This is a genomic window from Chryseobacterium sp. B21-037, assembly GCF_028570785.1.
Lineage (GTDB): Bacteria > Bacteroidota > Bacteroidia > Flavobacteriales > Weeksellaceae > Chryseobacterium > Chryseobacterium proteolyticum.
In genome coordinates, this window is sequence record NZ_JALGCB010000001.1 from 2,479,873 (window position 1) to 2,941,245 (window position 461,373).

419 protein-coding genes, 3 tRNA genes, 1 other RNA gene, 3 pseudogenes and 1 riboswitch (2 of these 427 cut by a window edge) are annotated in these 461,373 nt (G+C 35.4%); of the genes and pseudogenes, 207 read left to right on the forward strand and 219 right to left on the reverse strand.

From position 1 onward, the window contains the following. Positions 1-2,309, forward strand: the 3' portion of a protein-coding gene (locus tag MTQ00_RS10900) for a choice-of-anchor I family protein (RefSeq protein ID WP_273648986.1). The gene continues 733 nt to the left of window position 1, outside the view; 2,309 of the gene's 3,042 nt are visible here — the last part of the coding sequence; its start codon lies off the left edge, out of view; the stop codon is at positions 2,307-2,309. A 51-nt stretch (positions 2,310-2,360) separates the two neighbouring features. Here the strand turns inward: MTQ00_RS10900 and MTQ00_RS10905 are convergent, their stop codons facing one another. From MTQ00_RS10905 to MTQ00_RS10930, 6 genes are all read right to left on the reverse strand, one after another. After that, positions 2,361-2,975 carry a response regulator transcription factor gene (locus tag MTQ00_RS10905; protein WP_172279897.1) on the reverse strand — a complete coding sequence of 205 codons (615 nt, stop codon included), beginning with the start codon at positions 2,973-2,975 and terminating at the stop codon, positions 2,361-2,363. Between the two features lie 5 nt (positions 2,976-2,980). Continuing rightward, complete coding sequence (locus tag MTQ00_RS10910; RefSeq protein WP_273648988.1) at positions 2,981-3,223, reverse strand: hypothetical protein; 243 nt, start codon at positions 3,221-3,223, stop codon at positions 2,981-2,983. A 469-nt stretch (positions 3,224-3,692) separates the two neighbouring features. Beyond that, positions 3,693-5,276 carry a flotillin family protein gene (locus MTQ00_RS10915; protein ID WP_273648989.1) on the reverse strand — a complete coding sequence of 528 codons (1,584 nt, stop codon included), beginning with the start codon at positions 5,274-5,276 and terminating at the stop codon, positions 3,693-3,695. 20 nt (positions 5,277-5,296) lie between these two features. After that, positions 5,297-5,866 carry a serine protease gene (locus tag MTQ00_RS10920; RefSeq protein ID WP_273648991.1) on the reverse strand — a complete coding sequence of 190 codons (570 nt, stop codon included), beginning with the start codon at positions 5,864-5,866 and terminating at the stop codon, positions 5,297-5,299. A gap of 114 nt (positions 5,867-5,980) precedes the next feature. Then, positions 5,981-6,229, reverse strand: coding sequence for a NifU family protein (locus MTQ00_RS10925; protein ID WP_172279905.1), 249 nt, complete (start codon positions 6,227-6,229; stop codon positions 5,981-5,983). Between the two features lie 45 nt (positions 6,230-6,274). After that, entirely contained in the window at positions 6,275-7,384 is a 1,110-nt protein-coding gene (locus MTQ00_RS10930) for an Mrp/NBP35 family ATP-binding protein (RefSeq protein WP_172279907.1), read from the reverse strand. A 157-nt stretch (positions 7,385-7,541) separates the two neighbouring features. Here MTQ00_RS10930 and MTQ00_RS10935 point away from each other — a divergent pair, with 157 nt between their 5' ends. Together MTQ00_RS10935 and MTQ00_RS10940 are read left to right on the forward strand one after the other, a co-directional pair. After that, entirely contained in the window at positions 7,542-8,003 is a 462-nt protein-coding gene (locus tag MTQ00_RS10935; RefSeq protein ID WP_273648993.1) for a hypothetical protein, read from the forward strand. A 67-nt stretch (positions 8,004-8,070) separates the two neighbouring features. Then, positions 8,071-10,872: a GH92 family glycosyl hydrolase gene (locus MTQ00_RS10940; protein WP_273648995.1), complete on the forward strand. Its 2,802-nt coding sequence runs from the start codon at positions 8,071-8,073 to the stop codon at positions 10,870-10,872. 114 nt (positions 10,873-10,986) lie between these two features. On the opposite strand, the gene MTQ00_RS10945 is transcribed toward MTQ00_RS10940, so the two are convergent. Next, positions 10,987-12,237, reverse strand: a complete 1,251-nt coding sequence (locus MTQ00_RS10945) for a dicarboxylate/amino acid:cation symporter (protein ID WP_273648996.1) — start codon at positions 12,235-12,237, stop codon at positions 10,987-10,989. Positions 12,238-12,437: 200 nt separating this feature from the next. Between MTQ00_RS10945 and MTQ00_RS10950 the strand changes: the two genes are divergently transcribed. The 4 genes from MTQ00_RS10950 (at position 12,438) to MTQ00_RS10965 (ending at position 18,178) form a co-directional block, all read left to right on the forward strand. Further along, positions 12,438-12,920: a BON domain-containing protein gene (locus MTQ00_RS10950; protein WP_172279915.1), complete on the forward strand. Its 483-nt coding sequence runs from the start codon at positions 12,438-12,440 to the stop codon at positions 12,918-12,920. Positions 12,921-12,926: 6 nt separating this feature from the next. Beyond that, positions 12,927-13,346: an SH3 domain-containing protein gene (locus tag MTQ00_RS10955; RefSeq protein ID WP_172279917.1), complete on the forward strand. Its 420-nt coding sequence runs from the start codon at positions 12,927-12,929 to the stop codon at positions 13,344-13,346. A 75-nt stretch (positions 13,347-13,421) separates the two neighbouring features. Beyond that, a complete protein-coding gene (locus tag MTQ00_RS10960) occupies positions 13,422-16,193 on the forward strand; it encodes an outer membrane beta-barrel protein (RefSeq protein WP_273648999.1) in 2,772 nt (923 codons plus the stop codon). A gap of 125 nt (positions 16,194-16,318) precedes the next feature. Continuing rightward, positions 16,319-18,178 (forward strand): CocE/NonD family hydrolase, encoded by a 1,860-nt coding sequence (locus MTQ00_RS10965; protein ID WP_273649001.1) that lies wholly within the window; start codon positions 16,319-16,321, stop codon positions 18,176-18,178. Positions 18,179-18,298: 120 nt separating this feature from the next. Here MTQ00_RS10965 and MTQ00_RS10970 read toward each other — a convergent pair whose 3' ends face one another. From MTQ00_RS10970 to speB, 4 genes are all read right to left on the reverse strand, one after another. Continuing rightward, entirely contained in the window at positions 18,299-18,907 is a 609-nt protein-coding gene (locus tag MTQ00_RS10970) for an alpha-ketoglutarate-dependent dioxygenase AlkB family protein (RefSeq protein WP_273649002.1), read from the reverse strand. Beyond that, positions 18,904-19,620 (reverse strand): class I SAM-dependent methyltransferase, encoded by a 717-nt coding sequence (locus tag MTQ00_RS10975; RefSeq protein WP_273649004.1) that lies wholly within the window; start codon positions 19,618-19,620, stop codon positions 18,904-18,906. The genes MTQ00_RS10970 and MTQ00_RS10975 overlap by 4 nt, the downstream gene beginning before the upstream one ends. Positions 19,621-19,638: 18 nt before the next feature. Next, on the reverse strand, positions 19,639-20,496 hold the full coding sequence (locus tag MTQ00_RS10980; protein ID WP_273649006.1) for a bifunctional helix-turn-helix domain-containing protein/methylated-DNA--[protein]-cysteine S-methyltransferase: 858 nt from the start codon (positions 20,494-20,496) through the stop codon (positions 19,639-19,641). Between the two features lie 68 nt (positions 20,497-20,564). Further along, entirely contained in the window at positions 20,565-21,419 is an 855-nt protein-coding gene (speB, locus tag MTQ00_RS10985) for an agmatinase (RefSeq protein ID WP_172279929.1), read from the reverse strand. A 183-nt stretch (positions 21,420-21,602) separates the two neighbouring features. On the opposite strand from speB, the gene MTQ00_RS10990 reads away from it, so the two are divergent. Next, positions 21,603-22,265: an HAD family hydrolase gene (locus tag MTQ00_RS10990; protein WP_172279931.1), complete on the forward strand. Its 663-nt coding sequence runs from the start codon at positions 21,603-21,605 to the stop codon at positions 22,263-22,265. 55 nt (positions 22,266-22,320) lie between these two features. Here the strand turns inward: MTQ00_RS10990 and MTQ00_RS10995 are convergent, their stop codons facing one another. From MTQ00_RS10995 to MTQ00_RS11015, 5 genes are all read right to left on the reverse strand, one after another. Continuing rightward, the gene (locus MTQ00_RS10995; protein WP_172279933.1) at positions 22,321-23,712 is read right to left on the reverse strand and encodes an arginine decarboxylase; all 1,392 of its coding nucleotides are present in this window, start codon (positions 23,710-23,712) and stop codon (positions 22,321-22,323) included. A gap of 130 nt (positions 23,713-23,842) precedes the next feature. Beyond that, positions 23,843-24,715 (reverse strand): tyrosine-protein phosphatase, encoded by an 873-nt coding sequence (locus MTQ00_RS11000; RefSeq protein ID WP_273649008.1) that lies wholly within the window; start codon positions 24,713-24,715, stop codon positions 23,843-23,845. Positions 24,716-24,818: 103 nt separating this feature from the next. Then, on the reverse strand, positions 24,819-25,466 hold the full coding sequence (locus MTQ00_RS11005; protein ID WP_273649010.1) for a thiamine diphosphokinase: 648 nt from the start codon (positions 25,464-25,466) through the stop codon (positions 24,819-24,821). Next, on the reverse strand, positions 25,456-26,025 hold the full coding sequence (locus MTQ00_RS11010) for a cob(I)yrinic acid a,c-diamide adenosyltransferase (protein ID WP_273649011.1): 570 nt from the start codon (positions 26,023-26,025) through the stop codon (positions 25,456-25,458). Before MTQ00_RS11010 ends, MTQ00_RS11005 begins: the two co-directional genes overlap by 11 nt. A 113-nt stretch (positions 26,026-26,138) precedes the next feature. Next, positions 26,139-26,723 carry a hypothetical protein gene (locus MTQ00_RS11015; protein ID WP_273649013.1) on the reverse strand — a complete coding sequence of 195 codons (585 nt, stop codon included), beginning with the start codon at positions 26,721-26,723 and terminating at the stop codon, positions 26,139-26,141. 169 nt (positions 26,724-26,892) lie between these two features. On the opposite strand from MTQ00_RS11015, the gene MTQ00_RS11020 reads away from it, so the two are divergent. Beyond that, positions 26,893-27,384: a DinB family protein gene (locus tag MTQ00_RS11020; protein ID WP_273649015.1), complete on the forward strand. Its 492-nt coding sequence runs from the start codon at positions 26,893-26,895 to the stop codon at positions 27,382-27,384. Between the two features lie 85 nt (positions 27,385-27,469). Here MTQ00_RS11020 and MTQ00_RS11025 read toward each other — a convergent pair whose 3' ends face one another. The 3 genes from MTQ00_RS11025 to MTQ00_RS11035 are packed head-to-tail and all read right to left on the reverse strand — an operon-like array spanning position 27,470 to position 29,537. After that, the gene (locus MTQ00_RS11025) at positions 27,470-27,661 is read right to left on the reverse strand and encodes a hypothetical protein (protein ID WP_273649016.1); all 192 of its coding nucleotides are present in this window, start codon (positions 27,659-27,661) and stop codon (positions 27,470-27,472) included. 5 nt (positions 27,662-27,666) lie between these two features. Next, on the reverse strand, positions 27,667-28,569 hold the full coding sequence (locus MTQ00_RS11030) for a linear amide C-N hydrolase (protein WP_273649018.1): 903 nt from the start codon (positions 28,567-28,569) through the stop codon (positions 27,667-27,669). Between the two features lie 14 nt (positions 28,570-28,583). Next, positions 28,584-29,537, reverse strand: a complete 954-nt coding sequence (locus MTQ00_RS11035; protein WP_273649019.1) for a helix-turn-helix transcriptional regulator — start codon at positions 29,535-29,537, stop codon at positions 28,584-28,586. Between the two features lie 100 nt (positions 29,538-29,637). On the opposite strand from MTQ00_RS11035, the gene MTQ00_RS11040 reads away from it, so the two are divergent. Both MTQ00_RS11040 and MTQ00_RS11045 read left to right on the forward strand, forming a co-directional pair. Further along, positions 29,638-30,207 carry a Crp/Fnr family transcriptional regulator gene (locus tag MTQ00_RS11040; RefSeq protein ID WP_273649021.1) on the forward strand — a complete coding sequence of 190 codons (570 nt, stop codon included), beginning with the start codon at positions 29,638-29,640 and terminating at the stop codon, positions 30,205-30,207. A 76-nt stretch (positions 30,208-30,283) separates the two neighbouring features. Further along, a complete protein-coding gene (locus MTQ00_RS11045) occupies positions 30,284-30,745 on the forward strand; it encodes a carboxymuconolactone decarboxylase family protein (protein ID WP_273649023.1) in 462 nt (153 codons plus the stop codon). Positions 30,746-30,805: 60 nt separating this feature from the next. On the opposite strand, the gene MTQ00_RS11050 is transcribed toward MTQ00_RS11045, so the two are convergent. Next, the gene (locus MTQ00_RS11050) at positions 30,806-32,533 is read right to left on the reverse strand and encodes an ABC transporter ATP-binding protein (protein ID WP_273651058.1); all 1,728 of its coding nucleotides are present in this window, start codon (positions 32,531-32,533) and stop codon (positions 30,806-30,808) included. Positions 32,534-32,713: 180 nt separating this feature from the next. Further along, positions 32,714-33,793: a baeRF3 domain-containing protein gene (locus MTQ00_RS11055; RefSeq protein ID WP_273649025.1), complete on the reverse strand. Its 1,080-nt coding sequence runs from the start codon at positions 33,791-33,793 to the stop codon at positions 32,714-32,716. A 306-nt stretch (positions 33,794-34,099) separates the two neighbouring features. On the opposite strand from MTQ00_RS11055, the gene MTQ00_RS11060 reads away from it, so the two are divergent. From MTQ00_RS11060 to MTQ00_RS11070, 3 genes are read left to right on the forward strand one after another with little or no spacing between them, the layout of a single operon-like run. After that, the gene (locus tag MTQ00_RS11060) at positions 34,100-34,231 is read left to right on the forward strand and encodes a globin domain-containing protein (RefSeq protein ID WP_273649027.1); all 132 of its coding nucleotides are present in this window, start codon (positions 34,100-34,102) and stop codon (positions 34,229-34,231) included. Beyond that, positions 34,228-35,298 carry a globin domain-containing protein gene (locus MTQ00_RS11065; protein WP_273649029.1) on the forward strand — a complete coding sequence of 357 codons (1,071 nt, stop codon included), beginning with the start codon at positions 34,228-34,230 and terminating at the stop codon, positions 35,296-35,298. Before MTQ00_RS11060 ends, MTQ00_RS11065 begins: the two co-directional genes overlap by 4 nt. 6 nt (positions 35,299-35,304) lie before the next feature. Next, on the forward strand, positions 35,305-35,745 hold the full coding sequence (locus tag MTQ00_RS11070; protein WP_273649031.1) for an Rrf2 family transcriptional regulator: 441 nt from the start codon (positions 35,305-35,307) through the stop codon (positions 35,743-35,745). A 339-nt stretch (positions 35,746-36,084) separates the two neighbouring features. Here the strand turns inward: MTQ00_RS11070 and lptB are convergent. After that, positions 36,085-36,810, reverse strand: a pseudogene (lptB, locus tag MTQ00_RS11075) (LPS export ABC transporter ATP-binding protein); the annotation flags it as partial. A gap of 104 nt (positions 36,811-36,914) precedes the next feature. On the opposite strand from lptB, the gene MTQ00_RS11080 reads away from it, so the two are divergent. The 3 genes from MTQ00_RS11080 to MTQ00_RS11090 all read left to right on the forward strand — a co-directional run bounded on the left by MTQ00_RS11080 (position 36,915) and on the right by MTQ00_RS11090 (position 38,229). Beyond that, positions 36,915-37,208 (forward strand): TM2 domain-containing protein, encoded by a 294-nt coding sequence (locus MTQ00_RS11080; RefSeq protein WP_273649035.1) that lies wholly within the window; start codon positions 36,915-36,917, stop codon positions 37,206-37,208. 64 nt (positions 37,209-37,272) lie between these two features. Then, on the forward strand, positions 37,273-38,001 hold the full coding sequence (locus MTQ00_RS11085; protein ID WP_273649037.1) for a hypothetical protein: 729 nt from the start codon (positions 37,273-37,275) through the stop codon (positions 37,999-38,001). 45 nt (positions 38,002-38,046) lie between these two features. Beyond that, positions 38,047-38,229, forward strand: coding sequence for a bacteriocin (locus MTQ00_RS11090; protein WP_172279961.1), 183 nt, complete (start codon positions 38,047-38,049; stop codon positions 38,227-38,229). A gap of 49 nt (positions 38,230-38,278) precedes the next feature. Here MTQ00_RS11090 and hemB read toward each other — a convergent pair whose 3' ends face one another. Then, positions 38,279-39,268, reverse strand: a complete 990-nt coding sequence (gene hemB, locus MTQ00_RS11095) for a porphobilinogen synthase (protein ID WP_172279963.1) — start codon at positions 39,266-39,268, stop codon at positions 38,279-38,281. A 120-nt stretch (positions 39,269-39,388) separates the two neighbouring features. On the opposite strand from hemB, the gene MTQ00_RS11100 reads away from it, so the two are divergent. The 3 genes from MTQ00_RS11100 to MTQ00_RS11110 all read left to right on the forward strand — a co-directional run bounded on the left by MTQ00_RS11100 (position 39,389) and on the right by MTQ00_RS11110 (position 42,072). After that, positions 39,389-39,739: a T9SS type A sorting domain-containing protein gene (locus MTQ00_RS11100; protein ID WP_172279965.1), complete on the forward strand. Its 351-nt coding sequence runs from the start codon at positions 39,389-39,391 to the stop codon at positions 39,737-39,739. A 106-nt stretch (positions 39,740-39,845) separates the two neighbouring features. Next, positions 39,846-40,757: an ABC transporter ATP-binding protein gene (locus MTQ00_RS11105; protein WP_273649040.1), complete on the forward strand. Its 912-nt coding sequence runs from the start codon at positions 39,846-39,848 to the stop codon at positions 40,755-40,757. 4 nt (positions 40,758-40,761) lie between these two features. Then, entirely contained in the window at positions 40,762-42,072 is a 1,311-nt protein-coding gene (locus MTQ00_RS11110; protein WP_273649041.1) for an ABC transporter permease, read from the forward strand. Between the two features lie 68 nt (positions 42,073-42,140). Here MTQ00_RS11110 and MTQ00_RS11115 read toward each other — a convergent pair whose 3' ends face one another. The 8 genes from MTQ00_RS11115 to MTQ00_RS11150 form a co-directional block, all read right to left on the reverse strand. Continuing rightward, positions 42,141-42,809, reverse strand: coding sequence for a porin family protein (locus MTQ00_RS11115; RefSeq protein ID WP_273649043.1), 669 nt, complete (start codon positions 42,807-42,809; stop codon positions 42,141-42,143). Between the two features lie 18 nt (positions 42,810-42,827). Continuing rightward, positions 42,828-43,700, reverse strand: a complete 873-nt coding sequence (sucD, locus tag MTQ00_RS11120; protein WP_273649044.1) for a succinate--CoA ligase subunit alpha — start codon at positions 43,698-43,700, stop codon at positions 42,828-42,830. Between the two features lie 91 nt (positions 43,701-43,791). Further along, a complete protein-coding gene (locus tag MTQ00_RS11125) occupies positions 43,792-44,694 on the reverse strand; it encodes a UDP-3-O-(3-hydroxymyristoyl)glucosamine N-acyltransferase (RefSeq protein WP_273649046.1) in 903 nt (300 codons plus the stop codon). 67 nt (positions 44,695-44,761) lie between these two features. Next, a complete protein-coding gene (gene efp / locus MTQ00_RS11130) occupies positions 44,762-45,325 on the reverse strand; it encodes an elongation factor P (protein ID WP_172279977.1) in 564 nt (187 codons plus the stop codon). A gap of 35 nt (positions 45,326-45,360) precedes the next feature. Beyond that, on the reverse strand, positions 45,361-46,149 hold the full coding sequence (gene lpxA, locus MTQ00_RS11135; RefSeq protein ID WP_172279979.1) for an acyl-ACP--UDP-N-acetylglucosamine O-acyltransferase: 789 nt from the start codon (positions 46,147-46,149) through the stop codon (positions 45,361-45,363). Continuing rightward, positions 46,150-47,547, reverse strand: coding sequence for a bifunctional UDP-3-O-[3-hydroxymyristoyl] N-acetylglucosamine deacetylase/3-hydroxyacyl-ACP dehydratase (locus MTQ00_RS11140; protein ID WP_172279981.1), 1,398 nt, complete (start codon positions 47,545-47,547; stop codon positions 46,150-46,152). Continuing rightward, complete coding sequence (gene lpxD / locus MTQ00_RS11145) at positions 47,540-48,571, reverse strand: UDP-3-O-(3-hydroxymyristoyl)glucosamine N-acyltransferase (RefSeq protein ID WP_172279983.1); 1,032 nt, start codon at positions 48,569-48,571, stop codon at positions 47,540-47,542. The genes MTQ00_RS11140 and lpxD overlap by 8 nt, the downstream gene beginning before the upstream one ends. Positions 48,572-48,643: 72 nt before the next feature. Beyond that, a complete protein-coding gene (locus MTQ00_RS11150) occupies positions 48,644-49,870 on the reverse strand; it encodes an HD domain-containing protein (protein WP_172279985.1) in 1,227 nt (408 codons plus the stop codon). A 122-nt stretch (positions 49,871-49,992) separates the two neighbouring features. Here MTQ00_RS11150 and MTQ00_RS11155 point away from each other — a divergent pair, with 122 nt between their 5' ends. The 5 genes from MTQ00_RS11155 (at position 49,993) to MTQ00_RS11175 (ending at position 54,666) form a co-directional block, all read left to right on the forward strand. Then, on the forward strand, positions 49,993-51,306 hold the full coding sequence (locus MTQ00_RS11155; RefSeq protein WP_273649050.1) for a hypothetical protein: 1,314 nt from the start codon (positions 49,993-49,995) through the stop codon (positions 51,304-51,306). Further along, complete coding sequence (locus tag MTQ00_RS11160; RefSeq protein ID WP_273649052.1) at positions 51,233-51,637, forward strand: S41 family peptidase; 405 nt, start codon at positions 51,233-51,235, stop codon at positions 51,635-51,637. The genes MTQ00_RS11155 and MTQ00_RS11160 overlap by 74 nt, the downstream gene beginning before the upstream one ends. A 133-nt stretch (positions 51,638-51,770) precedes the next feature. Then, positions 51,771-53,315: a T9SS response regulator signal transducer PorX gene (gene porX / locus MTQ00_RS11165; RefSeq protein WP_273649054.1), complete on the forward strand. Its 1,545-nt coding sequence runs from the start codon at positions 51,771-51,773 to the stop codon at positions 53,313-53,315. A gap of 118 nt (positions 53,316-53,433) precedes the next feature. Next, positions 53,434-53,814 (forward strand): MliC family protein, encoded by a 381-nt coding sequence (locus tag MTQ00_RS11170; protein WP_273649056.1) that lies wholly within the window; start codon positions 53,434-53,436, stop codon positions 53,812-53,814. Between the two features lie 87 nt (positions 53,815-53,901). Next, entirely contained in the window at positions 53,902-54,666 is a 765-nt protein-coding gene (locus MTQ00_RS11175; protein ID WP_273649058.1) for an exodeoxyribonuclease III, read from the forward strand. Positions 54,667-54,728: 62 nt separating this feature from the next. Here MTQ00_RS11175 and MTQ00_RS11180 read toward each other — a convergent pair whose 3' ends face one another. From MTQ00_RS11180 to MTQ00_RS11410, 46 genes are all read right to left on the reverse strand, one after another. Continuing rightward, positions 54,729-55,100, reverse strand: a complete 372-nt coding sequence (locus MTQ00_RS11180) for a septal ring lytic transglycosylase RlpA family protein (RefSeq protein ID WP_172279995.1) — start codon at positions 55,098-55,100, stop codon at positions 54,729-54,731. Positions 55,101-55,428: 328 nt separating this feature from the next. Next, the gene (locus MTQ00_RS11185) at positions 55,429-56,142 is read right to left on the reverse strand and encodes a hypothetical protein (RefSeq protein WP_273649060.1); all 714 of its coding nucleotides are present in this window, start codon (positions 56,140-56,142) and stop codon (positions 55,429-55,431) included. Positions 56,143-56,164: 22 nt separating this feature from the next. After that, positions 56,165-56,806, reverse strand: coding sequence for a hypothetical protein (locus MTQ00_RS11190; protein ID WP_273649062.1), 642 nt, complete (start codon positions 56,804-56,806; stop codon positions 56,165-56,167). Between the two features lie 408 nt (positions 56,807-57,214). Next, the gene (rimO, locus tag MTQ00_RS11195) at positions 57,215-58,516 is read right to left on the reverse strand and encodes a 30S ribosomal protein S12 methylthiotransferase RimO (RefSeq protein WP_273649064.1); all 1,302 of its coding nucleotides are present in this window, start codon (positions 58,514-58,516) and stop codon (positions 57,215-57,217) included. A 93-nt stretch (positions 58,517-58,609) separates the two neighbouring features. After that, positions 58,610-59,155, reverse strand: a complete 546-nt coding sequence (gene rfbC / locus MTQ00_RS11200) for a dTDP-4-dehydrorhamnose 3,5-epimerase (RefSeq protein WP_273649065.1) — start codon at positions 59,153-59,155, stop codon at positions 58,610-58,612. A gap of 62 nt (positions 59,156-59,217) precedes the next feature. Next, a complete protein-coding gene (locus MTQ00_RS11205) occupies positions 59,218-60,162 on the reverse strand; it encodes a sugar transferase (RefSeq protein WP_273649067.1) in 945 nt (314 codons plus the stop codon). Continuing rightward, a complete protein-coding gene (locus MTQ00_RS11210) occupies positions 60,159-61,220 on the reverse strand; it encodes a glycosyltransferase (RefSeq protein ID WP_273649069.1) in 1,062 nt (353 codons plus the stop codon). The genes MTQ00_RS11205 and MTQ00_RS11210 overlap by 4 nt, the downstream gene beginning before the upstream one ends. Before the next feature lie 2 nt (positions 61,221-61,222). Continuing rightward, the gene (locus MTQ00_RS11215) at positions 61,223-62,353 is read right to left on the reverse strand and encodes a hypothetical protein (protein WP_273649071.1); all 1,131 of its coding nucleotides are present in this window, start codon (positions 62,351-62,353) and stop codon (positions 61,223-61,225) included. Positions 62,354-62,365: 12 nt separating this feature from the next. Continuing rightward, a complete protein-coding gene (locus MTQ00_RS11220) occupies positions 62,366-63,178 on the reverse strand; it encodes a glycosyltransferase family 2 protein (RefSeq protein ID WP_273649073.1) in 813 nt (270 codons plus the stop codon). Beyond that, positions 63,178-64,254 carry an EpsG family protein gene (locus tag MTQ00_RS11225; protein ID WP_273649075.1) on the reverse strand — a complete coding sequence of 359 codons (1,077 nt, stop codon included), beginning with the start codon at positions 64,252-64,254 and terminating at the stop codon, positions 63,178-63,180. The genes MTQ00_RS11220 and MTQ00_RS11225 overlap by 1 nt, the downstream gene beginning before the upstream one ends. 32 nt (positions 64,255-64,286) lie before the next feature. Then, the gene (locus MTQ00_RS11230) at positions 64,287-66,671 is read right to left on the reverse strand and encodes a GumC family protein (protein WP_273649077.1); all 2,385 of its coding nucleotides are present in this window, start codon (positions 66,669-66,671) and stop codon (positions 64,287-64,289) included. A gap of 115 nt (positions 66,672-66,786) precedes the next feature. Continuing rightward, a complete protein-coding gene (locus tag MTQ00_RS11235; RefSeq protein WP_273649079.1) occupies positions 66,787-67,818 on the reverse strand; it encodes a hypothetical protein in 1,032 nt (343 codons plus the stop codon). Then, positions 67,815-69,119, reverse strand: a complete 1,305-nt coding sequence (locus MTQ00_RS11240) for an oligosaccharide flippase family protein (RefSeq protein WP_273649081.1) — start codon at positions 69,117-69,119, stop codon at positions 67,815-67,817. The genes MTQ00_RS11235 and MTQ00_RS11240 overlap by 4 nt, the downstream gene beginning before the upstream one ends. Before the next feature lie 355 nt (positions 69,120-69,474). Further along, positions 69,475-70,101, reverse strand: a complete 627-nt coding sequence (locus tag MTQ00_RS11245) for a DUF3575 domain-containing protein (protein ID WP_273649082.1) — start codon at positions 70,099-70,101, stop codon at positions 69,475-69,477. A gap of 29 nt (positions 70,102-70,130) precedes the next feature. Further along, a complete protein-coding gene (locus tag MTQ00_RS11250; RefSeq protein WP_273649083.1) occupies positions 70,131-70,715 on the reverse strand; it encodes a sugar transferase in 585 nt (194 codons plus the stop codon). Positions 70,716-70,827: 112 nt separating this feature from the next. Further along, positions 70,828-71,967, reverse strand: coding sequence for a DegT/DnrJ/EryC1/StrS family aminotransferase (locus MTQ00_RS11255; protein ID WP_273649084.1), 1,140 nt, complete (start codon positions 71,965-71,967; stop codon positions 70,828-70,830). Between the two features lie 96 nt (positions 71,968-72,063). Next, positions 72,064-72,546, reverse strand: a complete 483-nt coding sequence (locus MTQ00_RS11260; RefSeq protein ID WP_273649085.1) for a sugar transferase — start codon at positions 72,544-72,546, stop codon at positions 72,064-72,066. Between the two features lie 98 nt (positions 72,547-72,644). Beyond that, on the reverse strand, positions 72,645-73,547 hold the full coding sequence (locus MTQ00_RS11265) for an NAD-dependent epimerase/dehydratase family protein (protein ID WP_273649086.1): 903 nt from the start codon (positions 73,545-73,547) through the stop codon (positions 72,645-72,647). Between the two features lie 28 nt (positions 73,548-73,575). Beyond that, complete coding sequence (locus tag MTQ00_RS11270; protein ID WP_273649087.1) at positions 73,576-74,784, reverse strand: glycosyltransferase family 4 protein; 1,209 nt, start codon at positions 74,782-74,784, stop codon at positions 73,576-73,578. Between the two features lie 4 nt (positions 74,785-74,788). Then, positions 74,789-75,925, reverse strand: coding sequence for a non-hydrolyzing UDP-N-acetylglucosamine 2-epimerase (gene wecB, locus MTQ00_RS11275; protein WP_273649089.1), 1,137 nt, complete (start codon positions 75,923-75,925; stop codon positions 74,789-74,791). Positions 75,926-75,936: 11 nt separating this feature from the next. Continuing rightward, positions 75,937-77,055 (reverse strand): polysaccharide biosynthesis C-terminal domain-containing protein, encoded by a 1,119-nt coding sequence (locus MTQ00_RS11280; protein ID WP_273649090.1) that lies wholly within the window; start codon positions 77,053-77,055, stop codon positions 75,937-75,939. Between the two features lie 59 nt (positions 77,056-77,114). After that, entirely contained in the window at positions 77,115-77,519 is a 405-nt protein-coding gene (locus MTQ00_RS11285; protein WP_273649092.1) for a WxcM-like domain-containing protein, read from the reverse strand. A 48-nt stretch (positions 77,520-77,567) separates the two neighbouring features. Continuing rightward, the gene (locus MTQ00_RS11290; protein WP_172280025.1) at positions 77,568-78,602 is read right to left on the reverse strand and encodes a polysaccharide biosynthesis protein; all 1,035 of its coding nucleotides are present in this window, start codon (positions 78,600-78,602) and stop codon (positions 77,568-77,570) included. After that, positions 78,602-79,138 carry a CatB-related O-acetyltransferase gene (locus tag MTQ00_RS22280; protein WP_306613945.1) on the reverse strand — a complete coding sequence of 179 codons (537 nt, stop codon included), beginning with the start codon at positions 79,136-79,138 and terminating at the stop codon, positions 78,602-78,604. Before MTQ00_RS22280 ends, MTQ00_RS11290 begins: the two co-directional genes overlap by 1 nt. Positions 79,139-79,142: 4 nt before the next feature. After that, entirely contained in the window at positions 79,143-80,207 is a 1,065-nt protein-coding gene (locus MTQ00_RS11305) for a glycosyltransferase family 4 protein (RefSeq protein WP_273649094.1), read from the reverse strand. Positions 80,208-80,273: 66 nt separating this feature from the next. Continuing rightward, a complete protein-coding gene (locus tag MTQ00_RS11310; RefSeq protein WP_172280029.1) occupies positions 80,274-81,200 on the reverse strand; it encodes a hypothetical protein in 927 nt (308 codons plus the stop codon). A gap of 32 nt (positions 81,201-81,232) precedes the next feature. Next, positions 81,233-82,354, reverse strand: a complete 1,122-nt coding sequence (locus MTQ00_RS11315) for an EpsG family protein (protein ID WP_273649096.1) — start codon at positions 82,352-82,354, stop codon at positions 81,233-81,235. Between the two features lie 38 nt (positions 82,355-82,392). Then, a complete protein-coding gene (locus tag MTQ00_RS11320; RefSeq protein ID WP_273649098.1) occupies positions 82,393-82,785 on the reverse strand; it encodes a hypothetical protein in 393 nt (130 codons plus the stop codon). Between the two features lie 131 nt (positions 82,786-82,916). Next, complete coding sequence (locus tag MTQ00_RS11325; protein WP_273649100.1) at positions 82,917-83,591, reverse strand: glycosyltransferase; 675 nt, start codon at positions 83,589-83,591, stop codon at positions 82,917-82,919. Further along, positions 83,591-84,745 (reverse strand): polysaccharide pyruvyl transferase family protein, encoded by a 1,155-nt coding sequence (locus MTQ00_RS11330; protein WP_172280035.1) that lies wholly within the window; start codon positions 84,743-84,745, stop codon positions 83,591-83,593. The genes MTQ00_RS11325 and MTQ00_RS11330 overlap by 1 nt, the downstream gene beginning before the upstream one ends. A 4-nt stretch (positions 84,746-84,749) precedes the next feature. After that, complete coding sequence (locus MTQ00_RS11335; RefSeq protein WP_273649102.1) at positions 84,750-86,213, reverse strand: oligosaccharide flippase family protein; 1,464 nt, start codon at positions 86,211-86,213, stop codon at positions 84,750-84,752. Between the two features lie 13 nt (positions 86,214-86,226). Then, a complete protein-coding gene (wecC, locus tag MTQ00_RS11340; protein WP_273649104.1) occupies positions 86,227-87,435 on the reverse strand; it encodes a UDP-N-acetyl-D-mannosamine dehydrogenase in 1,209 nt (402 codons plus the stop codon). Between the two features lie 9 nt (positions 87,436-87,444). Further along, positions 87,445-88,572 carry a non-hydrolyzing UDP-N-acetylglucosamine 2-epimerase gene (gene wecB, locus MTQ00_RS11345; protein ID WP_273649106.1) on the reverse strand — a complete coding sequence of 376 codons (1,128 nt, stop codon included), beginning with the start codon at positions 88,570-88,572 and terminating at the stop codon, positions 87,445-87,447. A gap of 133 nt (positions 88,573-88,705) precedes the next feature. Next, positions 88,706-90,034 (reverse strand): nucleotide sugar dehydrogenase, encoded by a 1,329-nt coding sequence (locus MTQ00_RS11350; protein ID WP_273649107.1) that lies wholly within the window; start codon positions 90,032-90,034, stop codon positions 88,706-88,708. Between the two features lie 73 nt (positions 90,035-90,107). Then, complete coding sequence (locus tag MTQ00_RS11355; protein WP_273649109.1) at positions 90,108-92,444, reverse strand: GumC family protein; 2,337 nt, start codon at positions 92,442-92,444, stop codon at positions 90,108-90,110. Positions 92,445-92,452: 8 nt separating this feature from the next. Beyond that, on the reverse strand, positions 92,453-93,160 hold the full coding sequence (locus MTQ00_RS11360; RefSeq protein ID WP_228456987.1) for a polysaccharide biosynthesis/export family protein: 708 nt from the start codon (positions 93,158-93,160) through the stop codon (positions 92,453-92,455). A gap of 213 nt (positions 93,161-93,373) precedes the next feature. After that, positions 93,374-94,180 (reverse strand): polysaccharide biosynthesis/export family protein, encoded by an 807-nt coding sequence (locus MTQ00_RS11365; RefSeq protein ID WP_273649111.1) that lies wholly within the window; start codon positions 94,178-94,180, stop codon positions 93,374-93,376. Positions 94,181-94,252: 72 nt separating this feature from the next. Next, a complete protein-coding gene (locus tag MTQ00_RS11370; protein WP_273649113.1) occupies positions 94,253-96,202 on the reverse strand; it encodes a polysaccharide biosynthesis protein in 1,950 nt (649 codons plus the stop codon). 437 nt (positions 96,203-96,639) lie between these two features. Further along, entirely contained in the window at positions 96,640-97,101 is a 462-nt protein-coding gene (locus MTQ00_RS11375; protein ID WP_273649115.1) for a regulatory protein RecX, read from the reverse strand. A 59-nt stretch (positions 97,102-97,160) separates the two neighbouring features. Further along, positions 97,161-98,426, reverse strand: a complete 1,266-nt coding sequence (gene glyA, locus MTQ00_RS11380) for a serine hydroxymethyltransferase (protein WP_273649117.1) — start codon at positions 98,424-98,426, stop codon at positions 97,161-97,163. A 224-nt stretch (positions 98,427-98,650) separates the two neighbouring features. Then, on the reverse strand, positions 98,651-99,556 hold the full coding sequence (locus MTQ00_RS11385; RefSeq protein ID WP_172280057.1) for an NAD(P)/FAD-dependent oxidoreductase: 906 nt from the start codon (positions 99,554-99,556) through the stop codon (positions 98,651-98,653). 74 nt (positions 99,557-99,630) lie between these two features. After that, positions 99,631-101,151 (reverse strand): glycosyltransferase family 39 protein, encoded by a 1,521-nt coding sequence (locus MTQ00_RS11390; protein ID WP_273649119.1) that lies wholly within the window; start codon positions 101,149-101,151, stop codon positions 99,631-99,633. Between the two features lie 155 nt (positions 101,152-101,306). Then, positions 101,307-102,500: an efflux RND transporter periplasmic adaptor subunit gene (locus MTQ00_RS11395; RefSeq protein WP_172280061.1), complete on the reverse strand. Its 1,194-nt coding sequence runs from the start codon at positions 102,498-102,500 to the stop codon at positions 101,307-101,309. Between the two features lie 31 nt (positions 102,501-102,531). Next, positions 102,532-103,803: an ABC transporter permease gene (locus tag MTQ00_RS11400; RefSeq protein ID WP_172280064.1), complete on the reverse strand. Its 1,272-nt coding sequence runs from the start codon at positions 103,801-103,803 to the stop codon at positions 102,532-102,534. A 59-nt stretch (positions 103,804-103,862) separates the two neighbouring features. Next, positions 103,863-105,092: an ABC transporter permease gene (locus MTQ00_RS11405; RefSeq protein ID WP_172280065.1), complete on the reverse strand. Its 1,230-nt coding sequence runs from the start codon at positions 105,090-105,092 to the stop codon at positions 103,863-103,865. Between the two features lie 44 nt (positions 105,093-105,136). Then, entirely contained in the window at positions 105,137-105,826 is a 690-nt protein-coding gene (locus MTQ00_RS11410) for an ABC transporter ATP-binding protein (protein ID WP_172280066.1), read from the reverse strand. A 425-nt stretch (positions 105,827-106,251) separates the two neighbouring features. On the opposite strand from MTQ00_RS11410, the gene MTQ00_RS11415 reads away from it, so the two are divergent. The 3 genes from MTQ00_RS11415 to MTQ00_RS11425 all read left to right on the forward strand — a co-directional run bounded on the left by MTQ00_RS11415 (position 106,252) and on the right by MTQ00_RS11425 (position 109,315). Continuing rightward, positions 106,252-107,226, forward strand: coding sequence for a ribonucleotide-diphosphate reductase subunit beta (locus MTQ00_RS11415; RefSeq protein WP_172280067.1), 975 nt, complete (start codon positions 106,252-106,254; stop codon positions 107,224-107,226). A gap of 82 nt (positions 107,227-107,308) precedes the next feature. Next, positions 107,309-107,596 (forward strand): antibiotic biosynthesis monooxygenase, encoded by a 288-nt coding sequence (locus MTQ00_RS11420; protein WP_172280068.1) that lies wholly within the window; start codon positions 107,309-107,311, stop codon positions 107,594-107,596. Positions 107,597-107,623: 27 nt separating this feature from the next. Further along, positions 107,624-109,315 carry a ribonucleoside-diphosphate reductase subunit alpha gene (locus tag MTQ00_RS11425; RefSeq protein ID WP_262888817.1) on the forward strand — a complete coding sequence of 564 codons (1,692 nt, stop codon included), beginning with the start codon at positions 107,624-107,626 and terminating at the stop codon, positions 109,313-109,315. Positions 109,316-109,455: 140 nt separating this feature from the next. On the opposite strand, the gene MTQ00_RS11430 is transcribed toward MTQ00_RS11425, so the two are convergent. Beyond that, positions 109,456-112,641 carry a TonB-dependent receptor gene (locus MTQ00_RS11430; protein ID WP_273649123.1) on the reverse strand — a complete coding sequence of 1,062 codons (3,186 nt, stop codon included), beginning with the start codon at positions 112,639-112,641 and terminating at the stop codon, positions 109,456-109,458. Positions 112,642-113,072: 431 nt separating this feature from the next. Here MTQ00_RS11430 and MTQ00_RS11435 point away from each other — a divergent pair, with 431 nt between their 5' ends. From MTQ00_RS11435 to MTQ00_RS11445, 3 genes are all read left to right on the forward strand, one after another. Further along, on the forward strand, positions 113,073-115,112 hold the full coding sequence (locus tag MTQ00_RS11435) for a T9SS type A sorting domain-containing protein (RefSeq protein ID WP_273649125.1): 2,040 nt from the start codon (positions 113,073-113,075) through the stop codon (positions 115,110-115,112). A 97-nt stretch (positions 115,113-115,209) separates the two neighbouring features. Further along, complete coding sequence (locus MTQ00_RS11440; protein ID WP_172280074.1) at positions 115,210-116,100, forward strand: DUF72 domain-containing protein; 891 nt, start codon at positions 115,210-115,212, stop codon at positions 116,098-116,100. Positions 116,101-116,288: 188 nt separating this feature from the next. Beyond that, complete coding sequence (locus tag MTQ00_RS11445; protein WP_172280076.1) at positions 116,289-116,519, forward strand: hypothetical protein; 231 nt, start codon at positions 116,289-116,291, stop codon at positions 116,517-116,519. Between the two features lie 92 nt (positions 116,520-116,611). On the opposite strand, the gene MTQ00_RS11450 is transcribed toward MTQ00_RS11445, so the two are convergent. From MTQ00_RS11450 to MTQ00_RS11475, 6 genes are all read right to left on the reverse strand, one after another. Further along, positions 116,612-117,205: a hypothetical protein gene (locus MTQ00_RS11450; protein ID WP_172280078.1), complete on the reverse strand. Its 594-nt coding sequence runs from the start codon at positions 117,203-117,205 to the stop codon at positions 116,612-116,614. A 39-nt stretch (positions 117,206-117,244) separates the two neighbouring features. Then, positions 117,245-117,889: an HD domain-containing protein gene (locus MTQ00_RS11455; RefSeq protein WP_172280079.1), complete on the reverse strand. Its 645-nt coding sequence runs from the start codon at positions 117,887-117,889 to the stop codon at positions 117,245-117,247. After that, positions 117,882-118,730 carry an alpha/beta hydrolase family protein gene (locus MTQ00_RS11460; protein ID WP_273649129.1) on the reverse strand — a complete coding sequence of 283 codons (849 nt, stop codon included), beginning with the start codon at positions 118,728-118,730 and terminating at the stop codon, positions 117,882-117,884. The genes MTQ00_RS11455 and MTQ00_RS11460 overlap by 8 nt, the downstream gene beginning before the upstream one ends. 89 nt (positions 118,731-118,819) lie before the next feature. Then, positions 118,820-119,713 (reverse strand): ribokinase, encoded by an 894-nt coding sequence (locus MTQ00_RS11465; RefSeq protein ID WP_172280083.1) that lies wholly within the window; start codon positions 119,711-119,713, stop codon positions 118,820-118,822. 57 nt (positions 119,714-119,770) lie between these two features. Then, on the reverse strand, positions 119,771-120,406 hold the full coding sequence (locus tag MTQ00_RS11470) for a DUF4241 domain-containing protein (RefSeq protein ID WP_273649131.1): 636 nt from the start codon (positions 120,404-120,406) through the stop codon (positions 119,771-119,773). A 172-nt stretch (positions 120,407-120,578) separates the two neighbouring features. Next, the gene (locus tag MTQ00_RS11475) at positions 120,579-123,194 is read right to left on the reverse strand and encodes a valine--tRNA ligase (protein ID WP_273649133.1); all 2,616 of its coding nucleotides are present in this window, start codon (positions 123,192-123,194) and stop codon (positions 120,579-120,581) included. Between the two features lie 129 nt (positions 123,195-123,323). On the opposite strand from MTQ00_RS11475, the gene MTQ00_RS11480 reads away from it, so the two are divergent. Together MTQ00_RS11480 and MTQ00_RS11485 are read left to right on the forward strand one after the other, a co-directional pair. Beyond that, positions 123,324-123,794: a DUF1573 domain-containing protein gene (locus MTQ00_RS11480; protein WP_172280089.1), complete on the forward strand. Its 471-nt coding sequence runs from the start codon at positions 123,324-123,326 to the stop codon at positions 123,792-123,794. A 77-nt stretch (positions 123,795-123,871) separates the two neighbouring features. After that, the gene (locus MTQ00_RS11485) at positions 123,872-124,741 is read left to right on the forward strand and encodes a PPK2 family polyphosphate kinase (RefSeq protein WP_273649135.1); all 870 of its coding nucleotides are present in this window, start codon (positions 123,872-123,874) and stop codon (positions 124,739-124,741) included. Positions 124,742-124,871: 130 nt separating this feature from the next. Here MTQ00_RS11485 and rnpB read toward each other — a convergent pair. Further along, an RNA gene (rnpB, locus tag MTQ00_RS11490) (RNase P RNA component class A) lies at positions 124,872-125,195 on the reverse strand. A gap of 214 nt (positions 125,196-125,409) precedes the next feature. Between rnpB and MTQ00_RS11495 the strand changes: the two genes are divergently transcribed. Genes MTQ00_RS11495 through MTQ00_RS11505 form a run of 3 tightly spaced genes read left to right on the forward strand, consistent with a single transcriptional unit; the run spans position 125,410 to position 128,253 of the window. After that, complete coding sequence (locus MTQ00_RS11495) at positions 125,410-125,901, forward strand: RNA polymerase sigma factor (RefSeq protein WP_273649137.1); 492 nt, start codon at positions 125,410-125,412, stop codon at positions 125,899-125,901. After that, the gene (locus MTQ00_RS11500; protein ID WP_273649139.1) at positions 125,894-126,568 is read left to right on the forward strand and encodes a beta-carotene 15,15'-monooxygenase; all 675 of its coding nucleotides are present in this window, start codon (positions 125,894-125,896) and stop codon (positions 126,566-126,568) included. The genes MTQ00_RS11495 and MTQ00_RS11500 overlap by 8 nt, the downstream gene beginning before the upstream one ends. Positions 126,569-126,627: 59 nt before the next feature. Then, entirely contained in the window at positions 126,628-128,253 is a 1,626-nt protein-coding gene (locus tag MTQ00_RS11505; RefSeq protein ID WP_273649141.1) for an AMP-binding protein, read from the forward strand. A 43-nt stretch (positions 128,254-128,296) separates the two neighbouring features. Here MTQ00_RS11505 and rpoN read toward each other — a convergent pair whose 3' ends face one another. Both rpoN and asnS read right to left on the reverse strand, forming a co-directional pair. After that, a complete protein-coding gene (gene rpoN / locus MTQ00_RS11510; RefSeq protein ID WP_172280097.1) occupies positions 128,297-129,760 on the reverse strand; it encodes an RNA polymerase factor sigma-54 in 1,464 nt (487 codons plus the stop codon). A 158-nt stretch (positions 129,761-129,918) separates the two neighbouring features. After that, positions 129,919-131,367, reverse strand: a complete 1,449-nt coding sequence (gene asnS / locus MTQ00_RS11515) for an asparagine--tRNA ligase (RefSeq protein WP_172280099.1) — start codon at positions 131,365-131,367, stop codon at positions 129,919-129,921. 461 nt (positions 131,368-131,828) lie between these two features. Here asnS and MTQ00_RS11520 point away from each other — a divergent pair, with 461 nt between their 5' ends. Next, positions 131,829-131,933 carry a helix-turn-helix domain-containing protein gene (locus tag MTQ00_RS11520; protein WP_273649143.1) on the forward strand — a complete coding sequence of 35 codons (105 nt, stop codon included), beginning with the start codon at positions 131,829-131,831 and terminating at the stop codon, positions 131,931-131,933. A gap of 30 nt (positions 131,934-131,963) precedes the next feature. On the opposite strand, the gene rimM is transcribed toward MTQ00_RS11520, so the two are convergent. Together rimM and MTQ00_RS11530 are read right to left on the reverse strand one after the other, a co-directional pair. After that, entirely contained in the window at positions 131,964-132,506 is a 543-nt protein-coding gene (gene rimM / locus MTQ00_RS11525; protein WP_172280103.1) for a ribosome maturation factor RimM, read from the reverse strand. 12 nt (positions 132,507-132,518) lie between these two features. After that, positions 132,519-133,088 carry a 30S ribosomal protein S16 gene (locus tag MTQ00_RS11530; protein ID WP_172280105.1) on the reverse strand — a complete coding sequence of 190 codons (570 nt, stop codon included), beginning with the start codon at positions 133,086-133,088 and terminating at the stop codon, positions 132,519-132,521. Between the two features lie 230 nt (positions 133,089-133,318). Between MTQ00_RS11530 and MTQ00_RS11535 the strand changes: the two genes are divergently transcribed. After that, on the forward strand, positions 133,319-134,935 hold the full coding sequence (locus MTQ00_RS11535; protein ID WP_273649145.1) for a serine hydrolase: 1,617 nt from the start codon (positions 133,319-133,321) through the stop codon (positions 134,933-134,935). 38 nt (positions 134,936-134,973) lie between these two features. On the opposite strand, the gene MTQ00_RS11540 is transcribed toward MTQ00_RS11535, so the two are convergent. The 3 genes from MTQ00_RS11540 to MTQ00_RS11550 form a co-directional block, all read right to left on the reverse strand. Then, positions 134,974-135,486: a nitroreductase family protein gene (locus tag MTQ00_RS11540; protein ID WP_273649147.1), complete on the reverse strand. Its 513-nt coding sequence runs from the start codon at positions 135,484-135,486 to the stop codon at positions 134,974-134,976. 137 nt (positions 135,487-135,623) lie between these two features. Then, positions 135,624-136,073, reverse strand: a complete 450-nt coding sequence (locus MTQ00_RS11545) for a hypothetical protein (RefSeq protein WP_172280109.1) — start codon at positions 136,071-136,073, stop codon at positions 135,624-135,626. 110 nt (positions 136,074-136,183) lie between these two features. Then, positions 136,184-136,714: an SRPBCC family protein gene (locus tag MTQ00_RS11550; protein WP_273649149.1), complete on the reverse strand. Its 531-nt coding sequence runs from the start codon at positions 136,712-136,714 to the stop codon at positions 136,184-136,186. A gap of 164 nt (positions 136,715-136,878) precedes the next feature. Here MTQ00_RS11550 and MTQ00_RS11555 point away from each other — a divergent pair, with 164 nt between their 5' ends. The 8 genes from MTQ00_RS11555 to MTQ00_RS11590 all read left to right on the forward strand — a co-directional run bounded on the left by MTQ00_RS11555 (position 136,879) and on the right by MTQ00_RS11590 (position 143,671). Beyond that, a complete protein-coding gene (locus MTQ00_RS11555) occupies positions 136,879-138,897 on the forward strand; it encodes a M3 family metallopeptidase (protein ID WP_273649151.1) in 2,019 nt (672 codons plus the stop codon). Positions 138,898-138,965: 68 nt separating this feature from the next. Then, positions 138,966-139,697: a class I SAM-dependent methyltransferase gene (locus tag MTQ00_RS11560; RefSeq protein WP_273649153.1), complete on the forward strand. Its 732-nt coding sequence runs from the start codon at positions 138,966-138,968 to the stop codon at positions 139,695-139,697. A gap of 82 nt (positions 139,698-139,779) precedes the next feature. Further along, positions 139,780-141,210: an RCC1 domain-containing protein gene (locus tag MTQ00_RS11565; protein ID WP_273649155.1), complete on the forward strand. Its 1,431-nt coding sequence runs from the start codon at positions 139,780-139,782 to the stop codon at positions 141,208-141,210. Between the two features lie 20 nt (positions 141,211-141,230). Beyond that, the gene (locus tag MTQ00_RS11570) at positions 141,231-141,590 is read left to right on the forward strand and encodes a hypothetical protein (RefSeq protein WP_273649157.1); all 360 of its coding nucleotides are present in this window, start codon (positions 141,231-141,233) and stop codon (positions 141,588-141,590) included. Continuing rightward, on the forward strand, positions 141,590-141,898 hold the full coding sequence (locus MTQ00_RS11575) for a hypothetical protein (RefSeq protein WP_273649158.1): 309 nt from the start codon (positions 141,590-141,592) through the stop codon (positions 141,896-141,898). Before MTQ00_RS11570 ends, MTQ00_RS11575 begins: the two co-directional genes overlap by 1 nt. Positions 141,899-142,203: 305 nt before the next feature. After that, positions 142,204-143,187: a serine hydrolase domain-containing protein gene (locus MTQ00_RS11580; protein WP_273651059.1), complete on the forward strand. Its 984-nt coding sequence runs from the start codon at positions 142,204-142,206 to the stop codon at positions 143,185-143,187. Between the two features lie 37 nt (positions 143,188-143,224). Further along, entirely contained in the window at positions 143,225-143,425 is a 201-nt protein-coding gene (locus MTQ00_RS11585; RefSeq protein WP_194304243.1) for a YqaE/Pmp3 family membrane protein, read from the forward strand. Positions 143,426-143,518: 93 nt separating this feature from the next. Continuing rightward, complete coding sequence (locus MTQ00_RS11590; RefSeq protein WP_273649161.1) at positions 143,519-143,671, forward strand: hypothetical protein; 153 nt, start codon at positions 143,519-143,521, stop codon at positions 143,669-143,671. Here MTQ00_RS11590 and MTQ00_RS11595 read toward each other — a convergent pair. Next, positions 143,658-144,479 (reverse strand): helix-turn-helix domain-containing protein, encoded by an 822-nt coding sequence (locus MTQ00_RS11595; protein ID WP_273649163.1) that lies wholly within the window; start codon positions 144,477-144,479, stop codon positions 143,658-143,660. The two genes, MTQ00_RS11590 and MTQ00_RS11595, sit on opposite strands and share 14 nt — an antisense overlap. 70 nt (positions 144,480-144,549) lie before the next feature. Here MTQ00_RS11595 and MTQ00_RS11600 point away from each other — a divergent pair, with 70 nt between their 5' ends. The 5 genes from MTQ00_RS11600 (at position 144,550) to MTQ00_RS11620 (ending at position 151,113) form a co-directional block, all read left to right on the forward strand. Further along, positions 144,550-145,701 (forward strand): Atu1372/SO_1960 family protein, encoded by a 1,152-nt coding sequence (locus MTQ00_RS11600; RefSeq protein ID WP_273649165.1) that lies wholly within the window; start codon positions 144,550-144,552, stop codon positions 145,699-145,701. Between the two features lie 29 nt (positions 145,702-145,730). Next, positions 145,731-146,531, forward strand: a complete 801-nt coding sequence (gene dapB / locus MTQ00_RS11605; protein ID WP_273649167.1) for a 4-hydroxy-tetrahydrodipicolinate reductase — start codon at positions 145,731-145,733, stop codon at positions 146,529-146,531. Positions 146,532-146,657: 126 nt separating this feature from the next. Continuing rightward, positions 146,658-147,764, forward strand: coding sequence for a TlpA family protein disulfide reductase (locus tag MTQ00_RS11610; protein ID WP_273649168.1), 1,107 nt, complete (start codon positions 146,658-146,660; stop codon positions 147,762-147,764). Between the two features lie 193 nt (positions 147,765-147,957). After that, positions 147,958-148,626, forward strand: coding sequence for a hypothetical protein (locus MTQ00_RS11615; protein WP_172280135.1), 669 nt, complete (start codon positions 147,958-147,960; stop codon positions 148,624-148,626). Between the two features lie 108 nt (positions 148,627-148,734). After that, positions 148,735-151,113, forward strand: coding sequence for a TonB-dependent receptor domain-containing protein (locus MTQ00_RS11620; protein ID WP_273649171.1), 2,379 nt, complete (start codon positions 148,735-148,737; stop codon positions 151,111-151,113). A 21-nt stretch (positions 151,114-151,134) separates the two neighbouring features. On the opposite strand, the gene MTQ00_RS11625 is transcribed toward MTQ00_RS11620, so the two are convergent. Both MTQ00_RS11625 and MTQ00_RS11630 read right to left on the reverse strand, forming a co-directional pair. Continuing rightward, a complete protein-coding gene (locus MTQ00_RS11625) occupies positions 151,135-151,494 on the reverse strand; it encodes a hypothetical protein (RefSeq protein WP_273649173.1) in 360 nt (119 codons plus the stop codon). Further along, a complete protein-coding gene (locus MTQ00_RS11630; protein ID WP_273649175.1) occupies positions 151,487-151,618 on the reverse strand; it encodes a hypothetical protein in 132 nt (43 codons plus the stop codon). Before MTQ00_RS11630 ends, MTQ00_RS11625 begins: the two co-directional genes overlap by 8 nt. Before the next feature lie 91 nt (positions 151,619-151,709). Here MTQ00_RS11630 and MTQ00_RS11635 point away from each other — a divergent pair, with 91 nt between their 5' ends. From MTQ00_RS11635 to MTQ00_RS11655, 5 genes are all read left to right on the forward strand, one after another. After that, positions 151,710-152,342: a TetR/AcrR family transcriptional regulator gene (locus MTQ00_RS11635; protein WP_273649176.1), complete on the forward strand. Its 633-nt coding sequence runs from the start codon at positions 151,710-151,712 to the stop codon at positions 152,340-152,342. Positions 152,343-152,431: 89 nt separating this feature from the next. After that, positions 152,432-153,256 carry an AraC family transcriptional regulator gene (locus MTQ00_RS11640; protein WP_273649178.1) on the forward strand — a complete coding sequence of 275 codons (825 nt, stop codon included), beginning with the start codon at positions 152,432-152,434 and terminating at the stop codon, positions 153,254-153,256. A gap of 75 nt (positions 153,257-153,331) precedes the next feature. Beyond that, positions 153,332-153,982 carry an NAD(P)H-dependent oxidoreductase gene (locus MTQ00_RS11645; protein ID WP_273649180.1) on the forward strand — a complete coding sequence of 217 codons (651 nt, stop codon included), beginning with the start codon at positions 153,332-153,334 and terminating at the stop codon, positions 153,980-153,982. A 240-nt stretch (positions 153,983-154,222) separates the two neighbouring features. Continuing rightward, on the forward strand, positions 154,223-155,422 hold the full coding sequence (tyrS, locus tag MTQ00_RS11650; RefSeq protein ID WP_273649181.1) for a tyrosine--tRNA ligase: 1,200 nt from the start codon (positions 154,223-154,225) through the stop codon (positions 155,420-155,422). Positions 155,423-155,468: 46 nt separating this feature from the next. Continuing rightward, entirely contained in the window at positions 155,469-155,906 is a 438-nt protein-coding gene (locus MTQ00_RS11655) for a GNAT family N-acetyltransferase (protein WP_273649183.1), read from the forward strand. Positions 155,907-155,932: 26 nt separating this feature from the next. On the opposite strand, the gene MTQ00_RS11660 is transcribed toward MTQ00_RS11655, so the two are convergent. From MTQ00_RS11660 to panD, 4 genes are all read right to left on the reverse strand, one after another. Next, complete coding sequence (locus MTQ00_RS11660; RefSeq protein ID WP_172280159.1) at positions 155,933-156,601, reverse strand: TerD family protein; 669 nt, start codon at positions 156,599-156,601, stop codon at positions 155,933-155,935. A gap of 2 nt (positions 156,602-156,603) precedes the next feature. After that, on the reverse strand, positions 156,604-157,179 hold the full coding sequence (locus MTQ00_RS11665; protein WP_172280161.1) for a TerD family protein: 576 nt from the start codon (positions 157,177-157,179) through the stop codon (positions 156,604-156,606). A gap of 109 nt (positions 157,180-157,288) precedes the next feature. After that, the gene (locus MTQ00_RS11670; protein ID WP_273649186.1) at positions 157,289-158,317 is read right to left on the reverse strand and encodes a lysylphosphatidylglycerol synthase transmembrane domain-containing protein; all 1,029 of its coding nucleotides are present in this window, start codon (positions 158,315-158,317) and stop codon (positions 157,289-157,291) included. Positions 158,318-158,320: 3 nt separating this feature from the next. Next, a complete protein-coding gene (gene panD, locus MTQ00_RS11675; protein ID WP_172280165.1) occupies positions 158,321-158,671 on the reverse strand; it encodes an aspartate 1-decarboxylase in 351 nt (116 codons plus the stop codon). A gap of 397 nt (positions 158,672-159,068) precedes the next feature. Between panD and MTQ00_RS11680 the strand changes: the two genes are divergently transcribed. After that, complete coding sequence (locus tag MTQ00_RS11680; RefSeq protein WP_034682524.1) at positions 159,069-159,359, forward strand: HU family DNA-binding protein; 291 nt, start codon at positions 159,069-159,071, stop codon at positions 159,357-159,359. A 73-nt stretch (positions 159,360-159,432) separates the two neighbouring features. Here MTQ00_RS11680 and pdxH read toward each other — a convergent pair whose 3' ends face one another. Continuing rightward, positions 159,433-160,074 carry a pyridoxamine 5'-phosphate oxidase gene (gene pdxH, locus MTQ00_RS11685; protein WP_273649191.1) on the reverse strand — a complete coding sequence of 214 codons (642 nt, stop codon included), beginning with the start codon at positions 160,072-160,074 and terminating at the stop codon, positions 159,433-159,435. A 24-nt stretch (positions 160,075-160,098) separates the two neighbouring features. On the opposite strand from pdxH, the gene MTQ00_RS11690 reads away from it, so the two are divergent. After that, positions 160,099-160,647 (forward strand): YqgE/AlgH family protein, encoded by a 549-nt coding sequence (locus MTQ00_RS11690; protein WP_273649193.1) that lies wholly within the window; start codon positions 160,099-160,101, stop codon positions 160,645-160,647. 327 nt (positions 160,648-160,974) lie between these two features. Here MTQ00_RS11690 and MTQ00_RS11695 read toward each other — a convergent pair whose 3' ends face one another. From MTQ00_RS11695 to MTQ00_RS11735, 9 genes are all read right to left on the reverse strand, one after another. After that, on the reverse strand, positions 160,975-161,784 hold the full coding sequence (locus tag MTQ00_RS11695; protein WP_172280171.1) for an aminotransferase class IV: 810 nt from the start codon (positions 161,782-161,784) through the stop codon (positions 160,975-160,977). A 73-nt stretch (positions 161,785-161,857) separates the two neighbouring features. Continuing rightward, entirely contained in the window at positions 161,858-162,244 is a 387-nt protein-coding gene (locus tag MTQ00_RS11700; protein ID WP_172280173.1) for an START-like domain-containing protein, read from the reverse strand. Between the two features lie 189 nt (positions 162,245-162,433). Continuing rightward, on the reverse strand, positions 162,434-163,615 hold the full coding sequence (locus MTQ00_RS11705; protein ID WP_373428025.1) for an aspartate aminotransferase family protein: 1,182 nt from the start codon (positions 163,613-163,615) through the stop codon (positions 162,434-162,436). A gap of 106 nt (positions 163,616-163,721) precedes the next feature. Further along, entirely contained in the window at positions 163,722-165,467 is a 1,746-nt protein-coding gene (locus MTQ00_RS11710) for an OstA-like protein (protein WP_273649196.1), read from the reverse strand. 3 nt (positions 165,468-165,470) lie between these two features. Beyond that, entirely contained in the window at positions 165,471-165,944 is a 474-nt protein-coding gene (locus MTQ00_RS11715) for a Fur family transcriptional regulator (RefSeq protein WP_089027587.1), read from the reverse strand. Between the two features lie 65 nt (positions 165,945-166,009). Continuing rightward, positions 166,010-168,001, reverse strand: a complete 1,992-nt coding sequence (locus tag MTQ00_RS11720; RefSeq protein WP_172280177.1) for a KUP/HAK/KT family potassium transporter — start codon at positions 167,999-168,001, stop codon at positions 166,010-166,012. A gap of 103 nt (positions 168,002-168,104) precedes the next feature. Then, complete coding sequence (locus tag MTQ00_RS11725; RefSeq protein WP_273649199.1) at positions 168,105-169,088, reverse strand: pyruvate dehydrogenase complex E1 component subunit beta; 984 nt, start codon at positions 169,086-169,088, stop codon at positions 168,105-168,107. Positions 169,089-169,198: 110 nt separating this feature from the next. After that, positions 169,199-169,618 carry a DUF2147 domain-containing protein gene (locus MTQ00_RS11730; protein WP_273649201.1) on the reverse strand — a complete coding sequence of 140 codons (420 nt, stop codon included), beginning with the start codon at positions 169,616-169,618 and terminating at the stop codon, positions 169,199-169,201. Between the two features lie 144 nt (positions 169,619-169,762). Beyond that, the gene (locus MTQ00_RS11735) at positions 169,763-171,691 is read right to left on the reverse strand and encodes an LTA synthase family protein (RefSeq protein WP_273649203.1); all 1,929 of its coding nucleotides are present in this window, start codon (positions 171,689-171,691) and stop codon (positions 169,763-169,765) included. 89 nt (positions 171,692-171,780) lie between these two features. Here MTQ00_RS11735 and MTQ00_RS11740 point away from each other — a divergent pair, with 89 nt between their 5' ends. The 5 genes from MTQ00_RS11740 to MTQ00_RS11760 all read left to right on the forward strand — a co-directional run bounded on the left by MTQ00_RS11740 (position 171,781) and on the right by MTQ00_RS11760 (position 174,892). Next, positions 171,781-172,479 carry a CDP-alcohol phosphatidyltransferase family protein gene (locus MTQ00_RS11740; RefSeq protein WP_273649205.1) on the forward strand — a complete coding sequence of 233 codons (699 nt, stop codon included), beginning with the start codon at positions 171,781-171,783 and terminating at the stop codon, positions 172,477-172,479. 75 nt (positions 172,480-172,554) lie between these two features. Then, a complete protein-coding gene (locus MTQ00_RS11745; RefSeq protein WP_273649206.1) occupies positions 172,555-173,319 on the forward strand; it encodes a 3'-5' exonuclease in 765 nt (254 codons plus the stop codon). Between the two features lie 2 nt (positions 173,320-173,321). Beyond that, positions 173,322-173,720, forward strand: coding sequence for a hypothetical protein (locus MTQ00_RS11750; RefSeq protein ID WP_273649208.1), 399 nt, complete (start codon positions 173,322-173,324; stop codon positions 173,718-173,720). A 69-nt stretch (positions 173,721-173,789) separates the two neighbouring features. Next, entirely contained in the window at positions 173,790-174,395 is a 606-nt protein-coding gene (locus MTQ00_RS11755) for a fumarylacetoacetate hydrolase family protein (RefSeq protein ID WP_172280191.1), read from the forward strand. Positions 174,396-174,454: 59 nt separating this feature from the next. Then, the gene (locus MTQ00_RS11760; RefSeq protein WP_172280194.1) at positions 174,455-174,892 is read left to right on the forward strand and encodes a universal stress protein; all 438 of its coding nucleotides are present in this window, start codon (positions 174,455-174,457) and stop codon (positions 174,890-174,892) included. A gap of 78 nt (positions 174,893-174,970) precedes the next feature. Here the strand turns inward: MTQ00_RS11760 and MTQ00_RS11765 are convergent, their stop codons facing one another. Continuing rightward, positions 174,971-175,204 carry a DUF6341 family protein gene (locus tag MTQ00_RS11765; protein WP_172280196.1) on the reverse strand — a complete coding sequence of 78 codons (234 nt, stop codon included), beginning with the start codon at positions 175,202-175,204 and terminating at the stop codon, positions 174,971-174,973. A gap of 42 nt (positions 175,205-175,246) precedes the next feature. Between MTQ00_RS11765 and MTQ00_RS11770 the strand changes: the two genes are divergently transcribed. Beyond that, positions 175,247-176,152: a DUF6427 family protein gene (locus MTQ00_RS11770; protein WP_172280198.1), complete on the forward strand. Its 906-nt coding sequence runs from the start codon at positions 175,247-175,249 to the stop codon at positions 176,150-176,152. A gap of 7 nt (positions 176,153-176,159) precedes the next feature. Then, a complete protein-coding gene (locus MTQ00_RS11775; RefSeq protein ID WP_172280199.1) occupies positions 176,160-176,744 on the forward strand; it encodes a DUF3109 family protein in 585 nt (194 codons plus the stop codon). Positions 176,745-176,804: 60 nt separating this feature from the next. Here the strand turns inward: MTQ00_RS11775 and MTQ00_RS11780 are convergent, their stop codons facing one another. The 13 genes from MTQ00_RS11780 to MTQ00_RS11840 all read right to left on the reverse strand — a co-directional run bounded on the left by MTQ00_RS11780 (position 176,805) and on the right by MTQ00_RS11840 (position 189,899). Beyond that, positions 176,805-177,251: a hypothetical protein gene (locus tag MTQ00_RS11780; RefSeq protein WP_273649214.1), complete on the reverse strand. Its 447-nt coding sequence runs from the start codon at positions 177,249-177,251 to the stop codon at positions 176,805-176,807. Positions 177,252-177,325: 74 nt separating this feature from the next. After that, a complete protein-coding gene (locus tag MTQ00_RS11785) occupies positions 177,326-177,490 on the reverse strand; it encodes a hypothetical protein (protein WP_273649216.1) in 165 nt (54 codons plus the stop codon). A 111-nt stretch (positions 177,491-177,601) separates the two neighbouring features. Beyond that, entirely contained in the window at positions 177,602-178,936 is a 1,335-nt protein-coding gene (locus tag MTQ00_RS11790; protein ID WP_172280203.1) for a trigger factor, read from the reverse strand. A gap of 137 nt (positions 178,937-179,073) precedes the next feature. Then, the gene (locus MTQ00_RS11795) at positions 179,074-179,664 is read right to left on the reverse strand and encodes a hypothetical protein (RefSeq protein ID WP_273649218.1); all 591 of its coding nucleotides are present in this window, start codon (positions 179,662-179,664) and stop codon (positions 179,074-179,076) included. A gap of 47 nt (positions 179,665-179,711) precedes the next feature. After that, positions 179,712-182,096 carry a TonB-dependent receptor gene (locus MTQ00_RS11800; protein ID WP_273649220.1) on the reverse strand — a complete coding sequence of 795 codons (2,385 nt, stop codon included), beginning with the start codon at positions 182,094-182,096 and terminating at the stop codon, positions 179,712-179,714. 231 nt (positions 182,097-182,327) lie between these two features. Beyond that, on the reverse strand, positions 182,328-182,684 hold the full coding sequence (locus MTQ00_RS11805) for a hypothetical protein (RefSeq protein WP_172280208.1): 357 nt from the start codon (positions 182,682-182,684) through the stop codon (positions 182,328-182,330). An 81-nt stretch (positions 182,685-182,765) separates the two neighbouring features. Next, a complete protein-coding gene (locus tag MTQ00_RS11810) occupies positions 182,766-184,706 on the reverse strand; it encodes an ABC-F family ATP-binding cassette domain-containing protein (protein WP_273649222.1) in 1,941 nt (646 codons plus the stop codon). Positions 184,707-184,865: 159 nt separating this feature from the next. Beyond that, positions 184,866-186,182 (reverse strand): T6SS phospholipase effector Tle1-like catalytic domain-containing protein, encoded by a 1,317-nt coding sequence (locus tag MTQ00_RS11815; RefSeq protein WP_273649224.1) that lies wholly within the window; start codon positions 186,180-186,182, stop codon positions 184,866-184,868. Between the two features lie 153 nt (positions 186,183-186,335). Next, positions 186,336-187,013, reverse strand: coding sequence for a response regulator transcription factor (locus tag MTQ00_RS11820; RefSeq protein ID WP_273649225.1), 678 nt, complete (start codon positions 187,011-187,013; stop codon positions 186,336-186,338). Beyond that, entirely contained in the window at positions 186,997-187,695 is a 699-nt protein-coding gene (locus MTQ00_RS11825) for a sensor histidine kinase (protein WP_273649227.1), read from the reverse strand. The genes MTQ00_RS11820 and MTQ00_RS11825 overlap by 17 nt, the downstream gene beginning before the upstream one ends. A 65-nt stretch (positions 187,696-187,760) precedes the next feature. Next, complete coding sequence (locus tag MTQ00_RS11830; protein ID WP_273649229.1) at positions 187,761-188,384, reverse strand: hypothetical protein; 624 nt, start codon at positions 188,382-188,384, stop codon at positions 187,761-187,763. Positions 188,385-188,392: 8 nt separating this feature from the next. Beyond that, positions 188,393-189,121: a hypothetical protein gene (locus tag MTQ00_RS11835; protein ID WP_273649231.1), complete on the reverse strand. Its 729-nt coding sequence runs from the start codon at positions 189,119-189,121 to the stop codon at positions 188,393-188,395. A gap of 157 nt (positions 189,122-189,278) precedes the next feature. Continuing rightward, positions 189,279-189,899: a DUF5715 family protein gene (locus MTQ00_RS11840; RefSeq protein ID WP_273649233.1), complete on the reverse strand. Its 621-nt coding sequence runs from the start codon at positions 189,897-189,899 to the stop codon at positions 189,279-189,281. Between the two features lie 219 nt (positions 189,900-190,118). Here MTQ00_RS11840 and aqpZ point away from each other — a divergent pair, with 219 nt between their 5' ends. Beyond that, positions 190,119-190,835 carry an aquaporin Z gene (gene aqpZ, locus MTQ00_RS11845; protein WP_273651061.1) on the forward strand — a complete coding sequence of 239 codons (717 nt, stop codon included), beginning with the start codon at positions 190,119-190,121 and terminating at the stop codon, positions 190,833-190,835. A gap of 33 nt (positions 190,836-190,868) precedes the next feature. On the opposite strand, the gene MTQ00_RS11850 is transcribed toward aqpZ, so the two are convergent. The 8 genes from MTQ00_RS11850 to aceB form a co-directional block, all read right to left on the reverse strand. Continuing rightward, positions 190,869-191,414 carry a hypothetical protein gene (locus tag MTQ00_RS11850; protein ID WP_273649235.1) on the reverse strand — a complete coding sequence of 182 codons (546 nt, stop codon included), beginning with the start codon at positions 191,412-191,414 and terminating at the stop codon, positions 190,869-190,871. Between the two features lie 95 nt (positions 191,415-191,509). Beyond that, positions 191,510-192,499, reverse strand: coding sequence for a LuxE/PaaK family acyltransferase (locus tag MTQ00_RS11855; RefSeq protein WP_273649237.1), 990 nt, complete (start codon positions 192,497-192,499; stop codon positions 191,510-191,512). A 173-nt stretch (positions 192,500-192,672) separates the two neighbouring features. Continuing rightward, positions 192,673-193,464, reverse strand: a complete 792-nt coding sequence (locus MTQ00_RS11860; protein ID WP_273649239.1) for a UDP-2,3-diacylglucosamine diphosphatase — start codon at positions 193,462-193,464, stop codon at positions 192,673-192,675. Between the two features lie 25 nt (positions 193,465-193,489). Next, positions 193,490-193,936 carry a 6-pyruvoyl trahydropterin synthase family protein gene (locus MTQ00_RS11865; protein WP_172280225.1) on the reverse strand — a complete coding sequence of 149 codons (447 nt, stop codon included), beginning with the start codon at positions 193,934-193,936 and terminating at the stop codon, positions 193,490-193,492. Between the two features lie 72 nt (positions 193,937-194,008). After that, positions 194,009-194,392, reverse strand: a complete 384-nt coding sequence (locus MTQ00_RS11870) for an acyl-CoA thioesterase (RefSeq protein ID WP_273649242.1) — start codon at positions 194,390-194,392, stop codon at positions 194,009-194,011. A gap of 149 nt (positions 194,393-194,541) precedes the next feature. Next, entirely contained in the window at positions 194,542-195,117 is a 576-nt protein-coding gene (locus MTQ00_RS11875; RefSeq protein WP_172280229.1) for an OmpH family outer membrane protein, read from the reverse strand. Between the two features lie 196 nt (positions 195,118-195,313). Then, entirely contained in the window at positions 195,314-196,594 is a 1,281-nt protein-coding gene (aceA, locus tag MTQ00_RS11880) for an isocitrate lyase (protein WP_273649244.1), read from the reverse strand. 197 nt (positions 196,595-196,791) lie between these two features. Continuing rightward, on the reverse strand, positions 196,792-198,366 hold the full coding sequence (gene aceB, locus MTQ00_RS11885; RefSeq protein ID WP_273649246.1) for a malate synthase A: 1,575 nt from the start codon (positions 198,364-198,366) through the stop codon (positions 196,792-196,794). A 126-nt stretch (positions 198,367-198,492) separates the two neighbouring features. Here aceB and MTQ00_RS11890 point away from each other — a divergent pair, with 126 nt between their 5' ends. The 3 genes from MTQ00_RS11890 (at position 198,493) to MTQ00_RS11900 (ending at position 201,475) form a co-directional block, all read left to right on the forward strand. Beyond that, positions 198,493-199,977: a helix-turn-helix domain-containing protein gene (locus tag MTQ00_RS11890; RefSeq protein WP_273649248.1), complete on the forward strand. Its 1,485-nt coding sequence runs from the start codon at positions 198,493-198,495 to the stop codon at positions 199,975-199,977. A gap of 78 nt (positions 199,978-200,055) precedes the next feature. Continuing rightward, positions 200,056-200,706, forward strand: coding sequence for a ComF family protein (locus MTQ00_RS11895; protein WP_273649249.1), 651 nt, complete (start codon positions 200,056-200,058; stop codon positions 200,704-200,706). Positions 200,707-200,782: 76 nt separating this feature from the next. Continuing rightward, on the forward strand, positions 200,783-201,475 hold the full coding sequence (locus MTQ00_RS11900) for an alpha/beta fold hydrolase (protein ID WP_273649250.1): 693 nt from the start codon (positions 200,783-200,785) through the stop codon (positions 201,473-201,475). Here the strand turns inward: MTQ00_RS11900 and upp are convergent, their stop codons facing one another. Beyond that, entirely contained in the window at positions 201,476-202,126 is a 651-nt protein-coding gene (gene upp, locus MTQ00_RS11905) for a uracil phosphoribosyltransferase (protein ID WP_273649251.1), read from the reverse strand. It abuts the gene before it with no gap. A gap of 144 nt (positions 202,127-202,270) precedes the next feature. Between upp and MTQ00_RS11910 the strand changes: the two genes are divergently transcribed. Together MTQ00_RS11910 and MTQ00_RS11915 are read left to right on the forward strand one after the other, a co-directional pair. Beyond that, positions 202,271-206,191 (forward strand): Pls/PosA family non-ribosomal peptide synthetase, encoded by a 3,921-nt coding sequence (locus tag MTQ00_RS11910; RefSeq protein ID WP_273649252.1) that lies wholly within the window; start codon positions 202,271-202,273, stop codon positions 206,189-206,191. Positions 206,192-206,202: 11 nt separating this feature from the next. Beyond that, positions 206,203-206,685: a GNAT family N-acetyltransferase gene (locus tag MTQ00_RS11915; protein ID WP_273649254.1), complete on the forward strand. Its 483-nt coding sequence runs from the start codon at positions 206,203-206,205 to the stop codon at positions 206,683-206,685. 115 nt (positions 206,686-206,800) lie between these two features. Here the strand turns inward: MTQ00_RS11915 and der are convergent, their stop codons facing one another. Continuing rightward, complete coding sequence (gene der / locus MTQ00_RS11920; protein WP_172280246.1) at positions 206,801-208,111, reverse strand: ribosome biogenesis GTPase Der; 1,311 nt, start codon at positions 208,109-208,111, stop codon at positions 206,801-206,803. 470 nt (positions 208,112-208,581) lie between these two features. On the opposite strand from der, the gene MTQ00_RS11925 reads away from it, so the two are divergent. Next, on the forward strand, positions 208,582-209,055 hold the full coding sequence (locus MTQ00_RS11925) for a hypothetical protein (RefSeq protein WP_273649257.1): 474 nt from the start codon (positions 208,582-208,584) through the stop codon (positions 209,053-209,055). A gap of 53 nt (positions 209,056-209,108) precedes the next feature. Continuing rightward, positions 209,109-209,423: a hypothetical protein gene (locus MTQ00_RS11930; RefSeq protein WP_273649258.1), complete on the forward strand. Its 315-nt coding sequence runs from the start codon at positions 209,109-209,111 to the stop codon at positions 209,421-209,423. Between the two features lie 88 nt (positions 209,424-209,511). Here the strand turns inward: MTQ00_RS11930 and MTQ00_RS11935 are convergent, their stop codons facing one another. After that, on the reverse strand, positions 209,512-210,981 hold the full coding sequence (locus tag MTQ00_RS11935) for a S41 family peptidase (RefSeq protein WP_273649260.1): 1,470 nt from the start codon (positions 210,979-210,981) through the stop codon (positions 209,512-209,514). Between the two features lie 486 nt (positions 210,982-211,467). Continuing rightward, positions 211,468-213,744, reverse strand: coding sequence for a catalase/peroxidase HPI (gene katG / locus MTQ00_RS11940; RefSeq protein WP_273649261.1), 2,277 nt, complete (start codon positions 213,742-213,744; stop codon positions 211,468-211,470). A gap of 286 nt (positions 213,745-214,030) precedes the next feature. Here katG and MTQ00_RS11945 point away from each other — a divergent pair, with 286 nt between their 5' ends. Both MTQ00_RS11945 and MTQ00_RS11950 read left to right on the forward strand, forming a co-directional pair. Beyond that, the gene (locus MTQ00_RS11945; RefSeq protein WP_273649263.1) at positions 214,031-214,492 is read left to right on the forward strand and encodes a heme-binding domain-containing protein; all 462 of its coding nucleotides are present in this window, start codon (positions 214,031-214,033) and stop codon (positions 214,490-214,492) included. A 10-nt stretch (positions 214,493-214,502) separates the two neighbouring features. Continuing rightward, a complete protein-coding gene (locus MTQ00_RS11950) occupies positions 214,503-214,916 on the forward strand; it encodes a thiol-disulfide oxidoreductase DCC family protein (protein ID WP_273649265.1) in 414 nt (137 codons plus the stop codon). Positions 214,917-215,092: 176 nt separating this feature from the next. On the opposite strand, the gene MTQ00_RS11955 is transcribed toward MTQ00_RS11950, so the two are convergent. Next, positions 215,093-216,526 carry an alpha-amylase gene (locus MTQ00_RS11955; RefSeq protein ID WP_273649267.1) on the reverse strand — a complete coding sequence of 478 codons (1,434 nt, stop codon included), beginning with the start codon at positions 216,524-216,526 and terminating at the stop codon, positions 215,093-215,095. Positions 216,527-216,715: 189 nt separating this feature from the next. On the opposite strand from MTQ00_RS11955, the gene MTQ00_RS11960 reads away from it, so the two are divergent. Then, positions 216,716-217,375, forward strand: coding sequence for a DUF4290 domain-containing protein (locus MTQ00_RS11960; protein WP_172280255.1), 660 nt, complete (start codon positions 216,716-216,718; stop codon positions 217,373-217,375). Beyond that, positions 217,376-218,683, forward strand: coding sequence for a UDP-N-acetylglucosamine 1-carboxyvinyltransferase (gene murA, locus MTQ00_RS11965; RefSeq protein ID WP_172280257.1), 1,308 nt, complete (start codon positions 217,376-217,378; stop codon positions 218,681-218,683). Positions 218,684-218,752: 69 nt separating this feature from the next. Here murA and MTQ00_RS11970 read toward each other — a convergent pair whose 3' ends face one another. The 6 genes from MTQ00_RS11970 to MTQ00_RS11995 form a co-directional block, all read right to left on the reverse strand. Further along, the gene (locus MTQ00_RS11970; RefSeq protein WP_273649270.1) at positions 218,753-220,681 is read right to left on the reverse strand and encodes a DUF2207 domain-containing protein; all 1,929 of its coding nucleotides are present in this window, start codon (positions 220,679-220,681) and stop codon (positions 218,753-218,755) included. A 3-nt stretch (positions 220,682-220,684) separates the two neighbouring features. After that, positions 220,685-221,239: a LemA family protein gene (locus MTQ00_RS11975; protein WP_172280261.1), complete on the reverse strand. Its 555-nt coding sequence runs from the start codon at positions 221,237-221,239 to the stop codon at positions 220,685-220,687. 113 nt (positions 221,240-221,352) lie between these two features. Next, positions 221,353-221,664, reverse strand: a complete 312-nt coding sequence (locus MTQ00_RS11980; RefSeq protein WP_172280263.1) for an NIL domain-containing protein — start codon at positions 221,662-221,664, stop codon at positions 221,353-221,355. A gap of 158 nt (positions 221,665-221,822) precedes the next feature. Continuing rightward, on the reverse strand, positions 221,823-222,473 hold the full coding sequence (locus tag MTQ00_RS11985; protein ID WP_273649272.1) for a YiiX/YebB-like N1pC/P60 family cysteine hydrolase: 651 nt from the start codon (positions 222,471-222,473) through the stop codon (positions 221,823-221,825). Beyond that, positions 222,451-222,906: a DUF1801 domain-containing protein gene (locus MTQ00_RS11990; protein ID WP_273649274.1), complete on the reverse strand. Its 456-nt coding sequence runs from the start codon at positions 222,904-222,906 to the stop codon at positions 222,451-222,453. Before MTQ00_RS11990 ends, MTQ00_RS11985 begins: the two co-directional genes overlap by 23 nt. A gap of 123 nt (positions 222,907-223,029) precedes the next feature. After that, positions 223,030-224,817 carry a T9SS type A sorting domain-containing protein gene (locus MTQ00_RS11995; RefSeq protein WP_273649275.1) on the reverse strand — a complete coding sequence of 596 codons (1,788 nt, stop codon included), beginning with the start codon at positions 224,815-224,817 and terminating at the stop codon, positions 223,030-223,032. A gap of 292 nt (positions 224,818-225,109) precedes the next feature. Here MTQ00_RS11995 and MTQ00_RS12000 point away from each other — a divergent pair, with 292 nt between their 5' ends. The 5 genes from MTQ00_RS12000 to lnt all read left to right on the forward strand — a co-directional run bounded on the left by MTQ00_RS12000 (position 225,110) and on the right by lnt (position 230,445). After that, positions 225,110-226,315, forward strand: coding sequence for a pyridoxal phosphate-dependent aminotransferase (locus MTQ00_RS12000; protein ID WP_172280270.1), 1,206 nt, complete (start codon positions 225,110-225,112; stop codon positions 226,313-226,315). 8 nt (positions 226,316-226,323) lie between these two features. Then, positions 226,324-226,821, forward strand: coding sequence for a hypothetical protein (locus tag MTQ00_RS12005; RefSeq protein WP_273649279.1), 498 nt, complete (start codon positions 226,324-226,326; stop codon positions 226,819-226,821). After that, on the forward strand, positions 226,811-227,824 hold the full coding sequence (murB, locus tag MTQ00_RS12010; protein WP_273649281.1) for a UDP-N-acetylmuramate dehydrogenase: 1,014 nt from the start codon (positions 226,811-226,813) through the stop codon (positions 227,822-227,824). Before MTQ00_RS12005 ends, murB begins: the two co-directional genes overlap by 11 nt. A gap of 57 nt (positions 227,825-227,881) precedes the next feature. Continuing rightward, positions 227,882-228,685 carry a pyrroline-5-carboxylate reductase gene (gene proC / locus MTQ00_RS12015; protein ID WP_273649283.1) on the forward strand — a complete coding sequence of 268 codons (804 nt, stop codon included), beginning with the start codon at positions 227,882-227,884 and terminating at the stop codon, positions 228,683-228,685. A 125-nt stretch (positions 228,686-228,810) separates the two neighbouring features. Then, positions 228,811-230,445 carry an apolipoprotein N-acyltransferase gene (gene lnt, locus MTQ00_RS12020; RefSeq protein WP_273649285.1) on the forward strand — a complete coding sequence of 545 codons (1,635 nt, stop codon included), beginning with the start codon at positions 228,811-228,813 and terminating at the stop codon, positions 230,443-230,445. 149 nt (positions 230,446-230,594) lie between these two features. Here the strand turns inward: lnt and MTQ00_RS12025 are convergent, their stop codons facing one another. After that, positions 230,595-232,307, reverse strand: coding sequence for a T9SS type A sorting domain-containing protein (locus tag MTQ00_RS12025; RefSeq protein WP_273649287.1), 1,713 nt, complete (start codon positions 232,305-232,307; stop codon positions 230,595-230,597). 239 nt (positions 232,308-232,546) lie between these two features. On the opposite strand from MTQ00_RS12025, the gene rpmB reads away from it, so the two are divergent. The 7 genes from rpmB (at position 232,547) to MTQ00_RS12060 (ending at position 236,068) form a co-directional block, all read left to right on the forward strand. Beyond that, on the forward strand, positions 232,547-232,786 hold the full coding sequence (gene rpmB / locus MTQ00_RS12030; RefSeq protein ID WP_007841810.1) for a 50S ribosomal protein L28: 240 nt from the start codon (positions 232,547-232,549) through the stop codon (positions 232,784-232,786). A 7-nt stretch (positions 232,787-232,793) separates the two neighbouring features. Further along, positions 232,794-232,976: a 50S ribosomal protein L33 gene (rpmG, locus tag MTQ00_RS12035; protein WP_034683820.1), complete on the forward strand. Its 183-nt coding sequence runs from the start codon at positions 232,794-232,796 to the stop codon at positions 232,974-232,976. Positions 232,977-232,996: 20 nt separating this feature from the next. Next, on the forward strand, positions 232,997-233,149 hold the full coding sequence (locus MTQ00_RS12040) for a DUF4295 domain-containing protein (protein WP_002976755.1): 153 nt from the start codon (positions 232,997-232,999) through the stop codon (positions 233,147-233,149). A gap of 104 nt (positions 233,150-233,253) precedes the next feature. After that, the gene (locus MTQ00_RS12045) at positions 233,254-234,198 is read left to right on the forward strand and encodes an MBL fold metallo-hydrolase (protein WP_273649297.1); all 945 of its coding nucleotides are present in this window, start codon (positions 233,254-233,256) and stop codon (positions 234,196-234,198) included. 109 nt (positions 234,199-234,307) lie between these two features. Beyond that, the gene (locus tag MTQ00_RS12050) at positions 234,308-234,781 is read left to right on the forward strand and encodes a RidA family protein (protein ID WP_273649299.1); all 474 of its coding nucleotides are present in this window, start codon (positions 234,308-234,310) and stop codon (positions 234,779-234,781) included. Between the two features lie 10 nt (positions 234,782-234,791). After that, positions 234,792-235,745 (forward strand): signal recognition particle-docking protein FtsY, encoded by a 954-nt coding sequence (gene ftsY / locus MTQ00_RS12055; RefSeq protein ID WP_172280285.1) that lies wholly within the window; start codon positions 234,792-234,794, stop codon positions 235,743-235,745. A gap of 68 nt (positions 235,746-235,813) precedes the next feature. Beyond that, positions 235,814-236,068 (forward strand): GlsB/YeaQ/YmgE family stress response membrane protein, encoded by a 255-nt coding sequence (locus tag MTQ00_RS12060; RefSeq protein WP_089027653.1) that lies wholly within the window; start codon positions 235,814-235,816, stop codon positions 236,066-236,068. A 73-nt stretch (positions 236,069-236,141) separates the two neighbouring features. On the opposite strand, the gene sppA is transcribed toward MTQ00_RS12060, so the two are convergent. Then, the gene (gene sppA / locus MTQ00_RS12065) at positions 236,142-237,902 is read right to left on the reverse strand and encodes a signal peptide peptidase SppA (protein WP_273649302.1); all 1,761 of its coding nucleotides are present in this window, start codon (positions 237,900-237,902) and stop codon (positions 236,142-236,144) included. 12 nt (positions 237,903-237,914) lie between these two features. On the opposite strand from sppA, the gene folK reads away from it, so the two are divergent. The 5 genes and pseudogenes from folK to fmt all read left to right on the forward strand — a co-directional run bounded on the left by folK (position 237,915) and on the right by fmt (position 244,056). Next, complete coding sequence (gene folK / locus MTQ00_RS12070) at positions 237,915-238,355, forward strand: 2-amino-4-hydroxy-6-hydroxymethyldihydropteridine diphosphokinase (RefSeq protein WP_172280289.1); 441 nt, start codon at positions 237,915-237,917, stop codon at positions 238,353-238,355. Beyond that, positions 238,352-239,455 (forward strand): annotated as a pseudogene (locus tag MTQ00_RS12075) (OmpA family protein); the annotation flags it as partial. The gene folK and the pseudogene MTQ00_RS12075, both read left to right, overlap by 4 nt. A gap of 59 nt (positions 239,456-239,514) precedes the next feature. Next, positions 239,515-240,963 (forward strand): OmpA family protein, encoded by a 1,449-nt coding sequence (locus tag MTQ00_RS12080; protein WP_172280292.1) that lies wholly within the window; start codon positions 239,515-239,517, stop codon positions 240,961-240,963. 77 nt (positions 240,964-241,040) lie between these two features. Beyond that, positions 241,041-242,942, forward strand: a complete 1,902-nt coding sequence (locus tag MTQ00_RS12085; RefSeq protein ID WP_273649304.1) for a RecQ family ATP-dependent DNA helicase — start codon at positions 241,041-241,043, stop codon at positions 242,940-242,942. Between the two features lie 166 nt (positions 242,943-243,108). Continuing rightward, positions 243,109-244,056, forward strand: coding sequence for a methionyl-tRNA formyltransferase (fmt, locus tag MTQ00_RS12090; protein ID WP_172280296.1), 948 nt, complete (start codon positions 243,109-243,111; stop codon positions 244,054-244,056). 41 nt (positions 244,057-244,097) lie between these two features. Here the strand turns inward: fmt and ribB (MTQ00_RS12095) are convergent, their stop codons facing one another. Both ribB (MTQ00_RS12095) and MTQ00_RS12100 read right to left on the reverse strand, forming a co-directional pair. Next, the gene (gene ribB, locus MTQ00_RS12095) at positions 244,098-245,219 is read right to left on the reverse strand and encodes a 3,4-dihydroxy-2-butanone-4-phosphate synthase (protein WP_172280297.1); all 1,122 of its coding nucleotides are present in this window, start codon (positions 245,217-245,219) and stop codon (positions 244,098-244,100) included. 66 nt (positions 245,220-245,285) lie between these two features. Then, positions 245,286-246,290 (reverse strand): LLM class flavin-dependent oxidoreductase, encoded by a 1,005-nt coding sequence (locus MTQ00_RS12100; protein ID WP_273649307.1) that lies wholly within the window; start codon positions 246,288-246,290, stop codon positions 245,286-245,288. A 381-nt stretch (positions 246,291-246,671) separates the two neighbouring features. Between MTQ00_RS12100 and MTQ00_RS12105 the strand changes: the two genes are divergently transcribed. Beyond that, the gene (locus MTQ00_RS12105) at positions 246,672-247,520 is read left to right on the forward strand and encodes a M12 family metallopeptidase (RefSeq protein ID WP_273649309.1); all 849 of its coding nucleotides are present in this window, start codon (positions 246,672-246,674) and stop codon (positions 247,518-247,520) included. A 32-nt stretch (positions 247,521-247,552) separates the two neighbouring features. On the opposite strand, the gene MTQ00_RS12110 is transcribed toward MTQ00_RS12105, so the two are convergent. Further along, entirely contained in the window at positions 247,553-249,679 is a 2,127-nt protein-coding gene (locus tag MTQ00_RS12110) for a helix-turn-helix domain-containing protein (protein WP_273649311.1), read from the reverse strand. Between the two features lie 83 nt (positions 249,680-249,762). Between MTQ00_RS12110 and MTQ00_RS12115 the strand changes: the two genes are divergently transcribed. Continuing rightward, complete coding sequence (locus MTQ00_RS12115; protein WP_273649312.1) at positions 249,763-250,209, forward strand: hypothetical protein; 447 nt, start codon at positions 249,763-249,765, stop codon at positions 250,207-250,209. A gap of 96 nt (positions 250,210-250,305) precedes the next feature. Here the strand turns inward: MTQ00_RS12115 and MTQ00_RS12120 are convergent, their stop codons facing one another. Further along, entirely contained in the window at positions 250,306-250,821 is a 516-nt protein-coding gene (locus tag MTQ00_RS12120) for a gamma carbonic anhydrase family protein (RefSeq protein WP_273649313.1), read from the reverse strand. A 152-nt stretch (positions 250,822-250,973) separates the two neighbouring features. On the opposite strand from MTQ00_RS12120, the gene MTQ00_RS12125 reads away from it, so the two are divergent. The 3 genes from MTQ00_RS12125 to hemH are packed head-to-tail and all read left to right on the forward strand — an operon-like array spanning position 250,974 to position 253,431. Continuing rightward, the gene (locus MTQ00_RS12125; RefSeq protein ID WP_172280310.1) at positions 250,974-251,852 is read left to right on the forward strand and encodes a NifU family protein; all 879 of its coding nucleotides are present in this window, start codon (positions 250,974-250,976) and stop codon (positions 251,850-251,852) included. 3 nt (positions 251,853-251,855) lie between these two features. Next, positions 251,856-252,386 carry an NADPH-dependent FMN reductase gene (locus MTQ00_RS12130; RefSeq protein WP_273649314.1) on the forward strand — a complete coding sequence of 177 codons (531 nt, stop codon included), beginning with the start codon at positions 251,856-251,858 and terminating at the stop codon, positions 252,384-252,386. 10 nt (positions 252,387-252,396) lie between these two features. After that, on the forward strand, positions 252,397-253,431 hold the full coding sequence (gene hemH / locus MTQ00_RS12135; protein WP_273649316.1) for a ferrochelatase: 1,035 nt from the start codon (positions 252,397-252,399) through the stop codon (positions 253,429-253,431). A 73-nt stretch (positions 253,432-253,504) separates the two neighbouring features. Here hemH and MTQ00_RS12140 read toward each other — a convergent pair whose 3' ends face one another. Both MTQ00_RS12140 and MTQ00_RS12145 read right to left on the reverse strand, forming a co-directional pair. After that, on the reverse strand, positions 253,505-255,484 hold the full coding sequence (locus MTQ00_RS12140; protein ID WP_273649318.1) for a M4 family metallopeptidase: 1,980 nt from the start codon (positions 255,482-255,484) through the stop codon (positions 253,505-253,507). A 377-nt stretch (positions 255,485-255,861) separates the two neighbouring features. Then, positions 255,862-257,073: a type IX secretion system plug protein gene (locus MTQ00_RS12145; protein WP_273649320.1), complete on the reverse strand. Its 1,212-nt coding sequence runs from the start codon at positions 257,071-257,073 to the stop codon at positions 255,862-255,864. Between the two features lie 72 nt (positions 257,074-257,145). Here MTQ00_RS12145 and MTQ00_RS12150 point away from each other — a divergent pair, with 72 nt between their 5' ends. Continuing rightward, positions 257,146-257,784: an MBL fold metallo-hydrolase gene (locus tag MTQ00_RS12150; protein WP_273649321.1), complete on the forward strand. Its 639-nt coding sequence runs from the start codon at positions 257,146-257,148 to the stop codon at positions 257,782-257,784. A gap of 97 nt (positions 257,785-257,881) precedes the next feature. Here the strand turns inward: MTQ00_RS12150 and MTQ00_RS12155 are convergent, their stop codons facing one another. Genes MTQ00_RS12155 through MTQ00_RS12165 form a run of 3 tightly spaced genes read right to left on the reverse strand, consistent with a single transcriptional unit; the run spans position 257,882 to position 263,053 of the window. Beyond that, a complete protein-coding gene (locus tag MTQ00_RS12155) occupies positions 257,882-260,326 on the reverse strand; it encodes a TonB-dependent receptor (RefSeq protein ID WP_273649323.1) in 2,445 nt (814 codons plus the stop codon). A gap of 17 nt (positions 260,327-260,343) precedes the next feature. After that, complete coding sequence (locus MTQ00_RS12160; RefSeq protein ID WP_273649325.1) at positions 260,344-261,822, reverse strand: trehalase family glycosidase; 1,479 nt, start codon at positions 261,820-261,822, stop codon at positions 260,344-260,346. 1 nt (position 261,823) lies between these two features. Then, positions 261,824-263,053: an MFS transporter gene (locus tag MTQ00_RS12165; protein ID WP_273649327.1), complete on the reverse strand. Its 1,230-nt coding sequence runs from the start codon at positions 263,051-263,053 to the stop codon at positions 261,824-261,826. A 123-nt stretch (positions 263,054-263,176) separates the two neighbouring features. On the opposite strand from MTQ00_RS12165, the gene MTQ00_RS12170 reads away from it, so the two are divergent. Beyond that, complete coding sequence (locus MTQ00_RS12170) at positions 263,177-264,076, forward strand: AraC family transcriptional regulator (RefSeq protein ID WP_172280326.1); 900 nt, start codon at positions 263,177-263,179, stop codon at positions 264,074-264,076. Positions 264,077-264,207: 131 nt separating this feature from the next. On the opposite strand, the gene MTQ00_RS12175 is transcribed toward MTQ00_RS12170, so the two are convergent. After that, positions 264,208-264,762, reverse strand: a complete 555-nt coding sequence (locus tag MTQ00_RS12175; protein WP_172280328.1) for a thioredoxin family protein — start codon at positions 264,760-264,762, stop codon at positions 264,208-264,210. A 165-nt stretch (positions 264,763-264,927) separates the two neighbouring features. Between MTQ00_RS12175 and MTQ00_RS12180 the strand changes: the two genes are divergently transcribed. The 4 genes from MTQ00_RS12180 to MTQ00_RS12195 all read left to right on the forward strand — a co-directional run bounded on the left by MTQ00_RS12180 (position 264,928) and on the right by MTQ00_RS12195 (position 271,684). After that, a complete protein-coding gene (locus tag MTQ00_RS12180; protein ID WP_172280330.1) occupies positions 264,928-265,524 on the forward strand; it encodes a TetR/AcrR family transcriptional regulator in 597 nt (198 codons plus the stop codon). 352 nt (positions 265,525-265,876) lie between these two features. Then, positions 265,877-267,037 (forward strand): efflux RND transporter periplasmic adaptor subunit, encoded by a 1,161-nt coding sequence (locus MTQ00_RS12185; RefSeq protein ID WP_172280332.1) that lies wholly within the window; start codon positions 265,877-265,879, stop codon positions 267,035-267,037. 42 nt (positions 267,038-267,079) lie between these two features. Next, the gene (locus MTQ00_RS12190; protein WP_273649332.1) at positions 267,080-270,250 is read left to right on the forward strand and encodes an efflux RND transporter permease subunit; all 3,171 of its coding nucleotides are present in this window, start codon (positions 267,080-267,082) and stop codon (positions 270,248-270,250) included. 21 nt (positions 270,251-270,271) lie between these two features. Beyond that, positions 270,272-271,684 carry an efflux transporter outer membrane subunit gene (locus MTQ00_RS12195; protein ID WP_273649334.1) on the forward strand — a complete coding sequence of 471 codons (1,413 nt, stop codon included), beginning with the start codon at positions 270,272-270,274 and terminating at the stop codon, positions 271,682-271,684. A gap of 186 nt (positions 271,685-271,870) precedes the next feature. On the opposite strand, the gene miaA is transcribed toward MTQ00_RS12195, so the two are convergent. Then, the gene (miaA, locus tag MTQ00_RS12200; protein WP_273649336.1) at positions 271,871-272,785 is read right to left on the reverse strand and encodes a tRNA (adenosine(37)-N6)-dimethylallyltransferase MiaA; all 915 of its coding nucleotides are present in this window, start codon (positions 272,783-272,785) and stop codon (positions 271,871-271,873) included. A gap of 92 nt (positions 272,786-272,877) precedes the next feature. On the opposite strand from miaA, the gene MTQ00_RS12205 reads away from it, so the two are divergent. From MTQ00_RS12205 to nadA, 3 genes are all read left to right on the forward strand, one after another. Beyond that, complete coding sequence (locus tag MTQ00_RS12205) at positions 272,878-273,735, forward strand: YicC family protein (RefSeq protein ID WP_172280340.1); 858 nt, start codon at positions 272,878-272,880, stop codon at positions 273,733-273,735. A 69-nt stretch (positions 273,736-273,804) separates the two neighbouring features. Next, positions 273,805-274,368 carry a guanylate kinase gene (gene gmk / locus MTQ00_RS12210; RefSeq protein ID WP_273649339.1) on the forward strand — a complete coding sequence of 188 codons (564 nt, stop codon included), beginning with the start codon at positions 273,805-273,807 and terminating at the stop codon, positions 274,366-274,368. 99 nt (positions 274,369-274,467) lie between these two features. Next, a complete protein-coding gene (gene nadA / locus MTQ00_RS12215) occupies positions 274,468-275,487 on the forward strand; it encodes a quinolinate synthase NadA (protein WP_172280344.1) in 1,020 nt (339 codons plus the stop codon). A gap of 230 nt (positions 275,488-275,717) precedes the next feature. Here the strand turns inward: nadA and MTQ00_RS12220 are convergent, their stop codons facing one another. Further along, complete coding sequence (locus tag MTQ00_RS12220) at positions 275,718-275,912, reverse strand: hypothetical protein (RefSeq protein WP_273649341.1); 195 nt, start codon at positions 275,910-275,912, stop codon at positions 275,718-275,720. A 41-nt stretch (positions 275,913-275,953) separates the two neighbouring features. After that, positions 275,954-276,121 carry a bacteriocin-like protein gene (locus MTQ00_RS12225; protein ID WP_172280353.1) on the reverse strand — a complete coding sequence of 56 codons (168 nt, stop codon included), beginning with the start codon at positions 276,119-276,121 and terminating at the stop codon, positions 275,954-275,956. 526 nt (positions 276,122-276,647) lie between these two features. Between MTQ00_RS12225 and thrA the strand changes: the two genes are divergently transcribed. The 7 genes from thrA (at position 276,648) to MTQ00_RS12260 (ending at position 283,791) form a co-directional block, all read left to right on the forward strand. Next, the gene (gene thrA / locus MTQ00_RS12230) at positions 276,648-279,092 is read left to right on the forward strand and encodes a bifunctional aspartate kinase/homoserine dehydrogenase I (protein WP_273649344.1); all 2,445 of its coding nucleotides are present in this window, start codon (positions 276,648-276,650) and stop codon (positions 279,090-279,092) included. Positions 279,093-279,102: 10 nt separating this feature from the next. Then, a complete protein-coding gene (locus MTQ00_RS12235) occupies positions 279,103-280,032 on the forward strand; it encodes a homoserine kinase (protein ID WP_172280358.1) in 930 nt (309 codons plus the stop codon). An 11-nt stretch (positions 280,033-280,043) separates the two neighbouring features. Beyond that, on the forward strand, positions 280,044-281,348 hold the full coding sequence (gene thrC, locus MTQ00_RS12240) for a threonine synthase (protein WP_172280360.1): 1,305 nt from the start codon (positions 280,044-280,046) through the stop codon (positions 281,346-281,348). A 5-nt stretch (positions 281,349-281,353) separates the two neighbouring features. Further along, entirely contained in the window at positions 281,354-281,722 is a 369-nt protein-coding gene (folB, locus tag MTQ00_RS12245) for a dihydroneopterin aldolase (protein ID WP_172280361.1), read from the forward strand. A gap of 33 nt (positions 281,723-281,755) precedes the next feature. Next, entirely contained in the window at positions 281,756-283,120 is a 1,365-nt protein-coding gene (locus tag MTQ00_RS12250; protein WP_273649348.1) for a DUF4403 family protein, read from the forward strand. Between the two features lie 34 nt (positions 283,121-283,154). Continuing rightward, complete coding sequence (locus MTQ00_RS12255) at positions 283,155-283,670, forward strand: RDD family protein (protein ID WP_273649350.1); 516 nt, start codon at positions 283,155-283,157, stop codon at positions 283,668-283,670. Positions 283,671-283,720: 50 nt separating this feature from the next. Continuing rightward, positions 283,721-283,791 (forward strand) — tRNA-Cys (locus tag MTQ00_RS12260). A gap of 1,217 nt (positions 283,792-285,008) precedes the next feature. Here the strand turns inward: MTQ00_RS12260 and MTQ00_RS12265 are convergent. Continuing rightward, positions 285,009-288,776, reverse strand: coding sequence for a fibronectin type III domain-containing protein (locus MTQ00_RS12265; RefSeq protein WP_273649352.1), 3,768 nt, complete (start codon positions 288,774-288,776; stop codon positions 285,009-285,011). Between the two features lie 1,027 nt (positions 288,777-289,803). Between MTQ00_RS12265 and MTQ00_RS12270 the strand changes: the two genes are divergently transcribed. From MTQ00_RS12270 to MTQ00_RS12305, 8 genes are all read left to right on the forward strand, one after another. Next, the gene (locus tag MTQ00_RS12270) at positions 289,804-290,355 is read left to right on the forward strand and encodes a YMGG-like glycine zipper-containing protein (protein WP_172280380.1); all 552 of its coding nucleotides are present in this window, start codon (positions 289,804-289,806) and stop codon (positions 290,353-290,355) included. Positions 290,356-290,407: 52 nt separating this feature from the next. After that, complete coding sequence (locus tag MTQ00_RS12275) at positions 290,408-292,048, forward strand: LIC_10190 family membrane protein (protein ID WP_273649355.1); 1,641 nt, start codon at positions 290,408-290,410, stop codon at positions 292,046-292,048. Positions 292,049-292,093: 45 nt separating this feature from the next. Then, complete coding sequence (gene aroC, locus MTQ00_RS12280) at positions 292,094-293,164, forward strand: chorismate synthase (RefSeq protein WP_273649356.1); 1,071 nt, start codon at positions 292,094-292,096, stop codon at positions 293,162-293,164. A 17-nt stretch (positions 293,165-293,181) separates the two neighbouring features. After that, positions 293,182-293,745 carry a thioredoxin family protein gene (locus tag MTQ00_RS12285; protein ID WP_273649358.1) on the forward strand — a complete coding sequence of 188 codons (564 nt, stop codon included), beginning with the start codon at positions 293,182-293,184 and terminating at the stop codon, positions 293,743-293,745. 38 nt (positions 293,746-293,783) lie between these two features. Further along, on the forward strand, positions 293,784-294,323 hold the full coding sequence (locus tag MTQ00_RS12290) for a TlpA family protein disulfide reductase (RefSeq protein ID WP_273649360.1): 540 nt from the start codon (positions 293,784-293,786) through the stop codon (positions 294,321-294,323). Between the two features lie 83 nt (positions 294,324-294,406). Next, the gene (locus tag MTQ00_RS12295; RefSeq protein WP_172280389.1) at positions 294,407-294,754 is read left to right on the forward strand and encodes a YkvA family protein; all 348 of its coding nucleotides are present in this window, start codon (positions 294,407-294,409) and stop codon (positions 294,752-294,754) included. Between the two features lie 123 nt (positions 294,755-294,877). Continuing rightward, complete coding sequence (gene pyrF, locus MTQ00_RS12300) at positions 294,878-296,245, forward strand: orotidine-5'-phosphate decarboxylase (protein WP_273649362.1); 1,368 nt, start codon at positions 294,878-294,880, stop codon at positions 296,243-296,245. A 62-nt stretch (positions 296,246-296,307) separates the two neighbouring features. Further along, the gene (locus MTQ00_RS12305; protein ID WP_273649365.1) at positions 296,308-299,127 is read left to right on the forward strand and encodes an aminopeptidase; all 2,820 of its coding nucleotides are present in this window, start codon (positions 296,308-296,310) and stop codon (positions 299,125-299,127) included. A 74-nt stretch (positions 299,128-299,201) separates the two neighbouring features. Here the strand turns inward: MTQ00_RS12305 and MTQ00_RS12310 are convergent, their stop codons facing one another. After that, positions 299,202-299,972, reverse strand: a complete 771-nt coding sequence (locus MTQ00_RS12310; protein ID WP_273649366.1) for a carbohydrate binding domain-containing protein — start codon at positions 299,970-299,972, stop codon at positions 299,202-299,204. Between the two features lie 173 nt (positions 299,973-300,145). Beyond that, positions 300,146-300,985, reverse strand: coding sequence for a T9SS type A sorting domain-containing protein (locus MTQ00_RS12315; protein ID WP_273649368.1), 840 nt, complete (start codon positions 300,983-300,985; stop codon positions 300,146-300,148). A 179-nt stretch (positions 300,986-301,164) separates the two neighbouring features. Here MTQ00_RS12315 and MTQ00_RS12320 point away from each other — a divergent pair, with 179 nt between their 5' ends. Both MTQ00_RS12320 and dusB read left to right on the forward strand, forming a co-directional pair. After that, on the forward strand, positions 301,165-304,362 hold the full coding sequence (locus tag MTQ00_RS12320) for a hypothetical protein (RefSeq protein ID WP_273649370.1): 3,198 nt from the start codon (positions 301,165-301,167) through the stop codon (positions 304,360-304,362). A gap of 139 nt (positions 304,363-304,501) precedes the next feature. After that, positions 304,502-305,497, forward strand: a complete 996-nt coding sequence (gene dusB / locus MTQ00_RS12325) for a tRNA dihydrouridine synthase DusB (RefSeq protein WP_273649371.1) — start codon at positions 304,502-304,504, stop codon at positions 305,495-305,497. Positions 305,498-305,554: 57 nt separating this feature from the next. Here the strand turns inward: dusB and deoC are convergent, their stop codons facing one another. The 5 genes from deoC to MTQ00_RS12350 form a co-directional block, all read right to left on the reverse strand. Further along, positions 305,555-306,298: a deoxyribose-phosphate aldolase gene (gene deoC / locus MTQ00_RS12330; protein ID WP_273649374.1), complete on the reverse strand. Its 744-nt coding sequence runs from the start codon at positions 306,296-306,298 to the stop codon at positions 305,555-305,557. Positions 306,299-306,304: 6 nt separating this feature from the next. Further along, positions 306,305-306,775: an Lrp/AsnC ligand binding domain-containing protein gene (locus MTQ00_RS12335; protein WP_172280401.1), complete on the reverse strand. Its 471-nt coding sequence runs from the start codon at positions 306,773-306,775 to the stop codon at positions 306,305-306,307. A 31-nt stretch (positions 306,776-306,806) separates the two neighbouring features. Beyond that, positions 306,807-307,745 (reverse strand): endonuclease/exonuclease/phosphatase family protein, encoded by a 939-nt coding sequence (locus MTQ00_RS12340; protein ID WP_273649376.1) that lies wholly within the window; start codon positions 307,743-307,745, stop codon positions 306,807-306,809. A 346-nt stretch (positions 307,746-308,091) separates the two neighbouring features. Further along, positions 308,092-308,763, reverse strand: a complete 672-nt coding sequence (trmD, locus tag MTQ00_RS12345; protein WP_273649377.1) for a tRNA (guanosine(37)-N1)-methyltransferase TrmD — start codon at positions 308,761-308,763, stop codon at positions 308,092-308,094. Next, positions 308,760-310,022 carry an NAD(P)/FAD-dependent oxidoreductase gene (locus MTQ00_RS12350; protein WP_273649379.1) on the reverse strand — a complete coding sequence of 421 codons (1,263 nt, stop codon included), beginning with the start codon at positions 310,020-310,022 and terminating at the stop codon, positions 308,760-308,762. Before MTQ00_RS12350 ends, trmD begins: the two co-directional genes overlap by 4 nt. Positions 310,023-310,288: 266 nt before the next feature. On the opposite strand from MTQ00_RS12350, the gene MTQ00_RS12355 reads away from it, so the two are divergent. After that, on the forward strand, positions 310,289-310,465 hold the full coding sequence (locus MTQ00_RS12355; protein ID WP_273649381.1) for a hypothetical protein: 177 nt from the start codon (positions 310,289-310,291) through the stop codon (positions 310,463-310,465). Continuing rightward, positions 310,455-310,958: pseudogene (locus MTQ00_RS12360) on the forward strand (glycoside hydrolase family 25 protein). The gene MTQ00_RS12355 and the pseudogene MTQ00_RS12360 overlap by 11 nt, the downstream one beginning before the upstream one ends. A 266-nt stretch (positions 310,959-311,224) precedes the next feature. Here the strand turns inward: MTQ00_RS12360 and MTQ00_RS12365 are convergent. Continuing rightward, the gene (locus tag MTQ00_RS12365) at positions 311,225-311,593 is read right to left on the reverse strand and encodes an alpha/beta fold hydrolase (RefSeq protein ID WP_273649383.1); all 369 of its coding nucleotides are present in this window, start codon (positions 311,591-311,593) and stop codon (positions 311,225-311,227) included. Positions 311,594-311,729: 136 nt separating this feature from the next. Then, a complete protein-coding gene (locus MTQ00_RS12370; RefSeq protein ID WP_273649385.1) occupies positions 311,730-312,608 on the reverse strand; it encodes a carboxypeptidase-like regulatory domain-containing protein in 879 nt (292 codons plus the stop codon). 149 nt (positions 312,609-312,757) lie between these two features. Here MTQ00_RS12370 and MTQ00_RS12375 point away from each other — a divergent pair, with 149 nt between their 5' ends. The 5 genes from MTQ00_RS12375 (at position 312,758) to MTQ00_RS12395 (ending at position 316,440) form a co-directional block, all read left to right on the forward strand. Further along, positions 312,758-313,216 (forward strand): hypothetical protein, encoded by a 459-nt coding sequence (locus MTQ00_RS12375; RefSeq protein WP_273649387.1) that lies wholly within the window; start codon positions 312,758-312,760, stop codon positions 313,214-313,216. Next, positions 313,171-313,623 (forward strand): helix-turn-helix domain-containing protein, encoded by a 453-nt coding sequence (locus tag MTQ00_RS12380; protein WP_273649388.1) that lies wholly within the window; start codon positions 313,171-313,173, stop codon positions 313,621-313,623. Before MTQ00_RS12375 ends, MTQ00_RS12380 begins: the two co-directional genes overlap by 46 nt. Before the next feature lie 89 nt (positions 313,624-313,712). Further along, positions 313,713-314,009 carry a hypothetical protein gene (locus MTQ00_RS12385; RefSeq protein WP_273649390.1) on the forward strand — a complete coding sequence of 99 codons (297 nt, stop codon included), beginning with the start codon at positions 313,713-313,715 and terminating at the stop codon, positions 314,007-314,009. Positions 314,010-314,029: 20 nt separating this feature from the next. Continuing rightward, entirely contained in the window at positions 314,030-314,434 is a 405-nt protein-coding gene (locus MTQ00_RS12390) for an SIP domain-containing protein (RefSeq protein ID WP_273649392.1), read from the forward strand. A 113-nt stretch (positions 314,435-314,547) separates the two neighbouring features. After that, a complete protein-coding gene (locus tag MTQ00_RS12395; RefSeq protein ID WP_172280415.1) occupies positions 314,548-316,440 on the forward strand; it encodes an ABC-F family ATP-binding cassette domain-containing protein in 1,893 nt (630 codons plus the stop codon). Between the two features lie 105 nt (positions 316,441-316,545). Here the strand turns inward: MTQ00_RS12395 and MTQ00_RS12400 are convergent, their stop codons facing one another. After that, positions 316,546-317,601 (reverse strand): Gfo/Idh/MocA family oxidoreductase, encoded by a 1,056-nt coding sequence (locus MTQ00_RS12400; protein ID WP_273649394.1) that lies wholly within the window; start codon positions 317,599-317,601, stop codon positions 316,546-316,548. A gap of 181 nt (positions 317,602-317,782) precedes the next feature. On the opposite strand from MTQ00_RS12400, the gene MTQ00_RS12405 reads away from it, so the two are divergent. The 3 genes from MTQ00_RS12405 (at position 317,783) to MTQ00_RS12415 (ending at position 321,343) form a co-directional block, all read left to right on the forward strand. Continuing rightward, positions 317,783-319,975 (forward strand): TonB-dependent siderophore receptor, encoded by a 2,193-nt coding sequence (locus tag MTQ00_RS12405; RefSeq protein ID WP_273649396.1) that lies wholly within the window; start codon positions 317,783-317,785, stop codon positions 319,973-319,975. Positions 319,976-320,072: 97 nt separating this feature from the next. Continuing rightward, positions 320,073-320,588 (forward strand): hypothetical protein, encoded by a 516-nt coding sequence (locus tag MTQ00_RS12410; RefSeq protein WP_273649398.1) that lies wholly within the window; start codon positions 320,073-320,075, stop codon positions 320,586-320,588. A gap of 161 nt (positions 320,589-320,749) precedes the next feature. After that, positions 320,750-321,343 carry a hypothetical protein gene (locus tag MTQ00_RS12415; protein ID WP_172280422.1) on the forward strand — a complete coding sequence of 198 codons (594 nt, stop codon included), beginning with the start codon at positions 320,750-320,752 and terminating at the stop codon, positions 321,341-321,343. Positions 321,344-321,445: 102 nt separating this feature from the next. On the opposite strand, the gene MTQ00_RS12420 is transcribed toward MTQ00_RS12415, so the two are convergent. Continuing rightward, the gene (locus MTQ00_RS12420) at positions 321,446-322,081 is read right to left on the reverse strand and encodes a peroxiredoxin (RefSeq protein WP_172280423.1); all 636 of its coding nucleotides are present in this window, start codon (positions 322,079-322,081) and stop codon (positions 321,446-321,448) included. Positions 322,082-322,178: 97 nt separating this feature from the next. Between MTQ00_RS12420 and MTQ00_RS12425 the strand changes: the two genes are divergently transcribed. Next, the gene (locus tag MTQ00_RS12425; RefSeq protein ID WP_273649401.1) at positions 322,179-323,069 is read left to right on the forward strand and encodes a mechanosensitive ion channel family protein; all 891 of its coding nucleotides are present in this window, start codon (positions 322,179-322,181) and stop codon (positions 323,067-323,069) included. A gap of 55 nt (positions 323,070-323,124) precedes the next feature. On the opposite strand, the gene sucC is transcribed toward MTQ00_RS12425, so the two are convergent. The 4 genes from sucC to MTQ00_RS12445 form a co-directional block, all read right to left on the reverse strand. Next, positions 323,125-324,315 (reverse strand): ADP-forming succinate--CoA ligase subunit beta, encoded by a 1,191-nt coding sequence (gene sucC / locus MTQ00_RS12430; RefSeq protein WP_076390839.1) that lies wholly within the window; start codon positions 324,313-324,315, stop codon positions 323,125-323,127. Positions 324,316-324,445: 130 nt separating this feature from the next. Then, entirely contained in the window at positions 324,446-325,723 is a 1,278-nt protein-coding gene (locus tag MTQ00_RS12435; RefSeq protein WP_273649405.1) for a chloride channel protein, read from the reverse strand. 5 nt (positions 325,724-325,728) lie between these two features. After that, positions 325,729-326,115, reverse strand: a complete 387-nt coding sequence (locus tag MTQ00_RS12440) for a DUF423 domain-containing protein (protein WP_273649406.1) — start codon at positions 326,113-326,115, stop codon at positions 325,729-325,731. 196 nt (positions 326,116-326,311) lie between these two features. Beyond that, the gene (locus MTQ00_RS12445) at positions 326,312-327,640 is read right to left on the reverse strand and encodes a hydroxymethylglutaryl-CoA reductase, degradative (RefSeq protein WP_172280431.1); all 1,329 of its coding nucleotides are present in this window, start codon (positions 327,638-327,640) and stop codon (positions 326,312-326,314) included. A gap of 146 nt (positions 327,641-327,786) precedes the next feature. Here MTQ00_RS12445 and MTQ00_RS12450 point away from each other — a divergent pair, with 146 nt between their 5' ends. The 8 genes from MTQ00_RS12450 (at position 327,787) to recA (ending at position 336,538) form a co-directional block, all read left to right on the forward strand. Then, entirely contained in the window at positions 327,787-329,046 is a 1,260-nt protein-coding gene (locus MTQ00_RS12450; RefSeq protein WP_273649409.1) for a putative DNA modification/repair radical SAM protein, read from the forward strand. 103 nt (positions 329,047-329,149) lie between these two features. Then, positions 329,150-329,908 (forward strand): TIGR03915 family putative DNA repair protein, encoded by a 759-nt coding sequence (locus tag MTQ00_RS12455; RefSeq protein ID WP_273649410.1) that lies wholly within the window; start codon positions 329,150-329,152, stop codon positions 329,906-329,908. A gap of 22 nt (positions 329,909-329,930) precedes the next feature. Continuing rightward, on the forward strand, positions 329,931-330,794 hold the full coding sequence (locus MTQ00_RS12460; protein ID WP_273649412.1) for a DUF4846 domain-containing protein: 864 nt from the start codon (positions 329,931-329,933) through the stop codon (positions 330,792-330,794). Positions 330,795-330,877: 83 nt separating this feature from the next. Then, the gene (gene pfkA, locus MTQ00_RS12465) at positions 330,878-331,864 is read left to right on the forward strand and encodes a 6-phosphofructokinase (RefSeq protein WP_172280439.1); all 987 of its coding nucleotides are present in this window, start codon (positions 330,878-330,880) and stop codon (positions 331,862-331,864) included. A gap of 28 nt (positions 331,865-331,892) precedes the next feature. Further along, positions 331,893-332,897, forward strand: coding sequence for a type I glyceraldehyde-3-phosphate dehydrogenase (gene gap, locus MTQ00_RS12470; RefSeq protein WP_273649415.1), 1,005 nt, complete (start codon positions 331,893-331,895; stop codon positions 332,895-332,897). A 395-nt stretch (positions 332,898-333,292) separates the two neighbouring features. Next, entirely contained in the window at positions 333,293-334,072 is a 780-nt protein-coding gene (locus MTQ00_RS12475) for a response regulator transcription factor (protein ID WP_172280443.1), read from the forward strand. Between the two features lie 96 nt (positions 334,073-334,168). Then, complete coding sequence (locus MTQ00_RS12480; RefSeq protein WP_273649418.1) at positions 334,169-335,365, forward strand: oxygenase MpaB family protein; 1,197 nt, start codon at positions 334,169-334,171, stop codon at positions 335,363-335,365. Between the two features lie 165 nt (positions 335,366-335,530). After that, a complete protein-coding gene (recA, locus tag MTQ00_RS12485; protein ID WP_172280446.1) occupies positions 335,531-336,538 on the forward strand; it encodes a recombinase RecA in 1,008 nt (335 codons plus the stop codon). A gap of 270 nt (positions 336,539-336,808) precedes the next feature. On the opposite strand, the gene MTQ00_RS12490 is transcribed toward recA, so the two are convergent. Then, the gene (locus tag MTQ00_RS12490) at positions 336,809-339,706 is read right to left on the reverse strand and encodes an alpha/beta hydrolase family protein (RefSeq protein WP_273649420.1); all 2,898 of its coding nucleotides are present in this window, start codon (positions 339,704-339,706) and stop codon (positions 336,809-336,811) included. Between the two features lie 156 nt (positions 339,707-339,862). Here MTQ00_RS12490 and htpG point away from each other — a divergent pair, with 156 nt between their 5' ends. Beyond that, positions 339,863-341,755 carry a molecular chaperone HtpG gene (gene htpG / locus MTQ00_RS12495; RefSeq protein ID WP_273649422.1) on the forward strand — a complete coding sequence of 631 codons (1,893 nt, stop codon included), beginning with the start codon at positions 339,863-339,865 and terminating at the stop codon, positions 341,753-341,755. A 439-nt stretch (positions 341,756-342,194) separates the two neighbouring features. Here the strand turns inward: htpG and MTQ00_RS12500 are convergent, their stop codons facing one another. Next, positions 342,195-342,887, reverse strand: a complete 693-nt coding sequence (locus tag MTQ00_RS12500; protein WP_273649423.1) for a hypothetical protein — start codon at positions 342,885-342,887, stop codon at positions 342,195-342,197. A gap of 148 nt (positions 342,888-343,035) precedes the next feature. Between MTQ00_RS12500 and MTQ00_RS12505 the strand changes: the two genes are divergently transcribed. Beyond that, positions 343,036-343,416, forward strand: a complete 381-nt coding sequence (locus MTQ00_RS12505) for a helix-turn-helix transcriptional regulator (protein WP_172280454.1) — start codon at positions 343,036-343,038, stop codon at positions 343,414-343,416. A gap of 3 nt (positions 343,417-343,419) precedes the next feature. On the opposite strand, the gene MTQ00_RS12510 is transcribed toward MTQ00_RS12505, so the two are convergent. After that, positions 343,420-343,716, reverse strand: coding sequence for an MGMT family protein (locus MTQ00_RS12510; RefSeq protein WP_172280456.1), 297 nt, complete (start codon positions 343,714-343,716; stop codon positions 343,420-343,422). A gap of 87 nt (positions 343,717-343,803) precedes the next feature. On the opposite strand from MTQ00_RS12510, the gene MTQ00_RS12515 reads away from it, so the two are divergent. Further along, positions 343,804-343,950 (forward strand): hypothetical protein, encoded by a 147-nt coding sequence (locus MTQ00_RS12515; RefSeq protein WP_172280458.1) that lies wholly within the window; start codon positions 343,804-343,806, stop codon positions 343,948-343,950. A gap of 189 nt (positions 343,951-344,139) precedes the next feature. Here the strand turns inward: MTQ00_RS12515 and MTQ00_RS12520 are convergent, their stop codons facing one another. The 4 genes from MTQ00_RS12520 to MTQ00_RS12535 are packed head-to-tail and all read right to left on the reverse strand — an operon-like array spanning position 344,140 to position 347,267. Further along, a complete protein-coding gene (locus MTQ00_RS12520) occupies positions 344,140-345,114 on the reverse strand; it encodes a deoxyhypusine synthase family protein (protein ID WP_273649427.1) in 975 nt (324 codons plus the stop codon). Positions 345,115-345,141: 27 nt separating this feature from the next. After that, complete coding sequence (locus tag MTQ00_RS12525) at positions 345,142-345,789, reverse strand: hypothetical protein (protein ID WP_273649429.1); 648 nt, start codon at positions 345,787-345,789, stop codon at positions 345,142-345,144. 46 nt (positions 345,790-345,835) lie between these two features. Next, positions 345,836-346,228: an alternative ribosome rescue aminoacyl-tRNA hydrolase ArfB gene (arfB, locus tag MTQ00_RS12530; RefSeq protein ID WP_273649431.1), complete on the reverse strand. Its 393-nt coding sequence runs from the start codon at positions 346,226-346,228 to the stop codon at positions 345,836-345,838. Between the two features lie 31 nt (positions 346,229-346,259). Then, positions 346,260-347,267: an AMP-binding protein gene (locus tag MTQ00_RS12535; protein ID WP_273649433.1), complete on the reverse strand. Its 1,008-nt coding sequence runs from the start codon at positions 347,265-347,267 to the stop codon at positions 346,260-346,262. 100 nt (positions 347,268-347,367) lie between these two features. Here MTQ00_RS12535 and MTQ00_RS12540 point away from each other — a divergent pair. Further along, a tRNA-Gln gene (locus MTQ00_RS12540) sits at positions 347,368-347,438 on the forward strand. 171 nt (positions 347,439-347,609) lie between these two features. Further along, a tRNA-Gln gene (locus tag MTQ00_RS12545) sits at positions 347,610-347,680 on the forward strand. Positions 347,681-347,883: 203 nt separating this feature from the next. Here the strand turns inward: MTQ00_RS12545 and MTQ00_RS12550 are convergent. From MTQ00_RS12550 to MTQ00_RS12570, 5 genes are all read right to left on the reverse strand, one after another. After that, the gene (locus tag MTQ00_RS12550) at positions 347,884-348,939 is read right to left on the reverse strand and encodes an agmatine deiminase family protein (protein WP_273649435.1); all 1,056 of its coding nucleotides are present in this window, start codon (positions 348,937-348,939) and stop codon (positions 347,884-347,886) included. Positions 348,940-348,994: 55 nt separating this feature from the next. Further along, positions 348,995-349,609 (reverse strand): hypothetical protein, encoded by a 615-nt coding sequence (locus MTQ00_RS12555; protein ID WP_273649437.1) that lies wholly within the window; start codon positions 349,607-349,609, stop codon positions 348,995-348,997. 101 nt (positions 349,610-349,710) lie between these two features. Continuing rightward, positions 349,711-350,514 (reverse strand): AraC family transcriptional regulator, encoded by an 804-nt coding sequence (locus tag MTQ00_RS12560; protein ID WP_273649439.1) that lies wholly within the window; start codon positions 350,512-350,514, stop codon positions 349,711-349,713. 151 nt (positions 350,515-350,665) lie between these two features. Then, positions 350,666-352,093 carry an amino acid permease gene (locus MTQ00_RS12565; protein ID WP_273649440.1) on the reverse strand — a complete coding sequence of 476 codons (1,428 nt, stop codon included), beginning with the start codon at positions 352,091-352,093 and terminating at the stop codon, positions 350,666-350,668. Between the two features lie 114 nt (positions 352,094-352,207). Next, positions 352,208-352,501: a helix-turn-helix domain-containing protein gene (locus MTQ00_RS12570; protein ID WP_172280476.1), complete on the reverse strand. Its 294-nt coding sequence runs from the start codon at positions 352,499-352,501 to the stop codon at positions 352,208-352,210. 192 nt (positions 352,502-352,693) lie between these two features. Here MTQ00_RS12570 and ccoN point away from each other — a divergent pair, with 192 nt between their 5' ends. The 5 genes from ccoN (at position 352,694) to MTQ00_RS12595 (ending at position 364,462) form a co-directional block, all read left to right on the forward strand. Beyond that, entirely contained in the window at positions 352,694-354,973 is a 2,280-nt protein-coding gene (gene ccoN, locus MTQ00_RS12575) for a cytochrome-c oxidase, cbb3-type subunit I (protein WP_273649441.1), read from the forward strand. 19 nt (positions 354,974-354,992) lie between these two features. Further along, a complete protein-coding gene (locus MTQ00_RS12580; protein ID WP_273649443.1) occupies positions 354,993-355,880 on the forward strand; it encodes a cbb3-type cytochrome c oxidase N-terminal domain-containing protein in 888 nt (295 codons plus the stop codon). Between the two features lie 287 nt (positions 355,881-356,167). Continuing rightward, positions 356,168-361,180, forward strand: coding sequence for a translocation/assembly module TamB domain-containing protein (locus MTQ00_RS12585; protein WP_273649444.1), 5,013 nt, complete (start codon positions 356,168-356,170; stop codon positions 361,178-361,180). Between the two features lie 11 nt (positions 361,181-361,191). Continuing rightward, positions 361,192-363,522, forward strand: a complete 2,331-nt coding sequence (gene tamL, locus MTQ00_RS12590) for a translocation and assembly module lipoprotein TamL (protein WP_273649446.1) — start codon at positions 361,192-361,194, stop codon at positions 363,520-363,522. 1 nt (position 363,523) lies between these two features. Next, positions 363,524-364,462: a YihY/virulence factor BrkB family protein gene (locus tag MTQ00_RS12595; RefSeq protein ID WP_172280484.1), complete on the forward strand. Its 939-nt coding sequence runs from the start codon at positions 363,524-363,526 to the stop codon at positions 364,460-364,462. Positions 364,463-364,496: 34 nt separating this feature from the next. Here the strand turns inward: MTQ00_RS12595 and argS are convergent, their stop codons facing one another. The 9 genes from argS to MTQ00_RS12640 all read right to left on the reverse strand — a co-directional run bounded on the left by argS (position 364,497) and on the right by MTQ00_RS12640 (position 385,855). Further along, positions 364,497-366,263 (reverse strand): arginine--tRNA ligase, encoded by a 1,767-nt coding sequence (argS, locus tag MTQ00_RS12600; RefSeq protein ID WP_273649448.1) that lies wholly within the window; start codon positions 366,261-366,263, stop codon positions 364,497-364,499. A 161-nt stretch (positions 366,264-366,424) separates the two neighbouring features. Continuing rightward, positions 366,425-367,852 carry a SusD/RagB family nutrient-binding outer membrane lipoprotein gene (locus MTQ00_RS12605; RefSeq protein ID WP_273649450.1) on the reverse strand — a complete coding sequence of 476 codons (1,428 nt, stop codon included), beginning with the start codon at positions 367,850-367,852 and terminating at the stop codon, positions 366,425-366,427. Between the two features lie 10 nt (positions 367,853-367,862). Then, complete coding sequence (locus MTQ00_RS12610; protein ID WP_273649452.1) at positions 367,863-370,886, reverse strand: SusC/RagA family TonB-linked outer membrane protein; 3,024 nt, start codon at positions 370,884-370,886, stop codon at positions 367,863-367,865. 381 nt (positions 370,887-371,267) lie between these two features. Then, positions 371,268-372,689: a SusD/RagB family nutrient-binding outer membrane lipoprotein gene (locus MTQ00_RS12615; protein ID WP_172280492.1), complete on the reverse strand. Its 1,422-nt coding sequence runs from the start codon at positions 372,687-372,689 to the stop codon at positions 371,268-371,270. Positions 372,690-372,701: 12 nt separating this feature from the next. Next, positions 372,702-375,707 carry a SusC/RagA family TonB-linked outer membrane protein gene (locus MTQ00_RS12620; RefSeq protein ID WP_172280494.1) on the reverse strand — a complete coding sequence of 1,002 codons (3,006 nt, stop codon included), beginning with the start codon at positions 375,705-375,707 and terminating at the stop codon, positions 372,702-372,704. Between the two features lie 523 nt (positions 375,708-376,230). After that, a complete protein-coding gene (locus MTQ00_RS12625) occupies positions 376,231-377,661 on the reverse strand; it encodes a SusD/RagB family nutrient-binding outer membrane lipoprotein (protein WP_273649455.1) in 1,431 nt (476 codons plus the stop codon). Between the two features lie 5 nt (positions 377,662-377,666). Continuing rightward, entirely contained in the window at positions 377,667-380,699 is a 3,033-nt protein-coding gene (locus MTQ00_RS12630; protein WP_273649458.1) for a SusC/RagA family TonB-linked outer membrane protein, read from the reverse strand. A 482-nt stretch (positions 380,700-381,181) separates the two neighbouring features. Further along, complete coding sequence (locus MTQ00_RS12635) at positions 381,182-382,846, reverse strand: SusD/RagB family nutrient-binding outer membrane lipoprotein (RefSeq protein WP_273649460.1); 1,665 nt, start codon at positions 382,844-382,846, stop codon at positions 381,182-381,184. Between the two features lie 12 nt (positions 382,847-382,858). Then, the gene (locus MTQ00_RS12640; protein ID WP_273649462.1) at positions 382,859-385,855 is read right to left on the reverse strand and encodes a SusC/RagA family TonB-linked outer membrane protein; all 2,997 of its coding nucleotides are present in this window, start codon (positions 385,853-385,855) and stop codon (positions 382,859-382,861) included. Between the two features lie 315 nt (positions 385,856-386,170). Here MTQ00_RS12640 and MTQ00_RS12645 point away from each other — a divergent pair, with 315 nt between their 5' ends. Continuing rightward, positions 386,171-386,755: a ribonuclease HII gene (locus MTQ00_RS12645; RefSeq protein WP_273649464.1), complete on the forward strand. Its 585-nt coding sequence runs from the start codon at positions 386,171-386,173 to the stop codon at positions 386,753-386,755. 61 nt (positions 386,756-386,816) lie between these two features. On the opposite strand, the gene yidC is transcribed toward MTQ00_RS12645, so the two are convergent. From yidC to MTQ00_RS12665, 4 genes are all read right to left on the reverse strand, one after another. Beyond that, on the reverse strand, positions 386,817-388,616 hold the full coding sequence (gene yidC, locus MTQ00_RS12650) for a membrane protein insertase YidC (protein ID WP_273649466.1): 1,800 nt from the start codon (positions 388,614-388,616) through the stop codon (positions 386,817-386,819). A 193-nt stretch (positions 388,617-388,809) separates the two neighbouring features. After that, positions 388,810-390,417, reverse strand: coding sequence for a CTP synthase (locus tag MTQ00_RS12655; protein WP_273649467.1), 1,608 nt, complete (start codon positions 390,415-390,417; stop codon positions 388,810-388,812). Between the two features lie 127 nt (positions 390,418-390,544). Further along, positions 390,545-391,114 carry a YceI family protein gene (locus tag MTQ00_RS12660; RefSeq protein WP_273649469.1) on the reverse strand — a complete coding sequence of 190 codons (570 nt, stop codon included), beginning with the start codon at positions 391,112-391,114 and terminating at the stop codon, positions 390,545-390,547. 61 nt (positions 391,115-391,175) lie between these two features. Continuing rightward, positions 391,176-391,586 (reverse strand): hypothetical protein, encoded by a 411-nt coding sequence (locus tag MTQ00_RS12665; RefSeq protein WP_273649470.1) that lies wholly within the window; start codon positions 391,584-391,586, stop codon positions 391,176-391,178. 60 nt (positions 391,587-391,646) lie between these two features. Here MTQ00_RS12665 and radA point away from each other — a divergent pair, with 60 nt between their 5' ends. The 3 genes from radA (at position 391,647) to MTQ00_RS12680 (ending at position 395,516) form a co-directional block, all read left to right on the forward strand. Continuing rightward, positions 391,647-392,996, forward strand: coding sequence for a DNA repair protein RadA (gene radA, locus MTQ00_RS12670; protein ID WP_172280513.1), 1,350 nt, complete (start codon positions 391,647-391,649; stop codon positions 392,994-392,996). Between the two features lie 304 nt (positions 392,997-393,300). Further along, positions 393,301-394,842: a zinc-dependent metalloprotease gene (locus MTQ00_RS12675; RefSeq protein WP_273649471.1), complete on the forward strand. Its 1,542-nt coding sequence runs from the start codon at positions 393,301-393,303 to the stop codon at positions 394,840-394,842. A gap of 80 nt (positions 394,843-394,922) precedes the next feature. Next, positions 394,923-395,516 carry an acyl carrier protein phosphodiesterase gene (locus tag MTQ00_RS12680; RefSeq protein WP_273649472.1) on the forward strand — a complete coding sequence of 198 codons (594 nt, stop codon included), beginning with the start codon at positions 394,923-394,925 and terminating at the stop codon, positions 395,514-395,516. A gap of 357 nt (positions 395,517-395,873) precedes the next feature. Here MTQ00_RS12680 and MTQ00_RS12685 read toward each other — a convergent pair whose 3' ends face one another. Together MTQ00_RS12685 and MTQ00_RS12690 are read right to left on the reverse strand one after the other, a co-directional pair. After that, positions 395,874-396,068, reverse strand: coding sequence for a hypothetical protein (locus MTQ00_RS12685; RefSeq protein WP_273649473.1), 195 nt, complete (start codon positions 396,066-396,068; stop codon positions 395,874-395,876). 438 nt (positions 396,069-396,506) lie between these two features. Beyond that, positions 396,507-396,998 (reverse strand): DUF6702 family protein, encoded by a 492-nt coding sequence (locus MTQ00_RS12690; protein ID WP_273649474.1) that lies wholly within the window; start codon positions 396,996-396,998, stop codon positions 396,507-396,509. A 66-nt stretch (positions 396,999-397,064) separates the two neighbouring features. On the opposite strand from MTQ00_RS12690, the gene MTQ00_RS12695 reads away from it, so the two are divergent. Together MTQ00_RS12695 and MTQ00_RS12700 are read left to right on the forward strand one after the other, a co-directional pair. Continuing rightward, complete coding sequence (locus MTQ00_RS12695; RefSeq protein WP_172280522.1) at positions 397,065-397,643, forward strand: HupE/UreJ family protein; 579 nt, start codon at positions 397,065-397,067, stop codon at positions 397,641-397,643. 67 nt (positions 397,644-397,710) lie between these two features. Next, positions 397,711-400,098 carry a M1 family metallopeptidase gene (locus MTQ00_RS12700; RefSeq protein ID WP_273649475.1) on the forward strand — a complete coding sequence of 796 codons (2,388 nt, stop codon included), beginning with the start codon at positions 397,711-397,713 and terminating at the stop codon, positions 400,096-400,098. Between the two features lie 10 nt (positions 400,099-400,108). On the opposite strand, the gene MTQ00_RS12705 is transcribed toward MTQ00_RS12700, so the two are convergent. Together MTQ00_RS12705 and MTQ00_RS12710 are read right to left on the reverse strand one after the other, a co-directional pair. Further along, positions 400,109-400,810, reverse strand: a complete 702-nt coding sequence (locus MTQ00_RS12705; RefSeq protein WP_273649476.1) for a LytR/AlgR family response regulator transcription factor — start codon at positions 400,808-400,810, stop codon at positions 400,109-400,111. Further along, positions 400,803-401,834, reverse strand: a complete 1,032-nt coding sequence (locus tag MTQ00_RS12710) for a sensor histidine kinase (protein WP_273649477.1) — start codon at positions 401,832-401,834, stop codon at positions 400,803-400,805. The genes MTQ00_RS12705 and MTQ00_RS12710 overlap by 8 nt, the downstream gene beginning before the upstream one ends. 230 nt (positions 401,835-402,064) lie before the next feature. Between MTQ00_RS12710 and MTQ00_RS12715 the strand changes: the two genes are divergently transcribed. The 3 genes from MTQ00_RS12715 to MTQ00_RS12725 are packed head-to-tail and all read left to right on the forward strand — an operon-like array spanning position 402,065 to position 405,351. Beyond that, on the forward strand, positions 402,065-402,754 hold the full coding sequence (locus tag MTQ00_RS12715; protein ID WP_273649479.1) for a DUF2490 domain-containing protein: 690 nt from the start codon (positions 402,065-402,067) through the stop codon (positions 402,752-402,754). Between the two features lie 41 nt (positions 402,755-402,795). Continuing rightward, the gene (locus MTQ00_RS12720; protein WP_273649481.1) at positions 402,796-404,082 is read left to right on the forward strand and encodes a CitMHS family transporter; all 1,287 of its coding nucleotides are present in this window, start codon (positions 402,796-402,798) and stop codon (positions 404,080-404,082) included. A gap of 54 nt (positions 404,083-404,136) precedes the next feature. Beyond that, positions 404,137-405,351, forward strand: coding sequence for a cation:dicarboxylate symporter family transporter (locus tag MTQ00_RS12725; protein WP_273649482.1), 1,215 nt, complete (start codon positions 404,137-404,139; stop codon positions 405,349-405,351). A gap of 52 nt (positions 405,352-405,403) precedes the next feature. On the opposite strand, the gene MTQ00_RS12730 is transcribed toward MTQ00_RS12725, so the two are convergent. Continuing rightward, a complete protein-coding gene (locus MTQ00_RS12730; RefSeq protein ID WP_273649483.1) occupies positions 405,404-406,585 on the reverse strand; it encodes a trypsin-like serine peptidase in 1,182 nt (393 codons plus the stop codon). A 260-nt stretch (positions 406,586-406,845) separates the two neighbouring features. Between MTQ00_RS12730 and MTQ00_RS12735 the strand changes: the two genes are divergently transcribed. The 12 genes from MTQ00_RS12735 to arr all read left to right on the forward strand — a co-directional run bounded on the left by MTQ00_RS12735 (position 406,846) and on the right by arr (position 418,311). Next, positions 406,846-406,980: a hypothetical protein gene (locus MTQ00_RS12735; RefSeq protein WP_262888827.1), complete on the forward strand. Its 135-nt coding sequence runs from the start codon at positions 406,846-406,848 to the stop codon at positions 406,978-406,980. Between the two features lie 188 nt (positions 406,981-407,168). Continuing rightward, complete coding sequence (locus MTQ00_RS12740) at positions 407,169-407,447, forward strand: co-chaperone GroES (RefSeq protein WP_029295711.1); 279 nt, start codon at positions 407,169-407,171, stop codon at positions 407,445-407,447. A gap of 110 nt (positions 407,448-407,557) precedes the next feature. Next, positions 407,558-409,183: a chaperonin GroEL gene (gene groL, locus MTQ00_RS12745; protein WP_172280536.1), complete on the forward strand. Its 1,626-nt coding sequence runs from the start codon at positions 407,558-407,560 to the stop codon at positions 409,181-409,183. A 196-nt stretch (positions 409,184-409,379) separates the two neighbouring features. Further along, positions 409,380-409,994 (forward strand): hypothetical protein, encoded by a 615-nt coding sequence (locus MTQ00_RS12750; protein ID WP_273649484.1) that lies wholly within the window; start codon positions 409,380-409,382, stop codon positions 409,992-409,994. Positions 409,995-410,148: 154 nt separating this feature from the next. Then, complete coding sequence (locus tag MTQ00_RS12755; protein WP_273649486.1) at positions 410,149-411,264, forward strand: DUF6794 domain-containing protein; 1,116 nt, start codon at positions 410,149-410,151, stop codon at positions 411,262-411,264. A 191-nt stretch (positions 411,265-411,455) separates the two neighbouring features. Further along, positions 411,456-412,034, forward strand: coding sequence for a hypothetical protein (locus tag MTQ00_RS12760; RefSeq protein WP_273649488.1), 579 nt, complete (start codon positions 411,456-411,458; stop codon positions 412,032-412,034). 63 nt (positions 412,035-412,097) lie between these two features. Further along, on the forward strand, positions 412,098-412,859 hold the full coding sequence (locus MTQ00_RS12765) for a hypothetical protein (RefSeq protein WP_273649490.1): 762 nt from the start codon (positions 412,098-412,100) through the stop codon (positions 412,857-412,859). 13 nt (positions 412,860-412,872) lie between these two features. Further along, entirely contained in the window at positions 412,873-414,048 is a 1,176-nt protein-coding gene (locus MTQ00_RS12770; protein WP_273649492.1) for a T9SS C-terminal target domain-containing protein, read from the forward strand. A 117-nt stretch (positions 414,049-414,165) separates the two neighbouring features. After that, a complete protein-coding gene (locus MTQ00_RS12775) occupies positions 414,166-414,705 on the forward strand; it encodes a hypothetical protein (protein ID WP_273649494.1) in 540 nt (179 codons plus the stop codon). 468 nt (positions 414,706-415,173) lie between these two features. After that, positions 415,174-417,258 carry a M48 family metallopeptidase gene (locus MTQ00_RS12780; RefSeq protein WP_273649496.1) on the forward strand — a complete coding sequence of 695 codons (2,085 nt, stop codon included), beginning with the start codon at positions 415,174-415,176 and terminating at the stop codon, positions 417,256-417,258. A gap of 146 nt (positions 417,259-417,404) precedes the next feature. Further along, positions 417,405-417,860, forward strand: a complete 456-nt coding sequence (locus tag MTQ00_RS12785) for a MarR family winged helix-turn-helix transcriptional regulator (protein WP_273649498.1) — start codon at positions 417,405-417,407, stop codon at positions 417,858-417,860. A 16-nt stretch (positions 417,861-417,876) separates the two neighbouring features. Beyond that, positions 417,877-418,311, forward strand: coding sequence for an NAD(+)--rifampin ADP-ribosyltransferase (gene arr, locus MTQ00_RS12790; protein WP_228456995.1), 435 nt, complete (start codon positions 417,877-417,879; stop codon positions 418,309-418,311). Positions 418,312-418,320: 9 nt separating this feature from the next. Here the strand turns inward: arr and MTQ00_RS12795 are convergent, their stop codons facing one another. Further along, complete coding sequence (locus tag MTQ00_RS12795) at positions 418,321-418,728, reverse strand: winged helix-turn-helix transcriptional regulator (protein ID WP_273649500.1); 408 nt, start codon at positions 418,726-418,728, stop codon at positions 418,321-418,323. 89 nt (positions 418,729-418,817) lie between these two features. Here MTQ00_RS12795 and MTQ00_RS12800 point away from each other — a divergent pair, with 89 nt between their 5' ends. The 12 genes from MTQ00_RS12800 to ribB (MTQ00_RS12855) all read left to right on the forward strand — a co-directional run bounded on the left by MTQ00_RS12800 (position 418,818) and on the right by ribB (MTQ00_RS12855) (position 426,735). Next, positions 418,818-419,198 carry a nuclear transport factor 2 family protein gene (locus tag MTQ00_RS12800; protein ID WP_273649502.1) on the forward strand — a complete coding sequence of 127 codons (381 nt, stop codon included), beginning with the start codon at positions 418,818-418,820 and terminating at the stop codon, positions 419,196-419,198. Between the two features lie 96 nt (positions 419,199-419,294). Continuing rightward, positions 419,295-419,669, forward strand: coding sequence for a VOC family protein (locus MTQ00_RS12805; RefSeq protein WP_273649504.1), 375 nt, complete (start codon positions 419,295-419,297; stop codon positions 419,667-419,669). 30 nt (positions 419,670-419,699) lie between these two features. Beyond that, positions 419,700-420,209, forward strand: coding sequence for a hypothetical protein (locus MTQ00_RS12810; protein ID WP_273649506.1), 510 nt, complete (start codon positions 419,700-419,702; stop codon positions 420,207-420,209). A 122-nt stretch (positions 420,210-420,331) separates the two neighbouring features. Next, positions 420,332-420,904, forward strand: a complete 573-nt coding sequence (locus MTQ00_RS12815) for a peroxiredoxin family protein (RefSeq protein ID WP_273649508.1) — start codon at positions 420,332-420,334, stop codon at positions 420,902-420,904. 36 nt (positions 420,905-420,940) lie between these two features. Then, positions 420,941-421,300, forward strand: a complete 360-nt coding sequence (locus MTQ00_RS12820) for a DUF2200 domain-containing protein (protein ID WP_273649510.1) — start codon at positions 420,941-420,943, stop codon at positions 421,298-421,300. Between the two features lie 126 nt (positions 421,301-421,426). After that, on the forward strand, positions 421,427-422,038 hold the full coding sequence (locus MTQ00_RS12825) for a TetR/AcrR family transcriptional regulator (RefSeq protein ID WP_273649511.1): 612 nt from the start codon (positions 421,427-421,429) through the stop codon (positions 422,036-422,038). A gap of 21 nt (positions 422,039-422,059) precedes the next feature. Further along, on the forward strand, positions 422,060-422,905 hold the full coding sequence (locus tag MTQ00_RS12830) for a sialate O-acetylesterase (protein ID WP_273649513.1): 846 nt from the start codon (positions 422,060-422,062) through the stop codon (positions 422,903-422,905). Between the two features lie 138 nt (positions 422,906-423,043). Beyond that, entirely contained in the window at positions 423,044-423,547 is a 504-nt protein-coding gene (locus MTQ00_RS12835; protein WP_273649515.1) for a DinB family protein, read from the forward strand. A 28-nt stretch (positions 423,548-423,575) separates the two neighbouring features. After that, complete coding sequence (locus tag MTQ00_RS12840; protein WP_273649517.1) at positions 423,576-424,100, forward strand: DinB family protein; 525 nt, start codon at positions 423,576-423,578, stop codon at positions 424,098-424,100. A gap of 115 nt (positions 424,101-424,215) precedes the next feature. Beyond that, positions 424,216-424,995: an alpha/beta fold hydrolase gene (locus tag MTQ00_RS12845; protein WP_273649519.1), complete on the forward strand. Its 780-nt coding sequence runs from the start codon at positions 424,216-424,218 to the stop codon at positions 424,993-424,995. Positions 424,996-425,269: 274 nt separating this feature from the next. Then, entirely contained in the window at positions 425,270-425,734 is a 465-nt protein-coding gene (locus MTQ00_RS12850; RefSeq protein WP_273649521.1) for a DUF1772 domain-containing protein, read from the forward strand. Between the two features lie 137 nt (positions 425,735-425,871). Next, a riboswitch (FMN riboswitch) is annotated at positions 425,872-425,997 on the forward strand. 90 nt (positions 425,998-426,087) lie between these two features. Beyond that, positions 426,088-426,735 carry a 3,4-dihydroxy-2-butanone-4-phosphate synthase gene (ribB, locus tag MTQ00_RS12855; RefSeq protein ID WP_172280579.1) on the forward strand — a complete coding sequence of 216 codons (648 nt, stop codon included), beginning with the start codon at positions 426,088-426,090 and terminating at the stop codon, positions 426,733-426,735. Between the two features lie 74 nt (positions 426,736-426,809). On the opposite strand, the gene MTQ00_RS12860 is transcribed toward ribB (MTQ00_RS12855), so the two are convergent. Beyond that, complete coding sequence (locus MTQ00_RS12860) at positions 426,810-428,897, reverse strand: outer membrane beta-barrel protein (protein ID WP_273649523.1); 2,088 nt, start codon at positions 428,895-428,897, stop codon at positions 426,810-426,812. A 194-nt stretch (positions 428,898-429,091) separates the two neighbouring features. Between MTQ00_RS12860 and MTQ00_RS12865 the strand changes: the two genes are divergently transcribed. The 5 genes from MTQ00_RS12865 to MTQ00_RS12885 all read left to right on the forward strand — a co-directional run bounded on the left by MTQ00_RS12865 (position 429,092) and on the right by MTQ00_RS12885 (position 434,717). After that, positions 429,092-429,844, forward strand: coding sequence for a DUF3575 domain-containing protein (locus MTQ00_RS12865; RefSeq protein ID WP_273649525.1), 753 nt, complete (start codon positions 429,092-429,094; stop codon positions 429,842-429,844). A gap of 102 nt (positions 429,845-429,946) precedes the next feature. Then, the gene (locus MTQ00_RS12870; protein ID WP_172280585.1) at positions 429,947-430,624 is read left to right on the forward strand and encodes a response regulator transcription factor; all 678 of its coding nucleotides are present in this window, start codon (positions 429,947-429,949) and stop codon (positions 430,622-430,624) included. Next, positions 430,621-431,889, forward strand: a complete 1,269-nt coding sequence (locus tag MTQ00_RS12875) for a sensor histidine kinase (RefSeq protein WP_273649527.1) — start codon at positions 430,621-430,623, stop codon at positions 431,887-431,889. The genes MTQ00_RS12870 and MTQ00_RS12875 overlap by 4 nt, the downstream gene beginning before the upstream one ends. 102 nt (positions 431,890-431,991) lie before the next feature. After that, positions 431,992-433,404, forward strand: coding sequence for a porin (locus tag MTQ00_RS12880; protein ID WP_273649529.1), 1,413 nt, complete (start codon positions 431,992-431,994; stop codon positions 433,402-433,404). Positions 433,405-433,424: 20 nt separating this feature from the next. Further along, entirely contained in the window at positions 433,425-434,717 is a 1,293-nt protein-coding gene (locus tag MTQ00_RS12885) for an MFS transporter (protein ID WP_273649531.1), read from the forward strand. Positions 434,718-434,774: 57 nt separating this feature from the next. Here MTQ00_RS12885 and MTQ00_RS12890 read toward each other — a convergent pair whose 3' ends face one another. Next, complete coding sequence (locus tag MTQ00_RS12890) at positions 434,775-434,987, reverse strand: hypothetical protein (RefSeq protein WP_089027820.1); 213 nt, start codon at positions 434,985-434,987, stop codon at positions 434,775-434,777. A 393-nt stretch (positions 434,988-435,380) separates the two neighbouring features. Here MTQ00_RS12890 and MTQ00_RS12895 point away from each other — a divergent pair, with 393 nt between their 5' ends. The 6 genes from MTQ00_RS12895 to MTQ00_RS12920 all read left to right on the forward strand — a co-directional run bounded on the left by MTQ00_RS12895 (position 435,381) and on the right by MTQ00_RS12920 (position 442,355). After that, positions 435,381-436,232, forward strand: coding sequence for an alpha/beta fold hydrolase (locus MTQ00_RS12895; protein WP_273649533.1), 852 nt, complete (start codon positions 435,381-435,383; stop codon positions 436,230-436,232). Further along, positions 436,232-436,705, forward strand: coding sequence for an RNA polymerase sigma factor (locus MTQ00_RS12900; protein WP_273649535.1), 474 nt, complete (start codon positions 436,232-436,234; stop codon positions 436,703-436,705). Before MTQ00_RS12895 ends, MTQ00_RS12900 begins: the two co-directional genes overlap by 1 nt. Continuing rightward, the gene (locus MTQ00_RS12905) at positions 436,692-437,285 is read left to right on the forward strand and encodes a hypothetical protein (protein WP_273649536.1); all 594 of its coding nucleotides are present in this window, start codon (positions 436,692-436,694) and stop codon (positions 437,283-437,285) included. The genes MTQ00_RS12900 and MTQ00_RS12905 overlap by 14 nt, the downstream gene beginning before the upstream one ends. Positions 437,286-437,357: 72 nt before the next feature. Further along, positions 437,358-437,981 carry a class I SAM-dependent methyltransferase gene (locus MTQ00_RS12910; RefSeq protein ID WP_273649538.1) on the forward strand — a complete coding sequence of 208 codons (624 nt, stop codon included), beginning with the start codon at positions 437,358-437,360 and terminating at the stop codon, positions 437,979-437,981. Between the two features lie 135 nt (positions 437,982-438,116). Beyond that, positions 438,117-440,399 (forward strand): patatin-like phospholipase family protein, encoded by a 2,283-nt coding sequence (locus MTQ00_RS12915; protein ID WP_273649540.1) that lies wholly within the window; start codon positions 438,117-438,119, stop codon positions 440,397-440,399. A 177-nt stretch (positions 440,400-440,576) separates the two neighbouring features. After that, positions 440,577-442,355 (forward strand): GEVED domain-containing protein, encoded by a 1,779-nt coding sequence (locus MTQ00_RS12920; RefSeq protein WP_273649542.1) that lies wholly within the window; start codon positions 440,577-440,579, stop codon positions 442,353-442,355. A 58-nt stretch (positions 442,356-442,413) separates the two neighbouring features. On the opposite strand, the gene MTQ00_RS12925 is transcribed toward MTQ00_RS12920, so the two are convergent. The 3 genes from MTQ00_RS12925 to truA form a co-directional block, all read right to left on the reverse strand. Then, positions 442,414-444,177, reverse strand: coding sequence for an ABC transporter ATP-binding protein (locus MTQ00_RS12925; protein WP_172280604.1), 1,764 nt, complete (start codon positions 444,175-444,177; stop codon positions 442,414-442,416). A 135-nt stretch (positions 444,178-444,312) separates the two neighbouring features. Then, positions 444,313-444,657 carry a hypothetical protein gene (locus tag MTQ00_RS12930; protein ID WP_273649544.1) on the reverse strand — a complete coding sequence of 115 codons (345 nt, stop codon included), beginning with the start codon at positions 444,655-444,657 and terminating at the stop codon, positions 444,313-444,315. A 22-nt stretch (positions 444,658-444,679) separates the two neighbouring features. After that, entirely contained in the window at positions 444,680-445,471 is a 792-nt protein-coding gene (truA, locus tag MTQ00_RS12935; RefSeq protein ID WP_273649546.1) for a tRNA pseudouridine(38-40) synthase TruA, read from the reverse strand. Positions 445,472-445,520: 49 nt separating this feature from the next. Between truA and lpxK the strand changes: the two genes are divergently transcribed. The 6 genes from lpxK (at position 445,521) to MTQ00_RS12965 (ending at position 451,089) form a co-directional block, all read left to right on the forward strand. Then, positions 445,521-446,546 (forward strand): tetraacyldisaccharide 4'-kinase, encoded by a 1,026-nt coding sequence (lpxK, locus tag MTQ00_RS12940; protein ID WP_172280609.1) that lies wholly within the window; start codon positions 445,521-445,523, stop codon positions 446,544-446,546. After that, entirely contained in the window at positions 446,530-447,345 is an 816-nt protein-coding gene (locus MTQ00_RS12945; RefSeq protein ID WP_172280611.1) for a purine-nucleoside phosphorylase, read from the forward strand. The genes lpxK and MTQ00_RS12945 overlap by 17 nt, the downstream gene beginning before the upstream one ends. A gap of 106 nt (positions 447,346-447,451) precedes the next feature. Beyond that, positions 447,452-447,967, forward strand: a complete 516-nt coding sequence (locus tag MTQ00_RS12950) for a TlpA family protein disulfide reductase (protein WP_273649548.1) — start codon at positions 447,452-447,454, stop codon at positions 447,965-447,967. 1 nt (position 447,968) lies between these two features. Next, a complete protein-coding gene (locus tag MTQ00_RS12955) occupies positions 447,969-448,427 on the forward strand; it encodes a GNAT family N-acetyltransferase (RefSeq protein WP_172280615.1) in 459 nt (152 codons plus the stop codon). Positions 448,428-448,475: 48 nt separating this feature from the next. Next, positions 448,476-449,570 carry a DNA polymerase IV gene (gene dinB, locus MTQ00_RS12960; protein WP_273651062.1) on the forward strand — a complete coding sequence of 365 codons (1,095 nt, stop codon included), beginning with the start codon at positions 448,476-448,478 and terminating at the stop codon, positions 449,568-449,570. Between the two features lie 46 nt (positions 449,571-449,616). Next, on the forward strand, positions 449,617-451,089 hold the full coding sequence (locus MTQ00_RS12965) for an alpha-amylase (protein WP_273649551.1): 1,473 nt from the start codon (positions 449,617-449,619) through the stop codon (positions 451,087-451,089). A gap of 80 nt (positions 451,090-451,169) precedes the next feature. Here the strand turns inward: MTQ00_RS12965 and MTQ00_RS12970 are convergent, their stop codons facing one another. The 4 genes from MTQ00_RS12970 to MTQ00_RS12985 all read right to left on the reverse strand — a co-directional run bounded on the left by MTQ00_RS12970 (position 451,170) and on the right by MTQ00_RS12985 (position 454,379). Next, on the reverse strand, positions 451,170-451,343 hold the full coding sequence (locus MTQ00_RS12970) for a hypothetical protein (RefSeq protein ID WP_172280619.1): 174 nt from the start codon (positions 451,341-451,343) through the stop codon (positions 451,170-451,172). Positions 451,344-451,365: 22 nt separating this feature from the next. Beyond that, positions 451,366-451,659 carry a hypothetical protein gene (locus tag MTQ00_RS12975; protein ID WP_172280621.1) on the reverse strand — a complete coding sequence of 98 codons (294 nt, stop codon included), beginning with the start codon at positions 451,657-451,659 and terminating at the stop codon, positions 451,366-451,368. Between the two features lie 345 nt (positions 451,660-452,004). Continuing rightward, a complete protein-coding gene (locus tag MTQ00_RS12980) occupies positions 452,005-453,339 on the reverse strand; it encodes a carboxylesterase family protein (RefSeq protein ID WP_273649553.1) in 1,335 nt (444 codons plus the stop codon). Positions 453,340-453,476: 137 nt separating this feature from the next. Next, positions 453,477-454,379, reverse strand: a complete 903-nt coding sequence (locus MTQ00_RS12985) for a helix-turn-helix domain-containing protein (RefSeq protein ID WP_172280624.1) — start codon at positions 454,377-454,379, stop codon at positions 453,477-453,479. A gap of 245 nt (positions 454,380-454,624) precedes the next feature. Between MTQ00_RS12985 and MTQ00_RS12990 the strand changes: the two genes are divergently transcribed. Both MTQ00_RS12990 and MTQ00_RS12995 read left to right on the forward strand, forming a co-directional pair. Then, positions 454,625-454,762, forward strand: coding sequence for a hypothetical protein (locus MTQ00_RS12990; protein WP_172280626.1), 138 nt, complete (start codon positions 454,625-454,627; stop codon positions 454,760-454,762). Positions 454,763-454,892: 130 nt separating this feature from the next. Continuing rightward, entirely contained in the window at positions 454,893-455,945 is a 1,053-nt protein-coding gene (locus tag MTQ00_RS12995) for an NAD(P)-dependent alcohol dehydrogenase (protein WP_172280628.1), read from the forward strand. 75 nt (positions 455,946-456,020) lie between these two features. Here MTQ00_RS12995 and MTQ00_RS13000 read toward each other — a convergent pair whose 3' ends face one another. Then, positions 456,021-456,395, reverse strand: a complete 375-nt coding sequence (locus tag MTQ00_RS13000) for a winged helix-turn-helix transcriptional regulator (protein ID WP_273649558.1) — start codon at positions 456,393-456,395, stop codon at positions 456,021-456,023. 95 nt (positions 456,396-456,490) lie between these two features. Here MTQ00_RS13000 and MTQ00_RS13005 point away from each other — a divergent pair, with 95 nt between their 5' ends. Continuing rightward, a complete protein-coding gene (locus MTQ00_RS13005) occupies positions 456,491-457,375 on the forward strand; it encodes an NmrA family NAD(P)-binding protein (protein WP_273649560.1) in 885 nt (294 codons plus the stop codon). A gap of 103 nt (positions 457,376-457,478) precedes the next feature. Here the strand turns inward: MTQ00_RS13005 and MTQ00_RS13010 are convergent, their stop codons facing one another. The 5 genes from MTQ00_RS13010 to MTQ00_RS13030 form a co-directional block, all read right to left on the reverse strand. After that, positions 457,479-458,759 (reverse strand): alkaline phosphatase family protein, encoded by a 1,281-nt coding sequence (locus MTQ00_RS13010; RefSeq protein ID WP_273649562.1) that lies wholly within the window; start codon positions 458,757-458,759, stop codon positions 457,479-457,481. Positions 458,760-458,852: 93 nt separating this feature from the next. Continuing rightward, positions 458,853-459,713 (reverse strand): GNAT family N-acetyltransferase, encoded by an 861-nt coding sequence (locus MTQ00_RS13015; protein ID WP_273649564.1) that lies wholly within the window; start codon positions 459,711-459,713, stop codon positions 458,853-458,855. A gap of 113 nt (positions 459,714-459,826) precedes the next feature. Further along, on the reverse strand, positions 459,827-460,588 hold the full coding sequence (locus MTQ00_RS13020) for a T9SS type A sorting domain-containing protein (RefSeq protein ID WP_273649566.1): 762 nt from the start codon (positions 460,586-460,588) through the stop codon (positions 459,827-459,829). 4 nt (positions 460,589-460,592) lie between these two features. Beyond that, a complete protein-coding gene (locus MTQ00_RS13025; protein ID WP_273649568.1) occupies positions 460,593-461,120 on the reverse strand; it encodes an ankyrin repeat domain-containing protein in 528 nt (175 codons plus the stop codon). Next, positions 461,117-461,373 carry the final stretch of a YceI family protein gene (locus MTQ00_RS13030; protein ID WP_273649570.1) on the reverse strand. The gene runs 289 nt beyond the window's last position, so only the last 257 of its 546 coding nucleotides appear in the window; its start codon lies beyond the right edge, outside the window; the stop codon is at positions 461,117-461,119. The genes MTQ00_RS13025 and MTQ00_RS13030 overlap by 4 nt, the downstream gene beginning before the upstream one ends.

Genomic DNA, 461,373 nt, shown 5'->3' on the forward strand with positions numbered 1-461,373 from the left:
CTGATACCAATGCACAAAATCTTGTTGAATTCAGGGTGGCAAATGCTTCAGGCGCACAGATACCGTTCACAACTACTTTCAGTAATAATACAATCACGATTATTCCTGGCACTCCCCTACTTCCTAATCAAACATATTATTTATCACTAAAACCCAATACCGTTGAAGATTTTAGTGATAATGCTATTACTTCAGCTACTTCTACTACTTTCACTACGGCAGGTACCACTATTTCACTCGATAAAAATTTCATCAAAGTAAACGAAAATGCAGGTAACCTAAGTTTCAAGATCAATATTAATAATCCTTCCGCCTCTACTGTAAATCTTGTTGTAAAGCCGACTCCTTTCAGTACAGCCAACAGCAGTGATTTTACATTAAATAATCAAACAATCACTATTACACCAACCACTACCAGCTATATTGTAAATATTCCGATTATTGATGATACACTCGAAGAACAGCAGGCAGAATATTTTGTAGTAAGCCTTGAAAACCCGGTAGGTGCAACTATTACAGGAGATAATTCAGCCACAATTTATATCGTAGATAATGATAAGGCCGCACCTGTTCCTTCAAATCAAATTCATTTGAACTATATTGGAAGCTTCGATCCTTCCGGAAACAACAACAGTTCGACAGAAATTGTTGTTCATGATCCTGCCACTCAAAGGTTGTTTACGATCAGTTCACTTACCGATGTTTTTGATATTATTGATTTCAGTACTCCAACGGCTCCTGTGGTTATCAAAACGGTAAATATGGCTTCTTATGGGGGAATCACTAGTATCGCGGTTAAAAACGGAATTATCGCAGCTTCTTCTCCAAATGTAAACCCACAACAAAACGGATCTGTCATCTTTTTTGACATTAACGGAAATTTCCTGAAACTAATTACTGTAGGTGCATTACCTGATATGATTACTTTTACTCCGGATGGAACAAAGGTTATTACAGCCAATGAAGGAGAACCTAATGACGCCTACACAGTTGATCCTGAAGGCTCAATCAGTATCATTGACATTTCCGGAGGAATAAACAATCTTACCCAAAGTCAGGTTACCACACTCAATTTCACCAATTTCAACACCCAGGAATCTTCTCTTTTTGCAACCGGATTAAGAAAAGTAAAGGCAACGAGTACGCTGGCCCAGGATCTGGAACCGGAATATATAACGGTAAGCTCAGACAGCCAAAAGGCATGGGTTACTCTTCAGGAAAACAATGGGATTGCTGAAGTAAATCTGGTAACGAAATCCATAACGAGTATTTGGGGATTAGGCAAAAAAGATATGAGTTTACCCGGAAACGGTTTTGATGCTTCGGATAATAACGGAGAGGTACTGATTGCCAATTGGCCGGTAAAAACATTTTATACTCCCGATGCTGTACAAAACTATAAAGCAGGTAATACCAATTATATCGTAACAGCTAATGAAGGTGATGAAAAAGACCTTTCCGGGTTCAGCGAAAGAACAACTGTAGGAGCCAATGGCTATCCTTTAGATGCTACAAATTTCCCTAATTCATCTATATTAAAAGCTTCTCACAACCTGGGAAGATTCAGGGTAACCAATGTAAATGGCAATACAGACGGAGATGCCGAATACGAAGAAATTAATGCAATGGGAGCACGTTCTTTTTCCATTTTCAATGCCGATACAAAACAGATTGTATATGATAGTGGAGATCAGTTTGAACGTTATATTGCATACAGCCATCCATTAATCTTTAACGCAGATAACGAAAGTAATGCAGTTAAAAGCAGGAGCCGTGCCAAAGGTCCGGAACCAGAAGGTGTTGCTTTAGGAACCATAAACTGCCAGACTTTTGCCTTCATCACGTTGGAAAGAACCGGTGGTGTAATGGTTTATAATATTACAGATCCAAATAATGTAACTTTTACGGATTACAAAAATTCGAGATCAACTTCAGCATATGGTGGTGATAACGGCCCCGAAGGAATTATTTACATAGCTCCACAAAATACAGCAACAGGCAAAGGCTATGTAGTTATTGCAAATGAAATCAGCGGAACTTTATCGATGTATGAAGTAGTAACACCTCCCACATTAGGAACGGGTGAGGTAAAAGCTGAGCAGGCCACATTTAATGTATTCCCTAATCCTGTGACAAAAGGAAATACTCTATATTTCAACCGCGCACAAGGTTATGAATTGTACGATATGTCAGGAAAACTTTTGAAAAAAGAGAAAAATTCTTTACTTATTGAAACTTCATCACTTGCTACAGGTGTGTACCTCATTAAAACTTCAGAGGGTATACTGAAACGGTTTATCGTAAAATAGAATATACATTAGATTGATAAAAAAGCTCAGGATTTTCCTGAGCTTTTTATATTAATGCATATCATCATAGATCCGAACAAGATCTACGACATTCTTAATTTTTAGCTTATCAAAAATTTTCTTTTTATAGGTACTGATCGTAGACATTTTAAGGTCGAGAATGTTGGCAATTTCTATATTCCCGTTTCCTTCAGCCAGAAGTTTAAATATCTGGAATTCCCTTTTAGAAAGCTTTTCTACAGTACGCCCATCTTTAGAGTGGGACAACAATTTATTAACCATCTTTGACGGGTAATAATACCCTTCTTCAAAGATCGCTGTAATGCCTCTCAATATTTCAGATTCTGAAGCACCCTTATTAAGAAACCCTTCCGCCCCTTCTTCAATATATTGAATGCCTACACTTTCATCATAAGTAGAAAAGATCATGATTTTAAGATCTTCCTGTTTTCCTTTTAATTCCTTTACCATTGTTTTCGAAGTGCTGTCAGGCATATCAATATCCAGAATCACCAGATCATATTGTTCTTTAGAAACTTTGTCCTTGGTCTCAATATAATTTTCAGCAAAATCTATTGTACAGGGATATTGAAGTTTCGATTCCAACAGCAGCGCAGTACCCGTTCTCACAATATAATGGTCATCCGCAATGAGTATTTTTTTCATAGTTCTTAGTTTTTGATCATAACTTCCAAAGGAAACCATGGATATGATTTTTTTGGAGTGCATTTCCTCGTCCGATTTTTAGCAAGATGCAATACAACATGTAGGCCGATACGATCTTTTTGAAAATAAATTTCTCCGTAATAAAGATCTTTCGCTGCATTTATACAGCGATTTATTATTTCTTTAGAAAATCCATACCCAAAATTGGCAATTTTGACGATTCCCCATGTGTTTTTAGACTTTTTCATAGTAAACCTTATTGTGATCATTTTTTATTTGTATTGTCAATTAGTGTAGAATCATATATTTGGAAATAATATGGGTTTTATAAGGTATACAAAACCTGATTTATCTTCTGAAATGCTTTGCCATCTTTTTTGTAAAACGATACTATTCGCTCCGAAACAAATTGAAGAGTTTTGTATATAAAACAGGGAAAGAAAAAACATAACAGAAGCAGCCCAAACCTCATATAGTGTTGTAAATAAATTTTTTACAAAAGTAACATTAATAAAACTCACAAAAACATAGAATTATTTCTATATGAATTTAATATTAATTCTAGTTTAATATACCCTATTGGACAAGTATAATCAATAAAAAAAGACAGGCTATAAAAACCTGTCTTTAAACATATTACATTATTTTAAATGAATAACTTATTAAAAATAATAATTCACTGGAAATTTTTAAATATATACAAATATGAATTCCTTTTTACGGCTTAGGAAAATCATCTTTTGAGCCATCATTTTCAAGAGTCATGTCATCAAAATTCTTTTTCTCTTTCTTCTCAATGATCTTAACAATTTCTTTTTGAACCTCCTCCGGCTTTCCTTTTAAATAGTCCGGTAAATTAAGTCCTGCCATATTGAACAAATCATTTAATGGCGGAACTGTTTTCATCATCCCTGAAACAAAATTAGCCGTAGAATTGTTTCCATCTTTCCCATTTCCACTATCCCATACAGTAACCTTATCAATCTTGATATTTTTAACTGCTTCCACCTGGGTTTTTACCAACTCAGGAAGTTTTTCCAATAGCAATAGCTGGAATGCACTGTTAGCATCACCCCCAGCAGCTTTAACCACCTGATCATATCCTTCAGCCTGCTTGGTAAGGATCTCATAAAGACCCTTCGCTTCAGCTTCCATCTTAGCAAATATGGCGTCTGCTTCTCCTTTTGCCTGCAATCTTATTTTTTCAGCTTCAGCCTCTGCATCGATAATCATTTTCTGTTTTGAAATCTCTGCGGGAACTACAATATTAGCCTGTTGTGTAGACCGTTCTCTTTCCGCTCTCGCAGCCTCTGCTTTCTGTTCAGCCACATAAGCCTCTTCCAGTGATTTCGCTGCTTGTACCTTTTCAGCAGCAGTAGCAATTCTTAATGCCTCCGCTTCTCTTTCCCTTCTTTCAGCATCGGAATTTGCGATGGTAATCTTTGCTTCATTTTCTCCTTTTACAGCAATAGAGTTAGCCAAAGATGTAGCAATACGTGCTTCTTTTGCAGCTTCTGCCTTACCGATAGCCTCATCTTTTCCTGCGGCCGCAATACTGATCTCTCTGTCTTTTTGAGTAATCGCTATCTTAACATCCCGGTCCCTCTGTGTCTCTGCAATCTGAGTATCTTTCTCGCGATCAGCAAGAGCTTTTCCTGTTTCACCGATCTTAGTCTGTTCCGCCACACTGATAATCGCTTCATTGATCGCTTTTGCAGCAGCTTCTTTTCCCAGAGCTTCAATATATCCGGATTCATCCCTGATATCCGTAACGTTTACATTGATTAGCTTCAGGCCTATTTTCTTTAATTCCGTATCAACATTTTTAGAAATATTATCCAGAAATTTATCCCTGTCCGAGTTAATTTCCTCAATGGTCATTGTAGCAATAACCAAACGCAATTGCCCGAATAAAATATCTTTTGAAAGCTCCTGAATCTGCTCGGGAGATAATCCTAGTAAACGCTCTGCTGCATTTCCCATTGAATCAGGATCTGTAGAAATGGCAATCGTAAAACGACAAGGAACATCCACACGGATATTCTGGCGCGAAAGCGCATTGGTAAGATTGGCTTCAATAGAAATTGGTTTCAGATCCAGATAAGCAAAATCCTGGATAACCGGCCATACAAAAGCTCCCCCTCCATGTATACACTTTGCAGAGCTTCCGCCTGTTTTACCGTAGATCACTAAAATTTTATCTGAAGGACATCTTTTGTATCGCGAAATAAGGGCTAAAAATGTGACAAATAGTACGACGACTATTACAACTGTTAAAATAAGGGTTCCGGGAATTTCCATATATCGTTTTATAATTTTAATTAAACTTTCGAAACAACAAGGATCTTGTCATAAATGTATATCACTCTTACAGAATGACTCGACGGAATGCTTTCTTCTGCTTCCGTCATCGCCTGAAGCTCGTGGTTTGTTCCTTTTAAGGAGATCTGTATCTTCCCCATTCCACTCATCTTTGGAGGAATCGTGATATACACCTCACCCGTTCTTCCGATAAGATCTTCTATTTTAAAGGTATTGTCTTCTGTTAATTTTAAAATCTGTAGAATAAGAATAAAGAAAAGGAAAAGAAAACCTGTTCCGATAAGAATAGCTACAAGAAACAACAGTGCTTTGCTTCCTATGGAATCATAAAAGGCCACTCCACCCCATCCGAATCCCAAAAGGAAATTAACCAGATTCCTGAAGGAAAACAGTTGGAAAGGACTGTCACCATGCGGTGCATCACCACTGAAATCTGTATGAACAGCCCCGGTGTGATCACCTCCGATAAAAGTAAGGATTGTCTGAATTAAAAATATTAAACTGGCACCCAAAGCTATATACCAAAAGCCTTGATTCAGAGGTTCTAAATTTTCTATAAATCCAAACATATCTATGTGTTTTAACAAATATAACAAAAACCACCATATGATTCGGAAAAGGACCATAATAAAAAAGACAGGCTATAAAAACCTGTCTTCGTTATCTTTACATCTTAATTGATGTTACTCTACGCTTATTACCTTTTCGATCTCCGGAGCGTGCTGCTTTATTGTATTTTCTACACCCAGTTTAAGTGTTGAAAAGTTCAAAGAACATCCGGAACAGTTTCCTAAAAGTTTTACATAAACCGAGTTATCTTTCACATCAATAAGCTCAATATCACCTCCGTCTTTATTCAAAAACGGACGGATACTTTCTAAAGCCTCCATTACTCTTGTTACAGTATCTTCGTGTGCTACGTTTGTTTCCATATTTTTCAGTTCAATTCGGTTTTTTTTCAAAATTTAATTTGAATATTATTTTTTTGCCTTTGGAGAGCATCCTGCCATAGTTGTGATCTTTACAGCTTCAGTAGGTGGAAGATTTTTATTCCTTTCTACAAGACTTTCTACCATATTACGTGCTGTTTCCGTATAAATATCTGCGATTTTGGAATTTTCCTGCAATGCTGCCGGCCTTCCCACATCTCCTGCCTCTCTTATACTCTGGATCAGAGGAATTTCTCCCAGTACCGGAATTCCAAGATCATCAGCTAAATATTGTGCTCCCTGGTTTCCAAAAATATAATATTTATTATCAGGTAATTCTTCAGGTGTAAAGTACGCCATATTTTCGATTAATCCAAGAACCGGAATATTAATACTTTCCATCTGGAACATGGCAATACCTTTTCTTACGTCTGCCAATGCAACATGTTGAGGTGTACTTACAATCACAGCTCCTGTAACAGGCACTTCCTGAATAATTGATAAGTGAATATCTCCTGTACCCGGAGGTAAGTCGATCAATAAAAAGTCCAACTCTCCCCAATTCGCATCTCTAATCATTTGGTTCAGAGCTTTAGAAGCCATTGGACCTCTCCAAACTACTGCCTGATTAGCTCCCGAGAAATATCCGATTGAAAGCATTTTCACACCATAGTTCTCTACAGGCTTCATTAGATTTTTTCCGTTAACCTCTACAGAAATCGGCTTTTGTCCTTCCGTATCAAACATGGTAGGGACAGATGGTCCGTAAATATCTGCATCCAATAGACCCACTTTAAAGCCCATTTTAGCTAAAGTAACTGCCATATTTGCAGCTACGGTAGATTTTCCAACGCCTCCTTTACCGGAAGCAATTGCGATAATATTCTGAATTCCCGGAATCTGCTTTCCTTTGATCTGGCTTTGCTGAATTTCACTTGGCTCAGGAGAAACTATTTTAAGCTTTAAATGGATATCTTCTCCAAACTCACTGGCAAAAGCCTGCTTCATTGCAGCCTCTAATTTTTTCTTTTCATGCATTGCCGGTGAATGCGCCGTCATATCTATATATACATCATTTCCTACAATCTGAAGATTATTAACTAAATCATCTACTTCTATTTCTTTAAGGAAATCTTGAACCTTTTCTTTCGTCAACATAAAATTGCTATAAATTGTTTACAAATTTACGGATTTTTTCTATAATTTAGAATGAATAAAATCTATAACTCAAGGTGATAAATCGCATCACTAAAAATATATCAATCAATTTTTCCGGTTTCCCTTTTCGGGAAATAAACTTTTAAACTCTATAAAAATGAACACCAATCCTACATCTTATCCCTCTAAATTTGCTGCATTCGATGGTATTTTTAACGTGGGAAAAACAAGATTCAAATGGTACAATTTAGCTGAAAACACACATGACATTTCTTCTGAAGATATCAGCCATGCAAAAACATGCATCGAAAATGCAACTGAACATTTTCAGGACATTGAAGATCTTGGTTTTGTAATTCTCCACAGATGCGGCAGCAATTATTTGCTTCTGGTTTGTACCTGGAGAAGTGAAAACGAATTATGGGAAAGTGTATATTATGACGGAACCGGAAAATTCGAAACCTGGGAAAGAAAGAACAATCACATTCCTACCTACTGTGTCTGGGAAATGGGAATTGTATACCATGAATCCAGAGTCTGGAAAAAGTTTCTGGGAACTGACAAACAGGAAAACAACAGACAGCAGTATCTGGATGATTTTTTTGAAGGAGAAGTATAGGGCTGCAATCATTTCATACTCTTAGTTCTTCTATTTTTCAATATATTCACCGTCATAAAATTATGATATGAGAAAAGGTTTCATAGTAGTTTCTTTATTTATTACTCAGGTTATTTATTCCCAGAATTATTCCCGGTATGTTAATCCTTTCATAGGAACCGGAGGTCATGGCCACACCTTTCCGGGAGCGATTGTTCCTTTCGGAATGGTCCAGCTTTCACCCGACACCAGGATAGATGGCAGCTGGGACGGGTGCAGTGGTTATCATTATTCCGATTCGGTCATTTATGGGTTTTCCCATACCCACCTCAATGGTACGGGAGTTTCAGACTATGGTGATATTATGCTAATGCCTACCATGGGAAATCCAAGCCTGGACAACAAAGACTATTCTTCAAAATTTTCCCATAAAAATGAAACTGCTTCTGCCGGATTCTATTCTGTAAAATTGGATAAAAACAATATTGATGTCCGTTTAACAACAACCAAAAGAGTAGGATATCATGAATATACTTTCAACAACAGCGGAAATGCCAATATCATACTTGACCTTAATCACAGGGATAAACTTCTGGAAGGAGAGGTGAAAATTATTGATGATAGAACGATTGAGGTCTTCAGAAGAAGTGAGGCCTGGGCCACAAACCAATATATTTATGCCCGGATTGAATTTTCCAAACCATTAAAATTGACGAAGAAAGAAGCTAATGGAAAGCAGGAAAATAATATGTATACCGGAACAAAGCTGGCTTTAGCATTTTCGGCTCCTGTTAAAAAAGGAGAGAAAATCAGCGTAAAAGTCGCTTTATCTCCAACAGGCTATGAAGGTGCAGGAAAAAACATGCTGGCAGAAGGTCAGTCGAATGATTTTGAAAACATAAGAAAACAAGCAGACAATGATTGGAACAAGGAACTTTCCAAGATTGAGGTAAAATCAGACGACACTAATAAGCTGAGTATTTTTTACACCGCTTTATATCATGTTTTTACGCAGCCTAATATTTATATGGATGTTGATGGAAAATACAGGGGTCGTGATAATAAGTTCTATACGGCAAACGGATTCGATTACTATTCTGTTTTTTCTCTATGGGATACTTTCAGGGCTGCACATCCGCTCATGACCTTAATTGACAGGAAACGAACTGCGGATTTTATTAATACCTTCATCAGACAGTACGAGCAAGGTGGAAAATTGCCGGTATGGGAGCTTGCCTCTAACGAAACAGAATGCATGATCGGTTATCATGCAGTTTCTGTAATCGCAGACGCCATGACCAAAGGAATCAAGGGTTTCGATTACGAAAAAGCGTATGAAGCTTCTAAAAATTCTGCAATGCTGGATATTTTCGGACTGAATGCTTACAAGCAAAACAATTATATCAGCGTAGATGATGAACATGAGAGCGTTTCCAAAACGCTGGAATATGCATATGACGATTGGTGTATTGCACAAATGGCTAAAATTTTAAACAAAAAAGAAGACTACCGGTATTTCATGAACCGTTCCCAGAACTGGAAAAACCTCTACAATCCTGAAAACGGCTTTATGCAGGCCAGAAAAAACGGGAACTGGTATCAACCTTTTGATCCAAGAGAGGTAAACAACAATTACACGGAAGGAAACTCATGGCATTATTCTTATTTTGTTCCCCAGGATATTCCAGGCTTAATTGATGCCCATGAAGGAAAAGAAAAATTCGAACAGTTCATCGATGCCATTTTCACCGCCCCTAGCACAACAACGGGCAGGGAACAAGCTGATATCACAGGTCTTATAGGACAGTATGCGCAAGGCAATGAACCAAGCCATCATATTGCTTATCTGTATAATTTTGTGGATAAACCACAAAAAGCAGACGAGAAGATCAGATACATACTCGATCATTTTTATCAAAACACTCCGGATGGATTGATCGGAAATGAAGATTGCGGACAGATGAGTGCATGGTATGTTTTAAGTTCCCTGGGTATTTATTCTGTAACTCCGGGTAAGCCGGAATGGGAAACCGTTACCCCTTATTTTGATGAAATTAAGCTTCACCTTGAAGACGGCACTACCAGAACGATTACAAAAAACACAGGCAAAGAGGAGCTCAGAAAACTGGGATTTGAAAATGTAAAATCCATAAAAGATTTTAAATACAATGAACAAACCGCATCTCCTGTGATTGTAGCTGACAGGCTTTTTGATTTTTCTACTAAAGTACAGATCACTCCCCTCAACCCAAAAGACAAGGTTTATTACATGACCATAGACGAAAATGATAAAAATGTAAGAAAAACTTTCTCCACGTACAAAGGTCCGTTTACCATTAATAAAACCACCCAGGTTTCTGCATATGCTCAAAGAAACGGAGAAAAAAGCTCAGTTACCACTGCTAATTTTAACAGAAGGCCTAATCATTGGGATATTACTGTAAACTCAAAGGTGAATCCTCAATACACAGCAGGAGGCAAACTCGCTCTTATTGATGGCATCAATGGTACTGAAAACTGGAGAAAGGGAGAATGGCAAGGCTATCAGGGGCAAACTTTTGAAGCTATTCTTGATTTTAAATCTCCGCAACAGCTTACCCGACTGTCTTCAACCTATCTTCAGGATAGCAGGGCATGGATTTTAATGCCTAAAAAGGTAGAATACTATGCTTCAATGAACGGAAAAGATTTTATACTATTGAAAACCGTTGATAATACTGTTGACTCTAAAGATGAGAAAGTCCAGATCAAAGATTTTACCGCAGATATTCTGCCTACAGAGACCCAGTATATTAAAATAAAAGCTTATCATTTTGGTAAACTTCCGGAGTGGCACCAGGGAGCCGGCGGTGATTCTTACATCTTTATAGACGAAATTTCCGCTCAATAACCGTATTATACATTAAAAAACCTCTTTCAAATTGAAAGAGGTTTTTTTATTTAGATCATAGGAGAATCTTCAATTCGTCATATTGTAAACTCTAATACTTATATTCAGAATAAGTTACGCTTCTACAGCAGGATTTTCAAGCTGTCCCTCCCATTTGGATACTGCGGACGTAGCTAAAGCATTTCCTAATACATTTGTCATACTTCTTCCCATGTCACAGAAATGGTCAATAGGTAAAATCAAAGCAATTCCCTCCGGTGGAATTCCGAACATGGAACAAGTTGCCACAATAATTACCAGTGAAGCTCTCGGTACACCTGCAATTCCTTTAGAGGTAAGCATTAAAACCAAAAGCATCGTGATCTGCTGTCCCAGGGTCATTTCAATTCCATAGATCTGAGCAATAAATATTGAAGCAAACGTCATATACATCATGCTTCCATCCAAATTGAATGAATATCCCAAAGGTAAGATGAAAGACACTACCCTGCTGTTACAACCAAATTTTTCCAGTTCTTCAACCAACTTTGGAAAAACAGCCTCGGAACTTGTTGTAGAAAAAGCAATAAGCAAAGGAGCTTTAATTCTTTTTAATAACTCAAACAAACGATTCCCTAAAATCAGATATCCGACCAATAGCAACACCAGCCAAAGAACACCTAAAGCAAAGAAGAAATCTCTGAGATAAACTGCATATACTTTAAAAATTTCAAAGCCATTCACCGCTACCACAGCAGCAATAGCACCAAGTACACCCAATGGTGCAAACCACATAATATATCCTACCATTTTCAAAATGGCATGGGCCACAATATCAAATAGTTTGATAACAGGTTTTGCATATTCTTCACCCAGATTAGCCAGTGCAACACCAAACATAATCGAAAATACTACGATCTGCAATACCTCATTGGTTGCAAAAGCCTCAAATAAACTTTTCGGGATAACGTGCTTTACGAAATCTTCCAGAGTAAATCCTTTACTGCTTTTTAAAAGCTCTTCGGCTGAAGCAGCATCCTGAATCGGAAGTTTGGTAACATGCCCGGGTTCAAGCCAGTTTACCAACATCAACCCGATAAAAAGAGACATCAGCGATGCAGAGATAAACCATAACATTGCTTTTGTTCCTACTCTGCCTATCATTTTGATATCGCTCATCTTGGCAATTCCCACTACAAGAGTGGTAAATACCAATGGAGCAATGATCATCTGTACCAGCCTGATGAAAATAGTTCCGAGTAATTTAATATTTTTAGAAAAAGGTTCTGCACTTTCCGGATACTGTACGTGAACAATTCCTCCAATTCCTACACCCAAGATAAGTGCAATAATAATCGCTATAAAAAGCTTATTTTGTCCTTTCATATAAATAATTCAACTTGCGCAAATATAATAGTTTTTAAATTGTGTGCTATTACTTATTAAATTGGACATAGTTAAAATTAAAATACTGGTTTTAAAAACTTTGTAAAAAAATTAAGAAACATTTAGTCAATTTTTAATCATTTGGTATAAATTTTATTGTTACATTTATAGTATCAATACATTAAATTAAATATACAACTATGAAAAAAACTATTGCAATGGCTGCCTTAGCTCTGGCAGTATCGTTCGGTGCTATTTCTTGTAAAAAGAAAGTTTCTGATGCTGATCTTCAGACTCAAGCTACCACGATTGTAACGTCCAACCCAAGTGCTTCCGTTGAAGTAAAAGATGGTGTAGCCCACCTAAGTGGAACATTTCCTGATCAGGCTTCTAAAGATGCAATGATCAAACAACTAAAAGCAGTAAATGGTGTAAAAGACGTTATGGATATGGCGACTATTGCTCCTGCAACTCCTCCGGTTGAAACGCAATCTGCAGTAGATCCGGCAGTTCAGAAAAAAGTTCAGGATGCTGTAAAAGATTTCCCTTCTGTAAAAGTAGAAGTTGTAAACGGTGAATTAACGCTTACTGGAAACGTTTCTAAAGAGCAGGCTAGAAAAATCAAGCAATCTGTGGATGCTTTGAAAGCAGGAAAAGTAAATTATAACTACACTGTAAAATAATTTAAAATGAGCACATTACAAGATAAATATTCAAGTGTAATTTCAGCAGCTCAGTCTGCAGGAATTTCAAACCTTCAGGTTCAGGAACAGGATGGAATTTTATACATCTCAGGAGCAGCTTCCAATACTGCAGCAAAAGATGCTGTATGGAATGCTTTGGGGACTATCGATTCTACTTACTCTGCTTCCGATATTAATGTAGATGTACAGGTTGCAGGTCTTGCATCAGGGGCAGCGCTTACAGTGGCTACTGAAGATTCAAACCTGAACATCAGACAAGAGCCTTCTACGGAAGCTGCTGTTGTAGGAAAAGCATCAAAAGGTTCTTCTGTAACTTTAATTGAACAGACTTCAGACGATTGGTGGAAAGTAAAAACTGCCGACGGACAAGAAGGATATGCTTATTCAAGATATTTGAGAGCTTAATTCATGACAATAAATATTGAATCCCTGAAATTTCTTTCAGGGATTTTTTTTACTTTTGAGTCGAAAAAGTAATAAATGAAGAAAATTTTGCTGGTATTGATTATTTTGATCAATACTGCGATCTTAAACGGTCAAAAACTCGCCATCGATGGAAAAGTGATGGATTTTGAAAAAAAGCCTGTAGAAAACGCAACCGTTTATCTTCTCAAACAAAAAGATTCTTCCATTATCAATTATACCCCCACTAATAAAGAAGGTAAATTTTCTTTAAAAACAGATCCGTCCAATGAACCTACCGTTCTGAAAATTGATGCTGAAAAATTAGTATCCTATTCTAAAAATATAGAGAAAATAAATCAATCGCTCTCATTAGGCTCTATTGAACTGGAAAAAAATTCTGTTTTTAATATTGAAGAGGTGAAGCTTACCGTTTCTCCGGTAAAAATTAAAAAAGACACTATCGAATTTAATGCATCCTCGATCAAAGTACGGCCTGATAGTAAAATCGAGGAACTGCTTAAACAGATTCCCGGAGTTGAAATCAGTAACGAAGGAAAAATTACAGTAAACGGTAAAGATGTGGATCAGATCATGATCAACGGAAAACCTTTTTTCGATAAAGACGGCAAAATTGCATTACAGAATCTTCCGGCAGATATTATAAAAAATATTCAGTTTACGACCACTAAAACCAAAGAGGAAGAGCTCAATGGAAAAACGGCGAAATCAAACAATACAACCATCAACTTCAATATTGACGAAAAGAAAAACAAAGGACTTATTTCCAGGTTAACTCTGGGCTATGGTTCTGATAAACGTTATGAAGGAAGCGGCCTTATAAGCTACTTTAAAAAGGACACGAAAATAAGCCTGCTGGCTTCATCCAATAATATTAATTCCCAGGGCTTTTCTAATGATGAGGTCTTTGACAGCATGGGACGTGGAAGAAATTCCTGGATGATGCAGGGAGGAAGCGTAATGACAGTAGGAGGCAATACGTATTATTACCAAGGAGGAGGCAACACCAAAGGAATCCAGAGGTCTACAACGATAGGATTTAATTATAGTGATAAATTGGGAAAAGATGCAGACCTTGAGACCATGAGCTTCATGCATTCGAATAATAATCTGAAAACACGATCTAAAGTTTCAAGAACAACCTTACTTCCGGATTATACATTAAAAACCAACTCCGAAAGCAGTGGAGAAAACGAAAACAGACAATATAATTTTGATACTGCTGCACGGATTAAATTAGATTCGTTAACCAGTATTTACATTTCACCTTCATTTTCCAGAAGCGAAGGATCTAATTTTAATAATTCAACATCATCCACTTTCAGAGACAATACCCTTCTGAATGAAAGTAATGCGTACACAAGTACGGATTCTGAGAGCAATTCATTCAATCCGAATATCTATTTTTCGAGAAAGTTCAGAAAAAAAGGGCGCGTTGTATACGCCAATATCAACAGCAATATTTCGGAATCTAAAAGTAATAATTTAAACCAGTCCAGGACTGTATTTTATCAGAACAACGGGACTAATGATGACAGAAATCAGCTCGCTAAAAATAAAACACAAAACAGCAATTACCGTTTTAGTACAGGATATACGGAACCTCTTTCAGATTCTGCTACCGTAAGCCTTAATTTAAATTATGAAGCAAAGATCTCCGGAGCCGAGAGAAACGTTAATGACTTTGATGCCAATACCGGGCAGTACTCGAAATACAACTCTGTTCTTTCAAACAGCATGGATCAAAAAATTAATCAGCTTTCCCCGGAGTTGAGTTTTGAGCTCAATAAAAACAAAATCAACATCTGGTCTTCCGTGAATCTTCAGATTTCCGATATGAAAGTGAACTCTGTTTTTAATGATCAACAATATGACCTTCAGAAGAGCTTTGTTCTTCCCAGCTATAATCTTAACCTGCAATATCAATTTTCCCAGAATAAAAGGCTAAGCCTCTACAATTATGCTGACTTTAATATTCCAAGTGCTGAGCAGCTAACTCCTTATGAAGACCTTTCCAATCCTTTAATTACCTACAAGGGAAATCCGGATCTTAAAAATACCTGGACCAACAGAACCTACCTTTACTTCAGTAATTATAATATGGTAAAAGATATCAATTATTATGTGAATATTGGATTTACCTACGGAAATAATGATGTTACCAATTATTCCTATTATGATAATTCGGGAAAACAGTTTGTTACATATGCCAACATAAGTGGTAATAAAAATATCAACCTTGGTGGTGGATTCAGTAAAAGTTTTAAATGGAAGGAAAATAAGCTTGTGATTAATCCAAGAATTAATACGAGTTACGGCTATAACAGAGGTTTTATCAATAGCCAACAATTCAGCAGCGGGACATACAGTATTAATCCCGGATTAAATCTTACTTATGAAGTTAAAGATAAGTTCACCATAAAGCCCTCCTACTCAATCGGATACAACTTTTCTAACTATACCAATTATAGTATTGAAAAAGTTCAAACCACCAATCAGATATTAAAACTCCAATTAACCAATTATCTTTTTAAAAGCAATCTTGTTTTTGGAAATGATTTTGAATACAATACAAATTCTAATATTGCTCCGGGATTCAAACGCGATTTTTATTTCTGGAATACAAGCCTCGGATACTCTTTTTTCAAGAAACAGCTTACTGCAAAAATTAAAGTATATGATGTTTTGAATCAAAATCAGAGCGTAAGAAGAACCATTACCAATTCATATTTTGAGGATCGGGATGACCTTATCCTGAAACGTTATGTTATGTTCTCCTTAAGCATGAAGCTGAATAAATTTGCAGGAAAAAAGATGCGTAATCAGTAACCATAGGATGATAATATAATAAAAATGGCCGAATTGATTCGGCCATTTTTATTATTTGGCAGTAATGGGTAATATTTATCATGGTAAACGCGTTTTTATTTTTAAATTAGCTTCAAATTTTATTTATGAAAACCCATATTTCCATTTTATTTATTTTCTTTTTCATTTTGGGTAATGCACAAAATGCAACACAAAAGGACAATTTTGTGAAAGATAATTTTACCAAACAAGAATTTTATATTCCCATGCGTGATGGTGTTAAACTTTTCACAGCAGTATATATTCCTAAAGATATAACCAATAAAAACAAATATCCGTTTCTGATGCAGAGAACCTGCTACAGCATTGCACCTTATGGTGAGAATGAATATAAAACTAAAGTAGGCCCAAATCAGTACCTGATGAAGGATAAATATATTTTTGTGTACCAGGATGTCCGCGGAAGATATATGAGTGAGGGAACTTTCACGAACATGACTCCTCAGGTAGAACGTCAATCGAAAAAAGATGTCGATGAAAGTACGGATACTTATGATACGATAGAATGGCTATTGAAAAACGTCAAAAACAACAATGGAAAGGTAGGTCAATTTGGAACTTCTTATCCTGGTTTTTATACAGCTGTAGGGATTTTAGCGGATCATCCGGCACTGGTTGCATCATCACCTCAGGCACCTATTTCTGATTTCTGGAATGACGATTTTCTTCACAACGGAAAATTTATGCTGGGATACTTCAGAACCTTCCCTGTTTTTGGGGTTCAGAAGACCAAAGCTGAAAAACAGGCATGGTACATGGATACTTTTGTAAAGCAGACATCAGAAGACGGACTGAAATTCTACAGGGAAATGGGAACCTTAAAGGACGGCTATGACAAATACTATAAGAACAACTTCTTCATGACCGAAATAATGAACCATCCCAATTATGATGATTACTGGCAGAAAAGAAGCCTTTTACCTCATCTTAAAAATGTTAAGCATGCAGTAATGACCGTTGGAGGATGGTTTGATGCTGAAGATTTATCAGGTCCTTTGAATATTTATAAAGCGATAGAAAAATCCAGCCCGAAAGCAAAAAACACCATTGTTATGGGACCTTTTTCTCATGGCGGATGGTCACAGGAAATGGGAAAACATTTCCATAATGAAATTTATTTCGGAGACAGCCTCGCTACCTATTACCAGAAGAACATCGAGACAAGATTTTTTAATCACTACCTGAAAGGAAATACCAAAGAAGATGCAGGACTTCCTGAAGCTATGATGTATGATACAGGAGCAAAACAGTGGAAAGAATTTGCATCTTATCCTCCAAAAGATGCTAAAAAAGTTAATTTCTACCTGGCTGACGGAACATTAAAAAGTACTTCTCAACAAGGTTTTTCAGAATATTATAGCGACCCGAATAATCCGGTATTAAGCTCAACAAGCTTAAAGGATTTTAATGGATTTACTCCCAGAAATTATATGTCGGAAGATCAAAGGTTTGCGGAAGGAAGACCCGATGTTGTTACTTTTACAACAGATGCTTTATCAGAAGACATGACTTTCGCGGGAGAGATTATGGCAAAATTAAACATCGCCTCTACTTCCACAGATGCTGATTTCGCTGTAAAACTCATTGACGTATATCCGGAGGATTTCAAACCTGTTGAGAAAAAAGACGGTGTTGTGTATGGTAATTATCACCAGATGGTAAGAAGTGAAATTATGCCTGCGAGATTCAGAAACTCAAGGGAAAAAGCCGAAGCTTTAGTTCCTGGTCAGAAAACAGCGGTTCAATTCAGACTTCAGGATGTGGTTCATACGTTTAAAAAGGGACATAAAATCCAGATCCAGATCAGCAGTACATGGTTCCCGCTCTTTTCTGTAAATCCACAGAAATTCATGGATAATCCGAACATGGCTTCTAAAGAAGATTATACCAAAGCATTCATAAGAATTTATAATGACAGCTCAATTGAAGCTGAGGTGATAAAATAAAAAAATCGGGTGACTTCAAGAACTTTAGTCACTTCTCTTCTAATACTTGTAGTATGGTTTTATAATAAAGACCATTGTTTATAAACAAAAAGGTGGCTTCGAAAATCTCAGCCACCTTTTTTATTCTTCAATCGTTCTGAATGTAAGGTTTATTCTTGGAGTTTTTACCTTTGTAGTTGGGGGAAGCCTGTGAAGCCAGTTATCCTGTGTTATTCCTTTCATTACCAATAAGCTTCCGTTTTGTAAGAAAATCTCCACTTTCTCTTTGGTTTGTTTGTGTTTAAACAAAAATTTCCGTTCCGCTCCAAAGGTTACCGATGCAATGGCACCATGCTTTTTCAGGTCTTTTTCACTATCACTATGATAAGCCATCCCTTCACTGCCGTCATGATATAAATTGAGAAGACATGAGTTATAAGTTTCTCCTGATATTTCCTCACACTTTTTCTTTAATTCCAATAGCTCAGGCGTCCATAGCGTTGCATACTTGGTCCTGTTGGAATAGGTATACTCAAATGCTTTTTCCCCGAACCACGCCACTTTTCTTTTGGTTAGAATAAGTTTACCGAAAATAATGGCTTCGTCATTTTCCCAGGGAATCTGATTCAAAAGATAGTTATAATAGAAATCGGATTTTTCTTTAGAGAAAATGGTTCCGTAATAATTAACCGTTCCGTCTTTGGGAAGGATATTGACCGGAAAATCATATATTTCTTCAAATAAACTCATTCCTGTTTTTTTATAGCACGGATACACATGAAAGCCGGAAACTTATTTAGTTCTTTAAAATGTTTCGGATCCAGTTTTTCAAATTCTTTTGTAGGTTTTGGTTCAACCAGTTTATCAATATAAAAACCATTGTCTGTAAGCGGAGTGATGCATTCACTAAGAGGTCTTCTGAAGCTGTTAATTTCAACAGGTTTCCCGAATCCGTTCCATATACAATTTACATGTTCAATTTCGAAATATTTTTCTGAATGAAAGTAATTGTATTCAAAAAATGGATGCTCAATCGATATAACAAGACTACCATCAGGTTTCAAAACCCTGCAAAATTCTTGAATGGTAAAATTCCAATCCTCTATATAATGAAGCGCTAATGCACAAATAACAGTATCAAAGCTTCGATCCTCAAACATTTCAAAGGGTAAAGATAAATCGTGGACGAAAAAATCTTTTTCATTATTATTTCTTTCACGTGCCAGCATGACCATTTTCTGACTGATATCAAAACCTTTTACTGTCGCTCCCTCAGATATTAGGATTTCAGCATATTTCCCCGGACCACAAGCCGCATCAAGGATAAATTTACCCTTTACCTCCGGAATAAGCTCCAATGTATTCGGTCTGTCATAATAGGCATTATGTGGTTTGTGATCGATCAGCTCATTATATTTCTCAGCGATCTCCTCATAAGCAGATAAGATTTTATGTTTGATCATGATTGTATCCTTTGATTTCTAGATTGAATCTATTGCATTGGAAGTGCGTGAACTTTCCCAACCAATAATGAGCTGCTTCCGATCCTTTCCCCAACGGTAACCGCCCATGTTTCCTGATGATTGAATGACCCTGTGACAAGGAATAAGAAAGGCTACAGGATTGCTTCCAATAGCTGTTCCTACTGCTCTGGAAGCTTTAGGATTGCCTATTTTCCCGGCCAGATTACCATAAGTAGACAGTTTTCCCATAGGAATTGTCAGAAGGCTTTCCCAGACTTTTAACTGAAAATCAGTGCCCTTAAGGTGAAGTTTTACGGTATTTAACTTGTTCCAGTCTTTACCGAAAATAGACAAGGCATCTTTTTGAAACTGATCCTGCTTCTCATAAAAAGAAGCATTAGGAAACTGGGCTTTCAGATTTCCTAATGCCATTTCTTGATTATTTTCAAAGGCCAGATGGCAAATTCCTTTTTCGGTAGAAGCTACCAGAATGTTTCCAAATGGACTTTCTGAAAAACTATGGTTAATTCTCAGGCTTTTTCCGCCATTTTTAAACTCAGCCGGAGACATTCCTTCTATTTTTACAAATAAATCATGAAGCCTGCTTGTACTGGAAAGCCCGGTCTCATAAGCAGCATCAAATACGCTCAATTTCTCTTCTTTCAAAAGATTTTTGGCATGTTCTATACTGATGAACTGTAAAAATTTTTTCGGACTTGTTCCTGCCCAATCTGTAAAGATTTTTTGGAAATGGGTAGGACTAAGATGCACTTTTTCTGCTACTTCTTCCAGACTCGGCTGAAGTTTAAAATTACTTTGGATATACTCTATCGCTTTAGCGATTCTGTTGTAATCTATTTGACTTTGTGTAGACATATCTTTGTATTTTATCTCACAAATTTCCAAAGAAAATCCCGCAGAAAAAATCCGATTCTTGTGGAATTTTAATCCTGGCTGATGTGATAATAAGCTAACATTTTGTAATATAGTTTAGCGGCAAGGAATGCGCTTGGCTTAGCCATCGGAGAATCCATCAATTCCACAATATCAAAAGCTACAACATTACATTTTTCAAATACTTTTCTTAATAATTCCAACGTTGGATACCATTGCAGACCTCCGGGTTCTGGTGTTCCGGTAGATGGACAGATAGATGGGTCAAAAGCATCCAAATCGATTGTAATATATACATTTCCGGAAACTTTTTCTAAAACATCATTGATCCAGTTATCATTGACAGCAATTTCATGTGCAAAAAATACTCTTCCTTCAGGTAAATACTGGTATTCTTCAACATCCATTGAACGGATACCCACCTGAACCAGGTTGTGCTTCTGATTAGCTTCAAAAACAGCACATGCATGATTGGAGGTAGAACCATGGAATTCAGGACGTAAATCCGTGTGAGCATCCAGTTGTAATACTGTTAAATTATCATATTTCTCACCTACTGCACGGATCGAACCAATAGAAACAGAGTGTTCACCACCAAAAAGGGTAAACAACTTTCCTTCATTCTGCAAAAGCTCTTTTGTTTTTTGATAAACGGCCTCGGTCATCGCTTCAGGTGTAGCATTTTCAGATACTTCTCCGGCAAGATAAACACCATCAAGGTAAGGCTCGGTTCCTGTCTCTATGTCATAAAGCTCCATGTTTTCAGAAGCATTAAGGAATAATTCAGGACCTTTATCCGCTCCTTTACCCCATGTTGAGGTTCCGTCGTAAGGAACGGTAACCAACATTACTTTTGAGTTTTCTAATGACGCATTTTCTTCAGGAATTCCCGCGTATGTTTTCATGTTTTTATTTAAAAATTAAATGATTTAAAATTTGAAATACTTCCAGCAAAGATACAAAGAAGTTGGAAGCCGGAAGCAAGAGAAGGGAAGTTTTTGAAGGTATCAACAAACTCACAGCCTCTATAAAATTCTAACTTCTTCCATCTCCTCTAAAATTCACTACCTTTGCAAAAAAAATCAAATATGTCCTTAAAAGCGGTGCTTTTTGATATGGATGGGGTAATTGTAGATACAGAACCTTTGCATAGAAAAGCTTACTTCAAGATGTTCGAAGATCTTAAAATTCAGGTATCTGAAGAACTTTACACTTCATTTACCGGAGCTTCCACCAAAAAAGTCTGCGAAACATTAATTCAGATATTCGGGCTTAACCATACTTATCAGGAGTTGACCAATATAAAAAGGGATTATTTTAAAGATTACTTCTATAATGATGCCGATTTTGACCTTATTCCCGGGGTGAGAAAACTGATAGAACATTACTATGAAAATAATATTCAGCTCATTGTGGCCTCTTCCGCAAGCATGGTAACCATCAATATGGTTTTTGAAAAATTCGGACTTGAAAAATATTTCAACGGGAAAATCAGTGGTGCTGAGTTAAAAGAATCAAAACCTCATCCTGAAGTTTTTCTTTTGGCAGCCCAGCTGGCTGAACAGCCGATAGAAAACTGCCTGGTAATTGAAGATTCTACCAATGGAATTCTGGCCGCTCATAATGCTAAAATTTTCTGTGCCGCCTATAAAAGTGAACATTCCCATAATCAGGATTATTCCCTGGCTAACATTACCATCTCAGATTATACTGAACTGGAATTAGATAAAATCTCAGATTATTTTAAATAAAAAAGGTTCTCGATCGAGAACCTTTTTTTATATTGATCCGTCTCTGAGAGGAGCGCTAGTATCCCAAAAGTTTTAAAACATCTTCCGGCTCCTGTCTTTCACGGAATATTTCATATTGAAACTCTCCGTTTTCATCTTTCTGAATCAGAATATGTCTTGGCTGAGGCATTAAGCAATGATGCACTCCTCCGTATCCTCCAATCGTTTCCTGATAAGCTCCTGTATGGAAGAAACCAATATATAAAGGTTTTGTATCACTGAAAACAGGCAGGTAGATTGCATTGGTATGCTGTTCGGAATTATAATAATCATCCGAATCACACGTTAAGCCTCCCAGAAATACTCTTTCATAAGTATCTTCCCAACGATTCAGAGGAAGCATGATAAAGTGTCTTGAAATCGCCCATGTATCAGGAAGTGTCGTCATGAATGAAGAATCGATCATGTTCCACTTCTCTCTGTCGTTCTGACGTTTTTGCGAAATAATTTTATAGAGGTTAGCTCCACTTTCTCCTACCGTGAAACTTCCAAATTCAGTATAAATATTCGGTTCCTCTACTCCCTCTTCTTCACAGAATTTTTTAATCTGGGAAACGATCTCTTCAACCATATACTGGTAATCGTAATCAAAGTTCAAAGAAGTCTTAATCGGGAAACCTCCTCCGATGTTCAAAGAATCCACCTCCGGAGCAATTTTCTTCAAACGTGCATATACACGAAGACATTTATATAATTCATTCCAGTAATACGCAGTATCTTTGATCCCTGTATTGATGAAAAAGTGAAGCATTTTCAATCGCGCATTCGGGTGTTCAGCAATTTTCTGACTGTAATAAGGAATAATGTCTTTATATCCTATTCCTAATCTGGATGTATAAAATTCGAATTTCGGTTCTTCCTCGGAAGCAATTCTGATCCCTATATCAAAAGTAGTATCGATACTCTCTGTAAGTTTGTCTAGTTCCCTGTAATTATCAAGGATCGGAGTAATATTTTCAAAACCATTATTAATCATCTCCGAAATTTTTGCCAGATAATCATCTGTTTTGAATCCATTACAGATTACTTCAATATTTTTATCTACTTTACCTTTTTTGTAAAGAGACCTTACAATATCCATATCATAAGCGGAAGATGTTTCAATAGAAATATCATTCTTCAGAGCTTCTTCAATAACAAAATTAAAATGACTGGATTTCGTACAGTAACAATATCTGTAATTTTTCTTATATTCGATTTTCTCAAAAGCCTCCTTGAACCAGCCTTTTGCTTTCTGAATATTCTGAGAAATCTTCGGGAGGTAACTAACCTTTAAAGGAGTTCCAAACTTTTCAACAACATCCATCAAAGGAATATCGTGAAACAACAAATTGTTTTCAGAAACGTTAAATTCTTCTGTTGGAAAATATAACGTCTGATCAATAAGTTCCGAGTATTTTATTTTCATTTTTTAGCAAGTGAATTAAGAATGCAAAATTGCTAAAAAAGTTTGATTTTTTGATGTTAAAATTATTATAATTTTATTTGATCTTCATGAAAGGCTCTATCGAAATCAGCACCCGCTAATTCACCGTTTATTAATATGTAAACTTACGAATATAGAATTGTCTTTTATCATCAGAAATCTCCAACACTTGTTGAATATATACATCTACAGAGCCGTATTTCTTATCAATTTCATTAAATGCAGAATCCAGATAATTCCTCTCTACCCAGCTGAGCTTTTCCAATACTTTGATATCCATTTTAGGATATAGAAAATGCAGGTTTCCAGCCAGCTTTAATCGCTTCATAACCATATCTTCCCTGTAGTTGTTAGACATCAGATAATCATTATAAATTGTTGCTTTATCAAACTTTAAAATGGTCAGAATAAGAGCTGTAATAATACCTGTCCTGTCTTTCCCTGCCGTGCAGTGATATAAAACAGGTTGATCTGAATCCAAAATTTCACTAATAATCTTTTTGATTGTTGCCGGATTTTCGGTTACATATTCACGATAAAAATCAACCATTCTTTTATCAGCATCGGCAGAATTTACCTTTCCCTTTAAAACCAGCTTCCTTGCTTGTGATAGCTGGTCTCCCTGATCTTCAAATGCTGAGTATTTTTTATAGCTAAGCTGAGCAGGTAGATGATCAGGCTTCAGACCGATTTCTTTTTCATTTCTGAGATCTATCACTTCCGCTATTCCCAGTTTTTTAATCGTGTCAAATGATTTTTTCTTCAGCTTATTAAGATGCCCGCTCCTGTAAAAAACACCTTTTCGTAATGTTCTCCCGTCAACATTTTTCATTTCTTCCAATGTCCGGAAATTATGTACTTTTTTCACTCCTGCATTTTCAGCCTGGCTTTTTCCATACTCGGGTGCAGAGAAGTTCTGTATTTTACAGGAAAAAGCACAGAATAGCACAATAAAAAGGAATAGTATTTTAAGTAATTTCTTCAATATTCTAGAAAAATTAAGTCGATGTCGATACAAGATACAAAAGTTTCTCCGAATACTCAATTTCAAAGGTATTCAGCTTATCGTTCTAAAAACAAACATCAGCTTAATATATTGGTGGATATTCTATATCATCGCGTCCTACAAAAAACAACAAATCGCCGGATTCATAGTGAACGGATACTTCATCTTCAACAGCAAAATTTCGGGTTCCGATCCTTGAAGTAATGCTTAAGCTACCATTTGTAAGAGGCCAGTTCAATCCTTTTGTCGTTATATTTTCCACAATAGGGAAAGGATATAAAGAAATCATTCTATTCTTCACCTTTTGCACTGTAAAATCTTTAGGAATAAAATAATATTCAGAAAATTCATCATAAAATTTTATCTCCAATCTGTCTTTAAAGGTATAAGCAACCGTAAGGTTTCCTAAGAAATGGTCCTGCTCTCCACCACTGGCCCCAAAAACATCTATAGCGCGAAACCCCTTATCCAAGATAATTTCCAGAGCTTTATGAAAGTCTGTTTTATCCTGATCCAGGGTGAGAATAAATTTTTCCTGATATACCTCTTCATCGGATCCTGTGTGTGAATCAAAATCACCGGAAATGAAGTCCAATTTATCTAAAGGAAATCTTTTCTCTTTTAAGTAATGAAAAGCTCCATCCGTACATGCAATTAAATCATATCCGGATAGGTCAGGAAAGGACATGGGAGGTTCTCCGTTAATAAAAAGTAATACTTTATCTTTCATTCGGATTCCAGTATTCTTCCGGTTCGTTATTTAGTTTTGAAATATACCGGGCAAGAACAAAAAGATAATCTGAAAGCCTGTTGAGATATTTAATTAATTCAGGACGAACCTCTTCAGCTTCATTCAGGAAAACCAGAGAACGTTCTGCCCTTCTGCAGATTGTTCTTGCTGCATGAAGAAATGTCGCAGATTTTCCGCCACCGGGAAGTATAAAATATTGAAGAGGATCCAGCTGGGTATCAAAATCATCCATCCAATGCTCTAATTCTTCAATCTCATTTTCTGAAATAATCAACGGAAGCCTGGATTTTCCATTGGCAAGCATTAATTTATCAACCGGAGTTGCTGCTTCAGAGCCCACAGTAAATAAATCAAACTGAATTTTCTTCAATTGCTTTAAAACCTCAACATCTTCAATATGACTTTTTGCAATGCCAATAAAAGAATTCAACTCATCGATATTACCATAACTTTCTACTCTGGCGCTGGCCTTGGAAACTCTTGTTCCTCCGTAAAGAGCGGTTTGTCCTTTATCTCCTGTTTTTGTATAAATTTTCATACGACTAAATTACTTTTTTAAAATTAGCTTTACAATACTTACGGGTTTGTTTCTTATCTTGTTTTGTAATTCTGCTAATAAAAAATGACCGGTAAAAACCAGCCATCTTCAAATTATTTATCTACCTCAACATATTGCAACACTGTCTTGTTTTTAGAATTATAAATAATGGTACTTTTATTGGGAAACCGCTTTAATTTATAATACTCGATACCATTGTCATTCTTTATATCTTCTAAAATGCTTTTATCAATTGTATTTTCAGGCAGGAACTTTTCAATAAAACTTATTTTATCTACTATATTTTGTCCGTCTACCCTTCGGGCTGCCTTATCGGACCGGGTTTCATCCGTTGTAGGTTGAGACTCCAGAAATGGAATGATATCTTTTTTGTCTGCTTTATACTTAAAAATATATCCTGTAGTGCCATTTGGAAATACAAACTTTTTCCCGTTTTCATCGGATACAACAGCTTTCCCTGAACCAGGAAAAACCTGATTAAATTGAACATCTTCAGAATTTGTCAGGGACTTGATGGACTCATTCACGGTCTTTTTCACCCTCTCTTCCACTGCCTGCTGGGTCCTTTGCTTTACTGTTTCGGTTGTTTCCTGTACAGTCTGATCTATTTTATCACTGATTTTATTACACGATAGTAGTGACAAAGCACTTGTAATTCCTAAAATTAGCTTCTTCATTTCTCTGAAATTATAAATAATACCCGGTACATCTCTCTTTTAAACGTAAAAAACGCAATGATATTTTAGGAGAAAAAAATATTTTCAATGTGCCAAATCCTACTGACAAACTGTTGTCATAACCTGCTCTTATCTTTGTATCAACAATAACAAATTAAACAAAAATATTATGGCAACTACAGCAACAGCAACAAAACAGTTTATGACATCAGACCAATTATTAGAGCACTGGCAAGGACACAGAAATCTGACAAGAAGAGTAATTGAAGCGTTTCCTGAAAAAGAATTATTCGAATTTTCTATAGCAGGTATGAGACCATTTGCTAAACTGGCAGTTGAGCTTATCAGCATTGCAGGACCGGCATTAAAGGGAATCAATGAAAAAAACATGGAGGCTTATAACGAAGAGGGATTCAACCCTAAAACAAAAGAAGAAATACTGAAAAAATGGGACGAAGAAACAGAAGTAATCAACCATTATTTTAATCAGATTTCTGAAGAGCGTATGCAGGAAACGTTCAATCTGTTTGGCCAATATGAATTTCCGGTATATCAGAATATCCTATATTTCATCGATAATGAAATCCATCACCGTGGACAAGGTTATGTCTATCTAAGATCATTAGGAATTGAACCTCCGTTTTTCTGGGAGAGATTTTAATTCTGTTTAAAAATATTTTTCTTCTATCAAATTATTAAATTTAGTGAATGCAAAAGCTTTCAGATTCTCTGAAAGCTTTTGTTTTTTAACCCGGCAAAATATTTTTAAAGAAAGTAATAATGTTCTCTTTTAACTGGGCGAAGGCACTTGAGGCTCCAAATTCTTTGTTATCATATCCTATAGGAAATCCCTTGGCAACATACTCATTATTTTTATTTAAAGTAAGCACCTCAAAGTCATCATTTACTTTACCCAGCTTATCTGTATGAATATTCAAATATTTTATAGAGGCCTGTTTTGAAAAATCGAGTTGAGTAATATCAATTGTTTTAACTCTTTCTTAAGGTCGGACCGGAAATAAAGATTCATCTTCTTGACATCAATAACGGTCTGCCATTCTCCCGCATATACAGAATTAAGAACATTCCAGGCATATTCTACAGGCTTTTTATCATACTTATAACTATAAAGCATATAGTAAGCTTTACTATATCTGTCTTCCCATTTATTTTGCTGACCAAGATCAAATTTTTCATTACCTCCTAAAAAATCAAACCTCTGAACCCGTTCAATATCTTTCTTATACTGATTATTGCATAGAAGAGGCATAGGCATATCCTTTCCTGTAAGCACCTTATACTTTCCATTTAGCAAAGCTATAGTTGCTGTATTTCCTTTAGCATCAGTAACGAAGAAGTGGCTTCCTCCAGCACTAGGCCACCAATCAATATTAGGACCGCCATTCAAATGATCTATCACTTCCTGAACAGATTTATAATTATCCAACTGGTATTGAATCCATTGTGCCCAAAACATATTAGGCTGTGTGGGATTAAAAACTTTTGTGGTTTCCTCCAGAGAAAGTTCAACCAGAAAAAGACCTTTTTCATTTACACCGTAACAAGGGAAATCATAGCCTAGAAGATTAAAGGTTATAGAACCATATAATGATTGCCATTCCTTTTCAGCATTCAGATGTCGGGAGGTAAGATTTTCCCAGCTTATATTTCTTTTGGCAATCCCACGTTTATTGACGACGATCATCCCCGGCATTGTTTTCCAATTCTCATTGAATCCGATTACACAATAATCATTACCCTTTAATAAAAATGCTGAGCAGGCGGAAGAAATCCCGTAATGAAGAAGAGCCAGGAGCAGCATAGAACGCATCAATATAAATTTCATAATTAATCAGTTGGTTATTGTAATTTCGTAGAAATATTTGTGATCAGCTCACCAATTTTTGTTTTGAGTGTTTCTGGTTCCAAAACTACAGCGTAATCCGCAAATGTAATCAGCCATCTTGGAAATCCCTCTTTGATCCACTCCGTTTCAAAGGTCATCACAACTCCTTCATCGGTTTCAGTTTCGTCTATTAAACCATAGTATCTTTTAGAATTAACGAGATGCCCCATTATTTTCTTATCTACCAGCAATTTTACTTTGGTAACATCATTACCGGAATTTTTCCTATAATCATTAATTCCACCATACTCTTTTGAAAAAGGAATACTGGTTTTGGAAACCTGAAGAATCCGGTCTACCCTGAATTGTCTGAAATCCTGTCTTAACGTACAAAAAGCCATAATGTACCAATAATTAAATTCAAAAAATAAACCTACCGCTTCTACAATCCGGTTAGATACCTTTGAATCCATACTTCTGTATTCTATGGAAAGTTGCATTTTTTCTGCAATACTTTCAAGGATCAGGGGGATCACATTTTTAACAGAATCCGTTGATTGAGCATGGTAATTAAAAACATCAACCTGCTTTTCTACTGTCTGTATTAAATTTTTATCGGAATGCCTCAGCACTGAACGCACTTTTTCCATAGCCGTCCGGTAATGAGAGCCCAAACTCTCGTGAGAAAACTTTTGCATCAGCTTTTCGGCTGTAATAAAGCTCAAAACTTCTTCTTTTGTAAACATGACAGGAGGAAGTTTATATCCGTCCATTAAGGAATATCCGCTACCCGCTTCTCCGACAATCGGAATCCCCGCATTTTCAAGTGTTTTTACATCCCGATAGATCGTTCTGATGCTTACTTCGAACTTCTCTGCCAGATCCTGAGCCCTTACCAAAGGTTTGGATTGCAGTTGAGTAAGAATTGCTGTTACCCTGTCAAGCTTTTTAAGATAATGGTCATTCATTTTATCCGGTCACTCTAAACTTTTATACAATAATTCCAGATATAGTAAAACCAACAATTTTAGCTATATTTAGATATCCAAGAATCACATATTATTACTAATGAGCTACACCAATTTCATCCAGACTATTGAAAGGATTTCGAATCCTGAACAGGCTGTCATTGATGAACTGATTTCAAAGTTAGAATTAAAAAATTACAGAAAAGGAGATTTTTTATTAAAATCTGATGAAACCTGTAAACATTTTTATTTCCTGCAAAAAGGACTGGTAAAATTGTTCTTTGATAATGGGGATAAAGATTTTATCATGACTTTTTTTGCTGAAAATTCTTTTTTTACGGAATTGAGCGGATTTCTTACTGGTAAACCATCCAAATATATGTTTGTAGCACTAGAGCCTGTGGAAGTATACTCCATTCGCAAATCTGTTGTCGACGACTTATGTAAAAAATACCATTCTGCAGAAACCCTTTTCAGTAAGCTATATTCAAAAGCACCTGTTAACATGATGGGTAGAATAAGTGAAATGCTGGAAGATGATGGCAAGAGGAGATATCATAATTTTCTGAAACAAAAGCCGGAACTTATCCAGCGTATCAGCCTGGGAGACCTTGCGGACTATATTGGCATTACCCAGGTTTCACTAAGCAGGATCCGTGCGCAAAAATGATTTTTTATCATTTGTAAAAAAATCTGAATTAATTGCAATCTACATTTGTCACATAATTAATCAAAAAAACAAAATTATGTCACAAAGAATCAACGCATTTGCTATGGGAAATAAATCTGTAAATGCACTTCACACCATGGGATATCATGTAGAAAACTCATCTCTTGACAATGCTTTTCTGGAACTTCTTTATTTTCGTGTTTCACAGATGAATGGCTGTGCTTTTTGCCTGGATATGCATTCGAAACAATTAAGGGCAAAGGGTGAAACCGAGCAGCGAATATTTTTGGTAAGTGCCTGGAGAGAATGCCCATTCTACACAGAAAAGGAAAAGGCAGGTCTCTTATGGGCGGAAAAACTTACCGAACTGAACGGAAAAGAAATTGCGGATGACCTATACCAGGAAGTAAGCAACCATTTTTCTGAAACAGAAATGGTGGATCTTACCATGGCTATTATCGCGATCAACAGCTACAATAGGATAAATATTGCCTTCGGAGCTGAAGTAGGCACTTATCAGGTTCCTCAAAAGAACTAAAAAAGTTTTACAAATAGAATGAAACCTGTATTTCTTGTACAGGTTTCATTTTTTATTATATTAATCCTGTTTAAAAGAATTCATCAATTTATCAAGATTCAGACTTCTGGCAGATGCTTCAAAAATTTCACGGTAAGTCCCGTTTTCCTGAACCAGTTCATTGTGAGTTCCACTTTCAACCACTCTTCCCTTTTTCATAACATAGATTTTATCAGAATCCAGAATCTGAGACAAAGAATGTGAAATAATGATTACTGTTCTTCCTTCTTTAATGGCATCTAAAGAGTTTTTGATCTGTTCGGTTGCAATAGCGTCCAGGCTTGCAGTAGGCTCATCGAGAAAAATAATTGGCGGATTCTTAAGGAATAATCTCGCAATAGCAATTCTTTGTTGTTGTCCCCCTGAAAGCTGGGTAGCATCGTGGTTATACTGATCCGGTAGATCCTGGATCTGTTCATGGAGGTATGCTTTTTTTGCAGCTTCCCGGATTTCATCAAAACTGGCATTCATATTTCCATACCGGATATTATCTTCTATACTTCCCTGAAAAATATGATTTCTTTGAAGTACAAGACCTATATCATTTCTTAAAAATGTGTTATCAAAATCATTTAAATTGACATTATCAAGTAGAATATCTCCTGAATCCGGAAGGTAAAATTTACACAAAAGATTGATAATTGTGGATTTACCGGCACCACTTAATCCTACCAAAGCCGTTGTCTTTCCATTTTCAATTTTCATAGAAACATCATGTAAAGCTTTCGTTCCGTTTGGATAGGTAAAGTCTATATTTTTAAGTTCAAATGTTCCCTTAATTTCCCTTTCTACAAATGTCCCGTTTGGTTCTTTTTCATCGTCAGCATTTAAAATATCAAAGTAACCTTCAGCATAAATCATTGCATCATTCATATCATCATAAATACGATGAAGTTGGCGTATCGGGGATGAAACATTATTGAAGAGCATAATATGAAGCATAATTGCACCAATTGTCATCTGCTGGTCCAGAACAAGATAAACGGTGAGCAAAATGATGAGTACAACCCCAAACTGTTCTATAAAAGTCTTAAGCCCATCATAAATAAAATTTGTTTTTCTGGTGAACATCTGGCTCTCCATTAATTGCATCTGAAGATCATACTGCTTTTTACCCTCGAATTTTTCACGGACAAAACTTTTAATCACCATAATCGAATTGATCAGGTTCAGAAGGCCCGAAGTCTTTTGCTCACGCTGGTTTCTCAGCTGCCTGCGAACCCCACCCAGCTTTTTAGCCTGTAATGAACTTATATAAAAATAAATAGGAACAATTATGGTGGATACCATGCCAACATATACATTTTGCATATACATGATGATCAAAGCAATGATCGCATTGGAAAAGAGAGGCAAAATATCTATGAAAAAATTCTGAACAAGCTTAGTGAGACTTTCAATCCCACGATCGATCCTGATCTGCAATTTTCCTGATTCGTGGTTTTCATCATTAAAATATGCAACCCGGTACGTCAGTATTTTATCAATAGCTGACTGAGCCAGAACAGAACTTACATTGATCCGGATCTTTTCCCCATAGAATTTCTGTCCGAAATTGATAAAAATATTCAACAGTTCTTTTCCCAGTAATATTATGGAAATCACTACCAACACATGAATTCCTTCCGACATAGGATGTGGAAGATGTGTTAGTAGGGTTACCTCGTCAACAGTATACTTCAAAACCAAAGGATTGACCTGGGCTGCAAGAGCTCCTAAAAACGTCAGGAATAAAGTTCCGTAAATCATCAAACGATAAGGCCTTATAAATGGAATAAGCTGTTTATATATTCCAAATAAAGTAACTGTTCTATTAAAAGGTTTCGCCATTATTATAAGATCTTTAGTAAAATTAAAGCTTTTTTAAAACAATCTATAAAAAAAGCCAGCATAAAAGCCGGCTCATTCTTTTGCTATAAAAATTTCTCTTTAATATCGGGTTTTCAAAACGATCTTTCCTAGTTCTAAAAGCTCATCCTGCTGGGTAAAGTGAACACGTCCTTTCTTCGAAAATACTTCCCATGCGATCATGGAAACAATATCATCAACAACTCCCTGTTCTTTAGAATCGTCAACGTACTCAAATGTACGTTCATCAATCATTTTTACCGGCTGTTCATAATCCTGATGTACGATCAGCAGATCACCCCTTCCGTCCAAAGCGGCCTGGTAAATTTCCTGAAGATCCGTAAGAACCGTTCCATGAGACACCGCCTCTTTAACTTCCTCAATAGCCAATGCACGACTTTCTTTTTGTTTAGCCTTAATAATTTCATAAGCCTGCTCTACAATGTGATGCTCATCAGCAGATACATAATTTTTATTATCATGGCCAATATAGATCTTAGGAATGTCAGCAACTTCAAGAAGTTTACTATAATTATCCGCAGTACTAATAACAACTACGTTTAAATTTGATTTTTTGTAAATTTCAACAATGGATTTATCAACCCTGTTAAAATATTCTTTGATCTGATTATCTACCTGTTTGGAATCGCTTCTCACATCTGAATGGGTAATATAAAAGGGATTCTGGGGAAATGGAAACCCTTCCTCTCGGACTTCCCCGACAATAGAATCATTTAATGCTTCGTACAGCTTGGTACCGCTTTGCGTTAAAACTAAGATGAGATATTCCTGAGCTCTTACTGCAGCCTTGATCAGAGGCCTTACAGCAAACTTCTCCTCCACTTCTGTTACATTTCCTCTTGAAGCCCATGTAGATTTTATAATTTCTTCTGTGTCGTTCGACAAAAAAATATGCAAACTATCCAGATTGTACTGATGGTCAATTTTCCCTGCAATATGATCCAGCTTTTCCAAAACTCCTGCGGCAGGTCTTTTTCCGTACTCATCAATAACACGGTTTTCTGCTTCTTTGATGAGGTTTTTTAAAATGATTTCGTCTTGTTGGTTTTCAGGAAATGTTCTGTGGGTATTTAATGAAATACTTACACAAGGTTCATTTCTTTCATTGGCTAGTTTTTGTAATTTTTCTTGTAATGACATATTTGTATTTTTTATTAATAATGAAATTTAATGATTTATTTTATCATTTTAACACAATTAAATACAAAAACCAGGCCTTTAAAACAATTTAAAAGTGCTTTTTATATAAAATACGAAAAATATCAATTTAAAATTTATTCTATATTAAAAATTAGCTATCATTCTTTCTTGGAGAGTAATAATGTACTTTAAAAAATTTCCACCCTTTCTCCTAGGTATGTAAAATATCATATTTTAATTGTTGTATTTAAAATATAACAATTAAATATTTATAGTACATTTGTTTTATCATTAAAAAACGACAAGATGAATAATAAACAAAAAGCCTTAGTAAAGTCAACCGTTGCGGTTTTAAAATCAAACGGTGCAGATCTCACTCAATATTTTTACAACAGAATGTTCAACCATAATCCAGAGCTCAAAAATCTTTTAACATGAGTCATCAGGCAAGTGGCAAGCAACAACACGCACTAGCCGGAGCAGTGCTTGCCTATGCTGAACATATTGAAAATCCAACTTTACTAATTAATATTTTAAGATCTATAGGCAATAAGCACGTCAGCCTTAATATAAAACCGGAACAATATAATATTGTAGGACTTCATCTGATCTCATCGATAAAAGAAGTTTTAGGAAAAGCGGCTACTGACGAATTATTGGAAGCTTGGACGCAAGCCTATCATGAACTTGCCCAAATAATGATTTCTATCGAAGACGAAATATATTGTTCTAACCTAAACAAAAATGGGGGATGGAAAGGTTGGAGAACATTCATCATCAGTAAAATCGTAGAGGAAAGCATGGAGGTTAAATCCTTTTATCTTAAGCCTAAAGATGGGCAGCCAATTGCAGAATACTTTCCCGGTCAATTCATATCTGTAAAAACATATATTCCATCACTGGGATATGAGCAACCAAGACAATATAGTCTATCATCGGCCTTCACTCCTAAATATTACAGGATATCTGTAAAAAAAGAGAAAAATCAATTTAATCCGGATGGTATTGTATCCCATATCATGCATGCTAAGTTAGCAGGAGATGAAATAGAAGTGAGCGCACCTGCAGGAATCTTTCACATTAATCCTTTATCGGAATATCCTTTAGTGCTTATAAGTGGAGGGATTGGAGTTACCCCTCTTTTAAGTATGCTGGAAACAAATGAAAACAACAATCGTAACCCTGTTGTATGGTTGCATAGTTGCCGGGATCAAACAGTTCATTCCTTCAAAGATCATATTGACTATTTAGAACAAAATAATGAATGGCTCACCACCCACATCTTTTATGAAAATAAAAATAAAGAAGATGACCAGGCAATACATGAAGGAAGAATTAACCTCCATGAAGTGAAAGAAGAAATTCTTATTGACAATGCAAAGTATTATATTTGTGGTCCCGAAGCATTTATTAAAGTGCAGTACAATTCTTTGATGCAGTTAGGAATTGCCGGAGAAAATATTTTTTACGAAGAATTCGGACCTCAGTTCCTTCATTTAAATTAGCAATTAATGAAATTGAACCACTTTACTGATTATAGTTTGCGCGTTTTAATCTATTTAAATAAAAAAGATAAGGCTCAGTCCTGCTCATTGGACGAATTATCAGAAAAGTTGAATATTCTTCGCAATCACCTTATTAAAGTGGTTCAGTTTTTATCTCAGAAAGGATTTGTTATTACCAAAAGAGGAAAAAATGGTGGAATCATTATTTCTGATAAGGCCCGTACGACAGGGCTTGGTGATCTTATTCACCTCCTTGAACAGGATGATAGTCCGATTATCAACTGCCAAAGTAAATCTTGCATATTTATATCTTATAACTGTCAGTTAAAATCATTTTTAGACATCGCCTATCAGGCATTTATCGATAGTATGAACAAGCATTATTTATCCGACCTTGTTTTTAATAATTGGGATATCATTTTTGCGAGCCAGCATACCAGTAATTAAAACTTAACCTTCGTAAAGATATGTTGTAAGGTAATGAAGCTCGGGTTTACTTGCTTCTTTTGATTCCGCTTCCGCCTGTTCCAGAGAATATTGGGAGGTAATTTCTTTGCGCTGGAATACAAATGAATTATTTGCATTTTTATCAACCACATCATTGAAGATGTGTTCTATCTCTGAATTTGCCAACGATGCAAAACTAATATCCTCAAATCCATACATCAACCTTAAATCATCAAATTCTGAAAACTGATTATCAACAAAACTTTGAAGCTGTGATTTCGAATCAAAATTCCCTGCCCAGATATTGTATGCGTATTTCTTCTTTTTAGGCTTATCCAGGATACTCTGATACACAAAATTTTCACCCAGATAAGCTTCCCTTACTTGCGGATCATTTGCCAGGTCCTCCGGAAGACCTTCTTTCAGGATCCTGCCTTCAAACATGATGTATGTTTTATTAGTAATAGCGAGAGTCTGCTGAACATTATGGTCGGTGATTAAAATTCCGATATTTTTATCGACAAGACTTCTTACAATTTTCTGTATATCTTCTACTGCAATCGGGTCTACCCCTGCAAAAGGTTCATCCAGAAGGATAAAGTTCGGGCTGGTAGCAAGACAGCGCGCAATTTCAGTCCTACGTCTTTCTCCTCCGGAAAGAAGATCTCCTCTGTTTTTACGAACATGCTGCAATGAAAATTCTTCGATCAGCTCATCACATTTGATTTGCTGTTCACGCTTGGAGAGATTGGTAAGCTGTAAAACTCCCATAATATTTTCCTCAACAGAAAGTTTTCTGAAGACAGAGGCCTCCTGAGCAAGATAACCAATTCCTTTTTGTGCTCTGCGATACATCGCATCAGTTGTTATTTCCTGTTTATCCAGGAAAATTTTACCGGATGTCGGCTTAACCAATCCCACGATCATATAAAATGAAGTGGTTTTACCTGCTCCGTTAGGACCTAGCAAACCAACAATTTCTCCCTGCTGGACTTGTACAGAAACGCCTTTTACAACTTTTTTTGGACCGTATTCTTTGATTAAGTTTTCTCCTCGTAAAATCATAGTCGCAAAGATATAAATTTGTTTTAAGTTATGATTTTGTAACTACTCATATTTTTCTTCGACTTATGTTAAAAACAATTCACTTTATCATAAAAAATACTAAAATGGAAAATTACGGTTATACAAAAACAGAAAATACCCGGGATCAGCAGGCCCATGTACCTTATCGCTCTGAAAAAAAGATCCCTGCTGCAATACTAGGTATACTTGTAGGATGGCTTGCCCTGAATAAATTTTATCTTGGCTATACTAAAGAAGGTATTATTCAGATTGTTTTAAACCTTGTTACTTTTGGGGCAGCTTCTATCATTCCTTTCATTGAAGGTATATTGTACCTGTTTATGAGTGACAAACAGTTTGATGACACTTATGTATATGGTAAAAAAGGCTGGCTGTAAATCCAGGCATCAGATATTCTAACGAATTTGATACATTTACTGAACCAACAGCAAATTAATTTTTATGGAAAATAACAAAGAATTAACAGAACTCCTTGCATTAGATTTAGGAATCAACCTGGTTGACCGTAGACCTTATGCTAAGGAAGTTTTTAAATGGCAGGATATGGATCTCCTTCCCCATTCATCCACAGACACCTTACTTTGTGAAATTTTTGAATGGAATGGCAGAAACTGGAGAACAACCAGCAATAATCTTATTGGGTATCTCTTTTCAGGAGAGAATCTGACTACAATAAAAAACCAGTTGATTAATGCTCCGAAACATCCTGCTCTGATTCCTGATTTTGAATTTACCAAAGACAGCATGATCGAATACGGCCTTTCGCTGCCTTCTCTTTTTAATATCGGAGTTAACGGAAATATAAAAAATGCTAAAAACTTTTCTGTCCGTGTCAATGGAGTAACAAAATCAAGAATCACCAACATTGATTCTCCGGGAATTGAAATTTTAAAAAACTATTCAGCATTTACCCAGGATAAAACAAAGACGTACAGAAAAAATATCAAGTTTAATTATTTGAGTACTTCTTTATTTTATGCCGAAAGCGTTGAGATTTATTTAGAAAAAGAATCTTCAACTGTTCTGGATGTAAGCTTTCAAACGCAGGACGTTGAAGTGGAATCAAAGTTAGATACGGATACTAAGAAACATTTTGTTCTAAAATATATGGGTAACCAGGCTCCCTTTGCTGCTAAATTTACAAAAGGTAAAGATTTCAATATAATGTGATAAATTTTAACTATATTTAGTTTATCTAAAAAAATAAATATTATCATGAAAAAATTAACGAAAAAAAATCTAAAAACCATCAACGGTGGAAATATAAGACCACCCGATGCAAATGGCAACTGCCCATCAGGTTGGTTTTTATGCCCAAGTAATATCTGCGTTTATGACAATGGAGGTAAAGACCCTATAGTTCCGGGAAAACCTCATTACAATGCCTGTTTCGGATAAATAAAAAACACCTCTATATAGAGGTGTTTTTTATTTATCTGTTTTAAAACTATTTATTTAAAAGCATTGCTGCTTCCTTTGCAAAATAAGTGAAGATCATATCTGCACCAGCTCTTTTAAAACATGTTAAGCTCTCAATGATCGTTTTATCATTATCTAGCCAGCCGTTTTGGGCAGCCGCTTTTACCATTGCATATTCTCCACTTACATTGTACACAGCAATCGGAAGATCAATTGCTTCACGAACTTTAGAAACAATATCAAGATAAGGAAGCCCCGGTTTAATCATAATGATATCCGCTCCTTCATCAATATCTTTAAATACTTCATTTAAAGCTTCCCTGGAATTATGAAAATCCATCTGATAAGTCTTTTTATCTTTTGGAATTTCCATATTATCTTTTGGAGCACTATCCAGAGCACTTCTGAAAGGTCCATAAAAAGAACTTGCGTATTTTGCGGAATAACTTAAAATTCCTACATCTGTAAATCCACTTTCTTCTAAGGCTTCACGAATCCCTAATACTCTGCCATCCATCATATCACTTGGTGCGACAATGTCTGCCCCGGCTTCTGCATGAGATACAGACATTCTTGCCAGTGCATCTACAGTTGCATCATTTACAATTTTTCCGTTTTCGATTATTCCGTCATGTCCATAAATAGAATAAGGATCCAGCGCTACATCAGGCATAACGATCATTTCGGGAAGAGCATCTTTTATGGCTTTAATGGTGTTCTGCATTAATCCGTTTTTGTTCCAAGCTTCTTTTCCCGTATTATCTTTTAAATGATCTGACACCTTCATATACAGGTTGACAGATTTTACCCCCAAAGAAAACAGTTCTTTACACTCTTTAACTGTAAGATCGATACTCCGCCTGAATATTCCCGGCATTGATGCAATTGGTTCCTGCTTGTTTTCACCCTCCATTACGAAGATAGGCATTACGAAATCATGAGTTGTAAGTACATTTTCCCTTACCAAACTTCTCATTGATTCATTTACTCGTAGCCTTCTGTTTCTTGAATGTATCATTTTGGAATACTTTTTGAATAAGTTTATGCAAATTTACTACAAGTTAAATGAAAAAATATGTTGGAGAGTGGTAGATTTTTTATATTTTTGTTTTATAAATACTTGAGAAATTATATTTTGATGAAAAAACTTTTACTTTTATTTCTTTTCGCAGGCACTTTTGTTGGATTTTCCAGCAATCTAAATGCACAACTCAGGGAGCCTGGTTCCATCTCACAAAAATCTGATGATGGAGTTTTTATTGCTTACCCTAATCCTGCGAAAGATTTCCTCATTATTCGAGCAAAAGACCCTTCTTTGAAGGTTAAAAATGTTACATTCTATTCTATTCTTGGTACACAGGTTGCTACTTATGCGGTTAATATGAATTCGGGAGAAATTAATATTGAAAAATTAAAACCCGGTAAATATTTGATCCGTTACATTTTAAGTGACAACACTCAAAAAGTTACCCAGATCGTAAAACAATAAATTAAATCCTGATAATCATCAGGATTTTTTCTTTTACGTTAGTAGTCCTTTTAATTATTCCGTAACTTTCGGGACATTTTTATACTAATAGTAAAAAAACAATTTAATGCTAAAAGCTGAACATATTACTAAAACCTACAATGCCGGAAAAAAAACCGCATTGGATGATTTTAGCATACATGTCCCAAAAGGGAGCATCTATGGTCTTTTAGGCCCAAATGGAGCGGGAAAAACATCATTTATCCGTATCATCAATCAAATTACCCAGGCAGACTCCGGAACTATATTCATCAATGGAGAGAAGTTAAATCCCGATCACATCAAAAATATCGGTTACATGCCTGAAGAAAGAGGTTTGTATAAAAATATGAGTGTAGGAGATCAGATTCTTTACTTCGCAGAACTAAAAGGAATGAGCAAAAATGATGCTCTCAGTGAAGCAAAGAAATGGTTTGAAAAACTTAATATTGATCAGTGGTGGAAGAAAAAGCTTTCCGAGCTTTCGAAAGGGATGGCACAAAAAATCCAGTTTGTAGTTACGGTATTACACAGACCACATTTACTTATTCTCGATGAGCCCTTTTCAGGTTTTGACCCCGTAAATGCAAATTTAATAAAGGATCAGATTATTGATCTTAAAAATAATGGAACTACCATCATTCTTTCAACCCACAGAATGGAAAGTGTAGAAGAGATGTGCGACTATGTAGCACTAATCGACAATTCGAAAAAAGTTTTGGATGGCAGAGTTTTCGACGTTAGGGAAAAATTCAAAAAGAACATCTTCGGTATTACCCTTTCGGCTGTAAATGATTCAAATTTTGAGACATTCAAACAGAAATATGAGGTGTTTAATTTCTCAAATGAAAATGATCTTATTTCTTTTGATCTGAAAAACGAAAGTGATCAGAACAACATCCTTTTAGATTTGGTACATGTGGGAAAAGTCAGATCATTTGACGAAAGAATTCCGAGCATGAATGAAGTATTTATTAACGCTGTAGGCCATCATTCTTAATTTTATGAATAATATTTTTTTAATAACCAAAAGGGAATTCCTTACACAGGTCAAGAAGAAATCCTTCATTATATTAACTTTACTTGCTCCTCTTATGATCATTGCTTTTGGAGCAATTATTGGACTGATGTTTAAAGCCAATGAATCACATAACGTCATTGAAGTAGTAGACCGAAGTGGCTTATTCAAGGATCAGCTACCATCAGATTCCAAACTCAATTATATTTTTGTTCCTGTTGCAGAAGAAAAATCGAAAATCAGTACATTAAAAGGAAATGAATCTTTGGATGGAATCCTTATTCTACCTGAACTGAATAATCATAATTTTGATGATCTTGAAAAAAACACAAGGCTTGTCATCAACAGCAAAATAGGTTTTGATACTAAGCAACGTATCGTTTCAGATATTTCAAATGTCATTAAAAAGGAAAAAATCAAAGAATTGGGTATTGCAGAAACCCAGCTCAATAATCTTGATAAAAGCTTCTCTTTAAAAACGATTAATGTTTCTGAAGATAATAAAGAGGATTCTGACCTTACTTTCGGGGTAAAATCCGGACTAAGTATGGTTTTGATGTATGTAACTTTCATGTTCATTATTATCTATGGAGTACGGGTGATGAGAAGTGTACTTGAGGAAAAGAATAACAGAGTGGTGGAAATCATTATTTCTTCCGTAAAGCCGTTTGAGCTTATGATGGGAAAAATTTTGGGAGTAACGATGGTAGCTTTAACTCAGTTTATTATCTGGATTACCATGTCCGTTATCGGAGCCCTGGTATTGAATACCGGCTTTTCATCTATTCAGAAAAACATTCCCGGAAGAAGCGAAGGAATGGCAAGTAAACTGGATGTAACACAAATCGCTACACAGGTTTCCCATAGTCTGCTTGAACTTAATTTCCCTTTGATTATTTTTGTATTTATTGTTTTCTTCCTTCTTGGATATATCTTTTACAGCTCTGTATATGCTGCCATTGGTTCTGCCGTGGACAATGAGACAGAAACACAGCAGTTTACCTTATTTGCTATATTGCCATTAACTTTGGGGATGTATGGCAGCTTTTCATTAATGAATAACCCTGACGGTCCGTTGGGATTCTGGCTATCCATGATTCCTTTCACGTCTCCTGTCGCTATGATTGCCAGGATTCCTTTTGGAGTTCCTGCATGGCAAATCGCACTGTCAATAACACTGTTAGTAGTGACAACATTTTTTATGATCTTTTTAGCCGGTAAAATCTATAGAGTCGGTATTTTAATGTATGGAAATAAAGCAACCCTTAAGGAGCTTTGGAAATGGATTAGAAATTAATTCTATATAGTCAAAAAAATAACCCCGGAAAATGGTTCCGGGGTTATTTTTTTATTTTAAGTGTTGTCTTAGTTGAATATGTAACTTAAGCTTACACTAAGAACTTGTTCAGACTTACTTTTGCTAGTTCCGCCAGGTTCTTTTCCCAGATCAGGATAGGTATTTGAAAATCCAAAATCGTATTTTAAAGCTAGTTCGAGTTGTCTCTTATAGCTATATCCTACTCCTACACCCAGTCCAAAATTAAAACTGTTTGCTTTGCCACTTACTCCCGGATTTTTTGGATCTGTTACATCCGGATCATAGTATGGTCTGCTTACAGGAACATTTTTAACATTTTGATTTAGCAAAAAATTAAATCGAGGGCCTATCATTCCAAAAAATTCAGATTCTGCCTCTGAAAAATATCCTTTGAAATAGATAGGTACACTTAGATAATTATTGGCATATACCGCATCATATCCGTCTCTTCCTTTAACATCTTTATCTTTTCCTGTTTCCCCTGCACCGTAGTACAAAACTTCAGGTTGGATATAGAATTGGTTTCCCTTTCCAACAGGAATCAAAGCTAAGGCTCCTGCCTGTACTGCGTATCGGGGACCGGAAGGGTTGTGCGCATTTTGCACCCGGGAATAGTTTCCTCCTGCCGTGATACCGAATCTTGTCCCGCTGAAATTAATCTGAGCAAAAGACAAGGTAGAGAAAGCCAGGGCAGAGGCTAATAAAAGTTTTTTCATATTGTTTTGTTTTATGGTTTATCCTAGCACTTTAGCTACAGTAACGCCAATGTCAGCAGGAGAATCTACAACGTTAATTCCATTTTCTCTCATGATTTCCATTTTAGCCTGAGCAGTATCTTCAGCTCCACCTACAATAGCACCAGCATGTCCCATTGTTCTTCCTTTAGGTGCCGTTTGTCCTGCAATAAAACCTACTACAGGTTTAGTAGAACCACTTGCTTTGTACCATCTTGCAGCTTCAGCTTCAAGTCCACCACCAATTTCACCAATCATCACTACTGCTTCTGTTTCAGGGTCATTGATAAACAACTCCAACGCTTCTCTTGTCGTAGTTCCAATAATTGGATCTCCACCAATACCGATAGCTGTTGAAATACCAAAACCAGCTCTTACAACCTGGTCAGCAGCTTCGTAAGTAAGAGTACCAGATTTAGAAACGATACCTACTTTACCTTTCTTGAAAACGAAACCTGGCATAATACCAATTTTAGCTTCTTCTGAAGTAATAATCCCAGGGCAGTTCGGACCGATCAATCTACAGTCTCTGTCTGCGATGTAAGATTTTACTTTTACCATATCCGCTACAGGAATTCCTTCAGTAATACATACGATAACTTTAATTCCAGCTTCAGCAGCTTCCATAATAGCATCAGCAGCAAATGCAGGTGGTACGAAAATAATACTTACGTTAGCTCCAGCTTTTTGAACAGCATCAGCAACCGTATTAAATACAGGCTTTCCTAAGTGTTCGCTTCCTCCCTTTCCCGGAGTAACCCCACCTACTACGTTGGTTCCGTATTCAATCATCTGACCAGCATGGAAAGTACCTTCGTTTCCTGTAAATCCTTGTACAATTACTTTAGAATCTTTGTTTACTAAAATTGACATTTTATTGTTGTTTTTAATTTATTTACTATTTTATTAATGCTCACAAATTTACTTAAATTTCTTTGATTTTAGACTAATCCAAAAGAATTGTTTATTTGAGATTTCTCAGCTTTACCTCTTTCTTCAAATACTCACGAAATTCTTCTGCAATCATTCCAAAATAGGTTCCTTTAGTCAGGTCTCTGTTCACTCCCACCTTGGCCAGAAGGATGGTTCCTTTCTCCAGTCTGATTCCTGATGCAACTCCAACCTGCCCCCACATGGTGACCTCATCTTCAACAATACAACATCCTGCTATTCCTACCTGAGAAGCAATCAAACATCTTTTACCAATTATGGTATCATGACCTATCTGAATCAGATTGTCTAATACAGAACCTTCTCCTATTATGGTAGAATCCGTAACACCTCTGTCTATAGTACAATTATTACCAATTTCAACGTTGTTTTCAATAATAACATTTCCTACTGAAACAAGACGATCAAAATTACCATTCAGCTTTCTGTAATAAAATGCATCACCTCCCAATACCGTTCCGGATTGAATAATAACATTATCACCGATCACGGTCCTGTCACCAATCACAACATTGGGGAATATGTGGGTATTCTTCCCTATCTTCACATTATTGCCAATCACTGCAGAAGGATGAATTCTGGTTCCTTCTCCAATTTCAACATCATGTAATTCTTCTGTAAAATTGTATATTCTTGTAAAATGAGTATTGATAAAATTAAAATCCCTGAACGGATCTTCAGAAACAAGAAGAGCTTTTCCTTCCGGGCACTCTACCTCTTTATCGATAAGAATGACCGTTGCTGCCGAATTCAGTGCTTTGTCATAATATTTCGGGTGGTTAACAAATACAATATCCCCGGGGGTTACCCTATGGATCTCATTGGTTCCCAACACTTCAAAATCTTCGGAGCCAATAAATCTTGCCCCAATTAAATCAGCTATTGTTTTAAGCTTTTGTGGAGAATGGAATCTCATACATTAATCTTATTATAAAATAAAATTCGGACTGCAGGTGCAGACCGAATTTATGTAGATTATATTGTTATTTTACTCTTTCTAAATAAGTACCGTCTTCAGTATTTACTTTGATTTTGTCTCCCGGCTCAATAAACAGTGGAACCATTACTCTTGCTCCTGTTTCAACGATTGCATTCTTAAGAGCATTCGTAGCAGTATTCCCTTTTACTCCCGGATCTGCTTCAATTACATCTAAAAATACAGATTGTGGAAGTTCAGCGGAAAGAGGAGTTTCATCAGCTTCTTTCAGGATGATTGTAACTTCTTCACCAGCCTTCATAAACTGAGCGTTTTCAATCATTTCCTTATTGATATACAACTGGGAAAAGTCGTCATTGTTCATGAAGTGGAATCCATTCTCATCATCATAAAGATACTGGAATTTTCTTGTAATTACTTTTACTTCATCTATTTTATGTCCCGCTGAAAAAGTATTATCAATTACTTTTCCATTAGTTACAGATTTTAATTTGGTTCTAACAAAAGCAGGTCCTTTTCCTGGTTTTACGTGAAGAAATTCAATTACCTTGAAAATATCATTGCTATATTCAATGCAAAGTCCCTTTCTGATATCGTTACTTGTTGCCATTAATTTTTTATATTATCTTTTTATTTTAAAATGAGTTACTCTTTTCCAGTACCATAACCTTTTACGATACCTCTTGGAGAGTTTTGTATAAACTGAAGGATTTCATCTCTTTCAGCCGTTGGTAGCATTTCTTTTTCAATATGACTAATTGCCTGAGACACATTCATCTTCATCTGGAAAATAGCTCTGTAGATCTTTTGGATCTCAAAAATTTTCTCATTTGTGAATCCTCTTCTTCTTAAACCTACTGAATTAATCCCTGCATAAGACATCGGTTCTCTCGCAACTTTTACGTAAGGAGGAATATCTTTTCTTACCAATGTACCCCCAGAGATCATTACATGTTTTCCTATTTTCCCAAACTGATGAACAGCACTTAGTCCTCCCATTACCGTATAGTCACCTATTTCTACGTGACCGGCAATACCGCAACCGTTTACTATGATAACATGATCTCCAATTACACAATCGTGTGCAATATGAGAAGTAGCCATAATCAGACAGTTTTTACCTATTTTGGTATAGCCTAGCGCTTTAGTACCCCTGTTTACGGTAACACACTCTCTGATTGTAGTCTCGTCACCGATAATTACCTGAGTATCTTCACCATCAAACTTTAAATCCTGCGGAATCGCAGAAATTACAGTTCCCGGAAAAATCCTGCAATTCTTCCCTATTCTAGCTCCATCCATAATGGTAACATTGGGACCTATCCAGCTTCCTTCTCCAATTTCCACGTCCCCTGCAATAGTAGTAAAAGGTTCTACGATTACGTTCTTGCTGATTTTTGCACGTTTATCTACGGCAGCTAATTGATGAACCATTTAGTCAACTTTATTTTTTGCAACTTGAGCCATTAATTCGGCTTCTACAGCCACTGTATCTCCTACATATCCGTATCCCTGCATATGAACGATACCTCTTCTAATCGGCTCTATCAATTCAATTTTGAAAATCATCGTATCTCCCGGAACTACTTTTCTTTTGAATTTTACTTTATCCATTTTGATGAAATAAGTAGAATAGTTTTCAGGATCCGGAACACTTGCAAGAACCAAAATTCCTCCGGTTTGAGCTAAAGCTTCTACTTGCAAAACCCCCGGCATTACAGGTTCTTTTGGAAAATGCCCAACAAAGAATGGTTCATTCATTGTAACGTTTTTCAAACCTACTACGTGAGAATCCGAAAGCTCCAGAACCTTATCGATCAATAAGAACGGAGGTCTGTGAGGCATCAGTTTCATGATTCCGTTAATATCAAAAACCGGTTCTTTTGTAAGATCAAAATCAGGCACATTTTTCTTTTTTTGCAGTTTCCACTGACGATTCAGTTTTTTTGCAAATTGAGTATTCACGAAATGTCCTGGTTTATTTGCGATAACTTTACCTTTTATTTTAACACCAGCTAAAGCCAGATCACCAATTACATCAAGTAACTTATGTCTTGCTGCCTCATTAGGATAATTTAAAGTAAGGTTATCAAGAATACCATTTGGTCTGATAGAAACATTGTCTTTACCAAATGCTTTTTTAAGTTTTTCTGTGGTATCCGGAGTTAAATCCTTATCAACGTAAACAATTGCATTAGAAATATCACCTCCTTTAATAAGACCATGATCTAAAAGCATTTCCAGTTCATGTAAGAAGCTGAATGTTCTTGCTGATGAAATTTCCTCTTTAAACTCAGAGATATTTTTAAGTGTAGCATTTTGGGTACCTAATACTTTAGTTCCAAAATCTACCATCGTTGTAATTTCGTAGTTATCTGATGGAATAATGGTAATCTCAGAACCCGTTGCAGGGTCTGTATAGCTAAGAACTTCTTTTACCACAAGGTATTCTCGGGCAATGGCCTGCTCAACTACCCCTACACTTTCGATAGCTTCAACAAAAAACTTTGAAGATCCATCCATAATAGGAGGTTCTGAAGCATCCATCTCCAATATAGCGTTATCGACATCGCAGCCTACTAAAGCTGCAAGAAGATGCTCGCATGTGTTAATTTTAACGCCTAGCTTTTCTAAGGTTGTCCCTCTTTCTGTTGCTACAACATAGTTAACATCTGCTTCAACCTGAGGGTGCCCCTCTAAATCGGTTCTTACAAAAACAAAACCTGTATTTTCTTTAGCAGGTTTAATGGTAAGTTTTACTTCTTTACCAGTATGAAGGCCAATTCCAGAAAGAGTTACCTCTTGCTGAAGTGTTTTTTGCATATCACTCATTAGTATTATCTTTTGAGGTATTCTCAAGATTATTTATTCTTCCTACGATTTCAGTAAAATTCCTGAAATGAACATAATTTCTCAAATAGTCATTATAACTGATTGCAGGTGAACCATATAAAGTTTCTTTATCACCTACACTGGAGTTCACTCCACTCTGAGCCTGAATTTTCACCTGATTGCCGATCTTAATATGACCAACTACACCTACCTGTCCTCCAATCTGATTCCAGTCTCCGATCGTTGTAGAGCCTGCAATTCCGGCCTGGGCTGCAATTACATTATTCTGACCAATCTTAACGTTATGCGCAATCTGAATCAGGTTATCTATTTTTGTTCCTTTTCCAATAATGGTAGATCCAATGGTAGCCCTGTCTATACTACAGTTTGAACCAATTTCCACATCATCTTCAATAATAACGTTCCCAAGTTGTGGAATTTTTTTAAATCCTTCTGCTGTTGGCTGAAAACCAAATCCATCTCCCCCTACTACCGTATTGGAATGGATAACACAATTATCCCCAATAACACAATAATCATAGATCCTTGCTCCGCTATCTATTTTGCAGTTCTTTCCAATTTTAACACCTTTTCCGATGTATACTTGTGGATAGATTTGTGTCCCCTCTCCGATTTTAGCTTTTTCTGAAACATAGGTAAATGCTCCAATATATACTTTATCTGCTATTACAGCGGTATCGTGAATAGATGCTCCGTCTTCGATTCCTTCTTTTTTTCCCTGCATTTCCTGATACAGATTCATAAGAACCTGAAAGGACAGATATGCATCTTTTACGGCAATAATAGTAGGAGTATAACTATCTTTTACAAGAAGTTTTTCTGAAGCAATAATTACTGAACACTTGGAAGTATCCAAATAATGAGAAAACCGGTCCTGAGCTATAAAAGAAAGATGTCCCGATTCTCCATTTTCAATTGGTGAAACGCCATTAATAAGTGCATTTTCGTCACCTATTATTTTCCCGTCAATAAAACTTGCAATTTGCGAAGCTGTAAATTCCATATTCTGCAAAGATAAGAAATTCTATAATTCGTAAACATTTTTTAGTTTTCGGATCGATAATTTTAATATTCTTTAAGAATTTATTTTGGAAAAATCTCTTGGAAATGTTAAAATATATCGTGTCGTCTTATTAACGATCAATCCCGATAAAAGCTGGTCTTCAGACTCATCGAGTCTTATTTTCTCACCATTTTTCTGTAACAAATAGATGGGTTGCATTTTGGTATTGTATGGCAAAAGTTTTCTCTTAATTTCGTGAACTAATTCTTCCCCATTATCAATTCCAAAAAACTCGTTCGTATTTTTTATTTTTTCCTCAACAAATTCTTTATCAAATGGATGTGATGAAATAATGGTTTTAGGAAGATCTCTTTTAATCACACTTTTGCACCAGTAAGACAATATAAAGTCATCGGAATTCTGCCATAGCTTCATCGCCTGGATTACGTCATTATCATCAAGCTGGGTAAACCTTTCAATATCTTCATTGGTTGCGGCACTTTTTCCTCTATATAAAAAGTATTTCAGATTTTCAGTGGCAGGCAAATCGATTCCCTGGGAAACCAGATATTTGGCCCTTTCCAGAATTTTCACCAAAATAAATTCTGCTAATGCTGATGTTTTGTGATAATAAACCTGCCAATACATAAACATTCTGGCAGTCAAAAAGTTTTCAATAGAATAAATTCCTTTTGCATCAATCACCAATTCTCCCTCTTCACAAACATTCATCATAGAAATGATCCTTTGTGTATTGATGTTTCCTTCAGATACTCCCGTGAAAAAGCTATCTCTTTTTAAATAATCCAGACGGTCAACATCCAACTGAGATGAAATCAGCTGATTAAAAAACTTCCTGTGATATTTACCCTGAAACATTTCAATTGCTACCGTAAGCTGACCCTCAAACTTTTCATTAAGCCTGTTCATTAATAATAATGAAAGGTTTTCATGATGCCAGTCATCCATCAGCATGCTTTCCAATGCGTGAGAAAATGGCCCATGTCCTATATCATGCATCAAAATAGCTAACATAGCTCCTTTTTCTTCTTCATCAGATATTTTTACGCCCTTTTGCTTTAAAGTTTCAAGAGCAGTAAACATAAGATGCATCGCTCCAATAGCATGATGAAATCTGGTGTGGGTTGCTCCCGGAAAAATAAGATTAAGAAGTCCTGTCTGTGAAATTCTCCTCAACCTCTGAAAATAAGGATGCTCAATAACATCAAATAAGATTTCATGTGGGATTTTAATAAATCCATGAACAGGATCGTTGATAATTTTTAGCTTATTCTGCATTTGAAAAACTGAAGTATTAAGCTAACAAAGTTAGGGAAATTTAATCTTAGGTTTTGCTTTCAAGAATAACCCACCATAATGCAGAGATCTTTATCTTTGAAATTATAATTGACGAATAATTTATGAGGGCGTTTTCAATTGTTGTACTACTGTTTATCAGTATAAATATCTTTTCCGCTCAAACCATTTCTGAAGTTCAAAAACTGGAATCTCTATGTAAAATATGGGGTTTCTTAAAATACTATCACCCTCATGTTGCTGACGGCACATTCAATTGGGATCAGCAATTGCTCCAAAAGATAGATGAGCTAGACGGCATTCAAGATAAAAGCCAACTGAATATCTTGTATACTCAATGGCTTGATAGCCTTGGTGCTGTTGAAAAGTGCAATTCCTGTAAACTGACCAACACCAAGGTCTATTTTCGTAAAAATTTTAATCTGGACTGGATAAATGACAACAATATATTTATTGAAAGTATCACCAACAGGTTACAATTTATTGAGGAAAACAGATATGTAGGTACCCCTTATTATTTTGGGAAAGGGGGCCGAAAAATATTTTTCCGCAATGATGATTCAACGGGTTCCAAATTCATTTCTAAAAAGATTGCACTCCTGGAGCTTTTCAGATATTGGAATTTTGTGGAATATTTCTTTCCTTATAAATATGAAACAAATCAGAACTGGGATGATGTATTAACAGAAATGATTCCTAAATTCCTGGTGATAGACAACGATGTCAATTATCATTTAACATTGGCAGAGTTGGTAACAAAGACTGATGATTCTCATGCTTTTTTATTTTCACCACTCATTAGTATCAACCAATATGGACGAAGGAGAATCCCTGTTGAATACTCTTACGCAGAAGGGAAACTTATTGTCACTAAAATCAATTCTAATCAATATAATGAGGAATCTGTCTTAAAGCCGGGAGATATTATTTATGATATTGACGGTAAAACGATCTCTCAAATGGTTAACAGCTTTTCAAAATATATTCCGGCCTCAAATACCTGGGGGAAAATTAAAAAAGTAAAAAATCTTTTTCTATTATCCAATTCAGACAGTGTCGAAGTCAAAGTAGAAAGAGAAGGACAAAATATTGCACTTAAAGCAAAAACGTATCTATTAAAGGATATCGTATATGAAAAGAAAATTGCTTCCCGGAAATGGCAATTTTATGATGAGGAAAAAAAGATTGGAATTGTCAATATGGGAATTATTGAAAGAGAAGATCTGGATGAAATGTACCAAAATTTAAAAACTACCGAATCTATTATTTTTGATCTTAGAAATTATCCCAAACAAACAATAAGACCTTTAAGTCTATTAATTCTACCGAAAACAAGTTTATATTATGAATTTACTTTTCCGGAAACGACCTATCCGGGATTATTTTATATCAGAAAAAACAGCATCGGGAAGAAATAATGATCAATACTATAAAGGAAATGTAGTAGTTTTGGTAGATGAAAACACCCAAAGCCAAGCTGAAACAACAACCATGATGTTCAAACAGCATCCTAAAGCAAAAATCATCGGAAGTCATACTTCCGGAGCCAACGGAGATGTTATCCGGTTTAAAATTGCAGGCCTGGAAACCAGCTTTAGCGGCCTTGGTGCTTATTATCCTGATCAAAGGGAAACACAGAGAATCGGAATTATTCCTGACATCATTGTCAGACCAACTTTAAAAGGAATAAAAGCAGGAAAGGATGAGGTTTTGGAAAGAGCCCTGGAGTATTTAAAAACCGGCCGCTAGATGTAATCCTCAAGATAAGTAGTAGAGGGAGTTCCATTTAACTATAATTTAACTTTTTATCTGTTCATTTTGACAGATTTTATAATGAGTTGGTCGCACTTTTGATACTATAACCATGTAAAAAATATATATTATGTCCGAAAAAATATTATGGATAGATGATGAAATAGATTTACTCAAACCTCATATCGTATTTTTAGAAAAAAAAGGCTACCAGGTAACTCCTGTTAATAATGTGAATGAAGCACTGGAGCTTATCGATTCTGAGAAATTTGCATTGACACTGATAGATGAAAATATGCCCGGGATTTCAGGTTTGGAAGCAATTCCTATGATCAAAGAAAAAGACAATTCCTTAAAGATAGTAATGGTTACTAAAAGTGAGGAAGAGCATATTATGGAGGAAGCAATAGGTTCACAGATTGCCGACTATATACTGAAGCCCGTTAATCCGAATCAGATTCTTTTATCATTGAAAAAAAATCTTCAGGAAGATAATCTGGTTGAACAAAAAACCATTTTGCAATACCAGCAGGAATTCAGAAATCTTTCTATGGAACTTTCTTATTTAAAATCTTATCAGGAATGGGCGGAATATTATAAGAAAATTCTAAACTGGGAAATTAAATTTGATAAGGTAACTGATAACGAATTTGCAGATCTTCTACAATCTCAGAAAGAAGAAGCCAACATTCAGTTTGCAAAGTTTATTGAAAATAATTACGAAGAGTGGTTAAGCGGAAGCGATAAACCATCTATGAGCCATACCCTTTTCAAAGATAAAGTAAAACCTGAGGTAGAAAAAAATAAGGTTCTTCTTCTTATGATAGACAATCTAAGATATGATCAATGGAAAGTAGTTGAGCCTCTATTTACAAAGTATTATAATAAAGTGTCTGAAGATTATTATTACAGTATTCTTCCAACAGCTACTCAGTATGCAAGAAATTCATTCTTTGCAGGCTTATTACCATCTGAAATAGAAAAACGTTTCCCAGATAAATGGTTTAACGATAATGAAGACGGAAATAAAAACGAATTTGAACGTGATTTTCTTGAGGATCAGATGAAAAGAATTGGCCTCGGTTCCAAATCAATGAAATACTTAAAAGTATTGAATGCAGATTTCGAGAGAAAGATCTATGATGATTTTAATCAACACAAGAATAATGATTTATTAGTGATTGTTTATAATTTCATTGATATACTATCTCACGCCAAAACAGATAATCATATTGTAGACCAATTGATCCGGGATGATAAAACTTTTAGATCTTTAACTTATAACTGGTTTGAAAATTCATCCATCTTAAAGATCATTAAACTTGCTGCTGAAAATGGTTATAAATTGGTGATTACTACTGATCATGGAACGGTATATGTGAAAAAGCCAAGCAAAGTAGTAGGTGACAGAGAAACTTCCACTAATATCCGTTATAAAACAGGTAAAAGTTTAACTTATGATGACCGGGATGTATGGGCTATTACCAATCCTGAGAAATTATTTTTACCCAAAGGAAACCTGAGCTCTAAGTATATCTTTGCAAAAAACAATATCTTCCTGGCTTATCCAAAGAATTACAACCACTTTGTCAACTATTATAAAGAAACATATCAACACGGAGGAATATCATTAGAAGAATGTATTATTCCCATTAGTATATTAGAACCCAAGTAGTTTTTTCATAGTTTATTAATTTTGGGTTCAGGGCGGAAAAAATCAATTGATTTTTTCCGCCTTTTTTAAGGCATCTATTTTGTATACTAATACATACACAATAATTAAATACACTATTATGAAAAGAAGCATTTTTGCTACAGCTGCTATAGCAGCTTTGTTTTTAACCTCATGTAATAAGGAGAAAACTCCTGCAGATACTGCAACAACTGCAACCGTAGATACAATATCTTCAAAACCATCTGATTCAGCTGCTATTTCAGCCGGTAAGGATGAAATTGTAAAAAGTACCTCAACAGACAGTAGTGGAAAAACACTGGAAATGACGTTCAATAACACCAAAAACACAGCAACAGTAGCATTCAACAAAGAAACGATTGAATTACAGGGTCAAAAGCCCGCATCTGGAATATGGTATAAAAATGATCACTATGAATTGAGAGGAAAAGGAGAAGAAATTGAACTTACAAAAGATGGAAAAGTAGTTTTTAAAAAATAAAATCTATTATAATAAGATAAAAAGTCGGTTTTGAAATTCAGGGCCGGCTTTTTAATTTCCCTACATTTGAAAAAATTTATTTTTTGTATGAAATTAATCACTTATAATGTTAACGGAATCAGGGCAGCTTTTACAAAAGATTTTTTGGGTTGGCTAAAGACTGCTGATCCGGATATCATTTGTATTCAAGAAAGTAAGGCAGGAAATGACCAGATAGACATCGACAGTCTTCAAAAACTTGGTTATCATAGTTACTGGCATTCTGCTATAAGAAAAGGATATAGCGGCGTAGGAATAGCTTCTAAAATTCAGCCCAATCATGTAGAATATGGTTGCGGAATTGAAAGCTATGATAATGAAGGAAGGATTATCAGAGCAGATTTTGATGATTATTCCGTAATTTCGGTATATGTCCCCTCTGCATCTAATATTGAAAGATTAGACTTTAAGATGCAGTTTTGTCATGATTTTCTGAATTATATTAAAATCCTTAAAAAAGAAATTCCTAACCTCATTATTTCGGGTGATTTTAATATTTGCCACCAGGCTATTGATATTCACGATCCTGTGCGCTTAAAAAATGTTTCCGGCTTTTTACCTATGGAACGTGAATGGATGACCAATTTCATCGAAGAATGTGAACTGATAGACAGTTTCAGGTTTTTTAATAATGAGCCTGATAATTACACATGGTGGAGCTACAGGCAAAATTCAAGAGCAAATAATAAAGGCTGGAGATTGGATTATAACTTTACCTCTTATGCTTTAAAGGATAAGCTGTCAAGAGCTGTTATTTTAAAAGAAGCCGTTCATTCAGATCATTGCCCCGCATTGCTGGAATTAGACATATAAAAACGTTCAAATAAAAAAGCCAACTGAATCAGTTGGCTTTTAAAATTTAATAAATCATAAATTTAATCGACAATTTCATATTCTACCGGAATAGTACCAAGATTGGTATTTCCGATTTCATCGAACGCGGCTCTGGAAATATCCAAAGCTCTTGATGAATGGAAAGGTCCTCTATCATTTATCCTCACTGTAACCTCTTTTCCATTGCTTAAATTGGTAACTCTAATTTTAGTCCCAAAAGGAAGCGTTCTGTTTGCAGCGGTGAATTTTGAATTATCAAAAATTTCTCCGTTTGCAGTTTTTCTACCATTAAACTTATCGTGATAGAACGATGCATAACTTGTTTTTTTCGCATCTGTGGCATTGTTCTTGAAAGAATAAATACCAAAGGCTGAAATCATCATTATGATTACGAGAATGAATCTTTTCATCATTTTGAATTTTATTGGTTTTGACTTGGCAAATGTATCATGAATCTGCTTAAGACCATAGCCGATATGTTAAAAACTGTTAACAAAAACCCAATTCAAAGTTAACAACGTCTGTAACCCTTTACAAATAGGGGTTTTAGAACCCACTGTTAAAAAGTGTTAAAAATACCCTCAAAAAGTTAACATAATTAACTAATTGCGATACACATCATCCATAGATAATATATAATTGACTGATATACAATGTAATAAAAAAAATAAATCATTCTTTATATAATACAAAAAGACCAATGAAATATTTCATTGGTCTTTTTAAAGAAGATAAATACTCTTATTTTAAATATTCTAATACATAATCATAGGTTCCTGCCGGATAAACTACAGACATACCTTGAGATCCGGTAACCGCATTTCCTTCTGCAGTTCCTAATGTATAGGAATACAAATCTCGCGAATAAACTGTTCCTGAACCTGACTTGTAGATTGTAATACCATACATTGATTTCATCCCATCTGGTGAAGGGATATTTACCGCACTAGATGTTCCTGTAGCTGCAAACGTTCCTTTTACAGCATATATCTGCGAATTGTTTATTAGAGTATGTGTGGCTGTTTCAGAATTTGTTATATTAGTTTTACTTGAGCTTCCACCTATTGCAACCCATCGGCCATTAGAAATATTTCCAGGATTTCCCGGGTTTGAAAAATAATAAAACCCCGGAGAAATTTCCGTAACAATACCTTGACCTGCAAGAGTCTTTCCACTTGCTGTATTATATACTACCATACCATCAAATTCAGAAACAATAGTTTCATCCTCCATAGCAGCCGTATTAAATTTAAAATTCGTTAGATCCGTACGGGGAAATCCAAGCCCTCTACCATAATTTTTATTTGCTAATCCTTCAAAATTACTGGCATCCATAAAATAATTTGTATCTCCTAATGCCGGTGTAATAATTCCATTACTCAAAAGCTGGGCATTACCATTAACGCTAAAAAGCAATAAAAAAAAACCTGTTATGTCCAATAAAATCTTTTTCATTTCGTCTTTGTGTTTTTAATAATTAATTTCTACCTGAGAATAAATACCATGTTGTTCCATTACTATAAATTCTAACTGCTGCTTGCGCTGTAAAAGAGGCCAAACCTTTTGGCGTTCCCACTCCATCTGTTCCGTTAAATTGTACAGTACCTCCGGTATTATTTCTTATGTATATTGTTCTCCCATTGTATGAAGAGGGTGCTGGTAATGTTAATTGAGTTCCTGATGTAAATTCCCAGAAATCAAAATCAGAGTTTGACCAATCATAAGAAGTAGAAGCAGCTTGTGCCAGATTTAGTCTAAAAGTAGTAGGAGCTACTGTAGTCCCCCCTAAAGCAGTCCATTTTGAGGTGGGATCATCATAATAATAGAAACCAGTACCGTTAATGTTTTCTGTTTTACTACCCGGAGTGCCAGTACCTGATGTAACAAAAACGAGAGCTCCATTTTGAGCAGATTGATATGCCTCATCTTTATCTGCCAATTGTGCAACTGTCATTCTTGGAACTAAAACGGCATCTGCCATATTCCTATCCCTAACATTTGCTACTACGTCAAGAGTAGCTGCCGGCGAAATTGTATTAATACCAACTCCTTTTTGTTGCGCTTTTGAAAGCATAACAAATGAAACCAGCATTACTGCTGTCAATAAATTTTTTTTCATACGTGTTTTTTGAATTTTTAATTATTTTTCGTGATAATTATTATACAAGATTCATAGTTTGTACAGATCCCAACCTATGCTATATTAATCACAAAAACAAAAATAAAATTACTCTTAATCCAATATTTTTTGTGATTTAATGTTGCAGATCTAGTATTAATTATTACTTCTGCAAAGTTAGAGTTAAATTATTAAAAATTCAAATCCACCCCGTCTTACTCTAATTTTAAGGAATGAAAAAGGAACACAACAAGCTGGTAATCAAAACAATGTAAAAAATAAATCAAAACAAACAAAAAACAGAATTGTTAATAAATAAATCAATATTATTTTTTATAAAAAAAAAATAATGTAAAGTTTAAAGACTCTACATTATTTTTATGAAAATATTTTTTTTATCTATTTTTTTTAAATCAGCTCCCCATATAAATCAAATTCTTCTGCAGAGGTTATTTTTACCATAGCGAATTCTCCAATTGAAATATAGGTATTATCAGCAGGAACTAATACAGTGTTATCTACATCAGGAGAATCATATTCAGTTCTTCCTACAAAATAATTTCCTTCTTTTCTATCAAAAATACATTTGTAAACTTCCCCGATTCTTTCTTGATTTTTTTCCCATGAAATCTGAGATTGGAGCTCCATGATTTCCTCAACCCTTCCTTCTTTAATTTCCTGAGGTATATCATCATCCAAAACATGTGCTGATGTATTTTCTTCGTGAGAATAGGTAAAGCAACCCAATCTATCAAATCTTTGCTCTCTTACCCAATCTTTTAATTCCTGGAATCTTTCCTGCGTTTCTCCCGGATATCCAACGATCAATGTAGTCCTGATTGCCATGTCAGGTACTTTTTCTCTGAACTTTGCCAATAAAGCATCTGTCTTTTCATGAGTAGTCCCCCTTTTCATTGATTTTAAAAGATCAGAATTTATATGCTGAAGAGGAATATCAATATAATTACAAATCTTAGGTTCTTCTCTGATGATATCTAAGACATCTTCCGGAAAACCACTAGGAAAAGCATAATGAAGTCTTATCCACTCGATTCCGTCCACTTTCACAAGCTCTTTTAAAAGATCTCCAAGTGCCCGTCTTTTATAAATATCTAATCCATAGTATGTAAGGTCTTGAGCAATAAGGATCAATTCTTTGGTTCCAACTTTAGCTAGTTTTTCAGCTTCACGCACTAGTTTTTCAATTGGTGTAGAAACATGTCCGCCTCTCATTAGGGGAATCGCACAAAAAGAGCACGGCCTGTCACAGCCCTCAGATATTTTAAGATATGCATAATGTTTTGGCGTTGTAGTTAATCTTTCACCTACCAGCTCATGCTTATAATCTGCACCTAAATGTTTTAACAAGATCGGAAGATCTCTGGTTCCAAAATACTGATCCACATCAGGGATTTCCTTAACCAAATCCGGTTTGTATCTTTCGGAAAGACATCCGGTAACGAAAACTTTCTCCACCTCTCCCCTGTTCTTCGCATCAACATAATCAAGAATAGTATTGATAGATTCTTCTTTTGCATTGTCTATGAAACCACAGGTATTGATGACCACAATATCTCCCTTGTCTTCATGTACAACTTCTTTACCATTCGCCTTAAGCTGACTCATCAATACTTCCGAATCATATACATTTTTAGAGCAACCAAGGGTTACGATATTAATTTTCTTTTTACCTACAGATTTTGTGCGCATCTTTTTGATTTGAGTGTGCAAAGATACGAAATATTAAAAAGTTTGAATCAAAAAATAAAAACCACTTTAATAAAGTGGTTTTCAGTAAACTGTTTAGAAGTTTTTTTCTTTAAGGCTGGGAGCATTTTTATCTTTTTCGGATAAAAGCATATCTTTTTCATCAACCATCCAATCAATATTAAGATCTGTATCATTAAATCTCACTGCACCTTCCGATTCTTTATTATAGAAATTATCACATTTGTAAGCAAAGACAGCAGTGTCACTTAATACAGAAAAGCCATGTCCAAATCCTCTTGGTATATACAACTGAAGCTTATTTTCTCCTGTAAGCTCAATTCCAAACCATTTTCCAAAAGTGGGAGAATCCTCTCTTAAATCCACTGCAACGTCCCAAACCTTCCCTTCAAGACAAGACACTAATTTTGATTGTGCGTGTTCACCTTTTTGCAAATGTATCCCTCTTAAAACTCCATAAGATGATTTAGAAATATTATCCTGAACAAAATGTCCATTCATTCCCGTCAATTCTTCAAATCTTTTTTCATTATATTTCTCAAAGAAATAACCTCTATCATCTTCGAAAACCGTAGGTTCTATAATGTAGCAGTCTTTAAGTGGGGTTTCTTTTATTTTCATATTTATTTGTCATATAATTGTTATAAATTATGATTTGAATTATAAAATATTGTTATTATATTTTAATGACTATTCATAGTCAAAACTACTTTCACTGTTTTTAATAGTGTATGTAGATCCAAACCAAAACTATAATGCTTAATGTAATAAAGGTCGTATTCCAATTTCTTTAAATTATCTTTCGGAGTAGCCTTTGGTAAATGTACTTGTGCCCAGCCGGTAACACCCGGTTTAACCAAATGTCTTAAATCAAAGTAAGCATTTTCTTTTACAGATTCTTCAACAAACTTTGGTCTTTCCGGTCTGGGACCAATTAAACTCATATCTCCATTTAAAACGTTGTAAAGTTGCGGTAATTCATCAATTTTCGTAATTCTTAAGAACTTTCCTACTTTCAAAAGCCTATCATCATTCTTTTGTGTAAAATCACCATGATGATGTAGTTTCATTGTTCTGATCTTAAAAATTTTGAAGGGGACTGAATTTTTACCCACTCTTTTTTGTGTAAAAAAAACACTTCCTGGCGAGCTAATAAAAACCAAAAAGCAACCAATAGTAATTAATGGTAGAGCAAATGGTAAGATTGTTAAGCTCACAAAGATATCAAATATCCGTTTAAATATTTCAGCATTTCTTTTAAGCCCTATTGAAAAAACATTATCAGCAAAATATTCATTAGTTTCAAACTTAACTAGCGGGATTCTCTTATTTACAATTTCATAAAACTCCTGAGCGTCATATACCTTAACCCCTTTAATTCTACTTTCAATTATTTCATTAGTCACTTTCTCTGAAATATGATTAATGTTTGAAGTTTCGATGATTACAGTTTTAATTTTTAATTTTAAAATATACTCTGAAATACTTCTCTTTTCCGTTTCAGTATTAAAGAAAATAAATTTATTATTTTCAACAAAGTGCGTATCTTTAATTAGTTTATGTGTAATATCACTAACATTTACAAAAAGAAGCCTCTTTGAAGTTGATAATTTTGAAATATTCATCATTTTGTGTTATGCAAATACAGATCTAAATATTTATCATACATCTTTTCGATTGTAAACTTATCTTCGAAAATTTGTCTTGACTTTTTCGCAAATTTCTCATAAATATTTGGATTAGAAAGAATAAAAGTAATGGAATTTATAATTTCCTTCAAACTTTCATTGGATACTAGTTTCCCATTATTATCAACAAGTTCGGAAATACCTCCCACATTGGATGCTATTATAGGTTTTGAATAGCATAAAGCTTCTATTAATGATATAGGAAGCCCTTCATAATCTGATAATAAAAGGGCTAAATCAGCATATTGATAATATTTATGTGCTTCCTTTTTTTCACCCAACATGATAACATTTTTTGGAACTTCGGCGACACTCTCTTTATTACCAATCCAAACGAATACATAATCCGACTCCAAAAAATTCTTTGCTACTTCGCAAAATAGATCAAATCTTTTAGGGGGAGCAAGTCTAGAAATAGAAATGATTATTTTCTTACCTACACCATTTTTAATTTCAGATAAAATATCATTGTTATTATGTTCTTTTTTTAAAGCCATGTAATCTTTAATTCCGTTTTGAATCAAATGAATATTCTCTTTAATTCCTTCATTTCTGAGATTCTTAAGGTCATATTCACTGACTCCAACTATGGCACGACATCTTTTTTTCAATGACCTTTCTATTGATAAAAATTTCCGATACCTTAATCTTATAGAATCGAACCCATGCACTGTATAAATTATTTTAGATTTTGGAAAACATAGTCTCCCTAAAATTCCAATTTTAGAAGAATGTAAGTGAATGATATCCGGTTTAATTTTTTTATAGAGAATCATTAGATCTCTGGCAACAAGAATATCCTTTAAACCTATTTTGTGTTGAAGACTTTTTAATTTAACTTGTATTATATTTTTGTTTAATAAATCCCACATTTCTCCATGAACTGAAGAAACTACAAAAACTTCATGTCCTTTTATTATTGATTGTTCAGCCAAATTTATTACTACAGATTGCGCTCCGCCCAATTCTGCAAGTGTAATAACATGTAAAATTCTCATCCTTACCGGGTTAGTTTTATATTCTTTGATTTTCTTACATTAAGCTCAAAATCTTGTAATTTTTGTGTATCATTAATTTTAATTCTTGAAAAAATAATATTTACACGATGTTCTTGGGGAGTCTTCCAATAAGCTATATCTCTACTCGATATCCATTCTGCATTTTTTATTATGATATTTCCTGCCGTATCAAATTTATTTTTCTCCGCATTTAAAGAGGTCAAAAATCCATGCCTGGATCCAAAATCCGTATGTCCTTCAATTAATATACTAGTTATTTTAGCATCTTTTAATTCATCAGCACCTAAAGCATTAAGATTTACTGAAATCCCTGCAGAGCCATTGTTAAATGTATATACATTTTGAACACTAATATTTTCCAGTATATCTTTATACCAACTTGGTTCTATATCAATACCTGATTCAGGATCATGCCCATATGTATTAGATATAAGTATATTTTGAACTTTTACATTCTTTCCGGAAGTAATAGAAATTCCATTTCTTCTTGCACTATCAACCCAGCCACCCGAAACTATTACCTCCTCGGAAAAACCACCGTCTTCTGATCCTATAAAGATTCCATCACCATAAGTTTCAGATATTTTGGGATTTACAATCTTTATATTTTTAGAATTCAAAATAGAAATCCCAGCACTCCATTGTCCGGTTTGTTCTATTTTATTATTCCTACTTCCGACGATTACCGCATTTATTATTTCAACATTATGAACATTATATATTTTAAGTATATCGGAAAATCTTTCATGGGCTGGTCCTAAAAACTTAATCTTTGTATTTTTCTGAAAAATTATTCTTTTATTGGATCCAATTTTCAATCCGTTTTTATTAATAAATAACGTAGCATCCGGAAGTAAGATATTTTCATTATTATCAATAGCCTTTTGAATTATATCAGTGTGATCATTCTCTTTTAAAAATGAACTGTCTACACCAACAAAAAAAATATTACTATTTTTATAATATTCATTTGTATAATTAGGGGAATAATATTTTGAAATAAGATTTTGAGAAACATTTTTTATCGAAAAGTTTTGTGCACTTCCTTTGCAGCTTATTAAAAATCCACAAAATATGCCTAAAATATATGTTTGATTTATTTTTTTATACATATTATTCATTTGCTATATAAAAAATTTGTAGTTTTTTTTCTCTATTTTCACCCTATTCCTATTTTGGATTAGTACGTTTTCTTTTCCTATAGAAGCAAAAATAAAATATACAACACAAGATAATAAGTATTTTACAGAGAATTTAAAATAATCCAGAGAAAATTTATGTTTTTTCAACATATACCAAATTCCAGGAAGTCCTTTAAAATACTTTTTGTAATAATTATTACCAATCTCTCGATAAAAAAGCAGAGGCTCTCCTGTTACTTTAAAGGAGCTTTTATTCTTTGTTCTTAACCAAAGTTCTGCATCTTCAATCCGAATTGCATTAACGTCATAGGGATTATTTTTAAACCAGACAGTTTTTGCAATAACAGTTGGATGAACAAACGTATTTGCAGAAACAAGCTTATCATCCAATAAATCATTTCTCTTTCCAACGACATCATTATTTTCATCAATAGAATAAGCATTGCTACCTAAAACATCAATTTCAGGATTATCTTTTAAAATTTTGATCTGCCGTTCAATTCTTTTCGGATGCATAATATCATCTGCATCCATTCTTGCTAAAAATATCGTCTCTGTCATATCGGGAATTTGATTTAAGCGATACCCCAGATTAAGATTTAGACCATCCGAGAAAACTTTTACTCTCTGGTCTATCAAATATTTTTGAGCAATTTTTAAAGATGAATCCGTAGAACCATCATCGATTAACAATAAAGTAAAATCTTCGAATGATTGAGATAGGACAGATAGAATTGTTTCCTCAAGATAGTCTTCGGCATTATAAAAAGGAATTGCTATAGTAACTTCTGCCATTATTTATTATAAATATTAAAAAATATAAAAATAAATATAAGAAAGGTAACAGTAAACATACCAAATTTTGCAGTATTCTTTACACTAAATAGTGGAGATAGCAAAAAAGGTATCGTTATCCAAGACATTACACCCCATCGATCTGAAAAAGGAATTTGAAACATCATAAAAAACACACCACTTATCAGCATATAATATTTCAGGAGTAATTTATAGTTGTTATTTTCATTTTTTAACAACTTAAAGTTGATAAATGAAAAAATTAATAAAAAAATTGTATTAAAAGCTGCAAACTGTAATTTAAAACCCACTACAAATTCCTCAGCTCCTATACCCTTGATGTAATAATCTGACTGTCTACTATCAATTACAAAGTTCAATAAAGATCCTAAAGATATAATACTTCCGCCTAATGCCGAAACTACTAATAAAATGAAATACCAGAAATAATAAAAATTTAATGTTGCCTTCTTAGCAAATAAAACAATTAGAAATAAAACTAGAACAACAATAGTTGTTGAATGAAACCCAATTGCAAGAATAAATGGAATTATCCAGCTGATTATATTTCTTCTCTCTTTAAAATAATAACTCACTCCTAATAATACCAGAGCAAGAGATACCCCTTGCCTAATGATATTAATACCCAGAGATAAAAAGAAAAAAAGACTTACAAAGGAAAAAGCTACCAAAAGAAAATTGGTCTCAAAACTTTTCAATAAATTATCAATACTCCAAAAAATAATAAGAGTATATAATATACTTATACCAAATAAAAAGTACCTATAATCTTCAGTAAAAAAATGGAATAAAACAATAAGATATTTAAAAGCAATCTGTACACCCAAATCTGCATAATGATTCAGAAACTGCCATTTATACATTTCTGTATCAGATCCTACTTCTGAATCTCTAAAGCCAAATAAAACCGCTATAATTATAAAGAGTATTCCAGTAACAAAACGAGAAATATTATTGTAATTCTTTTTTTTTATGTCTACATACATGGAAAAAATAAATGCTGCCACAGCAAATACAAAGTAAATAATATAATACTTTAAATTAAAAACCTCCATTAAATCTCTTTTAACATCATATTGGCTACTAATTACTTTTTACCAAAAAACGATTTCAATTTCCCTAAAATAGTAGTTGATTGACTTGTATTTGTATAACCATAACCGTGTTTATTTCCATAACCGAAATTTTCGGATTTCACATCATTTAAAACAAAATTTGCGTTTTTTAATTTATTGTCACCAGCTATATTATTAGCATATTCAATAAATGCTTTTTCCGTTCTCTCTGATCTAACAACATACAATGAAACATCAGCAAATTTTGATATCACAAATGTATCCGTTACTGGCATCAATGGAGCAGAGTCTATAATTATATAATCATACTTATCAGCAAGATTATCCAATAAAACTTTATAATTACCATTTTCGAAAAGCTCAACAGGATTTGGAGGAATAATTCCTGAAAATATAAAATCACAGTTCGGATTAAAACCACTAGGATGAATTATGTCTTCAACTTTATTAATACTACCATACAAAAATTCTGAAAGTCCATAAGCATTTTTCATTTCAGGCTTATACCTTTGTAATTGTGGATTTCTAATATCTGAACCTATTACAAGCACCTTTTTCCCGGGCTTAGCAATACTTAGTGCCAAGTTAACAGATATAAAAGTTTTCCCCTCTCCTTTTACGCTTGATGTAACTAATACGATTCTATTCTTTTCTTTCGAAATCGGCAGAAGTAAATTAACATTTGTAGCCAGAATTCTAAATGCTTCTGCCAGTTGTGACACATCATTAACCTGAATCAAATTACTATCCTTTGAAGTTAAGTGAGGTATTTCAGCGATCACCGGAATATTACTTACCTTATCAATACTCTTTTTATCAGATATTCTAGTATTAAAAAAATGTTTTAGAAAGATAATCAAAAATGGAATGGCCAGACCTAATAAAACCGCTACCCCTAAAATAACCATTTTCATAGGTGCTACAGGTTTTCTTTTGTTGTATGCTAAATCAAGCACTCTAGCCTTATCTGATGACATTGCTAAAGTAATTGCAGTTTCTTCTCTCTTTTTTAGTAGGACCAAATACAATTCTTCTTTGATTTGTTGTTGTCTTTCAATATTTCTAAACAAACGCTCTTGAGAAGGGACTTTTTTTAATTTGCTATCACTTTTTTGTTCTACGGAAGAGACGTTATTAATAGTTAATAAAATATTTGATTTACTTTTAGCAAGACTTTCTTTGATTGCGGATCTTACAACCTTTATCTCATCATTCAATGCTTTAACAAGTGGGTTTTGAGGTGTTGCATTTTCAAGCAATCTGTTTCTGTCAGTAATTAATTTATTATATGCAGAAATACTGTTAATAGCAGCACCATTATCCAATCCGATATTTGCAGGTAACACCTCATCATAAGATTTGCTATTCAAGTAATTAATATACATATTATTGAGTTCCAATTGAGTATAAAGCTCTAATTTCCTTCTTTCAGCTTCTGTACCGGTTTGCAAATCTATTCCAGCTTGTGAAGCAATATCGACGATTTCATTGCTTTTTTTGAAATTTTCTTTTTGAACTTCAACATCCCCAAGCTCTTTAGAAATTAATCTTACCCTCTCATCTATAAACTCCTTAGTTTTCTCAGATTCTGTATTCTTTTCAGTAATAGCCTCATTATTATACTTCCCTACTAAAGTATTCAGAATATCTTTTGCTTTGTTAATATTTTCATATTTTAGTGATAAGTTAATAACTGTAGCTTCTTTGTTACTCAAACTAACATTCAAAGCCTCCTGCAAATTATCAATAGTAGATAATTTATCTGTATAATTAAAATATAATGAATTAAAATTCGTAGTTTTTGATAATTGTTTAGGATTAAAAAGAGGGTTTTTTATAATCATCAGATTAGCATAAGGCAAACTAATCGTCTTATTAAAAAAAGTTTTTATTGGTTTATCCAATTCATCAGAAGTTAACTCTAAGGCATTACCGTTAATTTCCAAATTAATTTTTTTCTTTGGTAAAAGAGAATAGGGTTTCTCGTTTATAACTTGTATAATAATTGGTGATTGTGTTCGGTATAATTCTGTGTCATGAAAGGTGCCAATACTGTATATTGTACATTGTAACGGTAAGTCATTAACCACCTGAGAGAGGATTTTTTTAGAGGCTAAAACTTCCATTTCATTTTCAACTGTATTCGAAGTTAAGCCCGAAAAACCTGACAAGCCTTGCATTGCTGCTATATCAGCAGCCCCATTACCAGATTTTTTTGCATCCTTAATTAAAATTTTCGTTAGTACTTCAAATACAGGGGTAGTTTTCTTTATGAGCAAAACTCCTAAAATCGCCATAATAAAAACTCCAATAACAAACCAATACCATTTCTTAATATATGGTTGTATAATATCCCTTAACGAATCTTCTTTCAGAATATATTGATCTTCCCTCATTTCTTAATTTTCCTTAATTTTTTGATTGACGAAGATAGATAAATTTGCTTTTAAAAAAAACTTTAGAAAAAAAACCTATTTCAGGTAAACAACTTTATCTATCTCACTAAAATAATTATTTATAATATTTTGTTATTGCATGTTTTAGAAGAAGAATATACCGGTCATCATTGTAATAGTTTTGGTATATTTTCTCCAGCAAAGGTCGTAATTTATTAAGATCAAGATTCGATTGATGATGTTTTATTATTTTTTCAGCAATCATTTCAATTGTCTCTCCATCACTAACTTTAACACAAAAAGAATCAAGATTTAAATTTTCTTCAAATGAATTTACAACATTACTATAGATCGGTAGTATACCAACAGATAAATAGGAATTCATTTTTGTCGGAGTAGCTACATTGTTTACCTTTATATTATCTCTTAATAGAAAGCCATATTTGTATTGAGATAACTCATCATCTAATTTATTCAGCGAAACGTACTTAATAACAGCATTTTTAATTTTGTATTTCTGTAAAAGCTTTTCAGCTACAGATTTTTCACCTGTCAATAAAGTAAGAGAAGCATCCGGGTATTGATTCTCTATCACTTTAAAAACTTTTAATGTTTTATCTATGCATTGCCACGCAAACATTCCTCCAGCATAAACAAATTTTAATTTTTGATATCTACTATCCTCTGGAATTATTAAGTCATCTCTTAAATTTTTATTATAGCATGGAATAACTAGATAATTCCTGGGCACTATCTCATATTTATCTTGATAATGCTTTTGCATGGCATGAGAAACAAACAATGAAATATCACTTTGAACTAATGCTTTTTTTTCGAAAAATTCTAAATAGCGTTTCATTATAGATGACCTTAAGCTTCTGCCATGCAACAAAAAATATTCTTCAGGGCCTATCCCTTGAAACCATGTCATAATTTTACTTTGAGGATTAACTACCTTTATATGGTATGCGTCTGCAGGTGTTATTGCCACTATAAAATCAGAATCAGATGCTTTAAATATTTTTAATTTATCTTCCACAATAAAGCCTAAGCTTATAAAGGCTCTTTTTATTAATTCCGTATAGTATATTGTAGCGTCATTTCTTGTCTTTAAGGGCAGATAGAATGTAACTCTTTTTTGCATCATTTAAAGAAATTTTTAATTAATAAAAATTGGATTAGGGTATGAACTAAATAACTAAACAAGTATGCTAAAGAAATTCCTACGGCCCCTAAATTAAAAACCATAACCAGCAAATAATTCCCACATAAAAGACTGATACCCCAAATAAAATTCACCCAAAGTCCTAACCACATCTTTCCCTGGCTAGCAATAAGTTGTCCTATAACATTATTTACAGCGATAAAGCCTGTTGTTATAAACATTATTATCATCGGAACTTGAGCATCATTGTATTTATCACCATAAAACCACACAATTACAGGAGATATAATAACAAGTATTATCACTATAAAAAGCGATATATAAAGATTCAACTTTATATTTTTTTTAAATATTAATTTATAATTTCTTTTATCATCTAAGCTAGATGTAAGCATGGGTAAGGCAATTTGAGAAAGAGCCACAGGAATGAACAAAACAGTATTACGCCATTGATTAGCAATGTCAAAAATAGCCATTTCTTTAAACCCATTAACTTGGTTGACTAAAATATTATTACAAATCCAAATAACGGGACCAACCATAATTCCCGCCAAAATTGCGGGCAAACTAAAGTTCCAAATAATTTTAATTTCTTTAAAGTTATCTTTATGAAAAATCCTTATTTTATAATCTTTATAAAATAACTTTTTTAAGCTATAATAATTAAGAATAAACAAAAACACAAAATTACTTCCAAATGCTATGATTATTTCATACAGTGAGAAATAAAAGGTAGATATAATTAGTAAGATTGAAGATAATAATCCTGCAACCGTAGTGTTTATTGCGCTTTCCCTAAATTTTTCCAATCCATTAAGAATTCCACTTTGAATACCATTAATTGATGAAAAAAAAAGGATAAACGAACTCATCTTTATTTCCCTAGTTAATTGAGGAGCTGCTATTTGTGAAGCTATTATAGTTGAATTAAAATATATTAATAAAGCAATAATTAAGCTTATAGATATTGCAAAAAAGTTAGATAACCCAACAATCCTTTCTATTTTCTGCTTGTCTAGGTTTTTATACTGTGAAATATATTTTGTAGCAGTAATTCCCAGTTCTAAACCTGCAAACATGGCAAACATTAGTATGGTAGACTTAATAATACCAAATTGACCATATTCTTCTTTATTCATGATTCTAGCCATGATAATAGTAGATACCAATAAAGATAATTTTGACACAATGTTGCCAATTAAAATCCAAAAACTATTGTTAAAAATTCTTTTGTTGATTTCAGATGATTTCAAAATCAGAATTTTCTCACTAATCCAGCCCATTAATAATATTTAATTTTTCATAAATACAATAATACTTCATATATACATCATTCAATAAAATTAATCTAAGCTTCAAAGTAATATCATTTTATCATTCTTGCAAATTTCAACTTTAATAATGACTTTATTCTCATCTTATTGATATGCACTCATCTGTTATTAATATTCTAGAAGAAATATTAATGTAAAGTATAATTATAAATAATTCACAGCCGCAAATATATCCAATATTTATATATTTTATTTTTATATTGGTTAAATATATTAAGTGCAAATATTTTTATTGTGCTACTTTTTAAATTATCGTATCCCTAATAAAATGTTCTAATAATCTAAAATAGGATTACATTGTTCTCTATTTTATTTTATAAGTCAACATCAAACCACCCCGGGTAGGAATCAGCTCTCCACTTTTATTAAATTTGGTTGCTCCTTCGTACCTCTGATTATTATCTTTAAAATATCCTTTATAGAAGGATTGTGTAGTCCCTATTCCTGCATACAGATCCAAACCCCAACGATCATTAATAGTAAAATGATATCCTCCACTTATCCCAAAAATAAAAGCAATACCCTTCTGATAACGTCCCGTAACACGAAAGCTTCCATCAGGCAATACTTCAGGGTGTCCATTTTCGTCCAGTACACGCTTATCATGCCAGTAATTCCATTTTTGAAGGTTAAATGCGGCCATCGAAACGTAAGTCCCGACATACCATTTTTTCAAATTCTCTTTAAAATAATATCTTCCTTCAACGGTCCCCACATACATTTGTAAATGTCTTCCAGCAAAAGATTTCCATGGGGAAACAAACGCTTCGGCTTGTAATGAAATCTTATTTGTAATTGGCTTTTCAACGGCAATATTGTAGATACCTATCGGAGCAAAAAGAGTGTTTACTTTTACTTCTATTTGTGCATTCAGGACAGATGCCAGAAATAAGCTGCTTATAAAGCATAGTTTTTTAATCAGAGATTTCATTAGAATATAACATTTTTCTTATTAATATATTATGTTTTGAGTACTGAAAAGGTCTTGAGGAGTATATAAAGGTCATTTTTAAAGGAAAGATGATGATAGTAATCAAGGTTCATTTTTACTTTATCCGGAAATAAAATCTCATCATTATATTGTAAAGGATTTTTCTGCTGAGCAAGTATTTGTTCTTCATTCCGATATTTAATTCCTGCTTCACTGGTAAGCCCAGGTTTAAGAAGCAGAACAAAACGATTTTCTCCTTCAAGTTTATCATAATACCCGGGAATATCCGGGCGAGGTCCAACTAAAGACATATCCCCTTTTAAAATATTAATCAACTGAGGAAGTTCATCCAGTTTATATTTTCTCAGCCATAGGCCGATCCTTGATTTTCGAGATGTTTTAGGATCCAATGTTCTGAATTTGTAGACATTAAAAATTTCACCATTCAAACCTATTCGCTTCTGAACAAAGATCCCAGGGAAACCGGTATCTATAGAAGCTATAATTACTAATAAAAAAAACAGAGGTAATAAAAGAATGACAGCAAAAAAAGCTATGCTGTAGTCCATCAACATCTTCCAAATAGGGTATTTTTTCACAATCTCTGGATTCATTACAAATATATGAAATATGTCTCTAATATGAGAAAAATAAGCAAAGTGTACCGATTTATTAAAAAAATATTCACCTGGAATTTTTATACAATGACTGTGACATATTTTAGAATCAACTGTGCTTGAAAAAATCTTTTAAAACTCTAGCAATCCTTTCTTTATGCTCAATGGAAAGATTAGATCCGGAAGGTAAACAAAGCCCCGAATTAAAGAGGTTCTCAGCTGTTTGTCCTCCATAATATGGAAAGTTTGAAAAGACAGGCTGTAAATGCAAAGGCTTCCAGAGTGGTCTTGATTCTATATTATCATTAAGAAGAGCGAGACGTAAATCCTCTCTTGTTTTTCCCGTTTTTTCAGAATTTATTGTGATTGCAGATAGCCAATGATTCGAGTAGAAATCTTCATTAGGTTCTGTAAAAACATCAACTCCGTCTATATTTTCAAATAGAGCAGTATAAAAATTATGAATACCTCTTCTTGCCTGAATCCTATCATTTAGAACTTTCATTTGTCCACGTCCTATTCCTGCAATAATATTACTCATTCTATAATTATATCCTGTACTTGAATGCTGATAATGAGGAGCATCATCTCTGGCCTGTGTGGACAAAAATATCGCCTTATTCTTATCTTCTTTAGAATGGCATATCAATGTCCCTCCACCAGATGTTGTAATAATTTTATTCCCATTAAAGGATATGATACCAAATTGACCAAAGCCACCACAAGGTTTACCTTTATATCTGGATCCAAGTGATTCCGCAGCATCTTCTATCACCGGGATCTTATATTTTTCTGCAATAGATAAAATTTCATCCATTTTGGCAGGCATTCCATAAAGGTGTACAACAATAATAGCTTTGATTTTTTTTCCTTGTAAAAGCCTGTCTTTAATAGCCTCTTCCAAGGTAACAGGGCACATATTCCATGTTTCCGGTTCGCTATCAATAAAAACAGGATTGGCATTGCAATAGATAATCGGATTGGCTGACGCAACAAAAGAGAAAGTTGAGGTCAAAACATCATCCTCATTACCTACCCCTAAAAGCATAAGAGCCAAATGTATTGCTGAAGTAGCAGAATTCAGGGCACAAACTTCAATATTGCCTCCAAGAAAGCTCCTTAGATCATTTTCAAATTCATCAATATTATTGCCTATTGAGGTAACCCAGTTTTTCTGAAAAGCATCATCAATGAATTCCAATTCATTTCCTGAAAGATGAGGAGGGGAAAGCCAAATTTTATCGTGCATCGTGTGTTATTGAGAAGCAAATATAACTTTTCCTACTGAATTTTGACATTCATTTTTTCACTTATGGAAATACTGGTATTTTTTAGTAAAATAGATTTATTTTTTGATTCTGTCTCCCTGACCTTTTCCACCAACTGTGGCGAAAATATATTTTAAATAATCCGATACCGTTAGATTTTTAAGCATTTCAGCGTCTTTTTCTGCCAATTCAACCGGTGTTGACATATCAATTTCATTGATTTGAGCCAGACCTGTGATCCCAGGAAGGAAATTATAAACACCTCTTTTATCTCTCTCTTCAATCAAATCTGTTTGATTAAAAAGGTTAGGTCGAGGACCTACAAGACTCATATCCCCTTTTAAAACATTAATAAGCTGAGGAAGTTCATCCAGCTTAGACTTACGTAAAAATCCTCCGAATTTAGTTACAGAAGAGGTACTTGAAAGATGCGTTGCTACAGATTTTGTATTCACATGCATCGTTCTGAACTTCATTAATTTAAATGGCCTTTTTTGCTTCCCCACTCTTTCCTGGAAGAATATAGGAGAGCCGGTGTCAAATAAACCGATAATATACAATATTACTCCTATTGGCCATAAGAATAAAATTCCAAAAAAGAGAACAAGAAATCAAGTACGCGTATCATTATAATAAAATGTTTAAAAGTTGATTTTAATTAAATATTAAAACTTTGAATGGTCTTTGTTAATCCCTCCTGAACTGTTACAGGCAAAGATTTAATTTTCAGCTCTGTTTTTATCTTCTGATTGGAAACGACATAAGATTCCGTAAGCTTTTTTAAGCGTTCTGAATTTAGGGGTAAATGTAATTTATCCCCCAATTTAGCCATTCCTTCAATCATTGTTTTAGATATACTCCACAACTTTGCTTTTTTATTTACTGCAGAATTAATTGTCCTGATGAGATCATTTGTCGATATAGCATCATCATCTGCGAAATTATAGATCCCTGAGGATACATTTTTATTCATGAGGATTTCATTGACAAGGAAGTTGAGGTTATCAATACTTAAAAAGGACCTCTTATTCCCAAATGCAGCTAAAGGCCATGGTAATCCTTTTTTTACCACTTTATACAATAAATTCAGATTCCCCTTATTTCCGGGACCGTGGATCATACATGGACGAATAATATATACTTTTTTCCCTTCTGGTAAAGATTGATTAAAAATATATTCTTCAGCTTCTTTCTTGGATTTCCCGTATGGAGTATAAGGGTTTGCCTCAGCTTCTTCAATTAAAACATGATCTACTCTATCTGCTACAGCTTTTACTGAGCTAAAGTAAAAAAACTCTTTAATTTCTGAGTTTAAGAATTTGTTAAATAATTCAATTGTCAGATCCCTGTTTATTTTATAATACTCCTGGTCATCAGAAGTGTTGGATGTATCATGTGCCTTCCCTGCGAGATGGATTATTGCATCACCATTCATAGGAAATTCATTTCTCCAATTTTCATTTCGGAGAGATAAGGAAGTAACATGATGATCCTTTGATTCTAAGAACGTTGAAAGGTTTTTACCTACAAACCCAGATGCACCGGTGATCGTTATATTCATACTATATTTTTTAATCTGACAAAGGATATTATTTTCCTTTGATGATATTTTCTAAATTGGATATACAACTGGACATTCTGAAATTATCCTCATAATACCTCCTGCTGTTTTCTCCTAATTGGGTAAGTACTTCTTTTGATAAACCGGAAGCCTTTAAAATGGTATTTGCAAGCGATTGATAATCTCCCGCAGAAACTGTAAACCCACAATCGGCCTCTTTAACATTATCTGCCCCTTCTCCATTCAGCATTGCAATTACAGGTTTGGAAGCACTCATGTAGGCCTGTAATTTCGCAGGCACTGTAAGGTTAAATATCGGATCATCTTTCAGAGTAACAAGCATCACATCAGCTTTATCAAAAAAACTGGACATCGCTTCTACAGGAAACCTACCCATTGTAAAAACCGTTTCCTGTAACTGGTGTTCTTCTATAAATTCTTTTACGAAAGGCATTTTCCGGCCATCTCCTACCAGTATAAATTTAATATCCTTTTTGTCTCTTAGTTCCAAAGCTGCCTTTACAATATTGTCCAGATCCTGTGCTTCTCCGATATTTCCAGCAAACATCACTTTAAATCCATCGGGTAAGGATGGAATGGGAAAATCTTTATTCCCTTCTGATATCGTATCTTCTGCCCAGTTAGGAAAATAAATGATCTTGTCATCAAAATTCCCTTTCTGATTGATTGACTTTCTGAATCCCTGGGAAGTAATCAAAATTTTCTCTGAATTCTTATAAAATCTTTTGATAACATTTTCATAATAATTCAATATCCATTTGTTTTTTACTCCACCCGCGATGGATAAACTTTCAGGCCATAGATCCATAACCCAGAAATAGACCGGTGTCTTCCATATTTTATTCATGAGAAGAGCAGGATAATACTGTGTTATTGGAGACGGTTCGTGTACAATAATAGCATCAAACTTATTATTAAGACCCATTAAAAAGGCTTTAATCGAAGCAAAAACAGCAAAACTATAATAGTTGATAAATAGCCGTATTCCACCTCCTTTCCCTCTGGGAAGAAGTAGTGATCTTATCACTTTTACACCATTAACAATTTGTTTTCTATTTTTAAAAACACCGTACCCTTCAAAGATCTTACCCTCAGGATAATTGGGAAGTCCCGTCAATACAGTAACATCGTGACCTTTCTTTTTTAGTTCAAAAGCGAGGTCATTACTTTTGAAATTTTCCGGATAAAAATACTGTGTTATTATAAGAATATTCATAAGTTTATTCTTCGCTCCAAACTACTCTCTTGATGTAATCCGTATATGAGATGATAATTCTTACTACTTTTTCAGATACATTAGGCATCGAATAATCGGCAACAGGTCTGAAATTACGTTGCTGCCCTATATTCTGTTGTTGTACCTGCACAAGCCCTTGCATAATGCGCTCCGGAGATAAGCCTACCATCATTACACTGGCTTCTTCCATAGCTTCTGGTCTTTCATGAGCCTGACGTATGTTGAGAGCTCTAAAGTTAAGAATTGAAGATTCCTCTGAAATTGTTCCTGAGTCTGATAATACAGCATAAGAACGTTTTTGAAGGGCATTATAGTCGTGAAAACCAAGCGGTTTTAAAAACTGAATTTCAGGACGAACCTCTATTTTCATCTTATCAATCATATTTCTGGTTCTTGGATGAGTAGAAACAATGATAGGATACTGATAATGTTCTGCAATGGCATTTAATGAATCTATAAGTCCTCTGAAGTTTTTTTCAGAATTAATATTTTCTTCACGATGAGAAGATACTACAAAGAATTTTCCTTCTTCAAGGTTAAGCTTTTCAAGGACATCGGAAGCATTTATTTCAGGGAGATAATGATTCAGTACCTCATACATTGGCGACCCTGTTTTAATAATTCTGTCAGCAGGTAGTCCTTCACGCAATAAATATTCTCTTGCAATATCCGAATATGTAAGATTCACATCAGCTGTGTGATCTACAATCTTACGATTGGTTTCTTCAGGTACTCTTTGATCAAAACACCTGTTCCCTGCCTCCATGTGGAAAATAGGAATGTGTCTTTTTTTTGCAGGAATTGCACACAGGCAGGAGTTCGTATCTCCAAGAACAAGGAAAGCTTCTGGTTTTAGCTCTTCCAGCAAAGGATCTATTTTAATAAGGATATTACCTATGGTCTCTGTTGCTGTTTTTCCAGCTGCTTCCAAAAAGTAATCAGGTTTCCTTAATCCCAGATCGTCAAAGAAAATCTGATTAAGTTCATAGTCATAATTCTGACCCGTATGAACGATGATATGTTCTATTGCTTCAGATGCATCCAAAGCGGATAATACTCTTGATAATCTAATAATTTCCGGTCGTGTTCCAACAACCGTCATTACTTTTAATTTTTTCATTAATTAATATTTTAAACTTCTACAAAATAGGTGTCGGCATCTTCTGGATTATATGCTTCATTAATCCAGAAAATAGTGTACAATTCTTCTTCACCAATATTCTTAATATTGTGGGTATACCATATCGGCATATCCACATATGCGGGATCCGACCCGTCCAGATAAAAATCAAGGACTTCATCAGAATCTATTTTTCTTAGCTGAATTAATGCTTTTCCTTTAATTACAGCAAAACGTTCGATTTTTCTGGTATGAAAATGATTTCCTCTTGTGATATTAGGCACTGTAGTTGAAAATGAACATTGCCCTCCTATGCCTAACCGGATGATCTCAACAAAAGCACCTCTGGGATCTGTATGTTGGGTAAACTTTACCGGGTAGTGCGTTTTATAATCAATATAAGAACGATAAGTATTAAATAAATTATGTTCAAAAGAATTCTTTAATGTAGGAATCTCACCATTCTCAAAATACAAACTTTTGAATTGATTAAGCAGCTCCAACACCTCAGATACTTTTCTGGATGCAGTAGCTTCTATAAAAAGTTCTTCGGTACTTTGTCCTGAACGGATTTCTTTAATAATACGATCAACCAGTTCCTGAACATAAATTAATTTTACCTCACCATCGTTTGCAATGTTAGGGGTTTCTCCATGGGTTAGCTGATGGCAGAAAGTAGCAATAAAAGAGTTATAATATGGCTTACCAAAAGCTCCAAAAACATTTGGAATGATCAAGCCTGTTACTTTACCATCATTTGCCTTCGCCCAATTGATAATTGCTTCCCTACCCTCACGTTTTGATTTGCCATACAAATTATCTCTTTCCTCTTGCGTTGAAGATGAGATCAGGACATGCGCCCTGGAATTTGTACGCTTTAATGAACTTACTAAATTTTGAGCTAGGGCTACATTGGTTTCATAAATCACTTGCTCACTTTCATGACGGTTCATCGCCGCTAAATGAATAATGACATCACATTTAGAAACGAAATCATCTAGCTTGTCCTGACTTTCAAAAAATTCTTTTTTAAATTCAACGCGCTCAAATTCCTCTGGAAATAATCCTAAAGTATTATATAAGTGACGACCAACAAAGCCATTTTGTCCAGTAATTCCAACTTTTCTCATTTAATTATTTTTAAAACAAATATTGGGTTATCTGTTATTAATTGTTTAAGATTATTACTTTATTTAAAATAATCTAATTCAAACCGATACTCATCTTCAATCTCCCCCAATTCATAATCAGCTAATACAAGCAGTTTGCTTTCTTCTTCCAAGCTTTGGATAGCAGTTAAACAACCAGCATGAATATGCAGATAGGTTAAGGCTTCTGAAGAAAGTATATATTTATTTATTTTCGCATTTGTTGAAGGATTGTCAAAATCATCTATTACGATAACAGATATTTCAAATTTCCCTTTCATACAAGCAAACCAACGTTGTTCAATTTTATGCCCCTGCCACCCTCTGACAAATTCAGTTGAATGATTTTCTATTGTATAAATACGTTTAATTTTCGTAGCATCAAACTCATTGTTATAGGTTATAATGCCTCTTATATCTTCGTGCCTGTTTCCTTTTAATATCATCAACTATATTTTGATAATTGTTTGAACTCTAATTTTAATTGATAAATTCTAAGGATATTGCATAACATCCTCTCCAAAAACTTCTTTCCTTATTAGCGGAAGAGTAGATATCAATTTTTTTAAACCTTCTACACCTTGTTGTTCTGTATTATGAGAATGATAGTCTTCTATTCTGGATATATCTTCTTCTCCTTCAGAGAAGTATTTCGCATAGTTCAAATCACGATTATCTGCAGGAATACGGTAAAAATCCCCCATATCTTCTGCTTTGATCATTTCCTCACGAGTGCATAGTGTTTCGTAAAGCTTTTCACCATGACGTGTCCCAATAATCTTAACAGGGACTTCTTTACCTGTCAGTTCAATTAGTGCTTTTGCTAAATCTCCAATACTACCTGCAGGAGCCTTGTTTACAAAGAGATCCCCCGGATTGGCATTTTCAAAAGCAAATAATACCAGATCTACAGCATCTTCTAAGGACATGAAAAAACGAGACATATTGGGATCTGTAATTGTTATGGGCTCTCCCTTTTGAATTTGATTTAAAAATAAAGGAATAACAGATCCTCTGGAAGCCATCACATTTCCGTAGCGTGTTAAGCAAACTGTAGTATCTTTTAAATTACGAGCTTCTGCTACTGCTACTTTCTCCATCATAGCTTTGGATATTCCCATTGCATTAATAGGGTAAGCAGCTTTATCTGTTGATAAACAAATAACCTTTAAAACTTTGTTTGCTGCAGCGGCAAGAATAACATTTTGAGTTCCTTCTACATTAGTTTTTACAGCCTGCATAGGGAAAAATTCACATGAAGGAACCTGTTTCAATGCAGCAGCGTGAAAAATATAATCCACTCCTCTTGTTGCCGGTTCTACAGAATTATAGTCTCTTACATCACCTATATAATATTTTATTTTTTCATTTTTATATAGGTTACGCATATCATCTTGTTTTTTCTCATCACGAGAAAATATACGGATTTCTTTAAAATGATCCGTTTGTAAAAATCGATTTAAAACAGCAGTTCCAAAAGATCCTGTACCGCCTGTTATTAATAATACTTTATCTTTAATTCCTTGCATTACTTTGTATAGTCGTTAATCGTTATTTCTAAATTTTCTTTTAGCATTTTTTTGTGCTCATCAATTTCTTCTTCAGTAAATCTATATTTAATAAACTTAGCTGGAGAACCTCCAACAATTGTATATGGCTCTACATCTTTTGTAACAACAGAGTAAGCAGCAATAATTGCTCCATTACCAATTTTAACACCTCTGCTTATAAAAGCACCATACCCAATCCATGCGTCATCTCCTATTATGGTCTCTAATTCTGCTTCTCTACCAGAAAAAATGATTGGTTTATTTGGATTCTTATAGTAATGATCTCCTCCAACAATCTTAACTTGAGGAGCCAGCATTGTATATCTCCCGATTTTAACTTTGGGATAGATTACACACCCTGGTCCGATGTAAGAGTATTCTCCGGCTTGCAGGTCTCCCGATATCTCTGACTTTCCCCCCATATAAAATGTTTTATGTACATTTTTGAGTCCATAAGATAATCTAAAAAATCTCATTTTTAAGTCTCTGTATAGTTGTCGGATTATCCCTTTCATTGATTTAGCTTAAAGATTTATTAATAGCTCTTTTAATTTCATTGGCCATCATTTCAGGAGTTCTATTATTGATGTAATGGTTATATGCATTTTCATTCATTTTATGAACTTGCTCCTTATTATTGATAATCCATTCCATTACATCTGCCAAGTTCTCCTGCTCTTTGTATATTATACCGTTATATTTATTTTTTATATTAAAAATTTCACCTCCCGTAATAGCGTCCTCTCTCGTTACGAATGAAGTACTATTACCCATAGAGTTTAGAACGGATAAACCTGCCTGATTAGGTGATATACATGCGATGGATTCAGCAAATATTTTAGAAAGTTCTTTAGCATCATAAATACTTCCAAACAATACAATTTTATCCGCTATGTTCTTTTCCTTAATAAATTCTATAATTTTCTCTTTTTCCGGGCCATCTCCTACAATTAATAATTTAGGGCAATCGTTCCTTTTTGTGTACAATAGATAATATGCTTCAAGTAACTCTCCTATTCCCTTCTGCGGATACAATGTTCCAACAAAAAGAAAATCTTTTTTATTGTTAACATCTGATTTAATTACATTTTCAACTTCTGTAGTATTATGAGCCACAAACAGTTTTTCTTCAGGAATTCCTGCTTTTATATATCTTTCCAACGGATAAGAACTATAAAATAGCGTAAAATCAGATTTTCTTGAAATATAGTACCTAAATTTATCCCATGTCGTTTTAGAGTCAAAACTATTTTCATATGAAGCAGTCACTCCGATTCCCCAATATCCAATCTTATATTTTCTATTTCTTCTTAAGCAAAGTAACATAAGACTAATCCATCTGAGATTAGATAATCCAATTACCACATCATATTGAGATGCAATATTGTACAAATTATCTTTATGAAGCTCAAAAGGTCCTGCTTTTTTAACGGGCAGATACATTGTTTTAAAAGAAAACTTTTTATTTTTAAATTTCTCATCAGAATAGGCAACAGTTAGGTCAAACTCTTCATTGATCAGTTCAAAAATTCTTTCTCGATAAGACCATACTTTGTTGTAAATGATTAAAACTTTGGTTTTCATATTTTTTTAATATTATTCATCGGAAAATTTAATCCGAAATGCCCTTTATTGGTTTAAAATTTAGAATTATTTAGTTGCATTATAATATGTTTTAAAAACATCTAAATCATATTGTTCAACGTCTTTTACATTTGAATATTCTTTCTGAAGTGCTGGGTATTTTTGTCTATTTAAATAAAAATACTTTTGACTATCCCACCATATTACACCACTTACTTTTTTCCCGGAAGAAACACGAGAGGTGATCATCTTATAATAATTTTTAAAAATATCGATTGGAATAAGTGACATCGCCATATTGGAGTTTCCTGAATTTCTCTTTTGCCATATAAATGGATAAACGTCTTTATTGTACTTTTTACCTACCTCTAAAGCATAATCAAGGTTAGTATATAAATAATCCCCACTTCCCACTTCTAATATTGGAGATCGGGCATTATATACTCTTGGATTAGCATTATACATATATAAAGAAGGAGCTATAATATCTACAGCGTTAAAAACCGGAGCCAGCCTCGCATTTACATCTTTCCATCCACTACTGTTTCCTTTGAAGGTTCTAACAGGTAATCCATAAAACCCCCATTTTAAATTGGGACGAAGTTTCTTAGCTGTTTCAACAGCTTTAACGAACTGCTGGATAGCCAAATTGGCACTTTTATCATCAGAACCTGAAATTGCTTTAATGGCAGGACCTTCCCAATCAATAACTGCAATCCCAGTACTTCCAGCAGATGTCTTATCATTAATATTCTTTGTAAATAATTCAACATCAAGATTACTTCCATCTGTTGTAACATCTTTTTGATAAAAGATAATTGCTTTTTCTAACCCATTCTGTTTAATGTATGTCTCCTGCAATTGATTCAGGCCGGTCATTCCTATGTATAATTTAGGTTGTTGTCCATACATTCTGTTTGAAAATACCAACAATATGATTGTTATTAAAAATAACAATGGACTGTTTAATTTTAAGTATTTTGTTGTTTGCATTGTTATAAAATTTAATTATTTCTTATAAACGTTTAATCTGGTATATTTATACTTTTCTCTTTTATTGTCTCTCCTGTACGTTTGTGATATGCATTCTTATTGAGATTGCTTCTATAACTTTTTGGTAGGTGATCTGATGACAAAATATGATATATACTGTTTGTATAAGGGAGATATTGATAACTACTCCAAATTGTTTTAAAAATAGTTAAGCCTATTAATAGATAAAGAGAGTATTTAATTTTGAAATTTGCAGATTTTATAATTATTGCTAAACAAACGGCAAAAAATAGTCCAAAATATAAAGTAATTCTAAAGCCTGTTGGAAAGATCAATAAAATCCTAAATAAATACATGTATAATAATGCAAAAAAATACAGTATATCACCATGAGGATTATTTAAAATTGCTTTTCTATAACGTAACAAAACGAAGAATAAGAAAAACATAATCAATGAACCAATAGTGAATATTGCGTTATTAGATTCCGCTACATAAACATTTAATAATTTATATGCTATTGTTGGAAACAAAGAGGCAAAATAATTTGAAAACTCATTTAAAATTTGTGGAAAAAAACCTATAATACAAGCTATAATATACCAAATTGATAAAGTAACATTTGACCGATATATCATTTTTTTCCTAAATACAACTAGTAAGGATAATAAAATTGGAGCAATTAATGAAATGTGAAATAAAAGTCCTAATAATGCAACAATAATAAATTTAACATACTTCTTATCCAGTAAATATACTGTACTCCAAACTAATATAACTGACCCACACATAAACCTTAAAGGATTATCAATCAGCATAAAAAGGAGGTTATAATTAAGCATGATCCCAATCGCTAAAAACTCACCTTTAATAAATCTTTTTATGAATTTTATAACTGAATATAAATAGAGACATTTTACAAGTCCAAGAAACAACCAAAAATCAGGTATAATATGTCGTATCAAGTATATGAGATAATAAAATCCCTGCTCATAATCTCTTCTTAAAAGGTCTTTATCTGTAGCAAAATTATATAAGTCTTCATAATGTCTCCAGTCTGTTCCAACAGTATAGCCAAAACATAAAAATATATATATCCATACAAGAAATAGCTTCTTACCCAATATATGTTTTCTATCGGGTAGATTATCCATAATGATACACAACAAGAATGTTACAATATAGAAAAGCATTATAATGTATTATATAAATTCAAAATATACTCTTTACCATAAGTGTGATTAAAGCTACTATTTTTTAGTTGGCCATTTTTATAATCATTATAAATTTTTTTAAATTCATTATATATCATACTATGATCACTAATATCTGCAAAATATTGTACATCATTTTTTTGGTAAAGATCATTTAAAACACCAACTGAAGGACTAATGCTAAATATCGGCGTATTGTGAGACATATAATCACCAACTTTAGTAGGCAGAAAAATACCTTCACCACAAGGTGCTTCAATTATTAACGCTACGTCGTACTCTTTTAAAAGTTCTAAACTCTTTTTGTATTCCACAGGAGGTAACAGATTGATTTGATTATTACCTTCCACATTTTTAATTAATTCCTTCAAATCATTATCAAATATTCCTATAAAATCAAGAGTAATATCTTTTGCACCACTTTCTGCAATGAACTTGGCAAATGCCTGAACAACAATCTTAGGATCACGCGGAGATCGAACATTTCCAGAATGAATTAATCTTAACTTCCCGTTGTTTTCTTTTTTCCAATAATTGGCTCATATGCCAAATGAGGAATTATTACAGTCTTTGACTTATCGGGATTAAGATAGTTCAACATGTAATCTCTTAACCGTTCATTAGGGAAAATATGCTTATCTGCAAAATCCATTATAGTAATAATACCTTTGTTATAAAACGGCATCTTGGCATCTAATCCTCCACCATAAGGAACTGGATATTTAAGTGGCGGATAAGGATCATTCCATGTAGAAATCCATTTTAACCCCAGTTTCTTTTTAAGATAATATCCGATTAAAAAACTAGGCGTATCTTTTGTAATAACATAATCGTATTTTTCATTTTTAAAAAATGACTTATTATTAAAAATGACTTCATAGGCCCAGTGAGCTCCTTTAAATACTGTTCCAAACAAAAAATAAACGTATAAATGCTGAAATAGTGTTTTTAAGGTAAATTTGTTATCTACTTCTACAACAATACTTCTATTAATTTTGACATTTAAATCTTCTAAAGACTGAGTGGACGGATAATTACTCCATTTTATTTTTTTAGAAATGAGGTCGATTTCATATCCATTATTACTTAATAATTCCAGCAGCTTAATGTTAACAATAGCTTCAGGAGAATTAACCGGATATGAACTGGGTGCAATAAAAAGTACTTTCTTTGACATTATTCAAAATTTCTTAAAACATTCAATACATCTTCCACCATTGCGTTTGCTCTGGCATTAAGAGTTTTATAGCTATTTCTTATATTCTCTTGATGTTGCTGATAATTACCTTTTATATTTTGTATGTATTTATCCAGAACAGAGATTTCTTCTTCAGGATTCCAATAATAAAATCCACTAACTTCGTCACAAAGCGCTTTTAGTTTTGGATCAATTCCTAAACATATAGTTGGTATTCCCAGATTAAGAGCAAAAATTGCAGCATGATAACGAGATGTAATTAAAATATCACATTCATTTAAATACACATAAAACTCTACAAATTTGTACTTTAAGGGGTGCCAGATAATGAGATTCCTTATTCCTAAATCAGATCTTTTTTTAACCTGTTGAATTAATACATCATCTTTTGATTCAGAAAACATGAATAAATTTCTTTCGAAATCTTTTTGTTCAGGTAACCAATTAAAGATTTTGCTGTTAATGAGTTCTCCTGTATTGTTATGAGGCCAATCTCTAAGTACTACTCCAAGCTTTAGCCTGTCTTCTTTAGTGGCTTCATGATTTAATGGATATTTATTCTTGAACAAGTCCGTTAAGCATAGATCTGCTCCAAATTGCCTGTTTTTTAAATCCCATTTTTCTAAATATTGCAATGAAATACTATCTCTGCAATAAATTTTATCATACAATGCCAAGTCATTCTTAACATTAACTTCATCCTTCTCTGTACCAAAAGGTCCAAGCCCTATTCCTAAAGCCAGTTTTAATTTGATATCTTTTTTCTTTTTACCTTTTGAAGTTAAAAAGCTGATCAACAAAGATGGTTCTTTTAATAAAAGATTAAAATAAAGTTGGTATCTGGAGCTTAATGATATGTCTCTTTGTGACTTTTCAAATGAAAAGAACTGGGTTCCACCACCTAAAATATAAACATCAGCTGACTCAAAACGAGATGCTGCTAAACTTAGAAATTTGGCATTGCTGAATTGCTGTTTAATATATTTTTCCTTTTTACAAACAATCTTTGCATCTATATTTCGATTAACATGAGAAAGTAGATCCAAAGTCATTTCTAACAATAAATCATCACCTACATTCGCATCTCCATACGCTCCTTTAATTAATATGTCGATTTTTCTATTTCTCTGCATTTGTTCAATTCTTTATATAAACATTATACCACCGCTTAATTGTAAGTAATACCAATAATAAACTCACCAACAATAAAACCACTCTAATAATTACGGAGACATTCATTTTAAAAAGAAAAAGCCCCCCAAGTACAATTCCAAAGTATAATAGATTATACCATGTTAGCACCAGTTTCTTATTTACCAGTTTATTTTTAATAAAATAAGGAATAAATAATACGGTGTTTAAAAAATAGGCAATCACAAAGGCTACTCCTCTGCCAATGGCTCCATAATCAACAAGTAAGTAACTGAATGCTATTGCCGTAATACCCCAGAAACCATTACTAAAAACACTAAACCACATGAAATTACCTGCAGCAAAATTTCTGGCAATACCCTGTTTTTGTGAATTTATAATAGTAAATATAGAAACTAATATTGTCGTAATATACATATCATTGTTATGATACTGTGATCCAAATAAAGAGGAAAATACCTCAGGTAAAAAAACAGTTGGCAGACATATAATTAAACCAAAAAACATTGGATGGATTATATTTAGAAATTCAAACTTTTTATTTCCATTTCCAAAGTTCTTCATAGCGTAAGGATAAAAAACCTGTCCAATAATACTCAATAAAATCATTGAAATTTGTGAGTAGTTATTGCTGGCATTAAAAATACCCATTTCGTATAAACCATTATGATTTCTCTTTATCAAAATACTATTACAAATTAAAATAATTGGGTTAACCATTAAACTGCTAATGAATGCAGGTAAGCTAAATTTTAGTATAATATCAAAATTTGATTTTATATTATCAAGAGAAAACCATATTCCATGTTCTTTGCATACTTTTCTAAGTAATATCGCGGAACATAGCCATATAGAAAAATTAGTGATTAGAAGTGCAAAAGCAAATCCATTCACTCCATATCTTTCCGTTAGTATAATAATTAAAGGAAAGGATAATAATCCATTTACAATATTAATTATAGAAATGGATTTAAAGTTTTCAAATCCTGCCAATGCACCGGTTTGCAAACCATTCAGAGAAGAAAATAAAATAGCAATAGAACAATACAACATAGGTTGCCATATTTCTTCTTTGCCTGTCAATAATACACAAAGCTCCTTATTAAAAAATAAAGAACACACTAACACAAGTATGGCTAGTAAAAAAGAAGATAATCGTACTAAAGAAAATATTTCACTTGTTTTTCTCTTATTTTCATGAAGATTTATAGCAATGTATTTAGTGGCAGTAACTCCAAAGCTTGCAAGACTTAGCAATGAAAAAGTGGTAATATAGGATTGTAGAATCCCAATATTACCAAAATCAGCTACGGACAATTCTCTTGCAACAAAAAACATTGCTAGAAAGCCTAATCCTTTAGAGGCTATTACTCCTAAGAAAGACCAAAAAATACCTTTTATAAGCGTATTTTTTTTAAAATCGTTAATAAGATTTTTAATTTTTATCATTAAATATTAATGATTATAATTTAACGCCACAAAAATCTATAACGATTTTATCGTCAGCAATTTCCAACTTCTTAAATTCATTATGAGCAACAAGGAAAACAATGATATCCGCCTTCTTTACTGCATCTTTGTAATCTGTTAATTTAAAAATCTTGTGTTCTTGTACATTAGGTTCAACAATAAACAAGTCAGCATCTCCTGAATCTTGTAATACCCTTTCTGCAATATGAATAGCTGGAGATTCTCTCAAGTCATCAATATTGGGTTTAAAAGCAAGTCCCATAATAGCTATAGAAGGTTGACGCCCTTGTTTTAATTCGAATTCTAAACGTGCTGTCTTAATTTTTTCAGCACACCAGAATGATTTATAATTATTAGTTGCACGGGCTTGCGCGATGATACGAGATTCCATAGGGAAATCAGCAACAATAAAGTACGGATCAACAGCTATACAATGTCCTCCTACTCCGCAACCTGGTTGTAATATGTTTACACGTGGATGTTTGTTCGCCAATTGAATTAGTTCCCATACGTTAATACCTGCTTTATCACAAATCAATGATAATTCATTAGCAAATGCAATCTGAACATCTCGAGAGGAGTTTTCAGTTAACTTACACATTTCTGCAGTTCTAGCATTTGTCGGATGAAGGTCTCCCTTAACAAATTGACGGTAAAATTCAAGTGCTTTTTCGGTAGATTCTTTATTTACACCTCCAATTACACGATCATTATGAACCAGTTCATACATTACGTTCCCAGGAAGTACTCTTTCTGGACAATAAGCCAAATAAATTTTATTTTCCAATTCCGGACGCTCTGAAAAAATGTATTCCATCATTTTTTCGGTAGTCCCAATAGGGGATGTAGATTCAATAATATACAAGTCTCCCTCTTTTAATAGAGGGATCAACACCTTTGTGGCTGCTTTTACATATGAAATATCAGGTTCATGATTTCCTTTAAATGGTGTTGGAACGACAACCAAATAAGTATCAGCAATCACTGGTTTTGTGTCCGCCTTTAAATAGCCATTTTTAACTGCATCTGCCACAGCTTCATCTAAATCCGGCTCTACAATATGAATTTTACCAGCATTAATGGTATCCACTACATGTTGAGAAATATCTACTCCATGTACTGGTATGTTATTATTAGCAATTAAAGCGGATGTTGGCAATCCGATATATCCTAAACCTATCGTTACTACTTTTGGTTGCATACTTTTATTTTAAATATTACTATTTTGTTTAATGAATTGGACAATACGTTGACATGCCTTTCCATCACCATAAGGATTATGCAAGGCACTCATCATTTGATACCGTTGGGTATCTGTCAGTAAATTTTGTGCTTCAGAAACAATTTTGTTTTTATCAGTTCCTACTAGAATTACCGTCCCAGCATCTACAGCTTCAGGACGTTCAGTTGTATCACGCATTACTAATACTGGTTTTCCTAAGCTCGGAGCTTCTTCTTGTACGCCACCAGAATCTGTAATAATCATATATGATTGTGTCATTAACCAAACAAAAGCCGGGTATGCTAAAGGATCAATTAACTTAATATTATCTATTCCTGATAAAATTTCATAAACAGGCCCTTTAACGTTTGGATTTAAATGTACAGGATAAATAATCTGAACATCAGAATTTACTACCGCTATTTCCTTTAATGCTTCACAAATATTAATAAAACCTTGTCCGTGATTTTCTCTTCTGTGTCCGGTTACTAATATTAATCTTTTGTTAGTATCTACAATATTTTTTAGAGATTCAATCTCATCGTTTTCTATTTTCGTAACTCTTTCTGAGCTATCCAATAATGCATCAATTACAGTGTTCCCGGTTACTAGGATATCTTTCTCAGCTACACTTTCCGAAATCAGATTGCTTTTTGACTGCTCAGTAGGTGCAAAGTGATAATCAGCAATACGTCCTGTAACCTGGCGGTTTATTTCTTCTGGAAATGGAGATCGTTTGTTATAAGTTCTTAAACCAGCTTCTACGTGACAAACTTTTGCACCGGAATAAAATCCAGCTATACTTGCGGCCATAGTGGTTGTAGTATCACCGTGAACATAAATAAAGTCAGGTTGAAAATCGTCCAAAACAGATTTCATTTCTGTAATAATATCTGCTGTTAATGAATATAAATTTTGATTAGGTTTCATCAAATTTAAATCATAGTCAGGTTTGATATCAAAGAATGACAGAACCTGATCAAGCATTTCTCGATGTTGTGCAGTCACACAAACCTTGGTTTCAAAATCAGCATTCTTTTTAAACTCTTTTACCAACGGAGCCATTTTTATAGCTTCAGGACGTGTCCCAAAAATGATAAGATTTTTAATTTTCATAAGTTAATTTCCCATTCTTTTTTTAATAAATCTATGATGAACTCTTAATATTAAAGTTACAATCATCAAAAAACACGTGCGATTTTTAATTTTGCTAATCTACCGCACAGTAATATAATTTTATTTTTTAGGGTTATAGTCTAGAATCGTAATGACTTAAAAAGCCTTTAACATCATAAATGACTCCCTCTTCCTTTAAAAGTTTTGATAAATCAACGTCTAAAAATTCCTTATGAGATACAGTAAGTACTATGGCGTCAAACTTTTGAGAGCTTATTCTACCATTAATTTGTTCAATATCTTTAATGATTTCAAATCCATACTCCTCTTTGACCTCCTCATTTTTTGCCCAAGGATCATAAGTTGTGACTTCTACACCATATTCTTCTAATCCCTGAATAACGTCAATAACTTTAGAATTACGGATGTCCGGACAATTTTCCTTAAAAGTGATACCCAGGTTTAAAACTCTTGCACCCTTTATTTTAATATCTCTTTTAATCATCAACTTAATAACCTGAGAGGCTACAAATGCCCCCATAGAATCATTTAGTCTTCTTGCTGCCAGTATTAATTCTGAATAATATCCTATTTCCTGAGCTTTTTGTGCTAGATAAAAAGGATCTACCCCTATACAATGCCCCCCAACCAAACCAGGCTTAAAGGGTAAAAAATTCCATTTAGTTCCAGCTGCCTCTAAAACATCATTAGTATCAATGTTCATAAGCGAAAAAACCTTAGCTAATTCATTTATAAAAGCAATATTAATATCCCTTTGGGAGTTTTCAATAACTTTAGATGCTTCTGCAACCTTAATGGATGGAGCCAAATGTGTTCCAGCATTAATGATTGACTTATATAAGTCATCTACAATAATTGCAACTTCTTTTGTAGAACCTGATGTTACTTTCAAGATATTTTCTACAGTATGATTTTTATCTCCAGGGTTTATACGTTCTGGTGAGTATCCTGCAAAAAAATCTTCATTAAATTTTAAACCAGATACTTTTTCTAACACTGGAACACACTCTTCTTCTGTGACTCCGGGGTATACTGTGGATTCGTAAATAACAATGTCACCTTTCTTCAGAACTTTTGCTACCGTTTCTGAGGCTTTATATAATGGTGTTAAATCGGGTCTGTTATGTTTATCAACAGGTGTAGGTACTGTGACAATATAAATGTTTGCTTCTTTAATATCATCTACTTCTGATGAACAATACAATCCTTTTTGTGAGATGTTAGAGTTTGAAGCCTCTTTAAAAGGGTTTGTTTTAGATAAGACAGATTGTAGTATATTGTTATCTACTTCTAATGTATGATCTGTGCCGTGATTTAACTCTTCGATTCTTTTCTGGTTAATATCAAAACCAACAACTGGATATTTCGTAGCAAATAAACGTGCTAATGGTAACCCAACATATCCTAAACCAATTATACTAATTCTAATCTGTGTATCCATCAATATTGTACCTTCTAAAAGTCACTCCTAATATTATAATATCTCTTGTTAATCCCATAGCTTAGTAACAAAATTATTTTTTAAATAATCTTTGCCACCAGCTTTCCTTTTTATCTTTAGTATATCCATATCCATAACCATAATTATATCCATAACCTCCAGCACTTTTGGATACATCATTAATAACAAAGGATACATTAGAAAGTTTAGAATCTTTAACTAAATCATTTGTAAAATCTATTAATACATTTCTTGACACCCCAGACCTTACCACGTAAAGAGTTGTATCCGCAACATCTGCAATATTAAGAGTATCCGATACTAGTACAAGGGGTGCAGAGTCGATAATAATATATGCATATTGTGATTCCATTTGGTGGATAAGTTTTTGGTATCTACCATTAGAAAGAAGTTCCTGAGGATTAGGAGGAATACTTCCAGCATAGATTACATCACAATTTGGATTGGTATCTGAAGTATGAATAAGATCTTGGACATTAGTTGATTCATCGTATAGATATTCTGTAAGCCCCTTTCTTTTCACTGGTTCACTATCATAACGCTGAATCTGCGGATTTCTGATATCAGAACCAATAAGTAGAGCCCGCCCATTTTTATTTCCTAATGTAAGTGCTAAATTAACTGATACTAAAGTTTTTCCCTCTCCCTTAACAGATGATGTAACCATAATAATTTTAGCTGATTCCTTAACAGGTAGCACAAATTTAAGATTGGAAACCAATACTCTGAAAGATTCTGCTAATTCAGAAAAATCATTTTTTTGCACTAAATGATTTTCTTTATCATTTAATGTTGGTATATCTGCTAAAATACCTAAAGAAGAACGCTCCTTAATATCGTCACGATTATAGATTTTATCATCCCACATAAAGAACAAATAAAATATGGCAAAGGGAAGCAGTATTCCAAGGAACAGAGCTCCCAGAAAAACAATACTCTTTTTAGGTGATATGGGAATATCATCGGTAAATGCGGGATTTACAATTTTTGCTTTTGGAACATTTACAGATAAGTTGATTGCATTTTCTTCTCTCTTCTGTAATAAAAATAAAAATAGTTGCTCCTTAAGATTCTGCTGACGCTCTATTCCACGATACACTTTTGATTGTCCAGGTACCTTCTCAATAAGTCCGTTACTTGTTGCAATCTGATTATTAAATTGTGATATAGTTGCCTGCACAGTCTCCTTTTGCTGGCGAATATTCTCACGAACAATCTCTTTTAATGAAGCTATTTCTTTATTCATTTCCACTACAGCAGGGTTTTCATTAGTCGCCTGCTTTAGTGTTTTATTTCTGGTAATAAGAAGTGTATTATATTGAGAAATAGCTTGTTCCAGTGAAAGATTGAGTCCAAGATTGGAAGGCATGAGCTGGTTTCCACCTTTTGCAGCTTCTTGCGCTAAAGAGTTCAAAAGCTCCAGCTGCGCTTGTTGCTGTAAAAGCGCTTTGGTATTATCGTTTGTATTTTGAAGTGCCAATTGTGCCTGGATTTCAAGATCAACGATACGATTGCGATTCTGGAAATCCTCCTTTTGATTTTCTACTCCAGATAGATCACGGGTAATAACCTCTAACCTTTTATCAATAAATTCTTGTGTATTTTTTGCCTGTAAATTTTTATCTCTCAGACCATCCAAATTATATTGCTTTGTGACTTCATTTAGAATAGCTTCTGATTTTTCCGGAACTCCACCTATCAAACTGATATCCATCAACAATGCTTTTTGATCCGGTAGATCTACTTTAATCTTTTCCTCTAATTTTTTAACTCTCTCAATCGGATTCCAAAATACTATTATATATTTTGAACGAAATTTAATTCCAGAATTTTTATGTAGAATAACTGTTCCGAACTTCAAATGTAGAGGTTTGTCAAATTCTCCTTTAAACTCAGCTTTCTTATCATCAATTAATGTAAATTGATGATCACCTACTTCACTAACATTATATTCTGCAGATTTAAATTTCTTTTCATTTTTAAATGAAAGTATTTTACCTGTAATCGGTATCTGTGTAAATAATTCCGAATCCTTAATTTCTCCCGCACTAAAGTATTGAACACTTAGGTTTAAGTTTTTAACAACCTGCATAAGTATTGGACGGGATGTAACTACAGCTACTTCACTTTTCATCTCATCAGCATTTCCTAAGCCTATCCCCAAATTATCCAAATCCGCAAGTGCAGAAGTAAGATCTGTTTCCTTTTTATCAAATTTAAGAGTAGTTTTTGATTGATATTGAGGAATAGAATATCTTAGATAGATGTAGGCTCCAATCATAAACATTAAAATGGATCCAATAAACCAGGGCCATTTTCTTAGATATTGCCCGATAATTTTCTTTATATCTAATACTTCTTCTTTTTCCTGAAATTCTATATGCTGCATGTTCTAGTTTATCGGGTTAAAGAAATAACGAGGGTTGCTGCTGCCAATGCTGAAGCAATAATTTGAAATGTAAGAGCTCTATTTGGATTAGAGTTTGCCTGTATTTGCTTATTATGATCAGGTTCTACATAAAGAACATCATTTTGTTTCATGTAGTAGTAAGGTGAATTTACTATATCCGATCTTGATAAGTCTAAATTAACAACCTGATCCGAACCATCGTCTCCTGAACGAATAAGTTTTACGTTTGTACGATTTCCAAAATCTGTCATATCTCCCGCAAGACTTAATGCCTGAAAGATATTAAGCTTTTGTGTAGGACTTTCTTTTTGGCCAGGAAGCTTAACCTCACCTAAAACACTAACATTGAAATTTTTCAAAGTAATGGTAACTAAAGGATCTGTAAGATATCTTTTTAAACGGGACTCTAATTCCTGCTTTAACTGTATTTGTGTCATCCCTTTTGCATAAACATTTCCTAACACAGGAAAATTAATATATCCTTCTTCATTTACCATATACTCACTGGGTTGTACATATTGAGTTATACCATTTGGAGACTCACTTCCAACACGATTTGCAGTATTTAGGTTAAATGGTTTTACTGCTATCTCATCAAGCGCAGAAACGAGAATCAGAAGCACATCACTTTCTTGTATATGTAACCCCTGAAATTTTGCTTTAGCCACTTCCTCCTCCATATTATGCTGTGCCATATATACCATATTTTGTTTAGGCTTGCAAGATGCCAAAACCGCTGACAAAATTATAAGGTAAGTAATAATAGTTTTATTCATGATATTATTTAATCTACTGTCGCTTGACTTTAATTTTATTTATTGATTACATTCCGTACAAGCTATTTTTTTCTACTAATTTGTGATTTAATGTTCACCTGCTGGTGACAATCTATTCTAAAATTTTATTTATTAATTTTTAATCAATGCCAATATCCCCACAGTTATTGAAGCAATTACAGAGGCAACAGAAATGTAAAGTCCAGTATTAGGATCTACCCTAGCTGCTTTTTCCCTGTTAGCATTTGGCTGAACATATACTACATCATTTTGTTTCAGATAGTAGTAAGGAGAATTTATAAAATTAGCACTTGTAAGATCTATTCTTTCTTTGCTGATCTGTCCGTCAACATTTCGAACAATTAAAATATTATTTCTTACTCCATATGCAGTTAAATCTCCTGCTAGACCAATCGCACCTAATAAAGTTGTATTTCCATCAGGTATTACATAAGTTCCGGGTTTAGCAACCTCACCAAGAACAGAAACTTTAAAATTAATCAGTTTTATGTCTACAATAGGACTTTTTACGTACTCCGAAATTAATCCCGTAAGCTTGGTTCTTAATGTTTCAATATTTTCGTTTTTAGTGCTTATTTTTCCAATCTGAGGAAAAACAATATCACCATTGGTATCTATAACATAAGTCGGTCCTGACATAGGAACCTGTTGAGGAAGATTATTGGAACTCGGCAAAGTATACTGAGCAACTGTACTAGCTGAAGAATAATTCTGATTAAAAGGCTTTACTACATCCATATCTTTTGCTGAAACTGTAATAATTAATTGATCCCCAGGCTGAAAATCAACTCTGCTATTTTTAATCGAATTTTCGAGTGTAATACTATCAATATCTTTCATATAATTGATATCCTGTCTCGTTGTACAAGAAAACATTGCTAAACTTACAGCACCATAAATAAAATACTTTAAACTCATTCCTGATAATTTTTCCACAAAAATAGGATAATTATTTTTTTACAAACTATTCATTGATTTCATTGCACTCAATTACTCTTCTACTAATGGTTCTTTATCCAAAATTTCAAACTCGGAGTTATTGCTTATAAACTCCTGAACAATAGTTTTTAAAATTCTAACTACCTGTAATTTATCTCTTTTAACAGCAGCTAATATAATCTGCTTGCATAGCATATCCACCTCATCGAATTCCATTATAGGATCTCTTGAGATCAAAATCTTTTCATGGTGTGTAGGAATGGTAACAGTATTATTACTTAAAAGTTCCTCATATAATTTCTCTCCCGGTCTTAAACCAATGAAGGTAATTTTTATATCTACATCTGGCGTATAACCAGATAGTTTTATCATTCTTTTAGCAAGATCTAAAATCTTAACAGGTTCACCCATATCAAATACATAAATCTCTCCTCCATTACCCATAGTTCCTGCCTGAAGTACAAGTTCACATGCTTCAGGAATTGTCATAAAGTAACGAATAATGTCCGGGTGAGTAATCGTAACGGGACCTCCCTTTTCTATTTGCTTTCTAAAGTGAGGAATAACCGAACCGTTTGATCCCAATACATTCCCAAAACGCGTAGTAATAAACTTAGTAGTATTTCCCGGTGAATTCTGTAAAGACTGAACAAACAATTCTGCTGCTCTTTTTGACGCCCCCATAACATTGGTAGGGTTAACAGCCTTATCGGTAGAAACCATCACAAAACGGTTTACTTTATACTTTTTTGATAATAAAGAAACGTTCTTTGTCCCTAAGATATTTACAAAAATAGCTTCATGCGGATTTTCTTCGATTAACGGAACGTGCTTGTATGCAGCGGCGTGATATACCATTGAGAACTGATAGTCTTCAAACACTTTTTCTAATCTGTAACTGTTAGAAATATCCGCCAGTACAAATTTAAACCGTTGCTCAGGAAATTTTTCCAGAAGCTCTAATTCCAATTCATATAATGGGGACTCTGCCTGATCAAGAACTACAATTAATGCAGGATTGAACTGCGCAACTTGCCTAACAATTTCACTTCCAATAGAACCAGCACCTCCTGTAACTAAAACATTTTTATCAAAATGTCTCTTTTTTACGTCTTCACTCTCTATTTTTATAGGTTTACGATTCAATAAATCTTCAATCTGAAGCTGGCTGATTCCTCCAACGAGATCACTATCTCTCATTTTACTAAGTGTCGGAGCTTTCAGTACTCTCAAACCGCTGTCCAAAGCTAAGGTCATCCACTCTTCGATTTCCTGCTTTGTCATAATCTCCTTAATCAACAATACAGCATCAAACTGCTTGATTAATTTTTCGCTTTTAAAAAACTGATTTTTATTATAAATCTTGTAGCCCAATAGTAAAGCTCTGTTTGAGTCCGATCTTCCTGTAAGAAAACCCTGCAAACGATAGGGATAGTTAGGATTATGCATAATGGCGCGAGCCAATGCTACAGAAGCCTCTCCAACGCCTACCACTGCTATTCTTACTTTAGAAGAAGCACCTTTAATATCAATTAGCATATTAAAGAATTGCTTAGTAACCATCCTAAAAAAGAACATGATGGATACCGAAATAAGGAAATACAAAAACAGATTAGGATACAGGAAAAGTGATGTACCCATGGCCATCTGTGAAATGTAATTGATAATCAAAAGACTGACCAATGTACTTCCTGATGATAGTATAATCTTGAAAAAATCAAAGAAAGTAGAATGTCTTATAATACCTGCATAGGTTTTGAAGACATACATAAACAGGATATTAATCCCAATTACTAAAATCCTTTTCTGAACAACATATTCCGGAAAATTAACTTTTACATCCAGATTCCTTAAGAAAAGACGTGAAAGCAAAATTGAAAAAAAGATAATTAAAATATCGATAATGATAACCAACCATCTCGGTATATATCTCAATTTCGTGATTTTCACAATGTTATCGCCATTGTAAAGAGCATTAAAAGCTTCATGCAACTTTTTCATTCAACATTAGGTGATTTTATTAGCGGGGCAAAGGTAATAGATATTATTCATAATTTTAATGCAATTGTTTAATTTCTTTTTTCTACTTTATCTATTTCCAATAAAAACTATTTCTAACACATATTATTGTCTATAAAAAAATTTATATACAATCTCCATACTTTTTACGCTATTTATATCATATTTTCATTGTTTTTCAGATATAAATTTCAAAATATAAATATTGCAAACCACATGCATTTTTCGTGCCACTTACTTTAATTTCTATTAAAATTTTAATTTTTTTTTAAGGAAACAATGTAAGATATTACATATAAAAGTCTTATAAAAACCAATACTAAATTCACAGTATAATTATTATAATTTATTATCCTTAAAATTTCAACAAAGCTATTTTTTTTAAACAGAAAATAAACGGAACGTAAATTACATATATATTAATTCTCAAGAACCTGCAGGATTATTTCATATTCGTACCCCTTGCCTATTAAATAACTGATTGTTTTCGTTTTTCTCTGGTACTCTTTCAGCTCACTGGATTTGGAATAGTGATCATCAAACATCTTTTTAAGGGTTTTAAAATAATCGTCCTCATCTATTTCATTAAAGCAGGATTGAATAAGCTTTTCGGAAATTTGCTTTTGCTTTAAATTCATCCGAATCTTATTTCTCCCCCAGTGCTTTATATAAAACTTTCCCCTGATATAACTTCTTACAAACCTCTCCTCATTCAGATAATTTTCCTGAATCAGATATAAAAGAATCTCCTCTTTAGCTTCGTTGATCAGCATGAATTCTTTCATCTTTTGTTCAACTTCAGCATGACATCGGTCCTGATAAACACAATAGTTAACCAGCTTTTGTTTGATTTCTTCAAAAGTATAAGATTTCTTATCCATATATTATAAAAAAAGAATGAGCAAAGTGCCCATTCTTAGTATTTAAATTGAAGTAAAATTTAGTAATTAAACAAAGCTTTCCCTTCCATTAATTCATTTACTTTCTTTTTTACAGATGCAATAACTTCTTCATTCTTGATATTATCAACAACCTCGGAGATTAGCTCTGAAATAGTTTCCATATCCTGTTCTTTTAATCCTCTTGTTGTAATTGCTGCCGTTCCTAGTCTGATTCCAGAGGTTGTAAATGGCGATTTATCATCAAAAGGAACCATATTTTTGTTACATGTAATATCTGCCAGAACTAATGCTTTTTCAGTCTCTTTACCATTAACGCCTTTATTTCTAAGATCCACAAGCATTAAGTGATTATCTGTTCCCCCGCTCACAATATCAAATCCTCTACTGATCATTGCTTTTGCTAAAGCCTGAGCATTAGATTTAACTTGTTTTGCATAAGTCTCAAACTGAGTATCCAAAGCTTCTCCAAAAGCAATTGCTTTACCAGCAATCACATGTTCAAGAGGTCCTCCTTGAATTCCAGGAAATACTGCACCATCTAAAACCTGACTCATCATTTTGATCTCTCCTTTAGGTGTCTTATGACCATACGTATTTTCGAAATCTTTACCCATCATGATCATTCCTCCTCTTGGCCCTCTTAGTGTTTTATGAGTAGTTGTAGTCACTACGTGGCAATGTTCAAATGGGGAATTCAGTAATCCCTTTGCAACCAAACCTGCCGGGTGCGCAATGTCAGCCCACAGAGTAGCACCTACTTCATCTGCCACCTCTCTGAATTTTGCATAATCCAGGTCTCTGGAGTAAGCGGAAAAACCGGCAATAAGCATTTTCGGTCTTTCTCTCAAAGCAACTTCTCTCATTTGATCGTAATCAATCAAACCTGTTTCCTGTTGTACGCCATAAGAAACAACATTATACTGAATTCCTGAAAAATTAACGGCTGAACCATGAGTCAGATGTCCTCCCATGGAAAGATCCATTCCCATAATTTTATCTCCGGGTTTCAAAACGGCAAGGTAAATAGCTGCATTAGCCTGAGATCCGGAGTGAGGCTGAACATTTACATAGTCAACTCCAAAAAGCTCCTTTGCTCTGTTTATTGCTAATGTTTCGACCTCATCTACTACTTCGCATCCACCATAATACCTTTTACCAGGGTACCCTTCTGCGTATTTATTTGTTAATACACTCCCCATCGCCTTCATTACATTATCAGAAACAAAATTTTCCGATGCTATAAGCTCCAATCCATGAGTTTGTCTTTGTTTTTCCTTTTCAATCAGGTCGAAAATAATATCCATTTACTTTTAGTTTTTGAGATTTTTCACCCCAAATGTACGGAATTTTCAACAAGATTTTATTCATAAAAATATGATTTTTGGGATAAAATAATATAAAACACAATTTATTTCTCAATCCCTATCTAGCTTAAAATCTTAGTGAAAAAGTGCCCATCACTTCTTATAAAAAAATATTCCCTGCTATACTAATACAGCAAGGAATACTTAAAACACTTAAAATTTAATTAAAATTCTTCTTCAATAAGCTCCTTATTTACCATAGCACCAACGGTATTTCCAGATCCGACAGCATTTGCTACAGATCTCATCATTGAAGAGCTATCACCACAGGCATAAACACCATACACATTGGTTTTATAAAAAGCATCTGTTTTTATATGGCCTGACTCAGTTATTTCGATGCCTAAATCCTGTGAAACGTTTATATTTTGCTCAAAAGGAACTTTAGCATAGACAGCTTTTAAAGAAACTTTTGATCCGTCTTTAAAGACGACACTTTCAATGATCCCGTTCCTATGCTTCAATTCCGTAATTTCATTTTCATTGATATTAATTTTTTTTTCTTGTAACTTTCTGATCTGATCTTCTGTGAGCTCTGCCTTTCCATTGGTAAACAGAGTAAGGTCTTTCGTCCAATGTGAAATCATTTTTGAAAACTCATAGGCAAAATCGCCATTACCCATAATTCCTGTTTTCTCATTTTTCACTTCGTACCCATGACAATACGGACAGTGTAAAACAGAAATCCCCCAACAATCTTTGAATCCTGGAATAAGTGGCTTTATATCATTAATTCCAGTGGCAATAATCAATTTCTTAGATTTGAATCTTTCTAGTGACTGAGTTTCGACTTCAAATCCGTTATCTATTTTCAGAAGTTTACTCGCAATACCATCATAAAACTTTACAGAACTATATTTTTTCACCTGAGATTTAGCCTCATCACTAATCTCCCGGGGAGTCCTTCCATCTTGTGTCAGAAAATTATGAGAATAAGGTGTTTGCTCATTGCAAGGTTTTCCTCCATCAATAATTAATACATTTCTCAAAGATCTTCCTAAAGCCATTGCAGCTGAAAGACCAGCATAACTGCCTCCAATTATTATAACATCATAAGGGTTTACTTCCATGGTCTGAAATAAAATTTAAGACAAAGATAAAATAATTTTTTAATAATGCAATAAAGTTGCAATAATGAATTATTTCAAAATTCCCTTTTATTATCATCGATCTCATTTTTTAATTTCGGCCTAACATCTATTTTTGCCCGACTGAAACTAAAAATAAGAGTACCTTTTTCTCTGGCAAAAGGATTGGTAATAGAATCAGCTTTTCTTGAAATTTCAAAGTAAGGACCAGTCTCTTTTAACTCATCATCATTATCATTATCTTTTATTCTTATCAAGTTAAAATATTTGTCTTTAAGATCAAACCAGTTGATATAATCGGCATTAAATGAGACAGCTTTTATTCCCATCTTTGAATAATAGTTAATAGCTCCAGCTTGACCATAATTATCACATAAAACTAAAGTCTTTCCTATCTTTGATAATTTATAATATTCTTTATCTACTTTTTGTGCTAATTCTTTCCACCCTTGCATATCTGCAAAATCCTGAGGTAATGAGTGATCCTTTCCATCCTCCCATCTCAACAATCCAAATTTTTTATAACGCTCCGGATTATTCACAATAAACTCAGGACTCTTATTAGGAAACAAAATACGATACATGGGAATAAATAATAGTATGGGAAAAAGTATACAGAGTGGTTTAAGAAATCTTTTCCATCCGCTTTCTAAAATGTGATCCAAATAAGCTGACCCAAAGGCAATATAAACAGGATAAAGACCAATTGCATAATAATCTTTAGCTTTAAAAAAGACAAACAGAGATATTGCAATTACATATCCCCAAAAGAAAAATCTGAACTTTTCAAATGGTTTGTAAAATAACAGGGCGTAGAAAGCCAATATGATAACAAACGTAACTCCTATAAAGAATAGTAATTGAGATTTAAAAAAGTCAAATCTATTCACATTGACCAATTGATTCTCTGAAAGCTGCTTCATATGATGAATAACAGGGAAGTTATTATTATACTGCCATAAGAGATTAGGAAAAATAATAACTAAAGTTACAAGTGCAGCCCAATAGGTGTGCTTGTTTGCAAAGATCTTTCTTTGGCCTGTTAACAAAAGTGCAGGGATAAAACCCAATGCCAGAAAAGCAATATTATATTTATTTAAAATACCCAAACCAAAAATTATCCCACCGGAATAAAGCCATTTTATTTTCTCTGTATATATGTATTTAATTAAAATATAAAAGAATAAAGTCCATAAAAACACTTCCGAAGAGTTAGGCTGAAAAAACATATTTAATCGCAAAAGCACAGAAAATAATAGCCCAAAAGAAGCCAAAATCTGAGCAAACAATCCTCCTTTTAACTCTTCAATGATCTTCCACACCACAACTATAGTCAGCGCCCCAAATAAAGCCGGAAAAAATCTAACCCAGAATACTGATCTACCTAATATTTTAATTAACCATGCCACCCAAGAACTAACTGGTGGAACGGACAAATATCCCCACGCAATATGATCTCCCTGATCAATATGAAGAAACTCATCCCGGTGTAATTCGTATTCGGGGTTAATCAATAAATATTGAAGAATAAATTTTGCAATAATAAAAACGAAAAGAATAAGATAGCTTTTCTTCATAGGTCAAAGTTTGAAATTAAAATTAAGACATTTTAAGCTTCTTATTCATTACATTTTCAAACATTGTTTAACGGAATAGGCAACAACCTTCAGGAGCAAAAAAATCCCGGAAATAAATTCCCGGGACTGTAGATAAAATGTATCTGATTAGTTTATTATTTTTTCTTTTCTTTAAGTTCCTCTTTGTCCTTATCTGATGGGTTCCACACTTTCACTTCAGAATTTTTATCTATTCCTGAAAGAATTTGAACATTGATCCCGTCACTGGCACCTAATTTCACATATACTTTTTTGAATTTTCCATCAGGTTGCTTTACCTCAACAAAAGATCTGTCTTTACCGTTGTTTTTCTCATATTGAATAAGAGATTCATCAAGCAATAATGCATTCTTTTGGGAATTCAATACAATCTCTCCATTTGCTGAAAATCCAGCTCTGATGTATTCATTATTAGGATTGGTTACATCGCCTTCTACAGGAAATTTTATCGTTCCCAGATTGTCTTTTCCCTTAGGAGCAATCATTGTTAATTTCCCCGGAAAAGTTTTGTTCTGCAAGGCACCAATCACAATATTCATTGGCATCCCCTGCTTCAGTTTTCCCGCCTGAGCTTCATCAATCTCTCCCTGAAAGATCAGTGAATTAAGATCGGCAATAGAGCAAATCGTTGTTCCCGCGTTGAAAGAGTTCGCTTCAATAACCTGGCTTCCTACTTTTACAGGAACATCAAGTACCGTTCCTGCAGCTTTTGAACGTATTTGCGTTGTAGCAAAACCCTGAAGTTCAGGAGTTGCTCCGGTTTTCACAATTTGTAATCTCTTCTGAGCCGTCTGGAATTGCTGGTTTGCGTTTTTAAGAGTCTGTTGCTGAGAATACAATTGTTGTTGAGAGTTTAAATAATCCTGCTTGGAAATAACTCCCTGACTATACAATTTCTGTTGCATATCAAATTGTTTCTGCATGTTATCTACATTCAGCTTGGCATTGCTGATCTGAAGCTGCGCATTCTGAACTTCCTGCTGTGCATTGTTTACATCCGCGATATTTGGAATAATCCTAACCGTTGCAACCAATTGTCCCGCAACTACTTTATCCCCTTCATCAACTAAAATTTTATCAATAATCCCTGCAATATTAGGCTTGATCTCGATTTCTTCTTTTGGTATAATTTTCCCTGTCGCCATGACTTTATCATCCATATTCTGGACCGTTGGTTTTCGCGTAAGGAACGCTTCACTCTCTTTAGAATTGGATTTGATCAGATAACCGATTCCCGAGAATAATGCCACTGCAAATAAAAGCCCCAACAGTATATAAATGGCTTTTTTCCAAGTGAATTTCTTTTTCATATATCTAGTTTATTTTTTATTTAAATGGTTTTTATTCAGTTCTTAACGCTTCAATAGGTCTGATTTTAACAGCTCTCTGAGCTGGAATCATTCCGATAATCAATCCTAAAACTACCATCACCGCCATGGCAGCAAATACATTTCCGTAGTTTACCGTAGGATTATAAAATGGAAAGGCATCCTGATTCTGTGTAGCCATATTAAGGACCATCAGGACAAATATTCCCAACATGAATCCTAATAACCCTGAGGATAGTGTAATTACAACACTTTCCAGCAGAATCTGATTTCTTACTTCTGAAGGTTTGGCTCCTAATGCTCTTCGGATCCCTATTTCTTTTGTTCTCTCTTTTACCGTAATCAGTAAGATATTTGAGATCGCAATAACTCCCGCAAGAATCGTAAGTGTTCCTACAATAATTGTTAATAGCTGCATTCCGGTTAAGAATCCGGTTAATTTTCCAAATTCTTTTCCAAGGTTGAAGCTTCCAAATGCATTTGTATCTTCAGGTGAAACTTTATTTTTAAGCTTTAATACCTGTTTTACTTTTTCTTCCACAATCTTTAAATCGGCATCCGGCCTGCTGACAATAGCAAACATATCGATATTGTCTCCCGCATTATACATTTTCGTGTATGAAGAAAGAGGAATGAAAACAGTACGGTCATTTTCAAAACCGCCTCCTTTTTTCACTCTGAAAACACCGATAATATTAAAGAAAAGCCCTTTTATATTTATTGATTTACCAATAGGATTTTCTTTCTTTTTGGAATTAAAAAAGTTTTTATATACCTCTTCTCCGATCACGGCAACATTTTTATTGCCTGATAAATCGGCATCGTTTATATAGCGTCCGAAAATAAGTTTCTTTTCAGAAATTTTATTTCCCACAGGATAATCCCCTGTAAGAGAATAGGTAGCACTTTTCCCGTTTCTTGACATAGATTCTCCGGGTGTTCCTGTAAAACTTCCCCGAGCATTCTGTGGTGAAATGTAATCTATTTCAGGAATTTTTCTTTTAAGCATTTCCATATCCGGCAAGTGCAGTTTCATCTCTCTCCCTTTTGGAAAACCTTCGTATGGAATAGAGGTTTTCTGAGCCCATAGAAAAATAGAATTCGTTGCAAAGCCTGAAAATAATTTATCGAAACCATTCTCCATTCCTTTTGCTGCTCCCAGCAAACTTACGTATAAAAACATACCCCAACCCACCCCGATCATGGTAAGGAATGTCCGAAGTTTATTATTTCTCAGTGAATAATAAATTTCCTGCCAGGTATCCTTTTTAAATAAGATGTTCATTGGTGTTAGTTATGAGTTTGATTTATACTTTTTTTATAATTATGTACGAACATCAGCTATTACTCTGTTCGTAATGCCTCTATAGGTTTAATTTTCGATGCCCTGTAAGCGGGAACAAAACCGGCAATCAATCCTGAAAAAACCAATGCCAGAAATGCCATAAAGATCTCGGTCCAGCCGACACTAGGGTTCTTGATAAAAAATTCTTCAAGACTGTCTCCCATAAGGCTAAGCGCTAAAACTCCCAAACCTACCCCAATTAAACCTGAGATCACAGTGATCACAACACTCTCCTGTACAATTAATGCCACAATGCTTTTTGGTTTCGCTCCAATAGCCTTTCTAACACCTATCTCCTTGGTTCTCTCTTTAACGATGTAAACCATAATGTTACTGATTCCAATGATTCCCGCGATCAAAGTCCCCATCCCGATAAAACCAACAATACCTGTAAGTACAGCCATAAACATAAATGTATCATTCATATTTTCTGCATTATTCCATACCCGGACCCCATTTTCATCGTCAGGAGAAACATTCTTCCTGGCTTTTAATCTATCTTTAAGCTCGTTACCATATTTTATAGCTTGCTGAGGTGTTAGCTTTTCGTTATAGGCTATATAAACCGTTGTTACAGTATCTGAACCTTTTTTCATCTGTTGCAAAGTAGTAATGGGTACTGTAATATGTCTTTCGTCCCAGTCTCCACCGTCGTCGGAAAATACTCCAACTACTTTGAACATTGTTCCGTTAATATTCAGTTCTTTTCCTACCGGACTTCCGTTTTTGATCAAATCTCTCTGTACCATTCGTCCGATCACGGCAACATTTTGTTTTCTTTCAAGATCGGAAGGATTGATATAACGTCCCTCAAGAATTTTCCTGTTTTCAATGAACTTTTCTTCAGGATCTCCTCCGTTAACCTGATAATTCCCACTTTCTTTTCCGTACTTCACCAGCAAACTGGTTTGATACCTTGGAGTTGAATAGCCTACTTTTTCCTTATCTGCTTTAACCAGAAAGTCATAGTCATCATTATTCATGGTTACGTTACGATCCGACTGTAATCCTTTGTAGGCAATGGTTGTTTTTCCTGTAAAGATGGAAATAAGATTTTGAGCATCCCTTGCAAAACCTTCTGTAAAAGCGTTTTGTAAACCTTTACCGATTCCGAAAAGAACGATAAAGATAAACAGCCCTAATGCCACCGTAAATCCGGAAAGCACCGTCCGCAATACATTACTGCGAATGGAACTGAATATTTCCTGCCAACGATCCAGGTCAAACATATTTTTATTTTTTTACTTTTTTAAAGTCAATGTACATTCACTATTTATAGAACAACCTGTTTGATAAATTCATCACTTTCGATAACTCCATCCTTTAAAATCACATTTCTTTTTGTTTGTGCTGCAACATCAGGTTCGTGGGTTACTACAATGATCGTTTTTCCTTCATTATTAATATCCTGTAACAATTTCATGATATCATGGGTTGTTTTTGAATCCAAGGCACCTGTAGGCTCATCGGCCAATACCACTTTAGGATTTGTGATCAGCGCCCTTGCAATAGCTACCCTTTGTTTTTGTCCACCAGAGAGCTCATTGGGAAGATGGGTTGCCCATTGGGCGAGTCCTACTTTCTCCAGGTATTCCATGGCGATCTGATTACGTTCTTTTCGGGGTACGTTCTGATAATATAAAGGGAGAGCAACATTTTCTAAAGCCGTTTTATATCCTATCAGATTAAAAGACTGAAAAATAAATCCTAAAAATTTACTTCTGTATTCTGCAGCCTTTACTTCGGATAAATGCTCGATGGGAACACCGTCCAGCTCATAAATCCCGGAATCCTTTTCATCCAGAATCCCTATAATATTAAGGAGGGTAGACTTTCCGGAACCCGAACTTCCCATAATAGAAACAAACTCGCCTTCGGAAATATTGAGATTAATTCCTTTGAGAACGTGCAGTTTACTTTTCCCTGTATCGTATGATTTGTTTAAATCCTGAATTACTAACATTAAGTGATCTATGTTTTATAGTCAATAAGTAGAAGATATTTTCAATTTGTTACAAGAATCAAAATTTATTGTATTTTTTTAGTGTTTAATATAATACACCTTTATTTATAGTATTTTATGATTTTATGTTTAACTGTAACTTATCAAAAATATTTATTTTATGCTTATTATTGTATCTAAACCAATATCAGTGCTTGTTTCATGTAAATGTGGAAAACTTTTACGATTAAAAGTCAACCAATTAGTGTTTAGCCCTTTCAAAATCGTTTCTTTTTTTCGAACTTTGTGCTTCGCACTAGCAAATAATAAAGACACTTTTCTTGTGAAAAACTTTTAAATATAAGTTCCAACAAATCAAGCTGTTATTTATTCTTTGATTTTTATCCACAGTGATCTAATTAGTTTAATTTAAAGACATTTTTAATATGGGAATTTTTGATAAGAGAGTAAGTTACAAGCCATTTGAATACCCTGAGGTTCTTCAATTTGTAGAAGCGATCAACAAATCGTTTTGGGTGCATTCGGAAGTGGATTTTACTGCAGACATTCAGGATTTTCATTCGCAGCTGGAACCACACGAAAAAAATTCTGTGAAAAATGCTTTACTGGCTATTGCACAGATCGAGGTGTCTGTAAAGACATTTTGGGGAAACCTATACAATCATATGCCAAAACCTGAACTGAACGGTTTAGGTGCTACTTTCGCTGAATGTGAATTCCGTCATTCCGAAGCCTATTCGCGTTTATTGGAAGTATTGGGATATAATGAAGAATTTACCAACGTTATAGCAGTTCCTGCTGTAAAAAAGAGAATAGACTTCTTATCAAATGTTCTGAAACATGCTAATTCTTCCACCCCTAAAGAATATGTTTCTTCTCTTTTACTATTCAGTATCCTGATTGAAAATGTATCGCTTTTCTCACAATTTGCGATCATTCTTTCTTTCACAAGATTTAAAGGATACATGAAAAACGTTTCCAATATTATCGCGTGGACTTCTGTTGATGAACAAATCCATGCTAACGCAGGAATTTATCTGATAAACAAAATCCGCGAAGAACAACCTGATTTATTAACTGATTCAGACATTGAAGATATTTATACTTTAGTAGATCAATCTGTAGAATTGGAAGGTGAAATCTTAGACTGGATCTTTGAATTGGGAGAATTGAGTGTATTCTCAAAAGAAGACTTACTCAACTTTATGAAATACCGTGTTGACGACAGCTTAAAGAAAATCAATATGGATACACGCTACAACATTTCGCCGGAACAATACCGTCCGATGAAATGGTTTGAGGAAGAGGTTTTTGCTAATTCTATGGATGATTTCTTTGCTAAAAGACCTGTTGACTATACGAAACACGACAAGAGTATTACAGCCAACGATTTGTTTTAATTAAACAAGCTCTGTATATAGCTCAACAATCTTTCATTAGAAAGTATCCTTTTCGGATGAAATAAAAACCAAAACACAAAAGATGATTAATGTAATTGTAAGTTATACCGTAAAACCAGAATTTGTTTCAGAAAACAAAGAAAACATTCAAAATTTCCTGAATGATTTCAGACAATTGGATCTGTCGGCATTTGAATACAAGGTTTTTCTTAAAGAAGACGGTGTTACATTCTTACATTATTCTAATTACAGCAATGAAGAGGTACAACATGAGGTTTTGAATACACCATCTTTTAAAGAATTTCAACGATTAAGAGATGAGAGTGGACTTAACGGTTCCCACAAGGTAGAATTTTTAGAATCAATTTAATAACACAAAATTCCTGGATATTACGACATGGATATCCGGGAATTTGAAAATATAACAACTATGGAGGAACAAAATACTAATATATGGTGGCTCAACGAGGAGTCTGAGCAAATGCTAAACAGAGGATATCTGTTAAAAGGGGAAACTGTAGACGGAGCTATCGACAGGATTACCACTGCTGCTGCCAAAAAGCTATACAAACCGGAATTACAACCTGCTTTTAAGGAAATGATCACCAAAGGATGGATCAGTTTTTCCTCTCCGGTCTGGGCAAATATGGGAACACAGAGAGGTCTTCCTATTTCATGTTTCAATGTACACATTCCGGATAGCATTGAAGGGATTACTCATAAAATGGGTGAAGTCATCATGCAGACAAAAATCGGGGGTGGAACTTCAGGATATTTCGGGGAACTTCGTAACAGAGGAACTGCAGTAACAGATAATGGAAAGTCTTCGGGAGCGGTTTCCTTCATGAAATTATTTGATACAGCAATGGACGTAGTATCACAGGGAGGAGTGAGAAGAGGAGCTTTTGCAGCTTACCTGGATATCGACCACGGTGATATTGAAGAGTTCTTATCAATTAAAGATATCGGAAGTCCTATTCAGAATTTATTTACCGGAATTTGTGTTCCTGATTACTGGATGCAGGATATGATCGATGGAGATATGGAAAAACGTAAGATCTGGGCAAGGGTTTTGGAAAGCCGTCAGCAAAAAGGTCTTCCTTATATTTTCTTTACGGATAACGTTAACAGAAATAAACCACAGGTTTACAAAGATTTGGGACTTACTGTAAATGCAAGTAATCTTTGTTCTGAGATCATGCTTCCTTCTACGAGAGAAGAATCATTTATCTGCTGTCTTTCTTCCATGAACCTGGAATTATATGATGAATGGAAAGATACGGACGCAGTGAAGTTGGCTGTTTATTTCCTTGATGCTGTTTTAACTGAATTTATTGATAAAACAGAAGGCAATTATTACCTACAGGGAGCAAGAAACTTTGCAATGCGTCACAGAGCTCTTGGGCTTGGTGTTTTAGGATACCATTCTTACTTACAAAAGAACATGATCCCGTTTGAAAGTTTTGAAGCAACTCAGTTTAATGCAAGAGCATTCAGACATATTAAAGAGCAATCTGAACAGGCATCAAGAGAACTGGCTAACATCTATGGAGAACCTGAATTGTTAAAAGGTTATGGGTTAAGAAATACTACCACAATGGCTATTGCTCCTACGACTTCAAGCTCTGCTATTTTGGGACAAACTTCTCCGGGAATTGAACCTTTCGCATCCAACTACTATAAAGCCGGTTTGGCCAAAGGAAATTTCATGCGTAAGAATAAGTACCTGGCAAAATTATTAGAAGAAAAAGGACTAGATAACGAAGAAACATGGAGAACGATTATGTTGAACCATGGTTCCGTTCAGCATTTAACTGAACTAACTGACGAAGAAAAAGCTGTATTTAAGACATTCAAGGAAATTTCTCCGATGGAGATCATTTCCCAGGCCGCTCAGAGACAACAATATATCGATCAGGCACAATCATTGAACTTACAAATTCCATCTACCATGCCCGTAAAAGATGTAAACTATCTGTACATCGAAGCATGGAAAAAAGGAGTAAAAACATTATATTATCAAAGAAGCTCATCAGTATCTAAGGAAATGATGGTGAACTTTGTATCTTGTTCAAGCTGCGAAGCTTAGACTACAAATAATAAACAATTATATATTGAAGCACGTTTTTTAAACGTGCTTTTCTTATATCTTGTTTTGTAAAGAATTACAAAATAAAAAAAAGCCCAGAAAGAAAATCTGGACTCTTGAAAGAATATATAAAGTAAAAATTAAAAATTATATCGAACTCCCAGCTGTGCCTGGAATCTTGATGCAAACTGATCAATCGTATAAGGCAACCCCGGAGATTTGAAATTATAGGTTGGATCTCCAGCTCCCGGCTGTCCCGCTGCCACATTTCCAACTTTAGTTAATCCAACACTTGCTGTTGAATTAAAAGTATTCGGTACAAAATAGATCTTACCCCAATCCTTATTCAACAGATTGGTGAAGTTGATGATACTTAAAGAAATCTGGATATTATTTTTAGACTTCCGGCTCAGTCTGATCTCATCCATAATTCTGATATCTGCCTGAATATTCCAAGGAGTAAAGTCTCCGTTTCTCTGAGTAAACGTTCCTCTTCTGCTGCTCAGGTATTTATTATTATTAACGAAGCTTTCATAATCAGCCACCTGCTGTTGGGCTGTTACCAAAACATTCCCTGCAGCATCTTTTATCGGAACAATATACTTAGCAGCTTCAGCAGCATCATTAAAGATATATGCCAATCCGGCAGCTTGTCCTGTATTAGCAATCGTACTGTTTACAAAGCCCCATGAGAAAGGATTTCCTGACTGAGCATTGAAATATACGTTGGCCGACAATCTGTTGGACTCTGAAACATTGAAACCATATCCGAGATTGGCAACAATTCTATTTTTAATAGCAAAGTTAGAAGTTGTCAACTGAGGATTATTAGGTGTAAGGGATTGATTCATCTGCCAGTTACTTTCCATTGAGTTTCTGATCCCGTTGGTAATATCTTTAGCATCTCCGTAAGTATATGCTGCAAAGAAGTTAAATCCGAAATTATAAGATTTAGAAATCTGTGCTGTTATATTATACCTGTAACCTTCTTTCGTATTGGATAACATGTACGCATTAGAAAAATTACTGTTGATATTCGTTGTATAAATAGGCATTTGGTGATTCACGTCATAACTGTAATACGTTACGTTATCCGTTTTATTCACCTGCTGGAATTTCAGATCATAAAGTACTTTAGTATAAATACCTTCTAATGTCAACTTATATCCTCCAACGGTATAATCTACTCCTAATGAACTTCTCCACACTTTAGGCATTTTGAAGTTATTATCAATAAGGTCTACCTGAACTTTGGAAGAGTTTTGCCAATTAGCAAAGTTTCCGCTTACCAATGGGTCTCCATTAGCTGCCATTTGAGCTGCCGTCGGACCATTATAATCATAACTTCCGAAACCTACTCCATCATTATAATAAGCATAACCCAGCCATGCAAACGGTATTCTTCCTACGAAAATACCAGACCCCCCTCTTAATACAACTGATCTGTTTTCTGTAAGATCCAAAGTAAATCCTAATCTTGGAGACAATGTGGGTTTATTAAGATATTTGTTTGTAAGCTGATTTAATGGTGTATAGCTGTAGGTATTCCCCATATTAGGATCGGTAGGAGAATTAGTAACTTTTGAACTCAAAAGAGGTTTGTTTGGTAAATCAGTATAATCTACTCTTACACCCGGAGATAAACGGAGTCTTCCTAAATTAATCTCGTCCTGAAGGTATAATGAAAGAAGGTTCACTTTATATGATGCATACGGATTATTAAACAGCGTCTCTCTGCTGTCTCCATTGAAAGGATAAGTCCCTCTTATCCTTGCTGGTTTTGAGTTATAAAAATCATCAAGATTCTTATAAGAGATTCTTCCGTTCAATGCATTTACAAAACCATAATCGATATTGTATAATTCATTATGCGTTCCTAATAAGAAAGTATGATTTCCTGTCTTATACGTTAAATTATCGGTGATCTCAAATGTTTTCTGCTTCATATTGAAAACCGTTGCCTCTCTATCATTTCCTAATAAAATAGTTCCTCCATTATACCCTATTTCCACTTGTGGAAACATAGCGTTGGAAGAAGTAGGATCCCTGTAATCATTAATAGAAGAATATCCTAATACTAAGTTATTATTCCATTTATCATTAAAACGGCTTTTTAGTTCCAAAGTCGTCGTTGAAGCATTGTTCTTTTGAATATAGTCCATGCTTGAAAACCTGAAATTGGCACCATCTCTTTCAAGGTTGGAAGCCTGGGAGAATACAGTGTTATTTTTAATGGACAATGTATGTTTATCATTAATCTTCCAGTCTAATTTGTTGAAAAGCTTTGCACTTTCAGAAAAATTAGTGTACTGATTAAAGCTTCCCACATTAAAGCCATACTTGGTTCGAACAAAATCTGAGATCTGTTGAGCAACAGCGTTATTAACCAACGCATTAGGATCATCAGCATTATAAAAAACAGGATCTTTTCTTTTTGTATATTCAAGATTGGTGAATAAAAACACCTTATCTTTAACGACAGGTAATCCTACTCTCCCTCCATAAATAAAATCCTGAAAAGAGCTTGGCATTTTTGAATTATCTCCTACCCTATTTCTTCCTGTAATAGCAGCATTACGTCCGTATACATAAAAAGATCCTTCCACATTATTACTACCACTACGTGTAACGGCATTGATACTTCCTCCAAGGAAATTTCCTAATTTCACGTCATAAGGAGCAATATAAACCTGTACATCCTGAATCGCATCCAAACTAATTGAGTTGGAGCGTGTACTACTTCCCGGCATTCCCGATGTTCCCGTTTGTCCACCCAAAGACGGACTAAAACCAATCGCGTCGTTATTGATCGACCCGTCAATAGTAACGTTATTATACCTGAAATTGGTTCCGTTGAAAGAGTTGTTAGCACTTTGAGGGACCAACTTGGTAACATCCTGGATACCCCTGTTAATATTTGGGAGTCCGGAGATCTGAGCCTGGCTAATTGCAACTCCGTTTTTCACAGTGGTTCTCTTCGAGGTAAGCTTTACCTCGTCGATCACTTTTTCTCTGTTTTTGATTTCTACTACAGGCAAATCATTACTTCCTAATGAAAGCTGTAAATTGGTATTCGAATAGATAATTTGCGAACCATCGGAAATCTCTATCGTGTAGGGTCCTCCGGGTTGTAGATTATCCAGACTAAATTGTCCTTTGTTATTACTTTTAGTTTCAAAGGTACTGTTGGTGGGAACGTGAACTACTTTTACCGTAACTTCAGAATTTACCCCTTTTAATCTTCCGAAAATTTTAGAGCTGGTTTCTTGTGAAAACGCTAAGCCAAAAGACAAAACAGCAAAAGCACAGATCAATTTTCTCTTCATATTTTTATACTTCTAAATTTTATGGCAAAATTAGAAGCAACAATCATGAATTGTGGTAACATACAGTTAACATTATATAACATAATGTTTAATATTTCCTTAAAAAAAACTTAATTGCTTAAAGTAAATATGTAAGATGAGATCTAGGTAACATTTTACAAATAAATCTTTTACCGCATTGAAGCTATTTTAAGATATATGAACACAATATGAACAACGTTCATTTTACTAAATCAATGCCTTGATAAAAAAGGAAAACATGGTAGAGGCACTCATCAGTATTTGTACGGATAACAAATATAGTATTAATACTATAGTAGTATTTCTAAGTTGCTAGGTTTAAAAATATAGTACTTTTGTAAGGTTGAGGTTTATAATTTCCTTCATTGGATATATCCTTATTAAAATTAGCAACCCCTTAAAAACACAATATGTACAAAATGCTATTTATCTTCTGTGTAAGCTTTTCCTGCATGGCTTATTCTCAGAACCTTAATTTTACAGATGCCAAATTTAAGGCCTTACTACTAACTTCAGGTCCGGGTAGTCAGATTGCAAAAGACATCAATGGCAACAATATTAAAATTGATGCAAATGGAGATGGACAGATTCAGCTTACTGAAGCCCAGCAAGTAAAAACTTTAAATATAAAGTTCAATGTGCTTCCCACTTACAATAGTCTTCCAAACCAAATCACCGATGCTCTTTTATTCCCCAATGTCGAAGAACTTTACATCCATGACACAAAATCAGCGGTCATTAGTTTTGTTAACAACAATAAAATTAAAAAAGTTCTTTACACCGGAAGTGGTGGATTTGTAAACAATGTAGGAGTTAGCCACCGTGTTCCTATTGATTTTTCATTCGATAATTGTGGTGCCGTAGAGAATGTGAATGACTTTGTTGCAGACATCAATTTATCTCCTTACGACCCCTCCACAATTTTGAGATATAAAAACTGCCTTCTCATCAAGGATGATATTGTCTTAAACAATAAAAACATTAAGGAGCTTCATATCAAAAACTGCCATGTAAAAACGCTCACCTTCACATCCTGTAAGCGTTTAAATAAGATCAGTGTTCCAAATTTAAATTCACTGACCAAAATTTCAGTTTCCGGATCTACCGGAACCATATTACCATCCGGAAATCAGAATATCCACCTTGTTGCGAAATCTTGTACAAACCTGGAAGAAGTTATAGCAGATACGGATCATTATGAAACCACAGGAGCTTATTTTACTTCCGTAGATCTAAACGGCTGTACTTCGTTAAAAAGAATCAAAGGTCTTAATGCATCCTCAATCAATTTTTCCAATGCTGGATTAATCAATTTAGAAGAGCTTGATGCATCATTCTATAACCGGTATGGCTATTATACTACTTCAGGAGTATATTTTGGAAATGTAACCTCTTTGGATGTATCCGGACTTCCCAAATTGAAAATACTAAAAGCTTTCAATCAGCCAATAACCAATGCTACTTTTAATAGTGCGGCTGCTTTGGAAGATATGGACATCACAAATTCCTGTGGCTACATGGCTGTTTTGAATGTAGACAATCTTACCCATCTCCAAACTCTGAAAGCAGATATTCCCGGTGATCTGAATTTCCTGAATCCACATACTGATCTGCAGCAGATTTCTGCACAAAACTGTATTTCTTTGGTCAATCTATCGATAAAAGGAAATAAAGACCTGAAAAGCTTAGACCTTCAGAATTGTTCGGCTATACAAACATTGAACCTTGGACCTAATTTACCAGGCAACTCACCTTTTGATACCTTTACTGAATTAAATAGCCTTAATATCAATCAATGTAACTCCTTAAGGGAATTAGGTATTGCTAACACAAAAATTTCTACGATAGACCTTTCACAATGTCCACAATTGGAATCTGCTGATCTTGAATATAATTCATTAGTAAACAATATTAACTTTTCACAAAACGGTCAACTCAAGTATCTTACCCTGAGAAGCTGTCCGCTCATTACCAATCTGAATTTATCGGATTGCAATGTTTTAGAAGCTATTGCATTCTTTAACATGTCCGGATTAACCCAGGTGAATATCAAAAACAATGCATTGGAGGGTTGTGAATTTTCCGGGTACAATAGTAATTTAACCATTTGTGTTGATCCTGCTCAACTTACCGATCTTCAAACTATGTATCCGGACATTAATTTCAGTACTAATTGCCCGGCTACTACCAATTCAAAAAATACGAAGCTAGACCATATAATAACCAAAATTGATGTATTTCCTAATCCTGTAAAAAATATCCTTCAGATAAGATCCCCTGAACCCGTGAATACAATAGATATATTTGACAGTATGGGGAGATCAGTATCACATCAGAGCTGTGGCAAAGGAGATTGCACTATTAATACGTCAGGTTATCCTGCAGGAATTTATCTTATCAAAATAAAGACGAAATCTACTGAAATTTCAAAAAAAATAATAAAAAACTGATTCCCTTTTCCTTGATATCTTTAGCTTAAATTCATAAAATAATTGTCTTATTTTTATTTTATATTTGTTAGATACTTAATTCTTAAAAACTTCAAATATGAAATTCGGACAAGTAGAAGATCCTTCAAAAATAGATTTTACATTACCCAAAGATCACAGCAGAACCAAAGAGATCCTCAAACAAAATAAAAAGGGATTAGAGAATATCTCCATCGGATGTGCCAAATGGAATAAAACCGACCTCAAAGGATTTTATCCAAAAGGAACCAAGGACGAATTAACCTATTATGCTACCCAGTTCAATTCTATAGAACTCAATGCGACATTCTACGGAATGCCAACTCCTGACCAGGTATTGACATGGAAAGAAAAAACACCGGCAGGGTTTAAATTTTTCCCAAAGATTACCAATACAGTTTCCCATTTCAGGAGATTAATTGATGTAACAGAACCTGTAACCCAATTTGCAACATCGGTTCTTAATTTTGATGAAAAACTGGGTATGGTATTTCTTCAGCTTCATGATAACTTTAAACCAAAAGATTATGACAGATTAGAGAAGTTTGTCAAAGAATGGCCAAAAGAAGTCCCACTAGCTATAGAGCTCAGAAATACGGAATGGTTTAATGATGAAAACATTTTAAATACAACCTGCGATCTTTTTGAAGCCCATCATATCACTAATATTATTGTGGATACTGCCGGAAGAAGGGATATGCTTCATATGCGTCTTACCACTCCCAATGCTTTCATCCGCTATGTAGGAGCAAATGCAGAAAGTGACTACGAAAGATTGGATGATTGGTTAAAGCGTGTTACACAATGGAAAAAAGAAGGCCTCCAAAATTTATATTTTTTCGTCCATCAGAATATTGAAAAGGCGTCCCCTTTATTATCTGCTTATCTCATCAAAAAAATGAATGAGGAATGGAAAACCGACCTCCATGTGCCTCAAATGGCAACAGAAAGTATCCAAAGTTTATTTTAGCATAAAAAAAATATTCAGCTATTTAATCATTTAATTTAAGATTTTATAGCTTTTTTTTATGTTTTAACAGTAAATATATCACTGTTTGGTGTGAAAAATTTTTTATCAGCAAAAGTCAATATTTTTCACCAATAAATGATATATTGTAAGGTATAAAACCCTTATTACCAACTGTAAAAATCAAAACTATGGAAAAGGAAATATGTACTATCAGCATTACAAACAATTCTCTTGGTGACAATTACACCTTTTACGAAAATGAGAAGATTAAAAGAATCTACGACAGTACCAGCCAGCATCAGGATGTAACAGAATGGCTGACCTATGACCAGATCAGCAGTCAAAGCAAGGATAAGCTCATCAAAAACTGCCCGGAAGAGCTTAAAGAAAAAATCATGATAATTTTAAATTATCCGTGATGTAACAAGAGACATCGACACTATATTTAACTAAAAAAGAAAGATGATCTGCTGGCTTCAGCAGATCATCTTTTATTTTGAAAGGTTTACATTTATTTTTTAATTCTAAAAAGCAAGACCAAATTCAGAAATAGCAAAAGAAAATCGAGAGATACCCAGATCCCCAGTTTTACATTTTCATAATTATAGGCTTCCACCTGCTTTTTAGCAATTTCAGATAATTTTACACTTTGATTGATATAGTTGTTCACCTCAACGATCTGATCAATATTTTTGTTAGGAACAGAATGCTGTGAAAAATAAACCAGGTTTTTCTTTCCTAAATATCCGATAACCCAATACTCATCAGATTTATCCATCTTGAGGTATTCTATTCTGTAATATTCCGGGCGTATCTTTCCAATGTGCTTTGCCTCGTGCATTGCATTTTTATCCGGATTATTGACGTTGATGACATAAAAATCCAGGGTCTGAGGAAGTTTATTAATAACCTGCAAACCAACGGAATTACTCACCACTCCAACAGCACTTTTCTTGATAAACCAATAAGTGAATACCGAGATTGAAAAAATAAGCGTTGCGATACGGAACAGTTTTGCCCATTCAGCACCTTTTCCTGATTTTACCTTAGATAAAATAAGAGAGAGGACAGAACAAAGAAAGATAACAAAGATGATTAATCCCATGCTGCAAATATACTGATTTAAGAATTTTAAGAAAGAACGTTAATCAACATTCCATTCTTTATAAAACTGATCAAGAAATTGAAGCATCACCTCATGCCTTTCCTGAGCCAGTTCTTTTCCTTTCTCTGTGTTCATTAAATCCTTTAAAAGTAATAATTTCTCGTAGAAATGATTGATTGTAGTGCCGTCAGATTTTTTGTATTCCTCTTTCGACATATTCAGCTTTGGCTTAATATCCGGATGGTACATCAGGTTATTTTTAAATCCACCAAAATTAAAGGTTCTTGCAATACCTATTGCTCCTATAGCATCCAAACGGTCTGCATCCTGAACAATCTTTAATTCAATAGGTAAATTCTGCGGAGCTTCTCCTCTGTTTTTAAATGAAATATTCTTAATAATAAAAAGGACCTGCCCGATAATTTCTTCTGAAACATGCTGCTCTTCCAAAAACTCACGTGACACTTTTAACGCAATTGTTTCATCACCATCATGAAATTTAGGATCTGCTATATCGTGAAGCAAAGCTCCCAATTCTACTACTTCTTTGTTACAGTTTTCATTTTCAGCAATTTTCCTGGAAAGCTTCCAGACTCTTTCGATATGAAACCAATCATGTCCTGCTTCTGCTCCTTTAAGTTTTTCCTTTACAAAATCTATTGTCTTTTCAATTACACTACTCATTATGTATTAATTCATTTAAAATAATATTCCAAAGCTTCTTGTTATAGCTCCTGAAAAAATTAACATGTCCTATTTCTCCTTTTTCAGATTCTGAAGTTTTTACCAGGCGATATGTCGGTTTAAGGTTGGGATACGTGTCGTTTAATAGACTCTTTACTCCTTTATCCGTAAGCCAGACATCATCTTCAGCCCTGATTACAAAAACTTTTTGAGTCAATTTTTTAGAATAATCATCAATTTTCTCCAGTAAACCGTTTGTTGATTTTTTATTCAAAATTAAGGTTCTCCAATCATAAGCGCAATTTTTAGGAAGACTTTCTCCAAGTCCAAACCAATGAGCCGGAAAATAACCCAGAAGCTGCGTGGCTAAAGGCTGGACAATCCCAAATCCAAGATAAGCTTCTATTTTCGTCCTGAATTTCAGATTCCCAACAAACGCATTTTGTGTTCCCACAAAAAAGAATTCTTTAAACATCTCCGAATCCTTATTCATCCCAAGGATCAATGCTCCAACAGAATGTCCCAGGCAATATTTCTCATATCCTGTAAAGCGGATTCTGATGTAGGTGGTTACTGCTTTATAATCCTGGGAACCCCAAATTCGCATGGAAGCCTCGAAACCTTTCATCTGCTCCGGTTTTGAAAGCCCAATTCCCCGATAATCATACGTGATCACTGTAAATCCCTGCTCTGAAAAATATTGTGCAAAGGAAAAGTAAACGTGCTGTTTTACGCCCGTGGCAGAATTGATTAGTAATATTTTATTATTGCTCTGTTCCGGCAGGAAAAGGTGGGCGACAATAGAAATGTGATCTGTGGTTTTTAGAATTAGTTTTTCCATAGTGTAAAAAGAAAAAATCCACTCAAAAGTGGAAATTTTTACTGTTTATTTTATGTTAATTATATACTTTCGATATGTACCAAATAGCTTTAAATAACATAATCGGACATTCTAGGCAATCCGGTTTGCGATCCTTTTCTCGTAGAGACTTTTAAAGAAACTTCATTTCCAAACTTTACACACTCCTCAATAGGATTATTATGACATAAGGCTATGGCAAATCCGGATGTAAATGCATCTCCCATTCCCATTTTATGTACCGTTTTATTATCGTTATGGTTTCTGAAGTATTTCATTTCAGTTCCATCAAAATAAATCGTGGAATTCGTATCATCTCTTACAAAAACTTTATTAAAATATTTTTCAAGAACCCGCTCTTTTTCCTCCTCACCAAAAACAATATAGAGTTCACTACTTTTTACGATTACAAAATCTACATTTTCCAGTACTTCTTCACTAAGCTTCATAGCCGGTGAAGCATAGAGACCAACTTTTTTTCCGTATTTTTTTGCCTTTCTAATGGTATATTCAACAACTTCTATAGAAACTTCTAACTGAACCAGGATAAGATCTGCCGTAGGAAAATACCGGTCTGCATCTTCAATATGTTTGGTACTTAAAAGCTTATTTGCAGCCGGTACCACAACAATGGCAGCATTACCATCAGAAGTCGTCACATAAGCTGTTCCTGTAGCTTCTTTGTCTGTTTCTGCAACAAATCCCACATTCACATTTTCATTCACCAGATTACGCATAATTTGCTGTCCCAGTGGGTCCATTCCCACACATCCAATGAAATAAACACTGGCTCCCAATCTTGCAGTTCCTACAGCCTGATTGGCTCCTTTTCCACCAAAATAACTATCCGAATTAATGGCTAAAACAGTATCGTTAGGAGCCGGAAGTTTTTCAGTTTCCAGAACAAGATCTATGGAAGAGCTGCCAACAACTATAATTTTGGGTTGTACTGAGGAAAAGTTCATTGCGGTTAAATTGGTTTATACAAAAATAAAAAATTAGGAATACTAATATAACAATAATTAACTTATTTCAATAAATTCCGTAACTACCTTTACAGGCGCATTATTTTTATCATACGCGATATAGCTGGCATAGAAACCTTCTCCATATCCTGTCTCGAAAGCAAAGATAGTTCCCGGATGCTCATCCGCAGGTTTCAAAAAGGCATATTGATCGATCGCTCCGTTTTCATCGAAAAAATATTCGTGGAAAAACTCCTCATAAATTCCTATAAAGTCGGCACCTTTACTGTGATACAATCTTTTTTCCAGTTCATTAAGTTTTTCTTGGGTATCAACATCCATAAAACAACCCATCCCACTTTCTACAGGATAACCAAATATCTCACCCTCTGCAAGGTCTTTTATATCCTGACCGGAAGTAGTTGCCAATTTCCATTCTGTGATTTCTGAGTGACTGAAAATAATTTCAGCATAGGCTACGCAGTTACTTTCTCTCTCCTTATGTAATAGAACTGCAAAATCCCCTTTTGGGAAATCTGTAGTAAAGGGCTGCATATCATTTGTGATCAAGGGGTCACAAGCTACCAATTTTCCACTGGAAAGGTAAATTTTCCCAACCTCAAAGCTTTCTAACAATGGACTTTCTACAAAATCTCTTGAAAACAGCTTTTTTATATTCTCTACGTGCGTCATTTTTATTGTCTTTAGTTATTTTGGCAGCTCATCTGCTCTTCAGATATTATGTCTGAACTACTGTATTAAATTCACAAAAGAAGACAAGTTAAACTGGTCTTCTTTTATGGATATAGTTTCCGGGATTGTCCGGATTGATATTTGTTTTATTTCAAGATAAGTGCCAAAAGATTTATAAGCTCTTCAGCTTCTCTTCCAAAATAGCAATTTTATCCTGTGCATCTTTCTGTTTCTTACGCTCCGCTTCTACAACCTCTGCTTTAGCATTGGCAACAAATTTTTCGTTGGAGAGCTTTTTTTCTACAGAAATTAAAAATCCTTTCAAATACTTTATTTCATCTTCCGTTTTTGTTTTCTCTTCAGCAAGATCCAGATTTTCGCTCAATGGAATGGACACTTCGGTAGCACCTACCAGGAATGTAAAACTTGGTTTATTTGTTTTTTCACCAAAATAAATGTCTGAAATATTCGCCAGTTTTCTGATAACAGCTTCATTGGCAAACTCTGAAGAACCCGTATAAATTTCAGCTGCCTCTTTAGGAGAAATTCCCTTCGTCTGGCGATAGTTTCTAACTCCTGAAATAAGTTCCTGAGCCATTTCAAAGTTTTTGATAATAGTCTCATTAAATTCTCCTGCTTTTTTCTGCTGAGAGATAATCAACGCTTCCTCTATACTTCTTTCCGAAATCGTCTGCCATAATTCTTCCGTAAGGAATGGCATAAAAGGATGAAGTAATTTCATTAATTCTTCAAAGAAATAAATAGTCTTTTCGTATACTTCTCTCGAAATCCCTTCACCATAATTAGGTTTGATAGCCTCCAGATACCACGAACAGAAATCATCCCAGATTAACTTATAAACCAAATGCAAAGCATCAGAAATTCTGAATTTCTCAAACTGATCATTAATTTCAGCAATCGCTTTGTTCAATTTATTTTCGAACCACTCTATTGTCTCGTTTTCCGTTACGTTAGCCGGTTTATCTTCATGATTCCACATATTGATTAATCGGAAAGCACTCCAGATCTTGGTCATGAAATTTCTCCCCTGAAGCATAAGATCTTCATCAAAAAGGAGATCATTTCCTGCAGCTGCACTTAGTAAGATTCCAACACGCACACCATCAGCACCATATTTATCAATTAATTCCAAAGGATCCGGTGAGTTTCCTAAAGACTTGGACATCTTTCTTCTTTGCTTATCTCTAACAATACCGGTAAAATAAACGTTTTTAAAAGGAACTGTCTTTTTATATTCTAATCCGGCCATGATCATTCTCGCTACCCAGAAGAAAATAATATCCGGACCTGTTACCAGATCAGAAGTAGGATAATAATACTGAATATCTTTATTTTCAGGATCAAGAAGCCCGTCAAATACAGACATAGGCCATAGCCATGATGAGAACCAGGTATCTAAAGCATCCTGATCTTGTGTAAGGCTTTCAGCTGTAAGATTTTGGTTCCCTGTTTTTTGTTTTGCTAATTCTAAAGCTTCTTCTTTTGTTTCTGCAACTACAAAATCTTCATCTCCGCTTCCATAATAATAAGCAGGGATCTGCTGCCCCCACCAAAGCTGGCGGGAAATATTCCAGTCACGGATGTTTTCCATCCAATGTTTATAGGTATTTTTGAATTTTTCAGGATAAAACTTAATTTCATCGTCCATTACTACATCCAAAGCAGGCTGAGCAAGTTCAGACATTTTCAGGAACCATTGAACAGAAATTTTAGGCTCGATCACTGCTCCTGTTCTTTCAGAAGTACCTACCTTATTTACATAATCCTCAGCTTTTAAAAGAAGATCTTTTTCTTCCAACTCTTTTGCAATCTGTTTTCTTACCTCAAACCTGTTTTTCCCGGCATAATGTAATCCATACTCATTAAGATTTCCATCATCATCTAAAGCATCAATCATTTTCAACTGATGTTTTTGCCCGATCTCGTAGTCATTGGTATCGTGAGCAGGAGTAATTTTCAGTGCCCCGGTTCCAAATTCAATATCCACATATTCATCTTCGATGATAGGTACCGCACGGTTCACGATAGGTACGATCACATTTTTACCTTTCAGGTGAGCATATCTTTCATCATTAGGATTGATACAAACAGCAGTATCCCCAAAGATTGTTTCAGGACGCGTCGTCGCAACAGAAAGGAATTCTTCTGAACCTTCTATTTTATATTTCAGGAAATATAATTTCCCGTTCTGTTCTTTAAATATTACTTCCTCATCAGATATGTTCGTTTTTGCTTCCGGATCCCAGTTAACCATTCTGTAGCCTCTGTAGATCAATCCTTTATTATAAAGATCAACAAAACTTTTAATTACCTGTGCTGAAAGCTTATCCTCCATCGTAAATCTGGTTCTGTCCCAGTCGCATGAACAACCCAATTTTTTCAGCTGTTCGAGGATGGTTCCCCCATATTTGTCAGTCCATTCCCATGCATGTTTTAAAAACTCCTCACGGGTAATATCAGATTTATTGACTCCCTCAGATTTCAGTTTAGCAACAACTTTAGCTTCAGTAGCAATTGAAGCGTGATCTGTTCCCGGAACCCAGCAGGCATTAAAGCCCTGCATTCTTGCACGGCGGACCAGAACATCCTGAATGGTATTGTTCAACATATGTCCCATGTGTAAGATCCCCGTCACGTTTGGCGGAGGAATTACGATGGTATATGGTGGCTTGTCATTAGGCTCCGAATGGAAAAACTTGTTTTCCAACCAGTAGTTGTACCATTTTTGTTCTGTTTCCTGTGGATTATACTTTTCTGAAATCTGCATAAATTCTATTTCTTTAGCTTACAATTTGCAAAAATAGCTTAAAGAAAAAAAATTTTCAGTATGAATTAAAATAATTTTTAACTTTGTTTCTTAAAGTTTATCTAAACAAACATATTAACATTCAAGAATATGAAAAAATTAATTGCAGGAATTGCACTATTTGGAACATTTGCTATTGCATCTGCACAAACTATTACTTTTGATAAAACCACTTTCGATTATGGTACTATTAAGCCTAGTGCAGACGGTACAAGATTTTTTACAGTAACTAACACAGGTGATAAGCCTTTGGTAATTTCTAACGTAAAACCTTCTTGTGGATGTACAACTCCTGAATTTAGTACAGATCCTGTAATGCCAGGAAAATCTGCTAAAATCAAAGTTGGATACAATACGACAATCAACGGACCATTCAACAAAATGATTGAAGTATTTTCTAATGACCCGGCAAACAGCAGAAGTGTAATTTACATCAAAGGAAATGTAGATGCTAACGCTCCTGAAGTTGCAGCTACTCCTGCAAAGGTTGAAACTGCAGCAGATGCTAAAGCGGCAAAAAAAGCGGCTAAGGCAGCAAAAAAAGTTGCTGCGGCAAAATAAGCTCTACTCAGAAAAAATAAAAAAACCGTCTACACGTAGACGGTTTTTTTATTACATTTATTTCAAATATATAAGTTATGGACACCAATTTCTCAGACGATTTTGAAGTAAAAGGAAAATTTTCCATCAAAAAAACCTCAACGGAATATAAGGGACCTCTTACTAAACAAGAGGGACAGGCAATGCTGGCTATAGAAAAAGAAAAACTTCGTAACCTTCAGGAGAAGTTGTATGCGGATGGAAGCCAGTCTCTCCTTATCATCTTACAGGCGATGGATGCCGCAGGAAAAGACAGTCTTATTGAGCATGTGTTTGGTGGAGTAAATCCACAGGGCTGTAATGTAACAAGTTTTAAAACCCCAAGTTCAAAGGAATACGCCCATGATTTTTTATGGAGACATTATATTGCACTACCTCAAAAAGGAATGATCGGAATCTTTAACCGTTCACATTATGAAAGTGTTTTGGTTTGTAAGGTGCACCCGGAATACAATCTCAGTGAAAAAACATGGAAGTCCGTAAAAGATTTTGACGCCAAATTCTGGGAAAACAGATATGAGAGTATAAGAAATTTCGAAAAACACCTCTCTCAGAACGGAACTAAAATCATTAAAATATTTTTAAATGTTTCAAAAAAGGAACAAAAGCAAAGGCTGCTGGACAGAATTAACGAGCAAGAAAAAAACTGGAAGTTCTCGGCTGCTGATCTTCCGGAAAGGGCATTGTTTGATCAATATATGAGCGCTTATGAGCAGGCTATTAATGAGACTTCAAAAGATTATGCTCCGTGGTATGTGTTACCTGCAGACAATAAATGGTTTGCAAGAGTAGCCGCTATCCAGATCATTATTGATGCATTAGAAAAGATGGACCTTAAATATCCGGCACTTTCTGATAAGGACAAGAAAGGACTTGTTGATGCTAAAAAAGCCCTTGAGAACGAATAGCATCATAAACAATGCTTCAACTTGTAAAATTCATATTTTCAAGTCGATATTAATTATCTTAACAGGCTCAGAAATACAAAAGCGGGGAATAATCCCCGCTTTATTTATAGTCATTTCGTTATCTAAAAAAATCACGAGAAAATCTATAAGCCGGATTTTGTACTTCCTGAGAAGTGCCTGTTATTTATCTGCGTCTTACATTGCTGCAAAACTTTTGCTGATTACCCCTCGGCTTTCAGAGCGAGCAACTCCTATTTTCATTACTGAAAAGAACCGATATACTTATCATTGCACCGCAAAGAGTTTACCTGGTTTCACTACAGCCGAACTGTACTTGCTTTCTGTTGCACTTGTCCTACCCTCACGGGTGACGGATGTTATCCGCTTTGCTGCTCTATGGTGTCCGGACTTTCCTACCCTTGCCGAAACAAAGATCAACAGGCCGATTTTCTCGTGGGCGCAAAGATACGAATTAAAGGCTTTACATTATATGTTATGACGATTACTTATAAGCCTGCCGAACAATACGCTTTCTTAATCAAAGACAAACAATCCGATAAAGCTTAAGTATATGGTAAGTGCCGATTACCAAAACTTGCAATTTATAATTCATAACCCTTCACTAATTAGCACATTATTATTATCTTCGTGCCGTTATACATCTAATTGTGATTTCCAAAGAAAAAGAATTTGCGCAGCTCATAAAAGATAATCAGGGATTGATTATCAAAGTTTCGCGTCTTTATACCAATTCTCTGGAAGATGAAGAAGATCTCTTTCAGGAAATTGTCCTGCAGCTTTGGAGAAGCTATGACTCCTTTAAAGGGAACTCAAAGATCTCCACATGGATGTATCGTGTTGCCTTAAATACAGCCATTACCCTTTTCAGAAAAAAAAGCAAGAGCCTTCCTACAAATGAGCTGGACATCAATCATAAAGACTTCATTGAGGATGATGATGAAAAACAACAGCAGATTTCACTTCTATACACCGTGATCAAGACATTGCCTAATGTAGAAAGAGCTATTGTAATGATGTATTTAGATGATTTGCCCTATAAGGATATCGCAGAAAACCTCGGGATAACTGAGGTAAATGCCCGTGTGAAAATGAACAGATTAAAGAAAACCCTTAAAGAACAGATGGAAAAATATGCCTGATTTTGATTTAGACAGCTTTAAGAAAACATGGCAGGAACAGCCTGTTCAGCAAAAATACGACAATAGTGAGATTCTTAATATGCTCAACAGAAAGTCACGTAACTACGTGAAATATATTTTCTGGATAAGTGTTTTTGAATTTTTACTTTTCTCCGTAATGGGGCTATTTTATTTCTTTCAGGGAGAAGAAACCAATGGATTCCTCAACGTTTTAGAAAAACTGGGTGCTCGAAAAACTCCCGAAGTGGAAAACAGTTTTGACAAGATATATCTGATCCTTAAGATTCTTAGTTTACTTGTTACTGCCTATTTTGTCTATAAATTTTATCAGAATTATCGAAGAATAAAAATCGAAGAAAACCTTAAAGGCCTTATTACCCGAATTATTAAGTTCAAGAAGACGGTTAATGCCTTTATTTTAATCAGTATTGTTTTACTCGTTGCTTTTACTTCTATTTTTACAGTCTTTATTTTTTATGCGTTAAACTCTCAAAATGTAGAACCTGCCAACTCGGCCGTTATAATTTTCATCATAGGTACTGTATTGAGTACCGGACTGTGTGTTTTGCTGATCTGGTTATACTACAGACTTGTTTATGGAATTATCATGAGAAAACTTGATAAGAATCTTGCACAGCTAAGAGACATTGATTCCCTGGAAAATTAACTTTTCCCAGGCGCTATCTTAGGATTTATTTGTTATTTTAGATCAATAAATCTTTTTGTATGGCTTTATCTTATGTATCCGGAGCTTCAAATATTCCTTTACTTGGAGAAACAATCGGTAAAAACCTTAAAAGAACAGTTGAAAAATACCCTGATCATGAAGCTTTAGTTTCTGTTCAGCAGAACTATCGATCAAGCTACAAAGAATTTTATTACCAGACCACAGCCGTTGCTAAAGCTCTTATTCACTTAGGCACAAAATCTGGTGACAGGATAGGAATCTGGTCTGCCAACAGGTATGAATGGGTACTGCTTCAATATGCTACTGCAAGAATTGGCAGCATTTTAGTGAATATAAATCCTGCATACAGAACTCACGAACTCACATACGTTCTCAATCAGTCAGAAGTTCGTTTTATCTTTTCTTCTTTATCCTTTAAGACCAGTAATTATAAAGAAATGGTTGAATATGCAAAGGAAGTATGCCCTACATTGGAAGGTGCTATTTTCTTTGACGACAGTTGGGAACAGTTTCTGGAAAAAGGAAATTCAGTTTCCGATGAAGCCTTACGAAATTTTGAAGAAAATATCGAATTTGATGATCCCGTCAATATCCAATATACATCCGGTACAACCTGTTTTCCCAAAGGAGTTACCCTTTCCCATCATAATATCCTGAATAATGGTTACTTTATCGGAATACGGCTGCATTACACAGAAAAGGATAGAGTTTGTATTCCAGTACCTTTTTATCATTGCTTTGGGATGGTTATAGGAAACATTTGTTGTACTGCACATGGCGCCTGTATTGTAATTCCCAATGAGAGCTTTGATCCGGACATTACCCTACAGGTGGTTTCTGATGAAAAATGCACGTCATTATACGGAGTTCCTACCATGTTTATCGCCGAATTGGCAGTAAAAGATTTTAATACATTTGATTTCTCTAATTTAAGAACCGGAGTTATGGCAGGGTCTGTATGTCCACCAGAAATTATGAAAAAGGTGGAAAGTCTTATGAATATCAAAGAAATGAGTATTTGCTATGGAATGACGGAAACCTCACCGGTTTCAACCCAGACATTAATAGGAACATCTTTGGAAAAACAGGTAAGTACCGTGGGTACCGTTCAAGATCACCTTGAAATAAAAATCATAGATGAGAATGGCAGAACGGTGGAACGTGGTGAGCATGGCGAACTTTGTACCCGGGGATACTCTGTAATGCTCAAGTACTGGAATGATCCGGAAAATACAAGAAAGGTTATTGATGATGCCCGATGGATGCATACCGGCGACCTTGCTGTAATGGATTCTGAAGGTTATATTACCATTTCCGGAAGAATAAAAGATCTCATTATCCGTGGCGGTGAAAATATTTCCCCAAAGGAAATTGAAGATTTTCTATATACCTATCCCAACATCCTGGATGTGCAGATTATAGGTGTTCCCAGCGAAAAGTTCGGAGAAGAAGTAATGGCATGGGTGAAGGTGAGGAATGGCTTTGATGTGACCGAAGATGAACTTCTTAACTACTGTACCGGGAAGATTGCCCATTACAAGATCCCTAAATACTGGAAATTTGTAGAAGAATTCCCAATGACGATTTCAGGAAAAATAAGAAAGGTTGAAATGCGTGAAATCTCTGTCAAAGAATTAAAACTAGACCACTTAAGGAACAATTAATATAACCATAAAAAATGCCCGGCTCTCCGGGCATTTATATTTTTTAAAGTTCTTTTCTTAATCTTGCAACTGGAATGTTAAGTTGTTCCCTGTATTTTGCAATTGTTCTTCGGGCAATATTATATCCCTGTTCTTTTAAGATAACCACTAAGGCATCATCGGTAAGAGGCTTTCTTTTATTTTCTTTACTGATCACTTCCTGAAGATGAGTTTTAATTTCTTTAGTAGAAACTTCTTCTCCATCATCGTTTGTTAAACTGTCAGAAAAAAGGTCTTTAAGATAAATAATACCGTTTGGTGTATCAGCATATTTACTTTTTACTACTCTTGAAATCGTAGAAATATCAAAACCTGTGATATCTGCAATATCTTTAAGAATCATCGGTTTTAGAGATTTTTCATCTCCGGTAATAAAATATTCCTTCTGAAACTTTACAATAGCCGTAATCGTCTGCAATAAGGTATTCTGACGCTGGTTGATTGCATCAATATACCATTTCGCTGCATCCAGCTTTTGCTTGATAAATAATGCAGCTTGTTTATGCTCTGAAGAGTTTTTATCATGAGAATAGGTGGTAAGGATATCTTTATACTCCTCAGAAACCCTTAATGTAGGTGCATTCTTACTATTAAGCATCGGAATAACCACCCCATCCTTCACCTGAATTACAAAATCCGGGATAATTTCCTGATTGATCGTTATCGTTTGCGTATCAAAATTACCTCCGACTTTAGGAGATAGTTTCGAAATTTCTTCCAGAGCATCTTTCAGATCTTCTTCTTCGATATCATACTTCTGGATGATTTTATTATAATGCTTATTGGTTAAAGCATCAAACTGATGTCTCAAAATATTAGCTGCTAAAGAAACAGCTTTATCCGAACTTACCTTCTTCTCGATTTGCAGAAGAAGACATTCCTGTAATCCCCTAGCTCCTACTCCCGGCGGGTCCAGTTTCTGTACATAATTTTCCAGAATATCTTCAGCCTTTTCTATAGTTGTATAAATACCCTGTGAGAAAGCAAGATCATCTACAATAGACTTGATCTCCCTTCTAAGGTATCCATCGGTATCCAGATTCCCAATGATATACTCGGCAATTTTTATGTCCTCAGGATTGATGTTGGCCAGGTGGATCTGTTCCAATAGATAATCATATAGAGACTGCCCTTCGGTCAGAAGGCTTTCATTATCGAATTCCTCATCGTCCGCAGAATAATTACTCGAAGCAGTTTTATAGCTTGGCTCATCGTCATAGATATATTCATTCACATCAAAATCAGTTTCAATGCTTTCATTTCCTTCATTCTCATAAGAATCCTCAAGAGAAGCATAATCATCCTCTTTAGATTCCTCCTTTGCGATTTCCAGGGCTGGGTTTTCTTCTAACTCTCTCTCCAGTTCCTCTTCAAATTCCAAAGTATGGAGTTGAATCAGCTTCATTAATTGGATCTGCTGAGGAGCCAACTTTTGTCCTAGTTTGAGTTGTAAGTGTTGTTTAAGCATATTACTCTTTGTGTTTTAACATAAGATATTCCACGAATTTAATCAATTTTTTTTAAAAATTTCATATTTAGCATGATTTTTGCATTATATAATTTAACATAATAAGCTATTATTAAAAATAAAAAAGCCTTAAATTAAATTTAAGGCTTTTTTTGTATCTAGAATTCAGCACTTTTCGGCGTTCTTGGAAAAGGAATCACGTCTCTGATATTCGTCATCCCTGTTACAAAAAGAACAAGCCTTTCCAGACCTAATCCAAATCCTGAGTGAGGTACCGAACCAAATTTTCTGGTATCCATATACCACCAAAGTTCTTCTTCCTCAACATGCATTTCCTTCATTTTCTGTCTAAGAACCTCAATTCTTTCCTCCCTTTCAGAACCTCCGATGATTTCTCCGATTCCAGGGAAAAGAACATCCATTGCTCCTACTGTTTTGTTATCATCATTCAAACGCATGTAGAATGCTTTGATATCTTTCGGATAATCAAAAAGAACTACCGGACTTTCAAAATGTTTCTCTACCAGGAACCTTTCATGCTCAGACTGGAGATCAGCCCCCCAGCTTTCGATTGGGAACTGGAATTTTCCTTTCTTATTCTCTTTAGAATTCAATAATATTTCAATAGCTTCCGTATAGCTTACACGCATAAAACGTTTAGCCACTACATTTTGAAGCTTCTCTATAAGACCTTCTTTAGCTCTTTCCTTTTCAGGCTTAGCTTTTTGTTCTTCGGCAAATCTTTTATCTAAAAATTCAAGATCATCTTTACAGTTATCCAATACATACTGGATCACATATTTCAGGAAATCTTCTGCCAGATCAATGTTATCTTCAAGGTTGTTGAAAGCAACCTCTGGCTCTACCATCCAGAATTCCGCAAGGTGACGGGTAGTATTTGAATTTTCAGCACGGAACGTAGGTCCGAAGGTATAAATCCTTCCCAATCCCATTGCAGCAGTTTCGCCTTCCAGCTGTCCGGAAACAGTAAGATTGGTTTGCTTTCCAAAGAAATCCTGACTATAATCAATAGCTCCATCTTCTGTTCTCGGAATATTATTCAGATCAAAACCAGTCACCCCGAACATCTCTCCCGCTCCTTCAGCATCTGCACCTGTAATGATCGGTGTATGAATGTTGAAAAACTGATTTTTGTTAAAGAATGAATGAATAGCAAAAGTTACCGCATGACGTACTCTGAATACAGCCCCAAATAAATTGGTTCTGAATCTTAAATGCGCCTGCTCACGAAGTTTTTCCAGACTGTGTTTCTTTGGCTGAAGAATCGTTGTCTGTAGCTCCTCCGTAAAGTTATCTCCTAAAATAACAATCTTCTTAGCAATAATCTCTACCGTTTGTCCTGCACCCTGGCTTTCAACAACCTCTCCTACCACTTTTAGGGAAGAAGCTGTACTGATCTTATTAATAAGAGCCTCATCAAAATTTTCAAAATCAACAACTATTTGCAAATTATTAATTGTAGATCCATCATTTAATGCTATAAAGCGATTTGAACGGAAAGCTTTTACCCAACCGTATACCGTAATGTCATGATGTAATACCTTTTTGTAATCCTGTAGGATTTCTTTAATCGTTTGCTTTTTCATTTGTTGATTATAAATTTTCGTATAAAAATTAATGTCTGCAAAGTTACAAAAAAACAGCGCAAGTTGATGATTGCGTCGTCTTTAAAAAATCACCGACCCATTATTTAATATAAAATCTATTATTTACCTGATTTTAATTAAAAAACAGGCCTCATTCTTTGTTTTTCACAGCTTATTTTCCGTGCTGGGGAAAAGCTCAACAACACCATACCGTCACTTTGAAAGTAACTAAGTGATTAGATCAATCAAATCAATTTTCAAATATTTGCCAATGATTTAATAGTTTCTAAACAATTGCATTGTAAAATACCATATAAGAGCCGATTAATAATTTAATAGAAAAATGATAATGAACACACTTCGTAAAGGTGAATTTTCGGGCAAACCAATCAAACTCTTTATTTTGATGGTTTAACCAAAATTAAAAGTAAATAAATCACTTGATTTTCTTCATAGAAATTATGGATCCCCTAACAGATATTGCTCTTGAATGCGGTTTTTCTGATCAGAGCCATTTCATCCGTTGCCTCAGGGAAAACATGGGAGTTACCCCCGTTAAAATATAGAAATCTTTTAAATAAGTAATGCAATATATTTTACTCGTCCTTCTTAGATGGAACTAGAAAGACATCAATAAGCCCTTCAGGCAATTGCATCTTAATAAACCTTTCTTCTCTGTTTACTTCGAGAATCCAGTCTTTAATGATAGGAATAACAACTTCTTTTCCATCCAGGTTGGTTACGAAATACGTTTGAGCCGTCTGATCATTGATTGAACGAATAACACCACAGTCATTATCATGTTCATCAAAAATAGTAAAACCAATTACTTCGTGGTAATAAAATTGTTTTCCGGTGAGTTTAGGAAGGGAAGCAAGCGGTAAGTATACACTTTTCCCCAATGACTGATCCACTAATGCTTCAGAAGAGTTTCTAAACGCAATATTCAGAGCATCAGACTTGCTCCAGGATGATTTTTCAATAAAAAAAGGAACCAATAGTCCGTTGATTTCAACGAATATTGATTCCAGTTTATTGTAAAGTTCGGGTTGATCGGTATCCAATTTAAGGATAACGTTTCCCGCAAGGCCATGTCTGCGTGTGATTTTACCTAAAAAGTAGCAATCTTCTTTACGCATACAGGGTGTTTCTTAAGCTTCAGTGTTTTCTTCAGTTTCAGCAGCTGGAGCTTCTCCTTCTGCAGTTTCTTCAGCAACAACTTCTTCAGCAGGTGCGTTAGCAGCTTCCTCAGCAGCTTTAGCATCAGCCTCAGCTTGTGCAGCAGCAGCTAGTCTAGCTTCATTTACTTTAACTTCAGCTTCTAAAGCAGCTTTTTTAGCATCAGCCTGAGCTTTAGATAAACCTTCTACTTTCCCTTGCACTTTTTGTTCTTTAGCATCTACCCAAGCAGCAAATCTTTTTTCAGCCTCAGCCTCATCAAAAGCTCCTTTAGCAACACCACCTTGTAAGTGTTTTTTGTAAAGTACTCCTTTGTAAGAAAGGATAGCTCTTGCAGTATCAGTTGGTTGAGCACCGTTGTTTAACCACTTTACAGCAGAATCAACGTTCAAATCAATTGTTGCAGGGTTAGTAATTGGGTTGTAAGTTCCTAGTTTTTCGATGAATCTACCGTCTCTTCTAGCTCTAGCATCTGCAACCACGATGTGGAAAAAAGGTTTTCCTTTTTTACCGTGTCTTTGTAATCTGATTTTTACTGACATAATGTTTGAATTTTAAGGGAACTCGTCCCAGTTAAATATTTAAGTGTGCAAAGATAAATAAAATTTCTAATGTATCAATAAAAATGTAATAATTTATCTGTCTTATCGTATAACAAGTAAAAAAGAAATCCGGATTACAGCCAGGTTCGTTTAAAGTGGAAACAATTATTTTTGGAGACAGGTCCCGGATACATTATTTTTTTAGATATTTGGGAACAAAATCTAAATTGATGAAAAATTTATTGCTGTTTGCTACAATTCTGTTGTTCTGCCAAAATGTACAAAGTCAATCTAAAGAGGAAAAGATTGAAAAATTAATTAGCGCTTACAGCCAACTCAATCGTTTTAACGGGAGTGTTCTGGTCTCAGAAAAAGGAAAAATAATTTTTGAAAAAAGTTACGGTATCAAAAACTTCCAAACACAGGAAAAAAACACCAATCAAAGTATCTACAGAATATACTCTACAACAAAGTCATTTACTGCCACAACAATTTTACTATTAAATGACATGGGGAAATTATCCTTACAGGATAAACTGACAAAGTATTTCCCTAACTTTCCAAAAGGAGATAGTATTACTATTGAACAATTATTAACACATACCTCCGGAATTCAGAATAATGCTAATCCTGAAGATACAAAAGATGAGGAAACATTTATAAATTTTATAAAAGCTCAACCCTTGGATTCTTCTCCTGGCAGCCAATGGAATTACAGTAATTCCAACTATTATTTATTAGGATATATCATCAACAAGACTGCTGGAATGTCTTACCAGAAAGCTATTCAAAAGTACATTATCGATCCGTTGAAAATGACCAATACAGGTTTTGGGTTTAAAGAATTAAAAAATAAAAACAAAACAGCGGGGTATGAATTTTTATCAAAGAATAATTTCCAGGAAGGTATAGTTTATGATTACGATCATCCTCATGCTGCAGGAGCAATGTATTCTACAGTGGAAGATTTGTATAAGTACCAGGAGGGACTTAAGAGTTATAAAATTCTGAAAAAGGAAACTTTAGAAAAAGCACAAACACCATTTCATAATTACCATTATGGTTATGGCTGGGATATGTCTCCGATAAAAGGAAAAGAAACTGTTGGGCATGATGGTGGTGGCCCTGGATTCGTTTCAAGATTCTTTACAATTCCACAAGACAACATCAGCATTATCATATTAAGCAATCTGCGAGATGACAGTCTTTATTCAATGACAAGCAAAATAGTCTCTATTTTTTATAACCTGCCTTATCAGATTCCTACCCGTATTAACATTGATTTCAACAGGCTAAATCAATTAAAAGGAATTTACAACACCTCAGACTCTAATTTTTATATTTCCGTTAATGATGGTATGCTTACTTTGGTTGATTCTGACACAAGAAACAAGGTTTTCTTCCCGGAAAGTGACAGGAAGTTTTACACTGAAGATAATGACGGGAACAAAATTCGATTTGAATTTGAATCTGATAAAGACGGAAAAGTCAATTTGTTAAAAATAACCTCTCCAGATGGGAAGATCACAGAAGCTAAAAAGACCAGTGATTCTTTTTCTTGGGGAATTACAGGAAGTGCTACTCCAAACGGATGGGGCGGACCAGATATAAAATTAATTTCTGAGAACAAAAACACCAATATTTTGAAAGCTCAAAATATCCTTTTGAAACCGGGTGAAATAAAGTTCAGAAGCAATAATGAATGGGTAATAGAATTAGGTATCAACGGATATGGGAAACTGGTAGAACATGGCAATAATATAAAAATAGCCAATGAAGGTACTTATGATGTAATTTTGGATATGACCGATGAAACTAATCCTACCTATCAGGTGATTAAAAAATAACTTCCTTCGGTAGAATTAATTTCACAGACATAATTAATTTAATCCTGTCTTCCCATATAGAAAAGCCCTAAACATCTTTGGTTTTCTTCAATGGTTAAAGAATCTTTCAGGTGATTGACAATTCCAGGAGAACTCCAATAACACCCTATTTCATTGGCTGTGCAAGTAAGATACATATTCTGTACAGCCATTGAAACAGCTGCTATTTCCTCCCATTCCGGTACCATTCCACTGAAGTTGACGACAATGGAAACAACAACATCAGCTTTGTTTATTTTAAAGCCTATGTCATCATATTTCTTCTGCAGGAAAGTTTGTTCGGACTGGGTTGCTTTGTAAATATTCTGCATTTCTAAAGCCAGCTGAGCTTTTTCTTCACCCCGGAAGGTTTTAAAACGCCATGGTTTTGTACGTTTATGATTCGGAGCCAGTGTTGCGGAATGTAAAATCTCATCAAGGATATCCTGAGAGATTTTTGTTTCGGTATAATCTTTAGGGAAGATACTTCTTCTTTGTTCTATGATCTCTTTTAGAATTTCTGCTTTATTCATAGAGACAAAATTACGAAAAAGTTGATGTGAGACGATTGCGAATAAGCATATTATTAATTATGAATATTAATTTTTCTTATTCAGTAATCGCCGTATTATTGATGTTTAATGATAATCATAAAATACATGGTACTAATTTAAAGTACTTCAACAATTTTCTGATGAATATTATTCAAGGTAAAAGCATCTCCCGGTTTCATTCCCATCATCTTTTTAGCCATGGGGCTTTGCGGTGAAATGGCATAGAAACGATCTCCTTCAAAAAAGAATTCACCCAAAGAAACCGAAATGTAAAATCTTGCTTTATTGGTTATCACCAAAGAACCCAATTGAACTTTTTCCGTGGCATTATTTAGAACTTTCGACATATTCCTTTTCAGGTCATTAAGTGCTCCAAGCTGCTTCTGCATCTGATAAATTTCTTCCTGCATTTCTTCGCGCATGCTGTCATATTTTGGAGTCTTCTTAATGTCTCGGCTCGCATCCAAAGTGAATTCTATAAAATTCTTTAGCTTCTCAATCTTTTCGGCGATCACGTTTTTAACATAATTTCTTATGTCACTTTTCTCAAATACGATCTTCTCCATAAATCTAATCTTTACATAAAGATAATATTTTTTTAAATAAATATATTTATCTCCGAAAAATTAAAAATCAGGTTTAAAAAGCCCTGTCTGCTGACAAGGCTTTTCTTATTTTACCGCTCTGTTAATTTCTTAAGTTCCCCGAGCCCCTGATCAAAAGTCTTTCCCATCTGGCTATCCATCATAGGCTTCATAGGTTTCATCATAGTGCTGAGCTCATCATCCATAGTCCAGGTTACTTTAGTTCCGTTTCCTTCCGGAGTCAGGATAAAATTTGCAACTGCTTCACCTTCGAAAGGTCTGATAAAGTGAAGTTTACTGGTTATTTTTTCATTGGGGGTTACTGCAGTAACGGTTTGTACTCCTTCTCCAACATCGTTATTCCCCTTCCATTTGTAAGAATCTCCTACTTCACCACTGGTACCGGAATAGCTGATTGCAATGTTTTTATCCGGTTTAATGAAAGGATTCCAGGTATTAAAAGCTTTTGTAGATCCAACATGTTCCCATACTTTTTCCTTCGGAGCATTGATAACTACTGATCTTTCGAAATGATACTTGTTGCCGAAAGCCACCATAGCAAATACGGCATACAAAATAGCTAAAACAATGAGTATCCCTAAGATTTTCAAAATTGTTTTCATAGTTTTTAGATTTTAATGTTAAGCCAAAATTACGCATTCCTGTTATAACACTGCTTTTCTTATGACAAGATTATGCTGATCGCTACTTTTTGTCATAACCGATAATTAAGGCATTATTTTTGACGAATTCAAAAATCAAGTTTACATCAATAAAAAATAAAATAATGAATATTTTAACAGAAAACTTCAAAACACCTTACCATACTGCTCCTTTTGATCAAATTAGAAATGAAGATTATCTTCCCGCTTTTAAAGAACTTATACAGAGATCTGAGGAAGAAATCAACGCTATTGTTGATAATAATGAAGCTCCCACATTTGAGAATGTTATTGAAGCACTCGCCTACTCCGGTGAAAAATTAGATATTCTTTCCAATATTTTTTTCAATGTAAATTCTGCAGAAACAAACGATGAATTACAACAAATCGCAGAAGAAGTTTCACCTATTTTAAGTGAATATTCTTCAAAAATTTCGCAAAACGAAGCACTCTTCAGCAAAATCAAAAAAGTGTATGAAGAGAAGGAGAAATATAACCTTAACGAAGAGCAGCAAATGCTTTTGGAGGAAACCTATAAAGGTTTTGTACGAAGCGGTGCACTACTGAATGATGAGGACAAAGAGAAGTTAAAGAAGATCAACATGGATTTATCTTTGAAATCCCTGAAATTCGGCCAAAATGTACTGGCATCAACCAACGCCTATTTTAAGCATATTACCAACAAAGAAGATTTGGCAGGTATTCCTGAAGCCATCATAGAACAATATGCTGAAGAAGCAAAAGAAAGAAACCTAGAAGGCTGGGTCCTTACATTGCAATATCCAAGCTATGTACCATTCATTACGTATGCTGAAAACCGTGAACTAAGAAAAGAACTGGCTTTGGCCAATGGTAAAAAATCTTTTGATGGCGGAGAGTTTGACAATCAAAACCTTATCAAAGAAATTATTAATCTGAAACAGAAAAAAGCAGAATTGCTCGGATATAAAAATTATGCTGACTTTGTATTAGAAGAAAGAATGGCCAAATCTCCAGCTAAAGTTTTGGATTTTTTAAATGAATTACTGACCAAAGCAAAACCTTATGCAGGAAAAGAAATTGACGAATTAAAAGGATTGGCAAAAGAAGATGGTATTGAAGAAATGCAAGGTTATGATCATCCTTTCTACGCTGAAAAACTTCGCAAAGAAAAATTTGATCTTAATGATGAAGAGCTTAAACCTTATTTTCCTTTAAATCAGGTTCAGGATGCGGTGTTTGGATTAGCCAACAAGCTATTTGGATTATCTTTTGAGGAAAGAAACGATATTCCTAAATATCATGACGACGTAAAAACCTATGAAGTAAAAGAAAACGGAGAGTACAAATCATTGCTGTATGTCGACTACTTCCCCAGAAAAGGTAAGAGAGCAGGTGCCTGGATGACCAGCTATAAAAGTCAGTATAAAAAGAATGGTGAGAACTCACGCCCACATATTTCAATCGTCTGCAATTTCAGCAAGCCTACCAAAGATACTCCAAGCTTATTAACATTTCAGGAGGTAACCACGTTATTCCATGAATTTGGCCATGCTTTACATGGTATGCTTGCCAATACCCAGTATCCAGGATTATCCGGAACTTCGGTAAAGTGGGATTTTGTGGAACTACCATCTCAATTCCTGGAAAATTTCTGTTACGAGCCGGAATTTTTAAAAACCTTTGCCAAGCATTATAAAACAGGTGAAATTCTTCCTGATGATAAGATTCAGAAAATTGAACAATCTAAAAACTTCATGGAGGGATATCAGACGATGAGACAGTTAGGTTTTGGAATACTTGACATGATGTACCACACCAATGCAGGTGAATTAGAGAGTGAAAGCGTAAAGAACTTTGAAGATAAATACACCAAAGCAACCCAACTCTATCCCACGAATCCGGAAACAGCTATGAGTCCGAGTTTCTCTCATATCTTCCAGGGGGGATATTCTGCCGGATATTATTCTTATAAATGGGCGGAAGTTCTGGATGCGGACGCATTCCAATATTTTAAAGAAAATGGAATCTTTAATCCGGAAATTGCTGCCAAATATAAAATCCTTCTGTCTTCAGGTGGAACAAAAGATCCCATGGAATTATATAAAAACTTCAGAGGAAGTGAACCGAGAGTAGAAAGTTTATTAAAAAGAGCATTTGGATAATTACCATTCTAATTATGAGGCACTAAAACCGCTAATCTATACAACAGATTCACAAGTACATTTTTATTATGAAAGAAAACAAATACGATGATCCTTCTTTTTTCAGACAATATGAAAAAATGCTTCGCTCTCAACTTGGATTGGAGGGAGCCGGAGAATGGTATGTTTTAAAGGATATGCTACCCGATTTTACAGAAAAGAATGTACTTGATCTCGGTTGTGGTTTTGGCTGGCACTGCCGATATGCTATAGAGCAAGGGGCAAAATCTGTAATTGGAATTGATCTCTCTGAAAAAATGCTTGAAAAAGCCAGAGAGATCAATAACCTAAAAGGTATTGAGTACTTTCGGAGTGCTCTTGAAGAGGTAACTTATCCAAATCAAACCTTTGATGTAATTTTAAGTTCTCTTACCTTACATTATGTAGAATCATTTGATACCATTGCTCAAAATATCTACAAATGGTTAAAACCCGGAGGTCAGTTTGTATTTTCTGTAGAACATCCTGTTTTTACTGCCGAAGGCACTCAGGACTGGAGTTATGATACCCATGGAGAAAAGCAACATTGGCCGGTGGATAAATATTTTATCGAAGGAAGGAGAAACACTACATTTCTTGGTGAAAATGTTGTTAAATACCACAGAACATTAACGACATACCTTAGCTGTTTATTAAACCAAGGATTCAAATTAAAGGAAGTTGTAGAAGCCCAACCAAGTGAGGAAATGCTCAAACAATTTTCAGAAATGAAAGATGAATTGCGAAGGCCGATGATACTCATAATGAGCTATGAAAAGTGAAATTAATTTTTAATGAAATTTTAATCTTAAGTCATTCAAAAAAAAATTATTTTTACTGCCTAAAATAAAAACACAAACAGTAATGATCAAAAAAATTAGCTTAATAGTCATCTATTTTGCGCAATATCTTCTTATTCATGCACAGGTAGGTATAGGAACAGTTTCACCAAAAGGCATTTTACACCTACAAAACACAGACAAAGAATTGGGAATTGTTATTCCAAGAGTTTCCACTACGGAATCTGTAACAGGAGTTACTGTAAGCCAGCCTTTAGAAGGCACTCTTGTTTATGATGACAGTAAGAATTGTTTAAGGGTCAGAAATTCAGCAACAAGCTGGTCGGATTGTCTGGCAGACGAAAATGATATAACTCCGGAAATAAGATTAGGCCGTAAAGGAAGAAAAATTGGTGTCGTTAGGGATAATGCGATGGTGTATATTAATCCTATTGATAATGATGCAGTCTATGGTCTAGGAGCAAATACCGGTGGACAAATTCCTAGCTCAAATTCCTCCAATTATTCAATACCCGTTATTAAAAACAACTCTTTCAAAGATGTTTCTATGGGACAAACTTATGGACTAGCAGTTGCCAAAGATGGAACTTTATGGGGTTGGGGAACGAATACTTATGGAAGAATCGGTGATGGAAACACCGGAAATGTTTTTGCCCCAAAAGTTATTCCGTTACCTGGTGGAGTTCTTGCAGAGCGTGTTACAGCCGGATATTTTAATGCCCTCGTTTTGGGAGTGGATAAAAAGTTATACGTTTCAGGATACTATGCTTATTCTGTAACAGGAGGTGGAGAAACAGCTGATGTGAGACCTTTTAAGAAAATAGCCTTTTTTGATGACAAGGAAGTTGTTGATATGGAGGTTGGAATGCAGCAGGCAGTAGCCGTTACCAGTGATGGAAATATTTACGTATGGGGACTAAACGGTGGATATGTAAAACGTATCGGGCTTCCTGATGGAAATGTTTATCTTCCAACTCTACTCGACACATCTTCTATATTCAATTCTGGAGAAAAAGTCTTACAAATTACCATGGATAATACAACCAACGGTGGTGGATTTATTACCAATCAGGGAAGATATTTTGCTTTTGGATACGTGTACGATTATGGAATACAAGGTGTAACCAATACTACACCCATCGAAGTTACTTCAGAACTACTCGCTGCTGATGAAAAATTTGTTGGATTTGATTTAGATTACTACGGTGTTGCCTTAATTACCAATAAAAACAGACTTTTTGTGGCGGGGCGAAACACCAATGGAAGACTTTCCACAGGTGGCACCACACATCTTAAAACTTTAACATTAGCTGATACAAGTAATATTGACGGTCAGATGATTGATGTTGCCTTTGGAGTCAGCAATATGTATATTCATGTAAAAGATAAAAATGGGAATTTCAAACTGTATGGAGCTGGAAGCGGCTCTAATAACCAATTAGGCAAAGCCGGAAATTCTGGTAACAATCCATTACTCATAGATGTTTTACAATAACACTCACAAAAAATAAACTTATGATAAAACAATTGATAATACTATTAATATTTTTCAGCCTGTGTCCATTATTTTACGCTCAGGTAGGAATAGAAACAGAAAAACCAGAAGGTATCCTTCATATAAAGAACAAAGACAATAAAAATTTAGGACTTGTACTCCCAACAGTACAGAATGTAGATTCTGTAACTACACCCGATAATATGACCCCTGTGGAAGCAACCTTAGTATATGATATGAGTAAACATTGTTTACGAATTAAAAACTCAGAGACAAACTGGTCAGATTGCCTGCTGGACAAAACGCAACTTACACAAATGTCTGCTGGTAAAAGTTTTAACAATCCTAAAAATAATATTGAAACAAATACAAATAAATAATGGCTAATAAAGTTATATTATCAGTATTTCTACTTTGTTGTGCATTAGGAAAGGCACAAGTGGCTATCGGAACGAATAAACCAGAAGGTTTACTCCACCTCCAAAATAGGGATAAAGAAATGGGTCTTGTTATTCCACGTGTAACCTCTGCTGAATCCACAACAGGATTAACAAGTCTGATTCCTGTTAAAGCTACGCTAGTGTATGATAACGATAAAAAGTGCCTACGGATTAAAACCTCTGAAAACACTTGGTCTGGTTGCTTAATAGACGCTAGCAAACTAAAAAAAATTTCAGCTAAAAACTGATCTAAGGATTTATAAAAAATGAAATCATATCAGGCTACCAAATTGGGTAGCCTATTTTTTACCTGTATATCCACCTTCTATTCCATTCATTTTATTCTAATAGCAATCCAAGTTACCAATACCTATAATTAATACAAAAGAAATAACTATATTGTATTGCATAGTAATGAAATTAAATTATATCTTTGTATAACACAATAGATTATTATGAGCTCAAATAAAACTTTTAACCGATTCATTTTGTTATTCTTTTTTCTTCAAGTCTTATTTTTGCACAAACTCTGGAAAAAAGGATCGATGATGTAATTCTTAAAGAATTCAGTGATGCAAAAGCTCCTGGTGGTGTATTTCAGGTTACACAAAAAGGTAAAGTCTTATATCAAAAGGCTTTTGGAAAGGCGAATCTGGAACTTGATGCTAATCTTCATGCGGATTATGTATTTGAAATCGGCTCCATGACCAAGCAATTTACTGCTATAGCCACTTTAATGCTCGAACAACAAGGAAAATTAAGCGTTAATGACCCTATTTCTAAGTACATCAAAGACTTTCCGAATGGTGATAAAATTACTATTCATCATTTACTGACCCATACTTCAGGAATCAAGGATTTTACGAAAATGAAATCGATCACAACGATTGCCCAAAAGGAAATGAAGCCAGAAATGATGGTTGATTTTTTCAAAAATGAGCCGGTAGATTTTGCTCCCGGAGAAAAGTTTGATTATAACAACTCAGGATATGTTGTATTGGGTCATCTGATTGAATTAATTTCAGGAGATTCCTATGAAAATTTCATACAGAAAAATATTTTTGATAAAGCCGGCATGAACCATTCTTATTATGCATCGGACAGAAAAATAGTTCTCAAGAGAGCATCTGGATATCATAAGAAAGAATCCGGTTACGTAAACAAGACCCTTATCAGTTTCAGTGTTCCTTTTTCCTCAGGCTCACTGATGTCCACGCTTGAAGATATGCTGAAATGGCAAAATGCATTAAATAAAAATATTTTACTAAATTCACAGGAGACCGAAAAAGCATTTCAAAAATACAGGCTTAATAATGGTGAAGAATTTACCTATGGTTATGGCTGGCACCTTAAAGACATTAACGGAGTTGCTTCCAGAGAACATGGAGGCAGTATTTTTGGATTTAAATCAATGGGGGTATATATTCCGTCAGAAGACCTGTATGTAGTAGGATTCAGTAATTGTGATTGCCATTCACCTACTGAAACGGTAAGGAATATGACCAGACTTGCACTTGAAAATATCAACAGAAATTAATTAAAAGAAAAGTATCACTATTTAAAATCTTACAATCATGTTACTAGCAATTTTATTACCCTTTTTATCTTTTATCGTTCGTGGAAAAGTCCTAACCGGAATATTATGCCTGATTTTACAGATCACTGTAATCGGCTGGGTCCCTGCTGCAATTTGGGCAGCTCTCTCCCTGAATAATGAAAGAGCAGATAAGCGAAACCGTGACCTCATCAAAGCAGTAAAAGAAAGCCAGAGATAATTATTCTAAGCTTATGATGTTTGGAAAGAAGATCAATTACTGAAATGAAGGCAACTGAATTGCTATTGATTATTAATAAAAACACACTTTACTATGCTGAGTTTTTATTGTATTTATGATGATCAGCCCACTCCTGTCTACCCTGAAAAGATTGATCTGGAACTAGCTGGAGATCTTTTTACACCTCTTCAAAATAAAGGAAGATTAAGCAGAAAACCAAACTCAGAAAAAGTCAATGCAGACTAAAAATAATATCTTTTTTGGCTTTCGGTGCTTCCTTCATAATGGAAGCATAAGAAGAGGTAAAAGCAGAAAGACTTTTATATCCTATTTTAAAAGCTATTTCACTTAAGGTATATTGCCGGGTATCGATAAGCTCCACACTCTTTAAAATCCTGATCAATTGTCCGTACTTCTGAAGAGTAATTCCTGTCTGCTCTTTAAATATCCTCTGTAAACTTCGGACAGACATTTTTGCAAGGTCTGCCATATCGCTCACATTAAAACTTTCCTGATAATGGCTGTTAATATAATCACAAACAGGAATTAAGCGATGATCTTCAGGAACAGGAATTTCCAGAAAACGACTTTCATTACAAAAGTTAGGCAAACTATTTAACAATGCTTTTAGAAAAACGGTTTGCTCCTGATCTTCAGTATCCAGTTTATTCCATTTTGAAGCATATAAAAGCATCTCTTTCAAAACAGGAGGTGCCGCAAAAACATGCACTTCTTTAAAAAAATCAGATGGTAAAAGCTTTTTAAATAAAATGACCATCAGATTTACTGATCTTGCATCAGAAGTAGTGCGGTGCTTAACTCCGGAAGGGATCCAGATCACATGATTTTTAGGAACAAGATATATTTTCTGCTGAATATGCAGATACTGATACCCTTCTTCCACATAAGTGAGTTGGGCCCTTTCATGAATATGCTCATATTCATCATGTTTCCAGTTTTCCTCATACCACACATAGGCATCCTTCGAGATGGTATCATTGTAGAAACCCTGATTCGTTTCAATCAATCCGCATTTAAGTTTGGCGTTTTGCATATTCTTTTTGGCAAAGTTAATAAAAACGACATTATTAATTTTGTATCTGAATGTTAGACCTTAAAAAAATATGAAAAATATAAGCAAGATCATCACTGCTTTCCTACTTCTGATAATAACCCAATCTATGATGGCACAAGAACATAAAGCTAGAGTTCTGGTTCTGTTTTATTCGGATAATGGAGGAACTTATGAATTAGCAAAAGAAATATCAAAAGGAATTGAAACCCAAGGAAATGTACAGGCTGTAATTAAACAGGTAAAAGCGTCAACCCATCCCAAATTAAAAGATATCCCTATAGCCAGCGTCGAAGAACTCTCTTCCTACGACGGAATTGCATTTGGATCACCCGTTTATTTTGGAAATATCAGTACGGGAATGAGTGAGTTCTTATCAAAAACGGTTGGATTATGGACCACCCATGCATTAGAAGGAATGCCGGCGACCGTCTTCATGTCTGCAGGAAGTGGTGCAGGAAAGGAGCTGGCTATTCAGTCTTTTTGGAATAGCCTGGCCGTTCATGGAATGGTACTGGTATCGAATGGTATTCGTGGTGCAGAAAACACAGACAAAAATACCCCACAGGGAAACACCGTTCTTGGAGTAACCAGCCTTGCTTCAGTTAAAAATGTAGAACGCCCCAGCGAAAGTGAACGTTATATTGCCAGAATGCAAGGAGAAAACTTTGCTAAGATAGCAGCAGCATTGAAAGATATCTTTCCCCATAAGATGACATCGGAAAATGATATCCAAGAAAAAACAGCTAATATCAACACTGTCTTAAAACAAAAGCAGATCATTCTTCCACAGGTTCCTAAACCTGCAGGAAATTATCAGCCCTATGTACGTTCAGGAAATCTGGTTTTCATTAACCAGGTTGCATTAAAAGACGGGAAAATCCTTAATCCTGGAAAACTAGGACTTTCACTTACTGAAGAACAGGTAAAAGAAGCTACGAAAGTGACCATGCTTAATGTTCTTTCTGTATTAAATGAGGCCTTGGGTGGTGATTTAAACCGTGTAAAACGTTGTGTACAGCTTACGGGAATATTTAATACAAAAGACGACTATACTAAACACGCAGATCTTATGAATATAGCATCCGATCTTACTGTAGAAGTATTTGGAGAAAAAGGAAAGCATGCAAGAGCTACCTTTGGAGCATCATCGATTTCTGTTAACTCTTCTGTAGAGATTCAGGCCGTATTTGAAGTGGAGTAAAAAATATTAATTAACTTAAACAAAAAATCATGATCAAAATATTCGTTGCAGGAGCTACCGGATGGGCCGGCTCTGAGCTGAGCAAAGCTATTTTTAAACAAGAGGGAATGCAGCTGGTCGGTGGATTATCCCGTTCCGGCAGTGGAAAAAACCTCGCTGAGATCCTTGATTTAGGGAATGAAAAAATTCCGGTATTTGATACCATTGAGAAGGCTTTAGATGCCCTTGACTTCGATGTGTTATTTGACTACACAAAACCTGATGTCGCCAAAACCAATGTCCTGGCGGCCGTAAAAAGAGGTAAAAAAGTTATTGTGGGAACTTCAGGCCTTACAGGAGAAGATTATGCAGAAATAGAAAAAGCTGCCATTGAAAATGATACTTCCGTACTGGCGGTAGGAAACTTTGCGATCACAGTTGTTCTTCTTCAAAAGTTTGCTGAAATTGCTGCAAAGTACATTCCCAACTATGAGATTATAGATTATGCACATGAGCTAAAAATTGATACCCCAAGCGGAACGGTAAGGGAACTCGCTCACCGATTAGCCCAGGTTCAAAAACCCGTTGTCCCTATTCCTACGGATCAGATGGTTGGTGAAAAGGCAACTAGAGGAGCAGAAATGGAAGGGGTTCATGTTCATTCTGTAAGGCTTCCGGGGCATGTTATTGCTGTAGAAACTATTTTTGGGTTAAAAGATGAAAAATTAATCATCAGACACGATTCAGGAACCAGTGCAGAACCTTATGTAAAAGGTGGGTTACTTGCTATTGAAAAAATAGGCACATTCAAAGGCCTCAGAAGAGGACTGGATACAGTAATGGATTTTTAAATAAAATTACAAAGGGTAAAAAAAGGAGACTAAATAAGTCTCTTTTTTTTGTGATATTTCCTGAAAACAATAACGGAAGTTACTCATAAAACAATATCTTTAATTTTTTAAAATCTCGATTTATTTATGAAAAAAATTTCACAGGTCTTACTTTTTTTATCATTCTGTACTATTTATTCCCAAACCAATTTTAAAATGGATATCAGTGCTCCGGTATTTGCTAAAGATTCCATAACCATTGCTCCTCCGATGGGAATGGGAGAAACTCATAAACTGTACAATTTTACCATTCAACCGGAAAAAGGTGTAAGATTTATGAAGGGTTTTAATACCGCATTTATCACGATCGATGACTCAAAGACAGTGACCGGACAAATAGAATATCCTCAGCCTGTTATCTTTGGATATTTTAATGCTGTAGAAAAGGGAGGATATGGTTCTGATATTTTTTTCATTGAAAAAGGGGATTACAAGATCAGTATCGTGGATAAAAATCTGAATTTTACGTCAGGTTCTGAAACGCCAACCAACGCCGAATACAAAAAACTGAAGAAGTTACTTGAGATAGCAGACAAAAAATTAAAACCTTATGAAGACAATAATCCTGGTGATATTGAAAGTAAACAAAAGCTGCTGAGAACCTATATCACTAAAAATCCAAACTCCTATGTGGCGTTCTGGGAAATCGTAAATGATTTCTCAAAATACGGTTTTAACCCAAGCTATGTGGAAAATATGCCCTTATTTTCTAAAAAGATAAAAGGGATATTCAGTTATAAAGAATTTGAGAAAATCCTGAAAATAGAAAATGCTACAAGTGTCGGTGCAAATTTCCCGAACCTGAAACTTAATTCAACCGATCAGATAAATAACTCCAGTTTTTCTGACCACAAACTTACCTTGATAGATTATTGGGCTACAACCTGCAAACCTTGTATTAAAGATTTGCCCAAGCTGGTCACCTTATATGAAAAATATAAGGATAAAGGTGTGCAATTCATAAGTGTTGCTGACGATACTGTGAAAGACAGAATGGATCGGGCCAATAGAATACTGAACGAAAATAAAGTAAGCTGGAAAAATTATTTCGATGTGAATCAGGCATTCCTCAATAAGCTTCATGCTACCGGATATCCTCTACAAATTCTGGTAGATCAAAATGGAAAGATCATTGCCAGAAAGTTCGGTGAATTGGATCAGATTGCTGGGGAAATAGAAAAGCACATTCAATAATAAAAAAATGACAGCCAAACAGCTGTCATTTTTTTGGCCATCAGTAAAATCAGAATTGAACTTTATCCGACTTTGAAAAGACAGAAGAAAGCATTGCATACAAAACCAAAAAATATATTCAACTTATATCACCGCATATTTGTATCTTTAAATACATCTAAAGGTTTTATTGTTAATTTTTTGATACAAAATTATGGCAGAAAAAATTTATTTCATAAAAACTAACCCTACTATTGCCAAGATCAATTTGTACAATAAGCTTTGCCGTGAGGAAAATTCAGCACTCAGATATCTGGATGATGACAAAAAAACCAGCCTGGAAATTATTAAGGCTAAAGTAAAAGACAGTGTCGAAAATCTTACACCTGATGAACTATGCAGTATTTTTCACTGGTTTCAGGGTGAATATCATGATACAAGTGCAGATCCATCAAATTCAAAGGAAGAAGTAATTAATCAGCTTTTTATTAATGGGATTGATCAGTTTTACGAAATTTCTCCTCCTGACGTTACTCCATTCAACCAGATTATTTCCGATTATCAGAAATATTCTCAAAGCACTTTACCCTATAAGTTCAATACAGAAGAATTCAGTCCTTTTCTTATCTATGGAATATTTTTTACCGGACTACTCAGCCGGTTCCATAAAAAAGAAAACAGTCATATTCTTTTAATGGACTTTTTAAAGCCGGATCATAAGGATTTATATTCCTTCGCTGAAGACAAATTCAATGCTGTTCAAACCAATCCTGAAACAGGATCACTCTTTGACAGTGGTGTTCAACTTTCAACATACTTCGGTGAACTCTATGACCTAACCCGATTTTACAAAGACCCAATTATCAAACTTCACGACTCTTAATATATAGATTTATCTATAAGGATACCATATTTTTTTATAAAATTCACTATCAAATGAATAATGATGTAACATTATTTTCTTAAATTGCCCCTGTCAGTAAATAATGATATGGTTCGAAAGATATTTACCTTCATATTTTTCTTATTTTCTCTTTTCATCTATGCTCAAAGCATTGAAGGAAGTATTATTGACGGACATCACAAGCCTGCGGTAGAAACTGAAGTGGTTATAACAAACGATACTGAAAAATTTTCTGCTATTACAGATCAGAACGGAATGTTTAAAATAGTTCTGAATAAAAATGGAATTTATTTATTAGAGGTTATTCATGACGGAATAAAAGTAGAAAGCGAAAAAATAACTGTTAGCGGAAATCTTACTAAAGACATCCATATAAAAGAAAATACACCTTTTGAGCAAAAGATAGAAGGAGTTTCTGTTTCCATAAAGAAAAAGCTATTTGAAAGAAAAGTCGACCGATTGGTTTTTAATGTTGAAAACTCTATTGCATCACAAGGAATAGATGTCGTGGAAGCATTAGCAAAAACTCCAATGGTACGGGCTACAGATGATGCTATTTCTATTGCAGGAAAAAGTAATATTGCAGTGATGTTGAATGATCGGATCTTAAATTTATCCGGGCAGGAATTGATCAATTATCTAAAAACATTACGCTCGGATGATGTCGCTAAAATTGAAGTTATCACTACACCTCCTGCCAAATACGAAGCAGAGGGGAAAAGCGGGCTGATAAATATTATTCTGAAAAAGAAGGCTGATATGGGATGGAATGGCTCTTTACAGACATCAGGAAGTTACTTTTATGGAAAACCTACCGTCAGTGCAAGAAGTGGAGCCGGTTTTAATTACCAGGGGAATAAATTATCTCTTACAGCCAATTTATCAGCAGGAGATAATTATTGGGACAGTTCATCTTACAATTATTTAACAGGGACTAATAACTCAAATTACTGGAACACCGATTCCAAAGAACTGTATAATAACAAATACAAAGGAGCCAATCTGAAAGGAGAATATAAAATCAGTGATAAACACCTTGTAGGATTCAATTATAATTATTCTTTCGGCAACCCATTCGAAAAGGCTGAAAATTATACATCTATTTTTAATGAAGGAGGGAAACTCAATGTATTCTCCGACAGTAAAAATAAAAATCACAGAAACCTTCACAATACCAATGCTTTTTACGATATAAAGCTTGACACAATTGGAAGTAAACTTAGCATATCAGGTAATGTATTAATTAATAACGCACACGCCGATAACTTTTACAATACCGTCACCGATACCAAAGTTTCTACTCTTACCAATCCTGTCAGCAGGTACCGGATCTATTCAGGCCAGGCTGATCTGGAAAAGAATTTTGTCAAAATAAAAACGGAATCAGGCTTGAAATACACCAAAATAAAAAACGCATCTGATTTTAATTTCTTCAACATTGAGAATGGACAATATATTTTGAATAGAGAAAGGACCAATACATTTATCTATAATGAAGAGAACTTTGCTGCATACCTGTCTACCAGTTTTAAAATCAATGATAAATGGGATGCAAAAGCGGGCCTTCGTTATGAGTACACTACACTGGAAGGCGTTTCATTAAATGATAATTCTTCTGCCAACATCAATTACGGAAAATTTTTCCCTACGGCTTATTTAAGTTATAAACCTAACGAAAACAATACATTTACATTAAATTATTCCAGAAGAATTTCGCGCCCCTATTTCGGAAACCTTAATCCCTTCAAATATTATACTTCAGAATATGAATACAATACCGGAAACCCATATCTTCTCCCCTCTTTTTCAGACAATTTTGAGTTGGGTTACGTGCTCAAAAATAATTTAAACATTACACTCTACTACAACTACAATAAGGATAATTGGGATAGAATACAGGTGGTAGAAGGAAATCTGAAATACAGTATTGTCAAAAATTTCTATAACCAAAATCAGGCGGGTATTAACATCAGCTACAATTATAATAAGCTTACGTGGCTGGAATCTAGTGCATTCTTAAATGGGTTTTATGCCAAATCCAAATCATATCTTCCTGAAGCGGTGGCAGCACCGGCAGGATATGGAGCCAGTATTAACCTGGATAATAACTTCTTTCTTAATAAGGAAAAAACATTGACTTTAATGCTAGGTATATGGGCAAACATTCCCAACAGAAGTGGAAATACTTATTTCAATGGAAATGGATCGGTTTATACGGGAATAAAATTAAACCTGATGGAGAAAAAATTAATGATCAACTTATACCTGAATGATGCTTTAAATACCGACCGTAATAAGGGAACAGAATATTATCCCAATTATAATGTAGAGTATTATTCCAAAGGAACCTCACGAAATATGTTATTTTCAGTAACCTATAAATTCGGTAATAATGATATAAAGGGAGCAACCAAACAAATGAAGTTCGAAGAATCAAACAGAGCTGGAGGAAGCAATGGTAATTAAAATAAGTAGGACAACAACAGTTTAGATTGGTACTTTTTTATACTGAAAAAGAAGGTATCCAATTCCTCCGATGGAATAAGCCAGTACATCAAAAAAATCTCCAACAAAGTGATCAGAAACCAATGGACAAAACCATTCAAATAAAAGAGAGAGATAAATAACCGATCTTATGATAAACTTTAGATCGGGCTGCCACCGGAAACCCAATATTTTATTCATCCCATATTCTATCAGATAACCGTACATGGGAACTGTAATAAGATCTGTAAAATAATCATTGAACCAGGGAATAATAATTCCATTCTTTCGGAAAATGATAATGGCTGACCAGATGAATAAGCCACATAAGAATAAGACCGAGATCCTGTATTTTCTAAGCATGTAATACCGCCATAATGATTCCTAAAATGACCTGCAGAACCTTGACCATCACTTCCTGCAAGTCTTTTTCATCTTTTCCTCTCTCTGCCGCTTTTTCGTAATCAAATTTTTGTTTCCCTTCCATCGCATTTTGATTTCTGAGTACAAATATATAAAAATTAGAACAAATGTTCTAATTTTTAAAATATTCAGAAAATCTCTCTTATATTTGAGGCATGAAAACCAGGGAAAAGATTATTTCAACAGCAATCCAGCTTTTCAACGAAAAAGGATACAATACAATCACGACAAGACATATTGCAGCTGAACTCAATATAAGTCCGGGAAATCTGCATTATCACTTCAAACATTCTGAAGATATTATTAAAGTTGTTTTTTCCGAACTCCTACTGGGAATGGATGAAATGATGAATACACTTCAGCAAACTGATCATAAGACCTTACAAAACTTATTTGACTTTACTTACCGTACTTACGAAATTTTCTATTCCTATCGTTTTATCTTCCTCAATTTCGTTGATATTCTAAGAAAAATTCCCGAAATAAAAACTCAGTATGAACAAATTAATTTGCACAGGAAAACTGAGTTTGAATCTATATTTCTGGATTTTCAGAAGAACAGGATCTTCCGGGAAGATATCCCTGATTTTATTATAAACAACCTTAGCACCCAAATATTTATTATTGCTGATAATTGGGTTACCCATAATAGCCTAACACTCAATCTACCAAAAGAAGAAGCAATTAAGCATTACAGCCTTATCCAGATGAATTTGTTTTACCCTTTGTTAAATCCTGAACAGCAGAAATTATATCAAGTGAATTTTATTCAAAAACTTAAAAAATAAATCTCAATTTGTTTTTAATTTTACCATTCAGTTAAAACGATGTAGTAATAAAAATCCTTTATTTTTACATCATAATAAATGGCTTTTAAATGTCCGGATCATCAACACAATATAATGGTTACAGAATCTCAGTTCCGCCGGAATTCGAGAATATATTTTCACATTTCTATTTTGCTGAAAACAATTCCGAATTTCCGGTAACCAAGACATTGCTGCCCACGTATCAGACGATATTGCTATTTTGCTTTGGGGAAAGTGCATCAATGGTAACCAAGGAAAAAACGATGATAACGGTAGATAAATGTATCGTTTTTGGTCCTATCAGGCACTCTTTCGACTATACGTTGCCTTCCGGAACTTCAATTCTTGTAGCTAATTTCAAAGATGATGCTTTTTATCGTTTTTTTGGAAAAGCATGCATCTCATATCAGGCCGCGATAAATCCTGACGAGCTTCTTGAAGAAAACTGTTTTACCAATCTATGGCATCAGATTTCAAAAATTAATTCTACTCAGGAACAGGTAGATTATATTCTTGCGTTTTGTAAACCCTATTTGCAGGAGCGGGATCTCACAGGTCAGCTCTTGAGTGATTTTACAAATAAAAATTTAAACCCCATTAAAACAATTGCTGAAAAGACCAATCAAAGTGAACGAAGTATTCAGCTAAAACAAAAAGAGCAATTTGGATATTCATCCAAAGAGATCACCCGGTATAACAGGTTTTCAAAAGCCATCCAGCTTATTGAGAAAGAAATTGCCAATCAAAACAAAGTCGAATGGTTTACCATTGTTGATGAGTGTAATTATTACGATCAAAGCCAGCTTATCCATGATTTCAAGCACTTCATACATCTTTCACCTTCACAGTTCCTGAAGTTTCAGCAGGACATCTGCAATCCAAAATCGGATTAGGCACTTCGTTTTCTTACAATTTTTGTGTACTCAGCTATTCTACCTTTGTCCTGTAACAATAAAAAAGTAGAAAAAATGAGACATCTAATTATTTACGCACATTATAACGAAAACAGTTTAAACCACCATCTGTTAGAAACTGTTGTTGAAAGCCTGACTTCCCAAAATCATGAAGTTATTGTAAGAGATCTTTATGCAATTAACTTTGATCCTGTGTTTTCTTTAAAAGATATACAGGAACAGAGAATGGGAATTCTTGCCGATGATATCAAATATGAGCAGGAGTTCATCACATGGGCAGAGCATATTACCTTCATCTATCCTATCTGGTGGACCGGAATGCCGGCTATTATGAAAGGATATATCGACAGGGTTTTCAGCTATGGTTACGCTTACCGTTATGACCAGGGCATTCAAAAGGGTTTATTGGCAGAAAAACAGGCCGTAATTATCAATACGCATGGTAAATCACATGCAGAATATGAACAAATCGGAATGGATAAAGCACTTTCATTAACTTCCGATAAAGGTATATTTACATACTGCGGTTTTGAGATCAACCAACATTTTTTCTTCGATAAAGCAGACAGGGTATCTCCTGAACAAGTGGAAATATGGAAAGAGCACATTAGAAATACATATTATGAAATCAATGATCGCTTAACGAATGCTAATGAATCTGAAATATTGAACACTCATCCATTGCAAACCCGTCAATCTTCTTAAAGAAAATAATCAGCCAGTTTCCTGATTGAATTCTTACAATAGAAAAAACTTTCTATCTTTGATGTTCATATGAAACATTTAAACAGCATATTACGTCTTCCTTTCTTTAATAAGTATTATTACCCGATGTACTGTTCGGGAAGACTGTCTATGTGTATAATTCAATAACAAAATATTAATTAATTATATAGAGCCCGAACATTATAGTTCGGGCTTTTTTAATGCAAAATTTTAAAAGAAATGATTCATTTATTACAAGAAAATGTGGAAATTATTTTACCACAAAACGGTCTGGAAAAAAAATTACAACAGGCTAAAGACGAAAACAGGAAACTAAACATCAAACTGGGATTCGATCCTACTGCTCCGGACCTGCATCTCGGACACGCTGTTGTTCTAAAAAAACTCAGACAATTTCAGGATCTGGGACACCGGATTATTATTGTTGTCGGAAGTTTTACAGCAAGAATTGGGGATCCTACAGGAAAAAACAAAGCACGAAAACCGCTAAGCACCAAAGATGTTAATGACAATGCCCAAACTTATATCGATCAGCTATCTAAAATAATTGATATTAAAAAAACAAAAATTGTTTTTAATTCCGATTGGTTGGATCATTTGAACTTTTCTGAAGCGATCGGATTGCTTTCAAAAGTAACTGTAGCCCAGTTAATGCACAGAAACGACTTCAATAAAAGATTTTCGGAAAATACACCTATTGCGATGCATGAACTTGTATACCCTATTTTACAAGGATTTGATTCCGTAAAGATTGAATGTGATATCGAAATGGGAGGAACTGACCAGCTTTTCAACTGCACAATGGGTAGACAATTACAGGAAGTGTATGGGCTTTCACCACAGATTGTGATGTGCCTGCCTTTATTAAAAGGACTTGATGGAAAAGAAAAAATGAGCAAATCACTACATAATACCATTGGCCTGACAGATGAACCCAATGAGATGTTTGGAAAAACAATGTCTATTCCTGATTCTTTAATCGAAGAGTTTATGAATCTCACCACAGACTTTTCGGCTGTTGAAAAACAGAATTTGAAATCGAGGATGGAAAACGGAGAAAATCCCATGAATATTAAAAAGTTACTTGCTAAAAATATTATTACTCAATACCATGACGAGTCTTCAGCAAAAAGAGCAGAAGATTTTTTTGCTAATCAGGTTCAAAATAAAAACTTTGAAGAAAAGACATTCAAACCTGTTGGTATTGATTCCCTGCATCTCTCGGAAAATTATGTCCTTCTTACAGATTTGTGTCACCAGCTTAAGAGTGATCTGAGTAAATCAGCTATAAGGAGATTGATTGAAAATGGAGGAGTACAGATTAATCAGGAGAAAATAACAGATATCGATCGAAGAATTGAATTGAAAGGAGGCACCAAAATCAAAATCGGAAAAAGATTTTTTTTCGAACTTTTTTAAATCTTAAATTCAATATATTCGTGGTATTGAAAAGGCTGAATATACTATGAACTTTGCATTGAAATACAGGAAAGCTAAGGAAAGCGATATTGAATTCCTGCTCGATCTGAGAATGAAAACGATGACTGAGCATTATGCCACTTCGAATCTGCCAACCACAAAAGAATATGCTCTTCAAAGGATCCTTTACCAATTTGAAAATGCTCATATCATCATTTTAAATGATAACCCAATGGGATTGTTAAAAATAAACAGAACTGCAGATAATATAGATATTTTACAACTTCAGATTCATCCTGACCAACAAGGTCTGGGTATTGGAAAATCTATTTTGGAAAAAATTATCCGTGAATCGGTTTCGGATCAGAAATCAGTTTCCCTTAGTGTTTTAAAAACTAATCGGGCACAGAAACTTTATTCCAGCTTAGGTTTTAAAATCATCGATGAAGATGATCATTCTTATAATATGAAATTTTTTAATTAAAAAAAGTATGCTTTTCAGCATACTTTTTATTTATACGTATAAGGCACCAGAACATCTATAAAATTATCCGTACTGTAAGGATCTCCTATTGCCCTGAATTTCCAGTCTCCATGATGGCGATATGCTTCAGCAAAAACCATCGAGCACATGCCATTCATACTGCTATCTCCGGAAAGACTATATTTTGTAATTTCTTTTCCTCTTGCATCAACCGCTCTGATAAAAGCATTATCAATCATTCCGAAATGCTGTCTGTTGGTCCTTCCCTGATATATAGACACGACAAAAATTATCTTTTGATAACGTTCGTTTAATTGATCCAGCTTCACTATAATCTGTTCATCATCTCCATCGCCTTCCCCTGTTCTATTATCACCCGTCAACCAGATGTGACCTGAAGGATGACGCATCGAATTAAAGTAAATAACATCACTTTCATAAAGCACAACCTGTTTTCCATTATGCCCATGAAGAGTTCTTCCCATATCAGCAACTTTCCCGTTTTTATCCAGAAGAAAAGCAACAGCATCGAGATCATATTCGGGTTCATTGCTGAATAACCTCCCAAAGAAACCTCCCTGCTTGCGAACGTCCCAACCCAATCCGATAGTGACCTGAGAAAGATCATAAACGCTTTCACCAAGATTGTTTTTCCTGAGATCTATCGTTTGGCCTTTTTGTAAATTAATTGCCATTGTTATTTAATGATTTGCCCTTTATAATATTTTTCAAGGAAGAAAGAAAGGTCTGCCCTGTAACCAATTCCGGAAGCCTCAAATTTCCAGCTTCCATTCCTCTTGTATAACCTGCCGAACTCGATTCCCGTTTCTATAGAAAAATCCTCATCCAGTTCATATTTGGCGATTTCCTGGTTGCTATTATTATCAATGATCCTGATATATGAATTTCTTACCTGACCAAAATTTTGTTTTCTTCTTTCAAAATCTTCGATGGTAACCACAAAGAGTATTTCTTCTACTCTTCCATCAACTTTTTCCAAATCGATAATAATAGATTCATCATCATCCCCGTCACTGTTCTTTCCACTCGGATCATCACCCGTATGAGTCAATGCGCCATCCGGAGAGCTTAGATTGTTATAAAAAACAAAATAATCTTCACTTACAAGTTTTCTTTCCGCATCGATCATAATTGCAGAAGCATCAAGATCAAAATCATATCCTCTTCCATCATTAGGATCCCATCCTAGTCCAATCGTTAGTTTTGTTAATCCTATATCTATTCTTTGTCCTTTCTGTAGGTTAATTGCCATAATAAAATCTTAAATATCTAAGATAAATTTGATTTCCCGAATATCCAAATATTTTAATAGAAAAAGCCCGATCTAATTGACCGGGCTGTATTGTATATCAGAATGGATATTAACTTTCAAAATTATTGTGACTGACTCTGCTATTTCTTGCTTTCGCCAGCATTGGAATAGAAATCAATCCCATGACCAGCATAATTACAATTTGCAGAGGTAAGGAAATAAAAGAATAAGTAAGTCCCATTTCACCTCCTAATTCCGCACTTTTTCCCATGGATATAAATAATGCCATAAATCCGAATTTCATAGCCAGGTTGAAGGCTCCGATACCTCCACTGGCAGGAATGATCATTCCCAATGTTCCTACTACAATAATAAAGAAACCGTCAGCAATGGTGAAGTTTGAAGTTTCCGGAAGTGCAAAACATACAAGATAGGCTGCAAAATAATAGGATATCCAGATTCCCAGCGTATACAAAATAAACTTTCCTTTCTGTTTCAGCCTGAAAATCGAAGTGATCCCCTGGAAGATTCCATCTATAAAGCCAATAATCTTTCCTAAAAGAGGAATTGTTGCAAGCTTCTTTTTGAGAACAAAAAAAAGTATTGTTCCTACTACAAGAATTAAAAGAATGATTAAAATTTTATTTGGGTTGATATCTATTCCTGAGTTTTCGTAAAAAGAAAGAATGGCCTTGTATTTAAAGATTAAGGTTAATCCCAAGAATCCCAACATACAAATAAGATCAACTACTCTTTCCAAAATAATCGTTCCAAAAGATTTATCTACCGGAACTCCTTCCACTCCATACAATGCCGTAGCCCTTGCTACTTCTCCACTTCTGGGAATGGTAAGATTCATCAGGTAGCCAAATGAAATAGACCACAATGAATTGGAGTTAGAGATCTGATGCCCCATAGGTTCTAATAAAAGATTCCAGCGAACAGCCCGAAACCAGTAGGCTAAAATCCCAAAAACAGAAGCAAATAAAACCCACAGGTAGTTTGCTTTTGCCAATGATTTCTGAATCACCTTAAAATCAAGTCCCTTTAAAGCAAGCCATAAAAAAAAGCCTGCAAAAGCAAGCGAAATTACGACTGTAATTATTGACTTTATGGGATTCGTTTGTTTTTTCTCCATGAATCAGGTAAGAAGGTTTGTCTTTTCATCCGGGAAAACGATCTTTGGCTGGAAACTTTTTGCCTCCTCCGGCGTCATTTGTGCATAAGCTATAATAATGATGATATCATCCTTCTGAACTTTTCTTGCAGCAGGCCCGTTTAAGCATACCTCTCCGGATTTTCTCTTACCTTTTATAATGTATGTATCGAAACGCTCTCCATTGTTTACGTTTACGATATAAACTCTCTCACCTACCACCAATCCGGCAGCTTCGATAAGATCTTCGTCAATCGTTATACTCCCGATATAATTAAGGTCTGAGGCAGTAACCCGTACCCTGTGAATCTTTGACTTGAAAACTTCTATTAACATGCTGCAAATTTATTAATAAAAATTTATAAATTGAAGTTTATAACCATTTTAAAAGCATCAGATACACAGGTATTTATTTTTTTTTAAATTAAAATATTTGGATTTTACTTACTAAATCTACAATCATATCACCAAATACATTAATACTTAATACAAATTCAAGATTTAATAAATACAAAAAATAATATTCCGATTTAGCTAAAGTCAATACACATAAGCATTTGGCATGATTTTAGTAACGGGTAACGTAGATTTTTGGTGAAAAACCGAATTATGATATTTTGATGTTTTTTCGCCAAAATCAAAAAAATAACACAAAATTTAATAAAAAAATTGCACAATTAGAAAATAGTATTATATTTGCTATAATTACGAACCAACTTTAATATTAAAAATTATGAACAAGTCTGAATTAATCGACGCAATCGCAAAAGATGCAGGAATTACAAAAGTTGCAGCAAAGTCTGCTCTTGAATCTTTTATTTCTAACGTAACTACTACTTTAAAGAAAAAAGACGGAAAAGTTTCTTTAGTAGGATTCGGTACTTTCTCAGTAGCTGAGAGAGCTGCTAGACAAGGTATCAACCCTGCAACTAAAAAACCAATCAAAATTGCTGCTAAAAAAGTTGCTAAATTCAAAGCTGGAGCTGATCTATCTACAGCAGTTTCTGGAGCTAAGAAAAAATAATCATTCAGATTAGAAAATGCAAACCTCATCTTTTGATGAGGTTTTTTTATGTTTATTCAGTTTGATAAAGGGATTAAGGCGCTAAACGGGAAATTTTCCAGTCGAGACCTTCAAGCTGATAGATAATCCTGTCATGTAATCTATTGGGTCTGCCCTGCCAGAATTCTATCTCATAAGGTTTTGCGATATAGCCACCCCAATTCTCGGGTCTTGGAACTTCATCCGTTTCATATTGCTTCTCCAGCTCTTTTAATTTCTCTTCCAGAAACTCCCTGTTGGGAATAATCTGGCTTTGAGGCGACACTACTGCACCCAGCTGGCTGCCTTTTGGTCTGGAATGAAAATAGCCATCACTCAGATTCTCCGCTACCCGTTCCAAATTGGCTTTTATGATGATCTGCCTTTCAAGTGTTGGCCAGAAAAAATGGAGACAGGCCTTATGATTTTTTTCAATTGCCTTTCCTTTCTTGCTTGAATAATTGGTGTAAAAAATAAACCCTTCATACGTATATGCCTTTAAAAGAACCATTCTCGTCCTTGGGCATCCATCTTCCTCTACAGTTGATATAGCCATTGCATTTGCTTCGGAAACACCTGGATTCTCTGACGCTGTAAGAAACCAATCCCTGAATTGCTCAATCGGATTTTGTTTTATCTCACTTTCAATAAGTTGGGATTTCTCATAGATTTTTCTCTTATCGTGAAGGTTTTCCATAAATATTTTTTATTAAATTTGAGTATGCATTACTCATACAAAGGTAAAATATTAATTTCCACACCTGATATTTCCGGAGATATTTTTTCCAGATCAGTAGTCCTTATCGTAGAACACAACGAAAGCGGCGCATTTGGTTTAATATTAAATAAGAAAAACAATCAGGTGAGTGGCAAGTTCAAGAACTTCTTTGATTTTAAAATCGATGTGTACGATGGTGGACCGGTGGAAAATGATAAGATATTCTTTATTGTAAAAGGCAAAAAAGTAACGGAACTATATACTGATATTGCTGATGGATTTTATCTGACAGAGGATATTGAAAACATCATTAGCGCCGTTTTAAGTGGAGACCTCCTTATAGATGATGTCAAGATCTTTTCCGGATATTCAGGATGGACAGCCAATCAGCTGGATAGTGAGGTTCAAAGAAAAATGTGGACTGTAGTCGATATCTATAATCTGGACTATACATTACCCAATGACCAGACCTTATGGAAAACTATCATGCAGAATCTGGGTGGTGAATATCTACTCTGGGCTAATTCCCCGGAAGATATTTCATTGAATTAATTCTACTTATATTGGGAATTAGAGAGAAAATATTAACAAATTTTAAGCTTGCTTTAACCAATTTTTAAGAAAGAATTTCCGTTATTTGAATAACCAAAAAGTCGTGAAAATGAAAATCTTAAAACAACTTATTTTATTTTTCTTTCCGGAAGTATTTTTAACTCTTAAGCCTATTAAGGTGAAGCGAGGCAATAAATAAAAATAATATTGTAAATAAGTCTGCCAGATACATCTCAGCAGGTTTAAAAAAATACAATTTCTGATATATTCAGAATAAAACCCGGTAAAGGACTTTGGAACTTTTGTTGTTTACCGGGTTTGTCAATTTTAAAAACTTTCCTTCCATTTTTCCACCAATTCGGTGAATCGGGAATTTCCAAAAGTCTTATTTCTTATCTTTCCTACAGAAAATATGCCTTTCTCATCTGAAATCATTAAAATTTCTTCAGCTTTCTGAGATTCAAATGCAATAATTTCATGCTCCTGAATATCAGCAAGATTATTCTTATGTAAAAAAGTAACAAAATTTTCCAGTAAAGGAGAAATGTATGCACCTTCAGAATGTTTTGGAACTTTAATGATATTTCCTTCTAAAAACAGAAGGTTTCCAGAAGTAGATCTCGCAATCCTCTTATTCGGATTAAGCAGAATCACATCATCCAGATCGTTTTCCTGAGCATAAATCCCTCCATAGATGTTTTCCGGACAATGAACCCTGATATTACTCAAAAGATTATTATTTACATTAATTTCTTTGATAAGATCAAGCTCAAGAAGCCTTTGATGAATGGCCAGAATATCATCCTTTTCATCGACTTCATAAAAATAGGAAATTGATGATTTTGCTAAAGTAAGTTCATCTGAATTTCTGAAAACCTGAAAATTAATAATCGCATTTTTACTATTCTTTCCTTCAATCACCTCTTTTTGAAAAAGAGTTTGAAAAAATTCAAGAGTATAAGTCAAAGGAATATTCATTCTCATTTTTCTCATTGAGGCCATTAGGAAGAAATAACACTCTTCGTCCATAATGAGCTTAGAGTTTCTAATAAAAAAAGAAACCTTTACAGCATCTCCCAGGAGAAATGCCCTGTTCTTCACATTCAATTCGTCTGATGTAAAATATTGATTTTCCAATGTATGATTTATTTATAAAAAAATAATGAACGATAAATCGTTCATCAGTTTTATCATTTTGTACAGCCCACTATTAAGCAGCCCCTAGTTTTATTCTTAGGTTTTCTATAAGATTCTCCCAATACATCGCATTTTCTTCTTCATCTCCTTCTTCACAAAAGTCTGTGATATTTAAAGCCAAATCTTCAGTAATATCATCAATCGTGATGGTCATTTCAAAGAAATTCTTTGTTCCCTCATCTTCTTCCCATCTGAAACGCACGAAACCTTCTGGCTTATATCTAATCAAAGTCGCCTTTTCAGCAGGGCCTCCACCCCAGCTAAAAAAGAAGTCATCTCCTTTCTCTACTACCTCATCCGCAAACCATTCAGATAATCCTTCTGCCGTCGCCAGATACTCATATAAAATCTCTGAAAGACAATGCATTGGAAATTCGTAATGGACTTTAAGTTTCGCCATATAATCTTTGTTTTATCGTCCCGCAATATATAAATTAATTTTTTTATTACACAAAAATGTATTTACTTTTTTATACAATATGCATGATATTTGTCACAGTTGTTCTGACACTATCGTGAAGGATTTTAAAAGCAAAATTTACAGTGCTTGGCATAAAAAATTCTCTTCTTTGAAAGAAGAGATTGATATCTAATTTTCGTTTAAAACTTCAAGGATAATCTGGCATCCCTCTTTTATTTCCTCAAGAGATATGGTTAATGGTGGAGAAATTCTTAAATATTCATTCCTGTACAGTTGCCAGAACACTACAAGACCTTTTTCCATACACTTCTGAGCAACTTTTAAAGTATATTCCGGGCTTCCTAAATTTACAGCGAGCATCAACCCTCTCCCGTTTATATTACTGATCTTGGGATGCACCAGTAATGCCCTGAATAGTTCCTCTTTCCTGTCCACCTCATTCATTAACCCACTTTCTAGCACTTCTTTTAATGTTGCATAGCTGGATGCCGCTATAAGAGGGTTCCCTCCGAATGTAGTGATATGTCCCAACTTCGGCGAATGTGACAAACTATTCATTATTTCCTTAGAGCTCATAAAAGCCCCAACAGGGACTCCACCTCCCATTCCTTTCCCCATAACAAGGATATCCGGAACAATTCCATAATGCTCAAATGAAAACAGCTTACCTGTCCTTCCAAACCCCGGTTGTATCTCATCCAGGATAAGGAGAGCCCCCACCTCCTCACATCTTTTTTTTAATTTCTTCAGATAATCGTTCTGAGGAACTAAAAATCCTGCCGCACCCTGTATCGTTTCAAGGATTACACAGGCTGTCTTCTCTGTAATCTTATCCAGATCGTCTTCATTATTGAATTCAATAAATGATACCATCGGTAAAAGAGGACGAAATTCCCTCTTATGATACTCATTTCCCGAAACACTTAATGCTCCATGGGTATTTCCATGATAAGAATCTTTAAAGGAAATAATTTCTTCCCTTCCGGTATATCTTTTGGCCAGCTTCAGACTTCCATCTATAGCTTCAGCTCCACTATTGACAAGATAAGTAACTTCCAGCGGATCCGGAGTAGCTTCTGCCAGCAAACGACATAATGCCACAGGTTTATCCTGCGCATATTCACCATATACCATTACATGAAGGTACTTTTCCGCCTGTTCTTTGATTGCATTAACGATTTTAGGATGGGAATGTCCCAAAGTATTGGCAGAAACTCCTGCTACAAAATCAAGATATCTCTTTCCGTCCGTTCCAAAAATATAGCTTCCTTCTGCTTTTTCAACTTCAAAACCTGCTGCAAATTGTGTAGTTTGTGCCTGGTATGAAAAAAAACCTTTTTGCAATTCCATTTTAAATAAAATTTTAGCAAAGCTAAAAAACATTCATTAAATCCCGAAATTATCATTACACAAAAAAAGCCTGCTTTTTGGCAGGCCTTTTATATTTTACAGAAACTTATTTTCTGACTCTCTTAGGTTTTTTAGCTTCTTCCTTAGCTTTTTCCTTTTCAACAGCTTCTTTAGCCGCATCATAAAGTTCAGTGTCGGCTTCGTATTTTATCTCTTCATATCCAGGAGTATCTACGAGGATATCCTGCCATTTCCTGATTCTGTCTTTTGTATTCCAGTTAAAGTCCTGAAACTTTCTTCTGGCAGGTTCTATCTTACTCATAGGATATGTATCGGACGTTGCCCCGATATTACAGGATACAATCTGAAGTACTCTGCTTTCAAATATAGCATCAATAATTCCACATGAGGTAAGGGTAATACCTATTCTTTCATTCTCTTTAGTCTTTTCGTTAAAGTCATCCGCATAACTTATAGCCTGTGCATTTCCTATAACTTTGGTTTCTTTGACCTCGCTTTTTTCATAATAAACGGTCATGAGCTTTCCTTTTACCTGGTTGAACTCATCTTTCAGGTTCAAAGAATCAACTTTACTTATAGCAAATGCATTTCCTATTACTTTCAAGGAGTCAAGATCCTCGGTTGCCGTATTAAAATAAGCTTCGATTTTATCTCCTGTCACCTGCTTTTCTCCACTCCATAAGATTGGTGCAGTATACATATGCATAATACCATCCGTTTCGTTAAATGCAATGGAATCTGCTCTTCCCTGTGCATTGGACTTATAAAACCTTCCTTTCCTGAATGCTCTCAAAAAACTTTTTTTCTTTGTAGCATCAGTTTCATCAGGTTTCTGATAAGAGATTATCTTTTCAGCTGCAAAATATATAGAATCCTTTTCAAGGATCTTTACGGCATATGGATTTTTGGTAATGATCGAAGAATCTTTCTTTTGAAAAATTTCTCCATAACCTCCTTTCACATATCTTTTTTCTTTAGGATCATCTAATGTCACATTTCCGGTAGCTGTACCAAACCCTGTGAGCTGATTAAAATACATATCATCTCCGGTCAGAATTTTATCGTTATAATGTATCCTCGAATTTTTATTAAGGTAGGATTCTTTAGAACCCATTTTATAGGTACCTCTTTCGGTGTATATATAGTTTTTCGGATTGGCCCTGTTGGTTATCGTTGTCGGACCAAAGAACTCAGCAACTTTAGTATTCTGGTTCTGTTTAATGTTGGGACCTTCGATAACATAGTCCGGAGTATCAATTTTTACATTGCCTACAAAATCGATCATCTTCGTATCCAGAAAATAGGTCGCAGATTTTGTATACATCACATTCTGTCCGTCAGAAATCGTTCCTCCTGTATTAAAATAGGCAAGATTCGAAAGTTTATCGTAATAAAGAATATCGGTTCTGATGGTTTGCTTTGGGTCGGTAAGTACTACGTTCTTACGTGCAACGCCCTTTTGGGTATTCCCATCGTATTCCATTTCCCCAGCAGTAATTACCGATCCATCTGTGTTCTGGAGCTTTGTATTACCAATCGCTTTCGCAAAGTTTTCTTCGCTATACAGCACAACTTCATCTGCCGTAAGTATAGAACCCTGATTTTCGATTTTTACATTTCCCTCAAGATATTGGTTTCCGTCATACTTTGCAGGATCTTTTTTTACAAAATCCGCATGGATGATTTTAATTTTATCTTCAGGTCTTATTTGCTTGGGTGCATTATTATTTACAGGAGCTTTTAAATAAGGATCCCTTTGCGCAGGCTTTTGTTGATCTTGCGCAAACATAAAAGTAGAAACAAAGAGTATCAGAAAAAGAATCAGTCTCATTGATTAGTCATTCTTAATGCCATAAAAATACAGCGAATGAGAATCAATTTTTACGCCAAAAGCATCTTCTATAGCTTCTTTGATCCCTTGAATCCTAGGATCACAAAACTCTATAATTTCCTCAATCTCCTTATCAGAATCTTTTTTGTAGATCACCAAGTGATCGTGTTGCTTATCAAAATAAGACTTCTCATAAGATGAAGACGTCAGTGTTTTTTCTCCAAATTGGTGTTTACGAATTAGCCCTGCATCCAGGAAGATCTCAATTGTATTGTAAATTGTTGCTTTAGAAACATGATATTTCTTCTGCATCATCAACAAATAGAGATCATCCACATTGAAGTGGTGATCCATATTATAGATCTCTTCCAATATGGTGTATCTCTCAGGTGTGTTTCGGAAACCTTTTTCTAAAAGGTAGTTTCTCAAAACATCTTTGATAAGAGCTATATTTTTTTCTTTTTGTATAGTATCCATTAAAATAATTATCTACAAATTTATTAATTTTTATTTAAATAGATAGTATGCTTATAAAGTGGTGCTTAGAAGTTATGGCGTAAAAATCCCGCCTGTTCAATTTTTTTATCATATAATGTCTCCTCTGTAATCGGAGCAGATTCCACCACTACATTGTGTGAAGTGACTCCCCAGGCCTTGAAATCGTCACTTCCGATATACTTCACAAAATTGTAAATATTAAGCGTGATTTTTTGTTTTACTGTCAAAAGTATATCATTGATATACGTATTATCTATAATCACATACTTAAGATCCGGAGGTATATTATGTGCTCTCAAAGAAGGGTGACTGCTTCTTGATGGAATAGTTCCATCAGCCATAAGGTCTTTCAGAACCATACCGAAATAATCATTGATTCTACGGTCTACTTTAAATCCTAAAAGAAAATTCACTTTAAATACAGTTCCTGGTAATATTTCATCTACCGTATATTTAAAAGTATAGGGATCTTCCTGATTTACAATACTTAAAACAAAATAATGATCTGCCCTTTTAGGCTGTTTCTTGATGATGGAATAAATAATCTTTGACTCTACCTCGTCATTTCTTTTTGCTCTGCTTAAGTAAGCCAGATTGGTAGCATATTTAGGAATGGTCTCATCAAGTTTCATATCCTTAATAATAGACACATATTTATCGATCTTTACATATTGTATAAAGTTAGCCTTGATCAGTCTGCCGTTATACCATGCATACATACATACTGCAATAAACCCACCTAACACCATTGTTAGCCATCCTCCATCAACAAATTTGATGACATTGGCATAGAAAAATCCTGATTCAAGGAAAAGATAAACCGCTCCAAAACCGATGATAAAGAATTTGCTTACCCGTGTTCTGCTCAACCAGAAAAGTAATAGTATGGTTGTCATCAACATGGTAATGGTAATCGTCAGACCATAAGCCGCTTCCATTCTTTCAGATTTTTGAAAAAATATAACCACAACAAAACAGAATACCATCAATCCCCAGTTTACTCCCGGGATATACATTTGTCCTTTAATACCCGAAGGATATTCAATGTGCTGATTAGGCCAGAATGAAACTGACATGGCTTCCGAGAACATGGTAAATGATCCGGTGATTACGGCCTGACTGGCGATAATTGCAGCAGCTGTTGCAAGGATAACCCCAGGTAAAACAGCCCATTGCGGCATAATTCCAAAGAATGGATTCACTCCACTGAACACCTGATGATAATTATCCAGCAGCCATGCCCCTTGTCCCAGATAGTTCAGGATAAGCATTAATTTTACAAACACCCAGCTGATTCTTATATTTTTAGCACCACAATGCCCCAAATCCGAGTACAAAGCTTCCGCTCCTGTTGTACAAAGGAACACTGCTCCCATGATAACAATAGCACTTGGAGAGTGTGTAATAAGATTGTAGGCATATATCGGGTTGAATGCTCTTATAATTTCAATGTGATCAAAAAGATGGATTGATCCGAAAACCCCTAAAGCCAGGAACCAGGTTACCATAACGGGTCCAAAGAATTTCCCAATAGAAGCCGTTCCAAACTGTTGTACCACAAAAACTACAAACAGGATGACCAGGGTAATGAGAACTACCGGTGTCTCGGGATTATATATTTTTAAACCTTCAATAGCAGACATAACCGTTAGTGAAGGAGTGATTACACTATCTGCAACAAGTGTTGCCGCTCCTATAATGGCAACCACATAGAGCCATTTCTTCTTGAGTTTCTTTACTAGTGAATAAAGTGCAAGAATTCCCCCTTCTCCTTTATTATCTGCTCTTAGAGCAATAATTACATACTTTATAGTAGTTTGAAGGGTCAATGTCCAGATAATACATGATAATGCACCTTCAATATATTCATCGAATGGCATTGCCGCACCATCTTTTCGGGCATTCACAATTGCTTTCATTACGTACAATGGTGACGTCCCAATATCCCCAAAAACAATTCCGAGGGACACAATAACCCCTACAAATGAAAGTTTCTTTAGGTCAAAATGATGACCACCCTCTGTAACTTCTGACATATCAGCTAATTTTAAAAGCGCAAATCTACACTAAATTTATGACCTCATGAATTATTCTTCATGAATATAATAAATGAAAAAACTTCCTTTCGGAAGTTTTTCTCTATGATTTAATATACAACGCATTTTTAATCTCCTCTTTCACTTTTTCAAGTTTAGGGAACCATTCTGCAAATAAAGCTGCTGAATATGGAGCAGGAGCATCAGGAGTCGTAATTCTCTTGATTGGTGCATCCAGATAATCGAAAGCTTTTTGCTGAACCATATATGCAATTTCAGAAGAGATAGACGCAAACGGCCATGCTTCTTCCAAAATAACCAGTCTGTTTGTTTTCTTAACAGAATTTAAAATAGCATCATAATCCAAAGGACGGATTGTTCTAAGGTCGATCACCTCTACAGAAATTCCTTCTTTAGCCAAATCTTCAGCAGCCTGAATCGCTACTTTCATGATCTTACCAAAAGAAACCAGAGTTACATCCTTACCTTCTTTCTTGATATCTGCCTTTCCGATCGGTAGATAGTATTCTTCTTCAGGAATCTCCATTTTATCTCCATACATCTGCTCGGATTCCATGAAGATTACCGGATCATTATCCTGGATTGCTGATTTCAATAATCCTTTTGCATCATAAGGATTAGAAGGTACGATCACTTTCAATCCCGGACAGTTTGCATACCAGCTTTCGAAAGCCTGAGAGTGTGTAGCTCCCAATTGGCCTGCAGAAGCAGTAGGACCACGGAAAACAATAGGACAATTCCACTGTCCTCCACTCATCTGACGGATTTTTGCTGCATTATTGATAATCTGGTCAATTCCTACCAAAGAGAAATTGAATGTCATAAATTCTACAATGGGTCTGTTCCCATTCATCGCTGCACCTACGGAGATTCCGGTAAAACCAAGTTCTGCGATCGGTGTATCGATTATTCTTTTAGGACCAAATTCATCCAGCATTCCTTTTGAAGCTTTATACGCACCGTTGTATTCTGCAACTTCCTCCCCCATTAAATAAATGGATTCGTCTTTACGCATTTCCTCACTCATTGCCTGTGCAATTACCTCACGAAAAGTATATTCTGCCATATTTCTTTGAAAAATTTAGACTACAAAAATAGTGTTTTTTTATTACACACATCATAAAAACGGCATCTCATTTAAATGAAATGCCGTTAATTAATTTTATTTAAAACAGATTAGTTTACTTTTTGCCAAGTCTGCGTTCTTCCCAACAGGGATAAACCTATGTATCCTCTTACATTCAACTGATCTCCGGATCTTGTAATCGTACATTTATACGTTTTCCCAGTCTTCGGATCTGTAATAGTTCCTCCGCTAAATTCGTCACCTTCTTTTTTTAATCCCCTGATAATTTCCAGTCCAAGAATAGGTTTTCCTTTTCTGTCATCTTTACAATTTGTACAGTTAGGATCAGCAGGCTTTATAAGTAATTGCGATACCTTGCCATAATAAGTCCCATCTGTTTTTTTATAGATTTCAACAATAGATTTTGCCTGTTTGGTTTCATCATCTATAGTTTTCCATTTTCCTTCTATCTGTGCAAAAGATAATATACTTGCCAAAGAAAATGCCAGGGTAAATAATAATTTTCTCATATACTTGTTATTTTAATTTTGATATACTGTTCTTGTTATCTATTTAACGTTAAAAATATAAATTAATTTTAAACAAACAAAAACATTTATTATACTAGGCATATATAACAAGACACATACCAATTTAAAAAATTAAACACCCTCTTAGTTCAGTTTACGGTTGATAACCCTGTCCATATAATCCTGATACCAGGCTTTGGCAATCTCCTTTCCTTTTTCAGTCTCCGGTGTATTCAAATGATCTGCCAGATTTTTCTCCAATCCCAGATCTGATTTATCATAAATGCCTACTACATTTTTTCCGTCGAAACGATAGATATAATTCCCAATAATAAATTGTTCCACACCGCCATCTGAATTTGCTATGATAGCAGGGTATTTTTTATCACTTACGAGACTTCTTCCCCAGCTTCTTATCCTTTTATTATATCCGATCAGATCTGCCAGTGTTGGGTAAATATCAATCTGCTGTGCTTCTTCCGTATTTACTCCTTTCAAATGATATTCGGGATTGGGAGAATATAAAATAATCGGAACGGCAAAACGGTTCATACTTTTCTGATATTCCGGATAATAGATTTCATTGGTATGATCTCCGGTAAACACGAAAATAGTATTATTATACCAGGGTTGTTTTTTAGCCGTTTCAAAATATTTTTTTATTGAATAATCAGTATATTGTATCGGTTCATGCATTTGATTTTTACCTTTTTTAAATTTCCCCTGGTATTTTTCAGGAATTTTAAAAGGATGGTGAGAAGAAGCGGTAAAAACAGTAGCCATAAATGGTTGCGTTTTCCCAACATTTTTAGCAAAGTATTGCAAAAATGGCTCATCCCAGATCGCCCACATTCCGTCAAAATCGGCATCATTATTATATTCGGTCTTTCCAAAATAATGTTTGAAGCCTAAAATATTTCCAAAGCCCAGGAATCCCATGGATCCATTGGGTGCTCCATGATAAAATGAGGTATCATAACCCAGATCATTACATATAGAAACAATAGATTGTATTTTCTGATTGGAATATGGTGAACTTGTAAAAGCATCCGTAAGACTCGGAATTCCGGCAAGCACACTGCTCATTCCATGGATAGACTGTCTTCCATTCGCAAAGGTGTTGGGAAAAATTAAACTTTCACCAGCTAAACTATCAATAAACGGGGTGTAAGAAACATAATCTTTAATATTCTTATCCTTATTAAAAGCTCCGGAATATTCCCTGCTGAAGGATTCAACAATAAATATTACGATATTCGGACGGTTGGTTACCTGCCTGTCGTATATTTTATAAGGCTGGATATTATCCTCTATAAACTTCTGGTCTACAAAGTGAACTTCTTTAAAATTATTGGTTCCTAATGTTCTGAAGAATGAAAACGTACTGTTCAAAACCATATTCCCCTGAGATGGAATTTTCACGAAACGATTTGCGTCCACAAGATTAATAGGCCTTGTGCTGTGTCTGAAGTCTCCACGGATCCCTCCTACTACCAAAACTGTAATTCCACATAGACAAAGGACAGAAAGGATAAAATAAGGAATAAGTCTTACCGGCTTCTGTTCTGTGATCTTTATCCTTTTGTAAAGAAAAACCCATAGTGCCATAAGAACAAAAAACCATATAAGAACAAAAGGATTCTGAACAATGGAAGCACCAAACACTTTTCCGATATTAGTTTCATGCTTGGCCACCTGAAATGCAGCCGACGTTAATCTTGTCTGGGCAAATTTATAATAAACAAAATCACCGAAGTTCATGGCATAGGCAATTCCATTTGTGATAAAGTAAAGCCAAAATAACATTTTTTGATATCCCTTTCTGGTATTGATTATAACAGGGATAAGACTCAGCAAAATAAATAAAGAATTGACATATAAAATTGCAGTAGTATCAAAGGCAATTCCATGAAAAGATAAACTAAAATAGTCTGAAACCGAATCTACCTTTATGAGCTCTTTATTAAAATACCAGAACAAAAATCTGGCAATCTGATAAAAAACATATGCCAAAAAAATCCGATATACCAATACCAGAACTTCCTGTTTTCTAAATTCTTTAAAAAATTTCATTTGGCAAATTTACATCAATTTCAGATTAATGTATTTTTTAGTGGGGAATATTTTAACCTAGAATTCTTAAAAAATGTAATTTTGTGACTATGAATTTTATTAAAAACAATCTTGCGAACGTCCTAACCTTAGGAAATTTATTTTCCGGATGCATAGGGGCAGTGCATCTTATCCTTGGTGATTATAAAATAACTGCTATTTGCCTTATCCTTTCGCTGGTTTTAGACTTTTTTGATGGCTTTGTTGCCCGTGCTTTAAAAGCTAATTCGAATCTGGGGGTTCAGCTGGATTCACTAGCGGATATGGTAAGCTTTGGTTTTATTCCGGGATTGACCATGTTTGTTGCTCTCGCAGACAATTCTTATTCTCACATTCCATGGTATGCTTATTCAGGATTTTTACTTACTGTATTTTCATGCCTGAGGTTAGCAATTTTTAATCTGGATGAAGATCAGAAGTATTACTTTAAAGGTTTAAATACACCTTCCAATACTATTTTAATTTTTGGCTTGTATTATGCCTTTAAAAAAACTCAGAGCTATGAGTTTATATTTTCCAATCTATATCTGATGATAGCCATTACCATTGTCTTTTCGTTACTTTTGGTAAGCCCTGTTAAAATGATTGCCATGAAATTCAAATCCATGAAACTGGAAGACAATTATCCAAAACTTGCTTTATTAATAGGTTCCATTATCATTCTGATCATATTGGGAACAGTAGGAATCCCTATGGTTATACTTTATTATATTTTAATTTCACTTATATTTCAAAAACAACTTACATAAATTCAGAATTTTGACTAAAATAAATTGAAATATTATTACTTCAAAATTCACTATCTCAACTTATAAATCTTCAATATGAATTTAAAACTATATAAACCTCTTTGCATTTTCGACCTTGAAACAACGGGAACAAATATCGGAAAAGACAGGATTGTTGAAATCTGTATTCTAAAGGTAAATCCCGATGCATCCAGGGAAAGTAAAACCTGGCGTATTAATCCTGAAATGCCAATTCCTTTGGAATCGAGCCAGATTCACGGCATTTATGACGAAGACGTTAAGGACGCTCCTACTTTTAAATCCATTGCTTCGAAGGTAATGGAAATGATTTCAGGCTCAGATTTGGGAGGTTTCAACTCCAACAGGTTTGATGTTCCTCTTCTTGCAGAGGAGCTTTTGCGTGCAGGAATTGATTTTGACCTGAGTAAATTCAAGTTGGTGGATGCCCAAACCATCTTCCATAAGAAAGAACCGAGAAACCTTGGAGCCGCTTATCAGTTTTATTGTGGTAAGACATTGGAGAATGCCCACTCGGCTGAGGCTGACGTTATGGCAACCTTTGAGGTATTAGATGCCCAGGTAGGAAAATATGATGACGTGCCGAATGAAATTGCTGCTTTGAGTGAATTTACATTTCATAATAAGAATGCGGATTTAGCAGGGTTTATCGGATTCAACGAGAAGATGGAGGAAACTTTCAGCTTCGGTAAATATAAAGGACAATGTGTAAAAGTAGTTTTCCAGAAAGACCTGGGATATTATGGTTGGTTACAGAACGCCGATTTTCCTTTGTATACAAAGAAGGTCTTTACAAAAATTCAACTATCAAGTAAATTCTAAGGATGTCAAAACTTGTTCGTTTTAAATTTTACGAAACGGCTCTTGAAGCCAATAGGGATAAACAGATATTGGCAGAAAAAGGCCTTAACAGCTTCATAGCTAATGAGCAGCTCATTCAGTCGGACTGGCTATTGTCTCAGGCAGTGGGAGGAATTCAGCTTCAGGTTTTTGAAGACGACCTGGGTAAAGCAACGGAAATTTTGAAAGATTACAAAGAAAACGAGAATATAGCTCTTGAAGTGGAGCATACCATCGAAGATCCCGAATTCGATTTTGTATGTCCAAAATGTGGCTCCAATCATATTTACAGAGATGATAGTGCTACAAGTTTTTTCGGAGTTTCTATCTTAACAAGTCATAAGTTCATCTGCTATTACTGTGAGAATGAATTTACCCATTAACAATTAAATAATTTTTGCAAGGTATCATCGTCAATGATTTCATACCATGCAATAAAAAAATATAAGCATATGAAAATTATCTGCATAGGAAGAAATTATAGTGAGCATGCGAAAGAATTAGGAAATGAAATTCCTGAAAAACCTGTAATCTTTATCAAACCTGATACTGCTGTCCTGAAGGGTAATGATTTTTACCTACCCGAATTTTCTAAAGATATTCATTATGAACTTGAGGTGGTATTGAAAATCTCAAAAGGAGGAAAATACATCCAAAAAGATTCCGCCCATAAACATTATGAAGAAATCGGTTTGGGGATAGATTTTACAGCAAGGGACCTGCAGACAGAGTTAAAATCAAAAGGCCTGCCTTGGGAATTAGCTAAGGGGTTTGATGGTTCAGCTGTAGTAGGAAACTTCTTTAATAAAGAAAATTATAATCTGGAAAGTTTAGGCTTTTCATTACTGCAAAATAAAGAAAAGGTACAGGACGGAAACACAAAGGATATGATATTCAGTTTTGATGATATCATCGCGTTCGTTTCCCAGTATTTCACATTAAGAGTGGGAGACCTTATCTTTACGGGAACTCCAAAAGGAGTTGGGAAAGTTGAAGAAAATGATATTCTGGAAGCATTCCTTGAGGATGAAAAAATTCTGGATATCCGAATATTATAAGTATTTAACAGCGTATTTCATATTTTTTTCACTATCTTTAGTTAACAAAATTAAAGGTTATGATAAACATTATATTGCCCGTGGATTTTGGGGATAAAACAGAACAACTCGTAGATGGTGCGATCAAATTTGCCAAAGAGATAAATGGCAAGATTCATCTGATCCATGTAGCACCTACTGACATTGGATTTGCTATTGGTGATATGGGATTTCAGTATTTTCCTGAAGTTGAAGAAAATGAGATCAGAGAAGAACTGGTACAGCTGAATAGGCTTGAACAGAGAATTATTTCTCACGATGTAGAATGCGAGCATCTTTTAAAACAAGGTATTGCCAAAGATATTATCCTGGAATACGCTAAATCAAAAAATGCCAGCTATATCGTAATGGGCTCTCACGGAAGAAGTGGAATTTATGATGTTTTTGTAGGCAGCCTGACTAAAGGTTTAACGAAAAGCTCTACAATTCCGGTTTTGGTACTTCCTATTCACGAATAAAAAAAGTAAATTTTAACCGTTATAAAAAAGCCGATCAAATAATTTATTTGATCGGCTTTTTACTATATAACCAATTAATTAACCTTCTTTTTTGTAGATACTTGGATCATAATAAGGGTGTTTTCCCTCTGTTGGAGAATAGTAGTCTTTATCTTTATCACCTCCCAGTGTAACCACCAGAACGTAACACCAATAGGTGAACAACACACAGCAAACAATAAATAGGATCCAGTTTAAAACATTTCCAAAGGAATCAAAAAAACCGAAAGACCATTTGAAAACTTTGCTTAAGAATAGAAAGAAAGACGTCATTATTTTCCTTTTTTAAATTAACTTTGTACAAATTTATAAAAAATGTTTAAATTACTTTCAAAAGAAAGCAATATTTTTTCAATTCCTGTTTATATTGGTTTTCTTCTTTTAATAGTAATAATATTTAACATCCTGAATTTCAATACTTATGAAGCAATTGTTGCCGGAATAACATTTCTGGGAATTGCTTTGGGATATTTCTGTTTTCACAGTATTGCACTTAATCACCAGACTCATCTTCCCTTATTTTTATATTCATTTTTCATTTTCGGGCTCTATCCGGGAAATCTTGATATCGGAATTGCCGTATCATTACTTACTAATTCCTTTCTTTTGCTTCTTCTGACGAGCGCTAATGAAGATACCCGGAAAAAATCATATGTCCTGGTAGGTGCCATCGTTGCATTGAATTTTATTTTTTTACCTACTACATGGCCAATGGCCGTTTTTGTAGTTATACACGTTATTGCAACCTCTGAAAAAATAAGTTTAAATATATTCAGATTTTTACTTGGAATTATCCTGATCGTGTTCAGTTATTTTTCTGTCATGTTCTTTATGGACTTTACCACCTGGAACCTTGATTATTTCCCATTTGGAAAGATGAAACTGATTACAGATTACAGAGGAATTATCCCTTTAATCCCGGTTGCATTAATGCTGATCTATGCGGTATATGATCACTTTAAAAATTACAACAAAAAAAGCCCGATAAGCAGATATAAATATACCTTCCTATTGGTTTTCTCTTTAGCTCAGCTGGTTACTATTATCCTGTATATGAATAAGAGCTATGAATATTTACTGCTCCTCGCATTTCCTTCCAGTATCATACTGAGCCGGATGATGCGTTTTTTGCCCAAATACTGGATGCAGGAAGTCAGCCTTTGGCTGATTATTTTGAGTTTGGTTACCTTTAAAATAGGTACGTATTTTAATTTATTTTAAAAAGATTATGATTCAGATAGACGATAAATTAATCTCCGAGGAAATATTTTCCGAGGAGTTTGTTTGCAACCTTACCAAATGTAAGGGAGCATGTTGTGTGGAGGGAGATGTTGGAGCTCCTTTAGATAAAAACGAGCTTGAAATTTTAGATAATATCTTTGATAAAATCAAACCTTATCTGACGAAAGAAGGTGTAAAAGCTCTTGAAGAACAGGGAACATGGACAACCGATCCCTCTGACGGAATGTATGTAACGCCCATGGTAGAAGACCGCGAGTGTGCCTATGTAACATTCGATGAAAAAGGTATTACAAAATGCGGAATTGAAAAAGCGTATGAAGACGGTGCTATTGACTGGCAAAAGCCGATTTCGTGTCATCTGTATCCAATACGAATTACGGAATACTCTTCTTTTACTGCTTTAAATTACCATGAATGGTCTGTGTGCAGCGATGCATGTACATTGGGAAGAGAATTGCAGGTTCCTGTTTATAAATTCCTGAAAACACCCCTTATCAGGAAATACGGTGATGAATTCTATACCGTTCTAAGTGAAGCTGCTGAAGAATGGAAAAAAGAATATGGAAATTAAAAAAATAAAAACCGCAGATTTTGCGGTTTTTATTTTTTATAAGCTGTAGGTTTTACCTTATTATAATTTAAAATCAGCGTCCGTAACACCGGAATTCAGAACAATTTTAGTGGTTTTAATAACTACCTTCTGTCCATTTCCTTCGGCATCTACTTCTCCAGGGAACTTCAATCCGTCTACAGTCATGTAATCTTTTACAATCGCTGTACCTTCTTTTGATTCGGACTTGTATAACAATCCTGTAGTTGCATCAAAGAAGTATTTTCCTTTATCTGAAGTTAGCACATTATAATCTTTACCATCTATCTTCTCTACATTTACGGATTGGAAAGAAGCAGGATCATATCCCAATGCATCAACTGTTTTGCTTTTTTTAAGGTCAGCAATTTTATCCGCAGGAATATCCATTTTTTGTCCCATCTGGTCAAAAGTTCCTTTTTCGCCATCGAAAACCTGAGTCATTTGTTGCCCCATTACGCTTTGTACGGACTTGAATTTATTTCCCATCTTTTTAGTCGTCATAGCAATTTCCATCCCTTGTACAGTAACGGTATTTTCTATAACGGTTGTTTTTATAGCTTCTAATTTATCTCTTCCCCCAAAGCTTTAAGATAATTATCTATTACTTCTTTAGGTGTCAGTTTCGATTTTACTGCTTCTGTTTTAGCAGCGGTTGTTTTTTGCTGTGCTGCTACTGAAGTGGAAAAAAGCACTGCACAGAAAAACGGAATGATTATCTTTTTCATATAATTTATTTATTACGTAAATATAGGAATATTGCCCGATATAAAATCTATGTTTTTTACAACAAAAAACCACCAAAATTGGTGGTTTTAAAATATTTATTTAAAAATAAATTATTTTTTAAGTTCTTCTAAAAACTCGTCATGCGAAATTGCAGTTTCTTTTTTGCTTGCCTTTTCAAGAATTACATCTTTCAATTTAGTCATAGCTACTTCAGAAGAAATCTGTCTTACCTGCTCCTGGTCTTTCAACATTTCAACAGCATACTTTTGAATTTCTTCATCTCCTAAATGGTGAATTCCGTAGATCGCCAATTGGTTTCTTACTAATTGTTCAGCTTGTGCAAGAACATCAGCATAATCCAATTTAATATCGTTATCATTCATCAATTTACCTTCGATGATCTGATAGCTTAATTGTTTTTTCTCAGATTCAAGGATTTCTTTTGCCTGCTCTTCAGTCTGGATATTCTGGTTAGAGAATAGTAACCATTTTACAAGGAAATTTTCAGGAAGTTTTACTTCTTCTTTTTCTGTAATTTGTTCCAATACTTTATTCACAAAGTGAACATCAGCATTTTGCTGGAAATACTCATCTAATTCAGCCTTAACTTTATTTTTAAGCTCTTCTTCAGACTTGATGTTTCCTTCTCCGTATACTTTATCAAAAAGATCCTGATTAAGTTCTGCTAAGTTCAGGCTATAGAAATCTTTTACTTTAACTTCAACTTCAGCGTGGTGTAAATGCTCAACTTCTTCTTTAGTAAACCCTAATTCTTTAGCTAATTCTTCATCACCTGCCAATGTTTCTTTAGAAACTTTTACAGAACCGTCCATTTTTAAAGCTTTAACTAATTTGAAAGCTTCTTTGTTTTCAGCTGTAATAGTAACATTTTTCGGATGGTGGTGGTGTTCTCCTTCAGCATCTTCTTCTACAACCTGAGAAACCTCTAAAGCAACATAAGAATCCTTAGTGATCTTATCTTGAGGAACCTGCTCAGCGAAACGCTTCTGCATGTTTTCAATGCTTTTTGTGATTTCTTTATCAGAAGCTTCTACTTTATAGTGAGGCGCTTCATATTTAGCTAAATCTATAGTGAATTCAGGCTCGTATCCTACTTCAAAAGCAACTTCAAGTTGATCTGCATTATGATTGAAATCATTTACAGGTTGAGGTACAGGCTGGCCAACTAATCTTAACTTGTTTTCGTTTACATAGTTATTTAAAGCATCAGAAACTTGTTTGTTGATCTCTTCGAATGCAATACCTGCTTCATATTGTTTTCTAACCATACTTAAAGGCACTTTTCCTTTTCTGAAACCAGGAACTTGCGCATTTTTAGCATAATTAATCAACTGCTTCTCTACTTTGTCTTTGTAGTCAGATTTTTCCAATGTTACAGTAAGTAATGCACTTACGTCATCATGGTTTTGTGCGGTAACCTTCATTATTGATTAAAATTTTAGGTTGCAAAAATATGAAATTTTTATCAAAATAAACTATTAAAGATAAATTCTTCGGCATCAAATATTTATAAATAAAAAACCACTGAATTTTTCAGTGGTTTTATCTATTTGCTGTTTTTTTAATTTATAATCGTATAAGTAGCCTGAGCATCGGTTTCTCCTCCTGTTTGAGCTCCATACACTATTCCGTTTCCACTTACTGAAGAAGCTTCGGAAACGGTGGCTGGTTCGTGATACAGAGTAAGAATAAGCTGGCTTTGTGCTGATGCATTTTTTACGGCCTTGGTCACTACCCATTTTGTTTTAAGTCCTACATGTTTTCCATCACCTCTTGTAGAACTTGCATCATCGGTTCTGGTTAGTGTAAGATCAGAATTAGGGAAATTGTACACTAAAAAATGTTCATCTTTTGCATCTTTAATTTCCTGGGTTGCATCTTCATTACCATTCTTGAACTGCACTTCTACTTCATATGTCTTCCCGTTCTCTAATTTTATCGACTGTGCCCCTCCGGCACCTACACTATAATTGTAAGGTAAAGTTACCTGTGTGGCAACATCTTTTACCAATAAAATAATATTAGTAAGATCTTCCTGAGGCAGATCATCTTCTTCCGCTGAGTTATCTCTTTGACAAGATACGATAGAAACTGCGATGAATAAAATACCTATTAGTTTGATAATATTTTTAGTGTTAAATAATTTGTTCATTTTTTTTAATTTAAATTTTTAAAATCTTGATTTGTAATGGTAAAATATTAGAAACGATATCTAACATTAAGTATAAAATTTCTTCCTGCTTCATCTGCAAAAAATCTCATACGATTAAGATAATCTCTGTATGAAACGTTGAATAGGTTATTAACGATAAGTCCTGCAGAAAGGTTTTTGCTGATATTAATACCAGTCTGAATATTCCAAAGTGAATATCCGCTCGGGGGAGTGCTGAAATCTACTATCTTTTCTACTTCTACACCATTTTCAAAAATAGTAATGGGAGCATTATGAATAGGAAATCTATTTTGCTTTAAAAAGGTTTGATTTTCAAGGCTGAAATAGAATTGATTCCATTTTTCCATTTTAAACTGTAAGGCATTGGAAAAATTAGGAGGCATCATCAGGATTAGTGGTTCGTTATTTGAATCGTCCTGCCCATTAACATAACTTCCTCTTCCTATATAGGTAAGATTTTCTGTAAGTTTCCAGTTGACATCCACATCTACACCATACATTTTGGCATCAATCTGTTGATAAGACCATACAGGAAAAACACCTCTTATCGTATTCTGAACCCCGGTAGGAATTTCATTAATGTAATTTTTAGTTATGAAAAAATAAGGGTTTACTGATATGTTTAATCCCTTCAGTACATTAAATTTAGCATCAGCAACTAAATTAAATTGATGTCCCTGTTCATTTTTCAAGCCCATATCTCCAATTTCTATTACCGCTGCAGAATGATGCAACCCATCGGAAAATAATTCAGCAATATTAGGTGTTCTTCCTACTTTAGCATAATTAAATTTCAGATTAAAATTTGAGCTAGGATGATATTCCAGTCCGGCATTAAAAGAAATATTTTCATAATTAAGTTTCGGACGTGTTAAGACTCTGTTTTTATCTGTTTTCACATAAAACTGAGGATAAGTCGCTTTATATAATTTATCCCAATCACTTTTGTCATACCATTTTGTTACATCATATCGGTTAAAGTCATATCTTACACCTCCCTCTGCATTCAATTCATCTGAAATTTTGTATTTAAAAACAGAGTAAACGCCCGCAGAATATTTGTCATAATTAGGGATCAGACGTCTTGCTTTTGTGGCCGGATCTGAATAATTGTTCTGAAAACTTGCGTCAATTCCAGTTTCCAACGACCATTTTTCTCTTTCTAATAAATCGTTCACATTAAACTGATGAGTCATCAATGCCAGATCCAAAGAGGGAATATCTTTTAAATCTCCCCTTCTTATATCATATTCTTGCCTATGGTTGTATTGAAAGCTATAACTTGCAGATACCTTCCCAATATTTTCAAATCTTTTAAAAGCAGAAACTTTGGCAATATGATGTTCTATAACCTGTCGTGGGTTATCAATATCATAACTGAAATTTCCCGTATATACAGGAATATTCAACGTCATCGCATTATAAAAATCATTATTATTTCCAACATGCGAACCTCTGTAAATCCCAATATTCTGATTAGTAAGATAATAATCAAAAGAAATTCCCTGTTCATAGCTATTCTTCTGAACTGTAAAATTAAATGATGAAAAATCCATCCCGGTATTCATTAAGTTATAATCAGGAGTATGCTGATCACCTAATTTTTTAATGGATCCTCCGGATTTTACCGCCCATCCGTTTTTCCAGATCTTGGCAACATTTACATCTAACCCAAGACCTTTCCCGTTTGAAATACCTGAAAGATTCACAGAACCTTTTAGCGTGTCTTTTTTAGGGAAAATTTCAGGTTCCATAACTATAACTCCTCCGATTGCATCACTCCCATATTTCAGAGCAGACGCCCCTTTGATCACGTCTATATGCTGGAAATTATTAATATCCACATTAGGAGCATGCTCTACTCCCCATTCTTGTTCCGCTAGCTTTACTCCATTATTCATAATAGCTATACGGCTTCCATATAATCCGTGAATAATGGGTTTCGAAATATTATTTCCCGTCTTCAAAGCATTAACACCTGAAATCTTGGATAGTAAATTCCCTAAGTTATCAGTGGAATTTTTTTCTATTTCAGATTTATCAATGGTCTTAATAATCAAAGATCCGTTTGATTTATGGTTTCCATGAATAGTCACCGTCTCAATATCCTGAATATGATGTTCCAGGACGATGGTTAAATGAAGATCCTGATCCACTCCTATATTTTCAGTATAATCATGGCAATCAGGATGCTTTGCAATGAGATTATAAGATCCCGAAGGAATTTTGCTGAATAAAAACTTACCCTTTTTATCCGTTTTAGCCGTAAAGTCTCCTATTTTCACGACTGCATTTTCAAGCATGCTTTTATCATGAAAATCCTGAACGGTGCCTTCGACAGTATAAGTTTTTTGTGCGTTTGTTAATACCAATCCGCAAAAGATCAGTAATAAGCTATATATCAATTTCATTGTAAATAGATAGATTGCGTACTTAAAAAGTACATTTTTTCGTAAAAGTTTGTTGCTTTATTTTTTATACAATTCTAAATTGTACGAAGTAAAATGTATTGATGTAATGATAATTCTCCAATACATTTAGTCTTATTTCTATCGTACCTCATAATACCTACCTGATGTTTTTCTTGTCAGGCATACATTGAAGTCTCAGATATAAGACAAATCCGATAAAGATCTATGAATTTATGAAATTGCGGGTGGTCCCCGAAGCTGAAAAGTAAATTTGGTTTGAGACCAAATGATCTCCTGAATGGTAATAACCTGCTTTACCTCTTGTGTATACCCATCGAAAGAAAAATTAAATTCTTCGGGTACCAAAGTATGACCAGTAGCCAGGAAATGACAAGCTAAACAATCGCCTACCTTCTCTTTCGCTACATTTTTTGTAACGGTATTTTCAGATTTTTTGAGGTTAAAATTTCTAAAGTTATCCACTACATCATGGTGGTGAAAGCTTTGAGAAAACAGAGCAAGAAAATAGATCCCAAACAAAAGTCTGGAGATAAAATTCTTTAATTGTCTGGTTTCCTTAAAAATCATGCACCAAAAATAACAATAATAATTGTAATTATTCAATAAAAATAATAACCTCAATTAAAACACCTGATCATATTTCGAGGTTTACTCGAGTTGAGATGCTAAATGTTCCCACTCCTGTAAAGCCAGCTCCAGGTCTGCTTTTACTTTATTATATTTTTCCAGGCTCTCTTCTGAAGGGTTTTCTTTTGCAAAAGAGGCTTCCATTTCTTCAGATTGAGTTTCCAATTCAGAAATCCTTTCTTCTACTTTCTTTATTTTGTTCTGGATATTTTTTTGCTCCTTACTTACAAATCCTGATTTTGGCTGAGATACTGCTTCAGTTTTTTCAGGTGTTTCAACTTTTGGCTTTGCCTCTTCTTTTACATCATCATTATGAAGCTTTGCCTTTTCCGCAGAAATTTCCCTGATGGATTCTTTTTGTCTGTACTCCAGATATTCGTTGATATCTCCCAGAAATTCTTTCATTTTCCCATCACGGAATTCAAAGATCTTATCACAAAGACCCTGCAGGAACTCCCTGTCGTGAGAGATTACGATCAATGTTCCTTCAAACTTTTGCAGTGCCAGCTTGATGATCTCCTTAGACTGGATGTCAAGGTGGTTGGTCGGTTCGTCCATAATCAAGGTATTGAACGGACGCAATAACAATTTACATAATGCCAGACGGTTTCTTTCTCCCCCCGACAATACTTTGGTTTTCTTGGTAACAGCTTCCCCCTGAAATAAGAATGATCCCAGCAAATCTCTTACTCTAGGTCTGGTTTCTTCCGTAGCAGCATCTTCCGCTTCTTCCAGAACCGTTTTATCCGGTGTTAATACTTCTTCCTGGTTTTGGGCGAAGTATCCGATATTTACATTATGTCCTAAATTCCAGGTTCCTGTGTAATCTTTGATTTCTCCTGCAAGAATTTTTGCCAAAGTTGTTTTACCCTGTCCATTTTGCCCTAAAAGAGCAATCCTGTCTCCACGTTGGACCATAAAGTCTACGTTATCGAATATTTGCTTATTTCCATAAGCTTTTCCAAGATTTACAGCTTCAAAATTAACTTTCCCGGGAACAACCGATTGTACAAAACGAATATTGAATTTGGAAACATCTTCATTTTCCACCTCGATACGTTCTACTTTCTCAAGCTTTTTAATCAACGACTGGGCAAATGCGGCTTTGGAAGCACTTGCACGGAATTTATTGATCAGGTCCTCGGTGTGTTTTATTTCTGCATCCTGATTCTTTTTAGCCTGAATCAGCTTTTCTTTTCTGTCTTTTCTGAGTTCAAGATACTTGGTATAATTTGCCTTATAATCATCAACCTTTCTGTTATTAATATCAAAAGTTCTATTACAAACAGAAGTCATAAACTGTTTATCGTGACTCACCAGTACAATCGCTCCAGGATAATCTTTAAGAAAGTTTTCAAGCCAGATGATGGATTCCATATCAAGGTGGTTGGTAGGCTCATCGAGAAGCATTACATCATTCTTTTGAAGAAGCAGTTTTGCCAGCTCTATTCTCATTCTCCATCCTCCGGAAAACTCATCCGTAATTTTCTTAAAATCATCTGCTTTAAAGCCTAACCCGAATAATACTTTTTCCATATCGCCTTCCAGATTGTAAGCATCGTGGTGCATTAAGAGGTCGTTTAACTCAGTCATTCTGTTGATCAAATCCGTATAAGAATCACTTTCATAATCTGTTCTTACCGTCATCTGATGATTCACCTCCTCAAGTTCATTTTTCCAGGCATTGATCTGTTCAAAAGCCTGCATGGTTTCATCCCAAACAGTTCTTCCTTTCACAAAATCCAGATCCTGCTTTAAGAAACCAATGGTGATATTTCCATCAGGGACTACATTTCCTTCGTAGAATGTAATTTCTCCGGAAAGCATTTTCAATAAAGTGGATTTCCCAGCTCCATTTTTACCTACTAAACCAACTTTATCATCCTTTTTAATTGTGAAATTCACATTTTGAAACAAATAGTTTCCCGAATGATGTAACCCTAGACCTTGAACCGAAAGCATTTAATGATATAATTTAAGAATTAATACTGAATATTTTTCGGGTGCAAAAATACGGAAAAAGAAATGAATAGACCAGAAATAAAAAAAGCCTCCTGCATGCGGCACTTTATTATATAAGTTTCAAGTAAAAAAGGGCGAACATCTGATTTATCGGTTTACTTAATAAATAATAGACCGTATCCAATCATCATTGTTTGGAATATTACTTTCATAAGCAAAATCTGTAATGACCATATCTTCCGGAAAAAACATTTCGGTCCGGAGAGCAGAATGAAAGTTATTATCTAAGGATTTAAACGGAACATTCAGCCCACTGTTTATGATCTCCTTATACATTAAAGCTTGTGATTTTTGAAGTTGCCCTTTTTTATACAAACCGAAATTGGCTGAAATATGAATATAGCATGCAAGCTTTTCATAATCATATAAAGGTTTCTGGCATGATTTAAGATTAACTGCGTATTTTTCCAGCTCATTATAAAGGGTTTCCAAATAAAAATGTTCCGGATCTAATGTAAAATCACTTTCACTAAAGTCAGTGATAAAAACCGGAGCCACGGAATTTGTCTGCATGAGCATTAAACTCCCGTACACTTTTGAAAGATCATTATATACCATTTCTTTTTCAACATATGCCTGGGACAGGATATCCCCCTCATCGATCCGGTGATTCCTTAAAGGTATATCCCATATTTTATTTTCTTCTGTGTCTTTGGCTGTCTCTTTTACATGAGAAACATAATCATTAACATCTGAAACCTCAAAATAATTTCCTGAAATATATACCGATTGTGAGCTATTAAGATACCCTCCACCAACATCCGCATGAACACCCGGAACAAAAATTTCTTTCCAGACGCATTTGTCAGTCATAAATTCGGAATCATTCATAGTACGGGAGTTCTCAAAAAAACCGGTCAGCGGAAAAAAATACCGGCACTCGTTCATCGCACATAAGTGAAGGGCATTTTCCACTCCTTGCGATAACTTTACGTGGTATTGGTTAAATGGAGCTGATTCTACAGTATCGAACACTCCAAGGAACTTTATTTTTATATGCCCTGAAATTGAAGACCCCCGCTTTAACAGTTCATAGCAAAAATTCCTCGCCAGCATACCTCCTCTTCCAAATCCATAAACATAAAACTGATATTCTTTGGTTGTGTCTCTCATTTTATCTTCAATAAAAGCATATGCTCTCCGAAGTTTATCGTCTGAAGAATAGCCGGAACATCCTATAGGATTTTTACAGGTAGCCTTTGCAAAATCACTGTCTTCGGAGCCTGTTATTGTTCCTATTCCTTCTACATATAATTTTTCATTCCCGTCGAATACTTTAAAAAGTTTATATATGTTGGTTGGCAAAGCGTGATAACTTATGTGATCCGTCAATGTTTTTTTATCTGAAGTTGCATTGAGTCCGTTACTTCCTGCCCCATCAAAAAAAATTCCGACGGATATTATAGTATTCTCCATAATAACAATTTTAAACATTTACCCTCTGCACATTTAACAGTAAGCCTTAAAAATTTTAGCTTTCAGCAGGATAAACATTTCAAATTAACCGTGAAAAAAAATGGAATAGTAGAGTAAAAGCTACCAAATAAAAAATTCCGTATTTCTACGGAATCATATTTTTTCTATTGAATAAATATGATTGATGATGGCATAGATCACAATACCAACTGTATTTTTAGCTCCGATCTTTTCAAGGACTCTTTGGCGGTGGCTTTCCACTGTTCTAGGGCTTATAAAAAGTTTTTCCGCAATTTCATTATTGGTAAACTCCTGGCAGATGAGTTTTACAACATCTTTTTCACGCTCGGAAAGTTCATCTTCCATTTCAAATAAGGATTTCTTTTTACTGGAAGAATTCATATATGAAAAAAGCATTTGATGATCTTCTGCCGTAAAATAAACTCCGTTTTTATGTACCATGGTAATGGCCTCAATAAATGTTTTTTTATTGGAATTCTTCGGAAGGAAAGCAGACACGCCCAGTTTTACCATATACCCCAAAATGGAACTTTTATAATGAGAGGAAAGAATAATAATCTTAAGATCTGGATATTTCTCTTTAAGAATTCCCACCAACTCAAAGCCGTTCATAGGTTGCATCTGCACATCCACGAGGGCAATATCCGGAAAACTATTCTCCGCAAGACTTTCTAAATTATTTATAAAATCGGGACCGTTATCTGAAGTAAGGGTCACGGAAATATTCTGCTCGTTTGATAACAGTAACTTTATTCCCTCGAGAATTAACTGTTCATCATCTATCAGTGCTATTTTAATCTTGGAATTCATTGTTGCATGGAATTTTAATAATTAGACGACTTCTTTTACCCGGTACATTCTTCCACTTATGGATGGCATTAATGGATTTGATCCTGGATTCAATATTTTTGATGCCCATCCCTTTTTTTACCAGGTTATAATCAAATCCTTGTCCGTTATCTGAAACCACGAGTGCTGTAATTTTCGAATAATCTTTAAGATAAATCCAAATCTTCGTGGCTTCTGAATGCTTGATAACATTGGTCGTAAACTCCTGTATAATCCGGTAAAGCTGAACCTCAATAAATATATCTTTCTTTTTATAATGAGATGCCACATGTAATGAAATATTAACCCTGTTGGACAGATTTGCAATCAGTTCTTCGATGTATAAGACAAGTCCCACCGATTCCAGATTCACCGGATAGAGTGAATGAGATATTGTCCTTGCTGAATCGATAAGGGCAGACATTTGCCCGTTGATGTTCTTTTTGATCAGTTCATCGCCTTTTGTATCGAGATTATTAAGCCACAAAGAGAGAATATTGAGTCTGTTTCCCATATCATCATGAATCATCACGGCAATCCTTTTCCTTTCTTCCTCCTGGGCCTTAATATTTTCCAGTACAAGCTTTTTCTGATGAAGGACTTCAGCTTCATGCTGCACATTCTTTTCTTTGATGATCCGGTCGACAAAAGTTTTGTATGCCAACAAAATAAATACTACGATAATTGCTATGGTAACAATTATAAGTATTAAAAAATCAATATGTAAGGTTATTTCTTTAATTTGATAAAAGTGTATATAAATGAACCATACAAAATGCTTGACAGTATATTATTGGTTCCTAAAATTGTATAATAATCATCTTCTGACAAGGTGGCTATCTGATGTTGAATGATAAAAATAAAGACCGAAACAGAGTAATAGAAAAAAATACAGGCATCTACCAGGGTAAACCTGTTGATGGCTTTATTATTTTTAATTTGTTGCAGTAAAGTAGATCCTGCAAAGCAAATAATGATGATGTTGGAAGTTACTTTTACAACATCATCATTAAAGTAAATCTTAAACGTTTTATTCATCAGTAAAAAACCGAGAGAAAGAACCGCTACCGGAATCCATCCGTATTTAGATATTCCCAGCTTTCTAATGAATAAACTTGTCAAAAGGAAAAATTCGCCAGCTATATAAATAGGGTACAAAAATGAAGTGTCCTTGTAATGCAGAACAACCGTTAAAAAATTAGTGGCCGCTTCAATGAAAAAAAGAAATCCGATATAAAAAACATATTGTTTTTCTTCCTTTTTAAGAACGGAATACTTTGCTATCCCAAAAATAAGGGAAACAAGAAGTAAAAAATTAGTGATACCCCACGTAGTAATAAAATAGCTATGCATTTATTGTTCTATAATTGACAAATTGGAGGACATGGTCTGGACCAGTCGTAGGTATTGGAAATAACTTCTACACTTCCTGTATTTTGCAGATCTTTATAAAATGAAATAAAGATGAGTGTTACCAATGGTCTCTGATAAATTTCAGAAAATTTAATTCCGAAAGAGCATATGATGTAGCTCAATCCTTCTTTGGATGGACACAAATCTTCAACAGGTACATAGAATCTCTTAAAAATCCTTGCTCCTTTGAATTCATCACATTCCCTGTAAAACCAGGTAGATCCTTCATCTCTCCAGAGCTCAATAGCAGCAACAGCTTTATCCTGCTCCATTATCGGCATATTAGCTACCGGTAAATACATATCCGCTGTTTTATCTACCTGCTGAAGTTCCTTAGAAAGAACGGCGTTTTTTACTAATGTATATTCTTTGGTTTCTACTAAAGTAAGATTCGATGTAAGTTCTGCAAGAATACTGTATGGATATTCATTAACAGCAATTTTTTGTCCGTTGACATCAAGAGGGCAAAGGATCAGTACAAGCTGATTTTTGTAAACCCCTATTTCAGAACAAAAATCATCACATTTGTTGTTCTTTTTTAACCAATCAATCTGATCAAAGGAAAGGGTAAAAACATAATTGGGGGGAATAAGTTTTTTTATCGTTGAGTAATCTTTAGAACTGGTATCCCATGCGGCGATTGCAGCGGCATACTCTTCTCTGTTGAAAATTATCATATTTACATGGTTTTAGTGCCATAAAATTATGTAAACTAAACTACCTATGCAAATATCCCATCTATAATTGAAGATTTATTAATATTTTTAAATACATAAGAATAGCCTATTCAAAGGCCTTTCCAAAGGAAGTGCTATTGTTTCTTTTCAAGCAGACTTAATAGTTCCTCACTGTAATATGGTAACAGCTCTGTTGTTTTTCTTTGATGTAATAAATCCTCCCGGCATTCGCATAAAATTTCAACACCTTTTCAAGGGCAATTTCCATTTTAGGATTATACTTCAGGACATCATTAAACCGTATATAGGAGATATCAAAAGAGTTACCATAGTTGTGGGAGCTGATTCCGAGGGAAGCATTGGAGTTTACTCGTCTTAGCCTGCATTGATCCTCAAGCGTTCTTGTCATGGATGAAACCGTAAAAGTATGTCCTTTTGTTTCTTTACTGAACCTGGCTCCCATTTTCTCGAGTGTTGTTTTTGCCTTGGAAACCATATACGGCCTACTATAATCCAGTTTTTGAACCCGATAACCTTTTCCTGACTTTTTTATTTTATGAAATTTTCCACTGTTGATGTATTTCTGAACCGTTTTACTATTTGTTAATAACTTTACACCAAAGCTCCTTGAAGCATCGAGATGTGGCTTATAAAGCGGAGTCGGCTCTACCTTTAAAACCTCTGCAAGATCGTAACAGATCCCTATTTTTTTTGAAGATTGCCCATAATGAAAACATCCTATAAAACATCCAAAAATCAAACAAAGAATTTTTTTCATTCGCCGTTTTTTTTAATTAAAAAAATGAAAAATAAACATTTATGCAATGTAGTTCAACCATAAGAGATGTATATTTAAAATATATACTTCAATAAATTTCATATTACATTATCATATTCACACTTGTTAATCAAATTAATTTAATTCTTTTTAAAAATTAATTTGAAAATCTGAAATTTAAACTATAAATTTGGTTTCAATATAAAAATAAACATTATGATAAAAAAACTTTTTGCTGAATTTTTCGGCACATTTTGGCTTGTTTTTGGCGGTTGCGGTAGCGCAGTCTTTGCCGCCGGAGTTCCCGATATCGGTATAGGTCTTTTAGGTGTTGCTTTAGCATTTGGTCTTACAGTGCTTACCATGGCATACGCTGTAGGTCATATATCAGGTGGACATTTTAATCCTGCAGTTACTTTCGGCCTTTTAGCCGGAGGAAGATTTTCTTTCAAGGATCTGATTTCATATGTTGTCGCACAATGTCTCGGAGCAATTGCAGCAGCAGGATGTCTTTGCATTATACTGAATGGAGCCGGAGCTTTCAGCGCCGAAGGGCCCGGAGCCTTTGCAACGAATTTCTATGATATGCCAGGTTATAACAACAGAAGCTATTCAATGGGGGCAGCTTTCTTAGCAGAATTTCTGTTAACAGCTTTCTTCCTTATCGTTATTATGGGCGCAACGGATAAATGGGCTAACGGGAAGTTTGCAGGAATCGCTATTGGTCTTGCTTTAACCCTGATCCATCTGATTTCCATCCCAATTACAAATACTTCTGTAAATCCTGCAAGATCTTTGTCTCAGGCATTATTTGTAGGAGGAGCTGCCATGTCCCAATTATGGTTATTCTGGGTAGCACCTATCCTTGGTGGAGTTGCCGGTGGGATAATTTATAAGTTTTTACTTCAGCGGTCAGACAATGAGGTCGCTGCTTAATCATAAAAAAATCCTGTCGATCTGACAGGATTTTTATTTTCTTTTTTTAATATCGAACGGGTTTTTAAAAATCAGTTCTTCATGTTTTCCTTTAACTTCCATTTTTTTCTGAAGTAAATTCAAAGCCATTTTCCGGATAAAAAGGTCTTTATCATTAAGCTTCCAGTAAGAATCCATATGTACCTGTACCGGTTTTTTAATGTGATAAAATTCCGTTTCCCATGTATCCTCATTATGATAAAACTCAATAAGCCCACAATGTTCCGGAATCTGTTCATGATCGACCATTCCCATAGGAAGGAGAAAGCTAAATGCGTTACAAACATAATCACCACATGAGATTTTGTCGTGTTTTAAAAATTTTTCTCCTGTAGATGCATTCTGATAAGATTTTTTGAAATCATTCTTAAAATCACTTTTAGAGAGTTTAATCTCTATTTCATGACTTAACCCCATAGCATCAATAATCAGAATATCAGCTTCCCAATCTGAATGAAAATGATTGGTTAAAACAAGTTCTTTCTCAAAGTCACAATGAGAATGAATGAATGCATGAACAAGTTCTTCAATTTTTAGCATATTTCTTTTGGGCATAAGGTTGGGAACGAGAGATTTCAGAGGGTAAGCTCTGGAAACTTTGAGATGAAATCTAAGGCTTGCACATTACGCATACCTCAGCTCACCAATAAACTGCATCCCCTGATATCTGAATGATCTATCCTTCCGAGGATCTGAAATTTATTTTTCGGAAGCATCTTACCCAAATCCTGAGTCGCAATAAAGGAGCAGGAATGAAAATTCGCCAAATCGATAATATTCACAGCACCTGTTCTTCCTTCTTTTTCATAGGTTAAAGGATCTTCAGCATTTCTCACCAGCACCCGCATCCATTTCGGACATTCATACTCGTTATTTCCTAAAGAGTACGCCTGTGATAAAAGTTCTGTCATAGAATACTCGGAATATATGGCATTGGTGTTAAAACCTTTTTGTAAAATCACCAACAGTTCATCCTTTGTCATTTCTTCTTTACGCCCCTTCATTCCTCCTGTCTCAATTATTATAAGATTTTTAGAAAAACCAATCGGCTCATCACCTTTTTGGGAGGCACAAAAATCCAGAAAATCTAAAAGCGCAAAAGAAACCCCGAAAAGAATTACTTTTTTACCCTTCAGAATTTTTAAAAGTTCAAATAAATCAGCATGATTGTATAAAAAATATCCGTTTTCAGACTGGGCAGAAACATTCATTAAGTAATCCACCATATAAATCAGAGAAGAATTTTTCTTTTCCAGGTAGCTCGGAAGAAGGCCAAGAAATATAAAATCCTCAGGTTTTCCGATAAACTGTTCAAAACTCTTATAAATACTTTCCCTATACAGATTTTCATTAGCAATGAAATGTTTTGACAAATTCATCTGCGTGGTTCCGGAGCTTTGAAAATACAGATCAGCGACTACTCTTTTATCGAGGATCTGATGATTTTTAAACATCTCAATGGGTAAAAATGGAATTTTTGTCACTGTGTCAACAGTGTCAGGATCAATTTTCAGGTAATCTACAAATTTCCTGTATACATCAACATTTTCATATTGATAGCGAAATGTTTTTAAAGAAGCATTTAAAAAATCCTGTTCAGTTCGTATGTTGAATATATTTTCCAATTTTCTAAATTTTTAACATTCTTTTGATCTCATTTTTAACCGGTTATCCTTACAACATTCTTTTTTAATATTTTTTTAATATAAATTGAAATTTTTGGTCAAATTCTTGCAATACTATTTTCGGAATATGGATTAAAAACAGAGTGAATTTATTCATTCGAAGATTACCTCTTTTAGAGGTAATTTTTTTTTGCCTTATCGTCAAAAGTTTTTAATTCAAAATCTTTTTCAAAGACCCCGTAGGTAAAGTAAGAAATCCAATCTCCGAGATTGATGTATTTAGCTTTATGTTCGAGCTCTAAAACCATAGGAAGATGACGATGTCCATAAATGAAATAATCAATTTTCTCTGTTTTCAATTTTTCTTTTGAATAGATGATCAGAAACTCTTTATCCTCTCCTAAAAATGCTTTATCCTCTTCACCGGAAATCATTTTATTTTTCTGGGAAAGATATAACGCAATCTTCATGGCAATATCCGGATGAAGCCATTTAAAAGCCCATTGTGCAATAGGATTGGTGAATAGCTTTTTCATTCTTTTATATCCTTTATCCCCCGGACCCAAACCATCTCCATGAGCAAGAAGGAACTGCTTGCCACCCATTTCAAAATATTGCCTCTTATAGAATACAGTACATCCGATTTCCTCTTCCAGATAATCTTTCATCCATAAATCATGATTTCCCACAAAGAAATAAACATGAATCCCACGATCCTTCAGTTCAGCAATTTTTCCTAATACACGAACGTATCCTTTGGGAATAACATATTTCCATTCATGCCAGAAGTCAAAAAGGTCACCCATTAAAAATAAAACCTGAGCATCTTCCTTTATCTCATCCATCCAGCGTATAAACTTCTCCTCACGAACCTTGCTTTGTTTAGGATCAGGAGCGCCAAAATGCTGGTCGGATGCAAAATATACTTTTTTTCCAGGTTGTAAATTGATGGTTGTCTTTAGCACCGGTTGAGTTTTTTATTGAATACAATTATACATTATCTTCTGCAAACCATTCTCCGTAAGAGTTTTCAGTTTCATGAAGTTTAAGATAAGCTAAAGAAACCTCAGCAGGAAGCTTAGATTTTATTTTAGCAGCGATAGCATACAGCATATTTTCGCATGTAGGCTGGAAATTACAATAGATTACTTTATGCCCTCTTTCTTCAAGATCTTCACCCAGTTCCTTATGCGGCGATAATCCGTTGATCAATACTGCATGATCCCAAACATCTACAATTTCAGATTTTACGATACTTTTAATATCACCAAAATCCACTACCATCCCATTTTTAGGGTTTTCCAAATCATTAATAGGCTTTCCTTTCACTGTTACAAACAGCTTATAGGAATGTCCATGCATATTTTTACACTTTCCATCGTAATTATATAGCACATGTGCTGTTTCGAATGTAAAAATTTTTGTAATACGTATCATGATGCAAAGATAAGGAATTTGGGCTGAGTATGGGCCACATGCCAAGGAGTACAATCAAATGAACGGTGATATTTAAATCTTCTCCAGCCAATCACTTTTCAGCCTTTGAATCCTTTGTGTTTTAGAATCAATAAGAACCCAAAGTGTTAATGAATCTACCACAAGCTCTCCATTACAATAAAATTCAACCTTTCTGGGTTGCCTGATTCCTTCAGGATTTTTAGGATATGTTTTTACAGTAATAACATCATTCAGATAGACTTGCTTTTTGTATTGGATATGATGATCAAGCAGCATCCATATATCTTCGGGGTATTCAGTTAAATGCTTTACAGAATCCCAATGTTCGGTTGCAATTTCCTCTACCCAACTCACATATTGTACATTATTGACATGCTTATTCTGATCTATATTTTCTTCTGTTACCTTGATCTGCTTTTCATACACTAGACTCATCTCTCTTCAAAATTTATCCAAAAATAAGGCATAAAAAATAAAATCTGCTAAAACAGGAAATACCTTTCCTGTTTTATTATTTTAATTTGATCAAAAAAAGCAGAATCGAATAAATCCGATTCTGCTTTTATATTATAACTTAAAAGTTTTTACTTAGTTTTTGCAGCGGGTTTAGTGGCTGTTGCAGTAGCTCCCAGTTTGGTTTTTACAGCCGGTGTAATATCCTCGCTTCCGTCTGTATATACCAGATTGTTGGCTCCCTGCGCGGATGAAGTATCGAATACATAGCTCAGATTTCTTTCTTTTGCTACAGCAGAAATCGCATTTTGGATTTTTTGCTGTACAGGAGTAAATAACTCGGTCTGTTTAGCAGAAACCTCCTTCGCCGCCTGACCTCTGGCATCTTCTATCTTTTTACCTAATGTCTGTAATTCTGTTTGTGCAGCCATCAGCTCTTTGGTAACAGCCTCTTTATTGGCTTCACTCAATGTCTTCTCTTTATCTTGAGCTGCCTTAAGTCTGGTTTGATATTCTGTGATCAACTTCTCAATTTCAGCCTGCTTGGTTTTAGTCAGGTTATCAATAGTAGAGGTTACCGTTTTCACTTCAGACATACTTGCAAAAATATCATCAGAGTTTACATGGCCAATCTTCTGTTGGGCGTGAGCAGCGTTAGCCGTTAGCGTAAGTCCTGCTGCAATAAAAAGTACCTTAATTAACTTCATTTTTTTATTAAATTGTTTAAAAAACACTATTTTTTTAGTTTTCAAATATAATACAAATTTTCATTAGTTTTTTAAACCTTTATTCCCGTCCAAAAGCCTGCAAACCTGAGAATATTTAATTTCTTCATCGCAAAAATCCTTCCCAACATGGAGAAGGATTTCAAACAATATGTATAATGTGGAAAAAACTTACTTCTTAATGAAACTGTGCTATTTCAGTAGAGTCTTTCATGGCGACAGTTGCTGAAGAACCACCTGTTACCACATTCTGAATCTCATCAAAATATCCGGTTCCTACAAAAGACTGGTGTTTCACGGCCCTGAACCCTTTTTGCTGTAAAGCAAACTCACGTTCCTGTAACTCGGAATATCCAGCCATTCCTTTTTCTTTATACGCTAATGCCAGCTCAAACATTGCTGTATTGAGTGCATGGAAACCAGCCAACGTGATAAACTGGAATTTATATCCCATTTTGGCAAGCTCCTCACGGAAAGTAGTCATTTCCTCAACACTTAATTTGGCAGCCCAATTGAATGAAGGTGAACAGTTATACGCTAACATTTTTCCAGGAAATCTGGCATGGATTCCCTCAGCAAATCTTCTTGCCTGTTCCAGATCAGGATTAGACGTTTCCATCCAGATCAGATCAGCATAAGGCGCATATGATAAACCACGGTCGATTCCTTGTTCTACTCCGTTTTTCACTACATAAAATCCTTCTGAAGTCCTCTCTCCGGTCACAAATTTCTTATCTCTGTCATCAATATCTGAAGTCAGAAGGTCTGCGGCATCAGCATCTGTTCTTGCAATAATGACACTCGGAACCCCTGCTACATCGGCAGCTAAACGGGCAGCTACTAATTTATTGATGGCTTCCTGAGTAGGTACCAATACCTTACCTCCCAAATGTCCGCATTTCTTTGCAGAAGACAGCTGGTCTTCAAAATGAACCGCTGCTGCTCCGGCCTCGATCATCTGTTTCATCAGTTCAAACGCATTCAGATTACCTCCAAATCCAGCCTCTGCATCAGCAATAATAGGAACAAGGTATTCTTTATCGCCACCTCCGTTTACAGACTGGATCTGATCCGCCCTTAACAGAGCATTATTGATTTTCTTAACTACAGAAGGAACGGAGTTCGCTGGATACAAAGATTGATCAGGATACATTTCTCCTGATAAATTCGCATCAGCAGCCACCTGCCAGCCCGAAAGGTAAATAGCCTCCAACCCGGCATCTACTTCCTGTACTGCCTGATTTCCTGTTAATGCGCCCAATCCGGCTACAAAATCCTGAGTCGTAAGCTTCTCCCAGAATTTTTTAGACATTTCAGTGGCGATCGTGTAATCGATCGTATAAGATCCTCTGAGCTTTAAAACCTCTTCAGCTGTATAAGGTCTTTGTACTCCCTTCCAACGTGGATTGTTCAGCCAATCCTGCTCTAAAGCCTGAATTTTTTCTTGTTTCGTTTTCATAATATTTTGATTTGTATTTAGTTATAAATTATTTTTATAAAATTCGGAATACGAGTTCTACAGGTTTATCATTGGAATTCCATCAGCTTGACCAAAAAGAACATATCGCTCATAGATTCAATGATTTCAAAAACCAACTCGAAAAACTATATCGGATTCTTACCCACAACTTTTCTTTTCCCCAACGCTCTTATACGTTAAATAAAAGGATACGCTTTCAAAGTGAGGAATTCTTCAAATTTTTCTGAGAAGATCAATTCGTTAAAAAGCTCTTTAGCCAGATTAAATTTCCCGTTTTTAAAGCGCTCTTCACCTACATATTTTTCAATGGTATCCATCTCTTCTCTTTCCCACTGAAGAACCATTTCTCTGGTAAGAATCCGGTCATCAATTAAAACAGCCTCATTCTTCAGCCATTGCCAGATCTGTGTCCGTGAAATTTCTGCGGTAGCTGCATCCTCCATAAGATTATAAATAGCCGCTGCACCTATACCCATCAACCAACTTTCGAGATAAAGAATTCCTACATTAATATTTTTACGAACACCTCTTTCACTAATCTCTCCCTTAGGAATTTCCAGCAGATCACTTTCCTTGATTTGATAATCCACTTTCTTGTCAATTTGGTTTTTTGAAGGCATATATTCGTCAAAAATATCTTTAGCCAAAGAAACCAAAGCAGGATGGGCTACCCAGGTGCCATCATGCCCATTTTTTACTTCACGCTCCTTATCTGCTTTTACTTTTTCAAAGGCAATATGATTCGCCTGATCATCATTTTTTATAGGAATCTGAGCAGCCATTCCTCCGATGGCATGCACATTTCGTTTGTGGCAAATTTCAATCACCCTTTTGGAATAGGCAGTCATAAACGGAGAGGTCATGGTTACCTGATCACGATCCGGTATTATAAATTCAGGAAGGTTTCTGAATTTTTTAATAAATGAGAAAATATAATCCCATCGTCCGCAGTTCAATCCTGCGCTGTGTTCTTTTAGCTCATATAAAATTTCATCGATCTGAAACGATGCGGTGATCGTCTCTATTAAAACCGTAGCCTTAATCGTACCTCGTGGAATCTGAAGATAATTCTGGGCAAAATCAAAAACTTCATTCCACCATCTGGCTTCTTTATAGTGTTCCAGTTTGGGAAGATAAAAGTAAGGACCACTCCCCTTTTCAAGAAGTTTTTGTGCATTCCTAAAAAAATAAATCCCAAAATCAACCAATGAACCGGAAGCCTCTTCACCGTTGATCTCAATATGCTTTTCATGAAGATGTAATCCTCTTGGACGAACTAGTAATACGGCGGTCTTTTCCTGCAATTGATATGCTTTCCCTTCTCGGGTTGTAAAATCTATACTTCTGTTAATAGCATCTGAAAGATTAATCTGCCCTTCCATGCAGTTTTTCCATTTAGGAGCATTGCTGTCCTCGAAATCTGCCATAAATGTGGATGCTCCAGAATTAAGCGCATTAATGATCATTTTACGATCTACCGGACCCGTAATTTCAACTCTCCGGTCAAGTAAATCTTCAGGCAATGGCGAACATACCCAATCTCCATTTCTTATTTCTTCTGTCTGAGGTAAAAACCTGGGAAGATTTCTGCGATCAAAATCAAGCTGAGTTTCTTTTCTTTCTTCTAAAAGATCAAGCCTTTTAGCATTAAAGTTCTGGTGAAGTTCAATCAGAAACTCTATCAATTCGGGATTGAAAATCTCTTCAAACTGGCTTTGAGCCTTTATTCTTAATTGGGTGGTTGTTTCCATAACTCATTGATTTTGTGATTTGATATTACAAACATAAATAAAAATTTTCACAATTAGCGAACGTTCGCTAATTATTTTTAAAAATTATTATGCGAATAATCGCAATCAAATATCTATATTTGAGTAATGAATGCAGAAAGTGATTTTATTAAAACGGTTTTCGGTCTTAAACTGAAGCAGCTGAGACAAAAGAAAAATTGGTCTCTGCAGGACCTTGCCGTAAAAACAGGGTTATCAAAATCTTACCTCAACGAAATTGAGAACGGAAAAAAATACCCCAAGCACGATAAGATTATCCAGCTTTCCGAATCTCTGAACTGCACATTCGATGATCTGGTTTCTACGAAACTAGACAAAAGCCTGGCTCCGTTTAATGAAATTTTACAATCGGATTTTTTTAAAGAAGTTCCTCTGGACCTTTTCGGAATAAATAAAAATAACCTCATCAGCATCATCAGTGATGCCCCCAAAAAGGTCACCGCCTTTATCAATGCACTGATTGAAATATCTCAAAACTACAATCTGGGAAAAGAGCGTTTTTATTTTGCCGTATTGCGATCCTTCCAGGAACTTTATGATAATTATTTTCCTGATATCGAAGAAAAAGTATTATCCTTTGCTCAGGAGCATTGTTTAGAGTTCAGTAAAAATCTGGATCCGGATATTTTACAAAATATCCTCAATGAAAAATTCAATTACACGATTCAATCCAAAGATTTCGAACCTTTTGGAACATCCGTGCATCTCCGTTCATTATTTATTCCTGAAAAAAAACTTTTACTGCTCAACAGCAAATTAGAAAAAGACCAGAAGACATTTATTCTCGCTAAAGAAATTGGTTTCAATGTTCTTGAATTAAAAAACCGTCCCAACACCTACTCATGGCTGGATTTCGGAAGCTTCGAGGAAATCCTGAACAATTTCTATGCGTCCTATTTCGCCGGCGCACTATTGATTTCAAAAGAGCAGATTATAGAAAATACTTCTGACTTCTTTTTACAAAATAGCTGGAAATCCAAAGGCTTCACCCATCTCATTGAAAGCTTTACGAATTCTCCGGAAACATTTTATTACAGGCTAACTAATGTCCTTTCTTCAGAATTAGGAATAAAAGATTTGTTTTATTTATGCCTGGTTAAAAAGAAAGATTCCGAAAGAATTCAGATTTTAAAAGAACTGCATCTGAATCACCAGCAGGCTCCTCATGCTAATGCTACGAATGAACATTATTGCAGAAGATGGATTGCTGTAAAAAATCTTCAGGATTTAACGGAAAATGAAACATTAACGGACGCTCAGATCTCCCATTATAAAGATCAGGGAATAAGTTATCTCGTTATTTCCACTTCCCAGAAAAACCCTTTTTCAGACGGCAGTAACCGAAGCTACTGTCTGGGAATATTATTAAATCCTCAAACAATAAAGAAAATAAACTTTATCAAATCTCCAAGTTTACCGACGATCAACGTGGGGGTAACCTGTGAATCCTGCAGTATTGCAGATTGTGAAGTAAGACAAGCTCCACCGGTTCGTCTTGAGAAGGAATATTTTAATCAGAGTATGAAAAATTCCATTGAAAAAATACGAAAGGAAGTAGAATCTCAGGGTTAAAAAGCATTACATTCTTTCATTACTTCTTACCTCTTTCATGTTTCAGCTAATAAACTTATATTAGTAAAAAACACAAAAATGATTCTTGACCTTCTTTTCCCCAATCGTTGCATCCACTGCAACCGGATCATCGATGCTGACCTTCTGGTATGCTCCTCCTGTTTTGAACATATTCACTTTACCCATTTCAATTATTTTGAAGATAACCTGTTTAAAGAAAAGTGCAAATTATTGTTTCCGGTTGAAAATGCATATGCGCTCATGTATTTTGAGGAGGAAAACTTAAGCCGTAAGATCATCCACGAATTAAAATATAAAAACAGGAAAAAAACCGGGAAAGTAATCGCAAACTGGACAATCGGTATACTGGATTTTAAAAATAACAAACCTGATTTACTGGTAAGCGTTCCACTTCATCCTAAAAAAGAAAGAGAAAGAGGATTTAATCAATTGCATCTGTTTACAGAAATACTATCCAACCAATATCATATTCCATTTGACCATCACCTGATCAAAAGAAACTACTACTCACAAGCTCAGGCCCTAAAAGATAAAAAACATCGCCTAAAAAATGACAACACTTTTTCAATATCCCGAAAGGTATCTGATAAACATATTTTATTAATTGATGACGTTTTTACCACCGGCAATACGATCGCAACTATAGCATGGGAAATCTTAAATAGCGGCAATAATAAAGTGAGCATTCTGGTAATGGCAATAGATTAACCTCTAACTTCTAACCTCTAAACCTTACTTCCAGCTTTCAATTCTTTTTCATAATTTTCCGGATAAACTAATAGATATGAAAAACCTGCTTTTACTGCACGGTGCTCTAGGGCACAGTGATATTTTCAAACCTTATCTAAAGGACTTATCAAAACAATTCAATATACACACCCCTCTTTTTTCAGGGCATGGAAACACTGAAATTCCGCAAGATGGTATCAGCATAGAAAAATACACTCAGGAACTGGCTGAATACTGTAAGCAACAAAAACTCAATGATGTTTATATTTTCGGACACAGCATGGGTGGCTATGTTGGTCTCTGCTACGCTCTGCAGGTACCGGAAAATGTAAATTCCGTATTGACATTAGGCACAAAATTCGACTGGACAGAGGAGCAGGCTTTAAAGGAAAGTACAATGCTTGACCCTGAGGCCATTCTTTTAAAAATTCCGAAATATGCTGAACAACTGGAATTACAACACGGCTCCCAATGGAAAGAGCTGCTTCCCGCAATTGCCGGCATGATGGTTTCTTTAGGTAAAAAACCACCGCTAAATTCAGATAGTTTATCAAAGATTACAACTCCAGTCCAGATCATGGCCGGAGACCATGATAATATGGTAACATTGGAAGAGACCGTTCAAACCTATCGTCGTATTCCTAACGCAAGATTAATGATACTTCCGGACACCAGACATCCAATGGAAAAAGTACGTCCGGTATTATTGATGGATATTATAATGAAGGATTTCTGGAATCTGTATTAATTACCGCTGTAATTTTTCACCATAGCTAAGGTCACCGGCATCTCCCAATCCGGGAGTAATGTAGCCTTTGGAAGTCAGTTGATCATCAATAGCACCTACCCAAATTTTTGCTTCAGGATAAACTTTTTCAATTGTTTCTACTCCTTGTTTAGATGCGATGGCCGCTACAATGTGCAATTGAGTAGGTGTTCCGTGTGTGAGTAAGTCTTTGATTGCTTCAATTAATGACGCTCCTGTAGCCAGCATAGGATCTCCCACGATTAAAGGTCTTCCTTCAATACTTGGACAAGTAAGATAATCCTGCTTGATCGAAAAATAATCGTTGGCATCATGTTTTCTATAGGCTGCTACAAAACCGCAATCAGCTTTATCCAAATAATTTAATATTCCCTGAAATAGAGGAACTCCTGCCCTAAGAATAGTAGTAATCACTGGTTGTACTGCAATTTCCCTAACCTTTATCGTATCCAGAGGAGTCTGGATTTCAACTTCTCTTTGCTCAAGTTCTTTACTGATTTCAAAAGCGGCAATCTCTCCGATACGTTCCATATTTCTACGGAATCTCAATCGGTCATGTTGAACATCTACATTACGCAGTTCGTTAATCCACTCATTAACAAGAGAAAAGTTTTCAGATAAAATAGTAACCATGAAATTTTAAATTTTAATTAGAGTTGGTGGGCTTTAATTCCTGCAAAATTACAATTAAAAAACGAAATCCGAGATTGAACGTAAACAGAAATAAAGTATATTTATGAAAGTTTCCCAACACATCTTTACATAAAAAAATCTTGAATGATGAAAAGTTTAATTTTAGGAAAAATAGCTCCTGAATTTTTAAAGGAAGAGACTCTTCCCGGGTTATTAGCTCCTATTTTTGAAAAATACAAAAATAAAACAGCATTTATATTTAATGGTAAAAAACTCTCTTATGAAGAACTCAATAACTGGAGTAATGCAATTGCTTTACAGCTTCACAATGAAGGTATAAAGCCGGGCGATAGTGTCGGGGTTTGGTATCCCCGAAGTATGGAGCTTCCAGTTGCTATTTTAGGAATATTAAAGGCCGGAGCCTCTTATGTTCCACTGGACCGGGAGATGCCTGAAGACAGGATAAGAAAAGTTTTTACAGACATTCATGTAAAAGCTTATTTCTCTGATGCAGATGCCGGAATCCATTGTCGGCCTCTAGCCATTGCCCCACAACCGGACACCACTATCCCTCCAATCAGCGATCCGATTAGCTCCGATCAATGGGCATACGTGTTATTTACTTCCGGAAGTACCGGAAATCCTAAAGGAATTCCAATTTCCCACAGGAATATCTGTCATCTTATAAGATCTGAAGAAGATTTCATAGGAATAAAAGATACCGATATTGTATATCAGGGGTTTTCCGTCTCCTTTGACATGTGGTGTGAAGAGGTATGGATCAGTCTTTTTTCCGGTGCAACGATATGGATTGCAGATGCCCTTACTGTAAAAGCTATTGATGAATTAAGTGAGGTATTAATCAGGAATAAAATCACTGTTCTTCATGCAGTGCCCAGTATCTTAGCCATTATCGAGGAGGTTCCTTCAGTGAGGATCATCAATACAGGGGGTGAAGCATGCACAAAACAAGTACAGGAAAAATGGGCAAAGCCTTACAGAACCTTCATCAACAGCTATGGTCCCACGGAAACTACAGTATCATCCAACATGGCTAAGCTGAAGGATGATGACGAGCTTACGATTGGCCATCCTCTACCCAATTATCATATTGCTGTGGTTGATGAAAATCTGAATATCGTACCACGAGGAGAAAGGGGTGAAATGATCATTTCTGGTCCCGGAGTCAGTAATGGCTATTTCAACCTCCCGGAACTAACAGATCAAAAATTCCTGAAAAATCCATTTCCTGAAATTCCCGGCGATACCATTTACAAAACTGGAGATGCTGTTATTATACGGGAAAACGGTTTTATAGATTTTCAGGGAAGAATAGATGACCAGATCAAACTCCGTGGCTACAGGATTGAATTGGGAGAAATAGAAGCCAGGTTGAATCAGCTTCCCGGCATTTCTTCAGCAGCTGTTGCCGTGAAAGAAGACGCTAACGGACAGGGGCAACTCGTTGGCTATACTGTAATGAGTGACCATCATGAATTCGATGAAAATACAATACGTAAAGAGTTAGCAAAGTTTCTGGCACCTTATATGGTTCCCGTCTCGATCATCAAAATGAGGGAAATGCCCAGGATGCCGAGTGGAAAAATTGACCGAAAAAAACTGCCGGTTCCTGAAAGCTTCATCAGCCATGAGAAAAGTGAAGACATTGAAATAAATCCTGAAGCTCCTATCGAAGAAAAACTGTTGCAGACCCTTCATTGGATGTTTCCGGGAAAAGAGATCCAATTACATCAGGACTTTTTTACGGATCTGGGAGGACATTCCTTACTTGCTGCAACATTAGTTTCTCACCTCCGGCAAAAAGCAGGGATTCCTTACGCTTCTTTAAAAGATATTTATGAAAACAGGCCGCTTTCCGCTTATTCAGATTGCCTTAAAAATAAACACACTGAAAAGGCATCCGATCAGGAACCGTTTACAAGAGTTTCGTCATTTCAATATTATGCCTGCAATCTTGCCCAGACTATTTCCTTACTGGTTGTTTTTGCATTATTTAGTGTACAAATATTTTTCCCCTATCTTAGTTATTATTATTTCCAGCTTAACGGGTACGGAACCGGATTAGCCCTGTTAAGTGCTATTCTTTTGTATACACTCATACCACCGGTTTATTCTGTTATTATTCTTTTAACAAAGTGGCTTGTTATCGGAAAAATAAAAGAAGGTGATTATCCGTTATGGGGCTGGTATTACTTCAGATGGTGGCTCTGGAAAACCGTAAAAAGACTGATGCCTTCAGAATTTATTGTTGAAACCCCATTGTATCCGAAATATCTGAAATTATTAGGTGTACACGTTCATCCGAGCGCACAGCTTAGCCTTTTACCTATTGCAGCTGAAGATCTTGTTACCATTGATCAAAACGTAACCACGAGCTCAGGATGTAGTATTGATAATGCATCTGTAGAAAATGGAGTGCTTAAAATAAGAAAAGTACATATTAAAGCACACGCTTATCTTGGTTCTTCAGCTATAGTATGTGGTAATACTGTCATTGAGGAATTCGGAGAACTTCAGGATCTCAGCTGTTTAAATGAAGGAAATACGATCGGATACGGTGAAGTCTGGGATGGTAGCCCGGCTGAAAAGCTAAGAACAAAAAGTAAGGAAGAGACGCAGATTCCACAGCTGGTTTCTACCGCAAAAAGAAACAAATATGCTATCATATATGCATGTTCTCTTTTTTTCTTCCCACTTTTAATCGTTTTACCACTTGCTCCAACATTGTACACCTTGTATTATCTGGACGACCGTTCAGCGGATTACAGTTTCTATTACCTATGGCAGGCACCTATTCTATCTACAATCTACATATTAATTTTTATCGGGGTTGTCAGTATTATCACAAGGTGCCTGCAATACCGTATGAAGCCGGGAATATATCCTGTTTACAGTTTTATCTATTATCGGAAATGGGTAAAAGATCAGATATTTAATCTTGCATTAACCGTCGTACATCCTCTTTTTGCTTCGATTTATATCAGTAAATTTTACAGGATGATGGGAGCCAAAGTTGGCAGAAATTCAGAGATCTCCACAGCAAGCGATGTTTCCCACAATCTTCTGGAAATTGGAGAGGGATCTTTTATTGCTGACGCGGTCATCCTGGGGGAACATGATGTAAGAAATGAAAAACTGATCCTGGCAAAAACCAAGATCGGCAACAATAGTTTTGTAGGAAACAGCGGATTGATCCCACAGGGATATGAATTAGGAGATAATATGCTTATCGGCGTGCTAAGCAAAGCTCCGAATGAAGAACAACTTAAAAACTCTTCTGAAAAAGACTGGTTTGGATCTCCGCCAATCGGACTTCCCTCAAGACAAAAATCGGAGCGCTTTGACAATAGCCTTACCTACAACCCTCCCTTCGGTCTTAAGTTTGCACGTGCTATTGTGGAGGGAATCCGGATTATTCTGCCTCAAACCGTTATTATTATCTGCAGTGTATTATTTATTGCCTACACCAGCAATTATCTTGAAGGAAGAATCCATCATTTGATCTTATTTTCTCCATTTTATTATCTGGGAATTGTAGCCCTACCTTCCTTTTTCTTTACGGTAATCCTTAAATGGGTTCTCGTTGGAAAGTATAAAAAAACAGAAATGCCCATGTACAGCCTAAAAGTCTGGTTGAGTGAAGGAATAACTACAGTATATGAGGCACTCCCTGTAATCTTCTTTCTTGATTTCCTGCGGGGAACGATGTGGCTTCCTTTCTTTATGAGATTTTTGGGTGTGAAGATCGGTAAAAGGGTGTGGCTCAATACAACAGATATTACAGAGTATGATATGGTAACGATAGATGACGAAGCAATGTTAAATGAAGACTGCGGGCCGCAGACGCATCTTTTTGAAGATCGTATTATGAAAATAGGAAGTGTAAAAATCGGTAAGCAGACAACCATTAATTCAAGAACCATTATTCTTTACGATACCGAAATAGGTAATAACGTAAATGTTGATGCCCTTTCACTGATTATGAAGGGCGAGGTACTTTCTGATAACACATCCTGGCACGGAAGCCCGATACGAGGAAAATAAAACATTATATTATGAACTTTACAATCCGAAAAATAAAAATATCAGACCATCTCCCCATTGTGGATGAGTTGGTAGGAGAGCTTCATGTTTCTGAAAAGGAAATGAATGAGAAAACAGCCGACTGGGGCAAGATCAGAAAACATTATTTGCGCTTTATGACCGACTGTGAGGAAGAGAATAACGGAACATTTCTTATTGCTGACGCAGAGGGAAAAGCTATTGGTTTTTTATTCGGGTATATTGATGAAAAAGATGACAGCAACTTTGAACTAGGAGATGCAGACGACCTGTATGTTTCTGAAGGATATGTAAAGCAGGAATATAGAAAACACGGAGTTTACACTGCCCTAAACAAAGCATTTGAAGAAACCTATAGAGATTTTAATATCCGGAAAATTTACAGATTTACTTTATGCAGTAACCATATTATGCAAAGCTGGCTTGATAAACAAGGCTATAAACCTGTCCGGTTAATGTATGAAAAGTGGCTGTAAAGGATAAAATATATTTGATGAAAGAAAAAAAGTTCTGGTAAGATATTCTTACCAGAACTTTTTAAATATCGATTATTACTTTGTGACACTTTTTTAATAAGCGCAGCCGAAGTAATTATTTTTGTCTGAAATATACCTCGATAGGAACTCCGGTAAATCCGAATTCTTTTCTCAATTGATTTTCAGTAAATCTCTTATACGGTTCTTTTATATATTGTGGAAGATTACAGAAGAATACAAACTGCGGTGACGGCGTAGGAAGCTGCACACAATATTTGATTTTAATGAATTTTCCTTTATTTGCCGGAGGTGGAGTTTGTTCGAAAATAGGAAGCATCACTTCATTTAATTTCGAAGTTTTAATCTTCTTCTTACGGTCTTCATATACCTGCATCGCCACTTCTACCGCCTTCAGTATTCTCTGTTTCGTTAATGCAGATACAAACAGAATTGGAATATCCTGGAACTGCCCGATCTTATCTTTAATTGCTTTTTCAAAATCACGGATCGTATTGGTTTGCTTATCTTCAATCAGATCCCATTTGTTAACCAGGATCACAATTCCTTTTCTGTTCTTCTGTGCTAAACCAAAGATATTCATATCCTGAGATTCCCATCCCTGAGTAGCATCTACCATAATGATCACTACATCAGAATATTCAATAGAACGAATTGATCTCATTACAGAATAAAACTCAAGATCTTCGGAAACTTTAGCCTTACGACGCATCCCCGCAGTATCTACCAATACAAACTCGTGCCCGAATTTATTATATAGTGTTTGTATACTGTCTCTGGTTGTTCCCGCAATATCTGTTACAATATTTCTCTCTACATCCAATAAAGCATTCGTTAAAGTGGATTTTCCTACATTCGGACGACCAGCGATCGTAATTTTAGGCAATCCTTCAAAAGGGTCCTGATAATCCGTGGTTGGGAAATCTTTAACGATATCATCTAACAGATCTCCTGTTCCTGATCCTGTAGCAGAAGAAAGAGTATAATATTTTTCGATTCCTAACTGATAAAATTCTGTAGCTGCCAATTCTTCTTTTGCAGAATCTACTTTATTTACAACAATATAAACCGGCTTATTGGATCTTCTTAATAATTCATGAATTTCATAATCCGTATCTGTAAGGCCTTCCTCTACATTAAGCATAAAAATAATAGAAGTAGCTTCATCTACTGCCAGCTGTACCTGTTTACGGATTTCTTCTTCAAAAATATCCTCTGTCCCCACATCATAGCCTCCGGTATCAATTACCGTAAATTCTACTCCGTTCCAGTCGGATTTTCCGTAATGACGGTCTCTTGTAACACCTGCAGTAGAGTCTACTATAGCTTCTCTTCTCTCCAGGAAACGGTTAAATAATGTGGATTTTCCTACGTTGGGACGCCCAACGATAGCGACAATGTTTGACATAAAAAATGTTTAATAATCCTTCGATTCTCTCAGGACAAGTTATTAATGAGTTACTCCAACCTTTGGAGCTCAATTTTTTGCAAAGATAGGGCTTTATATCTAGCAATTGAAACTCAAAGTATTAAAAGTATTTAATCCCTTCAATTTTTTATAAAATTTAGCTGATCAAAAATTTTCTATATCACTAATAAATACAAAAATACCATCCATTTAATTTTTTTAGAAAGTTGAAAAAATATTTTAAAAAAAAGCAAATACCAAATATCATAATTTAGCTTTTATATCAGAAAAATTAAAAATTTAATTTTATTATTATTTTGGCATGTTTTTTCCTTCTGTAAGAAAAATTCATTGTTATATTCATACATTATAACTTATTTAAGATAAGCAACTTTAAACTCTCCTTAAATTTTCAGCATATCCAACATAAACAGATCTAACAAACACATTGATAATTTAAAATTTACGTTATGAAAAGAAACATTACCTTAAGTATTTGTTTATTACCAGCATTCTATTTTGCACAGGTAGGGATTAATACACAAGTTCCTGATGCGACCTTACATGTAAAATCTCAAAATACAGCCTCAACCGACAAAACATTTTATGTACAAAACGGGAAAGTATCAGATTCCAATAATTTAGAAGTCTACGGTGATAACAGGACCTACATAGGAAAACCAGATAATCAGACACCTGATGCTGTAAATGATGCATTACTCAATCTGTATGGCGAAAGCTCACGATCTAATCTCAGGCTCATTAACCCTCCTTCCACCGAAAACCAGTCGGATGGAAAAGTTAGACCTGGTGTAAACTATAATAAGTTAGCCCCACTATACATTGATGCAAATGGACATATTGTAAAAGCCTATGATCCTTCTTCTCCTACTGCTTTAAGTTTTGATGGCAACTACACAGTGCCTAATAATTCTACGGAATAAAAATTATAGACATCACAGCTAAAGGTGTTGTAACATTCAAAGTTTATTCAGGTTTGGTATTGGGTCCGGCTGGTACAGGATCAAATATTCTGGCAACGATAAATTTCGGAGTTAATTCCGGATTTTCAGTATCTAATTTCAGTTCCGCTTCCGGTTCTACATCAACTCGCTATCCGGTAACGAGTTCAACATCTGATAATGGTGATACCAGTATATCTTCTTATACAGCTGATGCAACTTTTAACTTTGGAGCCAATAATACCAGCTTGGTCTTTTTTTATCAAAACGGAGCAATATATGCCAGATTATCTGGAGGGAATATCAATTCTGTAGCGATCAATATTTTTGAATCAAAACGTTTTAGATAAAAATAACAGAAACCTCATTATTAAAATTAATCCGTGGAACAGATTATTCCACGGATTAATTTTATAAAGTACAAACGTCAACTTTGCTTTATGATTTACGAGAAAGTAATTGTAACGAATATTGCAACTCAGGATCTTTTCGTTCTTTTAACACTTTTAAAAAGAAATTATTATCAATCTTATAGTCCGGAATTACACCTGTGCAATTGGGAATATTATCATTTTCATTATTATTGAAAAAGATTTCTGTACGCGGAATAGATATGGTCATTTTAGTATTCGGTAATTTATAAGTAAGAAACCAGGCTGCCGTCGTAAAATTACTACAAGAACCCGTTTCCTTTCCAACGATTTCGCCTCGTTTTTCCTTTTTAAACAGAGAAGCAAAGTAAGTAGCCGCTGAAAATGTACGGTTGTTAATGAGGAGAATAACTTTTCCATCGAAAAACAGTCCATCTCTTGGATAGTTTTTGATATAGGTATCATCCAACCTGTTATTCCCAAAATAATAATCTCCCTTTTCAGATTTATCAAATCGTTGTCTCATAAAATTATTAGAATCCCTGATGTCTTTCTCAGAGTAATATCGGTCAGTTTGGGGATCTATCAGGTAATCACTATAATTGATATCAATGACTTTACTCCCGTATTTATAAGAGTTTGTAAAGATCTTTTCTTTTGACATAAATGAGTACAAAAGTGGAATATTGGTAACAGAACCACCAGAGTTGTTACGGATGTCTACAACAAGATTTTTGTATTTTTTATTTTTAATTTTATGAAAATATTTCTTCAGCTTCTCGTAAAAAAAACTTTCATCATAAGAGAATGATCTTACAGATAAATAAAATGTATCAGGACTAATTTCATACCCAAAGATTCCATAGATTTCGGAACTCACATCAATTGGTAAAACAGCATGCCGGGATTCGTAATTAAATCGTGTAAATGTAATGCCTTCCAGACTAGCTTTTTTCTGTTCTCCGTTAAGTGTCTGATATTTGATCGTAAAAGTATGATCTTTATTTTCATTAATAAATGAAACATACATGGATATATCCAAGTCTTCTACTTTAATATTTCCATCTGCTTGTTCAGGAATTTGTTTTAAAATATCCGCAACACTTCTGTTGTTAATTTCCAAAAGCTTACTCCCAACCTCAATGTTGTATTTATTATCTGCATTTACATAAATATTTCCGTTGTTAACATAAGTAATTAGTGGAAAAAAATAAGTAGAATTAAGGTAGTCTTCATGATAATTAGAATCTGGAATAAAAGAAATATGTCCGTCACCTAATACCCTTCCAGGATTATTAATATTAAAATTAATATAGCTGGGATCTTTTTCAATTACTTTCCGAAGGGAATCCAGCTTCTTTGCAATAGCTTCTTTGCTATGAAATCTATAAGGATTAGGGTGCTGATTTAAAAGAATAGCAGTAGCAATATCAAAATCTTTAAGATAAGCATCTTTGTTTATTTCAGAAATTGAATATTGACTAAAAAGAGAGGTAAAAAAAGATAGTAATGAGAAAACAAATATCTTTTTGATCATAATATTATAAATTGAATTAAAAAATGAATCATGATTTTCATGACTTTACAAATTGGATTTAACAAAAAGCTTACACCTTTTATATTGATTCTTCTATGGATTTCTCGGATGTCCACGAGCATTACTATAATCATCCAACGGTTGATCTCGCAGATGATCAACATTTCTTTTAATAGTGTTTTTCACTACTAGCGTTAATGTTCCACAGATCACTAAAGGTGTAAACACTAAAAATGGAATAAGTTTAAACATTATTTTGTTTTAAATTAGAATAAATAAAAATTAAGAAACAAATTACATACCATTGATCCCAAACTGATAAATATCATTTGGCTAAAAAGCCTTTATTTATGGCGTTTAGCATATCCTCATAAGTCGAAAGCTAACTATACTTAATTTATTATGAACGCAAAATATCTGAGCCCCAGTAAAAAAGCCACCCTTATCAGGATGGCTCGTTATTATATATTTAATACAACTATAAAATTAAGCTATATCAAAGCGGTCCAAATTCATCACCTTTGTCCATGCTGCAGCAAAATCTTTTACAAATTTTTCTTGTGCATCAGCACTTGCATATACTTCCGCAATTGCTCTTAATTCTGAATTGGATCCAAATACGAGATCAGCACGGGTAGCTGTCCACCTTGGCTGTCCGCTTTTACGATCAGTTCCCAGGTATAATTCATTGTCACCAGAGGCTGCTTTCCATTGAGTTCCCATATCAAGCAGATTGACAAAGAAATCATTGGTAAGAACTCCAGGACGATCTGTAAACACCCCGTTTTTAGAGCCGTCAAAATTAGCATCTAATGCTCTCATTCCACCGATTAATACTGTAAGTTCGGGAGCAGTAAGGGTCAGCAATTGCGCTTTATCAATTAATAGGGCTTCAGTAGAAACCGTATATTTCCTTTTTAAATAATTACGGAAACCATCTGCTGCCGGCTCCAGATATCCCATCGATTCAATATCCGTCTGCTCCTGAGAAGCATCCATACGGCCAGGCGTGAAGGAAACCGAAATATCGTGCCCTGCAGCTCTTGCTGCTTTTTCTACAGCTGCTGTTCCTCCTAAAACAATAAGATCTGCTAAAGAAACCTTCTTACCGGAAGTCTGTGAAGCATTAAATTCTGCCTGAATATTTTCCAACACATTCAGAACTTTTTGTAATTGTACAGGATTATTCACTTCCCAATCTTTTTGAGGAGCTAAGCGAATTCTTGCTCCGTTTGCTCCTCCCCGCTTATCACTTCCTCTGAAAGTCGAAGCCGAACCCCATGCAGTTGTGATCAGTTCCTGAGAACTTAACCCCGAATCAAATATTTTCCCTTTCAAAGTTTCAATATCAGAACCATCTATTAAGGCATGATTTACCGCAGGGATAGGATCTTGCCAGATCAGTACTTCATCCGGCACATCCGGTCCAAGATAGCGGGCTCTTGGCCCCATATCTCTGTGCGTAAGTTTGAACCATGCTTTTGCAAACGCTTTAGCCAAAGCATCAGGATTCTCGTAAAAATGTCTTGATATCTTTTCGTAAACCGGATCAAATCTTAGGGAAAGGTCCGTTGTAAGCATGGTAGGTTTATGTTTTTTAGAAGAATCGAATGCATCAGGAATGATCTCAGCTCCATCTTTCGCTACCCATTGATGAGCTCCTGCAGGGCTCTTGGTAAGTTCCCATTCATTTTCAAAAAGATTTTTGAAGAAGTAATTACTCCATTGGGTAGGAGTTTCTGTCCAGGTTACTTCCAGCCCGCTGCTGATCGCATCTGCTCCTTTTCCGGATTTATAACTGCTCGCCCATCCGAGCCCTTGCAATTCAATACCTGCTCCTTCAGGTTCTTTATCTACATGGTCGGCCGGTCCTGCACCATGTGTTTTACCGAAGGTATGTCCTCCTGCAATAAGGGCCACAGTCTCTTCATCATTCATCGCCATACGCCCGAATGTATCACGAATATCTTTAGCTGCAAGGATTGGGTCTGGATTTCCATCCGGACCTTCAGGATTTACATAGATAAGTCCCATTTGTACTGCTGCCAAAGGCTTTTCAAGATTTCTGGAATGTACTTTTCCATCCGCGTCATCATCTGTTGGTAACACAGCATGATTTTCCACTACTCCCTCAGAACCATGTGCATATCGGAGATCGCCTCCCAGCCATGTTGTTTCGGAGCCCCAGTACACATCCATATCCGGTTCCCAGACATCTTCACGGCCTCCTGCATATCCAAACGTTTTAAAACCCATGGACTCTAACGCAATATTACCGGTGAGAATCAAAAGATCCGCCCATGATATATTTTTACCATATTTTTGTTTTATAGGCCAAAGTAACCTTCTTGCTTTATCCAGACTTACGTTATCCGGCCAGCTATTCAATGGTGCAAAACGCTGCTGACCTGCTCCGGCTCCTCCTCTTCCGTCTCCCACACGATAAGTTCCGGCACTATGCCATGCCATACGGATAAACAAAGGACCATAGTGTCCGAAGTCTGCAGGCCACCAATCCTGTGAATCCGTCATTAATGCATGAAGATCTCTTTTTACAGCTTCAAGATCCAGGCTTTTAAATGCTTCAGCATAATTAAAATCTTTATCCATGGGATCTGATAAAGAGGAATGCTGACGTAAAATATCAACTCTTAACTGATTAGGCCACCATTGTTGATTTTGAGTTCCGCCACCAGCTACATTTTGTTTCATTGTTCCATTATGAAACGGACATTTACTGATGTCATTTGAATCTTTTTCCATTGTCGTTTAAATTTTAATATTGATTAATACCGTTTATCTGATCTGAACAAGACAAACTTACAACAACCCATTCAATAAATACGATCTATTGATAAAATTTTTACGATAGTTAAAAACTATAATAAAACTTCTACAGCCCTTGTCTTATTTATTGCAATAAGTTAGCTATATTTAATTGAAAATGAAGCAAAATCAAAACACAGGCCTCCTATTTAGAATGATTCTATCCTTCATAATAAGGAAAAAAAGATTACATTTAAACATATAAACACTAAAATTCAAAAGCATGAAAAAAATATTGATCATCCTTCTGGTAGCTTTTATTATCATTCAGTTTTTTCCTATTGACAAGACCAATCCACCGCTGAATCCGGGTATGGATTTTTTAAAAATAAAAAAAACACAACCTGAGGTCGCCAAACTCATCCGTACATCGTGCTACGACTGTCACTCCAACGAAACGAAGTATCCATGGTACTCAAGCATTGCTCCTTCATCGTGGTTTCTCAAAAATCATATTGATGAAGGCAGAAAGAATTTAAATTTCTCTACCTTTGCAATGTATGAACCTGAAAGACAGGCACACAAATTGCAGGAATGTATTGAAATGATTGAGAAAGAGGAAATGCCTCTGGAATCCTATATTGTCGGTCATCAGGACGCAAAATTAACCCCTGAACAGAGAAAGCAGCTTATACAATATTTTAAAAAAGTAAAAGCAGAAACGGAACGGTCGATGGTATTTTAAAAAAAGTGTTATGCAGGAAAATTGGCAGGATAAATATATTGTCTTCTTTGACGGAGATTGTGGAGTTTGTAATTTCTGGGTACAGTGGATCCTGGAACGCGACAAAAAAAACAAATTCCTTTTTGCTTCTTTACAATCGGATTTCGGCCAGAAGTTCTTATCAGAAAGAGGATTGGAGACTACTGTTTTCAATACGATGTATCTTTGGAAACCTAATCAGTATTATCTGGTAAAATCTAGAGCTGTTCTTCAGATTGCTCAACTCCTGGGTGGCGTATACCAACTTATTGCGGCCGGAAAAATCATACCGACTTTCTTAAGTGATAAGGTATATGATTTGATTTCAAGAAACAGAATGAAACTTGCTGCTCAAAAATGCTATCTGCCTGATCAAAATCAGAAAAGAAAGTTTATAGAAGTTTAAATTCCTGAATTAGAAATGGCAAGTATCATGATATGATTTCACAATACCTGCCATTAAGTAATATTACATATTCTGATTTTCGTATCGAAATTCTAAAATTCTAACTTCACTTCGTTATTCAACATAACAAAATCTCTCCGGAATTTATTAACTAAGTTTACGATTCTGTTCTACAATTATTGATTTAATGACCAAACAGAATAACTATTAGGAGGACATTGAATTTTCACTCTCTTATCAGCCTGTGTTGTAGGATACCAGGTTGATGCTCCTGTAAAATCCTTGATCTGCTGATTGCTCCAATTGGTGTCTACCCATCTTTCCTGCCAGCTTGATGAAGTGTTAATATACACCACCAGGCCAGGATTACCATTATACCCGTTACGTCTCGCAATATATTCATCATTATCTGTGTAGAGAATAGAGGTTGTCCCTGTTGCTTTATTGTTATGAATCCAGATGAGATTATTTAATCTTTCTTTATTAAGCCACTCCTCGTAATCCCTGTAAAATATGGTAGGATACCCTTCATGAGTCAGGATATAAGCATATGCTGGCATCTTATTATAAATAATATCAGTATCATGGTTGGCGACAAAAGTAACGGCTTTATATGGATTTCTTTTCCACATCATATCATCATTCAAAACATTGAGATTTCCGTTATCAAATGCTTCATCCATTTTATAATAGGCCGCAAAATCAAATACAGAACTGTTTGCATTATTTGCCCATGATTCCAGTGTATTAACATTGGAATCCCATAATTCTCCTACCGAAAAGCCACCTACCTTTGCATTCCAATTATTAACCACCCACGCACCAAAACCTTTTACATAATCAAATCTCCAACCGTCGAACTTCATTACATTCTTATAGTATTTACCAACGGAATCGTCTCTTCCCCAAAGCCAGTCCTGCACATGGGGATTAGCATGGCATAAATCCGGAAAACCGCCGAAAGAGCCTTCGTCGTTATTTCCGTAGGCATTTTTATAAAAATCATTGTAGTTTCTGGTAAATTTTCCTGAAGCTATTCCTGAAAAATTCGTCCATGTATTGGTTCCAGTATAAGGATTTGCTTCCGACTGCCCTCCACTGTTATGGTTGATCACAATATCCGCATAGACCTGCATATTTTCTGAATGGGCTTTAGTGATCAATGCTTCCAGCTCAGCTCTTGAACCAAAACGGGTTTCTACACTTCCGTTTTGATTAAAGTTTCCAAAATCATAATAGTCGGTAGGATCATATCCCATTGAATAAGCTCCGTTCTGCGCTTTGGATGCGGGAGGTAACCAAACTGCCCCTATTCCTGCATTGGACCAACCGGTAAGTTTATCTTTTACTGTATTCCACCAGTTTCCGCCATCCGGAACATCCCAGTAGAAACCCTGCATCAGAACACTTCCTCCCGGACCTGCAACAAATTTACCATTTACTGACTCCTTTCCAGTACTGAACGGCCTTCCATCATGACGAGTGACCTGTACTATTTTGGAATGAACTTCTTGTTCCCCCGAAGTGTTTCCGACTCCTTCATCATTGGTTTCACAGGAATTCATGATTCCTAAAGCCATTAATGAAAATAAGAAAGATGTTTTTTTCATAGTCCGTTTTTTAATTATTAATATAATAACTAAATTACACTTTTATTAAAATAAATTCCACTTAACGTGAATAAATTTACTTAGACTCAAAAATATGCTCTAAAATAGTATCATAAATTTTCATTAAAAAATCATAAACTTTTAAGATTATCGGCACAATTTTTCTTTTAATCCATATATTTGCATATTATGGAATATAACACCCAAAAAACGCAACTTAATATGCCGGAATACGGCAGAATTATACAACAGTTGGTTGAGCGTTGCAAAGAACTCCCTTCTAAAGAGGAGAGAAATGAAATGGCAATGGCAATCATCGATTTTATGGGACAAAGAAACCCACAACTTCGCGACGAAGAAAATTATAAACATAAGCTTTGGGATCATCTTTACATTTTAGCCAATCATGATCTTGATGTAGATTCTCCTTATCCTTTTCCGACGAAAGAACAGCTTGAAGAAAAGCCAAAGAGAATGGAATACCCGAAACTTCAGGGTGATTTTAAATTTTACGGAAAAAGTATTCTTCAATTAATTGAAAAGGCTATAGAGCTTGAGGCCGGAGATGAAAAAGAAGCTCTTATTGAAGTGATTGCCAACAACATGAAGAAATCCTATAATGTTTATAATAAAGAGCATGTTACTGATGATGTGATTTTCCGTCATTTGAAAGAGCTTTCGGAAAACAGACTGGACCTTACAGGTATAGAATCCCTGGAGAAAAGTAAAATCTATTACAATACCAACAACCGAGGCAACAACAATAACAATAGTAATCGCAACAGCAATAATAAAAATCAAACCAACAAAAGAAGACATAACAATAACAACCATAAAAACAGAAAGTAAATGAGTGGAACGTTTCAAATAAGAGGAGGAAAAAGACTGCAAGGTGAAATTACTCCACAAGGGGCAAAAAATGAAGCTTTACAAATTTTATGTGCAGTTTTACTAACTGATGAGGAGGTAACCATTAAAAACATTCCTGACATTCACGACGTAAACAGGTTAATTGAAATTCTGGGCGATTTTGGTGTAAAAATCACTAAAAACGGGCCTGGAAATTACACTTTTAAGGCTGATCACGTTAATTTCGACTATGTAAAATCCAGCGAATTCAAAAAGGACGGTGCTAAATTACGCGGTTCTATTATGCTTATGGGCCCTATGCTGGCCAGATATGGTGAAGCTTATATGCCAACTCCGGGTGGAGACAAAATCGGACGACGACGACTGGACACTCATTTCCAGGGGTTAGTAGAATTAGGTGCCGAATTTCACTATGACGAAGAAGAATATTTTTACTCTTTAAAAGCTAAGGAGCTCAACGGGAAATTCATCTTACTGGAGGAGGCTTCAGTAACCGGTACTGCAAACATTGTTATGGCAGCAGTATTGGCGAAAGGAAAAACAAGAATTTACAATGCAGCTTGTGAACCTTATCTTCAGCAACTTTGTAAGATGCTGAACAGAATGGGAGCTAATATTTCCGGAATAGGTTCAAACCTATTAACGATTGAAGGAGTTACCCATCTGCGAGGTACGGAACATACGATGCTTCCCGACATGGTAGAAATAGGTTCATGGATTGGTCTTGCTGCAATGACAAAATCCGAACTTACTATAAAAAATGTAAACTGGAATCAGCTGGGAGTAATCCCTAATACCTTCAGAAAATTGGGAATCCAGCTTGAACAAAGCAATGATGACATTTATATTCCTGCTCAGGAAAATTATAAAATTCAGAAATTCATTGATGGATCTATCCTTACTATTTCGGATGCTCCATGGCCGGGATTCACTCCTGACCTTCTTTCTATTATCCTGGTAGTTGCTACACAGGCGAAAGGAAGCATTCTGGTTCATCAGAAAATGTTTGAATCAAGATTGTTTTTTGTAGATAAGTTAATTGATATGGGAGCGCAGATTATTCTATGTGATCCACACAGAGCGACCGTAATTGGCCTTAACCAGGAAGCTCCTCTTCGTGGGACAACCATGGTTTCCCCGGATATCAGAGCCGGAAATGCTCTTCTTATTGCAGCTTTATCTGCCGAGGGAAAATCTATTATCCACAATATTGAACAGATTGACAGAGGATACGAAAATATCGACGGAAGACTGAAAGCAATTGGAGCGGATATCGAAAGAATATAAAAAAACATTTGTTTACAATATAAAAGCGTTCAGGGGTCCTGAACGCTTTTTCTTTTTATAAGGCCTGGTTTACCAGCCGCCGCCTCCACCGCCACCTCCGCCGCCGCCGGAGAAACCTCCACCGCCAGATCCGCTTCCGGAACTGGAAGGTTGTGTAGATGCAGATTGTATAGATTTGGTAAGGCTCGAGTTCAATGTATTTCCAAAGTTATAATGATTTATAGAATTTCCAATATACCAGCTATGAACATATTCTGTTCCGTTAGCCATATTTTTCAACAAGGTATCAAATTTTTCACCCCAGATTTCATCTACTCCCAAAACCATAGCAAAGGGCAGAAGAGTTTCAAAAACCTGCGGTGTCAATTGTGGTGGATTATGGAATTTCAACTGTTCATTTTCCGCTGCTCCCATATACATTTTGAAACCTTCAATCAGTGATTTTTTCTGTAATTTCTCTTCTGACGGCCTTTTGATCAGATATTGATAGATCATCAGTGAAGTAAATGCCAGGGCAATGAAAATATAACAGATATTGAAATTACTGCTTTCAGTTATTTCATGACCGTTACTGATTAAGCTACCTATTCCAAATAGTATGCAAAATGGAATTGGAATGAGAAATTTCCAGGAAAGGCTTTTAAATAAAAATGCAACTAAAATAAATGCCACAAAAAGTATAACATACACCGCAATTCCGATGACAACCTTTTCCGCTTCCGGATAAATAGTATAACTTATATATAATCCAAGCATATACACTATTGTAATAAGTAAAGTAGGCAATACTAATTTTCCTGTGTTATTTCCTTCATTGAGAAATTTATCATGTTGGAATTTCAGCGTTTCCTTAAAATTCGTAACCACTCTTTCAATTCTGGAATCATATTTCCCATCAAACTTTACAGTATCGATGTTATCTGAAAAAAGCGTATTCATGAGATTAATTTCTTCTTTTGGTAAAGACTCATCTGCTTCTTTCAATTTTTTAAGGGTAAATATTTTTGAACTGAAAAGACCAAGAATTCCGGAATCTTCTCCTTCAATGATCTGAACATATCCTTTTATGGCCAGATTGACAATAGCTGCCGTCAGATATTTATTTTTGAAATTCTCATTTCTCAAATACCCTAAAGAAGCAGGAGAAAGATTTTCGGGAACATTAAACTGCGGATAAACTATTGGTTTTTCAGGATCCACGCCATATTTTCTCCATGTTGAGTAATAATAGAAGATCAATCCGATAAAAACGATAAACCCACCAATTAAAATTCCAAACTTTTCAAAGAAAGTGGGTGGCGGAGGAGGAATCATCACTCCTTTATTAAATCCTACGGCCACAGTAAGCCCTTCATTAGACTTAAGATCTGCCGCGGTCCATTCTATCGAACGATCAGACAAAACCTTTACAGTACAGTTCTGCGAACTGCTGCCATACGCTCCTGTATAACAGGAGTTCTGAAGTATTTTAGCGCCCTCCGGAAGATTAATTTTAGCAGAGACAAAATCAATATCAAAATCCCAATAGGTTCCGTTTACATTCCAGTAAACCTCATCATATTTATCAAAAAAACCGATCTGGTTCTCTGTTTTATACCTGATCTCATATTCATAATCTCCCGGATTCAGTATAATGTCTTTATTTCCAACATATATTTTTAAAAAGCCATCTTCTATAACGTCATGATAATCTTCTTCTACTCCATTTTTTTTAATGGAGAGGATGGTATACTTAACTTTCTGATTTTTGTTATTCAGATTTCTGGAAAGCGGCAATGCCCGATAGATCCCTCGTTTAATCTGATCTCCCAGACTATGAACTTTGATATCTTCCTTTATCGTAAGACCGGAACTTTTATCGACATCAATATCAGAATGAAAGGAGAGAATTTTTTCGGTATTTTCTACCATGGCCATTTGATCGGGACGCCGGGGCTCTTCCTGACTAAAACCCAATACAAATGCTAACAGAACAAAAAGCAACAGATTTTTTTTCATTGCTTAAAATTTCACAGATGGAACTTCTCTTTCAGCTATATTTTGTAATTCAAAGAAGGCAGATTTTTCAAATTTATACATATTAGCAATGATATTACTTGGAAAAGATTCTACCAGCGTGTTATTCTCACGAACCGTTCCGTTGTAATACCTTCTTGATTTTTCAATATCATTCTCTATAGAAGTAAGCTCCGATTGCAGCTGCTGAAAATTGGTATTGGCTTTCAGATCAGGATACTGTTCAGCTACGGCAAAAAGATTCATCATGGCTTGGTTCAGATTTTTTTCAGCTGCTTCCTTAGCTTCAACAGAATTAGCTCCTATAGCCTGAGACCTCGCTCTTGTAACACTATCTAAAGTTTCACGCTCGTGGGTTGCATATCCTTTCACCGTTTCTACAAGGTTCGGAATAAGATCATGCCGTTTTTTAAGCATAACATCAATACTGCTCCACCCTTCCTGAACCAGGTTCCTCAGTTTCACCAAACGATTATAAATAGAAACTCCATATAAAAGAAACAAAACAATTACAGCGACAATGATAATTAGTATGGTCATAGATTTTTAATTTATTGTAGTTAAAAGTACTATTTTTTCAGATACTGTTTACCATAAAAAAAAGTGCCCGGTAAACCGGAACACTTTCGTAATTAAAACTATATGAATCTCCCCTAAAAATACTTCCTGCAGGTATACTCCACACTGGTATTTAAAAGTTTATTTTTATTCAGATAATGCTCAAGCTGCCGGCAATCATCTGAATCTGCATTAATGTACAACTGTACTGAACCAAAATTACGTCCCTCTATATATTCCACATTGGCAGATAACACCCTGTGACAAATTCCGAACTGGTTATAAATGACATTCAGAATGTTTTCAAACTTCATTTTGCCATTTAATTCTATTTCCAGTATTAATTCTTTTTTTGGCAGGTTAATTTTATTTTGTAAAACCTGCAGGTTCGGATTTGGTGTTATCATCACTCAACTTTTTTTGGTTAGACTACTTTGATTTCACATTTTCTTATTGCGTTAAATCTTTAGCAAAAATATAAAAAAATATTAGTCCACCAAATTAGTAGACTAATATTTTTCAATTTTAACATAAAAAAAGAGAAGCTCTTCACTTCTCCTTATTTTTACAACTGTTTTATTCTTTCCAATTTATCTGAGGCAGCCAATCCATTAGGATTACAACCGGGTTCTCCTTCAGGTACTTTAATTTTCTTTTTTTCATAGAATTCTTCCCAGAACAGGTTGGTCTTTACTGTCTTAGGATCAATAAATGTCATCGGCTCCAGCTTAAAAATATGATACTCTCTAAATGCTCTTTCAATAAAATCCGAACAATAATAGGAATTGTCATCCAGAATATAATTGAAATTATAAGGTTTCCCGATCATTGATTCAGCTTTTGCAATAGCAGACGGAATGGTATATTGATAATTATCTTTTAGCCGGTACACTACAACATTTTGCTGATCCTTCACCTGATCCTTTACAAAATTTTTAAGGGACTGTTTTTGAGATCCTCCTTCAGGCGCTGCATGCAATACAAAAAATGCATTACCTTCTTTTTTCAGAATACCGATATGATCAAAAGAAGCATTTTTTTGCCTTTGTGTTACATTATTGATCGCTCCCGACAAACCAGACTCTTTTGCCGTTACAAAAAGTAAATCCCCATTTTTAAGATCTTCATTTTTAATGCTTTTGCATGCTGATATCAGAAATAAAAGAACAATGCATACAACAGGATAAACCGGGTTATTTTTTAAAATTTGATTCATAACATTCAATCCAGTCTTCGACGGTCATTTTTTTACTTAGCTCAGCAATTAGTTCAAAAGGAATATCCTCCATTTTTTTAAAACGGATACAGGATTTCCCCATATCAAGCTTTTTCGTTGAATGCTTCGGAAATTCTTCAACAAACCACTCCAGAAGATCCGGCTTTGCGTAGATTCCCATATGATAGAGAGCAATAAAATTCTTTTGGGAAGCCAGGCTGATAAACGGAAGAGGTGATCCGGGTGTACAATGGTATCCGGCGGGATAAGTTTCCAACGGAACGCCCCACCCTACCATTCCATAACCAGTATTGCTACTAAAGCCTTTGGGTAAATTATTGTTTACAGCATCAAACAGTTTTTTAAAAGCCTCTTTCCTTTCTTCAGGAATCCGGGCGATATACTCTTCTATAGAGGTTGTATGGATTTGCATATTCGTTCAGTTTTATCAGTTTTCAAAATAACAAAATTAAAAGACAACTTCATATCATTATATATAAAATAAAAAAGGCAGTCATTCTCATAACTGCCTTTCTTTATAATCTACATTAAGGATCTATTGTTTGATAGCCTTTACTGTTGTTTTTGAACCGTCTTTAAATTGAATATTCACAAAATACAATCCTGAATTCAATGTACTTAAATTGATTTCTTTCGTCGGATTTTCAATTGTTTTCACCAACCTTCCTGCCACATCCGTAACCGTAACAGCTTTAACATCTTTGGTATCTGAAATATACAATACATCTTTGAAAGGATTCGGATGAACATTCACCATCTTTTTGTTTGCATTCACTTCAGAAGTGCTTAGTTGCGCAGATTCCACCGTAAAGTTGTCAACAAAGAAATTATAATCCGGAGCATCATCTACTGTTCCGTCCGTTCCATAAAAGGCAAAGACTGTATTTGCACTGGTGTTACTTACCAGATCATAAGAATAATTAGTCGATACATTAGTAGCCGGGCTGTTTACATCCCAAGTCTTCAATATATTCCAAGTACTTCCACCATCATTGGAGACCATAAAATGTATTATATCATCAGAACCCATTGGAGAAGAAGCAGTTCCTGAATAGGTTGTTGCTCCGTAATCAAATTTTACTTTGTAACCACCTGCTGAAAGATCAAATGGTACTGTTTTTAGCCATCCTGTGCTATTTGTCGTGTAAAGATTGATTCTTATGGAACCTGTGGTCCCTACATTTAAAAATCCATCCTGCACCCAATATGTTGTAGATCCCGTAGGGCCTGTTGTAGGGGTACCTCCGGAAAGATTATTTGCCCAGCAATTTCCAGGTATAGAATCAAAAGTGTTTGTATACGGAGGTATCATTGCTCCGCATAAGGTTGTAAAAGTACCACCAATTGACCATCCGCTCTGGCTTGTTGCCGTAGTACAATTCGTTCTCACCCAATAATAATAGGTTGTTGATGAAGACAAACTTCCAATAGTGGTTGATGTTCCGGTAACTCCCGTAATATTCGGAGTTGTAGCACTTGTAGGAGGCGTGTTTGTTGTACTGTAATACACATCATAGCTTGCTGCTGTTGTTGTCGGAGGAATTGTCCACGAAACCTGCGCTGAATTTGAAGTAAGTGTTCCTACAGGCTGAAGCGTCGGAGCCGAACAATCTGTGAAAGCATCCGCTGAAAACGCAAAAATATTCGAAATTCCTGACCCGGCACTTTTCGCAATGGTTATGCTTTGTATCGGTTTCGTAACATTAGCCGCATCAATGGTAAGTACAGATTGATATAATCTGGGATTTGTCGTACTGGATTCCAATACGTTATTTGTCCTGTTAATCCTTCCGATTCCCTGGATGGCATAATTCGATCCCCCATACCAATCCGAAAGGGCAAGGCCTGAAAATACCTGAGTAGTATTATCTGTAAAAGTTACCGTAGCACTTACGGTAGATGTTCCACTACCACTTGTTGAAAGCATGTACAGTTTAAAAGCCGCCTTGGGAGTCCCAAAAACCAAAGTTCCGGACTGGCCTATGGTTGCAAGCCTTAAAGAGTTATTTCCACTTAGATCTCCCAACTGATAGCTGAGGCCCGGTGTACTTCCCACTACTGAATTGATAATTCCATTTACAGGAATTCCATAATTAATAGGGGTACTTGACGAAGTAAGCTGGAAGTCCCTTGCCACAAATGCAAAGGAAACCCCATCTACATCCATTGTTGTAGACGTCATGGATGAACCTATCCCATTCGCAATAACATCTGCAGTATATCCTGATTGTACAGGCATTGTTTGAAAGTTTTGAGCCATCGCATCTGACCCGAAAAACAGAGCACACGTACTTAATGCTCCAAAAAGTAGATTTATTTTCATAGTATTTAACATTAGCTCAGTAAATTTATAAAAAAATCAACACAAAACAACTTTATTTAAACAATATATAATAATTTAATATTATAATACACATAATCAACAATAATTAAAATAAAAATTAAAAACAATCATCAATACTAAAAATTAAATAAATATTGAAAAGACAATCAAGGGATTACAGATTTCAACCTCAAAGAACAATTTAAAGCATGAAATATAATTATATAGTGTTCCTTATAATTTTAATATTGAAAAATTAAGTGTTATTTTTGCCATACAAATTTTTCAAACAATGCCGAATATATCAAACAGAGCACAACATATGCCGCCATCGCCGGTAAGAAAGCTGGTTCCTTTTTCTCTTCAAGCAAAGCAGAAAGGAATTAAAGTATATCACCTTAATATCGGACAACCGGATATTGAAACTCCGGAAACGGCTTTAAATGCTTTAAAAAATATTGATTTAAAAGTATTGGAATATGCTCTTTCTGAAGGAAACCTGGAATATAGAAAAGCACTTACAGACTATTATCATTCTTTGGGGTTTGCGGATCTTACTCCTGATAATTTCATTGTAACCAACGGAGGTTCTGAAGCATTAAATTTTGCCATTTCCACATTATGTGACGATGGAGACGAAGTTATTATCCCTGAGCCTTACTACGCCAATTACAATGGATTTGCAAGCACATTCAATGTCAACGTTGTAGCTGTTCCATCGACTATAGAAACAGGCTTTGCTTTACCTCCAATTGAAGAATTCGAGAAAAAGATCACTGAAAAAACAAGAGCTATCGTTATCTGCAATCCCGGAAACCCAACCGGATACCTTTATACCCGTGAGGAGCTCCAGAAGCTGGCAGAAATTGCTTTAAAATATGATATCGTTGTAATTTCCGATGAAGTATACAGGGAATATGTATATGATGGGAAACAGCAGGTATCTATGCTTTCTTTTCCGGAATTAAGTGAAAACTGCATCATTATAGACTCAGAATCAAAGAGATATTCCATGTGTGGTGTAAGAATCGGCTGTATGATTACGCGTTCAAAAAAAATACACGATGCAGCAATGCTATTTGCACAGGCCAGATTAAGTCCTGTTCTTTTAGGACAAATTGCAGCTACAGCTGCACACCACAATGACGGAGCATATATCCGCGCGGTAAGAGAGGAATATACCCACAGAAGAAACGTTTTGGTGGATCTGTTAAATGCTATTCCCGGAGTAATCTGTCCTAAACCGAAAGGAGCCTTCTATTGTGTGGCACAACTTCCTGTAGATGACACTGAGAAATTCGCTCAATGGTTGCTGGAAAAGTTTTCGCTTAATAAAGAAACAATCATGGTAGCACCGGCAGGTGGTTTCTATAGCGATCCTGAACTGGGTAAAAAACAAGTAAGAATTGCTTATGTACTAAAAGAGCAGGATTTAAGAAGAAGTGTTGAAATTCTAAAAGAAGCACTAAAACAATATAAATTAGAGTTCAATCTATAAATAACACAATGTCAGCAGTAAGAAATTTAGTTTTGAGAATATTATTTTCAATGTTTTTATTGCTGACATTTTTGTCATGCTCCCAAAAGGAGAAAAAAGCTCCTGTTCCACAAAATCCTAATGAAATCACTTTCATAAGCGTTTCAAATATTGGTGGCATTCTTGGAGACTACAGGATTATAAAAGTTACTAAAGATTCCATTTCCCTAGAAAAAGGCACCACAGCAAAAAAGACACACCAGTACTGGAGCTCTTCAATGCATGCTAACAAATGGAAGCATCTGGTTTCAAGTCTTGACATACGAACCCTGAACAGCATTAAAAGCTCTCCCAGCGCCCAATCGGTAGATGGAGTTGACGAAACTTTTCAGATCAGGACACCGAAAAAGGCACATGTCTACGTGAATGCTTATCAGGACACGATTCATTATTCCCAACTGCAAACTCTTAAAAACAGAATAGAAGAGATTCTTCCTAAAGAATACCAACAAGCCTATGCACGATAATTTTTCCCTAAAACCCTACAATACCTTTGGCGTTGAAGCGAAAGCAAAATATTTTACAGAAGTAACAACCATTGATGAGCTGAAAGAAGCAATCCTATTCTCCAGATCTCACTCTTTACCGCTCTTATTTTTGGGCGGCGGAAGTAACGTTTTACTTACAAAAGATTTCGATGGTATTGTCATTCTTCTCAATCTGAAAGGAATAACTGAAAAAAATCAGGACGAAAACAATATCCTGGTAACAGCAAATGCTGGTGAAAACTGGCATGGGTTTGTCATGTACTGTCTGAATAATAATTATGGCGGACTGGAAAATCTATCTTTAATCCCGGGAAATGTGGGTACCTCTCCCATGCAGAATATCGGCGCTTACGGAACTGAAATAAAAGACATCTTCGTTCAATGCTCTGTCCTGAACCTGGAAACCCTTGCAGTTGAGATATTTGATCTGGAACAATGCAGGTTCGGCTATAGGGATTCTATTTTCAAACAAGAAGGAAAAGGAAAGTATGTGATTCTGGACGTAACGTTCAGGCTGACAACGAAAAATCATATCATCAAAACTGAATATGGTGCGATTACAGGAGAAATGGAGAAATTAAACATTAAAAATCCTACCATACAGGATGTTTCCAATGCTGTGATCAATATCAGACAAAGCAAACTTCCAGATCCTAAACTGATCGGAAATGCAGGCAGTTTTTTTAAAAATCCGACAATTCCGAAATCCCAGTTTGAATACCTTAAACTAAAATTCGAAAATATTCAGGGATACCCTAATGGAGATCAGGTAAAAGTTCCCGCAGGATGGCTGATTGAGCAATGCGGATGGAAAGGTAAGCAAATAGGAAACGTAGCTTCACACCGATTACAATCGCTTGTTATCATTAACGCTACAGGAAATGCTACAGGAAAAGAAATTTATGATTTCTCCACATTAATCATTAACTCTGTAAAGGAAAAGTTTGGAATAGAGCTGGAGAGAGAAGTAAATATCATATAAAATAGAAAAACTAATTACAAAAAATAATATTTTCGTTTAGAATTAAAAAAGCACAATATGAAAATAGCCATTCTAGGAGCAGGAAATATGGGGTTATCATTTTCAAAATCTTTCCTGAAATATGAGTTAATAAAACCTGCAGATCTGCATCTGATTACAAGAAACGAATCTAAATTTGCCAAAATATCGGAAGAATTTCCCCATTCAAAAATTTCTACGTTCGATGAAGTTAGGGAGCTGGATGCTGATCTTATTATTATGGCTGTAAAGCCACAGGACTTTCAGAATGTGGTGGATAAGATTCAGTTTACTCTTAAGGAAAATCAGATGATTTTATCCATTATGGCCGGAATTAAAATACAGAAGATTCAGAAATTATTAAACCATCGCATGGTAGTAAGAGCGATGCCTAACTCCCCCACTCTTTTAGGAATGGGCATTACGGGATATACCTCCGCGGAAGGTATTTCTTTCAGCCAGCTTATTATTATTGAAAGGCTTCTCAACAGCACAGGAAGATCGGTTTATTTGGAAGACGAAGAACTATTGGACGGTGTAACCGCTTTGTCCGGAAGTGGTCCTGCTTATTTTTATTACATTGTTGATGCAATGATTAAGGCCGGTGTAGAAATGGGAATTGATGAAAACCTCTCTAAACTTTTCGTTAAGCAAACCATGTTGGGCGCCTACCATCTGATGAATAACTCCGAAAAAAGCCTTGAAGAATTAATAAAAGATGTTGCCTCGAAAGGAGGTACTACCGAAGCAGCTCTAAAGACTTTTGAAGAAAAAGGATTAAAGGAAGCTATCGGGAAAGGGATTCTAAATGCAGAAAATCGTGCTAAAGAACTAAACGGCTAAATCAACAGCATCAGATACGTAAAAATAGTGTTCGAGGTATAATAATAAGCCTCTGCAATTTCTTTACCCTCAATTGCAGATTTATTCATTTCAAAAACATTAAATTTGTATGTTAATCTAATGTAATGAAATACGTTCTACTTACGCTCATTTCAGCGATGCTGCTGTCCATATCATGGCCAACTTACGGGATTCCGTTCTTTATTTTCTTTGCTCTTGTTCCTCTCCTTATGATGGAACATGGCGTTTCTAAATTTTCAAGCTTTAAGAGAAAAAGCTGGGTAGTTTTCGGACTTTCCTACCTATTTTTTGTGATCTGGAATATTGTGACAACAGGATGGCTGTACGGTTCAAGAAACCCGGATGGCAGTCATTCATTAATGGCCGTCGTATTTCCTGTTCTCGTCAATTCATTTTTATACTCCCTGATGTTCCAATGTTACCATTGGTATAAAAACGCACAGGGAACTTATTGGGGATTTGCATTTCTTATGGCTATCTGGATGGGATTTGAGAAATTTCATATGAGCTGGGAACTTACATGGCCATGGCTTAATCTCGGCAATGCATTCTCCGATTATCCGAAATTAATCCAGTGGTATGATACCCTGGGAGCTACAGGAGGCAGCTTCTGGATCCTGATCGTCAACCTTTTTATTTTTTATACCATAAGAACCTGGGAAGCAGGGCGGAAAAGAAAAGATCTTATCAAAAATACATCGATTGCCGTAGCTATAATCGTCATTCCAATGATTATTTCAATAATTAAGTATAATAATTTTGATGAAAAACCGACAGGCCAGGTAAATATTTTATTACTCCAACCTGATCTTGATCCATACGCAGAAAAGTATTCGACGGACAGCCTGACAATAGAAAATGACCTTCTTGGTCTTGCGGAGAGAAACTCCAAAGGTAAGATTGATTATTATATTGCTCCGGAAACAGCACTTCCGGGAAGAGGATCTATTTCGGAAACTGCTTTTGAAAAAAGCGTACTTCTGAATAATATAAAAGACTTTCTCTCCAAACATCAAGGTTCTGTTTTTGCTACCGGAATTTCTTCGCACCGTTTTTACCTGAATCAGAACAATCTTCCTAAGGAAGCTTATCAGATCAATCAGGGACTTTGGGTTTCCAGCTACAATTCAGCCATTCAGGTCATTCCCAATCAAAAAGTTGAAGTCTATCACAAAGGCAAATTAGTTCCCGGTGTGGAAATATTCCCCTACATGAATGTTTTAAAGCCTATTTTGGGAGATGCCATGCTCAACCTTGGAGGAACCGTAGCATCATTGGGTACAGACAAAGAAAGGGTAGCCTTTTCAAACCCTTACAATAAAGGAAAACTGGCTCCTATTATTTGTTATGAAAGTATCTACGGAGAATTTGTTACGGATTACGTGAGAAAAGGAGCTAACTTTTTAGCCATTATGACCAACGACTCCTGGTGGGGTGTTACAGAAGGGCATAAGCAACTTTTGTCCTATGCCAAATTAAGAGCCATAGAAACCCGTAGAGAAATTGCCCGCGCAGCCAATAGTGGAATTTCAGCACACATTGATGCAAGAGGAGAAATTGTTGCCGACACTTTCTACGGAGATAAAACTACTTTATTTGCGAAAGTGAATCTGTATGATCAACAGACTTTTTATACAAGAACAGGGGACCTTTTATCAAGAATTTCGATTTTTGCACTCGGTTTCTTGCTTTTCTATTTTTTAATTAAAAGAGTTCAAGGTAGACTTCAAAAAAAATAAAATTCAATTAACTAAAAGGGAAGCTTTTGAGCTTCCCTGATAGACGTCTCTTCGATTGAGTATATCGAAGATCCGACACAAACAAATACAAACAATAAAGAGAAAAACCAGCTGGACACCTGGTTTTTCCCGGTTAATAAAACGTTCAATTATTTAATGATAAGTTTTTTAACAGTCCATTGATCTTTTATTTTTACTTTCAGAAAATAAATCCCTTTCGGAAAACCGGACAGATTTACAGACTGATCCGCATTCTTTTTTACAGTCAACTTTCTTCCGTCTACTGCATACATTTCAAAATCAGTAATTTGCTTTCCTTTAATAAATACTTTTTCCGAAGCAGGATTGGGATATATTAAAAACTCATCATCTTTAATAATATCCTGAGTTCCCAAGGTTCCTTCTGCAGAAGGATCTGAATATACTCCTGAGGCATCTATTGATCTTACGCTCCAGTATACATTCTGAATGGATGGATCAAGATCTAAGAACCATGAGGACGTTGTTATTACATATCGGGCCACATCATGAGCTCCGGGAGTCTTTCCAACTTTGATTTCGTACCGCAAAGCATTTACAGGCGTCTTATCATCACCTGCTCCACTCCATGAGAAATTAAACTTGTTACCGTTTCTGGTAAGATTCAGGTTTACAGGAGGCGAAGGTTTTAGGTTTGTTTCCGCAGAAACATTTTTGAAGATCTTAGTTAATGAGGGCATTCCCAGATCTGCCCAATCAAATCCGGACAATACAACATCAAGATGATGATCATTGTTATAGTCAAGTAAATGCACAAAACCAGGGCCTCCTAAAGTATGTAAACCTGTTGTTATATTTTCAGTAAATGTTTGACCGGTAGGATTAAACAAAAACACTTTAACCAAGGCATTATTATTTTCATCATTTCCAGACAGTATAAAATCATAATACCCGTCATTATTCAGATCTCCTGTTGCCAGGGATGGCTCTGAAAATTCCGGAATGTTAAGTTGCTGAAGATTAAAATGGCCGGCACCATCATTCATCAGCAGACCAAGATATCCTTCATAATTTTCATCCTGAGCAGCTACCACAATATCCTGATAACCATCTGCATTAAAATCGGCAAATTCAAGCTTTCCGTTTGCTAAAGGTAAAAGCGTCTGAGACAGGGTAAGTACCCCTGAATTATTGAGATAAACCCTGAATAGCGGATTACTATTGATATCATATCCCAAAATTACCATATCCAGCAACTGATCATTATTCAAATCCACCATTTTAAAACTGCTGTTTTGTGTGCCTTCCATCCAACCCGGAATCAAAAGAAATCCATTCCCTGTATTCTGATAATAATCCAATTTATTAACGAAACCTGTCCCGCTAATGTATTGCGCTCCATTAATAGCATAATCCTGCAGCCCGTCATGATTAAAATCGAAAACTTCCATTGAACCATATACCTTACCGGGAAGCTCAGCTTCCTTAACAAATCCCGAACCGGTATTGCGGAACCGGTAATGTTTGTAATTAACGATATCCATATAACTTAAGCCGGTAGAAATAATATCAGCAAGCCCGTCATTATTATAATCAATAAATTTGATATCTCCCAGATGAGTAACATCTACTCCCAGATTGGCATAGGAAGTCATTGTAGTACCGTTATTCTTATATATTTCATTGAATGAAGTATCCGCACTACTATCTCCATCTGTGTCTATTGCTCCATTAACGACTATATCCTGAAAACCATCTCCATTAATATCCGCCACATCACAGGATGAATAATAAAAATTCTTCATATCCGTTTGTACTTCAGAAAAATTTTGTGCCATTATACCGACCAGTAACATAGATAGTAAAACACAGACCTTCTTCATGTTATTTTTATTTAGATTAATTAAAAACAAAGATATATGATAAATTTATCTAATGTTATGATCTTTACATGAAATATATCAGTTCCCGCTCTCTGTCAGGAATCAGCTGTTATATAAGGTAATCTTCAATATTATTAATCAAGATGTTATTTGTAAATATTTTCTAAAAGATTTGCCTATCTAAAAAATTCTTCGTTATTTTGCAACCTCAAATATTATACAAATAAGAACATCGAGATATGTCAAGAATTTGCCAAATAACAGGAAAGCGTGCAATGGTTGGTAACAACGTTTCTCACGCTAATAACAAAACGAAGCGTCGTTTTGAAATTAACTTATTGGAGAAGAAGTTTTACCTTCCGGAGCAAGATAAGCACGTAACACTGAAAGTATCAGCTCATGGATTGAGAGTGATTAACAAGATTGGAATCGAAGAAGCTCTTGAAAGAGCTGTAAGAAACGGATTGATTAAAAAGTAATTGAATCATGGCAAAAAAAGGAAACAGAGTTCAAGTAATCCTTGAATGTACAGAGCACAAAGAAAGCGGTATGGCAGGAATGTCTAGATACATTTCTACTAAAAATAAAAAGAACACTACAGAAAGATTAGAGCTTAAAAAGTATAATCCTGTTCTTAAGAAATATACTCTTCATAAAGAAATCAAGTAATTTATAAAATATAATTTACCATGGCAAAAAAAGTAGTAGCAACCCTACAAAGCGGTCAGTCAAAAAAAATGACTAAAGTTGTGAAAATGGTGAAGTCATCTAAATCAGGTGCTTACGTTTTCGAAGAAAAAGTAATGAATGCAGACGAAGTTGATGGTTATTTGAAAAAATAATCCCCTACTTTATTTACAATATAAAAACTACTCATATTTTGAGTAGTTTTTTTGCTTATTACATATTTTAAGTTAAAACAACTTATTTTAGTAAAAAAATATTGATGAAAAATTTCATTTTATGTGCATTCCTACTACTTATAGCTAGCTGCAATAGTAGAAAAGCACCAACAGCAGAGAAAAGTAAAACAGGAATACAGCTCATTGTATTAGGAAATGTTCAGGACGCAGGTTCTCCTCAATTAGGATGCAACAAAGAATGCTGTAAAGACCTTTGGAAAAATCCTGATTTAAAACGAAAGATCATATCCATGGGAGTAATGGATCATCAATACCAAAAAAACTATCTTCTTGATGCCAGTCCTGATATTTCTTCTCAGTTACAATTACTGCAACAAGAACATACAACACCAAAAATAATTGATGGAATCTTCATAACGCATGCTCATATAGGACATTATACAGGTTTAATGTATTTGGGAAAAGAAGGTGCATCCACACAAAATATTCCCGTATATACAATGCCCAAATTAGCAGGATTTTTAAATAACAACGGACCATGGTCGCAATTGGTGACTCAAAAAAATATTGTGGTTAACGAAATGCAAAATGAGCATCCTGTTACTTTAAGCCCTAATCTAAAAATCACCCCTATTCAGGTCCCTCACCGAGATGAGTTTTCAGAAACGGTTGGTTTTTTGATCGAAGGTCTTGAAAAAAAAGCGTTGTTTATTCCTGATATTGACAAATGGGGGAAATGGAAATACAATATTACGGACTTCATAAAAAAGGTGGATTATGCTTTTATTGATGCAACATTTTACAATGCCACAGAGCTTAATAACCGGGATATTTCAACCATTCCTCATCCCCTGGTTGAAGAAAGCATGCAATTGTTTAACAATTTAAGCCCGGAGTATAAAAAAAGGGTATATTTTATCCATTTCAATCACACCAATAAACTATTAAATCCGGAGAGCAACGAAAGTAAGACTGTCATTAAAAACGGATATAATATTGCAAGAATGGGTGATATTGTAACATTATAATTTCATATATATGATGTTTTAAAACTGCTGTAATAAGCTTAGCCAAAAAAGAGCTTTCAGGAAGTTTTTTTGTTATCTTTGCTCACCAGATAATTTAATACAATTGGATATGAAAAAGATTGTTGTTCTGGTTTTTACGTCAATGTTCCTTTTTTCATTCAGTCAAAACACAATGAATAATATAGAATATAAAAATTCAGAAAATGTTTTCCCGATAAAAGGACTCTCCCAATCTGTAAGCATAGATTGCGGATCCTCAAAAATGATCCTTTTATCAGGACAGGTTCCCCTGGATGCCAAAGGAAATTTAGTCGGGATGGATAACGTAGAAAAGCAAACGGAACAAATCTTTAAAAATATCGAGAGCATTTTAAAAGAATATGGAGGAACCACGAAAGATATTATCAAGCTTGGAATTTTCATTACAGATATTTCCAAGACTCCAGACTTCAGAAAAGTCAGAGATCGGTATATCCATCTTCAGAATCCTCCCGTAAGCAGCCTTGTGGAAGTAAGCAAGCTCTTCAGAGATAACGTGCTTATCGAAGTGGAAGCAACTGCAGTTATTAAAAAAAATAAATAAGAACGGAACTATGAGTTGGTTTAAAAATATTTTCAAAAAAGAAGAAAAGGAAACTTTAGATAAAGGATTGGAAAAATCCAGCCAGGGTTTCTTTGAAAAAATAACAAAAGCCGTAGTCGGTAAAAGCACCGTAGATGATGAAGTATTAGATGACCTCGAAGAAATACTAATTGCTTCGGATGTTGGTGCATCCACAACGATCAAGATCATTCAGAGAATTGAAGAACGTGTTGCCAGAGACAAATATGTGAATGTAGGTGAACTCGATAAAATTCTTCGTGAAGAAATATCAAACTTACTTCTCGAAAATCCGCATGCAGGAACCGGAAATATTGATACGTCAAAAAAGCCGTATGTTATTATGGTTGTCGGTGTAAACGGAGTCGGAAAAACAACAACTATCGGAAAACTGGCCCATCAGTTTAAGTCGGAAGGCAAAAAGGTAGTTTTGGGAGCCGGAGACACTTTTAGAGCTGCAGCTGTGGATCAGCTGACCATTTGGAGTGAAAGAGTCGGCGTACCTATTGTAAAGCAGGAAATGGGTTCTGATCCTGCCTCCGTAGCTTTTGATACCGTTCAAAGTGCAGTTGCCCAGGGTGCCGATGTTGTGATCATTGATACGGCAGGAAGACTCCACAATAAAGTGAACTTAATGAACGAACTTTCAAAGATCAAAAGAGTAATGCAAAAGGTAATTCCTGATGCTCCTCATGAGATTCTTTTAGTTCTTGACGGTTCTACCGGTCAAAACGCATTTGAGCAGGCAAAACAGTTTACAGCAGCCACAGAAGTAAACGCTTTAGCCGTTACAAAATTAGATGGAACAGCCAAAGGAGGAGTGGTTATAGGCATTTCTGATCAATTTCAGATTCCAGTGAAATACATAGGGGTTGGGGAGAAAATGCAGGATTTGCAATTGTTTAATGGTACGGAATTTGTTGACTCATTCTTCAAGAAGAGATGATTTATATCATATTCTTCCTGAATTTGCAAAACACATTTCATACATATTAACAATTAAAATTTAAAACTATGGGAATTTTAACTTGGATCATTTTTGGTCTTATCGCAGGTGCAATAGCTAAACTTATTATGCCTGGAACACAAGGTGGTGGTTGGCTTATGACCATTATACTAGGAATCGTTGGAGCTTTCGTAGGTGGATTTGTTGGAAGTTTAATCGGCTGGGGAACAGTTGAAAACTTTGACTTCAGAAGCATGTTATTAGCAGTGGGAGGTTCACTTATCGTCCTTTGGATTTTTGGAATGGCCTCAAAGAAAAGCTAAAAAAATATTTTATCAAAAATTAAAAGACCGACTTGAAATTCAAGCCGGTCTTTTTTTAAAACAATATAATAATTTAGTTGATCTTTATCTGATAAGGCATTTCCATTTTTACCTCAGATCTTAGTTTCTCTTCTGTAATCTGTTGTAAAATTTCATAATTGGCTTTACCTATTTTACTTTTGATAACTCTTGCAGAAATATCATCTTCATTCAGGTCTTTAAATATTTGTTCAAAAGGAGACATCTTCTTAGGATACGATGCTACATTATAAGATTTCAATCCGGCTTTTTGCGCTGCAAATTTTACGGCATCATTTAATGTTCCCAATTCATCCACCAAACCGATTTGTTTAGCTCTTACACCACTCCATACTCTTCCACCACCGATGTTATCGATCTGCTCAAATGTCTGTTTTCTGTTTTGGGTTACAAAGTGTACAAATCTTTTATATGTTCCTTCCACACTTTTTGTAATCATACTTACACCATATGGAGTTACACCGTTCAAACCTGAATAATATTGAGAATTGGCATTTGTAGCGACAATATCTGATCGGATTCCATTCTTATTGGCAATATCCTTAAAATAAGGAATTACTCCAAAAACTCCGATAGATCCCGTCAAGGTATTAGGTTCAGAATAAATTTTATCTGCAGCCATTGCAATATAATACCCTCCTGACGCAGCATAATCACCAAAAGAAACAATCAGTGGTTTTTTCTTTTTTAGCTGCTGAAGCTCAAACAAGATCTCATCGGATGCATTAGCACTTCCTCCCGGGGAATTGATCCTGAATACAACTGCTTTTACTTTATCATTTTCCTGAAGATCCTTAATATACTTAATGTATTTTTCAGAGTAAATTTCATTATAACCATCTCCATTGTTTATAGAACCGGAAGCATACAATACCGCTACTTTATCTCCTGATTTTTCATCATCAGAATAAGAGTTGATATACTTTCCTAATGAAATTTTGTTCAGCTTATCTTTTTCTTTTAAGCTTAGCTTAGATTTAATAAGCTCATCATATTCCGTTTTCTGAATAAGCTGATCTGCCAGTTTATACTTCAGACTTTGTTCAGGAATCATACCATACAAACTATCAACAATAGTCTTAAACTGTAATGAATCAATTTTTCTTGATGTTGCAATTTTCGAAGATGTATTTTTCCACAGATCGTTAAGAAGAGTACTTAATTGCTCTTTATTTTCTGGAGAAATATCATTTCGTAAAAACGGTTCTACTGCAGATTTAAATTTTCCATGACGGATCACTTCAATTCCGATTCCGTATTTATCAGCAAAATCTTTGAAAAAGGTAACTTCTGTAGCCAAACCTTTTAATTCGATCATACCGGAAGGATTCAGAAAATATTTATCCGCTACAGATCCCAGGTAATAAGATGACTGTGAAGCCGCATTTCCATAAGCATACACAAATTTTCCACTCTTCTTAAAATCCTGTATCGCATTCCTTAAATCATCGATTTGCGTAATTCCCGCATTTAGATCATCCGCCTCAATACTGATTCCTTTAATATTGTCATCCGTTTTAGCTTTTTCAATGGCTTCTAAAGCTTCATATATTAAAATGCTTTTATTCTGATTTCCTATATTAAATACACCCGTTTGTTCTTCAGTAGGGCTATCAATTATGATCGTCTTTAAATTGATCGTTAAAACTGAGTTCTTTTTTACCACTACCGATTTATCACTACTCATAGAACTAAATACCAGCATGACTATAAAAAAGAAGAAAAATACAGCACATAGTATGACAATTGCCACTATATTTGCTAAAACATTTTTAAAAAACTTTTCATATATCAATCATTTTTTAATATGTCGCAACATAAGGTAGTTTTGTTACTAGGGAGTAACCTTGGGGATGGAAAAAAAAATATAGAACAGGCTATTGAAATGTTAAAAGCCGGTGGAATTGAAATGTTAAATATTAGCATTTTTTTAACATCTGACCCCGTAGAGTTTGTTAGTTCTAATATTTTTTGTAATATTGCAACAATAATACGCACACATCTTTCGCCTATTCAACTGCTTGATTTTGTTAAAAGTATTGAATTTGAAATGGGAAGAACTAGCGATTCAAAATCCTCTGGAGGTTATAAAGACCGCATTATTGATATTGATATTGTTAAGTATGATGAGTTAAAATTTATATCAGAAAGGTTGGAAATCCCTCATACCAAACATCTTTATGAAAGGGAATTTTCCAGAGTATTATTAAATGATGTTATCAAACAAAACATAAAACATATTGTATGAAATTAGGTTTATTATTATTGGCCGCGCTGCCTATTGCTACTTATGCTCAGGACAGTACTACAGTAAATTCGTCGGACAAGTACCCTAATACATTCTCCTCGGGTTCCGCTAATGTTCAGCCTTTTGATAATAAGGCAAGAAGATTTAACGATTGGTCTATATCAATCGGTGGAGGTGCTGCATTTATGCCACATGCCGATCTTACTTCATTTTATGATGGAAAGATCAATTGGGGATACAATGCATATATCAGTTTGGACAAACAAATCTCTCACGTTTTTGGGGTAAGCCTTATCTACCAGAGAGGAGAAACGAATCAAAAAGCTAAATTAGCCGGTGCTGCCGGTGTAGCTGCTGGAGTGGGTGTAGCCAACACAAGATACGATCAGATAGCTTTATTGGGGGATGTAAATTTCTCAAATCTATTAAGAAGAGTTGATAATCATTCTCCATACAGATGGGCTTTCCATGGATATGGGGGAATTGGTGTTATGGGATATAACACTTCCCTACATGACAACAACGAATTCAGATGGAGTAATGCTCCAAGAAGAGTTCCTTTATTTATCAAACAGGATATAGACATCAACTCTATTTTCTACCAATTCGGGTTTGGGGTGAAATATAACGTTTCAAAACTTATCGATATTGAAGCCAGAACAATGTATATCATCAGTGGTGATGACGAGTTCGACGGTGGAGGTAATGCCGGACCTGCTGATTATGATCCTGCATCTAAAGTATCCAAGTACAACATGATCAACAAATCAAGATCTGATAATATGTGGACCGTAAACTTAGGGGTATCCTTTAAATTAGGAAAACATATGTCGCATCTGGCATGGCATGATCCTTTACAGGAAGCTTATTACAGAACAGAAGAGCTAGAAAAAGCGACAACTGATCTTGTAGTTTGTGAAAAAGGAGACAACGATAACGACGGAGTTTGTGACGATTGGGACAGAGAACTTAATACTCCTGCTGGTGCAAGAGTAGATGGTGCTGGTGTTGCATTAGACATGGACCTTGATGGCGTTATTGATTTGTATGATAAATGTGTTACAGTTCCGGGACCTGCTGAAAACAACGGTTGTCCGACAGGAAAGTAATCACAACGACTAAAGAAATCATTTAATTAACTAAATAAAAAAAATACACTATGAAATTAAGTTTAGCAATTGTAGCATTAGCATTAGCTGTTCCAACAGCTTCTTTTGCTCAAGACTCAACGGCAGTTTCAAAAGGAGAATATCCTAATACATTTTCTTCGGGTTCTGCCAATGTATCCCCTTTTACACAGAAGTCTAAAAGATTCAACGACTGGGCGATTTCATTTGGTGCCGGGGTACCATTAATGCAATCAGCGGATTTAACATCTATCAAAAATGGTAATGGTAAAAATCTTTTCGGATATTCTGCATATGTAAGTATCGATAAAGCTATTACTCATGCTTTTGGTATTAACTTACAATACGACAGAGGAGAGACCAGACAAGGATTCTTCAACACAAAAAATTCAGCTCCTACTGATTTGGCTGTAAGAGACAGAATTGGTGCAAGAACTCAATACGATGCGATCTCAATCTTGGGGGATGTTAACTTCTCTAATTTATTAAGAAGAGTTGATAATCACTCAACTTACAGATGGGCGCTTCACGGGTATGCAGGTATCGGTACTCTAGCATATAGAGCTTATTTAAAAGATCCTTCTGGGCAAAAGCTAATGACAGAAGTTAAACCTTTTAAATTCAACTCTCTGTTTGGACAAGCCGGAGCAGGTCTTAAATTCAAAGTAAACAGAAGCTTAGACATCGAAGGTAGAGTAATGTACGTAGTTACAGGTGATGATTCTTTCGACGGTGGAGGTGCACCATACAGTGCGATCAACCAAAGAGAAGAAGGAACGTCTGATAATTTCTTCAATGCTACTTTAGGGGTTTCTTTAAAATTAGGAAAACACGAGTCTCATTTAATGTGGCATGACCCATTACAGGAAATCTATTATAAATTAGATGTTTTGGCTAACAAAAACCAGGATATCGAAGTTTGTAAAAAAGGAGATGCTGATAATGACGGAGTTTGTGACGATTGGGACAGACAGCTTGATACTCCTGCCGGTGCAAGAGTGGACGGTGCAGGTGTTGCCCTTGACACAGACCTTGATGGTGTAATCGATCTTTACGATAAGTGTGTTACTGTTCCTGGACCTGTTGAAAACAACGGTTGTCCTACAGCAACTACAGGACCTGTAAAAGAAGAAGAAAGAACTCTTGAAGGAATTGAATTCGATTTAAATTCTGACAGAATCTTACCTTCAAATACACCAATCCTTAACAATGCTGTTACTTATATCAATCAATCAACTGGTTCTTATAATGTAATTGGAGCAACAGATACAAGAGGAACTGATGCTTACAACAAAAAATTATCTGAAAGAAGAGCTAATAACGTTAAGAATTACTTAATCAAAAATGGTGTTCAGACAGGTAAGTTAAATGCTATCGGTAAAGGTGAAAAAGACCTTAAATATCCTGAATGTGAACCAGCTACTAAATGCCCTGAATGGAAAAACAGAGCAAACAGAAGAGTTTACTTCGAGGCTAAATAATAAACTATTTATTCATTATACAAAAGTCACGCATTGCGTGACTTTTTTTGTTGTGATACTTTCCTTATTTTTATGCCATGATTTCTTCAAGCGATTTTGACCAGTTAAAATATAAGACCCTTAAATATTTCTGGGGATACGATAGTTTCAGAGATTCTCAGGAAGAAATTATTAATTCTATTATTAACGAAAAAGACACACTGGTTTTACTTCCTACAGGAGCCGGAAAATCCCTATGCTATCAGCTTCCGGCTTTGTTCCGGGAAGGTGTATGCCTCGTAATCTCTCCCTTGCTTGCCCTGATGAAGGATCAGGTAAATCAGCTTAAATTCAGAGGAATTGAAGCGGAATATCTGTCTTCGGAACTTGATGACTATGATGCAGAAGTTATTTTTAACCGATGCAAAGACGGATTAACCAAGCTGCTTTACGTTTCACCGGAAAGATTAACGAACAGACAGTTTATCCAGAATATGGAAGAAATACAGCTTTCGTTTATTGCTGTAGATGAAGCACACTGTATTTCGGAATGGGGACAGGATTTCCGTCCAAGCTATCAGAATATTAAGGAATTCAGAAAAAATAATCCCGACATCCCATGCCTTGCTTTAACTGCTACTGCTACCCCCAAAGTTTTAGAAGAAATAAAGATAAAGCTGGGATTGATCAATCCTGTAGTTTTTCAAAAAAGCTTTAAAAGAGAAAATATACGGATCTTTACTGAAGAAGTGTCCGATAAATACCAACGGATTTATGATATTTTAAGGTACAATAATGACTCAGGAATTATATATGTCCGTACCCGAAAAGAAGCTGAACTGCTAACGGAATTTTTGCACAGGAATCAACTGAGAAATGTAGATTACTTTCACGCAGGATTATCCACAAAAGAAAAAAATGCTAAACAACATTTATGGAACACCCGTAATGATTATGTTCTGATCTCAACTAATGCCTTTGGTATGGGAATCGATAAGGATAATGTCCGGTTTGTAATTCATTACTCCCCTTCTCCATCGCTTGAAAATTACTATCAGGAAATAGGACGGGCAGGAAGAGACGGGCAGGATAGTTTTGCATATTTATTATGGAACCAACAGGAAATTGTAAATTTTGAACAGATATTAAAAAATCAGATTCCTAACAAAGCAGAGTTTCTGAAGATCATCAGTTACCTTTACTCAGTTTTTCAGGTTGCCGAATATGAACTTCCTGAAAAAGTATTTCAATTGAACATGAATGGTATTCAGAATTTTACAAAATTATCTGTTGCCAAGATTAAAAACGTTCTGAACTTTCTTCATAATCAGGAAATCATCTATCACAACGACAATAAAAGTTTATCTTCACTTGAGTTGCTGATACAGGCTGATGAAATAGATCAGCTTCCTAAAAAAGATGCTTACTTTATCGAGCTTATGCTTCGCACTGTATCAGGAATAACAACTCATAAAGTAATGTTCAGTGAACAAAATGTAAGTAACAAAATTGGAATTGCAATTCCTTTAATAAAGGAACGTCTTAAAGAACTCCAGCAAAAAAATTATCTCGAATATGTAGACGGAGCCCTATCCAGTATTAAGTTTTTAAAACCCCGGGATGAAAGAACCATCAATGGCGCCTACTGGAAGCTTTTTGAACATATTCAAAGAAATAAAATCCAAAAATGGGAGGAGATGAAGTTTTATGTAGAAAACAAAGATTATTGCAAAATGAAGCTTATCTTGTCCTATTTTGGAGAGAAAAATTCAAAAACCTGTGGGCAATGTTCTATTTGCGAAAAGAATAAACAAACCATCTTTGGAAAGAATATATCGACTCAGCTGATAACATTATTGGCTAAGAGACCGGCTACTATTGAAGAGCTTTCCATCCAGCTGAGTTATCATTCCAAAGAGAACATCTTGGAAAACCTGATTTTTCTATTGGACTCCGGAAAAGTAAAAATGCTGAATTTCAGGACGTATGCTTTGGCTTAGTTGAAAAATATATTTATGTATTTATGTATTTATGTATTTATGTATTTATGTATTTATGTATTAATGATAAAATTAATATTTCTAATGAGTTTTCAATTAGCAACCTCTAACCTCTAACTTCTAAATTCCCACCATTCAACTTCAACTAAAAACTTATCTTTGCAGTATGAAATCATTAAAAGTCGTTTTTCTAGGTACTCCCGAATTTGCTAAAACTGCTTTAGAAGCTATTCACCAGTCTCATCATGAAGTAGTTGGTGTTGTAACAGTTGCCGATAAAGCGAGTGGACGGGGCCAGAAAATCCATCAATCTCCTGTAAAAATATATGCTGAAGAACATAACCTTGCTGTTTTCCAGCCGGAAAAATTAAGAAATCCTGAATTCTTACAACAAATCAAAGACCTGAATGCTGATGTATTTGTGGTTGTTGCTTTTAGAATGATGCCCAAAGTTCTTTTTGAAATGCCAAGAATAGGGACATTCAATCTTCACGCTTCCCTCCTTCCCGATTACAGAGGTGCGGCCCCTATTAATTATGCTGTAATTAATGGTGAACAAAAGACAGGGGTAACTACTTTCTTTATCAACGAAAAAATAGACGAAGGAAATATCCTTCTTCAGGAAGAATTACAGTTGCTGCCGGATGAGAACGCCGGAAGTCTTCACGACAGATTAATGCAAATAGGATCAAAGCTTGTTGTACGTACTTTGGATGGCCTTGCTGAAAACTCTATTAAGGAAATACCTCAACCACAGGTTGAGCATCCTAAAAATGCCTTTAAAATTTTTAAAGAAGATACTAAAATCAACTGGAATGCTCCGTCTAAAGTCATCCATCAGTTTATTCTAGGAATGTCCCCGTATCCTGCTGCTTTTACGACCCTGAAGATTGGAGAAGAAGATAAAGGATTAAAGATTTTTGGAGGAAAATTTGAGGTTTCCCATCATAATGAAACTCCCGGAACACTGGAGATATCCAAAAATACTTTTAAAATTTATACCCAGGACGGAATCTATGAGCCATTAGAACTCCAACTGGAAGGTAAAAAAAGAATGAATATCAAAGATTTCCTGAATGGTTTTAGAAATTTTGACGAAATAAAAATGGCTTGATTACTCAAGCCATTTTTTATATTGAAATGTCGTAGATATTTCTATAATTTCACCATCTCAGTAACTTCCACATCATATCCTCCTACCTGTGGTTTTACATCAGGATTCTGGGTAAGTACTTTGAATTTATTAATTCCCAGGTTTTTCAGAATCTGTGTTCCGATACCGTAATCCCTGTAATTATAGGCTAATGTCGGATGTTGCTGCTGACCATCCTGATAATCTAGGAACTGCTGTAATTTTTTCAATGTGTTTTCAGAATTGGAAACATTATTAATAAAAATAATAACTCCTTTCCCTTCTTCATTGATCATTTTGGTTACTTTCTCTAATAGCGGAGTTTCCCCATTATTCAGTCTTGTTAAAACATCAAAATAAGAATCAGAAGACTGTACTCTTACCAATACCGGTTCATCTATAGTCCATGCCCCTTTGGTCAGTACAAAATGAATCTGCTCATTAGAGGTTTCCCTGAATGCATAAAAATCGAATTCCCCATAATGGGTTTTCACTTTTCTTTCTTCTATTCTGTCAACTAAATTTCCTTTTTTAAGCTGATAGTGAATAAGATCCTCAATTGATACAATCTTCATATCATGCTTCTGAGCAAATGCGTACAAGTCGGGAAGACGGGACATCGTGCCATCTTCATTCATAATTTCACAGATTACTCCACCTTCTTTTAAACCTGCCAAATGTGTAAGGTCAATAGCCGCTTCAGTATGTCCGGCTCTTTTTAGTACTCCCCCTTTCTTTGCACGAAGCGGAAAGATATGTCCCGGTCTCATAAAGTCAGTAGGTTTGGATTTTTCGTCCATTAAAGCAAGAATGGTTTTAGCTCTGTCACCTGCTGAAATTCCGGTTGACGTACCATTTCCCAAAAGGTCCACGGAAACCGTAAAAGCTGTTTCTTTAGGATCACTGCTTCTGCTCACCATGATGTCAAGACCTAGTTCATCACATCTTTTTTCAGGAAGAGGCATACAGATAAGTCCTCTCCCATGCACTGCCATAAAGTTGATCAGTTCAGGAGTTGTAAGTTCTGCAGCACAAAGAAAATCTCCTTCATTTTCTCTGTTCTCATCATCCACTACTATGATTATTTTACCATTTTTAAGGTCTTCAATAGCCTCAGGAATAGTATTTAATTTAATATCAGACATTTTTACTTTAAATTTTTGCAAAGATACTCATAAAAAAAGGCATCGCCAATTAATATAAATGGTTTGTTATTTTATGATTAAAGAGTCCTTAGCTTTTCTGAAAATCCCGTAAGAATCAAGTCTTTTCTGATGATCATAAATATGAGAATTGATGATAAGCTCGTCTACATTGAATTTTTCCTGGAAGTCTTTTAATTTTTTTTCAATTTCAGATTGATCCCCGATAAAACTGTATCTCAATTTCTGTAGCACAGCCGATTTTTCCATAGGCGACCATATATCATCCATATCCGTCACAGGTGGAGCAAATGGCTTTCTATCATTTCTGATAATATTAAGAAATGCCTGAAATAATGTGGTAGAAAGCTGATGAGCCTCTTCTGAAGTTTCTGCGGCAGTTCCATTCACACAGGCCATAATATAAGGATTGTCAAGCTGTTTGGATGGCTCAAAATGTTCTCTGTAAATACTGAAAGCCATTTCCATCTGTTCAGGGGCAAAATGTCCCGCAAAAGCATACGGAAGACCCAATTCTGCTGCAAGCCACGCACTGTCAGTACTCGAGCCCAGGATATACAATGGAATATCCAGTCCCTCACCAGGAATCGCACGAACTAAAGAGTTGGAATTTTCTTTGGAAAAATATCTTTGCAGTTCCAGAATCTGTCTGGGAAATTGTTCGTTGATAATTGCAGGATTCCTTCCCAGTGCCTGGGCGGTAATGCCATCCGTTCCGGGAGCCCTTCCAAGCCCAAGATCAATTCTGCCTGGGAATAAAGACTCAAGCGTCCCGAATTGTTCGGCGATGACCAGTGAACTGTGATTGGGAAGCATAACCCCTCCCGACCCTACTCTTATTTTTTGGGTTCCATTTGCAATGAAACCAATAAGAACAGAGGTAGCCGAACTGGCTATGCTTGCCATATTATGGTGCTCTGCCAGCCAAAATCTTTTATAATTGATATTTTCAGCATAATTTGCCAGGGACAGACTGTCCTGAAAGGTATCGTGGATGCTTTTTCCCTGCTTTACCGGAGCAAGATCCAAAACAGATATTTCAAAATTTTTCATAGATGATCATTATTTTCTAAAGAAGATCTGAAACCTCCTTTGCCAATTTCGTAATTATAAATTGAGATTTAAAAACATACAAATTTACCACATAAAAACTGCATTAGTTACTTTTTGTAATTGATAAGTCTGATGACCTATTTCAGGCAAAAACTATTAAAAAATCCTTATCCGTACCTCTTATGGATTTTCTAGAAATGAGATCGAAAAATACTTTTCCAAATCCCCTTTTTAAAAGCCTGTAGCATCAAAAAAATCAACAATAAGTAAAATTTATATTGCATCCATATAAATAAATCATATATAAGAGAAATAAAATATTAAATTTGTATATGATCCTATCATATTGGATCATAGTTTAATACCACAAAAAATATTATTATGAAAAAACGATTTGAAAAAACATTCTTAAGCAGAATGTTAACCAAAAGAAATCTATCGATCAGCCTGATTGTTGCCTTGATTCTTACATCATGCAGTAAAAACAATGAAGAAATGATGACGGAAGCACAAACTGATGCTTTCAATTCAGCTAACATTAAACAGGGCAAATTAGGAGGACAGGTTATTACCTACGAGAGAAAGAATGGAATGAATTTTTTCCAGGGAGACATCGTGTTGTCCGATAAACAATTAGCGGAAGATAATTCTGCAAATAAAGGTGGAGCAACTTTGTCAAGGTGGCCGAATGGCAAAATTTATTATACCGTAGCCAGCAATATGGGGTCTATTAATGCAAATAAGATTACTTCTGCAGTCAATGAGTATAATACAAAAACCAATACCCAATGGATTCCCCGTACCAATCAATCCAATTATGTAGAATTTATTTTCGGAAGCTCTTCCGGATATGACGGGTGGGCTCATATCGGATACCAGGGAGGTAAACAAAACATCTCATTGGATCAGAATATTTCTACGGCGTCAGTGATCCATGAAATGGGACATACTGTAGGGCTTTATCATGAGCACTGCCGTAAAGACCGGGATCAATATGTAAGCATCCAATGGGATAATATCCAAAGCGGACAAGCTTACAATTTCAATATTTATAATTCAGGAACAGATATCGGGCCTTTCAATATTAATTCAGTGATGATGTACTGGCCAACCTCGTATTCTAAAAATGGATTACCTACCATTAAAAAAGCGGATAATACCAATTTCACCTACAACAGGACAGGCTTTACGACAGGAGACATCAATACGATCAATGCAATGTATCCTTAATTTTCAATATGCTATAGACAGGAAAAGAATTCTTAGGAATTCTTTTCCTTTTTGTAATTATAGTGGTTGATAAGAATTCTTATTTCATTAAATTCAAAATCATTCGGCAAAGCATTCTTCCATTCCGTCAATGTCTCGTGCGGTTTCTGGTAAAATTCTTTTTCAAAAGCTTTAATCTTATCTGAAGTAATGACTCTGGAGATATCCAGTAAACCCTGTTCTGCAAATTTCGCCAGGTGCCCGATAACGGTTTCTTTTACAAGCCCTCTTTCCAGTGAGATTTCACCAATTGTTTTTCCTTGCTCAAATAGTTGAAAGGTAAGCACCTGAGATGGAACTTTGGCAATTTTCAGGCTGACCTCCTGGTTGTTTTTCTCATCCAGAAGTTTAGTATCCAGCAAATGAATATCTTTCAGGCTATTCAGGTATTCTTCAATATCTTCCAGCCAGTCTTTAAATTCTTCATTATATTGCTTAAGTCCTTTTGCTCCTTTTATTTCAGCATAAAAATCTTTCAAAGGATTAAAAACCTTGTCACGTATCTCGGTAAAAAAGAAATTAACAGCCCCTTTTGCCTTATTTTCAATTTCAGACCATTCCTCTTTCTTATCAAGAAGAAGCTCTATTTTTTGAGTTAATACCCTTTCCAGTTTTCCAAAAATCTTTCCAAGCTGAACGATTTCATGCTTTAGCTGAAGATAGAGCTGGTTGGTTTTTACATGATCAATATTTTTTGTAGCGACAGACAGCTTATTCCATTCTTCAACTTCTTTCAGAAACCATAAACTATCAATTGTACGAAGCACTTTTTTAATACTGTAATCGTATTTTTCTCTGTTTAAAATATCTTCTACATGATCATTAGCAAAAGTGTCGCCCTGGAATTGAAGTATCCTCGTATCTTTAAATATGACTTCAGGAGTAATTTTTGATTTTAAAACAATCCCCTCCAACGTCCTGCATCGTGATAATGCAACATACACCTGCCCTGCCGTAAAACTTTTCCCGGCATCAATAATTACCTTATCAAAGGTTAATCCCTGGCTTTTGTGGATGGTAACTGCCCATGCCAGTTTTATAGGAAATTGCTCAAAGCTTCCTAAAACCTCTTCTTTAATATTTTTATCAGTATCCAGGAAATATTTCTTCTGTTCCCATACTTCTCTTTTGACGACGATTTCTCTTTCACTTCCTTCTAAAGCTACACGAATCTCATTTTCATCCAGTCCCACAATTTCCCCCAGCTTTCCATTAAAATATTTCTTTTCGGGAGAAACATCATTTCTGATAAACATAATCTGAGCTCCTATCTTTAGCTCCAGAAACTGATCATTCGGAAACTGGTTTTCTTTAAATTCCCCAAAGAGTTTCGCTTCATAAGTGCTGGGATCAACTTTTATTTCTGCGAGTTTTTTCTGATTGATCTCATCTGCCATTTTATTGTGAGAACACAGATAGACATATGAATCCTGTCCCGTTTCGAAATCGGGGTCATACCTCTCATTAAGATGTTCAAAATCAATATTGGCGATATCGCCATCCCGGATAGCATTCAGGATTTCCAGAAATTCCTGATCGGACTGACGGTAGACTTTTGTCAATTCAATAGTAATCAAAGGAATTTCCTTGATTGCAAGGCTATCGAAAAAGAACGGAGACTGATAATACATCTTCAGAATATGTTCATCTCTTACCACCGGCGGAAGCTGATACAAGTCTCCAATGAACAGCATCTGAACCCCTCCGAATCTTTGATTGTTTCTTCTGACAAATCTTAGAGAAAAGTCCATCATGTCAAGGACATCAGCTCTGAGCATCGAGACCTCATCGATGATGATAATTTCTATTTCCCTTAAAAGCTTGAGTTTATCCTTACGGTACTTAAAATGAGGCATCAGATCAGCAATATTATTTGCTAAACTTCCATCGATTCTTTCTGTGGTAGGTAAAAATGTTCGTAATGGCAGCCCAAACATGGAATGAATGGTAACTCCACCTGCATTAATGGCAGCAATCCCTGTAGGTGCTATCACAATGTGCTTCTTCTTGGTCCTTTTTACAAAATCATTCAGAAAAGTTGTTTTACCTGTTCCTGCTTTTCCAGTGAGGAAAACACTTCTGTTGGTGTGCTCTATTATGTCAAAAAAATGATTGTTCATCGTCTTCAAAATTACGGAAAATGAATTTGAAATCGCTCTTGTGGCATAACTTTTGAGTTCGTTTTTTAAAGATAAAAACTAATATGGGAAAAGTACCCGCTAAGATTTCTGTGATATCACTATGTATAGCAATGGCTTTGGCTTCTTGTGGCACAAAAAATATGACAGATAATTTACCTAAAGATATTTCAGAAAGACCCGCTGATGAAAACAGCAAGAAATATGATGAGGTTCAATTGGAAAAAGCAAAAGCAGTAGTAGAATCAGAAATTGCCAAGGAAAAATGCAGTAATCCTGATGACTGGAAAATAGCACCGATGGGAGCAAAAGCTTGTGGTGGTCCTAAATTTTACATTGCTTATCCTAAGGTTTCAGAAGAGCAGATTTTACCTTTAATAGAAGGCTACAATAAAAAAGAAGCAGAGTTTAATACCAAATACGGGATTACTTCGGATTGTTCTGTAATTGCGGAACCCAAGGGCATAAAATGCAAGAATGGAAAAGCCGAGCTCATATTTGAAGGACAATAAAACAATATTTTTATATACACGAACAGGAGTTTTTACTAAGGATAAAAAAATGCTCTGTCAGATGACAGAGCATTTTTTTATATCATATTTTTAATCTTATCCCTTATACCATGAGGAATACTTCACATAATTATCGGCAATCCTGTTAACCTCTCCTTCAAGCAACTGGGAGGAAATATCTTTTATTTTCCTGGCCGGTACACCACCCCATACTTCTCCGGATTTAATATGCGTTCCCTGAGTAACAACCGATCCTGCACCAATTATTGAATTTTCTTCCACAAGGCAGTCATCCATCACAATTGCTCCCATTCCGATCAGAACGTTATCCTGAACCGTACATCCGTGCACAATGGCGTTATGCCCTATAGAAACGTTATTTCCTATAACCAGTGGATATTTTTCATATGTACAGTGTAGCATGACGTTATCCTGGACATTTACCTTATCCCCCATTTTTATGTAGTTAACATCTCCCCGTATTACTGCATTATACCATACACTGCATTCTTTTCCCATAGTAACATCTCCAATGATAGTTGCCGTTTCTGCCAGAAAAGTATTTTCCCCTATTTGTGGTGCTTTGCCCAAAAGTTCTTTTATAAGTGCCATATTGTTAATTTGATATTTTGAAAATGAGTAACTTCTGAAATCAGGTGAAGCAATCACTATTTTTAAATTACAGTGATAGCAAAAATCTAACTTCTTCCTTCTCCCTCCTAATTTCTAATTGCGTATTTTTGTATCTCAAATTTAACGAAAAAATGCGTAAGATACTTATAGAGCCAACAGAAAACCCAAAAGTGATGAAATTTGTTGCTGATTACAATTTGATTCCCGGGTCTCTTGAATTGGACAGAAGTTCAGATATTTCAGAAATTCCTATTGCTCAGGAACTTTTCAACTACCCTTTTGTAGAGAGAATTTTCATTACGGCTAATTTTGTGGCTGTTGCAAAACAAGATACTGTAGAGTGGGAGCATGTTGCTGAAAGTCTGAAAAATGTAATTGAAGATGAATTGCTTGCTAACCCAAGGGTTTACCTTCAGAAGAAAAAGGAAATGTATCAGATCTATGCAGAGATGACTCCTAATCCTAATGTGATGAAATTTGTTTCCAGCAAATTATTACTGGATGGTTTTGTAGAGGTTAAATCAAGAACTGAAGCTGATGGAGTTCCTTTAGCTCAGGCTATCTTTAAGGAATTTGATTTTGCTAAAGAAGTATTTATCTCTGATAATTTCGTTGCAGTAACAAGAAACGATTCTGTAGAATGGCATCAGGTTATGATGGCTGTACGCGGGCTTATTGCTGAATATCTTCAGAACGGGGGTGAGATTTCAAACCTTGAACCTCAGAAGCACGAGAATCCGGTAGAAAAAATCATCAACAGGGATTATACGGATGATGAACAGAAAATCTCTGATATATTAAATGAATACGTTGCACCGGCAGTGGAAAATGATGGCGGGAAAATTTCATTAATGGAATATGACGAAGCCAACAAAACAGCGAAAATGCTGTTACAGGGTGCATGTTCAGGATGTCCAAGTTCTACTGCTACCCTAAAAAACGGAATCGAAAATATTTTAAAACAATTCGTTCCTGATTTAGTAGAAAGAGTGGAAGCTGTAAATGGATAATTGATGTCTGGAGGAAAGAAAATCGTAGTAATCATTGGTAGTGCCACAAAGAACTCAAGTAATTGGAAACTTATACAGCAAGCCATTAAAACGAGCAGCATTGATTTCGAGATTTACGACGATCTTTCCATTTTTCCTCATTTTGACACGCAACAAACGGATCATAATACACCTGTAGAAATTTTAAAGATCAGAGAAGATATTAAAGGTTCTGCAGGTGTATTATTTTCTACACCGGAATATATTTTCAGTATTCCAAGCAGATTAAAAAACCTTCTGGAATGGTGTGTATCAACTACGATCTTTTCTGAAAAACCTGTGGCTGTTATTACAGCTTCGGCTCAGGGAGAAAAAGCACATGAAGAACTTTTACTGATTTTAAGAACACTCGGTGCTGCAACGGAGAGTGATCATCAACTCCTTATAAAAGGGATCAAAGGTAAATTTGATGAAAATGGTAACATTGAAAATAATACCTTTGCGATGATATCAAAATTGATGATCAGTTTCGAAAACTCTATTTTTCATAATTAAAATAAAAAAATTGGCTAAAAAAGGAATTTTACTTGTAAATCTTGGTTCTCCCAAATCTACAGCTGTAAACGATGTAAAGGAATATCTTGATGAGTTTTTAATGGACGAAAGGGTTATAGATTATCGCTGGATTTTCAGAGCTCTCCTTGTGCGTGGTATTATACTCAATACAAGACCGGCCAAATCTGCTGAAGCTTACAAAACCGTATGGACAGATGAAGGTTCACCATTGATAGTGATCACTGAGAAGATTCAGAAGAAGTTACAGAAGCTGGTTGACGTTCCTGTGGAAATCGGAATGCGATATGCACAGCCGAGTATCGAAGCCGGAATTCAAAAACTGGTTGATCAGGGAGTTTCCGAAATTGTTCTTTTCCCATTGTATCCCCAATATGCTATGAGTACGACGGAAACGGTGATTGAAAAGGCAGAAGAAGTAAGAAAGAAAACTTTCCCGACTGTAAAAATCAATTATATCCAGCCTTTTTACGATAGAGATATTTATATCAACTGCCTAGCAGAAAGTATCAAGGAAAAACTTCCTGAAAATTTCGATGCCTTGCAGTTTTCATATCATGGAGTTCCGGAAAGACATATCTATAAAACAGACCCTTCCCACACGTGTAAGATCGATGATTCCAACTGCATTAACAGTACAATAGAAGCCCATAATGCCCGTTGCTACAGACATCAGTGCTATAAGACCACTGAAACTGTTATTGCAAAAATGGGATTACCCAAAGAAAAAACCATTGTTTCATTTCAGTCCAGACTGGGAAAGGATAAGTGGATAGAACCTTATACCGATGAAACGTTAGAAACAATCCCTAAAAAAGGAGTCAAAAATCTGGCTATTGTTTGCCCGGCATTCGTTTCAGATTGTCTTGAAACCCTGGAAGAAATTTCAGTAGAAGGCAAAGAACAGTTTTTACATGGCGGTGGAGAAAACTTCCATTATATACCGTGTTTAAATGATGAAGATCGATGGATTGAAGTGGTAAAAACGCTATGTGAAGAAAAACTGAATGAGTTCTATTTCGTATAAAATTCAGATCAATACAATAAAAGAAAGGACATAAGAAATTCTTATGTCCTTTCTGTAATTAAATATATTAAGATTATTTTTTGATTAAATTCCCAGCTTTCTGGCCATTAACCACTACAACATATACTCCAGGAAGCATTGTAGATGGAATCTGTAAACCAAGTTTATTAACCCCGTCTGTAAGCTCTACTTTTTCAGAAATTTCTTTCTTACCTGTTAAGCTTACTACCTCAACAACTCCTTTTCCTGCTTTACCTTCAAATATTACTGTAAATTTATCAGTCGCCGGATTTGGACTAATGGTGTATAGCGAAGTATTTGGCTCAGCAACAGCACGTCCTGCAGAGGAAGTACCACCTCCAACTCCTACGGCATTCCAGGCATTGGTTACCTGAGTAACTTCATTACTACCTGTACCATAAAGATCTGCTGCAGCTTGTAATGAAGAAGTTCTTGCATTGGCATAAGTAGATGAAGAAGTAAGATAAGAAGTCAATGTTCTGTAAGCAATAGCTCCCGCTTTATCCAATCCTATTCCTGAAACATTGTATGCAAAACCGTTATCATTAGTTCCTGAACCACCGGTTACTAACAAGTAATACCAAAAGTTAAGAACTCCTGAATTGGTATGTACTCCACAATAGTCGTTATATCCAGGTAAATTAGGATTTCCCTGAGGAGTACAAGAGCTGCTCGCATCTTTCCAATACGTTCCTTTATACGTATCAGGCTGACGGTAAGCATTAGGATTAGACATATCTCTAATGACATAATTGAAATCTTCTCCTAATTTCCAGCTTGCCTGTGAAGGTCTCGCCCATAATTCTATTGAATTTCCAAATACATCTGAGAAACCTTCATTTAACGCACCTGACTCCCTTTGGTAGGCAAGGTTTGCAGTTTTAGAAGTCATTCCATGGGTAATTTCGTGCCCACAAACATCCAGAGCAGTTAGTGGCAATCCGCCAGTGGTATTAGAGGCGCCATCACCATATGTCATTCTGGATCCGTCCCAAAATGCATTTGTATAATTGGTAGAATAGTGAACATAAGATTTTATAGCAAAATTATTGTTGTCAATACTTTTTCTGTTAAATTTTGTGTACAAGTAGTCTAAAGTTGCTTCTGCTCCCCAGTGGGCATCAGTAGCGTACTGGTCTTTATTGGCATTTACATTATTCCAATTGTTATCAGTATCCGTAAAATCTACAGCAGCAGAATAATTAGTTCCTTTCTTTAAATTATACGTTTCTACAGCAGTCCCTGCACCACTCCCTGCATTTCTTCCGGTTTCTCTCAATCTGTAACTTCCATTATACGAATCTGCAACAATACTTCGGTTTCCGCTATACCCTGTAGTAGCAGTTCCCGGAGCGTTCACATCATGAATTATTGCATCAGTTCCCAGGACCTTCCCGTTCTTAGCGTCTACAAAAACATACTGTCTGCTCAATGGCTTTTCCGCATAAATATCAAACTTATAGGCTAATTTCAAATCACGAAGCTTTTCATCAGTAGGATCTGAGTAATAAACCAACTCTGCCTTTGGGGCAAAGCTTGCGTTAGGATCATTGGATTCTTTTTTAATAAAATCCTCTTCCTCCTTATTCTGCCATTTGTACGAATCCGCTCCCACAAATGATAATGCATTTTGCAATGCTATATCCTCGGAAATATTCGTACTTTTTTCAATCTTCTCAGGAACTTTAAGAATCCATTTTCCAGATTCTCCTACAATTTTTCCACCCTTGGTCTGAACAGCTATTGTTCCATATTCTACAGGAATGTTATTAACAGTTTGTTGGAATCTATGGGTTTCAAATCCCAACCTATCCTTTTCTGTGCCGAGTTTTTTGGCTTCAGCTGGGATATACCTTTGAGAAGCTTCATCAAACAAAACCGGACTTCCCTGAAAAGAAGGCCCATTTTTATCAAATCTTAAAAACTCTGCGTGTAACCCGTTTTTACCGGAAATCAGTTTTGACGGTTTGTCCTGCCCAAATACGAAAGAGCAAGCGGCAATACTTGCCACTAAGATAAATTTTGTTTTCATAAAAATATTTATTAAATGGTCTAGCGAATTTATAGACTTTTTACAATAAAAAAAATAAACCATTGAAAAAAAATCAATTTATATGGTAAATCCATAAATAAAATACAATGTGTTTTTTCAATAAAAAAAAATTAATTAATTATTATTTCAAATCATAACTTCTTTTTTATTAATAAATTAAGTTAAAAATCATGCACAAGTGAAATATTTTTTTGCTATGCTATGCATATTAATTGCTTGGTAAAATATTAGTGAAATTTCTTAAAAATCCTTATCTACAAATGGTTTTTTAAAAAAAAATAGCCATCTCAAATGAGATGGCCAATTTTTTAACCGTAGAGGTATTATATGCTATTTGATTAAATTTTTAATATAAATTATTTTCCGATTGGGGTTCTGAACTCTCCATACCCCATCAGACCATCATAATTTCTTCCAAAAGGAGCATAATATAGAAATGCCTGATATAGATTCTCTGTTTGCCAGAAGTTTCCGTTGATTTCACCAAAATTTAAGGTTCCATTACTCTCTTTTGTTGCGAGAATGTAGTTATAAAAGCCTTGTTTAAGAAAGATCTTCGCCACATATTTCTTAGCCGCAGCATCATATTGCATTTGATTCAGTTTGCTGGGCATAAAATTATTGAAACCTCCCAATACATAAATTTCCTTGTCTACAGGATCTGAGTCCAAAGAGAAATATACCCATGAATAATCCGCTTCCCTTTCTGCATTTCTTTCAAGCCCCAGGTCATTTCTCCTGAAGTAATAAGCTCCGTTTACATCAGGCTGGTATTGGTAATTCAAAGGAAAAGCCCATACGGGATGCAAGTATGTTTGATTCACTCCGTCTTTTACTTCCGTAGCTCGAACCATGTCAGCAGCCATATTCATGTTTTTATTATCAAAATAATAAAACTCATTATTCCCGGGGAACGTGAGGCTCATTTGTTGGAAAAGTAATTTATTCCCAAGAGTGGAGCTCGGCTTCAGATTATTAACAGCCACATTGGGATTGTTATTCTGCATGACATTCAATGTCATTGAATTTACATTTGACGACAGATCATTTCCTTTTGCTAACGCCTGCACCTCTACCCTTTGATTGATGTTCGGGTTTTTATCAGTGATCCTCGATACATTTAAGGCCAGGGAAACATTGTCTTCAACCAAATAAAACCTTCTTTTAAAAAGAGGTTTATCCGCAGAATCTTTGTACACAATCAGTTCAAAATTTCCGGAGATCTTCGGTTGTATTTTATCATTAGGAAACACGAGTTTATAGTGGGTATAAGCCTGAAGCGTATTGAATGAATATTCAAATTTATCCAATAAGCCATTAAGACTTCCATTAGCAATTTCCGTAAAAAAAAGATTATCATCATTCCAGTTGCGGTCATAGTGTTTTATGGTATATCTGTAGATCTCACTGGCATTTGTAAGATCATCAAAACTAAGAACCAATGTCTGATTAAAATTGATCACAGGAGTTTCATCATTGGTTTGGGGATTAAAAAGCTGAATGCTCTGGATGTTCTGTCCGAACACCCATCCCCCTAAAGAAAGTAAAAGTAGTCGCAATGTTTTCATTATGACGAAGATAACGAAAAATCACCACTTTCTTAGGAATATCGTATTTTTGGATAAAAAAACAATCAGAATATGCTGAAGATCCAAGCCTTTGTATTCAACTTTGCAAGCGAAAACACCTACATCCTATATAATGAACATAAAAATGCCTGGTTAATTGATCCGGGAAACATGAATGAGCAGGAAACCAACCTTATCAGTAATTTCATTAAGGATAACGACCTAAAAATTCAAAAAATACTTCTCACCCATGCCCATATTGACCATGTTTTTGGTTTGCAGTGGGCATATGACACGTTTAACCTTCCCGTACATATGCATCAGCAGGATCAGGAAATTCTGGATATGCTTCAGATGAGCGGAATGAGGATTGGAATTAATATTGACCCTGTAAAAGTAGAGGTTCAATATATCAATGATGGCGACGAACTGGACTTTGATGGTGAAAAATTCAAAATCTATCATGTTCCCGGGCATTCTCCCGGAAGCATTGTTTTCCACAACGAAAAACAGAAATTTATGATTTCCGGAGATGTTTTGTTTGAAGGAAGTATTGGAAGAACAGATCTGTACAAAGGAAATTACGAACAGCTGATCAACGGAATTAAAACCAAACTTTTTATATTGGATGATGAGACCCAGGTTTTTTCAGGTCACGGAAATCCAACGACTATTGGTTTTGAAAAACAATATAATCCCTTTTTGAAATAAGATTAGCAATACCTTATTTTTCAAGATTTTAGTCATAACACTCAATAAAAAAACCGTCAGACTGGTCTGACGGTTTTTACATATATAAGAAATAGATCTAGAAATCAAATGTTACAGATGCTCTCACTGCAGCACCCATGATCGGTCTTGCCATTCTTATATCTCCGGTTCCTGTAAGCGGAGATCTTGGATCTCCTTCAGTAATACCTATGGTATTAAAAATATTGGTTCCGTCAACTGCAAAACGGATATTACCTAACTGATAGGAGGTTCCTGCCCCTACCTCACTGAATGAAGGCAAAATATTTTTATCACTGTTCGCCTCATCCTGGAAACGCTTTCCATAATAATTATAGCTCACATATGCTCTCCACTGCTTCGTAATATTAACGGCAGGGGAAATATTAAAATAGAATTTGGGAATCCTTCTTACCTGGTTACCATCGTAATCAAATGTTGATCCATCGGCATTTCTTCCTGTGAAATCCTTGTATTTCGGGTTTTGGAAAGTTCCATTGAATGATAATTCCAAAAGGTTATTGAATAATCTGGCAAATCCTTCAAGCTCTACTCCAATGTTTGTTGTATTTGCAAATTTATTTTCTGAAGTTCCGTCAGAATATACATCTGTAAAAGAAAGGTTTTTCAGAGTTGAATAAAACGGGATAACTCCAATGTCGAATGTACGGGTGTAATACTTATATCCAATTTCCAATTGATTGGTTTGTACCGGTTTGATCTGGCTCAGGTCTGCCATATTGTTATAATATGATTCTTCATTAGGAGATCTGAACCCATTTGAGAAGCGGGCATAAACCGCATTTTCTTTATTGATCTTATAGTTGGAAGCTACTGTAAAAGATACTCTGTTAACATCATAATTCCAGTATTTGTATTTATTTCCCAGTACAGACATATTGTCATCGGCTGTCGTAGTAGCAAAACTATGAGTTCCATCTGTCGTTAATCCAGAATTATTCAGATTTGCTGTTGTTGTATTTACTCCATATCCTTTATAATAATCACGGCTGTAACGAATTCCTCCGTTAAAGCTTAAATTATCTGTAATATTATAATCCAGATTTAAGTAAACATCATTCAAACTTCCCTGGATTTGAGAATCCCTCACAAGAAAAGACATATCTGTAACCCCGTTATAAGTTTTAGAATATCCTACATCAGTAGGGCTCAATGAGGTATCTACCAGATTAAGAAGCTGAGGCCTGTCTGTGGCTGTGGTCAAAATATTGCTCCAGTTCCAGTATTGATGAGACTTCCAGTTTGATTTATAAAATCCGGCCGTTACATTTCCTTTATCAAATTTATAATTGAACTGTAAATCATTGACAAAATTATTCATGTGCTTATCAATCGCCCAGAATCCTAGCTTCTGCACATACTGCGGATTTACAAGAGCCCCGTTGCTTACCAGAGAATATTGATAATTATTTCCCGCAATTCCGTTGCTGTTGGCAAAAGCGCCTGCCTGTTGAGGTGCTCCCGCAGGAAATATACCGGTATAATTCATATTGATATTCGTATATCGTGTCTTGTTCAAAACGGTAAAATTGTTTCCAAGATCATATTTGAATTCAGCGCCTACGACATCTACTTTCGGATGAATTCCGTCTTCCAGATTTCTTCTGAAGAAACCTCCTCCGGGCTGTGGAATATTCAGCTGGCTGATGGATCGGTAACTGTATGTCCCGTAATTAGCATCGAAGCCAGGAAATTCTTTCAGGTCATTTCCATTCTGTACTAAAGGAATCGGTAAGAAAAAGGTATTTCTGTCATCAAGTTTCTTATAATACACTTTTGCGTATCCTTTATCAAATACATATTTTAAGTTCATCCTGATCTGTCCCCCGTCATTGGCCTTAAACCCTGTTTTCCTGATTCCGCTGTCCGTTCTGTAAAACCCTCCGATATTAAAGAACAATTTATCCTGTACCAAAGCGCCACCTACGTTTACATCAGTACGCATTAATCCATAAGTACTTGTTTCTAGTTTAGCACTTCCCCGGAAATCATTGGTTCCTTCTCTTGTAATAAAGTTGATTAGCCCACCGGGAGAATTGTTAGCATAAATTGATCCCGAACCTCCTCTTAATGCTTCCAGTCGGTTTACAGAATTGTCAACCCGGAAGAAGTTGTCGGCATTGGCAAACTGCAAAGCTCCATCTTCAAAAACCGGTAATCCATCTTCCTGTACCTGAACAAATTCGTATGCTCCGGCAGAAGGAATTCCTCTTGCGAAAAGGTTATTTCCCACTTCCCCCCCAGAAGTTTCAACAGCAAAACCCGGAACACGCTGCAGCAATGCCGCTGCACTGATAGGATTTTGTTTTTGGATTTCTTTTGCACTGAACGTAGAAATTGCCGTACTTGATTCTATTTTCTTTTTCGGGTTTGCATTACCCGTGATAACTACCTGATCAATAGATCCTGTTCTGGTGGAATCCTTAACCGTTTCCTGTGCATACGCATTATTAAAATATAGCGTAGCGACTCCTGCGAGTAAAAAGATTGATTTTTTTTTCATGCCCATATAGAATTTAATTATTGTTTTAATTTTAAATAGACTCCGTTTGTCCAACCAAATCCATCCTGATTAGGGTACTCTCCTCCTCCGGCTATCGCTTCATTGTCTAATGCATTATATTTTTCCATAAGTTTACCTGTATTCGCATAAACTCTCTCGACATTAGAGCACCAGTTGTTTTTTATATCATTAGCTAATTGTGTAAATCCATAATTTTTCATCGAAACAAATCCAAGCCATTGGTAAGGTGCCCAGGCATTGGGTAGATCCCATTGTTGGCCGGAACGTTTTGTTGTCGTAACGAGACCGCCTTTGTAAAGGAATTTTTCAGCGATAATTTCGGAAACCGCCTTTGCCTGTTCATCGCTGGCCACACCTAAAAATAATGGATAAAGAGCAGCAATATGTTCGGACACTGTATTTTTGTGTTTCTTAATATGATAATCTTTATAAGTCCGGGCATCCTGATCCCAGAAATATGTATCAATTACCTGTCTCCTTTTTGCTGCCCTTTCACTGAAATATTTTTCTTTTTCTTTAAAATGTTTAAGACCTGAAGCTTTCACCAAAGTTTTTTCAAGATGCCACAAAAGGCAATTAACATCTACCTGCGAGATGTTCAGGGTTTCTATACTTTGTATGGTTTCCCCGTCTGAAAACCATCTGCTGGAAAAATCCCATCCAGACTCACAGCCACTTCTGATGTTTCTGTAAAACTCTTCTCCCGTAGCATTTTCATGATCTTCAATATCGATCAGGTAACTCTCGGGACGGGGTGTATTTTCAGCATCATAATATCTGTTCAGGATATCACCATTGTCGGTTTTCAACACCCTTTTGCTTTGGGTATCATTGTTTAAACCTTCTTCCCCATCCATCCAGAACTCATATTCTTTTTCAAGGGTATCATAATATTCGATATAAACATTCTCATCCCCTGTACTCTCTGCAAGCAGATCAAGCATCAATGAAAAGTAAGGGGGCTGCGAACGGCTTAAGAAATGGGTCCTGCTCGCATTAGGAACAAATCCTATATTTTGAATTAGATAAGAACAGTTCTCAACGATATTTCTCATCATTTCAACCCTTCCTGAAACCTGCAATCCAAGCATAATGAAATAACTATCCCAATAAAAAAACTCATTGAACCGCCCTCCCGGAACGATATAAGGTTTTGGAAGCTTTAAAAGTGTTCCTCTTTCTTCATAAGCTGTCCTGGTAAGCTCATCCCATAGTTTTTCTATATGCTGATCAATCGGCAAATGATCCTCCCGTTGGATAGATACTGTGGCACCTAAAAAATCAAAGTTGGAAAGTACAAAAGCTTTAAGATCAAAATCTGGTGCAACTCTTTCCTTTTCATATTTCTCGTTGATTTCTGCGACAGGAAATAAAGGCACTGCATCTGTCATCATCTTTTGATCTTCAAAGATCCTTGATCTTTGGACATCATCAAAAAGTGCCTGGATATCCCTGATATAAAGTTGTGTATTCATTCTATTTTTTAGGGTTTATTTTTAATTTATTCATAATAACAGCTGATATGATCAACAGTGAGAGTGGTATCAATGAAAGATAAAAAGCACGCTGCCCGCTGAATTCCTGAAATACAAAACCGGTGATGATCGAACCTATCGTTCCTCCAATTGCGGAAAAAACAACAATAAGCCCGGACATCGCACTATGCAAATATTTAGGTATGGATGCTAAAATAACAGAATTGATACTCGGGTAGATCGGAGCCAACAGACCTCCCATAAGGGGAAACAGATAGACTACAACCGGGGCATTGAACCATGTTGTACCTGTACTGATTTCAATGTTATGGGTTAAGGGTAAAACAAATAGCAAGCTTACGGCAAAACCTATCACACAAAATGACACAACATAAATCCAGCTGAATTTCTTGGAAAAGAAACCCGATAAAAACCTTCCCAATGCAAATGCTCCGGCTAAAACAGCCCCTGCCTGTATACTCATAGAAGTGGGTAATCTGAGAATCTCCTTATAAAAAGTGGGTGTCCAGGTTTGAAAGCTCTGCTCCACTAAGACAAACAGAAAAGCACACACAAGAAAAAACAATACTTTTTTGTAACTGAATAAGCTTATACTATTCTTAATATCTCCTAGTAAATCTGTCGTTTCACTTCTGGCTTCCCTCTCATTTAACCTTGAGAAGAATAAAAACAAAAACGACAGAGCAGACAATGCACCCAGGACCCAATATACATTAAGCCAATGTGTGGATCTTGGATTATGATCATCAATAAATAAACTAAAAAGTACATTTCCCGCTAATACACCGATCATGAAAAAGCCTTCTAGAAAACCCATAAAACTGGAATGTTCTTTATCAGTATTGGTCACAAGCCCGATGGATGTAAAAACTGAAATTTTAATCAATGCAAAGGAAACTCCTACAATGGCAAATAACAATTTGAAAAACCAGAATGCATTTGAAAAAGGCATGATAAAGCACATCCCACTAACCAGAAAAAGAGCAATCAGCATGGAATTTTTAATTCCGATTTTGGGTAAGAATGAAGCAAGAATAAAGGAGCAGATAGCAATAGGCAGATCTTTAAAACCCTCCAAAACACTCGCTGAGGATTTTGAAATCCCGAAATTCTGCTGGACCTGCAGGATCACCGTTCCTACTGAGTTCAGAAGAATGGCAAAAACAAAATAGTTTAAAAACAGAATAGCCTTTATGTTGAAATTTCGCATTAAATTAATTTCTTGTTGGCTAAGATAGAAGCATTTGCCTTAACGTTAATTTAACATAGTAAATATATATTTGAACTATATTAATATAATTATTATTTTTATACCATAAATATCATTAATCTAATGAAAGTTAGCTTTGAAAGAGTTTTACCTAACGAGAAAAGCTCCTTTCGCACATTACATAATAACTCCCCCATTTCTGAATTTAAATGGGAATACCACTACCATCCCGAAATTGAATTGGTGTGCGTAATTTCCGGGAGTGGAACCCGGCACGTAGGCTATCACAAAAGCAATTATTCAAATGGAGATCTGGTACTGATAGGTTCGAATATTCCCCATTCCGGATTTGGTCTGAATTCCATTGATCCGCATGAGGAAATAGTCCTTCAGTTCCGTGAAGAGATATTACAATTCCCTGAACAGGAAATAGAAGCACGCTCTGTTAAAAACTTACTGGAGCTTTCCAAATATGGAATTCATTTCAGCCCGGCTACAAAAAATGCATTACTGCCTAAGCTGAAAAAAATGCTGGAAACTGAAGGCTATAAAAGATATCTGCTTTTGCTTGATATTCTTTTTGATCTTTCTACCCGTAAGGATTATAATCTGCTCAATAAAGAGATTATGCCTTACACAATCATTTCAAAAAATAAGGCCAGGCTTGAAAATATATTCACCTATGTGGAACATCACTACGATAAGGACATCAATATAGAAGACGTCGCAAAGCTTGCCAATCTTACGCTTCCGGCATTTTGCAATTTCTTCAAAAAAGCTACACAAATTACTTTTACAGAGTTTGTCAACCGTTACCGTATTAACAAAGCCTGCCTGCTGATGGTTCAGGATAAAAGCATTTCGGAATGCTGTTACAGCTGTGGTTTCAACAATGTAACTTATTTTAACAGGATGTTCAAAAAATACACCGAGCAAACACCTTCAGAGTTTATCAGGAATTCTTCACATGAGAAGATTGAGAGCGTGGACCCACCTCTAAAAGTAGTTCAGAAATCTTTTTAGATATTTATACTTACACAAATAAAAAAGCCATTCCAAAAAGGAACAGCTTTACTATCTTATTATTATAATAGGTTGAAAAGAAAATATAAAAAATTCAGGTTTGAATTTCAATCTCTATTTCAATTCAATAATTATTTCCATTTAATGTTACATCCCATGCTCGGTCTTTGAATCTCTTCCTGTGGTTCTCCCAACAGAAGGTTTTCAAAAGCAATGATCAGGTCTTCACCTGTAACATCTTTGTGATTTCCAGGTCTTGAGTCATCCATCTGGCCTCTGTAAACAAGATCCAGTTTATCATCAAAGAAATAAAAATCCGGAGTACATGCTGCATCATAAGCCTTAGCAATACTTTGACTTTCATCATATAAATAAGGAAAATCAAATTTTCTTTCAATCTGGAACTCGATCATTTTTTCAGGAGAATCTGCGGGATACTTTTCAATGTCGTTTGCATTTATAGCTATAAACTCAATCCCCTTTTCCTGATAGTCTTCATACAGCTCATTAATCTTATCGATTACATGCAAAACAAACGGACAATGGTTGCACATAAAGATCACCAACGTTCCTTTTTCTCCTTTCAGATCATCCAATGACTGAATTTCATTACTTTTTGACGGGTTAGGAAGTTCAAAAAACGGAGCTCTTGTTCCTAATGCCAACATATTTGAGGGAGTATTCATATCCTTTATTTCTTTGCCTACAAAGATAAAATTTCTTTTATGATTTGGCAATTCAGGTTTTTATAAAGTTCAGTTAAATGTTAAAATAAAAATATTATTCAATATTATTTGGAAGTTACAAGTTAATATTCGTAGTTTTGCTAACGCTGTTAGTAAAAAAATATCATGGGATTACATGAACGCCGTCAAAGAGAAAAGGAGTCTATCCGTGCAAACATTTTGCAGGAGGCATTCACTTTGGCAAAAACAGAGGGCTGGGCTTCACTTTCCATTAGGAAAATAGCTGACGCGATTGAATACAGTGCTCCGGTTGTTTATGATTACTTTGAAAATAAAGAAGCTATTTTATTTGAGATTTCTTTAAATGGGTTTAAACTTTTACACAAAGAATTGGTAAAAGCTCAGAAAAAATATGACAGTCCTGAAGAGCAGCTTACTGCCATTGTAGATACATATTGGAAATTTGCTTTTAAAAATAAAGAATATTACCAGTTAATGTTTGGATTGGGAATGCAATGCAGTGGTAAAGGGCAAATGAAGGAAGAATTTTCTTCTTTCCAGGATATGATCTACGACTGTACATACAATATTATTAAGAAAAACGGATCTAATCCGGATAATGCATGCCATATGTCACATGCTTTGTTTTCTGCGGTACATGGTTTAATATCAATTATGATGATGCGTAATTCTGATATTCCTGCCACAATGAACAAAACTACCCTGGATGAAACAGTGGCAGCTTTTATTAAGTCTTTGTAAATTTTTTTTGAACCAAACCTTAACACTGTTAGGAAAAATAGCACAATTAAATTGGATTTTTAAACAAAATTAGCATTAAGAACTTCAAAGGATTTAACGATAATACAATCATAAATTCAACCCTGAACATTAACACTGTTAGTAAAATTAACGCGATACACCTCACCTTTATATACTTAAAAACAACATTAAAAACTTTATGATTATGGAAATGACGATCTAATTCTAGTATTAATAATTCTGTAATTTTTTTTAAACTTATCATTAACACCGTTAGAAAAAATAACACGAATTATTAAAAAAAACAACATTATTAAATTTTCAAACGCTTAACAAAACAAATTAAATTTTAATGAAAATACCTGGAACAATGAGGATCTTATTACTTATAACAAGTATTATCCTTTTACAGAACTGCAGTAAGGCCGCAGAAAATTCGAATCAGGCCCCTCCTGCACCAGAATTACCGGTTTATACTGTAATTACTTCTCCAGCTACAACATATCAGGAATTCCCGACTGCATTGGAAGGAAAAAACAATGTGGAAATCAGATCACAGGTGGATGGTTACCTGGATAAAATATATGTAGAAGAAGGAGCCTTCGTAAGAGCAGGCCAGCCCCTGTTCAAAATCGATTCAAGAGCTTATGGTGAACAAATGAATATGGCACAGGCCAATTTACAGGCGGCTAATGCTAATATTCAGAAAGCCAAAGTAGAAGTAGACCGCCTTCAGCCGTTAGTAGCTGCGAAAGTGGTATCTGATGTACAGCTTAAAACAGCAAAAGCCAATTATGCAGCCGCTGTTGCAGCCGCATCACAGGCTCAGGCATCGGTAGGAAATGCGAGAATCAATGTAGGATTTACAACAATCACAGCACCGGTAAGTGGTTATATTGGAAGAATTCCTTATAAAAAAGGAAGTTTAATTTCAAGAACAGACCCAAACCCTTTAACTTTATTATCCGACATCAGCGAAATATATGCGTATTTTTCTCTAAGTGAACTTGATTTTATCGCTTTTCAAAAGAAATACCCGGGTGCGTCTCTGGAAGAAAAACTGAAAAATATGCCGATGGTAGAATTGGTAATCGCTGACAACACCATCTATTCTGAAAAAGGAAAAATGAGCATTGTAGACGGTCAGTTCGATAAAAGTACGGGAGCAATCAGTGTACGTGCGGTATTCCCAAACCCTCAGGGGGCGCTAAGAACGGGAAATACAGGAAGAGTGCGTATGCCTCAGCTTCTTACCAATATTGTGGTTATTCCACAGGAATCTACATTTGAGATTCAGGATAAAACATATGTATATGTCGTTGGAAAAGACAAAAAAGTAACGAGCAAACCAATCACTATTTCTGGAAAAACAGAAAGCTATTACTTCATTTCCGACGGAATTTCTGTAGGTGACAAGATTGTATATCAAGGTCTTGGAAGCTTAAAAGATGGTGCTACGATACAACCGAAAGCAGTATCTTCTGACAGCTTGTTCAAATCAAAACCTTTGTAAATACCTGTACCATTACAGAAGACTTAAAAAAATAAACTTCTTATGTTAAAACAATTTATAGAAAGACCAGTGCTCTCTACGGTCATCTCCATAATATTACTATTACTGGGAATACTGTCGGTTTTCAATCTTCCGATTACATTATTTCCGGATATCGCGCCTCCTACCGTTCAGGTAACGGCCTTTTATCCGGGTGCCAATGCGGAAGTGGTAGCACGTTCTGTCGCTGTCCCTATTGAGGAAGCGGTGAACGGGGTTGAAAATATGACCTACATGACTTCCAATTCAAGTAACGACGGATCGATGACTTTGAGCGTTTATTTCAAACAGGGCTCAGATCCTGACAATGCTGCGGTAAACGTTCAGAACAGGGTATCAAAGGCAATGAGCCAGCTTCCTCAGGAAGTGGTTCAGGCCGGAATATCAACTCAGAAAGTACAGAACAGTATGATCATGTTTATGGGATTATCCAGTGATGATCCGAAACAATATGACGAACTGTTTTTACAAAACTACCTTAAGATCAATGTAATTCCGCAGATACAACGTATTCCGGGGGTTGCACAGGCACAGGTATTTGGTACACAGGATTATTCCATGCGTATATGGCTGAAACCGGATCGTCTGGCAGCTAATAATTTATCTCCGCAAGAGGTAATGACAGCTATTAAAGATCACAACCTTGAAGCTGCTCCGGGACGTCTTGGCCAGGGAAGTAAGGAAACTTACGAATATATCCTTAAATATAAAGGAAAACTGAACAAGAATGCGGATTATGAAAACATAGCTATTAAGGCAAATGATGATGGTTCCTTCCTGAGATTAAAAGATGTTGCAAGAGTAGAATTCGGCTCTTATACATATACAGCAACCAACAGGGTGGACGGAAAACCTGTAGCAGGTTTCGCAATTTTGCAGACTGCAGGTTCTAACGCGAATGAGATTCTTACTGAAATTGAAAAGCAGGTAGACGAGCTTAAAACTACACTGCCGAAAGGAGTCAATCCAATTATTATGTATAATTCCAAAGACTTCCTGGATGCTTCTATTGATCAGGTGGTGGAAACATTAGTGATTGCGTTTATCCTTGTATTTATCGTAGTTTATATCTTCCTTCAGGATTTCAGATCTACGTTAATCCCGGCGATTGCGGTTCCGGTAGCTATTATTGGTACCTTCTTCTTCCTGCAGTTATTCGGATTCAGTATTAACATGCTTACTCTGTTTGCCTTAATTCTTGCGATTGGTATTGTGGTGGATGATGCCATTGTGGTGGTAGAAGCAGTCCATTCCAAGATGGAACATACAGGAATGCCTGTGGAAAACGCAACGGTAAACTCGATGAGTGAAATTTCAGGAGCGATCATTTCCATTACTTTAGTAATGTGTGCTGTATTTATTCCTGTTGGTTTCATGCAGGGACCTGCTGGGGTCTTCTACAGACAGTTCGCTTTCACTTTGGTAATTGCGATCCTTATTTCAGCTGTAAATGCATTAACATTAAGTCCTGCTTTATGTGCTCTTTTCTTAAAAGATCCACAGGATGGAGAGCATGGTCATGAGAAAAAAGGATTTGGTGCAAAATTCTTCAATGCATTCAATACCAGCTTCAATAACATGACTCAAAAATATATCTATAGCCTTAAATTTTTAATTAAAAATAAATGGGTAGCTGTAGGTGGATTAGCCGTATTAATTGCAGCAAGTGTTATCTTAATTAAAAAGGCACCGTCAGGATTTATTCCAACAGAAGACCAAGGTTTTGTTTTATATGCGGTAAACACTCCTCCGGGAAGTTCATTGGACAGAACCCAACGTGCAACAAAACAAATTGATAAAATCGTAAACGGAGAAAAAGCAACCAACCACTTATGGGTAGCGGATGGAGTAAACTTTATCAGTAATGCGAATGCTTCTCCTTACTCTGCCGGATTTATCAAATTAAAAGATATTGACAAAAGAGGTGATGTAAAAGATCCGGATCAGATTGCTGCCGGGTTAACGGGAAAAGTGAGCCAGGTAAAAGATGCTAGCGCATTCTTCTTTAACTTCCCTACAATTCAAGGTTTCGGTAACGTAAGTGGATTTGAGTTTATGTTACAGGATAAAACCAACGGATCTTTTGAACAGTTGGGAGCTAATACCCAGGCGTTCATTGGTGAGCTGATGAAACGTAAAGAAATTGCATTTGCCTTCACCACTTATGCTGCAGGAAATCCACAATACACTATAGAAGTGGATGCGGATAAAGCAAACCAGCTGGGTGTATCTGTTACGGATCTGATGCAGACCATGCAGATTTATTTCGGTAGTAGCTTCGTTTCGGATTTCAACAGATTCGGTAAGTACTACAGAGTAATGGCACAGGCTGATATTCCTTATCGTACAGACATCAATTCTTTAGAGGGAATTTATGTTAAAAACAAACAGGGAGAAATGGTTCCTACCAAAACATTAGTAACCTTGAAAAGGACTTTCGGACCGGAAACCGTAACAAGAAATAACTTATTCAATGCGGTAACCATTAACGGAACTCCAAAACCAGGATACAGTACCGGTGACGCGATTAAAGCTGTGGAAGAAGTCGCTAAACAGTCTCTTCCGCGTGGATATGGATATGAATGGACAGGTATTACCCGTGAAGAGATCAAAACCAGCGGACAAACTGCTTTCATCTTCATGTTGAGTATTTTATTTGTTTACTTCCTATTGGCAGCACAGTATGAAAGCTATATTCTTCCTTTTGCGATTATCCTTACCGTTCCGACGGGGATATTCGGAGTGTTTGCCTTCACAGGGTTAGCGGGAATAGATAATAACATTTATGTACAGGTGGGACTGATCATGCTCGTGGGATTACTGGCGAAAAATGCGATTCTTATTGTAGAATTTGCTGTTCAGAGGAGAAAAGCGGGAAAAACATTGATCGAGTCGGCTCTTCAGGCTTCAAGATTACGTTTAAGACCTATCTTAATGACCTCATTTGCCTTTATCATTGGTATGCTTCCATTGGTTTGGACACAGGGAGCTTCCGCAAAGGGTAACCACTCTATCGGTATCAGTACTGTGGGGGGAATGCTAACCGGAGTAATTTTCGGGATCTTCATTATCCCTGTGATGTATGTGATTTTCCAATATCTGCATGAAAAAATGCCAAGCAGAAAAAAACGCAGACTTCAAAAACAAAATCAGGCTTTAGCGCCAGGTCATTAAGGTCCACTTAAAAGAAAAACAATGAAATTAATAAAGAATATTTTTCTAACTTTTATATTGGCTGTAATAGCGGTTTCGTGTGTGACTAAGGTCGCTTACACGGAACCGGACTTACAGCTTCCGGAAGACTTTCGCTTTACGGCAACGGCTGATACAGCCAGTGTAGCGAATTTACAATGGAAAGATTTTTTTAAAGATCCTATTTTACAGGGATTAATAGAAAAAGGAATTGCAAATAACCTTGATCTGCAAATTGCTTTAAAACAAGTTGCATCATCACAGGAAAAATTATTACAGGCTAAATACCTTCAATATCCGGATATAGGTTTTGCTGTCTCAGGACAGATTTCAAGGCCATCAAAAAACAGCATGAACGGGCAAAGTCTTAATCTTTTTATAGGAAAAAATCATGTAGAGGATTATAACGCAGCATTCAACCTTTCATGGGAAGCAGATATCTGGGGTAAAATAAAAAATCAGCAGGAAGTTTCAAGAATGCAGTATCTGCAAACTTATGAAGCGACCAAAGCAATCCAGACCCAGGTTGTTGCAGCTATTGCTCAGGGGTATTATAACCTGCTTATGCTGGATAAGCAGCTGACTATTGCACAATCTAACCTGGAACTAAGCACCAATACATTATCAATCACTGAAAAAATGTGGGAAAGTGGAGACACTACATCTCTTGGAGTTCAGCAGGCTACCGCTCAGAAGCAGTCTACAGAGCTTTTAATTTCTCAATTGCAGCAAAATATTGCAATCCAGGAAAATGCATTGAGCATATTGGTCGGTGAAGCTCCCAATAAAGTCAACAGAGGGATCGAAATGTCTGATACATCTTTGTCTCAGGATCTTTCCACAGGACTTCCGGCAAAAATGGTAAGCCGTCGCCCTGATGTACGCCAGCAGGAATTGGTATTACTGGAGTCCAACGCCATGGTAGGAATTGCACAAGCTAACATGTATCCTTCATTAAAGATTACAGCAAACGGCGGAATCAATTCTTTTAAATTTGACAATTGGTTCCAGATTCCGGCTTCATTATTCGGATCCGTTTTGGGAGGAATTACACAGCCGATCTTTCAAAAAAGACAGTTGAAAACCGATCTTGCGGTTGCAAAAATTCAGAGGGAGAAAAATGTACTGGCATTCCGTCAGTCTGTTTTAAATGCAATGGGAGAAGTTTCCGATGCGTTGGTTTCCAATGAAAATTTAAAAGTTCAGGAACAAAAAGCAACTGAGCAGGTAACTACATTAAAAGATGGTATTAAAAGTGCTCAAATGCTTTATAAAGGAGGTTTAGCTAATTATCTTGAAGTGATTACGGCGCAAGCCAACTCTCTTCAGGCAGAATTAAACCTGGCATCTGTAAAAAGACAAAGATTAAGCAGTATTGTTGATCTGTACAGAGCCTTAGGTGGAGGATGGAAGTAGTCAATTAAATTTAATATTGTTGATAGTGCGGTCTTTAGGGATCGCACTTTTTTTTAATCTTTAGGCGAAAAAAAATTCTGTAGGTATGGTTTTCTAAACAAAATCAAAGAGACGTTTCTTAATCTTAAAACATAGTTAAACTAAATTTACTTTTTAAGTTTAACAAGTACTAAAGACTAAAAAGAATTATTGTAAAGCTTTCCGATTAATATATTCAATCAGGTTATTGAAATCATTTTGTGAATACCCTACCTGCAAATAATGAATATCATCCGCTTTCCGATACCAGGTCAATTGGCGTTTCGCATATCTCCGGCTATTTTTCTTAATTTCTTCAACAGCAAAATCAAGACTCCAGGTTCCTTCAAAATATGTAAATAATTCTGCATAACCAACAGTATTCAAAGCAGTAAGATGTTTAAATTCTTCAAGCCCTTTAGCTTCATCCAGCAAACCTTTCTCCATCATGATATCCACTCTCCTGTTGATTCTTTGATATAATTCTTCCCTGGGAGCTTCAATTCCCACCCTGATTACATTAAAATCACGGGAATCCTGAGAAACAGATATCAGTTCCGAATACTTTCTGCCAGTTTGCCAGATGATATCAATGGCTCTTAAGAGTCTTCTATGATTATGAATATCAACAACTGAATAGTATTCCGGATCAAGTTCTTTTAAAATTTCCTGTAGTTTTTCAATGCCCTCAGTCTCAAAAATATCCTGTAATTTTTGTTGATTTTCTGGATTGGCCTCAGGAAGGTCGTTCAGTCCTTCGATGACCGCTTTTTCATACATCATGCTTCCTCCGACAAGGATCACGGTATTGTATTTCTTAAAAAGTTCGTTTAGTTTTTGTAAGGCGTCTTCTTCATATTGCCCGATAGAGTAATATTCTTTGACCGAAAGATTTCCAATAAAATGATGAGGAGCTTCGGCAAGTTCCTCTGCTGATGGAGAGGCGGTACCTATTTTCATTTCCGCAAAAAACTGGCGTGAGTCACAGGAAATGATTTCCGTATTGAAATGCTTAGCCAGATCAATTGCCAGTCTTGTTTTTCCAATTCCGGTGGGTCCCACTACTGAAATCAAATTTTTCATCAGTTCACTTTCATTTTTTATCGTCAGATGGAATCTTTATAGATTTCACAGTGCTAATTTAAATGTTTATCTTTGTACGACAATAAAAAACTATGATTTTATCAATGACTGGCTTCGGTAGAGCCGAAGATGTTTTTGAAGGAAAAAAAATATGCGTAGATATTAAATCACTGAACAGCAAGAGCTTTGATTTAAATATCAAAATACCGTTGCGCTATAAAGAAAAAGAATTCGAAATCAGAAAAATCCTTAACGACAGAATTATCCGTGGAAAAGTAGATTGCTACATCTCTGTGGAAAATCTTGAAGAAACCAACGATGTAAAGATTAATAAAAATCTTATTGACTCTTACATCAATGAACTTCGTGCTATCGCCTCAGACGGGCCGGATTTCGAATATCTTAAAATGGCAGTAAGACTTCCTGATGCCATCACTTCCAGACCCGACGAACTAACAGAAGGTGAATGGGAAAATTTAGCTGCTATTGTCAACAGTTCAATTGACAGATTTGAAGAATTCAGAAAAGCAGAAGGAAAAACCTTACACCTTGAACTTGAAAAGAATATTCAGAATATCGACAAATATTTATCTGAAGTTGTTCCTTACGAAGAAGTAAGAATCAACAGTGTAAAGGAGCGTTATCAAAAGTCCCTGAAAGAGTTTGAAAATGTAGATGAAACACGTTTCTATCAGGAAATGGCATATTTCACGGAAAAACTTGATATTTCTGAGGAAAAGGTGAGACTTTCCCAACATTTAAAATATTACAAAGAGGTAATGGATAATGAAGATTTCAATGGGAAGAAATTAGGTTTCATTTCTCAGGAGATCGGAAGGGAAATCAATACATTAGGTTCAAAAGCCAACCATGCTGAAATTCAGAAGCTGGTTGTGATGATGAAGGATGATCTGGAGAAGATTAAAGAACAAACGTTAAATGTATTATAAAATAGTTGACAATTGATAGTTAACAGTTGAAAGTAACCTATTAACTATCAACCAGCAACTGACAACTATATGGAAAAAGTGATCATATTTTCAGCACCTTCCGGGAGCGGGAAAACAACATTGGTAAAACATTCATTATCCGTATTTCCGGAGCTTAAATTCTCCATCTCCTGTACAACAAGACAGCCGAGAGGAGGTGAAGTACATGCTGTAGATTATCATTTTCTGACACCTGATGAATTCAGACAGAAAATCAGTGAAGAAGCTTTTGTAGAATATGAAGAAGTATATACAGACAAATATTATGGTACTTTAAAATCTGAAGTAGAAAACATCTGGAAGCAAGGTAAAGTAGTTATTTTTGATGTCGATGTTAAAGGAGGGATTTCCCTAAAAAAATATTTTGGAGAAAAAGCATTATCTATATTTATTGAACCTCCTTCCATTGAAGAATTGGAACGAAGATTGATCTCGAGAGATACAGATGATGCAGAAACCATTAAAACCCGTGTAGAAAAGGCAGAAGAGGAAATGACCTACGCCGGAGAATTTGATAAAATTGTCGTCAATACGGATCTGGATCAAGCAAAAAAAGAAATAGAAAGTTTAATAAAAAGTTTTATCAGCAACTAATCGCTGGAAGATCAAAGTAAGAAATGAGCACTAATGCCCAAAATCACACTTCTGATTTCTAACCTCTAGCTTCTGGTAATTAAAAAAATTGAGGTTGATATGAGTACCGAAACATTAGAAAAAGCTAAATCTGCAATTCCTGTAAGGGGTTTTTTAGATATTAAAGATATAGCGATTCCTCAGGGAGAAGAGCTCGTGAAAGCTATTCTTAAGCTTAAAGAAGAGAAAAATGCGGTTATCTTAGCGCATTATTACCAACCGGGAGAAATTCAGGATATCGCAGATTTCCTGGGAGACTCTTTGCAGCTGGCAAGACAGGCTAAAGAAACCAATGCAGATATGATTGTATTCTGCGGTGTCCATTTTATGGCAGAGGCAGCTAAGATCCTTAACCCTACAAAAAAAGTTGTTCTTCCTGATACAATGGCCGGATGTTCATTGGCTGACGGGTGTAGTGGTGAAGGATTGAGAAAAATGCGCGAACAGCATCCAAATGCTTTGATCGCAACTTATATCAACTGTAATGCAGAAACGAAAGCAGAAAGTGATATTATTGTAACCAGCTCCAATGCGGAAACGGTGATCGAGGCCTTACCTAAAGACCGACCTATCATTTTTGCACCAGATAAAAATCTTGGAAGATATCTTTCTAAAAAAACAGGCCGCGATATGATCCTTTGGGATGGAAGTTGTATAGTTCACGAAGCCTTTTCAATGGAAAGAATTGCTCAGCAATTGGCCGATAATCCGGATGCAAAACTAATTGCACATCCTGAAAGTGAAGAAGCTGTTTTAAAATTAGCCCACTTTATAGGTTCTACTTCTGCGTTATTAAACTATGTAGAAAAAGACGACTGCCAGAAATTCATTATCGCTACAGAAGAAGGTATTCTGCACGAAATGAAAAAACGTGCTCCTCATAAGGAACTGATTCCGGCATTGGTTTTCGATGAAAGCTGCAACTGTTCAGAATGTTTCTATATGAAACGAAACACTATGGAAAAGCTCTATTTGTGTATGAAATATGAACTTCCGGAAATTCTTATCGACGAAGAACTTCGTTTGAAGGCCTTAAAGCCAATTGAAGCCATGCTTGATCTTTCAAAAAGCATCAAATAAATAAAAAGCACTGTTATCACAGTGCTTTTTTTGATTTATTTTTATTCGAAACAATAAGTGTTTACCTCTGGATTAACATTGGGGAAGTTCTATTAATCTCGCTTTACAGCATTCCGGCATTGCATTGAATACAGCACATGATTCCGGATCCGGACCAAACGGACCTCTCTATTCAATCAAAAAGCAAACAAAATAAAAAGGTTACTCATTTAGAATAACCTTTTCTTACGCTACATTGTAATTGGTCCGGCGCATGCAGGACTCAGAAACGCCTCATTCTTACAACACTGTGATAACAATTGATAGGCAGCACAGGAATGGGCAACTCCTGACCCCGGTGGACCGTAAGTATTTCCCGCCGGACAGCCACCAGGGCAAGATCCTCCGTTAATCATTTTTAATTTTACTCGTGATAATTTTTTCATAATGAATATTTTAATCAATTTAAATTCTAAAAGTCAGATCATCACACCATGGGTGGGTAACAGGTTCCTCCAGGGGTGCGCCAGCAACCCCAGCCTCCTTGTCTGAAACACACATATGCTGCTCCGCCACAAGTATCAATCTGAAATTGGGTAAATCCACCATTCACTTTTTTTTGCTCTTCTCTGGAGAGCTTCTTTAACTTTTCCATACACTCAAGTTTTGTTATTTGTATTCGGATTAAATTTTTGATATAAAAGTGAGAATCATAAAATCCAAAACAAAGCAGTATTTAATATCTGTACAGGATCAATAAGTAAGTGTAGAGATTTTTATTGTTTTCGTGATTTCCCAATGACCGTACATATAAAAGCAATCATTCTAACAGTCTAAAGGTGGTCATAAAAAAGAAATGCAAAATCGTATTTAGCTATGTCTATCAAAGGATTACAATACATCTGCTAAAATTTGAGTCAAAAAAAATTACATTAAATTGGATTAAAAATTTTTATTCTCCAAAATAACTTCTACATTTGTTACTTCAAAGATGCAATCAGTACAAAACATATCTGTAACTATTTATCCGGAGTTCTCTACTTCGGTTGCATCATCCATTATTATTTCTACTACAACTACAACCCCATAACGGGGTAGATTTTCACATATTATTTCAGGTACCTCGTACTCTTTTTTTAAAGAGTAACATTTTCAATTTTTCCCAACCTTAAAAATATACAATGAAAGTCTTAAAATTCGGCGGAACTTCTGTTGCCCATGCACAGGCAGTTCTGCAAGTCGAAAAAATTATAAAAAAAGAATCTTCCGCTAAGCAAATTGTCGTTGTAGTTTCAGCATTACATGGAGTAACAGATTTATTGATCAGGGCAGCAGAGCAAGCTTCCGAGGCTAATGAAAGTTACCCTCATCATCTTAAAATCCTTGAAGAAAAACATCTAAACCTTGTAAAAGACCTTCTTCCCATTTCAGCACAAAGTGCATGGCTAAGTTTTGTAAAAAAGCACTTTAATGATATTGAAGATATTTGTAACGGGATATTCACCTTGGGAGAATTTACCCCCAGAATTAAAGATAAGATCGCTTCTTATGGCGAGTTCCTCTCTTCAAATATCATTACGGCTAGGTTTGAATCTGCCGGGCTGGACGCCGTATGGATGAATTCAGCTGATTATATCAGAACAAATACCCATTATACCCGGGCAAAAGTTGATTTTAATGTGAGTAATAATAATCTCAGACATTATTTCGAAACCAATCCAAGGCAGATTTACGTAGCACCAGGCTTTATAGCAAGTGATGAACATGGCAACAGAACAACTCTGGGAAGAGGAGGTTCAGACTACTCCGCTGCAATTATTGCTTCAGCCATTAACGCTGAGGAGCTTCAGATATGGACCGATGTCAGCGGAATGATGACAGCCGATCCCAGGCTTGTATCCCAGGCAAAAGTTATTCCTGAAATAACTTATCAGGAAGCAATGGAATTATCCCATTTCGGAGCAAAAGTACTTTATCCGCCAACCATTCAGCCGGTCATGATAAAGAATATAGATCTTCGTATCAAAAATACTTTTAATGCGGATGCTTCCGGAACTTTAATTTCTCATGATCTGCAGAATACTGATCCGGAACAAATAGCTGTCGGTATTTCCAATATGAATAATATTGCTCTTCTAACTCTTGAAGGAAGCGGAATGGTTGGAATTCCCGGAATCTCTGCCAAGCTTTTCCAGTGTTTAAGCCACGAAAAAATAAACGTTATTCTAATCACCCAAAGTTCTTCTGAGCATTCAATCACCCTTGCAATTGATGAAAAAGAGCTTTTTCACGCGGAAAGCGCAATCAATCTTGCATTTGAAGATGATTTGAAACTTCAGAGAATTGAACCTGTAAAAATTGAAAACAGGCTTTCCATTGTGGCGGTTGTAGGAGAAAATATGAAAAGCAGAAGCGGTGTAAGCGCCAAGATGTTCAGCTGTCTTGGAAATAACGGGATAAACATCAGGGCTATTGCACAGGGTTCTTCGGAAAAAAATATCAGCATCGTAATTGCTGAAAATGACACAAAAAAAGCAGTAAACATTCTGCATGAAGAGTTTTTTGAGTCGGAAATCAAACAGGTACATCTTTACATCTGCGGAACAGGAAATGTAGGCACTAAGCTTATACAGCAGGTGTATGCCCAGAATAAATACCTTAGAGATCATCTATCCCTTAACCTGAGAATCGCCGGTCTTTCCAACAGTCGGAAAATGGTATTTTTGAATGAAGGAATTCCGGAAAATGATTATGTCAACCTGCTTGAAAACGGAGAAAAAGCTTCTGCTCATCAATTTAGCAGGGAGATCGTAACGAGGAATCTTAGAAACTCGGTCTTTGTAGACCTTACAGCCAATGCTGAGATCCCGGAAATTTATGAGAACCTGTTAAAAAAGAGTGTCAACATTGTAGCCTGTAATAAAATAGCAGCCGCATCAGATTTTGAAAATTATAAAAAGCTGAAAAGCCTAGCTAAAAACCACAATTGTAGATTTTTCTTTGAAACCAATGTAGGGGCAGGACTTCCTATTATCGGAACTATAAATGATCTGGTGAGAAGCGGCGACGCTATCACTTCCATTAAGGCCGTGTTAAGCGGTACTTTGAATTTTGTCTTTAATGAGTACGATGGAACCCAATCATTTTCAGAAGTTGTTGCCCGTGCCCAGAAAGAAGGATTTACTGAACCCGACCCGAGACTGGACCTTGCCGGAACTGATGTGGCAAGAAAAATTTTAATACTTGCACGCGAAGCCGGTTTTCCTCTGCAGTTTAATGAAATTGAGAACATTAGTTTTTTACCGGAAGAATGCATGCAGGGTGATGTAGAAAGTTTTTATACCGTGCTTGTAAAATATGAGGATCATTTTAAAAATCTATTTGACCAGGCTAAAAAGGACGGAAAAATTTTAAAATATGTCGCAGAGTTTGACAATGGGAAAGCAAAAGTTGGATTACAGCATATAGCGCCCGACAGTGATTTGTTTCATCTGTATGGAAAAGACAACATTGTTATTTTCAAAACTTTAAGATATTCCGAGCAACCCCTGGTTGTAAAAGGCGCCGGCGCCGGTGCTGAAGTTACAGCAAGTGGTGTTTTTGCAGATATTGTACGTTCCGTTTAAAAAAAAATCTATGAAAAGTATAAAAATTAAAGTCCCGGCAACCGTCGCTAATCTCGTTTGTGGTTTTGATATTCTGGGCATGGCAATCAATGAGCCATATGATGAAATGGAAGTAAGACTATTGGAAACACCAGATATTATTGTCCGCCATACCGATGGCTTCAATCTTCCGGAAGAAGCTTCAAAAAATGTAGCAGGAGTTGTCCTTATGAAAATGCAGGAACATCTTCACCTGAAGAACGGATTTGAAGTCATTATTCATAAACACATCAAGCCCGGCAGCGGCCTCGGTTCCAGTGCTGCCAGTGCTGCAGGTGCCGCTTTTGCGGCAAATATCCTGATAGGAAATATTTTGTCCAGGGAAGAAACAATTCATTTTGCGATGTTTGGAGAAGAGCTCGCTTCCGGAGTACGGCATGCGGACAATATTGCTCCGTGTATTTATGGAGGGATCACCCTTGTGAAATCCTCAGATCCTATTGATATTATTTCCCTGAATACTCCTGGTTTGTTCATTGCCGCTGTGCATCCGCAGGTTGAAGTAAAAACATCTGACGCAAGACAGATCCTTAAAAAAAATATTCAGCTGAAAGATGCCATAACGCAATGGGGAAATATTGCCGGACTCATTGCCGGTATTGAGAAAAATGACCTGTCCCTGATTGGGAGAAGCCTGAATGATGTTATTGTAGAACCGGTTCGAAGCATTTTGATTCCGGAATTTGATACCATTAAAAGAAAAAGCCTGGAAATGGGGGCACTGGGGGGAGGAATTTCAGGATCAGGGCCTTCTGTTTTCATGTTAACGAAAAAGAAAAAAACGGCCGGGGATATTGCCATGATGATGAAATCGGTTTATGATCACATCAACATCAATAGCATGGTGTATGTATCGGATATTAATTCTACCGGGATCATCATAGAAGAACAGAATAACTAAAAAACAGAAAGATGAACTATTACAATTTAAAAGATAAAAAGGAAAAGGTAAGTTTTAAAACCGCTTCAATTAAAGGGCAGGGAAAAGAAAAAGGGCTGTTTTTTCCGGAAAACATTCCGTTGTTCGATACCTATTTTATTCAGAATCTGAACCGGTTTTCAGATGAAGAGATTGCTTTTCAATGCATGAAAGACTTTGTAGATGAGGAAATTCCGGAAAATGAATTGCGACAAATTATTTCGGAAACAATTTCTTTTGACATTCCTTTAAAAAAAATTACGGATAGCATATCCGTACTCGAATTATTCCACGGTCCTACCCTCGCCTTCAAAGATGTAGGAGCAAGGTTTATGAGCCGCTGCTTATCTTACTTCTTAAAAGGAGGACAGAAAAAAGTAACAGTCCTGGTTGCTACATCCGGGGATACCGGAGGGGCTGTTGCCCATGGTTTTTATAATGTGGATGGAATCGATGTGGTTATTTTGTATCCGAAAGAAAGAGTAAGTCCTGTTCAGGAAAAACAATTGACAGCCTTAGGAGGAAACATTACTGCTTTAGAAGTAAATGGAAATTTCGATGACTGCCAGAGCCTTGTAAAACAGGCATTTTCAGATCCGGAAATCAATAATAAATTATTCCTTACTTCAGCCAATTCCATTAATATTGCTAGATGGTTACCTCAACAGATCTATTATCTGCTGGCTTTAAAACAGTGGCAAAAAACTGAAAGAGAAAATCCTGTCATTTGTGTTCCTAGCGGAAATTTCGGAAACATCTGCGCCGGATTGATGACTTACATGAGAGGACTTCCTGCAGACCATTTTATCGCTGCATGTAACGCCAATGATGTAGTGCCCCATTATTTAAAAACACAAATCTTTGAACCTAAAGAAACAGTAGCAACCCTTTCCAATGCAATGGATGTCGGAAATCCCAGTAATTTCATCCGTATTCTTGAAATGTTCCAGCACCAATTTGAAGATCTCAATCATGTTATTTCCGGATATTCCGTAAATGACGAAGAAACTTTAGCAACCATCAGGGAAGTCTGGAAACATCATGCATATCTTCTCGAGCCCCATGGAGCAGTTGCCTATACTTCTTTAGAAAACTATCTGAAGCAAAATCCTGAAAAGAAAGGTTTTATCCTGGAGACAGCTCACCCTGTAAAATTCCCCGATGCTGTGGAAAAAGCCATTGCACAAAAAATTGATATTCCGGAATCATTGGCGGACTTAATGAAAAAGGATAAAAAAACCGTTGAAATTAATTCAGATTTTCAAGAATTAAAACGATTTTTGCTGAACAAAAACTGAATTTTATGAGCAAGATCTTTTTGGAAGATGTGAAAATATATGCGTACCATGGTGTTTTACCTGAAGAAAACATCATCGGTACGTACTACATTTTAAATCTAGAGATCCATACCGATCTCTGGAAAGCTGCAGAATCAGATGATCTGAATGATACCATCAGCTATGCGGATATCAATGATATTATCCTTGAGGAAATGAAAGTTAAATCAAAACTTCTGGAACATGTGGCCGGAAGAATTATTTCAAAAATTAATCAAAACTTTCCTGAGGTTTCTTATATCAAGCTTAAAATCACCAAAACAGCTCCTCCTATGCAGGGAGAAATGAAAGGTGCAAGTATTGAACTGGAAAAAAGTTTTAATCCAAATAATTAAAATCATTAATTTCACTCTCTAAAATTTAAAGAATTGAAATCCATTAAAATTATATTATTACTGCTTTGTATCAATATTTTTGGCCAGGCTAAAGTTGACAACCAACTGGCTGATTATAATTTTCCAAAGATAAAATCCAGCATTACCATGCCGGTTACCATTCCGCTTGCTGAAATTGGTAATATCATCAATTCTTCAGTAAAAGAATTGATTTATCAGGATGATTCCTACACGGATAACAACAATGACCAGTTTAAGGTAAAAGTATGGAAAACCCGGCCTATACGACTTGTAGGGGGAACGAATCAAAACCTTTTAATTGAAGTTCCTCTGAAAATATGGGCAGAGAAAGGGATTGGTACCCTGGGACTTTATACTTACCAGAATACTACATTTGAAACGGTAATGTATTTCAACACCTCCCTTAATTTCAAAAATAACTGGACTATTGTTACCAATACGCAGCCTATGGGATTCAAATGGGTTACCAAACCGGTTCTTAATTATGGAAAAGTACAGATCCCGATTACCGCACTTGTTGAAAAAAGCCTGAAAGAGCAACAACTGAAATTTTGCAAAACAATAGATCAGCAAATGGGTACCCAGCTTAATTTCCAGCAATATGCAGTGATGGCCTGGAATGTTTTCGCGCAGCCTTTTAACATTTCGGAGGAATACAACACATGGCTGAAAGTAACCCCTGTAAATGTAAATATTACTCCATTGAAATTCTATGGAAATCAGATTGATGCCAATATCGGAATTGACATTTACTCCGAAACCTTTACCGGAAGTAAACCGGCATCTTCAGCTCCTATTAAAACGGCAGCTAACTTCAATTTCACCCCTGTACTTGGAGACCAGTTTTCGCTTCAGACAACAGCCAATGTTCCTTTTACCGAAGCGTCTAATATTGCCAGAAAAATGTTCCTAGGAAAAGAATATGATGTTCGCGATTCTAAAGTAAAAATTACCGATATCAGGGTATACGGCATTGAGAACAGAATTATGATCGAAGCTCAGACCGAAGGGTATATAAAAGGAACTGCATTTATTTCGGGCATTCCTGTTTATGATGATGCCAGGAAAAAAATTGTACTGTCCGATACTAAGTTTAAGCTGAAGACAATGAATATCCTCCAAAAAACAGCAAGCCTTCTATTTCAGGGAAAAATCGTAAGAATGATAGAAGAAGAATATGGTATCCCAACACAGGAACTGGTGGATACTTCAAAGAAAAGTATTGAAGAAGCTTTTAATAAAGAATATTATAAAGGGCTAAAGATGAATGGAAGGGTTTTTAATCTGAAGCCAGGCCAGATCCTTCTCGGTACATCAGGAATTACTGCAGTCATTGATACTAACGCTTCTTTAAAACTAATTATCAATGGCATTTAAATAAAAAAACAACACCAAAAACTAAACTATTACCATGAGAAAATACTTACAGATTGTTGACAGACACAGAGCGTCGCAAGGCCTCAGACTTGCGAATTATATTATTGACCTTATTTTCAGTTATATTCTGATCCTTATATTATTAGGTGTATTGGGAATTGCCTATGCATTTATTACAGGAAATACCGTAGAAGAAATAGGTTATAGAATGGAAAATATGAATCCTTTACTGGACCGGCTGATCACCTTATCCGCTTACCTTCTGATGATGTTCTTCACAGAGCTGATCACCCAGGGAAGAAGCTTAGGGAAACTGATCACCGGAACAAAGGTGGTCATGATAGACGGAACCTCTCCCGGTGCAGGTAATTATCTCCTTAGAAATATCATCCGAGGAATCCCTTTCGTAGATCAGTTATCTTTTTTAGCAGATAAAAGTGGATTCCATGATAAATGGAGTGAAACCTGCGTTGTTGTAAAGAAAAATTATGAAGCTGAGTTACAGTTAAAAAGCGATATAAACACGTTGGGAACTAAAGAAAATATCTAAAAAACTTTGATTAAGTCAGAAAAATTTTTATATTTGCACACCTCAAAAATGGTACTTTGGCCGAGCGGCTAGGCAGTGGTCTGCAACACCATCTACAGCGGTTCGAATCCGCTAGGTACCTCAAAGCTTTCCTTTATTTTATTGGAAAGCTTTTTTTATATATCTATGATATTAAATTTCAAATATAATTCACCTTCTTATGATCTCAGTCATAAAAAAAATCAAAAACTACTAGTAAGTTTGTTGTACAATCCTTTAATAATCATCACTTAGTGTCTTTAACTAAAATGGATAATTATTACTTCCTCTTTATGGGGAAGTTTTTATGTGAAACACTTTTTTAGATCTTATAATATTACAGCCCCTGGAGTCTTCCAATTTTTGGAAGGCTCCTTTTTTTGTAGAAAACTAATAATGAACATTTATGATTTAAGTCATAAATAAGCTTGAAGGTTCAGAATATATTTGATTAGAGTTCATCACGATCTCGCAGCCCTATTTTAAACAAATACGTATATTTATTTTTACGTCCTAAACGTCTTTTAAAATTAAAAGACATCTTTGAATAAAAAATCCCCAACCGAAGTTGAGGATAAAAACTAATAACCATGAAAACTCAATTTAAACATGAGTTACATTTTACATTGAAATATCGTGCCAAGAATTTCATTTATTTTATTTTAACTTAATTTTAAGATTTCGCATTAAATAAATATTATTTCTTAACATTAAAAGACCCCTCAAATTGAGGGGGCAAACTTTTACCTTTGTTCAAGGTTACAACATATATGGAACAGTAAAGATACCTGAACCGGAAAATACACATTATGATCAGAATCATAATTACTAATATTACTTAGTTTCAATACATTCCGCTATAGTATTCCTCTTTTGCCAGGAGGTTTTAATTTTAATGGAGAATTTACCTTTAAATATATTTGTAAGCTTGGAGTTATATGATGGTACAGTATCATAAAACAAGACCTCCCGTCATTAATACAAGAGGTCTCAAAAACAATAAAAACTTTTATATCATATCATCATATTACCTGTGTATACAATCATCCAATTCTTAATAAGATCGTTTGACTTTTTGTTTAAGTTTGTCTCATCTTGGCTAAATGCTTATCTAACAAAATTGAAAACTAACGCTCAGAAAAATCAAAAACTCATTTAATAAGAAATAAACAACTGAATACCACACCATTAAAGGTAAGATTTTATTTTTAAATATTTCAACATTTATTGAAATATTTTTCTTTGCTTTGTGACAGTGACTTGAGAAAAAAAATAAGCTCCCATATTTGGGAGCTTATTTTTTACTAATTATTTAATGTATTATTCCTTGATAAATTTCTTTTGGGCTGTACCCTGAGTATCATCAATATCGATAACATATACTCCGTGGATCAGGCTGCTTACATCTATTTTGTTATTTAAGATGATCCCGCTTGTCACAAGCTGACCCGCCGCATTGTATATCTTATAATTAGCTCTTTTGCTAATATTTTTCACATTCAATATTGTATGTACCGGGTTAGGATAAATCAATATTTCCGTTTGGTTGGTTGCATTAGGTACCGGATTTTTAGAGATTCTTACTGTATAATCCTCAACTTCCCCGTTGGCAAATCCTGTACAATTTACAGGGATACCATCTCTCTGCATGGCAACTCTCATTACAACATACTTATAATCTGTCGTACTTATAAACGCATCAGAAGGCACACTGAACGTTCCTGTAATAGGTGTTGTCGTATTAGGTGAAGACACAAGAATTCTCTCATTGATATCAAAGCTTCCGTTCCTGTCAAAATCAATCCATACAGCAATACCTTCATTATATGTATTTCCTGTCCAAGACTTTTCAATGGAAATCTCATTACCTGTAGATCCCTGAATCAGCTGAATAAATTTGGATGTATCAGCTGTAAAGTCTGAATACGTAGTGGCATCTGTACTGCTCTCCATAGTCGGTTTACCGCTTGGTTTTACCGTAACTTTTGAAATATATTCAGATGCTGAGCTTCCGGATTTCATCGGGCAATAGATTACTGTAGGTGTTGTGAAGTAGTAAGGAAGTGTATAAGTTCCCGGTGTACCACTACAAACATTGGCTACTTCCATTTCATATTTTGTTAACTCCAATAATCCTGTGATCACATAATTATTGTTCGTTACTGCAACTGTTGTCCAGCTTGGTATACCCACTTTTCTATATCTTAAGATATAAGTTGCACCAGGGAAAGAATCCCAAACTACAGTAGCGGTAGTAGTTGTAAGATTAGTAATTGTTAATCCTGGAGGAGGTAAATCACATGTTCTTTCAGTTGTGAATACAGCAGGAGAAGACCATCCGTTATAAGTTGTTTCATTATCACACTTATTGGCAATCTGAACCTCGTAAGTTGTATAGACATTCAACCCGCTTAATAAGTACGTATTTGTCGGCGCTAATGGTAAAATAATATCAGCGCTCCATCCTGCATTACCACTTCCTACAATTCTATATCTCATTTTATAAGATGAACTTACCGCAAGTGGCGACCATGTGATCAATGCAGATGTTGTCGTAATGTTACTTGCTGTAACATTCGGAGGTGTCGGGTCACATTTCGTTAAAAATTCATTATGAGAATATGTTCCAGGAATACTGTTACAAACTGCCGCTACTTCTACTTCATATAGTGTAGCCGGTAATAAACCTGCCAGGTTATATGTATTAGTAGTTGCAGGAGCCGCTGCCGCTGCCACACTTACCTGAGTCCATGCACTACTAGAACCTACCGGTCTGTATCTCACAATGTATGAAGCTCCACCGCTATCTTGTGGCCATGTTAATATTGCTGTATTATGTGTAATAGCACTTACAGCTACAGTTGGTGTTGCTGTGCTACAGATTAGTAATTTAATATTATCTACAGCTACAGGAGGCTGATTACCACCACTGCTGTCGTTTCTCCATTCAAATACCAGACGCATTGTTGTTCCTGCAAAGCTGCTGATGTTTAATGTACTGTTAAGATATGACTGCCATGTGGTTTGCTGGTTATAGTTATTTCCTAACTGAATTCTTCCCGCACCTGCAGTAATCTGAGCTCCCGCAACAGGCATAAAAGATGATGGAACTAACCAAACTCTTAGGTAATCATAAGAACTTTCTCCATCTGCTTTCCAGTCAAAAGATAATGTGGCAATCGAAGCTCCGGCCGGTACAAGAATATCACGGTAAGCCTGTACTACACTCGTAGAACTTGTAGAATATTCATTCGTAGTTCCGTTTGTATTGGATATATAAATGGAATTAGCAGGGTTTCCGGTTGCTGAACCATAAGCCCATTTATTGGTTTGAGTTCCGTTGATGAATCCAAAATCATTCGCTCCTGTAAAGTTTTGATTATATGGGATCGTTGCCGGAATCTGCGTAGTACTGAAACTTGGACCCCCAATCCAGAAACTGCTGTCCGTAGGGCTACATACAGACTTCACCCACCAGTAATAAGTGGTATTTGGCGTTAATGTCGTTAAGTTTACAGAAGTCGTAGCACTTGTTCCTGTTGGAGCAGTACCTGCAACAGGCGGAGTATTCGTTGTTGTAAGATAATAAGCATATCCATTGGCAGGTGCCGGCGTCGGACCTGTCCAGCTCAGTACAGCACCTGTTGCAGTTACCCCATTTACAGCCAAAGCTGAAGGTACCACACAAGTAGGAATTGCTAAATTGATATTATCTAAAGCTACAGGAGGCTGAGTACCACCACTGCTATCATTTCTCCATTCGAATACCAAACGCATTGTAGTTCCGGCAAAACTGCTCAGGTCTAAGTTGGTATTAAAATAAGTCTGCCAGGTCGTTTGTTGATTATAATTACCTCCAACCTGGATTCTTCCTCCTCCGGCAGTAATCTGAGTTCCTGCTACAGGCATAAAAGATGCCGGAACCAGCCAGACTCTTAAATAGTCATAAGAACTTTCCCCATCTGCTTTCCAGTCGAAAGACAAAGTCGTTGCAGTAGTTCCTGCCGGGATAATTATATCTCTGTAAGCCTGAACAATACTGGTTGTTCCTGTAGAATAAGTATTATCGGTTCCGTTATTTGATATATAGATGGAATTCGCAGGATTTCCTGTTGCAGAACCATATACCCATTTATTAACCTGGGTTCCATTCGTGAATCCCAGATCATTCCCAGTCGAGAAGTTTTGACTGTATGGAATAGTTGCCGGTATTTGAGTCGTGGTAAAATTATCTCCATTCGCCCAAATACTGCTGTCTGTAGGGCTACATATTGCTTTTACCCACCAATAATAAGTAGTATTAGGAGTTAAAGTTGTTAAGTTCACAGAAGTTGCAGTAGTAGTTCCTGTAGGGGTTGTTCCTGCAACAGGCGGAGTATTTGTAGTCGTAAGGTAATAAGCATATCCGTTCGCAGGTGCAGGCGTAGGTGCTGTCCACGATATCGTTGCAGAATTGGCTGTAATGGCTGAAACCGGCGATACTGTTGGAAGTAAACATGTTGGAATCGACAGATTAATATTATCGATTGCAACAGGTGGCTGGGTTCCTACACTTCCATCATTTCTCCATTCAAACACTAAACGCATAGTACTTCCTGCGAAGCTGCTGATGTTCAAACTTGTATTTAAATACGTTTGCCAGGTTGACTGCTGATTAAACTGTCCCAGCTGAATATTTCCCCCACCAGTGCCAATCTGTGCACCGGCAGTTGGAGTTAATGTAGCCGGAACCAACCAAACTCTTAAATAATCATATGTACTTTCCCCATCTGCTTTCCAATCAAATGCTAAAGTTGCAATTGTAGATCCTGCAGGAATTGTGATATCTCTATAAGCTTGTACAACGCTGGAACTTCCAGTATCATAAGCATTCGCCGTTCCTCCGTTATTTGAAATATAAATGGAATTGGCGGCATTTCCTGTTGCGGAACCATATTCCCATTTATTTGTTTGACTTCCATTAACCAATGTCAGATCATTTGCCGTCGAAAAATCCTGAATATACGGCAGCGTGGCGGGGGCTTGCGCAAGCAAGTTCACGTTGATCAAACAAAGAAGAAGTATTAAAAAAATAGAAAATCTCTTCATAAGTTATCATTATTAATATTAATCCTACAAATCTAAATCGTTTTTTTATAACATTTAGTATATAAATTAATATTTTTTATATGAATGTTATAAATAACAAATATTGAGATAGCGGAAAAAAGTACGGATTAATCACTCTTTACAGAAATGACAACCAACAAAAAAAACGGGAGTTCCCATTTAACTCTACTTTTTTACTAAAAAAATGAATTGTAAAATTCACTGTTGGAAATTATTTTTACTAAAATTAAAAAACAAACGGCCTCCTGAGAGGCCGCAAAAAACACAAATGATGAAAAAAATCTATTTCTAGAGTCGAAATAGAATATCTTAAATATAAAATTTAGCTTTCTATTGCTTTTGATCCGCTCAATTAATGCTGTATCATGTACTCATTAAGCTTATTAAACTTGTAATTATTGAATTTAAACTACAATGTACGATCAAAATTTGTATAAATATAATTTTTAAAAAACCAAAAATACTATTTATTTCTAAAATCCATTAATAAAATACTGTTAAATCCCATTTTAGGAAATGATCACAATACTTTGCCGTACTTAATTTCATCAACAATATTTCAAAAATATACTTATCCTCAAAAGTACTTATTTAATATGAATTTAATCAAAACCCATAATTAAATGAAATGTACATTATAAAAGATTCCTGGTATATCCGAGGGATCTTGATGAATAATATTTTAGAAGATTAAAACTTTTTAATGATTAAAAGCTTTGGATTATGCGGCAATTTTCATGCCTACACATAAAAAATTAACAACCTTCACAATAAATTAACTTTCTTATGATTTTATTATAAACAACCAACCCATAACTAAATGACAATAAAGCACTTACAAATAAAAACTTTTTATTTTCTGAAATTTTTAAAATATATTTTTACTTTTTCTGATTCTTTTCTGATTTTTTAACTTTTGTTAACTAAAATTTGGCTTCATAATTGAAAATACCTAGAAAGCTATCATCTTTTTGATGAGGCAACCTTAGACTAAAAAATTTGAATTATGAAGAATATAGTAATAACAGGTTTATTGTCAGTATTTTTACTGACAGCTTGTAAAAAGGATGATCAGGTGGCGGAAAAGTCACTGGAACAACAGAAAATTGAATTCCAGGCCAAACAACTTGAAATAGAAAAACAAAAGTTGGCGATTGAAAAAGAGAAAATGGCCTATGAATCTCAGAAAAAAGCAGACAGTATTGTGGAATCCAATAAAGCAAAAGCTGTAGCTGCAAGAAATTCTGAACCAAGAGTTATCACAAAAACCCGAACTATATATAGAGACAGAGAATCAGGTTCAAGCAATAGTAATAATGGAAACTACGCAAACAACGGAAGCAATGCTTCTCAGGGAACAACTCAGAAAAGAGGAATGAGTAAGGCTGCTAAGGGAACCATTATCGGTACCGTAGGTGGAGCTGCTGCTGGGGCTATTATCAGTAAAAACAACAGAGGTTTAGGAGCTGTAATTGGTGGTGTTGTAGGTGGTGCAACGGGATATGCGATTGGTAGATCCGGAGACAGAAAGGACGGAAGAGTACAACCTCGTAATTAATAATTATACATAAAAGAATAAAAGATTGCTTATTTTTAAGCAATCTTTTTTTATGATTCTAATGCTGTTTTCCTCTGTAATTATTATCTCCACCCTTCTGGGATGGGGAAAAATTATGGATATGCTTTCAGGAACTTTATTTTCAGGTATTTCAGGAAAAGCTTTTTCGGGAATATTTATCATAAGTGTTATATGGACCTTAATCGCATTTTTCATTCCGCTCAATATCAACGTAGAAATAACCACGATTGCAATAGGTTTGTTCTTTTTTTTTAAAAATAAACTCTATCTGGAATATTATGGGTTTTCAAAAAAAGACATGATTCTGCTGACTGCCATCGTGTCGATCATTCTTTTTTGTGGTTCTTATTATCCTTATATTCTGGATCACTTCGGCTATTATGTACCCTCTATAAAATGGCTCACGGAATACGGCCTTGTTAAAGGAATCTCTAATCTAGACCTTACATTAGGGCAAATGTCGGTATGGCATATATTCCAGGCAGGGTTTTCTAACTTTTCTGATCCTTTTCTACGGATCAACGTCATTATATTAATCATTTATGCATTTTATATCATTGAAAAAAAATCCTGGATTCAACTTGGTTTTCTTCCGGTTATGCTTCTCTTCTCTCAGTCCCCAAGCCCGGATCTGCCGGTTATTATTTTTTCGCTGATTATTTTAAATGAAATTTTATCAGAAAATAAAAAATCAACTCTCCTTTTCGCACTCTCTGTTTTTATTTTCACAATAAAGCCAACCATGATATGGCTTCCCGTTCTTAGTTTGCTTTATTCAGTCTTTATTATCAAATCGTCTGTAAAGAATATTTTTTTGGGAATTGTAATACTTATTTTGTTTTTCGTAAAAAATATCTGGACATTTGGATATCCTGTTTTTCCTATTGCTTTTGTTGACCTGGGAATATCCTGGAAAACCAACCCTGAAATACTTAAAAGATCATCTCAGTTTGCCATTCAGAAAACCTATGACATGCAATACACTTTTGAAGAAATTCAAAAGTTTTCTTCAATAGATTATATTAAAAACTGGCTCTTTTTAAAAGGCATTAAAGCAAAGATCAATATTTTATTTATAGTGACTCTTCTTCTTTTGATATTGTATTCTGTTCGAAAGAAAAACAGAGTTATTAATATTATCACCATTTCAATAATTATCAAGACAATCCTTGTTCTTTTATTCTCTGCACAGTACCGGTTCTTCATTGATGTTTTCTTTATTGTAGCCTTTATTTTATTATCTCATTATATTAACAGAAGTAAATCAATAGCCATATTTTTAATAGCGGGCGCTTGTGTTATATTCTTTTTCTTATTTCCATCATTGATTGCAACGCATATTCCAAGCTACAAAATGGCCCGTTTCATGGGTAAGTTTGAAAAAAAACAGATTTACCAACCCTCTGTATATCAATATACCCCGTTCAGGTCTTTCAGAATCGGAAATCTTATCTTTAATGTTCCTGAAAACTATCCTTATAGTTTTGGCACTCCACTTCCTTCTATGACCATTAGTTATATTATTGATAATGCTAACGCAAACATCTTTCCGCAACCCATCAATAAAAATAATATCAGGGAAGGCTTTGTATGGAAAACGATGAATATGAAGGAGAAAAAAGAAGCAATGCGGGTTATCAATATTATCATTAACAACAATAAACAGAACTAAACACAAAGGCATTATTATATTAATAAAAAGCCGTAAATTTGTGCTATGTTCAATACTTTAGGTAATCTTCTCAGTCTTACAACATTTGGAGAAAGTCACGGTGTGGCTTATGGTGGAATAATCAATAACTTTCCGGCAGGTTTAACAGTTGATCTCGATCAGGTTCAATATGAACTGGATCGTCGCAAGCCTGGCCAGTCTGCTATCGTTACTCAGCGAAAGGAAAGTGATACGGTAAAATTTCTTTCCGGAATATTTGAAGGAAAAACCACAGGTACTCCCATTGGTTTTATCATCGAAAATGAAAATCAGAAATCAAAAGATTATGATCATATTGCTAATGCATACCGTCCAAGTCATGCAGATTTTACATATGATCAGAAGTTTGGGATCAGGGATTACCGCGGAGGTGGAAAATCATCTGCCCGGGAAACAATCAACTGGGTTGTAGCCGGAGCGCTTGCAAAACAGCTCTTATCAGATATCGATATCAATGCTTATGTTTCTTCCGTAGGTGACATCTTCTGTGAGAAGCCTTATCAGGATTTGGATTTTTCCAAAACAGAAAGCAATGATGTACGTTGTCCTGATACTGAGACAGCTGAAAAAATGATTGCCCGAATTAAAGAAATTAAAAAAGAAGGAAATACCATCGGGGGAACCATCACCTGTGTTATAAAAAACGTTCCTGTAGGAATTGGAGAACCTATTTTTTCCAAATTGCAGGCTGAACTTGCAAAGGCAATGCTGAATATCAATGCCTGTAAAGGCTTTGAATATGGAAGTGGTTTTTGTGGGGCTAAGATGACCGGTAAAGAACATAATGATGCCTTTAATCCCGATTTTACTACAAAATCTAATCTTTCTGGGGGAATACAAGGTGGTATTTCCAATGGTATGGATATTTATTTCAGAGTAGCTTTCAAACCTGTAGCCACCATATTAAGACCACAGGACAGCATAGACAAAGATGGAAATCCTGTTGTTGTTGAAGGAAAAGGAAGACATGATCCATGTGTCGTTCCAAGAGCGGTTCCCGTAGTTGAAAGTTTAGCCGCATTTGTATTAGCCGACTTATTTTTGATCAACAAAACAAGAAATCTAAATAACTTTTAAACACAATAATATACACCATGAAAGATTATTGGGATAAAGCAATCAATTTTGAAGAATATGTTCATATTGGAAGACAAAGACTTGAAACTCCCGACAACCAACATGACATCGATTATAAACAATATTATGAACTGGGGCTTCAAAGGATGGACAGAACCCTAAAAAAATATATCCTTGACGAAAACCAGGTTAACGAATTAAAATCTAAGAATTTTAACGGGAAAATTCTGATTATTTCAGAAGTATGGTGTGGTGACGCCAGCTCTACGGTACCGGCACTTGTTAAATTTTTTGAGGGTCATAATGAGGTAAGAATTTTCCTGAGAGACAGTGATAAAAGTTTAATTAATCAGTTTCTAACGAATGGAACAGAGTCTATTCCTAAAGTTATCATCCTGAATGATGATTTTACGGTAAAGAACTCATGGGGACCCCGACCTCAGTACGGCAAAGAATTGTTAATGAAATATAAGGCAGATCCGGAGGCTTATCCTAAAGATCAGTTTTATAATGATCTGCAAATTTACTATGCTAAAAACAGAGGTAAGGATGCTGTTCAGGAAATACTGGAGTTATTGTAATAAATGTATGCGTCAGAAATGACAATAAAAAATAGCAGATGAAAAAAAATATACCATATCTTGTACTTATCATTATTATAGGAATTATTGCTTTTATTCCAGGAGTAAGAAATTTTGTGAAGGACCAGTTCTTTCCTGTTGCTACTATAGAAAATGCAGTAACTGTAAGTAAGGAAGATTATGATATCGATTTACAGGGGATTAACGTTCCAAGTACAAATCTGAAGAACTTTAAAGATAAGCCTATCTTTCTAAATTTCTGGGGAACCTGGTGCCCGCCATGCAGAAAAGAATGGCCAACCATTCAAAAGCTTTACGACACCAGAAAAGGGAATGTAGACTTTGTACTGATTGCTATGAAAGATGAAGAATATGCAGTAAGGAAATTCCTTCAGGAAAATAATTATACGGTCCCTGTTTATATTGCCCAAAGTCCGATTTCAGAAAAGCTGTTACCAAAAGCATTCCCGACAACATTTTTACTGGATAAATCGGGAAGGATCCTGATCAAAGAAGACGCGTACAGAGATTGGAATACAGAGTCTGTACATCAGTTCATTGACAATATTATTAAATAAATCTTTTAACGAATTTTTATAATTATTTGGTATAGAATTTGCGAATTTTGTAAAGTCAAGAATTTATTTAAACCAAACACAAAATGAAATATTCTAAATTAAACCTGGCTAAAGAAGCCATCAACCATAAGGGCTTTGTCAAAAAAATACCTGACATTTTCAGAATGGTTAAATATTGGAGAAAAGGAATTTATCCTATGAAATCCATTGATATTATTTTACCGATGTTAGGGATTTTATATATCATTTCTCCAATCGACTTAATTCCAGAAGTAGCTGTTCCTGTTTTGGGAGTCCTAGATGATCTGGCTGTTTTATACTTAGTGATCCCTAAACTAATCAAAGAAGTGGACAAGTTTTTACTTTGGGAAGCTGAACAAAAACTAAATACAGGTAATACTAAGATAATCGATGCTCAAATTATAAAATAATTGACGCAAATATATTATTTGAAGCCATTCCAAAAATTTGGGATGGCTTTTTATTTATAATTTAGGGATAAATTTTTGAGCCTTATTACAAATCCTTAAATTTGCAACATCTAATAAAAAATAATGGAAAGTAAAAAAGAGTTCTTTTTAGAGTGCTACAAGCTAGGTATCATTAAATTTGGGAGGTTCACTTTAAAAAGCGGTATTGAAAGTCCGTTCTACGTAGATCTGAGACCTTTGGCTTCTGATCCTAAAATTTTGAAAAATCTTGCAAATTATTTATTGGAAATGCTTCCTCTGGATAATTTTGACCTTATTTGTGGAGTTCCTTATGCCGCTCTTCCTATGGCTACAGCCATGTCTCTGGAAAGTTACATTCCACTTATCATTAAAAGAAAGGAGGCTAAAGATTACGGGACCAAGAAAATGATCGAAGGAATTTATCAGAAAGGACAAAACTGTTTATTGGTAGAAGATGTGATCACTTCCGGAAAATCTTTATTAGAAACCATTGCTGAAGTAGAACAGGAAGATCTAAAAGTAGCAGATATCGTTGTAGTTCTTGACAGGGAACAGGGAGGAAAGCAGCTTTTGGAAAGTAAAGGATTCAGAGTTCATACCCTATTTAATATTTCAGAAGTATGTACTATTCTTCAGGAAACAGGAGAATTATCAGATGAAGAAGTAAAAAGGATCCAGGATTTCCTTTTAGGAAACCACATCCAATTTGAAGAAAAAATCAGAGCTTCTTATGAGCAGAAATTAAAATCCGCTCAACATTCTGTTTCTAAAAAATTATTAGAACTAGCCATCAGTAAAGAATCGAACCTTATCGCTTCAGCAGATGTTACCACAACCAAAGAGTTACTGGAATTTGCTGAAAAAGTAGGACCTCATATTATTGCTCTCAAAACACATATCGACATCATCTCAGATTTCGAATTTGAAAAAACAATTACTCCGTTAAAAGAATTAGCCGAAAAGCATAAATTCTTACTCATGGAAGATAGAAAATTTGCCGATATTGGAAACACACAGGAATTACAATTCACGAGTGGAGTTTTTAAAATTACCGACTGGGCAGATTTTGTAACGTCACAGGTTATCGGTGGTTTTGAATCTCTTGACTGCTTTAAGAATGTAGGTGTTGTCGCAATTATAGGAATGTCTTCAAAAGGAACGTTAACAACGAATAGCTACCGTGAAGAAGCTCTTAAAGTATCTCTATCCCATCCTAATGTAATCGGAGGAGTTTCTCAAAACCCAATTCCTGAAGAATTATTGTTATTCACTCCGGGAGTAAATCTTTCAGATTCGGGAGATGGAAAAGGACAACAGTACAATACTCCTGAACATGTTTTTAAAAGCCTGAATACTGATTTTATAATCGTAGGAAGAGGAATTTATAAATCTGAAAATCCTGAAGCTGCCGCATTAACTTATAAAAACGAAGGCTGGAAAGCTTATATAAGTTCTTTAAAAAAAGGTTAATTCGAGAATAAAAATTTATAAGTCTATACAAAATGAGTTATATTTGATGCTTTATCACCACATTGAGAAAGATCAGTATTTGTCTTATTTTGTTTTTGGGAATTGTGCAGGTTTCTGCGCAAAAAGACAGCATTTCTATTGAAGCGAAATTATCTTCAGATAAAAAAACGTTGGATATAAATCAGGAAATTGTTTATTACAATAATTCTGAAAAAGATTTAAGTACCGTTAAACTTTTAAACTGGGTTTCTGCTTATCAAAAAAGAGGAACTTCACTTGTTTACAGAAAACTGGAAGACCGTAATACTGATCTTCATTTCGCAAAGCCTGAACAACTGGGGAAACTTTTACAATTTAGCATAAAAGGACCTGATGATGAGGCTACTCCTGTAAATAATTTAAGTGCGGAAAATCTTTTTATTCCTTTAAATGCACCTCTTCAACCGGGGAAAAGCATAAGACTAAAACTGCAGTATCAGATACAGCTTCCGGATAAAAAATTTACTGGATACGGTACAGCTGATCGAAATATAGCTTTAAAATATTTCTTTATTGTTCCGGATCATTTTGATCCGGACAATATTTTAGGAAGATATTACCATGATATCGAAGAGTCCGTAAGTTTCAATACCTACTGGACCGTCCAATTTGACCTTCCTACCCAATCTTTTATTGAAAGTAATCTTCACCAGGATCAATCCAATTTATTCAAAGGTTATCTGGATTCAGATCCCGAGTTTATCATTTCCCAGGACGAATACCCTTTCATTAATGTAAATACAGGAGATATAAGCACAGAAGTACGGTTTGGATATCCTCTAACACCCCAGGAAAAGGAAAATTTAGAATTCTATCTTCCGCTGCATTTAAAATTTATAAAGGAACAGATCGGTTATCTTCCATCAAGACTTTTTATTTCTGAAAAGTTCAGAGCGAATGAAGATTTTTTTGGTAATAATGATATTAGTTTCTGGAAATTCCGGTTTCAATTATTTACAGATGCAGAAAAGGCAGATCTCGATTATCTGGGAATTATCACCAAAAAAGTTCTTGACGAAAGTATTATTACAGATAAACAGGATAATCACTGGTTTAAGAATGGATTGAAATCCTATATAGAAATTCAATACATCAAAAAATTCTATGGCGAAACAAAGCTGCTGGGAAAGCTACCTGAATCGAAAATATTTGGAATCAGACCATTAAAATTATTTCATGCCTCTAATTTGAAATTAATTGATCGCTACGGCCTTACCTACCAATATATTATGTCTCAGAATCTGGATCAGAAAATCGGAGAAAAGTTTACTGTGCTTAGTAATTTCAATGTAATGGCTATAAGTAGCTTTGAAACAGGAAGCTTATTCAACTATTCAGCTGATAAAATGGGATATGAAAACTTCAATACCCTGTTGCAGAACTACATAGCTAAAAATACAGACAAGCAAATTGATCCTAAAGATTTCCTCAGAGAACTCGCAGAAAAAGATAACAGGACCGCTTACTTAACCGACTTTTTAAAACAAAAAAACAGGGTTAACTTTAAGCTTCAGAAATTGAAGAAACAAGACGATTCACTGCATATTAAAATCAATAAAAATACCTCTGCTCCTATTCCTGTTAAATTAGAAACAAAAACGAGAGAGGATGAAAAAAAAGAATACTGGGTAGAGACCGACGGTGAGGAAATGACAAAAACGGTTTCCATTCCCGCATTAGATATATACAAGATCACTTTAAATAATGATTATATCTTTCCGGAGTCGAATTACAGAGACAACTTCCTTTACTCCAAAGGCTTATTCTCAAATGCAAAAAAAATAAAACTTAAACTTATAAAGGATATTCCTAATCCTGAGTTTAATGAAATCTACATCAGTCCAAGAATACGTTTCAATAATACTTATGATAAATTTCTTTTAGGATTTAATTTCAAAAACCAATCTTTTTTTGATCAGAAATTCCTTTATTCTATTACGCCTACGTACAGTACAGGAACCGGAAAATTAACGGGTTCAGGTGCCGTTTCATATTCTTTTCTTCCTGCAGAAAGTATTATCCGCAGTTTAACCTTCGGAGTATCCGGAGCATATTACCATTATGATTATAATCTTGCTTACAGGAAAGGCTCTGTTTTTTCCAATATCAGTTTTAGAAAGAATCCGAGAAGTACGGTAAGCAGAGGAATAAGCATGTCATATAATTATTTCGAGAGAGACCTGAGCCCTCTTATGATAGCTAATAATGACTATGACAAGTATAATCTGTGGAGTATCGGATATGGATATACGGATAACCAGATGATCCATGAAAAAAGTCTCAGCATCAGCACCCAGGGAATGGAAGACTTTAATAAAATAACTGCCGAAGGCTTTTACAGATGGGAATTTGCACCTAAACAAAAGCTCAGCCTAAGATTATTTGCAGGATACTTCGTGAGAAATGACACGAGAAATAATACTTTTAATTATGGGATTTCCAGGGTTTCCAATTACTCTTTTTCATATAATCTTTTAGGGGAAAGTGCCAACAGTGGTTTTCTTTCACAGCAGTTTATTCTTGCTGACGGAGGATTTAAATCTTTTATTCCCGGAAGTGTAAATCAATGGATTACTTCTTTAAATGTTGATACCAGCGTATGGAAGATATTCCATTTGTATGCTGATGCAGGAATTTATAAGAACAGGAACAACCCTACCCAATTTATCTGGGATAGCGGAATTAAATTAAAAATAGTTCCTGATTTTCTAGAAATTTATTTCCCAATCCAATCCTCGCTGGGATTTGAACCCGCATTTAAAGATTACGGAAGGCGAATCAGATATACTTTAGTTCTCAATCTCGGATCCATTATCAATGCCGCAAGAAGAGGATGGTATTAAATAAAAAATCTAAAATTTTATAAAAACAAAACGGCCGCTTTAAAAGCGGCCGTGTTTATATCTGAAAAGTAGAATTAATCTTTTAAAATTTTCTGCGAAACAGGCTCATTGTTCACAATTCCCGTTACGATATAATTTCCTTTTTGTAATTCTGAAACATGTAAAACCTCATTTTCTTTTACAGAAGCTGTTTTTACAACCTGTCCGTACATATTATAAATTTTCACATCACGAGACTGAGCTCCAAACGTTATACCATCATTCTGAATAAAAGTATTTTTAACAAGCCTGTGTTTAGATACAGAAACCTCGCCGGTTGCCAATGTTCCGGTTGTCAATGAAAAGTCATCAAAGCTAACGGTTGAATTGCTGTATGCACGAAGATGTAGCTGTAATCTATTAACATTGGCCGGTGCCGTAAATGTGATTACTTTTTGTTGCCAGGCTGCACTTTTAGGTAAATATTGATTGTTATTTCTCAATGGGTCATTAGCAGCGTCCGTTACAAGATTAACCGGATTATCACCAGCATCTAAAAAATTACTCCAGATTCTTCCTCCATTACCTGAGCCGCTTATTTTATACCAAAAGCTAAGTGTATATTGCGTTCCGGCTGTAATATTAACATTTTGAAAAAAACCAGTCGTAGCTGTTGGTACATAATTAGCTCCAAAAGAGCCGGTGTGTGCATCTGCTGTAATATTAGGTGCTGTATATACCGTATTCCAGCCAGCAGCCCAAGGTGCTAAAGTTCCTGTTTCAAAACCAGGATTTTGTACGAGATTTTGTGCATTCGCAAAAATCAATGATGTAGCAATGCTTAAAATTGTAAAGATTTTTCTCATAATTTTTCTTTTTTATGTTTGTTTTTTTAATCTCTACAACAAAATTACACCTAAATTAAAGCGACTAAATTAAGGATGGATTAAGTTTCTATTAAGAATATTAAATCAATATGCTATTATTATAAAAAAACCACCGCTTTTTAAACGGTGGTTTTTCCATTCAAAAATCAAAATTAATCTTTCAGAATTTTCTGTGATACCGGTTGATTATTGACGATACCTGTAACAATATAACTTCCTTTTTGTAGCTCAGAAATATCCAAAGTCTGATTTTTATTGACCTTAGCTGTTTTTATAACCTGTCCATACATATTAAATATCTTGATATCCTTCACTTTTGTTCCGAAAACAATACCTTCATTTTTGATGAATGTATTTTTTATAAAACTAAATTTCTCACTACCGGCATCAAGAACAGATAAAGTAGTGGATGCTGTTCCGGATATGGTTACATTATCCACCCTGGCGGCTCCGCTTGTACTATAATTTGATGAGGCACCCACCGCAGTATAAGTACTGCTGTTCGCAGGATCAAACACGGATACAATCCTTACCGCAAATTGTGTGTTATTATTGGCTCCAGCCGGAATAGAATTATTCATGCTGACCCAATTAGAGGATGATGTAGGTCCGATTTCAATTACATTCCCTACATTAAACCATTCCGTACCATTGGTTGTGTATTGCATTTGAAAATATTTTGAGCTCGTATTGGAACCCGCAATATTAAGAGATACGGAGATTGCCGAATATCCTGAAGTATCTACTTCAAATTTAAAACCCACGGTACCCGATGCAGAGCCTTGTCCAGGAAACCCATTCACACTCCATGCTCTGCCCGGAGACCCTGAGGCAAATGTTGGATTATTACTTACTCCGAAAACACTTGCTGTTCCCGAACCTGTGGTGGCAGCATTTGTATTTCCATCAAAATTCCATTGAGTAATAACAGATTGTGCGGACATAACTGTTGTGGTTGCCAAAGCAACAAATAGAGAATAAATCTTTTTCATCTTTGTATTTTTTATAATTTTCTATTTTAAATATAAGAGTATTCTCTGACGAAAAACAATAAATATGGCGATTTTTTGTTAATAAAGCTAAACTGGCTACCTTTAACATTTTTTAAGTATTTTTACCAATTATTTTGGAAAATTTGCGGAATTTTATTCTTGTATTCTTGTTTCTTTTCATGGGCACATTGGTAACAAATGCTCAGATTTTCTCATGGAAGAACCCCAATATTCCCGAAGACACCATAAAAAAGGATAGTATTTTAGCAGCAAGGCTTGAACAGGATATTTTTTCAAAGGACACACTGGATTTCGTAAGAACAAGAAACAGAATAATTGTAGATGAGGCCGTACTTGCCAAAAATGACAAAAAAAGGTTCTTAGGCGAGCTTAACTCAAAAGGTTCCATCATCCGGGGAATTACCTTCGGAAACAATCAGGGACAATCTGTACAAAGTTCAATGGACCTTCAGATATCGGGAAGACTTTCTAAAGACGTTACCATCCTTGCGAGTATTTCTGATCATAACCTTCCCATCCAGGCCGATGGTTATACTCAAACACTCGAAGAGTTCGATAAAATCTACATGCAGCTGAACATTAAGGATAAGTCCATCCTTAGAGCGGGACATCTGGATTTGGTGGAAGCTAAGAATTATTTTGCAAAATACCAGCGACGTAGCATGGGACTTGAGTTCCAGACGGAATTTGGGAATGAAAACAAAACATTTGTAGATGTTTCAATGGGTGTGGCCCGAAGTGAGTTTCACAGGGTACGTTTTCAAGGGGTTGAAGGTAACCAGGGCCCTTATCGTTTAACGGGAAAAAATGGAGAGCAGTTCATTACTCTGATTTCAGGATCTGAACAGGTATTTATTGACGGAATATTAATGAAGCGTGGTGAAAACCAGGATTACATCATAAATTACAACACCGGTGAAGTTACTTTCACCAGTTTCCGACCAATTTTCCAACAGAACTTTATTACTATTTCTTACAATTACACCAACAGAAACTATTCCAGATATCTTTTCACAGGAAAAGTGGAACACCGTAGAGAGAAAATGAAGGTAGGCTTAAGCTGGTTCATGGAAAACGATAATAAAAATGCACCGCTTGCTCTGAATTTATCTAAAGAGGATGAGCAAATTCTGGCCAATGCCGGAAATGATCCTAATCTGATGTATGCCCCGTCAGGAGTCATTACAGAATATGATGTTAATAAGATCCTATATCGATTGGTTCAGAATTCAGGAGTCAGCCATTATGAATTTTCCACTAATTCTGCCGAAACACTTTACCAGGTATCATTTACTTATTTTGGCCCTAATCTGGGAGATTATAAATTATCCCAGACCACAAATAACGGTCGTGTTTTTGAATATACAGGACCAAATTCAGGAGATTACAGAGCAGTAAGAAAACTGCCTTCACCCCAGAAATCGCAGGTGTTTTCTGTCAATTCAGAGTTTTTGCTTAAAGAGGGTAAAATTGGCGCTGATATATCTTTAAGTAACTACGATGTCAATCTATTTTCTTCGAAGGATTCCGATCAGAATATAGGCTATGCAGGCCGGATTTACGGGAATAAAACTTTCACCAAAAATAACTGGAAAGGAACACCAAGTTTTGAATATCAATATATAGATAAGCAATTTCACATTCTTGATAGAATTAATGATGTGGAATTTTCCAGAGATTTCAACTTAGCTCAGGAATTCAGCCAGAAAACGCAGAACAGATTCATATTCAGCTTCCTTAACAAGTGGAATAACAAATCAACTTTAAATTATCGCCTTAACTATCTGGATGAACAAAACTCATACAAAGGTTTTAAAAATGATCTTGATTTTGGCTGGATTAAAGGAAAGTTTTTCACAAAGGGAAATCTGTCTTACTTAAGTACCAATGCTATTCTCCAGGACACGAAGTTCATACGAGGGGGAGCTTCTACAGAATATACCGGAAAAAAAGGAAGCTGGGCCTTTGGTGGAAGTATGGAACATAACGAAAAAAAATACAATGATTCTCAGCTGATGGATGTCACCAGTTTCAGCTGGAAAGAGCTTTTTCTTCAAAAGAAGATTGGTGACAGTACAAGAACAAAATTGCTTGCGAAAGTATATATGAGAGATAATGATTCAGTTCGTGACAACAGGCTGCAGAATATGAATAATATCCTGGGAGTCATGGCGGAAAGTCAACTGATCAAAAATGAAAAAACAACCTTAAATGTGTTAGTGCATTACAGGAAGTTTTTCTATCAGATTCAGGATATGCAAACAAGTCGAAACAATGATTTTGTTGTTGGGAACATTCTTTATAATCAGCAGCTTTTCAGAAATGGTATGCGTTTACAGGCATTCTATGAACTCGGAAACGGACAGGAAGCACAAAGAGAGTTCCAATATATCAAAGTAACCGATGGACAGGGAGTTTACAAATGGACGGATTACAATGGGGATGGCATCCAGCAGCTCGATGAATTTGAGATTGCCGAATATTCCGATCTGGCCAAGTACATCCGGGTATACACCAATTCTGTCCGGTATATCCCATCCAACAAGAATAAATTACAGCTGGCGTTGTTTGTTAACCCGGCCATTGTCCTTAATTCTGAAAATGCATTTTTAAAACGGTGGAATTTTAATATTTCCTTGAATTCTCAAAACTCTTTTTATAAAAAAGATAAGGTACTGGTCATCAATCCGTTCGAAAAAAACAGCGACCAGATTCTAAAAAATCAAAATATCCTGGCTTCCGTACAGTTTAACCCTACGGAAAAATCGGGTTGGAATGGAAATTACCGGTTCATTTCGAATGATAATCTCATCAATGCCAATTTCAGTAATGAAGAACGGGAGCAGACCTCCCACTTCCTGAATTTAGGATATTGGTTCAATAAAGAATTCAGGGTCGATTGGGAAAATTCCGTTCATGATATTAAAAATTCTTCACAATTATTTGCAACCAGGGATTACAGACTGAATAACTTTGAAACCAAGCCAAAAGCCACCTATAAATTCACAGACGCCATACAGGCTGAGCTTTCCTCCGCCTTCCGCCAGAAACAGAGAATAGACGGAGAGGAGTTACTAAAAGCTTTTGACGTTACAGGAACCATACAATGGGAGCGTAAAAAAACCTCTATCAGAGGAAATTTCTCATTCATCAACAACAACTTTACCGGAAACAACTTCAGTATTGTAGGAAATCAGATGCTGGACGGCCTTAAGCCTGGAAAAAATCAGGTTTGGAGTGTCTTTATTCAGCAGGCAATCAACTCATTCTTACAGCTGAACCTGAATTATGAAGGACGTAATTCCGGAGACCGTACCATACATATTGGTAGCATGCAGGTAAAAGCAAGCTTTTAAAAATTTAAGTCCCAGGCTTAATTCTTTTTGTTCCTATCTTAAGACGCTTATTGTATCCAATTGGGTTCTCAAACTCATCATTCACACCAATAGATAATATCAGTCTTTATGAAAGTTTAGAATTTCGTAAATTTGCACCATGATAAAAATAGGCAACATAGAACTGCCGGAATTTCCGCTTTTACTGGCTCCTATGGAGGACGTGAGTGATCCACCATTCAGACGTTTGTGCAAAATGCATGGAGCTGATATGATGTACTCGGAGTTTATTTCTTCCGAGGGCTTAATTCGTGATGCAATAAAGAGCCGTAAAAAACTTGATATTTTCGATTATGAGAGACCAGTCGGAATACAGATTTTTGGAGGTGATGAGGAGGCTATGGCCATGTCTGCAAGAATTGTGGAAACAGTAAATCCTGATTTGGTAGATATCAATTTCGGATGCCCTGTTAAAAAAGTAGTTTGCAAAGGAGCGGGAGCAGGAGTACTAAAAGATATAGACCTGATGGTTCGTCTTACAAAAGCTGTTGTAAGCTCTACGCACCTGCCTGTAACTGTAAAGACCCGTTTAGGATGGGACAGTACTTCTATTAATATTGATGAAGTAGCAGAACGTTTACAGGAAACAGGTATTAAAGCTTTAACCATACACGCAAGAACAAGAGCCCAGATGTATAAAGGGGAAGCTGATTGGGAACATATTTCAAGAATAAAACAAAATCCTAATATTGAAATTCCTATTTTCGGAAACGGTGATATTGACTCTCCGGAAAAAGCATTGGAATACAAACAAAAATACGCTTGTGACGGTGTAATGATTGGCCGTGCCGCTATAGGATATCCATGGATTTTTAATGAAATCAAACATTTCTTTAGAACCGGAGAAAATCTTCCTGAACCCACTATTTCAGATAGGCTACTGGCGGTTCGTCAGCATGCGGAATGGAGTGCGGAGTGGAAAGGTGAAAGATTAGGCCTGATAGAAATGAGACAGCATTACAGCAACTATTTCCGTGGTGTTCCTCATTTCAAAGAATTCAGAAAAAAATTCCTTGAAGTATTCACTCTTGCTGAGATGGATGCTCTGATCAAAGAAACCCAACATTTCTACGAAGAATATCAGGAAAAAGTATAAAATAAAAAAACCATCAGATGCTGATGGTTTTTTTTATAATTATAATTGAATTATTTTTTAGTAAGCTTCAGAGGCTGACTGATTTTTGATTAAAGATAGAGCTGAAGAAGTTCCTATCCTCTTTACTCCCATCCCGATCATTTTCTCCGCATCTTCAGGTGTTCTTACTCCACCAGCTGCTTTTACAGGAAGTCTGCCGGCGTTATCAAGCATTATTCTGATACCTTCGAAAGTAGCCCCATTTGGCTTTCCATCTGTAGTTTCATAAAAACCGGTAGAAGACTTTACAAAAATGGAAGATAAGTCCTGGTCAGAAAAATTTTCTGCTGCCCATTCTGAGATATGTTTAGTAAGGTCTGCAATTTGTTCATTGGTTAAAGCGGCAATTTCAATAATCCATTTTGCTACTTTATGATGTTGTACACATAATGCAGTACATTGTATAAATTCTTTTTTTACTAAATCTACATCTCCATTGAGATAAGCATTATAATTAATCACAAAATCCAGTTCGTCGGCTCCGTCATTAATTGCCTTTGTTGCTTCTGCCATCTTTTCTTCCACAGAATACGTTCCTTCGTGGAAACCAATCACAGTACCAACAACAACATTTGAGTTCTTTTCCAGAATATATTTTTTGATCGCGGATACATAATCCGGACGGATCATCACTGCAAAAATACCATTATCAATAGCTTCCTGCGTAAGATCTATATCTTTCTGTAAAGTTTCATTTTCTGAAATCCCGGACTGTGCAGGAGTTTTCAGGTATGTTGAATCCAAATATTGGGCAATATTCATAACTTATTATACTTTCAGTTGTCTGCTTATTCCCTGTTCCAGAGATATAAATGTTTCGGTTCTTGTTACACCTTTTAACTTTTGAAGTTTACTAAGGATCTGCATCAAATGGTCGTTGTCTTTACAAAGAACTTTAAGGAAAATAGTGTAATTTCCTGTGGTGTAATGAGCTTCTACTACTTCATTAACTTCTTTTAAAGATTTTACTACATCTGGGTAGTGGCTAGGCTGATCCAAAAAGATTCCGATATAAGAAATAACTTTATATCCTATTTTTTTTGGATTTAAAAATGAAATAGAATTCTCAATAACTCCCGCGTGCTCAAGCTTTTTGATTCTTTGGTGCACCGCAGTTGTCGAAATCCCTACATGTTTTGAGATATGGGCTAAAGAAGTTTTAGCATTATCCATCAGCATGTAGATAATTTCTTTGTCGATTGAGTCTAAATGATAGCTAGCATTTGTTGAATTTTTCATCTTGTAATTTTTTTTATTATTTATGTTTTTTTTATTCTTTAAATTTTACAAAAACCGGAAAATGATCACTATATCCACCTAAATATCGCGTACCTGCATATGTTCTGAAAGGTCGACCTGAAAATTGTTTATTCCGGCTGCTTATCTTTTCAGATTTAAATATTTCGGCACTTTGAAATGACAATCCTATATTGTTCTGATCATTGAAAAATGACTTCGACAATATAATCTGATCAAACAATAAGCCAGATTTATAATGAAAAGTAGAAAAATTTCCTGTTGAAAACAATTCATTAAACGGATTTTCTAATATTTTATTATGATTATCATCATAAAGGATATTAGTTAAATTTTCATCATCCGGATTTTCATTAAAATCGCCGCACAAAACAACATGCTCATTGCTGCTATTCACAATATTTAAAATTCTGTTACGAATTTCTGCTAATATAAAGTCTCTCTTAGGCTTATTAACATCTTTTTCTCTCTTTGAGGGAAGGTGAGCGATAAAGACATTAATAATCTCTCCTTTATATTTTAATTTTGAATAGAGTACATCTCTAGTTGTATCGTAATATTCTGTGTTTTTATTTTTAATTTCAAAAAAGAATGTAATAGCCTCCGAGTCTATTACTTCTATTTTGCTTTTATCATATAGCATAGCTACATCTACCTTTCTTTCATCCATGGAGTTATAATGCACAATTCCAAATTCAGAATGAAAAGGATCCATCTTCACAAGATCTTCCAGTACTTTCCTTCCGGAAACTTCGGACAGACCAATTAAAAATGGTAAGACTCCATTTTCTTCTTTGATCAATTGAAATACATTTGCTATCTTGAAAAGCTTATTATTATATTTACGTTCATCCCAATTCCTCAAACCCGATTTCGTCGGATCTAATTTATGAATTGGTTTTATGTCCGGTAAAAATAAATTTTCTACATTATAAAAAGTAAAAAGCTCCATCAACACATATTTCTATTCAATCAATAGTTTTAATTTTGAAATTACGAATTTTCCCCGGGTTAAATTACGAAATATTCGTTTTGATTTTGTCTTAAAAAGAAATTTTTTTCAAACAGTTTAATCAAATCAATATAATATATTAAAACTTTTAACAAATTCGTTTTAAAATCGCACAAAACAAAATCAAAACAGCAAATAATACTTAATATTAATTAAAAACAACTATAAAAACATAATAGTTGTTATTTTATTATTCTGCTTTCTATAGCAATTATTATTCCATTTTTATATGAAATTGCAAAAAAAGAAAAAAAACAGGACGAAATTTAAAAATATGATCAATAAATTATAGCAAGTCAGGACGTTTCTCTTTTGTTATTCTTACGGCCTCTTCATGTCTCCATTCTTCTATTTGCTTAAAATTCCCGCTTAACAAAACCTTAGGAACCTCCAATCCTTTATAATTTTCCGGTCTTGTATAAATCGGAGGTGAAAGAAGATCATCCTGAAAACTATCCGTTAAAGCACTCTGTTCATCGTTAAGCACTCCCGGAATCAGCCGGATGATAGAGTCAGCCAAGACACACGCCGCAAGTTCTCCCCCGGTTAGAACATAATCTCCGATTGAAATCTCTTTGGTAACATGCAGATCTCTTACTCTTTGATCGATTCCTTTATAATGTCCGCAAATAAAAATCAGGTTATTTTTTATAGAAAGGGAGTTTGCAATTTTCTGATTAAGGGTAACCCCATCAGGGGTAAGATAGATTACCTCATCATAACTTCTCTCTGACTTAAGTTGGGAGATGCATTTATCCAATGGCTCAACCATCATTACCATACCGGCTCCTCCTCCATAAGGCTCATCATCGATTTGCCTGTGCTTGTTTATTGCCCATTCTCTCAGATGGTGAAAATGTACTTCTACTAACCCTTTTTCCATTGCTCTTCTCAAAATAGAAGTCTGAAATGGACTTTCCATCAACTCAGGAAGTACGCTTATAATATCAATTCTCATTGTAATGTTCCATTTTTCTTAGTAGGTGAGATAATGAGCCTCAGGGACGAATCTTTATTAAAATAGCTCCACATCCAATTAAAAAATACCGCCAGCTTATTTCTTACACTTAAAATAAGCATTAAGTGTAAAAACATCCAGAAATACCATGCCAGGAACCCCTGAAATTTAATAAATGGCAAATCTACTACTGCCCGATGTTTTCCAATGGTTGCCAAAGAACCCTTATCTTTATACTCGTATTCTTTCCACTCACTTTCATTGCTTTTCAAAAGATTTTTACCCAGATTTTTTGCCTGATTTATCGCTACATTCGCAACCTGAGGTTGACCATGCGGATATTTAGGCGTTTCCATATAAGCAATATCTCCGATCGCAAAAATGTTATCGTATCCTTTAACTCTGTTATATCGATCTACTATATATCTGTTTCTGATTAATTTTTCTTCAGGAAATCCTTCTACTACATTTCCTGTAACACCTGCAGCCCAGATCACATTGTTCGAAGGGATTTCTTTTCCACTTTTCATCATTACCTTATCTCCGTTATATTCGGTAACAACTTCTCCACTTAGAAAAGTTACCCCCAGGTCCTTAAGGTATTTTTCAGATTTATTCTGAGCTTCGTCACTCATTACGGCAAGTGGTTTTTCCGTCGAACTGACCAGAATAATTTTAAGCTGGTCAAAATTCATGTAAGGATAATCCCTCGGCAGGATTTCTTTTTTCATTTCGGCAAAGGCTCCAGCCAGTTCTACACCGGTGGGACCACTACCTACAATAACGATGTTCCAGTTTCCATCGTCACTTCTGCTTTTCTCAAGAATTAGTTTCTCAAAAGTCATTAAGACATGATTTCTGATACTAATCGCTTCCTGAGTATTTTTCATTCCAAAAGCTTTACCCTCCAGATCTTTATTCCCAAAGAAATTAGTCTTACAGCCGGTTGCGATAATTAATTTATCATAACGAAACTCTGCTTCATCGGTAATCACTTTATTCTGAGAAGGATCGATCTCTTTAACATCTGTCAAACGAAATTGAATATTTCTGGATCTCTGGAAAATTTTCCTGAACGGAAAGGAAATATTGGAAGGTTCAATCCTTCCACACGCTACCTGATAAAAAAGCGGCTGAAACATATGATGGTTTACCCTGTCGAGAACAATTACTTTTTTATTTTTATTGTTCAGTGTTTTCGCAAGTTGTAGCCCCGCAAAACCTCCTCCGATGATGATGATCTTTTCGCGTGTTTCCATAGTATACAAATTTACAGATTTTATTTAGCATTTTACTTGTTAAAAAGTTAGTTTTGCAAAACTTTATGACGAAAAAAAAGTACACCAAAAAAGCGGCCAAAAACATTCATAATAAAAGACGGAAAAACTATTTATTTCGTCGAAAGATTTTATTGGCTATTCTTATCGTAGCACTTATTGGCACAGGTTTTTTACCTTAAACAATCCATCAGTTACTATTATGCTTTGTACTTTAATAAGTTTTACCCATAAAAAGCTTCATAATAATGAAAAGGAAAACTCTGAGAATTCAAAAAATCCTCACTGATAATCTCGATAAAACATACGGATTCGATATTTCCCATTATCAAAATAAAGAAGATATCAAATGGGATAGTTTAAGCATTGGAAAACAAAACCATTCCGTTGGAATTTGTGGTTATGAGGGCTACCATGGGAAATAAAAATGCTGATAAACATTTTGATGAATTCTGGTCCCAGGCCAAAAAGCATGAGCTTATAAGAGGCGCATATCACTTTTACAGAGCAGATGAAGACCCTATTATTCAGGCTAATAACTTTCTTGACAATGTAAAGCTGGAAAACCGGAGACCTCCCTCCTATTCTGGACATTGAAAAAAATTCCAAAACGAAAAACCAATAAAAAAACTGGTTGAAGACCTTAAGGTATGGTGCAAAATCATAGAAGAGACATATGGTACAAAACCCATTATCTATACTTACTACCATTATTATAAAGATTTTCTGAAAGGTGAATTCGACGGATATCCTCTGTGGCTGGCAAATTATAATGATGTACCCACTCCGTCTCCTGATGACGCTTGGGATTTCTGGCAATTTACTGAAAACGGAATCGTCCACGGAATCAATACTAAAGTTGACCTGGATATGTACAATGGTAGTTCCTGGTCTTTGAAAAGAATGACATTGGATTAATTATTTCCCCAAAAAACTTCATCATATCTTCATTCAGCTGTTGAGCTTCTTCAAACGGCACAAAATGGGTTTGCATTTTTGTATATCCTTAGTTTTTGCATTCGGAATTTCTCTGGCGATCAATTCGGTATGGTCTTTTTTTATCACATCATTTTTCACCCGCTATAACCAACACGGGATTATGGATTTTATGTAAAGATCCTGTACTGATGTTAGGTTCCTTGAGCATAATCTTTAAAATCCTGGTCTGATTAAACTTTTGAGGATTATTTTTCAATTTCTAAAACCTGAAATTCTGTTTTCATATGGTCTACAAGACGCTTATCTACACCATCAGGCTGAATGTTAGCTCCGATAATCACTAATTTGTTCACCCGTTCAGGGTATTTCAGAACAAACTCCAGGGCTGTATTCCCGCCATCACTCCAGCCTGCTATATGTATCTTTTCAAGTCCTAAATGATCAATCACCATTTTAAGGTCATCGGCAAATCCCGAATAAGTCAAATCTTTTTTCGATGAATCTGTACTTTTTCCCTGACCTCTCGTATCTAAAGCAATAACTTTGTAATGCTTGGAAAGAACAGGAATCTGCTGATAAAAATCTTTAATACTTCCCGAATTTCCATGCAGCAATACCAGTGGTTCTCCTTCACCATATACCTCATAGTATAAATCTGCATTTTTTCACTTTAACTATTTTACCTATGTCCTGATTTTTTACCATAACCTGATTGATCTGCCTCACCAACATATTTGCTAAGGTCGGGAATCAGATCAGCAAGACTCTCATCCTCCAATTGTTCTTCCATATTTTTTTCCTGTTTTTATCTACTTTTACATCGATATTTATCGCAGGAGCAGCTAAGGTTACTTTTTGCCATTCCCCGTAAAACTTCCTCAGGAAGCCTGTTCTGAAGAGAGCTGCACTGATATTCACTTTACCGTTAAACTCCTGTAAAAACTGAATTCCTATAAAAAATTTACCCTGTACCCAAATATTACGATCATCAACACTCAATGTATATGTTCCGGATTGTATCATATCTTCTGTAAGCTTTACTGTAATCTCTTCATTGAGGATGTTCTTGTCTGGAAAACCATTCTTTTCACTATAAATACTGTAACGCATTAACACGGGCCTGTCGGAAACATAACTTGCAATATTCAGGTTGATATTCTTTATTTTTGATCTTTTGTTTGCATTAAATTCCAATGCTGTTTCACCCAAAAAGTCTTCCTTCTTAAATTGTGGATTTACAGAGTACATGACACTTTTCGTCTTTGTATTGACACCCCAGTTTTTATCTACTAACTTTTTAGGGGACAATTTCACTTCCCGGATATGCTGTACTTTTTCCTTTAAAAAAATCTTTTGTGTACTGTTTTTTATAAAATCCTGAAAACCTACTGTATAACTATCATATCCCGGAACTTCTATCCTTATCTTTCCTGAAGTATTCACCTTGGAAAGGTCAATAGTAAAATTACCTTTCTCATCGGAAATTACACCTATATTTTCTTTTTCAACTCCTATTTTAACATATGGAATAGGCTGGTTTTCGTCTCTCGAAAGGACAGTTCCTGAAATTATCTGGGCATTAGCAAACACCACACAGAATAGGAACAATGAGGAATTAAGTTTTTTCATGGTAAAGGTTTGACACAAAAATCTTTATTTACAGGATTAAAAGCTCATAACATATTATTAAATTTTATCTTTGTTTAGTTAAATTTTTCAAAAGCAATACGATAAGCTATCGTAGTAAGACCTTATTAGCTTTGATTTTATAATTCAACATGAGACAGACAATTCCCACCTACGATCTCAGTACGATCTCCGATCATGGTTTTATTGTGGAAAGAATCACGGACCGAATCAACAGTTCGGAGGATAATCTTTTAGATAAAGGAATCCACAGGGATAGTCATTATATCTTTACATTTCTCCAAACCGGACATGTAAAAATGATGGTGGATTTTAAAATCATTGAGGCTAAAAACGGACATATTTACTGTGTTTTACCTGGTCAGGTCCATCAGGGGCTTCTTATGAATAATGCTTGTGGATGGTTCATTGCTTTAAACGTTGATCTGGTTCCTGACTTTGTCCGCTCAGCTTTTGAAGAATATCTCGTGGATATTATGCCTTTACCTGTAAGCAATTCCGAGTCTGAAAAATTCAACAAATTGGCTCAGGTTCTTTTTGAATCATGCACAAAAGAGATGATGGCCACAAAGAAAATTTCTTTATCATAAAATCTTTGCTTAATGCTTATACCGGAATGTTTGCATCTCACTTTCTGAATGAAAGCTCTCATAAAAAACAAAAAGAAAACAGAACATTAGAGCTGGCCAGACAATTCAGGATCCTGGTAAGAAAAAATTTCATTACACAGAAAAGCGCATCTGGGTATGCAGAAATCATGAACATTTCACCAGGATATTTAACTGAGGTAATCAGCAAGGCAACAGGAAAATCTCCATCATACTGGATTCAACAGGAAGTTTTGATAGAAGCTAAAAGATTATTGTTTTTCACCAATTGCACGGTTAAAGAAATAGCCTATCAGCTTGGATATAATGATCACACTTACTTTTCACGTCTCTTTTCCAGATCGGAAGGAGTCTCTCCATTATCTTTCCGTGATAAAAGCAAAAAGTAATTCGTAAACCACGAATAGTCCAACCAATTCCATAAAATGGCCATTGATATTTTTGTCATTTGCAGCTTCCTTTGCAATAAAATATCATTATGTCTAGTTTACCAAAATGGATCAACGACGCTGTTGAAAATCTATTACCATCAAAATTTAAAGACTGTACCGTTACAAAAGCTACCTATATTTCAGATGATCTTAAACAGATAACTTTTGAAACCGACCTTTCAGATGTTTACTTTGAGCCTGCATATGCGGTAGGCTTCCGTATCAATGACCGGGATTTCAGAAACTATTCCCCTTTTCATTTTGATAAAGAAAAGGAAATTTTGATATCCTTTTCCATGTACATGACACCCAAGCTGCAGGATGTCACTTCATCAACCAACTGACAGCCGGGGATTCTATTAAAATGATTATACCGCGTGGAAAAAGATTCTTTGATCATGAGGCTAAAATTCATTTTTCAATCGGAGATGAGACTTCCCTGGGAAGTTCAATTGCCATCCGGGAGGCCGCAGAAAAAACTTCAAAATCCTTTGTTTGCCTGCATGAGCTTGAAGATCCTTTAAGCCTTGAAAAACTTGATTTATACGGCTACTATACTTCTAAAAACAACTGGATGGCAATATTAAATCAAATCAATGAATTTCTCCACGAAGAGCGAAAAGCCATTGAAAACCAAGAAGTCACGTTTTATTTGACAGGAAACGGAAAAACGATGTCCTTTTTACGCAGATATCTGAAAGAAAAAGGTGTTCATTCCACCAATTTAAGATCACAGGCTTATTGGATCGAAGGTAAAAAAGGATTATAAATTAGCAAACAAAATCTGTCAGCCCTTTACCTCATTCAAAAAACCAAAGAAAATATTTTATCCGGTAAAACCTTCAATATTTCGTATTTTCGCGCTACGAAATCTTTATAGAAATGAATTACGTTGCTGCTGAAAACCTTACCAAATCTTACGGACTAAAAGTTTTATTCAAAAATATTTCTTTCAATATTAATGAAGGAGACAAAATAGCCATTGTTGCTAAAAACGGAAGTGGAAAATCTACCCTGCTCAAGATCCTTATGGGAAAAGAAATTGCAGATAGTGGAAATGTAATTATCAATAAAGATATACAGGTTGTTTTATTTGACCAGGAAATTGATTATGATCCGAAACTTACCATTGAGGAATTCATGATGACCCTTGATTCAGCTCCCATTACAGCGCTTAAAAATTATCATCAGTCACTCCACTCAACGGACCTTGATTTTATCGAAAAGGCTCTTGCGGATATGGAGGCCCATAAAGCCTGGGATCTGGAAAATGAGATGAAACAAATCCTTTCCCAACTTAAGATCACAAATCTCGAAGCCAGGATGGGAACACTTTCCGGAGGACAGATCAAGCGCGTTGCACTGGCCAAGCTTTTAACGGAAACCAGAGCAGAACATCGTCATACATTACTGATAATGGACGAGCCAACCAACCATTTGGATGTAGAAATGGTAGAGTGGCTTGAAAATTATCTTAATAAAGCCAAGATTACTTTACTGCTCGTAACCCACGACCGTTATTTCCTTGATAGTGTCTGCGGTATTATCTGGGAGATGGAAGACGGAAACCTTTATTTCCATAATGGTTCTTATGCTACCTATCTGGAAAATAAGATGATCAGAGAGGATAATCTTAATGCTACCATTGACAAGGCTAATAATCTTTACAGAAAAGAGCTGGAGTGGATGCGAAGACAGCCTAAGGCAAGAACCACGAAATCTAAAAGCAGAATTGATGCTTTTTACGAAACCGAAAAAGTAGCAAAAACAGACACTTCAAAACAAGGTCTGGAATTGGATTTTGAAATGAAACGCCTTGGGAATAAAATTCTAGAATTAAAGAATATAGATAAAAGTTTTGGTGAGAAGGTTTTACTAAAAGATTTTAGCTATTCTTTCCAACGTGGGGAGAAAGTTGGAATCGTAGGTAAAAACGGAGCGGGAAAATCTACTCTTTTAAATATTATCCAGGGGCTTGAAAAAGCAGATAAAGGAGAAATAGAAACAGGGGAAACCATTTCTTTTGGTTATTTTTCGCAAAAAGGGCTCACTTACAAAGAAGATGAGAGAGTCATTGACTTTATTAAAGAAATTGCCGAGTTCTATCCTTTAGCCAACGGAAAAAGTCTTTCGGCATCCCAGTTTTTAAGGTTGTTTTTATTTGATGATCAAACGCAATATTCTCCTATTTCAAAATTATCCGGTGGGGAAAAAAGAAGATTGCACCTGATGTATATCCTGTATCAGAATCCTAATTTTTTGATTTTTGATGAGCCTACGAATGATCTTGATCTTCCAACATTAACAGTCCTTGAAAACTTCCTTCAACAGTTCCAGGGATCTTTGATTATAGTTTCCCACGACAGATATTTCATGGACAGAATTGTAGATCATGTTTTGGCTTTTGAAGGCAATGGAAAAATCAGAGATTTTGTAGGGACCTTCTCAGAATACAGGGAAGCCAGAAGTCGCGAGGAAGCATTAGAAAAAAATACAGCTGTAAAGACTGAGCCGGTTAAGGAAACTGTTCCTGTAGTGGAAAATACACCACCTTCCAGTACGAAACGAAAATTAAGTTTCAAAGAGCAGAGGGAACTTGACACGATTGAAAAAGAAATGCCTGAACTTGAAGAACAGCGCTCCAAAATTCTGGACAAACTTAACAATGAAGTAGATTATGAGAAAATAGCTAAACTTTCTTCAGAGTTGGAAACGGTTTCAGAAAAACTGGAAAACCATGAAATGAGATGGCTGGAACTTCAGGAGCTCCTTTAAAATAAAAACGATGAGTTATGAATGAGTTCAAAGAGTTAGAGAGTAGGATAATTTTAGTGTTAAAGAATATCAACCATAAACTCTGAACTCATTCACAATTGATCTTTATAGTTTAATTACTTTTTCTTCTTTTGCACTTTCTAAAGAAGCATCAATGATTTTCATATTCTGAATGACTTCTTTTCCAGGAGATGGCAATCCATATCCAAACACGATATGTTCGTAAATCTGCTGATAGTAATTCATATAATCTCCAGCTTCACTTGAGGTAAGCACTCTTTCTGTTTCTGAACGATCATTCAAAAAGTTTAAAATTCCATCCGCTTCTTTCAAAGGCTGTGTCCAGTCTTTTCCGTATGTGGGGGTAGCGCCTGCTACCAATTCATTTTCCTGATTATCGGTTCTCTCCTGCAGGAAAGTTCCCCGGTCTCCATGAATGGTATAGGCATAATGGCCTTCTTTACTGAAAACAGAAGATTTAAGCCTTACTCTCAAAGCGTCTTTATAAAATAACAGAATCTCAAAATAATCGTTGGCAAACGTCGATCCTTTCATAGAAAATACATCTGCAAAAAGTTTTTCAGGATATCCAAAATATTGTACAGCCTGATCTACCAAATGAGCTCCTAAATCATGAAGTGACCCGGCTCCCAATTGATCGGGACTTTCTTTATGTTTTTTTCCGCTGGGTGTAGTGCGGAACCGGTCAAAACGAATCTCAACCTCTTTAATGTTTCCTAATTTTCCTTCATCCAGAATTTTTTGAACCTGTAAAAAATCCCGGTCGAATCTTCGGTTTTGGTATACACTAAGAAACAGTCCTTTTTCTTCAGCCAGCTGTACCAGTTCTTCCGCTTCAGAAACATTTACGGTAAAAGGTTTTTCCACAATAATGTTCTTACCCGCTTCCAATGCTTTTTTGGCATATTCATAATGTGTCTGAACCGGTGTATTGATAATGACCAGCTCTACATCTGCATGCTGAAGCATTTCTTCTACTGAACGGTAAATGGTTACTTCCGGATATTGATCCTTAGACTCTTCTTTACTTCTTTCAACCACAGCAGCAATAAAAAATCCCGGATGCTCCTTCAAAAAGGGTGCATGGAAAATTTTTCCACTCATTCCAAAGGCACAAAGCCCTGCTTTTACCAATTGCATATTATAATTTTTAACAAATATATTCATAAAAACTTCTCTATTCCCCTATCTAAAGGAACTATAGAAATAATCCATCTCACCAAGTCGGAAAATATGATTAAAATCATAAAACTATTTTTATCTATTCTAAACAAATACTTACATTTGCGGCTTATTTAAAACTGTTCTATATAAAAATAAAATGAAAAGACAATTACTTTCTTTAGGTCTTCTATTTACTGCTGTTTCAGTGAGTTCACAGATGAAAAATGCTGAAGCAGATACCATCAGAATTCAAACCATTGAGGACATCAATCTTCATAAAACAGGAAATCCTAACCAGGCAAGAACATTATCTACAAAATCAAACCTGACAGTAATGGAAAACCCTCAGCCCATAGCTATTGTAACTCATGAAATTATTGAGCAGCAACAAGCAAAGCAGCTAAGTGATGTTATTAAAAATGTGAATGGTATTTATTTGACATCTGCAAGAGGAGGATCTCAGGATAGCTTTGGAGGAAGAGGTTTTATATTTGGAAATGATAATATCTTCAAAAATGGAGCAAGAGTAAACAGTGGAGTTTTTCCTGAAGTAAGTGGACTTGAAAGAGTTGAAGTTTTAAAAGGTGCAAATGCTATGTTATATGGTAATGTAGGGCCAGGTGGAATTGTAAACCTTATAACTAAAAAACCAAGATTTGAATTTGGTGGATCTGTCGGATTAAACGGTGGAAGCTGGAATTCTTATAAACCTGTATTTGACATTTATGGACCTTTAAGCCAAAAGGTAGCCTTCAGAGTCAATGGAACTTATGAATATGCCGAAAGTTTCAGAGATATGGTAGAATCTAAAAAGCATTATTTCAACCCGTCTTTTGTTTTTAATTTGAGTGAAAACACACAACTAATTGTAGAGGGTGATTATTTATATCATAATTTCACTCCTGATTTTGGAATTGGAAGTGTTACTGATAAAACCACTGGAATATCCAGGTTAGCTACTGAAGTTGACCGCAGGAGTTTTTTAGGTGCCAACTGGCAATATCAAACCAACCAACAAGCCACTACAGACGTTGTTTTAAACCATCAATTGAACAGTAAATGGAGTCTAAATGCAGTTGCTTCTTACCAGAATTATACAAAAGATTATTTTTCAACAGAAAGAATTCAATGGCAGTATGAATCCGCAAAAGGAAATTTTGACCCATCCTGGAACAGAACTTTGGGAAGAAATTATACTGAACAAAATTATACTTCATTACAAGTTAACCTAAATGGAGAATTTAAAACCGGAAATATTATCCATAAGGTTCTATTTGGAGCAGATGGAGACTATGGTTTAGCTGATACTTATGCTTACAACTTTACTAATCCTACGAGCATTAACTATGGAACATTATATTTAAATAATTCTTCCACATGGTCTAATGAAGGTGTTATGCCTGAAACTTATAGATCATCAAGAAACAGAATAGCAACGAAAAGATTTGGTCTTTATGCACAAGACTTGATCAGCCTTAGCAAAGAGTTTAAAGTATTGGCAGGAATAAGATGGTCTTATTTAAAAAATGAAGATACAGAAGTAAAAGATTTCTTAAAAGGAACAGAAACGCCTACAGTAAACAGCGGTTTACAAGCTCATGCCTTATCGCCAAAAGTAGGATTAATCTATAATCCTAATGATAATTTATCTGTTTTTGCAACGTATACTAATTCATTCTCACCTAATTCAGGGTTTGATGTAAACAATCTATCTTTAAAAGCATCAACAATTGATCAATACGAAGTAGGGGTTAAGAAAAATTTATGGAACAATGCTATCGCTGTAAACTTAACAGCTTATCAAATAAATAACAGGGATGCTTACACATCTCCATATCTTGCAGATAATAAGGTGGCATTATATAAAGTATATGCCGGCAATATAAGAAGTAGAGGTGTTGAATTGGATATCACAGGAAACCCAACAAAATACCTGTCTTTAATAGGAGGTATTTCTTACAATAATACTGTGTATACAAAAACTCCAGATAACGGATTTGTTGAAGATCAAAGATTGGTAAGAACTCCTGCCCTTACAGCAAATGCGTCTATTTTTTATACCTTCACGGATTTTGCAAAAGGCCTGAAGCTAGGAGCTACAGCATTCTATACCGGAAAAAGACAAGCAGGCTGGAATGATGTAAAAGGGCAATTACAACAAACAAGAATGATTGATATCAACGGATTCACGACGGTTGATATAAGTGTCGGTTACAGTTGGAATAAGTTCTCTATTCAGGGTAAAGTGGGCAACCTGTTTGATGTCATAAACTACAATGTTCATGAGAATTATTCAGTGAATCCGATCACACCTAGAAACTATTATTTTACGTTGACTTACAGACTCTAGAATTCTTAATATAAAAATTCTTTCAATAAAAGTGGGAACTGCATTTTTGCAATTTCCACTTTTGAAATTAAAAAAAATAAAAGCAAAACAATAAAATATGGATAAAATAAAAGATACCAGAAGTTTCATGAGGATTACGCATCGTTACTTAGGATACTTCCTTGCGGGAATTATGGCTGTTTATGCGATAAGCGGTGTATTGCTGGTTTACAGGGATACAGGCTTTTTAAAAAAGGAGAAAAATTACGACAAAATTGTAGCTAAAAACCTTTCTGAAAAGGAATTGGGAAAAGAATTAAAAATTAAAAACTTAGAAATCGAAAATAGAATCGGAAACATCGCATATTTCAAACAGGGAGCCTATAACCTGACAACCGGGGAGGCAAAATACGTAAAAAAAGAGCTGCCATTTGTCCTGGATAAAATGACAAAACTTCATAAATCCCAGTCAAAAGAGACACTATCACCTCTTAACACTTTTTTTGGAATTGCCCTATTCTTCTTTGTGATCTCAAGCTTCTGGATGTTTAATCCAAAAACAAAAGCATTCAAACGCGGAATGCTTTTTACTGCTCTAGGACTGGTTGTTTCCATTATATTACTTCTTGTCTAAAATTATATTTTATTCAATAAAACAAGGAAATTAATTTGATTTTCATTTTTCTTAATTTAACATTATTTTAGTAAAATTAGCTAAAAATGAGTACTATGGCACATTTATTGATTTTCACCACCCATAGAATAAATAAGCATTAATTATTAAAATTATAAATTATGAAAAAACTAATTTTAGCAGGAATAGTAGCGGTAGCAGGATTAACAACAACAGCCAATGCTCAGATTCAAAAAGGTAACTGGATGGTTGGTAGTAGTATTGTAGCTAGTAATTTTGGTCTTAATACGGGAGGAGGATATAACATCTCTTTACAACCGAAAGCGGCTTATTTCATTGAAGATAACGTAGCACTTGGAGGATATGTTGATTTAGGATTTAACAAAGTTGCAAAAGGATCACCAACAAACTTTGTGTACAAAGTAGGGGCTTTAGGTCGTTACTATGTATCACCAGGTGAAAAAGGTATAGATAATCTTTTACATCACGGACGTTGGTTCTTCGAAGGTAACGTTGGTATTGGAGGAACGTCTACCGAAGGAGGAAACTCTACCACTGGGTTAGATTTCGGTGCAGGTCCGGGATACTCTTACTTCATCACACCTAACATCGGTGTTGAAGGACTTGTTAAATACAATGGTGTTGCAGGTTTCGGTAAAAACGGTTTAACTTCTACCCTTACCTTCAACGTAGGATTTAGCATTTTCTTACCTACATCTAAAGGAAAACAAATCATAAACGACGTTAAAAACTAGTCGTTAAGAAAATTATTTTTCTTAAAAAAGATAAAAGCACCTCGAATAATTTCGAGGCGCTTTTCGTACAAATTAAAACTAAACTATAAAAAATCAAATAAATCATGTATTCGGTTGAGGCGTATATCTTAAATACGGCTTTATTTCTGTAACGCCTTTAGGAAAAATTTCCCGGGCTTCTTCTGTTGATATAGACGGTGGAATAATAACATCTTCTCCATTTTTCCAGTTTACAGGGGTAGCCACTTTATGGGAATCCACCAATTGAAGAGAGTCAAGAACCCTTATAATTTCATTAAAATTCCTTCCCGTAGAAGCAGGATAAGTTATAATCAAACGTACTTTTTTATCCGGATCAATGATAAGCAAAGAGCGTACGGTTGCAGTTGCTGAAGCATTAGGATGGATGAAATCATACAATTCCGAAATTTTCCTGTCTTTATCTGCAATAATAGGAAATTGCACATCCGTATTTTGAGTTTCATTAATATCCCGGATCCAGTTCTGATGGTCTTCTACTCCATCTACACTCAATGCAATTACTTTGGTTTTCCTTGCCTCAAATTCGGACTTTAGCTTTGATGTAAAGCCAAGCTCCGTAGTGCAAACCGGAGTATAATCTGCAGGATGCGAGAATAAAATCCCCCAGGAATCTCCCAGATAATTATAAAAGTCAAGATCACCGGCAGTAGTTTCTGCCTGAAAATTGGGTGCGGTATCTCCTAGTTTGATTGACATAACATTATCGTTTATTAGTCTACAAATTTAGTAGACTTTTTGAAACTGGCAAAATTTTTGATGAAAAATTACATATTAAATTAAAAAAAATTAATACATGGAGAAAATTGGTTTAAGCTATGTTGAAGTGGTCTACAGAGTTCTACAAAGCTGGTATTTAAAATTTGCAGAACTGACCCCTAAATTGATTGTGGGCATACTGGTTTTTTCTTTCTTCCTATTTTCAAGTAAATATTTAAGTAAACTTGCCGTAAAGCTCTTTCATAAATTATTTCCTAAAAGTGAAAAAGAAAGTTCATTGGTAACTTTACTGGCCGTATTCCGGTTTATCATTATGCTAATGGGTAGTTTTATTGCATTAGAAATAATGGGTTTCAGCAGTTTTCTATGGAAATTCATCGGAAGTCTGGGAGTTGCGGGGGTTATCGCCGGGGTTGCTTTAAAGGATCTGGTGTCCAGTATATTTTCAGGAATGCTTATCGGAATCGATAAAGCCTTTAAAGTAGGTGATTATGTATCTATCGGGAATAACTCAGGGACAGTACAGGAAATTGGTTTTCTGACAACAAAGATTATAACCGATGACGGTAAAAAGGTTTATATTCCCAATCAGGTCATTTTTAATTCTCCTTTTTCAAATATCACTGCTTCTCCGCAGAGAAGAATAATCCTAAATTTTGAAATTCCGGCTGATGAAGATATCAACAAGGCGCAAATGGGAATTCTGGAAGTAATAAAAGGATTAGAATATGTGGACAAACTGGATACTGCTGAGGTTGTATTTACCGATCTTAAACAAGGCATATTCAATTTACAGGCTAAATTCTGGATGACCATCGGAGCCAACATTACCCGCGTAAAGAGTGATGCATATATGAAGATCAAGCAACGTCTTGATTCGGATAACATCCTGTTAGTAACCCCGACCAGCATCAATATTACAGGAGGAGAAAGCAATAGCAGTCCTACATCAAATCAGGACAAATAGAAAATAAAAAAACCGCTTTTTCAAGCGGTTTAAATTTTTATAATAAGTAGCTAGCTTATGCTAATACTTCTTTTACTTTGTTAGCAGCTTCCTCTAAAGTAATTGCAGAGTGTACCGGAAGACCAGACTCGTCAATTAATTTCTTAGCTTCAACTGCATTGGTTCCCTGTAATCTCACGATCAATGGAACTGGTAGGCTTCCCATCGCTTTGTAAGCATCTACAACACCCTGAGCTACTCTATCACATCTTACGATACCTCCGAAGATATTGATTAAGATTGCTTTTACGTTCGGATCTCTTAAGATAATTCCGAAAGCAGTCTGTACTCTCTGAGCATCAGCAGTTCCTCCAACGTCAAGGAAGTTAGCAGGATTACCACCTGATAATTTAATGATATCCATAGTCGCCATCGCAAGACCCGCACCGTTTACCATACAAGCAACGTTACCATCTAATTTTACGAAGTTAAGACCAGCTTCACCAGCTTCAACATCCATTGGATCTTCTTCTCTGGTATCTCTTAGCTCAGCTAAATCTTTGTGACGGAACAATGAGTTGTCATCTAAAGTTACTTTAGCATCTACTGCGATAATTTTATTATCAGAAGTTTTTAAAACAGGGTTGATTTCGAAAAGAGAAGCATCAATTCCTGTATATGCGTTGTAAAGAGAACCGATGAATTTTACAAATTCTTTGAAAGCATTTCCTTCAAGACCTAAGTTGAAAGCAATCTTTCTAGCCTGGAAACCTTGAAGACCTAAAGCAGGATCAATGATTTCTTTGTGAATCAAATGAGGTGTTACTTCAGCAACATGTTCGATATCCATACCACCTTCAGTAGAATATACGATTGTATTTTTACCTTCAGCTCTGTCTAATAAAATAGAAACATAGAATTCTTTAGTTTCTGTTTCACCCGGATAATATACATCCTCTGCAACCAAAACAGAATTTACTTTTTTACCCTCAGCAGAAGTTTGTGGAGTTACCAACTGCATTCCGATGATGTTCTGAGCGTTTTCTTTAAGCTTATCCATGTTTGGAGAGAACTTTACACCACCACCTTTACCACGACCACCTGCGTGGATCTGAGCTTTTACTACCCACCCTTGAGCGCCAGTTTCAGCAGTTAGTTTTTCAGCAGCAGCTACAGCTTCATCTACGTTGTTTGCAACGAAACCACGTTGGATAGCTACTCCATACTTTGATAAAATCTCTTTTGATTGATACTCGTGAAGATTCATATTATTTTTATTATTTTATTTTAAATTATAAAGGTTGACAAATTTACTAAAAAGACATGGAAGTTCAAGATTCTAAGTCCAAAAATTAAATGGTAAGCACCTTGATTTTTAACAGGTCCTGATATTTTCTTTATTCTTCGGTTATTTTTTCTGATTGAGATCCTATAAAAGGGATTTTCGGAGCCAGGAAATATCCTGTTAAGCTCGCAAAAAGTATCGGAACAAAATAAGTAAATCCTGTTAAAGTCCCAAGAATAATAGTTGTACTCATAGGCGTCCTGGTCACACAAGCGTTAATTGCAGCCATGCAGCTTACAATTGCCAGTGTGGTATCTACTGATGGAAAAAGATGATGTATGATCAGCCCCAAAGTAGTTCCCACAAAAAACAAAGGGATAATGAACCCTCCTCTCCAGCCCGAAGTCACTGTGATTGCTATCGCTAATATTTTAAAGACCAGAATTAAAAGTAAAAAGTTCAGAGAAAAATTCCCTCCGATCAGCTCATTAACTTCATGGTGTCCGAAGTATCTGGTAATGGGAAAGTAAAACGCAATAATACCCAAAACAATTCCACCTACTAATGTTTTTACATAGATGGGAAAGTTTCTGTACTCGAAGACTTTTTTGAAAAACTTAACTACAAAAATAAACAGCCATCCTACAAATGTTGCAACAACAGCAAACATACAAGCGTACATAAAATCGTAAACTCCGGAATAGTGATACGCTTTCAGGTTCCATGTAGCACCTATCCCGAGATGAATAATCAATGCAAACATTACATAGCTGAAACAGCTTGCGACCAATGCAGGAATTATTGCTTTATAATATTCAACAGCATGTTTATGATGTAAAATTTCAAGTGAAAAAAGACTTCCACCGAGTGGTGCACCAAATAATGCAGTGAAACCGGATGCCATCCCTGCAATACTTAAAGATCTCAACTCCTCGCCCTTCAATCTGAAAATCTTCCCTAGCCAGGTTCCTGTAGATCCTGTTACCTGAACCAGGGGAGCTTCAGGCCCTAAACTACCTCCTGAAGCTACACAAAAAAGTGACGACAAGATCATGGAAGGGTTATTTTTAGGATCGAGCTTTCCTTTATTAAATCTGATATTATTAACAATCAGATGAATTTCACCCGGATCACCGATGAAGTGAATAACCAGACCGGCTAACAATCCGCAAACGGCCATTGTTGGAATCACCATCCAACCTTGATACTGAGCTAAAAAGTCAGTAAAATATTCTAATACAATCCAATACAGTCCGGCAATGACTCCACCTACCAATCCGGTAAAAGCCCACATAAAAAATGTCCGGCTGAATACAAATGGATTAAATCTGATGGGCTGATCTAAAAGATTAAACGTTCTGATTAACCTTCGCCTTCTGTTGATTTTCATTGCGTTTAGATCCTATTTTTAGCAAAATAAAAAATAAGCATTCCCCAGCTAAGGATCATTAACAGCCCTCCAAGTGGAGTAATCGGTCCCAGGAATTTCAGATTAGCTCCCAAATAGTCCTGCAAACTCAGGAAGTATATACTAAATGAAAACAGCATTGTTCCTGCAATCATCAAAATAGAAACCCATTTTTCTGAAGAGGTTTCAAATTTCAAAATAAATCCAATGATCAACAGAAAGAAAGCAGCATACATTTGATATCTTACTCCTGTTTCAAAACTTTCCAGCCTTTCAACTGACAATATTTTCTTTAAAGCGTGCGCACCGAACGCACCTAAAATAACCGATAACATGCCATAAACGGCACCAAATACTAAAGTAATTGTTTTCATTATATCAATTTATGAGATCAGATCTTCAATTAATCTGTCTTATTTATAGTTTAAAATTTTAAACACCAAAGACAAAGCTCCGATAGCTATTAACATCCAGGCCATATTTTTACTTCTTGCAAAACCGGGGTTCCGGGTTATTTTCAGAAAAATTCCGAAAACTAAAATAAATGCTGACAATATGATTCCAAACATATTATTGGGCTCTCATTCTGTTAAACTCTGTGATAACCTCATGATGGGTAACTGTTTTGTCTTTGAAATAGGTAACAAAATGCTGCTTTTCCTCTTCCGTTGCTCCCATCTGATTCAGAATATTCAATAAATGCATCTTCATATGTCCTTTCTGAATTCCCGTGGTCACTAACGAACGCAGTGCCCCGAAATTCTGTGCTAATCCTGAAACAGCAAGTATACTCATTAACTCCTGAGCAGATGGCTTACCAAGAAGAGCTAATGAAAACTTGACTAACGGATGGAGGTTAGTCAGTCCGCCAACAACACCTACAGATATAGGAAGATCGATCCAAAATCTGAAAATTCCGTTATCAGTGGTGCAATGAGTCAAAGACCTGTACTGACCGTCTTTTGCAGCGTAAGCGTGTGCACAGGCTTCTGTTGCTCTGAAGTCGTTTCCCGTAGCAATCACCACCGCATCCACTCCATTCATAATTCCTTTATTATGAGTGGTTGCACGGAACGGCTCAATTTCAGCAATCGTTACAGCCTGTTTAAATTTTCTGGCAAATTCTTCGTTGGAAATCCCGCTATCATCTTTAAGATCATCAATTTTACAAGAAACCTCAGCACGAACCACACAGTCGGGAGTAAAGTTGGAGAGAATATTCATTACGATCTGTAAAGAATCTTTTTCCTCTTTGGTAAAGTCTTCTTCTTTAGCAACTTCTTCTTTCAATGTTTTCCCAAATTGCTCCAGACAAGAATTTATAAAATTGGCTCCCATTGAATCCACTGTATCAAAACTTGCCTTCAATTGGAAGTAATGGGCCATGTCAGCAGTCTTATCCACCAGCTTAATATCCAGAATTCCACCACCACGATTTCTCATGTTAGCGGTTATTGCTTCCGTAGCCTCAAATAGTTTTTTCTTTAGTTTAAAATTAAAAAAATGCAATAGTTTATGAGATTCTCCATTAAAAATGAAGTGAGTATGCCCCAATTTTTCTGTATTAATAATGGTTGTTTTAAAACCTCCTTTATCGATCCAGAATTTGGCAGCCTTAGATGCAGCAGCCACTACAGAACTTTCTTCAACAGCCATCGGCAAAGCCACCAATTTTCCATCTATTAAAAAATTAGGTGCTATTCCGTAAGGCATATAAAAATTAGAGATCGTATTTTCCGAAAATTCATCATGAAGCTTCTGAAGTTCTGTATTATCGTTCCAGTATTGCTTTAATATTTTTTGATATTCCTGATCGCCGTCAAGATATTCATTGACTAGCCAGTCTATTTTCCCCTGTTTGGTCAATTTGGAAAAACCTTCAATCGGTTGATGATTCATAGTATAACTTTAAAGAACCGTAAATATACTGATTTTGATACTTTATTCTGTTGATAACTTTATGTTAAAAAGGGTGACATTTCTCAATTTTGGAATTACTTTTGAATTAAAATTCACAGAGTTAAATCGTCCTTATATCATAACATATGAACTTTGACCGCCTAAAAGAAAAACTCGAAATCCTTGCTGACGCAGCGAAATATGATGTTTCCTGCTCTTCCAGCGGAGGAACACGAAAAAATAAAAAAGGTGCTTTGGGAGACAGTTCCATAAGCGGGATTTGTCATACCTATACAGAAGACGGACGATGTGTCTCCCTGCTTAAAGTTCTTTTGACCAATCATTGTATTTATGATTGTGCATACTGTGTTTCAAGAAGCTCCAATGATATCAAAAGGGCAGCTTTTACGGTGGAAGAAGTAGTGGATCTTACCATTAACTTTTATCGGAGAAATTATATAGAAGGACTTTTTTTAAGTTCAGGCATTTTTAAAAATGCTGACACGACCATGGAACGTCTGGTGAGAGTTGCAAAAAAATTACGACTTGAAGAAAATTTCAATGGATATATTCACTTAAAATCCATTCCTGGAGCAAGCGATGAATTAATGCAGGAAGCAGCACTCTATGCGGACCGTCTGTCTGTCAATCTTGAAATTCCAACCGAAAGCGGACTCAAGCTACTCGCTCCTGAAAAAAACAGGGCCGACATGATAAGTCCTATGCGTTATATTCAGAAAGGGATATCCCAATATAATGATGAAAAAAAGATTTTCCGGAAAGTTCCGAAATTTGCACCAGCCGGTCAGTCGACCCAAATGATCGTAGGAGCTACCAATGAAAACGATCTTCAGATTATAAAAGTCGCGGATCATTTTTATAAAAATTACAACCTTAAAAGAGTCTATTATTCAGGGTATGTACCAGTACTAGAAGACAAAAGATTGCCTTCATTAACTACTGAAGTCCCAATGCTTAGAGAAAACAGATTGTATCAATCGGACTGGCTCATGAGATTTTACGGCTTTAAAGCAGAAGAAATTTTAGATCCCAATCTTCCTTTTCTCGATCTTGAAATTGACCCCAAATTAAGCTGGGCATTAAGACATCTTGATCAATTCCCTATCAATCTCCAGACAGCTGACTATCAAATGATTCTTCGAATTCCGGGAATTGGTGTAAAAACAGCTAAAAAAATAGTACAAGCAAGACGTTTTCAGATTTTAAACATGGATCATCTTAAGAAATTAGGAGCAGCTGTAAACAGAGCAAAATACTTTATTGACTTCAATGCAGGAAATGTTTTTTTGAAATATTTAACGAATCAAAATTTAAAGAAATTATTGATTGGAGGAAGCTCGTCGAAATTTCATAATAAATTTTCACAGCAACTTACCTTGTTTTAAAAAACAATGATTTTCTCCCTGTTTAAAGGCAAACTGTGATAAAAATCTCTAAAAAGTTTATAAATTTTACATCTCTATATTATTAAACTACCATATAAAATAAATGACTACCCTACTTTACGACGGAAGCTTTGACGGACTTTTAACTGCAGTGTTTGAAGTATTCGAATACCGTTATAAAGACGTTGAAATTTTCGGCAAAAATCAATATCATCAGGAAAACATTTTTGCAGAAACCCACGAAGTAGTCACTCAGACAGAAAAGGCAGAAAGAGTTTTCAAGAAGCTGGAAGAGAACATAGGGAGATCCGGAATCCATCAATTGCTGAAAGTTTTTCTATCAGAAGATCCGGAATCAGAAAGAATTATCCTTTCAGCCATACAATTATCTGTACAACATCCTCATGAAAATATTCTTCAGAATTATGCGGATAGTGATATTTTAAAAATATCGAAAATATGTAAATCCGTAGACAGAGAAAGGCATCGGATGACGGCATTTGTAAGGTTTGAGAAAATGCAGGATGGTGTTTTCTTTGCAAAAATAGATCCTGATTTCAACGTTATTCCCCTGATCAGAAAACATTTTAAAGATCGATATCAGGATCAAAAGTGGATGATTTATGACCTCAGAAGAAATTATGGAATTTTGTATGATCTTGAAAATTGTGACTTCTTTTATCCTGATGAAAAACTGGATCTTGATCAATATGAGCAAAAATTCCATGATGAAGAGAGCCAATATCAAAAATTATGGCAACGTTACTTTATAAAAACCAATATTACAGAAAGAAAAAATCTAAAGCTCCATATTCAGCATGTCCCGAAAAGGTACTGGAAGTACCTGACAGAAAAGAGGTAATGTAAAATAAAAACACCATAAGATGGCAGGAAAAACTTTATGTACAATTGCGTTAATCAGTATTATCAGCTGTATTCCTGATAAGAAAAGAAATGCAATATCTGAAATAGATAACGGGACAGGATCAGAAATTTTGGTTCATACCGATAAAAATACTATCAAAGAAAGATTTTCTGCACCTCAGGGATATGAATGGATTGATGAAAAACAGGAATCTTTCGGGTATTTTCTCGAAAATTTCACTTTAAAACCCTATAAAAGCAAGATACTTAGATATGACGGAAATCCAATATCTACCCAGCATCTGCATGAAGCAATTTTTGATATCGATACCGGAGATCAGGATCTTCAACAATGTGCAGATGCGGTGATCCGGCTAAGGGCAGAATATTTAGTTAAAAATAAAAGACAAGATGAAATTCAATTTCATTTTACAAATGGTGATCTGCTGAGCTGGAAAGATTATAAAAACGGAACACGGGCCTTTGTCAATGGCAATTCTGTTAATTTCAAAAAGACAGCCTCTTTCGATGACTCGCCTCAAAATTTCAGAAGTTATCTAAATCTGATCTTTAATTATGCAGGAACTATTTCATTAAATAAAGAAACAAAACCGGTTTTAAAAAGTGAGGATTTAAAAAGCGGAGACATTCTTATTACACCAGGAAGTCCTGGACATGTTGTATTGATAAGTGGCGCTTGCAGAAATAAAGAAGGGAAAAAGTTATTTTTACTAAGTGAAGGTTTCACTCCTGCCCAATCTATCCATGTTCTTTCCAATCCTTTTGATAAAAACAGATCTCCGTGGTACAACTTAGACGTAAAAGCTAACGAAACAAAAACTGCGAGATATATTTTTAAACCAACAAACTTTAGAAGTTTTTAACAATTTATATTCAAAAGTATTATCAACTTACTACTATAATCTGAACTTGTTTTTGTAAATTTGTGTTCGAAATTTTTTACTAGATGAAAGAAAGTGCTGTAAAAAAAATTGCAGTTCTTACTTCCGGAGGAGACTCCCCGGGTATGAATGCTGCATTAAGGGCGGTGGTAAGAACGGCAAATTATTATAATATCGAATGTTACGGAATAAGAGAAGGCTACAATGGGCTTATCAACGATGATTTCTTAAAAATGGGTCCTCGTTCCGTAAAAAATATAATCAACCAGGGCGGAACTATCCTAAAGTCCGCAAGATCCCAGGAATTCAGAACTAAAGAAGGACGTCAGAAAGCCTACAATAATTGCGTTAAACATGGTGTTGATGCAATTGTGTGTATTGGTGGAGATGGAACTTTCACAGGGGCGAAGATCTTCAATGAAGAATTTGGTATCAGAGTAATTGGTGTTCCGGGGACTATCGACAATGATATTTTCGGTACCGACAATACTATTGGATATGATACGGCTTTGAATACTGCCATGGAAGCTATTGATAAAATCCGTGATACAGCCACTTCTCACAACAGAGTATTCTTTGTTGAGGTTATGGGTCGTGATGCTGGGTTTATTGCATTAAACAGTGGACTGGCAACCGGAGCTTTGGATATCCTTATCCCTGAAAAAAAGGACAGTGTAGATGAGCTTTTTGCGACTTTCAGAAATGCTGAAAAAACCGGAAAAGCTTCCAGTATCGTAGTTGTTGCTGAGGGAGAGAAACTGGCGAATATTTATGAGCTGGCAGAGCAGACAAAACAGGAGTTTCCTGACTATGACATTCGTGTAGCTATTCTGGGACATATCCAGAGAGGAGGATCTCCGAGCTGTGCAGACAGGGTTCTTGCGAGCAGACTGGGATACGGAGCCGTGGTAGGATTAATGGAAGGTAAAACAAATGTAATGGCAGGAATGCGTTCTAACGATATGGTATACACTCCTATTGAAGAAGCCATTAAAAAACATAATGAAATCAATAAAGACCTTTTACTGATTTCAGAAATATTAGCAATCTAATTTTTATAATTGTAAAAATCAAAATATTATGTCAACAATTAAAGTAGGTATCAACGGGTTTGGTAGAATTGGACGTCTTGTTTTCAGAGCAATGACTGAAAGAGATAACATTGAGGTAGTAGGAATCAATGACCTTATCAATGCAGAATACATGGCTTACATGTTAAAATATGATTCTGTACACGGAATCTTTCCAGGAGAAGTATCTGTAGAAGGTAATGATCTTGTAGTAAATGGAAAGAAAATCAGAGTAACTGCTGAGAAAGATCCAAATAACCTGAAGTGGAATGAAATCGGAGCTGATTATATTGTAGAATCTACAGGTCTTTTCTTATCTAAAGATTCTGCTCAGGCTCACATTAATGCAGGTGCAAAAAAAGTAATCCTTTCCGCTCCTTCTAAAGATGATACTCCAATGTTCGTAATGGGTGTAAACCACAAAGAACTTACAGATGATATTAAAATCTTATCTAACGCTTCATGTACAACAAACTGTTTAGCGCCTTTAGCTAAAGTTATCCACGATAATTTTGGAATCGTTGAAGGTTTAATGACAACTGTTCACGCAACAACCGCTACTCAGAAAACTGTAGATGGTCCTTCAATGAAAGACTGGAGAGGAGGTAGAGCTGCATTGAATAATATTATTCCTTCTTCTACCGGTGCTGCTAAAGCTGTAGGAAAAGTAATTCCTTCATTGAACGGAAAACTTACAGGTATGTCTTTCAGAGTACCTACAGTAGACGTTTCTGTAGTTGACCTTACAGTAAGAATTGAAAAAGCTACTTCTTACGAAGAAATCTGCGCTACTATTAAGGCAGCTTCTGAAGGGGAACTAAAAGGAATCTTAGGATACACTGAAGATGCAGTTGTTTCTCAGGATTTCGTAGGTGATAAGAGAACTTCAATCTTCGACAAAGACGCAGGTATTATGCTTTCACCTAATTTCGTAAAGCTTGTTTCTTGGTATGACAACGAAATGGGTTATTCTAATAAATTAGTTGACATGCTTGTTCACGCTGCTTCTTTATAAGAATCAAACATTTAAAATAACACAAACCCCGCTCATGATGTGAGTGGGGTTTTTAGTTTACCATTTCCAAACAACTAATAAAGAAAGTATAAACCATTATTTTCCTGAAAACATTTCCTTTCCGTATTCAAACTTAAAATACAATTATTAAAAACCAAATAAAAACAAAATAATATATTATTTTATGCTTATTTTAGTTAAATAAATTAATGCATTTTACAAATAAAATTAATTACCATAACAGATAATCAAAATAAAATTTCTCAAACAGTTTTGAAAATCAAGTTTTCAGGGTTATTAGTTTATAACAAATTTTGCATTTTTTTCAACACAAAAAAATCCCCCTTTAGGGGTATTTTTAAGAAAATATTAACTATCTAAAAAAGACTATTTTCATGAAAGACGCTGAAAAAAAACATCCCTTGATTGAAGTTTGGGAAAGATATCCCGCTACAAGAAAGGAAAAAAAAGAAATACTGAAGACGCCCCCTATCGAACGTATCATTGGTGAGATGTTTGCAATCGGAGAATTTTATTATTATGTATTAAATCTTACAAACAGTACCCTCTCTCATCATCATGAAAATATTTTAAAATTACATGGTTTAAAAAAAAATCCTGAAAACCTTAAAGAAGTCATAGATCTCACACATCCTGAAGACATTCCTTTTGTAATAAAAGCGGAACAGGCCGTTGTATCTAAAATGATTGAAATTGGCCCGGAACATCATCTCTACTTAAAATCGAGTTACTGCTTCAGGATGAAAACTGCAAAAGGAAATTATGAGTTGTTCCATCACCAGGCTATTCCTACCCTAGAGGATGAAAATGGGAACCTCGTACAATCCATTAATATACATACCAACATTAATCATATAACAAAGCAAAATCCTTATACCGTCCTGATTTCAGGGATTGGCCCCAGAGCCGATTTTCACCAGATGACAATAGACAATCCCTCCTCATCAACCCATCAGACACTCGAAAATCTCACCAAAAGGGAAGTAGAGATCCTTTCTCTGATTGCAAAAGGATATTCGGGAACAGAAATATCCGAAATGCTTATTTTATCTCAGCATACTGTCCGTTCTCATCGAAAAAACATCCTTACAAAAACCAATTCAAGAAATGGTAAAGAGCTTTTGAAAAAGGCTTTTGAATGGGGCATTATATAACTATTATAAAAAGATATATTTGAAGTAAACATATACTCTCCATGCTGATAAATCTCACAGAGGTATTTCGGCGTAAAACTTGTACTTTTATAATTGATGGAAAGATCAATCGTACATCCCCGTTTTAAAAATTCACCTCATTTCAAAGATTTCTGGCAAAAGGGTAACGGAAAACTGCTTATTGAATTTTCCGGTGCAGAAGTGAGTTTCAGCGAATTTGAGCAATTTTCTCCCTATTATTATCACGTTGACGAAACCGGTGACCAGGTGGTAAAAGATGTCTATTTTACTAAAAAATTTCACGAAGCTACAAGGGAAATCGAGAAATACATCAGAAATGGAGTTTCTGAAAACGATCAGGTTCCGGACAGTGTTAAAAGACTTTTCAAAGAAGTTCAGAAAAAACCTGAATGGCTAAATGAAGAATTGCTGAAAAGTGGCGCTGAGCTTTGTATGCGAAGCGGACTAGATGCCCTCATCTCTCTTAGGGATTATTGCTTGATCGGAGGTTATGATTACTCCTACCTGAATAAACCCCTTATTGTAACAGAAGCATTGAAAAAAGGAGCCGTAAAACGTCTTTCTGAAACATTGGATTTCTGGGTGAATGTAACCCGTTACCATGCCCTGGATATTCATGCCAAAGGCTATGGATTTGCTATAAAAACACGTCTTATTCATTCATATGCAAGACTTTCGATCAAAAAGCATTATGCTGATTGGGATACGGAAAACTGGGGAGAACCTATCAACTCCTGGGATATGATGGCCACCTATATAGGTTTTAGTTTGGTTTTTCTTCACAGCTTAAAAAAACTGGGCAATAGCTTTTCAAATGAAGAGGAGCTTGGTATTTTTCACCTATGGAAATATGTCGGTTATTTGCTGGGCATTCCCGAACACCTCCTTCCTGATCATAAAAAACAGGCTACGGAATATTTTTACCTATGGTCATCCATCCAGCCTCCTTCGGATAAAGACTCTGTACTCCTTGCCCATTCATTACTCGATGAATCCCTGGAGAATCCTATATTAAAGTTCAGCTTTCAAAGAAGAAATCTACGGTATCTTCATATTTGCTGCACCTGGTTTTTACTGGACGATGAGGTTTGTAAGCGATTGAATATTCCTGATGTCTCCAATAAAAAAGTTTTCCCTCAGGTAAAAAAAGCAACTAATATTATATATAATACTTTAGTAGGACGAAAAGCAAGAATTGAAGCGGGTAATAAAAAACACCTTAAAGTTCTGGAAGACTATTTAAGAATAACATCGGGCTCCAACTTCCATTAAATTGATCTGCTTTTTTAGTTTGCTATTATTTCATTCATAATAAGATAGGCACTATTTTACCAAACAGAATTATTGTTTTTTTAACTTTAAAAAGACGCTTTGAAATTGAAAAATATTAGCTTTTGATTCCAAAATTATGTACTTTTGAGAAATTATTTTTTAGAAATGAGTAACATTGACGATAAGAAAAAAGCACTGGCTCTAGTGCTTGATAAATTAGATAAAACATACGGAAAAGGAACTGTAATGACTTTGGGAGATAATTCTGTTGATAATACAATAGAAGTTATTCCTTCCGGATCCTTAGGATTAGACATTGCATTGGGAGTAGGAGGATATCCAAGAGGAAGAATCATTGAGATTTATGGACCTGAATCTTCCGGTAAAACAACTTTAACACTTCACGCTATTGCAGAAGCTCAAAAAGCAGGTGGAATTGCAGCATTTATTGATGCAGAGCACGCTTTCGACAGAACTTATGCTGCAAAATTAGGAATAGATTTAGAAAACCTTATTATATCTCAACCGGACAATGGTGAACAAGCCCTGGAAATTGCGGACAACCTTATCCGTTCAGGAGCGATTGATATTGTAGTAATCGACTCAGTTGCCGCTCTTACTCCTAAAGCAGAAATTGAAGGAGAAATGGGTGATTCCAAAATGGGTCTGCATGCAAGATTAATGTCTCAGGCATTAAGAAAACTAACTGCAACAATTTCAAAAACAAAATGTACCGTAATTTTCATCAACCAGCTGAGAGAGAAAATTGGTGTAATGTTTGGAAACCCTGAAACGACAACCGGTGGTAATGCCTTGAAATTTTATGCTTCAGTAAGAGTAGATATCAGAAAGGCAAGTGCACCGATCAAAAATGGTGACGAAGCAATCGGAAGTCGTGTAAAAGTAAAGATTGTTAAAAATAAAGTAGCCCCTCCATTCAAACAAGCTGAATTTGACATCATGTACGGAGAAGGAGTTTCTAAAACAGGAGAAATTCTTGATCAGGCTGTAGAGCTAGGAGTGGTAAAGAAAAGCGGTTCATGGTTCAGCTATGATGAAACAAAATTAGGACAAGGCCGTGATGCGGTAAAAGACGTTCTTAAAGACAATCCTGAACTTTCTGAAGAACTGGAGAATAAAATTAAAGAAGAATTGAAAAATAAATCAAAATAATTTTTCAAATCAAAATCAATAACAAAGACAGCCTTCAAGCTGTCTTTTGTTTTTACTCTATTTCCTACCCTCACAAGTGAGAAATACTCTTTGGCGCGCCGGTATTTTTGTAAGATATTGATGAGATTTACTAAAAAAATCTTTTAATCTTTTAATCTTTTAATCTTTTAATCTTTTAATCTTTTAATCTTTTAATCTTTTAATCTTTTAATCTTTTAATCTTTTAATAAAAAAAATCGGCGGAACATTTCGTCCGCCGATTTTTTATCGTTAAGGTTTATCATCCGTCAGTTCAAAGCCCCAATCTTTTCCTTTTTGGGTTGCAGAGACTCCTTTTGTCATCCATACCGGAGCTTTAGCTCCTTTAAGATAATAATCAAAAAACTGCTGCTCGCGGATTTGTATATCTTTCCTGTTCTGTCGTTTTACAAGATTATGGTCGTCACCATTATAGTTAAGAAGCCAAACGGGTTTTCCCAGACGTCGTAATGCCGTAAACATTTCAATTCCCTGATACCATGGAACTGCTCCATCTTTATCATTACTCATAATGACTACCGGAGTTTTCACCTTATTAATCGTGAAAAGCGGTGAATTTTTAATGTAAAGATCTGGTGCCTCCCAAAGATTTTTCCCTAATCTGCTCTGTGATTTTTCATACTGAAACTGCCTGTTCATTCCTGAGGTCCATCTGATCCCTCCATATGCAGAGGTCATATTGACAACAGGAGCACCACTCCACGCAGCAGTATACATATCTGTGTGAGCAATAAGGTAAGCAACCTGATAACCGCCCCAGCTTTGTCCTTGGATTCCGATTTTAGTACCGTCTACCCATGAATTCTGCTTTAATTTTTCAACTCCGGAATTAATATATTCCATTGCGGATTCCCCCGGAAAACCATCGGTATATGAAATATCCGGTGTAAAAACCAAATATCCGTTGCTCACAAAGTAAGAAATATTTAATCTTGATGGTGTCGGAGCAGGAGCAACATAACGGTTCAGATTGTCCGAAAGCTTCTCATAGAAGTAAACAATCATAGGATATTTCTTGTTGGGATTGAAATCTTCAGGCTTGTACAAAACTCCTGTAGATGAATTGCCTTTTGGTGTTGTCCAGTTGACCAATTCATTCGTCCCCCAATTATAAAGAGCTTGCTGTGGGTTTGTATTGCTTAATTTTTGTTGTTCCAAGAAATCTGATGTTGCGAAAATATCAGGCGATTCTGTATAGGATTCTTTTACCAAAATATATTCTTCCGCATTTTTAGCTTTTTGAATGCTTCGATACCCCCAGACATTTTCCATTTGGATTTTTACAGGATCAGCGTCTGACTGAATGGTTGTTCTGAAAATTCCGTTTGCTTTGGATGTATTATCAAAAGCTGATAAATAAATGGAAGATTTCCGGTTCAGGCTTTTTACATCTTTATCTAAATCGTATGTGTCGAATGTTATTTTATGTTTGCGCCCGAAGCCATTCGTGATATTCCTTGGCTTTTTTGAGCCGTTCAGGAAGAATTCCCAAAGATCGTAGCGATCTCTTATAATTACAGATTCATCTTTATCCGTCCATGATGCGATACCATAAGAATTTGGAAAATCCGGCATATCAAATTCTTCATCAACAAAAGAAACCGGCAACCCGCTATTGAGAGGAAGAGTTTGTTTTGTTTTAATATTGTAACTCAACCACATTCCTTTTTCTTTGTTGAAAATCACAAGAAATTTTCCAAGCGGAGATATGGCAACTGCCCCGTCAAGATTTTTTATAATTTCTGTTCTTTCGCCCGTCTTATTATCAATCAGAAAATAGGTTTTCTTTGTAGAGCCTTCCCATTGAGAGGAAATACGGTTATTGATACTGGTAATCCCTAATGCAAATTCAGCATTTCCTTCGTTCACCAATCTTAAAGTATCTAAATCTTCTCCATCAATATTTCTGAAGAAACCAGGCTTTTCTGTCTGCATTACTGCGGCATAGGATTTCTTCAGATCGTTTTTTAATTCTTTTAACTGTACCGTCTGAAGATAATCATCTTTATAATTCCAGATGTCCACAACAGCATGATTGTTGGCAATCATCGCAGTATCTTTTGCAACAGGTTTTGGCGCAACACCGAAATACAATTGTTTTCCGTTTTTGCTGAATAAAGGCAACCTGTTTTCAGAAACTACCCAATTCTTTTTCATCTGTTCATTTTCATTGCTTATAACCTCCTTCTTATTTCCTTTAAAATTAAAGTAATACAGCTGATATAATTTCACCAGGTCATTTTGTGCAGAAGCAGTTCCCACAAATGCCAGTTGGTCTCCTTCTTCATCGAAAGACAACTGTGAAAAATCGCCCTCCATTTCTGAAACCTTAGATACAGTCCCTTTTTGCAGATCAACTATCTGTACGGTTTGAAATGCATATTTCTTTGGCTTTGATTTGTCAGTTTCTTTTTTATCTGCAGATTTTTCACTCTCAGAATCCTTATCTTCTTTTTTCTCTTTTTTAGCCTTTTCTTCCGGCTTTTTAGTTACAAAAACCAGTTGTCTTCCGTTTTTACTGAACTCATAACGCACTACATTATCATATGTTGTACTTTTTCCATCCAATAAATTCCGTACCACCAATTGTAATGGTTTTACATTTTTATCTTCATCATTATTTTCATCTCCATCTTCTTTATCAGAAGCATCATCCGAGGATTTATCTTTTGTATTTTCCAAAAGGTATGCAACAAAAGAACCTGCTTTTTCAGGAACTTTAAATGATTTCACATTAGGAATTTTCTCAGTTTTATCATTGAGAAAATCAACTATTGCAAGACTATCTTTCGTTAATTTATTTTTTTTCAGCTTTTTATCTTTTACCGCCTTTATATCTTTATACTGTGGACGGATTTGAAAAACAGCAAACCTGGAATCATTGGTAAAATCCAATTTTGTTGCTCTTGCAAACTTCTTTGAGGTTTTATTTTTAACTGAGTGCAGAAAAAGGTTAGAATTTCCCTCCTGAGCATCTACGGAATAGGCAATCCATTTTCCATCATTTGAAATTTTTTTTGTCCCGATATTTTGCCAGCTGTCGTAAACGGAATGATCTAGAGGTTTTTTCTGTCCATACATAAAACAGGTCATGATGAGCAGAATAAAAACTGTACATTTCAACTTCATTTTTTTAATAATTTTAAAGATTTAAAAGTAAGATATTTCTTTGACAAAATTACATGAAGCTCCTGTTTCATTATAAGTTCAAGAGTGTCATTCTGTCACTTTCTTCCTCATGGTATTTTTTTTGAGAAGAATTATGCAAATCAAAACTAAATTATTATGACTAAAGGAAATATTAATGTTTCTGTGGAAAATATTTTTCCACTTATCAAGAAATTTCTTTACAGTGATCACGAAATATTTTTAAGAGAATTAATTTCCAATGCCACTGATGCTACTCTAAAATTAAAACACTTAACAAGCATTGGTGAAGCTAAGGTGGAATATGGAAATCCTAAACTTGAAGTAAAAATCAATAAGGAAGAAAAGACTCTTCATATTATTGATCAGGGGATAGGAATGACGGCCGAAGAAGTCGAAAAGTATATTAATCAGGTGGCTTTTTCAGGTGCCGAAGAATTCTTGGAAAAATATAAAGACAGTGCAAAAGATTCAGGAATTATCGGACATTTCGGTCTTGGATTCTACTCTGCTTTCATGGTTGCTGAGAAGGTAGAGATTCTTACAAAATCTTACCGAGATGAACCTGCTGTTCGTTGGATATGTGACGGAAGCCCTGAATTTACACTCGAAGAAACTACAGATAAAACTGAAAGAGGAACCGAAATTATCCTTCATATCGCAGAAGATTCAACCGAATTTCTGGAGGAATCAAAAATCCGCGAGTTACTATTAAAATATAATAAATTCATGCCTGTTCCGATTAAGTTTGGAACAAAGACCCACACTCTCCCATTACCGGAAGGTGCTCCGGAAGATGCTGTTGCTGAAACAGAGGAAGTGGACAATATCATCAACAACCCGAATCCGGCATGGACAATTGCTCCTACTGATCTCACGAAAGAGGATTATGTAAAGTTCTACCACGAATTGTATCCAATGCAATTTGAAGAACCCTTATTCAATATTCACCTGAATGTTGATTATCCTTTCAATCTGACAGGGATATTATTTTTCCCAAAGCTGGCTAACAACCTGAATATTGAAAAAGATAAAATCCAGCTGTATCAGAATCAGGTATTTGTTACCGATGAAGTAAAAGGAATTGTTCCGGACTTCTTAATGCTTCTTCGTGGTGTCATTGATTCTCCTGATATTCCATTGAATGTTTCACGTTCTTATCTGCAGGCTGACGGTGCTGTAAAAAAGATTTCTTCTTATATTACTAAAAAAGTAGCAGATAAAATGGCTTCCCTTATCAATGAAAGCCGTGAAGACTATGAGAAAAAATGGAATGATATCAAGATCGTAATTGAATACGGAATGATCTCTGAAGAGAAATTCTATGAAAAATCCGATAAGTTTTCTTTATATCCTACAGTTGATGGAACTTACTTCCTATGGAATGAATTGACTGAAAAAATCAAACCTGCACAAACTGATAAAGATGGTAACCTGATCATTCTTTATGCTTCCAACGCAGATGAGCAACATAGCTATATCCAGTCTGCAAAAGATAAAGGGTACGAAGTGCTTCTTTTAGATTCTCCTATTGTACCTCACCTTATTCAAAAGCTGGAAAGTACTAAAGAAAAGGTTTCATTTGTAAGAGTAGATGCGGATCACGTTAACAATCTGATCAAAAAAGATGAACCTGTAATCTCCAAGCTTAATGATTCTGAAAAGGAATCATTGAAAAAGAATGTAGAGGAAACCATCAGTGATGCAAAATTCACGGTTCAACTGGAAGACTTAGACAGTACGGATGCTCCTTTTACGATTACACAGCCTGAATTTATGCGAAGAATGAAAGATATGCAGGCAACAGGCGGAGGTGGAATGTTTGGAATGGGAGGCTTCCCTGAAATGTATAATCTGGTAGTAAACTCTAACAGTGAATTCGCTGGTCAAATCTTAAAAACAGAAAACCATGAAGAGAAAGCAAGCCTTATTAAATACGCTTTAGATCTTGCAAAACTTTCTCAGAATTTATTGAAAGGAAAAGATCTTACAGATTTCATCCAAAGAAGTTACAAGCAGCTTGAAAAATAAAATAACAAAAGCGATACAGATCATCTGTATCGCTTTTTCTTATAAGACTATTCTATAATATTTGTCTAAATCCTAGTTAGTTCTTAGAAAACTAAGCTTCATCCTTGATCGCTTATTCTATACCATTTTTATTTTCTGATCTGTTCGATTTAAAGATTGCTAAAACAAGCATTATCATCAAAAGAATTACCTGAACAAAAAAGTACCTATCTTCCTTATCAAATAATTGAATAGTTGAAATAACTATTAAAAAAGTATAAGCAATAACAGCATTTTTATTACGTTCCCTCCAGGCTGACATAATAAGGATAAAGAAAATTATAAAAGAGATACATTCAAAAATGATACGCCATATACTATCCCTTGTAAACAGTGGAGTAAGTATTAACATAATCATTACTATTATTATAATATACTTATTAAATTTCATATTCTATCTTTATGGTTTCCCTCCCTCTCTTACGCAACCTCGATAATCTGTTTCTGCATCTGAATTACACACAATCATATTAGTAGTAGCTACTGCTCCTCCAATTACAGCCCCCGTTCCTCCTGAAAAAATCCCTACTAAAGCAGCTCCTCCCATTGTTATTGCATAATTCCTCATACATCTATTTGATGCTTTAACAAAACCTGCCTGACAGTCTTTTCCATTTGCCATACGAGTACTTTCATCATAATTCAATTGCAAATCTACCTCATTTGTCAGCATCCTTGTTCTTTCTTCTTCTGTATATTTTGAATAAAAATCAGCATTAGATTCTCTGAAGGCTAAACTATTATCATTCATTTTCTCATACATAGAGATCAATTCCCTGCTTCTTCCAATTTTTGCAGAATTATAAAGACTTTCAAGTTCTTCTACGGTCTTAACCCTATCAATTCCCGACTGAATCAATGAAAAATCTGCGTCTTTTTCATTATCCAACAGATTCTTGATTTCCGACTGAATGCTGAGCTGGGTAGATACATAATCTGATAAAGTTCCGGAATCTGATCTCGCAGTTCTTAAAACATTTTTTTGAATTGTCTTTGTGCTGGAATTCTGTCCCGTTGATAAATCTTCGTTTGAAGAACATGCCTGAAAAATCAGCAGGAATAGCACTCCTGCCATAAGTAATTTTTTTCTCATTGTGTTGTTTTTTTATTTGTTGTACTCCAAAACTATAAAAGTCAAAACATTCAAAATGCATAATCCTGTTGCAGATTTTTTGCATTTTTCATGTACAACACAGATACAAATTTGTGTGATTTTTTGCATATTTGTATAAAAATGCGAGATGCAAAAAGAAAAGCTACGATCAATCAGAAAGAAAAAGGGATATACTCAGCAACAAATTGCTGATATCATTGCTACGGATGTTTCCAATTACAGCAGAAAAGAAAGTGGAGATGTAAAAATCGTAAGGGCTGAATGGGAAAAGATTGCTAATTTCCTCGATGTTACTATGGAGGACATTTATGAAGAAGATGACGCCCAAATTGTTGTCAATAATGATCATCCAGTATTTAACGACAGTTCTGCATCGGGAGTGTATCAATATAACAACAATACGATTCCACTTTCCATTGTTGAAAACCTTCAGGAATATATTTCTTTATTAAAAGCCGAGAACCAGAAATTACAGGCAGAAATAAAAACGCTGAAAGCAAGAAAGTAAATTCTACAATTCACTTAAAGGATCCCAAAAAAGTTTCTTGAAATTTTTAATTCTAAAATTTTCAACCACAATACCCTCTGCTTCCAGCTTAGGCTGAAATTCTTTTACAGATAAAACTCCTGAACTGGAAATTACCCTATGGGCAGGAACATCTTTTGGGCATCCACCCATAGCCTTTCCAACATGACGTGAATGATTGGGATATCCTACTGCTTTTGCAATGGCTCCATAAGAAGATACTCGCCCTTTGGGAATAAGCTTTGTAATTTCATAAACCTGTTGTTTAAAAATTTCGTCCATACACGATCATTTATATTGGTTAAAATAATTGCATCATTTTTGAATGATAATAATTTCAATGATGTTTCTCATTAAAATTATAAAGTTATGAAAAAATCATTTTTCCGCATTCTGAATGCGATCAATAAAAAGATCTTACCCAAATTAAGCGATAAGGATCCTTCTTCATTAACGAAGTTACAAAAAGGAATTCTTGCATACCGTTATTTTGTGCTTATTAATTCTATGGATTAAATTCTATAAAAAGGAAAGCTTTTATATTTTGTTAAGCCCGATATGACCAATCAATTTCTGAAGCCTCGGAACTTTTAATGATTTTAGCTATTTTAGAATAATTTTTTTAACATCTAAAAAATAAAAAACGCTCCATAATATGAAGCGTTTTTCTTATTTTATGATCCAGGATATCCCGGAAATTTCATCTTAAGAATTCTCAAGAATATAGGAGAACATTAATGGTGCACAGATCGTTGCATCACTTTCAACGATGAACTTAGGTGTTGTAATATCCAGTTTACCCCAAGTGATTTTTTCATTTGGAACTGCTCCGGAATATGAACCGTACGATGTTGTAGAATCGGAAATCTGGCAGAAATAAGACCAAAACGGTACATCATGCATCTCCATATCCTGATATAGCATCGGTACTACACAAATTGGGAAATCTCCTGCGATTCCTCCTCCAATCTGGAAGAATCCTACACCTTTCCCTCCTGAATTTTTAGTATACCAATCAGCAAGATACATCATGTATTCAATTCCTGATTTCATTGTTGTTGCTTTAAGCTCTCCTTTTATACAGTAGGATGCAAAAATATTTCCCATTGTGGAATCTTCCCATCCCGGAACAACAATCGGAAGATTTTTTTCTGCAGCAGCAATCATCCATGAGTTTTCTCTTGGAATCTCATAATACTGCTCCAAAACTCCAGAAAGGATCATTTTGTACATATATTCATGTGGGAAGTATCTTTCTCCTTTAGAGTCAGCGTCTTTCCAAATCTCCACAATATGCTTCTGCAACCTTCTGAATGCTTCTTCTTCAGGGATACATGTATCTGTAACTCTGTTTAATCCTCTTTCCAATAAGTCCCATTCTTCCTGTGGCGTAAGATCTCGGTAATGCGGAACTCTTTCATAATGAGAATGCGCAACCAGGTTCATTAAGTCTTCTTCCAAGTTTGCTCCGGTACAAGAAATAAAGTCTACTTTATCCTGACGGATCATCTCAGCAAGAATCTTTCCTAATTCAGCAGTAGACATTGCTCCCGCTAAAGTTATCATCATTTTTCCGCCATCTTTAAGATGCGCAACATAACCTTTTGATGCATCCACCAATGCAGCTGCATTGAAGTGCAGGTAATATTTCTCTATAAATTCAGAAATTGGCTTGTTCATTTATTTTGATTTTTGCAAAGATAAAACTTAAAATCGGAATGTAGCGGCAGCACTCAGAGAAAGTCTTGTTAATCCTTCCTTTTGATCATCCTCCAGCTTAAAAGATCTTCCGTTAATTGTCATTTTGCTTAATGTACCGGCTGTAAGACCGATTTTAGGACCAATAAAAAAGTTATTCAAGACTGCATATTGGTAAGCAAAATTAGCTTCCAATCCCAAATTTGACCCCGTTCCTTTAACGCTACCGGTTTTTGTTGTATAGGTAATAGCTCCCAGTGCAACATCATAATAGAATTTATGTTTAAACTCATCGTTAAAGTTAGAATACATAAATGCTGGTCCAAAGAAATTGATATTGTCTTTGGTGCTAACATATCCTGAAATAGTTTGCCCATTATTATCTCTTACGGTAATTCTTCCATCACTGGATGCACTGTAATTGGAATATTTTAATCCTAAATGTATATTCCCCTTCACGTTATAATAAGCAGAAACATCAAAATTCATCCCGCTTTTTAACCCTTTAATGTAGTTTCTTGTATCCCCTGAAATATTCGATGGAGTTTTTGCTACCCTCCATGCATATCCCACGGATGGAATGATTGAAAATTTTTGTTGTGCCATGGACATAGCAGTAATCGAAAACATCCCTAAAAGTGTAATTTTTTTTATCATTTGTTTTAAATTTCGGCAAAAATAACATTTTTTCCGAAGTGCACAATCAGAATTTAAAACGTCTGTTTTCCTTTTTGTCTGAGAGTTTCTTTTTATTATCAAGCCTTTTCTGCTTTTGACCTTTGGAAGGTTTGGTTGCGAGTCTTTTCTTAGGAATTATTAAAGCTTTATTTACAATTTCTATAATTTTTTCAACTGCTTTATTTTTATTCATCAATTGAGTTCTACTCTCAGAAACCGTCAAAAACATCAAGCCTTCTGCATTGATTCTGTTTTTTAATTTATTTTGAATTAAAACTTTTTCATCTTCAGTAAAAAACTCAGATCCGTTTACATTCCAAAGTACGGTGACAGATGTTTCCACCTTATTTACATTCTGACCTCCCGCTCCACTGCTCCTGGAAGTTCTATAGCTTAGTTCTTTTGAAAAATCTTTCATGGTTTTGAAACAAGGGTTATAGATAAAAATTTCACGACAGCATTTTCATTAATTCTAGCCGGTTCACCTTACCATTCGGAGTCCTCGGTACTTCGTCCACAAAAATAATTTCTTTAGGTTTATGAAAGTTTTTTTCAAATGGTATTTGTGAAATCCTCTCAATCAATTTTTCCGAACGTTGCCCTTCGATAACCAATACTAATCTCTGGCCTAAAATTTCATCTTTTAATCCTAAAAATAAAACTTCGTTTGCAATTTCTTTTTTGACCAATCCTTCCAGTTCTTCAGGAAAAATTTTAGCCCCTCCGGAATTAATTACATTATCAATACGTCCTAAAAATCTGAACTGATTATAATTTTTAATTTCAACTAAGTCATTAGTTTGCAGGACCTCACTGTTGACATCCGGAGCAAATATCCGGAGACATCCCCGATCATCTTTAGAGATTTCAACATGTTCAAAAGCGGTAAAGTAATCTTCAGCCTTTGGCGACAGTTGCTTTAAGGCAATATGGGATAAAGTTTCTGACATTCCATAGGTTTCAAATATGTTTGTATTGAGGTGTGATATCCTTTTTTTCAGGCTCTCTGAGACGGATGCTCCACCAATGATCAGGTTCTTTATAAGGTGAAGTTTATCCACAGAGTTTTCCACCTGTAGAGGAGTCATTGCACAAAAATCTATTTCTGCAGTAATTTCTTCAAGTGGCTGTAAAGATGGTTCTTCCACAAGCAGCTTCATCTTTCTCTCAAAGGAGCGAACTACCATCATCTTACCTGAGATATATTCTACAGGTAAACAGAGCAAAGCCGTATCTCCTTCTTTTAACTGTAAAAAGTTACACGTCATCACTGCTGAATTCATCATTTTCCTTTTTTCAATTTCAAAAACTTTAGGCGCTCCTGTTGATCCTGAAGTTTGGACATCAACTGTTTCCGAACCGGAAGTCCATTTTTCCAAAAAAAGAATGACTTTTTTTTCGAATTCCGTATGTGGATATAAGTTATTAATTTTGAGATTATTGAAATCTATCACCATGTTTTCCGCAAATAAAATGTGATGTAAATGTAAAAAAAAGTTTAAAAAGTTCTTGTATGTAGAGAAAAAAGCTTTAAATTTGCACCACTAAAAACAACACAGACCCATGGTGTAGCGGTAACACTACTGATTTTGGTTCAGTCATCTGGGGTTCGAATCCCTGTGGGTCTACAACCACTCTTTCTTAAGAGTGGTTTTTTTATTATATATGTTTAAAATCCCATTAATAAAATACTAGTACACAACTACTTATTATTTCAGGATGTATTAAAATGATTTTTTTATGCCAGATTTTTGTGTATCAAGAAAAAATTTATAAATTTGCACCACAAAAAATAACACAGACCCATGGTGTAGCGGTAACACTACTGATTTTGGTTCAGTCATCTGGGGTTCGAATCCCTGTGGGTCTACAAGCCACTCTTAAAAAGAGTGGCTTTTGTTTTTCTATTATTGATCAAAATTTTTGGATAACAAACGTAACATATCCATCAAACAGCCATACTCTTAGATAAATTTTAATTTACCACTTAATATTGTCTGAAAAGCACAAAGAGACTTTAAATAAATACCCCTGATCTAATAGATCAGGGGTATTTATTTAATATTATTATCATTATTTAGCCAATTCTCCGGCAGGTTGTTGTTGGGTTACACAATGTACCATCCCACCATTTTCATATAGGTTTCTAACATCAATTCCAATCACTTTTCTAGTAGGATACTGATCCTGAATAATTTTGTTTGCTACTTTATCATTGGGGTCACCATAATTTGGAACGAGAACAATTTTATTGGCCACGTAATAGTTTACATACGAGCCCTTTTCATCCAGTTGTTTACCATAAGCTGTTTTCACCTTGTTTTTTGTAGCAGGCACATAAACTTTTTTATATTCTTTTCCCTCCACGTTTGTGGCAGTATACAATGTATTGATATCTTTATCCGACAGCCCCATTTCTGCAAGATCCTCTTCATCCATCGTAATCATGGTATCCTTGTCTATAAACTTCATAAATCCATCAATGTGCATATCAGTAACATCCAGTCCTGTAACGCCATCCAACCAAATCACCTTTGATACTCCATAATAGGTTTTAAACATTTCCTCAGCCTCCTGCTGTGTTATCCCTTTTGTCCTTACCGAACCTTTTTTCTGGCTGATCACGGAACTTTTACATGCCATTAAAACCCCATCTCCATCAGTTTCTATTGCACCTCCCTCATTTACCATTTCTTCATTCAGATCTATAACCTTTGCCCCGATGTCTTTTCCGATACGTTGTGGAATTTCATCACAATTTTCAAAATCAAACTTTTCTCCCCAACCATTAAATCCCCAATCTTCGATCAGGAGGTGTCTTTTATTATCTTTCACGAAAATAGGTCCATTATCCCTGATCCATACATCATCTGTAGGATAGATCTTAAAATCAATATTTTTCATCGGTATGGCATTCTCCTCTAAAATATTTAAAATCCTTTTCTTCTCTACCTCATCATAAGCAATAATATGGACCTTCTCATTAACCTGTAAAGCTTTGGTCATATCAATCCATGTCTGCTCGACCCTTTCCCTGTAAGCCTTACCATGCTGGTGATGATGTGGCCACTGTAGCCATGTTCCTTCGTGAAGGGATGACTCTTCCGGGAAATAATACGTTTGTGACATACAAAACACTGAGTTTAATGTTAAAAAAAATGCAAAAAATTTATTATTCATATTATTAAAATTTCTTTCCTATAAATATTCCAAAGTCAATTGTGGTTTCAAAATTATTTCCGGTCTGAGAAACGGTACTTCCGATTCCGAACTGCATCTTCTTTTGGGTTTCTATTCCCAATCTGATGACCTGATTACTCATCTGATGCTCCTTAATGCTAAAATCAGAATCTATAATCAACATACTATACAGGCTAAACCGCTCATTAATCCTGGGTGTATATTCCATTAATGTATAAAGCCCGAATCCCATTTCTTTCCCATCGAAAGAATAAGTCAGCGCCGGATATAAATTAATTCCAAAATCTCCTTTCTCTTTAATAAAGGCAAATCCAAGCGAAGGCATTACATCTTCAGCAGATACATGAACTCCCCCTGAAATTCCCCAGTTTCTTCCTATATAATAATTAAGATTCTGATATAACTCTGCATTCCATTTCTTTGACTCATATTCGTAGGAAACTGTACCTGAAGCGAAATAATTCCATTTTGTCTTAAAATCCTTATCAAAAATCCCTAAAACTTCTGTTTCCTTGATACCTGCATAACCTTGTACTGAAATTTGAGCTGTTGCTCCATATGAAAACAGAAAAGCTACGGGAAATACTATTTTTTTCATCATTATTGTTTTCTAAAGTCTTTACTTATAAATCATCTTTGTTATTGATGACTGCAAAATTATATCGTTAAAAAACAAAAAATTGTCCTAAAAGGACAACCTCATGAATACAACGGAAAATAAATGTGTGTAATAATTTCTCCTGTTGGGGACTGTGTATATTCTTCTATAACATCGGAATTATCCAGCATAAACAAAGACTCCGTCAGCCAAAATCTATAAAAAATCCTGTACGTTTCCAGAATACTATCAAAGCTTCCGTAATGGGTAAATTTGATATACTTGCCTCCAAAAATTTCTTTCTTTTGAAATCCTGATATCCCGGAAGAAATATGTGTTATACCTGCTCCGTATCTGCAGTGAGGTACGCTCGTAATAAGGGGCTGATCCCGAATAATCCCATAGGCAGAACCAGAAATTTCATTTTCATTCTCAATACTTTCCCACAGATCATTAATTTCCTGATTATTATAATCCATAGCTTTAATAAACCTACAGTATACAGAAACCGGATCTTTATATCTTATTTCATGTGGCAGATTTCCTTGGGTATTACCAATAAACTGACTAAACATTTCCTGTTTATTTTTCCTGGCTACTGCCGGTGAAATATGATATTGTTGTTTAAAAGCTTTAGAAAAGGATTGAATATTAAAATAACCAATTTGCCAGGCAATGTCAGAAATTGTATCGGTTGTATATATTAGCTTTTTATAAGCATTCTCAAGGCGGAGCCGTTTTTGAAATCCGGAAATGGTTTCATTAAAAATCCTAAAAAAGATCCTTTGGAAATTCCTATAGGAATAATGAGACATGCTCTCTATTTCATAAGCCGTGATCTCTCTGTCAAAGTTTTCCTCAATGAGGTCTACAATCTTTTGTATTTCACCAAAATGATTATGCATGAATGTATTTTATAAATTCAAATGGGTTTTTCAATTTATACAAAATGCCAGCCACATATGAATTAATAACCCTATGAATTTAGTAAAAACATCTTCACAAAAAAGGACAGATAAATATCCATCCTTTTTTATATTATTTTCTGTAAAAAAGCTAGCTGTTTTTAGGCTTGTACAATTTAAACAGTATGAAGAGGAAAATCAACCACACCGGGATCAGGATAACCTGGATCTCCATTCCTGTAATGCTCATTAAAACTAAAATAGCCAACAGGAAAAAGATGCATATGTAATTCGATACAGGATAAAATATAGAAGGAAATTTGGTTTTTGTTCCTGATTTATTTTTCTCAGTTCTAAATTTTAAATGGGTGTAACATATCATGAGCCAGTTGATGATAAGAGTGGAAACTACTAAGGCCATCAGATATTCAAATGCTTTTTCCGGAACCAGCTTGTTGATGATAATACAGATCCCAGCAAAACATGAGGAAACAAGGATTGCATTGGTAGGCACACTATTCTTATTTAATTTTGTAAGAAATTTGGGTGCATTTCCTTGTTGCGCTAATCCAAAAAGCATTCTGCTGTTACTGTAAACACTGCTGTTATAAACTGATAAAGCTGCGGTTAAAACAATCAGATTAAGAATATTTGCTATGAGAACATTAAAGTGTATTACTTTTCCAAAGATGGTAAATTCAAATCCATTCAGATTTTGGAAAACCATGACAAACGGGCTTGTTCCTTCTGTAATTTCTCTCCATGGACTTAGTGAAAAGAGAATAACCAATGCCCCCACATAAAAAATTAAAATTCTGTAAATAACCTGATTGGTAGCTTTAGGAATCGTTTTTTCCGGACTTTTAGCTTCTGCAGCAGTAATTCCAATTAATTCCAATCCTCCAAAGGAAAACATGATCATGGCCATTGCCGCAAAAAGTCCGGAATATCCATTTTCTGTTTTATTAAAAAAACCTTTTGGAAAAAATCCTCCGTCATTCCACAGATTTGAAATACTTGCCTTATCTCCTCCGGTACCACTAATCAATAAGTAAATACCAAAAACAATCATTCCTATAATTGCAACTACCTTTATAATAGAAAACCAGAATTCAGTTTCTCCGTACACTTTTACAGAGGCAAGGTTTAACGCATTAATGACGATAAAAAAGAACAAACTGGAAACCCAGAGCGGAATTTCAGGCCACCAAAAATGGATATAGTGTCCGATGGCTGTAAGTTCTGCCATACTCACCAGAATATAGAGAATCCAATAGTTCCAGCCTGAAGCAAACCCCGGAAAATTTCCCCAATATTTGTATGCAAAATGACTAAAGCTTCCGGACACAGGTTCCTGAACTACCATTTCACCAAGTTGGCGCATAATAAAAAATGCAATGATCCCTGCTAATGCATACCCTAAGATAACGGAAGGGCCGGCTAAAACAGCTGCAGGACCAATACCGAGAAAGAGACCGGTACCTATAGCTCCACCGAGAGCAATTAATTGAATATGTCTGTTGGTTAATCCCCTAACCAGATTCCCATCATTAGGTCCGGTTTTTTGTTCGTTGTTCATACAATGAATTAAGCCCTAAATATATAAAACTTTAAGAAATTTGCTTCTATAAAGCAGCATGAACATTCAAATCATTCAGTTTTAAAGAATTAAAAAGTAAAATACTCTGTTTTCTTACAGATATTCTTCCGGAACCGAAATATTATTCTTTTTCATATATTCCAAAAGAGACTGGTATTTGTCTTCATAATCATCCATTCCGCATTTATGTGAAATGCTGCAGATATCCGAAGGCTTAATTTCCAGAATCTGCGAGATTTTATTTAAGATATCCAGATTGATCTTCACTTTAGAATTCTCAATATCCGAATAAGCCTTTTGTGAAATCCCCATTTCAAAAGCCATATACTCCTGTGTCAAATCTTTAGTTCGTCTGATTTTCCTGATGTTCTGACCGCATACTTTCATTGTATTTGTTTTAGTAGTTTTTGGTATAGTTTAGAAGGATATCTACTAGCCTCTAACAAAGTTAATAAATACCTTTGGCAAAACATTATACACGTTACATGATATTTATTTCTTAATGGAATTTAGCTTCACAAATAAGAGCTGATCACTTATTAATGATAAATATTTTTCTCTACAACAACTATTGGAATTATGGAGACGCAAAAATTTAATTATGACAATACCATTGTCAGAGCATTTCTCTATGCTACTATCGCATTTGGTCTGGTCGGTTTTTTACTGGGACTTACGGCAGCACTAATGCTTTTCTACCCTGAGCTACCTGAATTTTTATTCGGAACCGATGACACAACGATTCAGAGTTTACGAAGCGGCAATATCCAGGGGCTGATCAATACACAGGGAGCAATGGGATTCGGAAGAATACGGATGCTGCATACGAGTGCCGTAATTTTTGCCTTTGTATGTAATTCATTTTTCTGTGGTGCCTATTACAGTATGCAGCGTTTACTAAAAACCAGAATGTATAGCGATACACTTTCGTGGATCCATTTCTGGTCTTGGCAGATTATGATTATCAGTGTGGTTATTACATTCCTGATGGGAATCAATACTTCAAAAGAATATGCGGAACACGAATGGCCAATTGATATATTAATTGCTTTCTCATGGATCATTTTTGGGTTCAATATGTTTGGAACCATTGCCAAAAGACGGGTACGACACCTTTATGTAGCCATCTGGTTTTATATTGCTACATGGATTGCTGTTGCCATGCTTCATATTTTTAATAACTTAGAAGTTCCGTTATCTTTCACAAGCTGGAAATCTTATTCTGTATATTCAGGAGTAAAAGATGCCCTTGTCCAGTGGTGGTATGGTCACAATGCAGTAGCATTCGTATTAACAACTCCGGTTTTAGGACTGATGTATTATTTCATGCCTAAGGCTGCTAACCGTCCTGTATTCTCATATAAACTGTCTATTATCCATTTCTGGTCTCTGATATTTGTCTACCTGTGGGCAGGTCCTCACCACCTTCAGTATACGGCACTTCCTGCATGGGCACAGGCAGTAGGAACCGGGTTCTCTATCATGCTTATCGCTCCGTCATGGGGAGGAATGCTTAACGGTCTTCTTACTTTAAGAGGAGCATGGGATAAAGTAAGAGAAAATCCTATCCTTAAGTTCTTTGTAGTCGCTGTGACCTGTTACGGAATGGCAACATTTGAAGGACCGCTTTTAGCCACAAAATCTTTAAATAAAATCGGACATTACACGGACTGGGTAATCGGGCACGTACATTTAGGTGCATTGGGATGGAATGGTTTTATGGCATTTGGAGTTATTTATTATCTGATTCCAATTATGTGGAGAACGGAACTCTGGTCTAAAAAACTGGCTAACTGGCACTTCTGGCTGGGGACTTTAGGAATTATTTTCTATGCAGTACCAATGTATATTTCAGGATTTACTCAAGGTTTGATGTGGAAACAATTCAACCCGGACGGAACCCTATTGTGGAAGAACTGGCTGGATACGGTAACTGCAATCATTCCTTATTTCAAAATGAGATTTATTGGAGGTATCCTTTACCTTTCCGGCGCCATATTAATGGTTGTGAATGTTATTAAGACCATTAAGGCCGGATCATTCCAAAGAGAAGTTCCTGCAGAAGCTCCTGCTTTAGCAAATATCGGAAGCCAGAGAAAGGAAGGTGAAGGCGCTCACCTTTGGCTTGAAAGAACACCAAAATTACTTTCTATATTGGCTTTCATTGTAATTTCAGTTGGCGGATTGGTAGAAATAGTCCCTACCCTTACCATTAAGAGCAATTTACCACAGATTACGGCAGTAAAACCTTATTCTCCTTTGGAGCTGGAAGGTAGGGATCTCTATATCCGTGAGGGATGTAATTCATGTCATTCCCAAATGATCAGGCCTTTCCGTGATGAGGTAATGAGATTTGACGGTAAAAACGGGCAATACTCTAAAGCAGGTGAGTTCGTGTATGACAGACCGTTTTTATGGGGTTCAAAAAGAACAGGACCTGATCTCCACCGGGAGGGAAGCCGAAACCCTGACTCATGGCATTTCAAACATATGTACAATCCAAGAATTACATCTGCAGGATCCATTATGCCTCGTTTTCCATGGCTGATCACCAACAAACTTGACCGCTCTGAAATGATCAGCAAGATGGAACTGATGAAAAATACTTTTGACATCCCTTACACAAAAGCGGAAATAGATTCGGCAAACCAATGGGCAGATCATCAGTCCCAGGCTATTGTAAAAAGAATTTATTCGGAGGCAACAGACGTAAGAGACCAGGTTCAGAAAGATAAAGCAGCAAAAGGCTCTGCCTTTATCCCGCTTGAACAGAGAGAAATTATAGCAATGATAGCCTATCTCCAGAGATTAGGTACTGATATTAAAACCACGGACATTAAAACAGCAAGTGCGGATTAATTATTAAATACATGTAAAAATGAAAACACGGACACCCATTTCTATATACATCATTGTAACCGTAGCATTAACAGTTATGGCATTCGAAATGTTTGCTCACGATTCCGGTTATTTCAGTTCCCCATTCTTCTGGGCATTATTACTGATTGCCACCATTCTCCTTTTGATCATGAACTCGATTGGAGATCTGGTGGAAAATGAAAAATTCAGCAGATTGAGTTCGTATGAAAAACAAGAATACCTTAGGGATAAAAGTACTCCTTATTTTCAGAAACTCTGGAATTCTGCTTTTAAAAAGCAATCACAAACTGAGGAAAAAGACATTCTCATCGATCATGGTTTCGACGGAATTACGGAACTGGATAATTCATTACCCAAATGGTGGATCGGACTATTTTATTTCGGAATTATTTTCTGTGCTGTTTATATGCTGGCTTTCGCCTTTACTGATTATGCACATCCGGATGCAGAATATGATAAAGAGACTAAAGTAATGCTGGCTTCCATTGAAGAATACGAAAAAAATGCTCCCACCATTAATCTGGAAACAGCAAAATACAGCGCTGATAACATCGCAGAAGGTGAGCAACTTTTTAAAACCAATTGTGTAACCTGCCATGGTGATGGTGGCAGAGGAGGTATTGGTCCCAATTTAACGGATACATACTGGATCAATATTAAAGAAAAAAGCCTGTTTAAAAATGTTTTCTGGATGCTTGAGAATGGTTCACCGAACAATCCAGCTATGAGGCCATTTATTAAAGAAGGGACAATTACCGGAAGGGATGCTGAAAAAATTGCCGCTTATGTTTATCACATCAATCAGGAAACCACACCCATTACTGTTACTCAGGGTGGCGCTGCATCCCAAGGTGAAGAAGTAAAATGGGAGAATAATAATCAGTAAAAATATAAACTAAACTTTTCAACTATGTCTCGCCCCCTTTTGAAAACTAACTAACATTATATTATTTTCGATACCTTTTTCATACTTGAAAATAAACAAAAGGGGGCTTTTTTAAAGAAAAAAATCAATCCTTGCTTTGGCTGTTGTCTCAATTATTCACTTCACTTCGACACAACTAAAATTCCATAAATGGCAGCCAAGGCAGGATTTTTGCATTCTCCAGAGGGTACCACACCAGGTAATTTTTTAAATAGTATTAATTATCTTTGTTCTAAACCCTATCACATTTGAAACTGAAAATCAATAAAAGAAAACTCCTAAGACGCACTGCCATTACCATTATATCGATATTGGTATTTCTTACCTTACTTATTTTAAGCTTGAGACTTCCGGCAGTTCAAAACTTCATCAAAGACAAACTTATTGTTTATCTTGAGAAAAAAATCAAAACAAAAGTAAGCCTTGAAAGGGTCTATATAGGTTTCCCTAACAGCCTGGTTATGGAAAATCTTTATTTAAAGGGGCAGAATATTGATACACTTCTTGCTGTAAAGAAACTCGATGTAGGCCTGAACATGCTTAAACTTATTAATTCTACAGCAGATATTACTTCTGTTGATCTTGAAGGGGTACAGGCCAACGTGGTAAGAAAAAAAGACGGAAAATTCAATTTTGATTATATTATCGATGCCTTTGCCACTTCTGATAAAGAAGAAAGTCCTTCGAAACCGTTTATTATTTCATTGGATAAAATCAAATTAAAAGATATCGGGGTTACTTTTAATGACCAGCAATCCCGAAACGATATTAAATTATATTTTAAATCTTTTGACACCAGGGTAAAAACTTTTGATTTAAATAAAAATAGCTACGCCGTTAATGATATCAACCTCGATGGACTGAAGCTCAAATTAAAGCAGGATATTGTAGAAGAGGTTTCAAAAAAAGTTGAAAAGAAAGTAGATTCTCTTAACCAGAAAAAATCAATGAGTATTGGATTAAGAGGAATTAAGCTGACAAATTTTGATATAGATTATGGGGATGACAATACCAAAACCTTTGCAAAAATTGTATTTAAAGAATTAAGTACTAAGGTCAATAAGCTGGATCTTGATAACAACTCTTACAACGTAGCCAATCTGTTTCTTTCCGGAGCAGATATTAATGCCAATCTTTATCTGCCGGCTCAAAACGCCAATCCCAAAAACTCAAAAGAAGAGCCTAAGCCTTCTGCGAATGCTGAAAAAGCAATGAAAATACTTTTGGGGAAGATGGTTTTGAACGATGTGAAAGTAGCATACAATAATACCGCGATTACTCCTACAAAGCAGGGAATGGATTTTAACCATCTTAATTTTTCAAAAATGAATGTGGAGGTCCGTAGTTTCAAGATGGAAAACAATACGTTTGCAGGAACTGTAAGCTCTGCGGAAATTAAGGAAAGTCGTGGGCTGGATATACAGAAATTCAATACAGATTTTGTATATGGTGAAAGACAGGCCTATCTGAAAGACCTCTATTTGCAGACTTCAAAAACAATTCTAAGGGATGAGGTTGTTTTGGAGTATAATTCAATCGAACAACTCAGTTCAAACCTAGGCGCAGTAAAAATATCAGCTAACATTAAAGATTCCAAAGTAGGATTTGCCGATATTTTAAATCTGGTTCCAACTTTAAGGACAACGGTTCCGTTTAATAAATATCCTAATGCAATACTTGCAGTTAATGCAAATGTAAAAGGAAATGTAAATGATCTGCTGATCCAGAATTTTAAATTATCAGGGCTTGATCAACTAAGGGTTTCGGCATCAGGAAGAATTAAAAACGCAATGAATCCCGATCAGTTATATTATGATCTGAAAATTGGCGAACTGTCATCTTCTGCAAAAACAATCTTTAACCTGGTACCTAAAAATACTATTCCATCAAATATTTCCCTTCCATCAAATTTCAGCATCAAAGGGGCAGCGAAAGGAACCACGAAGATGGTTGATACCAACCTCAACCTGTATTCCACTCTCGGAAATGCTGCAGTTATTGCCAAGGTGGATATGCGCAGAAAAAATCAGGAACTCTATGATGTAAAGGCTAATTTGCAGGGAATACAGGTGGGAAAAATTATACAGAATAAGGACATTGGCTCGGTTACAGCACAAATCTCTGCAAAAGGAGAAAGTTTTGACTTCAAAAAAGCAAAAGCAGATCTTAAAGGACATGTTGCTTCAGCAACCTACAAAGGATACCAGTACCGAGATATGAACCTGACCGGAAAAATTGATAATGGAGCTTATAATATCCTATTGGATTCTAATGATCCTAATGCCAACCTGAAATTAACAGCCTCGGGAATATATAATGAAAAAAATCCTACGGTAAAGGTTAATGGAAATATTATCAAAGTAGATCTCAATAAACTAGGCTTCTACGATAAACAAATGATTATCGGTGGAAAAATAGAGGGTGACTTTACGAATCTGGATCCGGATCATCTTAATGGTTATCTGAATCTCCAAAATTTCGCGTTCTCGGATACCAAAGAAGTTTATCCTGTTCAGGAAGTAACGCTGAAAGCAAGTTCGGCAAATGATTCAACAAGCATTGTCCTCAATTCTCAGATTGCTGATGTCGAGCTCAAAGGAAAATACAGGTTAACGCAGATCTTCGGATCTTTGGCTCAGACCATTAACCAGTATTACCAGTTTCAGAAACCTGATAAATCTCAAAAGATCGATGCAGGGCAATATTTTACCTTTAATGCAAAAATTAAAAATGATGATCTGATCAGAAAGTTTGTTCCGGATCTTAAAAGTTTTGAAACAATCAATTTAGCTGGAAATTATAATGCTGACTCCCATAAAATTGAAATCGACGGACAAATTCCTCAATTACTATATGGTGAAAACTCCATTGAAAATGCCTCACTTAAAGTAACGAATGAAAACGAAGCCCTGCAATATAATTTGAATGTTGCCGGATTGAAAAGCTCAAGTTTTGCTTTAAATAAAATAAATATTGGCGGAGATATTTCTGACAACACTATTAATTATAACATCACGACCAAAGATCAGAAAGATGTGACGCAATTCCTGATAGCCGGAAATGCCAAATCACTGAATGACATTACAGAAATCTCGTTAAATCCAAACGGCCTCAAATTAAATTATAATGACTGGACCGTTGCGGAAGGAAATAAAATACAGATCAGTAGCAAAGGAATTGTAGCAGATAACTTCAGACTTTCCAACACGGGAAGCGAAATTTCCCTTCAGTCCGAAAGCACATCTCCTAACAGCCCTTTAAATATTTCATTAAAGGATTTCAAGATAGAAACAATCACAGAGATCGTTAAAAAGGATTCTCTACTGGCGAAGGGAACGATCAACGGTACAGCTCAGTTAAGGGATCTTACAAAGGACATGACATTTACCTCAGACCTCAACGTTTCTGATCTTTATGTATTTGGAAATCCAATCGGGAACCTTGCTGTAAAGGTTAACAGTACTTCACCTAAGCTTTTAAATGCCAATATCGCATTATCAGGCAATGATAATGATGTAAAGATCATTGGAGATTATAATACATCATCAAGCACATTTGATTTAGACATGGCTATCAATAAGCTTCAGATGAAAAGTGCCCAAGGCTTCTCAATGAATGCCATTACCAATACGGAAGGATACCTTTCCGGAAATCTTAAGATTACAGGAAGTACGGATAAGCCTAATATCCTCGGTAAGGTAAAATTTAATAATGTTGGGCTTGAGATAGCAAAGACGGGAAGTGATTTCAGAAAACTGAATGATGAGATCGATTTTACCAGCCGTGGAATTGAGTTCAATCAATTTAAAGTGAATGATAAGGATGGAAATGCACTTGTCGTAGACGGGCAGGTCCTTACACAAACCTATAGAGACTTCGGCTTCAATCTTGATGTAAACGCTAAAGATTTTAAGGTTGTAAGTTCTGAAAAATCCAATGATGCCATGATGTACGGGATTCTTGCTATCGACGCAGGACTGCATATCCGTGGTAATCTGGATCTTCCGAAAGTAGATGGAAGATTAGCCGTGGCGGATAATACTGATTTTACATTTGTCCTTCCTCAATCCAGCCCGTCATTGCAGGAAAGAGATGGAATCGTGGAGTTTGTAGATCAGGATCAGGTGGTTTTAAACAAAACAATCAAAGCTGACTCTTTGAAAGCTCAGAGCCGCATTAAAGGCATGGATGTAAGTGTCAATATCGAAGTAAGTAAAGAAGCAAAAATGTCAATTGTTATTGATAAGGCCAATGGTGATTTTGTAAAACTGCAGGGAGAGGCGGAACTCACCGGAGGCATTGATCCATCCGGAAAAACTACCCTTGTGGGTGTTTATCAGGTGGAAAAAGGATCTTATGAGCTTTCTGTAAGTGTACTTAAGAGAAAATTTGATATTCAGAAAGGGAGTACCATTACCTGGACAGGAGAGCCTACTGCAGCCATTATGGATATTACGGCCATTTATAAAACCGAAACGGCTCCGATTGACCTAGTTGAGCAACAATTCACGGGCGATGCTGCTACATTGAATCAATTCAAACAAAGAATTCCTTTCAATACGTTGTTAAAAATGAAAGGTGAATTACTGAAACCACAGATTACATTTGACATCACTACAGATAAGAAAAATAATGCTGTTTCATCTACTGTAACTGATGCAGTTGATCAGAAACTTACCCAGCTCAGAACCCAGGAATCGGAAATGAATAAACAGGTCTTCGCTTTGTTATTATTGAACCGTTTTATTGGAGAGAATCCATTCCAAAGCAGCGCAGGAATGTCTGCGGAAGCAATGGCAAGACAAAGTGTAAGTAAAATCCTTTCGCAGCAACTGAATAACCTGGCTTCAGGACTTATTAAAGGAGTTGATCTGAATTTTGGGCTGGAATCTTCCGAAGATTATTCTACCGGGCAGAAAAATACAAGAACCGACCTCAACGTAGATATTAGTAAAAAGCTACTAAACGATCGTCTTAAAGTAACGGTGGGAAGCAATTTTGGCCTGGAAGGTGATGCCAGACAAAATGAGAACACAACCAATATCGCAGGAAATGTTACTGTGGATTACAGTCTTTCCAAAGATGGCAGATATATGCTGAGGGCTTATCGTAAAGATGAATATCAGGTAGCCCTGCAAGGACAAATTATTGAAACAGGTGTCGGTTTTATTATTACATTGGATTATGACCGATTCCGGGATATTTTCAGGAAATCAAAACAGGACAAACCAAAAAAGAAAATAAAAATAACCAAGTGGTAGAGTTTAAATAAATGGGAAATACATTCAAAATATATCTTACATCTTTATGTGCATCGGGATTCGCTGCCATTTCATTTTCGTGTAGCAATACAAAGTTTCTGAAGGAAGGACAAATGCTATACACCCGTGGTGAAGTAAAAATTGAAAATGATACCATCTCCAAAAAAGAGAAAAAAGAACTTCAGGCCGCTTTGGAAGAAAATCTGGTTCCCAAACCTAATTCAACCATTCTGGGTCTACGACCTAGGTTATATTTTTATAATATTGCCAGAGAACCTAAAAAAGAAAAAGGATTCAATTACTGGCTTAAATATAAGGTGGGTGAGAAACCTGTATTATTAGGAGACGTTGACCGTGAATTCAATAAAGACATTATTGTTAATTACTCAGAGAATAAAGGATATTTTAATGCTAAAGCCACTTATGATACCATTTCCAAGAACAAGAAAGCAAAAGTCATTTATACGTTAAAACCAGGAGCCCAATATCTGATCAGCAACGTAAAATTTCAAAAAGATTCTACTCTGGTTAATCGCGAAATTCAAAATTTAAAAGATAAAAGCTTACTGAAAAGTGGAAACCCATTCGATCTTGGTGTTATTAAGTCGGAACGTGACAGGATTGATAACGGATTGAAGGAAAAAGGATTTTATTATTTTCATCCTGATAATATTATTGTTCAGGCAGACAGTACAGTAGCCAAAAATCATAAGGTTGAGCTTAATGTAAAATTAAAAGATGATACACCTGAACTTGCAACACAACAGTTCGGTATCGATAAGGTTATTGTATTCCCCAATTATAATCTTCAGGATGTAAAGCAAGGAAAATACAGTGTCCCTATGAATCCGGATTCACTATCAAAATATGTTTATGATGATATCTACGTTATAGATCCGCAGCATAAATTCAAACCTAAGATCTTTGACAGAGCATTATATTTTAAAAAAGGAGATCTTTATAACCGGACAAATCATAACCTTTCATTAAACAGGCTGATTAGTTTAGGGGTTTTTAAGTTTGTGAAAAATGAGTTTATCGTTTCGGATTCTTTGCAACACAAATTTGATGCATATTACCTGTTAACACCTCGGGAAGTACAATCTTTACGCCTTGAGGCTTTAGGGAGAACCAATTCAGCAAGCTACGCGGGTAGTGAGCTCAACTTAAACTGGACCCACAGAAATTTTTTCAAAGGTGCTGAACAATTCAAAGCATCTGTATACGGAGCATTTGATGTACAGATGGGAGGGCAATCCGAAGCTAAGAATATGTATCGGGCGGGAGCCAATGTACAGTTGTCAATTCCTAGAATTGTCGCTCCTTTCCGCTTTAATTCTTCGAGTGCTTTTGTTCCAAGAACAAATATCAGTTTAGGATATGAATTCCAGAACCGTACGCAATATTACACATTGAACAACTTTACAGCATCTTTCGGCTATGTATGGAAGGAAAATGCTCGCAAAGAACATGATCTGAAAGTGATTGATATTACGTTGGTTTCCCCTGCCAATGTCACTGAATTATATAACACAGAGAGTGACAATTATCCTTATTTAAAAAGAGTGGTTGAAAAACAACTTATTTTTGGTCCTACCTACTCTTACACTTATACTAATACAATGTTGCCAAAAGCCAATACTATCTACTATAAAGGTACGCTAGATTTGGCGGGAAACATTACAGGTTTAGTTACCGGAGCTAATGCTAAAAAGGGTAAGCAAAAAGAAATCTTCGGTGTGCCATTCAGCCAATATGTAAAGATGGAAAATGATTTTAGATTCTATCACAAGTTCTCCGAGAAAACCAATTTTGCATCAAGAATTATTGCAGGTATAGCCTATCCTTACGGAAACTCACAGGAAATTCCATTTTCCAGACAGTTTTTTGTGGGAGGAAGTAACAGTATCAGAGCATTTAGGGCGAGAACTCTAGGTCCTGGTAGTTATGATCCAAGGAATTTAAACTCGAATTTTGCATTCGATCAGTCTGGGGATATTAAACTGGAGATGAATGCTGAGTATCGGGCTAATCTTTATAAGTTTCTAAATGTTGCAGCATTTGTAGACGCGGGAAATGTGTGGTTAATTAATGACAAAAAAAATCAGAGACCAGGAGGAAAATTCTCCAAAGATTTTTTAAGCGAAATAGCTGTAGGTGCAGGAGTTGGCCTAAGACTTGATTTCTCTATTTTAATTCTAAGGCTCGATTTAGCAATGCCGATACGTGTTCCTTATTATGAAAAGGGGGACCGATGGACTTTTAACAGAATTAATTTCGGGGACAGCAGCTGGAGAAAAGATAATCTTGTATTAAATATAGCAATCGGATATCCATTTTAATATGATCAATAATATAAAATTTTTCTGGGAAGTTTTAAAAGAAACGTTTAGTGAATGGAATAGTTCAACCGCATCAAGGGATTCGGCAAGCTTAGCTTATTACGCTATTTTTTCAATCCCGGGACTATTAATTATTATTATCTGGATAGCCGGAAACTTTTTTGGTGAAGAAGCCATCCGCGGGCAGATCAGTACTCAAATCAGCGGATTAATGGGGGAAGATGTTGCTAAAAGTGTAGAAAATATGATTGCCGGAGCATTGATCGATAAGCAGAATATTTTCATGAAAGCAGTGGGGATCGGTTCTTTGGTTTTTGGTTCTACTACTTTATTTTTTCAGCTGCAACATTCGTTAAACACTCTTTGGGATGTTCAATCAGCGCCCAAAAAAGCATTGATCAAATTCCTTCTTGATAGAGCGAACTCACTTGGAATGATCCTTATTCTTGGATTTTTATTAATGATCACGATGATTCTTTCATCAGCGATTAGCCTTTTTAATACATGGATCACCAATTATTTCGGGTTCGAGACGTATATGCTGGTTGAACTGGTCAATTTTGCCGTTGGCTTTGCACTCGTTATGCTTCTATTTGCTTTGATGTTCAAATTTCTCCCGGATGTACAGATCAGCTGGAAACCCGTATGGAAAGGTGCAATTTTAACAACTATTTTATTTACATTGGGTAAATTTTTATTAAGCCTGTACTTCAGTAATTTCAAACCGACTTCGACCTTTGGAACGGCAGGAACCGTGATCCTTATTATGATGTGGATTAATTATTCCTGTATGTTGATATTTTTCGGAGCTGAATTCACTAAAGTATACTCTTACAAAAAAGGCTATAAAATTGTTCCTTCCAAACATGCCAAATGGAGTGATGCAAAATTATATGAAGACAGTCACAGAGATGTATCAAAACAAAACCAACAAACTTAATAAAAAAGCCTCCCGAATCCGGAAGGCTTATATTTTACATTCTGTTTACGGTTCCTATTCCCAGTAACCCTAAAGATTTTTTTATAGTTTTTGCCGTCAGATCAGATAAATTTAAACGGGTTTGTTTTAAATCTCCTTCTTCAAGTTTTACAATCGGTGTACTTTGATTCTGATAAAATGAATTATAAGATTTTACCAAATCGTAAACATAATTAGCGACAAGAGCAGGACTTAATGCCTCGGCAGCTCTTTCTACAATAGTTTTATAATTCGCCAGTAACATGATTAGCTCTTTTTCAAATTCATTCAGCTCTACTGCAGAAGCTTCTTTATATTCATAGTTAGCTTTTGACAATAAGGACTGAATACGGGCATATGTATACTGAATGAATGGTCCCGTGTTTCCATTGAAATCAACACTATCCGCCGGATTAAATAGCATTTTTTTCTTTGGATCTACTTTAAGCATAAAATACTTCAATGCACCTAACCCAACAGTTTCATAAGAAGATTCTTTTTCTTGATCCGAAAGCGTTTCAAGTTTTCCTAATTCCTGAGCCTTTGATTTAGCTGTTTCGTACATTTCCTGCATCAGATCATCAGCATCCACTACAGTTCCTTCACGGGATTTCATTTTTCCTTCCGGAAGTTCCACCATTCCATATGATAAGTGGAACAGCTGATCAGCCCACACATAACCCAGTTTTTTCAATATCTTGAACAACACCTGGAAGTGATAATCCTGCTCATTCCCTACAGTATAAATTAGTTTCTGAATATCATTCTGCTTGAATCGTTCTACTGCGGTTCCCAAATCCTGAGTCATATAAACTGATGTTCCATCCGAACGCAATAAAAGCTTTTGATCCAATCCCTCATCCGTCAAGTCACACCAAACCGATCCGTCTTCTTTCTGATACAAAATCCCTTTATCAAGTCCTTCCTGAATAAGATCTTTACCTAAAATATAAGTATTGCTTTCGTATTGAACCTGGTCAAAATCAACTCCCAATCTTTTATAGGTTTCATTAAAACCTTTATAAACCCAGCTGTTCATTTCTGCCCATAAACTTCTTACCTTCTCATCACCATTTTCCCAATCCTGCAACATTTTTTGAGCTTCTTTCATCAAAGGAGCTTCTTTTTTAGCCTGATCCTCTCCTATTCCCTGTTCTACAAGATCAGAGATTTCTTTTTTATAGTTTTTATCAAATTCTACATAATAGTTTCCAACGAACTTATCTCCCTTGGTATGAGTGGTCTCAGGAGTTTCTCCATTTCCAAATTTTTCCCAAGCCAGCATTGATTTACAAATATGGATTCCCCTGTCATTAATGATCTGCGACTTGATCACATCATATCCGGCCTCCTTTAAAATCTGGGCCACAGAAAACCCTAACAAATTATTTCTGATATGCCCCAGGTGAAGAGGTTTATTGGTGTTTGGCGAAGAATATTCTACCATAACTGTAGCATTTTTCTTATCAATATTTGAAAAGTCTTCACTTATTGATTTGAACTGATCTACAAAGAATTGGTTTTTAACCTTTACGTTCAAAAATCCTTTAATAACGTTAAAGCTTTCAAACAAGTCGGTCTGTGCAGTAAGTGATTCTCCCAATTCTACTCCGATACTTTCAGGATTTTTTTTCAACTGCTTTACCAATGGAAAAGTGACAATTGTAAAATCTCCCTCATATTCAGTTTTATTTTCCTGAACTTCAAGGTTGATATCTTTCAATTGATATACATTCAAAATGACCTCCGAAAGTTTTTCCTCTATTATATCTTTAATATTCATGTAATTATTTTTATTTTTCCGCTATAATACTAGCTGTAACAAATCATGAGCAAATGAAACACTTCTGAGGTGATTCATTTCAAAATTTTGAAGTACAAATATACGGAAATAAAAAAACCGCCCGAAGGCGGCCTAACATGAATGTGAAATATATTAAGGTGTTAAAATTTATCCCAGAATAACTTTGTTTGTAACTGATCTCCTCCAATTGCAGCTGCTGCCTGATTATAATTACTTCCATTCAAAGTAGTTTCACGTACAGGATAAGTAAACCTGTTTGGCACAGGTGCTTTTGTTGCTGCAGGTAATCTTAAAGCAGGAGCATCATATTTTCTCCATACAGTCCAAGCTTCGAATCCTCTATTATACATCGCAATCCAGAATTGCTTACCAATTTTTTGCTTCCATGTGCCAGATGCTGTAGCATAATTTACATTAGCCTTAGCAAGATAAGCCGCTATATCCACAGAATCTATGCCCCAGTACTGCATATTTGCAGTAATCGCTTGTGTATAATAAGCCGCTGCAGGTAAAGGGACATTATAGCCTCTCTCTTTCGCTTCAGCAAGTAGAAATGAGATTTCGGAATAATCCATTAAATCTCCTTTAAGGTCAGGATTAAAAAAAACTTTCCCGATATGGCTGTAATCTGTATAGGTATTAAAACTTCCATAAATACCTCCAACATAAGGAGTTTTATTATTGTCAAAAAATACATTCCTTCTTGGGTCCTGTAAATCATTTAGGTAGTCTACCAAGGTATCCGCAGGAACAAAGTCCTGTCTTCCGCTTAAAACCAGATCAGCATACAATGGATTAGCATTAGCAATATTACTTTCGTACCTTAGAATAAAGTTATCCTGATTAGAAGAGATGAGCCCCTGTGTGAAAGCGGCTTCTGCTTCTGTCTTTGATAATGAAGGATCGGCATCTGCTATTCTCATAGCAAGTTTGAATCTTATTGAAGCAGCTAATTTTTTCCATTTGGTATGGTCTCCATCAAAAACAAAATCTTTTTCAAAACCAGTCGACTTAGGATCAATATCGCTATAAGCTTTTGTTATCTTTAATAACAGGTCTTTATAAATAGTAAAAGCATCATCATAAGCAGGCAAAGTTCCTTCTACCCCTTGTAATGCTTGTGAGTAAGGAACATTTCCAAATAGATCAACCAATTGCTGCCACGTATAAACCTCAATGATTGAAATGTAGGCAGTCTGATTTTTTTTCTGTCCCAATGTAAGTTTAGGATCTTTATTAATAGATTCCTTGGCTTGCTTTAAATTATAAAGAACTTTAGTATAAAGAATGTTCCAATGATTATCCGGAATACTTCTGTTTCTTATACTATAATTGGTTTCATCAACATATTGAGTCTGTGTCCATTGCTGAGCAAACAACCGGAATACATTTCGATTAACATTGGTATTACCCATTTGATCAAAAAGGCTTTTCACCCCATTTGTAAAAAGAAAACTCCCGGGAACTTCTGCTGGATTTTTCGGATCTTTATTTAAATTTTCGTAGTCTTCATTAGTACATGAAAACAGGGATAAGCTTAAGAATGAGCCTATAATTATTTTTTTCATTTTCTTAACTTTAAAATTCAACTTTTATACTTGCACCAATTTCTCTCATAGATGGATGTGCTCCATTTTGAAAACCTAATGCATTTCCTGAACTCATTAAGGCTTCGGGATCGGCGTACGGTAAATTCTTATGAATAATCCATAGATTCCGTCCAATTAAAGAAAGTGTCATGCTGTCAATGAAAGAATTTCCAAAAGTTTCTTTAGGTAATTTATAGGAAATTGTTACATTTCTAAGTTTTACAAATGAGCCATCATAAACATGCATTGCCTCTGGTCCACCATAGTAGCCATATGGATTTCTATAGTTTGTAAAGCCAGCCCTTATATCATTAGGTATTCCGTCAGCCTTCACTCCTGGCAAAATAACTCCACCTCCATTTGCAAGAGTATTTCTTAAAGGATTACCCAGATCATTAAGTCCTGCTGTTTCTTTGTACAATCCTGTAGCAAGACCAAACGCCATATCTTGCGAATACACATCACCTCCCTTCTTCACATCAATTAAAAAGCTTAAACTTAAATTTTTATACCGGATTGTATTGATAATACTTCCTCTCCAATCCGGCACTGCATCACCAATTTTTTCTTGTGGATTTGTGCTTATCATATATTTACCATTACTATCAACTACACGTTGCCCATTTAGGTAAACATAATTAGTTCCTCTGATAGTCCCAGTAGATTCTCCCAACATTGCTCCGGAAGTAACATTCCACATTGAAGCAAATGGTAAGAAATCTGTTTCTCCATAAATCTTAGTAACCTTTGATTTGTTTTTAGACCAGTTGGCAGTAACTTCCCAGGAAAATTTAGTAGTTTTTATTGGGACAACAGTTAACCTTGTTTCAATACCTCTGTTTTGAATATCACCTGCATTTATCCATCTGCTTGTAAAACCTGATGCTCCTGAAATATTGGTTGGGGTAATCAGATCCTTGGTTTTCTGTTGGTAAACCGAAACATCAAAACTTATTCTATTTTTAAAGAAACCCATTTCTAAACCTGCTTCCATCTCATCCAGCATTTCAGGTTTTAGATTTGGATTTGCCGCTACATCTCTTGCACTTGCATTGAAAGAACCGTTAAATGCAGGATTAAAAGCATAAGTATTTAATAAATTATAAGGTCCTGTATCATTCCCTACCACTGCATAATTTAATCGAACTTTACCAAAGCTAATTTTATTTTTACTAGCTAAAAGTTCAGAAAAAACAAAGCTTACAGAACCGGAAGGATACCAGTATGTATTGTTACTAATCGGCAAGGTTGATGATCTATCTCTTCTAATAGATCCGTCTAAGAATAACATATTTTTATATCCTAAACTAGCCTGGGCAAAGATTCCGTCAACACTTTTATTTTCATCGAAATCGCCAACATTCACTTCTGTCAAGGGCTCCGCACTGTTTGTGATAGAATATAACCCAGGCACCTTTAGGCCTCCATTGGTTAGTCCTGAATTACCATACCTTCCGTTTCTTCTAAGATTAAAACCTACATTTCCATTCAGGCTAAAATCTGCTCCCAAATTTTTATTAATGTTTAAAATAGCATCATAATTCATTTCATAAACCTTGTGGGTCATAAAATAATATTCACCTTTACCTCCGTTACTGCGACGCCCCTGATTAGATGAACCGGTTGCTACTCTTTCCTGCCTAAGCTCGTCGAAAGTATCAAATGCATATCTTCCCATAAAACTTATCCAATCAGTAATCTTATAGTTAAATCCAAAGTTTCCGAAATATCTATTTCTTGTATCTGACTGATAATTCTGGTTTCTATTAAAGAAATAATTATCCGTATATCCTACTTCTTGCTTTGTATAATCTTTAATATTCCAGGTTATATTTTGACCTGTAAGGTTGTAGGCTTCTCTTTGCTTATCCATGTCTACAGACATATTCCACCATTGCCTGAATCCCTGCATAGGATTTCTGGATTCATATCCTGTGTATACTCTTCCCCTTCCGTTAGTATTTATATAATTTATATTACCAAAAATATTAAGCTTCTCTGTAAAATTATAGTCCGCGGAAAAGTCAATTGTATTTTTTCTTATTTCGCTATTATCCAAAGCTCCCTCTTGTAGAAAATTGGTATACCCCAATCTATATTTTCCTTTTTCATTTCCTGCAGAAAAGGCAATGGAATTTTGATATGTTGCTGCAGTATTCCAGATCGAATTAGGATCTTTGCCTGCTACCCAGGGAGTAGTCTTAAGATATCCCGGTAATTGAGGATATTGGGAATCCCAATTATAAACATAAAGATTAGGATCAAAACGGGTTCCGAAAGAAGCATCATCATAGGTGTAAACAATATTATTCTCCACAACACCATTCCCTTTAATGTCACCACTATAAAAAGAATTCCCTGTATAGCCACCACCATATTCATGTTGATACTTTGGAAGTGTAGACTTATCCACAAATCCTAAAGTTGTTGAGCTGTTAAATTCTATTCCAATTTTTCTGCTCTTTCTTCCCTTTTTTGTCGTAATCATGACCACACCATTCATCCCCCTTGATCCGTACAAAGCACTTGCCGCCGCACCTTTCAATACATTGACACTTTCAATATCATTAGCATTAAGATCTGCTAATCCATTGGAATAATCGTACCCTCCACCTCCGGAGCCAATCCCACCTTGATTAAATGTTTCATTGTTAATTGGTGTTCCATCAATTACAATTAATGCCTGATTACTTGAGGTTAATGATTTAATGCCTCGTATAACCATATTGGTGGATCCTCCCATTGTGCCAGACTGAGTAATGTTTAAACCTGCAACTTGTCCTGCTAATGCATCTGAGACATTAGCTACAGGTACTGCGGAAATCTGGTCTCCCTTCACTTCCTGTGTTGAATATCCTAAGGATTTTTTCTCTCTTTTAATTCCAAGAGCGGTAACAACAACTCCTTCAATGTTTTGTGTTCTTACTGTATCACTTTTCCCTTTTTGTGCATATGAAACAGCTAGGGATGAAGACAATACAAGTAAGAGAACACCAGCAGTAGTTTTCTTCATATATAATTAATTTTTTAGCCTCACAAATTTGTTAAACTTTAATTAACAAGACAAAAGAAAACGACACAAAATTACCGATTACTCAAAAACTATGAAATTAATCCATTATTTTGTTAATATTTTAAACCAAAAATTAGCAAATAAATAAATATAAGTAAGCTAAAAATTAGCATATCCCTGTAAAAAAGAATATCAAATTGGATATATACATTACAAAAAGAGCGAAAATTAACATCTTTTATTTTAAAATAGTTATAATCTGACAATATGATTTACATCTTGTATGTTCATTGCTATTAATTGGTAAAAAACGAAATGGCCGGGATAAATCCCGACCATTTTGACACAAAGTACTGTTTAATATGAATCTTAAATATATTATTAAAACTTGTCCCAGAATAATTTTGTAGTTGCTTTATCGCCACCAATTTTATTCGCAGCTGCCTTCACATTTGCACCGTTTAATACATATTCCTGATCGGAATAAGGCATTCTGTATGGTACAGAAGACAAGTTTGATTTTGGAGGGTTCACAAGAATTGGATTATCTAAGCGTCTTGTAAAGTTCCAACTGGCAAATCCTTTATTAAACATGGCAATCCATGCCTGAACTCCAATCGATTGCTTCCAGTTAGCCGCATTGTAAGGATTAGTTGCCAGATATGTTGCTATATTAGCAGTACTAACACCATTCTCTCTTAAAGATTCTGTAACAGCAGCTGTATAAAGATCTACTGCTGTACCCCCAGCTGAATAATTTCTGGCAGCTGCTTCCGCTTTAAGAAAAGCAACTTCTGCATAGCTCAATAAATTCGACGAAGCAGTTGCAGATCTAAAATAGGGACCTAATTGAGAAAAATTAGTATATGGATCATTTAACTCACCAAAAACACCTCCTTTATAAGCACCTGCAACTTTTGTAAACCATACATCCATTCTTGGATCTGATAAGTTTTTCATCGTATTCACTACCAATTCGCTAGGTAAGAAGTCATTTCTGTTGGAAGCCACTAAATTATCAAATACGGGATTTGAAAAAGTATTTCCATCATATTTAAACTTGTAGGCTTCATCATCTGAAGAAATAACACCACTAGCAATTGCAGATTCAACCGTAGTTTTTGATAATGTAGGATCAACATCTGCTAAATTCATCCCTAATCTTAGTTTAATAGAATTAGCAAATTTTTTCCATTTGGCCATGTTACCTCCGTAAACCAGATCAGCATAACCAGTAGATGCAGGCTTTATGGTAGCTGTAACAGCATCGATTCTGTTAATCAAATCAAGATAAATTGTTTTCGCGTCATCATATTTCGGAGTTAGAATTTCATCAGGCTTAAATGCTTCTGAATAAGGAACATCACCATATGTATCCACCAAATTTTCCCAGATAAAAATCTCTTCAATTTCCAGCGTTGCTAGTTTATTTGTTCTGATATCGTCTGTCTCCACCTCGTTTTTCAGATTCAATTTTGCTTGTCTCAGGTTATTAATACTGTAAACATACATCCTATTAAAATGGTTACGAGGCTGATTACGAGTCACTAAATTATACTGAGTTTCATCTGGATATTGAGTTTCAGCCCACTGCTGTGTAAAAAATCTGTAATTATTAAAATTTACACTTGGATTATCCATATAGTAGGAAGACTGATACATTGCAGTAGCTAGCAAATTATCAGATGGAAGAACTGAAGGATGCTTAGGATCATCGTTAAGAGACGTTAAATCACTTTGACATGAACTTAAAGTCAACCCAATACATACAGATACCAAACCTAGTTTTATAATATTTTTCATTTGTAAAGTAATTTAGAATTTAAATGTTACATTAACACCAATATCTCTTGTTGTTGGCATCGAACCGATAGACCACCCATAAGAGTTAAGGCCTCCACCTACCATCGCCTCAGGATCAGCATATGGCAAATTCTTGTGAATAATCCACAAATTCCTTCCAACTATTGAAATTTTAGCATCATAGATTTTAGTCCCTGCTAACAGAGATTTAGGAAGCATATATCCGATGCTTGCTTCTCTTAGCTTGATGAAAGATCCATCATAAACAAAGGCGCTTGCCGGTTGTGTTTTATATCCCATAGATCCATTGTTATCAACCGGCGATAAAGCAATAGTATTTGGGCTGCCATCAGGAAGAACTCCCGGCAGAACAATAGGCTTATCCCTGTAATCTCCGACAGCTGTTTCTTTATAAAGACCTGAAGAAAGGCCGTAATACATATCCGTTGAAAATACATCACCTCCTTTTCGCATATCGATCAAGAAACTCAAGGAGAATCCTTTATAACTGAAGCTATTTCTAATTCCTCCAATCCAATCAGGTGTAGTGTTACCAATAATCTGATTAGGATTTTGTAAATATTTACCTGTTTTAGGATCAATAACTTTTTGTCCGTTTAAATATGTGTAATCAGCACCAACCAAGGTGCCCCAAGCTTCTCCTTCTCTTGCATTTAAAGAAACACCACCCTGGAAACTATTTACTAAAAGATTAGAAATTCCTGGATATATACTTACAACCTGGTTCTTATTTTTTGACCAGTTTGCATCAATATTCCATGTAAAATCTTTAGATTTTATTGGAACCAATCCTAGCTGTACTTCAACTCCACTATTATCAATTCTACCTGCATTGAATACTTTACCTAAATACCCAATAGCTGCCGATGTAGGAAGTGGTGAAAGAATCTGATTTATAGTTCTTGTTTTATAGTAAGCAAAGTCAAGCGTTATTCTATCCTTTAAAAAATGAGCTTCTGTTCCGATCTCAAATTCTTTAGCTCTTTGAGGTTGTAAATTAAGAAAAGGCTGATTGATAATCGGATTATATATTCCTATTCCAGATAAGATTCCAGAGGCTCTATAATTATTAACTAATTGATAAGGATCTGCCGTACCTCCTACCTCTGCGTAGTTTGCTCTTAATTTCCAAAAGTTCATCCAGTTTTTCGTATTAAGAATTTCCGACATGATTAAAGAGCCGGTTACTGAAGGGTAATTATATACATTATTACCAGCTAATAATGTTGAACTCTGATCTATTCTCCATGTTGCATCCACGTAGAATTTTTTATAAAAATCAAATGAAGCAGTAACGTATCCTGAATTAGTTTGTGTGGTATATTCAGTTTCATCTGATGCTAATGGTGATTTTTTGGAATTTGATAATGCATAGATCCCAGCAACGATTAATCCTCCCTCTGTTGAAGCATACACAGAATTATAGTAATTTCTTCGAATATTTCCACCCACAACCCCGGAAACATTAATATTATCAGTTATATCAAATTTATAATTTACCATTAAATCATAATTGGTCTCTGTTCTTAGCACATCACGTCTCGCGTAACCTGAACCAATAGAATTATTTGATTGCCCGAAAGCCTGTGGTAAAGATCCAACAGCTAATCTATTCTCTGCTAAAAGATTTGATCTGTCATATGAAACCTTTCCAGTAATAGAAATATTATCTAATAAATCATAATTTAACTGTGCGTAAGTAAAGTTTCTATATCTTTTATCTGATGTATAATTTTGATAGGCCTGGAAATATGGGTTATTCCAATATGCAGGTCGTCCATCAGCGGCTGATTTTCTACTCCAGGTAACATTTCCATAATTATTTGCAGCACTGGCAACACTAGGATCAACATTTGCAAAATAAGCCCTTTCTAGATCGGTCACATCTACGTTAGTTTGCCACCATTGTCTGAAACCTGTTGCTGTATTATTTGAATATCCTGTAATACTTCTACCTTTAGTATCCTGCAAAGTCATTGTAGAATAAAAAGTGGAATGCAATTTTGGAGTCAGATCGTAATTAATTTTTAGGGAAAGATTATTTTTGTTGAGATGAGAGTTAGGCATTAACCCATCGGACATCATATTTTCGTAGGTAAAGCTTATGTTTTTCCCCTTTTGTCCTTTTTCCAGTGTTACGCTATTAATGTATGTGGCAGGGTTCTCGAAAAATTTAATAGGTCCATTTTTTGCAGCCACCCATGGTGTCGCTTTTTTATAGTTAGGAGAAGTTGGATCAAAAGAATCCCATTGGTAAACCATTAGATTAGGGTCAAATTTTGGCCCCCATGATGCATCAGCTCCATAATTAGCATTATTAAGACCATCTGCTGCCTGCGATCCAAACTTTTGAGAATAACCTGCTCCATATCTTGTCTGATATTCAGGGAAGGTGGATTTATCAATAAATCCTACTTGTATAGCAGATGAAAGTGTAATTCCCCAAGACCCATCATCCTTTCCTTTTCCATTTTTGGTTGTGATAACAATAACCCCATTTAATCCTCTTTCTCCATATAATGCGGACGCTGCTGCTCCTTTTAATACATTAATCGATTCGATGTCATCCTGATTGATATCAGAAAGAGCATTACCATAATCAATATTTTTTTCCTGAGTATTGGAGTTATTAACAGGCGATCCGTCAATAACAATTAACGGGTTACCTCCTCCTAATGTTTTCATCCCTCTGATAAGCAGGTTGGAGGACCCTCCAAAATTATTATTGGTAGTAACGTTAAGACCAGCTACTTTTCCAGATAGCTGAGCTGCAATATTACCCGTATTTGTAGTACCATCGGAGAGTGCACTCGCTTTAATCTCCTGGGAAGCATACCCCAAAGACTTTTTCTCTCTCTTAATACCCAAGGCAGTCACAACGACTCCCTCAATGTCCTGGGTCTTTACCGTATCATTCTTCTTCTTTTGCTGAGCGTTTATAACAGCTAGGGATGAAGATAACACCAGTATAAGGATACCCGTAGTTACTTTCTTCATATCAAATTATTTTTAGCGTTACAAATTTGTAAAACTTTTTCTACAACACAAAAGAAATAGACGAAAAAGTAACGATTAGACAAAAATTAACAAAAATTAATGAATAGAAAAATGCCAAATATGTTAAAAACATGCATTTTAACAAAATATAGATAATTATAACATGTATTAATTACAAAAATAGAATCAGTCTATTAAAAAGCCATACTAAATCATTAATTGGTGATATTTATGTATGAAAAAATTCAAAATAAATACACAAACAACTGTATATCATATATTTAAGAAAGAACAAAAAATAAACACTAATCTTTATAAGCTATATATTAAGTACTCATTATGAAGTAATCAAACGATAATTATTATGCATTACATAATTTATTTTTCTCCCTATAACCTTAAATAATTCATCATTCTCTGAAATTTAGAATAAAAAAAACATTATAGTTTAAATCAGATCAGATGATTTGTAAAAAAAATAGCCGGAATAAATTCCAGCTATTTATCTATTGCATTTCTTAGTTTAAAATTTATCCCAGAAAAGTTTTGTTGTAAGCCTGTCACCGCCAATTGCAGCACTTGCTGCAGCGTAGTTCGTACCATTGGTTGTCGCCTCTGCAGCCGGATACTGAAGTCTTACCGGTACTTTTCCATTAGCATTTGGAATTGCAGTTGCAGGCGCAATCAACTGTGGATAATCTAATCTTCTATAGAAATTCCACGAAGTTACTGCCTGATTATACATAGCTACCCACGCCTGCTCACCAATAGACTTCTTCCAGTTGGACGCATCATAAGGATGAGCAGCTATATATGCAGCTGCGTCAGCACCCACACCCCATTCAGTAAAGGAAGCAGTGATTGCTTCACCATATAAAGTAGCAGGATTTCCTCCTATACCCCATCTTGCAGCAGCTTCAGCGAGATAGAAGGCAACCTCTGTATAGCTTAAAATAACACCAGGAGTAGTTGCAGTATAGGCAAATTCACCAGCATTCGAGAATTCAGAAAACTCACCAGGTGCCCCAATAACCTGACCTACATAATTACCATCAACATCAGTATAGTACTTAGCAATTCTCGCATCATTAGAATTATTCATATAATCTACCAACGTTTTACCTGCAATAAAGTCATCTCTTGAGCCTGTTTCTTGAAACATAGGGTTCTCATTTGGAGATGCTGCTAAATATTGAAATTTACAATCATCCAGAGAAGAAGCCAGTACTCCACCAGTAATCGCCTTGTTAACTGTTGATTGAGCCAAGGCAGGATTAACATCAGCAAGAGCAATTCCCAACTTTAAAAGCAGCGAATTTCCAAACTTTTTCCATTGCGCGTTATTCCCTTTATAAAAGATATCTCCGGAAGCAAACGAACTCCCTCCAACAACTAAATTACTTAAATCACTTTCTAATTTACTTATCAGAGAAGAATAAATATCAGATGCTTTATCATATTTAGGAAGAGGATATACATCAATATTTAAAGCTTGCGTATAAGGAATATCTCCGTAAGTATCAACCAATACCTGATAAGTATAGATCTTCATCATATCCACTATAGCTAGTTGATTTGTTTTTTTTGCAGGCCAGGTAGACAATTCCGAAGGTGGTGGTACATATGCTTTAATTATCTGCTCTGCCTGGTCTAAATTTTTCAAAACATTTACATAGTTATCAGTCCAGACATTATTGGATACATTCCGATTGGTAAAATCATAATTACTTTCATTCACATAAATCGTTTCCTGCCAATATTGCATCGTCAATCTGAAATTATTCTCATTTACACTTGGCGTATTCATGTAATCACTAAGTTCTTTTTGTGCAAAAGTAACTAAAGACTCCTGAGTCGTATTATAAGCTGCATGTGGATCCAAATTTACATCATCTCCCGTTGTACATCCTACAAATAAAAGAGCTAATATTGGTGTTATTATATATTTTTTCATATTCTTTAAAAATTAACTTTTACATTAAACGAAATGTTTCTTGTTGCTGGCATAGGACCAGATTGATACCCTTGAATATTACCTGAAGACAGCCCTGCTTCCGGATCTGAATATGGTAAATTCTTATGCATAATCCATAGATTATTCCCAATTAAACTCACTGACATTCCCTGTATAAATTTAGAATTGAAAAAATCTTTATCAAATCTATAGGTGATAGAAACCTCTCTTAATTTTATAAAGCTGGCATCATAAACAAAAGCAGCTCCCGGAAGATCTGTTCCCAGTACCTGGCTTGATTGTGATTTATCCAATCTTATTGTATTTGGAATATAGCTACCTGGGTTATTAGGATCTTGCATTACACCTGGTAGTATGACCCCTCCACCATTTGCTAAAGTATTTCGAATTGGATTTCCAAGATCATTTATTCCTACAGAATCAGGATAAACACCTGTTCCATATCCATAGAACTGATCTAATGAATATACCTTACCTCCTTTTTTCCAATCAATTAAAAAACTTAATGAAAAGTTCTTATAGCTAATTGTATTATTCAAACCTGCAGTCCACTTAGCCTGAAAACTTCCCTGATTATATGTCGGCGTATCCGTAACTAAATAAGCTCCATTTGCACCAACAATTGGTTGTCCATTCGAATCTCTCACATAATCAGAAGTCCAGATTGAGCCATAATCTCCATTTAAAGGAGCATTAATACTTACACCGCCCTGTGATCTACCCATCGTTATATTTTCAATTCCCGGGCTAAGAGCCGTAACTTTTGTCCATGGATTTGACCAGTTTAAATTAAGATCCCATGAAAAATTACTTGTTTTAATTGGTGTTGCATTAATGGATACTTCAAAACCTTTTGTCGTTAATTCTCCTGCATTTTGAGTTTTAGCAATAGCTCCGTTTGCAAAAGATACTGGTAAAGGTAAAATTTGATCGAAGGCTTTATTACGGAACCAGGCAACATCAAAGCCTAGACGGTTTTTAAACATTCTTGCCTCAATTCCGAATTCTATATTTTTCAAACTCTGAGACCTCAATTCAAAATTTCTTAACGTTGTATTGTATGCATAAACAGGAATATCTCCATAAGAAGGCTGGCTGAAATATCTATTCAACAGTTGATCAGCTTGAGTATCTGAACCCACTTCAGCATAAGCAGCTCGAATCTTACCAAAGTTAAGCCATTTAGCATTGATAAGATTAGAAAATACAACACTGGCAGATAATGATGGATACCAGTACACTGCATCATTTTCAGGCAATGCCGTAGACTGATCTCTCCTGTATGTCCCTTCTAAATAATAGGTATTTTTATAACCTAATGAAATCTGAGCAAAAGCACCATAAACATATTTGGAAACATCTGAAATCAATGGTCTAACTGGGGAAGATGCTGAATTGGCGATTGTATAAATACCTGGAATGTATAATCCTCCTGAGGTCGATTGTTGATTTGAATATACTTTCTGAACATTAATATTTCCTCCTAACAACGCATTAATATTGAAATCATCGGTAATATTCTTTTTATAGGTACCAATGAAATCATAATTTGTTTCAGAAAATTTATATTGACTTGTGGCATAACCTGAAGGTTGATCAACAGTCCCATTGAGTCCAAAATCATTTCCAATATAAGACCCTACAGCTTTCCTATCTTCCGTTATCATTGTATAACCATCTCTTCCCATACGGAACAGTAAATTGATGTCCTTTGTAACATCATAATTTAAACTAAAATTTCCAGCAAACCTATCTCTTGAATCATTCTGATAATTCTGGTATCGCTGAAAATAAGGGTTATCCCAAAAAGCCGGAGTTAAGTCCGTAATACTTTTCATGTTCCAAGTATAATTTTTATACGATCCCATATAGAGATTTCGCAAATCATTTATATCAACATTTGTTGGCCACCACTGTCTAAAATTGGTCATAATATTATCATTATACCCCGTAGTATTACGCCCAACTGTCTTTTGAGTTACATAATTTGCATAAAAATTTGCCGTTAGCTTATCTGTGAGTTTGTATGATGCATTTCCACTAAAGTTATTTTTTATCAGTGAGCTATTAGGCATAATATCTGTGGCATCAGTATTTGCATAACTCAATCGGTAAGTTGCTTTTTCGTCACCTCCACTAAAGGAAAGGGTATTTACATAATTGGTTCCGGTATTAAAAAATTTAATAGGACCATTTTTTGCGATTTGCCAAGGGGTTCTTTGTCCTTCAGTTGGAGAACCTGGTATAAATGCACCATATTGCCAAACCATGGAACCATCATATGCTGATCCGTAAGAAGCATCATTTCCGAAAACAACCCTTGGACTTCCCTGATATAAAGCACTGCTAAAACTGTTACCTGTATAACCTTGCCCATACTGTGTTTGGTATTTAGGGAAAGTAGATCTGTCAACCGTTGACATAGTAATGGAACTTGAGAACTCCATTCCTATACCTTCCTTATTTTTCTTTCCTCTTTTAGTTGTGATAATAATAGCTCCATTTTGGGCCCTGGAACCATAAAGAGCAGTCGCTGCAGCTCCTTTAAGGACATTTAAAGTTTCTATATCATTTGGATTAATATCCGCAACTGAGCTTCCGTAATCATACCCACCGCCACCAGTCGCCTGATTGGCAGTGTTTATATTTTTATTTAAGATAGGAACCCCGTCTACAACGAAAAGAGCCTGATTATCACCTAAGAGCGATTTATAACCTCTTGTAACAACGTTTATAGACCCCCCAAAGTTTGTACTCTGTTTGATTTCCAGACCTGCTACTTTACCCGATAAGTTGTTTAGGAAGTTGGTGGTAGGATTTTTATTTACAGCATCTCCTTTTACTTCTTGAGTTGCATAACCGAGAGATTTCTTTTCTCTTTTGATACCGAGGGCTGTCACTACAACACCTTCAATATCTTGCGTTCTTACAGTGTCACTTTTCTTTTGCTGAGCATTGGCAACAGCTATAGATGAGGACAATACCATAATCAGAACACCTGATGTTATTTTCTTCATATTAAATTGATTTTTGTGATAATACAAATTTGTAAAACTTTCTTAACAACACAAAAGAAAATAGTAAAAAATTAACAATACTTCAATAATCAATAAAAATAAACATCATTAAATAGTTAATTTTTGTTAAAAATTAACTATTTAATAAAAACCACTTAACCAATAGCTCAAATAATTATTGAAATACAACAAGTCTACAAAAACACTATACTAAATCAATAAAAAGTGATATAAATGGAATAAAAACACAAGAAATACAAAATAACTATTTAATAAACAAATACTTATAAAACAATTAGAAAAAATAAAAAAAGAGTAATACAATTTAAAAGATAGAAAAATAAGCAATCATACAGATCCAATGATTTGCATAATAATATTTTTTTTCAATTAATTTATTAATATTAGCATAAATTATGAAAATAATAAACTAAAAAAACCGCCAAAAGGCGGTTTTAAATATATCAAAAAATGTTCTTAAATTAATTTTGATTCCAGAATGGAGTATATTGATTCTTAACAAATACTTGTGCACTTGTAATATTTGGTACATGCGCGGAGTTTGCAGCATATTCAGAGAATGGATATACTAATCTGTAAGGCTTGTTAGGGTACTGTGCTGTTGTTGCCATTGGCGTGTACGGATATCCTGTTCTATTGTATTCAATAAACATTTCTGTAGGATTAATATTCGTTAAAGCAATCCATTTTTGCGTCATAATAGCCTCCAACTTCTGAGCATCACTACCCATCCACCCAAGTCCTGGCCTTGTACTAATGCCAGTTAAATAAGTTGCCATCTGACTAGTATTTGCTCCTAACCAGTTTGCATTTGATGTAATTGCATCAGTAAATTTAGCTTGACCTACTATTCCAGTAAAAATGGTAGGCCAACGAAGAGCTGCTTCAGCTTGCAGTAAATCACTCTCTGCTTTGGAAAAGAGTACTCCCCCTCTCGCATTATTATTAGTAAGTATCGTAAGCCAAGAAGTTGTAGCAGCAGAAGTAAAGTTACCTACTCCTAATTTAGAAGTATTAACATTATTAACTGGCACACCCGGTTGCCCAGGTATATTCCCTTGTCTAATCCCTTTTAAACCAACAAAAGGATTCCCATTTGCGTCAACAGAATTTACATTCGTAAACAATCTACTTCTTCTAGGATCTTTAAGCCCCGTAAACTTTGCATAATCACTGCTATTCAAAATAACATTTCCTTCTAATGCATTTGCCATATGCTCGGAGACAACTATAAAACTATAGTTCTGTACTGATGTATTTGCCGAAGTCCTAGCCCACGTAAGAACATAAGGATTCATTTGATCATCATTTCCAGAAGAGTATCCAGGATTAACAGTCACTTCCGATTCAATAAATCCACCATGCTGATCCGGATTCGAAGGCGAAGTTCTAGCAGCAAGCGCTTGCAATTTCTGGTTTCTATAAGTCTGCAAATCTCCCGTAACTTTAGACATCCTAATCAAAAGCCTCAGCATTACTGTATTAGAAAATCCTTTCCATTTATCCATATCTCCTTTAAAAACTATATCAGGAGCAGTTATTGGCAAAGCATCTGGATGCGCCGCATCCAGCAGAGCATTAGCTTCTTCTAGTTTAGAAATTAAGCTTTTGTAGATATCTACATCATTATCATACACTGGCGAGGTATTTACCTGTCCTTTGAAAGCCTCACTATAAGGAGCATCTCCATACAAATCTACAATATACTGCATATAGTATGCCTTCATAATTTTAGCAACAGCAATATAATTATCTTGTTTATGATCAGGATTTGCAAATTTTTCCATCTGGTCGAAATTAGCAATCCTAGGATACAATCCCCAGATTCCAGTATAAAAAGTATTATCTACACTATTAAGATTAAATTCTCTCTGAAAAGGACTGGTGAAAGTATAAGCATTTCCAGCCCAGCTGTTCATCATTAAATTACCAAACTGCACCATTGTACCAGCCTGAGTTCTATAAGCAGTACTAATAGCACCTGGAAGCATAAGTTCCGGAGTAATATCTTCCGCTTGAATTGCATTCGGATTGTCATTGACATCCAAATAATCATTGGAACAAGAGGTTGCTGTAAGACCTAATGCTGCAACTAAAAGTATTGTTAAAAATTTATTATTCTTCATGTTATTCAAAAATTAAAAAGTTACATTTAGGTTAAAACCAAAATTTCTTATACTAGGATACTGTCCATTAAGAGCAATACCAGCTGCATTTCCAGAAGTTGAAGCCGTTTCAGGATCTGAATAATTTCTGTTATCCTTAGCATAAATGAAGAAAGGATTTCTTGCATAAACACCAATTGATAGCGAATTAACAAATGTGTTGCTTAAGATTGATTTTGGAAGGTCATAACTTAAGGCAATTTCTCTTACTTTTAATGCCGTCCCATCAACAACAAATTCTTCCCCAACAGACCTGTATGGCCCAGTGAAATACGCATTTACACCAGTATATGAAGGATCATTACCTACCGGCGTTGTATTAGGAACATACTGCCCATTCACTAACTGAACAGAATTCGGAACCACATACCCTTTTGATCTGTCAAAATCAGCAGTTTTCTCCGATGAACCCATACTTCCTAATAATGACTTATTGAAAGCAACAAAGCTATTCCCAGTTCTATAATCAGCCACCGCACTCAAGGTTATTCCTTTAAATTTGAATGAAGTACTAAATCCTAAAATATAATCCGGATTTACTTTACCTAATACTTCAAAAGTAGAAGTCGCCAAAGGAGTACCGTTTGCATTTACTATAATATTTCCATTAGGATCTCTTTGATATTTAGTTCCCTTAATTACCGGGAAATTTTCTCCTTTAACAGCAAAAATACCCACACCAGGCGTTCCATAGGTTGATAATGCTACTTCATCAGCACCATCAGCCAATCCTAAGATCTTAGTTTCATAAGTAGTATAAGACCCTCTTACTTTCCATTCAAAATCTTTCGTTTTGAATGGCGTAAATCCTAAATCCAATTCAAACCCCTGGTTTCTGCTATTCCCAATATTATCTTGGAATGCTACAATACCAGAAGCTAGAGAGGTAGTAATTGTTGTAATCAAGTTATCTGTATCATTTCTATATACGGAGCCATCAAAGGTAATACGATCATTAAATAATCCTAAGGACAATGACGCCTCTTTAGATTTAAGGAATTCAGGCTGAATCCCTTGATTATATAAAGTTGTAGCTGGTAGATAAGATGATAAACTATTAAAAGGATATCCAGTCGGGAAAACCCCAACACGATCCAATCCATAAACAGGCACAGTTCCCGCGTTACCCACTTTACTATAAGATAAACTCACTTTAGCATAATTCAACACCTTTCCTTTAATGGAGGCAAACGCTTTAGTAGGAATGAATGATGCACCGAAAGAATAGTATGGGTAACCTTTATTACTAAAGCCCAATTTCTCTTTGTTAGGACCTACCGGATTTTGACTTAAAACAGAGTTTTTCTCATATCTGAAAGTAGAGTTGAAATATAAGAAATCTTTGTAGCCCAAATCCAAGTTAGCAAACCAAGCATAAGATCTTTGCTGGTTCTTACTATTATCAAGGTTATAAAATTTATCCGGCTGTAGTACATTATTAATATGATACCAACCTGGTACCTGCAAATTCTTACCCCCAACAGAAGTTATTGAAGAAGAAGTATCCTGAATATTATGCCCAACATTAAATTTCAAGTTCAGATCATCAGTAAGGTCATAATTAAAATTAGCCATCAAATCTCCATAATATCTAAAGCTAGATGCAACGCTTTTATAATATTCAGAAACAACCGGCTCCGGACCATAATCTGTAGGATGGGTTCCGTCGATAGGAGTTCCAGTTCCGTCATATAATCTATCGTATGCGAAATCATTTAAATGACTTTCCGTTACAGTAGACCCCATTACCGCAGTCCCAGCATAAGTAAAGGATACATGATCATTTAATTTATATTCTAAATTAATCAAACCAGAAAATGTTCTGTCTTTTGTATCCGTTCTATCATTTTCAATTGTCCAATATGGATTAGTTGCATATATTGTATAACTGGCATCCGGTAAAGCATTTTTAAATTGCCTTACGTCTACATTGGTAGGAGTTTGTATTAACTGACCATATAAACCCGAGGAAGTTGTTGATGTTTTCAAGTCCAGGTAATTGATATTACCATCAATTCTAAATTTACCAAGCTGCTTACCTGCTTTAAAAATAAAATTATTTCTTTTCAAATTATCACGCTCAACTACGAAGTCATTTTCCGCTCTGTTTAATGACAAGAAAGCATAAGAATCAGCTCCACCAGCTGTAACCGATAGTCCATTCTGGATCAGTACACCTGTTTTAAAAAACTTGCCAATATGATTATTCTTTGGACTAAAAGTCTCAGTCTTCCAAACATTATTAGCATCAGGCATACCCACTATTAAAGTCTGACCTCCTAATGCTGATGAATAAGCAGGCCCCCAGTTAGAGTTCTCATAAGGAGTCCAGTTTGTTCCCCCAAAATCAGTAGTGTCAAATGTATCACCAGGATACCCTTGTCCATATTGCTTTTGGTAAATAGGCAGTTTAAAAACAGAAGAAAAGTCTATTGAGTTAGTAAGACTAAATTGAAGTTTTTCTGATCTACTTCCTTTCTTGGTAGTAACAACAATTACCCCATTACTTCCTTTTTCACCATAAAGAGCTGCTCCTTGCATCCCTTTGATAATATTCATATTATCAATGATTTCAGGAGGTAAATTTTGCAATATCCCTAATGTAGAAATTACACCATCTATAACAACTAATGCCTGGTTATTTCCAGAAATTGATCTAGGCCCTCTTAAAACAACTCTAGTAGTTGAGTTTACCGAATTATTCGTTGTATTAATTTGTAAACCAGATACTTTACCTGTGAGAGATTGCACTGCATTCGGGTTATTCGCCTGTGTAATCTCCGCATTATTTACAACCTGATTAGCAGATGTAATCGCATCCTGTCTTTTCTTTAATCCAAGAGCTCCGGTCACAACGACTTCCCGTATGTCCTGAGTTCTTATAGTGTCAGTCTGCTTTTTTTGCGCGTTCACGACCATAAAAGAGGAAGTAAGAACTATAGCCAAAACACTTGTAGTTAATTTCTTCATATTTAAACTGATTATTTTTTTTATTAAATGCAAATATGTAAAACTTTCTTAAAATAACCAAATAAATTGTTAAAAAGATTTAAAATAATAAATGATCAAATACACATATGAATTATATTTAAAGATTTAATAAAATTAAGCTAAATTTAACATAAATCACTAATTCGTGTTATTTTTTAAATATGATAAAAATTTTATAACTCAACTAGAAATATTAAATAAATAAGATAAATATACTGCCATTTACACATATTGCCCCAAAATATATTTTTCTTTATTTTTACAAAATATTATAGTGTTTTATATATTATTTTAATGGATTTATTACAAAGTTGGTCAGAGAGTTACATAGAAGCAGGATGTGATGAAGTTGGAAGGGGGTGCTTGTCAGGGCCTGTGGTTGCTGCAGCTGTCATCTTAGACCACAGCTTCAAACAAAGCTTAGTAAATGATTCTAAAAAATTGAATTTTAAAACCAGAATGGATCTGGATAATTATATAAAAGATAATGTTAAAGATTATGCTATCGCAGAATTACCTCCAGCATTCATTGACTTACACAACATTCTTAATGCCAGCATCCATGCAATGCATCTGGCATTAGATAAATTAACAACAAGACCGGAACTAATTCTGGTGGACGGAAACAAGTTCCATCCTTATAATTATATTCCACATCAGTGCATCATTAAAGGAGATTCTAAAATCCTTTCAATTGCTGCAGCTTCTATCTTAGCTAAAAATTACAGAGACCAGCTGATGATTAAATTACATGATGAGTTTCCCGAATACGGATGGGATACTAATTTTGGATATGCTACTAAAAAACATCAGGACGCACTTATAAAATTTGGCCCCACAGTACACCACAGGCAATCTTTCAGACTTAAATATGATTAAAGAGGTGCAATAAAAAAGAGGTGCAAATAATTTGCACCTCTTTTTTATTATCATGATAAGATTATTTCTTCTTATTTCTCTGTTGTTCCTGAGCTCTTTGTTGTTCCTGAGCCTTCTCCATCATCTCCCGCATTCTTTTCTGGAATTTACCTTCAGTTTTTGGTTTTTCCTTATTCGCCTGGATCTGGGCATGAATTTTCTTTTCATCCAGGATCACATATTTAATAACAAGGATAATCAAGATGTTAATTGCATTGGATACAAAGTAATACCATGAAAGACCAGATGCAGAAGTATTCAGGAAAAATAAAAATGTAATTGGGAAAATGTACATTAATACTTTCATATTTGGCATTCCCTCCTGTTGAGGTTGCTGGATATTTCCTGATGTCATGATAGTATAGATTAAAATTACCACCGTACACGCTAAAGCAAAAACACTCAAATGATCTCCCAGGAAAGGAACTTTAAATGGTAATCTGATTAAATCATCATAAGCGGTCAAATCTTTTGCAAACCAGAAACCTTTTCCTCTTAAATCAATAAAGTTCGGGAAGAAACGGAATAATGCATAGAAAATAGGAATCTGTACCAACGCCGGCAAACAACCCGCCATTTGATTAACACCAGCCTTTCTGTAAATTTCCATTGTAGCTTGTTGCTTCTTCATCGGATCCGCATCCTTTAACTTCGCATTAGCCTCATCAATTTCAGGACGAATTACCCTCATCATAGCACTCAATTTATGTTGCTTGTACATAATTGGCGATAGGATAAGTTTAACAATGATCGTCATAAAGAAGATCACCCAGCCTGCTGTTAATCCCCAAGATGCAATAATATTATACATTGGCATGAAGAAATAGCGGTTCATCCCACCGATAAATGACCAACCCAAAGGTAATATCTCATCAAAGTTTTTATCATATGATTTTAATAACGGTAAATCTAATGGCATAAAATACCATGTAAAATCCTGATTCAATTCACTCCCTGTCATCTGAACAAATCCTTCATAGTTGAATTTCTTCAAATATTCACCCTCTTCTATTGATTCCTGATTTCCTTTACTTTGTGTAAATCCGTTTTTAGCTTCAATCACAGAAGAGAAGAATTGCTGTTTTACACCAACCCAGTTAAGAGTTTCTTTCTCTTCTTCCATGGTCGTTCTTCCATCATAATCATAGCTCTTATAGTTATTAAATGCATAAGAAAATTCTGAGTGGGATTGTTCCTGAGCTCTACCTTTTTCTAAATTTCTCACATTATAATTCCAAAGAAAATCAGCCTTGGTATCAGAAGTTACTGAAGCCAACCCCTGAGTTCTTACTTTAAAGTCTAATGTATATTTAGGAAGTAATGTATAAATAAACTGAATAACAGCACCATTGTAATTAGCTGTCATCGTTACAGCATTTCCATTCACTGTCGGAGAGAAAACCAGGTCTTTCGTATTAATAACCTTACCCGTTTTATCCTTAAACTGAAAACCGTAGTTTGAGTTATTCTTATTGATTAAATAAAGAGGGAGATCAGCCTGATCACTTTTGTGATCATACGCTTTGTATTTTAAAAGTTCTACTTTAGAAACTTGCCCTCCCAAGCTGGAAAATTCCAATTTCAATTCATTATTTCCTAAAGTAGAAACCTGAATAGCGTTAGGAGTTACATTTGGATTGATATTACTTGCCTGAGTTTGTTTTACGGCAGTTTTTACCTGTTCAGTTTTTTGTTGCTGAGCTTTCAACTGTTCCTCTTTCTGCTGTTTATTCTGAAAATAAAACATGAATCCGAAGAGAACCAAACATAAAACCGCAAAACTAATCATTTGACTTTTATCGAGTCCGTTGTTCTGTTGCATTTTGATTTTATTAAAATTATTTTTTCATAATCCACCGTAAAATTCAACATTAAATTCCACCCTGGATTTCGAGCTGACAAAAATACTGATTTTTTATCAAAACTCTATCTTTTACTCTATTACAATATGATAAACTCAGGCTGATAATAATCAACCTGAGTTTAAATATGACGTTTAATCGATATAAATTCCTTTATTTCTTCTCACATGCTTTAATAAAAGCTCTGAATAACGGATGCGGTGTTGCAACCGTACTCTTATATTCAGGATGATACTGCACTCCTACATAGAACGGATGATCATTAAGCTCAAGAGCTTCAACCAGTCCGGTTTCAGGATTAGTACCTGTTGCAAAGAATCCGTTTTTTTCAAATTCTTGTAAATAATCACTGTTGAATTCATAACGGTGACGGTGTCTTTCAGCTATATTCTTACTTCCATAGATATTGGAAAGTTTAGAGTTATTCTTCACAGAACACTTCCAAGAACCAAGACGCATCGTTCCTCCTTTATCAACAACATTCTTTTGCTCTTCCATTAAAGAAATCACAGGATGCTCTGTAGCAGTATCAAATTCCATAGAATTTGCTTTAGAATACCCTAAAATATTTCGTGCAAATTCAATAGTCATAATCTGCATTCCTAAACAAATTCCCAACATAGGAATTTTATTTTCTCTTGCATATTGAGCTGTCAATACTTTACCTTCAATACCTCTGTCTCCAAAACCAGGAGCAATAAGAATTCCATTAACTCCTTTTAAAGTTTCTTTGATATTTTCCTGGGTGATATCCCCACTATAAACCCATCTCACTTTTACTTCCGTCTCAAGATCTGCTCCGGCATGCTTAAATGCTTCAGCGATAGAAATGTAAGAATCCTGAAGAGAAACATATTTACCTACTAAAGCAATTTCAACAGTCTTTTTTGGATTCTGGAATTTCTTAAGGAAACTCTTCCAATCTTTAAGATCCGCTTCTTTATCACTCTTAAGATCCAATTCTTTTAGAACTACATCATCAAAGTTCTGTTTCTGAAGGTACATAGGGACTTCATAAATAGTTTCCAAATCTTTGCACTCAATTACATTATCCAAAGGAACATTACAGAACTGAGCTAATTTAGCTCTCTGATCTTTTGGTATTTTATGCTCTGTTCTGCAAACCAAAACATCTGCCATAATTCCGCTTTCCATCAATTGACGTACGGAATGCTGAGATGGTTTTGTCTTTAATTCTCCACTGGAAGCCAGATATGGCAACAGGGTTAAGTGAATTACCATAGAATTCTTTTCTCCCAATTCCCATTTTAGCTGACGTACAGTTTCAATGTATGGCAAAGATTCGATATCCCCTACAGTTCCTCCGATTTCAGTAATAATGATATCGTAGTTCTGCTTGGATAAAATTTTAATCCTACGTTTGATTTCGTTAGTGATATGAGGAATTACCTGAACTGTTTTTCCTAAAAAGTCGCCTTTTCTTTCTTTTTCAATTACAGTCTGGTAGATTTTTCCTGTAGTAACGTTGTTGTTTTGAGAAGTGGGAGCATCTAAGTATCGCTCGTAATGACCTAAATCCAGATCCGTCTCCGCACCATCTTCGGTTACATAGCATTCTCCGTGTTCATAAGGATTCAAAGTTCCTGGGTCAATATTAATATAAGGATCTAGTTTTTGGATCGTTACATTAAAACCGCGTGATTTCAGCAATAGTCCCAGAGAAGCAGAAACAATTCCTTTTCCCAAAGATGAAGTTACACCTCCTGTCACAAAGATGTATTTAGTATTCTTTTTACTCATTAGATTAGGTTTGTGCAAAGTTATGGGAAAAAGAAATACGAGGCAATTTATTTGCTAAGAAATAAAAAAAAGGTTCCTCAAAATTACTTGAGAAACCTGTAACCAAACCAAATTATATTTAAAAAAATTATTGCTTTATTAATTCAAAATACAAATTAACATCTACATCCTTTGCAACACCCGCTCCTGTTGGATCATATTTAATATTATAATCTAAACGGTTTACTGTAAATTTTGTTTGAAAGCCTAAAATTTCTTTCCCTTGCTGATTTTTTGTTACACCACCATACGTTACCGGAATGCTGATTTCTTTTGTCACATCTTTAATGGTAAGTTTTCCTTTAAGGATGTAGGTATTATTTTTATCTTTCGTAATAGATCCGCTTTCGAATGTCATGGTCGGAAATTTCTCTGCATCGAAGAAGTCTGCACTTTTCAAATGCTTATCTCTCATTTCAACGCCTGTGTTTACCGATCCGGTTACCACATTAAAATTGAAGGTTGCCTTATCCAGATCTTTCCCTGAAGAAACCACTGTACCATCGAATTTATCAAATCTTCCTTGCACAAAACTAATCCCCATATGCTTGATATTGAAGTTAACTGAAGAATGCATAGGATCTACTTTCCAGGTTGATTGTGCAAAGCCTGCGATGCTTAAAAAAGCAAACATAAAAGCTAATAGTATCTTTTTCATTGTAATATATTTTATTTTTTACCCATCAAAGATAAAGTGATAAACCCATTCATCTCTTGACCTATGATAATTTTTTCTTTGATTTTATTTTCACATACATAAAATGAATAGCAATAACAATCAGAAAAACGACAACTGCATTCATATACAAAAGTACATTCAGAAGTTTCGCGTTTGTTTTTTCAGAAAAATAAGTGAAAGGATTAGTTCCTGATATCATCAGCATAAAAAGATAGAGTACTTCAAATAAAATAGCAATCCTAACCACCGATTGATATGTGCTTTTAAATAGGATAACCGTTACAAGTCCCACTCCGCTGCTTATTATACACCCAATAAGAACAGCCAACGAAAGCATTCCAAAATCACCGCCGGGTAAATGCAAATATCCTACGAGCCAATCTGCAAGCCATGTAGTAAGGATTGTCATTATAAAGAATATAACCACGCTTTTTATTAAAATATTTTTCATACTAGAAAATTAACCAAAAATTCAGAAGTAAAATTCAAAAAAAATTTTGAACTTCGCAGTATGGCAAAACTTAAAACAGCATATTTCTGTCAAAACTGCGGAACCCAATACTCACAATGGATGGGTCAATGCAAAAACTGCGGGCAATGGAATACATTAGTTGAAGAGGTCGTGGAAAAGGTATCCAGCAGAAGTCTTCCTTCCTCGAAAACAAAGCAACACGTCATTAATATCATTGAAGTTGAAGCAATTGAAGAACCCAGGATTAAAACACCCTCCGAGGAGCTCAACCGGGTAATGGGAGGTGGAATTGTTTTAGGTTCTGTTACTTTGATCGGAGGAGAGCCGGGAATCGGAAAATCGACATTGCTTTTACAGCTGGCATTAAAAATGAAGAAGAAAATATTTTATGTTTCAGGAGAAGAAAGCGCCTCACAGATTAAAATGAGAGCAGACCGGTTATCTGAAGTTCAAAACCCAAATTGCTTCCTTTACACCGAAACTTCACTGGAAAAAATATTACATGAAGCCAAAAAATTAGAGCCTGATTTTATCATTATCGACTCCATTCAAACTTTACAGTCCCAATTGATAGAAAGCTCACCGGGAACCGTTTCCCAAATCAGAGAATGTTCGAATGAGATCATTAAATATGCTAAAGAGAACAATACTCCAGTTTTTCTGGTAGGTCATATTACTAAAGACGGACAGATTGCCGGTCCAAAGGTTTTGGAACATATGGTAGATGTAGTTTTAAATTTCGATGGGGATAGAAATCATCTTTTCAGATTATTACGGGCTAATAAAAACCGTTTTGGCTCCACCTCGGAAATTGGAATCTATGAAATGATTTCCCAGGGTTTAAAAGAGATCAAAAATCCATCTGAAATTTTAATTACAAAAAAATTCGAGGAGCTTTCCGGAAACTCCGTAGCTGTAACGCTTGAGGGAAATCGCCCTATGTTATTGGAGATTCAGGCACTGGTAAGCACGGCTGTTTATGGAACACCTCAGAGGAGTTCTACCGGATTTGATGCTAAAAGATTGAATATGTTGCTTGCCGTATTGGAGAAGAGAGCCGGATTTCAGCTTGGTGCTAAAGACGTTTTTCTCAACATTACAGGAGGAATAAAGACAGATGACCCGGCCCTTGATCTCGCTGTAGTAGCCTCTATCCTTTCATCTAATGAAGACATTGCAATATCCGAACATTTTTGTTTTGCCGGGGAAATCGGACTTAGCGGCGAAATCAGACCTGTTGCTCAAATTGAACAACGCATCTCGGAAGCTGAAAAATTGGGATATGAAAAGATCTTTGTCTCCAACCTCAACAAAATACCTAAAAGAAAATTCGGGATTAAAATTGAGGAAGTCAGTAAAATTGAAGATTTCCATGAACGAATCTTTTAATTAAAAGACAGTCCTAAAACATCCTTATTTAAATTTACCAAGAAAACGTACTAGTTTCCAATTTATCGCCAAAATCCAGGCAGGGATTAAATAAACATCATCACTCTTTATCAATATGAATATTCGATAGAGAGTGATGATGTTATTAAAAACAATCTTCAACCGTGGTTTCTTAGATCAATTTAATAGCAACAAAGCGCTGAAATTAAATATTTCGCAGAAATTTCTATCATCCATTGAAAAAAAATCACCACATGTTGATATTTTATATATATTTGTATATCACCATACTAAATCACATAAAATGAAAACAAAATTCACTATTTTCGTGTTGTTTTGCGCCGGCATGCTATTTGGGCAAAACAAAATTTTTCAAACAGCTATTAATGAGAATAATTTAAAAAGTAACCAAAAAGTAAGCAGGGAGCTATCCTCTTCTTATTTAGTTACAAAATACTATTCCCAAGCTCCCTTTAATTTAAAATCCGATTTACAAATCAACCTCCCGACCGGTAAAGAGATCACAGCCAAATTCAGCCGTTCTTTAACGTACAGCAATAAGAGTGAATCTTATATTTACACTATTGAAAATGATCCCAAAGCCGAACTTGTACTTTCACAATATGATCGCGTGGTAACAGGAATGTACGCTTCAGGCACAGGTGAAAAAGTAATATTCCACCAAACTGATGCAAACGTTTTTGCATTATCCGAAGTGAGCGATTCGACAATCCTCAATCAGGACTCGATTGATGATTATGTAATGGACAAAAACGAAAACTTTAATAAAGCAAATTCCAACGTTTGCTTATCAACAACCCCTGTATGCTCTGCTACCAGAGTAGATGTGATGGTAGTTTTCACTACCGCAGCAAAAAACGCATGGGGCGGGCTTTCACAGAGTAATTCGTTTGTAGCAACTGCTATCACCAATTTCAATACTGCATTAACCAATTCCGGGGTTTCCAATGTCACCATTAATCTTGTATACTCAGGAGAGATCAGCTACACTGAATCCGGAAGTTTGAGTACGGATCTTCCAAGGCTCAGAAATAATAATGATGGGTATATGGATGATGTACATACACTAAGAACCACCTATGGAGCGGATCTATGCGCTTTAGTTACCTCAACACCAACTAACACTTGCGGCTTAGGCTATGTAAATACAAGTTCTACCAACTACAGCAGTAATTCAGGGTTTTGTGTAAGCCTATACAATTGTGCTGTATCCAACTACTCACTTGCCCACGAACTTGGACACAATATGGGATTAAGACATGACTGGTACGTAGACACCAGCACCACACCATGTGATCATCATCATGGATACACCAATAAAAAAGCAATAGATCTTGGAACTTCGAGCACTTCTTCTCAAAGATGGAGAACTATAATGGCTTATAATGATGAATGTTCCTCTAAAGGATTCAACTGCACCAGAATCAACAGGTGGGCAAATCCGGACATTAACTACAATAGTGATCCTACGGGGGTAGCAATAGGAAACACCAAGCCGGCTAATGAAGCTTTTGGATTTGCACGTTTCGCTTGTGTCGTTTCTAATTTTATGCCTGAAACACAATCTTTCCTCGCCACAAAGGAAGCTATTCATGAAACACAAGAGTTCTTACTATATCCTAATCCTGCTCATTATATGATTCAGATTTCAGGAAACAGAACCGGCAAGTATTCTTTTAAAGTATACAATTCTGCAGGCCAAAACGTAATATCAACTACGGAAACTACCATCCACCTCAAAGGATTAACTTCCGGAGAGTACTTCCTAAGTATTTATGATGACAAAAATTCTTTGATAGAAAGTAAAAAGTTTATTGTTAGATAATTTCTTTTAAATAGTTAGTTTATAAACCTTCAAATACCTTAACTTTATTTGAAGGTTTTATTTTTATAACCTGATATCCTATGAATTATTTAGCACATTCTTTTCTCTCTTTTACAGATCAGCAAATTGTCGGACAGTTTCTCGAAGATTTCATCAGAAACAAAGAGCGGTTCTCATTTCCAAAAGAAATTCAGGATGGGATTACCTTACACCGAGCTATCGATACCTTTACAGACTCCCATCCGGCTATTCATGAAGCTAAAAAAATATTCAGCCCTTTGGTTAGACTATATGCAGGAGCATTTGTAGATGTATCTATGGATCATTTTCTGGCTAATGACTTTACTCTTAACTCACTGCAAGGCTGGAAAAACCATTCCCTCCGGGTTTACAAGGCTCTTAATGAAAATCAAGAATGGCTTCCTGAAAATTTTAAGAGAATGTTAGTAAAGATGGAAACAGAAGATTGGCTATATAATTACAGAGAAGATTGGGGAATAAAATTCAGCATTCAAAATGTTCTTAATAAAGCACAATATCTGGAGAAAGATATTCCTGTATTCGAAGCATTTTTAAAAAATAAAGATCTTCTTCAGGAATGTTACAATAATTTTTTTCCGGATTTGCTTGAGCACACAAGAGGAATCAATACCCTATTACAAATAGACAAATAACGCTTAAAATAAAAAAGCACTTACGTGAGTAAGCGCTTAATAATCTTCTGTATTTCGCTAAAAATAATTTGATATGAAGATTATATTTTAATTAGTCAATTTTATTGCCAAAATGTTACAAACAAACATTTGTTAGTTACAAAATAAAAACATTTATCCCATTTATGCAAAGAAAAACTAATATTGAAATCCATACAAAAAAGCACTTACCATTAAGATAAGCGCTATATATATGTCGAATTTGTGTTGTTAGAATTTTTTGTGCCTGATCCTATCCGGAGTTTGTGGGAACTATTTCTCCAAATAGCAATAAAATAAAAATATAATGTTCTGTTTTACTATTTCCAATTTTTATAATTACGTTGAATCCATCGATAGCCCAATTGTGTCATTTGGAGGATTACCTATTTTCAGAATCCGGGTTAAATAATCTTTTGCTTCATCTGCATAAAAAACACCTGATGTCTTTATTGTATTAACCCCTACTTGTTCTTTAATTAAAGTACATGCGGGATAAAAATGCAAGAAAAAATTACTTTCTTTATTTTCCATATGCAATATTGTTATTTCTAACAACTAAGAATTAATACAATTTTTAAAACTTCTTTAAATCCAATGCAAAATATATAATATATATAATTTTATAAAAAATTAACATATCTAAACCCTATCAAATATAAAAAAATTATTTAATAAACACACATAAAGATCAAATATTAAAAAATATTAATAATATTAATTAGTCACTATTAATAGATTTAACAAAATATAGAAAATCCTTAATTTGCAAATATTTAAGACCTTTAAATATCTAAAATAAATGTTAAAAAAAATAAAAATCCTTTATTTTAATATTTCTCAAATATATAAATTTAATATTTATCACGCAATGGTGTATTAATTTTCATCAAAAAAGAATATTATTAGAAAAAATACACATGTACAATTACATATACACTTGAAAGCGTATTAAATACATCATTGGAACTGTTAATACAGATATCGATTGGGATAGGATAATTTTTCACTTTTCCTTTTCCCATTCAAAATAATATGGACAATGTTGATCTGATCATCAAACAGATTATACAAAAAACTAACTGCAGCTTCAACTTTCTTAGGCATATTAACAGATTCCGTTTCCAAAAAAATATTCACAGACTCATTATCCTCTTCATATCCCAGATAATTTACCCTTAAGAACTTACCGTCGGACTTTAGTTTCAGATATTCTGCACTATAATTTTTTAAAGCGTCATCTAACTGAACCTTATAATTCGGATCATTAAAGTGGAAAGACTTGTTGTATTTTTTACCTAGGGCATTTTCCAGATCATCCAGAAAAAAACGCCCGGTAACCTCGAATGTCTTTGATTTTGTATTATAATTGATTTCAACGGAACCTACATGATAGGGATGCTTTATAATAGTAAAAGAATACAAAAAAACAAGAGGAATAAACAGTATCCACAAACCTTTCATAAAAACAGACTTAATTATTTTTCGAAATTAATCATTATTTTCGTACGTTTTACAGTACATTATATCATGCAGGACTTTTTATTCTATTTAAAACTTGGTTGGGAACATATCATTTCTTTAGATGCGCTTGATCACCAACTTTTTGTTTTAGCTTTAATTGCGGTTTATTCTTATAAGGATCTCAAGAAAATTCTAATCCTGGTGACAGCATTCACAATAGGTCATTCCATAACATTAGCATTAAGTATCCTTGATATAGTAAGAGTGCCTTCAAATTGGGTAGAGTTTTTAATTCCGCTAACAATAGTCCTTACAGCATTAGGTAATATTATTATGAAGAATAAAAAGCAGGCCCTGGACAAAACAAATTATTACCTGGCTTTATTTTTCGGACTTATTCACGGAATGGGATTTGCCAATACTGCAAGAGTGATGATTGCAAAAAGCCAGAGTATTGCGATTCCTCTTTTAGGATTTAATATTGGTTTGGAAGTAGGACAGATTGTAATTGTTTGTGCTATTTTAATCTTGCTGTTTATTGCATTAACATTATTCAAAATTAATAGAAAAGATTGGATACTCTTTATATCGTCCGGTGTTTTTGCCCTGGCATTAAAAATGACAATAGAAAGAATTCCATTTTAAGACTTATTGATTGATATTTTTTCAAGTAGTTATTGTTATATTTGAAAATTATTAAATCATTTCGGTCATGAGACTAAAAGTAACCCTACTTTCTGTATTCACATTTGCAGGTTTAGCAGCCCAAAATATTCAAAATAACCCGGGAAGTAATCACGGAAATAAGTTTGAACAATTAGGAACCATTTTACCTACTCCAAATATTTATAGAACTGCTTCCGGATCTCCGGGACATGGTTACTGGCAAAACAGAGCAGATTATAATATTTCCGCCTATCTGGACGAGGATAAAAGAAACCTGAAGGGCTCCGAAACGATTACTTATTATAACAATTCTCCTGACGACTTAGATTATATATGGTTACAATTGGACGAGAACGAGGCATCAAGTATCAACAAAGCCAATTATCCTACTTCTACAACCCTTCCTAAAACCATAAATGACCAGAAGTTAAAGATAACGGAACTTCCGGAAAAGGACAATGGTTACGGCGTTCATCTGGAAAAAGTAACCGACGAAACCGGTAATGCATTACGGTATACTGTAAACAAAACCATGATGCGTATTGATTTGCCTAAAATCCTGAAAAAAGGAGAAAAATTCACGTTAAAAATAGACTGGAATTACAATATCACCAACAGAATTAAAATGGGTGGCCGTGGTGGTTATGAAAACTTTCCTGAAGATGGAAATGATTTGTACACAATGACACAATGGTATCCAAGGATGTGTGTGTACAGTGATTTTCATGGATGGCAGAATCACCAGTTTACAGGAAGAGGAGAATTCGCCCTGGCCTTTGGAAATTTTAAAGTTTCAATGAATGTTCCTGCAGATCATGTTGTAGGAGGTACCGGAGAGTGTAAGAATTATGAACAGGTATTATCTTCAGACCAACTATCCCGATATAGAAAAGCCCAAAGCTCATCAGAGCCTGTAGAAATTGTAACGCTCGATGAAGCGAAGAAAGCAGAAAAAAACAGATCGAAACAAAGAAAAACCTGGGTTTTTGAATCCAATAATGTAAGGGATTTCGCATGGACGTCATCCCGAAAGTTCATCTGGGATGGAATGGGCGTGGTAATACCGGAAAACAATAATAAGGTAATGGCTATGAGCTTCTATGGAAAAGAGGCTTACGGACTTTACAGAAAATTCTCTACAAAAGCTGTTGCACACACAATAAAAACTTATTCGGAATTCACTATCCCCTACCCTTATCCGGTTGCTCAGTCTGTAGAAGCGGCAAATGGTATGGAATATCCTATGATCTGTTTCAATTTTGGAAGAACTGAGAAAGATGGAACTTACTCAGAAGGAACAAAAAATGGTATGATCGGAGTAATCATCCATGAGGTGGGACATAATTTCTTCCCCATGATCATTAACTCGGATGAAAGACAGTGGACCTGGATGGACGAAGGATTGAACACCTTCACAGAATATCTTACGGAAGAAAGATGGGATAACAAGTTCCCTTCAAAACGTGGACCGGCGTGGACTATTGTGGATTACATGAAATTACCAAAAGATCAGCTGGAGCCTATTATGAGTAACTCTGAAAACATTGTTCAGTTTGGCCCTAATGCCTACTCAAAACCGGCAACTGGCCTGAATATCCTTCGTGAAACCATTATGGGCAGAGAACTTTTTGATAAGGCCTATAAAACTTATGCAAAAAGATGGGCTTTTAAACACCCGGAACCTGCCGATTTCTTCAGAACAATGGAGGATGCAAGCGGAGAAGATCTGGATTGGTTCTGGAGAGGATGGTTTTACGGGACAGATCCTGTTGACATAGCTATTGATAAGGTAACTATTGCCACTCCCGATTTAGAGGCCGTACCTGCACCTAAAGAAGTAAAGTACAAAGTCGACAAGGCTCTTGTTAATGACTTTGAAGACCTTTCCAAAATCAGAAACAGAGAAGATAAAAATATTACGTTCTATGTAGACAAGGATAATGAAGCTCAGGATTTCTACTATCGTTACGATCGTGGCCAGGAAAAAGTGGATCAGAATAAAGAATATTCCCTTACACAGGACAATGATATGGCTCTTGATAAACAGCAAAAAGAAAAGTTCAAAAACATTCAAGCTTATCAAATTGACTTCATAAACAAAGGAGGACTGGTGATGCCAATCATTCTGGAATTTACTTTTGAAGATGGAACGAAATTATACGATAAATCTTCCGCTCAGATCTGGAGGCTCAACGAACAAAAGGCCACAAAGACTTATTATTTTGAGAAAAAATTAAAATCTATTCAGCTGGACCCAATGCGTGAAACAGCAGATATTGACACTTCAAATAATTTCTGGAGCAATGATGGTAGTACGTCTGAGACTTCCAGATTCCAGGTATTCAAACAAAAACATGAAGGGGCAGTAAGAGGCGGTGCCAATGGAAAAGTAAATCCGATGCAGGCCGCAGGAAAAAATAAAAAACCGCTTTAAAAGCGGTTTTTTATTTTCCCAAATGCTCTTTCAGTATCTTTTTATAAGTTCTTCCCAGAGGAATTTTATCTCCATTTTTAAGGTAGACGCTTTTCACATCATAAGATTCAATATGAGAAGCCAATATGATATAAGATTTATGCACTCTGATAAATCCAAAAGCCTGAAATTTTTCTTCAAAATTTGACATCCTGTCGAGGATCATATATTTTTTCAAAGAGGTTACTAAAATAATATACTCCCCAAATCCCTGTACCCAAAGAATATCTTTAAGAAAAACCTTATTCATGATATAATTGGATTTAAACATGATGAAATCTTCTTTTTCTGAGTGTTCTGCAGAATTTTTAAACTGTAAAAAATCTTTGGCTTTGTTGATGGCTTTCCTGAAGGTTTCAAAATCTACAGGCTTTACAAGATAATGCACAACATCAAGCTCAAAAGCTTTTACCGCATGTTGGGTCTCCAGGGTCATAAAAATACAGAGAGGTTTATAAGGAAGCTGTTGCAATAGCTCTACTCCATTAATACCCGGCATATTAATATCAAAAATAACAAGATCCACCACATTCTCTTTTAAATATTCCAATGCCTTCTCCGGTTCCTGAAAAGAGCTTTGGAGATCTACACCTTCTATTTGATCACAATATTGCCGGACAAGTTGCAACGCAGGATATTCATCATCCACATTAATCACGGAAAGATTAGCCATTCAGATCAATTTTTAAAGTTGTTTTGTATCTGTTATTTTCAATCATTTCTGAGGAAAGGGTATATTTTCCCGGATAGTATTTTTCCAGTATCTGGGTGATTGCTTCATTTCCCAACCCGTAATATCCGGTTTCTCCCAAAGCTTTTTTTTCCGGAACAGAGTTGATCATTTCGAAGAACAAATCACGGTCGTTAATAGCATATATAACTTTTATGAAGCTATTGGGATCCAGACCGATTCCTGAATGTTTCAAAGCATTTTCAAAGAAAGTCAAAAAAACGGAAGGTGGAATTTCAATTAATTCCAGTGTTTCCTCATTCCGGATATCAAAATCTATATTCAGTTGGTTATCATATTTCAACTGGTACAACATGGTAAGAGAATGAATCGACGAAAATTCCTGGGCCAGACTAATCCTTTCTTTTCCGCTGTCATAGATAATATATTGAAGGAGCTTACTGAGCTGCAGGATGGAATCTGAAGTTTTTCCCGATGGGATAAAACTGTTCGCATATATATTATTTAAAGTATTCAATAAGAAATGAGGATTCATCTTTGATTTTAAAAGATCAAAATAAAGCTGTTCTTTTTGCTCCCCAAGATCCACAACATTCTGCTCTATAAGGAATTTATCTTTTGTAATCCCTAAAAAGGAGGCAACAAGAATCACAATTCCCTGCGCCGTATATACATTAAAAAGGAAATTGGTGTTGGAAAGAGTTTCACTAAAATTCATTTTAAAAATGGTAGGCTGTAACAAAATCCTGAAAAGACTTGACATCAAAAAACAGATCAAGGCATACAGGATAAACTCCGGATATTTATTCGATAGGTAAAAGTGAGGAACCAGATAATAATACACCAGATAATAAATCCCAATATTAAAAATCATTACAGATAAAACACTCCAAATAAGCTCCGGGGTATCAAGAAAGTAATTTTCCGTAAAAAAAGTGATTAAAATAAAGACAAAAAAGAAGAAAACATGCTGAAACCTCAAAAGAAAACCCCAACGGTAGTCCATCAGTTTTTTCAGAATCTTATCACTAAATAAAACCCTGAAAAACAACAGTATAAGTATAATATTTACAATTAAAAACATTCTAAAAACGTGATTTCTTGGGTTCTCAAATATAAGATGTTTTTTAACAGAAAATGCAGTTCGCTGATAAAATAGGTCATTGATTGAAAAATTAAAAACCCGGTAAATCGAATAAATATATTTGAGAAGTAACAATATTAACCCAATATTATATGAAAATTAAGAGAAAATTAATTTTTATTTTTTTATTAGTGCTTCATCATTTTTATCAAGGTCAAAGCACTGATACCTACAATATGTGGTTCCAATATATCATGACTGCCAAGGTGTCTGACAAAAGTACTTTAACAGCCCTTACACAATACCGTTCTTTTGACCTGGCTTACGACAAAAGACTCTTCCTCGTCAATGCATATATGGATTATGAAGTAACCAAAGGAGTAAGACCTGCCGTAGGAGGTATGTTTCTCATTTTGGATTCCTACCAGACAGAAGATCAGAAAAAGACCCGCTATGAGAAAAGAGCCTTTCAACAGGTAACCCTGGACCATGATATCGGCAGATCTTCCGTTTCCAGCAGATTCCGTGTAGAAGAGCGTTTCCTGAATAATCCTGACGAATTTGTATTAAGGGTCCGGTATCTCATCTCTATGAGAATCCCTTTCAACAGAAAGGGTGAAAAAGAAAGGCTGTATGGAATTCTAAAAAATGAGATAAGGATGAACATCAAAAAGGAAGACCCTTTCGACAGTAACCGTATCACCGCAGGGCTTGGAATAAAAACAGGGAAAAACTCGGCAATTGAACTGGCTTTCATTAATCAGTTATCTCCGGGCAGAACCAGTAATTACGGATACATAGGGTTCAGAAACAGTTTTGATTGGAGAAAAAAACAAAAATAACCAGACATCAATTTAAAAAATTTAATATTTAATATAATGCTATGCTAACATTTCTTGGGTTTCTGATGATCTTTATTTTCATGGTTCTCATCATGAATAAAAAAATGACACCACTTACTGCTTTGGTAATTGTTCCAGTAGTGATTGCTCTTATTGCAGGATTTGGCGATGAGCTGGGTGACATGATGAAAAATGGGGTTAAAGAAATCGCACTTACAGGCGTAATGCTGATTTTTGCAATTCTCTATTTTAGTTTAATGATCGATACCGGATTATTTCAGCCTTTAGTTAACCTTATTTTAAAAGCAGTCGGAGATAACCCAATCAAAACAACCATCGGAACAGCGATCCTTACAACATTAGTTTCTCTGGATGGAGATGGCTCTTCTACTTATATTATCGTAGTGGCAGCCATGCTTCCCCTATATAAAAAACAGGGACTGAATCCCCTGATCCTTACCTGTATCATAATGCTTGCAGGAGGTATCATGAATATCCTTCCATGGGGAGGCCCCACAGCAAGGGTTATGAGTTCCCTCAAACTGGGTCACACAGAGATTTTCGTTCCCATGATTCCGATTATGGTCCTTGGTATTTGCTGGGTAATCTTTGTGGCTTATATTTTAGGACTGAAAGAAAAAAAGCGTATTGCAAAATATGGAAAATACACAAAGTACAGCAATAGCGATATCGCAGGTGAAACGGATCCGGCCCTTCTTCGCCCTAAACTGATCTGGATTAATCTTGTCCTTACCATTGTATTGCTAACGGTAATGATTTTAGATATTGTTCCTTTGGGAATTGCTTTTATGATTGCTTTCTGCATAGCATCTGTTATCAATTACCCTAAATTAAAAGACCAGCAGAAACTCATGTCCAAACATGCGGGAAATGCATTATCTGTAGCAGGAATGATCTTTGGAGCAGGGATTTTCACAGGGATCCTCAATGGATCGGGTATTATGCAGGCTATGGGAAATAGTATGATAGAAATTGTTCCGAAAAGCATGGCAGGCTCTTTAAATATTATTACTGCTGTCTTCAGTGTTCCCCTTACCTTTTTCCTGACTAATGATGCTTATTATTTCGGGATATTACCCATTATTGCAGCAACCGGACAACAACTGGGAATCCCACCTGATATTCTGGGAAGAGCAAGTCTTGTCGGACAGGCTTCTCATCTTCTGAGCCCATTGGTTCCGTCAACTTACCTATTGGTCTCTCTCGCCGGTGTGGAATTTTCTGATCATTTGAAATACACATTGAAATGGGCTATCGGATCTTCCATTATCATGTTATTAGGAGCTTTGCTTCTTGGGATAATATAAAATTTATATATATTTATATTGAATTGTCCGTTTATCCAGCGAAAAAAAACTCAAATGAATCTTTTCCATACAAAAAAAACATTCACCAGCCGATATTTAAAGAATCTTTCTTTGTATGTTTTCGTGGCTATTATCTGTGGTGTTTTTACAGGACAATACCTTCCCGAGATAAGCAGTAAATTAGGGATAATCAGCCAGTATTTTTTTTGGGTTCTGGAGTCTATCATCCTGCCTATTATTTTTATGGCAGTTATTTACGGGATCTGTCACCTGGCAGATATAAAAAATGCAGGGAGCATTGTATGGCAAACAATTCTCTACTTTTTTATCATCAGCTCTGTGGCTATTACCATAGGATTTATTTTTGGACTTGCCATTCAGCCCGGTTCCCATACGGGAATTCAGATCGTTAAAACAAAAGTAATTCTTCCCAGTAGGTTTGAAATCAATGACCCCTCCCTATCTTCTGTAATGTATCGCAACAGGTACGCTATTTTCCTTATAGCTTCAATCATTATCGGCATATGCATGAACCTTTCAAAAAGACGAAAGAGTTTCCTGAATATCCTTGATAAAGGACTTGTTGTTTTTTATCATATTATTAAATATTTATATATCATTCTTCCGGTTATCATTTTCTGTAACATTGCTTACGGTATTTCTGTATATGGAATTAATACCCTGCTGCCATTAAGCAAAGTTGTGGGAACCGTATACCTTGCCGATATTGCTTTTATCTTCGGAGTTTTAGGACTGGTTTCTTATATCTTTAAATTCAATTTGCTCAAATTTTTGGTAAGCATTAAAGAAGAGATCATTTTGGTTATAACCACTTCTTCTTCCAAAACAGCTTTTCCGATCATTTTTGACAAGATGGAATCTGAGGGATACAGCAAAAAAATTTTAAGATTTATTATTCCCCTGGGGTACAATTTCAACCTCGCAGGTGCCTGCATTTATATTTCTGTAGCCTGCTGTTTTCTGATTCAGTTTTATAATATTTCATTAAGCCTCAATGATTACTTATGGCTTTTTGTTATCATTTCTGTTACATCTAAAACAGCTTCCGGGGTTCCGGGATCAGGTTTTCTTGCTCTTATTTTTACTTTGAACAGGTTTGGAAAGATCCCTGCGAATGATATTGCATTGCTTTATAGCGTAGACCGTTTCATGAACGAGGCGAGGTCAGTAACCAATTTTATTGGTATTGCCGTTTCCGGAGCCATTATTTCAAAAATAAATCAGCCCGTAGAAAAAAACGCCCCATAAAAATGAAGCGTTTTTTATATTAGTTGTGTTTTGTTTTTTCAAGCTGATTCTTTCAATTTCCCCAATTATTTCTTGCCCAGATCACAAGTGCCGGCAACATATCTCCCCCTGAAGCCACAGAATGAAGATCAGATCCGAAAAGTTCCCAGTCGGTTTCATTGCCATGATGAACGCCTATGGCATACATCTGTCCATTGGTGAACCAGCTATATAACGGTGATCCAGATGCACCACTTGCCTCGTCTGCATAGCTTTCTATCTGTGTACTATCCACACTATTTCCATCCGGAAGCTTTACATCATCTCCGTCATCATCATCCACAACACTGATGCTGCTCTGATAAGTAGGTCGGTTTTCTCCTTTATCATAAGGATATCCCGTCATGGTCCACACATTCATATCTTCCCAATCGTCGTTATAACTTTTTGCCCCGAAATAACCTGTTGTATCTCCGATATTATCATACAGTTTCACCACCATAATATCATTTCCCACGTCACTTTGGTAAGCCACATAGCTTTCTCCATAAGTATAAAATGAATTTCCATAAATGGATCGTCCATCGTAATATGCAGGAATCACTTTGATCATCCATGATGCATAAGGCTTTTGAGGCCTCATATGTCCGGAGGTCATTAGAATTTTTCTGCCTACCATAAATCCGGTTCCCCTGCCCTGATAATTCCATGATGAGGCACTGGTTAATTTGGTATATACTTCTACCCTGCACACACAGCATTCCGGATAGGTATTAGGATAAATATTTACCCTGTCATCATTTCCGAAAATAGTTACGTGATTGGCACTTTTCGTAACCAATCTGTTCAAACGGTTTCTCTTCACAGACTTCGTATTCGGAAAAACCACTTTAGGATGAAGTCCCAGTATATGAGTTTCCGGCACAAAAGCTTCAGCTTCGGTCACTTTTATTTTCTTAGTTTTAATTGTAGCACGAAGCTTTTCTACGGTAATGATCTCTTCGGATTTCCCGGGAATACCCCAGTCAAAAGGTGAAATCTGGTCCAGCTGGTAAAATTCCCGGTTCAGCTTTGATACTGAGATTTTTGCTGAGTCTTTTTTTCCGGTTAGTCTGAAGTTTTTGGCAGAATCCGTAATAAATAAATTGCGATCCGGTTCTTTAGTCGGAAGCGGATTCTCATACTCCAATAGCAATTCCCGGGGAACCGGTGAATCAGCCGGAGCATCCCGAAAGATTTTTTTTAATTTTTCCATTGTTTCAGTTTTTATGATATTTGGTCTCACAAAGTTGAAGGAATGCATCACCAAATACCATAGTAATATCCCTGTTTTTGCACAGTATTAACCCTGCTGCCCTTTACAGTATAATCCACTGGTTATCAAAATACAAAATACCAAAAACTATCTACAAACAACATCATTTTGATTGAATAAAAAGCTTATATTTGATCATGTCAAAAACTCCTGATTGACAATAAATGTTCAGGAACATCAGAAAAACAAAATATTAACTTATGAAAAATGCTAAATTATTAAGCAGAGATGCTCAGAAAACCATCCACGGTGGAGCTGCAAGACTTGTTTGCTGCGAACGTGATGAAAACGGAAAATGTACATTATGGATCGGACCGGGACAATATTGTCCTTAGTCTCATAAATTGATCAGTAAAGTAAGCCGGAATTTTTCCGGCTTTATTTTTTTAATCTGCCAAAATTTCACACCAAAAATAAAATTCTGCCATTTTTAACCATGAAGCATCGCCTGACAAGTACCAACCTCATTTGGCACACATTTAGAGAATTTGAAAGCAGAAATAATTAAAAAAACAGATATATTATGTCAGTAAACTTTAAACCATTAGCAGACAGAGTTTTGATCGAACCCATCGCTGCAGAAACTAAAACAGCTTCAGGTATTATTATTCCGGACACAGCAAAAGAAAAACCACAAGAAGGTACAGTAGTAGCAGTAGGTCCTGGAAAAAAAGATGAGCCTACAACTGTGAAAGTAGGTGACAAAGTTCTTTATGGAAAATATTCAGGTTCCGAATTGAAATTGGAAGGAAAAGATTACTTAATCGTAAAAGAAGGAGACTTACTGGGAATTATCGGATAAGATTCCAGATATAAGACACCAGATTTCAGATTTAAAACTGAATAAAAAATAATTTTCAAATAATGCTTGGCGTCTAACATCTGACGTCTAACATCTAATATCTAAATAAAATGGCAAAAGAAATAAAATTCGATATCGAGTCAAGAGACGCTTTAAAAAGAGGGGTTGATGCATTAGCAAATGCAGTAAAGGTAACTTTAGGACCAAAAGGTAGAAACGTAGTGATCGAAAAATCTTTCGGTGCTCCACACGTAACGAAGGATGGTGTTTCTGTAGCGAAAGAAATCGAACTTGAAGACAAGGTAGAAAATATGGGAGCTCAAATGGTAAAAGAAGTAGCTTCCAAAACTAATGATATTGCAGGAGATGGTACAACTACCGCTACTGTATTGGCACAGGCTATCGTAAGAGAAGGTCTTAAGAACGTAGCTGCAGGTGCCAACCCAATGGATCTTAAAAGAGGGATCGACAAAGCAGTAACTGCAGTTGTTGAAAACCTAAAATCCCAGTCTCAGGAAGTGGGAGATTCTACAGATAAAGTGAAGCAGGTTGCTTCTGTATCTGCCAACAACGACGAAACTATCGGTGCTTTGATCGCTGAAGCTTTCGGAAAAGTAGGTAAAGAAGGTGTAATCACTGTAGAAGAAGCTAAAGGTATCGATACAACGGTAGATGTTGTAGAAGGTATGCAGTTCGACAGAGGATACCAGTCTCCTTACTTCGTGACTAACCCTGAGAAAATGGTAGCTGAAGTAGAAAACCCATATATCCTTTTAGTAGAGAAGAAAATCTCTTCAATGAAAGAATTGCTTCCTGTTCTTGAGCCAATCGCACAAGGTGGTAAGTCTCTATTGATTATCTCTGAGGAAGTGGAAGGCGAAGCTTTAGCAACTTTAGTGGTAAACAAACTAAGAGGTTCTCTTAAAATTGCTGCTGTAAAAGCTCCTGGATTCGGAGACAGAAGAAAAGCAATGTTAGAAGATATCGCGATCCTTACAGGTGGTCAGGTAATTTCTGAGGAGCAAGGTTTCACTATGGAAAACATCTCTCTAGATATGTTGGGAACTGCTGAGAAAGTAACAATCGATAAAGACAACACAACAATCGTAAACGGTGGTGGTGACGAAGCGAAAATTAAAGGAAGAGTAGCTCAGATCAAAGCTCAGATGGAAACTACAACTTCTGACTACGACAGAGAGAAACTTCAGGAAAGATTAGCTAAGTTAGCTGGTGGTGTTGCAGTTCTTTACGTAGGAGCAGCTTCTGAAGTGGAAATGAAAGAGAAAAAAGACAGAGTTGATGATGCACTTCACGCTACAAGAGCAGCTGTTGAAGAAGGTATCGTAGCTGGTGGTGGTGTTGCTTTAGTAAGAGCCATCTCCGCTTTAGAAAACCTTTCAGGAATCAACGCTGACGAAACTACAGGGATCAAAATCGTAAAAAGAGCGATCGAAGAGCCATTAAGACAAATCGTTGCCAACGCAGGGGGTGAAGGTTCTGTAATCGTTGCTAAAGTAGCAGAAGGTTCCGGAGACTTCGGATACAATGCTAAAACTGACGAGTATGTAAACATGCTTGAAGCAGGAATCATCGACCCTACGAAAGTAACAAGAGTTGCCCTTGAAAATGCAGCTTCTGTATCTGGAATGCTTTTAACAACTGAGTGTGTAATCACTGAAGTGAAAAAAGACGAACCTGCTATGCCAATGGGAGGTGGAATGCCAGGAATGATGTAACAACGTGTCGTTGAGACAATTTAATATACTAACCGTTCTACTTTGTAGGGCGGTTTTTTTATACAGAAAATCCAAGGAACTTCTCATTGAAATTTTATTTGCAATTGTATACATGGTATATGGATGTAATATGTAAATTTGGATCTTAGTGGCAATCCGATGAACCAATGACAGACAAAACTTAATAATGAATTGAATGATAAAAAAAATAGTAATCTTGGTAATAATCTGGTTAGTTTTTGTTTTTGTCGACTACTTTTATCTTCCCTATTTTATTCAACCCTTTTCTTGGTTTTTAGTATGTATAATCTTGCTAATTTTAACAGTAAGACAAATAATAAAATTAATTAGGGAAAGAAAGTACATAAAGACAAATAGAATAGTAAATCTTTCAGTAACATTAATTTTATTAGTTCTAACGTCTTACAATTTCAACAAAATCCCAAACTCCATTATTGAAAAAATTGACTGGCGTATTTCATATAATAAGCGCAATCAAATAGTAAAAGAAGTTTTGACAGAAAAATTGAAACCAAATACAAAAACGAATAATGGTATCTATAAACTTTCATTTGACTTCCCGATTATTTCAAATGGAGGAAATGATATTTGGATTTATCAGAATAAAACTGAAGGCACAAAAACTATCAAATTTTGGATTTCTCGTGGCTTTTTCGAATCACCACAAACTTATTTTATATTCACAAATGATAAGGAGACACAAAAGCAATATGAAGAACTAATAAAAGTAAAACCAGAATATAATTGGAAATTAGAAAAAAACTGGTACCGGATAATGGAAAGGGATTAAAATTTCTTTCTTACAGATAAAATTATATTGGACAATTTATATACATCGTTCTACTTTGTAGAACGGTTTTTTGTTTCTCGAAAATAACATTGTTAGTATAATTAAACGTACATAATATTTCTGTAATTCGTAGATTTGGACCATCTACAATATCATGAAAAAAATATTCCTCATAAGCATTATTCTATTTTTAGCACAATTACAGGTATTTGCCCAAAATAAATTACCCAAAAACTTAAAACAAGTTGTAATGTATTTAGATAAAGACTGCCCGGATAGTATTAAAATACAAATTAAAAATACTCATCAAGACAGTTTAATTTATACTGTTTATCCATTTGCAAAAACAAAACCGTATAAAAACTATGAAACAATTTTTAATTGGACAAGTGAAAATGGTAATCCAAAAATCACTAAATATTTAGATAAAAAAGGAATTTTTGATCATCACTCTCAAGTCTTGCTATATAGTTTTAAGCAATATCTTGTAAATGGTAAAATCAAAGAAAAAGATATTCTTAACAAGTATATTAAACTTCAAAAACAACTAGATGATAAAAACAAGATAAAATATATTACAGACACCATTGACAAAGTTTACATTCCCAAAGACTTGGAGGATTGCTTTGCTCAGATCAATACATTTTGGAATGATAGTATAAAAGCAAAAGTTAAAACCTTGGAAGAAAAAGAGTTTACCGGTAAAGTTCATTTAGGATTTGGAATGTGGATGAGGAATAACTGGCAGCTTTGGGGAGGCTCAAGACTATCAAAATATTTTAATGATTTAAATATTTATCATCCGGATAATATGTCGGGAATTATTTTGGTAAGTTATCACAGACATTTAAACAATAGAGAGATTAGGCTCGAAGAGCAGGTAAAATACTATCAGGATTATTGGGAGAATGCTAAAAAGACCGAATTGAAAGGAAAAACAGAAAGCTTTTCAAAATATAAAATTGGTGATACAATTAAGTTCAACTATCAAAAAGGATTTGTGAGTAAGGAACAGGAAGATAAATATGATAATGATATTTGTATTGCAACAGGAATAATTACCGAACGTAATGAAAAGGACTTTCTCATTAAAGTAAAAATCATTGAAACTTGCGACAAAAAAGGAATCATCTATTATGACAATGATGGAGATATGATATATGATCCAAAAACCAAAAGGTCAAGCAGACCTTCAAAAAGAATTATTAAAAAAATTAAACGTAATAAAGAACAATGGTTTGACTATAAAAGTTGGGAACCCTTTGAATAATAAAAGCACCATAAATAATAAGTCTTTGCATTCATTTTCTCTATAGAAGAGTATGTTCACATTCTTGAAGCAAGGATCATTGACCCAACTAAAGTAACGAGAGTTGTCCTTGAAAAAGCAGCTTCTCCCGCAACTTTACTTATATTTGTTTCGAAACCACATTAAATATACATAACCTGAAGATTAATGGAATGAGAAAAATATTTTGGGTGTTAATTGTTGTTCTTTTTACGGTGAGCTGCTCCAAAAGTAAAAAACAAGAAGAAACAGAACTAAACAAAATAGTGAGTGCTGTTTTGAAATACGAATCCAATCGTAATCCTTCAAAAGAGAATCCCTATTTAGTTGATCCTAAATTGCTACAATTAAAAATCTACACTCCCAGTCCAAAAGAAATGCTGGGAGAAGAGCCGGGACCGCCACCGTTTTTTAATAAAAGTGTTGTTCACTTACTTGATTTAAAAAATAGTAAATCAGGAGAAAGAAAATCTGATTCGCTGCATTTATTAATACAAAATAAATATATCCTGGATTCTTTGAAGATTGATGATAAAATAAATTCCAATATAAGGCTTGCTCATAAGGAAGAGGTTGATCATCCTATAAAACTGTATCAATTCTCAAATCCGTTATATTTCAATGATAGATTTGCTTACATAGAATATAAGTATCATGACACTTCTTTTGTAATTGGTTTTGGTTATCTGCTGGAAAAGCAAAAAGATGGAAGCTGGGAAGTAAAAAGGGTAACTAATACTTTTATGACGTAAAAGGCTGCAACCATCCCGAAAACAACTCTGCCATTCTAATACATTTACTCTTACCCCAGACTTATGAAATTCAAATTTTTAGTTCTATTTCTAATCATATCTATAAAAATTTTTGCAACTGGCCAGCAGTCTAATTTTATCACAATAGACGGAAAAAACCATAAATTACTGAATGATCCTTTAGAAGGATATTTTGTGAAACATCCAGAAGATCATCCTGTTTATGGAGAAAAGTTTGTAAGAAAGAATGAAAACGGAGATGAAACATTTTTAATGACTACCTCAAACCATCGTGGGTATATTGCCTATTTTGAAATAATAGATAATGAGTTATTCCTGATTGATCTTACAATAGCAGATCCGGACAGTGATTCAGAAACACAAATTTCTGTATTCAATAAAATCTTTCCTGATAAAAAAACTAAATTGAATTATTCAGGAATTCTTACCGTACCGAATGGAGATTTTATTGATTCTGATAATTTTGGTTTTTCAAGCTACTATTCAAGTTATCTGATTCTTACTTTAAGTAATGATATTTTAATCAAAAGCAAAGAGTTACAAAAAGAGGATTACATAAAGTTTAAAATAAATCAGTTCAAAGCATTTCAAAAAACCGAGGAATATAGAATTGAATATAAAAACTATCTCAAGCGTCACAAAGAAGACAAAGAATGGGATCTATCCCATGAAAACACAAAAGAATTATCAAAAGAGGAAATTAGACAAATAAGGAAACAGTATGCAAAAGAACCTTCAAAAGATGAGATTGATGGTTTCTTATTTATGATGTCGAATTTGGAAAAAATATATGTTGATTATTAATTAACTTCATAGCATGAAAACAAAATTATTACTTCTTTCATTTTTTGGCTCATTGCTAACGCATGCACAAATGCTCAATTTTAAAAATCTCAGGAATATGTCCATTGGCAGAGGTGCTATAACCAGTGTAATCGTGAATGATAATATTTATGTAAGCAATGGGTATCAGGAAAAAGCAAGCGATGCCAAGTATATTGAGAAATACAATATTACCGATAACAAATGGAGTGTTTTCAATTCTACCCTACTTCCTAAAAGATTTGCTAATTCAGAAACTTACAATAATAAAATTTATATTTTTAACGGTTGGGGAAATAGCCATCTTGAAATTGTAGATCTTGACACCAATACCATCACGAAGGGTGCGACCAATCGTTCCTATACAGGAAATTCAGGTTCTGCAATCTATAATGGCAAAATATATGTGTTTGGTGGCAGCGGATTAAACGGAGCCGCAACCACTGTATTTTCTAATAAATTCCAGTATTATGATATTGCTTCAAACACCTGGAATTCATTACCCAATATGCCTACGGCCAGGGAAACAAAGGGGAAAATTGTTAATGATAAGCTGTATGTAATTGGCGGTTTTAATGGCACTCCATCCCGCCTGATCAATGTTTACGATCTCAAGACTAACCGTTGGATCGATCAATATACGATGCCTGTTGGTATATCCGGACATTCACTAGCTGTATCCGGCAATAAAATTTTTATTGTTGGGGGCTATAATTATCAAAATTTCATTGCCTATTTTGACACGACAACCAATAAAATCCATCGGTTATCCTCCAATATGATTCCGAGAAGACATGCTACAGCGGAGGTATATAATAATAAATTATATATCATCGGTGGAAGTACAACGTCTCTAACCAGTTCAGCTATTAAAAGTATACAAGTGGCAGATATTAGTGAAAATATACTTTCTGGAGATACACCTGCGGAAGATCAGGCATTGAAAACAAAAGCCTATGTCAATTCTTATAGAGACGGCTTTATAATCAGTAATAAAAATAATAGCAATCAATTTGAATACTCCATTTTCTCAATAGATGGAAAATTAATCTTTAAAGGTTTTACCAACTATAATCAAAATATAGATTTATCAAAGTTCCGAAAGGGAACTTATATTTTCCGTTTTAAAAATGAAAAAGGGGAGTTAGAAAGCATTAAAATTGTGAGATAATGGATCTTTGCTAAAAACCTCTCGATTTGAAAATGCCATTAAAATAGTAAATAGAGAAATTTATTCTGAACATTAATAGTGCAAACAATTAAAAAAACAATTAAGATACAATCCGTAATGTTTTGTAATATCTTATTGAAAAATACAAAACTAAAGTTCCTGGCTCCTATTAACTTTGTTATAGTTCTATTATTTTTTTCATCGTGTAATTCACAGAAAAAATTACAGGGAATCTATCGATCAAACAGCATTGTATTAGGTTTCTTTACTACAACAGTTGAATTAAAGGATTATAATACATTTAACTATGAGTTTTCCGGAGATTTGCAGCACACTGAACTTACCGGCGTTTATGAGGTAAAAGGAAACGATCTTTATTTAAGATTCAATAAGAATAAAGGGGAGGTAGAATCCGAAAATGATTCATTAGCAATAACAGATATATTGTCGGGTAATTATCATAATTATGATTTAAAAACTGATAACAATATTAATTATCATTTAAAATATAAAATTAAGGGAAACAAATTGTTTTCTTATAGGATTAATAATACAGGACTCGTTAAAAAAGCAAAAGTATATGGTACCCAAAAGAAATTTTTGTTTTTTGGTACCAGGTGGAAAAATAAAAGAAGCTATCTTAAAAAATTTAATTAATTGAATTCCTGGCTATTCATACTTTATCACTATGAAATATTTTACAATTATTTTAATGCTCGTATTAGCAAGTTGCAATAAAACAACGACTCAGCCTATTGTTGATTATAGTACCAATCATGCAGAAAATGAGCGCATGCTTTCGTTTTTGAAGGAACTTAAAAGGCAAAATAAACACACCTTAGTGCTTATAAATCAAAAAGAATCTGATCTCAAAAGGCTGACAGATCTTATTCAGAGGGATAAGATAAACAACGTTAAGGTAATAAAGGACAGCTCAGAAATAAAACGATTGAATTACTCCTACAACACAATAAAGACCATAATTTTCGCTACAAAAAAATAAGAAGGATTATATAAAAAAGATACTGCTTAAAAAACCCGATCTCATTAATCATCCTGATTTTCAGAACAGTTTTTCTTGTCCTTTTAAATTTATGAATGTATTATTGCAAAAAAATTATTATCATGTACATTCAGGTTTCTGAGGATTTCAAAAGGAAAAGTAAATCTGCTGTTTCAGCCATTGTTGTATTCATCCTCATATATCTTCTCATGTTCCTTTTTACCATAGCCTTGGCAGTAGGATGCATTATCGGAGGGATCGGATTAATTGCTGTAAAACCCATGTTTATTACCATCATGCTGGGAGCAGGGCTTGCAGGCACAGGAGTTTTCGTATTCTTTTTTATTATTAAATTTTTGTTTAAGAAACACATTAACGACAGAAGCTTTCTGACTGAAATCAGAAGATCAGATGAACCGGAGCTTTTTAAAATGATCGATGAAATTGTAAAGGAGGCTGAGACTGATTTTCCTAAAAAAGTATATTTAGCATACGATGTCAATGCAAGTGTTTTCTATGACTCCAGCTTTTGGAGTATGTTCTATCCTATTAAGAAAAATCTGACCATCGGACTTGGGCTGATTAATACTTCGACAAAACAGGAATTGAAAGCTGTCCTTTCCCATGAGTTTGGGCATTTTTCCCAACGCTCGATGAAAGTTGGAAGTTATGTATATAATGTGAATCAAATTATCTTTAATCTGGTTAATGATGATGAATCGTACCGTAACTCTATTGAGAAATGGGCAAATATGAGTGGTTACTTCTCAATTTTTGCAGCATTAGCACTTTTTATCACAAATAAAATCCAGTGGGTGCTCACCAAAATGTATTCTTTTGTGAACATCAGGCATATGGCACTTTCAAGAGAGATGGAGTTTCATGCAGATGAAGTAGCCGCGAATATTGCAGGATCACTCGCTTTGGAGGAGTCTTTATTAAGAATGGAACTGGCTCACAATTCATACCAGAATGTTATCAATTTTTATGACGCTAAGGTTTCAAAGAACCAGGCAAGTCCAAATATTTACAAAGAACAATTTTTTGTAATGAATTTCCTCGCAAAACAAAGTGAGCTCGAAACCCAATATGGGCTTCCTTATGTAAAACTTTCTGAATCCGGACTTTTCAACAAGTCAAAACTGAATATTGAAAATCAGTGGGCTTCACATCCCTCCAATGAAGACAGAATCGTAAGGCTTAGAAATCTTAATATCATAAAAGATAATGAAAGCACACCGGCTAAAAACCTTTTCAGGGATTTTGAAAAAACAGAAGAAAAGTTGACCGCAAAACTTTTTTCCAGAGTAAAGTACCAGAAGGAAAGAAGCGAACTTAATTTTGAAACATTTACTACAGAATTTGAAGAACAATATAACAGAGATTCCTTTGATAAAATCTTCAATGGTTATTATGATAATAAAAACCCTGATTTCACTGTTACGGAAAATTCCAATGACAATCTTTCTTTCGAAGAGCTTTTTTCAAAAGACAAAGTAGAACTTGTTTATACTTTGCTTGCTTTGGAAAATGATAAAAAAACAATAGAAGCCATCGCTAAAAAAGAAATCATTCTAAAGACTTTTGATTATGACGGGAAAAAATATAATTCCGGAGAAGCAGGAAAACTTGTTCCACAATTGAATGATACCATCTCTGAAATCAAACAACAAATCCACCAGAATGACTCGGATATTTACACCTACTTCCTGAAATCTTCCACTGTTCTTAACAGAAAAAATGAATTTGAAAATAGCTACCGTAATTTTGAAGAATATGATGGTAAATATGAAGATAAATATATCTTATATTCTGAATTAATCAATGCAACATCATTTATTAATGAAAAAACTCAATTTGAACAAATCAAAAAGAATTTTACCAACCTGAAACCTCTTGAAACAAAATTAAAAAATGAAATTCTCCCATATTTAGAGAATACACAAGTAGCTGATGATATTGAAGAACAAACCTTAAAAGATCTTAAGTATTACATCGAGAATGAACTCGTCTATTTCAGCAGCGATCAGTATATCACGGCTAATTTGCAACTATTAATAACGGCAATAAACATACTTCCTTACTTTCTCCATAGACAATATTTTCTGATAAAAAAGGAATTCCTGACGGTTATAAAGGATATTGAAACTATCAAATCAGTTTCAGAACCAATCACTATATCAACCACTTCCAATTTTGCCCCGTAAATTAATGTTCATACAATGCTCTTAAGTCTTCAGACTTCAAAGAGGATTATTTATTCAATCTAAAACCGCCTTGTTTTTTCAAAGTGGTTTTTTTATTTACAAAATTAATTTATCTTTGTAACTAAGATATTTAGCAAATAAGAATAATGGAAATTAGTGAAGAAGCAATTCAACTGAGAAAACTTAGTCAACAGTTTGCCTATACTTCGATCCAAATGCACGAAAGTATCGGTAGAAAAATAGGCCTTAGCGGAACCGATCATAAGTATCTGGGATTTCTTGTGCAAAAGGGATCAATGACTGCCGGAGAACTGGCTGTCATCACAGGATTGACAACAGGTGCCGTCACGGGCCTGATTGACAGGTTTGAGAAGAAAAAACTCGTCTGCCGCCAACCGGATAAGGATGACAGGCGAAAAATAATCATTGTCCCGGACAACGCCAGAATAGCCCAACTTATTATTCCTCAATATCAGGATTTCCAGGATAATACAGATCAGCTTTTTGCCTCTTTTTCACCGGAAGAATTAAAAACCCTGGAAAAATATTTCCGGAGTGCCCTGGAAATAATGAATACCAAAATTGAAAAAATAAAATCTTAAGTAAAATATGAGTATCATGGAAATGAATAATAAAGAACCTGAAAATAAAGTTTTAGACAAAGGGCCGTTTTATCATGGAACAAAGGCGGATCTGAAAACTGGAGACCTGCTGACCGCCGGATTCGCATCTAATTACTATCCGGAAATTATTATGAATCACATTTATTTTACCGCTTTAAAAAACGGAGCAGGACTTGCCGCCGCATTGGCAAATGGAGATGGTAGTGAAAGGATATACATTGTGGAGCCAACCGGTGAATTTGAAAACGACCCTAATGTAACAGACAAAAAATTTCCAGGTAATCCTACCCGTTCTTACCGCAGCAAGGAACCTTTAAAGATTATCGGCGAAGTAAAAGAATGGATCAAACTAACAGATGATGAACTTCAGAGATGGCGTGAAAACATTGCAAAAATCCGTGAGAACCCTGATGCAGAAATTATAAACTGACAAGCAGCACTACTTGATCTTTGACTTCAGGTCATCACTTAACTCGCGGATAACACCTATTTTGTCCTGTTGGATTTTTTTCCCCAGCTCTTTTCGCGGGCAGTTGGCATTGTATTTTGCTCCCCAATCCATCAGTTCAATGACGATTGGTAACAAATCTGCCCCTTTTTTTGTGAGGCTGTAGATAAATTTTGATTTGTTGAGCGGTGATACTTCCTTAACAAGGATTTTCTCTGCTTCCAGAACACTCAATCTGTTAACCAGTATATTTGATGCTATCCGCTCTTCAGAATGTAAAAATTCGCTGTACGACATTTTACCTCTCAGCATAACATCCCTGATGATTAAAAGTGACCACTTATCCCCGAAAATATCAAGGGAACAACTAATCGGGCAATCTGATCTCTGTTTATCCATATAAAAATAAGTTATTGCAAAATGCAATAACTTTTATATCTTTGTTATTGCATTTTGCAACAACAAAGATAATCACAAATTTTAATACAATGGAAAATCAAACAAACACAAGGCAACTTCTTGAAACTTATTACAAGGGATTTGCAGCAAAAGCCAATTGGGAAAGTACATTAGCCGACGATTTCGAATATACAGGCGGTGACATGACCAACACAACTCCTGTTGTTGGAAAGCAGGCTTATATTGAAATTATAAAGCGGTTTTCACAACGTTTTGAAGCCATGAGAGTGAAACAAATGGTAATTGAAGATGATAAAGCCAGTGTCATCGGAAATTATGATTTCCAATTCCCGAACGGTGCTAAAATTAATGGTAATGTTTCTGAAAACTGGACCGTGAAAAATGGGAAATTACAATCTCTAACCCTGTATTTTGATACCTTAACTTTTATGGAGAATATGAAGCCATAAACCATCCGGCTTTCATGGATATTTTATATCAAAAAAAAACCATTCTATTTTCAGGAGTGGTTTTTTGTTATATTTATCGTTGTTAAAAAGAGACCAATGAATGTAAAATTTGATACCTTGATCTTATATGTTCAGAACATTCCATTGATAAAAAAATTTTATACTGAAAATTTTAATCTCCCAGTGATTGAGGAAGACGCCAGCTGGCTGCTCCTTAATGCAGGATCGGTCCAAATCGGATTTCATAAAATTGGAGACCGTTATCTGGAAAAAATTAATGCAGGTCATCAATTCGATAATAATACAAAGATCGTTTTTGAAATTGACACAGACATCGAACAGGCAAGAGATGAGTTCGTATCGAAAAATATCCTGATGAAAGAAATTAAAACCTTTGAAAACTATGATTATTGGTTATGTGACGGAACTGATCCTGAAGGAAATGTATTCCAGCTAAAGTCTAAACAGTAATTACACAACCTCTTTAAATTCTCCGCTTTCATGAAAACAATAATCATCATGTGCTGTCTTGTTGTACTGTGGGTTTATATGTATTATCCGGTTTTTGACAGTGAAGGGATATCTTATTTTATCATTTTTTCCTGTTTTACAGTTCTTTGTTTTTCCATTGCTAAAATATATTCTTCTGACACTAAGACAGATTATGAATCAATTGAAAAGGAAACCGACAGATTAGAGAAATTAGATGGGAATTTTAAATACACTGCAGATGGTTTTTACCATAAGCACAAAAATCAGCCAGAATTTATCCGATGGGATGAAATTGTTTCTGTCTATTCATTCAGCATCCCTTTTTTTGACGACAGACAGACAGGCCTTGAAATCATAACCGACAAAAATCAGTATGAATTCGATCAGGAAATACCCGGAATCACAAAACTGACGCACATGCTCGAGCAAAACCTTCCGGATTGGGATTCAAATGCACCGACTCTTAGGATCAATAATTACGGGCTTGAAAAAGCAAAGCTATACGAACGGAAGATATAGTTGTAAAATAAGAAATAAGAAATAAGAAATAATAACATCACATGGATAAATATATCCCGGCATCTTTGATCTCCTGATTTTCACGTATATTTATCAAAGCATCATCAATCACAAAATGTACTATGAAAAATATTGTAGCAGTATCAGTTATTTTATTAATGCTATCCTGTGAAAGCAAGGAAGCAAAAAAAGAAAGGATTTTTAAAGAGTTCCAGGAAGAGGCAAAGGCCATGAAGAAAAATCAGATCGATCTGTTTGTGGGTTCAAAGCCCATACCTTTTTCAGCTAAAACGATCAGTGGGACTTCTTTTAATTCACGGGATTACCTGGGGAAAAACCTTGTTATTTTTATTTACGATAAATCTTATCTGAAAAAGAGCGAATCCTATGATATGGCGGAAGAATTTAATGCTTTATACAGTAAATACAATAAGGAAGCTCATTTTATTGGTATTGTAGAAGGGTTTGTGGAAAATGAAAAAGAGTTTAAAGATTACCTTGCCCACTCGAATGTTCTTTTTGAACAAATTGACAATACAAAGTCGTACAATAAATCTGAGAAATTAAATTATAATGTATTTTGCAATCCGGCAAAAGTACTTATTGGCATAGATGGCAAAGTCCTCCATTCTTCATGCGGAGGAGGAAATATTTCGGCTATTGCCCAAAAACTTGACAGCATAAAAAGCCAATAAGAAATAAGCTCATTGATGAATCAATAAAACAAAAAGATGGAAAACACAAATTACGAAAGGGTTTACAACATGTCGTTCGCCGGGGTTTATCCTCACTATATTACCAAAGCAGAAAAGAAAGGGCGCACAAAAGAAGAAGTACATGAAATTATTTTTTGGCTGACGGGCTATACTGAAAAAGATCTTCAGGAAATAATTAAGAATAAAACTAATTTCAGGGATTTTTTCGAACAAGCCCCACAAATTAATCCCAGTGTTACTTTGATAAAAGGAGTTATTTGCGGATACCGTGTGGAAGATATTGAAGATGACCTCATGAGAAAAATCCGTTATCTCGACAAGCTGATTGATGAGCTCGCCAAGGGAAAAGCAATGGACAAAATTTTAAGAAAATAATTATCTTAAAAGTCTTAACTCCACTTTAAGCTACTATAAAATTTTAATTTCTCCATAAAATAATCTACATTTGCATTATAATTAAATGAATATTCATTTAATTATAATGAGCTGAAAATAAATAAAATGAGAAACAGGGATCTTACTAAAGAAAATACAATTAAACAAAAAGCAATAGAAATTATTGTACAAGATGGATTGGACGGCTTTACAATTAATAAACTCGCAAAAGCATGCAACATTTCTGTGGGAACACCTTATGTATATTATAAAGATAAAGATGATCTCATTGTAAAATTGGTTATTGAGGAAGGAAACAAAATGGAAACCCTCATCAATGAAGGATTCGATCCTAAATCCAGTCTGGAAGAAGGGTTGCGCGTACAATGGGCAAACAGATACAACTATGCTATTAAAAACCCTTTGCTCCTACCCTTCTTTGAGCAAATCAATAATTCTCATTACAGTCAGCAATTTGCTCAAATGTTTAATGAGAAACCGGGAATGTTTATGAGTGAATTTAAAAATAACCTTTTGAACTTTATTTCAAATACGATACAGCGGGGAGAGATTGATGATACCCCATTTGAAATTTATTGGTCAATTGCATTTGCTCCTCTGTATAATTTACTACGTTTTCATCAACAGGGAAAAAGCATCAGCGGATTACCTTTTGCTCTCACAGATGAAATGGTATGGACAACTTTTCATAAAGTGTGTAAAGCTTTAAAAAAATAATTAAATCAAATAATAATTACAATGACACATTCATTTTTAATGATAGGTCAGTCTAATATGGCCGGACGTGGATTTCTAAAAGATGTTCCTCCAATCCTTGATGAAAAAATTAAAATGCTAAGAAATGGGAGGTGGCAAATGATGGCAGAACCTATCAATTTTGACAGACCAACTTCAGGAATCAGCCTGGCTACAACATTTGCTTCATCATGGCGGTTATTCCATAATCAGGAAGATGATATCGGATTGATTCCTTGTGCTGATGGCGGAACAAGCCTGGATGACTGGTCAGTGGAGGGAGCATTATTTCAAAATGCTATTTTTCAAGCTAAAGCGGCACAAAAAATCAGCACATTAAGTGGCATTCTTTGGCATCAGGGGGAAAGTGACAGTCATGGACAAAAATACAGGTCATATACCGAAAAATTAAGCTACATCATAAATACTTTGAGAGAAGAGCTTAATACTCCGGAAATTCCATTGATCGTTGGAGGATTAGGAAGCTTTTTAACGGAAGGTATGTATGGACAATACTTTAGTGAATACAGTAAAATTAATGAGGCTTTAGTTCAATATGCGAAAGATAACGAGCATGCCTATTTTGTATCTGCAGAAGGTTTAACAGGTAATCCGGACAATATCCACTTTGATGCTGTTTCTCAAAGAAAATTGGGCATCAGATATTTTAAAGCCTTTCAGCAAAAAAACAATATTATAGGAATATTGTCTGATGAAGAGCAGATAATGAACAAGATTCACAATCGTCCGTTAACAAAAAATGAAAAATACGAATTGCTTCAATATGATTTTGCAATGGGATTGGTGAGTGCGAATGAATTTCAGGTACAATTTGCCCAACTTAAGTAACATTACTTTTTAGCTATCATAAAAATGGAACCGGTTTTTTAACCGGTTTTTCAATTTGAAAAAATTCAATCAGTATTTTACTTATTTTTAGTGCTTAATTATACAGTAAAAAAACACCATAACAATAAAACAATAATTATGAGCTTAAAAACATTAGTCACGAAAAGTGTTCAGTACAACAACTGGGTGGTGAACAAATATATTGACTGGCTTTCTACCAAATCGGATGAACAGCTTAATCAGGAAACGATTTCCAGTTTCCCTACCATCCTGAAGACCCTGCATCATATCTGGCAAACTCAGGAATATTGGTGGAGCCATATCAATGAAAATAATGACTTTGATTTCGCTAAAATTTCCAACACCAATACTAAAGATGAAGTTTTCAGTGCAATCAAAAATAACTCTCAGAAACTTGTAGATTACGTAGAAAGCCTATCCGAAGAGGATTTAGCAAAAAATGTAAAAATAGAGTCTCAATGGTTTCAATGTGATTTCTCTAAATATGAGTATATCCAGCATGCAGTTATCCATGGAACTTACCATAGAGGACAGATTGTAACCATGGGAAGGAACATAGGTATCACAGACGCCCCCATGACAGATTATAATTACTGGAATATTTATAAAGATCAGCAATAATTTCAACCTTAGCATATTTAAAATTATTATGTCATTCAATTTAGATAAAGCAACAGAAATTCTTGAACGTACCCCCGATGTTTTAACCTCATTACTGGAGGGATTAAGTGATGAATGGATCTATACCAACGAAGGAGAAGAAACATGGAGCCCTTTTGATATAATCGGCCACTTGATCCACGGAGAAAAAACAGATTGGATGATCCGGGCAGAAATAACCCTATCTGACGGACCGGAGAAAACTTTTACTCCGTTTGACAGATTTGCACAGTTTGAAGAGAGCAAAGGCAAAACACTATCCCAATTACTGACAGAGTTCCGTGATCTGAGAAAGAAAAACCTCATCACTTTACAATCTAAGAATATAACTGATGAAGATCTTGACAAAACCGGAATTCACCCGGCATTTGGTGATACAACTTTAAGACAGTTGTTATCAACATGGGTTGCTCATGATCTTGGCCATATTGCACAAATATCAAGGGTAATGGCAAAACAATACAAGTATGACGTTGGCCCATGGAGAAACTATCTGCCTATATTGGACCGGTAATATCGGATAGTATTTGGAAATATATTACCATTAATAAACTGTCAATACATTACAATGGAAATCATCAGAAAGTTGTTGACTTCAAATAAAATTTATAAAATCACAAACCCATAATATGGAAAAATATGCATCATCATCGGATGGACAAAAAATTCATTACAAAGAAACAGGCACCGGAGATACAGCCTTAATCCTGGTTCACGGATGGCTGGGAAATGCGGAATGGTGGGAAAACCAGAAGGAATATTTTAAAAATAAATACCGTATTGTTCAGATGGACCTTGCAGGCCATGGAAAATCTGACAAATCCAGAAAAAACTGGTCGAGTGAGCAATATGCAGAAGATATTAAAGCCGTTGCCAGCCAGATCGATTCAAAAGACATTATATTAGTTGGCCACTCAATGTCGGGAGCGTATGTTCTGGAAGCTGCCCTGAAAATTCCCAATTTAAAGTCAGTGATTTTGGTGGATACCATAAAAAACCTGGACGAAACTTTCCCAATGGAACAGGTGGAAGAGGTTCTATTTGTTCATTACCGGAATGATTTTAAAAATGCGGTCGAAAATATTCTTCCCCAATTCCTTTTTGTGGAAAAAACTCCGGAAACAGTAAAGGAAAGAGTACAAAAAGAATTTCTTCAGAATACGGGAGAGATGGCAATAGAACTGCTCATTCCCTTATACAAAACCGATTTCCGGAAAGCCGCATCGCAGATTAAAGTGCCCGTAAGAGCAATCAACTCCGATGCTTCACCTACAAATGCTGATGCCAACCGCCAATACTTACAGGATTTCGATTATGTAAATATAAGTGATGTAGGCCACTACCCTATGCTTGAAAAGCCTCAGGAATTTAATATACTCTTGGAAAATATATTGGAACAAACAAACTGAGCATCAAAATTAATACTAAAAGATCACTAACAATCCATTCAAATAAAGTCTTGAATGGATTGTAATTTTAGAGCACAGAACGCGCTACAGAAACAAGTTCTACCCTATGAAATACCATTTGTAAGCATTCTTTAATTAGCAATCGAAAAGTAGTAGCGTTCCTTATAGGATGATCTGTCCTAAAAAAAAATCTTTTCCATTCAAAAAGGACCGATTTATACAATTTTCAATGTCCTCTATGAAATAATTTTGTTTCATAATACCATACTTTATTATGAAGCTTTTTATTTTATATCTCTACATCATGATCGGAAGCGGAATATTATTTGTTAACCTTTACAATTCCCTTGTCGATGCCCCGAACTGGGGTAGAAACATTCCCGATTCCCTTGAAACGGCAAAAAATTATTTTCAGCAGAAAACACCGGCAAATTTCTTTAAAATAACAGGACCTCTCCACCACCTCATCGGATTAGCGGTGATCATTTTTTTGTGGAATCCATATCCTCAGATCCGGGGGTATATAATTTCGGCATTCATCCTTTTTGTTCTTGCTGATGTATTTACAGTAATGTATTTCTTTCCGAGAAACAATATTCTTTTCGGACAAAAACCTGTCGATCCCAAAATTGCTTTGCAAACGTGGAAAGAATGGAGCCACATGAATTGGATCCGTTCATTGATACTTCTTTCCGGAGTTGTAATTGCGTGCATTTCTCTATATAAAATATACCGGTAAAACATCCTGATACTCTTAATTAATTTCAAAAATCATTTCCCATTTCAAAAAACTTCCCGAAATTAGCAGCCTGTGCGTTAAATACTAATTAATGAATTAAAAACAAGTAAACAAGACATACAGTAAAACTTAGCATAAGTTTTCTTCGGGGCAGGGTGAAATTCCCTACCGGCGGTTATAGTCCGCGACTCCTTTTTCATTAAAGGACTGATTTGGTGAAATTCCAAAACCGACAGTTAAAGTCTGGATGGGAGAAGAAAATGAAACGATCAATAAGCTTGCCTTATGGACTTATTGGTGCGTATTTCATTTCCATGTACCGAAGTGTATTTTAACTTTTAAAGTAAAATAACATGGAAAAATTATTAGAAAAATTCGGAGTTTCCTCCAGAGAACGTGTAGAAAATGCACTTTTAAAATTACAACAGGGCAAAGGCATCCTTCTTGTGGATGACGAGAATCGCGAAAACGAAGGCGATATCATCTTCCCTGCCTCTACCATTACAGAACAGGATATGGCACTTTTGATCCGCGAATGCAGCGGAATTGTTTGTTTATGCATTTCGGAAGAGAAAAGCAAACATCTTAATCTGCGACCAATGGTAGAGACCAACAACAGTAAAAATCAAACCGCATTTACCATTTCCATTGAAGCAAAAGAAGGAGTGGAATCCGGTGTTTCTGCAAAGGATCGGGTAACCACGATCAGAACTGCCATAGCAGAAAATGCTTTGGCGGACCATATTGCAAGCCCGGGACACGTCTTTCCTCTTGTTGCCAAAAAAGGAGGCGTCTTTGAAAGAAGGGGTCATACGGAAGGAAGTGTTGATCTGGTAAAGATGGCAAATCTTGGGGATGATGCGGTTCTTTGTGAACTCACCAATGAAGACGGCTCTATGGCAAGACTACCCGAAATTGTAGATTTCGCGGAAAAAAAAGGAATGAGTGTAGTCACTATTGAAGACATTCATGCTTATCGCAGAATGATCGCGCAAAATTAAAACAGAAAATATTTAACGTACAGAAAACAGCTCCGGATTCTCCGGAGCTGTTCTTATGATAAAAATATGCATGATTAAAAAGTAGCCGCAGGAGCTGTAGAATTATTAAGTTTTTTCTGCATATCCGTTTTCTTTCCTTTTGAGAAATCATAGCTGAAGCCCAGAACAAACATCGACTTATTATTCATAATCTGGCTATTTCGTGAATAGTTGACCACGCTTTCAGGAAGACTTTTTGTCTTGTATTCCGAAGGCATTCCTATCCAGTACAATCCTGTAGAGAATGTCCAGTCTTTGTGTTTATAATTGACGAAAACATGATTCGCATTCTCATTGGTATTGAGAAATGCACCACTAAGTAAATACACAGGAATATTGACCTGATATTGTAGTGAGAATGATTTGTACTCCGAAGATAATTCCAGATTATTGGCGATATAATTATTTTTGATCAATGCGCCCTTGCTCGTTCTTACGGTTTCAGATGAAGGAGCAACCATAGCTTTGATCACAAGAAGATTATTCCCAAAAGGCTTATAGGATCCCGTAAGCTGCAGCCCATATTGTTTCGAGCTTTTTGCATTTTCGTAGGTAAGGGCATATCCTCCAAAAGTATCGTCCATCACATAAAACTGGTTGATCGTACGTCGGGTATCTGAATAAAATAAATTAGCATTAAAATCAAAATACTTATTGTTCAGTGAATAGATCAGGTTATTTCCCCATGTCAGCTGTGACTTAAGAAATGGATTTCCTTTTTGCACAATGTTCGGTGCCATCTGTACCACATTACTACTTAATGCAGCACTCCATGGACTCTTTGGTTTATAGCTGCTTGTAAAACGAAGACTCTGATTTCCTTTCAGCTGATATCCTAAAATAACTTTTGGAGTAATAGACCATTCATCAAAAGTAGTTTCAGCACTTTTATTATGAATGTTGGTAAGGCCTGCACCAACACGGTATGTAAACTTTTCAATTTTACCGGAAAATTCTGTGTAGAAATATTGCTCTAAATAATTCACTTTGTACTGTGAAAATCCTGCAAGGTTTTGGAGATCATTGGAAATAGAGGTGTTCGAGATACGATACCCTGAAGAAAGTTTTCCACCTTCAAAATCATGAGTATGGGCAATCTCTCCAACAAAACCCGTCTGTTTAGCTGTAAGATTCATATCATTATCAAAAACTGAATTCCCTGAAGAGGTGATCCATTCCTTTGTAAATTCTGAAGTATCTGTGGTAAAATGGGAACCCACGACATTCAAACTTAATTCATCTTTTTTACTCAGTTTTTTTGAAAAGTAAAGATCAAGTGTCGGTGTTACGTAATCCGTCCCTCCCCTTTTCATCATGGTATGCCCTTCCGTAACATCATCTTTTGTGAAAGTACTTTCTCCCTTACCATTCACGAAAGTATGAAGGATATCCATATTCAGTTTTGCCTGAAATGAATAATTATCAGGCACCATACGGGTATACCTTAAAGCAATATTTTGAGAGGTATATCCAAAATGATCTTTCTTCTTTTCATCGGAAAGATAATGTGAATTATCAAGCTGATAGTCATAGATACTGCGTACTCTCCGGTTGTCATAATCTCTTAAATTCATGGAATATTCCAAACCGAAATTATTTTTGCCTTTTGTAAAATTGGCATATGCTGATCCATTTACGAATCCTGTATTCAATGCGGTCATTACATCGGTTCCAAAAACATATCCTGTCTCTGTAGACCGTGTAATCACATTAATAACCGTATCCGCTCTTGTTGCCCACCTTGCGGGTGGAATATCATAGTATTCAACTTTTACTACTTCACTGGGTGCTATACTCCGGATCTGCATATCCGTTGCTTCAATTCCATTAATAAGAAATAAAGAAGTTCCTCCTTTCGTACTTTTCAAAGTATTCGAAACAGGATCCAACTGTAATTCCGGTAATGTCTTTAATAGGTCCTTTGCGTAACGGGCCTTTTCTAACGCTGCTTTATCAAAAGTATATACTGCTTTGTCTGCAAACTGTTTTTTACGTTGGGACTTTATAATCACCTCCTGGATTTCTGCCGTCTTTGTTTGATCAATAGTATCGCTTTTGATGTTTTCCTGCGAAAACACAAAAACTCCACAAAGAAAAAGGGCGGCACATACTGTTTTTTTCATGTCAGAAATTGAATAATATAAAATAGGACAAGCAGAATCTGATATGTATTACATGGTATACGGATTCAAGTCATCAATAAATTCCTAACTAACTTTATATAAATAGTTTATTTTTCATTTAATTATTCATTTCTATACACTATTGCCCATTTTTTGCTGCTATTATTATAAACTCCAGTATTAAATTTAGAATCATGAAAAAATATCTCCTGCTTATCCTCCCTTTTCTTTTTTCGAAAGTCTGTTCACAGGAGGTCACTCCTGTTTCTGAAGAAAAAATGAATATCATTAAAACCAATGTCACAGCATATGCATTCAGGAACATTAATTTGTCATATGAAAGAGCCTTCAATCAGTGGTTCTCTGTGAATGTAGGATTTGGAACAATGCCTGAAGGAAAGGTTCCGTTCATTAATGCATTTTTAAAAGATAAAGATGAAGAGCGGTTTCAGAATTTAAGGATTAAAGCAACTAATTTTACTTTCGAGCCTCGTTTCTATTTAGGAGCAGGATACGGGAAAGGCTTTTACGTAGCCCCGTATTACAGATATTCAAAAGTAAGTTCTAATACTTTTGATTTCTATTATGATTTTAAACCCACCAATGGAGTTACTTATCAGATTCCATTGAAAGGATCAGGAGATACCAATGGTAATAGTGGTGGATTAATGGTCGGGGTACAATTCTTTCTTACCAAAAGCCAAAATCTTGTTTTAGATCTCTGGATTGCCGGTGCACATTATGGTAGTGGAAAAGGTGACTTTACGCTGACAAGTGATTATCTGCTGACCCCTGAAATGCAACAACAGCTAAAAAAAGAGATCGAAAATCTGGACATCCCGTTTGTAAAATATACCGTAGAAACCAATCCCAATGGAGCCCGGATAAAAGTAGATGGTCCCTGGGCAGGCTTCAGAAGCGGATTATCATTAGGATATCGTTTTTAAAACCTGGATACATAAAAAATGATTGATCAGGTAGTGTTCTGAAAATTAGAACACTTTTTTTATATCTTTAAGCCCTAATAATGTATTTCGGATTATAATTTTATGAAAATCCTTATCATCGAAGACCATAAAGATCTTGCTTCCAACATCACAGATTATCTTAAAAAAGAAGACTATGTTTGTGAAGTGGCGACTAATGCAAAAGAAGCTTTAGAAAAAATTGAGCTTTTCGAATATGATTGCATCCTACTTGATCTGATGCTTCCGGATGGAAATGGATTGGAAATCCTGAAACATATTAAAAATGATGCTCCGGAATCCAGCATCATCATTGTATCCGCCAAAGACTCCCTGGATACCAAACTGACAGGTTTGGACGAAGGAGCCGATGATTATATGACCAAACCTTTCTCATTACCGGAACTGCATTCCAGAATAAAAGCCGTGCTCAGGAGAAAAACACCGGAAACCAACCGCATCTTAAGTTTCAATGAATTTACTATTGATCTGGAATCAAAAGAGTGTAAAGTGAATGAGCGACTACTGAATCTCACCAAAAAAGAACTCAACCTGCTGATCTATTTTATTAATAATCAAAACAGAATGCTTTCCAAACAGGCTATAGCAAGTCACCTGTGGGGAGATTATACTTATAGTGTGGATAATATAGATTTTGTATACCAGCATTTGAAAAATCTGCGAAAAAAGATTATTGACGGAGGAGGCAAAGATTATCTGCAGACTGTTTATGGGTTGGGTTATAAATGGATTGATAAATGAATTTAAGCTTTCGTTTTGCCAGAGCATTTACTATCCTGGTTTTCTTTGTCCTTACCACAGGCTTTACGATTTTGTATTTTGCCTTTGAAAGGGCAACGATGCGTTCAGCGATCCTCAAACTTGAAGATCTTAATGCTTATGTGGCCAATAAGTTGGCACAAGATTCCACATACGATTATCTTACCATACACCACAGACAAACCCAGGTTAAGATCCTACCGTCCGATTACAAGAATACCAAAGAAAAAATTATTGAAGAAAAGTACATCTGGAATAAAAGTGTACAGTCTTACATCAATAAAATTACCGTTATTACCTACCCTGTCATTCATAAAAAAAGATATGCCATAACCAGCGTAAGATACATCACCATCATTGAAAACCATTTTCTGATAAGTATTATTATGGTGGTTGCCTGGATCATGGTGTTCCTTATTATTCTTACGATCATTGTCGGGGTCCTGGTTTCAAAGAAGATTCTTGAACCGTTCTATCATGCCATAGAAGAGATCAAAAAATTCAGTCTTAAGAATAACAGGCCTATGAGCCTTATGAAAACAGAGACCGAAGAATTTAAATCCTTAAACAGGTTTTTGCTAAAAATGTCCGAGAGTTCAAAAAAGGACTATCATTTATTAGAAGAACTTTCGGAAAACACTTCCCACGAGCTCCAAACTCCACTGGCTTCCATTAAAGGAAAGATCGAGTTACTGATGGACAGTGATCTCTCAGAAAAACAACTGCTTACCCTCTCCTCGATGAACGATGAACTGGACAGGCTCTCTTCTATTAATCAATCCCTTATTCTATTAGCTAAGCTGGAGCATTTTGAAAAAAGCGAATCGAATCATATCAACTTTTCAGAGCTGCTTAGTGAACGACTTCAGTATTTCGAGGATATCTTTGAAATTCAGAACCTATCATTAACCAGAAATATCCGGGAAGAGGTTTACCTTAATTTCGATGAGAATTTGGCTATTATTGTGATCAATAACCTCATCAATAACGCAAAAAGGCATAATATCGAAAATGGAAAGATCAGAGTAACTCTTACCGAAGATTATTTTGAGATTTCCAATACCGGAAATCCTCCAACTATTCCTACGGAAGAATTGTTCAAAAGATTCAAGCGCGGAAACCCTGATCAAAACTCAATTGGGATCGGTTTGGCACTCGTGAAGAAGATTTTGGAGATTTATGACACTGAAATTACTTATCATTTTGAAAACAATTTTCATACTTTAAAGATCAATTTCATAAAATAAAAGATTGAAATTCAAAAACATAACAACAAATATTCAATTCTGATCAAAACTTCAGAAAAACTTCAGAATTTATGTATTGTTTAGGTGCAAATAATAGCATCAATGAAAAAACTTTTCATCATTTTCGGCCTGGCTGCCTTACAATTACTATACAGCCAGGATACTGCAAAGGTCAGTACAAATCCTGAAGAAGTTATATCAGAAAAGAATCCTTTAGATATCGGAGAGCTTAAAATCAACCTGAATCCCAAAGGAGACAAATGGCTGAAATTCGGTATTTCCAGTCAGATCTGGTTGCGAAGTATTGACAATAATCCGGGAACACTCGTGAATGGCGTTCCCCAGCAGCAAACATATGATGCAGGAATCCGAAGAATGAGGCTAACTATTCAGAGTCAGCTTACACCATTTTATTCAGTTTTTCTACAAATGGGAATTAATAACCAGTCTTTTATTTCCGGAGGAGGATCGGGAACAGGAAATAATGGAGCCGGAAAGAAAGCCCCTTTTTTCTTTCATGATGCTTATAATGAGCTGGCTATTATACCACGAAATGATTTTCAGACCGGAAAACCCAATAAAAACAATTTGTATCTGGGTGCCGGGCTTCACTCCTGGAATGGCGTAAGCAGATTGACTAATGCAAGTACTACAAAAATGCTTGCCGGTGACATCCCTGTTTTCAATTTTCCGGCCATCGAAATTGCAGATCAGTTTTCAAGACAGTTCGGTATTTTTGTACATGGAGAATTTGATCGGTTAAATTACAGATTCAGTGTCAACAAGCCTTTTGCTACTAATCTGAAGCCCGTTGTAGGAGGACCTGCTGTGGATAATAACCAAAGCGGAAAGCTATCTTACTCAGGTTATGCATTCTATCAGTTTTTCAATAAAGAAACAACGGTAACTTCTTTTCTACCGGGTAATAATCTGGCTGCCAGAAAAGTTTTGAATATCGGAACGGGTTTTTACAGTACTAAAGATGCAACACAATCTCAACCCTCAGAAAATGTTTTCGAGTCTCATGCTGCCAATGTCTTCGGAGCAGATATCTACTCGGAGCTGCCTTTGGGAAATAAAAGTAAGGAAATGGGACTGACCTTGTATTCTGTATTCTATAATTATAATTACGGACCCAACTATTTAAGAGTAAGCGGACTCCTGAACCCAGGAACTCCTGATCCACAATTTACAGGGCAAAAAGCACTGGAAGGTGCCGGAAACAACAGGATTTTGATGGGTACGGGAAATATCTGGTTTTCACAGGTAGGATTCGTTCTTCCTAAATTCAGTAAAATACTGAAGGTTCAGCCTTTCTTCAATTATGCTTTAAAGGACATGAAAGCATTAAATCAGAACGGCAGCTATTATGACGTGGGAGCAAATTTTTACTTATACGGCCAAAATGCCAGAATTGTTGTACAATACAGCAGCAGACCACTCTATGATCTCGTTTCCAAAACAATTTTTGACAGAAAAGGAGAATTTTTACTATCACTTCAGATTATACTTTAAAAATTTAATATATTACCCCTATGAATACTACTCAAATTACAACAGCCCAAAGGATTAAAGCCATTGTGGGTGGTTCTATCGGAAATCTAGTGGAATGGTACGATTGGTATGCTTATGCTGCCTTTGCCATCTATTTTTCCAATTCATTTTTTCCTGATTCGGATCTTAATGCACAACTGATGAATACTGCCGGAATATTTGCAGTTGGATTCCTGATGAGACCTATCGGCGGATGGTTATTCGGAAGTATTGCAGATAAAATAGGGAGAAAAAGAGCGATGACCCTTTCAGTTTTACTAATGTCATTCGGATCTTTACTTATTGCCCTTACGCCTACTTATGAAACTATAGGAATTCTGGCTCCGATTCTTCTTTTAATTGCAAGGCTACTGCAGGGATTGAGTGTAGGTGGAGAATATGGTGTTTCAGCCACCTATCTCAGTGAAATGGCGACAGAAGACAGAAGAGGGTTTTACTCAAGCTTTCAATATGTAACCCTGATCGGAGGGCAGTTAATTGCATTGGGGATCCAGTTGGTTCTACAAAAGGTACTTCTTACAGAGGCACAGCTGGAAGACTGGGGCTGGAGGATTCCTTTTATTATCGGCGCAGCCCTTTCCGTTATTGCATTATATCTGAGGGCTAACCTTCATGAAACGGAAGCTTTTGAAAACAAAAAGGAAATGAGTGAGAAGAAAAAAGGAACTATAAAAGAATTGCTTAAACATCCTAAAGCCCTTCTCACCGTAGTAGGTTTAACATTAGGCGGAACGTTGGCTTTTTACACGTATACCACCTATATGCAGAAATTTTTAGTAAATACGGTTCATCTGACAAAAGAACAGTCTACCCTTATCTCTTTCGTATCATTATTTATTTTTGCCTGTCTTCAACCTGTTTTTGGTGGATTATCAGACAGAATAGGAAGAAGACCTTTGCTTCTGGGATTTGGAATTTTAGGAACTCTTTGCACAGTACCTTTGCTTACAGCATTAAGCACAACAACCTCAATGTGGGGAGCCTTCTTTTTAATTATGGCAGCATTGATTATTGTAAGTGGATATACTTCCATTAATGCAGTTGTTAAGGCAGAACTTTTTCCTTCGGAAGTAAGGGCACTTGGTGTTGGCTTACCTTATGCTTTAACAGTAGCTATTTTTGGAGGTACGGCGGAATATATTGCCCTTTGGCTTAAGCAGGCCGATATGGAACCTTATTTCTATTGGTATATTACAGCATGTATCTTCTTTTCGCTGATTGTTTACGCCAGAATGAAAGATACCAAAGAAACATCAGCATTAAATAAGGATTAAAAAATATACTGACCCTGAATGAAACGCGCCGCAGAAATCTGCGGCGCGTCTTTTATTTTAGCTATAAGCTTGTCTGAATTTCACAATAAGATCATCCAGATTATGACGCTGTACATAAATTGTTTTCACCTCTTCATATCTTGGCGATTTGTAGAAAACCTCATGAAAGTCCATGCTTCCGTTTCCTACTTTTACTACTTTCTTTACTTCAATATTCAATTTTCTTAGCTCGTCCTTCAGAACTTGAAATTCATCTTGTATATTATTCATTGGTATTTTGGATTTAATTAAAAAACTACGATTTTATCTCCAACACCCCTATCATTATAAGGGGCAATTGTAAATATTTATTAAATTTAGTGAATTTTCGAATACAAACAACAGGCTTCACAAAATTTTTATTAATTTCTATAGTCTGCAAAAACCGTACCTATTATAATAAGTAATGCATAATATTTTAAAAAAAATAACCGATAACCTCCACAAAATGAGGACCAACCGCAAATTCAAGGGTTTAATCTGATTTCTTTCAATTTAAAATACCCTTTATTAAAGGGGTATTCCGGAAATTATTCATAAGATTTAAAATTATTTTAAAAATTTTGTAACATTTTTTTCAGGCCTGTATCTAAAAGGTAAATTAACCATTAAATCTTAAATGAAATGAAAAAATTGACATTCCTTGCCGTGATATTATTATTTTTAGCTCTATGTGCTAATGTGTTCGGACAAACAAAATCCTATCCTTTTGAAGTTAAAAAATCAGGAAGTGGGAAACAAGCCCTGATTTTGATCCCCGGTTTTGCCTCTTCCGGAGATGTATGGAATGAAACGACCCTAAAGTTTGATAAGAATTTTACTTGCTATACTTTAACAATGGCAGGATTCGCAGGTGCAAAGCCTCAGCCCGGCGCCAGCTTTAAAAACTGGGAAAACAAAATTGCAGAATTCATCAGTGACCAGAGAATTGACAAGCCTGTTATCATCGGGCACAGTATGGGTGGAGGCCTTGCCCTCGCTCTGGCTGCAGATCATCCACAATTAGTGGGTAAGATTATCGTTGTAGATGCTTTGCCGTGCTTATCGGCATTAATGAATCCTTCTTTTACATCTAAGGAAAACAATGATTGCTCTGCTACCATCAATAAAATGACAGCCATGACAGATGATCAATTTCGTCAGATGCAGCTGAAATCTATCCCCCAGCTTTTGGCGGATACTTCCATGCAGGAAACTGTGATCGGATGGAGTCAGCAATCAGACCGTAAGACTTTTGCAGAAATGTATTGTGACTTCTCGAATACTGACCTCCGGGAAAAAATAAAAAATATACAATGTCCTTCACTTATATTATTAGAGTCTTATTTTACTAATTTTAAACCAGCCATGGAAGATCAATATAAGAATATGAAAAATGCAAATTTACAATATGCTACTAAAGGTTTACACTTCATCATGTATGATGATAAGGAATGGTATTTCAACCAGTTGAATAACTTCTTATCTGCAAAATAATGGTATTTGAGGAAATCTACGAAGTATACTGGCAAAAAATATTCCGCCTGTGTATGGGATATGTAAACAATTCCGAATGGGCACAGGACATTGCTCAAGAAACATTTGTCATTGTATGGCAACAACTTCCTAAATTCAGAAATGAATCTTCTGTGGGAACCTGGATTTTCAGGATCGCCTCCAATAATTGCCTGAGACAGATTGAAAGGGAGAAAAGATTCACAAAAGCTGATTTACCAGGTAATTTAGAGGAAAAGAAACAGGAATCCATGGAATCTGAGATACAACTTCTTTATAAATTCATCTCCGAATTGCCGGAAACAGACCGTATTATTATTTCTTTAGAACTGGAAGAATTAAAACAGGCCGAAATAGCCAATATCGTGGGATTATCAGAATCCAATGTCAGGGTAAAAATCCACAGAATAAAAGAAAAATTAACTCAAAAATTCAGGGAACATGGAACCTACTAATATAGATTTTAAAAATATCTGGCAACAACAAAAAGTAAATAAGCCCGACCTTAAAGATTTGCTTGCTAAACTGGAGTCCTATAAAAGCAAAAATCTGAAAAAGCTTATATTAACCAATATAATGCTACTTTTAACCAGTATATTTATAGGTCTGATATGGTATCACTATCAACCTCAGCTAGTCACCACAAAAATCGGAATCGTACTGATTATTCTGGCAATGGTAATTTTCCTGTTTGCTTACAACAGGCTGTTTACATTCTTTTATAAAACCAACACCGACCAATCCAACAGTGAATATTTGCATAGCCTGTATGTTTTGAAAAGCAAACAGGGTTTTGTACAAACGTTCATGACCAATCTTTACTTCACTATGTTATTGGCAGGAATCAGTCTCTATATGTATGAATACACTTCAAGGATGACAACATTTATGGCTGTTTTTGCCTATTCATTAACTTTTATATGGATTGCCTTTAACTGGTTTTACATAAGACCTAAAACCATAAGGAAAGAACAGTCAAAACTCCATGAGCTTATTAAAAAATTCGAAGAAATCAACAAACAGCTGGTTGAATAAAAATAAATCAATTAAAATATTTTCTTTCATCAGGTCTTTTGTAATTTAGCCCTGCTAAAAACAACACTCCTTATGGATTTGTCAAAGAATAAAAATCACTGGGATATAGTATACGAGACAAAAAGTCCTGATCAGGTAAGCTGGACGCAGGAAAAACCTGAAATATCACTGGATTTCATTGCATCATTTGACTTAAAAAAAGACGCTAAAATAATAGATATTGGCGGAGGTGAAAGTCGTCTTGTAGATATTTTGATTGACAAAGGATATCAGGATATCACGGTGCTGGACATTTCTGCGAATGCATTGGAAAAGACAAAAAAGCGTTTAGGAAAGAAATCCGAAAAAGTGAAATTTATTGTTACGGACATTACTAAATTCGAACCTGAATTCCAATATGATCTTTGGCACGACAGGGCCACATTTCATTTTTTAACCGAAGAAGAACAAATCTCCAGCTATCTGGATATTGCAGGGAAAAGCATAAAAGAATTTATGGTGTTAGGAACTTTTTCAAAAAACGGACCTACAAAATGCAGTGGTCTGGAGATTAAGCAATACGATGAGGAGTCCATGGAAAAGCAGTTCGCCAACCATTTCGAAAAGATACAGTGTATTTCATCAGATCATACAACTCCTTTTGACACGATTCAAAATTTCACATTCTGTAGTTTTAAAAAAAAGATCCCCTATTGAAATCCTTAATAGACCCGATCGTCTTTTTTGCTAATTTGAAGTAAGCCTATTAAAATGAAAAATTTCCTCACTGTCTTTCTTATATGTATATTTTGTTTATTTTCTGCACAAGACACCATAAAGAAAATGCCTCCCATGACAAAAGACACAAAGTTTGGGTTAGCGCTTAGCGGAGGTGGTGCCAAGGGCTTTGCACATCTGGGAATTTTAAAAACAATAGATTCACTAGGGATTAAAATAGATTATATTACCGGGACCAGTATGGGTGGAATTCTTGGTGGATTATATGCTATGGGATATAATGGTGAAGAATTGAAAAAAATGGTGTATGGCATGAACTGGAAAAGGATCCTAAGTAACAAAATCCCCTACAACAAGGTCAATATCAGCGAAAAAGATGAGTACAATAAATATATTCTTGAATTTCCGGTAAACGATGGCCGGCCTTCCCTACCGGGATCCTTTATAGAAGGGCAATACATGGGTGAAGTTCTCAATACATTAACGTTTCCTGCAAAACATATCAACGACTTTAGTAAACTTCCTATTCCTGTTCAACTTACATCATCCGATATTGTGAATGGTGGATTGGTTATGCAGAAAAAAGGTTCTCTTGCACTGGCGATTCGTTCTACCTTAGCCATACCTGCCGCTTTCGCACCGGTCTATATTGATGGAAAACTTCTTGTAGACGGTGGCCTCGACCGTAATTTTCCGGTAAAGGAAGTAAAAGATATGGGAGCTGATTATATTATCGGAGGCTATACAGGATTCAGGCTTTTCACAAAAGATGAGATCAAAAATCCGATGAAAATGATCTATCAGACACATGCATTCCATTCCGTACAGGATTTCAATGAACAAAAGAAGATGTCGGATATCATGGTGGATTTTGTAACTCCGCTTAATGATTACACCACTAAAGACTTCAGAAAATACAAGGAAATCATAAAAATAGGAGAAGCAGAAGCTAAAAGACACCTTCCGGAATTTATAGCCTTAGCCAACGAGCAACGCAGACTGGGAATTATTTATAAGCACAAACTTGTTGAAGAGGTTAAAAAACCGACCATACAGTTTACTTATAGTGAAGATAATGGTACACCGATCACTAATCCGTCCGAGATTGAAACTATTAAAAACCTGATGGGATTAAAGGAGGGTGTATATTACGATGCCAAAACTGTAAATGCTGCTATCGACAAGGTTTTTGGAATTCGACAGTATGACAGGGTGTATTATACTTACACAGATTCGGAAAACGGTTTAATTATGAACATTTTCGTAAAGAGATCCACACCAAGCATGCTTAAATTAGCCCTACACTATGATAATGAACAATCCGTAGGGATCATCCTGAATTATACCTACCGGGATTATGCAGAAGCAAAATTCCGGGCCATAGCAACTGTAGATATTTCGGAACGTTTCAAGGCCCGTTTGCAGTTTCAGAAATTTCTGGATACGGATTACCGCTGGTGGTTAAGTACAGAAGGAAATATTTCTTTTCTTAAAAGTAATGACCTCCTGTTGAGATTCTCAGAAAACAATGATGTTGAAAATAATTTATTTTTCCCCAACTATATTTACAGAAGCATTAAAGCGAATACAGCGGTCAATTATTCGATTCATCCGAATACAATGGCTTCATTCGGCTTAGAGTTCAACGCTGAAAAATTAAACCGGTCTGTAGACAGGATTAGCCAGACCTTTACAGACTTGTACAGCAAAAAGGTATATTATCATACCAATCTTGACCTGTATTTTAAATTCAATCAAAATAACTTCAATACCAGATATTATCCTACTTCAGGAAACAATTTTCAGTTCATCACGAAGTATTATTTTGGAGATCAATACAACCTTTATGATCTGAAAGAAATACAACCTACACTCTATGAATACTTAAATCCCGGGGCTGAAGGATATTATAAACCCAAGAATCTGATCACATTAGCGCTCAATGAAAATTATATTATTCCAATCAATAAAAAGGTATCTGTTAAGGCAAATGCTTTTTTAGGAACAAACTTCTCTCCTCAAACTCTTGGATCTTCAGAGGGTATCCCTTATCTTTTTCTCAATCAGAAATTCAATCTGGGAGGAAGTGAATATAATTTTGACGGAATGAATCCTGAATTTAACGGGTTCAGGCAAAAAGAAGTTCCTATAAATTCAGTTGCCAAGCTAGGACTTGAGGTTCAGTACCGGATTTATCACAGGATTTTCCTCACTCCCTCTTTTCACTATGCTGCAATAAGTGACGAGCTATCCCCTTTCAAGAGCAATTCCAAACTTATTGGTTATGGACTTAATCTGGGATATGAATCAATTTTAGGTCCCATTAACGTAAATATATCCAGAAACGATGCACTTAATTTCTGGCGGGCTTATTTTAGTATCGGATTTAAATTCTGATTTGTATCCACAAAATAATGGACGATGAAATTAAAGAAATAGGCTATTGTGAAATATTCAATATCATCTTTTTCGAATCCTTCAAGGTCTTTATAAAAGCATTAAATTATTTCCCACACTATTGATATTTTTGTTTATTTTTAATATGAATATATTAAAACCACTAACAATTATATTATGAAAAAACTACTATTAGCTATTATTTTAGGCTCTTCATGCAGCCAGTTTTACGCTCAAAAAACTGAATTAATAGAATGCGGTACCGACGAATTAATGCGAAAACATTATGAACGGCATCCCGAAGAAAAGGCTCGGGATGATGCTTTTAACTTAGAGTTATCCAAACTGATTAAAAGTGGAAAACTAGCATCTACCCTTAATAAGAATCAGGTATATGAAATTCCCGTTGTTGTCCATGTTGTAGGGGACGGAAGCGCGGTCGGAACAGTAAACAACAAGTCGGATGCCGACATTATTGCATGGGTTAATTACACTAACGGAGTATTTTCCGGAAGTTCTTCAAGCGGCATGTCATCATCCAGTGCCATACTCCCTGTAAAATTTGTTTTTGCGAAAATCAGTCCCACCTGTACAGCGACCAACGGGATCAACAGGATCAATGCTTCCCATCTTCCAAAATATGTAAGCGGTGGTGTAAACAATGATAATACGACCAATGCTGTAACGGCATCCGAAATTACAGCCCTTGGAATGTGGGATACCAGTAAGTATTATAATATTTATGTGGTAAAAAAGTTAGCCTCTAATTCAGGAACCCTTAATGGCTTTGCCTATTACCCGGGTGGCAGCAATGATTATGCATTTATGTCTACAAGCGCATCATCTGTAAACGCGCAAACACTGGCACATGAATTCGGACATGCGTTAGGACTCCGTCACACCCATGAAGGATTCAACGACTCTACCGGGGCCTGTCCTGCTAATACCGATTGTACATTACAAGGAGACCTGGTATGCGATACAGAACCAATGAAAAGCCTTTACCACTCTTCCGTTCCCTATACATGTCAGACCGGTCAGATCAACCCATGTACAAGCGTTACCTATGCAGGAGGTGAAAGAAATGTAATGTCTTATACTTTCTGTTTCAGAGATCTCTTTACCCCGGGACAATCCGACAGAGCTACAGCCCAGCTTTTACAGTACAGACAATCTTTAATCAATTCTCCGGTCGCAAGTAGCACTACACCTAACAACAATACATCTTTAACCACAGCTTGCACCCCAACAACAATAACGAATCCAGGAAATTACAACATAGGAATCACTTCTGTCAAATTTGGAAGCATTAATAATTATTCAACCAATTACAAGGCTGCCACTAATAATTTCTACGAAAATTTTACGGGAAATTATTGTCTGGGAATTTCCAAAACCACAATACCTTCAGGCACCTCAACGACCCTTACCATTACTCCCGGAACAAACAATCCTCATATTATAAAAGCATACATCGATTACAACAACGATGGACAATTTAATGAAACAACGGAGCTGGTTCTGAACCAAAGCAATATAGCAGCAGGTTCCACTGCAACAGCATCAGTAACTCCACCTTCAAATGCTGTAGCCAATACTCCTTTAAGAATGAGGGTAATTGGTGAATATAACGGAACAACCGTTACCGCTTGTTATACTCCTAAATACGGACAGATAGAAGATTATTCAGTGATCATTGAACCAAGAACCCTATCCGCTAAAAATGCAATTGAAAACAAAACCTTTATTACACAGGCAGAAAATTCAGTGTACATAAAAAGTGACCTGCAAATTACCTCGCTGGTAATCTATGATGCCTCAGGAAGAATTCTGGTGAACCAAACCAATATGAAATCTACAGAAATTACCGCTCCATTAAATGTCAAAAATGTAGTAGTAACAGTCCGGGCAACATTGGAAAACGGAAAAGTGATCACCCAAAAACTAAAATTCTAAAAACAAAAAAGAGAGCAACTTCAGCTCTCTTTTTTATTTCTGTTATCTATGACGATTATTATTTTGACGCCCGGTTTTCTTCTTCCATTTCTACTTCATGTCTCAGCTGTGCTTTATACAATGTGGAATAATACCCATTTTGATCAAGCAACTCCAAATGCTTTCCTTCTTCTACAATTTTACCATGTTCCATTACGATAATCTTATCCGCTTTTTCAATGGTTGAAAGCCTGTGTGCAATAATAATCGAAGTCCTGTTTTTCGTGATTTTCTCCGTAGCCCTCTGAATCAGTTTTTCACTTTCATGATCAATTGAAGAGGTAGCTTCATCGAGGATCAAAATTTTCGGATCGGACAGATAAGCTCTCAAGAAAGACAATAACTGCCTTTGCCCTAATGAGATCGACGAGCCTCTTTCACTGACTACATAATCATAACCACCCGGAAGCTGCTGAATGAATTCATCTACTTCAATTTCTCTGGCCCCTGCTTTTATTTTATCCAGGGTAATACTTTCATCTCCAAAAGAGAGATTTTCAAAGATACTTCCATGGAAAAGGAAAACATCTTGTAATACCACCCCAATATGACTTCTGAGATTATATAATTCATAATCTTTCAGCTCTACATCATCAATAAAAATCTCCCCGGAATTGATATCATACAGCCTCGTGATCAGACTGATGATCGTAGATTTACCTGCTCCTGTAGCTCCGACAATAGCAACTGTTTCTCCCGGATTCACTTTGAAATTGATTCCTTTCAGTACTTCCTGCTTTTCATCGTAAGCAAAACGAACATCCCTGAATTCAATTTTACCATTGAAGTGATCTTTTTTTACTGTTCCGTGATTAGGCATCGCATAATCCTCATCCATTAATCCCAGTACCCTTTCTGCACCTACAATTCCACGCTGGATATTATTAAATCGGTCTGCGATCTGGCGTAAAGGTCTGATCAGCATTGAAATATACTGGATAAAAGCAATAACCACCCCCGCACTAATGGTAATATATCCTCCATAGAAAAGGATAAACCCAATAAATAGGGATGAGATAAGTTCTACTACAGGAAAAAATAATGAAAAGATAAAAACGGTTTTCAGCAATGCAGCCTTTAGGGTAATATTGATATCATCAAATTTTTTAAATTCAGCTTCCTGTCTGTTGAACACCTGTATAATTGGCATTCCGGCTAATCTTTCCTGAACAAAGGAATTCTGATTCGCCGTCCAGGTTCTTTCATCTCCAAATGCTTTTTTCAGCCTCTTTTGAAAAAAACGGGTAATAACCACCATCAAAGGAAGTATAGCCAGTGTAATATAGCTCAGATGAACATTAGTACTGAACATCATCACTAATACAAAGACGATTCTCAAAATATCCCCGAAAACCATAAGGAATCCGTCCGTATAAACTGTAGCAATGGTTTCCACATCCCCAACGGCACGTGTTACCAGTTGTCCTATAGGTGTTTTATCAAAAAATGATGTCCTGAAATAAATAAGTTTAGAATACAACCTCTCTCTGATATCCCTGATTACATTCTGAGAAATATAATTGGAGAAATAGACCAGGAAAAAGTTTAAAACAGTTTCTGCAACAACCAATCCTACCAAAATGTAGATATGCTTCATCATCAGAGCTTTATCCTGCAGCCTGGTGATATCATTATCTACAACTTCCATGGTAAGGTAAGGTCTGTAAGTAGAAACGATGGAAAGTAAAACGGAAATGATTAAAGTAAGGATAAACCAGGACCGGAATTTCATTCCGATAAAGAAAAGCCTTTTAATAATTCCCCAGGTATCTTGTTTTTTCATTGTACAAATTGAAAGAAAGAATTAAATAAATTCCATGCAAAAATAACACTTTATAATTTGAAAGCGAGAACAACTTATCCAAATACCAATAGAAAATAACGGATATCAATTATTTAAAATATGAATATCCTATTGTTATGCATTTTCCTTACTCCCTATCTCCTCAATTTCCAGGCTTGGTTTATGGATGGTTTCTTTTGTAAACTTTTTTTCAAGAAACTGGTAAATTCCCCACACAACAGCTATTGCACATAGCCAGCTTATTACATTCACAAGGCTATATCCGGTATAATCGTTATCATGTAAAGAACCTGGGTTAGTAAGTGCGATATAGAAACCATAGCAAAATAAAAACGCAACCTGAAACCCCAGATAGATCCCTATACCCAACAGTCCAAAATGCCATTTGGTTTTCCCAAATCTTTCTGCCAGTGCAGCATAGTATCTGTACGCTCCAATCAGGATAAAAATAGACATCATAATGATTATAGTTTTTTGTTTTTTAAAATTCGTAGCCTACATCTACGAGAAATAATCCTTGTGCCGGAGCAGAAGTGCCGGCCGAGTTACGGTTTTTATTTTCAATAACTTTTCTCAGATCTTCGGGCTTCATTTTTCCTGCACCGATTTCCACCATTGTCCCCACGATTGCCCGTACCATATTCCTGAGAAAACGGTTGGCAGAAACGGTAAATTTAAGTTCGCTTCCTTCCTGTTCCCACTCTGCTTTGTAAATGTGGCAGATATTGGTCTTATTATCTGTTTTCAATTTGGCAAAACTCGTAAAATCCTTATACTCGAATAAAATTTTACAGGCTTCATTCATTGCATCGATGCTCAAAGGTCTTTTCCAATGTTGCCATGCAGATTCCAGTGTAAATGGATTTTTTTCTAAAGAAATATAATATTCGTATGTTCTGTAGGTGGCATCAAACCGGGCATGAAAATCATCTTTTACAGGAAAAATCCTCTTAACAGCAATATCAGGCGGAAGAAAGCTGTTCAGCCTGTGACTGAGCTGATCATTAAAAGCCACCTGGGTATCAAAGTGGGCGAATATTTTTTTTGCATGAACACCGGTGTCCGTCCTTCCGGCTCCTGTAATTTTAATCTCTTCCCGTAAAATAGTGGATAGTGCTTTTTCCAATTCTTCCTGTACAGAATTGGCGTCCGGCTGGATCTGATAACCGAAATAATTTTTACCGTTGTAAGAAAACTCTATAAAGTACCTCAATGTAGTATAATAACTCCACAAAAATACTTTAATTTTATGAAATATTTGTTGAAAAGTCATTGAGAATATTCAGCCAAATCCTCTTAAAAATTACTATTTTTGCAATCGTATGAAAAGATGGTACCTTTATCCCTTCTCTGTAGGTTATCATTTGGTAACGGGTATCCGAAACACAATGTATGATCTGGGGATCTTTAAATCTACGAAATTCAAAACGCCGATCATCAATGTCGGCAATTTGTCCGTTGGCGGAAGTGGAAAATCGCCAATGGTGATGTACCTTGCTCAGTTTTTATCCAAACATTACAGAACCGGTGTCCTTTCCCGAGGTTACGGAAGACTTACAAAAGGTTATGAGGTGACCAATTATGACAGCAACTACAAAATGGTAGGTGATGAAGCGATGCAGCTTTTTGAACGTTTTAAGAACCGTTTCGTTATTGCAGTTTCTGAGGAAAGAGTGCCTGGAGCCAAAAAAGTCATTGATGACATGGACCTGGATGTTCTTGTACTGGACGATGCTTTTCAGCATAGGGCGATCAAAGCAGGATTTAATATTCTGATGACGGATTTTAATGACCCGTATTTTAGGGACCACCTTCTTCCGGCAGGGGATCTCAGGGAATCAAGAGCCGGGGTAAAAAGAGCCGATCTTATTATGGTCAGCAAATGTCCTGATGAACTGACGGAGGAGACCAAACAGTATTATATTTCCAGAATAAGACCTGAGCGTCACCAGAAAGTATTCTTTTCATCTATCGGATATGACGAAAATGTATACGGAAGAGAAAAAATGCTTCCTGACAACAACCTGAATTATTATGACATTCTTTTAATTACAGGGATTGCCAATCCAAAACCATTGCTGGAGCATCTGGCAAAATTTTCACATAGAGTAAAACACCTTAAATTCAGGGATCATCATAATTTTTCCGACGAAGACATCAAAAAAATAATTGCTGAATATAAGAAACTGGGCGAATATAAATTGATCTTAACAACCGAGAAAGATTATGTTCGTTTAAAAACCTTTGACTATCTTAGAGATATTGTTTATTACTGGCCTATCAATGTAATCATTGACAAAAAGGAAGAGTTTAATCAAATCATCTCGGATTATGTTAGGAAAAATTAAAGAAACCGCAGCCTTCATCAAAAACATCATTCAGGATACGCCTGATTTTGCAATCGTATTAGGATCCGGCCTGGGAAAACTGAAAGATGAAGTTCAGCCAATACACATATTGGAATACAAAGACATTCCTAACTTTCCTCAAACAACAGTGGCTGGTCATGGAGGTCAGCTGATATATGGTATTTTAGAAGGTAAAAAGGTATTGATAATGAGTGGACGCTTTCATTATTATGAAGGCCATTCTATCGAAACTGTGGTATTTCCTGTAAGGATTTTTCATCTGATCGGTATTAAAAACCTACTTCTTTCAAATGCCTGCGGAGGAGTAAATCCTGAATTCAGGGTCGCCGACATTGTTATTCTGAAAGATCACATCAATATGATGCCTGAACATCCTCTTCGTGGTAAGAATATAGAAGAACTAGGCCCGAGGTTTGTCGATATGAGCGAGCCTTATAATAAAAAAATGATCAGTATCGCAGAACGCACTGCTTCAGAAAATAACATTAGAATTCACCAGGGAATCTATGTCGCATTACAGGGACCTACCTTTGAAACACCCGCAGAATATGGAATGATAAAAGCTATAGGTGGTGATATGGTAGGAATGAGTACTGTTCCGGAAGTTATTGTTGCCCGTCATATGGATATGGATGTTTTTTGTATTTCAGTTATTACGGATCTTGGCGGACCCGATATTGCATTAGCCGTTTCTCACGAAGAAGTTCTTAATGCAGCCAATAAAGCAATGCCCAACGTAATCACGGTAGTAAAAGGTCTGGTTAAAAATTATCAGTAGTTCTTTTTTATCGAATTTTTCGATTTCTTAAATTTTTGCCAATTAATCCAAAAAGCAATTCATAACTTCGTTTCATTGTTTAGATTTGTAAAAAATGAAATTGAAAATGAAAAAGCTATTCATATTTTTTATGCTTGGAACATTTGGGACATTTTATTCTCAGGAAGTTCCTAAAGTACTTAAAACCAGTTTTTCCAAAGAAGCTTTACAACAAAAGCTTGAAAATGAAGAGGGAAAGAGCATTACTATGCAGGAAATTCTTAACCAGCACAAAGGAAAAGTGGTGGTCATTGATTTTTGGGCCGGTTGGTGCAGAGATTGCCTGAAGGCACTTCCAAAAGCACAGGAACTCGAAAAAAATAATCCGAACATAGACTTTGTATTTCTTTCTCTGGAAAGATCGAAAGAAGGTTTCGATAAAAGCCTTGAAAGATTTGATATGAAAGACAAAGATAATTATTGGTTTGCATCAGGATGGAAAAATGACTTTAATAATTATATTGACCTCAACTGGATTCCGAGATACATGGTGATCGACCAGAAATCAGCTATTGCAAAATACTACGCCATCTCACCGGAAGATCCTGAAATACAAGCCACCATCAATAAACTTTTACAATAATATGGTAACTTTAAGAGAAGCAACAAAAGAAGACCTGAAAACTCTTCTTGAATTCGAACAAGGTGTAGTTACTGCAGAAAGGCCCTATAATCCAACCCTTATTAACGGTACCATTCATTATTATGATTTAGTTTCTTTGATTGAGTCTGAAGATGCTACCCTTATTGTAGCGGAAAAGGATCATGAAATCGTTGCGTCGGGATATGCGATGATTAAAAAAGCGGAAAAGGATTATTTTAATTTCAAAGAGTATGCATATCTGGGGTTTATGTATGTAAAACCGGAACACAGGGGACAGGGAATCAATCAATCCGTTATAGATAGACTCATAAAGTGGTCAGAAGAAAGGGGAATGAAAGAAATAAGATTAGATGTTTATGATCAGAATGAATCTGCTGTAAAAGCTTATGAAAAAGTAGGATTTGAACCTGTGCTCCTTACCATGAGATTGAAAAAATGATATTAATTTATTGAAATATAGAAATAAATGAATCCATATCTTTGTGATATGGATTTTTCTTTTCCCATTCGCAAGATTATACATGTAGATATGGATGCATTTTATGCTTCTGTGGAGCAGCATGATAATCCTGCGCTTAGAGGAAAACCAATTGCCGTGGGAGGAGAGCATCGGGGTGTAGTTTCAGCTGCCAGTTATGAAGCAAGAAAATTCGGTGTCCGTTCTGCCATGCCAAGTAAAACAGCAAAAGAAAAATGCCCGCATCTCATTTTTGTTCCTCCCCGCTTCGCCCGTTACAAAGAAATTTCCAGAAAGATAAGAGAGATCTTTCATGAGTATACCGACCTGGTAGAGCCATTGTCCCTGGATGAAGCTTATCTGGATGTGACTGAAAACAAAAAAGGAATAGAATCCGCCAATGATATTGCGAGAGAAATCCGCAAAAAAATCTTTGAACAAACAGGTCTTACTGCCTCAGCCGGTATTTCAGTTAATAAATTTTTAGCAAAGGTAGCTTCGGATATCAATAAACCGAACGGACAAAAAACCATTCACCCCGACAAAATTGAAAGTTTTCTGGAAGAACTACCCGTTGAAAAATTCTACGGGGTAGGAAAAGTTACGGCCAACAAAATGTTTACGCTGGGGATTTTCAAGGGAAAAGATTTAAAGAAAAAAACATTACAGGAATTAGTAAGCCTGTTCGGAAAATCCGGAAACTACTATTACAATGTTGTTCGTGGAATTCATCATTCAGAAGTTAAACCTCATCGCATCCAGAAAAGTGTAGCTGTAGAAAGGACTTTTTTTGAAGATCTCTATGATGAACAGCAAATCAATGAGAAACTGGAAAGCTTAAGTGCAGAACTACATCAAAGGTTACAAAAAAATAATATTCTGGGCAGATCCCTCACTTTAAAAATAAAGTATAAAGATTTTTCACTGTTTACCAGGAGCATGACAAAAGAAGATTACTATGTTTCTGAAGAAGAATACTACAAAACCTCCAAAAAGCTTTGGGAATTAAGACCCTTTGATAAACCTGTCAGGTTATTAGGCTTATCCCTTGCCCACCTTAATACTGAGGAAAAAAAGCAGGTTTCTGTTCAACTAAAAATACCGTTTCAGGAGTTTGGGCATTAATAATTAGAAATTTTCACTACATTGTAGTAACCAAATTCTATAATGTATGAACCCAACGATGATTCAGTTTTTCCACTGGTACTCAGACGGAAACCAAACACTCTGGAAGGAGGCTCAAAAACAATCTGCTTATTTAGCCGAACTTGGTATAACTTCAGTTTGGTTCCCACCCGCTTACAAGGGAACTAGTGGAGGTTATTCAACAGGATATGATGCTTATGACCTTTTTGACCTGGGAGAATTCGACCAGAAAGGAAGTATTCCCACAAAGTATGGAACCAAAGATGATTACTTAAAAGCAATAAAGGCTTTAAAGGAACAAAATATCCAGGTTATTGTAGATGTTGTATTAGGGCATAAAGCCGGTGGCGACGAGCTGGAAACAATGAAAGCAGTAAAAGTGGATGAAAATAACAGGGAAAAGGTAATTTCAGATGTTATCGAAATACAGTCCTATACCAAGTTTACTTTCCCTGGAAGAAATAAAAAATATTCTGACTTTGAATGGAATGCAACTTGTTTCAGCGGCGTAGATTATGCCGAAGGAATGGATTCGCATATCTTCAAAATACAGTCCGAATATGGAAACGACTGGGAAGAGATGATTGATGATGAAAAAGGCAATTATGATTATCTGATGTATAATGATATTGAGCATCGCAATCCATTTGTTCGTGAAGAACTCAACGCATGGGCCAAATGGTATTTTGATCAGACCGACTTTGATGGTGTAAGGCTGGATGCTTTAAAACATATTTCTTTTGATTTTTATAAAGAATGGCTAACACTTATCCGGTCCAATTCAGGCAAAAATATCTTTGCTGTTGGAGAATACTGGGCACCTGGATATTTGAATTTACTCCAAAAATATATTGAAGTTACGGAAGGGTGCATGAGCTTATTTGACAGCTCTCTTCAAAACAATTTCCACAATGCTTCCAAAGAGGGAGGATCTTATGATCTGAGAAGGATTTTTGATGGCACTCTCACTCAGGCTGACCCGCTGCATTCCGTAAGTCTTGTTGATAATCATGATACCCAGCCTTTACAAGACCTTGAAGCTCCTGTAGAAGAGTGGTTCAAACCTCTTGCCTATGCTTTGATCCTCCTCAGGGAAGACGGCTATCCTTGTGTATTTTATCCCGATTTGTACGGAGCCCATTACGTAGATAAGGACCGGGAGGGAAATGATCAGGAAATTTTCCTGAATAAAGTAAATGGAATTGAAGAACTGCTAAAGGCGCGAAAAGAACATGCCTATGGAATCCAGAAAGATTATTTTGAAGATGCTAACTGCTTGGGATGGGTTCGTGAAGGAGATGACGAGCACACGGGCTGTGCTGTTGTCCTAAGTAATAAAGATGCTTACAATAAACCCATGGAAATGGGGGAAAAGTATTCGGGGCAAAGTTTCTATGATCTGCTTGGAAGATTCGAAGACAGAGTAGTTATTGATGAAAAAGGCTGGGGAAATTTTCCTGTTCCTGCTGGAAATGTAAGCGTCTGGGTCCCTGAATAGATACAATTAAATTAAATGTACATAACCAGGAAAGCATCATCCGGTTATGTACATTTGAAATGTCTTTATACTATTGGCTTTTAGCAGTAGATATATCTGCAATTCCATATATCACTTGCCCATTCACAGCATTGGTTGTCTTCATTTGAAGTACAGCATACTCTGTCACGGATAATTCCTCCGGCTTTTAAAGCTTTAAGTTCCTGCCGCTCTATTTTTCTTATACGGCCTGCTGGTAAATTAGTTTTTTTCATTTTGTAAAATATTTGATTAAGTTTAGTCACTAAAACAAGTATATGGACATGGATCAGAAGTTACATACGAGTAAGTTCCGCAGTAACAGGTATGCGTTGGACCTGTCGGCCCTCCTCCTGTTCCACCTCCGGTACTTCCGCCACCGGAAGGGTTATAAGGAACACACTTCCCATTCTCACAGATATAACCCGGGTTGCATCCTCCTTCTCCCGGACCCGTATCCGAAACACAATAAGCAGGTTCCCCAGGAGATCCAGCCAGTAAGTTTTTGAGTACTTCCCGGCTCAATTCATTCCATTGAAATTTTGTTTTCATAATTGCTTGGTTTTATATGGTTAAAAGATTTTAGTCTTTAATTGTCTCTCTCACCGCCTTACCGTTTCAGCATTTATTTTATTAATAATTTGTGAAAATATTTTCCATAATTATTACATTCCAGGGATTAATAACTCAAATATAACAAAATAACACACACAATATTGAATAAAAAATACCAAATACTGGATTTCACATATGAAAACACAAAACCAAAGCAATAAAAATAAGTGGTAACAAGGAATGAAGTAGCCATACCCCCGCCTTACATAATTTTCACATAGATAAAAAAAATTGAGCACCTAAATGATAAAAATATTTAGTGATACGAAGGTCGGAACCAAACTATATTTTTCTCAATGCCAAAATATCGGGTTTCAATGATTCTCCGGATATCCTTCCAGTTCTTGAAAACTCTGCCCACACAGCTCTTAATTTTCTTCCATTATGATGGATATACTCCCAGGGAATGTTTTTTATAAGCCCTGCAGACTGCCATGCTTCTTCATTTCCAAAAAGCAAAGGAAGATCAATACTGTGCGCAGCTCCTATTTCATTATCCGTAATTCTGGAATAGATCCTGAACAAATAAACATTACCTCCGGCTTTAGCATAATTTTCAGCAAAAAGTTCTGCAGGTTTCCCATAGATTTTTTCTGTAGTCAGCTGAACTGTTTTATTAATGATCTTCTGACCAAAACCTTTACCAAAATAAGTATTGAGTGCTTCGGAAGTTTTTAGATAGAATGCAGTTTCATCATTATTGAGTCCAATTAAAACATCAATTTTTCCAGCACTCGCTTTCCATCTTTCCTCTGACTCATCTTCATTGCATAAAGGAGGAAATCCATATTGAATACCAAAAGGCATCACTGCTTTTAATCCGTATTTAATAACAGAAGGAATCCTTTTTTTGTATTCTTCCATCATCTTTAAGACATCGGTTTCATGTTTTATTGAATCCGTATTTTTAAGAAATTCGGCTGACATTTTTTGTCTTTTGTGGCGAAGACCTAACGGTGCACTTTGAATGATCACCCTTTTGAAAAGGCCTTCAACACCTTCTGAAATCATCAGATGGGCGATCGCATCTCCGCCGGATGATTGCCCCAGAAGTGTAATATTTTCAGGGTTTCCTCCAAAGCTTTCTATATTCGTTTGAATCCATTTTAATGCTTCAATAATATCAAATAACCCAAGATTAGCAGGCCTTTCTTCATCGCCTCCTAAAAAACCGAACAACCCCAGGCGATAGGAAACCGACACTACAATGATATCTTGTTCCTTCACCCAATTGCTCGCATCTGATGTGGAAAGATCCCCACACCCTATTTCATGAGAGCCTCCATGTATCCAAACAATCACAGGCAAGCTGGTATGCTCATTATCGGGACGAATAACAGAAAGAAATTGAGTAGATTCTTCAATCTCAAAACCATTAAGATCCGTGGGGCCAATCATTTTTTCAATTAAAGGGCTTATACTTTGTGGACAGACCGGTGTTTTATCCGGAAAAAGAAGTTCCGAGGATGACGGCTGTACAGGAATAGGTTTTTGAAATCTTACAGACCTGGCATAGCGAATACCTTTGGCTTTAATTACACCATTTTCTTTTAAAGCAATAATTTTCGCAAACGGGGTTTGAAAAATATGAGTACCGATATTCTGCTGTGATTTCATTATCCGGAAATTTCTTCCTTTAAAAATAATTCACTTTTCTGAAAAACCCGAATCTATTTGAAAGAAATTACCTATTCTCACGATTCGTTTAAACGCAAATGATAGAAATCTATAAATAAACTTCGACGATAATTCAATCAATTTAAAGTTTTGTATTCACTTGGTGATACTCCGACTTTTGCCTTAAACAACCTTGTAAAATGCTGGGGATACTTAAAACCCAGGTCATAAGAAATCTGGCTGATTGATTTCGATGGATTATAAATTTCCTCTTTTGCAACATCAATCAGTTTATTATGGATAAATTCCTGGGCAGAAACTCCTAATTCTTTTTTAATTAAATCACCAAAATAATTCGCCGAAAGATTAAGTTGTTCAGCAAAATAATTGACCATTGGAAATCCAATATTCTTGGGTTTATCGGATTTCAGGTAATCATTCAGAAGATTTTCAAACTTCCCGATAACGCCTTGATTTACATGATCACGGGTAATAAACTGGCGATCATAAAAGCGCATACAATAGTTGAGAAATAATTCGATATTGTTTACGATAAGGGATTTACTGTGTTTATCAATGGATTGCTCCAGTTCAAGCCTTATATTTTTAAAGCATTCCAGGATAATTTCTCTTTCTTTTTCGGAAAGGTGTAAAGCTTCATGAACATCATAAGAAAAGAAAGAATAATCTTTAATATTTTTCCCCAGATTAGTTCCTTTTATAAGATCGGGATGAAATATCAGAGCATATCCTCCTGGTTGCACATAGGTCCCGTCATTACTCATCCCATACACTTGCCCCGGTGCTATAAAAACCAGCGTCCCTTCCTGATAATCGTAGTTATTCTTTCCGTAATACATATCTCCACACATTACATCTTTCAGAAATACGGTATAAAAACCATAGCTCCTTCTATATTGGGAAATAGGATTGGACTTAGAGAAGTCAATAATGCTCACCAAAGGATGCAAGGTTTCATGATTCATCATTTTATTATATTCCGAAACACTGTTGATTATTTTAATATCCTGATTTTCCATAGCATCCGTTTTAAATCTTATTCAAAATTACCACTTTCTGTTTTACTTTTAATAGAGTCTGTAATATTGGTAAATGTTTCTGTAATCTGTATAAGTGCTGTTTAACGAAAAGAATCGACTTTTGCATTGTAATGATAACATTCGAAAACAAAAGATGTTTGCCGGATAAGAAAGTCAATTGGATACTTTCCCCGAGGAATTAACCGGGTACGTATCTTAAACAGTTATACCAGACCGAAAAGGTAATGCAAAGAAATAACGACATTCTTATGCCTGAGACTGATCTTAATAACAAGAAACTTTCTATCATCCTGAAAAAGGATAGTATGTATGGATTTCTGAACCCTGAGGCTATCATCAACATTCTTCCAGGTAGTTACTAGTCCGGAAAGTAAATGTACAAATAGTACCATCAACCCGAATACTCCAAACGGTATTATTAAATATACGGATCCGGTGACTGAGAAGAATACAATTTATGAACAAAAACACTAACTTAAAATTTAAAAACAAATGAGCACATTCACAGTAAAAGCGTACGGAGCAGAGTCTACCACAGCGGACCTGAAAGAAATGAATATTGAAAGAAGGGAACCAACTCCTAATGATGTGGAGATTGAAATACTCTATTGCGGAGTTTGCCACTCTGACCTTCACACAGCAAGAAACGACTGGGGAGGAACGATCTACCCTGCAGTTCCCGGACATGAAATTATAGGGAGAATTACTAAAATCGGAAATGAAGTTACAAAATTCAAAGTCGGAGACCTTGCAGGTGTTGGATGTATTGTGGATTCATGTGGGACATGCGAGAGCTGTAAACATGATCTTGAACAATATTGTTTAAATGGTTTTACAGGAACTTATAATGGAAAAGACAAACATTTGGGAGGACATACTTTTGGTGGTTATTCACAGAAAGTGGTTGTAGATTCCGACCACGTTTTAAGAATTCCTGAAAATCTTGATCTAGCAGCAGTGGCTCCGCTTCTTTGCGCAGGAATTACAACATGGTCTCCACTAAGACATTGGAATGTAGGACCAGGATCAAAAGTTGCTGTTATCGGATTGGGAGGATTAGGACATATGGCAATTAAACTGGCTAAAGGATTAGGGGCTGAAGTAACTCTTTTCTCAAGAACTCCCGGAAAAACAGAAGATGCCAAACAATTAGGAGCTGATCATGTGGTTATTTCTACAGAGCAGGCAGAAATGGATTCTGTAAAGGGAAAATTTGATGTGATCATCGATACCGTTCCTTATGTTCATGACGTTAACCCTTATATTACAACATTAAATATCAGCGGAACATTGGTTCTTGTAGGATATCTCGGAGGTCTTGAACCTATCCTTCAAACAGTTCCAATGATCATGGGGAGAAAATCTGTAGCAGGCTCTGTAATTGGGGGAATTGCTGAGACACAGGAGATGCTTGATTTCTGCGGGAAACATAATATTGTTTCTGAAATTGAAATCATCAAAATGAACGAAATCAACGAAGCTTATGAAAGGATGTTAAAAAGCGACGTAAGATACCGCTTTGTGATTGATATGCAGACTTTATAATTCTTCGGATATTTTTTTAATAGAAAGGCCCTTCAGATGAAGGGCTTTTTGTTATGTTGTATTTTAAAATATGTATTAAACAGGTTTCCAGTTATGCTGTCCCTTCATATCCTGAAAAGCCCAGTCTGCCATAGCATCGATTACAGGAGCAAGCTTATTCCCTGCTTCACTAAGTTCATAGGTCACATGAGGAGGCACCACAGGCTTTGCAGTTCTGATGATCAAACCATCCGCTTCCAATTGTTTTAAATGCTGGATGAGCATTTTTTCTGTGACTTCCGGGATTGCCCTTTTTAACTCACTGTAACGTTTCCCTCCTGTAGACAACTGAAATAATATAATTGGTTTCCAGAAACCTCCGATTTTTTCCATAACGTACATTACCGGGCACTGGTCCAGTATATTCTTTTTGTTTTCCTGAATTGTAGAACTTTCTTTAATTGCTGTCATGACACATACTTTAGGGTAAGTACTTGTATAAAAGTAAGTACAAATATAACTTTGTTCTCAGAAATAAAAAAATACAAACAATAAAAAATTTACATATGAAAATCATCATCACAGGTTCATTAGGAAATGTTGCCCAACCATTAGCTCAGCAACTTATTGCTGAAGGGCATGATATTACCGTTATCAGCAGCAGCGAATCTAAAAAAAATGGAATACAATCCTTAGGAGCAAAAGCAGCCATCGGATCCATTACAGATCTGGACTTTTTAATTAAAACATTTGAAGGTGCAGATGCCGTATTTGTAATGACCCCGCCTAATTTGGGAGCTACTCAAATCGTTGAAGATACAATCAGTGTTGGAAAAAACTATACAGAAGCCATCAAAAAAACAAATGTGAAACACGTTGTTATGCTAAGCAGTGTAGGTGCAGCTTCTCCGATAGAAAATGGTCCGATTAAAGGTCTCCATCAGATTGAAAATCTTTATAACGGATTAGAAAACACATCGGTAACATTCGTTCGTGCTGGTTATTTTTATAATAACTTCTTTAATGATATTCCATTGATACAAAACGCAGGAATTATAGGAGGAAATTATCCTGAAAATACAAATATTCCTGTAGTTCACCCGGTTGATATTGCAAAAATAGCTGCTGAAGAACTGGTTAAAAATACCGATGGTAAAAAAATAAGATATGCCGTAAGTGATATCCGTCCAGGTTCTGACTTTGCCTCTGTTTTAGGCTCAGCCATAGGAAAGCCTGAATTGCCGTGGGTAGAATTTACAGATGAAGAGTATTTGAACGGAGCGCTACAAGGAGGCCTTCCTCAGGAAATGGCAGAATTATATACTGAAATGGGAAGAGGAATACGAACAGGAGTTGTCCAAAAAGATTTTGTTGAACACGGCTCGCCTGTCACGGGAGGAACTAAATTAGAAGAGTTTGCTAAAGAGTTTGCAACTCAATTTAATTTTTAAAATTAACTTTTCAGAAAATGATGCGGAAGAATCACAATCTGAATCATAGAAAAAGTTTCGGCGCACCTTTGGTGCGCCGAAACTTTTTATTAAGAAGTAAACTCTAATTATCTTTTAAAGTTCCTTTCAGAACTTTTAGTTTTCCGTCAATTGGCTGATCATTTTTTAAACCCAAGATTTCTGCTACTAAAGGATAAACATGAACATTTGCAAATTCATCAATCACCACATTACTTTTAAATTGCGGCCCCCAGGCTAAAAATGTTGCTTTCATTTCTGGTACAAGCCTTGGATTATATCCATGCTTTCCAACGGAAGTCGTTTTTCCTTTTTCCAAAAATATCTTGGGTGCTTTTGGTATCAAAAGAATCTGTCCGATTCTATGGTATTGATCATCTCTGGTTCCAAAATGCAGGTATTTTGGAAGCCTTTTATCTAAATACACGTCATAGTCGTCTGTCTTACCGGCTTTGAGTTCATTGTAAACAGTTTTAGTTTCTTCAGGATTCTTTACCACAACCCTCAATAACGTCTGGGAATTATAGAAATCAAACCTACTTTTATCGAACAGCATTTTAGGAATTTCCAAAGGGGTTCCCCTATCTACTTTGATCATTCCATGGTCTGAAACAAAAATAAAATTCACATTTTTCAGTCCTAAGTTATTTACTTTCTGAACAAGCTCTCCGATGGCTTTATCTATCAAATGCACGGCATCTTCAGTTTCTTTTGAATCCGGTCCGAAATGATGGCCGCTCCCGTCTACTTCAGGGAAATACAATGTAATAAAATGAGGTCTTTTATCCATGGGTAATTTCAGCCAGTTCACCACCTTATCTACTTTTTCAGAAGGAGTAAATTGGTCGTGGTAAGCATAATAATAAGTAGGTCTTTCTCCACCGGCATCACTTGCTGAGCCTACCCACATCATTGTCGCAGAAATCATTCCCTGTTTTTCTGCCAGCCCCCAAAGAGGAAGCCCTCCATACCAGCTCCCGTCTTCAGCATTTTTCTTGTCACTCATTGCATAAAATTCCTTTCTCTTGTAATCATAGAAGAAGTTATCAATCAATCCATGATGGGCAGGATATAATCCTGTGATCAGGCTCCAATGGTTAGGAAATGTGATACTCGGATAACTTGGAATCATTGCTTTTGCCTGAACCCCGTTATTGGATAAGTTTAAAAGATTTTCAGCATGATATTTTTTAGCATAATCATATCGGAAACCATCTGTAGAAATCATGATCACATATGGTTTGGTTTGAGCATCAACGCTGTTGTATCGGTTTGGAGTTATGATCTGCGTGGTATCAACAGGAGCTTTCTGAGCCCACCCTATCATAGAAATAAACAGAAGTAAAATTTGTATTCCGCGCTTCATTATAAAAATTTTCCGCAAAGTTACACCCTATCTTCTTCCCGGGAAAGTTTAATGGATTAAAACTATATTAAAGAAATTGAAAACTCACGAAAATTATACACAATAATTAAAAAGTTGACTATTCTCCATCTCAAACTGCGACACCCAATTTTCAAGCCCCATCGCATTAAGAAATTTAGCGGTAGATTCAGAAGAATCATCAACATTATTTATACTTATTATCTTTCCTTCACTCTTCTCAGCAATACCCCTTAAAAGATCCATTCCAATTCTATTTCTCCTATGCTCTTTACTTACTGCTATCTGATATACTTTTACGATTACGGGATTAAAAATAGCGTACCCTATTAACTCATCTTTTTTATATGCACCGAGAATTATCAAGTCTTCACGCATTTTTTCAAGTACCATGACGGAACTTTGCCAGGAAGGTTGAATATCCCAGAAAGACTTAAATACTCCCCATTGAAAACTGTTTAACTGCTGTATAGTAATATCAGGTCCTATCTCTGCAGGCTTTATATTTCCTTTATAACAATCTAATCTTCGGGTAATCTTGAATCCCAGATGAGTATAGGCACGGATAGCAGGCTCATTTCCATTAATGACTTCAAGCATTATCAGATCTGTTTTTCTTTCCTGAAGTACAGGAAGAATATAATCATACATTTGTCTCACCAATCCTTTTCCGCGAAAATCAGGTACAACTCCGGTTCCGGCATTGTATATCATCCGCTTTCCATCTTCTGTTTTTTCGGCATGCAGAATAAAAGCTACGATCTGCCCTTCATTAAAGACACCTACTGAAAGAGTCATGTCTATTTTCTCTGTATGAATCTTTGAAGAGAGCTGTTCTTGTGTTAAATGGAAAGGGACAAGGTAATCAGAAAAAGAAAGATTAAACACATCTAAAAGGTCCGTAAACGTAAGGTCTGCTAAATTTCTGAATTCCATTGATTTTATTTTGTGGGTACTAAAATTATTGAAATAATCTGAATTCGAAGCAGGCTTTCTATATAATAAAAATACCTCTATTTCTAGAGGTATTTTTAAGCTTTAATTTTTTCTTATTCCTTGATCAGTTTTTCAAAAGATAAAGTCCCATCTTTCAATGTAATTTCAAAATAATAGTTTCCGGATTTTAAATCAGAAACACTGATATTCTCACCGTTTAATTTTACAGATCTTACTTTTCTTCCCGTTGCTTCATAAATATCGACCGATTTTATTTTATCAGCATTTTTGAAGTTTACAGTTTCTTTTGCAGGATTAGGATAAAGAACCACCTTATTATTTTGAGCAATAACCTCACCGGTTGATAAGGCTCCAGCCATGTTTAATGTTGCATAACCTCTGTTTGCACCACCGTGGTAACTCAAGTTCAACGTGTTATTTCCTTTTGCGTAAAAAATGTTAATCGAACCCGCAGCATTTGAAATAGCAAAATCTTCTGCTCCTCCTGTTAGAGATCTGGTAGCAACAACAGTTCTTATACCACCACTTGTCGTATTGGATGTCATTGTCCAATTTTGTGTAGCATCCGGAGAAATAGAGCCAATTCCACCAAAGGTATAATCTAAATTTGTGTTCGCTGTAGAATTTGCATTATAAACAAACCCGTCAGCCCCATTAGCCATACCAACGTTTCCAAAACCTATTCCCAAAAAAGTTGTATCCGGTCCCTTTAGGGTTATTGTAACCAAACTTGGTGAAGTATCTAATTTTACACTCATTCCGGTTGATCCCAGGTTTACAGTACCTGATGAGAAAAACTGTGCCGAGACCATACTCGCCATTATAAGGCCTAATGTTAGTAAAACTTTTTTCATATTCTTAATTTTTTAAAAGGTTAATGATGTCTTTATTGTTTGTTTGTAAGGCATATTCAAATGGTGTCATCCCCATTGAATCTTTGATTTGTTTATCAGCTTTATGCTTTAATAATAATTCTATTAGTTCTTTATTTCCGAATTTTACGGCCCAGAAAAGAGGCGTTGATCCGGTTGAATCCTGGATATTAGGATCTGCATTTTTCTTTAATAAAAGCGCTACCAATTCCTTATTATATTTAACAGAAAGACCCGCAAGGGCCGTTCCTTCCCGGCTCTTATAATTAACATCTTTTACATTTTCAATGAGGAATTTAGCTACTTCAAGATTCCCTCTGTAACAAGCTAAAATAAGAGGAGAAAAACCGCTTTCATTTGTCTTATTAATAACATCCGGGTCTTGCTTCATCAGCTCTTTAACCTCAGCAACAGTTCCGCTTCTGGCAATATCAAAAATTGATTTTGCTTTTTCCTGGGCAGATGTCAACGAAAAGCTCAGGAACATACTTACGATCAGAATTAAGTTTTTCATTGTTTTACCAGGATATAATTGTATTCAACATTAATATTCTCAGCAATCTTTTTGGTCACCATCTTTGGAATGGTCACATTAAAATCAGCGGGTCTTGCTACAAATGTTCCCTGCATATATATTTTGCCGTCCTTGGAAGAAATACTTGCTGTAGAGGTAACAGGTTTATTAACTCCATGAAAGTTTAATGTTCCCTGTACTGTATATTTCTGTGGGGTTGCAGAAAGTTTGCTTTTATCAAAATTTGCAATTT

Excerpts from the sequence above, each read along its gene's own strand:
- MTQ00_RS10905 (WP_172279897.1), bottom strand. The coding sequence starts at position 2,975 with ATGAAAAAAATACTCATTGCGGATGACCATTATATTGTGAGAACGGGT.
- MTQ00_RS10910 (WP_273648988.1), bottom strand. The coding sequence starts at position 3,223 with ATGAAAAAGTCTAAAAACACATGGGGAATCGTCAAAATTGCCAATTTT.
- MTQ00_RS10915 (WP_273648989.1), bottom strand. The coding sequence starts at position 5,276 with ATGGAAATTCCCGGAACCCTTATTTTAACAGTTGTAATAGTCGTCGTA.
- MTQ00_RS10920 (WP_273648991.1), bottom strand. The coding sequence starts at position 5,866 with ATGTTTGGATTTATAGAAAATTTAGAACCTCTGAATCAAGGCTTTTGG.
- MTQ00_RS10925 (WP_172279905.1), bottom strand. The coding sequence starts at position 6,229 with ATGGAAACAAACGTAGCACACGAAGATACTGTAACAAGAGTAATGGAG.
- MTQ00_RS10930 (WP_172279907.1), bottom strand. The coding sequence starts at position 7,384 with ATGTTGACGAAAGAAAAGGTTCAAGATTTCCTTAAAGAAATAGAAGTA.
- MTQ00_RS10935 (WP_273648993.1), top strand. The coding sequence starts at position 7,542 with ATGAACACCAATCCTACATCTTATCCCTCTAAATTTGCTGCATTCGAT.
- MTQ00_RS10940 (WP_273648995.1), top strand. The coding sequence starts at position 8,071 with ATGAGAAAAGGTTTCATAGTAGTTTCTTTATTTATTACTCAGGTTATT.
- MTQ00_RS10945 (WP_273648996.1), bottom strand. The coding sequence starts at position 12,237 with ATGAAAGGACAAAATAAGCTTTTTATAGCGATTATTATTGCACTTATC.
- MTQ00_RS10950 (WP_172279915.1), top strand. The coding sequence starts at position 12,438 with ATGAAAAAAACTATTGCAATGGCTGCCTTAGCTCTGGCAGTATCGTTC.
- MTQ00_RS10955 (WP_172279917.1), top strand. The coding sequence starts at position 12,927 with ATGAGCACATTACAAGATAAATATTCAAGTGTAATTTCAGCAGCTCAG.
- MTQ00_RS10960 (WP_273648999.1), top strand. The coding sequence starts at position 13,422 with ATGAAGAAAATTTTGCTGGTATTGATTATTTTGATCAATACTGCGATC.
- MTQ00_RS10965 (WP_273649001.1), top strand. The coding sequence starts at position 16,319 with ATGAAAACCCATATTTCCATTTTATTTATTTTCTTTTTCATTTTGGGT.
- MTQ00_RS10970 (WP_273649002.1), bottom strand. The coding sequence starts at position 18,907 with ATGAGTTTATTTGAAGAAATATATGATTTTCCGGTCAATATCCTTCCC.
- MTQ00_RS10975 (WP_273649004.1), bottom strand. The coding sequence starts at position 19,620 with ATGATCAAACATAAAATCTTATCTGCTTATGAGGAGATCGCTGAGAAA.
- MTQ00_RS10980 (WP_273649006.1), bottom strand. The coding sequence starts at position 20,496 with ATGTCTACACAAAGTCAAATAGATTACAACAGAATCGCTAAAGCGATA.
- speB (WP_172279929.1), bottom strand. The coding sequence starts at position 21,419 with ATGAAAACATACGCGGGAATTCCTGAAGAAAATGCGTCATTAGAAAAC.
- MTQ00_RS10990 (WP_172279931.1), top strand. The coding sequence starts at position 21,603 with ATGTCCTTAAAAGCGGTGCTTTTTGATATGGATGGGGTAATTGTAGAT.
- MTQ00_RS10995 (WP_172279933.1), bottom strand. The coding sequence starts at position 23,712 with ATGAAAATAAAATACTCGGAACTTATTGATCAGACGTTATATTTTCCA.
- MTQ00_RS11005 (WP_273649010.1), bottom strand. The coding sequence starts at position 25,466 with ATGAAAGATAAAGTATTACTTTTTATTAACGGAGAACCTCCCATGTCC.
- MTQ00_RS11010 (WP_273649011.1), bottom strand. The coding sequence starts at position 26,025 with ATGAAAATTTATACAAAAACAGGAGATAAAGGACAAACCGCTCTTTAC.
- MTQ00_RS11015 (WP_273649013.1), bottom strand. The coding sequence starts at position 26,723 with ATGAAGAAGCTAATTTTAGGAATTACAAGTGCTTTGTCACTACTATCG.
- MTQ00_RS11020 (WP_273649015.1), top strand. The coding sequence starts at position 26,893 with ATGGCAACTACAGCAACAGCAACAAAACAGTTTATGACATCAGACCAA.
- MTQ00_RS11030 (WP_273649018.1), bottom strand. The coding sequence starts at position 28,569 with ATGAAATTTATATTGATGCGTTCTATGCTGCTCCTGGCTCTTCTTCAT.
- MTQ00_RS11035 (WP_273649019.1), bottom strand. The coding sequence starts at position 29,537 with ATGAATGACCATTATCTTAAAAAGCTTGACAGGGTAACAGCAATTCTT.
- MTQ00_RS11040 (WP_273649021.1), top strand. The coding sequence starts at position 29,638 with ATGAGCTACACCAATTTCATCCAGACTATTGAAAGGATTTCGAATCCT.
- MTQ00_RS11045 (WP_273649023.1), top strand. The coding sequence starts at position 30,284 with ATGTCACAAAGAATCAACGCATTTGCTATGGGAAATAAATCTGTAAAT.
- MTQ00_RS11050 (WP_273651058.1), bottom strand. The coding sequence starts at position 32,533 with ATGATTTACGGAACTTTATTCCTGACGTTTTTAGGAGCTCTTGCAGCC.
- MTQ00_RS11055 (WP_273649025.1), bottom strand. The coding sequence starts at position 33,793 with ATGTCATTACAAGAAAAATTACAAAAACTAGCCAATGAAAGAAATGAA.
- MTQ00_RS11060 (WP_273649027.1), top strand. The coding sequence starts at position 34,100 with ATGAATAATAAACAAAAAGCCTTAGTAAAGTCAACCGTTGCGGTTTTA.
- MTQ00_RS11065 (WP_273649029.1), top strand. The coding sequence starts at position 34,228 with ATGAGTCATCAGGCAAGTGGCAAGCAACAACACGCACTAGCCGGAGCA.
- MTQ00_RS11070 (WP_273649031.1), top strand. The coding sequence starts at position 35,305 with ATGAAATTGAACCACTTTACTGATTATAGTTTGCGCGTTTTAATCTAT.
- MTQ00_RS11080 (WP_273649035.1), top strand. The coding sequence starts at position 36,915 with ATGGAAAATTACGGTTATACAAAAACAGAAAATACCCGGGATCAGCAG.
- MTQ00_RS11085 (WP_273649037.1), top strand. The coding sequence starts at position 37,273 with ATGGAAAATAACAAAGAATTAACAGAACTCCTTGCATTAGATTTAGGA.
- MTQ00_RS11090 (WP_172279961.1), top strand. The coding sequence starts at position 38,047 with ATGAAAAAATTAACGAAAAAAAATCTAAAAACCATCAACGGTGGAAAT.
- hemB (WP_172279963.1), bottom strand. The coding sequence starts at position 39,268 with ATGATACATTCAAGAAACAGAAGGCTACGAGTAAATGAATCAATGAGA.
- MTQ00_RS11100 (WP_172279965.1), top strand. The coding sequence starts at position 39,389 with ATGAAAAAACTTTTACTTTTATTTCTTTTCGCAGGCACTTTTGTTGGA.
- MTQ00_RS11105 (WP_273649040.1), top strand. The coding sequence starts at position 39,846 with ATGCTAAAAGCTGAACATATTACTAAAACCTACAATGCCGGAAAAAAA.
- MTQ00_RS11110 (WP_273649041.1), top strand. The coding sequence starts at position 40,762 with ATGAATAATATTTTTTTAATAACCAAAAGGGAATTCCTTACACAGGTC.
- MTQ00_RS11115 (WP_273649043.1), bottom strand. The coding sequence starts at position 42,809 with ATGAAAAAACTTTTATTAGCCTCTGCCCTGGCTTTCTCTACCTTGTCT.
- sucD (WP_273649044.1), bottom strand. The coding sequence starts at position 43,700 with ATGTCAATTTTAGTAAACAAAGATTCTAAAGTAATTGTACAAGGATTT.
- MTQ00_RS11125 (WP_273649046.1), bottom strand. The coding sequence starts at position 44,694 with ATGAGATTCCATTCTCCACAAAAGCTTAAAACAATAGCTGATTTAATT.
- efp (WP_172279977.1), bottom strand. The coding sequence starts at position 45,325 with ATGGCAACAAGTAACGATATCAGAAAGGGACTTTGCATTGAATATAGC.
- lpxA (WP_172279979.1), bottom strand. The coding sequence starts at position 46,149 with ATGGTTCATCAATTAGCTGCCGTAGATAAACGTGCAAAAATCAGCAAG.
- MTQ00_RS11140 (WP_172279981.1), bottom strand. The coding sequence starts at position 47,547 with ATGAGTGATATGCAAAAAACACTTCAGCAAGAGGTAACTCTTTCTGGA.
- lpxD (WP_172279983.1), bottom strand. The coding sequence starts at position 48,571 with ATGGAATTTACAGCTTCGCAAATTGCAAGTTTTATTGACGGGAAAATA.
- MTQ00_RS11150 (WP_172279985.1), bottom strand. The coding sequence starts at position 49,870 with ATGCAGAATAAGCTAAAAATTATCAACGATCCTGTTCATGGATTTATT.
- MTQ00_RS11155 (WP_273649050.1), top strand. The coding sequence starts at position 49,993 with ATGAGGGCGTTTTCAATTGTTGTACTACTGTTTATCAGTATAAATATC.
- MTQ00_RS11160 (WP_273649052.1), top strand. The coding sequence starts at position 51,233 with ATGAATTTACTTTTCCGGAAACGACCTATCCGGGATTATTTTATATCA.
- porX (WP_273649054.1), top strand. The coding sequence starts at position 51,771 with ATGTCCGAAAAAATATTATGGATAGATGATGAAATAGATTTACTCAAA.
- MTQ00_RS11170 (WP_273649056.1), top strand. The coding sequence starts at position 53,434 with ATGAAAAGAAGCATTTTTGCTACAGCTGCTATAGCAGCTTTGTTTTTA.
- MTQ00_RS11175 (WP_273649058.1), top strand. The coding sequence starts at position 53,902 with ATGAAATTAATCACTTATAATGTTAACGGAATCAGGGCAGCTTTTACA.
- MTQ00_RS11180 (WP_172279995.1), bottom strand. The coding sequence starts at position 55,100 with ATGATGAAAAGATTCATTCTCGTAATCATAATGATGATTTCAGCCTTT.
- MTQ00_RS11185 (WP_273649060.1), bottom strand. The coding sequence starts at position 56,142 with ATGAAAAAGATTTTATTGGACATAACAGGTTTTTTTTTATTGCTTTTT.
- MTQ00_RS11190 (WP_273649062.1), bottom strand. The coding sequence starts at position 56,806 with ATGAAAAAAAATTTATTGACAGCAGTAATGCTGGTTTCATTTGTTATG.
- rimO (WP_273649064.1), bottom strand. The coding sequence starts at position 58,516 with ATGCGCACAAAATCTGTAGGTAAAAAGAAAATTAATATCGTAACCCTT.
- rfbC (WP_273649065.1), bottom strand. The coding sequence starts at position 59,155 with ATGAAAATAAAAGAAACCCCACTTAAAGACTGCTACATTATAGAACCT.
- MTQ00_RS11205 (WP_273649067.1), bottom strand. The coding sequence starts at position 60,162 with ATGATGAATATTTCAAAATTATCAACTTCAAAGAGGCTTCTTTTTGTA.
- MTQ00_RS11210 (WP_273649069.1), bottom strand. The coding sequence starts at position 61,220 with ATGAGAATTTTACATGTTATTACACTTGCAGAATTGGGCGGAGCGCAA.
- MTQ00_RS11215 (WP_273649071.1), bottom strand. The coding sequence starts at position 62,353 with ATGTATAAAAAAATAAATCAAACATATATTTTAGGCATATTTTGTGGA.
- MTQ00_RS11220 (WP_273649073.1), bottom strand. The coding sequence starts at position 63,178 with ATGGCAGAAGTTACTATAGCAATTCCTTTTTATAATGCCGAAGACTAT.
- MTQ00_RS11225 (WP_273649075.1), bottom strand. The coding sequence starts at position 64,254 with ATGGAGGTTTTTAATTTAAAGTATTATATTATTTACTTTGTATTTGCT.
- MTQ00_RS11230 (WP_273649077.1), bottom strand. The coding sequence starts at position 66,671 with ATGAGGGAAGATCAATATATTCTGAAAGAAGATTCGTTAAGGGATATT.
- MTQ00_RS11235 (WP_273649079.1), bottom strand. The coding sequence starts at position 67,818 with ATGATGCAAAAAAGAGTTACATTCTATCTGCCCTTAAAGACAAGAAAT.
- MTQ00_RS11240 (WP_273649081.1), bottom strand. The coding sequence starts at position 69,119 with ATGGGCTGGATTAGTGAGAAAATTCTGATTTTGAAATCATCTGAAATC.
- MTQ00_RS11245 (WP_273649082.1), bottom strand. The coding sequence starts at position 70,101 with ATGAAATCTCTGATTAAAAAACTATGCTTTATAAGCAGCTTATTTCTG.
- MTQ00_RS11250 (WP_273649083.1), bottom strand. The coding sequence starts at position 70,715 with ATGAATCCAGAGATTGTGAAAAAATACCCTATTTGGAAGATGTTGATG.
- MTQ00_RS11255 (WP_273649084.1), bottom strand. The coding sequence starts at position 71,967 with ATGCACGATAAAATTTGGCTTTCCCCTCCTCATCTTTCAGGAAATGAA.
- MTQ00_RS11265 (WP_273649086.1), bottom strand. The coding sequence starts at position 73,547 with ATGAATATAACGATCACCGGTGCATCTGGGTTTGTAGGTAAAAACCTT.
- MTQ00_RS11270 (WP_273649087.1), bottom strand. The coding sequence starts at position 74,784 with ATGAATATTCTTATAATAACACAGTATTTTTATCCGGAAAATTTCAAA.
- wecB (WP_273649089.1), bottom strand. The coding sequence starts at position 75,925 with ATGAAAAAATTAAAAGTAATGACGGTTGTTGGAACACGACCGGAAATT.
- MTQ00_RS11280 (WP_273649090.1), bottom strand. The coding sequence starts at position 77,055 with ATGAGAAAAGTTGGAATTACTGGACAAAATGGCTTTGTTGGTCGTCAC.
- MTQ00_RS11285 (WP_273649092.1), bottom strand. The coding sequence starts at position 77,519 with ATGATATTAAAAGGAAACAGGCACGAAGATATAAGAGGCATTATAACC.
- MTQ00_RS11290 (WP_172280025.1), bottom strand. The coding sequence starts at position 78,602 with ATGCAAGGAATTAAAGATAAAGTATTATTAATAACAGGCGGTACAGGA.
- MTQ00_RS22280 (WP_306613945.1), bottom strand. The coding sequence starts at position 79,138 with ATGAAAGGGATAATCCGACAACTATACAGAGACTTAAAAATGAGATTT.
- MTQ00_RS11305 (WP_273649094.1), bottom strand. The coding sequence starts at position 80,207 with ATGAAAACCAAAGTTTTAATCATTTACAACAAAGTATGGTCTTATCGA.
- MTQ00_RS11310 (WP_172280029.1), bottom strand. The coding sequence starts at position 81,200 with ATGCAAACAACAAAATACTTAAAATTAAACAGTCCATTGTTATTTTTA.
- MTQ00_RS11315 (WP_273649096.1), bottom strand. The coding sequence starts at position 82,354 with ATGGATAATCTACCCGATAGAAAACATATATTGGGTAAGAAGCTATTT.
- MTQ00_RS11325 (WP_273649100.1), bottom strand. The coding sequence starts at position 83,591 with ATGTCAAAGAAAGTACTTTTTATTGCACCCAGTTCATATCCGGTTAAT.
- MTQ00_RS11330 (WP_172280035.1), bottom strand. The coding sequence starts at position 84,745 with ATGCAGAGAAATAGAAAAATCGACATATTAATTAAAGGAGCGTATGGA.
- MTQ00_RS11335 (WP_273649102.1), bottom strand. The coding sequence starts at position 86,213 with ATGATAAAAATTAAAAATCTTATTAACGATTTTAAAAAAAATACGCTT.
- wecC (WP_273649104.1), bottom strand. The coding sequence starts at position 87,435 with ATGCAACCAAAAGTAGTAACGATAGGTTTAGGATATATCGGATTGCCA.
- wecB (WP_273649106.1), bottom strand. The coding sequence starts at position 88,572 with ATGAAAATTAAAAATCTTATCATTTTTGGGACACGTCCTGAAGCTATA.
- MTQ00_RS11350 (WP_273649107.1), bottom strand. The coding sequence starts at position 90,034 with ATGGATACACAGATTAGAATTAGTATAATTGGTTTAGGATATGTTGGG.
- MTQ00_RS11355 (WP_273649109.1), bottom strand. The coding sequence starts at position 92,444 with ATGCAGCATATAGAATTTCAGGAAAAAGAAGAAGTATTAGATATAAAG.
- MTQ00_RS11360 (WP_228456987.1), bottom strand. The coding sequence starts at position 93,160 with ATGGCACAGCATAATATGGAGGAGGAAGTGGCTAAAGCAAAATTTCAG.
- MTQ00_RS11365 (WP_273649111.1), bottom strand. The coding sequence starts at position 94,180 with ATGAGTTTAAAGTATTTTATTTATGGTGCTGTAAGTTTAGCAATGTTT.
- MTQ00_RS11370 (WP_273649113.1), bottom strand. The coding sequence starts at position 96,202 with ATGAAAAAGTTGCATGAAGCTTTTAATGCTCTTTACAATGGCGATAAC.
- MTQ00_RS11375 (WP_273649115.1), bottom strand. The coding sequence starts at position 97,101 with ATGGATAAGAAATCTTATACTTTTGAAGAAATCAAACAAAAGCTGGTT.
- glyA (WP_273649117.1), bottom strand. The coding sequence starts at position 98,426 with ATGGATATTATTTTCGACCTGATTGAAAAGGAAAAACAAAGACAAACT.
- MTQ00_RS11385 (WP_172280057.1), bottom strand. The coding sequence starts at position 99,556 with ATGGAAGTAAACCCTTATGATGTTATAATAATTGGAGGCAGTTATGCT.
- MTQ00_RS11390 (WP_273649119.1), bottom strand. The coding sequence starts at position 101,151 with ATGAAGAAAAGCTATCTTATTCTTTTCGTTTTTATTATTGCAAAATTT.
- MTQ00_RS11395 (WP_172280061.1), bottom strand. The coding sequence starts at position 102,500 with ATGAAAAAGAAATTCACTTGGAAAAAAGCCATTTATATACTGTTGGGG.
- MTQ00_RS11400 (WP_172280064.1), bottom strand. The coding sequence starts at position 103,803 with ATGAACATCTTATTTAAAAAGGATACCTGGCAGGAAATTTATTATTCA.
- MTQ00_RS11405 (WP_172280065.1), bottom strand. The coding sequence starts at position 105,092 with ATGTTTGACCTGGATCGTTGGCAGGAAATATTCAGTTCCATTCGCAGT.
- MTQ00_RS11410 (WP_172280066.1), bottom strand. The coding sequence starts at position 105,826 with ATGTTAGTAATTCAGGATTTAAACAAATCATACGATACAGGGAAAAGT.
- MTQ00_RS11415 (WP_172280067.1), top strand. The coding sequence starts at position 106,252 with ATGGGAATTTTTGATAAGAGAGTAAGTTACAAGCCATTTGAATACCCT.
- MTQ00_RS11420 (WP_172280068.1), top strand. The coding sequence starts at position 107,309 with ATGATTAATGTAATTGTAAGTTATACCGTAAAACCAGAATTTGTTTCA.
- MTQ00_RS11425 (WP_262888817.1), top strand. The coding sequence starts at position 107,624 with ATGGATATCCGGGAATTTGAAAATATAACAACTATGGAGGAACAAAAT.
- MTQ00_RS11430 (WP_273649123.1), bottom strand. The coding sequence starts at position 112,641 with ATGAAGAGAAAATTGATCTGTGCTTTTGCTGTTTTGTCTTTTGGCTTA.
- MTQ00_RS11435 (WP_273649125.1), top strand. The coding sequence starts at position 113,073 with ATGTACAAAATGCTATTTATCTTCTGTGTAAGCTTTTCCTGCATGGCT.
- MTQ00_RS11440 (WP_172280074.1), top strand. The coding sequence starts at position 115,210 with ATGAAATTCGGACAAGTAGAAGATCCTTCAAAAATAGATTTTACATTA.
- MTQ00_RS11445 (WP_172280076.1), top strand. The coding sequence starts at position 116,289 with ATGGAAAAGGAAATATGTACTATCAGCATTACAAACAATTCTCTTGGT.
- MTQ00_RS11450 (WP_172280078.1), bottom strand. The coding sequence starts at position 117,205 with ATGGGATTAATCATCTTTGTTATCTTTCTTTGTTCTGTCCTCTCTCTT.
- MTQ00_RS11455 (WP_172280079.1), bottom strand. The coding sequence starts at position 117,889 with ATGAGTAGTGTAATTGAAAAGACAATAGATTTTGTAAAGGAAAAACTT.
- MTQ00_RS11460 (WP_273649129.1), bottom strand. The coding sequence starts at position 118,730 with ATGGAAAAACTAATTCTAAAAACCACAGATCACATTTCTATTGTCGCC.
- MTQ00_RS11465 (WP_172280083.1), bottom strand. The coding sequence starts at position 119,713 with ATGAACTTTTCCTCAGTACAACCCAAAATTATAGTTGTTGGCAGCTCT.
- MTQ00_RS11470 (WP_273649131.1), bottom strand. The coding sequence starts at position 120,406 with ATGACGCACGTAGAGAATATAAAAAAGCTGTTTTCAAGAGATTTTGTA.
- MTQ00_RS11475 (WP_273649133.1), bottom strand. The coding sequence starts at position 123,194 with ATGCAGATTTCAGAAAAGTATAATCCACAGGAAACAGAACAAAAATGG.
- MTQ00_RS11480 (WP_172280089.1), top strand. The coding sequence starts at position 123,324 with ATGAAAAAATTAATTGCAGGAATTGCACTATTTGGAACATTTGCTATT.
- MTQ00_RS11485 (WP_273649135.1), top strand. The coding sequence starts at position 123,872 with ATGGACACCAATTTCTCAGACGATTTTGAAGTAAAAGGAAAATTTTCC.
- MTQ00_RS11500 (WP_273649139.1), top strand. The coding sequence starts at position 125,894 with ATGCCTGATTTTGATTTAGACAGCTTTAAGAAAACATGGCAGGAACAG.
- MTQ00_RS11505 (WP_273649141.1), top strand. The coding sequence starts at position 126,628 with ATGGCTTTATCTTATGTATCCGGAGCTTCAAATATTCCTTTACTTGGA.
- rpoN (WP_172280097.1), bottom strand. The coding sequence starts at position 129,760 with ATGCTTAAACAACACTTACAACTCAAACTAGGACAAAAGTTGGCTCCT.
- asnS (WP_172280099.1), bottom strand. The coding sequence starts at position 131,367 with ATGAAAAAGCAAACGATTAAAGAAATCCTACAGGATTACAAAAAGGTA.
- MTQ00_RS11520 (WP_273649143.1), top strand. The coding sequence starts at position 131,829 with ATGGATCCCCTAACAGATATTGCTCTTGAATGCGGTTTTTCTGATCAG.
- rimM (WP_172280103.1), bottom strand. The coding sequence starts at position 132,506 with ATGCGTAAAGAAGATTGCTACTTTTTAGGTAAAATCACACGCAGACAT.
- MTQ00_RS11530 (WP_172280105.1), bottom strand. The coding sequence starts at position 133,088 with ATGTCAGTAAAAATCAGATTACAAAGACACGGTAAAAAAGGAAAACCT.
- MTQ00_RS11535 (WP_273649145.1), top strand. The coding sequence starts at position 133,319 with ATGAAAAATTTATTGCTGTTTGCTACAATTCTGTTGTTCTGCCAAAAT.
- MTQ00_RS11540 (WP_273649147.1), bottom strand. The coding sequence starts at position 135,486 with ATGAATAAAGCAGAAATTCTAAAAGAGATCATAGAACAAAGAAGAAGT.
- MTQ00_RS11545 (WP_172280109.1), bottom strand. The coding sequence starts at position 136,073 with ATGGAGAAGATCGTATTTGAGAAAAGTGACATAAGAAATTATGTTAAA.
- MTQ00_RS11550 (WP_273649149.1), bottom strand. The coding sequence starts at position 136,714 with ATGAAAACAATTTTGAAAATCTTAGGGATACTCATTGTTTTAGCTATT.
- MTQ00_RS11555 (WP_273649151.1), top strand. The coding sequence starts at position 136,879 with ATGAATATTTTAACAGAAAACTTCAAAACACCTTACCATACTGCTCCT.
- MTQ00_RS11560 (WP_273649153.1), top strand. The coding sequence starts at position 138,966 with ATGAAAGAAAACAAATACGATGATCCTTCTTTTTTCAGACAATATGAA.
- MTQ00_RS11565 (WP_273649155.1), top strand. The coding sequence starts at position 139,780 with ATGATCAAAAAAATTAGCTTAATAGTCATCTATTTTGCGCAATATCTT.
- MTQ00_RS11570 (WP_273649157.1), top strand. The coding sequence starts at position 141,231 with ATGATAAAACAATTGATAATACTATTAATATTTTTCAGCCTGTGTCCA.
- MTQ00_RS11575 (WP_273649158.1), top strand. The coding sequence starts at position 141,590 with ATGGCTAATAAAGTTATATTATCAGTATTTCTACTTTGTTGTGCATTA.
- MTQ00_RS11585 (WP_194304243.1), top strand. The coding sequence starts at position 143,225 with ATGTTACTAGCAATTTTATTACCCTTTTTATCTTTTATCGTTCGTGGA.
- MTQ00_RS11590 (WP_273649161.1), top strand. The coding sequence starts at position 143,519 with ATGCTGAGTTTTTATTGTATTTATGATGATCAGCCCACTCCTGTCTAC.
- MTQ00_RS11595 (WP_273649163.1), bottom strand. The coding sequence starts at position 144,479 with ATGCAAAACGCCAAACTTAAATGCGGATTGATTGAAACGAATCAGGGT.
- MTQ00_RS11600 (WP_273649165.1), top strand. The coding sequence starts at position 144,550 with ATGAAAAATATAAGCAAGATCATCACTGCTTTCCTACTTCTGATAATA.
- dapB (WP_273649167.1), top strand. The coding sequence starts at position 145,731 with ATGATCAAAATATTCGTTGCAGGAGCTACCGGATGGGCCGGCTCTGAG.
- MTQ00_RS11610 (WP_273649168.1), top strand. The coding sequence starts at position 146,658 with ATGAAAAAAATTTCACAGGTCTTACTTTTTTTATCATTCTGTACTATT.
- MTQ00_RS11615 (WP_172280135.1), top strand. The coding sequence starts at position 147,958 with ATGGCAGAAAAAATTTATTTCATAAAAACTAACCCTACTATTGCCAAG.
- MTQ00_RS11620 (WP_273649171.1), top strand. The coding sequence starts at position 148,735 with ATGGTTCGAAAGATATTTACCTTCATATTTTTCTTATTTTCTCTTTTC.
- MTQ00_RS11625 (WP_273649173.1), bottom strand. The coding sequence starts at position 151,494 with ATGCTTAGAAAATACAGGATCTCGGTCTTATTCTTATGTGGCTTATTC.
- MTQ00_RS11630 (WP_273649175.1), bottom strand. The coding sequence starts at position 151,618 with ATGGAAGGGAAACAAAAATTTGATTACGAAAAAGCGGCAGAGAGAGGA.
- MTQ00_RS11635 (WP_273649176.1), top strand. The coding sequence starts at position 151,710 with ATGAAAACCAGGGAAAAGATTATTTCAACAGCAATCCAGCTTTTCAAC.
- MTQ00_RS11640 (WP_273649178.1), top strand. The coding sequence starts at position 152,432 with ATGTCCGGATCATCAACACAATATAATGGTTACAGAATCTCAGTTCCG.
- MTQ00_RS11645 (WP_273649180.1), top strand. The coding sequence starts at position 153,332 with ATGAGACATCTAATTATTTACGCACATTATAACGAAAACAGTTTAAAC.
- tyrS (WP_273649181.1), top strand. The coding sequence starts at position 154,223 with ATGATTCATTTATTACAAGAAAATGTGGAAATTATTTTACCACAAAAC.
- MTQ00_RS11655 (WP_273649183.1), top strand. The coding sequence starts at position 155,469 with ATGAACTTTGCATTGAAATACAGGAAAGCTAAGGAAAGCGATATTGAA.
- MTQ00_RS11660 (WP_172280159.1), bottom strand. The coding sequence starts at position 156,601 with ATGGCAATTAATTTACAAAAAGGCCAAACGATAGATCTCAGGAAAAAC.
- MTQ00_RS11665 (WP_172280161.1), bottom strand. The coding sequence starts at position 157,179 with ATGGCAATTAACCTACAGAAAGGACAAAGAATAGATATAGGATTAACA.
- MTQ00_RS11670 (WP_273649186.1), bottom strand. The coding sequence starts at position 158,317 with ATGGAGAAAAAACAAACGAATCCCATAAAGTCAATAATTACAGTCGTA.
- panD (WP_172280165.1), bottom strand. The coding sequence starts at position 158,671 with ATGTTAATAGAAGTTTTCAAGTCAAAGATTCACAGGGTACGGGTTACT.
- MTQ00_RS11680 (WP_034682524.1), top strand. The coding sequence starts at position 159,069 with ATGAACAAGTCTGAATTAATCGACGCAATCGCAAAAGATGCAGGAATT.
- pdxH (WP_273649191.1), bottom strand. The coding sequence starts at position 160,074 with ATGGAAAACCTTCACGATAAGAGAAAAATCTATGAGAAATCCCAACTT.
- MTQ00_RS11690 (WP_273649193.1), top strand. The coding sequence starts at position 160,099 with ATGCATTACTCATACAAAGGTAAAATATTAATTTCCACACCTGATATT.
- MTQ00_RS11700 (WP_172280173.1), bottom strand. The coding sequence starts at position 162,244 with ATGGCGAAACTTAAAGTCCATTACGAATTTCCAATGCATTGTCTTTCA.
- MTQ00_RS11705 (WP_373428025.1), bottom strand. The coding sequence starts at position 163,615 with ATGGAATTGCAAAAAGGTTTTTTTTCATACCAGGCACAAACTACACAA.
- MTQ00_RS11710 (WP_273649196.1), bottom strand. The coding sequence starts at position 165,467 with ATGAGACTGATTCTTTTTCTGATACTCTTTGTTTCTACTTTTATGTTT.
- MTQ00_RS11715 (WP_089027587.1), bottom strand. The coding sequence starts at position 165,944 with ATGGATACTATACAAAAAGAAAAAAATATAGCTCTTATCAAAGATGTT.
- MTQ00_RS11720 (WP_172280177.1), bottom strand. The coding sequence starts at position 168,001 with ATGTCAGAAGTTACAGAGGGTGGTCATCATTTTGACCTAAAGAAACTT.
- MTQ00_RS11725 (WP_273649199.1), bottom strand. The coding sequence starts at position 169,088 with ATGGCAGAATATACTTTTCGTGAGGTAATTGCACAGGCAATGAGTGAG.
- MTQ00_RS11730 (WP_273649201.1), bottom strand. The coding sequence starts at position 169,618 with ATGAGAAAATTATTATTTACCCTGGCATTTTCTTTGGCAAGTATATTA.
- MTQ00_RS11735 (WP_273649203.1), bottom strand. The coding sequence starts at position 171,691 with ATGAAATTTTTTAAAGAATTTAGAAAACAGGAAGTTCTGGTATTGGTA.
- MTQ00_RS11740 (WP_273649205.1), top strand. The coding sequence starts at position 171,781 with ATGAATTTTATTAAAAACAATCTTGCGAACGTCCTAACCTTAGGAAAT.
- MTQ00_RS11745 (WP_273649206.1), top strand. The coding sequence starts at position 172,555 with ATGAATTTAAAACTATATAAACCTCTTTGCATTTTCGACCTTGAAACA.
- MTQ00_RS11750 (WP_273649208.1), top strand. The coding sequence starts at position 173,322 with ATGTCAAAACTTGTTCGTTTTAAATTTTACGAAACGGCTCTTGAAGCC.
- MTQ00_RS11755 (WP_172280191.1), top strand. The coding sequence starts at position 173,790 with ATGAAAATTATCTGCATAGGAAGAAATTATAGTGAGCATGCGAAAGAA.
- MTQ00_RS11760 (WP_172280194.1), top strand. The coding sequence starts at position 174,455 with ATGATAAACATTATATTGCCCGTGGATTTTGGGGATAAAACAGAACAA.
- MTQ00_RS11765 (WP_172280196.1), bottom strand. The coding sequence starts at position 175,204 with ATGACGTCTTTCTTTCTATTCTTAAGCAAAGTTTTCAAATGGTCTTTC.
- MTQ00_RS11770 (WP_172280198.1), top strand. The coding sequence starts at position 175,247 with ATGTTTAAATTACTTTCAAAAGAAAGCAATATTTTTTCAATTCCTGTT.
- MTQ00_RS11775 (WP_172280199.1), top strand. The coding sequence starts at position 176,160 with ATGATTCAGATAGACGATAAATTAATCTCCGAGGAAATATTTTCCGAG.
- MTQ00_RS11780 (WP_273649214.1), bottom strand. The coding sequence starts at position 177,251 with ATGGGAAATAAATTCAAGTCCGTACAAAGCGTAATGGGGCAACAAATG.
- MTQ00_RS11785 (WP_273649216.1), bottom strand. The coding sequence starts at position 177,490 with ATGAAAAAGATAATCATTCCGTTTTTCTGTGCAGTGCTTTTTTCCACT.
- MTQ00_RS11790 (WP_172280203.1), bottom strand. The coding sequence starts at position 178,936 with ATGAAGGTTACCGCACAAAACCATGATGACGTAAGTGCATTACTTACT.
- MTQ00_RS11795 (WP_273649218.1), bottom strand. The coding sequence starts at position 179,664 with ATGAACAAATTATTTAACACTAAAAATATTATCAAACTAATAGGTATT.
- MTQ00_RS11800 (WP_273649220.1), bottom strand. The coding sequence starts at position 182,096 with ATGAAATTGATATATAGCTTATTACTGATCTTTTGCGGATTGGTATTA.
- MTQ00_RS11805 (WP_172280208.1), bottom strand. The coding sequence starts at position 182,684 with ATGATTTTTAAGGAAACCAGACAATTAAAGAATTTTATCTCCAGACTT.
- MTQ00_RS11810 (WP_273649222.1), bottom strand. The coding sequence starts at position 184,706 with ATGCTTTCGGTTCAAGGTCTAGGGTTACATCATTCGGGAAACTATTTG.
- MTQ00_RS11815 (WP_273649224.1), bottom strand. The coding sequence starts at position 186,182 with ATGGAGAATACTATAATATCCGTCGGAATTTTTTTTGATGGGGCAGGA.
- MTQ00_RS11820 (WP_273649225.1), bottom strand. The coding sequence starts at position 187,013 with ATGAATTCCAAGATTAAAATAGCACTGATAGATGATGAACAGTTAATT.
- MTQ00_RS11830 (WP_273649229.1), bottom strand. The coding sequence starts at position 188,384 with ATGCATAGCTATTTTATTACTACGTGGGGTATCACTAATTTTTTACTT.
- MTQ00_RS11835 (WP_273649231.1), bottom strand. The coding sequence starts at position 189,121 with ATGATAATTTTCAACAGAGAAGAGTATGCCGCTGCAATCGCCGCATGG.
- MTQ00_RS11840 (WP_273649233.1), bottom strand. The coding sequence starts at position 189,899 with ATGAAAAAAATTCTTTGTTTGATTTTTGGATGTTTTATAGGATGTTTT.
- MTQ00_RS11850 (WP_273649235.1), bottom strand. The coding sequence starts at position 191,414 with ATGCTAAAAATTGAAGAACTTGTTCATGCATTCATTCATTCTCATTGT.
- MTQ00_RS11865 (WP_172280225.1), bottom strand. The coding sequence starts at position 193,936 with ATGATACGTATTACAAAAATTTTTACATTCGAAACAGCACATGTGCTA.
- MTQ00_RS11870 (WP_273649242.1), bottom strand. The coding sequence starts at position 194,392 with ATGAGTCTAGTGTATGAAAAGCAGATCAAGGTAACAGAAGAAAATATA.
- MTQ00_RS11875 (WP_172280229.1), bottom strand. The coding sequence starts at position 195,117 with ATGAAGTTAATTAAGGTACTTTTTATTGCAGCAGGACTTACGCTAACG.
- aceA (WP_273649244.1), bottom strand. The coding sequence starts at position 196,594 with ATGAAAACGAAACAAGAAAAAATTCAGGCTTTAGAGCAGGATTGGCTG.
- aceB (WP_273649246.1), bottom strand. The coding sequence starts at position 198,366 with ATGGAAACAACCACCCAATTAAGAATAAAGGCTCAAAGCCAGTTTGAA.
- MTQ00_RS11890 (WP_273649248.1), top strand. The coding sequence starts at position 198,493 with ATGAATGCAGAAAGTGATTTTATTAAAACGGTTTTCGGTCTTAAACTG.
- MTQ00_RS11895 (WP_273649249.1), top strand. The coding sequence starts at position 200,056 with ATGATTCTTGACCTTCTTTTCCCCAATCGTTGCATCCACTGCAACCGG.
- MTQ00_RS11900 (WP_273649250.1), top strand. The coding sequence starts at position 200,783 with ATGAAAAACCTGCTTTTACTGCACGGTGCTCTAGGGCACAGTGATATT.
- upp (WP_273649251.1), bottom strand. The coding sequence starts at position 202,126 with ATGGTTACTATTTTATCTGAAAACTTTTCTCTTGTTAATGAGTGGATT.
- MTQ00_RS11910 (WP_273649252.1), top strand. The coding sequence starts at position 202,271 with ATGATGAAAAGTTTAATTTTAGGAAAAATAGCTCCTGAATTTTTAAAG.
- MTQ00_RS11915 (WP_273649254.1), top strand. The coding sequence starts at position 206,203 with ATGAACTTTACAATCCGAAAAATAAAAATATCAGACCATCTCCCCATT.
- der (WP_172280246.1), bottom strand. The coding sequence starts at position 208,111 with ATGTCAAACATTGTCGCTATCGTTGGGCGTCCCAACGTAGGAAAATCC.
- MTQ00_RS11925 (WP_273649257.1), top strand. The coding sequence starts at position 208,582 with ATGAAAAGAAACATTACCTTAAGTATTTGTTTATTACCAGCATTCTAT.
- MTQ00_RS11935 (WP_273649260.1), bottom strand. The coding sequence starts at position 210,981 with ATGATCAAAAAGATATTTGTTTTCTCATTACTATCTTTTTTTACCTCT.
- katG (WP_273649261.1), bottom strand. The coding sequence starts at position 213,744 with ATGGAAAAAGATTCAAATGACATCAGTAAATGTCCGTTTCATAATGGA.
- MTQ00_RS11945 (WP_273649263.1), top strand. The coding sequence starts at position 214,031 with ATGAAAAAAATATTGATCATCCTTCTGGTAGCTTTTATTATCATTCAG.
- MTQ00_RS11950 (WP_273649265.1), top strand. The coding sequence starts at position 214,503 with ATGCAGGAAAATTGGCAGGATAAATATATTGTCTTCTTTGACGGAGAT.
- MTQ00_RS11955 (WP_273649267.1), bottom strand. The coding sequence starts at position 216,526 with ATGAAAAAAACATCTTTCTTATTTTCATTAATGGCTTTAGGAATCATG.
- MTQ00_RS11960 (WP_172280255.1), top strand. The coding sequence starts at position 216,716 with ATGGAATATAACACCCAAAAAACGCAACTTAATATGCCGGAATACGGC.
- murA (WP_172280257.1), top strand. The coding sequence starts at position 217,376 with ATGAGTGGAACGTTTCAAATAAGAGGAGGAAAAAGACTGCAAGGTGAA.
- MTQ00_RS11970 (WP_273649270.1), bottom strand. The coding sequence starts at position 220,681 with ATGAAAAAAAATCTGTTGCTTTTTGTTCTGTTAGCATTTGTATTGGGT.
- MTQ00_RS11975 (WP_172280261.1), bottom strand. The coding sequence starts at position 221,239 with ATGACCATACTAATTATCATTGTCGCTGTAATTGTTTTGTTTCTTTTA.
- MTQ00_RS11980 (WP_172280263.1), bottom strand. The coding sequence starts at position 221,664 with ATGATAACACCAAATCCGAACCTGCAGGTTTTACAAAATAAAATTAAC.
- MTQ00_RS11985 (WP_273649272.1), bottom strand. The coding sequence starts at position 222,473 with ATGAATCAAATTTTAAAAAATAACCCGGTTTATCCTGTTGTATGCATT.
- MTQ00_RS11990 (WP_273649274.1), bottom strand. The coding sequence starts at position 222,906 with ATGCAAATCCATACAACCTCTATAGAAGAGTATATCGCCCGGATTCCT.
- MTQ00_RS11995 (WP_273649275.1), bottom strand. The coding sequence starts at position 224,817 with ATGAAAATAAATCTACTTTTTGGAGCATTAAGTACGTGTGCTCTGTTT.
- MTQ00_RS12000 (WP_172280270.1), top strand. The coding sequence starts at position 225,110 with ATGCCGAATATATCAAACAGAGCACAACATATGCCGCCATCGCCGGTA.
- MTQ00_RS12005 (WP_273649279.1), top strand. The coding sequence starts at position 226,324 with ATGTCAGCAGTAAGAAATTTAGTTTTGAGAATATTATTTTCAATGTTT.
- murB (WP_273649281.1), top strand. The coding sequence starts at position 226,811 with ATGCACGATAATTTTTCCCTAAAACCCTACAATACCTTTGGCGTTGAA.
- proC (WP_273649283.1), top strand. The coding sequence starts at position 227,882 with ATGAAAATAGCCATTCTAGGAGCAGGAAATATGGGGTTATCATTTTCA.
- lnt (WP_273649285.1), top strand. The coding sequence starts at position 228,811 with ATGAAATACGTTCTACTTACGCTCATTTCAGCGATGCTGCTGTCCATA.
- MTQ00_RS12025 (WP_273649287.1), bottom strand. The coding sequence starts at position 232,307 with ATGAAGAAGGTCTGTGTTTTACTATCTATGTTACTGGTCGGTATAATG.
- rpmB (WP_007841810.1), top strand. The coding sequence starts at position 232,547 with ATGTCAAGAATTTGCCAAATAACAGGAAAGCGTGCAATGGTTGGTAAC.
- rpmG (WP_034683820.1), top strand. The coding sequence starts at position 232,794 with ATGGCAAAAAAAGGAAACAGAGTTCAAGTAATCCTTGAATGTACAGAG.
- MTQ00_RS12040 (WP_002976755.1), top strand. The coding sequence starts at position 232,997 with ATGGCAAAAAAAGTAGTAGCAACCCTACAAAGCGGTCAGTCAAAAAAA.
- MTQ00_RS12045 (WP_273649297.1), top strand. The coding sequence starts at position 233,254 with ATGAAAAATTTCATTTTATGTGCATTCCTACTACTTATAGCTAGCTGC.
- MTQ00_RS12050 (WP_273649299.1), top strand. The coding sequence starts at position 234,308 with ATGAAAAAGATTGTTGTTCTGGTTTTTACGTCAATGTTCCTTTTTTCA.
- ftsY (WP_172280285.1), top strand. The coding sequence starts at position 234,792 with ATGAGTTGGTTTAAAAATATTTTCAAAAAAGAAGAAAAGGAAACTTTA.
- MTQ00_RS12060 (WP_089027653.1), top strand. The coding sequence starts at position 235,814 with ATGGGAATTTTAACTTGGATCATTTTTGGTCTTATCGCAGGTGCAATA.
- folK (WP_172280289.1), top strand. The coding sequence starts at position 237,915 with ATGTCGCAACATAAGGTAGTTTTGTTACTAGGGAGTAACCTTGGGGAT.
- MTQ00_RS12080 (WP_172280292.1), top strand. The coding sequence starts at position 239,515 with ATGAAATTAAGTTTAGCAATTGTAGCATTAGCATTAGCTGTTCCAACA.
- MTQ00_RS12085 (WP_273649304.1), top strand. The coding sequence starts at position 241,041 with ATGATTTCTTCAAGCGATTTTGACCAGTTAAAATATAAGACCCTTAAA.
- fmt (WP_172280296.1), top strand. The coding sequence starts at position 243,109 with ATGAAATCATTAAAAGTCGTTTTTCTAGGTACTCCCGAATTTGCTAAA.
- ribB (WP_172280297.1), bottom strand. The coding sequence starts at position 245,219 with ATGTCTGATATTAAATTAAATACTATTCCTGAGGCTATTGAAGACCTT.
- MTQ00_RS12100 (WP_273649307.1), bottom strand. The coding sequence starts at position 246,290 with ATGAAAAATTTTGAAATATCTGTTTTGGATCTTGCTCCGGTAAAGCAG.
- MTQ00_RS12105 (WP_273649309.1), top strand. The coding sequence starts at position 246,672 with ATGAAAAAACGATTTGAAAAAACATTCTTAAGCAGAATGTTAACCAAA.
- MTQ00_RS12110 (WP_273649311.1), bottom strand. The coding sequence starts at position 249,679 with ATGAACAATCATTTTTTTGACATAATAGAGCACACCAACAGAAGTGTT.
- MTQ00_RS12115 (WP_273649312.1), top strand. The coding sequence starts at position 249,763 with ATGGGAAAAGTACCCGCTAAGATTTCTGTGATATCACTATGTATAGCA.
- MTQ00_RS12120 (WP_273649313.1), bottom strand. The coding sequence starts at position 250,821 with ATGGCACTTATAAAAGAACTTTTGGGCAAAGCACCACAAATAGGGGAA.
- MTQ00_RS12125 (WP_172280310.1), top strand. The coding sequence starts at position 250,974 with ATGCGTAAGATACTTATAGAGCCAACAGAAAACCCAAAAGTGATGAAA.
- MTQ00_RS12130 (WP_273649314.1), top strand. The coding sequence starts at position 251,856 with ATGTCTGGAGGAAAGAAAATCGTAGTAATCATTGGTAGTGCCACAAAG.
- MTQ00_RS12140 (WP_273649318.1), bottom strand. The coding sequence starts at position 255,484 with ATGAAAACAAAATTTATCTTAGTGGCAAGTATTGCCGCTTGCTCTTTC.
- MTQ00_RS12145 (WP_273649320.1), bottom strand. The coding sequence starts at position 257,073 with ATGAAAACATTGCGACTACTTTTACTTTCTTTAGGGGGATGGGTGTTC.
- MTQ00_RS12150 (WP_273649321.1), top strand. The coding sequence starts at position 257,146 with ATGCTGAAGATCCAAGCCTTTGTATTCAACTTTGCAAGCGAAAACACC.
- MTQ00_RS12155 (WP_273649323.1), bottom strand. The coding sequence starts at position 260,326 with ATGAAAAAAAAATCAATCTTTTTACTCGCAGGAGTCGCTACGCTATAT.
- MTQ00_RS12160 (WP_273649325.1), bottom strand. The coding sequence starts at position 261,822 with ATGAATACACAACTTTATATCAGGGATATCCAGGCACTTTTTGATGAT.
- MTQ00_RS12165 (WP_273649327.1), bottom strand. The coding sequence starts at position 263,053 with ATGCGAAATTTCAACATAAAGGCTATTCTGTTTTTAAACTATTTTGTT.
- MTQ00_RS12170 (WP_172280326.1), top strand. The coding sequence starts at position 263,177 with ATGAAAGTTAGCTTTGAAAGAGTTTTACCTAACGAGAAAAGCTCCTTT.
- MTQ00_RS12175 (WP_172280328.1), bottom strand. The coding sequence starts at position 264,762 with ATGAATACTCCCTCAAATATGTTGGCATTAGGAACAAGAGCTCCGTTT.
- MTQ00_RS12180 (WP_172280330.1), top strand. The coding sequence starts at position 264,928 with ATGGGATTACATGAACGCCGTCAAAGAGAAAAGGAGTCTATCCGTGCA.
- MTQ00_RS12185 (WP_172280332.1), top strand. The coding sequence starts at position 265,877 with ATGAAAATACCTGGAACAATGAGGATCTTATTACTTATAACAAGTATT.
- MTQ00_RS12190 (WP_273649332.1), top strand. The coding sequence starts at position 267,080 with ATGTTAAAACAATTTATAGAAAGACCAGTGCTCTCTACGGTCATCTCC.
- MTQ00_RS12195 (WP_273649334.1), top strand. The coding sequence starts at position 270,272 with ATGAAATTAATAAAGAATATTTTTCTAACTTTTATATTGGCTGTAATA.
- miaA (WP_273649336.1), bottom strand. The coding sequence starts at position 272,785 with ATGAAAAATTTGATTTCAGTAGTGGGACCCACCGGAATTGGAAAAACA.
- MTQ00_RS12205 (WP_172280340.1), top strand. The coding sequence starts at position 272,878 with ATGATTTTATCAATGACTGGCTTCGGTAGAGCCGAAGATGTTTTTGAA.
- gmk (WP_273649339.1), top strand. The coding sequence starts at position 273,805 with ATGGAAAAAGTGATCATATTTTCAGCACCTTCCGGGAGCGGGAAAACA.
- nadA (WP_172280344.1), top strand. The coding sequence starts at position 274,468 with ATGAGTACCGAAACATTAGAAAAAGCTAAATCTGCAATTCCTGTAAGG.
- MTQ00_RS12220 (WP_273649341.1), bottom strand. The coding sequence starts at position 275,912 with ATGAAAAAATTATCACGAGTAAAATTAAAAATGATTAACGGAGGATCT.
- MTQ00_RS12225 (WP_172280353.1), bottom strand. The coding sequence starts at position 276,121 with ATGGAAAAGTTAAAGAAGCTCTCCAGAGAAGAGCAAAAAAAAGTGAAT.
- thrA (WP_273649344.1), top strand. The coding sequence starts at position 276,648 with ATGAAAGTCTTAAAATTCGGCGGAACTTCTGTTGCCCATGCACAGGCA.
- MTQ00_RS12235 (WP_172280358.1), top strand. The coding sequence starts at position 279,103 with ATGAAAAGTATAAAAATTAAAGTCCCGGCAACCGTCGCTAATCTCGTT.
- thrC (WP_172280360.1), top strand. The coding sequence starts at position 280,044 with ATGAACTATTACAATTTAAAAGATAAAAAGGAAAAGGTAAGTTTTAAA.
- folB (WP_172280361.1), top strand. The coding sequence starts at position 281,354 with ATGAGCAAGATCTTTTTGGAAGATGTGAAAATATATGCGTACCATGGT.
- MTQ00_RS12255 (WP_273649350.1), top strand. The coding sequence starts at position 283,155 with ATGAGAAAATACTTACAGATTGTTGACAGACACAGAGCGTCGCAAGGC.
- MTQ00_RS12265 (WP_273649352.1), bottom strand. The coding sequence starts at position 288,776 with ATGAAGAGATTTTCTATTTTTTTAATACTTCTTCTTTGTTTGATCAAC.
- MTQ00_RS12270 (WP_172280380.1), top strand. The coding sequence starts at position 289,804 with ATGAAGAATATAGTAATAACAGGTTTATTGTCAGTATTTTTACTGACA.
- MTQ00_RS12275 (WP_273649355.1), top strand. The coding sequence starts at position 290,408 with ATGATTCTAATGCTGTTTTCCTCTGTAATTATTATCTCCACCCTTCTG.
- aroC (WP_273649356.1), top strand. The coding sequence starts at position 292,094 with ATGTTCAATACTTTAGGTAATCTTCTCAGTCTTACAACATTTGGAGAA.
- MTQ00_RS12285 (WP_273649358.1), top strand. The coding sequence starts at position 293,182 with ATGAAAGATTATTGGGATAAAGCAATCAATTTTGAAGAATATGTTCAT.
- MTQ00_RS12290 (WP_273649360.1), top strand. The coding sequence starts at position 293,784 with ATGAAAAAAAATATACCATATCTTGTACTTATCATTATTATAGGAATT.
- MTQ00_RS12295 (WP_172280389.1), top strand. The coding sequence starts at position 294,407 with ATGAAATATTCTAAATTAAACCTGGCTAAAGAAGCCATCAACCATAAG.
- pyrF (WP_273649362.1), top strand. The coding sequence starts at position 294,878 with ATGGAAAGTAAAAAAGAGTTCTTTTTAGAGTGCTACAAGCTAGGTATC.
- MTQ00_RS12310 (WP_273649366.1), bottom strand. The coding sequence starts at position 299,972 with ATGAGAAAAATCTTTACAATTTTAAGCATTGCTACATCATTGATTTTT.
- MTQ00_RS12315 (WP_273649368.1), bottom strand. The coding sequence starts at position 300,985 with ATGAAAAAGATTTATTCTCTATTTGTTGCTTTGGCAACCACAACAGTT.
- MTQ00_RS12320 (WP_273649370.1), top strand. The coding sequence starts at position 301,165 with ATGGGCACATTGGTAACAAATGCTCAGATTTTCTCATGGAAGAACCCC.
- dusB (WP_273649371.1), top strand. The coding sequence starts at position 304,502 with ATGATAAAAATAGGCAACATAGAACTGCCGGAATTTCCGCTTTTACTG.
- deoC (WP_273649374.1), bottom strand. The coding sequence starts at position 306,298 with ATGAATATTGCCCAATATTTGGATTCAACATACCTGAAAACTCCTGCA.
- MTQ00_RS12335 (WP_172280401.1), bottom strand. The coding sequence starts at position 306,775 with ATGAAAAATTCAACAAATGCTAGCTATCATTTAGACTCAATCGACAAA.
- MTQ00_RS12340 (WP_273649376.1), bottom strand. The coding sequence starts at position 307,745 with ATGGAGCTTTTTACTTTTTATAATGTAGAAAATTTATTTTTACCGGAC.
- trmD (WP_273649377.1), bottom strand. The coding sequence starts at position 308,763 with ATGAGAATTGATATTATAAGCGTACTTCCTGAGTTGATGGAAAGTCCA.
- MTQ00_RS12350 (WP_273649379.1), bottom strand. The coding sequence starts at position 310,022 with ATGGAAACACGCGAAAAGATCATCATCATCGGAGGAGGTTTTGCGGGG.
- MTQ00_RS12355 (WP_273649381.1), top strand. The coding sequence starts at position 310,289 with ATGAAAAGGAAAACTCTGAGAATTCAAAAAATCCTCACTGATAATCTC.
- MTQ00_RS12370 (WP_273649385.1), bottom strand. The coding sequence starts at position 312,608 with ATGAAAAAACTTAATTCCTCATTGTTCCTATTCTGTGTGGTGTTTGCT.
- MTQ00_RS12375 (WP_273649387.1), top strand. The coding sequence starts at position 312,758 with ATGAGACAGACAATTCCCACCTACGATCTCAGTACGATCTCCGATCAT.
- MTQ00_RS12380 (WP_273649388.1), top strand. The coding sequence starts at position 313,171 with ATGCACAAAAGAGATGATGGCCACAAAGAAAATTTCTTTATCATAAAA.
- MTQ00_RS12385 (WP_273649390.1), top strand. The coding sequence starts at position 313,713 with ATGTCTAGTTTACCAAAATGGATCAACGACGCTGTTGAAAATCTATTA.
- MTQ00_RS12390 (WP_273649392.1), top strand. The coding sequence starts at position 314,030 with ATGATTATACCGCGTGGAAAAAGATTCTTTGATCATGAGGCTAAAATT.
- MTQ00_RS12395 (WP_172280415.1), top strand. The coding sequence starts at position 314,548 with ATGAATTACGTTGCTGCTGAAAACCTTACCAAATCTTACGGACTAAAA.
- MTQ00_RS12400 (WP_273649394.1), bottom strand. The coding sequence starts at position 317,601 with ATGCAATTGGTAAAAGCAGGGCTTTGTGCCTTTGGAATGAGTGGAAAA.
- MTQ00_RS12405 (WP_273649396.1), top strand. The coding sequence starts at position 317,783 with ATGAAAAGACAATTACTTTCTTTAGGTCTTCTATTTACTGCTGTTTCA.
- MTQ00_RS12410 (WP_273649398.1), top strand. The coding sequence starts at position 320,073 with ATGGATAAAATAAAAGATACCAGAAGTTTCATGAGGATTACGCATCGT.
- MTQ00_RS12415 (WP_172280422.1), top strand. The coding sequence starts at position 320,750 with ATGAAAAAACTAATTTTAGCAGGAATAGTAGCGGTAGCAGGATTAACA.
- MTQ00_RS12420 (WP_172280423.1), bottom strand. The coding sequence starts at position 322,081 with ATGTCAATCAAACTAGGAGATACCGCACCCAATTTTCAGGCAGAAACT.
- MTQ00_RS12425 (WP_273649401.1), top strand. The coding sequence starts at position 322,179 with ATGGAGAAAATTGGTTTAAGCTATGTTGAAGTGGTCTACAGAGTTCTA.
- sucC (WP_076390839.1), bottom strand. The coding sequence starts at position 324,315 with ATGAATCTTCACGAGTATCAATCAAAAGAGATTTTATCAAAGTATGGA.
- MTQ00_RS12435 (WP_273649405.1), bottom strand. The coding sequence starts at position 325,723 with ATGAAAATCAACAGAAGGCGAAGGTTAATCAGAACGTTTAATCTTTTA.
- MTQ00_RS12440 (WP_273649406.1), bottom strand. The coding sequence starts at position 326,115 with ATGAAAACAATTACTTTAGTATTTGGTGCCGTTTATGGCATGTTATCG.
- MTQ00_RS12445 (WP_172280431.1), bottom strand. The coding sequence starts at position 327,640 with ATGAATCATCAACCGATTGAAGGTTTTTCCAAATTGACCAAACAGGGG.
- MTQ00_RS12450 (WP_273649409.1), top strand. The coding sequence starts at position 327,787 with ATGAACTTTGACCGCCTAAAAGAAAAACTCGAAATCCTTGCTGACGCA.
- MTQ00_RS12455 (WP_273649410.1), top strand. The coding sequence starts at position 329,150 with ATGACTACCCTACTTTACGACGGAAGCTTTGACGGACTTTTAACTGCA.
- MTQ00_RS12460 (WP_273649412.1), top strand. The coding sequence starts at position 329,931 with ATGGCAGGAAAAACTTTATGTACAATTGCGTTAATCAGTATTATCAGC.
- pfkA (WP_172280439.1), top strand. The coding sequence starts at position 330,878 with ATGAAAGAAAGTGCTGTAAAAAAAATTGCAGTTCTTACTTCCGGAGGA.
- gap (WP_273649415.1), top strand. The coding sequence starts at position 331,893 with ATGTCAACAATTAAAGTAGGTATCAACGGGTTTGGTAGAATTGGACGT.
- MTQ00_RS12475 (WP_172280443.1), top strand. The coding sequence starts at position 333,293 with ATGAAAGACGCTGAAAAAAAACATCCCTTGATTGAAGTTTGGGAAAGA.
- MTQ00_RS12480 (WP_273649418.1), top strand. The coding sequence starts at position 334,169 with ATGGAAAGATCAATCGTACATCCCCGTTTTAAAAATTCACCTCATTTC.
- recA (WP_172280446.1), top strand. The coding sequence starts at position 335,531 with ATGAGTAACATTGACGATAAGAAAAAAGCACTGGCTCTAGTGCTTGAT.
- MTQ00_RS12490 (WP_273649420.1), bottom strand. The coding sequence starts at position 339,706 with ATGAAGTTGAAATGTACAGTTTTTATTCTGCTCATCATGACCTGTTTT.
- htpG (WP_273649422.1), top strand. The coding sequence starts at position 339,863 with ATGACTAAAGGAAATATTAATGTTTCTGTGGAAAATATTTTTCCACTT.
- MTQ00_RS12500 (WP_273649423.1), bottom strand. The coding sequence starts at position 342,887 with ATGAGAAAAAAATTACTTATGGCAGGAGTGCTATTCCTGCTGATTTTT.
- MTQ00_RS12505 (WP_172280454.1), top strand. The coding sequence starts at position 343,036 with ATGCAAAAAGAAAAGCTACGATCAATCAGAAAGAAAAAGGGATATACT.
- MTQ00_RS12510 (WP_172280456.1), bottom strand. The coding sequence starts at position 343,716 with ATGGACGAAATTTTTAAACAACAGGTTTATGAAATTACAAAGCTTATT.
- MTQ00_RS12515 (WP_172280458.1), top strand. The coding sequence starts at position 343,804 with ATGAAAAAATCATTTTTCCGCATTCTGAATGCGATCAATAAAAAGATC.
- MTQ00_RS12520 (WP_273649427.1), bottom strand. The coding sequence starts at position 345,114 with ATGAACAAGCCAATTTCTGAATTTATAGAGAAATATTACCTGCACTTC.
- MTQ00_RS12525 (WP_273649429.1), bottom strand. The coding sequence starts at position 345,789 with ATGATAAAAAAAATTACACTTTTAGGGATGTTTTCGATTACTGCTATG.
- arfB (WP_273649431.1), bottom strand. The coding sequence starts at position 346,228 with ATGAAAGATTTTTCAAAAGAACTAAGCTATAGAACTTCCAGGAGCAGT.
- MTQ00_RS12535 (WP_273649433.1), bottom strand. The coding sequence starts at position 347,267 with ATGGTGATAGATTTCAATAATCTCAAAATTAATAACTTATATCCACAT.
- MTQ00_RS12550 (WP_273649435.1), bottom strand. The coding sequence starts at position 348,939 with ATGTCACAAACGTATTATTTCCCGGAAGAGTCATCCCTTCACGAAGGA.
- MTQ00_RS12555 (WP_273649437.1), bottom strand. The coding sequence starts at position 349,609 with ATGAAAAAAATAGTATTTCCCGTAGCTTTTCTGTTTTCATATGGAGCA.
- MTQ00_RS12560 (WP_273649439.1), bottom strand. The coding sequence starts at position 350,514 with ATGCATAATCATTTTGGTGAAATACAAAAGATTGTAGACCTCATTGAG.
- MTQ00_RS12565 (WP_273649440.1), bottom strand. The coding sequence starts at position 352,093 with ATGAACAACGAACAAAAAACCGGACCTAATGATGGGAATCTGGTTAGG.
- MTQ00_RS12570 (WP_172280476.1), bottom strand. The coding sequence starts at position 352,501 with ATGAAAGTATGCGGTCAGAACATCAGGAAAATCAGACGAACTAAAGAT.
- ccoN (WP_273649441.1), top strand. The coding sequence starts at position 352,694 with ATGGAGACGCAAAAATTTAATTATGACAATACCATTGTCAGAGCATTT.
- MTQ00_RS12580 (WP_273649443.1), top strand. The coding sequence starts at position 354,993 with ATGAAAACACGGACACCCATTTCTATATACATCATTGTAACCGTAGCA.
- tamL (WP_273649446.1), top strand. The coding sequence starts at position 361,192 with ATGGGAAATACATTCAAAATATATCTTACATCTTTATGTGCATCGGGA.
- MTQ00_RS12595 (WP_172280484.1), top strand. The coding sequence starts at position 363,524 with ATGATCAATAATATAAAATTTTTCTGGGAAGTTTTAAAAGAAACGTTT.
- argS (WP_273649448.1), bottom strand. The coding sequence starts at position 366,263 with ATGAATATTAAAGATATAATAGAGGAAAAACTTTCGGAGGTCATTTTG.
- MTQ00_RS12605 (WP_273649450.1), bottom strand. The coding sequence starts at position 367,852 with ATGAAAAAAATAATTATAGGCTCATTCTTAAGCTTATCCCTGTTTTCA.
- MTQ00_RS12610 (WP_273649452.1), bottom strand. The coding sequence starts at position 370,886 with ATGAAGAAAACTACTGCTGGTGTTCTCTTACTTGTATTGTCTTCATCC.
- MTQ00_RS12615 (WP_172280492.1), bottom strand. The coding sequence starts at position 372,689 with ATGAAAAATATTATAAAACTAGGTTTGGTATCTGTATGTATTGGGTTG.
- MTQ00_RS12620 (WP_172280494.1), bottom strand. The coding sequence starts at position 375,707 with ATGAAGAAAGTAACTACGGGTATCCTTATACTGGTGTTATCTTCATCC.
- MTQ00_RS12625 (WP_273649455.1), bottom strand. The coding sequence starts at position 377,661 with ATGAAAAAATATATAATAACACCAATATTAGCTCTTTTATTTGTAGGA.
- MTQ00_RS12630 (WP_273649458.1), bottom strand. The coding sequence starts at position 380,699 with ATGAAGAAAATAACATCAGGTGTTCTGATTATGGTATTGTCCTCATCT.
- MTQ00_RS12635 (WP_273649460.1), bottom strand. The coding sequence starts at position 382,846 with ATGAAGAATAATAAATTTTTAACAATACTTTTAGTTGCAGCATTAGGT.
- MTQ00_RS12640 (WP_273649462.1), bottom strand. The coding sequence starts at position 385,855 with ATGAAGAAATTAACTACAAGTGTTTTGGCTATAGTTCTTACTTCCTCT.
- MTQ00_RS12645 (WP_273649464.1), top strand. The coding sequence starts at position 386,171 with ATGGATTTATTACAAAGTTGGTCAGAGAGTTACATAGAAGCAGGATGT.
- yidC (WP_273649466.1), bottom strand. The coding sequence starts at position 388,616 with ATGCAACAGAACAACGGACTCGATAAAAGTCAAATGATTAGTTTTGCG.
- MTQ00_RS12655 (WP_273649467.1), bottom strand. The coding sequence starts at position 390,417 with ATGAGTAAAAAGAATACTAAATACATCTTTGTGACAGGAGGTGTAACT.
- MTQ00_RS12660 (WP_273649469.1), bottom strand. The coding sequence starts at position 391,114 with ATGAAAAAGATACTATTAGCTTTTATGTTTGCTTTTTTAAGCATCGCA.
- MTQ00_RS12665 (WP_273649470.1), bottom strand. The coding sequence starts at position 391,586 with ATGAAAAATATTTTAATAAAAAGCGTGGTTATATTCTTTATAATGACA.
- radA (WP_172280513.1), top strand. The coding sequence starts at position 391,647 with ATGGCAAAACTTAAAACAGCATATTTCTGTCAAAACTGCGGAACCCAA.
- MTQ00_RS12675 (WP_273649471.1), top strand. The coding sequence starts at position 393,301 with ATGAAAACAAAATTCACTATTTTCGTGTTGTTTTGCGCCGGCATGCTA.
- MTQ00_RS12680 (WP_273649472.1), top strand. The coding sequence starts at position 394,923 with ATGAATTATTTAGCACATTCTTTTCTCTCTTTTACAGATCAGCAAATT.
- MTQ00_RS12685 (WP_273649473.1), bottom strand. The coding sequence starts at position 396,068 with ATGGAAAATAAAGAAAGTAATTTTTTCTTGCATTTTTATCCCGCATGT.
- MTQ00_RS12690 (WP_273649474.1), bottom strand. The coding sequence starts at position 396,998 with ATGAAAGGTTTGTGGATACTGTTTATTCCTCTTGTTTTTTTGTATTCT.
- MTQ00_RS12695 (WP_172280522.1), top strand. The coding sequence starts at position 397,065 with ATGCAGGACTTTTTATTCTATTTAAAACTTGGTTGGGAACATATCATT.
- MTQ00_RS12700 (WP_273649475.1), top strand. The coding sequence starts at position 397,711 with ATGAGACTAAAAGTAACCCTACTTTCTGTATTCACATTTGCAGGTTTA.
- MTQ00_RS12705 (WP_273649476.1), bottom strand. The coding sequence starts at position 400,810 with ATGGCTAATCTTTCCGTGATTAATGTGGATGATGAATATCCTGCGTTG.
- MTQ00_RS12710 (WP_273649477.1), bottom strand. The coding sequence starts at position 401,834 with ATGGACTACCGTTGGGGTTTTCTTTTGAGGTTTCAGCATGTTTTCTTC.
- MTQ00_RS12715 (WP_273649479.1), top strand. The coding sequence starts at position 402,065 with ATGAAAATTAAGAGAAAATTAATTTTTATTTTTTTATTAGTGCTTCAT.
- MTQ00_RS12720 (WP_273649481.1), top strand. The coding sequence starts at position 402,796 with ATGCTAACATTTCTTGGGTTTCTGATGATCTTTATTTTCATGGTTCTC.
- MTQ00_RS12725 (WP_273649482.1), top strand. The coding sequence starts at position 404,137 with ATGAATCTTTTCCATACAAAAAAAACATTCACCAGCCGATATTTAAAG.
- MTQ00_RS12730 (WP_273649483.1), bottom strand. The coding sequence starts at position 406,585 with ATGGAAAAATTAAAAAAAATCTTTCGGGATGCTCCGGCTGATTCACCG.
- MTQ00_RS12735 (WP_262888827.1), top strand. The coding sequence starts at position 406,846 with ATGAAAAATGCTAAATTATTAAGCAGAGATGCTCAGAAAACCATCCAC.
- MTQ00_RS12740 (WP_029295711.1), top strand. The coding sequence starts at position 407,169 with ATGTCAGTAAACTTTAAACCATTAGCAGACAGAGTTTTGATCGAACCC.
- groL (WP_172280536.1), top strand. The coding sequence starts at position 407,558 with ATGGCAAAAGAAATAAAATTCGATATCGAGTCAAGAGACGCTTTAAAA.
- MTQ00_RS12750 (WP_273649484.1), top strand. The coding sequence starts at position 409,380 with ATGATAAAAAAAATAGTAATCTTGGTAATAATCTGGTTAGTTTTTGTT.
- MTQ00_RS12755 (WP_273649486.1), top strand. The coding sequence starts at position 410,149 with ATGAAAAAAATATTCCTCATAAGCATTATTCTATTTTTAGCACAATTA.
- MTQ00_RS12760 (WP_273649488.1), top strand. The coding sequence starts at position 411,456 with ATGAGAAAAATATTTTGGGTGTTAATTGTTGTTCTTTTTACGGTGAGC.
- MTQ00_RS12765 (WP_273649490.1), top strand. The coding sequence starts at position 412,098 with ATGAAATTCAAATTTTTAGTTCTATTTCTAATCATATCTATAAAAATT.
- MTQ00_RS12770 (WP_273649492.1), top strand. The coding sequence starts at position 412,873 with ATGAAAACAAAATTATTACTTCTTTCATTTTTTGGCTCATTGCTAACG.
- MTQ00_RS12775 (WP_273649494.1), top strand. The coding sequence starts at position 414,166 with ATGTTTTGTAATATCTTATTGAAAAATACAAAACTAAAGTTCCTGGCT.
- MTQ00_RS12780 (WP_273649496.1), top strand. The coding sequence starts at position 415,174 with ATGTACATTCAGGTTTCTGAGGATTTCAAAAGGAAAAGTAAATCTGCT.
- MTQ00_RS12785 (WP_273649498.1), top strand. The coding sequence starts at position 417,405 with ATGGAAATTAGTGAAGAAGCAATTCAACTGAGAAAACTTAGTCAACAG.
- arr (WP_228456995.1), top strand. The coding sequence starts at position 417,877 with ATGGAAATGAATAATAAAGAACCTGAAAATAAAGTTTTAGACAAAGGG.
- MTQ00_RS12795 (WP_273649500.1), bottom strand. The coding sequence starts at position 418,728 with ATGGATAAACAGAGATCAGATTGCCCGATTAGTTGTTCCCTTGATATT.
- MTQ00_RS12800 (WP_273649502.1), top strand. The coding sequence starts at position 418,818 with ATGGAAAATCAAACAAACACAAGGCAACTTCTTGAAACTTATTACAAG.
- MTQ00_RS12805 (WP_273649504.1), top strand. The coding sequence starts at position 419,295 with ATGAATGTAAAATTTGATACCTTGATCTTATATGTTCAGAACATTCCA.
- MTQ00_RS12810 (WP_273649506.1), top strand. The coding sequence starts at position 419,700 with ATGAAAACAATAATCATCATGTGCTGTCTTGTTGTACTGTGGGTTTAT.
- MTQ00_RS12815 (WP_273649508.1), top strand. The coding sequence starts at position 420,332 with ATGAAAAATATTGTAGCAGTATCAGTTATTTTATTAATGCTATCCTGT.
- MTQ00_RS12820 (WP_273649510.1), top strand. The coding sequence starts at position 420,941 with ATGGAAAACACAAATTACGAAAGGGTTTACAACATGTCGTTCGCCGGG.
- MTQ00_RS12825 (WP_273649511.1), top strand. The coding sequence starts at position 421,427 with ATGAGAAACAGGGATCTTACTAAAGAAAATACAATTAAACAAAAAGCA.
- MTQ00_RS12830 (WP_273649513.1), top strand. The coding sequence starts at position 422,060 with ATGACACATTCATTTTTAATGATAGGTCAGTCTAATATGGCCGGACGT.
- MTQ00_RS12835 (WP_273649515.1), top strand. The coding sequence starts at position 423,044 with ATGAGCTTAAAAACATTAGTCACGAAAAGTGTTCAGTACAACAACTGG.
- MTQ00_RS12840 (WP_273649517.1), top strand. The coding sequence starts at position 423,576 with ATGTCATTCAATTTAGATAAAGCAACAGAAATTCTTGAACGTACCCCC.
- MTQ00_RS12845 (WP_273649519.1), top strand. The coding sequence starts at position 424,216 with ATGGAAAAATATGCATCATCATCGGATGGACAAAAAATTCATTACAAA.
- MTQ00_RS12850 (WP_273649521.1), top strand. The coding sequence starts at position 425,270 with ATGAAGCTTTTTATTTTATATCTCTACATCATGATCGGAAGCGGAATA.
- ribB (WP_172280579.1), top strand. The coding sequence starts at position 426,088 with ATGGAAAAATTATTAGAAAAATTCGGAGTTTCCTCCAGAGAACGTGTA.
- MTQ00_RS12860 (WP_273649523.1), bottom strand. The coding sequence starts at position 428,897 with ATGAAAAAAACAGTATGTGCCGCCCTTTTTCTTTGTGGAGTTTTTGTG.
- MTQ00_RS12865 (WP_273649525.1), top strand. The coding sequence starts at position 429,092 with ATGAAAAAATATCTCCTGCTTATCCTCCCTTTTCTTTTTTCGAAAGTC.
- MTQ00_RS12870 (WP_172280585.1), top strand. The coding sequence starts at position 429,947 with ATGAAAATCCTTATCATCGAAGACCATAAAGATCTTGCTTCCAACATC.
- MTQ00_RS12875 (WP_273649527.1), top strand. The coding sequence starts at position 430,621 with ATGAATTTAAGCTTTCGTTTTGCCAGAGCATTTACTATCCTGGTTTTC.
- MTQ00_RS12880 (WP_273649529.1), top strand. The coding sequence starts at position 431,992 with ATGAAAAAACTTTTCATCATTTTCGGCCTGGCTGCCTTACAATTACTA.
- MTQ00_RS12885 (WP_273649531.1), top strand. The coding sequence starts at position 433,425 with ATGAATACTACTCAAATTACAACAGCCCAAAGGATTAAAGCCATTGTG.
- MTQ00_RS12890 (WP_089027820.1), bottom strand. The coding sequence starts at position 434,987 with ATGAATAATATACAAGATGAATTTCAAGTTCTGAAGGACGAGCTAAGA.
- MTQ00_RS12895 (WP_273649533.1), top strand. The coding sequence starts at position 435,381 with ATGAAAAAATTGACATTCCTTGCCGTGATATTATTATTTTTAGCTCTA.
- MTQ00_RS12900 (WP_273649535.1), top strand. The coding sequence starts at position 436,232 with ATGGTATTTGAGGAAATCTACGAAGTATACTGGCAAAAAATATTCCGC.
- MTQ00_RS12905 (WP_273649536.1), top strand. The coding sequence starts at position 436,692 with ATGGAACCTACTAATATAGATTTTAAAAATATCTGGCAACAACAAAAA.
- MTQ00_RS12910 (WP_273649538.1), top strand. The coding sequence starts at position 437,358 with ATGGATTTGTCAAAGAATAAAAATCACTGGGATATAGTATACGAGACA.
- MTQ00_RS12915 (WP_273649540.1), top strand. The coding sequence starts at position 438,117 with ATGACAAAAGACACAAAGTTTGGGTTAGCGCTTAGCGGAGGTGGTGCC.
- MTQ00_RS12920 (WP_273649542.1), top strand. The coding sequence starts at position 440,577 with ATGAAAAAACTACTATTAGCTATTATTTTAGGCTCTTCATGCAGCCAG.
- MTQ00_RS12925 (WP_172280604.1), bottom strand. The coding sequence starts at position 444,177 with ATGAAAAAACAAGATACCTGGGGAATTATTAAAAGGCTTTTCTTTATC.
- MTQ00_RS12930 (WP_273649544.1), bottom strand. The coding sequence starts at position 444,657 with ATGATGTCTATTTTTATCCTGATTGGAGCGTACAGATACTATGCTGCA.
- truA (WP_273649546.1), bottom strand. The coding sequence starts at position 445,471 with ATGACTTTTCAACAAATATTTCATAAAATTAAAGTATTTTTGTGGAGT.
- lpxK (WP_172280609.1), top strand. The coding sequence starts at position 445,521 with ATGAAAAGATGGTACCTTTATCCCTTCTCTGTAGGTTATCATTTGGTA.
- MTQ00_RS12945 (WP_172280611.1), top strand. The coding sequence starts at position 446,530 with ATGTTAGGAAAAATTAAAGAAACCGCAGCCTTCATCAAAAACATCATT.
- MTQ00_RS12950 (WP_273649548.1), top strand. The coding sequence starts at position 447,452 with ATGAAAAAGCTATTCATATTTTTTATGCTTGGAACATTTGGGACATTT.
- MTQ00_RS12955 (WP_172280615.1), top strand. The coding sequence starts at position 447,969 with ATGGTAACTTTAAGAGAAGCAACAAAAGAAGACCTGAAAACTCTTCTT.
- dinB (WP_273651062.1), top strand. The coding sequence starts at position 448,476 with ATGGATTTTTCTTTTCCCATTCGCAAGATTATACATGTAGATATGGAT.
- MTQ00_RS12965 (WP_273649551.1), top strand. The coding sequence starts at position 449,617 with ATGAACCCAACGATGATTCAGTTTTTCCACTGGTACTCAGACGGAAAC.
- MTQ00_RS12970 (WP_172280619.1), bottom strand. The coding sequence starts at position 451,343 with ATGAAAAAAACTAATTTACCAGCAGGCCGTATAAGAAAAATAGAGCGG.
- MTQ00_RS12975 (WP_172280621.1), bottom strand. The coding sequence starts at position 451,659 with ATGAAAACAAAATTTCAATGGAATGAATTGAGCCGGGAAGTACTCAAA.
- MTQ00_RS12980 (WP_273649553.1), bottom strand. The coding sequence starts at position 453,339 with ATGAAATCACAGCAGAATATCGGTACTCATATTTTTCAAACCCCGTTT.
- MTQ00_RS12985 (WP_172280624.1), bottom strand. The coding sequence starts at position 454,379 with ATGGAAAATCAGGATATTAAAATAATCAACAGTGTTTCGGAATATAAT.
- MTQ00_RS12990 (WP_172280626.1), top strand. The coding sequence starts at position 454,625 with ATGCAAAGAAATAACGACATTCTTATGCCTGAGACTGATCTTAATAAC.
- MTQ00_RS12995 (WP_172280628.1), top strand. The coding sequence starts at position 454,893 with ATGAGCACATTCACAGTAAAAGCGTACGGAGCAGAGTCTACCACAGCG.
- MTQ00_RS13000 (WP_273649558.1), bottom strand. The coding sequence starts at position 456,395 with ATGACAGCAATTAAAGAAAGTTCTACAATTCAGGAAAACAAAAAGAAT.
- MTQ00_RS13005 (WP_273649560.1), top strand. The coding sequence starts at position 456,491 with ATGAAAATCATCATCACAGGTTCATTAGGAAATGTTGCCCAACCATTA.
- MTQ00_RS13010 (WP_273649562.1), bottom strand. The coding sequence starts at position 458,759 with ATGAAGCGCGGAATACAAATTTTACTTCTGTTTATTTCTATGATAGGG.
- MTQ00_RS13015 (WP_273649564.1), bottom strand. The coding sequence starts at position 459,713 with ATGGAATTCAGAAATTTAGCAGACCTTACGTTTACGGACCTTTTAGAT.
- MTQ00_RS13020 (WP_273649566.1), bottom strand. The coding sequence starts at position 460,588 with ATGAAAAAAGTTTTACTAACATTAGGCCTTATAATGGCGAGTATGGTC.
- MTQ00_RS13025 (WP_273649568.1), bottom strand. The coding sequence starts at position 461,120 with ATGAAAAACTTAATTCTGATCGTAAGTATGTTCCTGAGCTTTTCGTTG.